Consider the following 461,373-nt stretch of genomic DNA (forward strand, 5'->3'; position numbering starts at 1 on the left):
TGCAGTCATATCATCAATTTGACATTCTAATTGTTGAACGTAATTGGGTGTAGCATCTTTAGTTGTATTAGTAGTATTTAGCGACGCTTTATTTTCTGTAAATTCAATTACTCTCACAATGTTAGGGAAATCAAAGTCCTTGTTACCGCCACCATAGCCGATACGATTTATTGTCAGATTTGGCATAGGTCCTATATCCTTTACCAACGCTTTGATAAACCCAGCCCCAGTTGGTGTAGTTAATTCTGCAGCAACATCGAAATGTGCAAGTGGAACACCAGTTAATATTTCAGCAGTCGCTGGGGCAGGAATGGGATAAATACCATGAGCAATATTAATTTTTCCATGGCCAGTCGGGATAGGAGAGGCATAGAGATTATCAATTGCTAAACTTTCTAAAGCGAGACAACTGCCAATGATATCGATAATTGAATCCATTGCGCCTACTTCATGGAAATGTACGTCATTAACATCCATGCCGTGTATTTTTGCTTCAGCTTGTGCAATAACCTCAAAGACACTGATACTGCGTTCCTTTACACGCTGTGGTAAGTCACTATTGTTAATAATTTGATAAATATCTTTTGCTTTACGATGATGATGCGCTTCTTCGAAATCAATTGTTAACGTCAACGCTTGTATACCTTTCTTGTCCTTTTTAGAAAAGTGTAATTCAAAATGATTTAACGGAAGTGACTTTAACTGATCGATAATATAGTTTGTATCTGCCCCCAAGTCCACCAATGCTGAGAGAAACATATCACCTGCAATTCCTGCATGACAATCTAAATAAAGTGATTTCACCATAGCGATTCCTCCGTTTGTTGTTCTTGTTCGAGCATGTGGATCAGCATGGCTGCATTATATCCACCACCGAAGCCATTATCTATATTTAATACACTTGTACCAGGTGCACATGAATTAATCATTGCCAGTAATGTGGTAATACCATTTAAATTTGCGCCATAGCCGATACTAGTTGGTACGGCATAGACTGGATGGTCTACTAGGCCTGAAATAACACTAGATAATGCACCTTCCATGCCAGCGATAACGATAGATACTTTGCAATTACGAATGGTTTCAATATGATCAAATAAACGATGGATACCAGATACACCAACATCATATACTCGTTCAATTTCTGTTCCCATGACTTGAGCAGTCAGTGCTGCTTCTTCAGCGATAGGTAAATCAGAAGTTCCAGCACAGATGATGGCTGCCTTGTATGTTGATTTAGGTATAGATGCAATCGGTGTTGTTAGCACTTTAGCTTGTTCATAATATTCAAGTTGTGGATAGTGATTTAGGACATGGTTCGCTTTATCTGCGTCAATTCTTGTTACTAAAATAATTTCTTTATTTGATAATAATGTTTGAATGATGTCAGTTATTTGCTGTGCAGTTTTTCCTTCACCGAATATAACTTCTGGAAATCCTTGTCGATGTTTGCGATGTAAATCAACCTTTGCAAAACCAATATCATTATATTGCTTCAATTGTTTCATAGCCGATGCTACGGAGAGTGTATTAGACTGTACCGCCGTCAAAAGGGCTTCAATAGTTTTCTCGTTTTCAGTCATTTATAGACCACCTTTTTGCAATTTAAGATATGTGATAATCAGTATTGATTACTTCGTTCATACTACCTGTACGATAACCTTCTAAATCAACTGTGACATAATCGAAACCAAATTCCTTTAAGTGTAAGGCAATTTCATTTCTATGTGTTATAACTGTTTGTATCGCTTCGTCATCTACTTCAACTCGTGCAATATTATTATGATATCGAACACGGACATGCTCAATTCCGAGGCTGGCAATATATTTTTCGGCTTCGTTCACTTTATTGACTTTACTAAAGGTTAATGGCTCACCATATGGAATACGTGAAGCAAGGCTACATAGTGCTGGCTTGTTCCACACTGGAAGATGGTATTGCTTGCTAAGTTTACGAATTTCATCTTTATATAATGTAGCTTCTTGTAATACACTACGAACATTAAATTCGGTTCTTGCCTTTAGTCCAGGTCTAAAGTCAGCTAAATCATCCATAATCATCCCATCTAGCACATAATCAAAGCGATATAAGTCACGTAACCGTTCGAGCTCACCATACAGTAGACGCTTACTGTGATACCAACTTTCAGGTGTGTTTTTAATAATATATGGATCCTCTAATTCTGCAATTTCAGTTTCTATAATTTCTACATTTAAAGACTTTCCTAATGTTCTTGCTGCATTAAATTCTTCCTCTCTGAATAATTCGGATTTAACGATTACACCTTTAACATTGTACTTACCTAAGACATCTATGGCTTTCTTTAAGACGAAACTACTATCTACTCCACCTGAAAATGCAACTAAAACAGTACCTAGTGGCTTTATAATTTCTGTTAACTTTTGGTCTTTTTCTATAATTGTTTGTTGGTCCATCATTGTTTCCTCCTCAGTATAATTACTCAACGTATGGAATTGTCAATGGTCCTAAAGGCATAACACCAATAGTCATATCAGGGCCATATTTTTCTCTCAGTTGAGCTAATGTTTCCTTAATATCATTTACTGGATGTAACATAGCATCTGTAGTTTGTTGGGCGGTAAGTGTTGAATAGAGATATACATCAGCAAATGTTTGAATAACGGCTTGCTTTTGTACTTGCCATTGGTCTAGCATTCCGAATTTAGGGTCATTTATCATATCCAATAACCCTTGAGGCGAATCTGCCATTTTTAAAATTTCAGCGAAGTTACCGTGGTTTGGGTAACCATCACTGCATTCAGAGAACATAATAATACTGCCACCTTCTTTAACCACTTTATGTGCAGCGCTCATCCCTTTAACTGTCTGATATAAATTTTGATCTAAAGGATAACCAGAATTCGAAGCAATCACTACATCAAACCGTTCTTGGCATTTAAACATGGCGTGTGATTTTGCATAATTACATCCAACATCATGTGCTTCGTATAGTTCACCAGCAAAAACAGCAGTGATATCTTTAGATTTATTTAAAGTGACATTGAGCATGAAATCCGGTTTACACATTGCATTAATTTCCCGGGTCATATCTTGTACTGGATTATCTTCCATATTGCCCCATGTGGATCGCATATCTCCAATCATTTTAGCGTTATGGAAGGTCATTATTGTTTCAATACCAGCAATACCAGGCATGATTCCCTTAGGGCCACCTGAGAAACCGGCGAAAAAATGTGGTTCGATAAAGCCTGTAACTATTTTAAAGTCAGCCTCGACATAATCTTTATTTAAATATACATCACAACCATATTTACTATGACCCACTTTCTTTAAACTAGACTTGTCATTACAATGATTATGTACGATATTTACTGAGTCTACGATATCTTCGCCCAACATTTGAATCAGTTCTTCTCGGGTTTGATCTCTATGAGTTCCCGTGCCATTAATAATGACAAAATTTTCTGTTGGAACATGCTTTAGACAATTCATAATCAAAGGAACAAGGATATGATTGGGGGTAGGTCTTGTGATATCACTAATAACAATTGCTACTGTCTGATTAGATTTAACCATTGTTGATAGTGGGGGTGTGCCTATTGGTGATGCTAATGCCTCTTGAATTACCTGTTCAGGTTGATTCAGAGCAGGTTGGTCAGTGGGTTCTATTCGAACTGTGTGATCAGGCAAATCTAATTCGACACTAGATTTGCCATATAATATATTGGCTTTCATTGGTGATGACCTCCTTATTTATCACAACAGGGTAATTCGTTGCGATTTATGTTTATGAGCTATTATTAGCACTATGTTTTGGAATAGAAAAAGGTAGAGACAATATTTTTGGTTATTCCTTGTAAAAGTTGTTCCGAAATAGCGAGTGTATCAGCCAATGATTTTGGTCCATTGACTAAACTAAATGCGCTTAGAATGCCGTGCTCGTGAAGCTTTTCTATAGCAATATCTACGGTGCCTCCAATTAAGATGACTGGGACATTAAATCGTTGTGCGCATCGTGCAACTCCTATGGGTGTCTTGCCATATAAACTTTGATGGTCAATCTTTCCTTCACCCGAGAGTATTAAATCAGCATCAGCTAAATAGGAAGTTAATTTACTGTATTCAATTACAACGTCTATACCATTACGAAATTCACACGGGAAAAAGGCTTTAAAAGCACCACCCAAACCACCTGCTGCCCCCGCGCCAGGGAAATCATGGATGTGAATATTTACCTGTGATTCAACGATATTAGCAAAATGTAATAAATTATTATCGAGAAGTTGTAATTCTGTATCCGAAGCTCCTTTTTGTTTACCAAAGACGAACGAAGCCCCTTCAGGTCCAACCAATGGATTGTTAACATCACTAGCGATAATAAAGGATGCTTTAGCAATTCGATTATCGAATGTAGATAAATTAATAGAATCTAGATCTGCTAGCGACCCACCTCCAAATGAGATTGCATTACCTTGTGCATCTAAGAGTTGAGCCCCTAATGCCTGTAACATGCCTGCACCTGCATCATTTGTAGCTGAGCCTCCAATTGCTAATATAAATTGTTGGTATCCTTTATTTAATGCTGATAATATCAATTCCCCTGTACCATATGTTGTTGTTTCTAAAGCATTGAGTTGCGATTCATTGATGTGTCTGAGTCCAGATGCTTCAGCCATTTCCACTATACAAGTTTCACCATCACCTAATACACCATAAGTAGCCTGTACCTGTTCACCTATAGGCCCAGTAACAGATTCCGTAAATAGTTGACCATTGGTAGCATTGATAAGTGCTTCCATAGTTCCTTCACCACCGTCGCCCATTGGTAATGACTGCACTGTGGCATTAGGATAGAGTGAGGTGATGCTGTTGTGCATTAACTTTGTAACTGTGGTAGCAGACATACTACCTTTAAATGAATCGGGTGCGAGTATGATATTCACATGCAAACCCTCCTTGAAAACGTTTACTATTGTTTGTTATTCTATTGTATCGATTTTAATTGTCAGAAAATAGAGTTAAAATATACAAATATAAAGCATATATTTTGTATATAAATGATAGGTTGTGAGTGCATGGAAATATTAACTGAGGAAATAGCGGCATTGATTGTAGAGGAAACAGTAAATCGCACAGGCAGTAATATTAATATAATGAACTATAACGGAGAAATTCTTGCTTCATATAATAAAGAAAGAATAGGGACGATACATTATGGAGCGAAACGTGCTATTGAACTAGAACAGACTATTACTTTAACTGAGGCAGAGTGTAAAGAATTAGAAGGTACACAACCAGGTATCAATTTGCCAATTATTTTTCAAAATGAGATTGTGGGCGTAATCGGGTTAACAGGTAATCCTACACAGTTAACACAAATTGCAGATGTAGTTAAGATGTCTACAGAGCTATTGTTATCACAAAGTTATTTTACTTATGAATTAGAAGGTAATATTCGTAGTCAAGAGTTACTAATTGAGGAACTACTTAAGGGCGAACCTTCGAAGACGTTTATTAGATACCTAATACAACAATTAAATGTAGAATTATTAACATTACGGAAATGTATTATCATTAATATAGAAAAGCAAATATTTTCAAAAAATAGTATCGTTCGTATGCTTTCTACGAGAATGAATCGACAATCGTTCGTAATCGCATTTACTAATTATAATCGCATTGTCATCTTAATTACTGATGATGATAAGACGAAGCTAAATGATAAAATAACCCAAATATATCAAGTGTTTACTCAATTGAATTTAACCATTGAAATGGCATCTAGTCTTGTATTTACGAGTTTAAATGATTTTAAAAAAGCATATGAAGAATGTGAATTAGTATTTATGTTAAATGAACATGAGCGAGCAGTTGTATCATTTGAAGATGTTGAAGCACAAACATTGTTATATCAAATTAATAAGGAAATTAGAATGCGTTATAGAAAAAGAATATTAGCCGATATTGATAATCAAACGATTGAAACTTTACAGTCGTTTTTCGAGCATAATTTGAATATTGCACAAACTGCTAAGGCCTTGTATATTCACCGCAATACTTTGTTGTATCGTTTAGCAAAATGTCAGCAAATCACTGGACTTAATCCAAGAATATATAATGATGCTGTTAAGTTACAACTTGCGATGTGGTGTTAATAAGCCGACTATACATACTTAATCCTATGTTAACAGTTGATAGAGGTATTCCTACAATAACCTTATATAAGTTGAACATGAAAAGTGTCTTAGCTGTTATAGATTTGTTCGTTATAACCAATGATTAAATAAAAAACTGCCGACATCTGTATAAAGCATTGTCGGCAGTTAAATTATGATATAAATGGTTTAAAAATCTTGTGATGTCGTTTCTATTTCCGGTTGTTTTGCTGGAGCACGTTTGGTCTTTATCAATATATAACTCGTATTTAAAATGACAAAACCTAATCCAATAAATGCAGATATACGTGTATCTGGATTGAATAACATACCAATTACGACCGCTAATAACATAATAACTGTAATGATGTTTGAATAGGGCGCAAAAGGCATCTTAAATGGGTGATCTTTTATTTGTTCCTTTTTACGGAAGCCAATATGACTTAGCAAGATTGCAAACCATGGTACAAATCCTGGAATTACACCTGCACTGTAAACATAAACGAACAGGTTCGTATCCTTACCTAAGATTAATGGCAAGACAATACTTAATACTACGCCGCCAACGATTCCACTACATACAGCAATGACTGCGTAGTGGGGGACGCCATTTTTGTTGACTTTCTTAAAGATACGTGGCGCTTGGTCTTGTTCAGCTAGTGTATACAATAATCGACTTGTACTAAAGATGCCTGAATTACAACCAGACATTGCAGCTGTAATTACAACAAAGTTTATAATGGCTGCCGCTGCAGTAATTCCAACTTTGGCAAATGTTAATACAAATGGTGAACCAAGAGAACTTATTTCATCCCATGGATAAACTGAAACAATAATAAATATTGAACCGATATAAAATATTAGTATTCGGTAAACTACACTATTGACTGATTTTTTAATCGTTGTTTGTGGATCTTTGGCTTCTCCAGCTGTAGTACCAATTAATTCAATTCCAACATAAGAACCAAATACAATTGAAAGTGAGAAGAAGAATCCACTGAAACCATTGGTGAAGAAACCGCCATTAGACCAAAGGTTGGTGATGCCAACTGGATTAAAGCCATTTCCAAAACCAAAAATGATAATACCTAAACCAGCTACAATCATTAAGATGATAGTGATTACTTTGATTAAAGCAAACCAAAATTCAAATTCACCAAACCATTTTACAGAAATTAAATTGGCCGATAATAATATAATAACGGCAATTAACCCTGGTATCCAAATTGGTAAATCTGGCCACCAGAATTTCATATAGGTGCCGACAGCAATGACTTCACTCATCCCGACGACTATCCAGTTAAAAATACTACTACTTGCTGTTATGTATCCAAACGAAGGGTGAATGTATTCAGTCGCAAACTTAGCAAAAGAGCCAGTCTCCGGATATGTATATACCATTTCTCCAAGCGCTCTCATAATTAAAAATACAAATATTCCTGCTATCATATATGAAATTAATACCGATGGACCAGTCCACTTTATGGTACTTGAAGCTCCCATAAATAATGCAACCCCTATGGTTCCCCCTAAGGCTATCATCTGTATCTGTCTAGATGATAAATCTCTTTTTAATTCAGTTTTCATAAGAATTCTCCTGTTTAATTTATTTATATAATTATTAACTTAATAAACCCCTTTGGAAAGTTAATGTAATTATTATATCATTTGTTAAAGATATTAATCTAATATTGATATGTAATAATATGAAAAAATTACTGAAAATTTTGATTATATAAAGGACTAATGTACGTGTATTATAGTGATTTTTGAGAATCTAACAGTTTATATTCTGTAAAACAATAAATAAATATAATTCGATATCCGTATTAGACTATAGAAAGATTATTTAGAATAAAAGCTAAAATCACTTTACAAAATTACTAGCAATAAATATAATTAAATTAAGTTATTGCTTAATAATTCTATAATTTAATTATAAATATTTTTAAGACGAAACGTTTCTATAGCATATATCAGCACAAATAATATACCGGTATTGAATTGTTGAGTAATGACAATCAAGGGTAGATGCATTTATTCCTGAATTTTATAGATTTATGAGGAGGTATGCAGTATGTAAGCATATGATTCCTATAATTGTAGTTATTTAATTAAATTAGTATTTCGATAATAGATATTTTGTACGAACTGAATATTTATTCCTCAAACGTTATGAGTTGTAAAGATAACAAACCTGCCACTTCTTCCCAATTCTAATGATTATATATGATTTATCATTTGTTATTTTTAACTCTAGCTGGTCATTTCCGAATGACAATACACTGAAAATTTTTAGACCACAAATGAATTCTATCTATTTAACTCACTCTATTTTCCATTTAATTTAACTATCAGTTTTTAACATAAGATTTCATTTTTATAGATTGAACACTTAAGCGTAGCCTTGCTTACAGTGAATTAAATAAACGATAATTAAGTTAATTTAATAAGGTGATTTTCAAACTGAGAAACGATACATGATTGAGATCATTCAGGAAGTGACGAAGAACTGATAGAAGCGACCCAAGTAGTATGTAACTTACTACTTGGGTTTTTTTATGTAATTAAATGTCACGGTAAAAATAAATCTATTGTGTGAAAACTCATCTTTTTAGTTGTTATTCATCCTATAATGTGACATACTCTATAGAAATTAGTATAACATATTAACTATTAGAGGTGATTTAGTATGACACAATATATTTATGCATTTGATGAAGGTCGAAAATCAATGAAAGATTTACTTGGAGGTAAAGGTGCCAACTTAGCAGAGATGAAACGTATAGGTTTACCTGTGCCAGATGGTTTTACGATTACTACAGAAGCATGTATTGAATATTTACAACATGGGTCGAAATTATCTGCTGAGTTATTATCAGAGTTAGATAACCAATTATCAGCATTCTCAAAGCGAACTCATAAATCATTTTCTGCAGATTCGGATTTACTATTAGTCTCTGTACGAAGTGGCGCAAAAATTTCTATGCCTGGTATGATGGATACAATTTTAAACTTAGGGTTAAATGATGAAAATGTTTTGACGTTGGCACGTAAGACCGATGATGCACGTTTTGCATATGATTGTTATAGAAGATTGCTACAGATGTTTGGTGAAGTTGTTTATGATATTCCAATGGCGTCATTTGATACATATTTTGAGCAATATAAAGCTCAACATGGTTATCAAAATGATGCAGACATCCCTGCCGAAGGTTTACAAGAAATATGTGATTACTACAAGGATGTTTATTTAGATGAGGCAAATAAACCATTTCCACAAGAACCAACTCAACAACTTACTGAAGCGATTGAGGCAGTATTCAAATCTTGGGACAATCATCGCGCGAGAGTCTATAGAAATCTAAATGATATACCACATGATATTGGTACAGCAGTGAACATACAAGAAATGGTGTTTGGTAATAGTGGTGCGCGTAGTGGAACAGGTGTTGCCTTTACACGTAATCCTGTGACAGGCGAAGCAAAATTGTTTGGTGAGTATTTACTGAATGCACAAGGTGAAGATGTAGTTGCAGGTATTAGAACACCATTAGATATCAATGTATTAAAGGAGCAGATGCCAGAAGTTCATCAACAATTTGTAGAGGTATCACAAAAATTAGAAACGCATTACAAAGATATGCAAGATATTGAATTTACAATTGAAAATGAACAATTATATATTTTGCAAACACGTAATGGTAAACGTACGGCAAATGCAGCCATTCATATAGCAGTTGATTTAGTCAATGAAGGTGTGATTTCTAAAGAAACTGCTGTGCAAAATGTCGATGTTAAGTCAATAGATCAATTGTTACATCCTAACTTTGATGAAGTTGCACTTGCTGAAGCTACGGTCATTTCAAAGTCAGGGTTGCCAGCAAGTCCAGGTGCTAGTAGCGGGAAGATTGTATTTTCTGCAGAAGAAGCTAAAATCCAAGCTGAAATAGGTGAGAAGGTAATCCTCATGCGACCTGAAACATCACCGGAAGATATTGAAGGTATGGTGGCAAGTGAAGCAATTGTAACGACACATGGTGGTATGACATCTCATGCAGCAGTTGTTGCTCGGGGTATGGGAAAATGTTGCGTCACTGGTTGTGCAGAATTAGAAATTAACATTAAAGACAAGGTGGTTTCTTATCCTGGAGGTAAATTGTTTGAAGGCGACGTTGTATCAGTGGATGGTGCAAAAGGTGATTTATATTTAGGAAAGGTCGCTACCATGAAAGCAGAACGTAGTGAAGCATTTAATCAGTTTATGCAATGGTCAGAAGAGGTGGCTAGATTAAATGTACGCATGAACGCTGAAACGCCACAAGATATCGAAGTCGGTTATCAATTTGGTGCCACAGGTATAGGATTGGTAAGAACTGAGCATATGTTCTTTGGTCCTGAACGTTTAGTAGAAATGAGACGTTTTATTTTAGCAGATAGTCAGGTATCTCGCATTTCAGCACTCAATAAAATACGTGATTACCAATGTGAAGACTTTGAGCATATTTTGAAATTATCTGGCGATAGACCTACGATTATTAGATTATTAGATCCTCCATTGCATGAATTTTTACCTCATTCTCAAGAAGAAAAGGTGAATGTAGCAAATCAACTTGACGTTACTGTGCCAGTACTTGAACAATATATCGGTCAATTAGAAGAAGTCAACCCGATGCTCGGTCATAGAGGATGTCGCTTGGCTATAACGTATCCTGAGTTATATGTTATGCAAGTAGAAGCTATTATAGGGAGTGCGATAAAGTTAAAACAGCAAGGTGTAGATACTAAACCTGAAATTATGATACCACTCGTATCCACAGTGGCTGAGTTTGAAATACTGAAACAACAAATTATTGAGTGTATCGATCGGTTACAGAATGAGGCTGATGTTTCCATACCGTATTTAATTGGAACAATGATTGAAACGCCAAGAGCGTGTCTCATTGCTGATCAATTGGCGAAAACATGTGACTTTTTCAGTTTTGGTACCAATGATTTAACACAGTTAACGTATGGCTTTTCAAGAGATGACGCAGGTAAGTTTATCAACCAATACACTGAACAAGGTATCTTAGAGATTGACCCATTCCAAACGATAGATATTGACGGGGTTGGGGCATTAATTAAATTAGCTGTACAACAGGCAAAGGAAGTAAATCCACAGCTTAAAATTGGCGTTTGTGGTGAATTAGGTGGAGATAGTAAATCAATAGCATACTTCAATAAGCTGTCTATTGATTATGTATCTTGTTCTCCTTTTAGAGTGCCAGGAGCCTTATTATCAACAGCACAAAGTGAAGTTAAAGGCGGTAGAATCAATGTCTAACGTACAAAATAACGGTAAGCTCATTATATTTGTGATTTCAGATTCAATTGGGGAAACAGCGCAGCGGATGATCCATGCAACACTGTCACAATTCCCAGATATTGCAGAAGTTGAAATTAAGAAATTCCCTTATATTAAAGGTGAAGAGGAATTACTTCGAATATTAGAAAGGGCAAATACACGTGCAGCAATTGTTGTAACTACATTAGTAAACCCGGAATTCAATCGCTTAGGTCAATCCTATGCAGTAGAACATAATATTCCTTATGTGGATTATATGTCTGACTTAATTCATATTATTCAAAATCGTACACACTCAAATCCAATATTGGAAAGTGGTGCATTACGAAAGTTAGATGAGCAATATTTTAAACGTATAGCAGCGATCGAATATTCAGTGAAATATGATGATGGTAAACACTATGAAGCTATTGGCGAAGCGGATGCATTGATTGTCGGAGTGTCTAGAACATCGAAGACACCGCTCAGTATGTATCTAGCCAATAAAGGTTATAAAGTAGCGAATATTCCGTTAGTTCCAGAGGTAGAGATTCCAGATGAAGTATTTAATTTTAAAAATTTAAAGGTTTTTGGACTCACTGCAAGTCCAGAGTATATTTTAAATATTAGAAATGAACGTGTTAAGGTTTTAGGTTTACATGGACCGACGAATTATAATAGTGTCGAGCGAATTAGAGAAGAATTGCTCTATGCAGAAGAAATTTTTGCTAAATTAAATGCTCGGGTAATCAATACAGAATATAAATCTATTGAAGAATCAGCATTTTATATTGAACAATTTTTATAAAATAATAGTTTGTTGGATAAATATTGGAAATATTAGGTGGTTATTAATGTTAAATGGGTAAGGATATAATGCAACATTTAAAATAAATTATCACAAAGGAGTGGGTTTTATGTTGCAAAATGTCACACCATATTTATTTTTTAATGGAAACTGTAAAGAAGCGCTAGAATTTTATAGTAAAGCGTTAGACGGAAATATAAAGGGCATAATGACCTATGGCGAAGCTAATGAAACGTCAGCAGACGATCCAGACCGTATTATACATTCGCAATTAGATATTGATGGTCAAACATTTATGTTATCTGATATTCCGAAAAATGACCAAGCGGCTATAAAGGATAGAAATGTTTATATTGTATTAGAATTTGATAGTGAAGAAGCTGTAACAACGGCCTATGAGCAGTTAAAGGAAGACGCCCAAGTTTATATTGAACTTGCAGATATGTTTTGGGGTGCAAAATATGCCAAACTAGTTGATAAATACAATATTGGTTGGGATTTAAATTACACATATCCACAAAATGAACAATAAAATAATGAGATAACTAAGTTGACGGAAATCATGTTTTTGATTTCCGTCATTTTTGTGGTAATAGCATGATTGACTGTAATTTTAATCATCATGTTGATGTAGAAAAGCTTGTACCATTTTAGGGAGATAACTATTTTTACGCCAAATTAAATTAGTTGTTGTGGTCCATGGATGACCTTCAATTTCCTTTACTACATAATGATCTAAAATATCAGGCGTAATTGAATTATAAGGTAAGATGGTCACACCAAATCCTTTTGATAATATTTGCATTAATATTGATGAATCATGGCATTCGCACAATATATTTGCTGAAAGTTGATGAGCATGAAAAGTATTGAGTATCTGTTTGTGGAGTCCTGACTCTGTATCAGAGATTAATAAAACTAGTGGTAACTGAGCTAATACTTCTAATGAAATTATCTCTTCTGTTATATGTTGTGCTATGTTTTGAGGGATAATACATACACACTGGTCGGTGTGAATATGTTTGCTGTGTATAGTATTGTTTTGTATGGTTTCGTTGATATAAGCGATATCTAATTTTCGTTCATTTAAAAGTTTAATAATATTAATGCTATCAGATTCCCAAATGTTAAAACGAACATCTGTATATAGTTGTTTGAACTGTTCAATCTGTTCAAACATTTTATTTGAACTATATATTGTAGTACCGATAGCTAATGATTGCTCTACCTGCTCATGGAATTCTTGGGTCTCCATTACTGAATCATCTATTGTATTCAAGATGAGTTGTGCTTTATTAACAAAAAATCGCCCTTGATCAGTGAGTTGTACCTTTCTTTTCTTATTTCTTTCAAATAATTCAAATCCTAATTCTCTTTCCAAATCTTTTAATTGTCTACTTAAAGGCGGTTGAGCGATGTGTAATATCTCTGCTGCACTTGAGATACTCCCTGCTTTGGCAATTGCTAAAAAATAACGTAAATGTCTTAATTCCATTTTGCCACTCCTTTTAATACTCAAAAAGTATCTAATATATATTTAATATATATTTATTGTATTATAGTATGTCGGTTTATACTAATGAATGAAAGGAGTCTTTTACATGAAATTGATAATAGGTATTTCCGGAGCTACGGGTGCAATATTTGGCATTCGTTTATTAGAAGTATTAAATCAGGTAGAAGATGTTGAAACGCATTTAGTATTGTCTAAGTGGGCTGTTACTACTATTGTTGAGGAAACAGAGTATAGCGTTGATGAAGTGAAATCAATAGCTGATTATTCTTATTCCCCAAGTGATTTAGGCGCTGCAATTTCTAGTGGATCTTTTAATATTGATGGCATGATTGTTGCTCCATGTAGTATGAAATCTTTAGCTTCAATAAGTTTAGGTCTTGCCGATAATCTTATTACTCGTGCGGCAGATGTCATATTGAAAGAGCGTAAACAATTATTATTGATGACTAGGGAAACACCATTGAATGCTATTCATCTAGAACATATGCTAAAACTATCGCAAATGGGTGTATCTATTTTTCCTCCAATGCCCGCATTTTACAATCATCCTTTAGATTTAAATGAAATGATAGATCATATTGTATTTCGATTATTATCTCAATTTAACATTCATCAATTGCCTGAAGATAAAATATGGACAGGTTTTAAAAAGAGAAATTTAAAAAGAGCTATAACATAAAGAAAGGAAGTTAATAATGGCATATCAAGATTTAAGAGGATTTTTAAAAGTATTAGAAAAAGAACAGCAGTTAGTTAAAATAACTGATGAAGTTATGCCTGAACCGGATTTAAGTGCTATAGGGCGTAATGCACCGGATTTAGATAGTGCGCCAGCTGTACTAGTAGAGAATGTTAGAGGTTATCATACGCCAGTAGTATTAAATGTACATGGAAGTTGGCAAAATCATGCATTGATGTTGAATTTACCTAAAAATACTTCCATTAAGGATCAGTTTTTTGCTTTAAAAGAAAAATGGGAAAAATATCCAATTAAGCCAAAATGGATTGAACGAGAGCAATCCCCAGTTAAAGAGAACATAATTTCAGAGGAAGACGGAATTAACTTATTTGATGTATTACCTTTATTCAGAATCAATGAATATGATGCAGGTTATTATTTATCAAAAGCCTTGATTGTGAGTAAAGATCCAGATAAACCAGATAATTATGAAGAACAAAACGCAGGAACTTATCGTGTTCAAGTTAAAGGAAAGGATAAGGTAGGTATACAACCTTTACCATTTCATGACATTGCAGTGCATTTACAACATGCTGAAGAACGTGATGAACCATTACCGATTGCTATTTGTTTAGGTAATGATCCTGTACTTAGTTTTATGGCTAGTACTCCAATTGAATACGTACAATCCGAATATGATTTTGCTGGGGCACTTAAAGGTGAACCTATTGAATTAACAAAAACGGAAGACGGTCATTTAGACATACCTGCGAGAAGTGAAATTGTTTTGGAAGGTTATATTGAACCACGAAAACGTGAGATTGAAGGACCATTTGGTGAGTTTCCAGGTAGTTATTCTGGATCAAGACAACAACCAGTAGTTAAAATTACAAAAATCACTCATAGAGATAATCCTATTTTTGAAAATTTATATCTTGGTATGCCATGGACTGAAATTGATTATCTAATTGCTTTGAATACGAGCTTACCATTATATAAACAACTTAAAAGGGATTTTCCAGAGGTAGAAGCAGTTAACGCAATGTATACACATGGTATCGGCGCAATAGTTTCAACAAAATCAAGACTTGGTGGCTATGGGAAAGCTGTAGCAATGCGTTTGCTATCAACACCACATGGCATGCCTTACACAAAAATTGCCATTATTGTAGATGAGTTTGTTGATCCATTTAATTTAGAGCAAGTAATGTGGGCATTAACAACCAGAGTGAGACCCGATAAAGACGTATTTAAAGTACCACATGCGCCGGGCATGCCTTTAGATCCATCTTCAGAACCGGCTGGTATGCATACAAAGTTAGTAATTGATGCTACAACACCTGTAGGGGCTGATAAGGCACGCGATACTGAATTGCTAGGTACACCAGAAGATACTGATAAATGGAGAGAAATTCTAGATAATATGGTGAATAGGAAGGAAGATTAATATGATTTGTCCAAGATGTGAATCGAAAAGTGTGAATTTATTAACTAAGGCACCTAAAGATGATGCATGGGAAGTTTATATTTGTGATACTTGTACATTCTCATGGCGTAATACAGAAAGTGAACACATCACTAATCCAGAAAAATATAATCCCGATTTTAAATTAAGACCAGAGACATTTACGCAGCTAGATCAAATACCGCCTATCCCAAATTTGAAAGGTAAGTAATAGGAGGTTATAGAGTATATGGTTATGCCCAAAATAGTCTATAAATTATTTAATGGAAGTCATTTAGAGGAAAAACAAGATATAGTGTTCATCTTTCAGACTGTAACCATTGACGGATACCCACATACGGCAATGCTAAGTGTAGGAGAAATTGTTGCAATTGATATGGAACATTTGCGCTTTGCATTGTGGCCAAATACTACAACAGTACAAGGATTACGCTTAAATGGTAAAGCGAACATTGTATTTGTTTATGATCAACAAGTTTATTATATTGAACTAAGTGTTCGAGAATATCAATCACAATTTGAGGGGAATGATGATAGGCTAAAATTTGAAGGTGAAATTCGCAATATAAAGATAGATAGTGCAAAGTATGCGGATATAACTTCAGGTATATCCATTCAATTACGTAATCCTAAAGACACTGTATTACGTTGGCGAGCAACAGTAACTGAGTTACTACATGATTAATTAAACATACAATAAGACATTTCAAGTAATTAGTGAAAGTCTTATTGTATGTTTATTTTTGTTTTAAAGAACTAAGTCGAAGCGGGTTTATTGATAATAAATTGTAGCAGTGAAATTCACAGGTGTGTCTTGTGGGTTTCTGTATGTGTGTGGTACATCACTTTTGAATCGTAAGGCTTGATTATGGTTAATTGAATATATTTGGTTATTTACTTCGATTTCTAGTACACCAGTATTAACGATAATGTATTCTTCTGAATGTTGATGGTGTGCTGCAGAAGTCATTTTGCCGTTACCTTGTATTTCCATTTTGAACATTTCAAATTTTTTATGCTCATCATAAGGAAAATATGGATAAATTGTTACTTTATCATCTTTGATTGGGATAATATCTGTTTCATCGATAAAGTCGATATCATTCTCACTTTCGGCAGTGAGCTGAGATAAAGACAAATGTAGGCCGTTAGCAATTTTCCATAAAGTAGTGATGGTCGGATTAGAAACGCCCTTTTCAATTTGACTTAGCATGTTTTTACTAACACCAGTTAGCGTAGATAGCTTCTCTAAACTAAGTTGGTGGCGTTTGCGGTAATTGGCAATGTTTTGTGCCACTATATTCTGAATATTATACACTTCAATCGCTCCTATTTACAATATTACGTACGTATTGTACCATATAGTGTGTTGTTTTTAAAAAATATCTCTACTAAAGGTGGTTTAAATGGATAAGAGTCGTTCATTACAACCGTTTAATTGGTTGTTATTTATAAGTGTATTACTAGTGGGCGCTAATCTGAGGGCGCCAATCACCTCAGTAGGTGTAGCATTACCCAATATAAAAGAAGATTTGATGTTATCAAATAGTGCAGTAAGTGTAATCACTGTAGTACCGTTATTATCATTTGCAGTTATTTCGTTAGTTGCTGCTAAAACAAGCTATCGATTCGGTTTGGAACAGACCATATTTGGAGCATTGTGTCTTATCTTTATAGGCGTGGTAGTACGTTCGATCACAGGTGTATCTTGGCTGTACATAGGGACTATACTCATCGGTATTGGTGTAGGTTTCGGTAATGTACTCGCACCAGCAGTTATAAAGACCAAGTTTCCGCTACGTATTGGTATTATGACTGGTTATTATACCGTTGTAATGAATGTATTTGGTGGACTGTCTTCGTATACAACTGCACCACTCGTAAAGACGTTTAATTATAATATTGCTTTAGGTCTCATAGGAATTGTAACCCTGATAACAATAGTGATTTGGTCAGTACAATTAAAGGGGAAGGAACAATTAACTAAGACATATAATGAAAGTAATATTAATGTATGGAAATCACCATTATCATGGCAAATAACTATATTGATGGGCGGACAATCACTCATCTTCTATTCATTAATAAATTGGATGCCGGTATATCTATCGCAAAGTGGTTTATCCGTACATGAGGCAGGACTGTATTTATCTGTAATGCAGATTGCTATCATACCATTTACCTTTATAACACCAATATTTGCTACAAAAATGAAGTCACAGTTTGGCCTAACATGCTTTACAGGTATATTATTTGTGATTGGTGTAGCAATTATGTTGTTTATACCTAAGTATGCAATTGTTTCTACAATACTCATAGGTGTAGCTGGTGGCCTTGCTTTTGGATTAGTTAATACGTTCTTTAGTTTGAGAACAGAAGAAGGACAAACTGCAGCGAAATTGTCAGGTATGGCGCAATCTATTGGTTATCTATTTGCAGCACTAGGTCCATTGTTATTTGGTATCCTACATGATATGACAGGAGAATGGTATGCCTCATTAGCTATTCTATTAATTACAGCTATTGGCTTAACGTTATTTGGTTCTCAAGCAGGGCGAAACCGTACGATTGAACAGTCACTAAAAAAATAGCTTGGATGATTAATCTTGCTCCTATATACAGATATAGCAATTTCTTGCTTATTATTAGTAACTAATATTGAAAATAGCATGGTTTATGATTTAAAGTAATGGGGAAAGTTAATCATTATTTTATTAAAAACTTAGACCACGGGGTGAAATTATGCAGTTAATATTTGATGCTAGTGTTAGTCCGATTTATCGCGGTGTGCTCGCATTTTTCTTTGTGATGAATATAGTGCTTGCACTTATTATCGTATTTTTAGATAGAGACCGTAGAGATGCGACAGCAACATGGGCATGGTTATTCTTATTATTTGTAATGCCTATCTTAGGATTTATAGCATATATATTCTTTGGACGTGCTGTTAGGAAAAAAAGGGAAAAAGGCTTCCAACATAATCAAATAGATGATGCTTTAGAACGCGTTAAGAAACAATTAGACGATTCAACGAACCATATCGAAAATTCAGATAATCCGATTGTCAGAAAGCATGCGGATATTGCACAAACACTCATGACTAAAGAACCTTCGTTTTTAAGTAACAATAATAAAGTTGAAATTTTTACGGATGGTCATGAATTATATCGACAAATGAAAGAGGACTTGCGCAATGCACAAACATATATTCATATGGAATACTATGTTTTAGAACTTGATGGGCTCGGCACGGAAATTATCGATATACTTGAAGAAAAATTAGAACAGGGTCTAGAAGTTAAATTATTATATGATGCAGTCGGTTCTAAGACAGTTCATAAATCTAATTTCAAGAAGTTTCAACAGCTTGGTGGGCAGGTTGAAGCATTTTTCCAAGCTAAAATTCCATTCATAAACTTTAGAGTAAATAACCGTAACCATCGTAAGATTGTAGTTATTGACGGTCAAATGGGTTATGTAGGTGGATTTAATATTGGTGACGAATATCTTGGTTTGAATGATAAATTTGGTTATTGGAGAGACACTCACTTAAAAGTTAGAGGCGATGGTGTCGATGCATTGCAATTGAGCTTTATACATGATTGGAATTCACAAGCTAAACGTGAACAATTAGAGTATAATGACAAATATTTCCCAGATAATGCTAATCAAGGTGGCGACGTATCGATGCAAATGGCAGTGAGTGCACCGAGTGATAATTGGCATCAAATTGAATTTGGCTATATGAAGATGATTATGAATGCGAAGAAATCAATTTACATGCATAGCCCGTACTTTATTCCGGACAAAGGTTATATTAATGCACTACGAATCGCCGCCAAGTCGGGTGTCGATGTACAATTAATCATTCCTAATAAGCCTGATCACATGTTTGTATATTGGGCAACCATTACGAGTGTCGCACAATTGATTAGAGATGGTGTTAAGGTTTATACCTATGAAAATGGCTTTATTCATTCTAAGATGATGATTATTGACGACGAAGTATCAAGTGTGGGTTCTTCAAATATGGATATACGCAGTTTTGAATTAAACTTTGAAATTAATGCCTTTATGTATGATGAAAATGTTGCTAAACAATTGAAGGAAGCATTTTTTGAAGATTTAAAGGTATCTAAAGCTTTAACAATTGAAAGATATGAACAACGTTCAAATTGGATTAAATTCAAACAATCCATTGCTAAATTAGCATCACCAATTCTTTAAGCTGTACATAGTGTATAGGATTGCTGCAACAGATTTGATTTAGTTCATATGCGCTAAAAAGTATTCATCTTCTTAGCTATGCTTTGAGATGGAAGATGAAATATTTGTTTGAAAGCATGTATTGTTATTGTGAAAAACTTCGATAATGAAATAATTTGAGATATAAATGATGGAGAAACAACCACCCCGAAAGATAGAATCTTTCGGGGTGGTTGTCGTTATAATAAAACTGAGTATTGTTAACCTTCATTGACCTAAGGCATTGGGTCATTCCCTTGACCTCGACATGCATCCTTATAGCTCAACAGTCTCACACAATACTTAGCTGTTGAAAGTGACAACAATAACGAAGTAAGTTACTTTTTACTATTCAATCAATGTAATTAAAGCAACGTCTGTCCAATTTCGGGAGCATTTGTCCTTTTTCACTATCTTATTCAATTCCTTTTTTACTCAAACAATTTTCCAAAATGTGTTAAAGCATTTATATTTATTTATCAATGTATTCTAACTATGTGTATAATTGTTTAATTATAAGGTATTTCAAGGGGAGGATTTGTATGCAAGGTGAAACAAATCAATATATTTATCGGCAAATTTATACGCGATTAAAGGAAGATATTTTATCCTTTAAATATGAAAGTCACGAAAAGTTGCCATCTAAAAGGGGAATGGCAGAAACTTTAAATGTAAGTGTTAACAGTGTGAAATCAGCATATGAACAGTTATTAGCAGAAGGTTATATATATGCCAAAGAACGTAAGGGTTATTTTATCGAACCGCTAGATCAACTTATTGTTGACCCAGATGCACAAAAGACATTAGGGCAGTATAAAGAAGGCAAGCCACAATTATATGAATATTCCTTTTCTCATATGAGCACGGATATGTCTGAATTTCCGGTAGATGTTTGGACTAAGTTACTGAAACGTGTATTTGATAATTATGAATATTACTTATCAGCAATTCCAAATATTAAGGGGCCGATTGAATTACGTCAATCAATTGCTAAACTCGTTTCTTATCAACGAGGTATCCAGTGTCATCCAGAACAAATTATTATAGGATCTGGCACAAACACTTTGTTGAAACGCTTAATGCAACTGTTACCTACTGAGGTGAAAATTGGCGTCGAAAATCCAGGATATTCTAGATTCCGTAATTTGTTAAATGAAGGAGGAACAACAACAATTCCACTTGAATTGGATGGAAAAGGTATATCCATTAATCAAATTAATGCAACACAACCAGATGCAGTTATTGTGACACCATCACACCAATTTCCGACTGGTATTATCATGCCTGTCTCGAGAAGAATTGATTTATTGAATTGGGCGAGTACAACCAATAGTTATATTATAGAAGATGATTATGATAGTGAGTTCAAATATCAGACAGATAATATTCCGTCATTATATAGCTTTGATAAAAATGAAAGTGTGATATATTTGGGGACATTTTCAAAAACATTGATGCCAGGATTAAGACTGAGTTATATGATTCTACCACCTGCACTTGTGCAAAAATTTGAAACGCATAACTTCGATATGATACCTGATTTTTCTATGTTAAATGCACTGACACTTAATCTTATGATTAAAGAAGGATATTATGAAAAGTACGTGAAAAAGATGCACCAGCACTATGGCAGAAAAAGAGAGCAATTAATAGTAGCGTTACAACAAGCATTTCAAGATAAGGTGAATATTAAAGATACCGAAGCGGGATTGCATTTTATGATTGATGTGAAATCACCATTTACATATGAGGAAATAGAGCAACGTGCTAAAGAGGCCAAGTTAGAATTATATACGATTAATCGTTTCATTGTGAAAGCGCTTAAAGAAAATAATGGTGTTAAAACGTTGATTATAGGGTTTTCAAAAATAAAGATTGAACAGCTTGATGACGCGGTTCGTTGTCTTAAAAAAGTATTGCTCGGTTAAACTGGTTCCATTATTTTATAAAAAACTGGTACTTTACACAATACCAACTATATTTTAAATTTTTAGATAACGATAATACTTTATCGAAAGGTTAAGGGGGCTAATTATGACTGAACAATTCGAATATTATAAGACAATACGTGAACAATATGTAGCTAGAGGGGTAGGAAACGGTAATTTACATGTAGCAGATACAGCAAGTGGCGCAACGATTAAAGATATAGATGGCAATACTTTTATTGATTTTGCAGGTGCAATTGGCACATTAAATGTTGGTCACACACACCCTGAGATTACGAAACACTTAAAGGAACAATTAGATAAATTTATACATCCTGGTTTTAATGTCATTATGTATGAAAGTTACTTAAAATTAGCACAAAAATTAGCAGAAATTACACCAGGTAACTTTGCTAAAAAGAGCATTCTTTTAAATTCTGGCGCAGAAGCAGTGGAAAACGCCGTGAAGATAGCTAGAAAATATACTGGCAGACAAGCAGTAGTTTCATTCGTTAGAGGGTTTCATGGACGAACAAATTTGACAATGTCTATGACGAGTAAGGTTAGACCATACAAGTATGGTTTTGGTCCATTTGCGCCTGAAGTATATCAAGCACCCTATCCAAATGTTTCAGAAAAGCCTAATACACTTTCTAATGCAGAATACGTAGATCAAGTTATTCAAAAGTTACATGATTTCTTTATTGAAACAGTAGATCCTAGTGAAGTTGCTTGTATTGTTATGGAGCCTGTACAAGGTGAGGGTGGATTTATAATTCCGGATCGTAAATTTGTGCAGGCTGTGAAAGCAATTTGTGAGTCTAACGGTATTGTATTTGTGGCAGATGAGATTCAAACAGGTTTTGCAAGAACAGGTAAAACCTTTGCAATAGAGCACTTTGACGTTGAACCAGATTTAATGACAGTTTCCAAATCATTAGCGGCAGGATTTCCACTCAGTGGTGTTGTAGGTAAAGCGGAAATAGTGGATAGCGCAAACCCAGGTGAATTAGGAGGTACGTATGCTGGTAATCCGTTAGCATGTGAAGCCGCATTAAAAGTTATCGAAATTATTGAAAAAGAACAACTTAATGAAAAAGCAGAGACATTAGGTCATAATATCGAACAATTCTTACAAGAATTAACGCACACTTATGACAGTATTGGTCCAATTAGACGACTAGGTGCAATGGTAGCAATGGAGATTATTAATCCAGAAACAGGAGAACCTGACAAAGTACTTACAAGCAAAATAGTAAAAACGGCAAATGAGCACGGCTTGCTATTATTGTCTGCAGGTATAAAAGGGAATGTCATTCGTTTCTTGGCCCCATTAGTAATTACTGATGATGAGTTAAACACTGGGTTAAAGATCTTACAAGATGCATTTGCAAAAGTAGCCTCTACACAACCATCGTAAAGCAGTAAAATATTTTTCAAAAAGGGTATGGCATAGTAGTGCTATGAAATTATTTTATCAAGAGGAGAGATTCAAAATGACACAATTAGATGTATTGAACCCTGCTACAAATGAAGTCATCGAAAGTATAGACTATACAAGCCATGAAGACATTGATGCAAAGATTGAACGTGCATACAATGCGTTTCAAACATGGCGGTTTGTCGATGTACATGAGCGCTCAGCAAAATTATTTAAATGGGCTGAATTAATAGATGAACATCAAGATGAATTAGCGAAATTAGTAACACTTGAAGGTGGTAAACCATTAGCTGAAGCTAAAGGTGAAATTGTATATGCTAATTCATATGTGAAATGGTATGCAGAAGAAGCCAAACGTGTATATGGTCGTACAATACCAGCAAATACTTCATCAAAAAAGATTGTCGTTGATAAATTCCCAGTTGGCGTTGTAGGTGCAATTACACCATGGAATTTTCCTGCAGCTATGATTACTCGAAAAATGGCACCAGCATTAGCGGCTGGATGTACGATTGTTTGTAAACCCGCAGTTAAAACACCATTAACAACAATTAAGTTAGTGGAACTAGCACATGAGGCAGGTATACCAGAAGATGCCATTTCTTATATTATCGCTTCAGGTAGAGATGCAGGAGACATCTTCACTAAACATCCAAGAATTAATAAAGTAACATTTACAGGTTCTACTGGTGTTGGTAAAAAGTTAATCGAACAATCTGCTGACACAGTTAAAAATGCGACGATGGAACTAGGTGGATTAGCACCGTTTATCGTGCACAAAGACGCTGATATAGATGCTGCAGTGGATGGGACGATTGCTTCTAAATTTAGAAATGCTGGTCAAACGTGTATTTGTGCTAATAGAATTTTTGTGCATAAAGCGATTGCGGATGAATATGTTCAAAAACTTACTGATAAAGTGCATGCATTAACTATTGGTAATGGATTGGAAGAAGTAGATATTGGACCATTGATCGATAATGAAGCAGTAGAAAAAGTCTTAACACATATTACAGATTGTGAAGCGAAGGGTGCAACGTTATCAAGAAGTATTGACGAAATTAAATCACTTGGCGGTAATTTCTTAAAGCCAGTCGTCATTTCCAATGCAACATTAGAGATGAAACCGATGTTCGAAGAAACCTTTGGTCCGATAGCGCCAGTAATGACATATGAAGATTTAGATGAAGTTATTGGCATCGCAAATGATACTGAATTTGGGTTAGCATCGTATTTCTTCACTAATGATTATCGAACAGGCTTGAAATTATTTAGTGAACTTGACTATGGTGTGATTGGATGGAATGACGGTGGTCCTTCTGCTGCACATGCGCCATTTGGTGGTCTAAAAGAAAGTGGATATGGTCGAGAAGGTGGAACAGAGGGCATTGAGCCTTACTTAGAAACTAAATATTTATCAGTTGGATTATAGATTACATTTTAAAATTTTGTAGTAACAACTACTTTATTAGCATTAATGTAGTTTGAATGTGAATAGGTTGGAGTGACATGCAAAATTTAGGTCATTTCAACCTATTCTCACATATTAAATTTTAAATTCATTAAAAGGGGTATGCTGATGAAATCACAATTTAATAAAACAATGAATGTAGTAGATGTCTTATTTTTAGCGATAGGCGCCATGTTAGGATGGGGATGGGTTGTCTTATCTGGAGAATGGGTGTCGACTGCAGGCTTTGTTGGTAGTATTATCGCATTTGTCATTGGTGGTATATTGGTCATAGTGATTGGTTTAACATATGCAGAACTTGCTTCTGCAATCCCGGAAACAGGAGGTGGCTTTGTATTTGTAAAGAAGGCATTTTCACCGGGTATTGCATTTATTTCAGGTTGGTCTGTACTATTTGGTTATGTTTCAGTGATTACATTTGAAGCGGTGGCACTGCCTACCGTTATTGATTATGTCATCCCATTTAAACATCAAGGTTTGATGTGGAACATTGCAGGATGGGATGTTTATTTTACATGGGTGTTAATTGGATCTGTAGGTAGCATTATATTAACATCATTAAATTACTTTGGTGTAAAACCAGCTGCAATTATGCAAACCGTCTTTACTATTTTTATTGTTGCAGTAGGTCTATTGCTCGTATTTGGTGCAGGATTTAACGGTAACTTTAGTCATTTAACACCATTTGAAAATGGACTTGGTGGTACGATGTCAGTACTTATGATGATCCCATTTTTATTTGTTGGGTTTGATGTTATTCCACAGATTGCCGAGGAGGTTAAGGCACCTTCTAAGAAAATTGGAGGTATTTTAATATTATCCATTATCGCCTCTGTGATTTTTTATTTATTAATTGTCTTTGGTGTAGCTGCTGGACTATCGCCAAAAGCACTTACGACAAGTAATTTGGCAACTGCTGATGCAATGGTTAATCTTTTTGGACACAGTGGCTTTGGGGTGTTACTTGTATTAGGTGGTGTCGCAGGTATTATTACTAGTTGGAATGCTTTTATTATAGGTGGTAGTCGTATCTTATATGCAATGGCAAATAATGGTATGATTCCCAAATGGTTTGCTTATATTCATCCTAAATATAAAACACCAACACACGGTATTATCTTTTTAGGAGTACTTGCCTTTGTAGCACCACTTCTTGGACGTCCAGCATTAGTTTGGATTGTCAATGCAGGCGGTATCGGAGTAGTATTAGGATACTTATTAGTAGCGATTTCATTTATTAAACTACGTAAATCACAGCCAGATTTAAAGCGTCCATATCATATTAGAAATGGCATGTTTGTCGGTATAGTGGCCATTGTTTTAAGTGTGGGATTCTTATTAATTTATATGCCTGGAATGCCTTCTTCACTTGCTTGGCCATCAGAATGGTTGATTGTTATAGCTTGGTATTTAATTGCACTCGTATTATACATGACACAAGGTAGTCGTAAACACAGTGATGAGCATGTAGCATTTACGAAAAATCAAGAGCAATAGTAGCTTTGATATGAATTGAATCATAGAAAAAAGTCGATTGAGCAATGAGTTCAATCGACTTTTTCGTGTTATTTTAATTATTTATGCTGACTTAATCTATGAATATATCATGCTCATGAAAAAACGTCAATTTCTGTTTTATTATAGAAAATGACGTTTTTATTTGAATCTGAACTATTTATGTCTCAAACAGAACGCATATTTAAAATTGTCTATTGATTTACAGTGCTTTTCATTTCCTGGGAAATGAGTATCGACAATCAATAGTTTGCAGTTCAACGATTACCCTTTATTAACTGATGCATCATAGATAGAATCGATTGTGTCACCTAAAACTTTATCGAACTCTTCATCTGATTGATTTACATTTAGATCATTGATTAATGCACGAGAGAAGCTTGCGATTAAACCATTATTTTGTTTAAGTAATGCATTAGCATCCTCTCTACTATATCCACCAGATAGAGCAACAACACGTACTACGTTTGGATGATTGATTAATGATTCATATTGATTTGCATTTGTAGGAATTGATAATTTCAACATCACTAATTGATCTTCTGTTAAGTTGTCTAACTCTTTAGCGATTGCTTCTGCTAAATAAGCTTCGATTTCTGCCTTGTCTTCAGAGTGAATATTAACCTCTGGTTCAATAATTGGTACAAGGCCTGCAGCAATTATTTGTTTAGCAATATCAAATTGTTGTTTAACAACTGAATCTATACCATCTTTGTTGAATTTAAGGATATTTGAACGCATTTTTGTACCGAAAATCTTATGATCATTAGCTCGGCTTAATAATGCATCTAAATCAGGAATAGGTTTCATAACTTGTACACCATCTTGTTCGTCAGCCAAACCTTTATCAACTTTCAAGAATGGTACAATTCCTTTGTCAGCTAAGTAATCTCCAGTATGCTTACCTTCGACTTCACGATCCATCGTTTGTTCGAAAAGAATAGCCCCTACAATTTTATCTGAAGTGAAGGCAGGTGATGAAACGATACGTGTACGCATATCGTGAACAAGTTTAAACATTTCGTCTTCACTATTATATTGATCTTCAGTAACGCCATAATCACTAAGCGCTTTAGGTGTGCTGCCGCCGCTTTGGTCTAATGCAGCGATGAAGCCTTTACCATTTTTTACTTTATCCAATTGTTCTTTGTTCATTCTTACCACTCCTTTTACTTATTTCAACTATAGTATGATAAAAATTGTGTTAGAACGCAAGCCGTTAACACTTTGATACGATAACTGTCATAAAATATCCACGAACTGTAATAACTTTAACTTTAAAGTCAGGATTTTGTGACGGCAATTAAAAATATAGGGGTAGGATTATAAAATTGATCTTGCTCTTGATAAATACGTTGGTAAACAGTTTCATCGACATGAATAGATGATAAACCAAGTTGTGTTAAAACCGTTTGGTCATAATGAGGGCGACGGTATGAATTGATTGCGATTCCGTTCTTTAATGTTTCACTTTCATGAAGCATTTGTTCACCTAGTTTATGATGTGCATGATCATTAGGAATGTCATTATAAGATTCAAAGGATGTATTACCGTAATCTGCATCAATGTTAATTAATGTACCGTCTACTTTTAACACACGTAACCATTCTGAATATGCCTTGGCAGTATTAGGCAATAACCAGGTCACATTTCGCGCAATAACAAGATCGAACGTGCAATCTTCAAACAATAATTGTTCTGCATCCATAACTTCAAATGTGACTTGCTGATTGAATTTTTGCTTATTCTCTTGAGCAGCTTTAATCATATCTGGGGAAAGGTCGATACCACATACAGTTCCGCCTGCTTGAGCACAAAGAATTGCTAAAAATCCTGCTCCAGTTCCAATATCTAAAATACGCATGCCAGGTTTTATTTTTTTAATTCTACTTATTTCATTGAGCCATTTTTGGGCATGGTGACTTTCTAATTCGGCTACTTTATCAGTGCTAAATGATGCGGCGCGTTTATCCCAATAATTAATAATATTTTTTTTGGTCATTGTAAGCTCCTTTAATTTTAATAATTATCTGTCTTTCTTCTATTATATAGTATTGGTATAAAAAAGTTTGTTTATAGAATTACTTTTAAATAGGGTGAATCATACTGTTATTTTGACTGTCAGTTATAGAATAATTAAGTCATAAAATTCATGCGCTATTCTATGAGTTATTATTTGTTGATTGGGGCTAATTTATTAAAATATTCTGTTTTTTTTATGCCGCAAAATAAAAAAATATAAACAAATATTTATACGTAATAAGTGCATAAAAATACACAATGTTAAGTTTGTAAGATTTGTTCATTTTGTTAAGTTTAAATTTAACACTGTGATTGTGGCGATTTTCTAAAGATGATAAATAATTACATTTATATAATTATTCATCTTTTTGAATTGTGTTTTTTGAATGTAATTTGCATTATTATTTAAAGTTCGTTAGGCTCATGAATGTGAATAATTAAATGGTTTAGCAAAAATGGACGCGAATTTCGTTAAACTTTTACATACTATTCAATTATGAGGAGTGCTCAAAAGTGAAAAAAAATAGAGTTATGGATTGGACCACTTTTATAGGGACAGTTGTTGTATTGTTATTTGCAGTTATTCCTATGATTGTGTTTCCTAAAGCAAGCCAAGAAGTTATCACTAACTTAAACAAAGCAGTTTCGAATTCTCTTGGCTCGGTATATTTATTACTTGGATTAGTAATTTTTGGTTTTGTGCTATATATAGCATTTGGTAAATATGGAAATGTCACATTAGGTAAGGCTACAGATAAGCCTGAATTTAATAACTTTAGTTGGGCTTCAATGTTATTCTGTGCTGGTATCGGCTCAGATATATTATATTGGGGTATCATTGAGTGGGCGTATTATTATCAAGTGCCACCACATGATGGAAAAGGTATGACAGATAGTGCATTAGAGTACGCAACTACATATGGGATGTTCCACTGGGGACCTATTGCCTGGTCAATTTATGTATTACCGGCGTTACCAATTGGTTACTTAGTATTTATTAAGAAAAAACCGATTTTCAAAATAAGTCAGGCTTGTCGTCCGATACTAAAGGGGCAAACTGATAAATTCTTAGGTAAATTAGTTGATATTGTATTTATCTTTGGTTTATTAGGTGGTGCAGCAACATCACTAGCATTAGGTGTGCCATTAATTTCAGCAGGAATTGAACGATTGACTGGTCTAGATGGTCATAATATGGTTATGCGCACCATTATATTATTATTGATTACGCTTGTATTTGGTATCAGTTCATATAGTGGATTGAAGAAAGGAATTCAAGTGCTCAGTGATGTGAACGTCTGGATTTCACTATTATTATTAGCGTTTGTCTTTATTGTAGGTCCGACGGTATTTATTATGGAAACTACAGTGACATCATTTGGTGATATGTTGAAAAACTTCTTCCAAATGGCGACTTGGCTTGAACCGTTTGGCGGTATTGATGGACGTAAAGATACAAATTTCCCACAACAATGGACAATATTCTATTGGTCGTGGTGGATAGTTTATGCGCCATTTATTGGTTTATTCATTGCCCGTATCTCAAAAGGTCGAACATTGAAAGAAATTATTTTAGGAACAATAGGTTATGGTACGTTAGGTTGTATGATGTTCTTTGGTATTTTCGGAAACTATGCAGTTTATCTGCAAATTTCAGGTCAATTTAATGTAATTAATTTCTTGAATAGCCATAGTGCAGAATCAACGATTATTGAAGTTATGCATCAATTACCATTCCCGAACTTAACAATTATTTTATTCTTAATCGCAGCATTCTTATTCTTGGTAACAACATTTGACTCAGCATCATATATCTTAGCAGCTGCTACGCAGAAGCATGTTATCGGTGAACCTTTACGTGCTAACAGATTATTCTGGGCATTTGCATTGAGTTTATTACCATATTCATTAATGCTTGTTGGTGGAGAACATGCGTTAGATGTCTTGAAGACGGCATCTATATTAGCTAGTGTGCCGCTGATTGCTATATTTGTAATCATGATGATTTCATTTATGCGAACATTAGAGGGAGATAGGCTGAAACTCGAAAGACGTGCGGATAAATATCGTGAAGTAGAACGTCGATCACTGAGAATTATTCAAGTTAAAGAAAAAGAAGAAGACGATAATTTATAATCCGTTTTTTAAATCATAAAACATAACAGTCACTTATTTATAAGTGTTAATAGATGCATAAGCAGGTTGGAATATTTTAAATGTTCCAACCTGCTTTTTTAGATTTAAGCGTTAGCATATAAAATAATGGATCATGTTTAAAGAGACATGTTTGTGATGAAGGTACCATATGTTTTAGCACCTTTATGCATGTGCTGAGATAAATTCGTTTGTCCCTTTATATGCATTTTGTAATAGTGAGTGGCAGGTCGTGGTAATCAAAGTGGTATATATAAGTACTAAGAAGATATATTAAAGCATAAAAATAGCCCCTCAGTTCCATTGATATGAAATAGGGGCAGCGAATGCATCCTGTTAACTAAGTATCATGCAGTTAAATAAAGTAAATATGAATAGTAATACATAAAGTGTCAAAGTTAATATTTATACTTTTGTTCAGGAATAGGGTAGTGTTTATAAATTTCGCCTGTTTCAATTGCATGGCTAATATTTTCTAGCCATTCAAAGTATGGCAAAGTATCAATTAATTGCTGTTTGATATCGTTACCTTCAGCTTTTACGGCTTCGTCTATACCTTCTCTGTCATTGAGTGTGTCAATAATTGCTATTGCTTTATGAACAGCTTCTGTATTGATTACAATTTCACGACGCCATTTCCTTGGGAAAAAATTACCAAAGAAATTGAAGAAATCCTTTTCAGCTACAAAGTGTTGTTTGCGGCTACCACGAGTGAATTTTTGCTTGACGATATCAAACTCTTGTAGTCTTTTAACGCCTGCACTCATGCTTGGCTTACTCATCTGTAATTCTTCACGCATTTCATCTAGCGTCATGCTGTCTTCGAATAACATTGTGCCATAAAGGTTTCCTACACTACGATTAATGCCATATAAGTCCATCGTCTCACCAATTGCATTAATGAAAATATCTTTTGCTGTTTCTAATTGATGTTCAGGATCATTTATTTTTACCACGACATATACCTCCTACCCATTATTAAAATTTATCTATATGGGTAAAGTTTTTATGAGAACGCGTCATATGCGTTGAATTAATCATTTATACTTAAACGCGTTTGACACCCTTTCAATTACTATGCTAACATAAAATCTATAAAATTCGTTAAATAAAAATTTAACAAACTTAACGGAGGTAATTTTAATGGAACTTGTAAGTAATTTATCTCGTCGTCAATTTATCGATGGTGAGTGGGTTGAAAGCTCAAATAAAGAAACAAGAGAAATTATTAATCCATATAATCAAGAAGTGATTTTTGAAGTTGCAGAAGGTACAGCAGAAGATAGCGAACGTGCAATTTTAGCGGCAAGACGTTCATTCGAAAAAGGTGAATGGGCAAATGAAACAAGTGAGAATCGTGGCAAGAAAGTAAGAGCGATTGCTGATTTAATCGTAAAACATCGTGAAGAGTTAGCGAAACTTGAAACGCTAGACACTGGTAAAACGTTAGAAGAATCTTATGCTGATATGGACGATATTGCTAATGTATTTAATTTCTTTGCTGGTTTAGCAGACAAAGATGGTGGAGAAATTGTTGATTCACCAATTCCAAATACAGAAAGTAAAATTATCAAAGAACCAATCGGTGTTGTTACTCAAATCACACCTTGGAACTATCCATTACTCCAAGCTTCTTGGAAGATAGCACCTGCATTAGCAACAGGTTGTTCATTAGTCATGAAACCAAGTGAAATTACTCCGTTAACAACGATTCGTGTATTTGAATTGATGGAAGAAGTAGGATTCCCTAAAGGGGTAATTAATTTAGTATTAGGTAAGGGTTCAGAAGTCGGTGAGCCATTATCATCACATAAAGAGGTAGACTTAGTATCGTTTACTGGTGGTATTCAAACAGGTAAACATATTATGAAAAATGCTGCAGACAATGTGACAAATATTGCATTAGAATTAGGCGGTAAAAATCCAAATATTATCTTTGATGACGCAGATTTCGATTTAGCTGTTGATCAAGCTTTAAATGGTGGATTCTTCCATGCAGGTCAAGTTTGTTCAGCTGGTGCGAGAATTATTGTCCATAATGACATCAAAGACAAATTTGAGGCTGCATTAATCGATAGAGTTAAACGTATCAAATTAGGTAATGGATTTGATGCTGAAACTGAAATGGGTCCTGTGATTTCAGCTGAACACCGTGAAAAAATTGAAGGCTATATGGAAGTAGCGAAATCTGAAAATGCAACAATTGCTGTTGGTGGTAAACGCCCAGAACGTGAAGACTTAAAAGATGGATTCTTCTTTGAGCCAACTGTAATCACTGATTGTGATACATCAATGCGTATCGTGCAAGAAGAAGTATTTGGCCCAGTTGTAACAGTAGAAGGCTTTTCAACTGAAGAAGAAGCTATTGAAATAGCTAACGACTCTATTTATGGCTTAGCAGGCGGCGTATTTACAAATGATATTTCTAAAGCAGAACGTGTGGTAAACAAATTGAAGATGGGTACAGTTTGGATTAATGATTTCCACCCATACTTTGCACAAGCACCATGGGGTGGCTATAAACAATCAGGTATTGGTAGAGAACTTGGTAAAGCTGGCTTAGCTGAATATCAAGAAGAAAAACATATTCTACGTAACACAAACCCAGAACCTGTGAATTGGTTTGGCAAATAATACTTTTAAGAAAATATAAATAAACACAAAGTTAGACATAAATTTTAGGAGGCAATATAAAAATGAGAAAATCTTATGATTATATTATCATTGGTGGCGGAAGTGCTGGTTCAGTATTAGGAGGCAGATTAAGTGAAGATGCTTCAAAAAACGTACTTGTATTAGAAGCAGGACGTAGTGATTATCCTTGGGACCTATTAATTCAAATGCCAGCAGCATTAATGTACCCAGCAGGTAACAAGCTATATGACTGGATTTATGAAACAAATGAAGAACCACATATGGATGGACGTAAAGTAGGCCATGCACGTGGTAAAGTATTAGGTGGTTCAAGTTCTATCAATGGTATGATTTATCAACGTGGTAACCCAATGGACTATGAAAAATGGGCTAAACCAGAAGGTATGGAGAAATGGGATTTTGCACATTGTTTACCATACTTTAAACGATTAGAAACAACTTTCGGCTCAACTAAAGATGATCCATATCGTGGACATTATGGTCCGATTAAATTACGTCGTGGTCCAGCTACAAACCCATTATTCCAAGCATTCTTTAATGCAGGAGTAGAAGCAGGATATAATAAAACACCTGACGTGAATGGTTTCCGTCAAGAAGGTTTCGGACCTTTCGATAGCCAAGTACACAACGGACGTCGTGTATCAGCATCAAGAGCTTATTTACACCCAGCAATGAAACGTAAAAATCTAGACGTACAAACACGTGCATTCGTTACTAAATTGAATTTCGAAGGTAATAATAAAGTGACAGGTGTTACATTTAAGAAAAATGGTAAAGAACATACTGTAGAAGCAAAAGAAATTATTTTATCAGGTGGGGCAATCAACTCTCCACAATTATTACAATTATCTGGTATTGGTGATTCAGAACACCTACGTTCAGTTGGTATCGAGCCACGTTTACACTTACCTGGTGTCGGTGAAAACTTTGAAGACCATTTAGAAGTATATGTGCAACATGCATGTAAAGAACCTGTATCAATGCAACCAAGTTTAAATAAATTAAAAATGCCATTTATTGGTTTACAATGGATCTTCGGACGTAAAGGTGCTGCAGCATCTAACCATTTCGAAGGCGGCGGATTCGTACGTTCAAATGACGAAGTAGATTATCCAAACTTAATGTTCCATTTCTTACCAATTGCTGTAAGATATGATGGTACAAAAGCGCCAACAGCACACGGATACCAAGTTCACGTTGGTCCAATGTACTCAAATTCTCGTGGTCATTTGAAGATTAAATCTAAAGATCCGTTCGAAAAACCAGACTTTGTATTTAACTATCTATCAACAGAAGAAGATAAACGTGAATGGGTAGAAGCAATCAAAGTTGCAAGAAACATCTTGTCTCAAAAAGCATTAGATCCATTTAACGGTGGAGAAATTTCACCAGGACCTGAAGTTCAAACAGACGAAGAAATTATCGAATGGGTTAAGCGTGATGGTGAAACAGCATTACATCCATCATGTAGCTGTAAAATGGGACCTAAATCTGATGAACTGTCAGTTGTTGACCCAGATACATTTAAAGTACATGGTATGGAAAACCTACGTGTAGTAGATGCATCTGTAATGCCACGTACGACTAATGGTAATATTCACTCTCCAGTACTAATGATGGCTGAAAGAGCAGCTGATATCATCAGAGGTAAGAAACCATTAGAACCAGAATATATTGATTTCTATCGTCATGGTGTACATGACAAAGATGCTGGAACTATTAAATAATTCCACTCACCAATAGTGATTATATAGCATATATAAATAAAGCAGTGAAGATAACGTTATAACTAACGTGACTTCACTGCTTTTTTGGTATGGAATTTGGGTACAACAAACGACGGATGGTTTAATAGATAAGCATTTAGTTACTGCTATTCAAGGTCGACTTCGCGTTATATATTATTTTATATTAAATTCTCCCAAACGATGTTATTCCTTTTCAATAAGCGTAAATTTATGTTCTAAAGTGTTTAATGCTTCTTCGATTAAGGTACTTTGTTGCATGAGATTTTGTTGGTGTAGCTTCAATATTTCAATCCTATCGTTTTTAGTTGCTGGACCTTGATGATAGAGTTCTGCAATTTGTTTGATTTGTACAATAGGCATATGTGTTTCTCTCATACACTTCACAAATTCTATCCAATAGAGGTCTTCTTCCTTAAAATCTCTATTACCATTTTGATCGCGTTCAATAAATGGAAATAATCCGGATTTGTCATAGTATCTAATTGTGTGTGCACTCATGCCAATTTTTTCTGCTGCCTGCTTTACATTCATTATAAACGCTCCTATATTGCAATTGCGGTGTTTTTTAGTTAATCATTGTTATGGTTAATTTAATAGATTTAATCTAGTTGTTATTTATACTGAATAAGAGATTGAACTAGATTATCATGATCTTGTTCAATGTACGCACTGAAGCCGAATTTACTTTCTAAATCAGTTTTTAGTTGTGCTAATTCTGAATAATTGATGGCACTGATATCTGTGATGCTAAGTCCGATTGCTTTAATATCATCATGATATAAGTGGTTTTCGTGAGACAGTTCAATGATATACTCTGCAAGCTGGTTGACATACTCTGTTGGTTCTATTCGTACGGTTTGTTGATCAATGATTTCACCTTGCCCGTCAATGATGCTTAATTGCGTATTTGGATTTAAGAAATCTGCTATAAAATATTGCATCTTTAAAACCTCCATTTATCTTGTCGTATAACCCCCATTTGCAAATAGCGTTTGACCGTTAATCCACCAACCTTCTAAAGTGAGAAATTTGACGATTGGCGCAATATCTTCAATTTGTGTGAGTTGATTGTGTAATGCTTGCGATTTATGGAAAGCAACAGCATCGTCAGATTCTTGCGGATAAAAGAAAGGTGTATCCATTGGTCCTGGTGCCACATTATTTACAGAAATACCACGTGCCATAAACTCTTTAGAAGCAGCTCTTGTATAATGTTCTAGTGGTGCTTTTTCACCTGCATACGTTGAGTAGAAACCTGTATATGCTGCTAACAATGATGTTGCAATTGAAATGATTTTCCCGTCATCATTCATATACTGTTCTGCATATTTAATAAAAAAATATGCCTGTTTGGCATTGATAGATTGCATTATGTCGAAATCTTCTTCACTGGTATCTGCAATTGGTTGTTTTAATACTTTACCCACTGTATTGATAGCGATATCAATTTTTCCGAAAGTTTTTTCGGTAAATGCAAATAAAGCTTGGATATTTTCGATTTGAGTTAAGTCACCAGAAAAGATTGCGCCGTTACCTCCTAAGTCTTTGACGGTTTCTAAAGTATGATTAGCTTGCTTTAAACTGTTATCATTATGATGATGAATGATAATATTTGCACCCTCTCTTGCATAGGTTTCACTTAATAAGCGACCTAGATTTTTTGCTCCCCCGGTAATGACTACGACTTTGTTGTTTAATGAATTAAATTTACCCATCATATTACCTCCTAATTTTTATAACGTTACGTTACACCTTAGAGTACGCTCTCAAGCAAGTTATATGTAGAAGGGGGTTAAGATATATCAATTAAAAACCACCAACAAATTAGGGAGTATCCCATTTGTTGGTGGTTTTAGTTTAATGATCTTATTTGGAGTTTATTAATTTTAGCACAGATTTAAATAGAAATTATTTTTCAGTTATTAAGTCTGAAATTGCTTTTGAAGCTTTACCATTTTCTATTGAACAGAAATCATTATAAAATTTATCAATCTTACCTTGGTAGTCATTGGTAATTTTATCTAAGTTCTGTAAATCATCTGCTAATTGATAAGCATCTTTATAAATTGGACCTGGTAAGTCGTTGTGGAAATCAAGATAGAATCCACGTAGGTCTTGGTCATATTTATCTAAGTCATAAGCAAAGAAGATTTGAGGGCGTTTTAATACACCGAAATCGAACATAACTGATGAATAATCTGTAATTAAACAATCAGAAATTAGATATAGCTCTGAAATATCGCTGTAATTTGATACGTCTATTGCAAAGTCTTCGTAACCACGTAGGTCTAACGCATTTGAAATTAGATAATGCATTCTTAGTAATACAACATAGTCGTCGCCTAGCTTTTGTTGTAAATTATCTAAATCAATTTTTAAGTCGAATAGATATTTACCTTTTTTCACAAATTCATCATCTCGCCAAGTAGGAGCATACATAATGACCTTTTTACCTTCTGGAAGGTTTAGATTTTCTTTAATTTGTTGTATAAATGCTTGGTCATTCGCTCTGTTTACTAAGACATCATTTCTAGGGTATCCAATTTCTAAGATTTTTTCGGGTGGCATCCAGAAAGCTGTCTCGAATATTTTAGATGAATATGCATTTGGTGAGATAAGGTAATCCCAACGATTAGTTTCTTCACGGAAATTACGTTTATAATTATCCGTTGTTGTACCTGGCATACGAACGACTTTCATGTCATTTGCTAATCGTTTTAAAGGTGTACCGTGCCATGTCTGTATGTAGACTTGGTTTGGTTTTTTATTTAAATAAAGCGGTAATCTAGCGTTAGACACCCAATATTTAGCTCTTGAATATGCATCATAGTAAGCAGCAGAGCCTTTCTTTACTTTTTTAGCTGGACCAGGTAAAAAGGCTTTGTCTGGACTTTTGAATACCCAAATAAATTCTAATTGAGGATAATGTTTCATCATATATTCATAAATATATTTAGGGCTATCGCTATAATTTTTACCACCAAATGATTCAAAAACAATCGTTCTTGGATTTACTTTATCGATGTTATCGGTTAATTGATAGTGTGCACGATTTTTATTTTTCCTTTTTAGAACAACACTTTTCAATAATCTCGTATTTTTGCGTATGCGATTGACTTTAAATGCTTTATTACGTTTGTTAAACATCAATAATAGCATTTCTATAATAAATAAAGGTTTTTCATTTTTTATAATAGACGGGAATAATGAACGTACTACTTTTGGTAATAATTCACTATGTTGTTCGTAACGTTCTGGTGTCTTTCTCAATGACGGTTCGAATGAATGCTTCAGTAAGTTTTTCATTTTATTGCGAATGAATGCTTTGTTTTCTTGTCTTGACGCACGTTTGACTGAGTCACTAAAGCTATAAACATAATCGTTAAAGATTACGCCAAAGTCTTGTTTAGATAACGTCGGTTTTAAAAATGGATCATATACTTCTCCTTTAATATAGAAAGGGAAGCGACTGACACGTACGAATTTATTAGCATATTTAATAAATTCTAGTACAAATGACCAGTCAATAAATATATTTAAATCTTCATTAAACTGTATGTTGTGTCCATGGACGATAGCAGTTTTAAAGACGATATTACACGCAGAATGCTTACGTAAAAATTGATTAGAATTTTCTTTCGTATCTAAGTAACTAACTCTTACAAGATTTTGATCCACATATTGAGGAATATCAAGTGTAAATGAGTGAATTGGTGCGATTAAAGCATCAAAATGATTCAAGTTTTTCATATAGAATGATAGGGCGTAAGAAGCGAGATAATCATCTGAATCTACAAAAACGAAGTAGGGCGCTTCTACTGATTTCATTGCCACATTTCTTGCGTGTGCATGGCCCATATTTTGTTCTAAATCAATTTCTTTAACGGTAATATCCCAATCTTTAAGTATTTGTGTAGCGATGACTTTAGATTGGTCCGTTGAACCATCGTTCACTAAGATTAATTCGAAATCTTGGAATCGCTGATGTTTAAGACTATTTAGACATCTCTCTATATAATCTTCTGAGTTGTAGTAAGTTACTATAACGGATATAGACTTCATTGTTTTACCTCTTTTTCAATTTTTTTCTTAATTTTTATAAGGTAGAATGTAACAAAAAGTAAGTGGTTATTTCAAATGTTAACTTACTTTGGTCATACCTTAGTCTAGATACAGTAGTTTCTCTGTATTAAGAAATAGTAGTAGTCTTGTTGTTTGTATGAATAGTTAAATTATACCATGTAAATGTGTATTTTTTACTTTTGAATTATGAAAATACAGCACATGGTAAAAAACCACCTCTCTTATTTTACTATAAAAATTTAATATATCTAGTGATTAAACTAAATTATAGGTAATTTTTGTAGAATATTATTTAAAATTTAATATTAGTTCTAAAAAATAAAACGTAAATATACAACAATGTTTTGTGTTATATGATTTGAGTACAATTAGAATAGTTTTTAGTGTGGTTTATGGCAATGAAAACAATCAAATAAATAGTAAACATAATAATAGAAGGAAGTGATCAAATGTTTATTAAATTAGCGACGAATAAAGATTTGAAAGTGATTTATAACGCAGTACCCTATTTGTTTAAAGAGGCTATGAATTGTCAAATAGCTGTATCTGATGATGCACTTAAAGCATTATCGAAAGAATTAGTGTCAAAAGGTGCACGATACTTTGTGTGGAAAGAAGGGGAATCGATTAAAGGTTTTATATTATTTGATACAAAATTTGATTATTTAACACAACAAGCATATGGATTTATTTATGAGCTTTACGTGTTTGAGGAATATAGAGGGATGCATATTGCAAAGGAATTAATAAACTTTATTCAAAAGTATGCACAGGATCAAGGACTTCTGACTTTAAAATTAAATGTCTTCACAAGTAATACGGTACAGCGTTTTTATACTGCGTTAGGATATCAAGTGGAGCAAATGACCATGAGTTTATCATTAGAATGAAAGACATAATAAATAGAAAGATTATATTTTAAATTAAAATTTTAAGTGACATTATTGTTGTCGTTACAAGGGTTTTTGGATTTTTAGTTTTTTGAAAAATCAAATTAATTAAAAAATTATATTGACAACGCTTACAAATAGAGTTAAGTTTTCTTATGATTTAAGTGTTTAAACATGGGGGGAGCAAGGTGAAAAATTATCGATACTTTATCATTACGATGATCATCGTAATGACTATGATTAATTATGTTGATCGTGGTGCTATTTCATATGCTCAAGAAGATATTATTAAGGAATTTGGTTTTGATAATATTGCTTGGGGTGCTATATTAGGCTACTTTGGATATGGTTATATGCTTGGTTCGTTATTTGGAGGCATTACTGCAGACAAAAAAGGACCGAAGTTTGTATGGCTAGTGGCTGGAACATTATGGTCACTGTTTGAAATCGGTATGGCTTTTGCAGGTGAAATAGGCATGGCATTGTTTGGTGGATCAGCAATTGCTGGATTTGGATTGATGCGTGTATTATTTGGTGTGTCAGAAGGTCCAATCTTTTCGACAATTAGTAAAACAAATGCTAACTGGGCTGCACCAAAGGAACGCGGATTACTGTCTGCGCTTGGCTTGATTGGTGTACCATTAGGTGCATTGATTACGGCACCAATTGTATCAGGATTCTTAACGATTTCTAATTGGCGTGTATTATTTGTTTTATTAGGGCTTATTGGACTTATTTGGATTATCATATGGTATAAAGTGTTTACAGACTATCCAGAAGATAATAAACATGTGTCTAAAGAAGAATTAACGGCAATACGTTCTACTGAATCAACAGTCGAAGGTGAAAAAACTGTAGAAACAGAACACAATGCGCATGAAAAATGGTATCATTTTTTCAAGAGTCCGACGCTTGTGTTTAATATGATTGGCTACTTTGGCTTCCAATACATAAACTTTTTAATATTAACTTGGACACCAAAATATTTACAAGATGAATATCATTTTGAAATACATTCGTTATGGTATTTAGGTATGATTCCATGGATTGGGGCTTGTTTTACTGCGTATTTTGGTGGTAGACTTTCGGACTGGTTACGTTATAAAACAGGCAGTCTTAGAATTGCCAGATCCGGTTTAGCTATTTTTGGAATGACTTTAGCGGCGATTTGTTTCTTGATTATTCCAACAACTAACAATATTGCCTGGATTATGTTTTTGATGATGTTAGGTAATGCTTGTATCTTCTTACCAAATGCCGTTTATTGGGCAGTCATTATTGATACAGCACCTAAAAAGACTGGAACATATGGTGGAATGACACACTTTTTCGTGAATTCCGCTACGATTATCGCTCCGACTTTAACAGGAATCTTAGTAACATCTTATGGTTATTCATCAATGTTTATTTCAGCAGTCATTGCAGCAGTTATAGGTATTATTGCAATGTGCTTTGTTAAGCCAGGTATAAAGAAAATATCTATTAATAATTAAATGTAAATTGAATTTTTGAAGTGAATTAATAATATGATATGAAAATGCACATTTCTAATTAAAGAAATGTGCATTTTTTGTGTTTAGAAGTTATTTTTAAAGATATGTAAAATAATATTTGGTAATTTTATAAACAGATGATTTGTAATCCGTAATAAATTGAGTATAATTTGATTTTGTAAAAAATAATTAAGGAGCATTGAACATGATTAATAATAATTTTGAAGATGTAGTAATGAATAGAAAATCAGTTAAAGTATTTGATGAAACTGTTAAAATACCTCAAGCAGAAATGGACGAAATCATACAAAAAGCAACGAAGGCACCTTCTTCTGTAAATATGCAGCCATGGCGTTTCTTAGTAGTAGAAAGTGACGAAGGTAAAGATAAATTACGACCACTTATTCGCTTTAATACGAGACAAAATGATACTTCAGCAGCAATGGTAGTCATCTTTGGGGATATGCAAAACTACGAGCACGGTGAAGAAATTTATAATAGTGCTGTAGAGCATGGGATGATGCCAGAAGATGTTAAAGATGAAATGTTAGCTAAAGTATTACCATACTATAAAAGTTTATCAAAAGCAGAAATGAATGACATCATTAAAATAGATAGTAGTTTAGCAGCAATGCAATTTATGTTAGTAGCAAGAGCATATGGTTACGATACAAACCCAATTGGTGGATTTGAACGTGATCAAATTGCAGAAGCATTTGACCTTGACCCAGAACGTTATGAACCAGTGATGATTGTTGCAATTGGTAAAGAGAAAAATCCTGGTCATGATTCATATAGATTACCAGTAGATACTGTGACTCGCCACGTATAGAATATAGATAATGTAAGACCCTTAAAAGCTTAACCATTTTAGATAAAGGCTTAAAGTAAGATACTAAGTCAATTTATCAACGGTTGAAGTTTAAGGGTCTTTTTTATGCTTTGATATTTTTATGTTTTGTAATTTAATTAAAGATTAATAATTACTACTAATGACAGTTATAGGTTTGCATAGATGAAAGCTATATAGCGGATTTAATCTTTTACACGTTTCGCTAAATCAGTCATAAACTTGAAGAACCTATCATGGTCAACGTGATAGACTACCGCGAGGGGTCTACCTGCTTGTTCATCTATATATGTTTGACCTTGGCTTGGTCCGTTTGTATATACTGATGCCATGACTGTCTTTTGTTTCACGAGGTCTGGGCATCCCGTATAAGCAGTAGTTAAGACATCCCATAGAAAATAAGTTGAGTTAGTCTGGAAGTGCGTTAATGGTGGAACAGCTGCATAGCTGACACCTAAGAAGTCTACACCAGTGTACTGCCTTTCATTTGCCCAGGCCTGTCTAATATCCCAGGTCAAAGGTACTTGATTTGTGCTTTCTAATGCAACCATATCAATTTTGATGTCTGTATCAAAGACGGTCTTGACTGCTTCAGGGTCCCAAAAAGCATTCCACTCTGCAGTACCATCATGTTCAGGCTCCTCGACATTTCCTTTTGATAAGAAAGTACCGCCCATCCAAACCAGTCGTTCAATATGTTCAGTGATTGTAGGATCAACAGTAAGTGCCTTTGCCAGATCTGTTAATGGTCCAGTAAATAATAATGTAATTTTTTCTGTAGCGTTATGTAACTTTTCAATAATATCTTCGTATGCATGATGTGACAGCATCTGTGCATGTTGTGCTTTAACAGGTTCGTTTAATATCGGTAAAGCATCCATGAAAAATGCGTGCATACGCCAATCTTTAGGAAAAGGGTTCTTTCCACGCTCTACTGATGCAGCAACATCAATTGGATAATGAGCAAAGCGATTAATAATTTTTTGTGAAGCGCTTACTGCAGGCTCTACATAACTATCAGCACCGATTGCACTTACACCCACTAATTTGACATCATCCATTTGTAGTAGAAGAAATAAGGATACTAAATCATCTACGCCACCATCATGGTTAAAATATATGTGTTTCATTTGGTAATAGACCTCCATGTAAAAATTAGAATTATCTATATTATATCAAAGAATTACTGTGATGATTTTTTATAAATGCTGTCGCAATATCTATAGTTGTTATTAATTTATGCTATTTATAAAAGTGTAAATTGTTTATTGATAGTTGCATAGGTTATTTAAAAAAGTAAGCGAATTTTTAAGGGGTGTAATTTTTGTGAAATTTAAAAAGGAAAATGTTAATAAGGTAGATTCAGATCAAACTAAGAAAAGTATAGTTGCAACTGGTATAGGTAATGCAATTGAATGGTTTGACTTTGGTTTGTATGCACAATTAGCTGTAATTTTAAGTGCTAATTTCTTTGGGAACTTACCGGCACAACTACAAATTATTTCTACTTTTGCAGTGTTTGCATTTGCGTTTATTGTGCGACCAATTGGGGGGATTTTTTTCAGTCATTTAGGTGATAAATATGGGAGGAAAATCGTATTATCAACAACCATATTACTTATGGCAGCATCTACTTTACTATTAGGGCTCTTGCCAACACAGGAACAAATAGGTATTTGGGCACCAATTCTATTGTTAGTAGTGCGTATGGTGCAATCATTTTCAACTGGTGGAGAATATGCAGGGGCAATGACTTATATTGCAGAGACAGCGCCTGATAAGACACGAGGTAAGCTAGGTAGTGGATTAGAAATAGGCACATTAATAGGCAATATCATGGCGGCCCTATTGGTTGGTACGCTTTATGCATTGCTAAGTGACCAACAAATGTCTGACTGGGGTTGGAGAATTCCATTTATTTTAGCAGCACCATTTGGCATTATAGGCATTATTTTACGTTCAAGCCTTGATGAAAGCCCGGCCTATGAAACGACATTAGAAGAACAACAAGCACTAGAATATTCCTATTTAGACATATTCAAATATTATTGGAAAGACGTTATCGTTTGTTTTACAGGAGTGGCCTTTTTAAATGTGGCAAATTATATGGTGTTGTCGTTCATGCCTTCATTCTTAAATCAAACAATTCATTTAGGTGGAGCCATGGGATCCGTATTAAGTACATTGACAATGGTTATAATGATTCCAGCAGTATTTTTCTTTGGTTGGTATAGCGATAAAGTGGGTAATAAAAGAACTATCCTCTTTGGTCTAGTTGGCTTTAGTTTGTTTTCAGTCTTTGCATTTTGGCTGATGAGCATACCAGTTTTACCTCTAGTCATTGTCGGTTTATTAATTATTGCTTGTTTTATGGCTACATTTGAAGGTGTGATGCCTTCATTACTACCGAGTATGTTCTATACAAAAGTGAGATTGCGCACGTTATCACTTGTTTATAACATTGGTGCTGCAATTTTTGGTGGACTTACACCATTTATTTTATCAACCTTAGTAGAGACAACTGGACAAAAAATTGCGCCATCTTACTATTTAATGTTTATCAATGTTGTTGGTCTCATTGTCTTTGTGACGATGTTTAAGTCAACTTCCAATAAATCATTAAAAGGTTCATATCCAAATGTAGAAACAGATAAAGAATATGAGGAAGTGGTGAATAACCCTGAAGAAGCCTTATGGTGGGAGCAGGAAAATAAAATAAATAACTCATCATCTTGATAACTATTGTTATTTAACTTTATTAGAGTAAAAATATTTATTAACTATAATTTTTAATAAGTATAATTGGTGATTATATATTTGAGTAACATTATAAAATGCAATTATTAACTATCTAAAGGCTCTAAAATCCATATTTAATAATTATTTATGTAAAAATACAATAAATAGTATAATATGTAACAAATAATTTGAAATCTAGGGTTAAATTCACTATGAACCGTTGATATGACAGTCTTTAACCTTTATATGAGCAATGAATTGTTGTAGATGCCGATATACTATTTATGAATAATTGAGTAACATCAATAAAAAATGCTTCATCGACTTTATATAGTGACGGGAAAGGCAATTTGTTGCGTGCTACGTTTATGCATTTTGAAGTCGTATAACGTATTAATATTCAATTGTATTCAAAAAAATAGCGATAAAATGTTGATTTGACTTGAATTTTAATATGCGTATAATAACAACATATACAAGAAAGTGTATACATTGTACATTTACCTTGATATGAATATAAAAAGATGAATAGTAGGAGTTTTTATGGGAAAACAGAAAAAGAGTGAAAAAATTAATTTGTCGCAGCTTGTACTATTAGGGCTTGGATCACTCATTGGTTCAGGTTGGCTATTTGGTGCATGGGAGGCGTCTTCTATTGCTGGCCCAGCTGCAATTATTTCATGGATTATAGGTTTTGTAGTTATAGGCTCCATCGCTTATAACTATATTGAAATTGGTACAATGTTTCCACAATCAGGCGGAATGAGTAACTATGCTCAGTATACACACGGTTCGTTACTAGGATTTATTGCTGCGTGGGCAAACTGGGTATCTTTAGTTACAATTATTCCAATTGAAGCCGTTTCTGCAGTTCAATATATGAGTTCATGGCCATGGGAGTGGGCTAAATTTACGTCCGGTTTAATGAAAGGTGGCACAATCAGTAATTCTGGATTGTTTGCTGTGTTTATTATCATCATTATCTTTTCATTATTAAACTACTGGTCAGTTAAATTACTTACTTCATTTACGAGTTTAATATCTGTATTTAAACTTGGTGTGCCATTATTAACTATTATTATGTTAATGATTTCTGGATTTGACGCAGGAAACTATGGTCATACTGCAGGTCAATTTATGCCGTATGGATCAGCACCAATATTTGCTGCTACAACAGCATCCGGTATTATCTTCTCATTTAATGCTTTCCAAACAATCATTAATATGGGTTCTGAAATACAGAAACCAGAGAAGAATATTGCAAGAGGTATTGCAATTTCACTAACACTAAGTGCCCTACTTTATATTGTATTACAGAGTACGTTTATCACATCTATGCCACAAGATATGATTCATTCTAAAGGTTGGAGTGGAATTAACTTTAACTCTCCATTTGCTGATATGGCTATCTTATTAGGTTTAAATTGGTTAGCGATACTACTTTATATAGAAGCAGTTGTGTCTCCATTTGGTACAGGTGTATCATTTGTGGCTGTTACAGGTCGTGTATTACGTGCAATGGAGAAAAATGGACATATTCCTAAGTTCTTAGGAAAAATGAACGATAAATATAAAATTCCACGTGTCGCTATTATTTTTAATGCCATTATCAGTATGGTCATGGTATCACTATTTAGAGATTGGGCAGTGTTGGCGAGCGTAATTTCAACGGCAACATTAGTTGCGTACTTAACTGGTCCAACGACCGTTATTTCATTACGTAAAATGGCGCCAAAAATGCACAGACCATTCCGTGCAAATATGTTGAAATTTATGGCACCATTCTCATTCGTGTTAGCTTCACTAGCAATTTACTGGGCAATGTGGCCAACGACAGCTGAAGTTATCTTTATTATTATCTTAGGTTTACCGATTTATTTCTTCTATGAATATAAGATGAATTGGAAAAATACTAAGAAACAAATTGGTGGTAGTTTATGGATTATTTTATACTTAATTATTCTTGCCTTCTTGTCATTTATAGGAAGTAAAGAATTTAAAGGTATGAACTGGATACATTATCCATATGACTTTGTCGTTATTATCATCGTTGCATTAATCTTTTATAAGCTGGGTACTACAAGTTACTTTGAAAGTGTGTACTTTAAGCGCGCTAAAAAGATCAATAAAGATATGCGTCAGAATTTAAAAGAAGAACAAAAGTTAGAAAACCAAGAATAAACATTGATAATTATAAAAAGAACAAACTGGACTAATTATGTACCAGTTTGTTCTTTTTTATTTCAAAGTTAAGAAATTTTTTTTGGCCTTTTAAAAGATATGAAAAAATAAAAATTTCCGAATGAAAAATATGCAAAATAAATACATCATAATATTGTGAAGATATAGCCGTTGAATAAGAATGATATGGATTCTTAATTTTAAAAAATCAACAGTGTAGTAAATTAAAAGATTTAAAATATGCAATTTTTTTAAAAATAATCTTTGACTAATTGCCAATATCGTTGTATGATTTTGAATATTAATTCAATTTCAGGAATAAATATAAAGGAATGAGGGTTAAGATGAACGATTTATTTGAATTAACAGATCGATACAGTTCTAACAATTACAGTCCATTAAAACTAGCTTTGACTAAAGGTTTAGGCGCTAAGGTTTGGGATGTGGATGGAAATAGTTATATTGACTGTGTATCAGGATTTTCAGTCGTCAACCACGGTCATTGTCATCCTAAAATTATTAAGGCTTTCCAAGAACAAAGTGAAAAAATAACCATGGTATCTAGGGCACTCTATAGTGACAACTTAGGTCAATGGGAAGAAAAAATATGTAATCTTGCAAACAAAGATAAGGTATTACCAATGAATACTGGTACAGAAGCCATAGAAACAGCAATAAAGATTGCTCGTAAATGGGGAACAGATGTCAAAGGTATTGAAGAAGGTAAACCAGAAATAATCGCAATGAATGGAAACTTTCATGGTCGTACATTAGGTGCACTGTCACTTTCATCTCAAGAAAGTTATAAAAAAGGGTTTACGCCATTATTAGATAATATGCATACAGTTGATTATGGAGATGTTACAACCTTGAAATCACTTATCAATGAAAATACATCAGCTATTATCTTAGAACCTATACAAGGTGAAGGTGGTGTAAATATTCCGCCAGAGTACTTTATACAGGAAGTGCGTAATTTATGTGATCAACATAATGTATTGCTAATTGCTGATGAGATTCAAGTTGGTTTAGGCCGTACCGGAAAACTATTTGCAATTGAGTGGGAAGGTGTAGAGCCAGATATTTATTTGCTTGGTAAATCATTAGGTGGTGGACTATATCCGATATCTGCGGTGCTCGCTAATGAAGATGTAATGAATGTCTTAACACCTGGAACACATGGCTCAACATTTGGTGGAAATCCACTTGCTTGTGCTGTGTCTAGTGCAGCATTAGATGTACTAATAGACGAAAATTTAATTGAAAGATCTGCTGAGTTAGGTCAAAAATTATTAAACCAATTACAGCTTATTGATAGTGATTTAATTGTAGATGTCAGAGGTAGGGGATTATTTATCGGAATCGAACTTAACAAACCAGCGCAAACCTATTGTTTAGAAATGATTAAACAAGGTGTGCTATGTAAAGAAACACAGGGTAATATCATTAGAATCTCGCCACCATTAGTAATAGATGAAGAAGAAATCGCTACAGTAGCGAAAGTAATCACTGAAGTATTAGAACAAGCAAACCATTAATACCATTAAAAGTCCGAATATTCAGAAAGGAATGAACGTTATGATAGAAGTTGGGATTGTAGGAGGAAGTGGATATGGTGCAGTCGAACTCATTCGACTCTTAGTACATCATCCAGAAGTTAAAATTAAATATGTGTTTTCACATTCAAAGGCAGATGAACCCATAAGCAAAACATTTCCTCACTTAAATCACTTAACACATCATTACGAAGAACTAAATTATGAAACGATATCATGTGATGTAGTGTTTTTTGCAACACCTTCAAATGTTAGTAAACATATAGCTCCGAAGTTAGTAAAACAAGGAATTAAAGTCATTGATTTATCTGGAGATTTCAGATTGAAGGATAGAGATGTATATCAGCAATTTTATGGTGAAGAAGCAGCACCACAGGAACAACTGGATGATGCAGCTTATAGTATTGCTGAATGGTCTAATATCAAACAGACGGTTCCTAATTTGATTGCGAATCCTGGATGTTTCCCAACAGCGACATTGTTAGCTTTGCATCCAGTTATCGATCGACGAGTGGTCGATACAGATTCGATTATTATCGATGCTAAAACTGGTGTTTCAGGTGCAGGAAGATCACTCTCACAAAATGTCCACTATTCCGAAATGAATGAAAATTTTAGTGCATATGGTATAGGCAAACATAAACATAAACCTGAAATTGAACAATATTTATCTCAAGTTGCTGAGAAAGATATTAATGTTATATTCACGCCACACCTCGTTCCTATGACTAGAGGGATTCTGTCAACAATATATGTGAAATTAACTGAAGCATTTTCAGCTGAGCAACTGCATACAGTATATGAGAAATATTATAAAGACAAGCCGTTTGTCAGAGTTAGAGACTTAGGAGAATATCCTAAGACTAAAGAAGTTTACGGAAGTAACTATTGCGATATCGGTCTATATGTAGATGAGACGCAGCAAACAGCAGTTATTGTATCTGTAATTGATAACTTAGTAAAAGGTGCAAGCGGACAAGCGATTCAAAATTTGAATTTAATGTTTGGATTGCCAGAAACAACTGGATTAAAACAAACACCAGTATACCCATAAATTGAGAAGGAGAGATACTATGAAAGATATTGAAACAATTGATATATTAGATCAACTAAATGTAGACTTACAAGGTGATGTTAGTTCTCCGTCCGGTTTTGTAGCTGGTGGTTTCCATGTTGGTTTGAGAAAGCAACGCAAAGATTTTGGTTGGATTTATTCAGAAAATGAAGCGGCAGCAGCAGGTGTTTATACATTAAATCGTTTTAAGGCAGCACCATTACAAGTTACAGAAGCATGTATTAATAATAATCAAACGTTGCAAGCAATCGTTGTTAATTCAGCAAATGCGAATGCTTGTACAGGTGAAAAGGGATTACAAGACGCTAAAGACACACAAGCATGGGTTGCACAACAGTTAGATTTACCAACACATAATGTAGGTGTAGCATCTACAGGCGTTATAGGTTCCTTTTTACCAATGGATAAAATTCATTATGGAACGCAGAATGTAATGAAAGATGAGTATAATCATGGAGCCTATTTTAGCGAAGCCATTCTTACGACAGACACTATTACCAAGCATTTATCAGTACAAGTAGAAATAGATGGTAAAACAATAACAATAGGTGGGACAGCAAAGGGCTCAGGTATGATACATCCAAATATGGCTACAATGTTAGGCTTTGTCACAACTGATGCCAATATTGAAAGTATGGAATTATCAAACACATTAAAACAGTCTGTCGATCAATCATTTAATATGATTACTGTAGATGGTGATACGAGTACAAATGATATGGTGTTGTTTATGGCGAATGGTCAAGCTGAAAATAATACCCTCACACCGACACATCCAGATTGGCATAAATTTAATTATGCATTAAATTTTGTAACACAGTACCTTGCTAAAGCTATTGCAAAAGATGGAGAAGGTGCAACCAAATTAGTTACTGCAAAGGTTAATGGAGCAGCAGATACAGATGAAGCGAGAAAGATTGCTAAAAGCATTGTATCATCTAATTTAGTTAAATCAGCGATACATGGCGAAGATGCAAATTTCGGTAGAATTATTACAGCCATAGGTTATGCTTCACAAAATGTTGAACCAAGTGAAACATATGTCAAGTTAGCTGAGGTTCCAGTTGTTGAAGAAGGTATGGCAGTTTTATTTGATGAACAATATTTAAAAGAACAACTTCAAGGTGACAATATTGAAATAGAAGCGACTGTAGGTACTGGCGATGGAGAAGCTGCAGCCTATGGTTGTGACCTATCATATGATTATATACGTATAAATGCTTCATATAGAACATAAGGGGTGTATAGATAGTGAGTTATATCATAATAAAAATTGGTGGTAGCACCTTAACGCATTTACATGAATCTATTATCGAAGATATTGTAACATTGAAACAACAGGGGTTAAGACCAATCATTGTACACGGTGGAGGACCGTTTATCAATAAGGCATTAGAGAACAATGGTGTAGCAACAGAATTTCAAGATGGTTTACGTGTAACGACGAGTGAAGTGTTAACTGTCACTTGCCAAACATTAATTGGACAGGTTAATCCACAATTAGTCAGTAAAATAAATCAAAATACTGCTGTAAGTGTTGGCTTAAATGGGATAGATGGTAATCTCGTTGATATCTTTCCATTAAGTGAAAAATATGGATTTGTTGGTGAACCTACAGATATAAATACAGAACTGTTGGAACATATAACTGATCATTTTATACCAGTTATAGCATCTATTGGCATGAAGCATGATACTCAGCAATTATACAATATCAATGCAGATACATTTGCATATAAAATTGCACAGACATTATCTGCACCTATCTATTTGTTGAGTGATATTCCAGGTGTACTCATTGAAGCACAGGTACAACAGACGTTAAATGCTGAGCAAATTCAGAATCATATTGATAGTGAAGCAATATATGGAGGTATGATTCCTAAAGTACAAGATGCAATTCAAGCAATTGAACAAGGATGCGAGAAGGTTGTAATTGCAGCAGGAGACGAACCCCATGTAATTGACAAAATTTTAAATAGTGGGAACGTAGGTACTACGATACAACAATAAATATCTGAACAGTTGCAGATAAAAAACAGTTCGAGACAATATGCATTGTTACCATGCCTCAAAGGCAGTGGCATATACATATGTTATCTCGAACTGTTTTTTAGTGTAATACTGGTGATTATAATTCAAGCTTACAAACAATTTTAGAATTATAATCTTATGGTATATTGATGATTATTTTTCAACATAAGTAGTTAATAATTCAATGTAGAAATCGATGAATTTAAAGTACATGTCTTTTTCAACGCGTTCATTTACTTGGTGAGGTTCACTTCCAGGTCCAAACACTAGGAATGGGAAAGATTCATCTTTACCACGTAATAAATTAGAAGCATCTGTTACGCCACCAATTGGAGATGCAAGTAAATCTTTATTGAACATGCGATCACCGATTGCTTTGGCCGATTCGATAAGGCCATTTTGACCAGTTGTTAGAACTGGTTCTAGATCAAGGTATAAATCACTTTCCAAATTTGCACCTTGGCTGTTATGTTTTTCAAGTGTATCTGCAAATAATGATTTAACCTGATCATTATTATACTCAGGAATTGTACGAATATTAAAGTCAGCATTAGCAGACTCTGGTACAGAGTTAACTTGTACGCCACCTTGGATTAATGTATTGCTGATTACAAGACCTTTTAATACATCTTCAATTTCACCTTTGTCGATTGATGCAGGTAATGATGTATTGAATTTTTGTAGCAGATTAGAAAAATCTAATGATTCACCTTTAACTTCTTTAGAAATTCTAGCATATGCTTCATCTATATCTTGTATAAAATCAATTAAAGGCTTAATTGCATTGATACCAAAAATTGGCATTGAACTATGTGCAGATTTACCAATAGATTTAATTTTATAATCCATAGAACCCTTATGCGCATATACGAGCATATCTTGACATGGTTCTGCAATAACTAAAGCTTCTACATCATCCATATAGCCTTTTTCGTATAACTGTTGAGAACCTAATTGTTCCATCTCTTCACCAGTTGTAGCTAAAAATCTAATACGTCCATTTTTTAAGGCATTTGAGTTGTTAATCTCGATTAAAGCAATTGCTAATGCTGCAAGTCCTGATTTCATATCAGCAGCACCGCGACCATATAAGAAACCGTCTTCCTCAGTTAACTTAAATGGATCATATTTCCATTGTTGACGATCGCCTTCAGATACGACATCCATGTGACCAGAAATGCCGATTACAGGTCCAGCCTCACCGATTTCTGCAATTAAATTGGCACGACGTTCGTCTACTTTATCAATTGTTGAATCGATGCCATGTTCGGCGAAAAGTTTTTGAAAATACTCACAAACTTGAATTTCATTATCGTTTACTGTATTCATTTCCACAATATCAGATAATATTTGCACTTTTTCCTCATTTGAAAATGTGCTCATAATATACCACTCCTTTAACAAACTATATAAATTATACATCTGTCTTATTATTTTGATAAGAAAAATGCTTACAATTAAAATGCAAATTATATATAAGATGATATAATTTATTAATTTTTAAGATTAAAATATCAATAGCGTTGTGGTTAAAATACGTATATTAAGAGAAAAGATAGTTGGCATTATTGTGGTATAGCATTTACTTTGATATTGGCTCTAATATCCAATTGTTATCAATGGCATAGGATAATTCGAATTGATCAGTTCGGATTGTCAGCGGATGAGCCTGTGATAGTTTATCAGAAAATAACCACTTTCTTTGTTCTGGTGTTAACAATAGATAACTTTCATCATTCATGTCGCCAATGAAATTCAACTGATTGGAATTGAACGGTTCCCCATTATGTACAGTGACATTATAGTTCAATAATGCAGGATATAATGTGTCTAGATCGTTACATACAAAGCTCATTTCACTTACTCTAGTAAATTCTGGTTCGTCTGTGATGTTGCTTGCTCTAGCAATCAATTCGACAATATTTCCTGACGGATCATTGAAATACATAGATTGTGCAACAAATGATTCACAATAGACAGAGTGTTTACCATCTTCCATTAATAAGAATAAGATGTTTTGAAAATGTTGTTTCATCTCATAAAAATAATTATATGGAATATCTATCGCAAAATGATAATAAGGCTGCATATTATCTTCCGTACGTTGAAAACATAAAGTAGTTTCCCCAATTTTCACCTTAAAATAATCAACATTAACTTCTAACATAGGACATTCTAGTATTTCATCATAAAATTGCATTGTTTCAGAAAAATTTGATGTAAATAAAGTAATTTGTTCAAATTTCATAGGATCCCCCATCCATTCCCTTAAGTTTAAACAATATATGATTCTAATTTTATCTGTACTGTAACAGAATAATAAATAAGATGATATTATTAAGAATTTATTTTGTACAAATAAATTAATTTTAGGAGATATTGTAAATTAATGAGTAAATATTATATCTTACTGATAACGCATACAACATTGCTATTAGTGTTGCTATGATTATTTAAAATGGCTCGCCATAAGGACCGATAATAATTATAAACGAAAAAATGTGAAAATAAACGAAAATAAATTTGCATTATTAGAAAAAATGAAATAACATAACATTAATAAATGAAAGCGTTTTCTGTCTTGTTAGTAACTGCATTTGGGAATTAATCATATTTTCAAATTTGTATTTATATGTAATTCAATTTCGATGATATGGTATTTACTTTTAAAGGGGTGTGGTGTTTTATGAATCAAAAATTAGCAAAAATGGGGATGCCTCCGACGCTTTTATGGGGATATATTGGTGTCTTAATATTTATGATGGGTGATGGTTTGGAATTGGCATGGATCAGTCCATATCTTCATGAGCAAGGTTTATCTGTACAACAAACTGCATTGTTAACGACATGCTACGGCGTAACAATTGCAATTGGCTCATGGTTGTCTGGAGTGCTCGTTGAAATCATAGGACCTAGAAAGGTTATGTTGATTGGTACATCGCTATATATTATCGGACATGCAATATTTGTTGGTATTGCAATTCCGTCAATGAATTATAATTTAATGATTCCTTCTTATGCAATTAGAGGATTTGGTTATCCGTTATTTGCATATTCATTTTTAGTCTGGGTAGCTTATCGCTCGCCACAAAAACGATTAGGTGCTGCAGTTGGGTGGTTCTGGTTTGTATTTACAGGTGGTTTGAGTGTGCTAGGTGCCTTTTATTCTTCTATGGCGATTCAACTATTTGGTCATTTTGTTACTTTATGGACGGCAATTATTTGGGTAGTCATCGGTACATTTTTAGCTATTGTTGTGAATAGAGATAAATTTGAACTCGAAGATCGAGAAGAAGGAATTAAAGATCACTTAAAAGAGGTAGGAGCAGGCATTACTATATTGGCAAGAGAACCAAGAGTTGCTGTTGCTTGTATTGTACGTATTATCAACCAAGCGGCACAATATGCATTTCCGTTATTTTTACCAATTTATTTAGCAAGTAAAGGAATTGCGACGACGACATGGTTAAATATTTGGGGTACTATTTTTATAGCGAATATCATATTTAATTTAATTTTTGGTGCTTTAAGTGACAAGATTGGTTGGAAAAATACAGTTTCTTATATCGGTGGTATTGGATGTGCCATCTTCACATTAGGATTATATTTTATACCTGAATTGTTTACAGGCAATGTCTTCGTAGTTGGTACTGTAGGATTCTTATGGGGAATGTGTCTAGCAGGCTTTGTACCAATTTCAGCACTAGTTCCTTCCTTAGTGCATGATGGTGATAAAGGTCCGGCAATGGCAATATTAAACTTAGGCGCAGGTTTATGCGTATTCGTAGGACCAGGATTAGTGGCGCTCTTCTACGACAGTATTGGCGTTAAGGGTATGATGTACCTATTGTTCGGTTTATATATCGCAAGTGCAATTATGACCCGTTTCTTAAAAACACCAGAAGAACGCGAACGACTTAAAAGCAGAAAAAAAGAAATCGTTGAGTAATGTATAGAAAATGCATATTTAAAAATAAGATACTTTATTATTTACCATCATTATGAAATTCGATTTTATTTTTGTTCAAGTAAGCATATAGAACATGAATTCCGGAAGATAGCACTCAGATAATTGATTTCAATTTATCTGAGTGTTTCTTTTTTTATTCAATATTACGTATTATTGGCTCGCTTTCCTAGGGGACAGCTTCAGCCTGTAGTCTTCAGCTTGTCCTGTTCCCTCAGGAGTCTCGCCAAAACACAATTTAATAAAATATGACTATATATTAAAAAGAACAGTACAATTATCTTTTTGAATTTGTGTTGGAATATAAAATCAATAATGTTAACTATTAAATGTTTAATACCTTATCTACTAGCTTTTAGTTCAATATTTCGTATTGTTGGCTCGCTTTCTAGGGGGACAGCTTTGGCTTGTAGTCTTCATCTTGTCCTATTCTCTTAGAAGTCTTGCCAACATAGTGGTTAAAGCATTATAAATGTACATTAAAATACTAATGTACATTAACATCCTCGAAATTTAATAGGTTTTGTTTGTGTTTGCAAATGTATATTCCCTTAATTACTGGCTATTTTTATTTGCTATTTCGCATTATTGGCTCGCTTTTTTAGGGGATAGATTCATATGAGAATAGATAGTTTATCCTAGTAATAAATACAGTGCTTAGTTGAGTTAGAAATAAGTGAATGATAGTAAGTAATTGACTATTGGTTAAGTGTATAGACCTATAGTCATATACATATATTGTGCGGATAGAGAATATCATACACCAAAACATTAAAAATAAAAAACCGTCGACAATGACTGAGTGTTTGTCGACGGTTGGGTCAATCAACCATAAAATTGATTGACCTTTTTAAAGGCAAAAATAGTATCCATTGGGATAAGTGATTTCTAATTCATTTGGGATATAGATATACTATTCAATTTTTAGAAAGGTAAGGTTGATGAATATAAAATAGTAGGTGGATTGTTATTGGGATATTTGGATTATTGGAACCCACCAGAGACAAATTGTGATAACAGTTGTTTAATTAATTCAATAATTACACCTGACATATCGTTTCACCTCCATTAATAAGGGGTTATACATATATTGTAATATGTTTATTTATTTTGTGATTAAATAGTCCTTAATTCGTTATTTGGAGTGCTAAAGTGTAGATATTGTTTTTAATTCAATTCCTAATTGCTTAGTTATATTACATAACTGTATAAATCTAAATAATAAACTAGTCTGTTTTATATAAAAAAAGATAGATAAATCGAAAAATTTTCAACAATATGCACAAAACAGTATAATTATACTTGATTTTCATGCAAAATACCTTTATTATGTATATTAATCTTATAATAACATTGGAGTGATGTAATTGGGGCGTACACAACAGCATTAAAAAAATTACAATCTTTTAAAGGAAAGCATTTTTTGAAGACGTGTGACTTTTCAGCAGATGAATTAAACACGTTGGTTGATTTTACTGGTGAATTAAAGGAAAAGAAAAAGAGGGGTATACCACATCCATATTTAAAAGGAAAAAATCTGGCATTATTATTTGAAAAGCCATCAACGAGAACACGTTCAGCATTTAGTGTCGCAGCATATGATTTAGGCGCTTATCCTGAATATTTTGGACAAGGTGACATTCATTTAGGTGTAAAAGAATCTACTGCTGATACAGCAAAAGTGTTAGGCAGAATGTATGATGGTATTGAATTTAGAGGATTTCACCAAAAGGATGTTGAATCATTAGCAGAGAATGCAAATGTACCTGTTTGGAATGGCTTAACAAATGAATGGCATCCTACGCAAATGATTGCTGATTTCTTTACTTTAAAGGAAAATTTAGGCACATTATCAGGCAAAACGCTCACGTATGTTGGCGATGCGAGAAATAATGTGGCACATGATTTATTAGTTACGGGTGCAATACTTGGTGTCAATGTCCATATTGCAGCCCCAGTTAGTTTACAGCCTGATGAATCCATACAAGAAATGGCTCAGGCATATGCAGAGCAATCTGGAAGTCATATATTAATCACTGAAGATGTCAAACAAGCAATATATCAAACTGATGCAATATATACAGATGTATGGTTTTCAATGGGTGAAGATCAATCCGTGTTAGAAACACGTATCAATCAATTATTACCATATCAAGTGAATGAATCTATGTTATTGCAAACAATGAATCCAGATGTCATCGTGTTACATTGCTTACCTGCATTTCATGATTTAAATACGGAAGTCAGTCAACAAATCTATGAAACATATGGTTTAACAGAAATGGAAATGACTGATGACGTATTCCAAGGAAAACATTCCGTTGTATTCGATCAAGCTGAAAATAGATTACATTCTATTAAAGCGATTATGTCCGTTACACTTGGAGATATATTCTAAAATTTAAAACCAACACACGTTCAGTAGGCAACAAGAGCGTGAAATAAAGGCTACCAAGGTCACAATGACCTTGGTAGTTTTTTTAGTGAATTAAAAAGATTGAATGAATTATAGTTAGTTTTGAAAATGTTTTTCATAAATAGAATTTTAATTGATTAGAATTTTCTTTGAATGTATATTAAAAGCGATAGGGGGTTCTTGTTATGAGTAAATGGTTTGAGAAAGCACAACAATTTGGAAAGTCATTTATGTTGCCAATAGCAATATTACCAGCAGCAGGATTACTACTGGGGATTGGAGGCACATTGAGTAATCCAAATACGGTAAAGGCGTATCCAATGTTAGATATCACATTACTGCAAAATGCTTTCACATTAATGTCATCTGCAGGCAATATTGTCTTTCAAAATTTAGCAGTTATCTTCGCGGTAGGTGTGGCGATTGGACTTGCCAAGAACGATAAAGGTACTGCTGCACTGGCAGCAATGTTAGGTTTCTTAATTATGAATGCGACTATGAATGGATTATTGACCATTACTAACACATTAGCGAATGATCAAAATTTAATATCTTCTGGTCAGGGGATGGTGCTAGGTATACAAACAGTTGAAACTGGAGTGTTTGGTGGGATTATTACTGGAGTTATGACGGCATTGTTACATAACAAATGTAATAATATCTCATTGCCAACATATCTAGGATTCTTTGGAGGCTCACGCTTCGTACCTATTATAACCTCATTATCTGCAATAATCTTAGGTGTCTTGATGTTCTTTGTGTGGCCAACAATTCAAGAAGGCATATATCAAGTCGGAGGAATCGTAGATAAAACAGGAGTGATTGGTACATTCTTTTTCGGTTTTATACTGCGTATGTTAGGTCCATTCGGTTTACATCATATTTTTTATTTACCATTTTGGCAGACGGCACTAGGAGGTACATTAGAAGTGAAAGGGCATTTAATTCAAGGGACGCAAAATATTTTCTTTGCACAATTAGGTGATCCGCATGTCACTCAGTACTTTTCAGGGATATCTCGTTATATGTCAGGGCGTTTTATTACGATGATGTTTGGTTTGTGTGGAGCAGCATTTGCGATATATCGCACAGCTAAAACAGAACGTAAAAAAGTCGTCGGTGGTTTAATGTTGTCAGCTGCATTGACTTCATTTTTAACTGGCATAACAGAGCCGTTAGAGTTTAGTTTTTTATTTGTGGCACCCGTTTTATATATTATTCATGCATTTTTAGATGGGCTAGCATTTATGATGGCAGATATTTTTAATATTACAGTTGGACAAACATTCAGTGGTGGATTGATTGATTATTTACTGTTTGGTGTATTGCAAGGAAATGCTAAAACTAATTTCTTACTAGTATTGCCTATTGGTATATTGTGGTTCTTTCTCTATTATGTCATTTTTAAATTCTTAATAATTAAGTTTAATTATAAAACACCAGGACGAGAAGACGAACCAACCACAGAAATAGTCGCAGATTCACAAAGGTCAACGACAATTGTTGAAGGACTAGGAGGCTCAGAGAATATTACAACTGTTGATTGTTGTGCGACTCGATTACGAATCACATTAAATAGGAATGAACTCGTAAATAAACAAATGCTAATGTCTACAGGTGCTAAAGGCGTAATCATAAAGGGGAAGGGCGTACAAATTATCTATGGACCACATGTTACAAATATTAAAAATGAAGTTGAACAGTTATTAGGACTTAATTAATAATTATATAATTTTACTATAGAAAGCGAAGGAAATAGAGATGAAGATAATTAATATGAAAAATGCAACACTAGCTAGCCAATATGTAGCTACTGAATTGTTTAAGGTGATAGATAATAATTCAGCTGCAGTATTGGGGCTTGCAACAGGTAATACAATGTTAGAGGTTTATCGTAATTTAAATACTTTAATTTCAGCCAATAAATTAAATTTAAAAAATGTAAAAACATTTAATTTAGACGAGTATGTTGGTTTAAATGCATCACATCCACAAAGTTATCATACTTATATGAGACAGCAATTATTTAAATATAATGATACATGGGATGAAAAGCATATATTTATTCCGAATGGTATCAGTAAAGATGTTAAAGCAGAGTGTCAGGCTTATGAACAACATTTAAATAAATATGGACCTGTCGACATACAAATTCTAGGTATAGGTGAAAATGGTCATATCGGCTTTAACGAACCAGGTGCATCATTCGACAGCATAACGAGAGTAGTGGATTTAAGTGATTCAACCATCAATGCTAATAGTATACATTTTGACAATAAAAACTGCGTACCGAAACAAGCAATATCTATGGGTATAGCATCAATTATGCAAGCGCGTCGTATTATTTTACTCGCTTTAGGTGCCTCAAAGCATACGATTATCCAACAATTATTAACGTGCGATGTTACAGAAGCATTGCCAGCGTCTATATTGCAAACACACCCTAATGTCGAAATCATTGTTGACGATGCAGTGTACTTTGGTGAATCAAATGGGGATCATAGATAAGAGATACGATTTCTAGGCTTAGTTTTGGGCATTGTTTACCTGTTGATGAATTACTAACAGATACTATTGCACTAGAAGATATTAATGAAGGTTTCGATCGTTTAGCACGTGGCGAAGCATCGAGATTGGTCGTAATAATGTCATAGAATTAGCGTACATTTAATCCGGAAACTTTAAAGTATTTCATTGTAAATCCATAATTTATTAAATAGTGTTTTGGCGAGACTCCTGAGGGAACAGGACGAGCGGAAGACTACAGGCTGAAGCTGTCCCCTAGGAAAGCGAGCCAATAATACGTAATATTAAATAAAAATAACCCTCAGATAAATTGAATCATCTGAGGGTTATTTTTCTGGAATTGATATCCTAGAATTATTTTGAGTAAGTATATTTATTATCTCTGTAACCTCACTATTACCAGTATATAATCCGCTTTATAGTTGCCATGATATATTAACTTTGATCAAATGCAATGGGGAGGTGCATTTTCTATAGAACTAAGCCAATCATAGATGCGGAAATTATAGAAGCAAGTGTGGCGCCTAATAATAATCTTAGTGCGAATGAGGCAACTTTATTGCCTTGGTCACTATTGATACCTTTTATTGCACCAACTATTATACCCACAGTCCCAAAGTTCGCAAAGCTGATTAGATAAACAGAAATAATACCCTGTGTACGTGTGGATAGTTCGTCCGCTATTTTTTGAAAATCTAGCATCGCTACAAATTCATTCGTAATTAATTTAGTTGCCATAATGGAACCAGCTTGAACAGCTTCGCTCCAAGGTACACCAATAATAAAGGCGATAGGTGCAAATATATAACCAATAAGTTGCTTAAAGTTTAAGCCGATTAAATGAAAAATAAGTGTTATAGCTTCCATTAATGATATAAAAGCTAACAGCATAATCGCGACAGTGATCGCAATTTTAAAGCCATCTATCGCACTATCACCAATCATTTGGAAAAATGGCGTCCGCTTTGCTTTATTTACTGTAGTTTCGTTTGAACCAGCACTCAGTTCTAAATTTTTCATGTGTGAAAGATCATCTTCCTGATTTGAAGTGGGATAAGGATTGATGATACTAGCTACTATTAGTGCACTAAAGATATTGAGCATAACAGCAGTGACAACGAATTTTGGTTCGAGCATTTGCATATATGAACCTAACATCGCCATACTTACTGCACTCATTGCTGAAGTTGAAATTGTATAAAGTTTAGCGCGTGATAATTTAGGAATCATTTCTTTAATTGTTAAAAATACTTCCGGCTGGCCTAACATAGATGTTGATATAGCAAAGTAACTTTCCAAACGACCCATACGTGTTATTTTATTGATAAGATAACCTACATATTTGATAATAAAAGGTAATATTTTAAAATGATTTAATATCCTGATTAACACAGAAATAAATACTAATGGTAGCAATACATTTAAGAAAAATGTCGAACCGTTGTTATTCTGCAAATCACCAAAAACAAAGTTTATACCAGCGTTACTGATTTTAATTAAACCTTCGAAAAACGACCCTAGTGTAGTTAATATAGTTAAGCCTATCGTCGTATGCATCATAAATAATACGAGTAAGACTTGAATAATTATCATTATAAACGGTTTTTTAAAATCAATAGCTTTTTTATTGAAACTAAATAGAAATGCAATCAACAGTGCAAATAAGATACCTGTAATGGTAAACAGTATGGACATTTAATCACCTACAATTTATTAAAGGCAACAGCAATTTGTGCTCCGACAAATGCGTTGTTTTCTACTAATTTGATATTAGTTTCTAAACTTTTACCATTTGTTTGCTCTACGATGTATTTTAATAAGAATGGTGTCGAATCTTTTCCTGTTACACCTTGTTCTTCAGCTTGCTTTACAGCTTGACTGATAATGTTATTTATATAATCTTTATCTAGTGCATGTTCGGTTGGTACAGGATTAGCTACAACGATGCCACCTGATAACTTTAATGTGTTTTTTGTATGACAAATATTAGCGATACTGTGAACATCAGCTGCAGTGCTATTTAATTTAATGCCACTTTCACGTGTGAAAAATGCTGGTAATTCTGCAGTTTGATATCCAATAACGGGGACACCTTTAGTTTCTAAATATTCCATTGTCTTAGGTAAATCGAGTATAGATTTAGCTCCAGAACAAATTACCGTCACATTGGTTTGTGCGAGCTCCTCTAAATCAGCGGAAATATCCATTGTGTGTTCAACACCTTGGTGGACACCTCCGATACCTCCCGTCACGAAAAATTGTATGCCAGCTAATTCAGCACAAATCATTGTTGAAGCTACAGTGGTTGCACCGATTCTGTTAGTAGCAATGGTTTCGGCTAAATCTCTGCGTGACACTTTAATAACTTCTGAGCTTGAAGCAAGTAATTCTAGTTCATCTTCTTCTAGTCCGATTTTTATTTTGCCGTCTATTATAGCTATTGTTGCTGGGATGGCACCTTCCTTTCTAATAATATCTTCAACTGTTTTTGCCATTTTCACGTTTTGTGGATAAGGCATGCCATGTGAGATAATCGTTGATTCTAGTGCGACAATTGGCTTTCCTTGTTGTTTAGCGGTTGTAACTTCTTGTGAAAATTCAATATATTGTTCCATGTTTAAAATCCTCCACGTCTCTAAGTAATTGTTGTTTATCTAAGTTTTGTCTAACTGTGTATTGCGTTTCAATTGTTTTTAAGGCATTTACCATTCCGGCAGTTAAAATAGTATCGATGTCAAAATGGTGTATCCAACTAAAAATAACTGCACTTGAAAAGGAATCCCCAGCACCAGTTACATCGACAACACGATTTGACTTAATTACTGATTTAATGTGTTCTTCGCTGTCGCTACGGTAGATAAAATTTTTAATCCCATTCGTTATTATGACGTTTGAAACGCCAGCATCATTAAAGCGTTTAGCTACTTTACGTAAGTCAGAATCATCAGTAATGCTTGTATTGAAGTAAGATTCTGATTCATCTCTATTAATAATCAACCAATCAACTGCATGTAATGATGTCGGCATGTTTTTCATTTTTGGTGAAGAAACAGGAATAACAACGAGTTTAATATTATGCTTTTCTGAATAAGCGCATAGGAAGTCCATCGCACTTTTATCCAAATTCAAATCTACGACAATGCATTTTGCTTTAATTAATAGATGTGTACGTTTAATTAAAAATTCGGGTGTAATGTAGTTGTATACCTCCATATCTGCTAAACCATATTGCATATTACCGTTTGCATCGATAAGTGCAGTATAAGAACCGGTATTGGCACTTTCTATAGCTTGTACATGATCCAAGTTCATAAATGGGCTCGAAAGTTTATGAATCATATCCCATTCACTGTCATTGCCACAGACGGAAAGAAACGCTACCGTTTCTCCCATACGACCTAAATTCTCGGCAATATTACGTGCGACACCACCTACCGAACGAGTGGAGGTAACAGGATTTGAAGTTTCAGGCTGTAAATCTTTGATAACATTGAATTTTCTATCAAGATTAGCTGCTCCAATGCAGACAATCGGATAATCTTCATTTAATACGTAGGCTTTACCTAAAACATACTCTTTCTTAATTAAACCTGAGATGATATTAGCGACAGCAGGGCGTGATAATCCTATTGCTTCAGCTAATTCTTGCTGAGATATGAAAGGATTATTTTCGATACGTTGTAAGACCTGTTCCTCATTTTTATTCATTGACGTGCTCCTTTCTGTGCTTTTTTAAACAAAAGTTTACAAATTAAACAAATGTTTAGCTTACTACGAGATTAGCATGAGGGTTATATTATGTATACGCTTACATATGTAAAAAATATTCTTTCGATTTGTCACTTTATACAAAAATTAATAAAAATGTCTGCTTTTAATTTTCAAAAACGTTTAAATTAGATAATGTAAACTTATAAATGAAATAGGTTTACATTAATGATATAATCAAATAAATTGAAATAGGGGGAATTTAGATTGAATATTGCAAAGCGTATTTTAGAAGGTGACGCATTAACGCCGTCAGAAGCATATGAAATATATACAGATAATACTATTGATACATTAGAAATGGTGGATCAAGCATATCAGTTACGTAAACATTATTACGGACATAAAGTTAAATTAAATATGATATTAAATGCTAAAAGTGGTATTTGTCCGGAAGATTGTGGATACTGCGGTCAATCACGAGATATGAAAAAGAAAACACGCTATGGTTTAGTAGATAAAGAAAAGATTTCTGAAGGTGCAGAAGTTGCACATGATAATAATATTGGTACATATTGTATTGTGATGAGTGGCAGAGGGCCAAGTGATAAAGAGGTTGATTATATTGCTGATACTGTAAAAGATATAAAACAAGCACATCCACAATTAAAAATTTGTGCCTGTTTGGGTATTGCGAAAGATGAACATGCAGTTAAATTAAAAGATGCAGGAGTGGATCGATATAACCACAATTTAAATACAAGTGAAAATTATCATGATAATGTTGTTACGACACATACATATCAACAACGTGTTGATACAGTTGAAACAATGAAGAAACATAATATTTCACCTTGTTCAGGGGTCATTTGTGGAATGGGAGAAAGTTTACAAGATAGAGTTGATATGGCATTTGCGCTTAAAGAAATAGATGCAGACAGTATCCCGATTAACTTTTTGCACCCTATTAAAGGTACAAAGTTTGGTGACATGGATGAGTTAACACCAATGAAATGTATGCGTATTCTAGCATTGTTTAGACTGGTTAACCCAACAAAAGAAATTAGAATAGCTGGTGGTAGAGAGGTTAATTTAAGAGCCTTACAATCGATGTCACTGATGGTTGCGAATTCAATTTTCGTAGGAGATTACTTGATAACGGGTGGTCAACCAAACAAAATGGATTTCGATATGATTAAAGATATGGGATTTGAAATTGACTATGATAACCTCGTACCTGAAGCACAACAATAGTTAAAATTATTTAGGAAGATGATTTAAAACTGAAATTGAACAGGAACCTTTGGTCCCAAGATTAAGACAAGCTCTCATCGTTTTTTATACTGAGTTTGTCTATTTTTATGTTCTATTTATATGGGTCTTACAATTAATGTGTTGGTGAAAGTAAAGGTTCATTGATGAATAGAGTACAAGAAATTCTTATGAATCAAGTAATATACATACACTGCTAACTGTCTTTGAGGTTATCGAACAGCGTAGCTATTGCTAAAATACTTTAATAGATTATTTATTCTAGGATGGATTGAACAAGAAGTATGGAAATAATGCTATCAAGTGTCAGAAATACAATTGACTTAAATAAACATGACTAATGGTTAATTGAATCATAGGGGATAATAAATGTATCTGTGTTAGTTCATAGTAATTAAGGGTAGTTAAAAATTAATTACAATATTTGTAAAAAAAGTTATTGACTAAATACGATCTTAGGAATAGAATACTTTTATTCCGATTAGTTTAATAAGAATAGGGGTTAGGAAATGAAGAAAATTTTGTATAGTGTTATTACATTAGTATTAGTGCTAGCATTAGCAGCATGTGGTAATAATGATTCTGACAAGAAAAACAGCGACAGCAAGACAAAAACAGTAAGCCAAGACAAAACATTTATAGTAGGAACGGAAGGAACATACGCGCCTTTCACTTATCATGATAAAAAAGGTAAATTAACAGGTTACGATATTGAAGTAATGAAAGCAGTAGCAAAAGAAATGGGTTACAAAGTTAAATTTAAAGAAACACAATGGGACTCAATGTTTGCAGGTTTAGATTCAGGACGATTTAATGTTATTGCAAACCAAGTAGGTATTAATAAAGAACGTAAAGAAAAATACAAGTTCTCTGAACCATACACTTATTCAAAAGCAGTATTGGTTGTAAATAAAAATAATAAAGACATCAAGTCATTTGATGATGTAAAAGGTAAAAAGTTAGCTCAAACATTTACTTCTAACTATGGTAAATTAGCTAAATCAAAAGGCGCGGAACTGACTAAAGTAGACGGTTTCAACCAAGCGATGGATTTATTACAATCAAATCGCGTAGATGGAACATTTAATGATAAAGTTTCATATTTAGATTATAAAAAACAAAAACCTAATGCTAAAGTAAAAGTAATTGAAGGTGATGCTGAGAAGAGCCAATCAGCATTGACGTTCACTAAAAAAGAAGACGACAAAACAATTAAAAAAGTGAATAAAGCACTTAAAAAATTAAAAGATAATGGTGAATTAGCAAAAATAAGTAAGAAATGGTTTGGTGAAGATGTTTCTAAACCTTAATGATGAACAACAACATGCTTTGGATGCTGCGGGACAAGCCTTCTTACCTATGCTAGAAGGCTTAGTGAAATATTCTATTCCAATTACATTAGTTACTTTTGTATTGGGATTGATTATTGCACTTATCACCGCACTCATGCGTATTTCAACGAGTAAAGTGCTAAGAGGAATTGCCCGTTTTTACATTTCAATCATTCGTGGGACACCGATGATTGTTCAGTTATTCATTATCTTTTACGGTATTCCAGAATTAGGGCGTTTACTTACTAATGATTCAGACAATCAATGGACATTAGCGCCAGTCGTGGCAGCTATTATCGGTTTATCATTTAATGTTGGTGCATATGCCTCTGAAATCATTCGTGGTGGTATTATGTCTATTCCTAAAGGACAAACAGAAGCGGCATATTCTATTGGTATGAATTACCGTCAAACGGTACAGCGTATTATTTTGCCGCAAGCAATTCGAGTGTCTGTTCCAGCTTTAGGTAACACATTCTTGAGTTTAATCAAGGATACATCATTACTTGGATTTATTCTCGTTGGAGAAATGTTTAGAAAGTCTCAAGAAGTTGCCTCAACAACCTATGAATATTTAACGATTTATTGTTTAGTGGCACTTATGTATTGGGTTGTTTGTTTTATTATTTCAATTGTACAGAACTTCTATGAATCTTATCTTGAAAGAGGGTACCGCTCATGATTGAATTGAAAAATATAAAAAAATCTTTCGATGATAAAGAAGTAATCAAAGGTATCGATTTGACTGTTGATAAAGGTGAAGTAGTCACGTTGATTGGTAGATCTGGTTCTGGTAAGACAACCTTGTTACGTATGATGAATGCACTTGAATTACCTACTGAAGGTGTCGTGTATGTGAATGGCATGTCTTATAAAAATGATGACAAAAAGTCACAAATTGCAGTTAGAAAACAATCTGGTATGGTATTCCAGAACTATAATTTATTTCCGCATAAGACGGCACTGGAAAATGTCATGGAAGGTCTTGTAACGGTCAAAAAAGTCAAAAAGGCAGACGCAGAACAACAAGCACTTCGATTACTTGAACGTGTTGGACTGACAGCTGTAAAAGACCAACGACCGAATGCACTTTCTGGTGGGCAACAACAGCGTGTCGCAATTGCCCGTGCTTTAGCGATGAATCCGAAAGTGATGCTTTTTGATGAACCAACATCAGCATTAGATCCAGAATTAGTTAATGAGGTGTTACGTGTTATCAAGGATTTAGCTAATGAAGGTATGACAATGGTGATTGTTACACATGAAATGCGCTTTGCTAAAGAAGTATCAAATAAAACAATCTTTATCCATGAAGGCGTGATTGCTGAGCAAGGACCGCCAGAGCAAATTTTTAATCACCCAGAAACTGCAGAATTACAACGATTTTTAAATATTATACGTGAAGTTTAAAATAATAACATCCTTAGTAAAGTGGTTAGGTCCAATGCTAAGGATGTTTTTCTATATTATGATAAAATAATTTTGAATTTGATTAATCATATATATAAATTAACGGCGTACAATAGGGCTATGTGTTATATGTAATTAGAACATAAAGTATCGTATGTCTTAAAAGGGAGATAATAAAGTGATTTATTACACGCGAAATGAGTGGCAACAAAATACCTTTTCAAAAAATATAGCAACAGAACAACTAGATTTAAATGAGATTGTGAGTCTTAATGATAAATTAACCCATAAAGAAATCAATGATATATACATACCGCTTGTTCAATTTTTAACAGAGAAGGTAAAAGCGGAGAAATCATTTATGTCATTTGTCAAAGATCATATGCTAGCTAAGAACCAGTCTATACCATTTATTATTGGTATTACGGGTGGTGTCTCTGTAGGAAAGAGTACGATGTCTAGATTGTTGTTAGAACTGATGCGTTCATATAATCCTAACTGGAAAGTAGAGTTAATTACGACGGATGGCTATATTTATCCAAAGAAAACATTGTTAGAACGTGATTTAATGTCTAAAAAAGGATTCCCAGAAAGTTACGAAACAAATCAACTCATTACTGATTTAAAGAAAATTAAAAGTGGCGAAGAGAATGTACCAACCTATACTTATTCTCATTTAACATATGATAGGCTGCAAGATGCATATCACTTTATCAATCAACCAGATGTATTAATTATCGAAGGGGTAAATATTTTTCAGACAAATAATTATTCTGAGGAATTAGTCAGTGATTATTTAGATTATAAAATATATTTAGATGCAGAAATTGAACAAATGAAACAATGGTATGTACAACGTTTCTTTAAACTACAAAGTGAAGCATTTCAAAATAAACAATCCCATTTCTATCAATATAAAGATTTAAGTTATGAAGAAACACAGCGTTTAGCCTTAGATATTTGGCAGTCAATCAATGAAATCAATATCAAAGAAAATATTATGCCGACACGTAAACGTGCGGATTTAGTCTTACATAAGGGGCATAACCATGAAATTGATTATTTACATTTCCAAAAAATATAACCATTAGCAATGAATCTGGGACATAATTACCGAGCATTAAGCCCATCAAAGATCAAAAATCTTTGATGGGCTTGTTGTTTATATCGATACGCAGTATTGTATTGCTCGCTTACCTAGGGGGCTGGGTCGAGCCATGGTCTCGACACGCATCCTGCTCCCTCAGGTGTCTCGCAAACAATACGAGGTTCATATATGTTATTACTACAAAAGAGAATGCAAAAGCCAATTTGACTTTATTTAAGTCTGAAAGACTAATGTACCAGACCTATTTTATTATGTAATTTAATGTAGCGAGCAATAAGAAATCATATATATAATAAATATTTATTTGGATTATGTTACGATAAATTAACTTTCGAATTGGATGTGCAATTTTTCGTATTTAAAGACGAATGAGATTACACATCTACAGTTATTAGAAAGCGTTTACAATAAAGGTGTAAGGAGGTTGCTGATGTGTTAAGTAAGAGACAGCAACAAATATTAACTTTCTTACTGGAAAAAGAAGGTTTTGCGACTATTCATCATTTAGCAATGCAGTTTAATGTTTCAGAAAGAACGATTCAGTATGATCTAGAATATCTGGAAAGTATGGCGCAGCAATTGTCACTTGAGATTGCACGTAATAAAAATAGAGGTATTAAAATTAAGCGTCACTCAGAATATATGAAGAGTGAATCAGTTCAATTTTCTAGTATTGCTATGCATTATTCTAGGGACGAACGCGTACTCTATATTATCTTAAAGTTATTTGAGTCTATTGAACCTACATCCTCTCAATCTTTAGCGTCATTGGTTTCTGTATCTCGAAGAACGATAGTGGAAGATTTGAAACGTGTACAGACTTGGGTAGAGTCACAAGGTTTAAGATTGGAATATGTTAAAAATAAAGGCTTTGTGATTAAAGGTGATGAAAGTAATTATAGAAAAGCATATGCAGATAGAGTAAATGCATACTTTCAAACACATACACATAACATTGGACATCAGTTGTTTTCGAATAAAGAGCTAGAATCTATACGGCGTACAGTAACTGAGACATTGTTTGAAACACAATATCAACTTGTTCAAAGTGCTATCGATGGTTTGATATATCATATATTAATTGCTATACATCGCACTAGAGAAGATTTTGTATTTGATATACCTACAACAGAATATCAAAAGTTAGCTCAAACAAGTCAATTTATTGTGGCGAAACAAATTCAATCACAACTGGAATCTAACTTTAATATTACATTCCCTAAGAGTGAAGCGGCGTTTATAACTTTGCATTTATTAGGAGCTAAGACATCAGATATACATGATGACAACAATGTGGTAGACGACTTAGAAATCATGGTTGAGCAACTCATTGAAAGAATGAGTGGAGATTTAGGCATTGATTTAATGGCAGATAATAAATTGTTAAATGGTTTAGTTGTTCATCTAAGACCAGCCATACACCGCTTGCAATTTGAAATGAGTCACCCTAATCCTTTAAATGATGAGATACAGAAGGAATATCAACAATTGATAGAAAGTATTCATCGTCACATTTGGGGGATTGAAGAACTTTTCCAAATTTCATTTACAGCAGATGAATTATCATATATTACCTTACATTTTGCTTCGGCAATTGAACGTATTAGTAAACGTAGTGGTCAGGCGATAAAGGTCATACTGTTGTGCGGTTCGGGTGTTGGGACATCCCAACTATTGAAAAGTAGATTGAGCCATATTTATCCTGAATTGGAAATTGTTGATGCTTACTCTATTTATGAAGTCAATGATACTTTGTTAAAGCATGAAAAGATAGATTACATTATCTCGACAGTACCTTTCGAACAATCAACAGTACCTGTAGTCCAGGTGAGTCCTTTTTTAAATAAAAGCGACCGACAACAACTCAATGAGATTATTAATCAGGCACGTGAACAGTATGTAGCAGAAACTAAACGTATTGGTCCTAATTTGATAGAGGTATTATCTGAGACTAGAGTATTAACAGAACAACAATCAGTATCACGTGATAAGGCAATTCAGCAATGTGTTGCACTATTAGAAGCGGACGGTATTGTCGATGGTGGATATGCCGATGACATCATAACGCAGTTGGAGAACTTTGGACCTTATATGGTAATTAGCCCACATATAGCACTCATACATGCAAAACATGAACATGTGAAACAGTCTGTAGGCTTTAGTTTGGTACATTACACCAATGGTATTACGTTCAATCACAGTCAATATGATCCTGTCCATATAGTTGTAACTTTAGCTACCAAACAGCCACAAATACATTTAAATGCACTGCGACAATTGAGTGAATTGATAATGGATGCGCGAGGAAGAGAGGATTTGTTCTCAGGTGACAAACGTCAAATTATGAACTGGATAAAAGATGTCAGTAAATCATAGCATGATAGAGGAGGGTAAAGCGTTTGGAAATATTAACGCTAGATAAGATACAGATAAAGGATGCAGTAGATAATTGGGAACAAGCTATTGATATAGCATCACACCCATTGTTACAGCAAGGCTATTTTGAAAAGAGTTATATTGACGCGATGATTAACAGTGTAAAGGAACTTGGACCTTATATTGTAATTGCACCAGAGATTGCTATTGCACACGCAAGGCCAAATGAAGATGTAAAGCAAGTAGGATTAAGCTTGTTGAAATTAAATCAACATATTAATTTTTCACAAGATAATCATTTCGCTAGTCTCATATTTGTATTAAGTGCAGTAGATAATGAAGGACATTTAGAAATTCTTAGAACTTTAGCTTCAACATTAAGTGATAAAGAGACAGTAAATAAATTATTAGCTGCTACAGACGTAGCAGAAATTAAACAGATATTTAAAGGAGAATGATGAAAATGAAAATTTTAGTTGTATGTGGTCATGGTTTAGGGAGTAGCTTTATGGTTGAAATGAATGCTCAAGAAGCGTTGAAACAATTAAATGCCCCAGAAGATATAAAGGTTGAACATAGTGATGTGATGACAGCCAGCCCTGATATGGCAGATTTATTTATTTGTGGCAGAGATTTAGAAGAAAACACAAAAAATTTAGGTGATGTTCTAGTATTAGATAATATTTTGGACAAAGATGAATTGCAATCAAAATTAAATGATAAGTTAACGGAATTAAATATTTTATAACAAGTTGGGAGGTAGTTGAATGAAACCGATACTTGATTTTATAGTGGATGTCTTGAGTCAACCTGCAATTCTTGTTGCTTTAATTGCTTTAATAGGGTTAATTGTACAAAAGAAATCAGCTGCAGATGTGACTTCAGGAACAATTAAAACAATTTTAGGATTCTTAGTATTGAGCGCTGGTGCAAATGTAGTGACACAATCTTTAGAACCCTTTGGCAAGATCTTTCAACATGCATTTGGTGTACAAGGTGTTGTTCCTAACAACGAGGCAATTATTTCTATTGCACTAGAAAAATATGGTACTACAGCTGCGTTAATTATGGTGTTTGGGATGATTGTAAATATTATTATAGCGCGTGTAACGAACTTGAAATATATCTTCTTAACAGGACATCATACATTTTATATGGCAGCGTTTTTGGCTATATTATTATCTGTAGGGCATATTACAGGCACAATGACTGTCATTATTGGTTCTGTAATTCTAGGGCTTATTATGGCCATATTACCAGCATTGGCACAACCAACAATGCGTAAAATAACAGGCAATGATCAAGTTGCTCTAGGGCATTTTGGAACGATAAGTTATTGGGCAGCAGGGCAAATTGGTAAATTGTTTAAAGGGAAATCGAAATCTACGGAGGAAATTAATTTTCCAAAGGGATTAAGTTTTTTACGAGAAAGTACTATTAGCATTTCATTAACAATGATTATTCTATACGTTGTAGCGTCACTATTTGCCACACCTGACTATGTACATAGTGAAATTAGTAATGGTCAAAACTTTATTGTTTTTTCATTAATTCAAGGTGTGACATTTGCTGCAGGTGTATTTATTATATTGACTGGTGTGCGTTTAATTCTTGCAGAAATTGTACCTGCATTTAAAGGTATTTCAGAAAAGTTAGTACCAAATACAAAACCGGCATTGGATTGTCCGATTGTCTTCCCTTACGCACAAAATGCTGTGTTAATTGGATTCTTTGTCAGCTTTATTGTAGGTGTGTTAGGTATGTTTGTCTTATTCCTCTTCGGGGGTGTAGTCATTCTACCCGGAGTAGTTGCGCATTTCTTCTTAGGCGCTACTGCAGGAGTGTTTGGTAATGCACGTGGCGGTATACGTGGTGCTGTTGCAGGTGCTGCATTGAATGGTCTGTTGATTACCTTCTTACCATTAATCTTCCTACCATTCTTAGGCGATTTAGGTGGTGCTGCGACTACATTCTCAGATACTGATTTCCTTGTTGTAGGTATCATATTTGGTAATATAGCAAAATACCTAGGATTAATTGGCATTATTGTTTTAATCTTATTGATAGCAGGTATTTCGATCTTATTCCAAAAACGTGTTAATCAACATGTAAACAATAAATAGGCTACTAAATTAAACCTAAATATAATTAATAGCTAAGGGTATTAATCTTAGAAAAGTAGCATTCAGATGATTGAATTATAATTATCTGGGTGCTATTTTTATTTGCTATTTCGCATTATTGGCTCGCTTTCCTAGGGGCCAGCTTCAGCCTGTAGTCTTCAGCTCGACCTGTTCCCTCAGGAGTCTCGCCAAATAATGCCTAAAAATGATGAATATACATTAAAATATTAATATACATTAACATCCTCGAAAATTAATATGTCTTGTTTGTGTTTGCAAATGCATATTTCCTTAATTACTGGCTATTTTTATTTGCTATTTCGTATTATTGGCTCGCTTTCCTAGGGGCCAGCTTCAGCCTGTAGTCTTCAGCTCGACCTGTTCCCTCAGAAGTCTCGCCAAATAATGCCTAAAAATGATGAATATACATTAAAGAGAGCTAAGACATTACGGAATAGCTCTTTTTTGTTTTGATAAAGTGAATTTACATCACAAGTATTTTTGATAGCTCGAACATAGGGATTATATTGTTTCTTGAAACGGTATTTATATCTTAATCCTCCTTAATTAATAGTAAATAAAGTATCATTTAAGTGAAAAAATAATATAAACTACAGTTATTTCTAAAATAATAATATTGTAACGTGCAAAAGTTTATAAAAATCATGCATAGCGTGTTAGAATAAAAATGTTATTTAATTTAGCGATACAAGGGAGTGGGATATAGTGTTGTATACAATTACATCGACTTTGCCACCGATACATGGTGGACGTACGAAAGCATTGTTAAGTCGTATACAGTTAATGAATAAGGAACTTTCTGCAACGAATACGATTTTAACGACGAATTATAATGCTGATTACCATCAAGTAATCGAAAGCTTTATAAGTAATGGGAAGTTAGGTGCCAACATAAAAGTAGAGAATGTATATGATTGGCTGGCAGATTATAATCTACTTTATACACCTAATTCAAAGGAAAGAAAAAAGGCTAAATATTATAAAACCAAGCGTAAAATCAAAGGTTTAAAACATAAGGCTAATGAAAATAATAATAATATTGTTCGTTACTATGATGGTGATGATTATGTTTTATATCGTAAATATAGACAAGATAGCGATGTATTAGACTTTGAGGATTTTATGACCCCTTATTGTAAGAAAAGAGTAGAACGTTGGCATTATAACGAATTTGGTCAATTACATAAGAAAACATATTATTCTACAAAGCGATATGGGAAAATCGCTGAGAAATTTTATGATAGGGATGGCAACAAATATTGCGAAAAGTTTTTTGCGGATGATGATAAAACAACCTTATTACTTATACAACTTTATAAAAAAGGCAGAATGTATAAAGCATTTTCTACTGAAAAACAATTGTTTGAATATTATTTTGAAGAACGTTTTACGGATGGGGATATTGTGTTTAACGATGCGAGACTTTTAGATAGACCATTGCTAAACCAAAAAAACAATACGAAAAACGTATTAGTATTACATAACTCACATTTAAATAATGATGAAGTAAAAGGTTCATTTAAATTTGCATTAAAGCATAGTGAAAAAGTAACGAAATATTTAGTATTAACAGAACACCAAAAGCAAGATATTCAAAGTGTTTATGATATTGAAGATGAAAAATTTGCTGTCATACCTCATTTTACACTTCAGAAAAACCCCAAATATAGCAAAGACCAACCTCAAGATCGGTTCATCTATATTGGAAGATTTGGCCACCAAAAGCAATTAGATCATCTTATTAAAGCGTATCATCGTTTTAGACAGAGGGGCTATACTACCAAACTAGTGATGTTTGGCAAAGATGAAGCAGGTCAATTACAAATGATACAAGATTTGATAGATGTATATAAATTAAATGAATTTGTTGAAATTAATGAATTTACTAATAATCCATTACTTGAATTTAACAATTCTAGAGCCTCTTTATTAACAAGTAATTATGAAGGATTTGGTTTAACGATTATGGAAAGCATAGATGCAGGCTGTCCAGTTGTTTCATATGATGTTAAGTATGGACCTAGAGAAATTATTGAAGAAGGAAAAACTGGATACTTGGTTGAACCTAATAATATAGAAGATTTTGCAGAAAAAATGATTCAAATCGTTGAATATCCACTAACGAATGTACGTACAAATGAGCGATTAAAATATAAAGCAGCTGTAGAGAATTATAAGGATTTATTACAGATATTAGCACATAAAAAGTCTAAATTTAGTAAGATTTTTGATAAAATAAAATAGTGATAACACTTTAAGTATCAGTCCATTTAAGGATTGTAAAATTTTATATGAAATAAGCACTTAAATGAATAAATAATATATAGTTTTTGTCACTTTGGAGGAGAGAGAAAAAATGAAAATTAAAAAAGCGATTATACCAGCAGCAGGATTAGGGACAAGATTCTTACCGGCTACGAAAGCAATGCCAAAAGAAATGTTGCCAATCCTTGATAAACCAACGATTCAATACATAGTAGAAGAGGCTGTAGCGGCAGGTATTGAAGATATTATTATCGTTACAGGTAAACATAAAAGAGCTATCGAAGATCATTTCGACAATCAAAAGGAATTAGAAATGATTTTAGAAGAAAAAGGAAAGCAAGACTTACTAGATGAAGTTCAACATTCTAGTAATTTAGCTAATATGTTTTACGTAAGACAAAAGGAACAAAAAGGTTTAGGACATGCAATTTGGTCAGCAAAACAATTTATCGGGAATGAACCGTTTGCTGTATTACTAGGTGACGATATTGTTCAGTCAGAAGTACCAGCAATTAAACAATTAATGAATCAATATGATGATACAGGAAAATCAATAATCGGTGTGCAACAGGTCAATGAAAATGAGACGCATAGATATGGTATTGTCGATCCTGCTGAATCAAATGAAGGTTTATTTAGTGTGAATAAATTTGTAGAAAAACCAGAACCAGGAACAGCTCCTTCAAACTTAGCAATTATGGGACGTTATGTATTAACACCACAAATATTCGACTATCTAGAGAAACAAGAAATTGGTGCAGGTGGCGAAATTCAATTGACTGATGCGATTGAGCGATTAAACAAAGATGATAAGGTTTATGCATTTGACTTTAACGGTGAACGATACGATGTTGGAGAAAAACTAGGTTTTGTTAAAACAACAATACAATTTGCTTTAAACAATGAAGAAATGTCTCAAGATGTTAAAGCATATATTCAATCATTAGATTTATAATTTGAGTTTATAAAGTAAATTGCTGCTAGTAATGTGGCATATCAATCAATGTAATTAGTAAAAAAAGAACGTCAATTTCTAACTAGAGCTGCAGAAATTGACGTTTTTTAATGACTGTTTATAATATTTTAAAGTGTAAAAGAATACGATGATTTGTGTGGAATCATGTATATATTTAAGTTTCGCAAAAATAATGAACTGCAATTTATCAATATTTATTGCAACATTTCTTTATAGACTTTATGATTTTGATAAATTGTTGTTAATAGTGGTGCTTGAATTTGATGTTGATCAGCTAATTTAAGCAAATGACCTTGTAAATGATCGGCTTCTATATTTAGACCTTTTTCCATATCACGCTGCATTGAAGTTTTGAAATGATAGGATAATTGGGTGAGTGCTTTCATGTATTTAGGAACGATTTGGTTATCTAAAGGTGCGCCTTCTGCACGCATAATAGTGGCTACTTCATTATATAATGATTCAATAAATTGAGTACCACCGACACTATCTCTTATTGGACCTATAGGTGCATGCATTAATGTTGTAACACCTGATAATACGGTTATCATTAAATATTTGTGCCACATTCCTTGTGTGATATTGTTGCTCAAGATAAATTGAGCCTTGGAATTTGAGAAGGCCTCCGCAATATGTTTGGCACGTTGACTATCCTCGCCATTTAATTCGCCGAAAAATAATTTGTCGAATGTACTTGTGTGAACAATCTCGCCAGAAGTATCAAGCGTGGTTTCAATTACGCAATAACCTCCCATGATATTACTTTTACCAAACTCAGATTGCAATGTAGGAATGTGTGCAATGCCATTAAGTAGAGGAATAATGACTGTATTATGATGTATAAATGGTTGTAAATCTTCGATAGCGTGTTCCAAGTGATATGACTTTGATGAGAGTAGTACAACGTCGAAAGCTTCGGCACGATCATCCCGAGTAATTAATTTAGGATTGAAGTTGAAATCACCATTTTCACTATGGATAGCTAAACCATTTCTTTCTAGGTATGACTTTCGTTTTGGACGAACTAAAAAAGTGACATCCTGACCACTTTCAGCTAAACGGCCACCAAAATATCCGCCAATACCACCAGCACCTAGGACTAGAATTCGCATATAAACACAACTCCCCTATAAATATGTATTATGGATGTAATAACTGTATACCACAATCATCCATAAATTACGCATATAAATCAATAACTATAAGCGATAAGCATTTTGAAAAACTATATATACAATTTAATTTTTATGTTATTTTAAAATGTGAAAGGGGGGATACAATGAAAATATCAGGAAAATATACATATAAATGGAAAGATATTAAATGGCTAGATTTTATTTTACCGGTTATCTATTTAGTTAGTACATTTGCATTGTCCTTAATTTGTTCGATTTTTGTATTTATTTTATATTTAGGAACTGAAAATAAGGCTTTTCAAATGAATGATCACATGTTGAATATGATACAGTTAATTGTAGATTTGATTGCCTTCATTATTTTATTTGGGACATGGATACTATTTTATAGACGATCCTTTAAGGACCGTTTGACACAAGGCATTAAACATATGAAACGGTATTGGAAATTAATTATACTCACGTTTATTGTGTTATTCATTCTAAAGGCAATTTATCCTGAATTGGTAGATTTATTTGCTCCGGAGTCTTGGAAATTTGACGAAACAGAAAATGATAAATTAATTGAGCAAATGTTTGCTACGCCATTTTCAACGTTTTTAGCATTTTTTTCTATTGTGATTATTGCGCCAATTAATGAAGAATTTTTATTTAGGCATTTGTTAATTGGTGAACTTGGTAAGAAATTCAGCTTTACGTTGATGTCTATCATTTCAGTTATCATCTTTGCTTCACTACATGTCACAGAAGCGAAATCACCTTTAGAAATTGTGATGTATTTAATTATTGCTATCGGTCTCGCGTATGTTTATTTAAAGTCAGGTCGAAAGTTGTCTGTTGCGATAGCGTTACATGCGTTAAATAATTTAATTGCATATTGTGCTATGGTATTTATGGGATGAACAGTATAGAAACATGCTATAAAGCTATAGGATTAAGCTGTTTCACATGGAACAAAAAGTTAATATAAAGCATATGAAATTGAAGCATACAGAAAATTCTAAAAATTAGATTGACTAAACATGACCAAAATGCTAGGATTAAATAAATTCAAATACATATTTATAACTCTTATCAAGAGTGGTGGAGGGATGTGCCCGATGAAACCCAGCAACCGTCGTAATACGAAATGGTGCTAATTCACAGAAAGTATTTAACTTTCGAAGATGAGAGAAGCAGAATGCCTTCTCTTTATTTAGAGAAGGCATTTTTTATATGAATAATAAGGAGAGATGACATGAAAAAATTTACATATGCAATTCTGTTATTGAGTTTAATTGGTGTTTTAGCTGCTTGTGGCAAATCAAATAGTGATGCAGCAAATAAAAAAATAACTATCGCCGCATCACCTGCACCGCACGGAGAGGTATTAGAACACGCAAAAAAAGCAATGGCAAAAAAGGGCTACGATTTAAAAATAAAAACAGTAAATGATTATAAAGTACCGAATAAATTATTAGATAAAGGTGATGTAGATGCAAACTTTTTCCAACATGTACCTTATCTTAAAGCAGAAAGAAAAGATCATAATTATAATATAGAAGAAGTAGGTAAGGTATTCACTACGCCAATGGGTGTTTATAGTCAAAAGTATAAAAATATTAAAGATATTCCAAAAGGATCTACAATTTATGTATCGAATAATCCTGCAGAAGAAGGTCGATTCTTATCATTCTTTGTTGATAAAGGATTAATTAAAATTAAAAAAGGTGTCAAAATCGAGGATGCTAAGTTTGATGATATAGTTGAGAATAAAAAACAACTTAAGTTTAATAATAAACAAGGTGCTGAATTTTTACCTAAGACATACAAGAGTAAAGAAGGCGCAGCGGTTATTATGAATTCGAATTATGCAATTGATAATGGACTGACACCACATAAAGATGCGATTGCAGTTGAAGGGAAATCATCACCTTTTGCAAATATAATAGCAGTTCAAAAAGGGCATAAAGGTGATAAAAAGTATCAAGAATTATTAAAGGTATTACAATCCAAAGATATGAAGTCATTTATTAAAAAGAAATATGGACAAGATGTCATACCTTATGAAAAATAACTATTTAAAAATCATATTTTGATTTGAGTATATGCGTATTGTAAAAAGGTACTACTTGTAAAAATTATAAGTAGTGCTTTTTTATTATATAAAATAATGTTTTATTGTAACTTGCTCTTAATGTCAAATAGACCTACAATATAATTGCTGATATTAACTGCAATATAAACAAAAGCCTTGATGAAATGAGGTGTATATATGATAGAACGACATATTAAGATCATGCGTCTGTTTATACAGGAATCTGAAAATTACAAAAGTGCAGATGATATTGCAGCTATATTAAGTGTCTCTAATAGAACTGTGCGATCGGATATAAAGTATATCAATACATTGTTTAGCGATCCAGTAATCACTAGTGTAAAGGGTCGTGGCTTTAGATTGAATTTAGAGCAGTATCGTATTGAAACGATTGAACATTATATCAATGACTATGCCAATAAGGATAGTGAAATATTAATGAATTTAGGTTATCGGTTGTTAATGCAACACGATCCTACGACGACGGAACGTCTGATTGCTGACCTAAAGATAACTAAAAATGAATTTTTAGATTATTTACAAAGATTTGCTAATTGGTGTCAGTCATTTGATGTTCTAGTTGAAAGTGTTAGAAATAAAGGTGTATGTATTAAAGGAAATGAGATGAATATTAGAAATGCTATTTTACACTTGAGTCAACTAACATCTAAAAATAAATCGATTGAAGATATAATATTAGCCGATATTCCTAAAGTGCATTTAGAACAAATAACACAAATTATTAAGCGTGTCTTGATATATAACCATATTCAAGCAACACAAATACAGCTCAAACAGTTAATTATTCATTTAATCATTATTTATAAAAGACAAAATATTAGTTATAAAGCATGGGATATAAAACCAAAGTCATTTGAAATTGCTAATCAATGTATTACAGAAATTAATAATAGACTAGGATATGATTTGAATAGAGAGACAACAAAACTTTTTTCTTTCTTTATTAGTGATTATTTTGAACAACATGATCTTGGATTTGAACAATTATTCGTCAAAAGTTATATTGAACGGCTCATTGTTCAAATGGAGCAAAATATTGGTGTAGGTTTTACCCAAGATAGTGTATTGAGAGACAATATATTTTCACATTTTAGTAGGACATATCACAGAATAATTAAAAATGTATATATCAATAATCCTTTGACTCAAGATATAAAAAAAAACTATCCATTTATCTTTGATGCGTTATATGACATTGTGAAAGAGTTAGAAGTTGATGCCGATATTCATTTAGTAGAAGATGAAATTGCCTTTTTAGCATTACATTTTCAATCATCAGTTGAAAGAAACGAACAAGAAAAAATTAAAATAGTGATAGCTTGTTATTATGGTTTAGGTATTTCCAGTTTACTAGAAGCTAAAATTTTAAAGCTTGACGAACGTATCGAAGTGATAGATACCGTACAGCTGGATTCAGTTTATGATTATCACTTTGAAGGCATCGATGTATTAGTTACAACGCATGAGATAGAAGGTAATCATTTACCAAAGCGACTTTCTCAAGTAACAGTTTCACCTTTATTTTCAAATGAGGATGCTGAGAAAGTGAAGGTAATTATTAACCAAATCAATAATAACGTAATTAATCAAGCAGATTTATCATCAGTTCAAGTAGATGTGGTAGGAGGCGATGATGAGGTTACTGATATGGCTGTTGTTTTCGATAAGGCACAAAGTATATTAAATAATAATCATGCAATTACCGAAAGTTATATACCAAGTGCATTAGAAAGAGAAAAATTTGCTTCTACATTTATTGGAAATGCTATTAGTATGCCTCATGGCAACCCTAAAGAAGTATTGAAATCACATGTTATAGTGTTTAAACATGAACAGGGCTTGTTATGGAAACAAAATAAAGTCAAATTGGTGTTTTTCTTAGCCATTACTGAGGCTGATATACCGATAATGAAGAAAATTATACACAATATTGCAGATTTAACAGAAAATGATGTTGATCAATATTTATTGTTAGATGAGCAGGTGCTTCAGAAAAAAATCATGACTTTAATTAGAGAATAATTGCCACTAACAACGGCAATTATTATTTTTTTGCGATAAATGTATGCGGTTACAATGGAGTGGATAAGGAGGCAGATGAAATTATGAAAATTTTAGCTATAACTTCGTGCCCAAATGGGATAGCGCACACATATATGGCTCAAGAGAAATTAGAACAAGCGGCAGAACGTATGGGAGTAGAAATAAAAGTAGAGACGCAAGGTGGTGTAGGGACAGAAAATAAATTAACTACTGAGGAAATTAAAGAAGCGGATGGTATTATCATTGCTGCAGATCGCCAAGTTGACCTTACTAGATTCGATGGGAAGTACTTAGTTAATGAAAGTGTAAGGGAAGGAATACACAATCCTGAACAATTAATTCAGAGAATCATAAAAAAAGAAGCAAGTATTCATCATGAACAGTATGATGCTGATGCGAATCAAAGAACACAATCCGAAAATAAAAAGGGACTACAAGTCATTTATCAACATTTGATGAATGGTGTGTCATTTATGGTTCCCTTTATCGTAGTAGGTGGTTTATTGATGGCTATTGCATTAACCATTGGTGGCAAACCTTCTGCAGAAGGACTAGTCATTCCAGAAGATTCTATATGGAAATCTGTAGAAAATATAGGTAGTCTGTCATTTAAGTTTATGGTTCCAATATTAGCTGGTTATATTGCAGTGAGTATAGCCGACAAACCTGGGTTGGTTCCTGGTATGATTGGCGGTGCAATTGCAGCTGACGGTAGTTTCTATGGTAGTGATGCAGGTGCGGGTTTCTTAGGTGGTATTGTGGCAGGTTTCTTAGCTGGTTATATTGCGAAGTGGATTAAGAATATAAAGACACCTAAAGCAATGGCCCCGATAATGCCGATTATTATTATTCCAATTATTTCATCACTCATTGTAGGATTAATATTTATCTTTGTTATTGGTGCACCAATTTCAAGTATATTTGAAGGGCTAACATCTTGGTTAAAAGGGATGCAAGGTACTAATATTATTATTTTAGCCCTTATCATAGGAGCAATGATTGCCTTTGATATGGGAGGACCAATCAATAAAGTAGCATTTTTATTTGGCTCAGCACTAATTGCAGAGGGTAATTATACAGTAATGGGCATGGTCGCAGTGGCAGTATGTACGCCGCCGATTGGTTTAGGTCTTGCTACATTTATCAATAAGCGTAAATTTAATCATGGAGAAGTTGAAATGGGTAAAGCATCGTTTACAATGGGATTGTTTGGTATAACCGAAGGAGCAATACCATTTGCTGCGCAAGATCCATTAAGAATTATACCAGCAAATATGATTGGTTCTATGATTGCAGCAGTAATAGCTGCTATCGGTGGTGTTGGTGATAGAGTAGCACATGGCGGACCGATTGTAGCAGTATTAGGTGGTATTGACCAGATATTATGGTTCTTTATTGCGGTGATTGTAGGTAGTATTGTCACGATGATTGTTGTATTGTTGATGAAACGAACGGCGCCAGCTGTTGCAGTTCATTCAAGTCCAATGGATACAGGTGTAATCAGTGAAAATCAAGCGGTGAGTGATGAAAGTATGACGACGAACCAAGAACAACTATCGCAAGAAAGTAAGGTAACACATGAGCAAGCAGATGATGATAATTCTGAGCGTGTTTTTGACAAACGTGTGATTGAATTAAGTGATGAAACAATGACACGTGACACAGTGATTAATCAATTAATTGACCAGTTAGCGGATCATGATTATATTAGCAATAAGTCAATATTAAAAGAAGCGGTAATGGCACGTGAAGCAGAATCCACTACAGCAATTGGAATGAATGTTGCTATTCCACATGCTAAATCTAGCGTAGTGAAGCAACCGATTGTAGCAGTATTAAATAATAAGGCTGGTGTAGAATGGGAAAGTCTTGATGGTTCATTACCGAAGATTATATTTTTAATTGTTGTACCAAGTCAAAGTAATGATGTTCATTTAAAATTATTACAAAGACTTTCAAGAACATTGATGAACGATGATATTAGAATGCAGCTTATCAATGCACAAAGTAAAGACGAAATATATAATATACTGAAAGCAATTTAATGGAGGTATGCAGTGATGGTGTTATTTTTAGAACCAGAGTTCAAGGAACGTATTTGGGGAGGTACAGGATTAAAGGCGTTTAATTATGATATCCCTAGTGATATTACAGGGGAATGTTGGGGCATTTCGGCACATCCAAATGGACCAAATAAGATTAAGAATGGTAGACATCAAGGAAAAACATTAGATCAAGTATGGATAGAAGACAAAGCATTATTTGGAAATCCCAAAGCACATACTTTTCCATTGTTAACCAAAATATTAGATGCGAATGATAAATTATCTGTACAAGTACATCCTAATGACGATTATGCATTGAAGCATGAAGGGGAATATGGCAAGACAGAATGTTGGTATATTCTTGATGCTAAAGCGGACGCTGAGATTATTTATGGTGTAAATACAACGGATTCTAATGAATTAAATGAAATGATTGACAATAGAGCGTTTGACCAACTTTTTAAACGTGTTAAAGTTCAGCCCGGTGATTTTTATTATGTACCTGCTGGGACTGTACATGCTATAGGTGAAGGTATCCAAATATTAGAAACACAACAATCTTCAGATACGACTTATAGAATTTATGATTATGATCGAACAGATAAAGATGGAAATCAAAGAGCGTTACATCTTGAACAAAGTAAAGCAGTCATTCAATTAAATGACAACTCACCAAATAGCACACCAATATCAAAAAATATACAAGGTCAGAAATATACACAATTTGTCTCCAATACATTTTTTACAGTTGCGCGTTGGGAAATTTCAGGCAAATTAAACTACGACTTATCACGTGATTATGAACTTATATCAATTGTAGAAGGTCGTGGAACAATTGAAATAGATGGAGAGGTCCATGAATTAGTAAAAGGTGATCATTTAATATTGACCGTAGAGGATACGAATGTCGTTATAGAAGGCGATTTGATTGCAATTATCAGTTATGTTTAAGTCATCTATCAGATTTGAAATGGTTATCAACATGAGTGAGGTGGAATGATTATGTTAAAATTATGCGTTGATATCGGAGGTACGAAGACTATTGTTGGGGTAGTCAATGAACAACTTGATATCATTGCTAGTAAAAAATTTGAAACGATAAAGGAAGATCCGAAGCAACAATTTACTGAAATAATTAAACTAGCGAATCATTTTGTAACAGAATACAAAGAGATAGATAGCAATATATTGAATATTGCTATGCCTGGTCCATGTGACTATACACAGGGATTGTTCTTAAATCCGCCAAACTTACAACAATACAATCAATTTAATGCAGGGCAATATATTGAGCAACACAGTCAATTTAAGCCGAGCTTTGTTAATGATACAGATGCTGCTGCGTTAGCGGAGTATCGATATATTAAATCAACTACATCTGATTTTGTTTATTTAACGATTAGTACTGGTGTTGGTATGGCATATGTCAAAAATGGACAGTTAGTTTCAGGTGTAGATGGCAACTTTGGTGAAATTGGTCATACTGTAATTAAAAATGATAGTGATTACCAATGTCCGGTTTGTCACCAGTATGGATGTGTAGAAAATGAAATATCTGGATTAGCCATTAGTCGAAAGGCGAGTGACCTTTTAAATCGACCAGTGACTACTAGAGAAGCTATAACGATGTATCTCGAGCATGAAGACGAAACAATTCATACTATGGTTGAAGAAGTGATTAAATTAACACAACAACTATGTATTAACATATTTAGCGTCTTTAACATTTACCATATAGTTCTAGGTGGTGGCGTAACGCAAAGTGCATTGCCATATAAGGAAGCAATAACGAATTATGTAAGTCAACACCATTTAATACAAAATAGTACGATTCAAATTGACATTAGCCATCTTGAAGCAAATGTACTGACAGGTTTATATTTCATTAATTAATGATATCAAAGACACCACACAACACTTGCTATATTAATAAAACCAGAGGTTAGACCTTTGAGTTTATGATAGTAAATGCGTGTGGTGTTTTTTTATAATCTATTACGTTTTATTGCCCATAGTTTACGGATGTTTAGTGTTTTAGACAATTGGTCAGAAATAAGAAGACCTAAGGCAATCGCACCTGCTACAAGAATGGCGCGTATAAATGTATTTGTTGCGTCGGTAAACTGTAAGGTTACAAGTTGTTGTGTTGCTCTAAATGCAATACTACCTGGAACAAGGGGAATAATACCTGGAATCATAAAAATAACAACTGGTGCTTTAAATATACGACTCATAATATGACTAAGTAGCCCCAATGTTAAACTACCCAGTAAACTTGTATAAATACTATCCATATGAAAGCTTTCCGTTAATACAAAATACACCATGTAACCCATCGCACCTGCGAAACCAGCAGGAATAAATAACTTTTTAGGTGCGTCGTATATCACATTGAAAAAATATGATGCACAAAAGCTACAGATAAACGTGAAAATGATTGTCATCTTTAGTCCTCCTTAAAATGTTACATATGCAATAGCAATACCTGAACCGATAGCAAATGCAATGACAAGTGCTTCCAAGAATTTTGCAGTAAACATTAACATGTGACGAGCGAATAAATCTTGGATAGCAGTAGTAATCAATACACCAGGCACAATGGGCATCACTGATGCAATCATTGCAGGACCAAAGGTGTTCTCGATGTGGAAGATATGAGAACCTAAGATAATGATAGCGCCTAAGACAAATGATCCCACAAATTCTGGTATAAACATTGTTAAGGATTTGCTTTGCATAAATTCTACAATGCAAAAGCCTGTAGCACCTGCAATTAATGTAGTGAGCATTTCAGGCCATGTTCCACCTTGTAAATATAAAAAACACAGAGAAATGATGCCTGCTGCGACGACTTTCTTCCACAGTGAGATAGATACTGTACTATGCTCAATATTACTTAATTGCTGATAGGCTTCTTCTATTGAAATGTGATTACTTGTAAGTTGACGAGAAATTGAGTTTACTTGATAAATTTTTAATAAGTTTGTTATGTTTTTGTCTATACGTAAGATACGTGTGTCGTGTTCCTCACTTAGTGAGAAATTAATAAATACATTTATGACATAACCTTGACTGTGATAGTAACCCATACATATGGCCATACGTCTCATTGTATCTTCTACACGTGAAACTTCAGCACCTGAAGATAATAAAATTTTTCCAGCGAGTAAGATAGCTTGTATGGTTAATTTATCTTTTGTGCTATCCATGATTTGTCCCTCCTTTGTTTTTGAATGATTATCGTTATTATCCCAATATTATATGTGAAATTCAAAAGGAAATTTAAAAATAATAGTGAATAGGGTGAGTAACTCAGCGAGAGGCGAGACTGTCGGTTGTGTGCGGGGAGACTGCCATGTTCATTGTTGTGTGTAATGATCTACTAAATGAAAGTCACTCATAGCGAACACTTTTGAACTTTATGTTCAATGTATTGTTATACAATCTGACCTTGTTAATGCATGAATGACGTCTGTGAGGATAGCGAGTGGCGTATTATAGGGCACATAGAAGCGTCCTACATGAGTAATAAGTGATTTTGTAATCCATAAATTAAAAACAACGCGTCTAGACATAACGCTAGAAAAAGACTCATATTTTTGAAATCGATTTATCTGAGTGTTGTTTTATATTCATATTTCGTATTGTTAGCTCGCTTTCCTAGGGGACAGCTTCAGCCTGTAGTCTTCAGCACGTCCTGTTCCCACAGGAGTCTCGCTAAAATACGTTGTATTCATTTTTGATATTTACATTAGGATATATTTAAATCTTCAAATTAAATTTGTCATGTAAGTGATGGTATATAAATCATTAAGTGCATAATCTTTCATTTGTTTTCTTTTATTCATATTTCGTATTGTTAGCTCGCTTTCCTAGGGGACAGCTTCAGCCTATAGTCTTCAGCACGTCCTGTTCCCACAGGAGTCTCGCTAAAATACACCATAGTCATATGTGATTGTATATAAAAGCGCATAAAAAAATAAGACACTTCGTATTATTTAATAAATGCTACTAAATTAACGAGGTGTCTTATATATAATGAGTACAATATGATTCAACATATAGCAATAATGTAACATTTATCATGACAGTGATTTATGTTATACAATATGACTTTTGTTGTTCGAATTACTCAGAAGATTTGTTTGTGTTTACTGATTTCGATAGACTTTGATCTAAATCTGCAATGATATCGTTAATATTTTCAGTTCCTATAGATAGTCGAACGAGTTCTGGAACAACACCAGACGCTTGTTGATCTTCTGGTGATAATTGTAAATGTGTTGTACTTGCTGGATGTATTACTAATGATTTTGAATCACCGACATTTGCTAAATGAGAGAATAGGTGAAGATTTTCAACAAAGTTAGCAATATCATCAACACTACCATCGATGCCAAAGGTTAAGATTGCGCCTTGCCCCTTTGGTAGATATTTCTGTCCTAATTCATAGTAATTATTACTTTCTAAACCAGGATAATTTACCCAAGTAACACTTGGATGTTGCTCTAGATACTGGGCAACACGTAAGGCATTTTCTGAGTGGCGTTCGAGTCTTAAGTGTAAGGTTTCTAATCCGATTAAGAATTCGTGAACATTAAATGGAGATACAGCAGAACCTAAATCACGTAATAATTGTACTCTTGCCTTTGTAATATATGCGGCTTCACCTACGTCATTAACGTAAGAAATGCCATGATAACTTTCGTCAGGTTCAACTAAACCAGGGAACTTGCCATTATTCCAATTGAATTTACCACTATCGACAATAATACCTCCAATTGATGTACCATGACCTCCAATAAACTTAGTTGCAGAATGAACTATAATATCTGCACCAAATTCAAACGGGCGTAATAAATATGGTGTTGGGAAAGTATTATCAACAATTAATGGAACCTCATGTGCGTGTGCAATGTTAGCTACAGCTTCAATATCTAATACATCAATCCTAGGATTACCAATGGTCTCCGCATAAACTGCTTTAGTCTTATTGTTAATAGCTGTTTTAAAGTTATTTGGATCACTAGGGTCTACAAAGTGAACTTTAATACCTAATTTTTTAAATGTCACATTAAGCAAATTATATGTACCACCATATAAATTGGACGATGCTACGATTTCATCTCCAGATTCAACAATATTTAAAAGTGCTAAATGTATTGCGGCTTGTCCAGAAGATGTTGCTAGTGCCCCGATTCCTCCTTCTAAAGCAGTGATACGTTCTTCGAATACATTTTGAGTTGGGTTCATGATACGTGTGTAAATATTTCCAGGTTCAGCTAATGAAAATAAATTTTGGGCATGCGTGGTGCTGTCAAAGACATAACTTGATGTTTGGTAAATAGGGACCGCTCTTGATTTTGAGAAATCATCTACCTCTTGTCCACCATGAATTGATAAAGTGTCTAAATGCCATTGATTATTTGTCATATGTTGTACTCCTCCTATTTATTAGAATTTTCTGATAATTAGAACTATACTAGAATCACTATTAGAATACAAGTTTTTCTGACTAATTAAGTATGGATTCTTCATTGACTAATATCAGTAACTTTATAATATAAATGAGTTGCAAAAGACTCATTTTTTATATATAATCCTTATCTGTATGGTAGGGTATGGATTAATAAGGATTTCAAGCCATTATGGAGGACTAAAATGATTGGGTATGACTTGATAGGTAATACGCCGTTGGTATTACTGGAAACATTTAGTGATGAGCAAGTACAAATTTATGCAAAATTAGAGCAATATAATCCTGGAGGTAGTGTCAAAGATAGACTAGGTAAATTTCTCGTTGAACAGGCACTCGAACAAGGATTAATTAAAAAAGGAGATACTATTGTTGATGCATCGGCAGGTAATACAGGTATTGGTTTGGCGATGGCAGCAAATCATTTCAAGTTACATTGTGTAATATATGCACCTGAAGGGTTTTCCGAAGAAAAAATTTCGATCATGAGAGCGCTAGGTGTACAAGTAGAGCGTACTCCTCGTGAAGAAGGCATGCGAGGTGCAAGAAAGGCTGCAGAACACTTTGCAGCGGTCAATAATGCTTTTTATACAAATCAATTTGAAACAGAGTTAAATCCACAAGCATATGTGAAAACATTAGGTCAAGAGATCACATCGGCATTACCTGACATAGATTACTTTGTTGGTGGTGTTGGATCTGGAGGCACATTTACTGGCGTTGCACAGCACTTATCGCAGTATAATGTAGGCAATGTTGTAGTAGAGCCAGAAGGGTCTGTATTAAGTGGTGGTGAACAGCATGCACATGATGTTGAAGGTATCGGTGTTGAAGCGTGGCCACAGTTTTTATCAAAGGAATTAATTTCAGATATTATTAAGGTTTCCGATATAGATGCATTTCGAAATGTGAAGCAATTAGCACTGCAAGAAGGACTGTTAGTCGGTAGTTCATCTGGTGCTGCGTTACAAGGTGCATTAGAGGTGAAGAAGCATATTAATACTGGTGTTATAGTAACGATATTTCCAGATGGTAGTGATCGTTATATGTCGAAGCAAATATTTGAATATGAGGAGAATGTAAAATGAATAAAAAAACAAGATTAATACATGGTGGTTTAACTACAGATCCATATACTGGTGCAGTGACTACACCAATTTATCAAACAAGTACGTATATGCAAGATGAAATTGGAGATTTAAGACAAGGTTATGAATATTCTCGTACAGCTAATCCTACTAGAAGTGCATTAGAAAGTTTAATTGCGGATTTAGAACACGGTGAATTTGGATTTGCTTTTGGCTCAGGGATGGCAGCAATTTCTGCTGTTATCATGTTATTAGATAAAGGGGATCATTTATTATTAAATTCTGATGTTTATGGCGGAACATATAGAGCCTTAACTAAAGTATTTACACGTTATGGTATTGATGTTGATTTTATTGATACTACAGACATAACTAAAGTTGAACAATATATTAAACCAGAAACAAAAATGCTTTATATTGAAACGCCATCTAATCCATTATTACGTGTAACTGATATCAAAAAATCTGCCGAATTGGCGCAGCAACATAATTTAATTTCAGTTGTGGATAATACATTTATGACACCTTATTTCCAAAATCCCTTGGACTTTGGTATCGATATTGTCTTGCACTCAGCTACAAAATACTTAGGCGGTCATAGTGATGTTGTCAGTGGCCTTATAGCTACAAAAGATGCTGACTTAGCAGAACGCATTGGATTTATTCAAAATTCAACAGGTGGTGTACTTGGACCACAGGATAGTTATTTGCTTATTAGAGGTATAAAAACATTAGGTTTACGTATGGAACAAGTACAAAAGAACACATTAGCCATCATTGACATGTTACAAGGTCATGCAGCAGTGCAACAAGTATTTCACCCAAGTATTGAAACGCATTTAAACTATAGCGTGCACAAAGAACAAGCTGATGGACATACAGGTGTAGTTGCCTTTGAAGTGAAAGATATCGAATTAGCTAAAGCAGTTATTCGTAAATCACAATATTTTACATTAGCTGAGAGTTTAGGTGCAGTAGAAAGTTTAATTTCAGTACCTGCATTAATGACGCATGCATCTATTCCGAAAGATATTAGAGAAAAAGAAGGTATTGCTGATGGATTAATTCGATTATCTGTTGGTATTGAAGATACAGATGATTTAGTAGATGACTTAAGACAAGCATTAGATTCAATCAATCATTAATTCCCAGGAAATACTCAAAGTACCTAAACGTAAAGTAGGCATAAAAGCCAACCTAAAAGATTCAATTAATCTTTTAGGTTGGCTTTTTGTATGAATAATTTGTTTCGTAGAGGTTCCCATGACTAGAACTTTTAGCGGTGTTTTGTTGCGACGAACGTCGGATTTCATCAATTATTGCCTAGTCAGCAATATTTAAGGTTAATAAATGTAAACTATAAAAATAACTATGAAGCAATCTATCTTCACAGAAAGCTTCATAGCTAATATTTAGTAAGTTTGTTATATATAGACTGTTAATTATCAAATAATGAGTTGATTTTATCTTTGATTGTGTTTAATTTTTGGTCAATATCAGTTAATAATTGATTTACTTTAGATTGATCCTCGTTATTTAACTGCGCATTGTTGGCTTCTTTCAATTTGTCAGCTTGTTGTTGGAAATCTTCTGTCAAAGATTTATCGGTAGCATTATGTTCATTATTCTTTAGACCATCAATTTTTTGTTGTAGATTGTTGATAATATCTTCACTGTTTTGGTTATTTTCTATTTTTTCTTTGGCATTATTGATTTGAGTATTGATATCACTGCTTTGTGTTTGTTGTTGATAATCGTTTGATGCATTGGGTTCTTTATTGTCTGTTTGTTGCTCATGCGTAGTTGATTCAGTATCGTTTGGCGCGGTGTTATGTTTATGGATGAAAAAGAACGTTAAACATATTGCAACAATCGCAACTAAAATAACAATTACTGCGACTAACCATTTTTTTGAGCGCCGAGAGCGTTCATTTTCATATTCTAACTGTTGTTCACGTCTTTGATCTCGTTCATTATAGTAACGTTGTTCTTCTAACTTTCTATCTTCTTCGTATGCTTGTTTATTTCTTTCGGTACGTTTCATAATTACCACTTCCAATTTACTTCGAAATTATCAATTCCTTATGTTTAATATTTTAATGATTATCTTTATATTTGCAACTTTCTTTATATTTGAAGTTATTTTAAAAAGGAGGATTTTTAACAAATACATATTTAGTGGAAGTGAAATTTGACATTTTAATTGAATTTAAACGTGTGTAGATGTATGATAATTCAAAAGTGAGTAATCACTCACTTGAAGGGGTGGATAGTAAATGATTGAAGTGAATCATGTTAATAAGTCGTTTGGAGACAAACGTGTACTTAATGATATTTCCGTACTTTTTGAAGCAGGTGAAATTGTTGGACTGATTGGTCCGTCTGGAACAGGGAAGACGACATTAATTCAATGTATGTTAGGTATGGAGAAAGTGAATACTGGTGAGGTAGTGATTAACGGAACTACAATTCCTGATAGGAAAATACTAGGAGATATAGGTTATATGGCTCAAAATGATGCATTATATGAGGATTTAACAGGTAAAGAGAATTTGAAATTTTTTGCGAGTATATATATGAAGGATAAGAAGTTAATTAATGAGCGAATAGAATATTGTAGCGCTATGGTTAAATTACAAGATGCTTTGGATCAAAAGGTTGCGACTTATTCTGGAGGGATGAAACGTCGACTTTCGCTAGCGATTAGCATGTTGCAAGACCCTGGTATTCTTATCTTGGATGAACCAACAGTTGGTATTGATCCTAAGTTAAGAAAGGCAATTTGGCAGGATTTAAATGAAGCTAAGACAGCAGGAAAAAGCATTCTCGTAACGACACATGTACTTGATGAGGCATCACGTTGTGATAAATTACTATTGATGAATCATGGTGAAATCATTGCGTCTGGTACACCTGAAGATATTAAGCGGCAATACGATGCTGAAACGATAGAAGATGTATTTCTAAAGATGGAGGGGTAATTATGCATGCATTCCAAATTGCCAAACGTATATTTAAGCAAACGGTCAGAGATGTAAGAACCTTAATGTTACTATTAGTTGCGCCAATTCTTATATTATCGCTGCTGTATTATATTTTTACAGTGTCAGATAATGCTAATGGTCTTAAAGTAGGTGTTCATCAAATTTCAGATTCTTATTTAGAGCAGTTACATGATCAAGATATCCAAACAAAACAGTATCATGATAATAATTCTATTGGGCAGAAGATTAAAGATGACCAATTAACAGGATTCATCTATGAAAAAAATCATAAATTATATGTAACATATGCGAATGATAATCCTACAGAGACAGGCACATTAGCTTCGGCCAATCAAAAGTGGTTAATACAACATAATATGGCACAGATGAAAGATAACACAGAACAACTGCAACAACAGTTAAAATCAATTCAATCAAAGTTGCCCGATAATGTTATGGATGAGCAACAAACAAACACTAACAAAGCACAAGTCAATAAACCGGTTCAAATGACATCCGATTATTTGTATGCAAATAAAGATGCAACGTATTTTGACATGATTAATCCGATATTGATTGGTTTTTTTGTATTCTTTTTCACATTTTTAATTTCTGGCATAGGCTTATTGAAAGAACGTACATCAGGCACATTAGAACGTTTGCTAGCTTCTCCGATAAAACGGAGTGAAATTATCTTTGGGTATATTATGGGTTATGGTTTGTTTAGTGTGATTCAGACAGTAGTCGTTGTGATGTATGCAATTTTTGTGTTGCATATCGCAATTGCAGGTTCAATCTGGCTCGTGTTAGCAACGACAATATTAACAGCACTTGTTGCTTTGACCTTTGGAATATTATTATCAACATTTGCTTCTTCAGAGTTCCAAATGATTCAATTTATACCGCTTGTTATTGTACCGCAAGTGTTATTCGCAGGATTAATTCCAATACAGTCTATGAATACGGGGTTACAGTACTTTGCCCACATCATGCCACTATTCTATACAGGTAATGCAATGCAATCAGTAATAATCAAAGGCTTTGGAATAGATGATGTTTATCTTGATTTATGTATCTTGTTTGCAATATTTGTGGTGTTGTTAATATTGAATATCTTTGGCATGAAACGTTATAGAAAGGTTTAAAGGTCGTGGTTAAGATGAATCATACAGTGAAAGAAATAATGTCTGAGGTAATGCCTCAATTAGAACATTTAACAGAACGACAACGTAGAGTGATTGAGAGTGCGTTGATATTATTCAGTGAACAAGGCTATGATAAGACAAGTACGAGTGATATTGCAAAGAAAGCTGGCGTAGCTGAAGGAACGGTCTATAAACAATTTAAAAATAAAAAGGCGTTACTTTATGCTGCAATCTTACCTATCATCAGAGATAATGTTGCACCGGTAGTCGTTAAAGAATTTACTGAGACTTTAGATGAAAAAGAACACTTTAAAGCATTTATCTATACATTTGTAGACAACCGCTCAGAGTTTTTGTTTGATAATAGAGTGCTGTTGAAAGTTATTATTAATGAAGCAATGACGAACAAAGAAATACAAGCGATTATTTTTGATATCTTTAATCAGAGGATAGTTGAAAATTTAAAGCCAAGAATCGAATGCTATATAGAACAAGGTGAGATGAGGGCAGTAGATATTGAATATTTCTTACGTACTGTTATTGCTCAAATATTTAATTTGAATATAAGTTATATCATCGACACAAACAAAGAACGTGATAATTCATACGAAGCCTTTGCTACGTTTATTAAAGATGGCTTATATCAGATGTTTAAGGCGAATGTAACAAATTAAAATAGGATGGTTTATTTGGAATGAGAAGTAAATGATACAGCCAAATATTTTAGAATGGTAAGCAATAAAATATTGTGATAATAAAGCAAAAAATTAGAGGCTAAGTCACTGCTGACTTAGTCTCTAATTTGTTAATCACTTAGGTATCTTAAGGTAAATGTGTTAATTTCATGGAAATAGTATTAAAGTAGTAGATCAATTTCAGTGGCTGATTGTAATTGTCTACTATTTATTGGTTACTACCTTTTAGGTATACCAATAACATGGCCTAATTGTTTAGGACTATCAAAGTTAGGTTGTTGCTCGAAATAGTTTGCAATCTTATCAAAAACCTCATCAGGGAATGGAGTGCTTTTTCTTGTTTCGAAATCAACGCCCATCATCATTACTTCGTATGTCGCACAACGTTCATCTTTTTCGTTGTACATCGTTAAAAATAAATGTACGCGTTTATAATCGTAATCATAAAGACGTGCCTTAATATAAAATTTTTCATGTACTAACAATTCCTTTAAAAAGGAAATGTGTGCTTCTAAGCTAAATATCGTAACATTTAAATCTTTACGATAATCTGTCGATAAGCCAACTGATTCAAAAAAGCCTGCGACTGAATCACTAAATAGGTCGTAGTATTTTGCATCATGTAAATGTTGGTTATGGTCAATCCAATCAGGATGGACAGTGTTGTTATAAATATATGTTTCTGTCACCGAAATACGCCTCCTAATAATTGCTATACGCTCATATTATGTCATAAATAAGATATAGATTGAACAAATTAAATTGTTTGTTATTTAATTAGATGTAATAGCTGTTAAATCATTAATTAACTAAAAAATGACTGACAAATTTATTATTATTTAAAATAAAAAAGGCGTTTAGAAAATTAATACCCAGCATTAAGCCCATCAAAGATTGTTGATCTTTGATGGGCTTGTTATCGCTTGCTACCTAGTGGGCTTGGTCGAGCTTCGGTCTCGACACGCATACTACTCCTTCAGTTGTCTCACAAACAATGCGCAGTTCATAAATGTTGTTACTATAATAAGTGAGACACTTTATAATGAATTTATTGAAATAGAAATTATCCCTGAGATAAAACAAGAAATGCATAACGAGTAAAGTGATGAAGACTAAAATAAAATCATAATTCAGCGATTTTATTTTAGTCTAAAAGGGTAATGTCCCAGGCTCGTTCTATTTTTAGAAAAAAGTTGCTGAATTTGTATGATTGAGTAATTTTAAGCTCAAGTCGATATCATTGTGAAAGTTTATTACTGTATGAGTATTAATACTTTCGTAAAAAGTTGATGTCACGATTAAAGATACTTTGGTTTACATACTGTTGGGTAGCAGTTAAAATACTTTCGATTTCTTGTGTTTTGTTTGATAGTATTCGTAAGCTAAAACCATGTGTTGCAATTTGCGTGATTCCGAAACGGCAATCATAATCTTGGTGATAGTGTTTTAATGTGTCATAGAGTGAATCTATGAATTTTTGATTAACTTCTGGGTGGATGAAATAACATGATCCTAAATGTGAATAGTTTTCCATGTAACCAATAGCATGTACTGAATGCTTTGCAGGTTCTAATCTCATGTGATCATAAACGACCAACGTATCATCTACATATATTTCATTTAATAAGTGCATATAATGATAACTAAATTGTTTGTCATCTTTGGAATACCCAGGTGTTAATATATCCGTGTAAAATAAACTACTTGTATTTGTTAAGTGAAAGGTATTCTGTTGATAAAATTTTGCATTTTCGAATGCGATAATAGGGTCTCCAACATATTCTAAGTGCCCTTGATCTTTAATATTAACATGTTGATATTGAGCGACGTGATCGTTAGGTGTTTTATAAATTTTGGTGGCACCTTGTGAAGTTAATATAACAGAGGCATTATCCTCAACGTTAAACTCCATTATATAGCGATCACCGTCAAGGTAACCGCCGCCGACATTGACGATATAGAATGTTGGAATATCAGAATTGTTCAGATAAATCGGACGCATAACTTTAAGTGCCTTTTCAAAAAAGACATCTCTCGCCACAGACTTTCTACCGTTATTGAAGACAGATAACTTTAATTGACCTGTCCATGTTGGATTGGATTTAGGCATTATACCAAACCTTTTAGGAAAACGTCTTGCTCAATCCAGTTTATTACTTCGTCTAAACCTTCATCTGTCTTAAGGTTAGTAAATGCAAATGGACGAGTAGAACGAAAGGCCTTAGTATCTATTGCCATTTGTTCTAATGATGCACCAACATAAGGTGCTAAATCGGTTTTGTTAATAACGAAGAAATCTGATTTAATCATGCCTTGTCCACCTTTACGTGGAATCTTCTCACCTTGAGCGACATCGATAATATAAATTGAGAAATCAACCAATTCAGGACTGAATGTAGCTGCGAGGTTATCACCGCCAGACTCAATGAATATAAGTTCGATATCATCATTCCGTTCTATGAGTTCATCAATCGCTGCAAAGTTCATCGATGCATCTTCACGAATGGCTGTATGTGGACAACCACCTGTTTCTACACCGATAATTCTGTCTTCAGGCAGTACTCCAGAATTAACTAGAATTTTTTCATCTTCTTTTGTATAAATATCGTTTGTAATGACACCGATACTCTTTTCTGTTGACAGTCTCTTTACAATTTTTTCGATAAGTTGGGTTTTACCTGCACCAACAGGACCGCCGATACCTATTTTTATTACTTCTGACATAATTGTCCTCCTCTTTTTATGAAATAAAAATTCTTACATTTACGTTTTCATGCTCCATTTGATTTACTTCTAAACCGGGTGCTGTAAGTCCTAAATCATTTTCAGTCAATGTGAAAATATAATCACGTGTTTCTTTCATAATGGGAATCATTCGCTCAACGATTCGTTGACCTGCAGTTTGACCTAAAGGTATTGCACGAACCGCATTTTGAGTAAGACTGGACACATTTTGATATAAGTAGTAATCAATTATTGTTTCTATTGGTACACCAAAGTAATGACCTAACATAGTAAAGCAGATAGCTGGATGTAAGTGTACTTGTTTACTTTTCATTTGTTGTTGATACCAGTTAATCCATTCGCTTTGATATAGTTCAAGTGCCAATTTAACCATACGATTTCCCATTTGTTTTGCGCCTTGTCTAGTTTCTCGTGGCAAACTTTGAACGAATAGTATTTGATCTAATCGTATTATGGCTTCTGTATCTTGTGCCTCTAAGGCTTTATACACGAGACGCATAGTTAATCCATCTGAATAAGTGAGCTGTTCATTAATGAATAAAGTTAACCAATGTTGAAAAGTTGTTTCATCGTGCACGGAACCGCGTTGTATATATGTTTCTAGTCCGAATGAGTGACTGAACGCACCAGTTGGAAATTGAGAATCGCAAAATTGAAATAAACGTAAATTTGCGTGATCAATCATGCGAATGACCTATATGTCTAAATGCTTGGTTTACCTTACGATCCTCATGTGTGTAGGGAATACCTAAATCTTGTAAAAGTGATTCTACAAGATAATCATATTGGACTAACATTTCAGTTTCAGTAAACTGAGCGGGTAGGTGTCTATTACCTAACTGATGCGCGATATTACCCATTTCTTGCAAATTGCGTGGCTTGATGACAAGTAAATCTTCAGAATTAACATCTACAATAATCATATTGGTATCATCTTTATATAAAATATCACCATATTGTAGGTCGATCGGTTGCTTTAATCGAATGCCTAGTTCGTTACCATGATCTGTTGTTACGCGTTGAATACGTTTGACTAAATCAGAATTTTCTAAGTAAACTTTTTCAATATGCTTACCTTTTTCACTATCTGAAAGATTGGCGATATTGCCTACTATTTCTTCTACAATCATCTCAGTTCCTCCTAAAGTTAAAATAAGAAATATCTTTGTGTTAACGGTAGTGTTGTTGCTGGTTCACTTGTAATTTTTTGTCCATCAACAAACACTTCATACGTTTGCGGATCAACGTCTAATTTTGGCGTTGCACTATTGTTTTTCATATCCTTCTTCGTTAAATTACGGATATTGTGGACAGGTCTAAGTTTACGCTTTAAACCAAGCAATTGACCGATATCATTTTCATATGCAGTAGCGGAAACAAAAGTAATCGCAGTACTTTGCATATTGCCTCCAAATTGACCATACATCTTTCTATATTTTAAAGGTTCAGAAGTTGGTATAGAGCCATTGGCATCACCATTAATCGCAGTATTAATTAAACCACCTTTAATAATCACATCAGGTTTAACACCAAAGAATGCGGGTTCCCACATGATTAAATCAGCAAGTTTGCCTTCATCTATTGAGCCGACATAATCTGAAATCCCATGTGTGATTGCCGGATTAATTGTATATTTTGCTATATATCGTTTTATTCTATTGTTATCATCATATTCACTATCGCCTTCAAGAGGTCCGCGTTGGTCTTTCATACGATGTGCCACTTGCCATGTGCGTGTTATAACTTCACCGACGCGACCCATTGCTTGAGAATCGGAACTGACCATACTAAAGACACCCATATCTTGCAGTACATCTTCTGCAGCAATTGTTTCTTTACGTATACGTGAGTCCGCAAATGCAATATCTTCAGGTATTGCAGCGTTAAGATGATGTGTAATCATTACCATATCTAAATGTTCATCGACAGTGTTTACTGTGTAGGGGAGTGTTGGGTTCGTAGATGATGGGAGAATATTTGAATAGGATGCAGATTTGATTAAATCCGGTGCATGACCGCCTCCAGCACCTTCAGTATGATACATGTGTAACACACGGTCCTTTACTGCAGCCATGGTTTCTTCCATAAAGCCGGCTTCATTTAATGTATCGGCGTGTAATGCCACTTGTATGTCGTATTCATCGGCAACATTAAGTGCATGGTGTAAGGCAGAAGGTGTCGCACCCCAATCCTCATGGACCTTTAAACCGATAACGCCTGCATGAATTTGCTCAACTAATGCAGTTGGATTAACTGCTTGGCCTTTACCTGTAAAGCCAATATTTAATGGCAATGCTTCAGCAGCTTCTAACATGCGATGGATGTGCCAAGGACCAGCAGTAACTGTTGTTGCTTTTGAACCTTCAGACGCACCTGTACCGCCACCAATATGGGTAGTAATGCCACTTTCTAAAGCGACTTGTGATTGTTCTGGATTGATAAAGTGAACATGTGTGTCGATGCCGCCAGCTGTGAGAATCTTACCCTCAGCAGAAATGACATCAGTAGTGGCACCGATAATAATATCGACGTTATCCATAATATCAGGATTTCCCGCTTTACCTATTGTCATGATATAGCCATTTTTCACACCAATATCAGCTTTGATAATTTTATTATAATCAATGATTAATGCATTAGTTATAACTAAGTCAGCAACTTGTTTATCATCACGTGTTACATTAGGGTTTTGTGCCATCCCGTCACGAATAGATTTACCACCACCAAAAGCGGCTTCGTCTCCATAAGTTGCATAATCTTGTTCTACTTTTGCAAATAAGTTCGTATCACCTAGTCTTACAGAATCACCTAATGTTGGGCCATAAAGACTCGTATATTGAGATTGTGTCATTTTAAAGCTCATGATTTATACCCACTTTCTTTATTAGCATTTTTACTACCGTCATCCTGTACTTTAGGTGCTTCGGCAGAATTAACTTTCGGTTTATAAACGCGTGATTCGTCAATTGGACCATTCACATCACCATGGAAACCAAAAATTTTACGATTACCACGATATTCAACAAGTTGTATTTCCTTTTCATCACCTGGTTCGAATCGAACTGCAGCTCCAGCAGGTATATCTAAGCGTTTCCCGTACGCTTTTTCACGATCAAATTGAAGTGCAGGATTAGCTTCGAAGAAATGATAATGAGAGCCAACTTGAATCGGTCTATCACCTGTATTTTTTACATTTAAAATGGTACTTTGCAAGCCTTGATTGACCTCGATATCCGTATTGTTAACAATAATTTCACCTGGTTTCAATATACATAACCTCCTTAAACGATTGGGTGATGAACAGTGATTAACTTTGTGCCATCTGGAAATGTTGCTTCGATTTCCATTTCGGTTAGCATATCAGCTACACCATCCATTACATCGTCTTCATTTAATATTTGTTTCCCGTAACTCATAAGTTCTGCGACTGTCTTACCATCTCTCGCACCTTCTAATAATTCAAAGCTAATGATAGCAACAGCTTCTGGATAATTTAATTTTAGACCTCTTTGTTGACGTCTGCGTGCTAAATCAGCTGCAACTACAAGCATTAACTTATCTTGTTCCCTTTGAGTAAAATGCACGAAACTCACGACCTTCCAATAATAAATATTGTACGCATAATATATGCATGCTCTTTTATAATAAGATGATTATCTATTTACTACAAGAATTACACATTTAATTATTAGAAAAAAGTTACTAATTGTAAATGATATAACCAATGCGTTAAGCTTTAAATCGTATAGAATTTAATATAAAATTAATAGAGTCAAGAGATAAAGAAATTGGGTGACGACATGAATATCGTGAAAATATTACTCAGAAATATTTCGCAAGTATTACTACTGGAAAATGCAATTACTGGTTTGTGCATTTTAGTTGGCTTATTTATAGGGAATTGGAAAGTAGGTCTGATGGCACTGTTGGGCAGTATTATCGCTTTATTATTAGCTAAGTGGACAAATTATAGTGGGGCAGAAATAGAAGCGGGGTTAGCGGGATTTAATCCAGTATTAACTGCGATTGCATTGACGCTGTTTCTAGTGCCTAAATGGTATAGCTTGGTTATTGTACTACTTGCAGTTATTATCACGATGCCGATTGGCTCAGCTGTGCGAGAGTTTTTTAAACCCTTTGGTATTCCGATGTTAACTATACCTTACGTATTTGTGAGTTGGTTGATATTGCTAATGTCGTTTCAGTTTGAATTTGTGAATGCAAATGTACATATTTTACCTAATAAGGTTCAAGAAATCACTTTTTCAGGAAATAGCGTAGAAGGTTTGCAAGCATTTTTTACAGGATTTAGTGAGGTGTTTTTATTAAATCATGTTATTACAGGTTTCTTGATATTAGTGGGAATATTTATTGCATCGAGACGTGCGGGTGTATATGTCATCTTTGCGAATTTGATTGGCTTAGCGGCTGTGAGTTTACTTGGAGCAAATCACGACCAAATTAATGATGGATTGTTTGCGTATAATGTCGTATTAACTGTCTTGGCATTAGGTATTGCTTTTCGAACAATCATTTCAAGGACAATGAGTATCGTGCTAGGTTTATTATTAACGATTATTCTACACGCAGGTATGACAACTTTATTAACACCATTTGGGTTACCAGTCTTTACATTACCATTTATTATTGCAACATGGATCATGTTGTTCGGAGGTAATCGAATGAAGTTAAATGAAATTGCAGAACCACGAAATTGATGGGTAATCTTAAAGAATATAGTTATATTTATGGATGAATTATTTTTGTTGAAAGAAGGAAGATAGATTGAAGAAAGTATTAGGGGTTGTTGCGGCAACTATAATGATTCTCGGAGGTTGTAGTGGGACGCAGAGTAAAGAAGATGGCAAGACGTTAAATGTCGAATTACCATTAAAAACAACTTCAGTCGCGCCATACAAGACAGATGTCCCAGTAAAAGTAGGTGCAGCAGAATCTTTGTTTAAAGTGAGTACAGACGGCAAGGTTGAAAAATTATTAGTCTCGGAGTATAAGCAGGTTTCACCAACTGAATTGAAGTTGACAGTAAAGGATAATATAAAATTTCAAAATGGTAAAAAATTAACGGGTCAAGCAGTGAAAAATAGTTTGGAACAAAGTATACAGCAAAGTGATTTAGTCAAAGGTTCACTCCCTATCAAAGATATTAAGGTAGATGGACAGACAGTGACGATTTTAACAAAGGAAGCATATCCTGAGCTCGTTTCAGAATTAGCCAGTCCATTTGCAGCCATATATGACACTGAAGCGCAGGGTGATATTAATAAATCACCGGTGGGAACTGGTCCATATAAAATTGTTGATTATAAGCAATCACAAAGTATAAAGCTCAACAAGAATAAAGCATATTGGCAAGGAGAACCGAAGTTAGACCATGTTAATGTGAGCTATCAAGAGGACGGTAATACACGTGCCAACGACTTGTCAGCAAATAAGGCTGATGTCATTACCGATGTTCCAGTTGAAAAGGTAGATGCGCTAGATAAAGGTCAACAAACAAAGATTTCTAGTGTGCCAGGTTATAGAACAAGTTTATTATTATATAATCATCAAAGTGACAAGATGAACAAGCGAGTACGTGAAGCATTAGACAAGATTATTGATAGAGAAGCTATTGCCCATAATGTTTATAAAGATTATGCTAATGCCGCTTCGGGTCCATTTAATACCAAACTTAATTTTATTAATGATAAAAAGGTCACTCAGCAAGATATTCAGCAAGCACGCAAGTTATTACAGCAAGAAGGCTATACTAAAGAACATCCATTAACATTAACTGTGTCAACGTATAATGGTAGACCAGAATTGCCAAAAATCGCACAAGTTGTACAATCAGACGCTAAAAAAGCAAATATTAATATTAAGTTACGCAATGTTGATGATATTGATGGTTACCTTAAAGATAAAAGTCAATGGGATGCTTCATTATATAGCTTTGGAACATTTCCGCGAGGCGACACTGGTTATTTCTTTAATCAAGCTTATAAAGCACAAGGTGCTATTAATGCTGGAACTTATAGCAATAATCGTGTGAATGATTTGATAGAACAATTTAATAAAACGGTAGATAAAACAGAACGCAATCAACTGACAAATAAAATTATTGCGTTAACAAAAGAAGATTATGCAAATAGTTATATTGCCTATAGTAATAATATTGTGGGTCTTAATAAGCATGTTACTGGACTCAAAGCTTCTCCTGAAGGCATTTATCTTATTGATTATAAGGTGAATGTAAACAAATGATAATCACGCAAATAATTCGTAGAATCGGACAAATGATCATTGTATTATTTGTCCTTTCTACTATCACATTTATCTTAATGAAATTAACGCCAGGAGATCCTGTAAATAAAATATTACATCTTGATGTTGCTAATGTATCTGCTTCACAAGTATCAGAAACGAAAGAGAAGTTAGGGCTGAATCAGCCCATTATCGTGCAATATGGACAATGGTTAAATCAAATTGTACATTTGAATTTTGGTACAAGTTATCAGACTGGAGAATCTGTGAGTAAGGAATTACTGTATTATACACCTCCAACATTATTGATTGCTTTAGCTACTATGGTAACTGTCTTATTGATTAGCATACCTTTAGGCACTGTCGCTGCCAGATATTATCATACTTGGATTGATATGTTGATACGTATGATGACTTCTATTACGGTGAGCATTCCGTCATTCTTTTTAGGAACGTTACTAATTTATATATGTGCGCAACAATTAGCTATCTTGCCTTCTTCTGGTATTGCTACACCGGCTGGCTATATTTTGCCAGTTGTGTCATTGAGCATTGGCATGAGTGCTTATTATGTAAGACTGATGCGCTCAAATTTATTAGAATTATACCGATCGCAAGAGGTACAAGCATCTAGATTAAGAGGTATGTCTGAATCTTATATATATTGGAAAGATATATTTAAACCAGCTTTGTTGCCAATAATTACGATCATGGGTATGTCTGTCGGCAGTCTAATTGGAGGTACAGTAGTAATCGAAAATCTCTTTGGGATACCAGGGGTGGGACGCTTTTTAGTGGATAGTATAAGAGCCCGTGATTATCCAGTTATTCAAGGTGTTGTATTGATGATTGGTTGTTGTGTTATTTTCGCTAATACAGTAAGTGACTTGCTATTATTGTGGCTCGATCCAAAACGGCGCTCAGTGAAACATAAAGTTACGAAAGTAGAAGATAGATTGGATGGTGGTCCGTTATGAAATTAGGCAAACAACCTCTAATCTATTATCTATTTTTTGCATATGTTGTATGTATTATAATGTCGCAATTGTTCGTAGTAAAGGATATGGCGTTAACTGTGCATCTCAATCGTACATTTGAGGTACCAAGTGTTCAGCATTGGTTAGGTACAGATGACTATGGTCGAGACTTATTCTCAAGGTTGATTTTAGGTGCCCGTTATACGTTGATAGTAAGCTTATTAACACTGTTACTGACTGTTATTGTTGGTGTGCCACTGGGGCTGTTAGCCGGATATAAAAAGGGCATTATCGATACGATTATTATGCGTGTGATTGACATTGGTTTAAGTATTCCAGAGTTTGTGCTGATGATTGCCTTAGCAAGTTTTTTTAAACCTAGTATATGGAACTTAGTCATAGCAATTATGCTAATCAAGTGGATGACCTACACACGATTGACGCGTTCTATTGTTAGCGCTGAGCTTAAAAAGCCATACATTCACATGGCAAAGATGTTAAATGTACCAAGTTACGTCATTATTTTTAAGCACTTCTTACCACAAGCAGTACCATCCATTATTGTGCTTATGACTGTGGATTTTGGGAAGATTATACTCTATATATCATCTTTATCATTTTTAGGGTTAGGTGCACAACCACCATCACCTGAATGGGGAGCGATGCTAAATGCAGGAAGAGATTATATAGAATCACACCCACTACAATTATTAGCTCCAGCTGTGATGATTACGGTCACGATATTAATTTTCAACTTAATGGGCGATGCATTAAGAGATCGACTTCTCCAAGGAAAGCGTGATAATAATGTCTAAAATGTTATCAATTCAAAATTTAAGCATTCAAAACTCAGTAAATGAGTATTTAATAAAGAATTTAAACCTGACCCTACATAAAGGACAGGTTAACGTATTGATTGGTGAAAGTGGTTCAGGTAAGAGTCTGACTGCTAAAGCAATCGTTCAACAATTAGCGCCGTCATTAAGTGTTTCAGACTATGAAATACTTGTTGAAGGGCAAAGCGTAGTAGATATGAAATCAATGCTTGGAAGAACGATTGGATTTATTGCGCAAGATTATAGTCATAGCTTTAATGATCATACAAAATTAGGTAAACAACTTATGGCAATTTATCGTGCACATTATCAGGTGCCACGTAAAGTTGCCAAACAAATCGTATCACAATCATTAAAGGTGGTTGGACTAAATGAGCGTCTCGTGTTTGAAAGTTATCGCTTTAATCTATCTGGTGGGCAACTAGCACGTGTACAAATAGCGAGTGTCATAATGTTACGACCAGAGATAATTATTGCAGATGAGCCTACATCATCATTAGATGTTGTAAATGGTCATGAAATCATGAATTTAATTCGTCATCTTGCAGAGGTACATGAGACAACATTGTTATTGATTACACATGATTTATCACATGTGTTGAAATTTAGTGATTGGATTGCGGTAATTAAATCAGGAGAAATTGTCGAGTATAATCATGTACAACAATTTCACGACAAAATGGTGAGTCCTTATAGTTTAAAGTTATTTAATGCACGCCGTCAGTTGAGAAATGAGGGGAATGGATGATTGAATGTAAGAGAGTAACATTTAACTATAACAAGCATACTGTTTTACATGATATAAACTTAACGTTTTCCAGCCAACAGAAGATAGGCATCGTTGGAGAAAGTGGATCAGGAAAAACAACGTTAGCACACTTGATATTGGGAATGCTGAAACCGACAGCAGGAGAGATAAATAAACATGGCTTAACTATGTTACCAATTTTTCAAAATGCATATGATAGCTTTAATCCGAAAAGAACAATACAACAATCTATGGATGAAGCAATTAAGTATTATTATCAAGATGCTAACAAAGTGTTAACCCAACGATTAGACGAATTGTTAGTCCTGATGGGATTAGATTCAAACCTTTTAAAAAGGAGACCAGAAGAGCTAAGTGGGGGACAACTACAGCGTCTTAATATGATACGTTCATTTGTATTAGAACCAGATATACTAATTTGTGATGAAATTACAGCAAATTTAGATGTGATTTCAGAAAATAAAATGAAAGATATACTGGAACATTATCATCAATTGACTAGAAAAGGATTAATGATTATATCACACGATATTGCATTTCTTCAGGCATTGGTTGATCGAATTGTAGTATTAAAAAATGGTTATATCGTTGATGACTTTATGGTTAAAGATATGTTTGCGGATAGTAGAAATGCCTATACTAAAAAGCTGCTTTCTCTTTATTGAGAAAGTAGCTTTTTATATGTGTTTTATTGTGATGTTTGTAATTTTAATTTAGGGAAATAACTTAACTTATGATGAACAAGCTAACAGAAATATTTTTATTTTATTAGCAAAATACTATTGAGCTTATTTATGCCAGTGTGATAGGGTTTTTAAATAACATAAAAATCGCGGGACATTTTTAAGAGAATTAAAAGGAGGGAGTAAATGATTAAAATAAATCGATATAAATACTTTACGATATTATTATTTTTAGCAGTACTATTTATTGGTGCGACGCTACGTTCACCTATTTCCTCTATAGGACCATTAGTTCCATTTTTCAAGGAAGAATTAGGCATTTCGAATAGTTTGGTTGGTTTGATGAATACTTTACCGCTTGTTGCATTTGGATTATTTTCTCCATTTATTCCTAAGTTGTCACAGAAATTTGGTATGGAACGCACCTTGATGTATTCGATGGTTATTTTAGCTATTGGAATGTGGTTAAGGGGAACTGGAGGCGCAAGTTTATTACTTATTGGCACAATAATTGTTGGATTTGCAATAGCAGTAGGGAATGTTATGGCACCAGGGTTGATCAAATCATCATTTCCACAACAAATGGGATTTGTTACAGGTATGTATTCTGTGACGATGAATCTTGTGAGCGCTTTGGCTGCTGGTTTATCTGTTTCGATTGCAGTGGCACCAGGGATGAATTGGCGTATTGCAATGCAAATTTGGTTGATTGTACCTATTATTGCAGCACTTGTATTAGTATTACGTATTCCATATTTGCGCTCACGTAAAAAGAAAGTGTTTGCAGAAATTGATAGCGAACCTAAACAAAGTGTTTGGAAATCTAAACTAGCATGGACAATTACCTTATTTATGGGCTTGCAATCGTTTATACCCTATAGTTTATTTGCGTGGTTACCAATTATGTTAACAACTAAAGGATTTTCTGAAAGTGAAGCGGGATGGCTTGTAACTGTAAACCAGCTAGGAATCATACCAGTGGCATTTGTTGCACCTATTATTGCAGGGCGTATGAAGAAGCAAAGTAGTTTAGCATTATTTGGTGCTGGGTCCTTTTTTGTAGGGTTATTAGGTATCGCATATTTACCAAATGCTGCGATTGTACTCTATTTAATATTGATAGGTGTTGGTGCAGGAACAACATATAGTTTAGCAATGATGTTTTTTGTCTTGAGAACTCAAGATATTGAACAGTCTTACCAATTATCTGGTATGGCTCAATCCATTGGTTATTTATTAGCTGCAGTGGGTCCGGTATGTCTAGGTATGATTTCAGATATTACTGGCAGTTGGTCCGTCCCACTCATTGTACTTATGGGGGTAGCTGTATTAATAGCAATATTTGGCTTTATTTCAGGGCAACCATTTATTGTTCATCAACCGGCACATCAGCAGAATGATTAATTTAGGCAAAGTACTACTCAAAGTCTAGTATTACAGTTAATATTGTAGTACTAGATTTTTTTATGTTTAAGCAACTTTGTTTAATTAAAATATATTGTTGTAAACATATCGGTGAGTTCTATAGCTGAAAAATGTTATTATTTATATAAAGGTTAAGCCACGATTAATATGATACTTGAAATGTTAGGAGGGATTGGATGGAGGAACAACAAAAAATTGAAAATTGGATTGAGCTAACAAAATATGTTCATTATATAGATACAATGATAGAAAAATCATTAAAGCAGCAATATAATTTAAGTTTAAAAGAGTTCTATGTTTTATATGAAATTTATAAAGCAAAGGGCAAAAAATATAAAATTAATGATTTAATAAAAATAGTGGATTTGAGTCAGAGTGCTATGTCCCGTCTTATCGTAAGAATTGAAAAAATAGCAGAACCATTAGTATTTAGACAAGAATGTGTTGAAGATCAAAGAGCTATGTATATATATTTAACGGATGAAGGTTTATCTGTCATTGAAAAAGCCATCAAAACGTATGAACAATTAATAGCTAAAGTTGATTTTTCATCTATGCACGATTTGATAACAAGGCAATATAAAGCATAGCAATGGGTTAAGAGGAGGGTAACAAACTTCCTTTTTATACAATATAAGTTGGCGATTATGTGTTGAACATGGTCGCCTATTTTTTTATAGAAACATATATACATAATAAGACAAAATTAACACCAGTCCAACAAGAAAGATGTTGGACTGGTGCCGAATTCATAGCTCGTAGCTACTGTAATATTTTGAATTTTCCCCTGAATTCTATAATAGTACAATAGTGCTATACTAATTATTAAGTTAATGGTTTATGACTTTGTACTTTTATGTTTTTTTGAATGACTAATACCATAAATTAGATAAATCAGTAAACCGATGATGAACCAGATTAATGTATATAATTTGGCTTCTCCACTAAGCCCCCAAAATACAATAGCAACACTGATAAATGCCACAATTGGTAACACTGGATAGAATGGCATTTTAAACGCTGGTACTGGAATATCCTTTCCTTCTCGAGGGCGTAAGCCAAACATACCTAATGAAACAAACATAAATGCAACGAGTGTACCTGCAGATATTAACTGTGCTAAGAATGCGAATGGGAACATTGAACCAATAATCACGGCAATAATTGTTAAGATGATCAATGAACGGTTTGGTAATTGCTTATTATTTAACTTACCTAACCATGAAGGTAATAATCCGTCACGACCAAATGAATAAAGTAGACGTGAACCTGCCAACATCATACCAATCAATGCAGTAAACATACCAATAACTGAAATAGCTTGTACAATCGCGGCTACGACACCAAATCCACTTTGTCTTAATGCCCACCCTACAGGTTCAGCATTATTTGCATAATCTGAATACTTAAACATCCCAACAAGTACAAGTGCAACAGCCACAAACAGAATCACGGCAATTAACAATGATCCCAGTATCCCTCTAGGCATTGTCTTCTGCGGATTGATTGCTTCAGCAGAGTTTGCAGCGATTGAATCAAATCCAATATACGCTAAGAATATCATAGAAACACCAGCATAAATCCCTTGCCAACCACCAAATGCGCCAGCTTCAGTTGCTTTATATTCTGGTATGAAAGGTACATAGTTACTACCTTGTACTACAGTTAAACCAACTACGATAAATAATAGAATTGCTAATACCTTCAATACAACTAAGATGTTCTCTATACGCGCAGCGGATGATGCACCACGAGCAAGTAACAATGCTGTAAGTAGTATAACGATAGCAGCGACTAAATCGATAACGCCGCCATCAGTACCAAATGTATTGGATAGTGCTTTAGGTAATTCAATACCTAAAGGTGAAACTAAACCACGTAAATTAGCTGAAAAACCAGAAGCCACAAAGGCGACAGCGATAAAATACTCAGCCAATAATGCCCAACCAGCTATCCATCCAAAAACTTCCCCAAACACGACATTAATCCAAGAATATGCAGAACCAGCAAATGGCATGGCAGATGACATTTCAGCATATGCAAAAGAAATCAAACCAGCAACAATCGCGGCAAATAGAAAAGATAATGCCACGGCTGGACCAGTATGTTGCGCAGCGACTACGCCTGGTAAGGTGAAAATTGATGTAGACACGATTGTACCGACACCTAAAGCTAGAAAATCTTTAACCTTTAATGTGCGATTCAAGTGCGCATCTTTTACTTGATAGACAGAGGGGTCCTCTTTCTTTAATAGTTTTTGAAAAAATCCAGTCATTATAAACCACTCCCTAAAACTCATTTCACAAAATTTAATAACGTTATTAATATAATCCATATCATAGCATATATCAATCAGAATATTTAGATAATTTCGAAAAAATAAAACAAATATTTGTCGTCTGACAGAAAATCGATAAATTTACGACAAATATTTAGTCATATCATGAATTGTTAATTGGGAACGAATGTACCTATCATATAATATAGACCGTTTGTAAGTGTTGACTATAGGCCGACACGATTGCTATAGATTAATGATTTGTGGCTCGATATGTGGATCGTGATTGGCGATTGCATCAATACAATTCGGATTTGTTGCTTGTACTTTAACCCAATTTAAGGAATTGATAGTTGCATCCTTATCGTCAACATATTTAGGTAAAATACCATGTTGCCAAGATGATTTTGCATAACCTACATTTGATGTTAGTAATAAAAATTGATCCGCTTCCTTATGACGTTTGATACGTGTGACACAATGTCCAGGGCTATGTCCTGGTGTATGGATAAATTCCACAGTACCGTCGTTAAATAAATCATAAGATTTACCGGTAGGGCCGATGCCTTTATGTTCTAGAGGAAAAGTATCAATAGGAATGTTTTGGCACATACCTAATTCATAATTATTATTGTTATTTGCAGCAGACCATTCTTCATCACTGACCATAATATGATGAGCTTGTGCCACATGTGGTAAACCTGAGACGTGGTCATTGTGTAAATGACTTAAGATGACATAATCTACATCAGTTATTTGGTAGCCTAGTTTAGCAAGATGTTCATGAACTGCTTGTCCTTTAGGTAAAATAGCTTTCTGAGAAAGTGAAGCTGCATTTTTTGAATAATCGGGTTGGCGATTTGATTCATGCCATCCTGTATCTATCAATACAAGTCCTTTAGGATGTTCGATTAAGTAAATAGAAACGGGTAAACAAATGTGCTTACTTCGTGTTTGAATAAAACCACTCCAAGAAAGTGGTAGATTTTTTTTATGATTAAAAGGTAAAGCCGAGTCAACAATAACTGATCCTGTATGTAATATATGTACATTAATATTACGTGTCATTGATTGTAAACCTCCAAATTTAGGCGTGCATGGCCTTTGTATTTAAATATAAGTTATTATAGTAATTGTGAAATGAAATATATTGAATTTAAATTAATCTTTTATTTTATAATAAAGATGGTAAGAACTTTATCTTAATAAAATAAATGTGTCAAATGTATCGTAAGTAAAAATAAAGTGCTTTTTGTGTTAAATTATAAATGTGAAAGAAACATAGACATTGGGGGAAATGATGATGAATGTTAAATCAGCGTGGTTAAATTTACCTGTAGTCAATTTGGAAGCGAGTGAAGATTTTTATCAACAAATCGGCTTTGAAATTAAAAAATCGGATGACATGATGGATAAGATGAGAGGTATTGCTACATTAGATAACACGGTCATTATGCTTATCGAAACGAAACAATTTAAAAAAGTGTCACGATTATCAAAAATTGGTAATAACGAAGCATTAATATCACTATCATTAAATACTAAAGCTGAAGTTGATCAACTGTTAGATTTAGTAGAAAGTGCGAATGGCACAGTGATAGAAAGAGGCACGATGCATGAAGGGTTCTATGGGGGATTATTTAGCGACATAGACGGTCATTTATATAATATTATTACAATGTAGGTCGCAAAGCGTTAAATTGAAATACTAAGATGTTGGAGGCAGGTAAAATGGTTAAAGCGATTGCTGTAGACAAAGATGGAACGTTAATGAGGTCTGATCACACTTTGGACGAATTATACTTTGAACAATTGTTCCAAACAATGATGAAGCAAGACATAAAATTTATCGTTGCGAGTGGAAATCAATATGCACAATTAAAGTCACTGTTTCCTGACAAAGTAAATGATATTACATTTGTAGCTGAAAATGGCGCCGTGACTTATTATCAAGACGAAATTCTAGATGCAAATTACTTTGATAAGACAGTATTACAACAGATTTTAGGTGATATCATTGATAAGCATAAAGTAACTGATTTGATATTAAGTGGTGTACGTACTGCATATGTATTACCAAATGTGACAGAGGATTTTACGGCGTATTTTAATCATTATTATTATGATGTTCAACAGGTTAAACACTTTGATGATATTAGCGATGATGATTTTGTAAAGGTAGCAATGCGCATCAAAGACACAACGGTATTAGAACAAGTGAAAGCGGACTTAGAAACACAGTACCCTCAATATTTAAGGGCAGTGACTAGTGGTAATGACAGTCTAGATTTGATTTTGCCAGATGTAAATAAGGGAGTAGCTATCCAGTCATTATTAGCACGTTGGGGGATAGACGAAGAAGATTTACTAGCCTTTGGTGATGCCGATAATGATATTGAAATGCTCAGTTTGACGCCTCACAGTTATGCCATGGCGGAGTGTAGTGAGTCATTAGCCTCTGTAGCCAATCACAGAGCACCGTCAAATAATGATTCTGGTGTATTAAAGGTGATTGAGCACTTTATAACTTCATGATAATTAAAAAGAGGTTGTATCCATTTACAATATAGTATTGTAGTTGGTACAACCTCTTAATATTTTATTTAATAATTAACACTGGAATGTGTGCATGGTTGGCAATTTTATGTGTGACATTACCAAGTACATTCTTAATATCTGCTTTTGCACGTTTATTACTCATGACGATAATTTCATAATCGTGTTCTTCTATTTCTTCTAAAATGGTATTTCGAATATGCCCCGTACCGAATTTTACAGTCACATTCAAGTCTAATTTTTCTAAGTCATCAATAAAAGGTTGGATTTCTTTCCCTTTAGATTCGGCTAATTGTTCAAAATGAATGTCATTGTATCTAACAGATGTTTGGAGTTCACTTTCTGAGATAACATTGAACACTGTGATCTCAGCTTCTTGTGAACCAGATGTTAGACGGACTAATTCTTGAGGCACATTGTTAAACGTGTTATCGAAGTCATAGGCTACTAATATTTTTTTATACATAATAGCACCTCCCTTAATATATGCATACCCTAATTAAGTAAAGCTAAAATTTTATTTATTAATTATCAACTTGAAATTTTAAAAGATTCTCACTGATTGTGATTTATGCATCTAATCCAATGATGTCTTTAACGTTTTGGTAACCATTTTTATTAAGGTATTGTGCTAGTGCTTTATTTAATTTACTAGTAAGTCCTGGTCCTTCAAATACTAATGCGCTATATATTTGAACAAGTGATGCGCCGCTTCTTAACATTGTAATCACATCTTCAACTGTGAAAATACCACCTGTTCCAATGATTGTAAATGTACCATTTGTTTCCTTGTAAGCATGTTTGATGAGTTCAATGTTACGTTCGAATAATGGGCGACCGCTTAATCCTCCTGTTTCAATACGATTTTCAGATTTTAATCCGTCCCGTTGTTGCGTCGTATTAGCTAAAATAATACCATCAAAGGTCTTGGTAATTGGTGGTAACATATGTCCTAAACTAGTTAGATCTAAATCGGAAGTTAACTTTATAAATATTGGGACAGTGATGTCATTTTCTACTTTAAATGATTGTATTGCTGTGCAAAGCTGTGAAAATTCACTTTCATCATGGAATTTCTGTAAATTTTCAGTGTTAGGTGAGCTGATATTTACTGTGTAGAATGTGACATCATTTTTAAAGGTATCAAGCACCTTTATATAATCTTGATAACGATCTTCGTAAGGGGTACTTTTATTAACGCCAACATTTAAGCCTACTGGAATGTTATAACTATATTTACGTAAATTACTAAGTGCCTTATTCATTCCAAGGTTATTGAAACCCATTCTGTTTATTAACGCTTGGTCTTCTACTAGACGGTACATACGTGGTTTAGGATTACCAGGCTGTGGTTTTGGTGTAATACCACCGAGTTCGATTGAGCCAAACCCTGCATATTCTAAGGCTTTTGGAACTTCGCATGATTTATCGAAACCTGCTGCAAGACCAATCGGATTAGGGAAACGAACACCTGACAATTCTTGTGTGAGAATATCATTCTCATAATGGAAGAATTGTTTGATTATAGGTAATGTTTTAGGATATCTTTGGACAAATTTTAAGGCATCGATTGTCATACCATGTGCTTGTTCGGGATCGTACTTGAATAAGATAGGCTTGATTAATTTGTACATGAAATTTTCGCTCCATTTTTTAATTTTGTAATTAACTTAATTATAAAAAACAATCAGTTAAGAAAAAAGAGATAACACATTTGAATCTCATACTTATCTTGAAAGTATTGTCTTTAATAGACTAGCATTTTAGAAGGTTTATGCCTAGAGTGAATCACTGAAATTATAATTGAGGAATGCTTAAAGTGGTATCGACATGGATATAATATGAAAGACAAGTATGTTATTTTGGAGTGATAAATATTGGAAACTAAATGGAAAGAACAATTACCAATAACAGGTATTAAAGCTATTACCCCTGTAAGTGGTGGGGATGTAAATGAAGCTTTCCGAATAGAGAGTGAAGACGGGGTATATTTTTTATTGGTGCAACGTAATAAGTCTGAATCATTTTATGCGGCTGAGATTGAAGGATTAAATCTTTTTGAAGCTGCAAACGTGACAGCACCTAGAGTTATAGATAGTGGAGAAATAGCAGGTGATGCTTACTTGATATTATCATTCTTACATGAAGGGACTAAAGGTAGTCAACGTCAATTAGGTGAGCTTGTTGCAAAACTGCATAGTCAACATGAACCAGAAGGAAGATTTGGGTTTGATTTACCTTACCAAGGTGGAGATATTTCTTTCGACAATAATTGGTCTGATAATTGGACTACGATATTTGTTGAACGACGTCTAGATCATTTAGTTGAAACTTTATTGAAAAATGACCAATGGACGCTTGATGACAAAAAACGTTATGAGCAGGTGCGTAAGATTATTGTAGATGCATTGTCTAATCATAAGAGTAAGCCATCATTATTACATGGTGATTTATGGGGTGGCAACTATATGTTTTTAGAGGACGGGACACCAGCATTGTTTGATCCTGCACCACTATATGGTGATAGAGAGTTTGATTTAGGCATTACTACTGTATTTGGAGGATTTACGCAAGATTTCTATGATGCATATGAGCGACATTATCCAATGGCAAAGGGTGCAGAACAACGATTGGAATTCTACCGTTTATATTTATTGATGGTACATTTAGTAAAATTTGGAGGACTCTATGCACGTAGCGTAGATCAATCTATCTCTAAAATACTAGCCGATGCTAAATAGTGTTATGAATTGATACAAAATATGATACTTGATGAATGCAGTGTTGCAATATCGAAAAATTAAATAGTTGTCTTATTAAGCAATTTGATTAAAGTAAAAATGTCATTTTCTATTCTAATAATAGAGAGTGACATTTTTTATTATGGGAAAATTTACATTGTACGTACTATACAATCCAATATTGTCTAAGAATGAAGTTTATTTAGGGCTTAATTATTCATGTGTTTCACAAGTCATTTTCTGAAACGGCTAATGATGTGTTGAATAATATTGATGAATTTATATTAAAAGAAAATTACTATTTAATTAGAAATTTGTTATTTTTTAATTTATATTTGTTATACTGATAACAAGTTGTAAAAATAAATATTATATTAAGTGTAATAAAGATGTTTGCATTGTATTATTTAAGGTATTCATCCTTTGAGACGAGTAGAAATGGTGTAAATGATGTATTACGTACTGTTGAAAATGATTTGAGATGTTGTTTGTCTGCAATAAATTGTCTCGAATCAATAGATACATAGTGAGCAGCGTATTATGTGAGAAGAAATCCTTTGAGAATCGAATAGTATGAAGAAGATATTGAAACATAGGGGGCTAAAAATTGAGTACATCTAATAAACTGTTATTCAACCGTACTTATATGTTAATGTTATTGGCAGGCATCTTTGCTATGGTTGGTTTCAGTACAATTTTAACGACAATAACCTGGTATGCTGTAAAGGAATTACAATCGTCGATGGCATTAGGTTATATATTAGTTTCAGCCACAGTACCCAGGTTGATTATGATGACATTTAGCGGTATGGTTGCTGATAAATTTAAGAAAACAACTGTTATGTATTATTCAAATATTGCAGAATGTTTGGTACTTGTGATTTTGTATTTTTTAATTATAAATCAACAACTATCACTGATTCCGCTAATGATCTTAGCAGCATGTTTTGGAATGTTGGACGCCTTCTTTGGACCAGCAAGTACATCATTAATACCTAAGGTAGTCACGCAAGCGCAATTACAGCGTGCCAATTCATTATTCCAAGGTGGGACTCAAATTTCCTTTATATTTGGACCTATTATTGCCGGTGTAATTATGGAACATTATTCAATTGCGACAAGCTTTTATATTTCTTTAATATTTGTATTTTTATCTGCTATATTCGTCTTTCCTTATTTTATTGATGAAGCGGATGTTAAAGAACGTTCTGATAATACACCAATCAAAGATATTGTCGAAGGTTTTCGTTATGTTAAGTCATCCCGTTTTTTAATTACAGGGATTATTATTTTGATTACTGCCAATTTCTTTGGACTAGGTGCGTTAAGTGTTGGGATTCCGATTATAGTAGAATCACTTGGTGGCACACCGATTAATTTAACGTATTTGCAGTCTAGTTTAGGTGTGGGGATGTTGGTAGGAACAGGATTGCTTAGTATTATTACGTTCCAAAAGGGACGAGGTAAGTTGACGATATTTACATTGTTGATCATGATTGTGCTATTGATTATCTTCACGCAAGTTACGACATTGATATTACAAATGCTGTTACTTCTCCTCATTGGTGTTACTTATACCTTTGTTTACATTCCATTTATTACAATGGCACAAGAATTTACAGATGAACAAGTAACTGGAAGAGTGATGAGTTTAATATTTCTTGCGATGACAGGGTTTGATCCAATTTCTTATGTAGTGATCTCAGGTCTGAATACAATGGATATTTCAATATTTAATGTTCTTGCAATTTCTGCATTTTCTAGCTTATTTGTATGGGTATTAATTCTTTTTAATTCTAAAAATTATAGACAGCTTAATTAAGTATTTAAAATTTGGGACATAATTTCCAGAAAAAAAGCACTCAGATGATTCAATTTATCTGAGTGCTTTTTTATTATTCATATTTCGTATTATTGGCTCGCTTTCCTAGGGGCCAGCTTCAGCCTGTAGTCTTCAGCTTGTCCTGTTCCCACAGGAGTCTCGCCAAAATACGTAGAAAACATAAGTGACTGTTAAATTACCATCCACTTAAATGCTTGTATTCAGTTTGTCTAGTAAGTGTTGGTATATCAATCATTAAATAAATAATACTTAAGCTGTTGGTTTAATATTCATATTTCGTATTATTGGTTCGCTTTCCTAGGGGCCAGCTTCAGCCTGTAGTCTTCAGCTTGTCCTGTTCCCACAGGAGTCTCGCCAAAATACGTAGAAAACATAAGTGACTGTTAAATTACCATCCACTTAAATGCTTGTATTCAGTTTGTCTAGTAAGTGTTGGTATATCAATCATTAAATAAATAATACTTAAGCTGTTGGTTTAATATTCATATTTCGTATTATTGGCTCGCTTTCCTAGGGGCCAGCTTCAGCCTGTAATCTTCAGCTTGTCCTGTTCCCTCAGGAGTCTCGCCAAAATACGTAGGAAACATAAGTGACTGTTACAGTAACAGTCATAAAAAAAGACAATTTCTATATTACTTCAATAGAAATTGCCTACTTCAATTATTTAAACACTTTACGTTCTATACGCTTGTGCTATGGCTAATTCAAATCTAATGTTCCCATTTCTTTTCTAAGTTTATAAACTTTATCAGGTGTCACATCTTCACCTAATGGATCTACAACTTTTAATGTTGAAAAGGTATTGATGACTTGTCCTCGAATCATTTTAAGGTATTCTTGTCTCAATGTTTGTTGTTCTTGTTTTTCTGTTGTTGTTAGTCCTTGTACTTTTTCTTTATTTGCTAACATATTAATTCTGTCCAATAATTTCATTTTTCTGTACCTCCTTGGTTATATGTGGTGGGAAATAGGGGATAATTTCTTTTCCTATTTCTTGTAACATATCTTCGTATGTTCTATTTGACGATTTTAAGTTTAAAATGATGTGATTTGTTCCGATCCGTTCATAGGCGCTTAATATATTTAATAAAGTCTTACTCCCCAGTCGATATCCACCCTTAATTGGTGAAACAAGTTCATTTGGATTATTTGATAAATCGATGACGAGGGGATGCATAAATGGTTTGAATTTGTTGTTATCATGCCACTGTTCAAGTAGTTTCTTTTGCGCTTGAAAGGCTTGTGGATAGAATAACCACCCATCCATATGCTGTTTAATCCAGTCTATGCTTTGTTTGGCATAACCAGTAGCAAACACTGGGATTTGTTGGTGTTTGGGTAATATTTGTAAACCAGAATCTTCAGTTAGTTGGAATTTTGTATCTGATAAGTCTGGTGAGTGTGATTGCCATAATGCCTTTACAGCGTATATCGTTTGCTGATATCGTTCTGATAATTGATTTGTCTCTACATTGAATGCTGGAAATTCAAATTGTCTATCTCCTGTTGCCATGCCGAGTAACAAGCGTTCATTAGAAATTAAATCTAATGAGGTAGTTGCTTTAGCTATATGAATAGGATGTCTTAACGTCGCAACAATACTAGCAGTACCTAATGCAATGTTTGAAGTTCGACTACTTATATAAGTCAAAAATACAAATGGGTCATAATTTGTGGTTATAGGACCTAACTTAGGACTATAGAGTGGACTATCTCTAACGAATAAACTAGTGAACCCAAGTGTTTCGGCATATTTTGCCAAGTCTCCTTGTTCAGAAAATGATAATGCATTATGCTCGGTATTATCAAAAGGCATCATTAACCCAAGCGTTAAATGTTGTGCTTTAAAAGCGTAATAAAATCCGCTGTGTGATTGTATTGTTGAAATATTAATCCCTCCTTTTCTTTATACTAAGCAACAGTTATTAATTAAGTAACACCTGTTGTCTAGATAAAATTGTATGACCATTCTGTGCATAATGCAAACGACAAATTGTTTAATTTATTGGATAAGCAACAATTTGTGCAATGTGTTGTCAAATCATCATCATTACGATATAAAGCATTTATATTTTTTAGAATAAAGTTGCTTAACAAATATTAATTTTAGACATTTTTATTATTATTTGATTATTTTTCTGAATTTCTTTAAATTGAAGAAGACAAATATTATTTTTGGAGGTAATTTATGTTTTTGAGAAAAGTATTAAGTAGTATTACTTTGTCACTAGCTTTAATTTTAGCAATAGCACCATTTAGTAGTTTTGCCAGTTCAGATGAACAAGGAAATAATGAAGAGATTCAAGGCTCGCATGATACAGCTCAACAAAATGAAAATACTGCTAACCAATCGCCAGAAATATCACAAAAAGTTATATTGCCAAATGAAGATAGAAAACAAATAGATAATACAACGAGTGGTCATTACCAATCTATCGGTTATATTAGTATGGGAGACAGTATTGCTACTGGTGTTGTAGTTGGTAAAAACACTGTACTAACAAATAAACACGTAGCAAACCTTTCTGACGGTAATATGCAATTTTCACCAGCAGCAAAGGATGAAAATACATTCCCGTATGGGACATTTACAGAAAAAGATATTAAACCATATCCAGGTGACGCAGATTTAGTCGTTGTTCATTTTAATCCTAACAGTAAGGGACAAACAGTTGGTGAAGTAGTACAACCAGCTACTTTAAAGGACGCTGCAGCGACATCAAAAGGAGATCCTATGACAGTGACAGGTTATCCTGGTGATAAACCTTTAGCGACAATGTGGGAAAGTACAGGAAAGATTATAGGTAATCAAGGTACAGAGTTAACTTATGATGCAAGTACTTTCGGAGGAAATTCAGGATCACCAGTATTTGATAGCAATAATCAATTAATCGGATTACATCACGGTGGTGTTGAAGGTGAAAGTAATAATGCAGTTGCTATAACTGGAGATGTATTGAAGTTTATTAATGACAATAATGAATAGTACATATTGTGAGTAATTAAATTTCAGGAATAACAAAAACTCCCTAATTGTTAAGTGGAAAGGTAGGATGTGTTTGTAAACGCTGTACCCCTTTTTAACTCAACTTAGGGAGTTTACTTTAATATGCTAGATGATTCACTAAAAAAGGTAATGATTTTTTTATATAGTCTTCTGCGGAAACGGTGCTAGTTTCAAACCAATGTTTCGCAATACCGTATAATCCCCAAGCAAGAAACCTCGCACTAGATGCAAGCATTTCACGATCTTGATTTGGGTTGCTATCTTCAATTAATGTAAGAAAGATATCTTCTAATTCTTCTTTGACACGTTTCTCAACAACTTCTCCATATGCTTTACTATTTAACTTACATTCATTATGTGTTTCCTCAATATAGCTAGTTATTTTAATAAAGAGCGTGTGTAAAGTGGATTCATCTAATTTCTCAGCAATATCTAATGTTTCATTTAGATTATTGAGTATTGTCTCAGAAATAGTGTAATCCATGATGTCATATTTATCATAAAAATGCGCGTAAAATGTTGCTCTGTTCACTGTAGCTCGATCGGTAATATCTTTCACGGTAATGGCATGTATTTTTTTCTCTTTAGCAATTTCACGAAATGCGTTCATCAACAGACTTTTCGTTCTTGATACACGTGGATCTGTATATGTGGTTGGCATTACTTGTGCATCTCCTCTACTTAATACTTTATTATAAGCATATAAATTATCTATGCTAGTTAAAATTATGTCAACGTGAATAATTGATATGGCGTTAAGATCTAGTTAATTAAAAGTGGTGTAGTCCTACATAAACAGTCTGATTTTATATGAAACGAATACAGAATTAATTAACGTCTGCTTGCTTTTCCTTAATAAAGGTACTCATAAAACTATAAATACAAATACCTAGTGTGATCAAGACAATACCAATAAGACTAATCATGTCTGGTAGTGGAAGGCCCAAGAAGAGCATTTCTCCTATTAAGGTAAAGATAATTTCTGTAGCCTGCGTAGATTCAACTGCTGCCAGGGTAGCTTGGTTATCCTTGACCATATTTGTAGCATAGAAAAATAAAGCGGTCGCAATGATACCTGAAAAAATAGCTACTGAAAAGGTTTGTAAGACCTGACTTGAAGAGGGTAACCCATTTGTTAAGACGCCAATTAAAAATATGATGATCCATATTGGCAGTGTAACAAAGGTCATCCCGTAGATACGTTCAATCGTAGTGAGTTCATTGTCAACGAGTTCCATCATTTTACGATTACCCAAAGGATAACAAAAGGCAGCTAGAACCAATGGTACAACGGACAAAATAAATGTTTGAGTTTGTATATTAGAAATTTGTGGAATTTGTATTAATATCACGCCAAAAATCATAATACTTGAAGTTGCAAGTGATCGCCAAGATATTCGTTCTCTAACCTTTATAATTTGATTATTATATTCGATGAGTTCGTAGAATAATGGTGCTAATAATAAGCCACAAATAATTGTTAATTGCCACGTTGCTGAAATGAGCCACCCTGGGCTAAAGTTTGATACGAAAGTGATAGGTATGTAAAAGAAGACAAATCCCAAGGTGCTCCAAATGAGCCAATAGATGTAGTGCGCTTTAATATGTTTGATAATAACGTTGTGACGTTTTTGTATCCAGACAAATATAAAAAGAAATGGAAACATGAATATAAAGCGTAAAGATGAACTGAAAAGCCAGCTACCACCTGAATCTGACATTGCATGATTTAAGATAAAGGTAACAGAGAAAAACATTGCCCCCAAAATGCCAATTAATATTGCTTTCATGTTATTCCACCTTCCTAAAAATTTTTTAATAATTTTAATTTAACAGTTTTTTAAATATTGGCAAGGGTAAACTATTATTGTATATTGTTGTATTTTTTAATCATTAACAATAATAAAAACCTAATATGTTAGGAGAAATTAGATACTCTGAATGGGACATAGTATGATTAAAGAGTATAATTTCAAATTTAAGGGGTTGGAATTATGGCTGATCAACTAAAGAGAGAATTAAGTAACAGACATATTCAATTGATTGCAATTGGGGGAGCAATCGGTACAGGTTTATTTCTAGGTGCAGGACAGTCGATTCATTTAGCTGGTCCGTCTATATTATTGACTTACATAATTGTTGGATTTGCATTGTTTATGTTTATGAGAGCGATGGGAGAGATGTTGCTTTCTGATACGAAATTTAATTCATTCGCAGATATTACAAATGAATATGTAGGATCACTTGCAGGTTTCATTACAGGTTGGACATATTGGTTAACATGGATTATCTCTGGTATGGCAGAGGTTACAGCGGTGGCGAAATATGTATCTTTTTGGTTTCCACAAATTCCCAATTGGCTATCGGCTTTTTTGTGCGTACTCCTATTGATGTATTTCAATTTATTGAGTACACGATTATTTGGTGAACTAGAATTCTGGTTTGCATTGATTAAAGTAGGTACGATTATCGCGTTGATTATTGTGGGATTGGCCATGGTTATTATGGCTTACCAAACACCTTATGGTACATCTTCATTTTCTAACATATATGCACATGGTGGATTGTTTCCAAATGGTGCTGCTGGTTTCTTTATGTCTTTCCAAATGGCGATATTTTCCTTTTTAGGAATTGAGATGATTGGTATCACTGCAGGAGAAACTAAGAATCCACATAAGACACTTCCTAAGGCAATCAACAGTGTTCCCTTTAGAATTTTATTGTTCTACATTGGGGCAATTGCTATTATTATTTCAATTGTGCCATGGAATAAACTTGATCCAGAGGATAGTCCGTTTGTTAAATTATTTGCGCTTGTAGGTATACCATTTGCAGCAGGAATCATCAACTTTGTGGTATTGACTGCAGCAGCCTCAGCTTGTAACAGTGGCATATTTGCTAATAGTAGGACGTTATTTGGCTTGGCAGATAGACAACAAGCACCACCAAGTTTTCAGGTAACAAATAAGAAAGGTGTACCGATCACTGCGATTTTAATTACAAGTTCATTTTTATTTATTGCAGTGTTATTGAATTATTTTATTCCTAATGCGACAACCGTCTTTGTCTATATTAGTACTGTATCAACAGTGTTGAATATATTTTTATGGACCTTAATTACCATTGCATACTATAGATATACAAAGCAAAGACCTGACCTGCATGAGCGAAGTAATTTTAAATTACCAGGTGGTAGTAAAATGGCAGTGTGTATCATCGTATTCTTTATCTTTATATTTGGTATTTTATTGGTGAATCCGGAGACTAGAATCGGTGTGTTATTAGCGCCATTATGGTTGATAGTCCTAGCGTTGATGTATCGACAATATAAAAAGCATACACGACAAAGATGATGCCTCAAGTTTGAAATCGTACGATATAATCCTGTGATTTGGAGTGAAGGAAAATGACTAAAAAAATTATTATGGATTGTGATCCGGGCCATGATGATGCAATTGCATTAATACTTGCAGGAGCCAAGCAAAGTCCATTAGATATCATAGCAGTTACGACTGTTGCAGGTAACCAATCTGTTGAAAAGAATACTAATAATGCTTTAAATGTATTGGATATTATGGGCCGGTTAGACATTGAAGTGTCTGTTGGTGCATCTCGTCCGTTAATAAAAGATGCGTCATTTGCATCAGAGATACATGGTGAGACTGGATTAGACGGACCCAATTTACCTAAAGTACCTGCATTAAAGCCGACGACTATGCATGCTGTAGATACAATAATTGAAAAAGTGAGCCACAGTGATACCAAAGTGACCATTGTAGCGACGGGACCATTAACAAATATTGCTATGGCAATGAATAAGGAACCTAATATTGTACAAAATATCGAATCTATTACAATTATGGGGGGCGGTACATTCGGTAACTGGACACCAACAGCAGAATTTAATATTTGGGTTGATGCCGAAGCGGCGAAACGTGTATTTGAAAGTGGTGTGATGATTAATGTGTTCGGTCTAGATGTCACACATCAAGTGCTGGCAACAGATGAAATTATCTCACGCTTTAAAGGTATTGATAATGAAATTGCCCGTTTTGTTGTTGAGCTACTTGAATTTTTTAAATCCACATATAAGACACATTTCAATATGGATGGTGGACCCATACATGATGCTTGTACAATTTTATATTTATTGCAACCCGAATTATTTACGATGCAATATACGAGAATCGATATTGAGTGTCAAAGTGATTTAACTTATGGCACAATGTCGGTAGATTTAAATGATATTACACAAAAGGAAAAAAACGCCAATTTTGCGATAGCTGTTGATGTAGATGACTTGTGGGATTTAGTTGAAAATATTTTACAAAGTTACAATAAATTATAATAAATGCGCTATTGTTAGATTAATCACTAGATTTAAGATAATGAGACAGAGCTTTATAAAACGATTCCTTCAATGGTAATGGTTTTATAAAGCTTTTTATTTATGCTGTTATTTGGTAGATACATCATTGCAGCATATAGATATATTATTTTTATGTGAGCGTTGTGTAAACGAATTATTCGCATTCATGTTGATGAGTGCGTATACTAATTACACAAATTTATTATTTAAGAGGTGTTACCTTTATTGAAGAAATTATTAAAATACTTAGCTATTTGTATCGTGATTGTAGGAGCGATAGTATTTTTTGTACAATATAATGAAGAAATTAAACAAACCGTGACTAAATTATATACTAATCAAAGTCATGAACCAGAAGAGTCAAATAATGACTTTGAAGCACTATTTAATCGTAGTAGAGAAACAGAAACTTTTGGTGAATATCAATATAGTGATTTCGATGGTAAACATTATGGCATTGACTACGATTTACCTGAAGATACACCAGTTAAAGCAGTGACCGATGGCGTTGTGACGAGAACCTTTAATAATAAATTAGGTGGAAAAGTCATACAAATTCAAGAAGATAATGGTAGATATCATCAATGGTATATGCATTTGAATACATTTAAAGTAGCGAAAGGTGAACGTGTGAATGCAGGTGACACCATTGCGCTCTCTGGTAATACTGGTGAGCAAACGACAGGTTCGCATCTTCATTTTCAAAGAATGAAAGATGGGGTGGGCAATCAATTTGCAATAGACCCCAAATCTTTCATAGATAAATTACCTAACGGCGAAAAGAGTTTGTATGAATTGTAACCGACTGAATGGGTTGTATTGTAATGTAGTATACGCTACCGATAGGATTGTGAATATATATGCTAAGATAATGCCTTGAAGCGTATTAGCTCAATAAAGATTGAAGTACAACGGCTTGATTATGTTGAGTATCTTTGGCGCCGAATAACAAGACGACCGGTTTATCACTTTCATCAACCCATTGTTTTAATTGTTTAAATGCTTTAGCTTGGTCGTCATTATCAGTTAATTCTTGTTGGTATTTCGATTTGAACTCTGTGAATTTTTCTGCATCGTGATCGAACCATTTTCTTAACTCTGTAGAAGGTCCAATATCCTTTAACCAATGGTCGATCTTAGCTTGTTCTTTAGAGATGCCTCTTGGCCATACACGATCTACTAATATGCGTAATCCAGTTACTTGTTGATTTTCACTTTCATCATAAATACGTTGAGTCTTGATTGACATTAAAATCACTCCTGTTTTAAAAATATATCACTTTCATCATTGCCAATAGCTGTAAATTAAAAACATCGTAGTTTGAAGTTATTTTTTAGAAAAAGGGTAAAATAAAGAAAAACAGGAGGTTTTATGATGAATAAGTTTGATCATGTGCAGCCACCGAAAACGTATCAATATAGAACGAATAATGTGTTAATCAGAAATAGTTTCCAATTTCAGTGTGATAATAGAATTTATTTTTCTGAAACATTGCATAAAGATTTAAAAAATCAGCTATATCGTTTTAATGTAGAGATATTATCACCTATTGATGATTATGGGTTGGCATTAGATTTTAATGTTGTAGACAAATTATATGATGAACACATTAAACCTTTTTTAGCAAATCAGTTATTAAATGACACATTACCAGCTATGAATACGACTGCAGAAAATATTGCGTTTTGGATTTGGGAACAGTTTGAGCAATACCTTCCAAATGGAAATACACTTTATAAATTAGAGTTTTACGAAAACGATCGCCAAGGGCTTGTATTGACTGAAGCATTCATGCAGTAACATGAAGTAGATTTAGCGTATCGTTTTCAAAATATGATGGAATTTATAGATAATGCAAAATTAAATGACTAAAACAAAAATTAATATTCTGAAAATTTGGAAAATATGATATATTAAGTACCTACTACAACTAAGGAGGAACTTCTATGATCAAGGTAAGTCCAAAACAGTTTATTAATAATGTATTATCAGGCGTGGCAATCGCAATTGTGGCCGGACTGATACCGAATGCAATTTTAGGAGAATTATTTAAGGTTTTTGCACCGAAATATCCCATCTTTCAAACGTTATTGCAAATTGTTGAAAGTATACAATTTACAGTACCAATCTTGGTAGGTGCATTAATAGCAATGCGATTTAAATTATCACCTTTAGCGACAGCCGTAGTAGCAAGTTCGGCATTTATTGGTAGTGGTGTTGCGCAATTTAAATCAGGTACATGGGTATTAATGGGTGTAGGTGATTTAATTAACACGATGATAACTGCAGCTATTGCAGTGTTTATTATATTAGTGATTGGTGAGCGTTTTGGTAGTCTCACGTTAATCATATTACCAACTTTTGTTGGAGTTATTGCAAGTTTGTTAGGTGTTTTATTGTTACCTTATGTGAAAATGATTACCACAGGTATAGGGAATTTGGTGAATTCATTTACAGAACTGCAACCTATTTTAATGTCTATGTTAATCGCACTTGTATTTAGTTTTATTATTATTTCACCTATATCAACCGTTGCAACTGCATTAGCAATAGGTATTAGTGGTTTAGCAGCTGGTTCAGCTTCACTTGGAATAGTGGCATGTGAAGCAGTACTTGTTGCTGGGACTGTTAAGATCAATAGAGCAGGTGTGCCGATTACTATATTTTTAGGTGGCGTTAAAATGATGATTCCTAATATGGTGCGTCATCCCATCATATTATTGCCTATTTTTACTACTGCTTTAGTCACAGGTTTTGCCGGAGCACTTATCGGCATTGGCGGTACTAAAGAATCTGCTGGATTTGGTATTATTGGACTAGTCGGTCCAATTAGTGCATTTAGGTTTATGGAACATTCACCACTATTGAGCCTGTTGATGGTATTTATTGCATTTTTTGTAGTGCCATTTACAATTGGTTATATTATTAATACCTTCTATATGAAAGTATTGAAATTATATGATCGAGATATTTTTAAATTCTTAGCATAATGAAAATAATTTAAAATACAGCTTAATAAAGTTAACAATTAATTGAGTCGTCTACAGGAGTAATAAAACCTGTAGACGATTTTTTCGGTAAAATTAAAGTTGAATACCGTCATGAAAGTAATAGATAGTTAGCGATTGAATTTTCAGAAAAAACAAAAATTACAAATTTTGCCCCAATAAATATATTTTTTAACGGTTTGTATTATTACAAAAGTATTACAGAAAGGATACTTGTAATAATTCAGAAAATAGTCTCAATGTGAAAAAAGTAGTAAATTACACTGTTATAACAACATTTTACATTAAATGTTAGCGTTATCTTTGATAGTTTATGCGTAACAAAACAAAACAAAAAGATTGCAATGTTACATAATGAGCTTGCTTTTGTAAAGTTTTGTTATATACATGTAATATAAAAACGAGAAATTTATGGTATATTATTTGTGGTCAAAAAATTAGACATAAATTTTAAACAATATTAGCAGATACGATAATTTTATTAACGAAAATATAATTTACTTTTAGAAAAGAATTAAATTTGGAGGATTTTTTTATTATGAAGAAAACAATTTTAGCATCATCTTTAGCAGTAGCATTAGGTGTAACTGGATACGCAACTCAAGCAGATCAAAATCAAGCGCACGCTTCTGAGCAAAACATCGACAAAGCACACTTAGCAGAATTAGCTCAAAACAACGCTTCAGAATTAAACGAAAAACCATTACACGCTGGTGCTTACCACTATGACTTCGTATTAGGCGGATTCGAATATAAATTTGATTCAGATGGTCAATCATGGTCTTGGAGCTATGACGTTGCAGGTTCACAAAGTGCATCTACAAACGTTTCATCAAACTCAGCTCAACAAGATGTAAGTGCACAAGCATCTACAAACACTAACGAAAAATCATCTAACGAAGTAAGTTCACAACAACAATCAAGCAATGTAGAAGTTCAAGCAGTTGAAGCTCCTAAAGCTTCTTCAAACTCAAACGTTCAAACTGCTCAAACAAGCACTGCAACTAAAGCATACGAAGCTGCAAAAACACAAGCTGCTTCAACTGGTGGATCAGTTAAAGCTCAATTCTTAGCTGCTGGTGGTACTGAAGCTATGTGGAATACTATCGTATTACCTGAGTCAAGCGGTAACCCAAATGCTGTTAACGAATTAGGATACAGAGGTTTAGGTCAAACTAAAGAATCTTGGGGAACTGGTTCAGTTGCTACTCAAACTCAAGGTATGATCAACTATGCTAAAGAACGTTATGGTTCAATCGAAGCTGCATTAGCTTTCCGTTCAGCTAATAACTGGTGGTAAGATTTAATTAAATAATTAAATGATTCAACACTATATATAGAGCGACTCTTTAGAGTCGTTCTTTTTTTACATTGACAAGTTTGAATATTCTGATAAAATAATTAGTAATTTAATATGAAGCAACTTATCTAGAGAAGTTGAGGGAATTGGCCCGATGATACTTCAGCAACAGACGTGATTGACGTACTGTGCTAAATCCAACAAGCAATATTTGTCTTGAGAGATAGGTGACATATGATATGACTATATGCCGCTGAACTTCGGTATATAGTTTTTTATTTAAGGAGGGCAGTTTTATGGTAATGTCAGAAAGATTATCTCAGATACCTGACAGCTATTTTGGGAAGACAATGGGACAAAAAGTAGAACATGGCCCCTTACCATTAATTAATATGGCAGTGGGTATACCTGATGGAGAAACACCTAAGGGCATTTTAGATTGTTTTAGTAAAGCAATACATATACCAGAGAACCAAAAATATGGTGCATTTCATGGAAAAGATACCTTTAAACAAGCGATAGTTGATTTTTATCAACGTCAATATCAAGTAGCGTTAGATAAAGAAGATGAAGTATGTATTTTATATGGAACAAAAAATGGTTTAGTTAATTTACCGCAGTGTATTGTTAATCCAGGAGAAAATGTGTTGTTGCCTGACCCAGGATATACAGATTATTTAGCTGGCGTAAAATTGGCTGATGCAATTCCGGTACCACTGGTATTGAATTCTCCGGATTATTTACCTGAATGGGATAAGGTGGCACAGTCAGTCTTAGATAATACTAAATTGATATATTTAACTTATCCAAATAATCCTACGGGATCAGTTGCGACACAAAATGTATTTGATGAAGCTATAAAGCGTTTTAAGGGGACAAAAACTAAAATTGTTCATGATTTTGCATATAGTGCCTTTGGTTTTGATCATAAAAACCCGAGTATATTGCAATCACCACAAGCCAAAGATGTAGCGATTGAAATATTTTCACTATCTAAGGGCTATAATATGTCAGGATTTAGAGTTGGTTTTGCAGTAGGTAATAAAGAGGTGATTCAGGCGCTCAAAAAATTCCAAACACACACACATGCAGGCATGTTTGGTGCGTTACAAGATGCTGCAACATACGCTTTAAATCATTATGATACATTTTTAGAGGAACAAAGTGCTACCTTTAAACGCAGGAGAGATCTTTTTGAAGCAAAATTGGCTGAAAAACACATTCCATTTGAACCAATGAAGGGTGGTATATTTTTATGGTTAGCTACTCCGGAAGGTTATGATGGTGAGCAATTTGTTAAGTATTTATTAGAGGAGCAATCTATTTTAGTAGCTCCTGGCATCCCATTTGGCGAGCATGGGCGTAATTATGTCAGAATTTCACTAGCATTGAATGATGCACAACTATTAGAAGCAGCTAATCGTTTACAATCATTAAGTGCTTTATATCATAAAGAAGGAAGTGTCTGCGATGACAAAAATTAAATTGTTTGGTGTAAGAGAGGAAGATATTCCTTATATTGAAGCGTGGTCAGCACAACATAAAGTATCTGTAGATTTAGATAGTCAATTATTGACTGAATCCACGGTAGATAGTGTCCGAGGCTTTGATGGCGTGTCTGTATCACAACAAATCCCTCTGCCCGAAGTGGTTTACAAAAAATTGAATGAGTTTGGAATAAAACAAATTGCCCAAAGAAGTGCGGGGTATGATTGTTATGATTTTGAATTGGCGAATAAGTATAATTTAATCATTTCAAACGTACCTTCATATTCACCTGAGTCAATTGCAGAGTATACTGTGTCCCAAGCATTAAATTTGGTGAGAAACTTTAATGATATACAGCAAAAGACCGCAGAACAAGATTTTCGCTGGCAACCTGCCATCTTATCGCGCTCTATTAAGGATTTAACAGTAGCAGTGATTGGTACAGGACGTATTGGTAGTGTAGTTGCGAAAATATTTGCAAATGGTTTTGGTGCTAAGGTAATTGCGTATGATATTGTGAAAAATGAACAATTACAATCTATCGTGAGTTATAAAGATACAATTAAAGAAATAGTGGAAGTAGCTGATATTGTTACGGTGCACGTGCCAGCAAGTGATGAAAATCATTATTTATTTGATGAATCATTATTTAATAGTTTTAAAGAAGGTTCAGTATTTATAAATTGCGCTCGTGGGTCGATTGTGAATACCCGTGCCTTAATTGAAGCTATTGATAAAGGTATTATAAAGGGTGCAGCATTAGATACATATGAGGCTGAAAAGGGTCTATTTCCTAGTGATCAACGTGGTGTCACATTAGAAGATGAATTATTACGTTCACTTATTGAACGTAAAGATGTTATTTTATCTCCGCATATTGCTTTCTATACGGATGCTGCTGTTGAAAATTTAATAGTTGATGCTTTAGATGCAACTATTGAGGTATTACAAACAGGAGATACATCATTACGTGTAAATTGATTATAACAAAATAGAGGCTCATATCATCAACGCACTTTGATGATATGAGCCTCTATGATTGTGCTATTTTACATCATATCCTTGATCTTCAATAGCCTCTTTCATGTTATCTGTTGTAACTTGTGTTTGATCGTAATCGACTGTGACATTTCCAGCCTCAAGATTTACTTCAGCAGTTGTAACACCATCTAGATTTGTTAGTGCTCCTTCAACAGCTTGTTTACAATGATCACAACTCATACCTTCTACTGCAATGATTTCTTTAGCCATAACATTCACCTCCTTATAAATTTTTATATAGGGTTAACTATAGTTTCATTCTTTTTAAACGTAAAGCATTTGTTACTACACTGACTGAACTTAATGCCATTGCTGCGCCAGCAATCCAAGGAGCTAATAAGCCTAATGCAGTAATAGGAATACCTGCTACATTATAACCCAATGCCCAAAATAGGTTTTGACGGATATTACGGATAGTATATTTACTTGCCTTTATGGCTTTAGGTATTAACAATAAATTGCCTCCCAGGATAGTAACATCTGCTGCTTCAATAGCAACTTCGGTACCTGTACCTATTGCAATACCTATATCTGCTTGTACTAGAGCAGGTGCATCATTTACACCATCTCCTACCATAGCTACTTTATGCTGATTTGTTTGTTGAATTTCTGCAATTTTTGCTGCCTTTTCTTCCGGTAATACTTCCGCAATAACGGCATCTATATTTACTTGTTTAGCAATAGCATGAGCTGTACGTTCATTGTCGCCTGTTAACATGACGACGTTGATGCCTAAATCATGCAATGCTTGAATTGCTTCTCGTGCATTTGATTTCACAGTATCTGCAACGGCAATTATGCCATTAATTTGATTATCGACAGCTACAAACATAGCAGTATGACCAGCTGTCTCGTAGCGTTGTAATTGTTCTATTTGCTCAGTTGTATCAATATTATATTCTGTCATTAATTGTTGATTACCTGCTAAGATATGACGATTATGAATGATAGCTGAAATACCTCTGCCAGGTATAGAAGTGAAGTGTTCAGGCTCTAACAATTTAATATCGTTATTAACAGCATGTTTCACTATAGCATCGGCTAATGGATGTTCGGATCCATTTTCTGCAGATGCAAGTAATTGTAGCGTCTCGCTATTACCATTGAATGCAGTGACTACTGGTTGACCATTTGTAATTGTCCCAGTTTTATCTAAGACTACAGTATCAATTTCATGTGTTCGTTCAATATGCTCTCCGCCTTTAAATAAGATGCCATGTTCAGCAGCTTTACCAGTTCCTACCATTATAGAAGTAGGAGTAGCAAGACCTAATGCACAGGGGCAGGCGATGACTAATACTGCAATAGCAGCAACGAGCGCAGGTTCAAATTCACCAGGTTGTACAAGTGTAATCCAGAAAATAAATGTGAGTAAAGCAATGGCTACAACAATTGGTACAAAGTAACCAGATATAATATCTGCGAGTCGTTGGATAGGAGCTTTAGAACTTTGGGCAGCTTCTACAGTTTGAATAATATTCGATAAAGCCGTATCCTTGCCGATTTTTGTTGCTTCAATAGTAATGGAACCATGTTTATTCATCGTTGCACCTATGACAGTATCATTCACATTCTTTTCAATTGGAATTGATTCACCAGTCAGCATAGATTCATCTATTGATGTTGTTCCTTTAATTATTGTACCGTCAACGGGTATCTTTTCTCCTGGCTTGATAACTAAATAATCGCCAACTTTGACTTCGTTTAATGGAACCATGATTGTTGTGTTATCTCTGATGATTCGTGCTTCTTTAGCTTGTAAGTTGACTAATTGACTTAATGCATTTGTTGTCTGTGCTTTAGCGCGTGTCTCTAAATACTTACCTAATAATATTAGTGTGATTAATATTGCACTTGTTTCAAAATAAAGATGCGGAGTGATTTGTGGTTGAATTAACCATTTAATCATTTCATAGATACTATAAAAATAAGCAGCGCTTGTACCTAAAGCAACAAGTACATCCATATTTGCTGATTTGTTTTTAAGATTTTTATAGGCACCAACATAAAATTGCCATCCAATAATGAATTGAACAGGTGTTGCAAAGACGAACTGGAACCAAGGGTTCATTATAATATGTGGTAAAGGAATGCCGAATAAATGAACGAACATTGTTAGTAATAAAGGAACGGTTAGGATAGCTGAAATAATCAGTTTGAATCTTTTTCCCTTTAATTCTTGTTCCTTTCTAGATGCTTTTTGTGTTTCATCTTGTTTAGTCTGTGCATCATAACCAATCTGTTGTATTCTGCTTATTATATAATCGACCGTAACAGTGTTAGGGTTATAGTCGATAGCACCACTTTCTGTAGTGAGATTAATACTTGCGTTACTTATGCCATCCATACGATTTAATACCTTTTCGATACGATTTGAACAGGCTGCACAAGTCATCCCGATAATATCTAAATCAGTGTGTTCAGTAGACACGCCATAACCAGTTTTTTCAATGCTTTCAGTAATTTGTGTTTCAGAAGTGCTTTGTGGGTCGTATGTTATGGTTGCTTTCTCTGTCGTTACATTAACATTTGCAGTAACATCATTGAGTTTATTTAAGTTCTTCTCGATACGATTTGCACAAGCTGCACAAGTCATCCCTGTAATATCATAGGTCGTTGTTTTTTGTTGTGACATAATATAAACCTCCCTTTTTATTTTATGTATCTTGGAATATTAATGTCCGGTAGTAGAGCAAATCATTTATCTACAATATACCCCCTACCCGTATATATGTCAATGATTAAGATTTAAAAAAGCCAATGCGCAGTAAATACATGCGCATTGGCTTTTGTGTGAAATAACGGCTTATAATAAATGTTGATGATTAATTTCTGTAAGTTCAGTAACTATTTTTTTACTATCTTTATTTAAATGTTGAACATATACGGTATTGTGCTTTTTATTATAATTTTCAACGAGTGTATCAATAGCATTAACTGCAGAATCATCCCATAAGTGTGCTTGTTGGAAATCTAAATATATTGTCTGATGTTTCAAATCTAAGTCTAATTGATTCATCATTGTATCTATTGATACAAAGAAAATTTGACCTGAAATTTTATAATAAATGGTTTGTTCATGTGTCTCTTGTTCAACTTTAACCTTAGATATTTTAGTGGCAAAGCATAATGCACTAACAATGACTCCGACAATGACGCCTAAAGCTAAATTATTAGTCAACAACACAATAGCGACTGTTAAGATCATTACAAAGGCATCTGTACGAGGTGCACGTTTGATAAATTTGAATGATTTCCAATCAAATGTTCCGACTGAAACCATAACCATGATTGCAGCGAGAATAGGCATTGGAATTTGTACTACCCAATCACCAAAGACAATAATTAAAATGATTAAAAATACTCCGGCAGTAAAGGTAGAAAGACGCGTTGTAGCACCAGAACGTACATTAATAACGGATTGACCTATCATGGCACAACCGCCCATAGAACCAAAAAAGCCTGTTATAAAGTTTGCGATACCTTGTCCGCGTGATTCTTGATTTTTATTACTATACGTATCAGTTGCTAAGTCAACAATACGAGCTGTAAGCAAGCTCTCAACAAGTCCAACAATAGCCATAGATAATGAATAAGGTAATATGATTTTCAAAGTTTCAAAGGTGTAAGGTACATCTGGTAAAAGGAAATGTGGTAGTGTACGTTTAATATCACCTAAGTCTCCGACTGTTTTTACATCGGCATGTGTATAAATCGAAATGACAGTTAACAACACAATGGCAATAAGTGGAGCGGGTATTGTGTTAAAAACGCGTGGTAATAAGTAAATAATCAGTAAGGTAATGATGACAAAGATGTAAGTTGGAATAGATATACCAAAGATATGTTTAATTTGCGTAGTAAATATCATAATGGCTAAAGCATTGACAAAGCCAATCATGACAGAATTTGGTATGAATTTCATCAAATGTCCGACCTTTAATATGCCGAATATGACCTGAATAAGACCCATTAATATAGTGGCAGCAAGTAAGTATTGTAATCCGTAATCTTTAACTAACGGAACGACGACTAGGGCGACGGAACCTGTAGCTGCAGAAATCATAGCAGGTCGACCGCCTACAAATGAGATGACTACTGCAATAATAAAAGATGCATAAAGACCGACCATTGGATCGACTCCAGCTATAATTGAAAAGGAAATTGCCTCTGGTATTAAAGCTAAGGCAACAACAATACCTGCTAAGATATTTGTCCCTGGTGCAGTTAACCATTCGCTTTTTAATTTAGTTAGCATTTATATACTCCTTAATAATATTTTAACTAAATTATTATAACATAGTATTTTAAGTGCAAAGTTATTAAAATTCAATGTAAAGTATAATTGAATGCGCATAAAATTATACCTGTGTGACAAAGTTGTTATTTTAATAACTATGTTTGTTAGTTAAAACAAACGCCAGTGTTAGGATGATTCGTTACAATTGGATTATAAATAAAGGTAACTAGGAGTGAAAAGTATGCCAATTTTAAAAGTTGAAGGTTTAACTAAAAAATATGGTAACAAGCACCAACAACAAGAAGTGTTAAAGGGGATAGACTTTTCAATTGAAGAAGGTGAGTTCGTCACAATTATGGGACCATCTGGTTCTGGTAAGACAACTTTGTTGAATGTTATAAGTTCTATTGATTATTTAACCAGTGGTACAGTCGAAATAAATGGCAATCAGATAAATAAAATGAGCAATAAAGCATTAGCAGATTTTCGAAAAAAAGAGATAGGATTTATCTTCCAAGATTATAGTGTATTACACACGCTAACGGTTAAAGAAAACATTATGTTGCCATTGTCTATACAAAAGATGTCAAAAAAAGAAAAAGAAGCCAATTATAATGAAGTAACTGAAGCACTTGGGATCAAAGCATTGGGTAATAAATATCCTAATGAAATATCTGGTGGGCAACAACAACGTACAGCGGCAGCACGTGCCTCAGTGCATAAACCAGCTATTATCTTTGCCGACGAACCAACAGGTGCACTTGATTCTAAAAGTGCGCAGGATTTATTAAATCGTTTAGAAGAAATGAATAAGAAAATGAACGCCACGATAGTAATGGTTACACATGATCCTGTAGCGGCGAGTTTTTCTAATAGAGTGATTATGTTAAAGGACGGTAATATACATTCTGAAATTTATCAAGGTGAAGATACGAACCAAGCCTTTTATAAGAATATTATTCATATGCAAACGGCTTTAGGTGGTGTGACACATGAGCTTTAATCAGATTGTACTAAAGAATTTCAAACAGAATATTCGTCACTATGCGATGTATATATTTTCGTTGATAGTTAGTATTGTCCTTTATTTTAGCTTTGTTACATTAAAATATACCAACAGTATAAATAATGATAATTCTATGAAAGTAATCCAAGAAGGATCAAAGGTTGGCGCCAATTTTTTGTTTATCATTATATTGATCTTCTTAATGTATGCGAATCAACTATTTATAAAAAGACGTACACGTGAATTCGCGCTGTATCAATTAATTGGGTTAACAAGAAATAATATAATGCGTATGTTATTGATAGAACAAGTAACGATGTTTATCTTTACCGGTGTGTTAGGCATGATCATTGGTGTATTTGGTTCTAAAATATTATTGATGGTTGTACTCAAAATTTTAAGTGTTAAGACCAGTGTATCATTAACATTCCAACCGCCAGCAGTAACGCAAACGATTATTTTATTATGTTTATCATTTGTACTCATTTTAGTACAAAGTTTTTGGTTTTTACGTAGACGGAGTATTTTAACGATGATGAATGATAATACTAAGACTGAGGTCAATAAACCTAAAGTGACGATATTAGAGTTTATTTCTGGAATTATTGGTATCACGATGATTATTTTAGGTTATTATTTTTCGACCGAAATGTTTGGGAAATATAGTGATGCAATCATGTTTTTAGTCTTTGCTATTTTATTCTTAACCACAGTAGGCGCTTATTTATTCTTTAGGAGTTCGGTTTCGTTAATCTTCAAAAGTCTTAAAGGATTAAAGCAAGGCAAGATATCTATTACGGACGTCGTTTTTACATCCTCAATTATGCATAAAATGAAGAAGAATGCGTTATCTTTGACTATTATAGCTACATTATCCGCTGTGACGGTCACTGTGTTGTGCTTTGGTGCAATTAGTAAATCATCTATTGATGACAATATTTATGAATCATCACCTCAAGATTTTAATTTAAATTCAGAAAAGCAGGCACAGCAATTTGAACAAAAATTAGAACAAGCGCATATACCATTTAAACCTGTTTATAAAGAGGTAGCTAATTTGAAAATAACAAAAGATGATTTCTTTGTTAAACAAAGTAATTCTTTAATGAACAAACCTAAGGAAATGTTTATAACAAGTAATGAATTTTTTAAAGATAAAGATGTTTCTGGAAATAATGCTAAGTTGATTAATGTTTCTACAATTGGTGGTAGTTTAGTTAAATATAATATCGACAAGACAATTCAATTTAAAGGGCAAGGTTTTGCGCCATTTAAGGTGACAGCAGATCAACGAACAGTAGATTTTAGGGCAGATGTTTCTTATGGCCAACCGGTACTATTAGTCAGCACTGATAAATATGATGAACTAAGTCAACACAGTAAAGAAATTAATAAGCAATATGGCTATGAGTTATTAAATAAAAAGGATTGGCCAGCTGCTAACAAAATGTTAAAACAGGTAAATCCTCATATTGAATCACAAAAGGTTATACGACAAAGCATGGATAATTCTATAGGTATCTTATTGTTTGTAACATCATTTCTTGGATTAGCATTTTTAATTGCTGCTGGTTGTATTATCTATATCAAGCAAATGGATGAAACAGAAGATGAAATGTCTAATTATAAAATTTTACGTAAACTTGGATACACACATAGAGATATGTTGAAAGGTTTAACGTTAAAGGTAATATTCAACTTTGCTTTACCGCTAATCATTTCATTATTACATGCATACTTTGCAGCTAAAGCATATATGAAGATTATGAACTCTATAGATATGCTGCCAGTTTATGTTGTTATGGTGGTTTATTCTATTATCTTTATGATCTTTGCAATTATGTCCATCATACATTCGAGTCGGATTGTTAAACATTCAATCTAACAGGGTCTAAGTCAGCCGAATAGTGCTATACACGAAGTGACAGCAAAATAGTTTGCTTGTTACTAACAGTGTAGATTGATATGTGTGATCGGACGTTTGTTAATAGTACGACGTTCTTGTACGAGATATTCAATTGATTTAGTGTGCTTCATTTTATAATATTTTAATAATGCAAGTGGATTGGATAATATAGTCTATAGTTTCAAATAACTTAGTATTACTATTTCCTGGGAAATAGACGCCACATAAAGTGAGAATGTTTCATAATGCAAAATGGTGGTACTGGCAAATAAGAATACTAAGGAGTGATTGGATGAATTTAACTGAATTTCACAAACAAATAACAGGCTATACACAAAATCGACAACCAGGAATTGAAAAAGAGATGAATCCTAGACCCATTTCTGTATTAGATTCGTATCGTAGTGGCGGAAAGCTGGCAGGCAAAGTTGCACTCATTACAGGTGGTGATTCGGGTATAGGTCGTTCCGTGGCATTATTATATGCGAAGGAAGGGGCACAGGTTGCTATCGGATATTACGATGAGCACGAAGATGCAGATGAAGTTGTTCAACAAATAACAGAGTTAGGCGGTAAAGCGAAAGCTTATGCCCATGATTTGAAAAATATTAACGATTCTAAACAACTGATTGCATCAGTCATTGATGACTTTGGTGATCTGAATATTTTAGTAAACAATGGTGGTGTTCAATTCCCAAGAGATCAATTTGAGGATATAACGCCAGAGCAGGTTAAAGAAACATTCGAAACAAATATATTTGGAATGATATTTCTTTCGCAAGCGGCTGTACCTTACTTGAAGGAAGGCGATGCGATTGTTAATACAACGAGTGTAACTGCATATCGTGGCTCAGGTCATTTGATTGATTATTCTGCGACGAAAGGTGCAATTGTTGCCTTTACAAGATCGCTAGCTACTACATTAATCGATAAAGGCATTAGAGTGAATGCTGTTGCACCAGGTCCTATATATACACCATTAATTCCTGCTACATTTACTGCAGATAAAGTTGAAAATCAAGGGTCTGATACAGCAATGGGACGCCGAGGTCAACCAGCAGAATTAGCACCATCTTATGTGTTTTTAGCATCCTATGCTGATAGCTCTTATATCACAGGCCAAGTGATTCATGTAAATGGAGGAGATTATATAACATCTTAGGTCCGATTTATAGTACTTGGGGTGTGAATTGAAGTGAGGTATGAAATCAGTAGCAGTCAATGTATAAAGATATTTTGCTTTGAAAGTACAGTAGAGGAAGATGTAAGTACTTTATTGTTGAAAGCAAAGTGTTGAATTTAGGGAATTGTAAGCGAGAGACTTAAGTCATAAGTGATGTGTCGATACTTAGTCTTGAATTAAACCTCCACTGACTAGATAAAAGGTCAATATCGATGCATAATATAAAGGGAGTTCCCCAAAAGGTTTGTTCTTTTGGGGATTTTTTCATGCTTAACGTAATAAGCTTGTATCTTAAACAGTTAAGGGCTATAGAACAAAACAACATAAATGACAACAAAAAAGTCGGTTGAAAGGAACTTCAATTCAACCGACAATTTTTTTAGTCTGGAGTATATAAAACAATATGTTGAGTACTTAGATACAAATAATACTATTGTACGAAAGGCAATCAATAATAATATTTGTGTGTATAAACCGAGTCTATTGCTAATCTAGTTATACATTATAACGAGCTAAACTTTAAAAGAAATCTGAAGGATTAAGGTTATCAAAATTGATATTTTTTAATGAGTCGAAATTAATGTTTTCAATATTTTGAAGTACTTCGCCATCTCTAAATTGTTGATAATAATTTGTCGCTTCATTTGTTAAATCATGGTCTTGAAAGGTCTTAACAACACCTAAGATTAATAGGATGGCAATAGCACCTTTGATTAATGTCTTCATAATAACTGCTCCTTTTATAAGTTTATATACTTATTATAATGTGTACCAGTGTATTTGACATGCGTCCGCAGTATAGATGTTACATCATACCTCAGCAGTAGCAATTTGACGATTATTGTTATATATCAAACTTATATGCCGAATGCGATTGGTAACCAGAAATAAGCAAAGAGTGATATAACGATGATAGCAAAAATATTTAAGATAAAACCTGCTTTCACCATATCTTTCATTTCTAATTCATCAGAACTAAATACTGCAGCATTTGGTGGTGTGGATATTGGTAACATAAATGCGCAAGTAGATGATAGTGCGACGATTCCCATAATGATAAATGGATCTTTACTTATTGCAGCAGCAAAACCAATACTTATTGGCATCAACATATTAGAAACAGCAGTGTTAGACATGACTTCGGTTAAGAATAAGATACCTGTTGTGATTACGATTACGATTAGAATCAATGGTAATGGTTTGACGATACTTAACATGCCACCAAACCATTTTGTCAGTCCAGAATCTTCAAATGCGGCTGCTAATGATAAACCACCACCAAAAAGTAATAATATTCCCCATGGTAATTGGGACATATCATCCCATACAAGGAGTCCACCTTTATGTTTAGTTGATGGTATTAAGAATAATAATACTGCACCTAATATGGCAATGACGGTATCTGATACATGAATAGAATCAGGTATCAGACCACCGAATATCCATAGCAAACTTACTAATAAAAATACCGATCCTGTCAGTTTTTCTTCGCGACTCATAGGACCTAAATCATGTAAGGCCTTTTTGGCAAAATCAGAAGAAATTTTTTCGGCATCGTCAACCTTAAATAGCCATTTTGTTAACATGAAATATAGGATAACAAGTAAGATGATAGTCACAGGCACCGCAAAAATCATCCACTGAGCAAATGAAATTTTTCTATCTAAACTAGAGGCGGCTACTGCAGCGAAAACAGCATTTGGTACTGAACCGATTAAAGTAGCCAAACCACCAATTGACGCTGAATAAGCTACAGTTAATAATAAAGCTTTGCTAAATTTATGTGTTGATTCTGGTTTTAAAAATTGTGCTTCTTGAATTTCTTGTATCAAAGCAAGTGCAATGGGTAACATCATAAGTGCAGTTGCAGCATTAGAAATCCACATAGAAATAAAGGCAGTAGCAATCATTGTCCCCAATATAATGCGATTACTATTTGCGCCCATCATTGAAATAATAGTCATAGCAATACGCTTATGTAAGTTACATTTCTCAATGGCCAATGCGATAATAAATCCACCCATATACATAAAGACGATAGGGTCTGCATAGGCACTTGATGCAATTTTTTCATCAGTGCCGCCTGTTAACGGTAGTAATAACAATGGTAATAATGAAGTAGCAGGGATAGGAATGGCCTCAGTAATCCACCAAGTCGCTACAAATAATGTAACTGCGAGTACTGCTCTTGGTGCATCATCTAGACCTGTAATCCCAGGAATGAAGTAAAAAATGATAAATAATAGTGGTCCGAGAATAAGACCTATTCTTTCTTTCATATTACGTCCCCCTTGTTTGATGCATTCTCAAAATAAGAATATCAGTAACCGTACGTTTAGACAATTTATTTTCTGAAAATTTAAAAAATATATTGAGTAAATGATTATCGTCATTTAGTATTTTGACTATAAGCTCAATGGGGGGATTAGGATGATAGTAGGAACATTAGTAGCAAAAGATGATACCTGGATATTGTGGGCGATTATTATAGGTTGGGCAACTATTAGTATATATTTAGAAGAACGATATCGCTTTGCGAGTATTATTTCTGGTGCGATTATTGCACTAGTAGGGGCAATGTTATTATCAAACTTTCATATTATACCAACCAGCTCACCGGTGTATGACACGGTATGGGACTATGTCGTGCCTTTATCAATACCACTATTATTATTTAGTTCGAACATACTAAAGATATGGAAGGAAAGTAGAAGGTTATTAATCATATTTATGATTGCCTCGATAGGAACAATGGTAGGGACGATAGTTGGTTTCTTAGTGTTAAATCAATGGATACCGCATTTAGCAAAGATTGGCGCAATGATGACTGGGAGTTACATTGGTGGAGGCGTTAACTTTGCAGCGTTAAGTTCTAAATTTGCAACACCGAGTGATATGATTTCATCGACTGTTGTAGCTGATAATAGCATAATGGCATTATATTTTATGTTATTAATTGCATTGCCTTCACTACCTTGGATAAAAAGATATTTCAATACGGACTATGACAGCTCTAACACTAAGACAGAGGAACAGCGCTTTGCACCTCAAAAGATTGCCTTAATCGACATTGCCTGTTCAGTAGCCTGTGCAGTGACTTTAGTAGCGATAAGTTTTAAATTATCAGAGCTTATTCAACATTGGATACCGAAATCTAATATTTTATTAACGTTAGTCGTGTCATTCTTTGGTGATTCATATTTATTATTAACGACATTGACTTTATGTGTTGTTGCGCTATGGGGTGATTTCTTTGAAAAATTGTCAGGGGCTTCAGAAATAGGGACATTCTTAATTTATATCTTCTTTGTGGTTATCGGTACGCCAGCATCATTTGTCACTATTATTAAAACAGCACCATTGTTATTTATCTTTGTTATGATAATATTGATATTTAATTTAGGTTTAAGTTTATTGTTAGGCAAGTGGTTGAATTTTAAAGTAGAAGAAATATTATTGGCAAGTAACGCAACGGCAGGAGGTCCCACGACTGCAGCTGCACTAGCTATAGGCAAAGGTTGGTCTAAGCTAGTAGGTCCCATATTAATCATTGGAACATTGGGATATGTCATTGGAAACTATGCAGGGACGCTTATGTATCACATACTAATGCAAATTAAATGATGTTAGGATACGAGTTGTGTGCCTTTAGTCAGATTCATATGAGGTAAGTGTTCGTATATTTTAAGGAGGAATTATGTTGACCGAAAAAGAGAAAATGTTAGCGGGTGAATGGTATGATGCTAATTTTGATGAGTCATTAGGTGAGGAAAGGCTTAAAGTTAAGGATCTATGTTGTGAACTTAACTATACCAAGCCGAGTGAGGTTGAAAAGCGTCACATATTATTACAAAAAATATTTCAATATGAACCACAGCAATTAGAATTGTTAAGTCCATTTCAAGTGGATTATGGATATAATATAAAACTAGGTAAACAAGTTTTTATAAATCATAATTGCTATTTGATGGATTGCGCTACAATTAATATTGGAGATAATGTCTTTATCGGTCCAAATTGTGGTTTGTATACTGCCAACCATCCACTAGAAATAGCTGCACGCAACAGTGGTATTGAACAAGCGTTGCCGATTGAAATTGGAGATAATGTTTGGTTAGGCGCCAATGTCGTAGTTCTACCTGGTGTCAAGATTGGTTCGGGAACAGTTATTAGTGCGGGAAGTGTTGTAACTAAAGACATTCCTGAAAATGTCTTAGCTGTTGGAACGCCCGCTAAAGTAATAAAAACTATAAATAATGAGTAATAAAAAATGCGTTGCCATACTAATATGGGAACGCATTTTATTAACGAGACATTTAGTTAATTTCTAAGTTGACTATCTAATACATCTGTTATAAACATATGGCCAGGTGCATGAGTAATCATTAACTCAGGTTTCGCTTCTAATGCAACTGATTGTGGTGTGACACCACATCCCCAAAATACAGGGACTTCACCTTCCTTTATTGTGACAGGTTCGCCGTAATCTGGTTGCGTAATATTATTAATACCTATTTGTTCAGGGGAACCAATGTGAATTGGTGTGCCATGAACATCTGCATAATGCGTTGTAATCTCAGTGGCTTGTATTGCTTGAATCATTGTCATAGGGCGCACGCTAACAGTGATATTACCTGAAAATTGACCACTTTGATTTGCTGGGATATTAGTTACAAACATGGGTACGTTATGATTTTCTTCAATATGACGAACTGGAATGCCAGCTTCGATTAAGGCATGCTCGAATGTGAAGCTGCAACCAATTAAAAAACTAACCATGTCATCATTAAATAAGTGATCAATACGGTTAGGTTCATCAACTAACTGACCGTGTTCATAAACTCTATAAGATGCTACTTCAGTCGTTATATCTGCTTGTGATCCATAGAAAGGAAAGGATTTGCTTCCTTTTTCAGAAACATCCAATAATGGACATGTCTTCGGATTTCTAAAGCAAAATTTCAAAAAATCATAGGCATACTGAGAAGGTAAAATGACAACATTGGCTTGCACGTAACCCTTTGCCATACCACTAGTATGCTGAATCAGTTCATTATTACTAATCATAGTTCTCAAAGTGCTTGGTGATGCATCACGTAAATTCATTATAACAACCCCTTGTTTAAACTGAATTATTTATATCTTAGCAGAATTTCCCTTTTGTCATTAAAAATGACCAATTTTTAATGTTTAATCCATTTTACCGTGTTTATAGCTTTCATAAACATGATCATATTGTACATTACCAATACCACCAACGATATACTTACCAAATTTAAATAAATTGAATATATAAGCTAAACATATAGATACAGTTAAGGTGATGATAAAGTTAAACGTAATATTAAGTACTGCACTATCTTGGCGCAATAGACCTAAATTATGTACAAAGAAATAATGAATTAAATAAATACAAAAGGAGTAATTACTAATAAATAGAATAAACTTTGGTACATATTTGAAATAAGATGAAAATAAGAAAAAGACCAATATAATCATTGTTACATAAAAAGGGATATCGAAGCGTTTAGATTCTACCCAAGTACTGATACCGATGAGATAATTACCGACCATAATCACAATTGAAAGTACCGCACCTAGTAAGATAGCCCAGGTATAATTTTTGATTTTTTTCATAAACGTTTCATAATACACTCCAGTATAAAAACCGAGTAAGAAATAACTAATCCAACCTAAAAACAACATCCAGCCTTCGCGTTCCCAAAATAATCCTAATACAGGATTGTCTGATTGAGGAACGAATTGGCGAAATGCCCAGTAAAGCGTTGCGAATATAGTTGCTCCAATAATTACAGGGATAGGTTTCCATTTTATAAGGTACTTAGAAAATAAGTAATGTAATATGTAAAATTGGAAAATAATTACAATGAAATATGTGACAGCTGCACCATGAAACATTGTTTCGCTTAAATAATGTAGAAAATCACTGAAATGCTTAGGTTTAAAATAAAAGAACGAGATACCAATATTTATAAATAGGTATGGAATACCTAGATAAATTAATTTGTTTTTAAAGAAACCAGGTTTTGTTTTAACGTGATAATTTTTCGCCAATAAGAATTCTGAAATGAATACAAATAATGGCGTACTGAACATAAGTAAAAGCTGAATAATGCGGATCAGTGTACTATGTCCTACAAAATCCATCTTACTAAATGTAGTCGTTATTGAATGGATAAGTACGATACTTAAACAAGCAATCGTGCGCATCCAAAAAATAACAGAGGTATATGTTTTCATTGTGCATGTTTCCTTTCATGTTTCTCTGTTTATATGATTAGAAATTAAAGCGTATACGCAAATGTAACATATCTGTTTATAAGTGAATGTAAATTTTAAGTTACAAATTGTTAAAATATTTTGATGTTTATTTTTATTAAAATATGGAAATATTATGGAATATAATAACAAAGTACAATTAAATATGCGAATTAGACGATATACTATTTATTTTCACAAAAATGGTTGTAAGCGATTGCATTTGTTGTGCTATACATATACAATGAAAAAGAATGGATTATTTCCATTTCAGTTTTCTATTTACAAACTAACATGGGGGTAGAAAAATGGTAGTTAATTATCACAATGAGCCAGGCATTGACTTCACTGATGGTAGCAATGTCGAAGCATTCAAAGAGGTTTTAAAAAAAGTTAAAGGTGAATTAAATCAAAAAATTCCATTAGTTATTAATGGTGAACATAAATTCACTGATGACACGTATCAGTCTATCAATCCTGCCAATACTAGCGAAGTAATTGCAGAAGTCTCTAAAGCGACTAAAGCAGACGTGGATAAAGCGTTTGAAGCTGCTAATGAAGCTTATAAATCATGGAAGAAATGGACACACAAAGATCGTGCAGAATTTTTAATTAGGGTTGCTGCAATTATCAGACGTCGCAAACAAGAAATTTCAGCCTTAATGGTTTATGAAGCAGGTAAACCATGGGATGAAGCGGTTGGCGATGCTGCAGAAGGTATTGATTTCATCGAATACTATGCAAGATCAATGATGGAATTAGCAGATGGTAAACCTGTATTGGATAGAGAAGGAGAGCACAATCATTACTTCTACAAACCTATTGGTACTGGTGTTACGATTCCACCATGGAACTTCCCATTCGCAATTATGGCTGGTACAACATTAGCACCGGTCGTTGCAGGGAATACAGTATTGTTAAAACCGGCAGAAGACACACCATTAACTGCCTATAAATTAATAGAAATCTTAGAAGAAGCTGGATTACCTAAAGGTGTTGTAAACTTTGTACCTGGTGACCCTAAAGAAATTGGTGACTACCTTGTAGATAGTGTACACACACACTTTGTAACATTTACAGGTTCACGTGCTACTGGTACACGTATCTTCGAAAGAGCGGCTAAAGTTCAAGAAGGTCAACAGTTCTTAAAACGCGTGATTGCTGAAATGGGTGGTAAAGACGCGATTGTTGTCGATGAGAATATCGATACTGATTTAGCGGCTGAAGCAATTGTTACTTCAGCATTTGGTTTCTCAGGTCAGAAGTGTTCTGCATGTTCACGTGCAATTGTACACAAAGATGTATATGATGAAGTATTAGAAAAGGCTGTTAAATTAACTAAAGAATTAACAGTTGGTAATACTGAAACAAATACGTACATGGGACCAGTAATTAATAAGAAACAATTCGATAAGATTAAAAATTATATAGATATCGGAAGTAAAGAAGGTAAATTAGAACAAGGTGGCGGAGCAGACGACTCTACTGGTTACTTTGTTGAACCTACTATTATTTCTGGTTTGAAATCAAGTGATCAAATTATGCAAGAGGAAATCTTCGGACCAGTTGTTGGTTTCGTTAAAGGTAACGATTTCGAAGAATTACTTGAAATCGCAAACGACACAGATTACGGTTTAACTGGTGCAGTTATCACGAACAATCGTGAACACTGGATCAAAGCAGTACAAGAATACGATGTAGGTAACTTATACCTTAACCGTGGATGTACTTCAGCTGTTGTAGGTTACCATCCATTTGGTGGTTTCAAAATGTCTGGTACAGATGCGAAGACAGGAAGTCCTGACTACTTATTAAACTTCTTAGAACAAAAGGTAGTTTCAGAGATGTTCTAAATTTAGCTATTGCTAAATTATAAATGATATACACAAATAAAGAGGGCACATCCGTTTTTATGACGGTTGTGCCCTTTTTGTATGTGGCATTTTTGGGGTGTTGAACATATAAGTTTGCTAAAGCATATAGATTAAAAAATACAAAGAAGATGACCGTTGCTCATACCTTTATGTTAAAACGTATAATGTTGTTGTTTATTTTGATAGTTGCTGCTGTTAATAGAGAAAGCGTAAGGTTCTTAATAACTAATTATCAGAACACTTTAGTCCTTTATTTTAATGTTAATTAATTTATGAAAATAATCATCAAGCGCTTGTGCAGTACAGTTGGCATTATTTTCACGTGACCATTCCATAATACCGAAAAGGCTAGAACCATAAATATAAAAAATTAAGTCCTTTGGTATCGTTGGATCAACTTCAATTCGATGTATGTTTTGTTTAATATCTTCTTGGATTACTTTAATAAAATGATTCCCAGTAGTTCGTTCAAATTCTTTATCCCCTTGTTGAAAATCACCAATTTTTTTCAATTTATCAATGTGGTTAATCGTTTTTTCCATAGTGCTAAAGGGGCTATTGATACGTTCCTTTAAATCTATAGAAAAATAGTCTTTGGTTAAATCAGTGATTAAATAAATGAGTAAATCATATTTGTCATAGAAATGTTTGTAAAATGTTGTTCTATGAATTAACGCATTTTCACATATTTGATTTACTGAAATTGATGAAAATAGTGTTGTTTCCAAAAGCGTATAAAAACTGTGACTTAAGGCGCGTTTCGTTTTAATCACACGTAAATCATTTTCATTCATTCTACAATTCTCCTTATGTGTAGTTTAAATATACAGTTCTATATTATTAATTCTTTATAAAAGAATCAAAAATGATTAGTATGTTACTATGAATATGTAAGATACAGATAATCTACATAATATATTTAAAATATAACGTTGATTAAATAGGGAGGCAAATAGTTTGGCAAAATTTTTGTATAAGTTAGGGTCTTTTGTCGCAAAACATAAGTGGTGGAGCATTATTGCATGGCTTATCCTGCTGGCTGCGATTATTACACCGTTGACATTAAATTCACCCAAATTTGATAATGACATCACGATGAATGGCCTGAAATCATTAGATACAAATAAAAAAATTGAAGATGAATTTGGGCAAGATAGTGAGAAAGCTCAGATTAGAGTTGTATTTAAAAGTGATGCCGATAATGGCATTGTTAAACCCCAAGTTACAAAAGATATTAAATCAGCATTAAAAGATATTAAAGATGATGATAAAGATGTTAAAAATGTAACTGATCCATTTGAGAGTAAACAGATTAGTAAAGATAAAACGACTGCCTTTGCAGATGTAAACTACGATGTTTCTGCAACGAATTTATCTGATAAATCTAGAGATAATGTCAAAGATAAAATAGACAAAATTGAAAAAGAACATAATGTTCAAGTCGAGCGTATGGGAACAGGTATGGAAAGTACAGAGATTGGCGGCTCTTCTGAATCAATTGGTATTATTGTTGCATTTGTCGTATTATTTATTACATTTGGTTCGTTCATTGCTGCAGGTATGCCAATTGTCAGTGCTATTCTAGGTCTTGGTACCGGTGTCGGAATTATTTCATTGTTAACTTATGCCTTTGATATTCCTAATATAACATTAACATTAGCTATTATGATTGGTTTAGCTGTTGGTATCGATTATGCGTTATTTATTCTATTTAGATATAGACAGATTATGAAGACGGAAACAGATCATGTGAAAGCAGTTGGTTTGGCTGTAGGTACTGCAGGGAGTGCGGTTATCTTTGCTGGAATCACTGTAATTATCGCTGTATGTGGTCTATCACTCGTTGGAATCGACTTCTTAGCGGTAATGGGATTTGCATCCGCTATTAGTGTGTTAGTTGCTGTATTAAGTGCGCTTACACTATTACCAGCATTAATTAGTATATTCCATAAACAAATTAAACCTAAGAAAACAAAGTCAGAATTCAAAAATGATGTTGATACATTTTGGTCTAAATTTGTTGTTGATAAAGCATTTGTAGCAATTTTAATTGGTTTAATTATTCTTGTCTTAGCAGCAATTCCTATTAAAGACATGCGTCTTGGTATACCAGATGATGGTGTGAAGGCTGCTGATTCAACACAGAAAAAAGCATACGATATTATTTCTGATAAATTTGGCGAAGGTTTTAATGGTCAAATTGCAATGCTTGTAAATGTTAAAGATAAGAAAGATAATCCGCAACAGCTTAAACAAGATTTACAGAAAATGTCACAAGACTTAAAAGATAAAAAGAATGTTGATTTAGTGACACCACCACAGTTATCAAAAGATAAAGATTATGCATTAATTGCTGTAATTCCTGAAAAAGGACCTAATGCAGAATCTACAAATAATCTCGTTCACGACTTACGTGATTATAATGATACTGCTAAAAAAGACTATGATTTCAAAACTGAAGTATCAGGTCAAAGTGTAATTAATATTGATATGTCGCAAAAATTAAATAATGCAATTCCGTTATTTGCTGGTGTTATCGTTGTATTAGCCTTTATATTATTAATGGTTGTATTCCGTTCGATTATCGTACCGTTAAAGGCAGTACTCGGATTCGTACTGTCTCTTGCGGCAACACTTGGCTTTACTACATTAGTTATGCAAGAAGGTTTCTTATCTAATATATTTGGCGTCAGTGAAACAGGGCCATTATTGGCATTCTTACCAGTAATTGCTATTGGTTTACTCTTTGGTTTAGCCATGGACTACGAAGTATTCTTAATGTCACGTATTCATGAAGAGTATAGTAAAACGGGTCAAAATAAACACTCTATTCGAGTAGGAATTAAGGAAAGTGGACCAGTGATTGTAGCTGCTGCATTAATCATGTTTAGTGTATTCTTTGCTTTCGTATTCCAAGAAGATGTAATGATTAAATCGATGGGTATATCATTAGCGTTTGGTGTATTATTTGATGCCTTTATTGTGAGATTAATGCTTATTCCAGCGTTAACTGCGTTATTTGGCAAAGCTTCTTGGTATGTTCCAAGTTGGTTGAATCGTATTATGCCGAATATTGATATTGAAGGACATGCATTACAAGAGAAAAATACTAAAAAATAATGATTGAAGTATAACAACATGAAAGTAGTTCGACGAAATGGTCGGGCTACTTTTTTTGTCTAAAAATCAACAAAATAAATATTTTATAGAAAAAATATGTAAAGTCATTGAAAATATATTGTGATGAGGTGAAATATGAACAGCGAATACAATATAACATTTAATGACACGATGCATAGTACACGGCGGATTAATAAAGGTATGTTAATCGTCTTGGTATTAAATGGTTCACTTTCTGTAGAACAGGGATATACATCGACCATTTATCCTAAGGGTGGAATATTTATTATTAACCATAATGAAACATACCAATTCAAAGAATTAGCAGATTGTTATTATATTAGTATCCATATTCTACAAAATTACTTACAGATGACGTTATCAGAAGATATTGGGAAATATTTTATATTAAAAAGAAAAAAACTACAAGATACAATATATCAACAGTTAGGACATACTATTGCCAAAATAGGTACAGTATTTATTAGAAAAGGACGGTTTCATCAACTTTATATCGCACAACAAATGATAGATTTACTTTTTATCATCATACGTTATATACCAACTAAAGAAGAACCTACAACCATAGTCAAAAATAAAGATAAACGTATTGCAGCAGTTTGTGATTATATTAAACATTATTATAGTGAACCGATAACTTTGAATGAAGTTGCTGATCACTTTGATGTAAGTGTGTCATATTTATCACGTAAATTTAAACAACAAATGGGTATTGGCTTCACGCATTATATTAACCAAATTCGCTTAGAACATGCGAAAGATGATTTGTTGCATACACAACTCACAGTTATGCAAATTGCCTTTAAAAATGGCTTCAATTCTTCTAATTTACTAATTAAATATTTTAGACAAGAGATGAAACAAACGCCTTCTGAATACAGAAAGCAGTCTCATGAATCGAGACGATATACAACATTAGAACATATAAAAGAACCACATAATTATCAAAAATATTTGTATTATTTATCACTATTTATAAATCAAAATATGGATAATATTGTGCACTCACCTGAAGCGCAAAAGGTTATCAATGTACAATTAAAATCTAGCAACAAGGTATTGACACCGATTAATCAAGTCGTACAAATAGGAACTTTGGATAACTTACTAGTTGAGCGCTATAAACAACAATTAAATGAAATAGAGCGAGACATGGGGGTAAGCCATATAATCATTAAAGATCCGATATTTGTAGGTGGATTAAATCAAACTTATATGGACAGTGATGAACAAATCCCTCATGTGCATCCATATATGCATATTGATGAAAGTTTAAATTATTTGATGATGAAAGGTATTGCTTTAGGGATAGAACTTGTACCACCACAGTCGGCGTTTCAATTTAAGCAGTATTTTAAAGAATTGAAACAATTGATTAAACATATGTGTAATGTCTATACACACCAAACTGCTTTACAGTTAGTAATCTATATCCAAAGTGGAGATAAACAACAATTTTTGGATATAAGCAAGTTATTTAAAGCGTATTTTGTAGAAGTAAAAATGGTACTTAATATACCTGTGCTTGACTTAGCGCACTTGGATCAAGATATAGATTGTTATCTAGAATTGATAGATGGAGTCGCGTTTTCAGCGAATCAAAATGATGTGATAGACCTTCAATCATTAGAAAGTGAACAATTTAATTTAGCAGAGAAGCATATACAGCAACAAATACGTCAGTTGAAGCATTACCTACAATCAAGGCAGCGTACATTATCATTTACGTTACTGAATTGGAACACGCTTACAGGTAATACGAATCTAACAAATGGTGAATACTTTAGAGCGGGAATTATATTTGAGCAATTGTTACAAATTAATCATGAGATAGATTACATAGGGTATTGGCTTAATTTCGAAATTCATCAAGCCTTTAATAGTGATGCCAGACCATCACAAGTGGGGGGCATAGAACTCTATCATCAATTTGATGCTAAACGTCCGGCGTACTTCACAAGTATGTTTTATAAACGTTTGTTCAAGCAAATTATGTATCAATGTGATTATTGTCTAGTTGTTGGTGATAAAGCACACTTTCAACTTGTTCTTTGGGATGCAGAGCATTATAATCCTTACTTTATAACAAAGAATGGGCGACAACAGTTAAATCATAGTGAATATCAAATTAATATCCGTGATATGGATGCTGGAAAGTATAAAGTTAAGCACTTTACCTTAGATAAAAATAATGGCGCGCTATATAAAATATGGCAACAATACAATACAACACATGGCATGGACCAAGAAACAATAGATTATGTCAATCGAATCACCTATCCTCAATTAAAGGTTAATGAGGTAGAGGTATTGTCATTTTTTACGTATCATATAAAATTGACAACTAATGCAATACATATAATTGAATTTAAGAAATATATATAGGGTATAAGAAAACATGTGATTTATTGCAACAGGCGCAAGCAATAAGCATTATTTGTATGAATCGAATTAGTGTAAAAGTATTTGTATTATGCATGAGTTGCAACGATCTATAGTGATAACGTTGGTGCCGTCTCAGTTATTGATATCTTTGAAATATAAATCAAATAAAAATTGAAGGAGGTAATAGAAAAAACAGGAAATAGCCGTGAATGTTTTGCAAATAACAAAAATGAATGACTCAAATTTGCTTTATTTTACTAAGGTGAAAAATCTGTCATAAATTATCATGGTTGATAGCAAAAATGGCATATATCGTCCGAAGCACGTTCTCTATAATGATTTTTGAACTAAGAAATGTCTAAAGCATTAATTGTATTTTAAGACATGGTTATTATAGGAGGACAAGTTTATGGCAGAAGAGGTCAATACACAGCACTATAAAGGTGATAATAAACTGATATTAGGTATTGTGTTAGGTGTAGTTACGTTTTGGTTATTTGCGCAATCACTATTAAATGTTGTACCTGAATTACAACGTTCATTCCATAGTAATATTGGTACGATTAGTATTGCAGTAAGTATTACCGCTTTATTTTCCGGCATGTTTGTCGTAGGTGCAGGTAGTTTAGCTGACAAAATTGGACGTGTAAGAGTAACTTATATAGGGTTATGGTTAAGTATTATAGGATCGCTCTTGATTATAAGTACCAATATCCCATTATTCTTAATCTTAGGAAGAATTATACAAGGTTTATCTGCAGCAGCGATTATGCCTGCAACGTTGGCAATTATGAAGGCATATTACGAAGGGAAAGAGCGTCAACGTGCGCTTAGCTTTTGGTCTATTGGATCTTGGGGTGGCTCAGGATTAGCATCATTATTTGGTGGCATGGTATCCACATTTATTGGTTGGCGTTGGATATTTATACTTTCAATTATCATTGCATTAATTTCAATGTTGCTGATTAAAGGAACACCAGAAACAAAATCTAAAGGCAATGTTGCAAGTAAATTTGATTTCTTAGGATTAATTCTTTTTGTAGTCATGATGTTAAGCATTAATGTTGTGATTACGCAAAGTGCAACATTTGGGTTACTTTCTCCAATTATACTAGTACTCATCGTAGTATTTATTATATCTACTGTGGCATTTATTAAAGTTGAAAATAAAATTAACAATCCGTTGATTGATTTTAAATTATTTAAAAATAAGGCCTATACAGGTGCTACATTATCTAACTTTCTATTAAATGGTGTCGCAGGGGCACTATTAGTAGCAAATACTTTTGTACAAAGAGGTATTGGATTTAACGCCTTCCAAACAGGACTGTTGTCAATTACGTATCTTATTACAGTATTGTTTATGATTCGAGTTGGGGAAAAGGTGTTACAAAAGGTTGGCGCTAAAAAACCGATGTTGTTAGGTACTGCTTGTAACATGGTTGGTATTATTTTAATATCATTTACATTTTTACCTAATATGGTCTATGTCGTGGTATGTATTGTAGGTTATTTATTATATGGTTTAGGACTAGGTTTTTATGCAACGCCTTCAACAGATATGGCAATATCAAACTCTCCAGAAGATAAAGTAGGCGTAGCTTCGGGAATATATAAAATGGCGTCATCTCTTGGCGGTGCATTTGGTATTGCTTTGTCAGGTGCATTGTTTGGCATTGTGTCAAGTATGACAAATATTCATGTTGGTGCACTTGTTGGACTATGGCTCAATGTATTAATGGCAATCTTGTCGTTCGTAATCATTGTATTTACTGTCCCAACAACCAAAAAATATTAATTTTTTAGAGCATTTAAACATTTAACTTTTAAAGAATTAGTCAGAAAATAACAGTATGTTACGTATTAAGCTATATAGGAGGAATGCACTATGATGAATGCATTAATAGAAAAATTAAAAACTAAAGAACAACGTATGATAGATATACGAAGATATTTACATCAACATCCTGAACTGTCATTTCACGAGGAAGCAACACCGAAATATATCGCTGATTTTTACAAGGATAAAGATTGTAAAGTTGAAACGAATGTGGGTCCAAATGGCGTTAAAGTAACGATAGATAGTGGTAAGGCAGGAAAGACGATTGCGATTCGTGCTGATTTTGATGCATTACCAATTGAAGAGCAAACAGGTCTATCCTTTGCATCGAAAACACAGGGCGTTATGCATGCGTGTGGTCATGATGCACATACGGCATATATGTTGATCTTGGCTGAAACTTTAATTGAACTAAAAGACGAGTTTAAAGGTAAAGTAGTTATCATACATCAACCTGCCGAAGAAGTACCACCAGGTGGCGCACAAGGTATGATTAAAGATGGCGTGTTAGATGGTGTTGATCATGTGTTAGGCTTACATGTGATGAGTAACATGGAAGCAGGTAATATATATTATCGTGAAAAAAATGTCCAAACAGGCAGAGACTTCTTTAAATTGAAAGTCATTGGTCAAGGAGGACATGGTTCTTCACCTCATTCTGCTAATGATGCGATTGTAGCAGGTGCGCATTTTGTATCTGTATTACAAACAATTGTATCTCGTCGTTTAAATCCATTTGAAACAGGTGTAGTAACGATAGGTTCATTCGATGGTAAAGGGCAATTTAATGTAATCAAAGACAGTGTTGAAATCGAAGGGGATGTACGTGCTTTAACAGATGACACAAAGCAAACAATTAAAAATGAAGTACATCGCTTATCTACAGGTTTAGAGGCAATGTTTGGAGTGACTTGTGAATTAGAATATCACGATGATTATCCAGCGTTATATAATGACCCTGAATTTACAACATTTGTAGTAGACTCTATTAATAATGCAGAAACGGATGCTATCAAGAACGTTGAACGATGTGAAGCACAACCACCATCAGAAGACTTTGCATATTATGCGAAAGAACTACCTAGTGCATTTATCTATGCTGGTGCTGCACCTGAGGATGGCAAGATTTACCCGCATCATCATCCGAAATTTAATATCAGTGAGTCATCTATGAGAGTTGCTGCTGAAGCGGTTGGCTTAACTGTATTAAATTACTTGAAATAATCAATTGTAAATATTAGAAACAAGGGTTGGGGCATAATGTCTCAACCTATTTTTGTTAAGGTGAACATTTTATAAGAGGTGAATATTTAATGTCATTTCTAAATAGTAATTAGGGTTATTTGTTATGCTTATACATCAACGCGGGTGTATCTTCCATCTAGTTTAATATTGTATATTTGAGTGTATATATAAACTAATAAGAATTTATTCAAAGGATGATGGAAGATGAATGGAGATAAGAAACTGACAAGTTTGCTTGAAACATATAATAAATCGTTAAAAAAGTTATTTAAATACGATAAATCTAAAGCATTAAAGTTTGATCAGGATAGTAGAAGTAAAGTGAAGGAACAAAAAGGTGTATTTGTTATTTTTAATAATAAGCAGCCATTGTTTGTCGGGCAAGCCGGAGGTTATATGACAGGATATAAATTGACGCAAAAGGATTTAAACGACAAATTAGCGCAATTTAATTCGAGATCAGAAGCAGGTACAGCTAAATTTAGAAAAGCATTTTTAGAACAACAAAATATTACTGAAATTGAGTCGAAGGATTTTAGAGCGGAAGATTATCAATTAAAGTTTCAATACATTAAAGTTAAAGGGAATCCAGCACTAATAAATCTGCTTGAAATACTTGCTTTAGAATATGCCAAGGAAAATGATATTAAGTTATATAATTTTCAATGATATAAATAGTGAGTAGGATAGCAGAGAGGGAAGTAGGCGATAATGATGAATATGAGAAGGTTAAATCTTTGTTACGATAGCTTTGAGCTCAAGGTGAAGTTGCCGAAAAGTTATTTTAATAATTCAACTCGAAACTATCCACTCCTTATTGTACAAGATGGTGATTATTTATTTAAGGATGTTGAAGCAGAAGTTATTTTCGTGGGGGTATTACCTCATGATAGAACGGCGGAATACACACCGTGGCCAGAAGAGGTATCTAGCAAGCGTTATCTTGGTGAAGCCGATGCTTATTTAAATTGGATTGTACAATCACTCATTCCTTATATGAGAAAATGCTTTAATATATCTGATAAGAGAGAGGAAATCGGTATAGCTGGTGCTTCATTTGGAGGATTGGTTTCCTTATATGCTTTATTTAAATATCATGATGTATTCGGTCACTATATATTATTATCTCCTTCAATTTGGTATCCGAATTTCATTTCATTTATGCGACATCAAACGATTATTGAAACAACACAACATATTTATTGGTATGTCGGTGCGCTTGAAGGTATAGATAGCACACATCTAAATCGTTATATGGTACCAAATACAGAACGTGGCGTTGATATATTAGATGAACTATTGATATCTGAAGAAACGACATTGCAGTTTATCCAAAATAGAAAAGGACTGCATAGGGATCATTTCTTTAAAAAGTATTTTGCTAAGGCAATTAAAAAAATATACTGATTTTGTAAAAATATTGCTGTTGATTGTTTATAGCACCTGAAACTAAGTTGTAAATAAACACTTTTTAGTATGAATAGTGCTAAGGTAAAAAGTATAAGTTGAATTGCATTGCATTAATAATGCAATATAGTAATAAAAGTTCGAGGTTGAGAAACATTACAGTTCACAACCTCGTTTTTATTTTATGTTCAACGACTTTTTGTTTTAACTATTTTACTAAGGGTGGGGGATACTTTATGAAACAGCAAAACAAAAATATAAGTGAGCAGCAATTATTGTTAGGTATTGTACTGGCAATTTTGACCTATTGGTTATTTGCACAGTCATTTCTTAATATTGGACCAAAAGTACAAGGCACTGTCAGCACTTCTCCAGATATAGTGAATATTTCTATCAGCCTTACTTCATTTGTGACAGGGGTATTTATGGTTGTCGCAGGTAATATTTCAGACAGATACGGTATGTTAAAGATGACACGCATTGCATTAGTATTAAGTATAGTTGGTTCATTAATGTTAATCATTACAAATAGTGTTGTGCTGTTGTTAGTTGGAAGAATGATTCAAGGATTGTCAGCAGCAATTTTAATGCCAGCAACAATATCGATGGTCAATAATTACTTTGAAGGTACTTCAAGACAACGTGCTTTAAGCTTTTGGTCAATAGGTGCATTTGGCGGTACAGGACTTTCTTCATTTTTCGCAGGGGCAATTGCAACATTTTTTAATTGGCAAGCGATATTTATGATTTCGATTATTGTCTCGGTATGTGCCTTGTTTTTATTTAAAAATTTATCTAACCAGCAGTTTGAAAAACACGCTAAAGTAACCAAATTTGACATCAAAGGCTTAGTATTATTTATTGTGATGATTGCGAGTATAAGTTTCGTGATTACGCAAGGCTATAAGATTGGTTGGTTGAGCGCAATTACCTTCATATGTATAGGGGTATTTATTATTTGTGGTTATTTATTTTATTATGTTGAACAACGACAGTCGACGCCATTCATCAATCTACAACTATTTAAGAATAAGCCATATATTGGCGCAGTGATTGCAAACTTCTTGTTAAATACAGGGGTTGGTGTGATTGCGTTGTTAAATATGTATATCCAATCTGGAATTCACTTAAGTCCTTTATATGCTGGATTAATTACATTGCCTTATTTGATTGCTTTACTCGTTGTCATACGGTTAGGAGAAAAAAGTATCAAGCGCTTTGGTGCGAAACGTGCAATGATTGTAGGACCGATATTGACTGCTTTAGGTGTTATATTATTTAGTTGTACCTTTTTAAACGCTACACAATATATTGTATTAGCATTGATTGCTTCTGTACTGTTTGGTGCAGGGACAGGTCTATTTGCTACGCCAGCATTGAGTACAGCAGTATCAACGACTGACCCGGATAAGGTTGGAGTAGCATCCGGAATTTTTAAGATGGGGTCGACGTTAGGTGGTGCATTTGGTATTGCGATTATGACTTCTCTTTTTACTGGTGTGATGCAAGGAGGATATAGCGTACATGTAGCGGCGGGAGTTGGTTTTATTGTAGGTAGTATGCTTATCTTTGGAGCAGTTTGTGCAAGTGCAATTGTGATACCAACACGGTCAGTGAAGGGGTCGGTTATAAATAGTAGATAGTTAGTATCAAAGGTTGAACAATGAGTTGTAACTAAATGGATGTTAACACATGATGTAACAGACGATTTAGACAATGAATAATGTTCAACCTTTTGTTTTGTTTATGATTTGTATTTAAATGCTAAGTGTACATCATGAGCAAAAGCAATTAGAGGTCGAATGGTCATTTGAATACTCCCTATGACAAAGAGTACGGTTCCGCTAAAGGTTGTTGCACTATTGAAAAAGAGCAAACTACCAACTAAAAAGACTAATCCTAAAATAACATCATTTAATTGATAAAGAGCTTTATAAATCATTGTAAGCCGTGTAGGTTGTGTATGATGATTAAAGTTAAGATCAGGATTTGTGGCGTTTCTATTTAGTTTGTTCAACTTATTTTTACTTGGCATTTGAGCATCCCTCTTTTCTTTGAGATATAGCAATCGTTCCCTCAATTAGTTTACATCAAACGCTGTGAGCATTATGATGATATTAATAATTGGGGAATGAAATGAGGGTGTGCTATGCATTATAAAACATATTATGAATCACCAATTGGGCGTATTGCTTTAACGTCTGATGGTACTAATCTAACTGGATTGTGGTTGCCAAAGCATAAAGACTTTGAACAACAATATAATGAAACATTAAGAGAGGCTGAGCTACCTGTATTTGATAAGGTAAGCAATTGGTTAAATGACTATTTCTCAGGAAATAATCCAGAGATAAACTTTCCATTAGCTCCTGAAGGAACGGAATTTCGAAAGCGAGTTTGGAATTTGTTGCTTAAAATACCATATGGCGAGACCGTTACTTATGGAGATATTGCACAAGACATTGCACGACAACTAGGCAAGGAGAAGATGTCTTCTCAGGCTGTTGGCGGTGCCGTTGGTAGTAATCCAATTTCTATTATTATTCCATGTCATAGAGTGGTAGGAAAAGATGGAAATCTAACGGGATACGGAGGCGGAATAGACACTAAAATAGCCTTGTTTAAAATTGAACAAATGAATATGGCTAATTACTATAGACCTAAATTTAGTACCAAACCATGATGTACTAAATTTGTATACTGTCATTAGTATTAAGTGCAAGTAGCAGAAAAATAAAAAAGCCGCTTAGCTCAAAATGTTTATGAGCATGTAGCGGCGAATTTTTATGCATTTAGTTTTCGTAAGTATCTGTCCTAAATAATTTATCACAATCTTAATTCACAGGATAAGATTAAGTGATTTAAGCATTAATTTAAGGTATTATAGTTACGGATATGATCATTGATGCTATCTAAGTAGAAAATACTATTTTGTTCATTATCTAATTCAGTTTTATGATCAAATTCTAAGTTGTCAAAACGTTTGAAGAATGTTTCATACGTATCTACTGAAATCTCAGTACGGTTATTTAATAAATCTTTATGGCCTTGAATATCTAAAGCATTTTGGTAGCCTTCTACTAATTTTCCGCTAAAGAATTCACCGACTGAACCAGAACCGTAACTGAATAAACCAATGTTTTCACCAGCAGAAAGGTTATGAGTTTCTAATAATGAAATGAGGCTGAGATATAAAGAACCAGTGTAAATATTACCTACATAGCGGTTATAATATGTTGCTGCATCGTAGCCAGTAGTTAAACGTTCTTTTGTATCTTCGTCAATGTCATCTGTTAGAATAGAATCAAGTGCTTTTTTACCCATTTTTGTAAATGGAACATGGAAGCACAATGATGAAAAATCACTGAGCGATTTATTGTGACGGCGTGCATATTCATTCCAACTTTCTTGGAAAGAATGAATGTAAGCATCTTTTGATAATGCACCATCAACAAGTGGATAAGGTTGGCCACTTGGACGCCAGAAATCATATACATCTTCAGTAAATGCAACTGCATCATCATTTAGTTCAAGAATACGTGGGTTTTGTGATATTATCATGGCAACAGCACCTGCACCTTGTGTAGGCTCACCACCAGAATTTAAACCATATCGTGCAGTATCACTGGCGATGACTAATACTTTTTCGTCTGGACGTTGAGCTAAATAATCTTTAGCTAACTGAATTGCTGGCGTTGCAGCGTAACAAGCTTCTTTCATTTCAATACAACGTGCGAATGGTTGTATACCTAGCAAGTTATGTATTTGGACTGCAGATGCTTTAGCCGAATCAATAGCAGATTCTGTTGCAACAATAACCATGCTAATTTGTTTTTTGTCTTCATCCGTGATGATTTCTTTGGCAGCATTTGCACCCATAGACACGATATCTTGGCTCATAGGACTTACTGACATTTCAGTTTGCCCAATACCGAGTAAAAATTTATTTGGATCAACTTGACGAGCTTCGGCAAGTTTGGCCATGTCTACATAAAATTTTGGAACATAAAAATTAATTTGATCAATACCAACTGTCATAAAGCGTATCGACACCTTTCTGTATATAAATAAGCAATTGTATCATACCAAATCAAACGAAGAAAATACAATAATTTAAAAATAGTTACAAAGGAGATTTATAATGAATAATATAGCTATTGTTAGCGCAAAGCGTACACCAATCGGGAGATATAAAGGGAAGTTAAGCAATTATTCAGCTGTAGAGCTTGGTACTAAAACATTAGAAGCAGCTATGAAAGCGGTTGAAATTAATCCGGAAATCGTAGATCAAGTCATTTACGGAAATGTATTGCAAAGTGGTAGTGGGCAAAATCCAGCACGCCAAATTAGTATAAATGCTGGTATCCCGAATACTGTACCAGCGATGACAATTAATGAAGTGTGTGGTTCGGGACTGAAATCGATTATCTTGGGTAAACAGCTCATTCAATTGGGAGAAGCCAAGGTCGTTGCTGTAGGCGGTGTAGAAAGTATGACTAATGCACCTAAGTTAATACTAAACGATGATGAAACACCTGTAGCAAGCTTTATGCATGATGGTTTAACAGATGCTTTTATGGATGTACCAATGGGCATCACTGCAGAGAAAATAGCAGAGAAATATGATGTGACAAGAGAACAACAAGATGCATTTGCTAACGAATCTCAAAGAAAAGCACATGAAGCAACATTATCAGGGAAGTTCGACAACGAAATTGTACCGTTAAAAGATATAGACGGTGAATGGATGACGACAGATGAAGGTATTAGAGGCAATAGTAGTATAGAGAAATTAGCGACATTAAAAACAATCTTTAAAGAAGATGGAACTGTAACAGGTGGCAATGCTTCAAGTATCAATGATGGTGCGTCAACAGTGATACTTATGGATGCAGATTACGCAAAACAAGAAGGTTTTGAAATACTAGCTTATGTTGGTGAACATGCAGAAATTGGTTGTGATCCAGAATTTATGGGTTATGCACCATATCATGCTGTCACACAACTATTAAATAAAGCTGATAGAGATATTGATGAAGTTGATATAGTTGAAATGACAGAAGCATTTGCAGCACAAAGTATTCCTGTAACAAAGAATTTAAATATTCCTGAAGAAAAACTTAATTTATATGGTGGTGCAATTGCTTTAGGTCATCCAATTGGTGCGAGTGGCACAAGATTAGTAACAACTTTAGTGAACGCTTTAGCACAAGAGCAAAAGCAAACAGGTGTTGCAACGGCTTGTATTGGTGGGGGCTTAGGTATCGCTATGTTGATTGAGAAGGGGGATAAATGATGGAACGCTTAGGCAAGACATTTCGTCATTTGTCACGTAAAGAAAAATTAGAGGAATTGGTTACTAAAGGCTGGTTAAGTGAAGAGAATCGGGATATGTTTTTACATGATCCATTAATTTCCGAGGAAATCGCTGATAGTTTAATTGAAAATGTAATTGGACAAGGTGCATTACCAGTAGGTTTATTGCCGGAAATTATTGTCGATGGTAAATCATATGTCGTGCCAATGATGGTAGAGGAACCGTCAGTTGTTGCAGCAGCAAGTTATGGTGCAAAGTTAGTAAATCAGACTGGTGGGTTTAAAGTTGTAGCTAGTGAGCGCTTGATGATAGGTCAAATCGTATTTGATGGCGTTACTGATACAACAGCATTAGCCAACAAATTACAAGAATTAGAACCGAAGATTAAGCAAATTGCTGATGAATCTTATCCATCTATTTTAAAGCGTGGCGGTGGGTATCATAAAATAGAAATTGATACCTTTGCAGAAGCGCAATTATTGTCATTAAAGGTATATGTTGATACACAAGATGCAATGGGCGCTAATATGCTAAATACTATTTTGGAAGGTATTACGGCCTACTTGAATAATGAATTGTCAGATATAGATATTTTAATGAGTATACTGTCAAACCATGCGACAGCATCAGTTGTTAAAGTGCAAGGTGAAATTGACGTCGATGCTTTGACAAAGGGTGATCGAGACGGACACATTGTTGCAAAACGCATGGAACGAGCTTCTGTCTTAGCACAAGTGGATATTCATCGTGCTGCTACACATAATAAAGGTGTTATGAATGGAATTCATGCAGTAGTGTTAGCTACAGGTAATGATACAAGAGGAGCTGAAGCTAGCGCACATGCTTATGCTAGTAAAGATGGTCAATATCGAGGTATTGCTACATGGGAATATGATGAGCAACGTCAAAAATTAATCGGCACAATCGAAGTTCCAATGACATTAGCAACCGTTGGTGGAGGTACGAAAGTATTACCCGTTGCAAAGGCGGCATTAGATTTAATGAAAGTAACCTCAGCTAAAGAATTAGGTCATGTTGTTGCAGCAGTTGGACTTGCACAGAATTTCTCAGCTTGTCGAGCACTTGTATCTGAAGGGATCCAACAAGGACATATGAGTTTGCAATTTAAGTCGTTAGCTATCGTAGTTGGCGCACAAGGTGCAGAAATCGAACAAGTTGCTCAGTTGTTAAAGCAACAGCCACAAGCCAATACGGCAGTTGCCGAGCAATTATTAGCTGACATTAGAACGCAGCAATAATAAATATAATATAGTCTAAACGCTAGTATCAGATTTGAAGTACGATGTACTTTGTTATAGATGATAACTGGCTTTAGGCTTTTTTTATAGTATTACTACAAATAAAGTAAGCGTTATCATATAATAAGTGAGGATACTATTTGAGGAGGAATAAGCATGACAAATGAAATTCCAAAGTTAAATTATACGGGGGCAGCAGCTACTGCAGTTCCTTTACAAGCACACGAACAATACTTACAAACTGTTATTGCAGAACCATGGGTGAAAATTTCTGATGATGGTTTACAATTAGAAGGACTATGTTTTGATCGTCAAGGAGATTTAATGTTGTGTGAGGTTTTTGGAGGGACTATCTTTAAAGTTGAAATGCCTGAAAAGAAAGTAAAAGCACATTTTACTGCTAATAAACAAAATCCTGCTGCAGTCAAAATTCATAAAGATGGTCGATTGTTTGTATGTTATTTAGGAGATTTTGAAAGTTCAGGTGGTATTTATGCGGTCGATGCTAACGGTGAACAACAACAAATGATTATTTCGGATATTGAAACGGAATACTGTGTCGATGACTTAGTATTTGATAGTAAAGGTGGTTTTTATTTTACTGATTTTAGGGGCTATTCGACAAATCCAAAAGGTGGCGTTTATTACGTCGATCCTGAATATAAAAGTGTGACACCTGTTCTGTTAAATCTTGCAGTAGCAAATGGTATTGCATTGAGCACGGATGAGCGTACTCTATGGGTAACTGAGACGAATGCGAATCGTTTGCATAGAGTCGATTTATTAGAAGATGGTGTCACAATTGCACCGTTTGGCGCATCAATCCCTTATCATTTTACAGGGCATGAAGGACCAGACTCTTGTTGTATAGATGCAGATGATAATTTATATGTTGCGATGTATGGTCAAGGACGTGTGTTAGTTTTTAATCCTAAAGGTTACCCTATAGGCCAAATATTAATTCCAGGTAGAGATAGTGGGAAGATGTTACGTTCAACACATCCTGCATTTATCCCTGGTACAGATCAGTTGCTGATTTGTTCAAATGATATTGAAAATGGTGGCGCATCTTGGATATATACAGCTAAAGGTTTTGCCAAAGGTCATCATAGTTACCAATTTCATTAAGATAACTATTAATAGATCGTTAGCGTTCGGAATGTTACTTGTCGCTAGCGATTTTTAAGATTTAATGCTTTCAATTAAAGATTGGTAAAAGCTGAAAATATAAAGTACAAATTATATAGAATATATTATGTTCAATGATAATTAGTGCTGAATAAAATACAGATAAAAGATAAATACGTTGTTGAAAGCGCTTTCTTTTTTAGGTATTATTTATTTAACAAAGGGAGGCGCTGTTAATGTTTAATAAGAAAAAAGGAACTGAACAAGACAAAGTCACTACGAAAAAAGAAATAGGGATTACTGCTGCAGTATTTACATTAGCAATAATGATAGCTTGCATGTTATTTACAGTTGCTGTACTTGAGAAGGAACCCCACATTCCACTCATGATTGGAACTGCAGTTGCTATTATTGTCACTATGTTACACGGTTATACATTTGAAGAAGTGGAAGAAATGATGTATAAGGGGATACGTCATGCTTTGCCAGCGATCGTTATTATTATCTTAGTTGGTTTGATCATCGGTTCATGGATTGGTAGCGGTGTTGTAGCTACGATGATTTATTACGGTTTACAATTAATTGATCCTAGATACTTTTTAACGGTGGTCGTTATTCTATGTGGAATTGTGGCTTTAGCTATTGGTAGTAGTTGGTCGACTATGGCAACAGTTGGTGTAGCTTCTATGGGGATTGGTATTAGTATGGGAATATCACCTGGGATGGTTGCCGGTGCGGTCATTTGTGGTTCGTATTTTGGTGATAAAATGAGTCCACTGTCAGACACTACCAATTTGGCTTCAGGTCTAAGTGATGTAGATTTATTTGATCACATTAAACACATGCTTTATACAACAATTCCTGCGTTGATAATTACGTTGATTGCCTTTTTCTTTATTGGTCAACAATTTGGTGCTAAGCATTTTGATACTAAAAATATCGATAAAATATTACATACAATGCAAGATCAGTTCGTTATTACGCCATGGTTACTATTAATTCCACTCATTGTCATTGCGCTAGTCGTAGTCAAAGTTCCAGCAATACCAGCCATTGTCGTAGGTATTATTCTAGGATTCTTTGCACAAATCTTTATTCAAGGTGGCAGCTTAACGGAAGCATTAACAGCCTTACAAACGGGTTATACGATTGATTCAGGTAATAAGTTAGTCGATGAATTGTTTAACCGTGGTGGTTTGGAGTCAATGTTCTACACGATATCATTAACGCTTGTTGCAATGACATTTGGTGGAGTATTGGAATATTCCGGTATGCTTGCAGCATTGATTTCTGTAATCTTAAAGTTTGCAAAATCGACGGGATCACTTATTGCGTCAGTAATTGTGTCATGCATAGGAACAAACTTTACATGCTCAGAACAATATATATCAATCATTGTACCTTCTCGCATGTATGCAAGTACGTTTAAAGAGAAGGGATTACATCCAAAGAACTTATCAAGAGCATTAGAAGATGGAGGGACACTGACGTCTGTATTTGCGCCATGGAATACTTGTGGTGTGTTTATCGCTTCGACATTAGGTGTTTCAGTTATGGAATATGCACCTTATGCTATCTTAAATTATACTGTGCCTATTATATCTATTATATTTGGTTATATTGGCTTTAAAATTATTAAATTAGACGATGATAATGATGGAAAATCATTAAATAATACTAAAGGAACAGAGTTAGTTTAATTACACTTTGTTAAAGCATACTTTAGACACTCGTTAAAGTCTATCGGCATGATAAGACAACATATGCGAATCAATATGTGAATATGGCTAATATTAATGGCTTACTGTTCAATATTGTAGGATGTGTATGAGTTAAGTCTGAATCATTGAGTCCGAATCATTGAGTCCGAATCATTGAGTCCGAATGACTATGCCGGGTGTCTATCTTTTTTTGTCACAGCTCAATCAGTGTTATACTACTGATAATCAAGCTTTCACTTTGTTTGGATTAGGGGAGACATACTATGGATATTAAGCAGATGAAATACTTTGTTGAAGTGGTAAATCAAGATGGCATGACAAATGCGTCTAAGTCATTATATATTGCACAACCGACAATCAGTAAGGCGATCAAAGATTTAGAGAAAGAACTTAATATGCCACTATTTGACAGAAGTAAACGTCAATTGGTATTAACGGATGCAGGTAAAATATTCTTTCAAAAATGTAAAGAAATATTGACGCTTTATAATGATTTACCCAAGGAGATTAATAGCTTACTTGGTTTAGAGACAGGACATATTAGCATTGGATTATCTGCTGTAATGAATATGAATCAATTTATCCATATTTTAGGACAATTCCATCAACAATATCCAAATGTAACATATAACCTAGTTGAAAATGGCGGAAAAATGATTGAAACACAACTTATTAATGATGAAATTGATATAGGTATAACAACATTACCCGTAGATAAAACGATATTTCATTCAATACCACTTTATCAAGAAGATTTACGTCTCGTACTGAATAAGGAACATGAGCTAGCACGTTACGACGAGATTGAAATGCACATGTTAAAAGATGAAGACTTTATTTTATTTAATGAAGATTTCTATTTAAATGATAAAATTATTGAAGCAGCTAAAAATGCAGGGTTTATCCCTAATACAATTTCCAAGATTTCGCAGTGGAACTTTATAGAAAATTTATTAAGTGCGCATCTTGGTGTAAGTATATTGCCAGAAAATATTGTGAATATGCTTGATAACAATTTTAAAAATATAAAAATTGTAGATCAATCCATGCGTTGGGAATTAGGAGTTATTTGGAAAAAGGATAAATATTTAAGTCATGCCACAAGACAGTGGATAGATTTTATGAAATTACATTTATAATGCGTGACATAATATAGAATAGATTATTGAATGATAGCTCTATCGACAACTGAAAAGTCGATGGGGCTTTTTTTAATGTAATAAATTCATATTATAAATAACTATAATGTAAAGCGTTTCCATAGAAAAAAGTAATAATTTATATTAAAAATCAATATTTTTATTATGAGTGATTCTCACTTATACTTATATATGTAAACAAAAATAACAGTTCGTGAAACTGTTCTAAAGGAATGATGAGTATTGCATATCGCACGCAAAGTTATTAGAACACTGATGCAAATCATGGTCATAATGGTTATTACTTATTTGGGCAATGTGCTACAACAAGTGTTACACATCCCCATCGCAGGTAGTATTGTAGGTTTATTTTTATTTTTCTTATTATTACAATTTAAAGTTATACCATCTAAATGGGTGAATGATGGTGCTAACTTCTTTTTAACATTTATGGTATTTTTCTTTATACCTTCAGTGGTAGGTGTCATGGATGTTGTGTCGGAAATTGATGTTAACTTCGTGTTGTTCTTTACAATGGTAATATTTGGAACATGTTGTGTGGCATTAATTTCAGGATTTATTGCTGAAAAAATGGTTAAAATCACAAGATACGGGAATGGACAAAATTAGATGTTAATACTAAAAACAATTTTCATGATTGTATTAACTGTAATCATGTATATCGGCGCCAAGAAATTACAACAACGATACAAAAGTCCATTTTTAAATCCAGCATTAATATCATCCATAGGCATCATCATCGTACTATTATTATCAAATGAAGGTTATCAAGATTATATGGTCGGTGGACAATGGATCAATTATCTTCTAAATTGTACGGTTGTATGCCTTGCTTTTCCTCTTTATCAAAACCGTCAAAAGATAATGGCCCATTTAAAGATAATTGTTAGTAGTGTACTCGCAGCAGTGTTATTAAATTTCATATTTGTATATAGTATTCTTAAACTATTTGGCTATTCTAAAGAAGTGATAGTTACAATGTTGCCAAGATCTATGACTGCAGCAGTAGGTATTGAAGTGTCTCATCAACTCGGTGGTATAGACACGATTACCGTTATGTTTATCGTTGCAACTGGTTTGATTGGCAGTATTGTGGGTTCTTATTTGTTAAGATTCGGCAGATTTGAAACATCAATAGCTAAAGGTTTAACATATGGAAATGCGTCACATGCATTTGGTACGGCAAAGGCATTAGAAATGGATCTAGAATCAGGTGCATTTAGCTCAATAGGTATGATTTTAACTGCAGTGATGAGCTCAGTGTTGTTACCAATACTCATCCTTTTCTTATATTAGAGTAATCGTTTTATAGATTTTTGAATTATGGAAGTTAAAAATATATAGTGAAATGTTTGAAAGGGGCTATTTTAAAATGGCAAAAATTAAAGCAAATCATGCATTAGTTAAAGCGTTACAAGCTTGGGATATTGATCACTTATATGGTATTCCAGGAGATTCAATAGATGCTGTCGTAGACAGTTTAAGAACAGTGAGAGAAAATATTGAGTTTGTACATGTAAGACACGAAGAAGTTGCAAGTTTAGCTGCAGCTAGTTATACAAAATTAACAGGGAAAATTGGGGTTGCTTTAAGTATTGGTGGACCTGGTATTGTTCATTTATTAAATGGTATGTATGATGCCAAGATGGATAATGTGCCACAATTGATTTTATCAGGACAAACAAATAGCACAGCATTAGGTACTAAAGCATTCCAAGAAACTGATATTAGTAAAATGGTTGAAGATGTAGCTGTGTATAATCGCCAAATTTCAGAAAATGATAAAGATATCTTTGGCATTGTTAATGAAGCGATTCGTACAGCTTACGAGAAAAAAGGTGTGGCAGTACTTATCTTGCCAAATAACTTGTTAACTAATAAGGTTAAAGACAATACCAATACACCAGTTGATACTGCTCCACCAGCACGTATTGCACCTAAACCAAGAAGTATTAAAAAAGCAACTAAATTAATCAATAAGAGTAAACGACCAGTTATGTTAATCGGTACTGGTGCTAAACATGCTAAAGATGAAGTACGTGAATTTATCGAAGCGGTAAAAATCCCTTCAATTATCACATTACCTGCAAAAGGAATTTTACCTGATGCACATCCATATAATATTGGTAATTTAGGTAAAATAGGGACTAAAACATCTTATCAAACGATTCAAGAAGCAGATTTATTAATTATGGTAGGTACAAATTATCCATATGTAGATTATTTACCTAAGAAAAATATCAAAGCAATTCAAATTGATACAAATCCGGAAGCAATTGGACATCGCTTTGACATTAATGTAGGTATAATTGGAGACAGTAAATATGCTTTACAACAACTTACAGATTCTGTGAAGTTTGTTTCTAATAGAGATTTCTTAAATAAAACATTAGAACGTAAGGCTACGTGGGACTCTTGGATGACTGCAGATAAACAAGATGAAAGCAGTCCAATTCGTCCAGAGCGCTTAATGGATGCGATTAATAAAGTCAGAACAGATGATGCAATCTTCTCTATAGATGTTGGTACATCTACAGTTTGGTCAACACGTTATTTAGATTTAACTGTTAATAATAAATTTATTATTTCAAGTTGGTTAGGTACAATGGGTTGTGCATTACCAGGTGCAATTGCTGCTAAACGTGCATATCCAAATCGCCAAGTCGTAGGTATTGCAGGTGACGGTGGCTTTGAAATGGTAATGCAAGACTTTGCCACTGCAGTTCAATATGACTTACCGATGACAATCTTTGTCTTAAATAATCAACAATTGTCATTTATCAAATACGAGCAACAAGCAGCAGGTGAATTAGAATATGCTATTGACTTTACAGACATTGATTTAGCAAAATTTGCTGAAAGTTGTGGCGGTGTCGGTTATACATTAACTGACCCACATCGAATCGATGAAGTTGTTGAAGATGCAATGTCACAAGACAAACCAACAATTGTCAATGTATATGTTGATCCAACTGCAGCACCATTACCAGGTAAAATTGTTAAAGATGAAGCAATTAATTATGGTAAATGGGCGTATAGATCAATCACAGAAGATAAAAAATTAGACTTTGATGAATTACCACCAATGTCTACTGCAATGAGACGTTTCTTCTAATCATTTAAATAGTAATCAATCAACAACCCGAAATGAGCAACGAGCTTATTTCGGGTTGTTTTTTATATGAAATTAAGGTAATTGAATATTTCCAGGAAAATAGGTTATTGATATATAGTAAAATTACATATGTGATGTATTGAAGGGGATGTTTATTCACAATGACAAAACGAATTAAACAATTGAAACATATTAAAACACCACATACTTATGCGCTACTATTATCTATTATTGTCTGTGCAAGTGTATTAACTTATATTATACCTGCCGGTGCATATGATAGAGAGAAAAAGGATGGACAAACATTAGTGGTATCAGGTACATACCATGAGATTAATCAGCATGGTGTATCATTTTTTGATATATTTCGTGCAATACCAGAAGGGCTTATTAGTGGTGGCGAAATTGTATTTTATATCTTTTTAGTTGGTGGTGCGTTTGGGATAGTTCATAAGACTGGTGCATTTGAAAATGGTGTCAACACAGCGATGCAAATATTGGGTAGATTTAAAGTGCTGATGATTCCGTTAACGATGCTCATATTTTCAATATTAGGATTTACAATTGGATTAGCGGAAGAAACAATCATATTTGTGCCAATAGGCATTATTATTGCACGAACATTGGGGTATGATGCAATGACTGGCGTTTCAATGGTTATACTTGGTGCCGCAAGTGGATTTTTAGGAGGCATGCTCAATCCATTTACCGTTGGTGTTGCACAATCTGTAGCAGAATTGCCTATGTTTTCAGGTTGGGGATTACGAACAGTGATTTATATTGTGGTGTTACTTGTAGCGATATCTGTCGTTATGTTATATGGTCGCCGGGTGAAAAATGACATGTCTAAAAGTATCGTTTATGAATTAGAGCAGAAAGAAAGGTCAGTACAAACGACGGTCGAGCAGTCTCGTTTCAGTAAGAGACAAGCGCTTGGTCTACTGTTTATTGTTGCAACCATCTTGTTAAATGTTTACGGTATATTTTCTTTCGGGTGGTCATTTAATGAAATGAGTGCAAACTTCATTCTAGCAGGTTTATTAGCAGGATTTGTTGGTGGTTTGGGCGTAAATGGGACCTTCGACGCAATGATTGAAGGGATGAAAGACATCTTATTTGGTGCTATGATCGTTGGTTTTGCAAAAGGTATTATCGTCATATTAGAAAATGGCCACATCATAGATTCTATAGTTCATGGTATGACATTATTGTTACATGGCGTACATCCAACAATAGTGATATTGATGATGTTTGTATTACAATTTTTATTAAACTTCTTTATTCCTTCCGGGTCTGGTCAAGCATTAACAACGATGCCGTTAATGGTTCCAATTTCCGATTTGTTGGAAATCAATAGACAACTTACAGTTTTGGCCTTTCAATATGGTGATGCTATTAGTAACGTATTATTTCCAACATCTGCCATTTTGATGGGGGCGTTAGCAGTAGGAAAGATTACGTATATACAATGGTTAAAGTTTGCTTGGAAGCTCATACTACTTTGGGTGGTTGTTTGTAGTGTAGCAATGACGCTTGCATTGTTATTAGGGTATTAAACTGTATTGTTGTATGAATGTAAGAAATTTTTCTTTAAATATGAAAAAAGATATTGTCGAAATAGCGCTTTCATTATATAATGATTTTAAATACAATATCATATTGCGTGTTACTGGTGATGCAGGCATGAGCAAACGAAATGACTATGGAAATGTATAGTCTTGTTTGTTCATGCCTTTTTTATATGCTTATAACGCGTAATAAATGAATTAAGAAGGGATGTTATTCATGTTTAAGAAACTTTTTGGACAATTGCAACGAATTGGGAAGGCATTGATGTTACCTGTTGCAATTCTTCCAGCTGCTGGTCTATTACTAGCACTTGGAACAGCTTTTCAAGGAGAGTTTTTACAGTCTTATTTACCATTTATTAAAGCGGAAGGTTTTCAAAATGTAGCTCAAATGATGGAAGGTGCCGGTGGGATAATCTTTGATAATTTACCGATTATCTTTGCACTCGGTGTAGCCATTGGTTTAGCGAGTGGTGATGGTGTAGCAGCTATTGCTGCCTTTGTTGGATTTATTGTTATGAATAAGACAATGGGTGCATTTTTGCATATTACACCTGAAAATGTTAATGACACTGCAAGTGGTTATGCTAGTGTGTTGGGTATACCGACATTACAAACAGGGGTGTTTGGCGGTATTATCGTCGGGGCACTAGCTGCATGGTGTTACAACAAATTCTATAATATATCACTACCGAGTTATTTAGGATTCTTTGCTGGTAAACGCTTTGTACCAATTATGATGGCAACATGTTCGTTTATCTTAGCATTTCCAATGGGAGTAATTTGGCCGTTTATTCAAACTGGCTTAAATGCCTTTAGTGAAGGATTACTTGATTCAAATACAGGTTTAGCCGTATTCTTATTTGGGTTTATCAAACGTTTACTCATTCCATTTGGCTTGCATCATATTTTCCATGCACCATTCTGGTTTGAATTTGGTAGTTATAAAAATGCAGCAGGTCAAATCATTCATGGTGATCAGCGTATATTTATAGAGCAAATTAGAGACAATGTACCATTGACTGCAGGTAAATTTATGGGTGGGGAATTCCCTGTTATGATGTTTGGTTTACCAGCAGCTGCCTTAGCAATTTATCATTCTGCTAAAAAGGAAAATCGTAAAGTAGTCGGAGGTTTAATGCTTTCAGGTGCTTTAACGTCATTCTTAACAGGTATTACAGAACCATTAGAATTCTCATTCTTATTTGTAGCACCATTATTATTCTTTATTCATGCAGTGCTCGATGGTTTGAGTTTCTTAATTATGTATGTACTTCATGTATATCTAGGTTATACATTCTCAGGTGGCTTTATAGACTTTTTATTATTAAATATTATGCCAAATAAAACAGCATGGTGGCTTGTTATACCTGTTGGTCTTGTGTATGGCGTATTATACTACTTTATCTTTAGATTTATTATTAAGAAATTCAACTATAAAACACCAGGCCGAGAAGATAAAGATATGCAAAGTAACAGTGTAGCGAAAAATGATCTGCCGTTTAAAGTCTTAGATGCTATGGGTGGAAAATCTAATATTAAACATTTAGATGCTTGTATCACACGTTTAAGAGTTGAAGTGAATGATAAGTCAGCTGTAAACGTTGAAGCATTAAAGCAACTAGGTGCATCTGGAGTACTTGAGGTTGGAAATAATATGCAAGCTATTTTCGGTCCTAAATCAGATCAAATCAAGCATGACATGTCAATGATTATGAGTGGTGAAATCACGAAACCAAGTGAAACAACGGTTACAGATGATGATGTAGTACAAGTACCAGCAGCAGATAATCAAGATACAGCCGATAAACAGACATTGATAGAAGTATTTGCCCCTGGTACTGGTAAAATCGTACCTTTAAGTGAAGTGCCGGATCAGGTATTTGCACAAAAAATGATGGGCGAAGGTTTAGGCTTTATTCCAGAGGATGGCACGATTGTTGCACCATTTAATGGTACTGTTAAGACAATATTCCCAACAAAACATGCGATAGGGTTAATTTCAGAAGATGGATTAGAACTATTAATTCATATTGGAATAGATACAGTTAAGCTAGAAGGTAAAGGATTTGAAAGCTTAGTAGCAACAGATGAACATATTAAAAAAGGTCAGCCAATTATGAAAGTGGACCTTGATTATATTAAAGAACACGCACCAAGTATTGTGACACCGTTAATATTAACAAACTTAGAAGAGCGTAACTTTAAAGTTCAAGATGTGGAATATGTAACAAGTGGTGACTTGTTGATTACTGTGAGATAATCAATACATTTACTTACTGTTAGATTATAGTAAGACAGTATCAAAGATATAATTTAGAGTCTGGGACATATTTAACCAGCATAAAGCCCCTCAAAGATCAAAAATCTTTGAGGGGCTTGTTAATTTATATCAATACTTCGTATTATTATTGCTTGCTCGTCTAGGAAGTTGGGTCGAGTCTCATGTCGACACTCACCTTACTCACATAGATGTCTCGCAAACCATACACAGTGCTTTTATCTTATTACTAAAAAATAAGACTCGATTGTATCATTTAATAAACACCACTAAACAAAATTAACGAGGCACGGGGCGTCTAATGTATAAAAAATATAATATATCTTGATTAACGCTACTGGTGGAAACTGAAATGCTTATCTCTGAAAATGATATCTTTAAATAGCTAATTTCAACAATGCATACTTCGTCCAAATTAAATGTTGAAAAATTCTGAATTTATATCTACTATGAAATAAATAGAAAAAAAGGGTGATTATATGGAGTATCAGCTAGCGATAAATGTTACACCTCAAATTAAACTTGTACAGCCAGAATTATATATGGCAGAAGCGTTGTACAATACAATAAAATCAAACTATCAACATTTAGTAACCTTTCTAGATTTTATTCAAGAGGATATGACGCTTGAAGATGAGCAACAATATTTAACAATGATGCTAAATCATCAAGCACAAAATAAAGGTCGCTTGTATCTTATTTATTTTGAAGATGAATTGATAGGTACAATTGATTTGCATAAGATTCAAATGCAACATAAAAAGGCGGAAATTGGTTATTGGATTGCGGAAAATTACGCAGGTCGTCAAATAACGACGCAATGTGTTCAACATTTGTGCTATCTTGCCTTTGAAGTATTTGGCTTGAATAAATTAACTATCAAGGCAGATGTACGCAATATTGCTAGTAATAAAGTCGCGGAAAAGGTTGGTTTCTCTTATGTTGGAACAGACTTAGAAGATATGTTTGATGGTGAGGCATACAGAGATATGAATCGTTATTCATTATTAAAGCGCGATTATAACAAGCAATGATCATTGCTCATACAGAAGTATTTTACATGTTAAGTGTTCTAAAGTTTTAACTCGTTGTAGTAATGATTTAATGGAACAAAAATAATCGAAGGTGGGATGACCAATGTTACAAAGAAAGTTAAATATAGCGAATTTAAATACACCTATTCAAAAACTAGACCAATTAAGTAGTAGATTAGGAAAGCAAATTTATGTAAAACGTGATGACTATACGGGAGCAGAAATATCTGGAAATAAAGTGAGAAAGCTAGAATATACGATTCAATATGTGTTTGATAATGGATATGACACAGTTATTACAACGGGAGCTATTACTTCAAATCATGCCCGCGCAACAGCAGCATTATGTGCTAAATACAATCTAGAGTGTCATTTGGTATTACGAGGAGATGCAGCTATTTTCGAAGGTAATTTATTTTTAGGTACGATGCTCGGTGCAAAAATTCATCAAATCAGTGCTAACACTTCGAGAGAAGATACAATGGATGAACTGTATCATCAATTAAAGTCTGAGGGTAAACATCCGTTGATTATACCCGTAGGTGCCTCAGATTGGATTGGTACTCATGGATATATCAATGCATATGAGGAAATACTTAAACAACAACAAACGATGAATATTCATTTTGACTCTATCAATGTAGCAGTAGGTTCAGGTGGTACATATGCAGGCTTGTGGTATGGGAACAACGTACATAATGAGCAGACAAAAGTGATTGGTTATGCAGTCGATCAAAGTGCGCCTGCCTTTACCGATAAAGTGAAAGAAATCATACATGATATAGATAAATCAGTAACATCATTCGATTCAATAAATATTAATGATCATTATATTGGTTTAGGATATGGTCAAGCTACGGATGAAGAATTAGCATTCTATGTTAAAATTGCGCAACAAGAGGGGATTATTTTTGATCCTACTTATACTGGTAAAGCCTTTCGTGGTTTAATCTCCGAGATAAAGCAAGGAAACTATAATAATCAAGAGCACATATTATTTATTCATACTGGTGGTCTACAGGGCTATACAGAAGAGACAAGACAACGCATTCAACACATGATTAGTAACCAAGATTAAGTTGACCAATGTAAAATATATTTGAATTTTAGATAGAATATAAAGCTAAATTGAAAAGACTATAAAAAAGCAAATCGATTGCTATTTTATAGGACAATGTTTCATAATGAGATACACTTTATGTGGTAAGGAAGGTGGTCATAAGTGGAGCAATTATTGTCAACAATTGCAGCATATCAGGATTTTGTTCATACGCATAAACTAGCTGTCATACATGTTATGAGAGATAATTGTAGTGTGTGTCATGCTGTATTACCACAGATCAGAGGTTTAGTCGAAGAGTATCCAGGCGTAGTTCTAGGCGTAATTAATCAGAGTGAATTAGAAGCCATTGCAGGTGAATTAAATATCTTCACTGTACCTGTTGATTTAATATATTTAGAAGGCAAAGAAATGCATAGGCAGGGAAGATTTATTGATATGCAATTATTTGAAAAGCAATTAAACTTAATGTATCAAAGTATAGCGTGAAAAATGAATATAGAAGGAAGTATGGATGCTTCTTTGACGAACAATCACTCAGTTGGCATGGTTCGTTGGAGAAGCTTTCTTTATGTAAAGTGCTAGCTATAAATATTGTGCAAAATAAAAGATGGTTTCATTAAATAAGTTGTATCTTTATTAAATGAAATATTGTATTATAGTGATAATCAATAGGGGGAGGTTAATTGTATGAGAATTGAGCGAATATGTCCCGACGAAGCTGAAGCGCTATATCGTTGTATGAAACAAATTGATAAAGAGTCACAATTTATGCTGTATTTGCCCGATGAAAGAAATTTTAATCAAGAAAAGTTAGCAGAAGAGCTTAAATTAAACTTTTTTATCGGTGTGAAAACAGATAACAATGATATTGTAGGATATTTAATGGTTCATATTAGTACAGTTTCTAAAATAAAGCACATTGGTTATATTGTTATTGGAATGATGAATGATTATCGTAAACGTGGATATGCCACACAGATGTTTGAGGAAACATTGAAATGGGCTGAACGTAAGGGTTTGAGAAGATTAGAATTAACTGTGATAACGACGAATACCCCCGCAGTGAACTTTTATGAAAAGTTAGGATTTAAGATAGAAGGTATCAAGCGTCAATCTATATTTATGGACGAACATTACTTTGATGAATTGTATATGGCAAAGTTATTAAATGAAGGTATAGATGGAGATAATGGCATAGTTTGGTAATATCTACATTGAAGCACTTTGTACGTTATGCTTAATACATAATTTTATAAATCAAAACCTTTTTCAAATAAATATAAATTCATTATGATTGGAAAAGGAGGCGATAATATGCTGAAAAAATTAATGCTTGTACCATTGATAACCATTGGTGCTACCTTTGCTTATGCTAAGGTTAAGGAGAAGAGAAGTTACAAAAGCTTTCTCATTGAACAGGTATTCAAAGTGACAAGAAGTAAATTGACATTTTCGACAGTTGAAGGCGCGCAGCGTGCACAATCTGTCATTCAATATGAAACGAAAGGATTGCATCAGCAACCGAAACATCAGTTTGAGAATACAATTGAAAGATGTGACCAGGATGATACTACAACATACATAATTAATCAGCAACGGGATGATGCGCAAGATATTGTATTATATATTCACGGTGGTGCTTGGTTTAAAGATCCACTGCAAGGCCATTTTGAATTTGTTGATCAATTAGCCAGTGAATTATCAGCTACCATTATAATGCCAATATACCAGAAAGTACCTCATGCGGATTATCGTGCGACGTTTAAACTTATCACTGCTATTTATGAGCGTATACTAGACACATATCAAGCTCAAGACTGTTCTCGCATTATTCTAATGGGCGATTCTGCTGGTGGACAAATTGCTTTAGCCTTTGCACAGTTACTGAAGCATAAAGACATGAGACAACCGGATAATATAGTATTAATATCTCCTGTTCTTGATGCAACATTCAATCATTCAGCAACGATTGAATATGAAACTGTTGATCCGTTATTAGGTATACAAGGGTTAAATTATTTCTTGAAACAATGGGCAGCAACGCTTCCACTAGAACATAGTATATTGTCACCAATAAATGGAGATATGACTGGATTAGGTCACATTACATTAGTAATTGGTACAAAAGAGTTACTTTATCCAGATGCGTTGAGGCTATCGACAAAGTTAAATCACAATAACATCGAACATGAATTTATTGTTGGATATAATCAATTTCATATTTATCCTATTTTTAATATACCTGAACGCCGACAAACAATTAATAAATTAAAGCGAATATTGAAGCGATAATTGAATAAACGATGCAATTCGTACCTAAGCTGACGCTTAGGTATAGGTTATTAAAGATATTGAGTAGTGAACATAATTAACAAAGCGTGCGCTTGAACCTTTAAGTTCTTGCGACACGTTTCTTTTATAATATCAAGTTTGCTGTATATTGATTGTTTAATCATTCAGTATCGCTAGGTTGTTTCTTTAACGATAATGTTAAAATTAAAATAATAATTAATAGAATGCCTAGAATTTGTAATGGTAAAAATTGAACATGTAGCCAAAGTGCACTAGAAACAATGGCCATTACTGGTTCTATTGTCCCAAATAATGTAGTTTCCTTTGCACTTAGATAATTTAAGCTTTGGATAAAAAATAAAAATGCTACTGCCGTGCCAAATATAATCCCGAAAGCAAGGTATATACCGGTTGAGTATGTGATATGATTAACATCAATGTGCCAAATTGGTGCTTTGAAATTAAGTAAAATACCTGAAATTAACATTGCCCAACCAACGACTAAAATAGAAGGATAACGTAACAATAACCTCGTAGCATATAATGTATAAAAGGTGAGGGACAATCCTGAAATAATCCCCCAGTAAACACTAGGCATCGGCACAGTTAAATTGCTTATGGAACCATTCGTTAGTAATAAAAATGTACCTGACAATGTCAGTAAAATAGCGATACAGTCAAACATTTTAAATCGTTCTTGTCCTCGTAGTACATACCATATAATAATATATAATGGTGCGATATATTGTAATAATGTAGCCACTGCTGCATTACCGTAGTTAATAGATGCCATATATGAATATTGCACTAATAACATACCGAATATAGAAAAAATAATCAGTTGTATAAAACTACGTTTTGATGTAAATATGATGAAAATGGATTTACGAGGATTAAGTAGCTTATATATAATCAGCAGTAAGATGCCACTAATTAATAATCGTGCTGTAACGTACCAGTTTATTTCAATGTTGCGATGTTGAAATAAAAAATCTGATACAGTTCCCCCTAATCCCCAAAAGGAAGCGCCAGCAATAGCTAGGAAAATACCTAAAATTCTCTTTTCTGTGTTGTGTTGCATAATATCACCTATAAAATATAATTATATTTAAACTATAAGCTAAAATTCAGTGATATAATACGTAAATATCATTAAAAAATAACAATATATAGAGGTGGTGGCATATTGTATAGTGAAATTATTGTTACAGATACAAGAGAAGAGTTGGTTCAATATCCGAATCAACAATGGAAACATGTCGTATTGTATACTGTGTTAAACCAAACACGTTTTGGATATATACCATTACATTGGCATAAGGCATTACAATTCATTTATGTAATTGAAGGTGCGTTAGACGTTGCAATGTCAGAACTTAATGTTCCACTTAAGCAAGGAGAAGGACTCTTTATCAATTCTAATACGGTACATGAAATTACAGAACAGGATCACGACACTAAATTTTATTGTTGGAATATAGAACTGACCGATCCATCTAACTACATTGAATATAGTTACGTGAGTCAAATCGTTACCAACGCGACGAAATTACCATATTTAAAGTTAACATCAGATATAGCTATTCACAATCAAATATTAAAATTAATTGTCGAAGCCGCTAATCTATATCTAAGTAAAACGACAGATTACATGTTAGATGTAACTATTAATTACTTTCAAATATTAAAATTTATTAATAGAATAATGGATAACCAAGTGACAACTAACGCATATCATTTTGATTCGCGTGTTAAACAACTGATTGAATATATTCAAAATCATGCTTCTACAAAGCTAACACTTGCAGAGCTGAGTCAAGTCATCCACATGAGTGAATCTGAAACGATTAAACTATTTAAACAATATATGCAACAAACACCTTTTCAATATTTACTCAATTTTCGATTGGAACAAAGTATAGACATGCTCTGTAGTAACAGTGAATATACTATTACTGAAATAGCATTAGGATGTGGTTTCTCTACAACAAGTTATTACATCAAATTATTTAAAGTGAAATACGGTGAAACACCGAAACAATATCAAAGACGCATGCGTCAGTTAAATATATAAGTGCAAATACCATAACACCCACTACCTATAAATTAATGAACATTGTTCGTATTGTGTGAACAATATTAACCTGAAGTAGTGGGTGTTTGATTTATTTTAAATTTTGTAAATATGTGGGAAACATTTCGCTAAATAATTTAACAAATGATAAATATATTGCTTTATCTACATGTTCGTCAACTTGATGTGCTTGGCTAACATTACCGGGACCAAACATTATAAATGGGAATTGTTCATCCTTATCGACTAATAAATCAGCAGCATCTGTTACGCCTGGAGAAGCTTGTGCTTCTAGCTTTGTATTTAAGTATTTCATGGCGAAAGTTTGTGCAATCTGTACCAGTGAATTGTCACCTGTTGTAAAGACTGGTGGTCTTGACATATAAGTATCCATGACGAGTTGTGACTCTGTTGATTCAACTTGTTGAAGGATGCGTTTGAAATAAGAAATAAATTGATTATTATCATGCTCAGGAATTGTACGAATATTAAATTCTGTTTCGGCATGTTCAGGTAATGAATTGACCTGATTTCCGCCTTTGAAGATTGTCGCATTAAGTATTGGTGGACCTAGTAAACTGTTCGTTTGAGTGAAGTCCTTAAAGCCCTCGTCTACAGTATAGACAAATTTTATTAAAGGCTTAATTGCATTAAAGCCTAAATGTGGCATAGAACTGTGTGCGGCTTTACCTTTAGAGGTTACACGTATATCCATCGAGCCTTTATGTGCGTAAATAATTCTGTCTTCTGAAGGTTCGGCAATGATTAAGGCACTAACATCATCCATATAACCTTGTTGATGAAAAGCCTTTGCACCTTCACCGACGATTTCCTCTCCTGCAGTAGCAAGCAGACGAATTTTACCATAGTTTAAAGTGCCAGCAGCTTGAATTTGAATCATACTAATAACAAGAGCAGCTAATCCTGATTTCATATCAGCTGTCCCACGACCATATAACTTGCCATCGACTTCTGTCATAACAAAAGGATCATAATGCCACTTTGAAATATCTCCTTCAGACACGACATCCATATGACCAGATATAGCTAATACTGGACCATGCTCTCCAATTTCTGCAACTAGATTCGCACGCGTTTCAGATAATTTAATAATTTGAGCAGGAATGTTATGTGCCGCTAGTAAATCTTGCAGATAATGACATACTTCAATTTCATTGTCATTTACAGATTTAATACGAACTAAATCACTTAATATGTTTACAATTTCTGTATCAGTTAATTTACCCATTAATAAAACCTCACTTTAAACACAGAATAATAATTCAACTTAATTATAACTTAGTTGATATTAGAATTTGGGAAATTCACCTATGTGTAAAGTGTAGCCTCAAGGTTAAGGTTAAAAATTAAATAAAATTGCGCGATTTATTCATAAAAATAACTCATACATGACTGGTAGATTTAGTGCTATCTACTGACCATGTATGAGTTAATTTTTCATATTGAATGGCTTTATTTTGTGTATTGAATGATTGAGTATCTTTTGGAATACGAGATGTTTCAGAAGTTGTTGCTTCCTTTGAACTATTTGAATTATTATTTTTATTTATATTTTCGACATTTTTATTATTATCAGCATCTAAGACAGCGCCGCGCATATCATTTCCTTGAAAAGTACCAATTAAAATCATGATTAAATAACTACAACATAATACTGCTACGACTGTAAGATAAATTGAAACGGCAAACTTAACAGATCTACTCAATGAACTGCCTCCTAAATATAGTTATTAACTACTTCACATATAATGTAACACTTAATCTTTAATATCATGTAAAGATGCAGTAAAGTTTATATTTTTTACAAAAGCTAATTACTGTAAGAATAAAAATTTATTAAAATTTCTTTGTGGTTTTTATAAAATTATATTTTGTTTATAAAACGTTGTCATAACAGTATTTCAAACGGCACAACAGTGTAATATTACTTGCATTGTAAAGGTTGATTTACATTTAATTAACGCGTCCTTTAAACAGTTAAAACTAAATCAATAACGCCGTGATAGCATATCTGTATTGAATGATAGGGAGTAACTAACCTCATATTAGTTAACTCTTTTTAATAACCATAATTCAAGTATCCTGAGATTCTTAAAGGAATAATTAAGTATTCAAATAAAAATTAAATGTGCTGACGAAAAGAGGGACCCAAGTTGCTACTAATCATAATTTGTGTAGGCTTAATTCTTTGGTTGGGTATAGTCGAAAAGAAACGACACTCACGCCGATTAGAAAGAATACCTATACGTATAAACATTAATGGTATAAGAGGTAAATCAACCATTACAAGATTGATATACAGCACACTGCGTGAGGACAATTACAGAGTAATTGGTAAAACAACTGGCACTGACGCACGTATGTTGTATTGGTTTACACCAAGAGAATATCCAGTCTATAGAAAGCCTCAAGGTGCAAACATTGGTGAACAAAGGGATATCATTCGTAAAGTGGTCAAACACAAAGCGAATGCTCTAGTTAATGAATGTATGGCAGTAAATCCCGATTATCAAATCACTTTCCAAAAGGAATTGGTTAAGGCCAATATTGGTGTGATTGTTAATGTTATGGAGGATCACATGGATGTACTTGGCCCAACATTGAAAGAAGTAGCAGAAGCGTTTACCGCAACAATTCCATATAAAGGGCATCTTATAGTAATGAAAGATGATTATACTGAGTTCTTTGCAAAGGTGGCAAAACGACGTAAGACCAAACTTATTGTTGTTGATAAAGATGAGGTTCCAGAATCTTATTTAAGACAATTTGGATACATAGTCTTTCCAGATAACGTTGCGATTGCAATGGGCGTAGCAGAAGCCTTAGGTATAGATAGAGAAACAGCATTGAGAGGTATGTTGAATGCGCCTCCTGATGTTGGCGCTGTAGAAGTAAAATACTTTAATGCAAACAATTCGACAAACGTCTATGTCAATGCATTCGCTGCAAATGAGCCAAAATCTACGATAGCAATATTAAACAAAGTCGAAGATTACAATTATCCGTACTCAAGCATTGTTATCGTATTGAATTGTCGGGCAGATAGAGTGGATAGAACAAGACAATTTGTTGAAGACTTTATACCTCATGTTGAGTTCGATACGTTAATTTGTACTGGGAAAAGTACACAAATGGTCACTGAGGCAATGAAAAATCAACCAGATAAGAAATACTTGAACTTTGAAGGCAAAAGTATAAAGGCAGTTGAAGAAGCATTATATGCTGAATCGACAAATGCCTTAATCTTCTGTGTTGGTAATATTCATGGACCAGGTAAACAAATAGCGCAATATATAGAAGGGATCAAATAATATGATAGGTTCAGAGTTATATTTTTCATTATTTGTGGGCATCGTATTGAGTTTAATCTTTGCCGAAAAATTTGGTATTAGTCCAGCGGGTCTTGTTGTCCCAGGATACTTAGCTTTAATATTTGATCAACCAGTTATGTTATTATCCGTACTTATCATCAGTTGCATTACATATTTTATTGTAAATCATGGTGTGAGTCGCTTTGTCATATTATATGGACGTAGGAAATTTGCGGCAATGATACTTACTGGTATGGTACTAAAATTTATATTCGATTTAATCTATCCACTGACCCCATTTGAAATGGTGGAAATGTCAGGTATTGGGGTTGTTATACCTGGTATTATTGCAAATACGATTCAAAAACAAGGTGTCATTATTACTTTATCTACATGTATGCTATTAACATGTATTACTTACGTCATCTTATTCTTTTATAGCTTTATTAATTAGTAAGGAGCATGTATATGAAGAATTCAAAACGACTTTCTATAGATGAACGTGTATTAAAGTGGACCAAGCGGCATAAAAAGCGCAACACTATATACACCAGTATTATCTTAATAGCTGCAGTAGTACTGTTAGTATTCACCATGACATCACAAAAAACATATCCAGTTAAGGCGATGACCAAAGCTAAGAATGACATCAGGATGACTTACTTGGGTAATGTTGAATTGAATAAACACATTCGTAAGAACGACATAAATGACGCTTTTAGTGCGGTGAAACCAATCTTGAAAGGGAGTGATTACTCCACAGCAAGCTTGAAATTTTCTAAATTCGCAAATGATAAGAATGGAAATATTAAAGGTAATTTAAATAATGTCATGTTCTTAAAGGGATTAAATATTAAAAGTTTAAATATTATCAATCAGGTGACCGATAATATTACTGCCAGAGATTTTAGTAAAGCAGTTGAAGCTAAAGCAGGTTATAACTATTTAACTGGCAATGGTTCGAATCCTATTAATAGTAAGACTGTTCAACAAACTGTAAAAGGGAAAAAAATTGCAACAGTATCATTTTCAGATGTTGAATCTGACTATACAGATCCTTTGAAAAATACGACATCCATTAGTTTAGAGCCAAATATCTTTATTCCATTAATTAAAAAACTAAAAGAAAACAATGATTACGTAGTAGTTAATGTGGATTGGGGCATTCCTGATGAAAGGAGTGTCACAACACGTCAAAAACAATATGCACATGCTTTATCTGATGCAGGTGCTGATGTAATCGTTGGTCACAACACAGTTGTTCAAGAAATTGAACAATATAAAAACACGAATATTTTTTATAGTTTAGGTAATGTTACTTCTGAAGGATTTTTATCTAAAAATAAACAAGGATTAACCGTTCAACAAAATTGGGACGGTAAGAAGTCACAATTTATGGTAACACCGATTAAGTCACAAGGTGGCAAGATTACTGAATCAAGACCAAACAAAATAGAAGAAATAAAACTGTTAAATAATTTGCAAAGTGATAGCGTAAAACTTAAAAAAGAGAATGGAGGTTACGTATATGAACATTAAAGAAAATTGGGTGAGCATTACAGTGATTGTAGTTGTGTTAATCATTTTCTTATTGATCGTTTTTGCCAGAGCAAATGAAGGTCTTGATCAATATGAATTGAATGAACTTAAATCAACGCATCATCAATATCTGTCTAAAGGAGCCTGAGTATGAGCATTTATAATAAACGTGTGCTCATCGTAATACTTATCCTTACTATCATTATTTCTGTGTTATTTTTCTTAGTTACGAAAAAAGACAACTATGATAAAGACGATTTGTATGAGAATAAAATTGCTGATCATAAACAAGACACATCAGACAAAAATTACGGTGTAGCATCAAATAACCCTATCGCGACACGCGTAGGTGAGAAAATAATTAGAGATGGTGGCAATGCAATCGATGCATCTGTAGGTGTCTCTTATGCCTTAGCTGTTACTGAACCACACTCATCAGGTTTAGGTGGTGGGGGTGCAATGTTAGCTTATGATGGACAAGCAAATGTTGCACCAAAACAATGGCAATATAAAGATATCTCATCATTTAATTATAAAAATAAAGATCAAATCGGTACACCAGGTTTTGTTCGTGGTCTCCATGATGCACATAAAGATGCCGGTAAAATGGACGAAAAGAAAATACTTAACTATGTTATACCACTAGCCGAAGATGGTTTCGAAGTAGACTCAGAATTAGAGCGAAGCTTAAAATTGTATGGGTCTGACGTGGACAGAGATTCTCCTTTCTTTGATGGTAAACAAACGAAACGAGAAGGAGATGTGATTAAGCAACCAGAATTAGCGAAAACACTACGCGGCATTAGAGATAATGGTCCGGATTATTTTTACGATAAAGTCGGTAAAAGTATTTCTAAACAAGTCGATGATAAATTGACTGAAAAGGACTTCAAAGCCTATAAAACAACGAAAAAAGAACCTGTAAGTACAGATTATTTAAATACTAAAATTTATTCTGCATCAAATCCACTAGGCGGTACACTCATGCTACAAGGTATGAAGATTGATGAGGCAACCGATAATAAAGGGGCACCAGACAACCGTTTGGATTACATTACGGGTATATTGAAATCAAGAGCATTAATGTACAGAAATAGAGACATCGTTAATGGTCAGGATGAAGATTACGATCAATATTTATCTCAAGATTATTTATTAGGAAAATTAAACGAAGTTAATTTCAATAGTAACTTCAATACGACGAATATGGATAATACGAGTACTACGCACTTTGTTGTTATAGATAAGAAAGGTAAGTTAGTGAGTACAACCAATACATTGTCTAGTTTCTTTGGTACTGGTAAGTATATGAAAGAAGGATTCTATATGAATAACTCACTTTCAAACTTCTCTACGAATCCTGCAAGTCCAAACTATGCAGGTAAACATAAGGAACCAAGATCATTTACCGCACCTAGTATCGTTGTCGGACCAGATTATTACTTAGGCATAGGAACACCTGGAGGTAACAAAATACCGACTACCATTAATGAAGTACTTGTCGATTATTTAAGAGGCAATGGAACATTGCAAGAATCAATTGATAAACCTCGTTTCTATAATGATGGCGGAAAAATTTTCTATGAAAATGCAACCTCTAAACAAGATATAGACATATTCAAAAGTTTAGGATTCCAAATTGAAGAAAAACGCAATGATCCAAACTTTGGTAGTGTACAGGCAGCGCTATTCAATAAAAATGATAAAACTGTCGAAATAGGTCACGATGTTGGTAATAGATAAAATATAATATCAAACGTTTATGATGATTTATCTATAAATGTTTAAACAATCAAAAAAGAATAGATATCCTTATTGTTAACTACAGGTAAGGGTATCTACTCTTTTTTTAAACAGTAAAAGCATGTTGAGGTATTAGATTAGGATTACCAGCCTTGACCAGCAATATTGTAGTTGTCTAGTTTGCCGGATTGTAAATCTTGGATCGCAGCTTCCAATACATTGAGCGCTTGATCAAGTTGTTCGTAAGTAATAACTAAAGGCGGTTGGAAACGTAAGACATTTCCAGCTACAGCGATAATGACAACGCCATGATCGAAACAGCGATTACAAATCTTTAATGCAGCTGTAGCATCTCGAGTCTTATTCAATTTATCGGATACAATATCGATACCGATTGATAAACCTTTGCCGCGTACATCACCAACAGCAGCATATTGGTTAACCCATTGATCCATACGTTTACGTACGTAGTCGCCTTTATCTTTACTTGCTTGCAGTAAATTTTGGTCCTCAATCATCGACAAAGTAGCTAGCGCAGCTTCACAGCTAACTGGGTTTGCCCCAGTCGTAAATAAGTGAGCTGGTGCATCTAAATAATCCATGATTTCAGCTCGGCCAACAATAGCAGACATCGGGAGACCACCGGCAAGTGATTTACCGAAAGTGATGATATCAGGTTCGATATCAAAGTGTGAAACAGAACTCCATTCACCAGTTCGACCAAGACCTTGTTGAATATCATCAACAGCTAACAGAATACCATGCGCTTTACACAGAGCTTGTAAGGCTTCAAAGTAACCATCAACTGGCTCTAATAGACCGCCATCACCTTGGAATGTTTCAATCATGATGCAAGCAACTTCTTCAACGGGAACGTATTTTTCAAACATTTCTTTGAGTGGCGCTAAATAAGATTCAACAGAATTAGCTTCTGTATTGCCATACATGCCACGATATTTATCAGGATAAGGGATGTGATAGAAACCAGGTAACATGGGACCATACTTTTTACGCATATTTAAACTAATTGCAGACATGGATAATGAACCATAAGTTGATCCATGATAGGCATTAACGAAACTGATAACGTAAGGTCGACCGGTGTAAGCTTTTGCTAATTTGATTACGCCATCATTAGCATCGGACCCAGACAAGCCGAAGAGTACGCGTTTGTCGTAATCACCAGGTGAAATTGCACATAACTTTTTAGCTAACTTCACGAGTGGTTCATGGTACATGTAGGCTGGTGTGTAATGTATAAAGCGGTCAACTTGTGCCTTAATGGCATTCGTTACAGGTTCAGGTGCATGGCCGACATTTTGTGAACTGGCACTGGATAGTAAGTCTATATATTCATTGCCGTCAACATCGACTAAAGTTGCACCATAGCCGTGTGAGATAGCTAGAGGATAATACGGTATTCTGCCAGGTTTAGCAAAGTATTGATTATCTTCCATGATGATTTTTTCAGATTTAGACATAATTAATTCGCCTCCCAAGATATGGTGTTTGAGTTTAGCACTATATCATTCGAGGTCCATGTCTTTAAAATACGCATAATACCTCGTTTCATGTTATGCAATAGCGCTTTTGTTAGCTTTAAAATGTAAAACTATAGTTCGTAATCTATGCTATATGTAAAAATATACTAATGATTATCTGACTTGTAAATATATTCTGAAAATTTAAAATTGAATAAAACTAAAATTAGATGTTATTTTCCCAAAAAGGGAAAAATAACATTTATGTATTAAAGTTTTATACAATGACATTAGCAATTATTTTATTTTTTAAAAGTTGTATAAATTATAAAAGTTAGGGTATAAAACTTAAAAGTATTATTCCTGAATTGCTTTAACATGAAAAATACAATTAAATAAGAGTTATTTAATTTCGAATAACGCAACACGCATAAATAAATTTCAAGTAACTAAGCACACAGTAGATAGAGAGAATGTAATTCTTAGGGAGGAATTTATATGATTTATGCTGGTATCTTAGCAGGGGGCATTGGTTCTAGAATGGGAAACGTACCTTTGCCAAAACAATTCTTAGATTTAGATGGTAAACCAATATTGGTGCATACAGTAGAGAAATTTCTGCTAACTAATGAATTTGACAAGATATACATTGCAACACCGCAAAAATGGATTTCACATACCAAAGACACATTGAAAAAACATAAAATCGATGATGACAGAATTACCATTATTCAAGGTGGCGCAGATCGCAATGAAACAATTATGAATATTATTGCAGCGATAGAAGCGGAATCTGGAGTTAATGAAACGGATGTAATTGTTACTCATGATGCTGTAAGACCATTTTTAACAAGAAGAATTATTAAAGAGAATATTGATCAAGTCATACAACATGGTGCAGTCGATACGGTTATTCCGGCAACGGATACCATTATTACTTCAGCCGATGGAGAGTCGATACAATCTATACCAGTAAGAAATGAAATGTATCAAGGACAAACACCGCAATCGTTTAATATCAATTTATTGCGCTCGAACTATAACAAATTATCTGCAGAAGATAAGCAAGTGTTAACGGATGCTTGTAAAATACTTGTTGTTAGCAATGAACACGTTCAATTAGTGAATGGTGAATTATACAACATTAAAATTACGACACCTTATGATCTCAAAGTAGCTAACTCAATCATAAAGGGTGGGATGTCGAGTGATTAATCAAGTATACCAACTCGTTGCACCAAGGCAAATCGAAGTCACGTACAATAATGAAGATATTAAAAGTGATCAAGTCGTAGTTCGACCGTTGTATTTATCCATTTGTGCAGCTGATCAACGCTATTATACCGGAAGTCGTAATCAAAGCGTCTTGCATAAAAAATTACCAATGTCATTAATACATGAAGGTGTTGGAGAAGTTGTTTACGATCAACAAGGTGAAATTGCAGTAGGAACGAAGGTGCTATTGGTTCCGAATACGCCTACTGAAGTAGACGATACGATTTCAGAGAATTATTTAGCGAGTAGTAAATTTAGGTCGAGTGGTTTTGATGGATTTATGCAGGATTATGTATTTATGGATCATAATCGACTTGTAGAATTGGATGATTCGATAAAGGATTTAAGTACAATTGCATATTCAGAATTAGTAAGCGTGAGTTGGCATGCAATTCAACGATTTAAACAAAAATCTATTTCAAATAGAAAGAGTTTTGGAATATGGGGAGATGGTAATTTAGGATACATTACAGCAATGTTGCTACATAAACTTTATCCTGATGCCAAAATTTATGCTTTTGGTAAAACAGACTTTAAATTAAGTCATTTTTCTTTCGTAGATGCAGTTTACCATATTCATGATATTCCAGAAGGTGTAACATTTGATCATGCTTTCGAATGTGTAGGTGGTAAAGGAAGCCAAGCTGCAATCAACCAAATGATAGATTTGATTTCTCCTGAAGGCAGTATTAGCTTACTAGGTGTTAGTGAATATGGCGTTGAGATTAATACGCGTATGGTATTAGAAAAAGGACTCACCTTGTTTGGTAGTAGCCGAAGTGGTGCGCAAGATTTTAAGGATGTAGCGCAATTATATAAAGATAATCCAGATATTGTAGAAAAGCTATCTTTATTAAAAGGTGAAGAATATGAAGTCAAAACCATCAACGATGCAATACAAGCATTTGAAGCAGATCTGTCTACATCATGGGGAAAGACAGTGATTAAGTGGACAATGTAGCATACGTAGATAATACACAAATTAGAATTGTACAACGTTAAAGTGAAGCTAGTTGATGAAAATATAAACCAACGTACTTAGAGAGGATTTGTTAAATTGACTCAATCAAAGTTTATAATCGATCATATATATTGGGAACGAATACAATTATATATTGAAGGTCATGTTGAAGGTATTGCGTTAAATGATAAAGCTATTTACCTTAGAAATTTGACAGAAACTAAGCAATTGTTAGCGAATCAGGTAACGATTGAGGATAATCATTTTACTGCACGATTTAATGTTGCCATTTTAGATGATGGGAATTATTTACCAAGTGGAGAATATCTTGTCGTTTACAAGGGTGATTATGATTATATTGCGCAAGTAAATGATACCTTATTAGACCCTACTAATTATGAGTTGTCAGAAGAAGCGATAGAACAATATGAAACTCAAGAAACAATAAACAGTAAACATAACTTTTTACTAGATCATTATAAATGGGTATTTAAAAAAGGCGGGAATTCAAAGCAAACAGAATATAGCGTCAAGCCTATGATATCTAGTGAAGTAAATGAATTTGTCTTAGATATTAACTTTAAAAGTCCAGCACCAAAGGTAAATCCATTAAAAAGAAAAATAGATGAACTAAAGGCAAAATATAATAAATACTCATATAATATAAGGGATTTTACCTTTAAAACAATATTCAATATAACGAAGTTTTTCCATTTGAGAAAAGGCAATACAGTATTGTTTACATCAGACTCTCGGAGTGATATGTCCGGTAATTTCTTGTATGTATACGAAGAAATGTTACGCCAAAATCTAGATGCTCAATATCAAATACATGCATTATTTAAATCAAATATTTCAGCACGAAGAAATTTTATAGATAAGTTTAGATTTCCTTATTTATTAGGTAAAGCTGATTACATATTTGTAGATGATTTCCATCCATTGTTATACAAGGTTAATTTTAGAAAAAGCCAAGAAATCATACAAGTATGGCATGCAGTGGGTGCATTTAAGACGGTTGGTTATAGTAGAGCAGGTAAAAAGGGCGGTCCTTTCTTTAACTCTGTGAATCACAGAAACTATACCAAGGCATTTGTATCTTCAGAAACGGATATTCCATTTTATGGAGAAGCATTTGGCATAAAGGAACAGAACATTATTCCAACAGGTGTACCTCGAACGGATACATTATTTGATGAGCAATATGAACAACAAATTGTTGCTGAAATGGAAGCTGAATTACCGATTATTCAAAGTAAAAAAGTTGTGCTCTTTGCACCAACCTTTAGAGGAAATGGTCATCATACAGCGCATTATCCATTCTTTAAGATCGACTTTGCACGCTTGGCACAATATTGCCAAACAAATCAGGCTGTAATTTTATTTAAAATGCATCCTTTCGTTAAAAATAAACTGGAAATACCTAGGCAATATCAAGAATATTTTGTAGATGTTTCAGAATTTAGAGAAGTAAATGACATATTATTTGTCACGGATATCTTAATTAGTGATTATTCATCACTTGTATATGAATTTGCAGTATTTAAACGACCAATGTTGTTTTATGCTTTTGATTTAGAAGATTATATTACGTCGCGTGATTTTTATGAACCTTATGAAACCTTTGTACCAGGAAAGATTGTTGAGACATTTACTGAACTTATGATTGCACTAGAGCATGGCGACTATGAAGCGGAAAAAGTAGAGCCATTCCTTAATAAACACTTTAAATACCAAGATGGACGTTCTAGTGAAAGATTAGTTAGAAATGTGTTTGGTAGTTGATTCATACTCAGTTACATGCATAGAGACGACTTGATAAAGGTGGAATAAATAATGAAATTTTCAGTGATTATACCTAGTTATAATTCAGAAAGGTATATAGCCGAATTACTCGATAGTTTGAAGAATCAAACAATTGATAAACAACAATATGAGGTGTTATTAGTCGATGACTGTTCGACGGATAAAACACTAGAAATTGCTAAAACTTATGAGAATAAGATGAATTTAATAATAAAACGTTTAGAACAGAACTCTGGAGGTCCAGGCAAACCAAGAAATACAGCTTTGAAAATAGCACAAGGGGAATTTGTCTTCTTTGTGGATTCTGATGATTATATACACCAAGATACATTAAAAGATGTGCAACAGTTTATTGAACGTAATAATCAGGACGTGGTTTTAGTGAAAATGGAAGGCGTTAATGGTCGCGGAGTTCCAAAATCAATGTTCACTGAAACAAAGGCTGATGTTGCAATTGAAGATTCTAGAATCATTTATACATTAAGTCCAACGAAATTTTACCGCACAGCATTACTCAGAACGCATGATATTTATTTTCCAGAGCATATTAGAAGTGCTGAAGATCAAATATTTACCATGCAAGCCTATGTGAATGCTCAGAAGATAGGTGTGTTAGCAGATAAATCATATTATTATGCAACGAGACGCGAAGGTGAACATATGAGTGCTGCTTATGTGGAGCCTAAAGATTATTATCAAGCAATGCAACAAATCGTACGTGCTATTGTGCATAGTAAGACACTCAACAGCACTGATGCCGTATTACGTATATTTATCGAACGACACTTTAGTTTCTCAAGAACGACGCAATTTTCATTGAGAATTGCTGATGATAAGAAAGCTGAATGGATGGACGCAATTGGTGACTTTATTCATGAAATACCAGAGCGAGTTGATCAAATTGTTAGTGATAATTTAAAGCCATTATTATATTATGCGCGAAAAAAGGATCTATATCATTACCAAAAAGTGGAAGAAGGCTATCAAAATGGTGATATCTATGATATTAGTGCACATAAGAATAGTCTAACGTTACAGTTTGGAGAAGGAGAACCATTTTTCCACTTTGAGAATGCAGTCAAACCCGATATCAAGATGACTGACTTTACCTTTGATGAATCAGGAGTTAATTTGGAAATTGAATTTCTGAAAACATTGATTAATCCAAATCAATTAGCATCTAAGATTCAGTTGAAGCTAGTATCTAGAAATAAAAAGGAACTGATCTATATCCCTTTAGCAGTAAATGATAAGACGCGATTTAAATTTAGTATTAAGCATAATGAGTTAGTGCCATTTTTATTGAAAGAAAGAACTTGGGACTTATTCTTAGAGATGCGTGTCGATCAAATGACAATAACGAAACGGATTGGAAACAAGCGCGCTAAATATCGTTATGACAAAGAGACTAGTACAATTGTCAAACATGGTGAACGCTATTTTAGATTTACACCATATTTCACAAAAGACTTCGATAATTTATCATTCTATATAATTGAAAATGAATTAACACAAATGCTCAAACCGAAATTAGTTGGTAAACATCAAATTCAGTTGGAGTGCCAAGAATTTAATTATATCTTGAAAGAAGGTATTGCAACAATTAAGTCAGATGCGACATTTACAATAGGGTATTTATCGGTGAGTAAGACACAGCAACGATATAACTATCAAGTTGAAGTACCAGATAAAATGAAAAATAAAAATTTAAAAGGTCAATTTAATATCGAACTTCCGAATTTAAATTTAGAATTTTAAATTGAAAAATGATGTGTGAATCAATGTTAAATTGGTTCGCACATTTTTTAATTACAATGTTATTGATAATGGTTTTCAATTATAGTATGGTTTTAATAATACTATAAATAATTTATAAAAATGTACTTAAATTAATGATTGAAGGGATTTATAAATGGAAAAGTCTAACATCGATGTGAAAGATTTAATTAATATTGGATTATTTACTGCCGTGTATTTTATCTTTATTGCACCGCCAGGTATCTTGGGTATTATTCCGATATTTATGCTATTGTTGCCTGCAATGATAGGTTTGATTGGTGGGATACCTATTTTGTTATTAATCACGAAGACGCAAAAGTTCGGCGCAGTAACAATTTGTGGCAGTATGATTTGTTTGATTCTTGCTGTAATGGGTCATCCTTGGATTGCTTTAGTGCTCAGCATTCCAGTAATTGTAATTGCCGACTGTATTTTAGCATGGGGTAAATATAAAAATTTAAAGCTAAATTATCTTGGTTATATGGTATTTTCATTATGGCCAATTGGGAATTTGTTGCCGTTTTACTTTATGAGAAATGATTATTTGCAATTTATACAGCAAAAATATGGTATTGCCTATGAAAGTACTGTTGCAAGCATATTCTCAATACAGATGATTCCTATCATTGTCATAGCAACATTGATTGGTTCATGGGCGGGCTTCTGGATAGCAACACAAATATTGAAGAAGCATATGAAACGCGCAGGTATTATTTAATATGAATAAAACTATGGATATAAACAAAGGAAGTTTATTATTAGATCCAAGAACTAAAATGTGTCTTATGTTCATTGTTTCAATTATAAGTTTAACAGGAAGTGAAGCTGTTCCTGCAATTTATATACGACTTTTGGTGATGTTATTACCGATAGTATTATTGTTAACAATTAAAAAATTTATACAAAGTATATTGTGCGCAAGTATTATCATGGTTGCATGGATGGTAGAATCGGTGATTTATATTAATTACGCTCCTATATATACCCTTATATTATTTATAACTGCTGGTATCGTTACAAGATTTTTACCAGCACTACTAATGGGTTATTATATTTTGAAGACGACAGAAGTAGCAACATTTATCACTAGTTTAGAACAAATGCATTGCCCACGAAAATTGACGATACCTTTATCAGTTATGTTTAGGTTTATACCGACGATTAAAGAGGAAGGACAAGCGATAAAGCGTGCAATGAAAATGCGTGGTATAGATTATAAGTACGCCCTGCTACATCCGTTAAAGTATCTAGAATTTAGAGTAGTACCTTTATTAAACAGTGTGATAAAAATTGGTAACGAGTTATCGATGGCTTCAATTACTAGAGGTTTAACATTACAACACGCTAGAACAAACATGATTACTTTAACCATTAGGGCAGTCGATTGGATAGTCATCATTGTAATGATGTTATTAGGTATACTTTATTATGTAATATGAGGGATAAATATGATTGAAATTAAAGATGTATCATTCAGCTATAAACAGACGGATGGTATGAAACAATTAAAGGATATAAATTTAAATATTAATAAAGGTGAAGTCATTTGTTTAGCAGGGGCTTCCGGATGTGGAAAATCTACATTAATACGTTTGTTAAATGGCATCATTCCAACCTTTTTTCAAGGTGATATATCTGGTGTGATTAAAGTGGATGATCAATCTCTATTTGATCAATCAATGGATGATATTTCACGTTGGTATGGTACCGTATTTCAAAATCCTAGGACACAGTTTTTTTGTTTAAATACAACACGTGAGCTAGCTTTTGAATCAGAAAATATAGGACTACCAGCATCTCAGATTGTAGAGAGCCTGACACAGAGTGTTGAGAAATTTGAATTAGAACAATTACTGGATCGTTCTATTTTTAAGTTGTCAGGTGGGGAAAAGCAATTGATCGCCTGTGCAAGTGTTTATATTACTGGGCACCAATGTATTATTTTAGATGAGCCCTCATCGAATCTGGATATTAAGGCAATAAAGAAATTAACACGCATGCTAGAGATTTGGAAAGCTGAAGGGAAAACAATCATTATTGCAGAACATCGATTACATTATATGATTGATATTGTCGATACCTTTGTCATTATGGAACGAGGTCGTATAGTAAATGAATTGACCAATCAATCATTTAAACAACTGACGACAGAAGATATACAGCAATATGGTTTGCGAAGTACAACGATAGAACAATTACAATTTAAATGTGTAAAAAATCAAGGATATCGCACACTTAATATTGAGCGATTGCAATTTAAATACCAAGGACAACAAAGTCTAGTGTTAAACATAAATCCAGTTAAATTAGAGTTTGGAGCAATAACAGCAATCATTGGAGAGAATGGTGCAGGTAAATCAACTTTAGCACGATGTTTAACAGGACTAGAACGTAAGATGAATGCACAAATAACAATAGATGATCAATCACTTAATGCCAAAGACTTGGCAAAAATGGTATTTCAAGTATTCCAAGATGTAAACAATCAATTGTTTACCGAAAGTATTGAAGCGGAACTACGATTAAGTAATGATTCTATAGCTGAAGATCAAATAGTCAAACGTTTGCGCGAACTAGGCATTTCTGAACATATTGAACGACACCCATTATCTCTGTCAGGTGGTGAAATGCAACGCTTAGCGATTGCAAGTGCACTAGAATCTAATAGAAAGATTTTAATTTTTGATGAACCTTCGAGTGGATTAGATGGAAGAAATATGCGCAAGCTTAGTACATTACTGAATGAATTAGCACGATCTGGACACATGATAATAATTATTACGCATGACTTCGAATTTGTTACGTATTGTGCAGACCACATCGCTACAATGGAAAATGGCCAAATCATAGATTACTGCGACAATAATCCGCTCAATCGTGATAGGTTAGCCCATTATATTGGATTATAAACATGAGCCTATTGTAGTAAAAGTACAAATAGCATGCTTGGTACATGCTGTGTTGCAAAAATAAAAGCAAATATTAAATTTAAAAAGATCAATCAGTTTTTAAACATTTGGCGTAACTTAGCTACATCTATTTGATGTATGGCCAAAATCATTTAACCTCTGGTTGATCTTTAATATGTATAGCGTCATGTGTGCAACGCGATAATATTAGTTTAAGTTATGATGTTTTCCGTCATTATTTGGAGATAGCATCATATATTGTATCGTTGCTGTCTCTAATGAAATAGATAATGGTAGTTTATTGCTATGCAAAGTTAACGTAGCTAAAGGATGATTAGATTGATTTATTTGTTGTAATACTTGTGGATCAATAAACGTATGGTTCAATTGCGCAGAAATCATATTCGTAATCAATCCGTGTTCAGGATTTAAAATTCTATTAAATACAAAATACTCATTTGTATAAGGTGTCGTAACGGACATAACTAAAGGCGCTGTATTTGTTAATGCATTATTTTTGTTAATGAGTAACATATGAAAATCACTATTCACCTTACAAACAATGCCGTTTGGTAAGCGCAATATATATTGATCAATAAATGGTGCTAATAAACTATAAATATAAACAATTGGCATCGTATTTTGATGTTGATCTATAAGCATGACCTGATCATCATCAGCTGCATAAAGTGGAAAGCCGATTCCAGCTATTTTCCCATTTAAGTCTAATAAAAGGCGAGATAATAATATATGTGATTCACTTATACTATTTTCGTAGTATTTTAATAAACTGCTATAAGTCACATTGTTAATAATTAACTTATTTGAATGTGGTACTAGATAGCTAATAAATTGCATAAATGTTTGCTTTAAGTCAGAACAGGGCTGAATAAATTTGTTGTGAATTAAGTCGTGAAATAACTTGAGATCACTATTAATATAATAATTAGTTGCAGGATACATTGTGATTGCATTGATTATTTCAGGTATCGTTTGATATTCAGTTAAAAGATTATCTATTACAATACCTATGCCCATATTGCGATATCTCTGAGTTAGTAATTGCATGATAGATTGGAAGTATTCGTCTTCCCAATTTGCAGGATTAAATATCAATGTCAAATACCTTAATATAGATTGGCGTTTATCTGTTTTGGCCAATGGCCTGATAATTGCGTTATGTATGGAATGGAAATGATCAACAGTTGCAACGGTTAATGTAACTTTAAAGTCATTACTTGCTAACCGTTGGATAATATTTAACAATTTCTGTAACTCTAAATTATTAAGATATTTAATGTCTACATTATGAATGTGTAAATTCACTTTCGAGAAATTTTCCGCAATCAATGACTCAAAATGGCTTTCTGAAAAATTAATCAGTTCATATAAATTGTTTAGTTGAATCACGTTAACCATCGGTTCAAAGTGATTGTTAAATTGTAAGTCATCTAAATTTATATTAGAAATTACATTGTTCTTTAATTTAATATTCTGTTTTAGTTGAGATAAATATTTCGAAATATATTCAACGTCTGTATGAATTTTGACAGGGTGATCGCCTTTCATACTACGATAGTGATAAATAAATTTTTTTGGAGGCATATGAACAAAATTTTTAAAATGCTTTGAATAGGTACTCACATTAGTAAAGCTAAAATGTGTTGCAGTCTCATGTATAGATTTACTATGTTGTACTAAATCATACAAGGATAATGCGACTTTTAAGGATGATACATAAAACTTAAAATTTATATTGAGCATTCTTGAGAACATAATAGAAATATATGATTGTGAAATGAAGAATTTTTTTGAGACATCTTGTGTAGTTAAATGCTCATGTATATTTAAATTAACGTAGCGAATTAATTTTTGTGCCAGTAAATTTTTGGTTCGTAAAGTAGGTACATAAGTAGTATGTAATGTGACTTTGGCTTCCTTTAACAAAAAATCAACAATGTCTGCTACGTAATGTAACTGACCATTGGTCAAATAGGCTTCATTATATAAAATTTGTAATACCAAAGTTCTGAATTGATCAGTATTACGAATTTGTGCAAAATCAAAATAACAATTGGATAAAAATTGCTCTTGTTCAAAAAATATGGGAAGTGGAATCTTTAATTCGACAACATCATCTAATTTAATCATTTGATATAAATCTGAATTATTTATAATTAATCCATTATCAACGGACAAAATAATCCCATTTAAATTAACCTTACATGGTTTATTTAATGGAAGTAGTATAATAATTTGGTTTATGCAGCGCGTAAATTCAGTTGAATAATCTTTTCTTACAGTTAATGAGCTAATCATAAATACCACCTAAGTCAGAAATTAGAACTATCAGTTAATAGTAATAAAATCATTGTACATCTGTAATAAGAAAAAAGAATGATAATCCCACATTATTATTAAAGTGACGATATAAATTAATAAATAGCACTTTTGCGGAGAATTTTTCAAAAATTGTAAGTAAATTAATAATAATTTGAAGTGGTGTAGTAATAAACGTATAATCTTAGCATTAATATGTTAAAAGATAAAAAAAGAGATCTAAAAACACTGCCTGAAAGTGACTTTAGATCTCTTATTATTTTCGTCCATAGGAACGAAGTTATACTGAGAATGTTGTGTTATTTACTTTGTTTAAATGGGTGCATAAAGTTTAATTCTGGGAATGGAATATAACTATGATGATAGATGGCAAGTTAAATAGCCGTTTATAACACATAAAATACATCCTCACACAATATTATATAACTAATAATCTTCTAATACAATATACAATTATTTTGTTATTTAATTTATTCTGGGCTTTAACTGAGCTGTTTGCTATTAAGGGTACACGAATTGTCAGATTAAACGAATGAGAAAACTTATAATAAGATTTATTTGCTGTCTTTTCTATATAGATCATATGCTTTGTAAAGAAATAAAATAATCGTAATGACTAAGAATAGAGTAAATAGACCATTGAAGATGGAATTGCTATAAATTTTAAAAATTGTAATAGAACTTAAGCCTTCTAAAAATACTGAACCGGTTGTTTTAATTTCAAAAAGATCAAATGCAAGTAGCGTTAATGAGATAAGCGTCATGTATCCGAGCGTAATAATAAAGAGGTTAAACAAATCGACGAAAAATATTTTTCTCATAACAACCAGCCTCCTCTCTTACTTTTATATTGCCAACTAATCAATGATTTAAAGCTTGGTTTAATATAATTTACATAAAATTTACAATCAATAATTAGGTGGTATACAGAGTGGTTGTCGAACAAATATAATATTTATTGATAATAAATTAACTAAAATTACAAGATTCGTAAACAAATTTAATTCTAAATTGTTTTGAATGTGTGTTTATTGTGTAAAATAATAAGTAAGTTTCATTTTTATGGAGTTGCAGAGGAGGGAAAGTATGTATAAGGCTATTATTTTTGATGTGTATGGTACTTTGTTTGATATGGATTCATTAAAAAATGAAATGATTGAGTTTGATGAAGATACTGCAACAAAGATTACTAAGTTATGGCAAAAGACTCAATTAAGACATATGTTTATGAGGCAGGTTATGCAAAGATATATCCCTTTTGATGAATTGACGAAAGACTCACTACGACATACTTTAAATGTTTATGATATTCAATATAATAGAGAAGATATTAATAGATTGTTTGAAGCGTTTTTTAATTTAAATTATTACAAGGAGATACCTAAATCATTAGCCAATTTAAGAGATAAAAATATTGATGTAGGTATACTATCAAATGGTAATGATAATATGTTAATGCCACTCATAGATAATTCAGAACTAGGTGGTTATATCGACACACTTATTAGTGTTAATGAAATTAAACAATATAAACCGAGTGCTGCAAGTTATGCACTTGTATTAGAGTATTATCATATGAATAGAGAAGATATATTATTTGTCTCTTCAAACTCATGGGATATTACTGGTGCTAGTAACTTTGGATTTGATACAGCTTGGGTAAATCGAACAAATAAAAAGTTTGATGTAAACGGTCCAACACCAACGATAACGGTAAGTAATGTGAGCGAAATGGTGAAATGGCTAGAGTTAAATCATAAATAAAAAAGCAGTAAAATTCATGTTTAAGTCGACATGAATTTACTGCTTTTTTTATATTTAGCGAAGCTAAATATGCTTATAAAAATAAGGAGAACTTTAAAATTAAAAAAACTATATTCGCTACACAAATAATATATCATGAATAAATGATATTGTGACCTAACAGTTATGTCACATTTAGAATTTCACTATGGAATTTAGGCTTCCAATAATATAAAAAGATTGCAGTTATCTCTACAAAGATCATGAAAATTTTAGTTAATTCAAACATACATAAGCATAAAATGGGTATGGTTAAGCAGTAATAAAATTCATGAATAATAAAATAGTTATTAAAATTATTATTAAAAGATATTAATTAGGAGGGCATCATGGTTATTTCAAAAAGGTTCACAGCAATTGCATTACCTGTATTTTGCATTATTTTAGTACTCGCTTTATTTATTGATTTGCCAGTATCTAAACATTTTATGAATCAAAATTCAATCTTTGGGACAGTATTTCAAGATTTAGGTCTTTTTCCGCCAACTGTTATTTTGATTCTTTCAATGATTATTTTGAATTTTTATGTGTTTTCAAAGTTTGAAAGTAAATTGATTAAATATATCATTTTATTTTTATCTTTTATTTATACTTTGATAAAAGCTAATACTTTGGTATCTGAAACATTTAAATATATCTTTGCAACAATGGACAATATTGAACGACATAAGCCATTAGGTGTGGCTAGTAATGAAGGTGATACCAGTAATGCATTACCAATGGGGCTAAGTTTCTTAATCACATTCATTTTACTTATGTTAATTACATTATTTGTTACAAAATTTTGGTTACAACAAGTGACTCAAACAGAGATAGAAAGATTAGTTCGCGTTGCATTTGTTAGCTTTTTTGTATTATTAGTAGGATTAGAAACGATTGATAGTTTGAAGGAATTATGGGGGCGAGCAAGACCTTATGAAATTGGTCATGACGGCGCACATTTTACAAATTGGCTTACAATCAATGGTAATACTGGTCACAGTTCATTTCCATCTGGTCATACAACTGATGCGGCTTATTTAATGTTTTGGGCATTTTACTTTAAAACACGTGTTGCCCAAAAGCGTATGTTTATTATTGCATTTATGTTTACTATTATCATGTGTGTGAGTCGTTTACGTATTGGTGCACATTTCTTAGGCGATGTAACCATGGCCTTTACATTAATTACTTTATTGATGATAGCAGCAGATTATATGATTTATAAATGGAATGCAAAACACTTACATTAAAATAGAACAGAACATTAATATAAGTACCTAGGATTCTGTTTGTTAAACAGAATCCTAGGTACTTATTGTATTAGATTATGTTTATATTAATTTTCAAATTTATTTGTAATTATTTTTTATTAGTGTTAAGTTTAATTTAGAATTTAATAAGAATTGCTAGGGGTGCTTGTTAGCTGAAAGAGACATTAGTCTCAACCCTTTGAACCTGATCTGGTTAGTACCAGCGTAGGGAAGCAGAAAAGTACAGTATAAATGGAAAGTCTATAGAGTAGATTTTTATTTACTGTCGCTTCACTAAATATGTGATTTTCGACCAGGTCTCCTAGCAATAATAAAATGCTAAGGAGTTTTTTTTATGAAACAAGAAAAAATAGAATTAAAAAAGCAATTTCCATCAAGTCAAAGGATTTGGGTGAGTGGAGAAGATTCAGATATTCAAGTTCCATTTAGAGAGATACAACTTTCACCAACAGTAACAGAAGAAGGAACAACGGTTAACAAACCGGTGTTAGTCTATGACACTGCAGGTCCATATCATGATACTAGTTATACAGTTGACGTGCAAAAAGGTATACCCAAATTAAGAACACCATGGATAGAAGATAGAAATGATACATTGGAATATGAAGGTAGGAAAATTGTCTCACTGGATAACGGATTTAAATCTAATAATCATAAAAAATTTGTCGAGACACCATTTAAATATCAACCGAAAAAGGCAAAAACAGGACAAAATGTTACACAAATGCATTATGCGAAACAAGGTATTATCACGAAAGAAATGAAATTTGTAGCTAAACGAGAAGATGTCTCACCTGAATATGTGCGTTCAGAAATTGCACGAGGACGTGCGATTATTCCTAATAATGTCAATCACCCTGAATCAGAACCAATGATTATAGGTAAAAACTTTCAAGTGAAAATAAATGCTAATATTGGTAATTCGGCAGTCAGTTCTTCTATAGAAGCTGAAATAGAAAAGTTGGTTTGGGGCATTCATTGGGGGGCAGATACGATTATGGATTTATCTACTGGTAAAAATATCCATGCTACGAGAGAATATCTATTGAGAAATTCCCCTGTTCCTGTTGGCACTGTGCCTATCTATCAAGCATTAGAAAAGGTAGATGGTTCTGCTAAGGACTTAACTTGGGAAATTTATCGCGATACTTTAATTGAACAAGCAGAACAAGGCGTTGACTACTTCACGATACACGCAGGCGTATTATTACGTTATGTCCCGACAACAGTGGATAGATTAACTGGTATTGTTTCAAGAGGTGGATCTATCATGGCACAATGGTGTTTAGCGCATCATGAAGAAAGCTTTTTATATACACATTTTGAAGAAATTTGTGAAATAATGAGCCGTTATGATATTGCAATTTCTCTTGGAGATGGATTAAGACCCGGGTCAATATATGATGCAAATGATGAGAGCCAAATTCTGGAATTAAAGACATTAGGGGAATTAACTGCAATAGCTTGGGAATATGACGTACAAGTGATGATTGAAGGGCCAGGACATGTTCCGATGCATAAAATAAAGGAAAATCAAGACTTAGCTGATTTCCATTGTCAAGAAGCGCCTTTTTACACATTAGGTCCATTAACAACAGATATTGCACCAGCCTATGACCATATTACGTCTGCAATCGGGGCAGCCCAAATTGCTAGTTATGGTACAGCAATGCTTTGTTATGTTACTCCAAAAGAGCATCTGGGATTACCTAATAAAGACGATGTGAGAGAAGGTGTTGTCACGTATAAGATTGCAGCACATGCAGCTGACTTGGCAAAAGGTGTCAAAGGAGCACAACAAAGAGATGATGAAATTAGTAGAGCACGATTTGAATTTAGATGGTACGATCAATTTAATCTGTCGCTAGATCCTGATAAGGCACGTTCATATCATGATGAAACACTACCTGCTGAAGCAGCAAAGGTTGCCCATTTCTGCAGTATGTGTGGGCCTAAATTCTGTTCGATGCGTATCTCTCACGATTTAAGAAAGCACAATGATTTAAAAGAAGAAGGATTGAAACAAAAGTCTGAAGAATTTGTTTCAAAAGGTAGTAGGATTTACCGTTAGAGATAGAGTTTTGGGCGAAAATTCCCATTCTTAAAATAAGAGAACTATGCTATGAAGTGATGCTCCCTTTAAAGTAGTTACTGAAAAACGTAAACTTTGAAGGGAGCTTTTTATGATCCCAAAAGAAAATGAGCTTTACTCAAATATAACCACAGCGCATTATAAATTATATAATAATAGCGGTATAAAATATTGAGAAGTATTAGGTCGAGACTCCTAAGGAAGCAGTGTCAGTTGAAGGCCGAGGCTGAGACGGCATCTTAGGAAAGTGAGATAATAATATAAATATTGTAAAGTAAATCTTCTAGCTAAAAGTCTGAATGTATATAGCACAAATTAATGTTTCGTACTTTGAGAAGGATTTAAATCTAATTGATAGAATGCTAAATCTAACCATTTATCAAATTTATAACCTACATTTTGAATGGTTCCAGAATGTTTGAATTTAAATTTTTTATGCAAGTAAATACTATAATCATTCGTAGCGTCAATGCCTGCAACAAGTGTTCTATAGCCATTATTACGAGCAGTTTGGATGATTTCAGCCAGCAATTGTGATGCAATCCCTTTTCCTCTATGATGTTTATTTACATAAATAGAGTGTTCAATAGAATATTGATAAGCGGGCCAATCTCTAAATGTACCATAAGTAGCGAAGGCTATCGCTTCACCTCTTTCATCGTATACAAGAACAGGCTCTTGTTTATTAAGTTTATTTTCAAACCAAGTTTCACGTGATGCCAAAGTTTGAGGTTTATAAGTATAAACAGCGGTAGTATTCAAGATCGCATCGTTGTATATTTCTAGTATATTCGGTAAATCTGATTGCTTAGCATGACGTATCATAGCGCATCCCACCTTATATTAAAGTAAATTAGAAATCACTATCACAGTTATAAAAGTATGGCATTCATAATTAATATGAAACACTTAGTTAAACCAAGATATTTACGATGAGTGATTTAATACTATTTAACACTTAATTATTAAGTTCTGCAATGTATTGTTGTAAAAATTCTCCTCATTTATTTAAATATTTGGAATGCGAAATAACATATGGACTAGTCCAATTCTAAATGTATTGTGCTATACTTATATTCTGAAATATAAGTGCTAACATTAAAGGAGTATAAAAGAAATGAATAAGCTACTAAGGATAGTTGGTGTCATTTTTATTTTAATTGCAATTTACTTTTTAGCTAAGCCTCATATTGATAATTATTTAACAAAGAAAGCCGATGAAGATAAAATAACGGAATACGATAAAAAACAACAATTTTCTGGTGAGATTCCCAAAGATAAATCTAAAATGGTAGGCTATATTGAAGTGCCTGATGCTAAAATTAAAGCGCCAGTATTTCCAGGGCCCGCTACCCCGAAACAATTAGATCGAGGCATTAGTTTAGTTGAAGCAGACGAATCATTAAATGATCAAAATATAGCTATAGCTGGTCATACTTTCGAAGGCTCGGATACGTATCAATTTTCAAATTTACCTAAAGCACATAAAGGCAGTGTCGTTAACTTTAAAGTTGGGAAGGATAAGCGAAAGTACAAAATCTCAAAAATTTATGATGTGAAACCTAGTGATGTGAAAGTGCTAGATGAACAACAATCAAAGCAACACCAACTTACATTAATTACTTGTGATGATTATAATAAAAAGACAGGACAATGGGAAAAACGCAAAATATTTATTGCTAAAGCAGTATAAAGCATAACGAGTCTGGAATACAAATTCCAAAAAATAGCACTCAGATGATTGAATTCAATTTATCTGAGTGCCTTTTTATTTATTATTTCGTATTATTGGCTCGCTTTCCTAGGGGCCAGCTTCAGCCTGTAGTCTTCAGCTTGTCCTGTTCCCACAGGAGTCTCGCCAAAACACACCAAATTTATATGTGATTATATATTAATACACCTTAAAAATAAGGCGCTTTCGTATAATTTAATATGCATTCTGTACTAAATTAACAAGGTGCCTTATGTATCAGGCATATGGCATGTCTCAGACGCGTCTGTTATATATTTATTCATTTTTTAAAACATTAACAAAACGTTGCGTAATTTCTTTAGGCCGCGTGATTGCACTACCTACAACAGTACAATGTACCCCGAGTCTATCAACAATTTGTAACATTTCTGGTGTGATAACATTACCCTCTGCAATGACTTTTGCATGTACATTGGATAATACATCCTTTAAAAATTGGAAGTTGTCTTCATATAGCACATGTCCGTGTGTATATTCAGTGTAACCATGTAATGTTGTACCAATATAATCGAAACCTAATGCATCGGCGTGTTGGGCTTCTTCTATCGTTGAAATATCTGCCATAATTTCGATATGAGGTGCTTTATTACGGATATATTTAACTAAATCCGCAAGAGATTCATTGGGACGTGGTTGGGCTGTAGCATCTAAAGCAATTACGTCACAACCACTGTCGAGTAATTCATCTACCTCAGTACGTGTTGCAGTGATAAAGACTTTTGAATCAGGATAGTCTCTTTTAACAATCCCGATAATAGGTAAATCAACTTCCTTTTTAATTGCGATAATATCGTCCTTTGAATTTGCTCTAATACCAACAGCGCCACCTTGATAAGCAGCTAATGCCATCTTAGACATGATAAACGATGAATATAAGGGTTCATCTGCCAAAGCCTGGCAAGAAACAATTAAACCTTGAGGTAACATAATGACACACTCCATAACGTTTAGTAGTTTTTTCTTAACAGAATATTACTGATAGGTTTAATATAACATCGAGAAATTATTAATCAATAGATATATTTGTTATGAAAAATGTTTTCATTTATACTAGAGAAAATTAACTGAAAAGGGTGGTCATATAGTGAAGTTTGAAAATAGAGTGCAACGTTTTCGCCAACGTTTTACCAAGACAGATAAGCAAATCGTAGAGTTTATTCAAAATAATGAATTTAATGATGATTTTTCTACAATTAATTCACTTGCTTATGCAATAGGAACTTCGCCAGCAACAATCACACGTTTTAGTAATAAGTTAGATTATGAAAATTTCCAAGATTTAAAATTTAATTTGCAACAAGAAATGACCAATAGGGAAATCGAAAATAGTCCATTGATTCAGCGTATACACAAATATCATCAAGATATTATCCAACAAACAGGTGAATTTATTTCTGATGAAAAAATTAAGCGTTTTGTTAATCAGATTAATCGAAGTAAGCAAATTATTTATGCTGGTTTAGGTAGTTCTGGACTGTCAGCAACAGAATTTTATTATCGCATGATGCGCTTGGGTTTAAAGGGGAATGTATCAACCGATGCACATCAAATGAAGATCGTTGCTTCGTTATTGACGCAATCTGATACGTTTGTAGCTATTTCGAATAGTGGTGAAACTGTAGAATTGATTGCTGCAGCTAAAATTGCTCATGATAATGGGGCATTTGTGGTAGCAATCACTAATTATGAGGGCAGTTCAATAACTGAATGTGCAGATTTGGTATTAATTACGACTGATCAATCTAGAATCAATGATAGTAGATTTGTAAATACTCAAATCGCAACATTATTTTTGATTGATATTGTCAGTTATTTGTTGCTTGATGATGATTATATGCATCAAGTTTATCAGAATACAAAGAAAGTAATATTAGATGCGTAGTGTGTTATAGCTAGATTTGAAGCACGCCTGCCACGAGTGTCCTCAGCTAATAAACAATTCCCATCATGTGTTAGTCCCATGGGAATCGACATGTCGCAACTATCAAGTAATAGTAAGAAAGTACTTCGAATGATGATAATGTAATGAAACAATCAAAGTGAATTAGTATTGCTTGGAATTAATAGAGAGGCAGCATAATGCTGCCCTTTTTATCTATGCCCTGCTTGATTGTAATACTTGTCTATCAAAACATTAAATAAAGCGCCAGTATTTAGCTGAATAATCTAACTAGCGAATATATAAACAAAGTATCAGAAAAACAAATATTACTCAGTTAAAATTTAGCAACCGCTCCAAATAATGCTGCATCATTTTGGCATTGCATTGTCTGTATGACCGCATGGCCATAATTATGTGGTAAATAAGTTGTTATATGTGGAACGATAAAAGACAAAAGTTTATCTTGTTGAGCAGAAATACCGCCACCAATTAAAATAAGACCTGGATCATATATAATTTGAATTTGTGCTATACCTTCTGCTACTGATTGTCCCCAACGATTCAGTAGCTTCTGAGCTTCTTGATTACCTTCATGAGCATATTTGAAGATGAATGGTACATTAATATTCTTAAAATTTAAATTTGCTGACAGTTGTGACTTAAGTGCAGTTGTTGATGCACGTTGCTCAAAGTTTGTTCCTTCTTCTGGATGGTAAAGTAAGTAACCAATCTCATTTGCGCGATGCCTTTCTCCACTATACAAGTTACCTATTTTCGAATAAAAAGCACCACCGATTCCAGTTCCAATCGTCAGACAAAATATATTGTCGTAATCGTAATTATATTGTGATAATTCTCCTAATAGCGCAGCATTTACATCGTTATAGACATGTACCTTAGCGTTGAGAGGGGATAACACGTTTTTAAAATTTGTCCCACTATAATTAGGTATAGTGGGACCCGCATACACAATTTCCCCATTCACCTCATTCACAACACCAGCTGTAGAAATACCAACATTCAATTCCTTTAAATTATATTGTACTTTAAATTGTTCCACTAAATGTATAACACAATCAATAATCAGTTCATTTTGATTATCAGGAGTTGGAATAATTAGATGATCTATTATTTGATGATCATTTATCACTGCCGCCTTTATAGATGTGCCACCTACATCTACTGCTATTTTATAAGAAATCATAAGAGTCACTCCTTCTTTAAAATGATTTTTGAAAATGTTTTTCATTAAAACATGATATAAATGGTTATATTTTTCAATAATCTATTGATACTCATTATGGTAGCGTTTACAATTTGAGTTGTAAATAGTAATTTTAGACATTTTGTAATTGTGCATATTAGTCATATTTATTAATAAATTGGGGGTTAGTTGTGTTATGAAAAAAGAATTAACAGGATTATTTGCCGCTTTATTGGTTCCATTTGATGAAAATGGAGACATTAAAGTAGATGGTTTAAGAGAAATTGCAAAAAATGCAATTGAAACTGAACAGTTAGATGGATTATATGTTAATGGAAGCTCTGGGGAGAACTTTTTATTAAACACAGATCAAAAGAAACAAATATTTAAAATTGCGAAAGATGCTGTTACTGATGATACTAAGATGATTGCTCAGGTAGGATCTTTGGATCTTAAAGAAGCTATAGAGTTAGGGAAGTATGCCACTGAATTAGGATATGATGCAATATCTGCGGTTACACCCTTTTATTATCCTTTCTCGTTTGAGGAAATTAGAGATTATTACTTTGATTTAATAGAGGCAACACAAAACGACCTAATCATTTATGCAATACCAGATTTAACAGGTGTTAATATTTCAATTGACCAATTTGAATCTCTGTTTAATCATGAACGAATTATTGGTGTTAAATATACAGCACCTAATTTTTATTTGTTAGAGCGTATACGAAAAGCCTTCCCAAATAAGTTGATTCTTTCAGGATTTGATGAAATGTTGGTTCAAGCTGCTATTTCCGGTGTTGATGGGGCGATAGGTTCTACTTATAACATCAATGGTAAGCGTGCTAGACAAATATTTGAAGCTGTGCACCAAGGTAATGTGGCAGAAGCATATCAATTGCAACATGAATCAAATGACATTATTGAGACGGTATTAGAATTAGGAATTTATCCTACATTGAAGGAAGTATTAAAGACACGTGGTATCGACAGTGGACTGCCGAAGAAACCATTTAAACCATTTGATGAGCGACACAGAAATAAACTCGATCAATTAATTAAGGCATATTCGTTATAAGGTTAAGACATCTAGTTAGGAGTTGAAGTGTATGCATCAAGTTGGATTTGGATTTTGGAATTGGATAGCAGTTATTATTTATCTCGTAGTCATGTTGTTAATCGGTGCTTATTTTACTAAAAGGGCAAGTCAAAATACAGATAGTTTCTTTACCGCAAGTGGTCGATTGCCGTCTTGGGCAGTTGGTTTCTCAATTTATGCAACAACTTTAAGTGCAATTACGTTTATGTCGACTCCCGAAAAAGCATTTTTGACGGACTGGGCGTACATTGCGGGCAACATTGCCATTGTTGCAATCATACCGCTACTTATTTATTTTTATGTGCCATTTTTTAAAAAGTTAAAGGTTACTTCCGCATATGAATATTTAGAGGCTCGGTTTGGTCCGAGTGTACGTGTGATAGGATCACTTTTATTTGTATTATTTCATTTAGGTCGTGTAGCAATTGTAATATACTTACCCACGTTAGCGATTACTTCTGTTTCAGATATGAATCCGATTGTCGTTGCTTCTTTAGTAGGGGTATTGTGTATACTTTATACATTTTTAGGTGGCTTTGAAGGAGTGGTGTGGAGTGATTTTATCCAAGGTGTCATTCTTCTAGGTGGTGCGGCTGCGATTATTATTCTAGGGGTAACACATATTCAAGGCGGATTCGGTACACTTGTTAATGATGCTATTGAACATAAGAAGATTATTAGTGCTGATAATTGGAAGGTAAATGCAGCAGCTGCATCAATACCAATTATCTTTTTAGGTAATATCTTTAATAATTTACATCAATATACTGCAAGTCAAGATGTTGTACAAAGATATCAGGCATCAGAATCTATGAAAGAAACGAAACAATCACTTTGGATGAATGGTATTTTAGCATTAATTTCTGCGCCATTATTCTATGGAATGGGAACAATGTTATATTCATTCTACAATCATGAAGCTAACTTGCCATCAGACTTTAATACATCTTCTGTTGTGCCGTATTTTATATTAACTGAAATGCCACCTTTTGTTGCAGGATTATTAATTGCTGCTATCTTTGCAGCTGCACAATCCACAATATCGTCGAGTTTGAATTCAATTTCAGCATGTATTTCTGTAGATATTAAGCATAGGTTTTTTGGAAAATCGAGTGATAAACAGGAAGTGTTATTTGCACGTTGGATGATAATCGTCTCAGGATTATTCGGTTATGGTATGTCAATTTATCTTATCATTTCTAATTCTAATGGTTTGTGGGATTTATTCTTACTAGTAACGGGTCTCGTAGGTGTGCCACTTGCTGGTATCTTTGCTGTAGGAATATTTACAAAACGTACGAACACATTTGGTGTAATCTGTGGATTAATCTGTGGCATTCTCTTTGCCTACTTATTTAATGGTATTGGCGGAGGGAATTCACCCTTCTTTGTATCTATTCTGTCGTTTGCAATCGCATTTGTCTTTTCTTATTTAATTAGTATTGTGGTGCCAGGGGCATCTAAAGACATTCAAGGACTGACAATTTATGACAGACATGCACAAACAACTTATATTTCTAAAACAAAAATTGAGTGACGATTATAAGCTTTGATGGGGCATATTATTTTCAATTTCATAATGTAATCGTTAAGATATAGCTATTAATGAAAGTTTGAAAGCGAGGAATCTGAATAATGTCTACATTAGTAATTATTGCACACCCAGATATCACCAATTCTACAGTGAATAAAAAGTGGCGCGATGCATTGTCTGAGCAAGAAGATTTAGTGACAATTCATGAATTATATCCTGAATATCCACACGGTAAGATTGATGTTGAAAGAGAGCAAAAGCTATTAGAAGCACATGACCGTATCATTTTCCAATATCCATTATATTGGTACAGTAGTCCGCCAATGCTTAAACAATATTTAGACGAAGTATTCACTTATGGATGGGCTTATGGTTCTACAGGTAATGCATTAGCAGATAAAGATTTTGCTATTGCTGTGTCTATTGGTTCAGCACCAGAATCTTATACATCAGAGGGAAATGTTAAATATTCAGTTGAAACATTATTAAGTCCGATGATAGCAACGACACGTTTCGTTAAAGCTAATTTTGCAGGTATTCATAAACTTTATGGTGCTTTGAATATTACGCCAAGCCAAGTTGAAGAAAATGCGAAAGATTATATTGAATTTATTAAGCAACTTGATAAATAACATTTTTTTAAGAAGGCTCATGAATCAAAATCATGGGCCTTTTTTCTATATGTAACTGTCTCAATTCACTATGATTCAATCTAGATTATAGATATAATGTAGGTATTATATAACAAAGGATTTGAGGGGAAAATAGATGGTAAAAGCAATAGCAGTTGATATGGATGGTACATTTTTAGATAGTAAGAAAAATTATGATAAAGAAAGATTTGAATACATTTATCAGCAACTTCAGCAAAAAGGGATTAAGTTTATTGCAGCGAGCGGCAATCAATATGCTAAATTGAAATCAATATTTGGTGAAAGAGATATGTTATTTGTAGCAGAAAATGGAGCAGTCATTTACGAAGGTGATCAGTTATTAGATTATCGTTCGTTTGATAGAGTGCTATATCAACGTATAATAGATTACTTAAATATTGAACGTGGTATTAAAAATTTAATCGTATGTGGATTGAAAAGTGCATACATATTAAAGGATACGCCTGAAATATTCAAAGATGTTGTTAGATTTTATTATCATCAATTACAAGAAATTGACTCATTTCAAGATTTACCGGAGGATGAATTTGTTAAAGTTGCTTTAGATATAAATAGAGATACTCATCCAATGCTTGATGATGAGTTAACTCAACAATTTGTAGATGAACTGAAACTGGTTTCAAGTGGTCATGATAGTATTGATTTAATTATTCCTGGTATAACGAAAGGCTATGCCTTGGAGCGATTATTACAGAAATGGAATTTTTCAGCAACAGAACTCATGGCTTTTGGTGATGCGAATAATGATTTAGACATGTTACAACTTGCTGAACATAGTTATGTAATGAAAAATAGTCATGATAAAACATTGTTTGAAGTTGCTAATTATGTGGCACCAACAAATGATGAACAAGGTGTATTAACTGTTATAGAGGATAAAGTGTTAGAGCAATAAGTAACAGTAATATATAATTAATAGATTATATTTTTCTAATTATTTATCATTACATGAATTAATACATTATAAACATATTACTTTAATCTACGTTTCTATGTAGCTTATACTGAAAACTATAATAGTATTCAATTTGAAAGGTAGGCAAAGTAATCATGACTCACATGCAAGATACAATTATTGAAGCATTCAACTTTAGACATGCAACAAAACGGTTCGACGCAACAAAATCAATCAGTGATTCGGAATTTAATACAATTCTCGAATCAGGACGACTTTCTCCGAGTTCACTTGGACTTGAACCGTGGAAATTTGTAGTTATACAAAATAAAGCACTCCGTAATAAACTAAAGGAAATCAGTTGGGGCGCACAGGGACAACTCGATACAGCAAGCCATTTTGTATTAATTTTAGCGCGCAAGAATGTCGTAGCTAAGTCTCCTTATGTACAGCATTTATTACGTGAAGTGAAACAATATAGCCCAGAGTCGATTCCTGCAACAGAAGAAAAATTTGATAACTTCCAAACAGGTTTCCACATCAATGACAATGAACGTACATTATTGGACTGGGCGCGTAAACAAACATATATCGCATTGGGTAATATGATGACAAGTGCTGCTTTGTTAAATATAGATTCATGTCCGATTGAAGGATTTGATTTAGACGGTGTAACAAAGTTATTATCAGATGAAGGTATATTAGACGAAGCAAATTTTGCACCATCCGTTATGGTTGCTTTTGGGTATAGAGAGACGGAACCAAAGCCAAAGGTTCGCCAATCACAAGCAGACGTTATTGAATGGTTAGAATAGTTCGTTTAGCCAATTATTTTAGACATACTTAATAATGATAAGACCTATGATTATTAAGTATGTCTTAAGTTGGTATATTTGATATTGGATAAAAAAATTAAATTTCTAGTATATTAAGTTAGTTTGAATTTAATAAAAATAAAATCAGCTGGGACTTCAAATACGTCTCAGCTGATTTATTGTTGTGTAAATAATAGGATTTGTTTAACCTTATTTAAAGGAAACACGCATTAGACTTTATAAATTATTGCCATTAGTAGCTATAACGTTTTTATACCAATCAAATGAGTCCTTCTTGATTCGTTGTTTGCTACCATTTCCATAATCGTCTTGATCGACATAGATAAATCCATAGCGCTTTGACATTTCACTCGTGGACATTGAAACTAAATCAATGGGACCCCAAGCTAAATATCCGATTAAGTTCACGCCATCTTGAATTGCTTTTTTAGCTTCAGTAATATGTTGTTGTAAATAATCTATACGATATTGATCATGAATTTGATTATCTTTTACTTCATCGACAGCACCTAAACCATTTTCAACAATAAATAATGGTTTGTGGTAGCGATCCCAAAATTCATTCAATACGATTCTGAGACCAACAGGGTCAATTTGCCATCCCCAATCAGAAGCTTCTAAATAAGGATTTTTTAAACTGTTCATCAAGTTTCCATTTGTTGTTTTACCTTCAGGTTCTGTTGAAGACAGTAGTGACATGTAGTAACTAAATGAAATATAATCTACGGGATATTGTTTGATAATTGCTAAGTCAGCATCAGTAATCTTCAAAGATATGTTATTTTCTGCTAAAAATTTGTTGAAATAATTAGGATACTCACCATTAGCTTGTACATCTGTATATAATAAATTAGCTTGATTATCTTGTTGTGCTTTTAATACATCATCAGGGTTACATGTATTAGGATAATGTTTCATTCTAGCTAACATACAACCCATTTGTGCATTAGGAATAATCTCCTTTAACTTTTTAGTTGCTAATGATGAAGCTACAAATTGGTGATGTAATGCTTGATATGATGCAGATAGAGGATTATCTTCGCGGTCAGATAATATGCCACCACCTGTGTATGGTGAAAGATTGATGATATTGATTTCATTAAATGATATCCAATATTTAACTTTGTCTTTATAGCGTGTAAATACTGTTTCAGCATATTTTACAAAGTGATCAATTACAGCTCTATCTACCCAGCCATTGTATTTTTCAGTTAGGCCAATAGGTGTTTCATAGTGACTTAACGTTACAACGGGCTCTATATTATATGATAATAATGTATCAAATACTTTGTCATAAAAGGCGAGGCCTGCCTCATTAGGTTCTGTATCATAACCATTAGGGAATATACGAGACCAATGTATCGACATGCGAAACGCTTTGAAACCCATCTCAGCAAATAAAGCAATATCTTCTTTATAAGTGTGGTAAAAATCAATGCCGTCACGTTTAGGGAAACGGCCTTGATAATTTGAATTTTTGATTTGTTTAATTTTGTCAGAAGTAATTTCCATCTCATTATCTTTAGTGCGTTGTGACTTAGGGATAAATTCTATAAAGTCCGCTGTAGACATCCCTTTACCATCTAAATTATAAGCACCTTCAATTTGATTGGCTGCAGTTGCTCCTCCCCATAAAAAGTTATTTGGAAAATTCAAGTTCATTTGCTTCATTGTATTACCTCCATTTATTAATATGATAAGTCCTCACCGTTCGAATTAATTACGTTTTGATACCAGTAAAATGAATCTTTGCGAATACGATTTAGCGAACCATTACCTCGATTATCTCTATCAACATAGATATAACCATAGCGTTTTTTCATTTCGCCACTGCCAGCAGAAACGATATCGATACATCCCCATGATGTGTAGCCAAGTAATGGAACACCATCCTTTACTGCTTCTTTCATCTGTGTTAAATGTTCACTTAAATATTTAATACGGTATGAATCGTGAATTTTTCCATCTTCAGACACCTCGTCAATTTCTCCTAATCCATTTTCAACGATAAATAGAGGCTTTTGATATCGGTCATAAATTTGATTCATAGTAACTCTCAAACCAACGGGATCGATTTGCCATCCCCAATTTGAAGCTTCTAAGTATGGATTTTTTAAAGAAGCGAAAGCATTGCCTGCCTCTTTATGCTTATTGACTTCATCATCACCACTTTCAAGTCTACTTGAATAATATGAGAATGAAATATAATCAACAGTATACTGTTTTAATAATTCATCATCACCTACAGCTTTGTTTATGTTGATGCCAAGTTCATCGAAAAGACGTTTACTATAGCTTGGATACTCGCCGCGTGCTTGTACATCAATGAAAATATACTGTTCTCTATTTTTCTTAAGTGCAGCCATGATATCTACTGGGTTACATGTATTAGGGTAGACATCGCCAGCTGCTAGCATACAACCGATTTGATTGGTAGGATCAATCTCTTTTGCAATTTTTGTTGCAAGACTAGAAGCAACTAGTTGATGATGTGCAGCTTGATACATGATTTGTTCTTTATGATCGGTATCCTTGATAATTAAACCACCACCGATATATGGAATGTGTAATATCATATTGATTTCATTATGTGTAATCCAATATTTAACACGCTTGCTATAGCGTTTAAAAAGCACAGTTGCATAATTTACAAAGTAGTCAATGGTTTGTCTGTTATACCAACCACCATATTGTTCTGCTAAATAGTAAGGTGTATCAAAGTGGTTGATTGTCACAATGGGTTCTATACCATAATGCTCAAGTGTGTCAAATAACTCATCATAGAAAGCTAAGCCATCTTCATTAGGCTCACTCTCATCGCCATTCGGGAAGATTCTTGGCCATGAAATAGAAAGTCGTAAAGCTTTAAATCCCATTTCAGCAAATAATTTAATATCTTCTTTATATCTATGGTAAAAATCAATAGATTCATGACTAGGATAATAATCAAATTGTTGATTAAGTGCATTTGCAGGGTTAAATAATGGTTCCTTGCGTTCATCACCAGCAGGTAATAAATCAACTAAACTTAACCCTTTACCATCAGCTTTATAAGCGCCTTCAACTTGATTAGCAGCGATTGCGCCACCCCATAAAAAATCTTTATTTAATACAGACATATAGAAACCTCCATTTTTTGTTTTTAATAAATAATAGCGAATAAATCATCTTGCTTATTAAAATGTGCTTTACTTTCAATGATGACATCCTTTGTAATATTAGAGTTTGTGACTACAATCATAACGGTATCATCAAAGTTTTGTTTTTGAATTATCTGACTATCAAATTCAATTAATGGCTGTCCGGCAACGACAGTATCACCTTGGTTTACTAATGCTTTAAAGCCTTGTCCGTCTAATTTCACAGTATCAATACCAATATGAATAAGTAATTCTGTACCGTGTTTTGATTTGAGGCCTATAGCATGACCAGTAGGGAATAAACTTTCAACTGTTGCATCAAAAGGTGCAATAATTGTATTGGATGTAGGCTTAATGGCAATACCTTTACCCATTGCTAAAGATGAAAACACTGGATCATTTACTTGTTCTAGTTTAATCATATCGCCAGATAATGGTGCCTTTACGAAATCATCTTTAACAATATGTTGTAGTTCAGTTTCGCCGTTAATAGGAGAAGTTACATCTTTTGTTTTACTATCTTTAGAATCTGAAACCTCTTGTTCCTGTTCATTTTTATCTGAATGGACAATGTATCCCACAATAAGACCAACAATTAATGCCAATGCGGTAGCTAAGACTGCAATCCAAACTGAAGAATCTAAACCGGCTTTACCAATAAATGTTGTATATCCAAAGATTCCTAAACCACCCATAAAGTATAGTTTAGTTCCAGCAAACCCAATTAATCCGCCAAAGATACCTGCAACGATACAACTATAGATAAACATTTTCTTTCTTGGCAAAGTAATACCGTAAATTGCTGGTTCTGTTACACCAAAAATACCTGATATTGCTGCGGGTAGTGAAATGGATTTTAATTTTTTATTTTTAGTTTTTAAGAAAATACCAAACACAATTCCAGTTTGTGCAAATGATGCTGCAAAAATAAGTGGATTAATAATGTCGAATCCAGTCGTAGAAACATTGTTAATCATGATGGCTACGAGTCCCCAATGTAGACCGAAGATGACAAAGATTTGCCAAAAAGCACCTAATAAAATACCGGCTAATACTGGACTTAGACTATAGATAGCTAAAGCACCTGATCCAATCCAGTTTGCTAGCCAAGAAGAAACCGGCCCAATCACTAAAAAGGTAACAGGTACGATAATTAATAATGTGAAAAACGGTACGAAAAATGTTTTAATGACGTCCGGAATAATGACCTTTAGTTTCTTTTCAAGTTTTGCTGCGAAAAACACTGCAAAAATAATTGGAATTACACTTTGTGTATAAGTCATAGAAATAATAGGTAATCCAGCAAATGTGAGACTAGATTGTACTTCGAATATTGAACCAGAGAATAGGGTAGTAGCACCTTTTGCGCCTAATTCCATTGCAGAAACTAAAGTAGGATATACCAAGGACGCACCTATTGCCATACCCAAAAATGGATTCGCATGGAATTTCTTAGCTGCAGTTAACCCTAAAAATATTGGGAAAAAGTAAAATAAAGCATCTCCAATAGCAAATAACACTTGATATGTCCCAGATTTTTCAGTAACCCATCCTAAAGCTAAAAATAATGCTGAGAAACCTTTGATCATCCCGGCAGCTGCCAATACACCAAGAAGTGGTTGGAAGATACCAGAAACTAAATCAATAAAGCGACTAAGTACACTGCCAGAACTAGCTTGTTGTTGCGACTCTGATTCTTCGTCTTGAATATTTGCCACGTGGCTGACAGCTTCGTATACTTCGGGTACATGATTGCCGATGACAACTTGATACTGTCCTCCCGATTTCATGACTGTAACAATGTCATCATGTGATTTAAGGAAATCTGTATTTGCTTTAGATTCATCCTTTAATTTAAAACGTAGTCTTGTAATACAATGTGTTAACGATAGAATGTTATCTTTCCCTCCAACATTATCGACAATAGTTTGTGCTAAAGACTCATATTTCATAGAAAACCACCCCAGTTTTTAGTATGAATTTTTAAAAAATAAGTTACAGCTATTAGGTGTATTATGGCCATGTAATACGCCTTACTAGCTTTAAAAGAAAACAAAAAAACTCAGAATAAAACACAGATGAATACAAATTCATCATGTTATACTCTGAGTTTTGCCTACTTAAAGTTACAACCTCAAACGCCAAAATAAGCGCCAAAAGTAACAATTAATATTAATTTGAAATAAGTATAGCGCTTAATGACAAAGATGTCAACGCTTACATTTTTATTTTACTAATCTGGCGATGTGTAAAATAAGGTACACTCTTTCATCAATTGATAACGAATGTTTATAATTTTTTAGCAGAAAATCTGAAATTTTGTCAACGCATTGATCTGATGTAGGATGCTTTTGACGAAGCGAGGTTAATAAACTTTCATCAGTAACTTCATTTAATGCTTCGTTGTTAAGTAATCTCTGACTAAAGAACTTCAGATGAGTCATGAATCTAGAATAATTCAATTCGTCTTCATTGATGTGTAAGTTAAAATGATATCTAACAATATCAATAATATTTTTTGTTATCTTCGTAATTTCATAAATTGTACCAATTTCTTCATCAAGACTTGCATTAACAATATGCATTGCAATAAAACCTGCTTCATCTTTCGGGAGCTGAACCCTAAATTTTTCTTTAATGATATCAAGGGCAGTGACCCCAATTTTAAATTCATTTGGATAAAGTTTTTGAATTTCATAAAGTAAAGGGTTCTTAATTAAATGTCCCTCTGTCGTACGTTTAATTGCATAATCAATATGATCGGTTAAAGCAATATAAACAGATTCAGCAACAGGTGTTTCATATAATTGGTTGGCAGCAGTTATAATTTCTTGAGTAGTAATTAATACATCTTGATTAATTTCTTGGAGTAACTGCAACATGCGTTCCTGTTCAATACTAGTTAAACGGAAGACCTTTTCTATTTTATCTTTTTCAATCAAATCACCATTACACTTCCCAAATGCAATGCCTTTGCCCATAATAATGCGCTCTTCGTGATTAATTTTCGATATAATAACATTATTATTCAATATTTTTGTGATTTTCATCTAATAAATCACCCCTGACTGATTTAACATCCCTATAATATATTTATATATTAAATATAGATGCAGTATTATGTTATGTCAAAGTGATTTATTTGATTAAATTGTATATAAATTACTGAATAGTAGAATTATTTTATATACTAGTGCGTATAATTATGGTATGAATAGAGCTTTAAATCTTTAGAAATATAAATCATACATAGCAAGAGATAAAGAATATTGAAATCAAATTTTGATGGTATGTTCTAGGTAAATGAACAATTTTAATACGAAGTAGTATAAATAAGCCACCCCAAAAGTTTGAGTTGCATATTTAGGGTAGCTATCTATTGTAGAATTTTATATGAAGTTTTATCCTGGGACACTTGATTTATCACTATGAATCGTAATATTAAATCCTTCAGGTGATAATAGTCTTGTGTAATCGGTATTTGGTTTATATATATCTATACTAGTTAGCCCTAATGTGGCATTGTTCTCTGTTCTGAGTATACTTGATTGCCAAGTGTTAGCGGCTATATGGTGATGATAATGTTTAGTTGACATGAATAGTGCATTTGGTAACGTAGAAACAAGTTCTAATCCGAGTTGTTCTACATAAAATTGATAAGCTTTACTGATGTCTACTGTTTTTAAATGTAGATGGCCAATTTTTGCCCCGTTAGGAAGTCCCTGCCATCCAGCTTGTGATTGTTCAGAAAGCAAGTCGTTGACATCCACGGCGAGAGTATCCATTTTTACCTTTTGCTCTTCCCATTGCCAAAGTGTAGCATCACGGTCTTGATATACTTCAATGCCGTTACCTTCAGGATCATTAAAATATAGTGCTTCACTAACTAGATGGTCACCGCCACCGACTTGAATTCCTAATTGTGTAATATGATATAAAAAATCTGCTAAGTCACTTCTACTAGGCAAAAGGTATGCAATATGAAATAGTCCACTTTCTTGAATGCTAGGTTGGCGGCCATTTGATAGTTCATTTAAAGTTAGTGTGTGACCGCCGTTACCAACTTTAAAAGTAATGGAAGTTGTTGATTCAACTATCGCTTCAAATCCTAAAAATTCGCGATAAAAGTGAATCATTTTGGTTAAATCATTTACGTTTAGTGTGATATTTGTTACTTGTGTGGCATGTTCGTCATGAAAGGTCATATGTGCCTCCTAAAATTCTTCTTGTATTTATAATGGTTACAAGTAGATATTAGTATAAAAAGTATATTAGGTCAATGGAAGAGACTCAATATATTTCAAAATAAGCAACTTTCTATTTATAATTGTACTATAAATAGAATTATAGGGAGTTGTAATATGAAACGCTATCATTTTAAAGAGAACTTTTTTAGTGCTTCTAAATCAGCAATTGAAGTGTTTAATGAACGAGAGGAAGCGGTTTTTTCATTAAAGTTATTTTACAAGTCTACGTCACAAGAAGCGTTTGCATTATTTGGTCATCAGAAGCATAACTATGAAATTACGGATGGTCAAGATACGTATCGTGTCATTCAAGAGAAAACGATAAGTGGCACAATAAAGACACCGTTTAAGACGGTATGGCAAGTTGAGAAAAATGGCGATGTAATAGGCGTGTTTCGTACGAAAATTGGCATGAAACCAACTATGCTTTTTGAAGGTGCAAAAGGTGATGTTCTTAAGTTTCAATCTGGATTTATTTCACGCAGTGTTAAGGTGACTGAAGGTAATAATGAAATTATGCAAACAAAGTCAGAACGCTTTAAAATTGCCTCACAACACGATATTGATATCGCCAGTGAAACATATCACCCTGCAATGCTTATTCTATTATTCCAAGCATTTTACGAATATCAAGAATATCAAAGAAAGCAATCTAATTAACTTGAACTTATCAACGTGCAAGTTACACCTCGTTCCAATGAATCCTGAAGATTACAATTATGTATCTTTATTGTAAATAAAATAATTTTTTTAAAAATTAAGATTAAAATGGAATACTTAGGGAAAGTGATTATCGACATCTTATTTATAGTATATAAATTTTATGAATTCATTACATTTATAATATTTAGACTTCTGTTTTAATGTTTATATTATACAACGGCGAATTCACATGTTACATAATCCAATGTAGATTGTTTATTACTATATGTAAGATAATTATTTTTTTAATAAGGGGAGGTAATCACATGACTGATACAGCTATGCCATTATTATTAAAAGTGATCGATTTATTAGCAAAAATTTATGGTTAAGTTAAGCCAGCAACAACAGATAAGAGGCCGAGAAATTAATCTCGACCTCTTTTTAATGAATTTATTGAATTAACCTGCATATACGTCCTGATATTCTGAATGTTTTTCTATGACATTTTTAGCAAATGGACAAGTCGCAACAATTTTCAAATTGTTCTCACGTGCATATTCAACGACACTTTGTACCAATTGTGATCCAATACCTTGTCCACCCATTTCATCAGGAACTCCAGTATGATCAATATCGATTTGATTATCATTTAATTTTTTGAACGTAATCTGTGCTTGAGGATTATTTTCATCTTCTCCGATATAAAACTTATTTGTACCTTGCTTGATTTCAGCCATACAATCACTCCTCATAGTAGTTTGTATTATATAAATATCACGTTTAGTGTATTTGTAAACAAATCTTTCTTCTCTCGATGACTAAATGTGTGTTTTAAAGATATTTAAAAATTTAATAATAGGGATTGAAATATAAAGAAAATAAGTTTATAGTTTAAACGTAATAATTTCGATTTGGAGGCGTAGGCTTTGAAAAAAAGTTTGAAATATATAGTGCTACTAGCTGTGATTATGTTGCTAAGTGCTTGTGGCAATCTTGATAAAGATAAGAATAAAGATGTGAGTACCAAGAATAAATTAGAAATTTATACGACAGCGTATGCTTTTCAAAATTTAACTGAACAAGTGGGAGGAAAATATGTTGATGTAAAATCAATTTACCCTGCAGGTGCAGATATACATTCCTTTGAACCCACTCAAAAAGATATGATTAAAATTTCAAAAGGGGATTTATTTTTATACTCTAGTGATGAAATGGATCCAGTAGCTAAAAAAATTGCAAAATCGATTAATAATAAAGATTTAAAATTACCATTGGCTGATAAGTTGAAAAAGAATGAAATTTTAGCTGGGGAAGAACATGATCATGAAGGTGAATCACATGATGAACATGCTAAGCATGAAGAAGGTAGCAAAGATCCTCATGTGTGGTTAGATCCCGTATTAGATAAGAAATTTACAAAGGAAATAAAGGATACTTTGATTAAAAAGGATCCAAAACATAAAAAATATTACGAAGATAATTATAAAAAAGTAGTTAAAGATATAGATGGTATTGATTCACAATTAAAATCAATTACTGAAAATCCAAAGCGTGATACTGTAGTGATTTCTCATGATTCAATAGGTTATTTAGCGAAACGTTACGGTTTTAAACAAGAAGGTGTAACGGGTATGAATAATGAAGAGCCTACGCAAAAACAATTAATGAAAATCGTTAAAAATATTAAAAAAACAAAGCAACCTTATGTTTTATATGAACAAAATATTTCATCTAAAGTGACAGATGTGATTAAAAAAGAGACCAATACAACGCCAGTAAGTTTCCACAATATGGCAACATTAACAAAAGCAGATAAACAGAAAAAGGGTATTTCATATCAATCGTTAATGAAGAAGAATATTAAAGCATTAGATAAAGCATTGAATAAATAATAGATTGTCGCGCACATGTTTACTTTATAAGTAGCGTTCGAGCGTGATTAATCATAGGTATTTCATAGAGCCAATCTGTAATCCAGTATTGGCTCTATTTTAATTGAGATAAAATAGTGATTGAATATAAAAAATATATTTTTATTTTTTTAAAAATTCTATGTCCTACAACTGATTGTTTAATGCTATGATGTTGATAGATAAACAAAGTGGGAGTGGTAGATATGTATCATGTTAAAAAGTTGATGGGATTGGCAATTGCTGTAACATTGTTATTGGCTGCTTGTGGACCTAAAGAAGAGAAAGACACATTTAAAGGGGATGCATCTGGAGTTGATATGAAAGTTACACTCACGCACAAAGGTGATAAAGTAACTAAGGAAAACATTCGTTCAACGATCAACTACAAAGATTTAGGTCTTAAGAAGGATGATATGAAATCTTTATTAGAATCTGAAAGTGAAAAATATCAAGATATTAAAGGTGTTTCAGAGAAGATAAAATATTCAGACGGTAAGGCTGTTGAAACTGTAAAAATTGATTTGGAAAAAGTTGATTTAAAAGAGTTGAAGAAAATTGCTCCAGAATCATTCTCTGGTGATACGAAAAATAAACAAGTAAGTTATAAAAAGACTAAGAAAGCTTTGAAAAAAGCAGGATTGAAACAAGTGACAAAAGATTAAATTTTTAAGTAGCATCTAGAACATAAATTCCAAATAAAGCACTCAGATGAATGAATTTAATTTATCTGAGTGCTATTTTTTATATTACGTATTGTTGGCTCGCTTTCCTAGGGGACAGCTTCAGCCTGTAGTCTTCAGCTTGTCCTGTTCCCTTAGGAGTCTCGCCAAAATACTGCTTAATGCAATAGTGTTTTACATTAAGATATCTTAAAAAAGGCAATTTCTATATTATTTCAATAGAAATTGCCTTTTGCTTATCTAAGCACGCGGTACTCTAGATATTTTAGTGATTTATCACATTTTAATCATATCTAATATAGGATACGGTTGTATTATAGTATTCTTCGAAACCATGGATGCCATCTGCGCCACCTAAACCAGATTCTCGCCAACCAGCATGGTAACCATTGACGACTTCTTCTGCTTCGCAATTGGCATAAACTTCTCCAAATTTTAATGTTTCAGTTGCTTGCATAATTTGTTTTAAGTTTTCGGAGAAAATATAAGAAGATAGTCCAGCATTCGTATTATTAGCTTCAGCTATAGCTTCATCGAAGTCTTCGTATTCGATAACAGGTATTACCGGACCAAATATTTCTTCTTTAAATGCCTCATCTGTTGTTTGGATATGATCTAAAATTGTTGGCTCATAAAAATAACCTGCGCTGTCTATTTTCTTACCACCAGTTACTAAAGTAGCGCCATTTTTAACTGCATTTTGAACTTTATCATCAATACTATCTAATTGACGTTGATTAATAATTGCACCATAGTCCGTATTATCATCAAATGGATCGCCGACTGTGAGTTGTTCCATTTTAGATTTCAGTTGTTCGATAAATGAATCGTGTATTGATTTGTGGACAAATACACGTTCAGGACAAGTACATACTTGTCCAGCGTTATTGATTCTTGCTGTCACGATGTAATCTACAGCTTTATCTATATTGGCATGTTCAGTAACGAGTACAGGTGCATTACCACCAAGTTCTAAGTTAACTTTCTTAACTGTATTGGCACTTTCTGCATAAACAGATTTACCAGCTTTCATACTTCCTGTAAGAGAAATAAGTTGGATATCAGGGTGTTGTGCTAACTGCGTTCCTACTGTATTACCAGTGCCTGGAACAATTTGAATAAGTCCTGCAGGAATTGTAGAATCACGTAACAATTCAGCAAGTTTCAATGTGATTAGTGTAGTCTCTTCACTTGGTTTAATTACTGCGGAACAACCTGTAATAACAGCTGGAATAATTTTGCGCATTAATACTAATATAGGTGCATTCCAAGGTACGATACCTGCTGTTACACCGATAGGTTTTTTCGTTAGTAGAATAGTTTCGTTTTCTCTACTATTTTGTAGAACTTCGCCTTTATTTGAAAAGCTTAAGCTCGTCATATAGTCAATAAAATGTATTGCCTTGTCTATTTCACCTTTTGCGGAAGCTAAAGTCTTACCTTGTTCTTTTACATATAATTCTGCCAATGTGTCTTTATGTTCTTCTAATAATGGTATTAATAGCTTAACATGTTCAGCACGTTTGGGTTGAGGTACCTTTTCCCATTCTAATTGTGCCTGTTTAGATTTTTCTATAGCATCGTTAACTTCTGATTGAGTGGCAAAAGTGATTGTATCTATTTTTTCACCTGTTGCAGGATTAATAACGTCCATTGTGTCTTGTGATTGACTTTCTATAAATTCATTATTTACAAATAATTTATTCAATATTGACACCTCCACACTCTACTTCTACCACTTATTGAAGTTATGAAAACGAAAGAATTAATTTTCATAATAATTACAATATTTAATTTGAAGTATAAGTATTATTGGGAAATGCTTTTATAGAGCGTTTTTTAATTGATGGTATATTTTTTATACTTAAAATGTTGACTTCTAAAAACGTCAGCGTTATAATTATCTCGAAATCGAAATAAATTGAAAGTTGGTGATGTGATGGAACGAACGACAGAGTCATTGAATGCATTTATTGGATTGAATAGAACGACTGATCATTTAGAACAAATTGTTAGAGCAGATGTACAGCGTTATGGATTGAATGTAACTGAATTTGCAGTGCTAGAACTCCTATATAGTAAAGGTGAACAACCTATTCAGAAAATTGGTAAACGCGTACTTATTGCTAGTAGCAGTATCACTTATGTAGTAGATAAACTCGTTGAGAAAGGCTGCGTCGAAAGAAGAAGAGATGAGCAAGATAAACGTGTAACTAAAGCGGTATTAACCAAACAAGGTCATGAAATGATGGAACGAATTTTTCCTGAGCATGCAGCAACAATAAACTCAACTTTTGCAGTGTTAACAGACGAAGAATTAGCAATATTACAGCAAGCATTAAAGAAATTAAGTGCTCAACCTACAGAGGTTTAATGCACTTAATATTTTTAAATAAAATTACTTCGAAATCGAGATAAAATTAAGGAGCGTGTTTGATTATGACAAACAATCAATTATTAGGAATCCACCATGTTACAGCGATTACAGATGATGCTGAAAGAAACTATAAATTTTTCACTGATGTGTTAGGTATGAGACTTGTTAAAAAAACAGTGAACCAAGATGATATATATACGTATCATACATTCTTTGCAGATGATGAAGGTTCACCTGGAACAGATATGACATTTTTTGATTTTCCAAATATTCCAAAAGGTAAGTCTGGCACTAATTCAATTACCAAACCTTCATTCAGAGTACCGAATGATGCAGCATTAAGTTATTATGAACAACGATTCAATGACTTTGGTGTGAAACATGATGGTATACAAACTCTATTTGGTAAACAGGTTCTTCCTTTTGAAGAGTCAGATGGTCAACATTATCAACTCGTATCAGATGAACATAACAGTGGTGTGGCACCAGGTAAACCATGGCAAAACGGACCAGTTCCAACTGATAAAGCAATTTATGGCTTAGGCCCTATCGAAATTACTGTCAGTTACTTTGAAGATTTTAAGAAAATATTAGAACAAATCTATGGTATGAAAACAATTGTGGAAGAACAAAACGTTGCACTTTTAGAAGTTGGAGCAGGAGGTAATGGTGGTCAAGTTATCTTGAGAAAAGACACAACAAGTAATGAAGCAGTGCAAGGTTACGGAGAAGTCCACCATGTATCATTTAGATTGAAAGACCATGAAGCTATAGCACAATGGGAAGAAAAATATAAAGAAGTTGGAATTGGTAATTCAGGATTAGTAGATAGATTTTACTTTGAAGCACTTTATGCACGTATTGGTCACATCTTGATTGAAGTGTCTACTGATGGTCCTGGATTTATGGGTGATGAACCGTATGAAACATTGGGTGAAAGTCTATCATTACCACCATTTTTAGAAAACCAACGTGATTATATCGAATCAGAAATTAGACCATTCAATACTAAACGCTAAAAAATAATGACATGTCAAAAGGAGTGAACGTTATGGAAGCAATACAACACATTCATCATATTTCAGCAATCGTAGGAAACCCAGAAGAAAACATTGCATTTTACAGAGATATTTTAAATTTAAAACTAATTAAAAAAACTGTGAATTTTGATGATCCAGGCACTTATCATCTGTATTTTTCAAATAATAATGTAGATAACGGTACGATATTAACATTTTTTAATTGGCCAAACGAACATGTGGGGCGTACTGGTAATGGACAAGTTGGTACTATTGCTTTCAGAATACCCAAAGGAACTTTAGAGGTATGGAAACGACACTTAATGGACCAAAATATCACAGTTACGGTTACCACATTATTTGGACAGTCAACATTACAATTCAATGATGTACACGGTTTATCACTCGCACTTGTTGAGGATGACCAAGCATCGACTAATCGTGACATAATAGGGTTTCATGGTGTGACGATGTTAACTGAAAATCCACAAGCTACACTTGCAACTTTAGTAGAAGATATGGGATTAGAGCAAATTGGTGAAGACGCATCGTATATTCACTTAGCTACTGTAGGTGATTGGCGTCATCATGTCATGATTAAAAAAGAAGGTCCAGCAAATCGTGTGCGCTTTGGAGTGGGCGTTGTGCATCACATCGCATGGTCTGTACCTGATAATAAAGCACATAGCGCATGGCAAGCAAAAATGATTGGCAAAGGCTATCATGTTACTGAAGTGAAAGATCGCAATTACTTTAAAGCAATATATATGCGTGAACGAGGTGGTATTATATTTGAATTTGCAACTGTAGGTCCAGGATTTACAATTGATGAACCATTTGACAAATTAGGTGAGCAATTAATGTTTCCACCACAATATGAAGATCGTAAGGAAGCATTGTTACAACAATTACCACCAATTCGAATTTAATTATGCAGTTTAAAGAATACGCACAAATAGAAAGGAAGAGGATTTGTATGGAACACATTTTTAAACAAGGAAAGCCTGAAGCGCCTACGTTTATTTTATTACATGGCACAGGTGGAGATGAAAATGATTTAATGCCTTTAGCTGCGGCACTAAATGCGGATTATAGTGTATTGAGTATTCGTGGTGAAGTTTCAGAAAATGGCATGAATCGTTTCTTTAAACGTCATGGCGAAGGGCAATATGACGTAGAAGATTTAAAATATAGAACTACAAGATTGGCAGCATTTATTAAAGAAGCGGCTGAAAAATATGGCTTTGATGTGGAACAATCAATTCCGGTGGGCTTTTCAAATGGTTCGAATATTGCTATTAGCATGATACTAAATGAGTCTATAACGTTTAAGGCGGCATTATTATATGCACCATTATATCCATTAAATATAACTGAAGATAAGGATTTAAGTCATATGAATGTGCTACTTTCAATGGGTGAAAGAGATCCAATTGTGACAATGGATGCTAGCAAACATGTTATAGAATTATTTAAGCAAACTGGGGCAAACATCACCGAAGTATGGGTGAATAGTCATGAATTAACTCAAGCGGGTGTTATAGCTGGTCAGAAAGTAATAATGAATAGTTAAGTAAAAAAAGAAGTTGCATAAACATCACCTGATACAGTAGGTATGATGTTTGTGCAATTTTTTTGTAAATATTTAATAACAAGTGATAAATTCAAAATTTCGTAATTCAGTACAAAGTTGGCTATAATTTAAGCTAGAGTAATGATGTTTGAATTAAAGGAGTACTTAATATGACAAAAAATAGTGCATTAATTGTAATGGATATGCAAAATGGTATTGTTAATGGGATAGAGGACAACGCAGGGGTAATTAGAGCTAATCAACAAGCGATAGCTGATGCGCGAACACGACATATACCTGTTATTTTCGTTAGAGTCGCTTTTACAGGTGATTATTTAGAAGTTTCTGAGAATAATAAGATGTTTTCACAATATAAAGCAAGTGGACAACCGATGTCGAAAGAAGCTACGTCCACACAAATTATTAATGACTTACATGTAGAAGATACGGATCCTGTAGTTGTGAAACATCGATTAAGTGCATTTACCGGAAGTAATTTAGAAGTGTTACTTCGTGGTATGAATATAAACCACATTGTATTGACTGGAGTGAGTACGAGTGGGGTTGTCTTATCTACAGCGGTAGAGGCAGCGGATAAGGATTTCCAAATTACGATATTAGCAGATGCTGTTACTGATAATGATCAATACAAGCATCAGTTTTTAGTGGATAACATATTAACAAGATATGCAACAATCGATCATACGACAGAATGGTTGAATAAATGATAAATAAAACCCAGTCAATGAACTTTTCATAAGTTCATTGACTGGGTTTTTTGTTGTTGTCTTTATGACTTTGAGTTGTTTACAAGGTTAGATTGATTTGAGTCCACACGTTACATTAAGCCTATAATTTTCATCCATAATGAACCTATACCAAGCCAAACGATGAAATAGAAAATGGCTAGAATCGCGTTCATTGTCCACCAACGATTTTGAGTGACGTAGCCAGCTGAATATAAAATAGGAGCTGGACCACTACTATAATGTGTTGTTGAAGCCATTAAGTTACCAAAGAAACCGAGCATTAATGCACTATAAAGTGGTGGCGCACCAGTTGCAATTGCTACACCAAGTAAAGCAGAATACATTGCGCTTACATGTGCAGTCGAACTTGCAAATAAGTAATGTGAGTAGAAGTAGAATAATACTAAGATAATAAGTACGATTGGCCAACTTAAGCCACCTAAACTACCTGAAATAGATTTACTTAACCATGGAATAAAGCCAAGTTCATTTAATTGATTAGCCATCATAACGAGTATTGAGAACCATACTAAAGTATTCCAAGCGCCCGTTTCATTCAAGATATCGGACCACGCTAAAACACCTGTTATTAATAATAAGGATAATGCAATAAATGCAGTAAGCGTTGCATCGATATGAATTACGCTACCTAATATCCATAAGATTAATGCAATCAAGAAGATACCAATCATGAATTTTTCACTCTTACTCATAACGCCCATTTCATCTAATTCATTTTGAGCCCATGATTTAGCATTCGGTGTTTCTTTGATTTCCGGTGGATATAATTTATAAATTATAAGTGGAACAAGCACTAATGAAAGAATCCCTGGAACCAACGCAGCTAAGAACCAGCTCATCCATGAAATTGTTACGCCTTGATGCTTTGCAAGTGACTGTGCTAGTGGATTACCCGCCATTGCAGTTAAGAACATTGCTGCAGTAATCAAATTACCGTGAAATTCTGTGAATATTAAGAATGAACCCATTTTACGTTGTGTACCGTCTTCAGGCTTAGAGCCAAAAGAACGAGATAAAGCATTGATAATAGGGAACATGATACCGCCTGCTCTAGCAGTATTACTAGGTGTTGCGGGTGCTAAAATTAAATCCACACCAATTAAAGCATAACCTAAGCCTAATGTTTTCTTACCAAATAATTTAACAAATTGTAAGGCGATACGGCGACCTAAGCCTGTTTTAACGAAACCTCTAGAGATAAAAAAGGCCATAGCGATAAGCCAAATACTACTGTTACCAAAACCAGCTACAGCAGTATCGATTTTTACTGTACCGGTCAACACGGTTAGTGAAAAACCGATTATTGCTACTGCACCAATTGGTAAAGGATGAGTGATACAACCGATAATGGTAGCGACGAATATCGCAAACATATGCCAAGCTGTTGCATCAACACCATCTGGTCTAAAAGGGGTAATTAACCAAATGATTATGCCAACCAAGATAGGTACGATAAATTTCTTGTAATTAATACTTTGATTCACAATGATTCACCTTTCTTTACTTTCTATATTTTGGGGAGTGAAAATTGAATTTAAGATTGAACCTATCCACTATCTATGAAAGTGAAATTATGTATGATCCTGTGGCAATATAATTTCAATACTTCAATAGAGTCATCTCATTTCGAAAATAAATGTTGATTTAATAAAAAATTCATAATAATTATAGAATTATGAAACCCTATTGTAAAGGTCTGAAAAAATAGTTGTATACGTTATAATGTCAAAGCATAGAAGGGATACAACGATAGTATACAGTGCAATGTTCTCGCATTTAATTGTGACAATAATGTTAAATTTAATATATCAATATAAAATTTAATATTCATTTAAATTTTAAATGAAAAAATAATGTTAGAAACCATTGATTGAATTTTATTACTTTGGGTAGATAATGAAGGTTCTTTAAATGCGTCAATTGAAATTTTTTGGTAGGATATTTTCTTAATGCATTTTTGGGAGTAAAAGTAAAAATGCAAATGTGAAGATGTTTAACTTTATAAATAGAGAGAGGGAGTAAATGTGTCTTTATTAAATTTGCCATTAATGTTAGTGATTGTCATATTTTTAGCGTTGGGTATATTTAGTCAATGGTTTGCCTCGCGAATTAAATGGCCATCTATTGTTGTAATGGCAATTGTAGGGTTATTGGTGGGGCCGATATTTGGCTTGATAAATCCACAAGAAAGTTTAGGAGAATCTGTGTTTAGCCCTTTGGTATCTTTAGCGGTTGCTATAATACTATTTGAAGGAAGTAGTAATTTAGATTTTAGAGAGCTCAAAGGGATATCGAAAGCAGTGATACGCATTATTACTATTGGTGCAATTATCGCTTGGGTATTGGGAGCCGTTGCATTGCATTATGTTATTGGTTTTTCATTGTCTATATCCCTAGTTTTAGGAGGACTGTTTTTAATTACAGGTCCTACAGTGATTCAGCCACTATTAAAACAAGCGAAGGTGCGTAAAAGTGTAGATTCAATATTAAGATGGGAAAGTATTATCTTAGACCCTATAGGTCCTATGTTAGCATTAGGGGCTTTCTATATCTTTGAAATTATGGAACAAGGTTTCAATTTACCTATTTTATTCAGTTTTATATTTAGGTTAGGTGTAGCGATTATTATTGGATTTGCTGCATCATATCTATTTATGTGGTTAATTAAACGAGATTTAATACCACAAAATTTAATGCCACCTATACAGTTGGTATTCATTTTACTTATATTTGCGATATGTGATGAATTTTTACCAGAATCTGGATTACTTGCAGTTACAATATTTGGTTTGATGATGGCTCGAATGAAACGTCATGATTTAATATTTAAGGAATCAGATCATTTTATAGAAAATACATCATCCATAATGATATCTACAGTATTTATTTTAATTACATCATCATTAACACTAGATGTCTTGAAAAATGTAATCTCGTGGCAGCTCTTTGTATTTTGTGCAATTATGATTATTCTAGTTAGACCTATTTCGGTTCTACTGGCAACGATCAATACAGAAATTTCAAAGCGTGAACGAGCGATGGTGTCAATGATGGCTCCAAGAGGTATTGTAGTGTTAACTGTAGCTCAATTCTTCGCAGGTTTATTTGTGGAAAAAAATACACCTATGGCGGAATATATCACGCCTGTGACCTTTGGACTAGTATTTGTTACAGTGGTGATTTATGGATTTAGTTTCTTGCCATTAAGTAAAGTAATGAATTTATCAAGTACTGAACCACCTGGTGTAATCATCGTTGGTGAGAGTGAATTTTCATTCCATTTAGGTGCGAAATTACGGGAACATAATATACCAGTGATGACGTTTAATTTATTTGATAATACATCAAAACGTGCAAAAGATTTAGATTTTGAAGTATTTGAAGGGAATTTATTATCAAGTGGCGACCGTATTTATGCAGATATGACAAGGTATAATAAATGTATACTGATGACACAGTCTTTTGTCTTTAATAGTTTAGCATTTAATGAGTTAGTACCAGAGTTTGGATTGAATAATGTAGATATAATGCCAGTGTCATTCAGTGATGAACATGCAAGAACGAATTTAGATGGACCAATTCGCAATCATATTTTGTTCGATTGGAACTTTACTGCACATTGGTTTAATCGATTTATAACGCAGCATAATATTTTAGAATTACCTATCGAACAGAAAGATCAATTAACGGAAAATGATATGATTCTTTATCATATTAGCACTAACAAAGTAGTTACGTTTAAACGTATTAACAATAAATTATTAGAGCATGAAAGTGGTACGATTGGTTATTTAAAGGATGCATATTTACATCAAAATATTTAAATAAAATACTCTAGTTCGCTTGAATTTGAAAGAAACGATAGCGATTAAGGTTTGAATACTATAAATTAAGCCAGTAAATGATTATGTGAACACTCATTTGCTGGCTTAATTGCATGTCGGAACGTTTTATTAGGAGCTAACATCTGAAAATTGAATCTTCGAAACGTGTATTACTTTCACAGGAATCTTGTTAAACGCATATCACATTTTAGTTATCTACAGTTTTACAATGTCATACTGCAAAAATAAGACACCTTCGATTACTTTAGTTACTAACTCTAAACTAAAATAATTAGGTGTCTTAAGTATAAAATGATTAGTTAGCTCTCTTTAAAAAACTGTACTTATAAATGAGTTGTTTAATAAAGATGAGATGATGATTAGATAATTTATTCATTGTTTATTGGACGAAGCGGTCGTGCATAAGTTCTTTTAAAATATTTATTTTTTCTTGTATTTTTTCACCGGTATTAGTGTCACGAATCTTTTTACGTTTTAGTTCTTTATCGACTACACGGCGAATTGATAATTCGTCTGCACCATTTAATAACACATGTTTCTTTGAATTAAAATGTTGATGTGCAACAAGTTGCATACCAAATGAATTATAAAGTAATGTGTAACCTGCAATGCCAGTTGTAGATTGATAAGCTTTAGAAAAGCCGCCATCAATAACAATCATCTTACCATCAGCTTTGATAGGATTTTCACCATCGATTTCCTTTACTGGCGTGTGACCATTAATGATATGGCCTTGCTCTGGATCTAGGCCAAAGTTTTTAAGCATCTTTTTACACATATTAACATCTTCACGTAGATGATAGTAAGGATTTTTTGTTTCTTTATGTGCTGATTTATCCGCAATAAAGTAACGCTCAAATGTAGTCATCGCTCGTTTACCGAATAGTGATGAATATTTTCCTGTCCATAGATACCACACAAGATCTGTTGCTAAATCATCTTGAATATCTTTGTGATCAAAGCTTTGTCTAACATATGCTTCAAAGTGATCTAACAATTCTCTACCGTAATATTTCACACCGTCAATCGTCATTGATTCCATCTCACCATGTTCATCAACAGGAATACAACCATGAATGAGTAGATTACCATTATAAGGTAAATATAATGTGCCTTTTTGCATTAAGAATGTCATATGGCGTTTTAGCTTTTCGGATTGTTGTACGGATAATAGTAACTTGTCCATCACTTCTATTTCTTCGTCGATAAGTTGATTTGGATTTTCAGGATCAATAGTTTGGAAGCATGTGTGTTCTAATGGATATGTTTTGCCATAGAGTGTTGCTTCGTTTTTATCGTAATCAATACTTTCAAGCACTAAGCGTTCTTCCATTTCAAAGTTTGGTCTTCTCTTAATAATAGGTGCCTCTAATTTAAATTGAATAATGGCAATTGCTTGATGGATTTTTGTGATTTGCTCTAATTCTCTGTCTGATAAACCTTCAGAATTTTTAGGTTTAAAGGCTTTGTTCGTACCATCATAATATTTCTCAGCCAATGTTAGTAAAGGTCGCAAGTTAATTCCATAGGCATCTTCAATAATGTCTAAATTGTCATAACGTGCACATATACGCAATAAATTGGCTAGGCAAACTTTAGAGCCAGCGTATGCGCCAATCCATAAGACATCATGGTTTCCCCATTGAATATCGACTGAAGGGTAGTTAATGAGTGTTTCCATAATTTTATCTGGATCTGGACCACGATCATAAATATCTCCTACGACATGCAAATGGTTTACGACAAGATGTTGTACAGTGAATGATAAGCCAATAATTAAGTCATCTGATTGTTCTAAATCAATGATTTGGTTTATCAATTTATCATAATATGATTTCTTGTTGTTATATTTATTGCTCTTATATAATAATTCTTCAATAATAAATACATAATTTTTAGGTAATGATTTACGTAATTTTGTACGTGTGTATTTAGATGAAGCATATGTGATTAATTTGATTAGACGATTAATCGTAGTGATATACCATTCATTTAATTCTGATTTAGAATTAAAGCTATTTTTAATTAGGTTCAACTTTTCCTCAGGGTAATAAACGAGAGCAGCAAATTCATTAATTTCTTTGCGTGTCAATGTATCTTGGAAGATATCATTAATTTTTGATCTAACATTGCCTGAACCGTTTCGGAGAACGTGTTGGAATGATTGGAATTCACCGTGTAAATCACTGACAAAGTGTTCAGTGCCTTTAGGTAATTCTAATATAGATTCTAAATTTATAATTTCTGTTGCTAATTCTTCTTTATTGTTAAATTGTTCTGCAAGTAAATCTAAATATCTGCTCTTTACGCTTTTATCTGTTGTTCTTGGCATTATTAGTGTCACTCCAGTTGATTTATTTTCATTAAAAACACTACTGCAAGCGTTTTCTTTATTTGTAGTATATTGTAGCATTAAATGCGCTATCTGTGTCTAGTTCATATTATATTATGAAAGTAGGATAAATTCTAAAATATGAATTGGAAAATGTGTTTTTTAGAAAAGGCTAATGATTATAGTGAAAATGGTCGTATTATCAAGATAATCTGCGTTTTAAAACACTTATGTTACTCAAATATAAAAAATTGGCTATTTTGTATAAAGGTATTGCGAAATATATTATTTATACCGATGTAATTAGTGTTTTAATCCCTTTTTAGTGTATAATTACAACGATTGTTTTTGCGTCTTTGAATGCCTTTGTTACGGCTTTTAAGCTGCTGATTTGAAAAAAACAGGAGAATTTTTACAAAAAAATGTCTTAGAGTACTTTAAAAATTCTAATAATTTTGTATAATAAATGCATGTAACAAAATTATAAGGGAGTTATTTTTTCTGTTTACATTTGGGGTGACATATACTGATTAAATTATAATGTAGTGGAGTGGACTTATTACTTAATTTTTTCAGTAGTAGTTTTAAATCATACTTTCCTTAGAAATATAGTGTGATGCAATGTGTCAATTAAATAAGGGGTTATTGGGCGCATACATTTCATTATATATTTATTGTTACTATGATTTAATTAGGTGGTTTTACTATATACATAGTAGTTAACGTTAGTATCATCATACTATCATGTATGAATTATTGTGAAGGTTATTTATATTCTTTGTGTAAGGGTCAGGCTTTATTACATTACCATATATTCCGGAGTCTCATGTCAGCGAAGGTTGTGTAATAGATTGTAACGGAACGTTTACGCATTGGGTTAATATAAAATGCACAATAAATATTAACGTTTAAATCACATTTTTTAGTGTCTTTTTATTTAGAAAGGATAAGTCGCAGAGACATATAGTTTCAAGCTGTTGGTCGGTACAGTTTGATCTCATCCATATGTCAATTGAATATGGATATTATCATGTCTGTTGATTCAATTCTATACATTTATATTTGAATATGGTGTATGGAATTGACACACATTCGTCTTTAGTTGTTTTAGGCGACATTATAATTTAAAAGGGGTTAAATTATGATGAAAAGTGTAAGTCAAAGTTAATAATTGGTGCTGATTCACTATTATTAATTAAAAAGGGAGAAATAAATTGAACGGTTGAGGCTAACTTCAAAGGGGGAAGTTAGTCTTTTTTGCTGTATTAGTTAGGGCATTGTTACTTATAAAATTAAGATGTTAAAAAGCTTAGTTGGTGAAAAGGCTGTTTCAATATGGATAGACGGATATCAGTTATTATTAGTTAATCTGCATAAATTTGCTTAAGTCACATTAGTCATAACGAACGTAATTGAATAGAAATTTAAGACAGTTGTGATTGGATGATATGGTGTAGCGCTAAATTGCTAATTGAAATCACCTACAGAGATTGTTTCAATGATTTTATTACCTTATCGTGGCAAAATATTTTTGTTGAGGCATTTGAAGGAACAAGGTCAGTTAAAAGCTAAGGCTGAGATATATTCTAGACAAGTGAACTAATAATACGCATAGTATGAATAAAAATAGCACCCAGATAAATTCAATCATCTGGGTGCTATTTTTTTGGAATTGATGTTCAAAACACTTATTAATATGAAGAAGACTTCTCTTTACAAGTATTTAAGTTTGCCAAAGATACTTACTTATAATTATTTTACTCTATCCTTTTTGAACAGACGAAATAGAACATAAATAATAGCTAGTGCAATGATAACGTACATGATATATGAATATGTATGTAAACCATTCATCAATGCATCCCAACTACCACTTAACATTTTTCCTAGAAAAATAAGTGCGAAGTTCCAAATTGTTGTACCAATTAATGACAATATCATAAAGATGATAACGTTCATTCTATTGATGCCGGCAGGGATTGTAATAAGAACACGTAAGACAGGAATAAAGCGACATATAAAAACTGCCAGCGTACCATATTTTTTGAACCAATCATTGGCACGTGCAACGTCTTTACCCTTTAATTTAATCCACTTGCCATATTTATCTACAAAGCGGTATAAACGTTCTTCTGAGACAAGTCTACTAATGTAATATAATACGAGCAAACCGACTAAAGAAGAAATAGTTGAGATGATAAATAATGTTGGGATTGTTAGGTCTGATTTTACTGACATTAATCCAGCAAAGGTTAAAATAATTTCAGATGGTATAAAAGGTAAGATGTTTTCTAAAAGAATCAATATAGCTATGGCAACATAGCCCCAAGTACTAATAAAACTAGTTAATATTTGTTCCATAATAAAACATTAAACTCCTTTGATATTGAGCATCACAGATGTAATGAAATTTAAAAATCACATGCCCTTATTATAATCTAAAATTACAAACTATGCAGAAAAAAATGGTACTACTTTAGTATGAATTAACTAAGGATAAATATTAACAAATTTGTAAAAATTTTATTGTAAGCGATTACACATTGTGGTAATATCTAGAGAAACAATAGGTCATATGATGACTTGTAACTTTAGGGAGAAAGTGTGGAGAGTGTATGGAAGAGAAAAGATCAAACATAAGGTGGTATTTTGCGATAGCGTTCTTTATCATAGGTGTCATTGCTTATATGGACCGTTCAAATATATCTATTATTGCAGGGCCTATGATGGAAGACTTGCACATGAACAAGACTCAATTTGGTTTGTTAGCATCGTTCTTCTCATTAGGTTATGCATTAATGCAAGTGCCGTCAGGATTTTTAGCGGAAAAGTTTGGCTCTAAAAAAATGTTAACTATTGCATTAGTATGGTGGAGTGCATTTACAATTTTAACTGGTGTAGTTAAAAATCACGGTGTGTTATATGCAGTGCGTTTCTTATTTGGTGTAGGTGAAGCGCCAATGTATCCATCGAATGCCGTGTTCAATTCATTTTGGTTTTCTAAAGGAGAAAAAGGGCGCGCGTCTAGTGTTTTATTAGCTGGTTCATATTTTGGCCCTGTAATTGCTCCAGTTGTGACGATTGCCATCGTCAATATGTTCGGTTGGCAAGCAGTATTTTATATATTTGGTGCCGTTGGAATCTTAATCTCTATTTTATGGGTGATTATTGCCAAGGATTTACCAGAGCAACATAAAATGGTGAATGAAGCAGAGAAACGCTTTATCGTTGAGAATCGAGACGTTATTAAGACTGAAAAGTCAAATGCACCATGGAAATTATTTTTTAAACGCTTTAGCTTTTATGCGATTGCAGCACAATATTTCGTTGTACAATTTGTCGTATCATTATTTTTAATTTGGTTGCCAACTTATTTATCAGAACAATATCATGTGAAGTTAAGTGATCCTGATATGGCTTGGGCAGCTGGTGCACCATGGATCGCTATGTTTATTTTGATTCTCTTTGGTGGTGCGATTTCAGATAAATTACTACAAAGTGGTAAGTCTCGTTTTGTTGCTAGGGCATCTATTGCGATTATTGGGTTTATTATCTTTAGTATTTCTTTATTTATGTCGATACAAACAGATAGTCTAGTTGTTAATGTATTCTGGCTATCGTTATGTTTAGGTGGTATTGGTATAGCAACTGGTATGAGTTGGGCTGCAGCAACTGATTTAGGACGCAATTTCTCAGGTTCAGTTTCTGGTTGGATGAATTTGTGGGGGAACATAGGTGCATTATTAAGTCCATTACTTGCAGGTATGATGGTTGATGTTGTAGGTTGGACAATGACGCTTGAACTGGTTATCATCCCAGTGATCTTTGCGATTATTATGTGGTTCTTTGTTACTCCTGATAAACCACTGTTAATTGATAAAAAAGATTTATAAAGTTTGTAATCATTGCAATAGGGAAAGAATTGAGTATAATTGATTACCCTAGGAGGGAAAAATATGATTACAATTAATGCCATTATGAAAGTGAATCCAGCACAACGCGAAAATTACTTAGAGTTAGTTAAACCTTTAGTTGAGGGTGCGAATAACGAATCGGGTTCATTATTTTATCAACATTTTGAACAAACAAATGAACCGAATACATTTGCTTTTATTGAACGATACGAAGATGAAGCGGCAGTAGAAGCACATAATAATTCTGCTCATTTCCAGCAGTTTTTCAAAGAAGTTAGTCAGTATTTAGTTGAAAAGCCTGAAATTAAAGTGTTACAAGATAAAGCATAATTGAGTGCGAGAGCCTAGACAACAGATAAAGTTGCTAGGCTTTTTTTATTGCGATAAGCGCAATACTATTATAAATAAATTGAAACGTGTATAATTTTAAGGTGAATTATATGTAATGTGATTAATTTTGGGTTGAATAAGGAGAGAATTTACTATGTTATATCAACACGGAACGTTAGGAACGTTAATGGCTGGGATATTAGACGGAACAGCAACTATCGATGAAATATTAAAAAAGGGTGATCTTGGTATAGGTACATTGACAGGTTGTGATGGCGAAGTAATCATTGATAATGGCGTTGCATATCATGCTGATGCCTTAGGTGGATTTAGAAAATTATCAGGGTCTGAATGTACACCATATGCTACAGTAACACCTTTCGAAGCAGATTATTCTTATTTCGTTCCGCATATTACAGATGCTGATAGTTTGCTAGAAGATATTAAAGGAAAAGCCGCAAGTGAAAATATATTCTTTGCCGTGAAAATAACAGGTAAGTTTGAAACAATGCACGTGCGCATGATGCCTAAACAAGAAAAACCATACACCAAACTTAAATATTCGGCCGATAAACAACCTGAATTTGTATATGAGCAAATTAACGGAACTGTGGTAGGATTCTATACTCCAGAATTATTCCATGGGATTGCAGCAAGTGGATTCCATTTGCATTTTGTAGATGAAGACAAGACAGTAGGTGGTCATATCTTGGACTTTGAACTTAATAGTGGCACAATAGAAATTAGTAATATTGAAACGCTAGAGCAACACTTTCCTGTCAACGACCAAGCTTTTTTAGAATCGGATATTGATCATTCTACAGTAGCTGAAGATATTAATGAAATTGAATAGTATAAATTAGAGCGAAGGATAGCTGCCGGTAAACGTATTATCGTGCTTAGTCTATCTTACAATAGATTGAAAACAATATTGTATATTTCTTATAAGAACTAGAAGTATAACAAAAAAGTGATAAAATATAACGATAGCGTCTTTGACAAGCGCAAGACTGTTATTAGTAGTATGTAGGATAGCGTTATACGCTAACTTAGCTTAACTGCTTATTTTAAATGTCGATGCGTCAACTGAATAATTAAAACTATGCTTTTAGTATATTGGTGAATGGTACATGTCTTTGTAGCCTTTATAATATATGCTTTAGTAGTAGAACAATAACAAAAAAATAAAAAGGAGATGCTTATGTCAACATTGATTAAATATTTAAGATCCTTAATTAAAGTTAATACGATGAAAATCGATGTTGCAAAAGGGTTTAGGCAATGCATATTAATGCTTATTCCATTGTTTGTAGGCTATATCACCAATCATTTTTCAACTGGTTTGTTGATAGCTACAGGTACATTAGCGCATATTTATGTGTTTGGTGGACCAGCACAGGCAAAATTGCGAGTCGTATTATTCTCGACAGTCGGCCTATCTATAGCCATGATGTTAGGCACTTTAACAGTAAATCAACCACTCATATTCGGGGTGTTACTACTTATAATCACTGTGATACCATACTACATTTTTAGCTCATTAAACATACCAGGTCCTTCTTCAATATTCTTTATCGTGGCATTCAGTTTACCAATCAATTTACCTGTCGCACCAGAAGATGCATTATATAGAGGTTTATGCATGTTTATTGGTGGCATAATAGCAACTTTAATGGTGATATTAACAATCGCTATTTCCCGGGAAACAGCAGAAATGAAAGCGATAAAAAATGACTTTAATATGATAAAGCAATTAGTACATAACTTTGATAATCCAGACGCCTTTCAAAAGGCATCGCAATTTGCAGTTACAGCCTTTAGGAATTCGGACAATCAATTAATTACATCGAGTACCGCTAAATCTAAAGGTTCACCAAGGTTTCAGCGTATATTATTGTTGCATAATACAGCGCAAGGTATCTTCTCAGAATTACTAGAATTAAATGAAAAAAATGCACGACCATTGCCTAATGTGATTAAAGAAATGGCTGATTTTGTAATTAAATTAGTCTTTTCAAAAGGTATTGTTAGAAAGCAGTGGACAGAAAAAGTAGAGTTTGAAGCACAATACAAAAACTTAGTCGACAATATATTTAAAGTCGATGCAATAATTAATGCTGATAATGAACGTGTTGAACATGAAGTTGATTATAGAATGCCAATATATGGCCATCGTTTAATTAATAATTTAACCTTGGATTCATTTACATTCAGAAGTACCATTCGCTATACCGTGATTATGGCGATTTCAATCTTCATTGCACTCATGTTTGACTTTGATAAAGCTTATTGGATACCTCTCAGTACGCACACGATTTTATTAGGTTCAACTACATTACAAAGCTTTGAACGTGCTGGCGCTAGAGGTATTGGGACAATATTAGGGGTGCTAGTGTTATCGCTCATACTATTATCAGTACCACCGATACCTGTGGCTATTATTTTACTTGCTGTAGCTGCTGGATTTACGGAAATGTTAGTTGGGGCTAATTATTCTATTGCTGTAATATTTATAACAATACAGGTTCTGTTGTTAAATGGTTTAGCTTCGCAACATTTGTCGATACAAGTTGCATTCCCAAGAATCATTGATGTTATTGTAGGTATCGTCATTGCAGTTGTTTGCTTGTTATTCATTGGGAAAAAGACAGCCTCGTCTATGCTGCCAAATACATTGGCCGATGTAACACGTAATGAAGCAGTTGTATTTCATTATTTATTTTCATCTAATAAGTATGCATCTGTTGAACATGAAAAGAATGAAATGTTGAAGCTAAGTGTAAAGTTAAATAATATGATTCAAGTTTATAATAGTGCAAACGGTGAATTGTTTAGTAATAAAAATGCAATTCAATACTATTATCCAAGTATATATGCGTTAGAAGAGATAAATTTTATATTTAGAAGAGCGTTAAGTAATGAACAACGTTATCATATATCAGATGAGACAATGGCACAATATTTACTGATATTCGAAAATATAGCCAAGCATTTTGAACGAGGCACTAATATCCAAGTTCAAGAAATACCGATGTTACCTCAATATACTTATATTAGAAATGCTTTAGAACACATCCAAAGTAATTGTATTAATGCTAGAAAGAATGTTTCACTACTACATCCAACAAATTAAATAGACAGACATTAAAGAGGTCAATTCATGATTTATCATGGATTGACCTCTTTTTTTGTTTGGCCTGTAACACGCAATATCTCATCATAACAAATTAAAGTAAGTGAGGTATCTCAGACTGCCGTTTGTGTACGGTTACAGAGAGGGATGTCTAAGATAACGTCGCTATATAGAATGATTATATAATTTAGACGTTATTTAAATACTGTTTAATAGATTAAGAAAAGAGGTAATTAATAAGAAAACTACAAGAGATAGGAGTTTTTTTATGCCTTGGACTATGGATGACTATCCTCAAAGTTGGAAGAATCTAGATAAACTAGAACGTAAAAAAGCAATTGATATCGGTAATGCAATGTTAAAAGATGGATATAAAGAAGATCGTGCTATTCCTATTGCAACGAAACAAGCAGAATCTTGGTATAAAGATGCGACAAAAGAAGAATTAGAAGAATTGCAAAATAAAAAAATTACGTTACATGATAAAGATGATTCAGCGAATCCTAAGCTTAATAATCAAGATGTGCATGTGTATTTCGAGGAAGACGTATGGAAAATTAAATCAGAAGGTGCAAAGCAAGCATCTGATAGTTTTGATAAAAAGGAAGATGCTATGAAGCGTGCTCGTAACATTGCTGATAATAGACAGACAGAAATAATTGAGCATAAAAAAGATGAATAATATGAATTTGTATTGTAAAATAATGTTTCATTTTACAAGATGATAAAGTAATGACATAAATATTCTAATAATATGAGTTAATTATATAAGTGAAATTTAGTAATTAAATAGTGGTCGTAATTAAAAAAGATGAGATGGTATTACGATTGTATTAAATGGAGGCACAATGCATGTATATGGAAAGAAAATCTTCACTAAATATTGAAGATTTGAAAGAAGATTTCAAAGAGAGTCTCGGACAATTTAATAACACTGACTCTGCCTTTGATATGTTAATTGGCTTTGTAGAGTTAGAACAATTATATTCATCTGCATTAAAAGAAATTAGTACCAAGTTGGATATTCTAGATGATCATTTTCAGCAATTATATAAACATAATCCAATCCATCATATGGAGCGTCGTGTGAAAGAGTTGCGGAGTTTGATTCAGAAGTTAAAGCGCAAGGGATGTGAGATATCATCAGAATCTGCGAAAGAATATATCCAAGATATAGCAGGTATTCGTGTTGTTTGTAACTATATTGATGATATATATGTTATTGAGTCACTATTGTTAAAACAAGATGATGTAAAGTTGATTAAACGGAAAGACTATATACAAAATCCTAAAGATAATGGCTATCGTAGTTTGCATATTGTCGTTTCTGTTCCTGTGTTTTTAGCACATTCTCTAGAGACAGTACCTGTAGAAATTCAAATTAGAACGATTGGTATGGATATGTGGGCTAGTTTGGAACATAAAATACGCTATAAAAATGATACAAATACAGAAAAATATCGTTCGGTCTTAAAGCAGTGTGCAAATGACATCACTGCTGTAGAAGGTAAGATGCAAAACATCAGAACAGAAGTATTTGATGTCTAATCAAAATAAATAATTACGCATAATTGTAAGAAGTTAGTGAGTTAGGTAATTTGAACTTGCTAACTTTTTTTATGAATCCCTTGTTTATTACGTAGCGTTATATATTAGGATGATCAGTAAGGAGGTTGTTATATGACGTTATATCAAACAGGTGACTTAGCAAAAATATGTAATGTTTCTGTTCGAACAATACAATATTATGATAATAAAGGATTGTTAAATGCGAGTTCAAATAATGGAAGACGCTATTTTGATAAAAATAGTAAAGAAAAATTAGAAATGATACTCATACTTAAGTCCTTTGGATTTAAATTAAAAGATATTAAGTTGTTGTTTGATGAAAAGGTTGAACTCAATGTTATCAGAGCATTAATAAATGAAAAGCTAGTACAAGTTGAAGAAGAGATACACGAGTTAAAAACATTGGAGAGAGATATGAAACAGTATCAAAAATATATTAGCGAAAGTAGCACAGAATCTTACACTAAATTAATTGATACACAGCAATATATAAAAGAAAATACGAAACATAGGAAATTGCCAATGGCATTTACTTCTAAATTAATTACCTTGTTTGTAGCTCAATATAGCTTTGTTATTTATAGTATGTATAAAAAAAGTTGGAAACCTATCTTATTTAATTTACCACCATTTTTCTTAATCACTACAGCATTTACATATAAATATTACAAAAGTGTAGAATATTTATGTCCAAATTGCCAGCAGAAATTTATTCCAGAATTTATAACATGGACATTAGCAAGACATACGCCTAAGACTAGAGCGCTTAAATGTCCAAACTGTTATGAAACAAATGATTGTATAGCTATGAAAAAATAAAAAATTTATGGACCGAAATATCGAGTTGAATGACCGGTATTTCGGTCTTTTTAGTTTTAGTAACCCATAATGATACGTTTGCAAACGCTTGCAATATTAATGGTTGTGTATTACCATACTTGTATACAAGTATATTAACCGAATTAAGAGGTGCGTTCATATGACTTATGAATATCCTGAAAGATGGTTAGAGGGTGTTTCTAAAGGTGAGGCTATCGCTGCTGAAATTAGATTAAGAATCGTTGCTGGCACAATTAAAACAGATACACTATTAACCGAAAATCAGATTGCCAAAGAATTTAATGTAAGTCGATCTCCAGTTCGAGATGCTTTTAAATTATTAAAGCAAGATCAATTAATCAATTTAGAGAGAATGGGTGCAGAAGTATTACCATTTGAAGATAAAGAAAAGAAAGAACTTTATGATTTAAGAATTATGCTAGAGTCATTTGCATTTAGTCGTATCAAATCGCTAAATCATGATGCAATTGTTAAAGAATTACGAAAGCAATTAGAAATGATGAAAGTAGCAGTTCAATTTGAAGATGCAGAAGCATTTACTGAACATGATATGAAGTTTCATGAGGTGACGATATTAGCGTCTAAACATCAATATTTAAAGACATATTGGAATAATTTAAAGCCAGTGATGGAAGCATTAATCTTATTGTCAATGAGACGACGTATGGCAGAAGATCCGGAAGATTTCGAACGTATCCATAAAAACCATGAAGTTTTTGTAGAGGCCATAGCAAATCAAGATGCAATTAAGTTAAGAGAGGCCTTTCATTTGAATTTTGATGATGTAGGAGAAGACATCGATAGCTTTTGGTTGAGCTAATCAAATGTAGCTTAAAAGGAAATAGGAGGAAATATCATGAAATATATGATAGGTGTAGATATTGGAACAACAAGTACTAAGTCAGTACTCTATGACGAAAAAGGTCAATTTATCATGAAACATAATATTGGATACCCATTACATACACCTAATGTAGATGTATCAGAAGAGAATCCAGATGAATTGTTTGATGCCGTGTTGATGACAATTAAATATGTAATGCGTGAAGCGAATATTGCGAAAGAAGATTTGAAGTTAATTTCCTTTAGTGCGCAAATGCATAGTTTAATCTCAATGGATGCGAGTAATCAAAGGTTAACTGAAAATCTGACTTGGGCTGATAATCGTGCAAGTAAATATGCAGATATCATAAAAAATGAACATAATGGTATTGAAATATACAAAAGAACAGGAACACCGATACATCCAATGTCTCCACTAGCAAAGATTTTTTGGATGAAACACGAACAACAAGAAATATTTAATCAAACAGCAATGTTTGCTGATATTAAGACGTATATCTTTTATCACTTATTTGAAAAATTTGTAATTGATCAATCGATGGCGTCTTCTACGGGAATGTTTAATCTTGAAACATTAAAATGGGATACAGAAGCATTATCATTATTAGGTATAACGGAAGAACAGTTACCTGAAATTGTTCCAACGACACATATACTTAAAGGTATGAAACATAGATATGCTGCGCTAATGGGCATTGATCCAGACACGCCAGTAATCGTTGGTGCGAGTGATGGTGTGTTATCAAATTTAGGAGTTAATGCTTACAAAAAAGGAGAAGTGGCAGTGACGATTGGTACATCAGGCGCCATTCGAACGGTAATAGACAAGCCACGAACAGATTATAAAGGACGTATCTTCTGCTACGTATTAACTGAAGATCACTATGTCATTGGTGGACCAGTTAATAATGGTGGTGTTGTACTTCGATGGTTGCGTGATGAGATGTTAGCTAGTGAAGTTGAGACTGCTAAACGTTTGGGAGTGGATCCATATGATGTGCTAACTAAAATTGCGAGCCGCGTTAAACCAGGAGCAGAAGGTTTAATATTCCATCCCTATTTAGCTGGTGAACGTGCACCACTTTGGAGTGCTGATGCACGTGGTTCATTCTTTGGTTTGACATTGTCGCATAAGAAAGAACATATGATTAGAGCTGCGTTAGAAGGCGTCTTATATAATCTTTATACTGTTTATTTAGCACTCATTGAAGTTATGAATGAAACACCATCTACTATTAAAGCAACCGGTGGATTTGCCAAAAGTGAAGTGTGGCGTCAGATGATGGCAGATATATTTGATACGAATTTAATTGTACCTGAAAGTTATGAAAGCTCTTGTCTCGGTGCTTGTGTACTTGGATTAAAAGCACTCGGTGAAATTGAAGACTTCTCAATTATTGAAGAAATGGTTGGTACGACTAATGCACATGCGCCAAATCAAGAAAATGTTAAGGTTTATCAACAATTAATTAGTATTTTCATAAATTTAAGCCGTTCACTGGAAGAAAGATATACTGAAATTGCCAATTTCCAGCGTGAGCATATGACAGATTAAGAAGCGTTGTATTAATGCAATAAGAAGGTAGTTAGAAAACGTTAAGATTTTATATGATAAATACATAGAATCAATCGTTTTCTGGACTATACCTTTAATAATAAATTGAATGATAGTAAGAAAAAATTTTACAAGGAAAAGAAAGCGTTATCAAACATTAAATGAATTACTTTAAATTGTATTTTGTGTTTGAATCTGGAAGGGGAGAACGATTATGTTTGAAATGATCTGGCCACTTATCACTGTGGTAATAGGGATTATAGTATTATTGGGATTAATTATATTTTTAAAATTGAATACATTTATTTCACTAATCATTACGTCAATTGTCACTGCAATATTACTAGGTATGCCTTTAGATAAAATAATTGAAACAATTGAAAATGGTATGGGCAGTACATTAGGTCACATTGCACTTATCTTTGGTTTAGGAGCAATTCTAGGTAAATTGCTAGCCGATGGTGGCGGTGCTACACGAATTGCCGATACATTGATTAATAAGTTTGGTCAAAAGCACGTGCAGTGGGCTATGCTCATCGCAGCCTTTATTGTTGGGATTGCATTATTCTTTGAAGTAGGATTAGTATTATTAATTCCATTAGTATTTACAATTGCTAAACGTGCGAACGTTTCACAATTGAAATTGGGACTACCAATGGTTGTGGCATTATCAGTTACACATGGTTTCTTACCACCACATCCAGGTCCTGTTGTCATTGCTAAAGAATTAAAAGCAAATTTAGGGCATGTTCTGTTATATGGTATTATTATAGCCATTCCTGTAACAATTATTGCTGGTCCAATTTTTAATAAAATAGCACAAAAAATCACACCATCTGCATATAAACGTGAAGGCGATATTTCATCTCTAGGTGCACAAAAAGAATTTAAAGAATCAGAAATGCCTGGTTTTGGTATTAGTTTATTAACAGCTGTTTCTCCAGTTATATTAATGTTACTATCTACAATTGTTCAATTAGTAACTGGACATGAAGAGGCAAAAAATGGCTTTGAATCTGTTGTCTACTTTATTGGTACAGCTGGAACTGCAATGTTAATTGCAGTATTGTTTGCAATTTTCACTATGGGTATTAAACAAGGTCGTAAGAATGCAGATATTATGGATTCAGTGTCCAATGCAATTTATCCAATCGGTATGATGATACTAATTATTGGTGGTGGCGGTACATTCAAACAAGTCTTAATAGATGGTGGTGTTGGTGATACCATTGCTAAGATGTTTGAAGGATCTGAAATGTCACCTATATTATTAGCATGGATTGTAGCGGCCGTATTACGTATTGCACTTGGTTCATCTACTGTTGCTGCAGTATCATCTACAGGTATTGTATTACCACTATTGCAAGCATCAGACGTTAATGTTTCTTTAGTAGTATTAGCTATTGGAGCAGGTAGTGTCATACTATCACATGTTAATGACGCTGGTTTCTGGATGTTCAAGGAATACTTTGGTTTAACTGTAAAAGAAACTTTCTTAACATGGTCATTATTAGAAACGATTATTTCTGTTTCAGGGTTAGTATTCATCTTGTTACTTAGTCTATTTGTATAAAAATAATTTGTTATTTTATGACTTTATACAAAATATAAAAAATATATACCTCATTCTTATTTTTTCGCTATAATGAAATCATAGGAATGGGGTGTTTTTTTGAATGAAGAAACTTTAGATATATTACAAGCACATGCACAACAATTATTGGGAATTCAATTAGAAGCATTTGAGCAAGAGGATTTAAAAGGTGTAACAAATAAGATAAAAACGCCTTTTACCAATACAAAACGGAAGAGCTTTAAGCATGAGTTAAAGATTTTTTTACAAAATATGAACAGTAATAAAATTTATCACTATTGTAATCGGTTAGGGATAAATTTTTTGCTCTTTAAATTTAAAAAGTATAAGCGGATTTATATTATTGGTCCATATATTGAACATCGTCCAAATGAGCAGCAATGCTTCGATATTTTAGAACAGTTAAATATCGCAAGTTCGCATAATGGTATATTAAAACAATATTTATTAAAAATACCGTTATGTCATCATGTTAAAGCCAAAAAGTTATGTCGATTAGCAATACAATTTTTGAAAAATAGAAATACTTTATATGAAATTGAGCAGATTGATTTTAAATTTCATATGAGTGAAGCGGGCATTGCAGAAACACGAGCACAAATGGATTATGCTGTGGAAGACTTAGAATATCGCTATAAGTTAGAAAACCAGTTGCTGACTGCCGTAGAATATGGCAATGTTCACGAGGCATTAGCTATTTTAAAATATATTAATTTATCAGTAGTTGGATTACGAAGGACAGATGATACGATATCAAATGAGCAATATAAAGCATTTTTATTAAATACACTATGCAGAAAAGCTATTGAAAGGGCAGGCGTAAATCTCATAAAAATAGATGAATTATCTGCAAAGTATGCTAAACGAATACATCAGACGAGAGATATACATGAAATCAATGAACATATCCAATCATTGGTAATCGATTATGCAGAAGCCGCAATGAAAATCAAAGCCAATGAATACAGTCCTAAAATTAGCAAAGTTGTTCAATACATTGAAAGTAACTTGAATCAACAACTGACATTACAACTGTTAGCACAACAAGTCGATTTAGCTCCAAGTTATTTATCGCGGGTATTTAACCATGAACTACATAAATCAATTTCACAATTTATTCTAGAATTGAGATTGCAAAAAGGTCACGATTTAATTCTGAGGACGAAAATGTCAATTTCAGAAATCGCTAAACATGTTGGCTTTAGCGAACAAAGTTATTTTACACAATGCTTTAAAAAATATTATGGTATTACACCATTGAGATTTCGAATGGAGCAGAGAGGATGGAATTAACATCCTGATGTGATTTTGCTATTTATGTTAATTTTTTTATAAAAATATCAATGATTCAATAAAATATAGATATACAATGGGAGAATTGACAACATAACATGATTTTAGAATCATAGAGCCATTAAAAAAACGATTGAATCTTTCTGTTATTGAAGATAGTGATAAGTATAGTAACCATCGAACTTAAGCATGTAAAAATAAATGGATTTACTATATTTAAATTTTTACAGAAAATAACAACGTTGTTATTTTTCGTTGAAGTCTTACAATGGAAAAAATATAATGAACTTAAGATCTCAAATATATAGTCTATGGGGATTTGATTAGATCATAAAATAGCTTATGTGAGAGATAAAAAAATTTAGGCATATAAGAAAACGCTTACAACTATATACCTAGATTAGATTGCTGGCCACAATCGCTAACAAAAACAATCTATTAAACAAAATTTACAGAAGTGAAATGTACGGTATTTTGTTTATAGGGAAAGAGGTAATCATTATGGTTACAGCAAAATTGAAACCAACTAGTAGGAAATTAAAGAAATTTAAAGAAATTGAAGCACCAAGGTTAAAGTTTAAAGAGAAGTTATCCTATGGTTTTGGAGACTTAGGTAACGGAATGATGTTTGATATGGGACAAATCTATTTGCTCAAGTTTTTTACAGATATTCTTGGTATTTCTCCTTTCTATGGTGGTCTCGTATTCTTAGTTTCAAAAATATTTGATGCATTTGTTGATACTGGTGTTGGAACGATGGTCGATAATAGGCGTAATTTTGGTAAAAAAGGTAAATTCAAACCATTTATTTTATATGGCACGATACCTTTAGCTATATTGACCGTTATCACATTTATATCGCCTGATATTAGTTATACCGGTAAAGTTATATGGGCTTTTGCTACATATATGTTATTCAATATGGCGTATTCATTTGTTAATATTCCGTATGGTTCATTATCTGCATCTATGACAATTAATGCGGATGATCGTACACAATTATCTGTCTTTCGTAACTTAGGTTCACAAGGCGCAATGTTTATTTCAGGTATCGTAATCATTCCAATGGTTAATCTTTTTCCGAATCATGCCACAGGATATCCTATCGCAGTAGGTGTGTTAGCGATTTGTGGTGTTATATTCCATATTATTTGTTACAAAGGTGTTAAAGAGAGACATACTGTTGAAAGACCTAAGGAAAAAGGTCTAGGTCGTAAGGCATTTAAAGACTTACTGAAAAATAGACCATTCTTGATTCTTGCTATATATACACTATTAACAATCATGGCTTTATTCCTCCAACAGTCATCTCAGCTATATTACTTCCAATACGTCCTCGGAGAACCTAATTTAGTCGGAATTGTTAGTACATTGAACTTTCTTGTTCTTGTTCCAGGCTTATTGATTACTACTTTCTTAAGTAAAAAAGTAGGCAAGAAAATGACGGCAATCATTGGCGTTTCAGGATTTGTAATTTTACAATTTATTACCTTCACACTATTTGCCAATGAAGCAATTCCGTTCTTAGTGTTAAACACGATTGCACAATTATTCCTAGTTATACCGAATACAGTTACTTGGGCATTTATAGCGGATGTAGTTGAATATGGACAATGGCAGTCTGGTATGAGATCTGAAGGTATTATTTATTCTAGTTATAGCTTCACAAGAAAATTATCACAGGCATTGGCTGGTTTCTTACCTGGATTATCGTTAATGCTCATTGGTTATGTACCAAATGAAACTCAAACGGCTGGCACGTTATTAGGGCTAAAAGTATTATACTTTGTTGTTCCAGGAACGGCCTGTCTCATTGCCGTAATATTATTCTTCTTTGCATATCCATTGACTGATAAACGTCACAAGCAAATCGTTAAGGAGTTAGCACTTAGAGAAGAATTGTAATTTTAATATTGTAAATTGTTTTGATAAATGAAAGGAGCAACACGAAATGTTATATCCATTAATAAATGAAAAACGTCAAATTATAGATTTAAATGGAATTTGGAACTTTAAATTAGAAGATGATGCGTCACCGGTTGATATCTCAAAACCACTCGACACGGAATTAGTGATGGCAGTTCCAGGTTCATATAATGACCAAGGGGTAAATGCTGAAATAAGAAATCATGTAGGCAATGTCTGGTATGAGCGTACGATTGTTATTCCAGAAATGATACAAGATGAGAGAATCGTCTTACGATTTGGTTCAGCAACACATCAAGCTACTGTATATATTGATGGTCAAGCAATTGTATCGCATAAAGGCGGGTTCTTGCCATTTGAAGCTGAGTTAGATCATAGATTTTCAACAGGGAAACATAGATTATCAGTTTGTGTAAATAATATTTTAGATGAAACAACTCTTCCAGTAGGAAAATATGAAGAAACGATTGATGAACATGGTAAAAAGGTTAAAACGAATACACCAAACTTTGATTTCTTTAACTATGCAGGGTTACATAGACCTGTAAAACTTTATACAACACCGAAAACATATATTGAAGATATTGTCTTAGTTCCCGAAGTGTCAAAGGATACCGCACAAGTCCATTTTAATATTATGACTAACAAAAGCGCTACAGATATTCGTATTAGATTATTAGATGAAGCAAACAATGTTGTCACAGAAACAACGGGACAAAAAGGAACAATAACGGTAGACCATCCTCATTTGTGGCAACCATTAAATGCGTATTTATATCAATTCGAAGTTTCATTATATGAAGATAATAAATTAATTGATACTTATACAGAACGTTTAGGTATTCGCTCTGTAAAGGTAGATAATGGCCAATTCTTAATTAATGATCAACCATTTTATTTCAAAGGTTTCGGTAAGCATGAAGACACGTATTATCATGGACGCGGTATAAATGAAGTAGGTAATGTATTAGACTTAAACCTTTTAAAATGGATTGGTGCAAATTCATTCCGAACTTCACATTATCCGTATTCAGAGGAAATGATGCGTCTAGCGGATGAGCAAGGTATTGTCGTTATCGATGAGACAACGGGTGTAGGTGTTCACTTAAACTTTGATACATTATTAACTGGTATTGAACATCGTAAGACCTTTAAAGAAATAGGTACTAAAGAAGCGCATGAATCAGTTATTAGAGAATTGATTGCTCGTGATAAGAATCATGCTTGTGTCGTGATGTGGTCTATTGCAAATGAACCAGCATCTACAGAAGAAGGTGCGAAAGCATATTTCGAACCACTAATTAACTTGGCAAGATCTTGTGATCCACAGCAACGTCCTGTAACGATTGTCACATTATTGACGGCACAACCGGATGTTTGCCAAGTACAAGATTTAGTCGATGTGTTATGTTTAAATCGTTATTATGGTTGGTATACGCAAACTGGAGATTTAGAAGCTGCTAAAAAAGCATTGAAGCAAGAACTTGATGGTTGGAGTGAAAAACAGCCGAATAAGCCAATTATGTTTACAGAGTATGGCGCAGACACACTAGCAGGCTTGCATTCAGTTAATGATGAATTATTTACAGAAGAATATCAAGTACGTTATTACGAAGCAAATCACGAAGTTATTGATCAATATCCTCAATTTATTGGTGAACAAACTTGGAATTTTGCAGATTTTGAAACTTCAAGTGGCATTATTAGAGTTCAAGGCAATAAGAAAGGCATATTTACACGTGAAAGAAGACCGAAAGCAGTGGCACATTATTTAAGAAAAAGATGGTGTAATATACCTGACTTTGGTTATAAAGGATAGGGATTCCTTGAGCGAAAAAACATTGTGAAATTGATAACATACCTGTCAAACAATATACCTATCAATTTCAATTAGAATTGAGTAAAAGTGATAATTATGTGAAAACAATCACAAAATACTTTAAATCTTTGTAAGCATGGCGTAGAATACTAAGTGTAGAGAAGAGATAAAAGCTTAACGAATGAAAAAATACGGAGTGATTAAGATGAGAAAAGTAATTGAAGAAGTTATTTTTTCAAATGAAAGCAGTTATGACATTTACACACATACTGGTGTAAATCAAGGTATCATTAATGACATTAAAGATGGATACAGAAGTATTGATTATATATCTTATATAGATGCTGAAAAGTTATACAAGTACGGCATGGAAAAGTCTCAATTAGTAAGTAGTTAATACCCTGTAGACATCTAAAGGAAAGTGTGCATGTTTGTAAGTGTCAGCTGTATGCCCACAGCACAAACGACAGTTGTAAATGATTTGCATATTTTTCTCCCTAGTATCACCTTTCATGATTTATTATACGCCCAAGAATAGTAGAAAAGCCTACATGAACTAAATATTTAGTTCATGTAGGCTTTTTGTTATATAACAGCAACAAATTTATGAGTTAGGAAATTGACTGATGCGTTAAACATATGCCTTAAAGTTATGCTTGATTTCGTTGTATTCGTATACAGAATTATACATTCTCATGCGAATATGTTCTTCTGATGCATAAGGTATACGCAGTGTGTCATGCTTTGTTATAAAGTTTCTGAATGATTTTTCGGCGTGCATACGTGCTTTTAAAGTCATATTTAACCACTCATCTGTTTCAAATAAATCTTCAAATCTAAAGGAAAAACTGGTTCTGGCGCGTGCTGCTCGTAACGTTGCAAGTCGTTGTTCAAACTCCATATATCCATCCTCCTTTTTAAGAACATCAATAGTTACCTCTATTATATACTTATTAGCAACTATATTCTAATAATGGAATGACACTAATTCGTTTATATAAAAAATATGAAATGATAAAATAGGCACAATAAGTAGGCGTTAATTATTAAATTTAGAAGGATGTGTAATTATGGAATTAACAAATAAAGTTGCTATCATTACAGGTGGGAGTAGTGGTATAGGCGCGAGTATAGCTAAATCCCTAGCAAAGCAAGGTGTCAAAGTTGTCTTAACAGGTCGAAATGAAGTTAACCTTAAACAGGTTGCAGGCCAAGTTTCTGAGCTATCTCAAACAGATGTAGTTACAGAAATATTAGACGTTACCTCACAAGAAGCGGTTGAGTCGGTTGTATCAAAGGTAAAACAACAATTTGGTAGTGTTGATATATTAGTAAATAGTGCGGGGCAAATGTTATCATCAGCTATTACTGAAGGTAATGTGGCTGCATGGGATACCATGATTGATGTTAATGTCAAAGGTACATTATATGGAATAAATGCGGTTTTACCGACATTATTAGAGCAATCAGAGGGGCATATTATTAATATTGCTTCAATTTCTGGTTTCGAAGTTACAAAGAAAAGTACGATGTATAGTGCAACGAAAGCAGCGGTCCATTCTATAACACAAGGCTTAGAAAAAGAGTTAGCTAAGACAGGAGTGAGAGTGACAAGTATTTCACCTGGAATGGTAGATACACCATTAAGTGGAGAGACAGATTGGGGCGAACGTAAGAAGTTAGATCCTGAAGATATTGCATCTTCAGTTATATATGCATTGCAACAACCAAGTCATGTCAATGTAAATGAAATTACTGTTAGACCAGTATAGAATTCATAAGAAGTCACTTTAGCAACATGATTAAATTTCTATCTATCTAAATAAAGGGGATATAAATAAACTTGAATATTGTACTAGAAACGAAACGTTTGTTGCTGATTAGACCAACTGAAGATTATCTAACAGCGTTGTATCAATTGCATGCTGATCCTAGAACAAACGTATATAATCCGGCTGGTCCACATCGAGAGATAAGTGAAACAAAAGAAATGTTGAATGAATGGATAAAACATTGGTTAGCGTATGATTTTGGTTATTGTTTAATGATTGAAAAGGAATCGAAAGTAATGATAGGCATGTGTGGTCTAAGGTACAAGCGGTTAGATGGTAATGTTGTGTTAAATTTGGCATATCGTTTAAGTCCAGAGTATGGGCGAAAAGGCTATACAAAAGAGGCCTGTATTGCACTTATACAATATATTAAGAAAGTCCAACATATAGATAATAGGATTGTTGCACATACTAAGGCTGACAATATTCCATCTATTCGAACAGCAAAATCTTTAGGGTTTTTGAGAGAAACACAGTATGATAACTTTGAAGCATCTGGTGACGTATATCTGTTCGAACCATACTAAAATTGGTTATTTTGGTGTTTAAATATAATTTTTATAATAAAGCCAACTCAAATTTTACATGTTTTGAGTTGGCTATCTTTATGTTTTAAATTATTTAAGATACTGTGTCTTACTCGGTTGATTGGATATATATTTATTCTTTCTTTTTTAATTTATCAAAATAATATCAATTACATATTGCAAATGATAATCATTATCTATTAATATTGATGTTAATAGATAAGGGAGGGTAATATATTGAAAAAATTAATTAGTGTTATGTTGTGTTTTATATTATTATTAGCAGCTTGTGGAAAGTCGGAAGAAAGTAAAAGTACTAAAGGAGATACAGACAGTAAGGAATATGTTACATCAGATGGTAGTAAAGTAAAGATACCGAAACATCCGAAACGTGTGTTAGATTTGACTGCGAATTACGGTAATTTTAAAAAACTAGGTGTAACACCAATTGCTATTACTAATGTTTTTCCGAATTCTAAATATTTGAAAATGGATAAAGTAAAGAAGATTAATCCAGAAGATGTAGAAGCAGCAGCAAAATTGAAGCCGGATTTAATTATTACGTATAAGGAAAATAAAAATAATAAAAAATTAGCTAAAATTGCACCTACAGTTCCAATTAAGGTCCAAAATATGGATTATAAAGAAACACATGTTGAATTAGGGAAATTAGTCAATAAAGAGAAATTGGCGCAACAGCAGGCAAATACATTATCGAAGAAATTAGCAAAAGATGGTAAGGAAATTAAAAAGAAAATTGGGAAGGATAAAACATTTTCAATAATGGATGTACAAGCGAAAGATATTTACCAATTTGGTCCAAGATTTGGAAGAGGTAGTGAAGCTATTTATGAGGGATTCAAACTAGCAGAAGATTCCGATGCTAAAGCAGCTATGCCAAAAGAAAAATATATGAAAGTACCTAAAGAAAAATTTAACGACTATGCCGGTGATTACTTACTCATTCCAACTGCAAATGGCAAGAAGCCTAATAATGAGTTTGTAAAATCATCTATTTGGAAAAATAACAAAGCAGTCCAAAATAATCAGGTAATATACTACACCATGGATGAAGCAATTTATGCAGATATTATTTCAGTAGAACAACAAGCGAAAAACTTTAAACAACAGTTATTAAAATAATAAAGAAACCGCCATTATCAAACATCAGCAATAACAGATGGATAATGGCGGTTATTTTATAGATTCAATCGGTGAAGCTATTACCAATTCTCAACGTTTGAGCGTTCACCTTTAAAATTATTTGATTTCTTATGTCGCTCAGCTAATACAGCTTCAACATCTTTAAAGTCAATGTCTAGTGCATGTAATAAAACAAATAGATGGTACATTAAATCTGCTGTTTCATTAGTTACTTCTGCTTTATCTGATTTCATCGCACCAATTACTACTTCAAATGCCTCTTCACCAAATTTTTTGGTTATTTTTTCAAGGCCTTCATTCAATAAATACTGTGTATAAGAATTTGATTTATCTGCATTTGCACTTTGATCAACTGTCTGCTCTAATTGTTGTACATTATAAGGTACTTCAGTGTTAAAGCAACTTTGACTGCCTGTGTGACATGTGGGACCGTTTGGCACTACGTCTATTAAAATCGTATCTTGGTCACAATCTAGATAAATATTACGCACTTCTTGAGTGTGACCTGATGTTTCACCTTTAGTCCAAAGGCGCTCTTTTGATCGAGAATAGAAGCATACCACACGATCTTCTAGTGTTTTGTTATAGGCAGCTTCATTCATGTAACCTAACATCAATACTTGTTTAGTGTTTACATCTTGTAATATAGCTGGTAATAATCCTTTAGAAAAGTCAGGTTGTGTCATCTTACTGGAATACCTCCTTGTGACATTGTTTGCTTTATTTCGTTTACTGTTGTTTCTTTATCGTGCAGAATACTTGCTGCAAGACCAGCTGATACATTGGTTTGTTTAAAGAGATCCACAAAGTGGTCTGGATTTCCGCCACCACCTGAAGCAATGATTGGAATATTGACCAATGATTCAATGGCGTGTAAATGTGAGACATCAAAGCCTTGTTTCATACCATCATGTGTCATACTGGTGATTAGCAGTTCGCCTGCACCAAGAGCCTCTACTTGTTGAACCCAATCATATACTCTGACATCAGTACGTTGTTTGCCACCATGTGTATAGCAAAAGTAATCTTCTAATTCACTATCATAGTTACTATCAATTGCGATACAAATACATTGGCTTCCAAATTTTTCACTGGCTTCTTTAATAAATTGTGGGTTCTTTAAAGCGCTTGAATTTAATGATACCTTATCTGCACCGTGATTTAATAATTTCGAAATATCGTCTAAAGTTGATATACCACCGCCAACAGTAAGTGGAATAAATAATTTTTCGGCGGTTTCTTCAATAACATCTAGTACAAGGTCATGACCTGCCTCAGTTCGTGAAATATCAAGAAATACTAACTCATCAGCACCTTGTTCATTATAATAAAGCGCATAATCTACAGGATTACCAATATCGCGCAATCCTTTAAATTGAATACCTTTTACTACACGCCCATCTTTGACATCAAGACAAGGGATAATACGTTTCTTGATCATGATAATCCCTCCCAGAAATTTGGATCATGTGCTGCTTTACCTACAATTGCAGCGTGAACACCTAGTGTTTCAAGTTGGACTAAGTCTTGTTGGTGACGTATACCACCTGAAGCGACAACGTGTTTATCTGTAGCTTTTACAAGTTGGCCAGTAATTTCAAAGTTTGGTCCTGATAGCTTCCCATCTTTCGAAATATCAGTATATATAATGCCGCCGAGCGGTAAGTGATTGATTTGTTCAACTAAATCAAATAAATCTAATTGAGCGTCTTGTTCCCAACCATTAATCTTTACTTCGCGACGATAAGCATCGACTGACAAATATAAGCGATTTGGATATTTTTGAGCCATATCAGCTAGCCATGTTAAATCTTGAATCCCCTTCGTACCAATAATACAAAAATCGATATTAGCATCAAAATACTGTTGTATTGTTGTTTCGCTACGGATGCCGCCGCCAACTTCCATCGGTTTGTCAGTTAAATTTTTTAATGTTTTAATATAATCTTTCTCTATAGAAGATTGCTTTTTTGCACCGATTAAATCGACAATATGAATTCGATCAACACACTGAAATTGATTGTAAAACTGTATACTTTCTTCAGCAGTACGTGCCATTTTTTCTTCTGAGTCATATTTTCCCTCTGTCAATCTCACGCTTGTAGCATTGATTAAATCAATTGCTGGCCATAATTTGATCATTTAAGAATCCGCCTTTCAGAGCTTGGTTTAGTATTGCTAGTCCATTTTCACCGCTTTTTTCAGGATGAAATTGAATACCAATATAATGTCTATGTTGAACAATTGCAGGTATTTGTGCACCGTATTCTGCATAAGCAACTACAAATTGTGACATTTCTGCTTGGTAAGAATGTACAAAATATACATCATGTGTCAATTGTTGTTGATTGCTGACGAGGTTATTCCACCCCAAGTGAGGAACGGGATAAGGTGTATCAATAGGTACGATTTTTCCAGGGATTAACTTCAAACCTGCAACATCGCCTTCTGCGCTCCAATCGAATAATAGTTGCATACCTAAACAAATACCGATAATAGGTTTGTCGTGAATTGCTTTTAAAATAGCATCTAAGCCACGTTCTTCGATTGCACGCATTGCATCTTTAAAGTGTCCTACACCAGGAAGGATAACTAATTCAGCAGCCTCAATTTCACTTTGCTTGTCAGTTAAAATAGCATCATAACCCAAGTGTTTCACTGCACGTTGTACATTGCGAATATTTCCCAAACCATAATCTATAATAGCAATCATTCAATCACACCCTTAGACGAAGGTACACCGTCATAATCATTCTGTGATAATGCCTCTTTAAGTGCTCTTGCGAATGATTTGAAAATACTTTCGATTTCGTGATGTGTATTGCCACCACGTAATAAATCAATATGCGTGGTAAGACGTGCGTTAATAACTAACGCGTGGAAGAATTCTTCTACTAATTCAGTATCGAAAGTTCCGACTTTTTCTTTACTAAATTCGGCATTAAATGACAAATAGGGGCGACCGCTAATATCGACAACGGTACGTGATAGTGTTTCATCCATAGGGATATAGCTGTGACCGTAGCGTTTGAAACTTGTACGATCTTTAACCATTTCTAACAGTAATTGACCTAAAACAATGCCAATATCTTCTGTTACATGGTGGTCATCAACTTCGGTATCACCATTTGCTTCAATTTGTAAAGATAGCTGACTATGAAAGCTAAAGAGGGTCAACATATGGTCTAAAAAGCCAACACCTGTATTGATATTACTTTCGCTAGCATCATTGGCAAGCGTGATATTTAATTGCGTTTCTACCGTATTACGCTTCTTTTGATAAGTCATATTGAATCCTCCAGTTTTTAATAATTTCTGCTAACTGATCTAATTGCTCGTCAGTTGCTATAGAATAGCGAACATAGTCTGCCATATTCGGTTCATCATATAAACGAGGTAAGAAACCATGTTCTTGTATATATTTGCCTAAGCTATGTGCAGCTTCACCTTTAGTTAATACAAAGTTTGTCGCAGAAGGGTAAATTTTGATGATATCTGAGACTTTACTTTCAAAAATATTACGTAACTTGATAGCTAGACGGCGTTGTTCTTCAATAAAGCTAGCAGTCATCTTTTCATGTTCAAACATATATATAGCAATATATAAGGTGATTGTATTTAATGGATAAGGATGTTCAATGCGTTGTATGCGTTGGATGGTTTCTTCTGTACCAATTAACACACCTAATCGTAACCCTGCAATACCAAATGCTTTAGACAATGTACGCATTTGAAGTATATGTGGTGCTAAATCAATCTCATAAGCTTCGCCAAAGTCCAAATAAGCTTCATCGATTACGAAATAGCCTCCAATCGCTTTCATCTTATCTGCTATAGCTGTTAGAAATGGTAATGAATATTGATGACCTGTCGGATTATGAGGATTACTCATGATGAAGAATGCCGGTCGTACATCATCAATACATTGTAAAATTGTGTCTAAATTAAATGTTAAATCATCTTCAGCATCTACAAATTCAATAGGTCTATTTACTTGTCCTGCATATGCTTGATACATAAAGAAGTCGGGGTTAAGTGTTAATACAGGACCATCAGGCATGATGAGCATTAGCTTTTGTATCAATTCATCTGAACCATTACCAGCTGTAATTTGTGTTGGCTTAAGGTTAAAATATTTAGCATAAGCAGTCTTAAATCGATTATATTCATCATCAGGATAAAAATTAAATGTGGCTTGTTGTATAATATCGGCAAGCTGCTCATTTGATAATGGGCGCAGGGGACTTTCATTTTTGTTTATTCTAATCATTATCTGTTACTCCTTTGTCGTACGAACTTGTACAGATTGTTCGTGGTTATATAACGCTTCAGTATGTGCTAGAGTTCGTGCTGCGTCTTCAATCTGATTGAATGACTTTTCTGATAAATTAATTACTGAATGACGTGTTAAGAAATCATTTACAGATAATCCATTTGTAAAACGAGCTGTTTGATTTGTTGGTAAGACATGACTTGGTCCAGCTACATAATCTCCAATGACCTCAGGTGAATAATACCCTAAGAATAATGCTCCGACATAACGTACTTTATTTAAATATGCTTCTGGGTTTCTAGTTTGTATAGAAGCGTGTTCTGGTGCTATTTGATTCATGACGTCGCTTGCTTCGTCTTGATTTGCTACAGCTATTAAAAAGTGATTGTTTTGCAAACTAGCTTCTACAATAGGCTGACGCTCAATTGTACGTAATTGTTCTTGTATATTACTTTCCAAACGTTCTAAGACGTCACGATCTTCACTGATAACAAACGTTCTAGCCAATTCATCATGTTCGGCTTGGGCAAAGACATCATACGTGATGGCATTTAAATCTGCAGTGTCATCAATGATTAAGGCGATTTCACTTGGTCCAGCTATTTGATCGATTCCTACTTGTCCGTAGAGATATTTCTTAGCATATGCAACATATTGATTACCTGGTCCTACAATTTTATCGACTTTAGGTATCGTTTCGGTACCATAAGCGAGTGCAGCAATACTTTGAGCGCCACCCACTTGATAGACATTGTCGGCGCCTGCGATATAGCATGCGGCAAGTACAGCATCAGAAAGTCCATGTTGTTGTGGTGGTGTGACCACAGTAATATCTTCTACACCTGCTACCTTAGCTAATGTTACTGTCATTAATACCGTCGATGGGTAACTCGCTTTACCGCCCGGTACGTAAACACCGACACGTTCTAAAGGATGATACATTTCATAACATTCAGCTGTACCTTGATTATCTGACCACTTTATTGTTGTTTGAAATGCTTTGATGCGCTCATGGCTTGTTGTGAGTGCTTCACGTAATGCTCCATCTATATTGTTATAAGCTGTTACTAAATCACTATATGGGATAGCTAGGTCATTTGTTTCAACACCATCTAATTGTGCGTTATAAGCTTTTAAAGCTGAATCACCTGATGCTTTAACTGTGTCGCAAATCTCTTTAACTACAGGGTATAAGTCTTCATTAAGTGAAGATTGGCTTAAAAAGTCTTTGAGAAAAGTTGATTTATCTATTATCAATGAGTGACACCTCCAATGTTTGAATAAATGTATCAATTTCATTTGATTTTTTAAAATATGCTTCTTTATTGGTGATTAGTTTTGCGTTAATATTTTTTAGCGTGTCCTTTTCAACTAAACCATTAGATTTAAGTGTCGTACCTGTTTGAACAATATCAACGATGCCATCCACCATATCGACTAAACATGCCAACTCAATAGATCCTGAAAGCTTAACCAATTCAACATCTAAACCTTGAGCTTCAAAGTATGATTTTGCAGTTTTCGTATAAGAAGTGGCTACTTTTTTAAATTGAGTTGTTTCTGGTTTGGATGCTAATGCAAAGTGACATTCTCCGAAAGGTAAGTCTAATAAATTATTAATTGTATAATTACCTTCTTCTAAAATATCGCTCCCCACAATACCAACGTCTGCTACACCTTGTTCTACATAGATGGGTACATCGCTCCCTTTGACCAGTACAAACTGTATATCATCTACAGAAATTAATAATTGGCGCTCTCTTTGTTCTAGTGCATCTGCTAATTTTTGTTCATCTATTTCATATAAATAAGCAATGAAGCTTTTTAATAAGCGTCCTTTTGCTAAAGCTACAGTAAGCATAAATTTCTCTCCTTTATTTTCTTTAAAGTATAAATCCTAGTCCGAAACCTTCTAATTCACCTTTATAAAATCCACCAGTTAACTGTTGTGATTTATTATTTTTTAGATGGCAACGCATGAATGCACCTTTGTAATAAGATCGTGGTGGTTGTGGTGTGATGTCTAAGTGTATATTAGTGATGTCATTCGATTTAAACCATTGTTCCCAACGACGCAGTGCTTGAATTGTTTTGTGATCATATGGAAAAAGTTGGCTTAACAAGTTTAATTGTTCAGTTGTTTTAGTCGTTAATAATTGAACAACAGGGTGTGCTGAACCTAGTTGTGTTGTTAATTCAGATATATTGCGTTCTTGAATTAAATTTAAGATATCTTGAGTTTGTTCATTTGCCGATAATAATAAATCTATAAGTTGATAGTGACCTAAAATAACAAAATCTATATCATCGTTTAACGTTGTTTGTATAAATTTGTAAAATGTTAAAAAATCGTCTTGCATATCGCTAACAGTAGGGTTATAGTGCTCGATTCCTAGTTGTGTGTATACCTCATTGTCACGAACGATGGGTCCTGTGTAAGCTACCCTTTGATATTGTGGTGGATAGTTACTGTAATAACGTAATAATTGATCGGTAAAATCATTGCGCAGCGCGTAAATATGATGATCATGTTGCCAAAAACTACGTTCAGTCATTTGTTGTAAATCGTCCTTTGTCAACGATTGCCACGACAATGACTCTATAAAGCTAAAATCTACTAAATTAAAGTCATTATCTTGAAAATGCTTTAAAAATGACAATTCATATTCTTTGTTTTTTATCAATGCAGTTGTATTCATATTATGACCACCTTTTTACTTTTACTCTCTACCGAACTAAAGTGTAATGATAAAATATACTGTAACATAGTTGATTTTTTAATTCAATAAATATTCTGAAAATAATAAAATTTCAAAAGCCTAATTTATTGAGAATGTAGATTATAGTATTGAAATACCCCAGTTTTAGAATGTGAAAACGGGGGTAGTGTGGCTGTTGAACTATAAAAAAATAGCCATGTAAACAAAATGATGTCGAGTTAATATAGCATCAATTGTTACATAGCTGTTGAGTATGTGAGGTATTCAATGTGATTACAGCAAATATTAATCGTTGCAATGAGCATACTGTATTTAGAAAGAATTATCTAGTTGAAACGATTGTGATTTAACGTATAAATGTAAAATAGGGCGTGCTAGATTTATCTTAAGTTGGCACCATAATTTAAATACTGTTTCTTTTCATCTTCAGGTACCATATTTCCACCGGTAGACCATACAATATGTGTTGCTTGATCTGTAGGTATGCCTTGTGTTTTAGCTTGTTTAATCGTCGCTCTGATTCCATCGAACCCAGAAGCGGCTGAAGGCTCAATAAATATATCCTCTGTTTGATGTAACATTGAAATATAACGATACATTTGTTGGTCATCAACAGTAAAAACGCCAAAGAGTAAGTGATTCATTATTTGACCTACTAGACGGGATGGCCTAGATACTGCTAAACCATCTGCAGCTGTGCGACCATCTAAGCCAATATCTGTTACGGCAATTTGATCATGGAGTTGTGTCATCATGCCAAGTAACATACAAGGTGCATGCGTAGGTTCGGCAAATACACAATGAACATGTGGTCCAAGTATTTGTTTAAGTCCAAAGGTAACGCCTCCGGGACCGCCACCGACACCACAAGGTAAATAAACAAATAATGGATGATCGGCATCGACAACTAAGCGGTTATCTTGTAGTTGTTGTTTTAATCGTAATGCAGCAACGGTATATCCTAAAAATAAATCAGCAGAACCTTCATCATCTACGAAATGACATGTTGGGTCACTTGCGGCTAATTTTCGACCTTCAGCAACCGCAAATTGATAATCTGATTGATGTTCAATGACGTTAACTCCGTATCGACGAAGAAGGTCTTTTTTCCACTGACGGGCATCGCTAGACATATGTACGTCAACGGAAAAACCTAACTTAGCACTCATTATGCCAATGCTTAACCCTAAATTGCCCGTTGATCCAACGGCAATCTTATATTGCTTAAATAGCTGACGATAGGTATCTGTTGCTAAAATTTTATAGTCATCATTATAAGTTAAGTCACCAGCTGTTTGAGCTACGGATTCGGCAAATTTTAATACTTCATAAATACCGCCACGTGCTTTAATTGAACCAGATATAGATAATTCGTGATCGCATTTTAACCAAAGGTTGGCATATGTGTTGTCACCAAATTGATGGGACAACTGTTCTTGCATTGCTGGAATTCGCTTTAATGGAGATTCTATTATGCCATTTAATGGTTCTGTCTCAGGGAAGACGTGACGAATATAACTCGCAAAACGCTCTAATCTTGCTGCCGCATCTTCTATATCTTCGATTGTAAAAGGTAACTCATTATTTGAACCGTAATTTGGATTATTCCAAAAGGTTGGCGTATAGGTTTGCAATGTTGAAATTAAAGGATTTGATTGTTGTAATTGTTCGATATTTAGCATATGCATCCTCCTAGTAAGGGTTGTCTTGTAACATCATTATCATCATTATATCAAAATTATAAGCTGTGTTTGTAATGGTAACTGGGGGAGCGCCTGTGAAAAGAAATGCTACATAGTTAAAGTTATTCTAAAAAAATCGGTCCTTTGAGATATGTATGTGATATTGGAATATATATCATAATAAAAAATAACCAGTAAATGTGTGTAAAGACATTTACTGGTTAGATAATTTGGATGAATTCATTTGTCTGAGTAATATTTTTTTTAGCTGATACCTCAGACTTATTATACTTACAAAATTTAATATTATTGAATAGCTTTTTAAAGGGGTGTCTAGGCCCTGGTCGTGATAGTCACCATGCAATTATAGGATTATAACAAGCAAACACTGTAGTTAAAGTGAGTGACTGTTATAGTTTAGTTAGTATAATGAATTTAACATAACAATAGTTACAACTATGCTAATGATTTGAATTATTTTTTGAAAGAATTTCTTAATTTAGAAAACCAGCCACTTTTGGATGATACAGTCAAACCGCTTGGCTTTGATGCTTGTGCCTTGAGTTCTGAACCAAATTCCATTGCTTCTTTCATTAAATAAGCTTGTGAATTTAATGGTGATAAATTGTTTTGTATATAATGGTAATGACCTTCGTTATCTTGGAAGCGTCCTTTTTGATTATCAGACAATTGTAAGTTCATATAGTTCAATAATCTTTGACCGATCACTTTGTCTTCAATAGGGAACAAGATTTCGACTCTTTTAATCATGTTTCTAGTCATCGCATCTGCAGAAGATAGATAAATTTTTTCGTCCCCATTATTATGGAAATAATATATTCTAGAATGTTCTAAAAAGCGACCAACAATACTGACAACTTCAATATTGTCACTAATCCCAGGTATACCTGGTTTAAGGCAACAAATCCCACGTATAATTAATTGGACTTTAACACCTGCACAAGATGCTTCGAATAATTTTAAAATAATATCTTTGTCTGTTAGAGAATTCATCTTCATTATAATTTTGCCATTCCCATGTTCTCGATGTGCTCGAATCTCACAGTCAATTCGATCAATAAAGACATCTCTGATATCAAACGGTGCAACGATAATTTTATTATAATCTGGTTTAACCGAATAACCGCTAAGATAATTAAAGAATTTTAAAGCGTCGTCAGCAATTTCTTTGTCAGTAGTGATAATCCCCATATCAGTATAGATTTTTGCAGTTTTATCATTGTAGTTGCCGGTACCTAGATGCACGAAAGAAGTAAGCTTATTATTTACACGTTTAACGACTAAGGCTATTTTGCTATGTGTCTTTAAATTAGTCATACCGTAAATAACATGACAACCAGCATCTTCTAACATTCTCGCCCAATGGACATTGTTTTCTTCATCGAAGCGGGCTTTCAATTCAACCAATACAGTTACTTGTTTCCCTTTTTCAGCAGCTTCTTTAAGACTATTTATAATTGGCGAGTCTTTACTGACCCTGTATAATGTCTGTTTAATAGCAATGGTGTTGGGATCTTCAGCAGCATCACGTATAAAATCAACAATAGGTTCAAAGGATTCATACGGGTGATGGAAAAAGATATCTCGTTCTAGAGATAAATCAAATAAATTATGTGTGCCTAATGAACTTGGCAATTGTGGTACATACTTTCTATAAGTCAGATGACTTAATTTATTTGATAGATGATCAACTAAACCAAAAAGCATAGTTAAATCTAAAGGTCCATCTACAAAGTAAACTTCTTCATCTTTCACATCTAATTGATTCATAATCCAAACAATATCTTCGTAAGCAGCATGACGTCCGTCAACTTCTAAACGTACAGCACTACCACTCTTACGTTCCTTTAAGAAACGTTCAATCTCAATTAATAAGTCTTCGGCGCCTTCTTCATGAATTGATAAATCGGCATTACGTGTAATTCTAAAGGTAAATGTGTTGAGCACCTCATATCCAGTGAATAATTCATTGATAAAGAAGGTGATAATATCTTCAACCATGATAATATATTGCTTATTACCTTCGTTTAAATATACAAAACGAGGTATCAATGATGGAATTTGAACAATAGCAGAATTGATTGCATCATCGGTATCGATATCGACAAAAATATTTAAACTTTTATTATTGAGTTTTGGGAATGGATGATATGCATCAATTCCTAATGGAGTTAGTGTAGGTAATATATTTGATTTGAATTCGGTTGCCAATTGTTCTAATAGCGCATCATCAAGCGCTTCTGGTGTGACAATTTCGACTTGATATTGACGCAACTCGTTCACAAGTTCGTTATAGCGTTGATATTGTAAGTCGACATAGCGCTTATTCTTCAACTTAATTTCATTGAGTTGTTGTCTGGGTGTTAACTGTGCTTTATTTTCAGGTTTATCGTATCCTAGCTTAACTTGGTCTTGTAGGCCGGCAACACGAACCATAAAAAATTCATCTAAATTAGAACTAAATATTGATATAAAGTTCAGTTGTTCAAGTAGGGGATTATTTTTATCTTGTGCTTCTTGTAATACACGATAATTAAAATCTAACCAACTGAGTTCCCTGTTATTATAATATTGTGGTAAATTCAAATCTTTTTCTCCCAAATTTCTTTGCATAATGACTATTACACCTCGTTATAAACTAAAATCATGTTTTGATAAACATAATTTATCATATGAATTTTAAGATTTTGTAAAGATAATTGAAAGGTCTGACTTTAATATTTTCTCGATGTGTTTCTTTTGTCGTTGTGCTTGATATTCTTCTGAAATTGGCTCACCAGAATAATAGATGTAGAGCGTATATTGACCATCTTCTTCTGTTAAGTTGACCTTATCTACAGAGCTTGTATGAGAAATATTTAATGCATTGACGAATTTAATGATTCCCCCTAAATATTGGATGTTGTCAAAGGCTTTACCGTGTAACCATTTTGTTTCGTTGCTAAAATATTTCAGCAATGATTTATTTTTAAAACTAGCAAGTAAAGCGAGTTTGACGCGTTCTTCGTGTGAAAATCCATCAATCATAGAGTTAGCGATAATGTAATACGTATGTGGTGAACTAGAATCGGAATCGATAAAGCTACCTAAGTAATACAGAAACGCACCCTCAGCGAATAGTCTTTGTTCTGCTTTTGTGACATCAATCGCTTTGAAATCAATCAATTGTGATAGTAAAGAGTGAGCAAGTTTGACGCGTTGTTCAGCACTTTCCTCTTCAATGCCATACTCATTTGCTAAATGGTATAAAGCATCTTTGCGAATATTTTCCTTTCTAAATTCCTTTGGATAACGTTCGCTAATTAATTTCATAACGTATCCCTCACGTAAACCTTTTCTTGAAAAGGTGAATTGAGTAGCATTTATTTTGTTAAATAATGTTCTAAACACCGAAATAGCTGGTAGGATGATGTCGACACGATCTCTACTTAACCCATCAATATCCTTTAATTCATCTCTAGAACTTTTCTTGATAATGGAATATACTTCATCGATATTTTCTTCAGACATCTTGTAGTTGTGGACTCCACCAATTGGATAAGAATGTTCTGACTGGTGGATACGTGCTACGTTTCGTGCAGAACCACCAATACCTACGAGCGAAACGTGTTGCTTCTTCAACCATGGTAGTTGATCAAATTGTTTAGCGATATATTTTTCCATTGCTTTAATAGCGTTTTTATCATTATGGTTCTTACCTTCGAAGAACTTTTTCTTTAAGGTAACGACACCGAAAGGGAAACTGTGAGCTTCTATTAAACTCTTATCTTTAAATAAGGTTACTTCGGTAGAACCGCCACCAATATCTATGGATATACCATCTTGAATGTCGGTTGTATGTGTAATTGCATAAAAACCATAAAACGCTTCTTCAGTTTCTGGAATAATAGTCATTTCAACATCTAAATGTTTTTTTATAAAAGCGATAATTTCTTCGCTATTTTTTGATTGTCTAATCGCAGCAGTTGCAACGGGATGTAATTCATTTACTTTGAACTTTTTAGCTACTTTCTTAAAGCTGCTTAAGGTCTTTGTTAGCACATTAATGCCTTCATCGTTCATCGTTAAATCATCTGTTAAATATTGGCTTAATCGCGCTGGGGTTTTAATATTTAATAATTCATTTAGTCCAGTCTTAGTATCAAATTCAAAGATAACGAGTCTGATTGTATTAGAGCCAATATCTATTAAACCTATTCGTTCCATATTTGCCTCCTAGTTAAGTAGGTGATCATAGTATCTATACTATATTTACCCAAATTGTTAATTATATATTACATGATTTGAAAAGTTTTGTGTGCAATATAATTCGATTTGTTCAAAGGGGGGAGTATGGGGTGTTTTGCTTAATTATCCTATAAAGAAAGAAAAAGAGAGGCAAGGTTGTTTTGGTTTAATATTACGAACTATTGCCTCTCATATATTAAGTTGTTAGACCTAATATAAATGGTTATTTAATTTTTAGAGGACCTCCTGGACCTAAAGGCCAACCAAGTAAATACCATACAATCATAAATAATGGCCAAACGATACTTAAGATAATGGTGTATGGCATCAAACTAGATAATAAAGATCCGAGTTTCATATCTTTATCATATTTTTGAGCATACGATAATAACAATGGCAAGTAAGGCATCATTGGTGTGATTGGGTTACTAATAGAATCACCGATACGATATAACATTTGTGTGAATGCTGGATGGAAACCTACAAGCATTAACATAGGGACAAATATTGGTGCAAGAATGCCCCATTTTGCTGAAGCACTTCCAATAAGTAAATTAATCAATGCACTCAATAAAATAATGCCTAGAATAAGCACTATACCATTCTGACCTTGTAAAATAGCAGCCCCTTTAACTGCAACAATGACACCCAAATTACTCCATTCTAAAAAGGCTAATAATTGTGCAGCAAAGAATACGATGACGATAAATGATCCCATTGATGCCATTGAATCAGCTAACATTTTGCCTAAATCCTTTGTACTATTAAACACTTTCATCATTACACCATAGACTAAACCTGGCACTAAAAAGAGGATAAGGATAAGTAAACCAACACCATTAATAATTGGTGCATCATTGAGCAAACTTCCCGTTTTCGCATTTCGTAAAAAGCTATGCTCAGGTATAGCGCATAATATGATAACTAGTATAACAATGAAGAAACTTATATTAGCCCAAAATACTGCGCGATTTTCTTCCTTGGTTAAGCTGTCATTGTTATCATCAGCATTGATGTCGGCATTAGTATCATCATAAGTGCCGAGTCTAGGAATTACAAAGCGCATGGTAACCCAATAAACTGCAGGTAATAACACGACGACGCTTGCCGCTATAAAATACCAGTTCATCGCTACATTAACAGGCACATCTTTCGCGACGATTTGGGTAGCTGGCTTTGTAAAAGCATAAAGTAACGCGTCAGACATACCAATCATAAAGTTAGCTGAAAAACCACCGATAGCTGAGGCATATGCCATTGCTAATCCAGCAATAGGATGATAACCCAATTTGATAAATACCATTGCTGTTAGAGGGGGTAAGACAATAGGTGCAGCATCTCCAGCAGCATTACCTAAGATTCCAATTATGATGATGACCGGTACAATAAACTTTTTAGGTGCTTTATGTACAACTTGAACCATTAATTTATCAAAATATCCAGTCTTTTCAGCAACACCAATACCTAACATAACGGCTAAGACGAGACCTAAAGCTGGGAATTCTGAAAAGTTCTTAATTGAATCATTGAGAATCATCATAAATCCATCTTTACTTAATATGCTTTTAATAGCGATCGTATCACCTGTACCAGGATGTTTGACTGTGACATGAAATAATGACACAATCCAGGTCAATACGGCCAAACCCACACACATAAGAAAGAACAAAATACTAGGATCAGGTAGCTTGTTCCCAATCAGTTCAACAATATTTAAAAATTTATCAATAGGTGACACTTTCCTTTTTGAGTTTGAAGACATAATATCTACCTCCCAAATAAGTTAACGAAAGTATAACAAAATTTTTATGTAAATAGAATGAAAATTCTAAATTTTTGTATTTTTGAAAAAAACCGAGTGTTTTTGAGAAGGACTTTAAATGCTGCATATGTTGTTGAGTTTTAAAATAAGCTATTTCGGTAATAGTTAATATAAAAGGGGAAGAAGGAATAAATATTTGAAGAGGAGTAGTGATATGCTATGGGAAGACTAGATAATAAGGTTGCGGTGTTAACTGGTACAAGTACAGGTATTGGCAGAGCAACTGCTCAAGTCATGGCAGCAGAAGGTGCGCATGTTCTAGCAGTAGATGTAACAGAAAAGGTATATGATGTTGTAAATGAAATTAATAATAATGGGTATAAAGCATCAGGATATATTGTTGATGTTTCCGATGCAAATGCCGTAGAACAATTTGCAGAATCGGTTAAATCATCATATGGAACTATTGATATTCTCTTTAATAATGCTGGTATAGATAATGCGGCAGGTCGAATTCATGAATATCCAATAGAAGTGTTTGATAGTATCATCAATGTAGATTTAAAAGGAACCTTTTTAATGACCAAATTCACTTTACCATTAATGATGGATAAGGGTGGATCTATTATTAATACTGCCTCATTTTCAGGACAGGCAGCAGACTTAAATCGTTCAGGATACAACGCAGCAAAAGGTGGGGTGATTAACTTCACACGTTCAACTGCGATAGAATATGGTCGTGAGAATATTAGAGCGAATGCCATAGCGCCAGGTACGATTGAAACGCCATTAGTTGATAAATTGACTGGTACAAAAGAAGATGAAGCGGGTCAAGCATTCAGAGAAAATCAAAAATGGGTAACGCCTTTAGGTCGATTGGGTAAGCCAGAAGAGATTGGTAAATTAGTTACTTTCTTAGCATCTGATGACAGCTCATTTATAACTGGTGAAACCATCACAATTGATGGAGGTGTAATGGCTTATACTTGGCCAGGTGAAATGTTGAGTGATGATGATTGGAAACGTACTACTAAATAACACCATGGTCTAACAAAAATAATAAATACCTATCTTTGAAGCAACGAAATGCATTTTAATGAATGTGCTATATCTTTAATGAGCATAAAACAACGTCAATTTCTATTTAACTCCCTCACATTGGGAATTGTTCGAATAGAAATTGACGTTTAATATTTATATAGAAGATAACATCTTTTGTTATTCTATTATTTGCTTAAAGTGTTCCAAGGCAAAGATAGCTAGTGAATGCACTTCTACTCTATTAAAGTCTGTCATATAATCACTTAAATAGAGTGAGTTATTAAATATTTACCAGATAATACTTTCTACAACATCATCATTTAATGATTTGACGATTTCAGTCACTAAAGCAACTGAGTTCTTATAATCATCGGTATGCAGTACTGAAACATTTGAATGCATATAACGTAACGCGACACCTATTGACACAGTTGGCGTACCTTCATTTGCAACATGAATACTACCAGCATCAGTCCCACCGCCAGCAGTAGTATCTAATTGAATTGAGATGTTGTGCTTTTTAGCAACTTCCTTAATATGTTTTGTGAAGCCAACATGTCCAATGTTTGTAGCGTCCATGATTATAACGACTGGGCCATTACCGATAGCTGTATCACTAACTTGACCAGACATTCCAGGTGTGTCATATGCAACAGCTACATCGACTGCAATTGCTAAATCAGGTTTAATTTTATTCGCTGCAACTTTAGCACCTCTTAATCCAACCTCTTCTTGAACATTCGCACCGGCAACTAAATTGATATTGATGTCGTCTTCTTTTAAGTTGTTTAGCACGTCTACCGCAAGTGCACAACCATAACGATTGTCAAATGCTTTAGCAGTTAAATATTTATTGTTTGCTAGGGTTTCAAATTCACTATAGGGTGTAATCATATTGCCTAAATCAATACCATATTGTTCGGCTTCTTTTTTACTTTTAACACCGATATCGATAAACATGTCTTTAATTTCGACGTTTTTCTTACGCTCTTCAGGAGTTAAGACATGTGGTGGTTTACATCCGATAATACCTCGAATTTTTTTACCACTATCTGTTGTTACTGTGACTTTTTGAGATAACATCACTTGATTCCACCAACCACCGATTGGTGTAAACTTCAAGAATCCGTCTTTATCAATTTTAGTTACAATAAAGCCTATTTCATCTAAGTGACCAGCGACCATTAATGTTTTGTGACCATCTGTTGCTGTCTTTTTCCCGAAAATGCCACCAAGATTATCTTCAACGATTTCATCACTAACAGGTGTTAAATATGCTTTCATTGTTGATTTTACTTCCATCTCGTGCCCTGCAATTCCGTCTATATCAGTTAGTGTTTTTAGTAGATTAACTGAATTGTCCATTTTAATTCCTCCCATTTATAAGAATACATATAGTTTACCACGAAACGAAGTGGCTTATCATGCGAACAAGCTGTGTGATAATCGTATATATTAATTCCTAGTAAAACGCTAAGACAAATTTGATGCAATCATCACTATTTCATGTTTCAATTGAATTAATAATTGAAGAGAGGGGTTTATCATATGTCAGAAATCAAACACTTAATCATTGGAGAACAGCGAGCACCTATCACAGTTGAATCATTTATTAACTTTGCTTGTCCATATTGTAAAAATTACTTTAAAGCTGCTGACAAGACTTTACAAGATTTAATCGCTAATGGAAAGGTGAAGCATGTCATAAAGCACTTTGATAAAACAAAACAAGGTTTATTGAAGGGGACTGTAGCGAACATCTATTTAGACTATGAACAACCACAAGAAACATTGAATTTTATACATCAATTATATGATACGCAGCAAACATGGAAACAAAGCTTTGCCATAATAGAGAAAAAGATGGAAGAAGACTTTAAATTAACACCGCAACAAGCAGCAGATGAGCGCTCATTGGCAATCACAAAAGAAACCTTTGAACGTGGAATCGGAGGAATTCCCACAGTATTCATTAATGGTGTGAAATTTGAATTTAACCCTTTAGAAGATAGTGAAGCGGAAATAGCAACAAAATTAACCGAGCAATTAGCAATAAATGAATAGTGAATAAATAACTGAACATGTCAGGAAAAATAACTCTGTTACACTGACATGTTCAGTTCTATTTATGACAAGTCTGTTTAATGGCTATCAATGAGCTTCAATTTATAATCATTGATAGATTGTAGCTGTCCGTCTTTTTGTTTAATAATAATATGTTCTTTAGAAATTTGTGTTGGTGATGCGACGCCGACAGCAGCTGCAATATTGAATAAACCTTCGTGGAGACTCGTGACGAAATTAGTTACACGGTACTTCTTCTCATCGATGATTAACCCTTTTTCACGCTTAGGATCAGTTGTAGCAACACCTACAGGACATGTATTCATATGACATTGTTGGCTCATGATGCATCCCACACTGATCATCATCCCCCTTGCAATATTGATTAAGTCTGCACCTAACCCAAGTGCAATGGCTATTTTATCTGGGGTGATTAACTTACCAGAAGCAAATATTTTCACTTTATCTCGAATGCCGTGTTGTTCTAACTTTGCAGATAAAATGGGTAGCGCAGTAAATAATGGTAACCCAACACGATCTTCAAGTTCTTGGAACGTAGCACCAGTACCACCTTCACCACCATCTACAGTAATAAAGTCAGGGTATTGATTTGTTTCAATCATAGTTGTTACAAGACTTTCAATTTCAGCAACACTACTGATTACAATTTTAAAGCCCACAGGTTTTTGTCCGTATTGTTGTAACTCAGTAACCCAATTAAGTAGTGCTTGTGGATTATCAATGTTTGTAAATCTATTTGGTGAGTTGATAGTCTTCCAAGGTTCAACCTTCCTAATTTCAGCAATTTCTTCAGTAACCTTATTACCTTGCATGTGACCGCCACGCGTTTTCGCACCTTGTGCTAGCTTAATTTCAAAGGCTTTGATTGCATCTTGCTGTGCTAAATTACGAAAGGCACTTAAATCAAAATGCCCATCTTTATCACGAACGCCGAACAGTCCTGGTCCAATTTGGAATATAATATCTACGTTACCAGCCAGGTGATACTTAGATAGACCACCTTCTCCAGTATTCATCCAAGTGCCGGCTTGTCCAAGTCCTTTCGATAGTGCAGTGATTGCATGGCTACCTAAAGCACCATAACTCATTCCTGATTGGCCTACAAGACGCTTAATCTTAAACGGATAGGCTAAGTTTGGTCCTAGTACAACTTGGTCTGAGTCTGATAAATAATAAGGATCAATTTCAGTTTTATGTCTATGTTCATCTCTATCGAATAAACGCTCGTTATCAATTTGGTAAATAAAGGTTGAAATCATAGGTGATTGATTGATACGCAGTTCAGTTGTTTGGAGAGGGAACATTGTATTTTGAATGTAGAACCCGTCTTCGTAATCTTCTTGTGTACCAAAACTAGACATTCTAGAGTTATATTTTCCAGCTAATACGATATTAGTGAAATCATTTCGAGAAAATGGTTTACCTTTTGTATCGGGTAAAAATAAATACTGCCTCATTTCAGGGCCGATTTTTTCAAAGAAGTAGCGTACCCGTGCTAATAATGGATAATTACGCAATACACTATGTTGCTTTTGGCGTTTGTCTTTAAATAGCAATAATCCCCCAATAATTAATATGCTAATTAAAAATAATACTAAAATAATATTTACTATGAACTGAAGTATTGTCAGTAAAGTCATAATAATCCCCCCATTTATCTATATACTACATCGAAAAGTTAGTTTTGCAACAACAGTAGAAATAACAATAAAAATAAATATTATTAAAAATGAAGTTAGAATTAAATGCTTTTGGATTAAATAAAAACCTTAGTGAATGTAAATGATTATGGTATATTAAAAATAAACAATAAGGACGGTGACTTATGATTAAATCATCTAGTACAAACAACATGAAAAATCAGCCATACTTACCCTGGGATAAACCTACAATGGCAAGGAAGGATTTTATAATTATCCCACTCTATATATTAGTAAGTTATATCATGCCCTTAATCGTTTTTGCATTTAGCTATATTCTATTACTTGCCTTAAATCTAAAAAATGAAACTATACTAGAGGCACATATAACCCAAATATTTGGAAGTATTTTAGGTTCAGTTATTATTCTCATTGTCTTTATGGCACTCTATCCAAAGGTGTCATTTATTAAATTAACGTTTGATAAATTAAGTAAAGTGCCTCGATACATATTATTAATCATTGCAACGTATATTGTTATTATAATCGCAACACCAGTTTATGATTGGCTGATCCACTTTTTACCAAAGTCACTACAATTTAGTGTGACGCAAAATCAACAGAGTCTTGAGCAATTATTTGAAAGTCATTGGATGTTGCCATTCGTATTTATAGATATTGTGATTTTGACACCAATTATAGAAGAATTAATCTTTCGTCATATTTTAATTCATGAGCTTGGTAAAAAAATCTCGTACGGCTTTGCAACAGTCATATCTGTCATAGCATTTTCGAGTATTCATGTATTAAATGCAACTTCACCCTTCGAAATTGGCGGTTATTTCATTATTGCGATTGGTTTAACACTCGTATATTTGAAAAGTGATAAAAATTTAGCAGTTTCAATCACACTACATGCTTTAATTAATTTTGTATCATTTATCACTATTGTATGTACGTCGTAACATCATTTAATAGAATTGCTTACGCTATGTTTAATCCTTCATATCATTTTAGTTAGGAAGAAATGTTAAATATCAAAGTTGTGTTACATTAAAATGGGTATGATATAACCAGTGAGACAAATGAATTGAGGTAGGTTAAAAAGATGCTAGAGATAAAGGATGTATCTTATACAGTAGACAATAGAACAATTTTAAGTGACATTAATTTAACTATCAATAAAGGTGATACTATAGCAATAATTGGACCTTCAGGGAGTGGGAAGAGCACACTATTTCGCTTGATCAGTAATTTGATAAGTCCAACACAAGGTGCACTATATTATCAACAGCAGAATTATGAGCAGATAAACCCGGAATCATTGCGTATGGATGTAAGTTATTTACTACAACAAAGTGATTTGTTTAAAACGACGATAGCAGATAATTTAGCATTTTCGGCACAAGTGAGAGATGAACATTTTGACAAAAAGAGGGCGAAGCAGTTATTAAAAGCTGTTGGCTTAGATCATTATAAATTGGATGCTAAAGTTCAACGTTTATCTGGTGGGGAACGTCAGAGAATTACTATTGCCAGACAGTTGATGTATTTACCTAAAGTTTTATTATTAGATGAAGCAACGAGTGCATTAGATACTCAAAATCGTAATAGAGTTGAAGAACTTATTTTTAGTTTAGCGAAGCAGGGTGTGGCTATACTGTGGATTACACATAGTAAAGACCAAAGTTTACGTCGTTTTAACAAGCGATTACATTTGGTAGATGGACATATAGAGAAAGAGGAAGTGTTAAGATGAGTACGACAGCATTAGCCCTTACTGGCTTGTTATTGCTATTTCCTATCATAGTGTCTTATAAAGAAAAATTACATATCATCAAAGATTTATTAGTGTCGACAATTCGTGCAGTTATACAATTAGTAATCTTAGGGTATTTATTACATTTTATCTTTAATATTAATCAAAAATGGGTGCTAATTATCTTTGTACTTATCATCATTGTTAATGCAGCATGGAATACGATTGGCAGAGCTTCCGTTGTGATGCATCATGTATTTCTAATTTCATTAATTTCAATATTTATCGGAGTAGCATTGCCTTTAGTAGGTGTGGTACTGACGGGGGCGATTGAATTTAAACCCAATGAAGTTATTCCAGTATCAGGTATGTTAGCGAGTAATAGTTTAATCGCTATTAACTTAGCTTATCAGAATTTAGATAGAGAATTTGTAAAAGAGATGAGTCAAATTGAATCTAAATTAACTTTAGGTGCAAACCCAAAATTAGCATCGAAAGATACGATTAGACAAAGTATTAAGACGGCAATTGTGCCAACAATAGATTCTGTAAAAACATATGGTATTGTATCAATACCAGGAATGATGACAGGTTTAATCATTGGTGGTGTAGCCCCTTTAGATGCAGTTAAATTCCAATTAATGGTTGTATTTATTCATACAACTGCAACTATTATGTCCGCTTTATTAGCGACATATTTGAGTTACAAGCAATTCTTTAATCAGCGTGATCAACTTATAGCGAGAGAGATGGTTCAACGATAAGCCATTTTCTTGTTTAAAATAAGACAATGTACAGAAGTTAAGTATCGATTGATATAGACAGTAAATGAATGTCTTTGATCATACTTAACTTCTGTTTTTATGATGTTTTTATAAAGGATTTCAATAAAATTGATGCTAAGAATCAAAAGGCAGTTTAACCAAGGGAAAGTTTAGCTCTAATACTATAAATTTAATAATTAAATCACGATAATTATAACGATATGATTAAAAGTTATTTAAACACATTAAGTCATCGTTTATAATAGAGAAGTTATGAAATTTTATAATAAATCGAACGGAAAGGAGTGGGATTGATGTCTTCAATGCGAGTAGTGACCTTCATTTTGAGTATTTTCATAGTAGGAATGGTTGAAATGATGGTTGCAGGTATTATGAATTTGATGAGTCATGATTTAAATGTATCAGAAGCGATTATAGGTCAATTAGTAACCTTATATGCAATAACATTTGCAATTGCTGGTCCTATTCTAGTAAAGCTAACCAATCGATTTTCACCTAAACCAGTATTGTTATGGACATTGCTAGCATTTATTGTTGGGAACTTAATGATAGCGATGGCACCGAATTTTACAATACTTGTAGTTGGGAGAGTCATTTCTTCGGCAGCAGCTGCATTAATCGTTGTGAAAATATTGGCCCTAACTGCGCTACTCACTGCACCACAAAATCGTGGGAAAATGATTGGTATTGTATATTCTGGATTTAGTGGCACTAATGTCTTTGGGGTACCTATAGGGACAATTATTGGTGATCTTGTTGGTTGGCGCTATACATTTATTTTTATCGTTATTGTTAGTGTGCTTGTCGGCATATTGATGTATATATATATTCCAAATTCAAACATCGAACCTTCACCGAATAACGATAACAAACAACAGACTAAGCAAGCTACAACAGGTCGAATTCTGCGACCTATTGAAGTAGCTAAATATTTAGCTATTACCTTCTTGTTATTAGTTGCTAATTCAGTGACGTTTATTTATATTAATCCATTGATGCTATCTGGAGGGCATGATTTGTCATTTGTTTCAATAGCATTATTAATAAACGGTGTAGCAGGTATGATCGGAACATCAATGGGAGGTTTCTTATCTGATAAATTAACGAGTAAACGTTGGTTAACGATAGCAACTATATTGTTCATTGTAATGTTGCTGTCATTGAATTTCTTCTTAACAGGAACTGTGATGTTGTTAGCAATTATCTTTATTTGGAATATCATGCAGTGGAGTACAAATCCTGCAGTTCAGAGCGGGATTATTGAACATGTAGATGGTGACACAAGCCAGGTGATGAGCTGGAATATGTCTAGTTTAAATGCAGGTATTGCAATTGGCGGTGTTGTAGGCGGACTCGTTGTATCAAATCTAGATGTTCATGCAACTACTTATTTCTCTGCAACAATTGGTGTGATTGCCTTAATCATTATTATTAGTTTAAATCAACTTTCTAAATATAGAGTTAAACACGATTAATTAATGACTATTAATTGAGTGCAAGATAGCTTAGTGAAAAATATTGCAGCTATTAATATTAATTATGCATCAATATAAAATTGTACAGTTAAGAAAAACATGTTTTTTATGTATTGAGAAGGTTAACACTTTAAGGTTTTAGAAGCATGTAGAACTGAAGAAACTTATGAAAGAAAACAGTAGGATGAGACATTTATGTGTGCCCTTATAAGTTAACACTGAAAAGTGAACAACTTATAAGGGACGGTGCACACTGAAGTGTTTGTCATCCTACTGTTTTAATGTTTTTTATATCATATTTATTGTACTAATGAGAGATGTATTATTTTGAAGTACTAAGTGCAATATGTTGAGTGGACAAGTTAGCTCTTTTATTCGAAAAGTGTGCCACACCCAAAGCAAATAAAATATAAAGTAATGTACCAATGATATAACCCGTCTTTAAATCTGAGATAAGTAAATAACTTTGGTAAATTAAGACGATAATAGAGCTAACGGCAATTGTTACTAATAAAGGATAAGGCACCTTTAAAGGCGAATTACGATAGGCATCGGGATATTTTTTAGGTAATTGAGTCACAGCTAATGCAGGAAATGCAAAGACAATTAATGAAATACCTGTACCAAGTTGTGCTACTACATTTAACGACATGCCAGTAATGATTGGGATGACCCCTATTAGATAAAAGATAAATAATAGCCAATGAGGTGTGCCAAATCGTTGGTTAACTTGACCTAATGATTTAGGGAGATAACCATCTTTGATAGCAATCAATAAACTTTTTGTAACCCATGTAAATGTAGAATTTAGCGTTGTGGCGAGAGCAAACATCGCACCTCCTACCATAAAAAATATAAACGCAGGTGTCGGTAATACCTTATGCGCTACACTCGTAAGTGGTTGACCTGCAACTTCTGGTATCGGTAATACACCAACCGCAATAGAAGCTATAAAAGCATAAAGTAATCCAACAAATATTGTAGCCACAATAATCACAATAGGGATATCGCGTTTAGGATTTTTCATTTCGCCACCTAGTTCTGCTACTACTTGTGCACCACCTGTAGCAAAGGATACTAGACCTACTGCAGTAAAGAATCCGGTAAAGCCATCAGGGAACATTGTCGGTGTGTTAAAGACCTTGAAGTTAACATGTGGGAATCCTAAAATAATAAAGCATGATAATGCAATAATCAATGTGATAACCATTAAATTACCAACTATAGAAGCGGATTTCACTCCGACAATATTGACGATGAACAATAATGTTATAAGTATAAATGAAACTGTTCTTATTGGGATGCCAGGTAACAAACCTTCTAAATATTGTGCGAAGGACAGTGCATAGAGCGACAAAGTGATTTGCACTAACATGAACAATAACAACCAAAAAATACCAACCTTTGGTGATAATAATCGACTTGTATATTGGTACATACCACCAGTAGTTGGTAAAGCAGAACCTAATATTGCAATAGGAAACATTGTCAGTAATGTGATAAGAGACGATAATATAAAGGCTGGTGTAATACCACTACCGGTCATTTGAATGCCGATACCTGTGAGAGACATGACCCCAGCTCCGATTATTTGTCCAATGGCAATGCCCATGACATCTGTGAAGCCTAATACTTTCTTCAAATTATTCGTTTGTTCCATTTAATCACCCCTATAAAATTAAAATATTCAAAAATGAATAAAAATAGAATAGCATAGATTATACATAATTCCTAGTATGTTTATCGGAAAACTTTGCTTGGGAGTCGATTTTGATTAATTATAGATTAAATAGGGCAAATCATAGTAAGATATGAATATACTGAAATCATTAAATTGGGGGATTATAAATGGTTGAAAATAACAGTAAAGTTGATGCGTTTATAGAAAAATTAAATCAGTGGCAAGATGAATTTAAGATACTAAGAAGATGGATTCAAGAAACTGAATTAGATGAAGATTATAAATGGATGCATCCATGCTATACCTTAAATAATAAAAATGTGGTGATTATTCAGGATTTCAAGCATTATTGTGCATTGCTTTTTGAAAAAGGTGCCATTATGGAAGATCCTTATCAGACCTTAATTCAACAGACTAAAAATGTTCAAGCTGCAAGACAGTTACGTTTTGAAAGTTTGGAAGAAATTAGCAAGAGAGAAGAGGAAATAAAGTGGTATCTTGCAGAAGCAATTCGAATTGAAAAGTCTGGAAAAAAAGTACCTATGAAATCAACTGAAGAGTATGAAATGCCTGAAGAATTAAGTAATAAATTTGAGTCAATGCCGGCACTCAAGGAAGCTTTTTATAAATTAACGCCTGGTAGACAAAGACAATATATGTATCATATTGGACAAGCAAAAAGAGCCGCTACAAGAGAACAACGTGTTGAAAAATACGTTGATCACATATTGAATGGTAAAGGTTTGAATGATAAATAGCTATGCTTTATAAAACAATCAGTTACAAGAATATAATGTTAGTTATTAAAAAATATAGTAATATCTAACAGTAAAATTATTTAAGAAAGTAGGTGTATGAATGCCTAGAACTTCAAAGAAAACGCAATTATTAGATGCTGCAGCAGCGATTGTTAATGAATACGGTAGTGAGTACCTCACTTTAGATGCCGTTGCAAAGCGTGCGGGCGTGAGCAAGGGAGGTTTACTATATCATTTTAAAAGTAAGACAGCTTTAATTGAAGGACTTGTGGATCACGCTGACAAAATATATCGGAATAATGTAGCTGAAAGGGTAGCTGCCGATATTTATGAACAAGGTAAATGGTTGCGTGCATTTGTAGAAGCTACTCGTGAACATCGCTCTGAAAATGCCGCAATTACATCAAGTATGTTAGCAGCAGAAGGAAATAATAGACATTTGTTATCGCCGTTACAAGAAACCTACAAGATATGGCAATCATACATTGAAAATGATGGTCTAGATAAGATTGATGCAACGATTATGAGATTGGCAGTCGATGGTTTATGGTTATCTGAAATTTTTGGTTTGGATGCCTTAGATGAGTCGATGCGTGAAGCAGTTTTAGAAAGACTAACAAATTATTCAAAATCAACAACAAATCGTACATTTGAACAATAAATTAAATTAATTATTCACATGATATAAATAAGTGTGAATCGCTTCTAGCTAAAGGGAATGACCGAGTTTTAAACTTCGAGCATTCCCTTTAATTTGATGGTTATAGGGTTGTAACTAAACCGTCCAGTTGGTACACTAACCAATGTATCTTGCTTATAATAGTTAAATAAAGTGTATTTTTTATGGGAAGTTAGGGTATCTAAATAATTGTAGGATGAACAAAATAAAGTTTGAATGCGTCGTGTATAGCGTTTTCAAAGAAATGCTTTATATGATCATACAAATGAAGGGCTATTTGTGCTCATGTTTTTACTTATTTTAGAATTTGTATAACATCCACAAGTAGTCCTTTTATCTTTTTTACGATTGAAAATAAAACATACATAGCATTAGAAAGGAATGGCCATATGTTAAAGATTGAGAATTTAACTAAAATCTATGGTGGTGGGAAAAAAGCCGTAGATAATATTTCATTAGATATAGAGTCTGGGGAATTTATAGCATTTATTGGTACTAGTGGTAGTGGTAAGACGACCGCATTGCGAATGATTAATAGAATGATAGAGGCAACAGAAGGAACCATTTCTATCGATGGTAAAAATGTACGTAAAATGAATCCGGTAGAATTACGTAGAGAAATTGGTTATGTCATTCAACAAATTGGTTTGATGCCACACATGACTATTAAAGAAAATATTGTTTTAGTGCCTAAATTGTTGAAATGGTCCCAAGAAAAGAAAGAATCAAAAGCAAAAGAATTAATTAAATTAGTCGACTTACCAGAATCATATTTGGATCGTTATCCTTCACAATTATCTGGCGGTCAACAACAACGTATTGGTGTAGTGAGAGCGTTGGCTGCTGAACAAGATATTATCCTTATGGATGAACCGTTTGGTGCTTTAGACCCAATTACACGAGATACATTGCAAGATTTGGTTAAAGAATTACAGCAAAAATTAGGTAAGACATTTATTTTTGTAACTCATGATATGGATGAGGCGATTAAATTAGCAGATAAAATTTGTATTATGTCAGAAGGACGTGTAGTGCAATTCGATACACCTGATAATATTTTGCGGTACCCAGCAAATGATTTCGTGCGTGACTTTATTGGTCAAAATAGATTGATCCAAGACCGACCAAATATGCGAACTGTAGAAGATGCAATGATTAAACCAGTTACAGTGCATGCTGATAGTTCATTAGATGAAGCGGTTAAAATCATGCGAGAACGACGTGTTGATACAATTTTTGTCACAGGAAGAAATGAAAAGTTACTTGGTTATTTAGATATTGAAGACATTAACCAAGGTTTAAGAGCGAAAAAAGAGCTAATTGATACTATGCAACGTGATATTTATCGTGTACGCATAGATAGTAAATTACAAGATTCAGTGCGCACAATATTGAAACGAAATGTACGTAATGTACCTGTTGTAGACAAAGATGGTCAAACATTAATCGGTCTAGTAACAAGAGCTAATTTAGTTGATATCGTATACGATAGCATCTGGGGTGATGAAACAACTGAGAGCGAACAAGATGCCATCGTTGAGCCGGAAAATTTGGGAGCTGATAAATAATGAAAGCATTTCTTGAACAATATGGCGGTCAATTGATATCGAAGACGGTAGAACATTTCTACATATCAATCATTGCATTATTGATTGCAATTGTTGTAGCTGTTCCGATAGGGATATTATTATCAAAATTAAAACGTACTTCGAATATTGTATTGACGATTGCAGGTGTGTTGCAGACAATTCCAACATTGGCAGTGTTAGCTGTAATGATACCTATATTTGGTGTCGGTAAAATGCCAGCAATTGTTGCATTGTTTTTATATGTCTTGTTACCAATATTAAATAATACGGTTATTGGTGTTCAAAATATTGATAAAAACATTAAAGAAGCTGGAACGAGTATGGGTATGACACGCTTTCAATTAATGAAAGATGTAGAGCTACCATTGGCATTACCATTAATATTAGGAGGCATCCGATTGTCTTCGGTTTACGTAATTAGCTGGGCAACACTAGCTAGTTATGTCGGTGCAGGTGGATTAGGCGATTTCGTCTTTAATGGATTGAATTTGTATGATCCGATGATGATTGTCAGTGCAGCGATTCTAGTAACGCTATTAGCCTTAGTCGTTGATTTTGTATTATCTAGAATTGAAAAGTGGGCTGTGCCAAAGGGATTAAAGGTTTCCAGATAACTGAAGGAGGACATTATGAGAAAGGTTAAGCAATTTACGATACTGCTTGTATTGTGTCTAACGGTGTTGACTGGCTGTAGCCTCCCTGGCTTAGGTGGTAAAAGTACGGATGATGATGTCAAAATCACAGCAGTAGCAACGAGTGAGTCTCAAATCATGTCACATATGTTGAGACTATTAATAGAACACGATACACATGGGAAAATAAAGCCAACATTAATTAATAATTTAGGATCCAGTACGATTCAACATAATGCATTAGTTAACGGAGATGCCAATATGTCTGGTGCACGCTATGACGGTACAGATTTAACAGGTGCATTAAAGGAAAAGCCAATCAAAGATCCTAAAAAAGCCATGCAAGTCACACAAGAAGGATTTCAAAAGAAATTTAATCAAACATTCTTTGATTCGTATGGTTTTGCTAATACGTATGCATTTATGGTGACGAAAGAAACTGCAGAAAAATATAATTTAAAAACGGTTTCTGATTTAGAACGTCATAGTAAGGCGTTACGATTGGGGGTCGATAGTTCATGGTTAAACCGTGAAGGTGATGGCTACAAAGGCTTTACTCAAGCTTATGGGTACAAATTTAATACGGTAAGACCAATGCAAATTGGCCTCGTATACGATGCATTGAAATCGAAAAATTTAGATGTAGCAGTGGGGTATTCAACGGATGGACGTATTGCCGCATATGATTTAAAAGTATTAAAAGATGACAAACGCTTCTTCCCACCATATGATGCGAGTGCTGTAGCAACGAATAAATTATTGAATAAGCATCCTGAATTAAGACCAATTATAAAAAAACTACACAATAAAGTGTCGACGAAAGATATGCAAATTTTAAATTATCAAGCTGATGGCGAAGGTCAAGAACCTGCAGTTGTTGCTGAGAAATTCTTGGAAAAACATAATTACTTTGAAAAAGATGTGAAAGGTGGTCAAAAATAATGGAAGGCAATTTAATCCAACAATTAATTGAATATTATGCTGTGAACTTTGGCTACCTATGGGATTTATTCATCAAACATTTACTGATGTCAGTCTACGGGGTACTATTTGCTGCAATCGTTGGTATACCTTTAGGTATTATAATTGCAAGATATAGCAAATTATCTTGGATTATTATAACCATTGCAAATATTATTCAGACAGTGCCAGTGATTGCTATGTTAGCTATATTAATGCTAATTATGGGCTTAGGGCCAAATACAGTTGTAGTGACAGTATTTTTCTATGCATTACTACCGATCATAAAAAATACATTTGACGGTATCAACGGTGTCGATGAAAATATTAAAGATGCTGGTAAGGGTATGGGTATGACACGTAATCAAGTATTACGTATGATTGAATTACCATTGTCACTATCGGTTATACTGGGTGGCTTGAGAATCGCATTAGTCGTAGCAATTGGAGTAGTGGCAGTCGGATCATTTATAGGTGCACCTACCTTAGGTGATATCGTCATTCGTGGTACGAATGCAACAGATGGAACAACTTTCATATTAGCTGGTGCAATTCCTATCGCTTTAATTGCTATTTTAATAGACGTTGGTTTAAGATTATTAGAAAAACGTCTCGATCCTTCTCAAAAGAGTATAAAAGAACAGAAACATCAACCTCAAGGGATTGACCGATAGAGAAAGGGCTGTTTAAATTTGGCAATACTTTCAATTCATTATAAATCAAAAACGATAGGCATGAGTCACCCATTCACGGTGATTTTACCTGAAGACGATAGTCATTTTAGCTCAGCAACACCACCTAAGAAACTAAAAACATTACTGCTGTTACACGGTTTATCAAGTGATGAAACATCATATACACGTTATACGAGTATTGAACGATATGCTGAAGCGCATCAATTAGCTATCATTATGCCTAAAGCAGACCACAGTGGTTATAGTAATATGGCGTTTGGACATAAATATTATGATTATATTTTAGAAGTATTTGATTATGCACATCAAATTCTGCCTCTTTCAACACAGCGAGAGGATAACTTCATTGCAGGTCATTCGATGGGTGGTTATGGAACGATTAAATATGCATTGACGGAAGGGCATCGATTTAGTAAGGCTGCACCACTATCTTCTGTATTTAATCCACAACTATTACTTAATATTGATTGGCACGATTTTTCCGGTGAAGCAATTGCGGGAATTGATAAGGAAACAGAACAGACAGAACTTGATCCTTATTATTTAGTAGAACAAGTAGGCACAGAGCAGCGAGCTGTACCCGAGTTACTCATTATGTGTGGAACAGAAGATGAATTACTAAGTGACAATAAGCAATTTATAAAATGTTTAGATGCGAACCATATTGACTATCATTTTGAAGAAGGACCGGGGAAACATGATTATGAATACTGGGATAAAGCTATTAAACGCGCAATTGATTGGTTTATGACACCTTAGTGAAAATTCGACAACGTCATAAATCAAATTTAAAAATATGATTATACCAATACATTGATTCATGAGATATTGCACTTTAATCACTATATTTAGTGAGAAGATAGAGTCGTTAAACTTTAAAATATGATTTAAAAAACAGCCAATAAAATTCATTTATCGGCTGTTTTTTGTGAGTTTTTGTCGAGGTTGCTCACTATAGTTATTCTTATAGTAGAACTGTGGCTAAGATAGGTGCAACAATTACGACAATTACCCCTACAATTACTAGAGAAATCGATGCCATTGAAGCTTCTGTTTCTCCAAATTCTTGAGCTGACGATACACCTAAAGAGTGACCGCTTGTTCCTAATGCTAAACCACGAGCAATAGGATTGGTAATATTGAATAGTTTAATTAATTTAGTTCCTAGTGCATATATAATCACACCATTTAAGATAACGGCTAAAGAAGTTAATTCCTTAATACCGCCAATGTCTGCTGAAACAGGTAGCGCAATAGCTGTTGTAGCGCCTTGAGGTAACATCGATGCGATAATATCATTAGAAAATTGGAACAATCCAGCTATAAGGTAAATACAGATAAGTGCAGCAGTTGTCCCTAAAGTGATACCACCTAAAATTTGAACCCAATATTTTTTCAAAACTTCTCTACGTTTATATAAAGGAATAGCAAAACAAATTGTTGCTGGCTCTAAGAAAAAGTTGATAATGTCTCCACCAATTTTATAATTTTCATAACTGATTCCAGTGATTTTTAGAAATGCAATACCTACAACCATTGATACAAATAACGGTGTGAATAGGAAAAAGCCGTTTGTCTTTTTAAAAAGCATTGTCGCTATGATAAAAGGAATAAGAGATAATAAAATACCGAAATAGGGTGTGTTAATACCTAAATGTTCAATCATATTTTTTCCTCCGCTAATTTATGTTTTTTAACTTTTCTAGGAATAAAGGATTTTGTAATTAACATTTGAGAGAAAAATCCAGTACATAATAACAATAAAAGTGTTGAGATTATAATTAATAAAATAATGAGTATTGGACTAGAACTTAATACACCGAGTGAGTTAATGACTGAGACTCCGGCTGGTACAAATAAGAACCCAATATTATTTGTTAATGTTGTTCCAACTTTTTCTACTTGGCCTAATTTAACAATGCCCGTACATAATGCGATAAATAATAATACTAAACCGATGACCGAAGCTGGCATAGGGATTGGCATAAAGCTTTCGATAATATTTGAAATAAGTAAAATAATTGCAATCACTAATGACTGATGGAAAAAGTTGTAAGTCTTTGATGTGTTTTCTGTGGTTTGTTTTTTGTTTGCTTCCATAGTATAAGCCCCCTGTATTAATCTTGACTTCATTATAAAATGAAAGCGATTTCTACAGAGGGCTTTTACTGTGAGTTACAAATTGTTTATGCTGAGTTGCATAAATGTCAGGTTAACTGTCAATTAAGACCCATTGCTATTTTAAATTGTTTCATGTAAGAACGACTGACTTGTACTTTTAACTGATTTGACATGGTTAATTGATAGGTATAATTAAACCAATGTTCTATCGTTTGTATGTGTGATTGATTGATAATTGTAGCGCGATGGACACGCATAAATTGATTACCTGATAGTCTCTTTTCATAATGATTTAACGGTTCAGTTGTTTGGAAGTCATCTGATTTAGTATGAATGGTAGTAATACCGTTATTAACGGATATGGCTATGATATCAGTATGATTAATGATATGGATACGTTCGTCTACTTCAATAGGTAAGGTAGCATGAGTATCGTCTGGTTGGTCGTTTTGTGTAGTTACATTTATCGTTTTTGAATTTGGTTCATGTTGCATTGTGAGTGCACTTTCAACTTTACTGAGCGCTTGAGCGATGCGCTGTTGTTCGAAAGGCTTTAAAATATAATCTATTGCATTTAGTTCAAATGCCTTTACAGCATATGTGTCATGGGCAGTTGCAAAGATAATAAAGGGTTGACGTTTCATTTTTTTAATTTTTTCGGCTAATGCCAAACCACTCTCATCCATTAAATTAATATCGAGAAAGATGACATCATAATCATCATAAAGTAAGAGTTCTAATGTCTCAGAAATCGTTTCAGATTCATCAATTGTTTCAAAATGACGAATTTCATTCAATAAATAACGAAGTTCGTTTCTTGCTAATGGCTCGTCGTCCACTATGATTGCTTTCATAAATTTGCCTCCTCAGTTAAATGGTAAGGGATAGTATAACTGACAATAGTACCAGCATGATTAGATTGGAAATGTAAATTTGCAGTATTACCAAAAAGACCATCTAAACGTCGATTTAGATTTTCTAGTGCACTTCCAGTACCAGATTCTGAATTTACAGTTGTCGTCCCAATAATGTTTAATTTATCAGCTGGGATACCTTGGCCATTATCATGTACCGATATATTTAACCCTTTATCAGTTTGCTTAGCAATAACTTGTATATAGTTATTTGATTTTCTATTTTTAAAGGCATGTTTTACTGCATTTTCTATTAATATCTGTATGGCAAATGGGGGCACTAAGGCATTATAGCAATTTCTGTCTATAATAAATTCGACTTCAAAGCGATCTGGATAACGTGCTTGTTCTAATGATAAATAAGCTTTGACTTGCTGTAATTCCTTTTCCAATGAAATGAGATTATTTCGTGCACCTTGCAAATTAGAACGGAAAAATTGACTTAATTGTAATAATAACGTGCGTGCTTTTTCACTATCAATTCGTACCATTGCTGAAATTGTATTAATGGCATTGAAAAAGAAGTGTGGATTAACTTGTGCTTGCAATGACTTAATTTCTGCATCACGTACAAGTGCACTTTGTGTCTCAGCTTCACCCAGCTCTAATTGACTAGAAAAAATATCCGCTAAACCTGTTGCTAATTGTTTGTCAGCATAGGTAACGTCATTGACATTGGTAAAGTATAGCTTTAATGTGCCAACGACTTTATCCTTAATTCTTAAAGGTACAACGATGGCAGCTTGAAGTGGGCAACCTGGATGGTTGCAGCCAATATCTTCACTAGAATAAGCTTCTTTAAGCGTTCCAGATTGAATTGCATCTTTAGACAGATTAGTAATGATTGCCTTTTGTGCGACGTGGTGATCACTTGCGACCCCAACATGAGTAAGTATATCCTTTCTGTTGGTAATTGCTACGGCAGAAACTTGCATTAAATTAAGTATGATTTCTGCCGCTTTTTTAGCGGATTGTTCATTTAAGCCAGAACGGAAATAAGGCAATGTTTGATTGGCTAATTGTAGTACATCATGTGTCTGGATTGCTCTTGTCTCTTCTTCCTTTTTAATTGTAGAAAGTATAATCGATAAGAAGATAGCTGTACCGATTGAGTTAATTGAAATCATAGGTAAGGCAATTAATTTTACAAGTGTCCAAGCATGTTCTGTATTATTAGAAAAGATTAGTATACAGAGCATTTGTATAATTTCAGTTGTACCACCAATTAAAGCACCCTTCAGGATTGTTGGATATCGACGGGCACGTATTGCTTTATGACCGAAATAGCCGGAAACTAAGGCAATGACAATTGATGAAATTAAATAGATATATGCATCAGCACCACCTATATAAACACGATAGAGACCGGAAATAATTGCCACGGCAATAGCGACAAATGGACCGCCAATTAAGCCTGACACGCCAATTGTTAATACACGTGTGTTGGCTAATGATGCGTCAGGAGCAAGGTGCTTATATACTGCACCATTAACAACTTGATCTCCTAAAATTTGAACGCCTGTAAAGTTAGACAAGATTGAAAAGCATCCAAAAATGATAATCAATTGCCATTGGGAATGACGTTTATCACGTTCATTCATCATTGTTTTAAAATGATTGATATTCATAAGTATATAAGCAATTAAAATAATTAAACCAACGCGTTCCAATAATAAAATAAATAAATTAAACATAGTAACCGCCTTCGAAATTCAGTTTATAGAATTATTATACTAAAGAATAATCAAATCAACATACTCATGCTGACTTAATATCTGGTGAATCAATAAAAGTTAATATTTCAGAAATTTAATTTAGATAAATTTGCTAATATAAAAGTTTACTTTTACACGATAAGAGCTAGTTTTTAGCTTTTGTATTTTTAAAGTGGTAATGTAGATATATTGGTTTAAAATAATAAACATAATTCGAAGTAATTTGAGTTAGATTTAATAGCATTTTACTTTTATTGTTTTGTTAAACCTTATTATATTTTTATAGGAATCATTTTGAAATAGATATAGACTTTTTTAGAAGGAATACGTATTGGTATGAACTTTAAAGGCGTGTATATCCATTTTGAAATGTATGTCCTTGAATCACTCGGATATATTAGGAGGAAATTGAATTATGGAAACATCACAAACCTTTAAAGGAGATAATAAACTTCTTTTTGGGATTTTTTTAGGTGTGATAACTTTTTGGTTATTCGCTTCATCATTAGTGAACATTGTACCAGATTTAGAATCATCTTTTGATGCTAACTATGGCACAATTAATGTCGCGGTCAGTCTAACGTCACTATTATGTGGATTATTTGTCGTGGGGGCAGGTGGTCTTGCTGATCGTTATGGAAGAGTAAAAATGACTTATATAGGTTTAATCTTAAGTGTCATTGGTTCATTGATGATTATCATTCCTGGCTTTACATCTTTATTGGTTATCGGTAGAGCAGTACAAGGTTTGTCAGCGGCATTTATCATGCCATCAACATTAGCAATTATTAATGAATATTATATTGGACGTGAACGTCAACGTGCTTTAAGTTACTGGTCTATTGGTTCTTGGGGTGGAACAGGGATCTGTTCATTCTTCGGAGGCATTATGTCAACGTTTATTGGTTGGCGTTCAATATTTATTATCTCTATTATCGTAGCATTGTTAGCGATGTACTTAATCAAACATACGCCTGAAACAAAAGGTGTACAAACCGAAGTTTCAAAACGTGCTAAATTTGATATTGGAGGATTAGTAATCTTAATCATTTCAATGTTAAGTTTGAATTTAATTATTACTAAAACTGAGGACTATGGTTTGTTCTCGACAGCTATCATCTCTTTAATTATATTGTTTGTAATTTCGTTAATTGCATTTATTTTATTTGAAAATAGAATTAAAAATCCATTAATCGATTTCAAGTTATTTAAACATAAAGGTTATAGTGGCGCTGTCGTATCGAACTTCTTGCTCAATGCTGTTGCCGGTACGTTAATCGTTGCAAATACCTATTTCCAATCTGGGTTACACTTTAGTTCATTCCAATCAGGTGTAATGACAATTACTTACCTGATTGCAGTACTAGTAATGATAAGAGTTGGTGAGAAAATACTGCAATCCGTTGGTCCTAAACGACCAATGTTAATCGGTGCTGCTTTAAATGCTTTAGGTATCGTTATGATATCACTTACATTTTTACCAACAGTACCATATGTCATTATGTGTGTGTTAGGTTATCTTGTTTACGGTGTAGGTCTAGGATTATATGCCACACCTTCAACAGATACAGCAGTTTCAACAGCTCCTGAAGATAAAGTAGGAGTTGCATCAGGTGTTTATAAGATGGCTTCATCTTTAGGTAACTCATTTGGTGTTGCAATTTCAGGGTCATTATTCAGTGTAATGACTGCAGTTTATAATATTCATATCGGTGCAATGTACGGATTACTATTTAATGCTGCATTAGCAATTATTGCATTTATTGCTGTTTATTTATTAGTACCAAAAAGTCAGTATAATAATTAATACGAAATAAGGCATAATGGAGAGGCTTGAATTAGACAAAACGTTTAATTCAAGTCTTTTTTTGTTATATAAATAAAGAATTGAGTTTCTACTTGAGGTTAACCTTACGTTAGGGACTAATATCATATATAACAAGGAGGGAAAGTATGGAATATACAATCAGTCAGTTAGCAACATTATCAAACGTAACGACACGTACTTTGAGATATTACGATCAAATAGGATTGCTTAAACCTAGTTATATTAATGATTCTGGCTACCGTATTTATACCAGTGAAGAAGTTGATAAATTACAACAGATTGTATTCTTTCGGGAACAAGATGTCAGCATTGCAGATATTAAGCATATTTTAACGGCATCACAATTTAATCAAATTGCAGCATTAAATCATCATGTTGTTAAGTTAAAGGAAAAAAGAAATAGAATTGAAAATATTATAAAAACTGTGGAAAAAACAATTGCTAGTAAAAAAGGAGAATTAGAGATGACAGATCGAGAAAAATTTGAAGGTTTTAAAGCGCAAGTCATACGCAATAATGAAGAAAAATATGGTGCACAAATTAGAAAAGATTACGGTGATGAAACGATTGATAATAGCAATTATAAATTTCAATCGATGACCAAAGAGGATTATCAAGCATTTAAATGCTTAGAACAAGAAATTATTGAGTTGTTGATTGAGGCAACTTATATAGGGAATCCATCTTCACTATTAGCAAAACAATTAGTTACGAAACATAAGCAATGGTTAATGTACACCTGGAACGATTATACAGAAGAAGCACACGCTGGATTAGCAGAAATATATATTACGGATGATTCATTTTCACATTATTACAACCAACATATAGAAGGAGGGGCACAATTTTTAAGAGATGCCATTATGCATTTTCTTGGTAAAGAAACATAGAGTGCAATAACAATCAAATTAAGAAATAAACTGTCATATGTTGAAGTGAAATGACATGATATTAAGTGTATCTCTCTATAAACAGCTATTTATAATAAGTGTATATTTTCCACTAAAAAGTTATAATAAATTGCATATGAAAAATAAACCATATTATAATTAATTAAATGATTATAAGGGGGCTTTGTATGGAGAAGTTATTGTGGCAAACATATGAAGAAAGACAGGAATTGCTAACGCGACTGGTCAATCATCAGACGATTACGCATTCTACAGGAGAAAGGACATTTCCAAGCTTTGTGAAGCAATTACTGTTACAGCTTAATTATTTTCAAGAGCATAAAGATCACATTCACTTAGTGCCAACAGAAGATGATAAAGAGGCGGTCTTGGCATTTTATCAAGCTCCAACTTCTAAAAAGACCATCACATTAATCAGTCATTATGACACAGTTGGTATAGAGGATTATGGTTCTTTTCAATCAGAAGCTACAAATCCTGAAGCGCTGAAGAAAATATTTCAGCAATATAGTAATTATCTAAGTGAGGAAGCGGTTGAAGATTTAAATAGTGACACATATCTATTTGGTAGGGGAATTATGGATATGAAAGCTGGCTTAATGCTACATTTGTCATTGATAGAATTAGCAACTGTAGAACAGTGGGATATTAACTTAGTACTCATTACGGTACCGGATGAAGAAGTGAATTCTTCAGGTATGCGTAAAGCTGTATTAAAATTGGCAGAATTGACTAAACAATATCAATTAAATATTCAACTTCATTTAAATAGTGAGCCAACATTTCAACAGAGTGGCTTAGAAGAAGCACATTATATTTATTCTGGATCAATAGGAAAGATTATGCCTGGGGTCTTATGCTATGGAAAAGAAACACATGTTGGCAATCCGTTTGAAGGTGTTAGTTCGAATTATATGATGAGTTATATTAACCAAGCGATTGAATACAATACAGCATTTAAAGAAACATATGAGCAAGAATCAACACCTGTGCCAGTTTCATTAATATGCAAAGATAATAAACAAGCATATGATGTACAAACACCATTTAGAACCTTTAGCTTATATAATTTATTTTTATATCAGCGCATGCCAAAGCAAGTATATCGTCAATTTATTGATACAGTAATTTCAGCAATTGAACGTTGTGAGAACAATTTATTAAATATTTTAGAAACAGAAAGCTTACCATTTGAGACAAAGATAAATGTGTTGACCTATGAACAATTATTAGATTATGCAATCAAACAACATGGTAAAGGTAAGGTTCAGCAAATCATTGATGAAGCAATTGGTAAAACGTCTGAATTAAATTTACAGAGTGTTGCTGTAGTAGATGAATTAATACAACTATGCAGAGATATAACGCCAGCTGTGGTAACATTCTTTGCAACTCCATATTATCCTGCTGTCAATGCATCAGATAATCAGCAATTACAAAGTATCATTACACATGTACAGCAGTTGATGTTAACTGAATTTAATCGTACGAGCAATCATGTGCATTACTTTAATGGTATTAGTGATTCAAGTTATCTCAAATTTGATGGTGATTTAGAACAGATAGAAGTTTACGAACGTAACGCACCTAACTTTAGACGTACGTATGATATACCATTTTCAGCAATTAAAGAGATTAGTGCACCAACATTGTTATGTGGACCAATTGGAAAGGATGCACATAAAGTTAGTGAAAGACTACATAAAGTAAGTGCATTTAAGGAATTACCTATAATTTTAAATAGTATAATAAAACAATATATTTAACCGATTATTTAAAATTTTATTGTGCATGGATTTATGATGAAAAGGGTATGAACAGTAAGGACAATATCTCGGATATAAAGTTAATGCAAGGAAAAATGGAGTGGTTGTGAAATGTTAGAAGCCTATAAGGATTTTTGGAAAAGATATGTCGACTTTAAAGGGAAATCCAATCGATTACAGTTTTGGACCCCGGTGTTAATACATATTATAGTTGTATTTGTTGTCGCATTAATTGGTGTAATCAGTTTTATTACCGGTGCTTTTATTATTAGTGCAATATTGTCAGCACTTGTCGGTATTTTTGGATTGGCAATTATTGTACCGATGATTGCAGTAACATTGCGACGCTTCTATGATGCAGGTAGGAAGCGTCTTTCTGCAATTATTTTAATTGCATTTTCAGTGCTCATTAATATAACATTTGATATTGTTCAAATTAATAGTGTAGCAATCAGTTTAAATATTATTGAGTTAATAAGTACAATTTTACTTATTTATGTCACGTTACTACCTTCAAAATCTACGTCAGATGAAGCGTTGAAGTGGCTATAAAATGTAACATTTCTATTAAATAATGAAATATATTATACATTTAATTAATCCCTTTTTCTTATAACAGCTCACTTGTTATAGGAAAAGGGGATTTTTTTATGAAAATGTCTGAAAATTCAATCTTTATAAGTTTGATAAGTTATACTGTTTTTAAAGGAGTGTGAAAAAATGGAATGGTTAAAATTAATTGGAATTCTTATTATTGTATTAGGATTTATTTTTAAAATAGACACAATTGCTGTTATACTCACTGCTGCTATTGTAACGGGACTAGTATCTGGGTTAGACATTGCTGCCATATTGGAAACGCTTGGCAAAGCATTTGTCGATAATCGATTGGTGACTTTATTTATATTAACACTGCCAATGGTAGGATTAATAGAACGATTTGGATTGAAAACACAGGCATCTCGACTAATTGGGAAGGTAAAGCAAGTCACAAGTGGTAGGTTGATGACTATATATCTAATTATACGCGAATTAGCAGGAGTCGCTTCTATTAGAATTGGTGGTCACCCACAATTTGTCAGACCTTTAATTAATCCAATGGTACAAGGTGCGTTAAAAACAAGGTATGATCTGAAAGATGAGGACATAGACTCTAAAGACATAGAAAAAATTAAAGCTCAAACTTCTGCAATGGAAAATTATGGTAATTTCTTTGGACAAAATTTATTTGTAGGAGCAGCAGGGATATTGTTAATGGTCGGAACTTTCAAATCGTTAAAGATAAAGGTAGAAGCAATGGATTTGGTTTTAGCCTCATTACCAGTTGCAGTAATAGTCTTAATTATTGTTTGGTTAAATAATATTTTATTTGATAAATATTTAGATAAAAAGTATACACGTAAGAAGGTGAAACATAATGAGTGAATCACTGCTGAATCAGATTTTAGAAATTTTTTACATACTGATTGGCCTACAGTTATTATATACAGCTGGTCGCGTATTAAAAGCTAAGAAACACAAAAAAGATACGGGACGGCATTATTTTGGATATTATTAGCAGTCATATTTATGTTTGGTCCTTATTTACCAAATGTTATTAATGGTATATTTATTGTGTTAATGGGGGTACTTACATTATTTAAACAAGTCGTAATTATCAATATAGTAGATGTTAACGAGCAACAAGGAGATCAAGGATCTACGCGATTTGGCAACAAACTATTTATACCTGCAATTGTTTTGGCTGCTGTAGCTATAATAGTATCGAATTGGACACCTTTAGGAGGGGCAATTGGTTTAGGTGTGTCATCAATAATTGGTCTAATCAGTGCCTATTGGATTATTAAACCAAAATTTAAATTTATAGGCTATGATAGCGATAGGTTAACACAACAGATTGGCACAGTAGGTATTTTACCTCAATTTTTGGCGGCATTAGGTGTATTATTTACAGTTAGTGGTGTAGGTAATGTTATTTCTAAAGGGATTTCTAACATTATTCCTGAAGGTAATCATTTTATTGGAGTAGTTGCATATGTGTTAGGCATGGTATTGTTTACCATGTTAATGGGCAATGCCTTTGCTGCATTTACCGTTATTACAGCTAGTATTGGATTACCCTTTGTTATTGCACAAGGTGGAGACCCTGTCATTGCTGGTGCCTTGGCAATGACAGGCGGATTTTGTGGCACATTATTAACACCGATGGCAGCAAACTTTAATACATTACCTGTAGCTTTATTAGAGATGAAAGAAGAATTTGGTGTGATAAAAGCACAAGCACCAATTGCTGCAATATTAATTATTGTACATATTGGTTTAATGTATTTTTGGGCTTTTTAAATTAAAAACAAGGTGGTTTTGAATTATGAGAATGTTAGTAACAGGGTTTGATCCTTTTGGTGGAGAAGTATTAAATCCAGCATGGGAAGCGGTAAAATTACTTCCTGATAGAATTGGAAATCATACAGTAGATAAATTAGAAATACCGACTGTCTTTAATAAATCTAAGGATTTAGTAGAATCAAAATTACAAAATGAAACTTATGACATAGTGATAGCAATTGGACAAGCAGGAGGCAGGTTTGAGATTACACCAGAACGTGTAGGTATCAATATTGATGATGCGCGTATTCCTGATAACGAAGGTCAACAACCTATTGATAAAAAGATTCAAAGGGATGGTGAGACAGCTTACTTTTCTAATTTACCAGTAAAACGTATGACCGAAGCTATGAAAGCGCAGGGAGTACCGGCAAGTTTATCTCATTCGGCAGGAACATTTGTCTGTAATCACATCTTGTATCAGTTAGGTTATTTACATGAACAGAAATTCCCGAATATTAAATTTGGTTTTATTCATGTGCCATTTATCCCAGAACAGGTTGTTCATAAAGCAAATCAACCATCCATGTCACTCGACACAATTGTGAAAGGATTGACTGCAGCTATTGAAGTAGCATTTGACTCGGATGAAGATATCAAGATTGCTTTAGGATCTACACATTAAATTATATGAAAGACCTGTGCACTAAATATATGTTTGACACACCATGTCATGTATAGTGCTTTGAAATGTTACAAAGTTTTAATGAATCCGAGAGTTAGACTAGCAAACTTAATTGCTTTATAGAATCGGTATTAGAATGATTGAGAGAGCAACTAAAATGACTAAATACCTAGACGATATGACCTTCTTAGTTTGGAAGAATATAATAATTAGTATTAATATAAAAAATACCCCCCAAAAAGACGGAATCTTTTGGTGGGGTTTATTTAATTTAGAAATTATTTTCTAAATTTCTTTATACTTGATTTTTAATTACTTACAAATTGAATATTTAATTATCGTGGTCTTGTCTAATATAATTCATTTGTATTTCATTATACATTTTTCCGAAATATACTGGCTGGCGTGCATCAGTTTGTTTAAAACCGATTTGTTCATAGAATTGTATAGCATTATCGTTCTCTTCAACTACCCACAATGTAACATTATCTGGAAACGAAAGTTCAAGTGCGCGTTGGGTAAGGGCGAATCCAATCATATGGTGTTGGTAATCTTCTAATAAGTAAAGCGCATATATCTCACTCCAATCGTCTGTTGAAGTAGGATGTTTAACCTTACCATATGAAATAAAGCCCACGACCTCATTATCTACAATAGCAACTAAAGTTGGCGCATCATGTAAAGAAGATTTTTTTATAAATTGTTCTTTATCGAGATTCTCAAGGTAATCATTTACTGAGATGTCATTATATGTTTCCATCCAGCTTTCATAATGGACAATAGCTTTACCGTGTTTGTCAGCTTCTGTTAAAGGTCTAATTGTAAATTCCATACAATGCCCCCCCTCGCAATATAAATTGATTATATTATAGCACCATTAATTTAAAAAAAGAAATTATTAAATCGCTTATATTGTTTGTTAAATTGATATTTAGAATATACTGAAATTATGGAAACTTAGCCGTGCGATTGAGATTGATTAAGTGATGCTTGTAATGCTTTTGCTTCTACTTGTGCTTTTTGTCGGTAGTATTTATGTGCGAAATGCATTTGTATAATTAAAAATAAGCCACCTACAGTCCAATATAAACCTAAAGCGGCAGCAGAATGTAATGAAATATAAGTTATGAAAATAGGTGATAATACCATTAAAACATAGTAACTTGTTCGTTGGTCTTTTGGATAATGTCTTGAATTTACTAAAGGTTGGAAGAAATATACGATTGCTGCAATCAGTGAAATCCATAAATTAGGTTCTGTTAAATTAAACCAAAGAAAGTGAGGGTAACGATCGATACCATCACTACTTGGATATTTCAATGTGATAATCAAACCATATAAGATAGGAAGTTGTATTAATATTGGCAGACATCCAATCATATTTTTATAAGGGTTGATATCGTATTTTTTGTATAAGTTAATTAATGCTTGATTGTGTTTTAATTTTTCTTCTTGTGTTTTAGAGTCTTTAATATGCTTTTTTAATTCATCAATTTCAGGCTTTACGATTTGTGTTTTTTCTCGCATCATATGCATGTTTTTAACTTGCATAACCATAAAAGGTAACAGAAATAATCTAATAATAACTACAATAGTGATAATTGCGAGACCATAGTTTTCGCCATATAGATGTCCAAGACTATGCAATAGCCAATCTATCGGCTTAACAAAAATGATGTTAAATAAACTTTGGTGTTGTTCACTATGTGTATTGTCACATGCTGTCAGTAAAATAGGAATAAATAACAAACTAATCCATCTACGTTGCATCTATGGCATCCTCCAAAAAATGTTTTTTTTAAATATTACTTTAACACAATTAAATCTTTTAATTAAGCAAATTTGATGTGTAAATAAATTTTTGAAAAAGATATAAATACAAAGAGACTATGAGCAATAAACAGGTGAATCCGAGAAACCATATGTATAAGGTAGTTAGTATTAAATCTAACTAGGATTATTGTTTATCATTATTTTCAAATAAATAAAAAGCACTTTTGCATGAATTCGAAATAATGAATTCTGCAAAAGTGCCATAGCATTTGTGCTTTAATATACTTTATTATATTTTATTTTTCATTTGCAATAACGATCTCATTGTAGTTTATATTTTCCCTCACTTGAGCAGCTACGGTTGCATCTACTTGCTTATTACTAATAAGCTCATCTAAATAATGTCTTTGTAGATATAAACTTTCTAATTTTAATGGTTGAGTTGAAGCAACTACAGGATAGTTTTGTTTATTTTCACGGCGACGACGTATGTTACGTAGTCGAGAGTAATATTGGTTTAATACGATACTGACTTCTAATACGTTATCTTTATTTTGCTCAGCTTTTAGTGCTAATGTGACATGATGATGTACAATTCGCATTACCTTTTGAACTTCAAGGATGCTAGATTTAAAGTGGTCAATTTGACTTTGATCCACTTTTCGTTTAGCTCTAACCCTTAATATAAGCATCTTAGCAAATACTTTTAATTTTTGTAGTGCAGTAGCTTCTTTATATTGTCTTGAAGATTCTAAAGCAGAACGATAATTAAATATTGTCTGCTTATCAATTTTATTAGATTCAATAAGCTTCTCTAAAACTTCAGTCTCTTTTTCACTTGCCAACAGTTCTAATCGTTTAACTTCTTTAGTATTTTTATTTTCTGGTGTCATCTGTAGTAAAAAGAATAACTCATCGAAATATTCCGAGATAATAGGACTATAATTCACAGTTTTATCTTCTTTTGAACGTCGTTTTAAATAACTGATGACATTTTCTACGATATAGGTCTTAGCTGCTGGGTAAGACATAGATTTTGATTCAACGCGTTGTTCTGAAGGCGTAATTAAAGGCAACACAATTTGTGCCAGTATTAAACTAATTAATACCATCAAGGATGCAATAAATAACAAATCATTTTTAAATTCAAATTTAACATTAGCAGATAGTAGTGATGGTAAGGTCAAGGCCATAGATAATGAAATTGTACCGTGAATACCACACATCGTCATAATAAATGCATAATGCAAACGTGTTGGTGGAGATTCCGTTTGGTCATTTAAATACGATTGGATATTGTTTGGATAATAGAATGTCTTAAATAAAATAAATACCCAAATAAAGCGGAACACATAAATTGCCAAAGCAATCATCAATGTTGTAATGATCAAAAATTTAATGTTCTCAGGTTCTTTATTAACAATTTCGCCAACTACTTCAGGAACAATAAAGCCGAGGACTACAAATACGAAACCATTTAATGCATAGCTTAATGTATTCCATATTTGATTGTAGTTCATTTGCAATTCGGTTTGTGCACGAATTAATCGGTCTCTTTCAAAACCATGTAATAAACCTGCCACAACCACGGCGATAATGCCTGACGCATGAACGACTTCTGCAATTAAATATACGGCAAATGGTGTTAATAATTGGATGAATATCATTGTATTACTATCCTTTAATCCTTTATGCATTGAAAGGAAGATACGTAATCGAACAATGAGAAATCCGACGATGATACCGATTAATACACCTAGAATAGTCGAAATAATAAATTGTTCTATGGCGTCAAATGCTGAAAATGCTCCAGTTACCAAAGCGGCAACAGCAATTTTAAAAGATATGATACCTGCAGCATCATTTAGTAAGGATTCACCTTCTAAAATTGAAATGGCTCCTTTAGGCAATACCTTTCCTTTAGTGATTGCTTGCACAGCAACTGCATCTGTCGGACAAAGGATTGCCGCAATGGCAAAGGCAGCAGGCATTGGTAAGTCTGCCCAAATCCAATGAATAAAGTAGCCGACACCAATGACGGTTGTAAATACGAGACCCATAGCCATTAGAATTATGGGTTTTCGATATTGGAGTAATTTAGTTCGGGAAACGTGGGCCCCTTCAACGAATAACAATGGGGCGATAACTGCCATCATAAACACTTCAGAATCAAACTGAAAGTGAACTGGTATAGGCAATATATAAAGTCCCACACCTAATGCGATTTGGATGAAAGCTGTAGGTATTTTGGGGAATTTATTATGTAAAATGGAGCTGATGACAACAGCAACAATAAAAATTAAAAAAGCTTCTAGTAAAGTCATGATACCCGTCCTTCGTATTTTTTGTTGTTTTAAATTTTACCATTTTTCACAATATATAGGTAATAAAATTATAAATATATTGATGGTAACAAGCATATAAATATAGCTTCTTTACTAAAGTTAAATTGATATTATTAATAGTGTAATTATGTCATAATAGGTGTGCTAAAAGGTAGAAGGAATGTGATGAAACATGAATATAGGTGTGATTTCTGACTTACATATTGATAGACATCAAAAGTTAGAACCTAACGATTATTTACAAGTATTGGTCAAAGTGATAACAACTCGAGAGTTAGACTTACTGTTAATTGCTGGTGATATTTCCAACCATTATAAACTAACAGCACAATTTATTAATAATTTAGAGCAACTGGCGGCAATTAAAGTATTATTTATACCTGGAAATCACGATTACTGGACGACAGAGGCCGATGCAACATCATCAGACATTTTACAATTTTATATGAGTATGGAGCAATGTCTGATCGGTAAGCCATACCATTTAAATGATGATTGGGCCATTGTTGGTAATACAGGTTGGTATGATTATTCATATGCAGACCCTAAATTCTCATTAGAAAAAATTGCCAAAAGGAAATATTATGGTGCTACTTGGCAAGATAAAGTTAAAATTGATTGGGCCATTGAAGATAGAAAGTTGTCGATGATAGCAGCAAAGCAAACGATTAAAGATATAGAGCAAGTTAAACAAAAAAAGATTATACTCATGACACATATCGTTACACATCCAAAATTTGCAGTACCTACACCACATAGAATATTTGATTATTTCAATGCATTTATTGGCACTTCGGATTTTGAAAGCATTTATCAAAGCTATAATATTAAATACAGTATTATGGGGCATGTACATTTTAGAAATTCATTTAAAGAGCAAGGTGTGACTTACATTTGCCCTTGCTTAGGTTATTCGCGTGAATGGAGAACTGCTAATATTGAGAACGAAATACGTCATGCATTGTATCAATTTAGTGTTTGATTTTATGTCGTAATTAATGCTGAGACGTACGTTAATTGTATTATGAGCCAGACTTCTAAGAAAGTTGAATAAGCGTCGAGATATAGGTTCGACCTTTTCAAATAGTAAGACATAGCAATAGGTATATTATTATTATGAAAAAATCCACCTCAAAGGACGAAAACAATCTTTTGGGGTGGATTTTTCTAGAATTATACGCCTTGGCTTAGGTGATCTATATAAAAACTCATTCTACCAGGTGCATCATAACTTGCTTCTAACTTTGATTTTTCAATCTTAATAAGTTGGAATTTATTTGGAATAAGTGCAGGGAGAATTATAAATTTGGAAAAGTGTGACCATAATGGGTCAATATAATAATAATGCGTATCATCATAGCCAACCAATAATGTAATGTGAATATTAGATACAAATTTAGTCGGGCGATTATCAATTTTAAATGTACGTCGATATGGACGTTGACCAAGTACTGTGTGGTAGATTGCTACAGGTTGACCATGATCTAATATGTTACACAAATCAGATAGCGTATTTCCAGTACTATCCACTACATTTGGATGATAATGTCGTAAATGTGGAACCAAGGCAGTAGGAAAGATAGTTTGATGATATCCAAATTTGATCCAGAGATGATGTCCAACATACCCTTTATAGGGATTATTGTCGTGCTTTGGCCAGTGTTTCATAATCTGTGTGGCAGGTATTTTGATGTAATTATATTGAAGCATCATAGCTGACACAACACCTTCGCAGCCCATAATCATAGGGATAGGGAATAATTGACTAATAGGTTTTACTGCTAAACTTACTTTATTCATGATGTCCATTCACTCCTTGGCTCAGCTAGGTTAATTCTAAAATTCATCTATATTATATAGCTATTATATGATTTTATATATTAAAATGCATCATCAGATGGCTGGCAATAAACGATATGTTGTGATTTGTTCAATGATATAAAATAGCGATTAAATACAAGAATGAATGTAAGCTTTGTTACTTGTGTGTTCACCATCATGTTTCAAGATTTCAAGTAACGATGCTGAATAAAAAAGTGAATTCAGACATGTTTAATAAATTACTGTACATGTCTAAATTCACTTTCAATATTATAATGTTTTATGCTTTTGAACGAACTTTAATGCGATTTCTAAGCCGATTATAAAAATAGTAGTAATAATTAAAATTGTAATATATGGCATCGTATTGTATTCGCCTTTTAACCCAACTAGTGGTGACATTACACCGCCTAAAATAAATTGGAAGAGGCCTAATAAACTAGATGCATTACCACTTCCACCAGTACGAGATTCCATTGCTAGTGCAAAACTAAGTGGTCCAATTCCAGTAACCGGACAAACATTTAAGAAAAATGCAATAATGAGCACCCAAATTGGTAAATGCATTGTTAACGTAATAATGATTAAGATTACGCCTGTTATTTGTATCGCTGTCAAAGCAATAAGCAGAACGTAGCGACTTATTTTTTCGACTAGTTTAGCAGTTACTTGACTCATAATAATCAAGCCAATACCATTTACAGCAAATAACGCACTAAATTGTTGAGGTGTCAGTTCGTAAATTTTTTGAGTGATAAATGGAGCGGCTGATGAAAAGCTAAACAGCATGACATAAGTCAAACCTTGTAACAACATAGGCAAAATAAATGCAGGTGTTTTTAATAACGTGCCAAAGTCTTTAAATATAGCTCCAAAATTTAATTTTGATAGATCATTACTACGTGTTTCTTCCATTTTGAAAATAGCAAAAACCAGTATGATTATACTTACAATAGTTAATATTAAAAATATAGCTTGCCAATTAGCAACTGTTAGGGCATATCCTCCAACTAAAGGTGCAAGAATCGTTATAATTCCATTAACGACTAACAAGGATGCTAATCCTTTGGCAAGGGTCTTACCTTTATGTTGATCACCAATAGATGCCTTTGCAATCACAATGGCACCACCACCTGTTAAACCTTGGACTAAACGCAAAGCTAATAACAAGGTCATTGATGTAGTAAAGATTGCGATAAATGATGCAATAGCATAGATGGAAATGATTATAAGTGCAATTTTTTTACGGCCGAATGCGTCAGATAGTGGTCCAAATGTAAATTGTCCGATTGCTAAACCAATCATGGCAAATGATAGTGATAGTTGCGCTTCAGAAGCAGTTGTACTAAAATCACTTTGAACACTTGGTAACGACGGAACATACATATCTATCGTCAATGGGCCAAAGGTAGTCATAATACCCAGTACGATGATAATCATAATAGGTAACTGACGATTTGAAGATTTATCCATTTCATGGGCTCCTTTATCATACTTTCTAATGCTCTATTATATACATGTTTTATAACTTTGTAACTAGGTAATTATCTCATATATGGAGATAATTTACAGACATTATTTTTGAAAATGAAGATAGGTAAAAGAATTAAAATAAAGGTTAACATTCACTAAATTTGAGCATTTAAATAAGTAATAAATTACAAATGACATCGAATTCACTAAATGTTTAAAGTTAACAAAAATAGTCAATAATTCAAAGACTATGTTAAAGAGGTAGAACAATGAACTTAACAAAAACACATTTGGAAATCATGAAATTTATTATTGTCGGTGGAATTAATACAGTAGACTACTATATTGTGTATTTATTTTTATTGAAAATATTAGGATTGAATTATTTAATAAGCCATTTAACAGGATTTATTGTGAGTTTTATTATTTCATATTATTTAAATTGCTACTTTGTCTATAAAGTAACACCGACATGGAAAAAATTTATTCAATTTCCAATTACACAAGTTATCAATATGGGAATGCAGACGCTATTATTATATATTTTTGTGCAATGGTTTCAGGTATCTTCTGTAATTGCGCCCTTTGTAGGATTGATCATCACAATTCCTATAACATTTATTTTATCAAAGTATATTTTAAGAGATGAAGCATAAGGAGTCTAAACTAATATAGGTTAGTACTCCTTTTATTTTTGTGCAATTTAATATTATTATTTAGGAAAGGCTAAAAAAATATTTTGTTATAAATTATTAAATAATTTTTGAATAAAAAATGTTGTAAATATGCTAGTAATAAGCGATAATATATATCCAATAATAATTAAGGTGGTTTATGTCATGTCTCATTTGGAAAACTTGAAAATTGCTCAACGCGGCGCATACCTCAGTTTGGTTGTATATATTATTTTATCTATAGCTAAGTATATCGTAGGTTACTTATACAATTCAGCAGCAGTAAGGGCAGATAGTTTAAATAATATGACGGATATCATCGTTTCTTTAGCAGTTATTATTGGTTTGAAGATTTCTATAAAACCAGCTGATAAAAATCATCCTTATGGACATTTGAAATCAGAAAATATTTCAACATTATTAGTATCATTTATTATTATGTTTGTAGGTATCCAAGTAGTAATAGAAAACGTACCACATATATTTTCTAATGAACATCACACACCAAATATCGTCACAATTTATGTCAGTGTAATAAGTGGATTAATCATGTTGGGTGTGTATGTGATTAATCAAAGACTGGCTAAACGTACTAATAGTAGTTCGCTTAATTCAGCAGCTAAAGATAATTTATCCGATGCGCTAGTAAGTATAGGAACAGCAATTGGTTTGGTGTTCACTCAATTTGGATTACCTATAATCGATACAATTCTAGCAACAGTATTGGGCTTATTAATTATATATACAGGTTATGGCATTTTTAAAGAGTCTATATTTACATTAAGTGATGGTTTTAATGAACAAGAGTTAGAAGATTATAGAAATTATGTTCTAGATGTTAAAGACGTAATAGATGTTCAAAATATAAAAGGTCGCTATCATGGAAGTAGTGTTTTTGTAGATGTAACAATTGTAGTTGAATCTAATCTATCATTGGAAGATGCGCATCATATTTGTGATGCTGTTGAACAACATATGCATGAAAAGGGAATATCATCAGTATATGTCCACCCTGAACCACAATCAATTCAAGAGCTAAATTAAAAGTTAGATTATATAAATAAATCAATAAGACTGCAGGTAATAAAGTTAATATAGGTTTGGGCTACAAGGTCACTAGCCAATAAAAAGACAATTTCTATTAAATTATATAGAAATTGTCTTTTTTTCTTGGATTATATTATACGAGGGTAGTGGTGTTTTATAACGTATGATCTTTAAATACAAAGTATTGTTTGCGAGACAGCTGAGGGAGAAGGATGAGTGTCGAGACCAAGGCTCGACCCAGCCCCCTAGGTAAGCGAGCAACAATAATATATAATACCAATAAAAAACCCGCTAAAAAGACGATTGTAATCTTTTTAGCGGGCTGTAATTAGAAATTTTATATAGTTATTGTGTCCGGAACTATATATTATTTAATTGTATTTAATAGTAATGAATATTAAATAACTGTTAGTGAATCTTACCACCAACCATTAGCAATGTGGAATTGTACTGCATTATCAATAGAACCATAACGTTCTTCAGCGTAGTTAATCATTCCTTTAGTTTGTTCTTCAACAGAACCCGTACCCCAAGCTTCTTTAGTTTGACCTAGACCTCTATATCCAAGTTCATTTACTGCATCAGGGTTACCACTTGATTCTGGCATCACTACATTGTCCCAAAGTGATTTAGTGCCACCAGCTTGAATGAATTCGTTGTAAACTTCATTTGTAGATTGACTCGTTGTAGCAGTTTCAGCAGCGTCAGCAGTTGAAATGTTTGCAGTTGCGCCCACACCTGTAGCTGCAATAGTAAGTGATGCGAATGATGCTAATAATAATTTTTTCATTATAAAATATCCTCCTAAAAATTAACTCTAACTCGTTCGCGATATATGGATTATTAAACACATAATGTTGAATTGAATTTTGTCTTGGCTTAATGCTTGTTTCGATTTAACGATATTCACTATAACATCAAAATTCAGCGTCTAGGTTACAGGAAAATAAAAAAAGAATTTCATTTATGAAGAAAAGAATACAATTATTTCACTATGTAGTGTAAATTGTTATAATATTAATGTGTAGTAATGATGATAAAAACGGGAATAACTGACAGTATAGTCGTTAATATAGAGAGAAAATGAATGATATATAAATGTAATATTTCTGTAAATATCGTTTAAAACCATTTTTAGAGGAGTGTATGCAGAATATGCCAAAATTAATTTTATGTAGACATGGACAAAGCGAATGGAATGCCCAGAACCTATTTACTGGATGGGCAGATGTTGATTTATCTGATCAAGGTCGTAATGAAGCAATAACGTCAGGTCAAAAGTTAAAAGACCAAAATATAGAAATAGATATTGTCTTCACATCACTATTAGAAAGAGCGATTAAAACGACGTACCATTTATTATCAGAATCAAATCAACTCTTTATTCCTGTTGTAAAAACTTGGCGGTTAAATGAACGTCATTATGGTGGGTTACAAGGTTTAAATAAAGATAGTGCGAAGGAAGAATTTGGTGAAGAACAAGTTCATAAATGGCGACGTTCATATGATATTGCACCACCGAAACAAAGTGAAAAACAAAGAAATGCATATTTAAATGATAAAAAGTATGAACATTTAGATAGAAGAATTATGCCAGAATCTGAAAGTTTAAAGGATACATTGGAACGTGTCATACCATATTGGAATGATCAAATTTCACAACAATTGTTAGATGGAAAGACGGTATTAGTTTCTGCTCACGGTAATTCATTGCGCGCATTAATTAAATACTTAGAAGATGTATCTGATGAAGATATTATAGGTTATGAAATTAAAACAGGTGCCCCTTTAATATATGACTTAACAGATGATTTGAAAGTCATAGATAAATATTATCTTTAAAGAATAAAGTTTATTAGCTACACAATTTAAAAAAGTACCCTGATTACTTTGCAATTGTACAGAACCTTAATAGTTAGTTTTGAGTCCAACTCTTGAGGTGCATATCCAATTCAAAGATATTCAAGGGTACTTTTTAATTATCAATAAAGGTAATATTTATGTACGTTATGAGCTATAAGAACTACCTTTATTAAGTTAGTGGATAAACTATACATGTCAAATATGCATTTCACATAATTTTTACAAGTACTTAACTAAATATAGAGAAAATAAGGATAAATAATAAAGTGAGGGATTATTTGTTGCGTTTATGCTGTTTGATAATTTTTAACGCACGCTTACGTGTTTTGATATTTGGACTATTCAAATTACGACGTGCAGTTTGTAAATCTAATTTCATGTAAATGACCTCCTTAACCTGACTTTATTATGAAGGAATAAAGGATAAATGTAAATAGTAATTATTACGATTTATAAAAATGTAGTTATTTTTAAAAAAATAATAGGTATTAAATGCTTATCAAATGAATTGAAACTAAAAAATATGTATAATTCATAGTTATGTTGTCCTATGGGATGAGATAGTTTATATAGGAAAAGGAGAAGTATATGACTCAAAAAACAAGAATCATAATGGTTATCACAATGTTATTTGGTGGCTTTTTTGGTTTGCTTAATGAAACGCTACTCACAACTGCTTTGCCGAGTATAATGAAAGAATTTGATATAGATTATACAAAAGTACAATGGTTAACAACTGCATTTTTACTTGTTAACGGGGTTGTCGTTCCATTATCTGCAATGGTGATTCAGAGATTTTCTACGCGACAAGTCTTTTTAACTGCAATAATTATTTTCCTTGTTGGAACAATTATTGGGGCATTTAGTCCTAATTTCCAAATATTGTTAATCGCACGAATCATCCAAGCTTTAGGATCAGGGATTATGATGCCATTAATGATGACAACGATATTAGATGTGTTTGAACCTCATGAACGTGGGAAGTACATGGGAGTATTTGGTTTAGTAATTGGTTTGGCACCAGCAATTGGTCCGACATTATCAGGATATTTAGTTGAATATTTAGAATGGAGAGCATTATTTTATGTTGTTGCTCCGGTAGCAGCACTCACATTCTTGGCTTCATTGAAATATGTAGTAAATGTAGGAACTAATAGACGCGTACCTATCGATATACTATCAATTCTTTTATCAGTTTTAGGTTTTGGTGGTTTATTATACGGTACGAGTTCAATCTCAAGAGATGGTTGGAACGACCCTGTAGTATTAACAACAATGATTGGCGGGATTATTTTAGTTATCGCATTTATTTTCAGACAAACAAGACTAACTACACCGTTACTTGACTTTTCAGTATTTAAGAACAGTCAATTCGCAGTAGGTATTATTATCATGGGCTTTACCATGGTATCAATGATTGGTTCAGAAACAATCTTACCTATGTTTGTTCAAAATATAATGAAAGACACTGCACTACAATCAGGATTAATACTACTACCTGGCGCTATCGTTATGGGAATTATGTCAGTGCTATCAGGTATTTTATTCGATAAATTTGGTGCAAAAATTCTGGGTATTTTTGGTATGATTATTGTTATCGTAACAAGTTCATACTTTGTTATTATGGATGAGCATAGTTCTTCACTAATGCTTACTATTGTTTATGCAGTGCGAATGATCGGTATCGCATTAAGTTTAATGCCATTAATGACACATACAATGAACCAACTACCACAAGAAATGAACGCACATGGTTCGTCAATGACCAATACAGTACAACAAATTGCTGCGTCAATTGGTACTGCTGGACTAGTTACAACTATGAGCCAAGTTTCTAAGAATTTCACACCAGAAATGAGTAATTATAAAGGTATGAATAAGAAAGAAATGGCGATGAATATACAACATGATGCACTATTAAGTGGATATCACGGGGCATTTTGGTTTGCAATTATCATCTCAGTCATCAGTTTTATTTGTGTCTTTATGCTAAAAAGTAAGAAAAAACTAGATGCAGAATAATATAATAAATTGAGTAATATAAAATAGCTGATGTAACTTCTGTTATACTATTTAAGAAGGTATATCGGCTATTTTTTTACTCATTATAATTATTAAGAAACTATGAATGTAATTTAATATTGAAAAGTGGTGCAAACAATGGAACACACGATGAAATTGAATGATGAACCATTTCAAGCAATTAAAAATGGGATTAAGACAATTGAAATAAGACTCAATGATGAAAAGAGACAACAAGTTCAAAGCGGTGACGAAATTTTATTTACAAATTTAGTGACTGAAGAGCAGTTGAAAGTAACTGTATTACAAACCAAGCTTTATTCATCTTTTCAAGCATTATTGAAGGACTATAGCAATCAAGATATCGGCGTACGAGAAGAAATGCAACTATCACAAAAATTAGCTGCAATTTATCAAATTTACTCGCAGTCTGAGGAACTTGAACATGGTGCATTAGCTATAAAAATAAAGCGCATAAGATAATTGATAGTGTGCATAACTTTAGTAACAATAAAGTATACATATGACAAGGTCAGAGTTTTTGCTGACCTTGTTTTTTATATGAGAAGAAAGCGCAATGAAAAAAATGTAACATGAAATAGGCTGTTGTCTCTTGTAGGAATAGTACAATGCCAAAGACTGTAGCTGACTTTCACGTCATATGGACAACATGAACCTATAAAATGGCTTTAAACAAATATGTATCGACCATCGTAGATCATTTCATAAAAAAACTGTCGATGAGCTTTACCTCAATCGACAGCAAATTTAAATATTCTCTTGTAGTTTGACTTCATTGTTAAAGCTTACCAATTAATGTACCAATTTTGTAGGCAAGTGGATTAATAGGCTTGATAAAATCACCAACATACTCATGTACATGAGCATTAAAGCCTTTCTTAAATTGCTGAACACCATAATCCTCAGCATCTTCGCTAAAGTCACCAGTAATACCATAGAAATTATAACTATCGATATTATGATCTTTAGCAAATTTAATCATTTCCCACTGTAACTTATATGCGCCCATATAAGCGTTATACTTAGGATTTGAACCACTAGATAAATAATAAACCTCATGATCATTATAAATATAAATAGCAGAAGCTAAATCTAGAATTGCACCATCCGTTTCAATCGTTTGATTGGTATCATCGATTTTACGCTGAGTGCTGTTAAGCTGTTGCGTTAACTGTGTTCGTTTTGTCTTTTGTTTCTTTGAATTAGGACTTTCTTGTAGGGCATTTTCAACTTCAGCTAATTCACTTTGCAACTTAGCCAGCTTATCATTTAAACCAGCTATATATTCATTTAAATCGATATATGCAAGTTGTAAAAATGCATTACCTTTATAGGCCTTTTGTAATTCTTCAAAGTAAGGCTCATCACGGAAAGAAAATCCGTGTTTTTCTTCAGCCATTTTAAATAATTTGAAAAAGCGTCCAGTTTCTTCGATTGGTAGCGTAGTTACTTTAACACCCATCTCTTCAGTACGTTTAATATTACGGCGTGTTTGATAATCCATTTCTTTCAACAATTGGTTCGGCGTTTTGTTTGTTAAATCTAACACAGAATGCCAACGAATCTGACTTGTTTTCGAATATCCAACACTATAGCCTTGATGTTGATAACCAAGTTTATCCAATGTTTGAATTAAAGTTCTGTTATCAAATGACTTTAAAATTTCACCATCTGCACTACGTATATTTTCTAAAATATAAGGATCTAATAAGACATAAAGGCAGTTATGTTTCTTTAAATACGTAGTCAAAGATTTAAAGTAAAAGTCTACCAAGGCAATATTATTGTAATCCATCACAGGACCACGTTGACTGTAGAAATACTTAAAATATTTTAAGGCACGTGCTTCGGTAAACATGCCGGCTGCTAAAACTTCACCTGAATCATTCTTTACACCAAGTAAATGTGCATCGCCTTGCTTTTGTTCGCGAGAGTCAAAATAAACACGTGTTTGTGTGTAATGAGAAAAGTTATTTTGTGTAAATTGTTCGAACTCCTCGGGGGTAATGTTCACAAATTGCATATAGTTTATTTTCCTCCTTAAAAAGTCAACTTAAAAAATTCTTATTAAGTTGATTGACATATATCTAGTATACCAAATATGATTTGTAATAGCATTTTATAACCTAGTGCTTACTACTAAAGTTTGAGGTTCATCATGTGTTTAAGTGAAAGGTAAATTACTATAGAAGAAATAACATATTCATTGTATGATAATACATACGGATTTAAAATGTATAAAAGATGAATGGTAAAGAGTAATAGGAGATGTTTTATTATGAGAAAATTATTCGTAATGGCAATAGCCGTTCTAATCGTTGCTACTGCATGTAGTAGTGGGAAATATGCAGACAAAATAGATAAAGCAGTTAATAAGCAACAAGCATTCCAAAAGAAATTACATAAAAATCATCAAGCAGATGTTGATAAGAAATTTGATAAAAAAGATGCCAATATTTATGTTTTTGAAAATGGCAAGTATGTGATGATTGCATATAAACCATTAAAGAATGATGCGGAAGCACATTATTATACGTATCAATTTAAAGATGGAAAAGCGAAATATGTAAAAGATTTTAATTCGAAAGGTTATTACCAAAAACATAAAGATGACGCTGATTATGAAGAAGAGAATATGAATCTAAACGAATAAAAAGCGAACTGTTAAGAAATAACAATCGAGGTGTTAACAACAATTATGAAAAAATTATGGATGAGCTTGGGTTTAATTATGCTTATCGTATTACTATCGGCTTGTGGTAATAATGAAAATGTGCATGAAAATGATAAAGTTGATAAAAATGGGAAAATCCGTATTATTGAGTATGGAGATTATAAATGTCCTTATTGTAAAAAGGTAGAAAATAAAATTATGCCGAAATTAAAACGACAATATATTGATAAAGGGAAGGTAGATTATCAATTTGTTAATATGGCATTTTTGGGCAAAGATTCTATCATTGGATCTAGAGCAGGGCATGCAGTACAAAGCATAGCACCAAAGGAATACTTAACATTTCAAAGACTTATGTTTGAGCAACAACCAGATAACGAAAAGGCTTGGATTACTACTAAATTAGTAGATAAACAAATTGATAAATTAAATATTGATAATCAAACTAAAGTGAAAATCAAAGATGATTATAAAAAGAAAAATAGTAAGTCATGGGAAGCAGCAAAGAAAGATAGACAACAATATAAGAAAAATCATATCGACACGGCACCAACAATCTATGTCAAAGGTGAAAAACTTAAAGACCCATATAAATTTAGCAGTTATGAAAAGTTATTAACAGATTAGCTTACAGTATAAAGATAGCAATATATTGAAACAATTGAATAGCGTATGTAATCAAAGTAGCAACCTTTACAGTTATAAAGTAGTTGCTACTTTTTTATTATGTAAATAATTTTTCTAATAATGGCTTTTAAGTTTATAGCTTACGTAATAATGCTCAAAAGTGTAATTTAAAAATCAGCATGCAATCATTAAATCGTAATAATTACGAAAAAGTTGCTTTGAGCTATTGCTTTTTAGTGAGTGAAAGACTATAATTTTAAATCGTAATCATTACTATTTAAGGAGGATTTTATGAGAAAATCACTATACATATTATTTTTAGTCACTACGTTAGCATTGTTGGCAACTGCTTGTGGGAATGAGAATGCCGATGATAAGAACAAGGATAAAATTAAAATAAATACTACTGTTTATCCTTTGCAATCCTTTGCGGAACAAATTGGGGGCAAACACGTATCTGTTAAATCTATATATCCACCAGGAACGGATTTACATGATTATGAACCGACACAAAAAGATATTATCAATACCAATAAATCAGATTTATTTATTTACACAGGGGATAATCTAGATCCTGTTTCTAAGAAAATTGCGAAAACGATTAAAGATAAAGATAAAAAATTGTCCTTGGAAGAGAAGTTAGATAAGGCGCAATTATTAACAGATCAACATCATCATGAAGGTGAAGATAGTGAACACGAGCATGACCATGGTCACCACCATCATGGAGGCTATGATCCACATGTTTGGTTAGATCCTAAATTTGATCAAACATTTGCTAAAGAAATTAAAGATGAATTAGTGAAAAAAGATCCACAACATAAAGCTTATTATGAAAAAAATTATAAGCAATTGAACAAAGATCTTAAGCAAATTGATAATAAAATGAAAAATACTGTAAAAGGTAAAGAAGGTAGTACGATATTTATTTCGCATGAATCAATCGGCTATTTGGCTGAACGTTATGGTTTTGTCCAAAAAGGTGTTCAAAATATGAATGCTGAAGATCCATCACAAAAGGATTTAACTAAGATTGTTAAAGAAATTAAAAGTTCTGGAGCGAAATATATCTTATATGAAGATAATGTTTCACATAAAGTGACTGATACGATAAGAAAAGAAACTTCAGCCAAACCGTTAAAATTCTATAATATGGAATCTATGTCAAAAGAACAGATGAAGGATAAGGACATCTCTTTCCAATCACTCATGGACAAAAATATTAAACAAATTGAGAAGGCTTTAAATCAGCAAGTTAAAACTTTAGCTCCAGATAATGATGAAAAACATGAGAAAGCCATTTCTGAAGGTTATTTTAAAGATAGTCAAATAAAAGATAGAACGTTAGCTGACTATAGTGGAGATTGGAAGTCAGTTTATCCACTGTTAAAAAATGGCACACTTGATGAAGTGATGAAGCATAAAGCTAAAGAAGATGACTCAATGAGTGAAAAGGAATATAAAGCATATTATGAAAAAGGTTATAAAACAGATGTAGATAACCTTAAAATCACAGATGATTCAATCACTTTTACTAAGAATGGGAAATCTATAGAAGGTCAATATGTATATGATGGAAAAGAAGTATTGAATTATGAAAAAGGGAACCGCGGTGTCCGATATGTATTTAAATTAAAAAATGGAGATAACCAAGAACTACCAAAATATGTACAATTTAGTGATCATAATATAGCCCCGAAAAAGGCAGCACATTTCCATATATTTATGGGGAATGATCGTGAAAAATTATTGAAAGAATTAGATAATTGGCCAACTTACTATCCTAAAAATCAAACGGGCAAAGAAATTAAAACAGATATGCTAGCACATTAATATTAAAGACAGTTTATGAATATAGCTATAATTGAAAAGTTGAATGAGTAAAATGTAAATTAACGGGAATAAAAAAATACCAACACAGAGTGAGCGTAATATTTGATATATAAAATATACTTGGTATAATAAATGTATCTTAATAATACAACAAACTTGGAGGTAAGATTTATGACAACATTTAAATTTGATCAAGCACATTCAGCAATTGAATTTTCAATTAAACACTTAGTGATTTCTAATGTGAAAGGTAGATTTAATGATTTTGATGCCCAAGCAGAAGGGGACATTAATGACTTAAGCACGCTTAAAGGTCAATTTACAATCAAAGCAGATTCTATCGATACGCGAGTTTCCGATCGTGACGCTCATTTAAAAGGTGAAGATTTCTTCGATGTGGCAAAATATCCTGAAATTAAATTTGAAATTACAAATACAACTGAGCAATCAGTAACAGGTAACTTAACAATTAAAGGTGAAACAAATGAGGAAACATTTGATTTATCTTATGAAGGTAAAAGTAAAAACCCAATGAATGGTGCAGAAACTGTTGGTTTCGTTATTAATGGTTCTGTAAACCGCGATAAATATGGTATTACATTTAATCAACCATTAGAAACAGGTGGTTTAATGTTAGGTAAAGAAGTGCATTTCCAAGTGAGTTTAGAATTTGCGCTTGAAGATTAAAAATTTAATCATTCGTTATTAATAATTAGACAGGCTGGGACATTGATATCATGTTCCAGTCTGTTTTGTTATTTAGTTAACCTATAACAGCTAAGATACTTTACTCATCACTAGCTATGTAAGATGAGTAATGCTTGGATAAATAAATAATAAATGTTTATAGATATTAATTTATTGCTTATAGCTCGTAGGAAAATTTTAACTTTATTTACTTTCTAATACATATTACAGCGTATGAATTGGGTATAAGTTATTTAAGAAAGGGGAGATACAATGACAATGGGAGTGGACTTACCAAAGATAGGCAAACCGGCAACCAATGCTCTGAAAGCTCAAGGAATTTCAAGTTTAGAAGATGTAGCACGCTATGATAAGACTACGCTATTAGATATTCATGGTGTTGGACCTAAGGCGATCGATATTTTGGAAAAGGCATTAGCTGAACATGGTCTAGACTTTAAAAATATATTAGGACACGAATTACCCTTTGAACTCATAGGTGATTTAAAATGCGACAATGCACCAAAGCAACGCATTATGTTGGATTTTTTAATTGCTTCTGCATTAGTAAATAAAGAACAACTGATAGCAGTATTAAGTGAGGACTTTATTTGGAAGGTTCCTGGTGCATTTGAATTGAAAGGTCTAGATGCCTTTTATGATGAACTGAGTGAACATCAAGTAGATATTAAACAAATAGTTATAAACGATAATATTTCACATGGTAAGGTAGGTTCAATGCATGGTGAACAATTGCAAAGCGATGGTTCGAAATTATGGTTCGCAGATTTCTTTGAATTTGAAAGTCATAAGAAAGATGCCAAGATTAAAACAGTGACATCATATGTCATTATGGATGAAGGAGAATCTTAAGATGAGTATCAAAATAGACAATAATAAAATTATTTTTACACGAACTTTTAATACATCAGCAGAAAAATTGTTTAATGCATATACAGATGAACAATTATTTAAAGCTTGGTTTCATCCTGAAGGTGCATCTACTGAAATATTTAAATTTAATGTACAAGATGGCGGAGACGCATTTTTTGCGATTCATACACCTGAAGGTACAAGTTATACGGTTACTGAATACAAGGAAGTAAAAGCACCAACAACAATCGATTATTATGACTATTTTGCAGATAGTGAAGGAAATAGAGCGGACAATATGGCGGGGATGCATAATATAATTACATTTAATCAGCTTAATAAGGATGAAACTGAAATTGAGTCTGTATCAGTGTTGCCAGATGCCCAATCGGCACAACAGTTACTCGACATGGGAGTTGAAGCGGGTATGAATAGTACCTTTGACAATTTAGAGAAGTTAGTTAAGACCTTATAAATGTCAAAAATATGTTAAAAATACACTGCCTCTTTTTTAATTATTCTCGATATAATATTAGTGAAAAGAGGTGAGTGCTTTGAATAAACGTTATGTAAAAGTTTTATTTCTTTATTCATTCAGTACTTTAATACCAACATTGCTATTAAATGAGAAATGTATGAGTAATCATGGATTCAAATGGTTTACACGAACTTTAGCAGGTTATGGTATTTTTGCATATGGTTTAAAGATTTTAAGCAAATTTAAAGCCAATGCATAATATTCGGCAGTGATTCTAGGCTGGATAGCTATATATCAATATAATAATAATAAAACAACCAATTCAATTATTATCTAACTGAATTGGTTGTTTTAAATTTTAAGAATTTAATTAGCTTTCTAAATCTTCGCCATTCGTTTCTATTACTTTTTTATACCAATCGAATGAATCTTTCTTTTTACGTTCTAATGAACCATTACCTGCGTTGTCTCTGTCCACATATATTAAACCATAACGTTTTTTCATTTCTCCTGTGGTAAAGGAAATAATATCAATAATACCCCAAGGCGTATAACCCATTAAGTCAACGCCATCTTCATCAACTGCTTTTATAGCTGCATCAATATGTGCTTTTAAATAATCAATACGATAACTATCATGTATTTCGCCTTGTTCATCAAATTCATCAATCGCACCGAAGCCATTTTCTACAATAAATAATGGTATTTGATATCGATCATATAAGACATTTAAGGTATATCTTAATCCTGTTGGATCGATAGCCCAACCCCAGTCGCTTTGTGTAATATACGGATTATCAACAGAATTTGCTAATCCGCCATTGGTAACATTTTCTCCAGTATATGTTTCGGCATCGTGCTTAACTACAGTTGTCATATAATAACTAAAGCCAATATAGTCAACTGTACCTGCTTTTAAGATTTCGTCGTCTCCATCTTGCCAACCAATATCATATCCTTTTTGTTGGAACATCTTATTTGCGTAGCTAGGATAATAACCTCGAACTTGAACATCAGGGAAGAAATAACGTAAACGGCTCGCTTTTACTGATTCCATCATATCTTCAGGATTGCAAGAATAAGGATAAATCGCTACATGTGAAATCATAAGTCCGATTTCGAAATCTGGGTTAATGGCTTTGCCAATTTTGACTGCTTTAGCACTAGCGATTAATTCGTTATGTGCAACTTGATATAGTATTTCTTCAGGATTTTCATCTTCACCAACTTGCACACCCGAATTCGTCCATAAGAATATAGGATTATCAGTATCCATTTGATTATTGATTTCGTTAAAGGTCATCCAATATTTAACTTTATTCTTATAGCGTTCGAATACGACTTCTGCAAAGTGGGCAAAAAAGTCTGCAACTTTACGATTTCTAAATCCACCATATTCTCTAGCAAGATGTAAAGGCATTTCAAAGTGAGAGAGCGTAATAACTGGTTCGATGCCATATTTTAATAATTCATCAAAGACATTATCATAAAATTGTAATCCCTCTTCATTTGGTTCACTTTCATCTCCATTGGGGAATATACGAGACCACGCAATAGATGTTCTTAAACATTTAAGTCCCATTTCATTGAATAATGCAATGTCTTCTTTATATCTGTGATAAAAATCAATTCCAATATGATTCGGATAATATTCATTAGGATCGACATCTTGTGTAATCTTTCGAGCTTTACCATGTTCACCAGCTGTCATGACATCGATAACACTGAGTCCTTTACCTCCTTGGTCATAACCACCTTCAAATTGATTGGCAGCAAGTGCGCCACCCCATAAAAAGTCTTTAGATAATTTAGTCATATGAATCAAGCTCCTTTAATATTATTTACTAATGACAGTCATTAATTCGTCTTCGTGTGTTACAGATGCTTCGGCGTTAACTATAACTTCCTCGAACTCACCAGAGTTAGTGATAATAATTGGAATGACTGTGTCATACCCTTGTTGTTCGAGCTGCTCCTTGTTGAAATTTAATAAAGGTTGATTACGGTCGATTTTTTCATGTTCTTGTACAAGTAATTCAAAGCCTTCACCGTTTAATTGAACGGTATCCAATCCAACATGAATCAATATTTCTACACCAGTCGTAGAGGTTATGCCAATTGCATGTTTGCTAGGTGCTATCATACTGACGACACCTTCGATAGGTGAGACAACTGCGTTAGCACTTGGCTGAATTGCTAATCCTTTACCCATCATTTCTTGTGCAAAAATAGGATCATTAACTTCAGATAATGGCAACACAGTACCTTTAATTGGGCTATATACAGTTGTTTCTAAATTATCATCAACAATAATCGCATTTGGATTGTTATCTTCTCCTGTATCGGCGGCTTCTTCTGTAGTATCCTCTCCATAACCAAATATTTGGATTAATATAATAGGTAAAATAATGGCAATGGCACTCCCTATTAATATCCCCCAAATAGAAGTTGGATTATCACTACTATAACCATTGACTACTGTGATTGGACCTGGTAAACCTGCATAGGCATAGTACTTAGGATTAAAGAAACTAGCAACAAATGCACCAATGGCACCACTAATACAAGCAATAAGGAATGGTTTTTTAAAGCGAATGTTTATACCATACATTGCAGGTTCTGTGATACCAAAGATTGCTGTGATACCTGCGGATGATGATACACGTTTGATTTCAGTGCTTTTTGCTTTGAGAAAGACACCAATTACTGCACCGAATTGTGAGATTACTGCGATAGTTTGAAAGGCCTGGAATGCGTCACTCTTATGTTGTTCGAAATTAGCCAAGATAACTGGTGTAATACCCCAATGTACACCGAAAATTACAAATACTTGCCAGAAACCACCGATGAGTGCGCCGGCTAACCAAGGTGCAACGGCAACGAGATAATTAAAGCCGCTAGCGATACCATGTGCAACTAAAGTTGAAATAGGACCTATAACTAATAGTGTCAATGGCACCATAATGATAATGCTGAAAAATGGAGTGAATAATGGTTTAACAACATCATGTATCCATTTATTTAAGTATTTTTCAACATAAGAAAGGATCCACACTAATAGTAATGGTGGTAACACCGATGACGTATAACTTGTTTCGGTCAATGGAATACCAAATAGATTTACGCTTTCTCCGTGTTGTATTTTACTTACGATGCCTGTTAAATCAGGACTGACAAGTGCTGCAGCACAAGCTACTGCAATATACATATTTACGTTGAAATGTCTTGAAGCGGTGATAGCGATAAAGATTGGTAAGAATGTAAAGGGTGCCCAGGAAATAAAGTTAAACACCTCATAAGTTCCTGTGTGTTTAAATGCTGGTGCTATAAGATTGATCACGATGAGCAGACCTTGTAATATACCAGCGGCAGCTAAAATATAAATAAAAGGTGCAAATACTGCAGACATAGTTGCCACAATTCTGTTTACAATAGTGCCTTTATTTTCCGATTCAGGTTGTAAATCGGCATTTGCATTATCTCCCGTTAATGCTTCAAATGATTTATAAACTTCACCGACATTATTTCCAATGACCACTTGGAATTGACCATTATTTTCTACGACGGTAACGACGCCATCTATGGCGGCAACTTTCTTATGAGCATCTGGTATAGAGCGCTTTAACACTAAACGTAATCGGGTTGCACAGTGTGTACTGTTAACAAGATTGTCTTCACCGCCGACAGCATCTAGTATTTGTTGCGCTAACACTTGGTTTTTATCTGCCATTCGATACAGCTCCTTTTATTATTAAAATTAATCACATCACATGTAATCGATTTATTTCATTATAATTATACCGGTATAATTTGTAAAGACCCTAACAAAAATATGCTCGGTGTGTTAAAATGAGGTTCATGTTATAATGGTTTGAATTTTAATGTAAGAGGGGTAGACGAATGCTCAAATATGAACAAATAGCATTACAAATCAATGCATATATTGCTGAAGGTAACTATCAAGCTGGAGATAAACTACCTAGTGTAGAGACTTTGAAAGCTCAATATGAAGTAAGTAAGAGTACGATTATTAAAGCTTTAGAAGCTTTAGAAAAGAAAGGGAGAATCTACCAAGCGCGTGGCAGTGGTATTTATGTTCGTAATCCAAAAAGAGATGGTTATTTAAATTTATTTTCATCAAGTGGATTTAGTGATGAAATTGTGGGTCACTCAGTTACAAATGATGTGATTAGAGTAGAAGAAGTCATCGCTCCAGAAGAAGTTCGCCAAAAATTAAAGCTTGATAAAGATACAGAAGTTTATGTCTTAGAACGTATTGTGCATATTGATGGTAAGGTATTGTGCTATGAACAATCTTATTTCAACAAAGATATTGTGCTGTATTTAGATACTTCAATTGCAGAAGGGTCTATTTTTAGATATTTAGAACAACGCATAAAGGTTAAAATTGGATTTTCTGATATTTACTTTACTGTCGATAAATTAAATAGTGAGGAAGCACCGCTATTAAATTTATCAACGGGTGAGCCATGCTTAAGATATGAACAAGTATTTTATACTACGACTGGCGTGCCTTTTGATTGTTCACAATTGATATATCATTATGAGAATGCACATTTTTATATTCCTTCACAAAAATAAAGGCTAGACTATAACATCGCATTATTGTGTAATGAGGTGCTATAGTCTAGCTTTGTTCATATAGAATTTTTTAATTGAAACGGTTAATTACGTCTTGGATAGAATAATGATTTAATTGATTTAGTATAGTTTGATCTACCTCACTATAGATAGAATCTAAGGCACTGCTAATATTCTTTCCAACAAAGCAATCTGGATTTGTATTGCCATGAATTTTTGCAAAGTGAGTTTCTTCATCAAAAATAATTTGAAATACTTGACCCAAAAATATCGAAGTTGCAGGTTGTTTCAAATTGTAACCTGAAACGCCTTGACTACTATCAATTAGATTACCTTCCTTTAAGAAACGACAGATTTTTCTAACGAGTGTAGCGTTACTATTAATACTCGATGCTATATATTGACTTGAAACGGGTTCTTGTTCAGTAGCTAATAGTGTAAGTATATGAATGGCAACAGAAAATTGTGTGTTCATATTGTGCCTCCTTTGCAACGAACTTGTGCTTTAAATTGATACATGTTGATTTTACGTCATTTACTGCTCAGACGCAATGAAAGAAGTTATAGGATGATGAGCGAGAAGCTAATTATATATTGGTGTATCATAGCCATTGCATAGTGATACAGAATCATTAAATTTGTTAATGCAATTTAAAACTTTTCAATTGACTACTAGTAGTATAAACAATATTGTATTCATATGATTCAATAGAAGTTATGTGTATTGTATATGATAACTTGTATCGATAAATATATTAGCATAAGGAAGTGACAACATGTCTGAATATAATATTCGTGTGGCAAATCAAGGCGATGCTGAGGAAATACAAAGACTTATGTATGAAGCATTTACACCTCTTAGAGAGCTAGGCATTGATTGGCCGTCTGTCAATGCAGACGTCGATTTAGTAGAACAAAATATCAAAACAAGTACGACATTTGTCCTTGAAAATGATAAAGAAATTATATCTACCATTACGGTACGTTATCCATGGGAAGGAAAACGACGCATTTCTGTATATCCATTTGTCTGGTGGTTTGCGACAAAGCCGAGTTATGATGGGCGTGGTTTAGGTAGTAAATTATTGAAATATGTTGAAGAAACATACTTAAGAGACACATTAAAAGCACCAGCTGTAACACTAGGAACATCAGCAAGAAAGCATCCATGGTTGTTGGATATATACAAGAAACGTGGATATGAAGTATACGCAGAACATGAGAATAAAGATGGTGACTTAGGTGTTATTATGAGAAAAGTATTGATACCAGAAAAGTTTGATGAAGAAGTATTAGGTCAGCCACCATTCTAATCATTCATATTACAGGGAATCCCTTTATTACTAAGCTAAGGGGATTCCCTATTTTTGCGTATAAATGTGAAAATAATCACAAATACAGCCGAAATTATATTACAATGCAAGTGTATAGAGGAGGGTTAGATGTGGTGGTAAATATACTTGTGTTACATGGTATGAATCGTCCAGGTGTTAATGAAAGTGTAAGAGAAAATTTTGAGCAATTATTTAACGATGCTCAATTAACGTATCACTTGGCCTTTCTAGAAGGCGATACACAAACATTAAAGCAAGTGGTTGAATTACTGATAAGTAAAGGGATAAAGCACTTTAACATTATTCCTATATTATTATTTCCTGCTAAACATTACTTTGAAGATATACCTAATATTTTGAAAGATATAAAAAGGAATTATCCACCAATGAATTACATCATCGCTGAACCTTTAGGTACACATCAAACTATCTCAAATATAGTGAAAAATAAAATTGCTAACACGTTAATAAAGAATGACAAAGTTCAAACAATCGTATTGTTGGCACATGGTAGTTCTGCATACACTGAACCACAACAAGCAGTGCAACATTTAGCTCAGTCGTGTGATGTGTTTGGCATACCTATTCAAACTGTATTGCTTTATGGTGCAGGTAATTATGTAGAGCATTTAGAAAAAATACTCAAGCAATATCCACAAACATTAATTGTGCCATTATTTCTTAGAGATGGCTATTTAGTTCAAAGGACTAAACAAAATATTAGGCAACAAGCATTTGCTGAATACGTGACATTTGCTTCAGCAATTAACTTCGTGCCTGATTTAGCAAAAGTAATTAAAGATAGAATAAACGAATTAGAGGTGTTAGCAAATGTATGCTATGCAAGTTAATTTAACAGGGAAACATGTTGTGATTATCGGTGGTGGACGGGTCGCTTATCGAAAAGTACAACAATTACTTAAGGAGGACATACACGCTATTACAATTATCAGCAAAACATTTTTACCGGAATTTTTTGCAATAACACATGCTAACTTAAAGTTAATTACTAAATGTTATGACGCGAATGATATTAAAAATGCGAATTTAATAATTGCTGCTACAGATGATAAACAAGTGAATAATCAAGTTGCTAAAGATGCTCATATTGATCAATGGGTAAACAATGTCAGCGATAAAGAAAAATCTGACTTTTATAATGTTTCACAGTTTACTGTCGATAATGTGACAGTACAGATTAGTTCTGAAGGTACGGATTATCACAAGGTAAAGACGTTAACGACAGAGATAAAGGAATATCTAAATTGTAGTGATGAGGAGGATATAAATGACTAAAGAAAGATTAGTAATGATAGGAAATGGTATGGCGGGTATCAGAACAATTGAGGAGATACTGGAACGAGATGATCAAAAATTTGAAATTACGATAATAGGCAAAGAGCCATATCCCAATTATAACCGTATAATGTTATCTAATATTTTACAAAAGAAGATGACTCAAACTGATATTATTATGAATGACTTTGACTGGTATGAATCACATGACATACATCTTGTTATTGATGATCCGGTTACTGAAGTGGATAAATTACAAAAGCAAGTGATGACACAAAGTGGTCTGACTTTTGAATATGATATTTGTATATTTGCAACAGGTTCTAAAGCATTTACATTACCTATACCAGGCTCAACCTTTCCTAGTGTAATTGGTTGGCGTACTTTAGAAGATACTGAAAAAATGATTGAAATTGCTAAAACCAAGAAACATGCGATTGTCATAGGTGGCGGATTATTGGGCTTAGAATGTGCGAGAGGTTTATTAGACCAAGGTATGGAAGTTACTGTTATACATCTCGCAGATTGGTTGATGGAAATGCAACTAGATAAAAAAGCAGGCATGTTATTACAAAATGATTTAATTGCACAGGGTATGAAGTTTAAATTAAATGCAAGTACAGAAGAAATCATAGGTGACACAGATGTAACTGGAATTAGATTAGCTGATGGAACAAAGTTATTAGCAGATCTTGTGGTTATGGCAGTAGGGATAAGACCATATAATGAAGTTGCCCGTCAATGTGGATTGGAAGTCAATAGAGGTATTGTTGTAAATGATTATTTACAGACGAGTGATGATTCAATTTATGCAATTGGTGAATGTGCCGAACATAATGGGCTAGTCTATGGTTTGGTGGCCCCATTATATGAACAAGGACAGGTGCTTGCAGATTATTTAACTGATAGAGAAACTACAGGTTATCACGGCTCTACAACATTCACTTCTTTAAAGGTATCTGGCTGTGACTTATACAGTGCGGGCTATATTAAAGAGGATGACATAACTAAAGGTATTGAGATGTTTGATAGTGTCAATATGTATTATAAAAAAGTATTTTTAAGAGAAGGCAAGCTTGTTGGTGCAGTACTTTATGGTGATGTTGCCGATGGACCAAGATTCTTTAATATGATGAAACAAGATCAATCTCTCGACGACTATACTTTAGTTTCAATGTTACATAAAGGCACTGAAACTGAAAGTAATAATGTTGCAGCATTGAGTGATGATAGTACAATTTGTGGATGTAATGGCGTGTCAAAAGGGAAAATAGTGACAGCCATAAAGGAAGAAGGATTAACAAGCGTTGATGAAGTAACAAAGTTAACTAAAGCAGGTAATTCATGTGGTAAATGTAAGTCACAGATAAACGAATTGCTGCAACATACGTTAGGTGATGATTTTGTTGCTGCCAAACCAGCTGGTATTTGTGCATGTACAGATTTAACACGTGACCAAATTGTCACTCAAATTAGAGCTAAAGGTTTAAAAACATCGAAAGAAGTCCGACATGTTTTACAATTTAAAGATAAAGGTGGTTGTCCTAAATGTAGACCGGCAATTAATTACTATTTAAATATGGTCTATCCACATGATCATGAAGATGAAACGGCATCTAGATTTGCTAATGAAAAATATCATGCGAATATTCAAAATGATGGTACATTTTCAGTGATACCTCAAATGCGTGGTGGGGTGACAGATGCCGATCAACTCATTCAATTAGGTACGGTTGCTAAAAAATATCAGATTCCTTTAGTAAAGGTTACAGGTTCTCAGCGTATAGGTTTATACGGTGTTAAGAAGGAACTATTGCCACAAATTTGGGATGAATTAGGTATGCGTTCGGCTTCTGCTTATGGTAAAAAGACGCGTTCAGTTAAGAGTTGTGTAGGTAAATCTTTTTGTCGATTTGGTACACAAGATACAACTAAGTTAGCGATTCGTTTAGAAAGCACATTTGAATATATAGACACACCACATAAATTTAAAATGGGCGTTTCAGGTTGCCCAAGAAGTTGTGTCGAATCAGGTGTTAAAGACTTTGGCGTAATTGGTGTTGAAAATGGATTCCAAATCTATATAGGTGGTAATGGCGGTACTGAAGTAACGGTAGGGCAGTATCTAACGACAGTTGAAACCGAAGATGAAGTCGTAAAGTTGTGCGGTGCATTGATGCAATACTATAGAGAAACAGGTATTTATGCAGAGCGTACAGCACCGTGGTTAAATCGTCTTGGTTTTGATCGTGTAAAAGATGTCATTTTAAATGAAGCACAACAAACACAGTTATTCCAGAGAATTATGGAAGCAAAAGAAGTGGTACAAGCGGAACCTTGGCGACAAATTTCAAGTCAGGAAAAAGAAAGAGCACGCTTCGCAGTTGAGGAGGTATAAATAGATGGCACAAAGAAAAATTAAAGTAGCGCATTTGAAAGAGTTACAGCCATTGATCGGTAAGAAAATACTGGTTGAGAATAAAGAAATTGGTCTGTTTTTAACTGAGGGTGGAAATGTTTATGCGGTCAATAATATATGTCCACACAAAAATGGACCATTGAGTGAAGGTATAGTAAGTGGTGAATTTGTATACTGTCCACTTCATGATCAAAAGGTAGATTTGACGACAGGAATAGTTCAAGAACCTGATACCGGATGTGTAGAATCTTATAAAGTAGAAATCATCGACGAGGATGTCTATGTATGCCTGTAATCAATTACGGTAAAGTTTATCTTATAGGTGCAGGACCTGGAGATCCGACATTACTTACAAGACAAGCAGAACAGTTAATAAAAAGGGCTGATGTAATCTTATATGATCGCTTGGTAAATCCATTTATACTACAGTTGGCAAGACCGGAAATTCCCATTATCGATGTTGGGAAATTACCTTATAGTAAACATGTTAAACAAGATGAAATTAATGACTTGTTGATCGAAACTGCATCGAAATATGACCTAGTTGTGAGGCTTAAAGGTGGAGACCCGGCTGTGTTTGGTAGAGTATACGAAGAAGTAGAAATATTAAATAAGATGCACATAGATTATGACATTATACCTGGTATCACTTCATCAACTGTAGCTATGGCACATCTTGGTTTAGGGTTCACAATACGTGATATAGCTACGAGTGTGACATTTACTACAGGGCATTTTAAAGATAATTCCGATAAACCTTTCGATATCAATGGATTATTAAATTATGGTACCTTAGCGATTTATATGGGAATTAGAAATATTGATAGCATAATGAAAGAAATCTATAACAAGACACACACTAATTTTCCCGTTGTTGTATGCTTTGATGTGACAGGGCCAATGGAACAATATGTTACAGGGACAGTATTAAATATTGTAGATAAATTAAAGGATGTCACCAATAATAGTAAACCAGGGCTTATCATCATAGGACATGTTATTGGTAAATTGAATATGGGTGAAGGATTAACGGTCAAATATAGAACAAAATATTTAGTGCAAGGGACACGTACTCATGCGATTGACAAGGCTTTTGAATTATACGCGCAAGGTGACTGGTGTATGATACTTCCTAATGATATAGAACAACTACATCCATCACAAAGGGCGTTAATAGAAACGTATTTAAAACAATCTTTTGATTCGAAAATAACAGTAAAGTAACAATAAATACACATAAAAACATAACTATGTATAAATCTAAGACGATTGACCAAAAATGGTTATTAATGCTCGATAAAACAACTACTGCAGTTTACTTCGTGAATATTAGTGGACATCATTCAATTAAATATCTTTCATTTTCTTTTCTTTTAAACCTTATAATAATAGATGGAAAAAAATAAAATTATGAAGAATAGAATGACTTAAATTGTAACCATTTAACATGGTCATAAAATAATAAGGGGATTTTCCTATGCATTTAGGAAAATCCCTAATTTTTGTATATTGTGAAAAAATGTACAATGTTTATGAAATATATTAATAAGCGAAGTGATTTCAGTTAAAAGGAACGAACTTGTGAGAGGGTGTATAAAATGAAAAAGTTTGGGCTTAAATTTTTTAAACCAACAGAAAAATTTAATGGTAATTGGTCAATCTTAGAGAGCAAAAGTCGTGAATGGGAGAAAATGTATAGAGAACGATGGAGTCATGATAAAGTTGTGAGAACCACACATGGTGTGAATTGTACTGGTTCTTGTTCGTGGAAAGTTTTTGTTAAAAATGGGGTTATTACTTGGGAAAATCAACAAATCGATTATCCTAGTTGTGGTCCTGACATGCCTGAATTTGAGCCAAGAGGGTGTCCGAGAGGTGCATCATTTTCATGGTATGAATATAGTCCGTTACGTGTTCGATATCCATATATAAGAGGAAAGCTTTGGGAGTTATGGACTGCAGCATTAAAGGAACATCATGATAATACTGTTGCAGCGTGGGCGTCTATCGTTGAAGATGAAGAAAAAGCCAAAATTTATAAACAAGCACGAGGTAAAGGTGGCTTAGTTAGAACAAACTGGAAAGATGTATCACAACTGATTTCGGCACAAATCATATATACGATTAAAAAATATGGACCTGATAGAATTGCTGGCTTTACACCAATACCTGCGATGTCGATGTTAAGTTACGCATCTGGAGCACGATTCATTAGTTTACTTGGGGGAGAGATGCTAAGTTTTTATGATTGGTATGCAGATTTACCACCAGCATCACCACAAATTTGGGGTGAGCAAACAGATGTACCAGAATCAAGTGATTGGTACAATGCGTCATATATTATCATGTGGGGATCAAATGTGCCATTAACTAGAACTCCAGATGCTCATTTTATGACTGAGGTTCGTTACAAAGGAACAAAGGTTGTATCAGTAGCACCAGACTATGCTGAGAATGTTAAATTTGCGGATAATTGGTTATCTCCAAACCCTGGAACGGATGCAGCAGTAGCACAAGCGATGACACATGTTATTTTACAAGAGTTTTATATTGATAATCCTAATGAGCGCTTTATCAATTATTCAAAACAATATACAGATATGCCATTTGTCATCATGTTAGATAAAGATGATAAAGGATATAAAGCAGGACGTTTTTTACGGGAAAATGATATTACATCTAAAACAACGAATGGTGATTGGAAACCTGTTATTTTTGATGGTAATAGTGAGCGTTTAACTGTACCAAATGGAACTATTGGACAAAGATGGGAACAAGGTAAGGCATGGAACTTAAAGCTTGAAGATGAACAAGGGCAACCGATTAATCCATTGTTATCATTTGCTGAGTTAGACCATGAACACGTTGATATTCAATTTCCTTATTTCGATAATAATGGAAACGGTATTTTTGAAAGAACAATTCCCGTCAAAAAGATTACTTTGGAAAATGGTGAAGAAAAATATATTACTACAGTGTTTGATCTAATGGCGAGTCAATATGGTGTGAAACGCTTTGACCATGCGTTAGAAGCCAATGGTTATGAAGATAAAACATCATACTACACACCAGCATGGCAAGAACAAATTACAGGTGTGAAACAGGATTTAGTTATACAAGTTGCCCGTGAGTTTGCACAAAATGCCATCGATACTGAAGGTAAATCCATGATAATAATGGGTGCAGGGATTAATCATTGGTTTAATTCAGATACGATTTATCGGTCAATTATTAATTTAATCTTACTTTGTGGTTGCCAAGGTGTAAATGGTGGGGGTTGGGCTCACTATGTAGGACAAGAAAAATGTAGACCAATTGAAGGGTGGAATACAATTGCCTTTGCAAAAGATTGGCAAGCACCTCCCCGATTACAAAATGGAACAAGTTGGTTCTATTTTGCTACGGACCAATGGAAATATGAATTATCAACTGTAGATAGTTTGAAATCACCATTAGCAGATCACATTAAACATAAGCACCCAGCAGATTATAATGTATTAGCAGCGAGAGCTGGATGGTTACCATCCTATCCTCAATTCGATAAAAATAGTTTATCTTTTGGTGAAGATGCGAAAGAAGCAGGAGAGTTCAATAATGAACAAGTCATACAGCGTGCTGTTGAATCTGTAAAAGCACGTAAAACTAAATTTGCAATAGAAGATCCAGATGCTAAACAGAACCATCCTAAAACATTATTCTTATGGCGCTCTAATTTAATTTCAAGTTCTGCAAAGGGCCAAGAATATTTTATGAAACACTTATTAGGAACAAAATCAGGATTATTAGCAAATCCAAATGAAAATGATAAACCAGAAGAAATTAAATGGAGAGATGATACTGAAGGAAAGTTAGACTTACTTGTATCTTTAGATTTCCGTATGACATCAACGCCTTTATATTCTGACATTATTTTACCAGCGGCAACTTGGTATGAAAAACATGATATCTCATCAACAGACATGCATCCATTTGTTCATCCATTTAACCCAGCTATTGATCCGTTATGGGAGTCGCGTTCAGATTGGGATATCTTTAAGTTATTAAGTAAAACTGTATCCGAAACAGCTGAAAAATATATGCCAGGAAATTATAAAGATGTTGTAACAGCACCACTTGCACATGATTCAGAACAAGAAATCGCGAACGTCAACGGTATTGTTAAGGATTGGACTAAAGGAGAAATAGAAGCAATACCTGGAAAGACAATGCCTGCGTTTAAAGTTGTTGATCGTGATTATACAAAAATATTTGATAAATATGTAACGGTTGGACCATTATTAGAAAGCACTAAAATCGGTGCACATGGTGTTAGTTATTTTGTAAAAGAACAATATGATGAATTAAAAGGATTGGTTGGAACTTGGGAAGAAGCAGATCATGAATCTGTGAAACACCAGCGTCCACGTATCGATACTGCCAGAAGAGCAGCAGATGTTGTTCTCAACCTTTCTTCGGCAACAAATGGGAAATTATCACAAAAATCTTATGAAGATTTAGAGCAACAAACTGGTATGACTTTAAAAGATATCTCAAGTGACAGAGCATCTGAAAAAATTTCATTCTTAAATATTACAGCACAACCAAGAGAAGTAATACCAACAGCAGTATTTCCTGGTTCAAATAAAAATGGTCAACGTTATTCACCATTTACTACAAATATTGAGCGTCTTGTACCATTTAGAACATTAACAGGTAGACAAAGTTATTATATTGATCATGAAATATTCCAACAATTCGGTGAAAGCTTACCTGTGTATAAACCAACATTGCCACCTTTAGTATTTGGTAATGATGATAAACAAATAGTTGCAGATAAAGAAACGTTAGTCTTACGTTATTTAACGCCACATGGGAAATGGAATATTCATTCGACTTATCAAGATAATCAACACATGCTGACGCTCTTTAGAGGTGGGCCTACTGTTTGGATTTCAAATGAAGATGCTGCGGCACATCATATTGCCGATAATGAATGGCTAGAAGTATATAACAGAAACGGTGTAGTAACTGCTAGAGCTGTCGTCTCTCACAGAATGCCTAAAGGTACTATGTTTATGTATCATGCACAAGATAAGCATATCGAAACACCCGCTTCACATATTACTGACACTAGAGGTGGATCACATAATGCGCCAACACGTATTCACCTTAAACCAACTCAACTCGTGGGTGGTTATGCTCAAATTAGTTATCATTTTAACTACTATGGACCAATTGGAAACCAAAGAGATGTGTACGTAGCAGTAAGAAAACTTAAGGAGGTTGATTGGCTTGAAGATTAAAGCACAAATTGCAATGGTATTAAATTTAGATAAATGTATTGGTTGTCACACGTGTAGCGTTACTTGTAAAAGTACATGGACCAATCGACCTGGTGCAGAATATATGTGGTTTAACAACGTTGAAACAAAACCAGGTATTGGCTATCCGAAACGCTGGGAAGATCAGGAACAATACAAAGGTGGATGGTACCTAAATAAAAAAGGAAAATTAGAATTAAAATCAGGTAGTAGATGGTCAAAAATTGCATTAGGGAAAATATTTTATAATCCAGATATGCCAGTTATTAAAGATTATTATGAGCCGTGGACATACAATTATGAACATCTTACTAATGCAAAAGCAGGAAATCATTCACCTGTAGCTAAGGCACACTCACTATTATCAGGCAATAAATTAGATTTAGAATGGGGGCCAAACTGGGAAGATGATTTAGCTGGTGGGCATGTTACAGGACCAGAAGATCCCAATATTCAACGTATTGAAGAAGATATTAAGTTTAAATTTGATGAAACATTTATGATGTATTTACCTAGACTTTGTGAACATTGCTTGAATCCAAGTTGTGTGGCATCTTGTCCTTCTGGCGCAATGTATAAACGAGATGAAGATGGCATTGTGCTAGTAGACCAAGAGGAATGTAGAGGTTGGAGATACTGTATGACAGGTTGTCCATATAAGAAGGTTTATTTCAACTGGAAAACAAATAAAGCTGAAAAATGTACATTCTGTTTTCCAAGAATAGAGGCAGGTTTACCAACTGTATGTTCAGAAACATGTACAGGACGTATGCGTTATTTAGGCGTACTACTGTATGATGCCGATAGAGTTGAAGAGGCCGCTAGTGCAGAGAATGAACAGGAGCTATATGAAAAGCAATTGGATTTATTCTTAAATCCATTTGACGAAGCGGTAATTGAACAAGCCCAAAAAGATGGTCTTTCAATGGAATGGATCGAAGCAGCACAAAATTCACCTGTCTACAAATTAGCAATTGAATATAAATTAGCATTTCCATTGCATCCTGAATATCGAACAATGCCAATGGTATGGTATTGCCCACCACTGAGTCCGATAATGAGTTACTTTGAAGGTAAACAGGCACAAGCGGGTAATAGAAATCCAGATATGATATTCCCTGCAATTGAAGAAATGCGTTTACCTATTCAATATTTAGCTAGCCTATTTACTGCTGGCGACACTGAACCTGTTAAACTTGCCTTGCAAAAAATGGCAATGATGAGAAGTTATATGCGTTCAGAAATTACAAATAAAGACTTTGATCATTCAAGGTTAACGAGACTAGGTTTAACAGAACGCCAAACTAAAGATATGTATCGTTTGCTAGCTATTGCTAAACATGAAGATAGATTTGTAATTCCGACATCACATAAAGAAGCATATATGGATACGTATCGTGCTCAAGGTAGTCAAGGGTATGGTGGAGAGTACTTCGGTTCAAATTGTGATGGTTGTGGTGTTCCAGTAGCCGTTGAAGCTGGAAAATCAGGTCAAGAAATCTATAATGAACAGTTTTATGGGGGAATATTCCGTGATTAACTTTAAGCTATTTGAACAATATCAAACCTTACTTGGTTACCATGCACAGTTGTTAGATTTTCCAAATAAACAAACGTTTAAAAGTGAAACGTTTAAACAAATTGTAGATGAAACACAGCCGTCATATGAGGAACTAATTGCTTTCAAAGCAGAGATAGAACAATATTCACTCATTGAAGTACAACAATTATATTCAGATACATTTGATTTTAATAAAAAAGCACCGTTGTATATGACTTATAATAAATTTGATACTCAAAAGGAACGTGGTCAATTACTAGCGAAACTAAAAGTATTATATGAAATGTTTGGTTTAAAGATGGTAGATCAAGAGTTATCGGATTTTCTTCCATTGATGCTTGAATTCTTATCTGTTGCAAATTGGAATGACGATGATCGGGCAATTGATAATATTGAATTTGTCATCATGATTATAGAAGATGGTACGTTTGCAATTTCTGAGCAATTAGCGAAATCGCAAAATCCATACTATCATTTAATACGTTCGTTACGTAAAACGCTTAAGGCTTGTATTGAACTAGAACAGATGAATGAGGTGAAGTAAATGTTGAATCAATTTTTGTGGGTTATCTTACCTTATATCTGTATGGCTACATTTATAATTGGACATATTGCACGTTATAGATTTGATAAATTATCTTGGACTGCAAAATCTAGTGAATTTATTGAAAAGAAACAACTTAAATGGGGAAGTATCTTATTTCATTTAGGTATTGTTCCTGTTATTATGGGTCACTTTGTCGGTTTAGTGATACCAGCATCTTGGTTAGAGGCACTAGGTGTCAATGATCATTTATATCATATAGGTGCAGTGTATATTGGAAGTGTATTTGGTATAATAACGTTGATAGGTATGTTGCTATTAACGGCACGACGACTTTCTATTAAGAACGTTAGAAGGTTAAGCTCTGCATTAGATATAATTGTTAACATTTTCTTATTACTTATTGTATTTATGGGCTGTTATGCAACGATTGTCACTAATGCAGTTACGCCAACTTTTGATTATAGAGAAACAATTTCAATTTGGTTTAGAAATTTATTTGTATTCTCTCCTAATGCCGATTTGATGGTACAAGTACCTATTGCATTCAAAATGCATATTCTATTAGGCTTTGCGATCTTTGCACTTTGGCCGTTTACTAGACTGGTACATGTATGGAGTGTTCCTTTCACATATGCGAGTCGTAGTTATATTGTTTACCGTAAACATAAAGTGTGAATGGAGGAAATAATTTGAATTTAGTCACATTAAATGAACATTTAGATTATCAATCAGCTTTAGATAAGTTAAGGATTGATGAGGATTTTGATTTTGCGGGATTAGCATTTTACGAAAATGAAAAGCAAGTTTCACCAATAAAATGGCACTATGTCTCCGGAAATTTAAATGATCGTTATAAGTTAATTGTACTAAGAAAAGGTAAAGGTTTGGCTGGTACAGTCATGAAAACAGGTAAACGTATGATTATTGAAGACGTGAACCATGATGACATTATATTTGAAAAGCATAAGTATCCAATTATTATGAGTGAATCACTGACAGCTATGATAGCTATTCCATTATGGTATGAGCACTATGTTTATGGCGTATTGTTGTTAGGCCAACGTGACAATAAACCTTTACCATTGCAACATAATCAAATTTCTATAATTAATAAATTTGGAATCTTTAAAGAAGAAGATTAGGTGATAACGTTGATTTCAAAAAATAAAGATTCATTAACTCAGTTATTATTTCAGTATTTTAATCACACTAACGAGATGATTGTTTTTGTTGATGCTTCTGGAAGTGTAATTGCAAAGAATGATGCAGCAAAGGAAATCATTGCAGAAGATAATGATTATCAAGGAATGACACATGCGATTTGTAATCGTTGTGACGGCTATACGAATGAATATGATTTACAATCATGTGTAAATTGTTTTTTAGAAGCAAAGGAAATTGGTAATTCTAGCTTTCAAGTATTTATGAAAACAACACATGGGACTATTGAGCCTTTCACAGCGACGTATCAAACTATAGATGAAGCTACAGGAGTCAAAGCATTTACATTACAAAATGTGTCACCACAAATTGAAAGACACGATAAAATGTATCAAAGACAAATGATGCAAAAGACAATACATGCACAAGAAAATGAACGCAAGCGTATTTCACGAGAATTACACGACAGCGTCATTCAAGAAATGATGAATGTAGACATTGAATTGAGATTAATGAAATATCAAAAGGATGTCGATAGCCTAATTCACAATTCGTCAAAGATAGAAGGACTTGTTACCAAATTGATTGATGATATTCGTAATTTATCAGTGGAATTGCGTCCATCTTCTTTAGATGACTTAGGATTAGATGCAGCATTTAAATCATATTTTAAACAAGTCGAAGAAAATTACGGTATACATGTGATTTATCATTGTAATTTATTAACACAACGCTTTGATAATGAAATAGAAACGGTGATATATAGAATTGTGCAAGAAGCCGTGTTTAACGCTATAAAATATGCAGAAATTGATTTCGTGGATGTTGATATAGAGGTCACTGATGAGCGATTAGTTGCTAAAGTCGTCGATAAAGGAAAGGGATTCGACAAATCAGCACAACCTAAAGGCACAGGTTTAGGATTATATGGAATGAATGAACGCGCGGAGTTAATAAATGCGAAAGTTAATATAGATACAGATATTGGGAAGGGAACAAGTGTAACAGTTGAAGTTCCATTATAAGTATATAAGGAGATTTTAAGTTGAGAATTGTAATTGCAGATGATCATGCCGTAGTACGAACTGGATTTTCTATGATTTTAAATTATCAGGAAGATATGGAAGTTGTGGGGACAGCAGCAGATGGGGTGGAAGCATATCAGAAAGTAATGCAACATAAACCCGATGTACTCATCATGGATTTAAGTATGCCACCAGGAGAATCAGGTTTAATAGCTACGAGTAAGATTAGTGACAGTTTTCCTGAAACTAAGATACTCATATTAACGATGTATGATGATGAAGAATATCTCTTTCATGTATTGAGAAACGGCGCGAAAGGTTATATCTTAAAAAATGCGCCAGATGAACAGTTATTACTAGCGGTGAGAACGATTTATCAAGGTGAAACATATATTGATGCAAAATTAACAACTTCATTAGTAAAAGAGTTCGTCAATCATTCAAATAAAGATATTAAAGATAGCACGGATCCATTTTTAATATTATCAAAACGAGAATTGGAAATCTTACCACTTATTGCCAAAGGATATGGAAATAAAGATATTGCTGAAAAGTTATACGTATCTGTAAAGACAGTGGAGGCGCATAAAACGCATATTATGCAAAAGTTAAATTTAAAATCCAAACCAGAATTAGTTGAATATGCAATGAAGAAAAAGTTAATAGACTTCTAATAGTGATACGCTTTAATCTTATGAAAGCCATATAACAATATGATTGTAGTTAATTGTATTGTTGTTTGGCTTTTTATATTGCTTATTAAATTAATGTGATACTCAGGTTGTTTCGTATAGGGAATTTATATATTTACTCAAGGGAAATTCCTTATGTTCATTTTTTCACAAAGATTCTAAAATTATAGTTAAAGATATACTACTAGGTTACTCACTAGTACAAGAGTTGATTTGTTATTAGCAATACATGACTAACAAGTAATTGTGTGTAGCATTTTGACTAGAAATTAGACTTTAAATTATTGTTAAGGATGAAGGTGAATATGAATGCGAAAGTCAACGGGTAGTTTTCAATTGGTCTTGCAGACATTTAGTTTAGTGGCTGGATTTATGGCGTGGAGTATCATTGCGCCATTAATGCCTTTTATTAAAGAAGATATACAAATAAGTGGGAGTCAACTATCAATTATATTAGCTATTCCAGTTATTCTAGGTTCTGTTTTAAGGGTGCCTTTTGGCTATTTAACAAATATCATAGGGGCCAAATGGGTATTCTTTAGTAGCTTTATAATTTTATTGTTTCCAATTTACTTCTTAAGTAATGCACAATCACCTATAATGTTGATGGCTGCAGGCTTCTTTTTAGGTGTAGGTGGAGCAGTATTTTCTGTGGGAGTAACTTCAGTACCTAAATATTTTCCAAGAGCTAAAGTAGGATTAGCAAATGGAATTTATGGTATGGGGAATATCGGAACTGCCATTTCTTCTTTTTTAGCCCCTCCTATTGCCGGTATAATTGGTTGGCAATCAACAGTGAGATGTTATCTAGTCATCATCGCAATTTTTGCATTATTAATGTTCTTGTTAGGTGATGCCAATGAACAAAAAATTAAAGTTCCGTTACTACAACAATCTAAAATTTTATTTAAAGATTTGAAATTATATTACATGAGCTTTTGGTATTTTATTACATTCGGAGCATTTGTTGCATTTGGCTTATTTTTACCAAATTACCTGGTTCAAAATTTTGAGATTTCAAGTGTTGATGCTGGTATTAGATCAGGTATATTTATTGCTTTGGCGACATTTTTACGACCTTTGGGAGGCGTATTAGGTGATAAATGGAATGCAGTTATCCTATTAATTATAGATTTTATTTTTATGATTATAGGAGCATTAATCTTAAGTTTTTCAGCACATATTATTCTATTTACAATAGGGTGTTTGTTAATTAGTCTATGTGCTGGATTAGGGAATGGTTTAGTATTTAAATTAGTGCCATTTTACTTTGCCAAAGAGTCTGGTGCAGCGAATGGTATTGTTTCCATGATGGGAGGCTTAGGTGGATTCTTCCCACCTATTGTCATTGCTTATGTCACATCAATCACTGGTACGAGCCATCTGGCATTTGTATTCTTAGCATTATTTGGTGTGATCGCAATAATAACTATGTATCATATTGTAAAACGTGATAAATTAACTTTTAAATAATAAAAAATAGGCGTCCACAGTGCAATTACATTGTGGACGTCTATTTGATAGGCTGATATATATTTAAATCACTGTTCAAGTGATGGATAAGGTCAAGAATATTAAATGAATATCGTTATACTTCACACCATCGTCAAATTCACTATAGTGCTACTTATAAAGTACTGTCTATTTAAATGTTAATTAATTTCAATGCGTGTTGCTTTATTTTCTTCAGCAGGTAATTTTGGCAGTGTTACACGTAAAATACCGTTATCATGCGCTGCAGTGATACCTTGTTCATTGACATTGTCAAAGTTAAATTGTCGTTTTAAATCGCTATAACTGCGCTCTTGGTGAATGATTTTGCCAGCTGAGTCTTCTTCGGTATTCAATTGAGTTTGTTTTGCTTCAATAGTTAAAACGTTTTTATCGAATGCTAAACTGATATTTTCCTTTTTAATACCTGGTAATTCTGCTTCAATTAGGTAATAATCTTCAAGTTCCGTAACATCAGATTTGATTTGTGTTTGATTTGGGAATTGATCGAATATTTGCTTGCCGAAATCTTTAAATAAGTCGCTAGGATTTACATCAAAAATTGAATTGTTAAATGGTTTCTTTTCAAAAGCCATGAGCAATCACTCCTTAATTTGTATAAAGTATTTTATTAATCAATGTTAATTTGTGTTTTACTTTGTTTCATTGGTAAGTTAACGATTAGCATACCATCTTCCATTGTGGCGTTAATATTTGTAGTATCGATGTGTTTAAAAATAAATTGTCTACTTTGTTTTTTAGTATTTCTTTCACGAATCAAGTACTGTTGTTCATTTTCAGTCGCTTCATTGTCAGAACGCTCTGCTGATATTGTTAAAATGTTGTTGTCGTATTCAATGTTAATATCTTCTTTATTAAAACCAGGGAGTTCTGCGGTAATTGTATAGTTATTACTTTGTTGATAAACATTTACTTTGAAATTTGAATTTCCAAGTAGCATATTATCAAATAAATCAGTTGGTAAATGACGTGTTTGTCTATATTGAATCATCTCTAAAACACCTCTCCTTTAACTTTATGATTACATTATAAAACTTTAGTCAAAGAAAGTCAAAGTCAAAGGCTTATACGTTTGAAAATTTTATTATGTTGATATTGTGGTAGGTGACTAGAAGGCATTGATTAAAGAAATTGAGCGCTGATAGATAAAGTAAAATATAAAAAAGAGGCAACTAAAAGATATAGAACGTCAACGTTAATGCAACTTCCTACTTTTAATCTACCTCGTAAGTATATATTAAATTTCTTTTGTAAAATGTTTATTTACAAATTTTTGTAATGTTTCCTTTAAGTCGATAGCTTCTTCTTTGTCCATATCAAATTCACTAAAGACTTTTTTAGAGATACCTAATAAAGGCTCTTTTACGTTTATTCCTTTTTCAGTTAACGCAATTTGTAAATTACGTTCATCATCAAGTTCACGTGTTCTTGTTACGTAACCTTTTTTCTCAAGTTTTTTTAATAAAGGTGTTAGTGTACCTGAATCTAAGAATACACGTTCTCCAAGTGTTTTGATATTAATCTTGTCTTCTACTTCAATTGCGAGTAAAACGATATAACCTGTATAAGTTAAATCAAATTCTTTTAAATATGAAGTATATTTTTTAATTATTTCCTTTGAAGAAACATAGAATAGAAAACAAAGTTGTCTTTCTAGGTTACTATCTTTTTCCTTCATTTAATCACCCCTTTTGAATGTTAACCTTATTATGAAGTGTAGGCGCTGTCAAGGAATGGTTGCGCCCACTTAGTGTTTTAAAATTATTAGATTTCGATAAATATTATAACTTAAACCGTAATGTTTACGACAACATATTTGCTCAAAAGTAAATGATTGTATGCTTTTGATATGTATTTGCTAGTTGCATATATAGTTAATATAAGAAGATTTTGTTACAAAAATACCTTTACTCTTTATAAATTTATTATTATAAGTCATACTATTATCATTGTAGATAATAATATATAAAATACATTAAAACATTACGCTTAACGCTAAGCTATTTTAAATGAAATTGCTTGAACTAAAGGAGAATTAAGATGAAGACATTTTTTAAAATTTTTGGGCTTCTAGTGGTGTCATTGATTATTGCAATTGCATTTTTCTTTGGCTTAAGAACTTATCAAGGTCATAAAAATTTAGAGTTAGTAGATCACTATTTGAAAGAACAAAATTTAACGCAACAAGTTAAATCTGAAAAAACACTCTATAGTGCTAAAAAAGGGTTATACTATAAAGAAGTTAAATTTAAAGATGATCCAGATGTAACTTATGTGGTTCAACCTATCGCTACTTATAAAGGCATTGTGGTTCAAGCTTTTGATTCAGAAACAAAAGAGAATATTAAGCATGCAAAACATAATAAATTCGAGAAAGATTATAAGCCTAAAAAATAAATAATCATTATAAATGTTATTAGCACTATAAGCTAAACAATAATGAATAGGTATCATTTCTAATCATCCATTATCGCTGAGTCAGTAGTTATCTTTAACAAGGTAGCTACTGGCTTTTTTTATCTGCGTATGATTTCGCTTACATTATATATGTTACTCAAATATATATAATGGTAAAAGAGAAGTTAGTTTCAACAGGGAGAGCTTAAAAATAAAGCAAGATTATCGTTAAATGATTATCTTTAATTTTAAATCAATGTAAATCATACTAGAAGGTCAATTTAAAGGTATGTTACTTATTTATATAAGTTTGGTGTAATTAGTTATATAAATTAGTTATTTGTACTCTATAGCGTAAAAATTTTATATCTAATTTATATTTATTTTGCTATAATTATTTTGTCAGAAGAAGGGGAGAAACATCATGGCAATTTTTAGAAAAATAAGTTTACCGATGCAGGTTGTTATCGCATTGGTTTTAGGTGTAATCGTTGGGTTACTACTTTACGGACATGAAGAACTCGTTAATTATATTAAACCATTTGGCGACATCTTCTTGAATTTAATTAAAATGATCGTAATACCTGTCGTTTTCTGTTCCTTAGCTTTATCTATTTCTAATGTAGGTGAATCAAAAACGGTAGGGCGTTATGGAGTTAAAACAATTGTGTATTTTGAAATTATCACAACAGTAGCAATTGGATTAGGGATTGTATTTGCTAATATATTCAAACCTGGTATAGGGCTAGATCCTGATAAACTACCAAAGGGTGACATATCAACTTATGAATCGTCAGCTAAAGCAGCTGAACATTCTACATATGGTAATCATTTTATTGATACGATTGTAAATATTGTTCCAACAAATTTTTTCGAAGCCTTAAACAAAGGTGATTTATTACCAATTATCTTTTTTGCAGTCTTTTTTGGTATTGGATTATCAGTTATAGGTGAAAAAGGACAACCTGTAAAGGATGTATTGAGTGGCACGTTAGATGCAGTTTTTTGGATGATTAATAAAATTCTTAAATTAGCACCATTAGGTGTTTTTGCTTTTATATGTACGACAATAATGACTTTCGGGGCAGCGGCGTTATTACCATTACTTAAATTATTGCTTGTCGTTATCGGGGCTATGATTTTCTTTGTAGTGGTTGTGTTAGGTATTGTCGCGAAAATGTGTGGTGTTAATATCTTTTCAATCATGAAGATCTTGAAAAATGAATTAATTTTAGCATTTTCAACTTCAAGTTCAGAATCGGTATTACCTATTATTATGCAGAAAATGGAAAGATTTGGTTCACCTAAAGATGTAACATCATTTGTAGTACCTATAGGTTACACATTTAATTTAGATGGTTCAGCACTGTATCAATCTATTGCAGCATTATTTGTAGCGCAAATGTATGGTATCGACATGTCTATTGGACAACAAATTATGTTGATGGTTACGTTGATGGTAGCATCAAAAGGTATGGCTGGCGTCCCAGGTGTCTCTATCGTAGTGTTAATTACTACATTAACGTCAATGGGCTTACCTGCAGAAGGATTGGCATTAATAATTGGAATTGACCGTATATTAGATATGGTGCGTACATGTGTAAATGTAATGGGAAATGCTTTATCTACAATTGTTATTGCAAAATGGGAAAATGTATATGACAAGGAAAAAGGACAAGCATATTTAAAATCAATTTAATTTTTATTTCTGACAAAGTTAGGCTGTAGAACATAAAATTTACAGACTAACAAATAAACATATTTAGATTAGCTATGGAGAATTCTATGACGATAGATTTTTTCATAGCTATTTTTATTTAATATCTAGTATTGTTGGCTCGCTTTCCTAGGGGCCAGCTTCAGCCTGTAGTCTTCAGCTCGTCCTGTTCCCACAGGAGTCTCGCCAACATACTGCTTAAAAAATAGGGTTTTATATTAAAATACAAATGTTAAACTTTTATAAGAATGTAAATCATGAAATATCCATTTTTCTTATCTACTGTTTTATGTTCAATATTATAAATTATAGGCTCGCTTTCCTAGGGGCCAGCTTCAGCCTGTAGTCTTTAGCTTGTCCTGTTCCCACAGGAGTCTCGCCAACATATGTCTTTCAGATGAAGGTTCTAATTTTATTGATAGTACATAACAGGAAGCTAATGCCAATAGAAATAGTTGTTTGAAAAGGTTGATTGTTACTAAGGAGTCAATTTATTTCTTAAATATTTTGAAAAAATAGCCCTTAAACGCAAAGTTATTGTCATTTAAGGGCTATTAGGCAATTGATTATATGTCAAAATGAATTAACTAGCATTGATTCCCTGATAGTGAAATGAATTTTTTATACACTGTTTTGTGACAATGTTTAGGAAACATCAATGATTTAAAGTTAAAACATTACATTCCTTTCATATCGCCCATATCATGTATTTTCATCATAAGTCCATGAGGTACATCATCATGTTTAACTACTTTCATCTCGCTGAAAGAATCGTCACCTTCGGATTTTACTAACTTAACAAAATCACCGTGTTTAGGTGAGAAACCATCTTCCGCTGGTAATTTGATATTTTCTTCTACTTCGTGATCTTTTTCGCTGACAACCTTTTCAGCAGTTGTATTATTTTTCATATAGCCATAATATGTTTCCTTTTGACCGCTAGACATCATCATAATTACTAAAACGACAGCGACGATAATCATGGCTGCACTTAAAATGATTGCAAATCCTTTTTTATTCTTCAAAATAAAAGCTCCTTTTTATTGGTTTCTTTCCTCTGTTATATCTAAAATGTATTGTTTATGCAATCGATACTAAAGAAAAGTTCTATTTTATTCACATATTAATCAATACTTATATCGTAAAAATGTTGTACTAATAATTATAGCTTTAATTTCTACTAATACAGATATATTTAATTTCATTATGATGTAGTTCAAAAGCAATGGGTTGATTTTTGTATTCAAGTTGCTTGAGTTCGGATTTAGGATAGCTAGATTGTTCTATATAATTCAATAATTTTTTATCAATACCCATAGCGTTTAAAGTGGGTGGTAGTGAAAAATCAATATAGCCATGATTACGATTTAAAGTTTGTATAAATATAGTCAACATTGTGGTGATATCTGGATAAATAAAAGTGAACTTTTTCGGCATTTGCGGTGAAATAGTGTGTTCAGTTGAGTTGAATAATAGTAAATGTGTGCAATATTTATCTTTGACCGCTAATAAATTATTTTCTAAAGCTAAGGGTTTATTTATAAAAGGCTTTAAAAACTGATATAAGTACATCAAAGGCTCATACATATAATGTTTATTCATCAATGACAAGTCACTCGTAGCTGATTTGATTAATTTGTAACCCACACCTGAACCTTGTTTAATCATAATTAACATGTGACACATTAAATCAGAAAGTGCAAGTGGTGCGTGTTCGTCATAGAGTTTGAAACAATGTTTACTCACAAGAGCATAAACAAATTTTGATTTATGTATGGATGTGATGTCGATGACTTTATTAAAACAATCTAGAAAAGTCATCGTTTGGTCAAATGCGTTTGAATACTTTGTCAGACATTGTCTAGTGTTATCAGATTCAATATCAATAAAATAATAATCATAGGCATAATGTGACAGATAATCGAAGGTCTTAGTGATAGATTTAGTCTGTTTAATCGCGCCTTCAATTGTTATTGCAAGTTTAACCTTTACCTCTAAATTATGAGCGCTTATATAAATATCGTGTATTTCCTTTAAGGAAAGGTGCTCAGTATCAAGTAATAGCAAGAAATAACGCATAAAGCGCTGTCGATAATACTCAGGTTTATAATTAAATACTTGAATAATCATCGACTCAATCATCTTGTATTCAGTAAATGTTTTGATGCGCAATCCTAAACGAACATTCTGCAAAAATAAACTATCAATAAAATCGATGATTGCTAGTAAGTTTAATCGCTCAAGGTTAAAGTAGCCGATATTATTAATAAGCAAATAAACTTCAGCAATATCATGGAAATTAAGCTTTGCTATTAAATTAGATTGCATAATTTCAATTAAATCATCTGCATGAATAAATATTGTTGGAAATTTCGTTTTGTCGTTGTAAATTAAATGATTTAAATCAATATGATCAGTTTGATTATGTGCTGCTGTAAAAGATGGTAAATGTTCAAAATAAGAAGTAAGGTCCATCTCATCTTTATTAATTAACTGTATGGAGGAGTGATTTGATAACATGAATTTTTTTCTAAGCATATTTGGTGTATCAGCTAAGAAATTTTTGAATTGTTGTGTATAACTCGCATAATGATTAAAACCAAGTGCTTCGGAAATGGTATGTATCGCTTCATTACTTTGGAATAAAGGTTTGAATGAAAGGCCTATTTTTAAACTAGACACATAGTGTTTAAAGCTTATCCCTAAATATTTTTTAAATAGAATAGAAATATAAGGTGCAGTAACATAGAATACCGCCGTAATATCTTTGGAAGAAATTGAGTTGGTCGCATTGCTATTTATAAATTTGGTGATGCTGTTTAATAATGCACTCTCAGTGGTGATCTTCGGTAAATATTGAGTGTCAGAATTTACACTTGCCTCATCATTTAATAGCCTTATCAACTCAGTTAAATTACTATATTTAATTGGTTCTTGATGACTCAATTTAGCCACTATGTTTAATATGAAATGCTTAATATAATCTGCAGATTGTATTAATTTGTAGTTGTAATGATAATTAAAAAATGCATCGTCTATCGTATTGAAATGGCATAAAGGAATATTAACTTCAATTAAATGTTCTGCATGCAATATTTCATAAATATCATTATGATTTATTAAAACAAGTGCCTGGTTTAATGTAATATTTTTGCCATTCAATCTCATTTGCAGTTTATGATTTAAAGAAAATAGAAGTTTAATTTTCCCAAGACAACGTTGAGGACAAGTTGTTAAATAATTATGTATATAAATCGTACTATTCATAATATTGCAACTCCTGCTTAAATATATCGTATAACGCTTAATAGTTATTATTATATAACAAAATGTTTAAAGTTTAAGCGTGTTAATTATAAAATTGTAACAATATTGTGAAGTTAAAATAATTATAGAAAAAATTATTTATTGAATGAGTGTATTAAATAAACGCCTATAATATACAGTGATTATTCATCAAAAGCCTATTAAAGACTGTCATTTTGCAATTCTTAATTTCATTGATTATAGCGATAAAATTCTAAATGGTCTTTGAATTTACTGAAAAACCCTAAATTCTTAATAAAGCGTCACAAAAAAGCTATTGCGTTCTTAACTGAAACCGATTACAATAATAACATCAAACAGAAATTGGAACCGGTTCTATTTTTACGAGGAGGCTTATCAATGAGCTATAAAAAATCTGCTGAAGAGATTTTGACAGCTATAGGTGGAGAAGAAAATATTGATACGATGGCACACTGTGCGACGCGTTTAAGACTAGTGTTAAAGGATGAAAGCAAGGTTAATGAGCAAGTATTATCTGATATGGATGTCGTGAAAGGGACATTCTCAACAGGTGGACAATACCAAATCATTATTGGTTCAGGGACGGTAAATAAAGTCTTTGCAGAAATGGAGAAATTAACTGGGAAAGAGGCTTCGACTACGGCTGAAGTTAAAGCTGAAGGTTCTAAGAATGCAAATCCATTCCAAAGATTTGTGAAAATGTTATCAGATATATTTGTGCCAATTATTCCTGCCATTGTAGCAGGTGGTCTATTGATGGGGATTAATAATATACTTACGGCACCAGGTATATTTTATGATGAACAGTCATTAATTGATGTACATAATCAGTTTAAAGGTCTAGCAGATATGATTAATATCTTTGCGAATGCACCTTTCACTTTATTACCCATACTGATTGGTTTTAGTGCTGCAAAGCGTTTCGGAGCGAATGCATTTCTAGGTGCAGCACTAGGAATGATCTTAGTGCATCCGGATTTGATGAATGCATATGATTATCCAAAGGCACTTGAACAAGGAAAGACAATTCCGCATTGGAACATCTTTGGATTTGAAGTGAAGCAAGTCGGTTATCAGGGTCAAGTATTACCAATGTTAGTTGCGACATATATCTTAGCTAAGATAGAGAAAGGGTTAAGAAAGGTTGTACCTACTGTTCTAGATAATTTATTGACACCATTATTATCCATATTGGTTACAGCATTTTTAACATTTTCATTTGTAGGTCCAATTACACGTACATTGGGTTATTGGTTATCTGATGGATTGACTTGGCTTTATGAATTTGGCGGTGCAATTGGTGGACTTATCTTTGGTTTATTGTATGCGCCAATTGTTATTACGGGTATGCATCACAGCTTTATTGCTATTGAGACACAACTCATTGCTGATAGTGCGAAGACTGGAGGCTCATTTATCTTCCCAATCGCAACAATGTCTAATATTTCACAAGGTGCAGCAGCTTTAGCAGCATTCTTTATTGTTAAAGAGAACAAGAAATTAAAAGGTGTAGCATCAGCAGCAGGTATTTCTTCGTTACTTGGCATTACTGAACCTGCAATGTTTGGGGTTAATTTAAAGTTGAAATATCCATTTATCGGAGCGATTGTTGGTTCAGGTATTGGTTCAGCTTATATCGCGTTATTCAAAGTTAAAGCGATTGCTTTAGGGACAGCAGGTATTCCAGGGTTTATTTCTATAAGTGGGCAACATAGTGGTTGGCTACATTATGGTATCGCGATGGTTATTACATTTGTCATTGCATTTGTTTTAACGTTTATTCTATCGAAAAGAAATGCATATAAACAAGACTCAAAATAAATTAAAATGCTTATATGAAGTAAGTATTAAATAATAAACGTCAATTGCTATTGAATTTAAATTAGCAATTGACGTTTTCTTTATTGTTATTAAAAATTAGCGTAATGTAACAATTAAACTGTAGCGTTAATCATTGTCGACACGTTACAGCTTTTGCTTTCTCCATAAGAAGGCACCAACACAAGATACAAATATAAGAGAAATACCAATAATGATAAGCCATGAGACATAGCTATGTTCATTGAGAGGTAAGGGCACATTCATACCAAAGAAACTAAAGACGAGCGTTGGCAAAGTTAAAAAGACCGTAAATAACGTAAGTGTCTTCATCGTGTTGTTCATTTCATTAGAAAGTAGTGATGCATATGATGTGGTAATACTTTCTAAGATGTCTGTGTATAATTCTGTAGTTTCAATGGCTTGATTATTTTCAATTACTAAATCTTCTATTAACTCTTCATCTTCATCAAAACGCTTAATTGCAGGTAGACGGAAGAGCTTTTTAATAATGCCATCATTTCCTTTTAATGCTGCTAAGAAATAGACTAAACTTTTCTCAACTTCCATTAAATTATAAAGTTGTTTATTTGTTACATTGTTTTTAAGTTCACGTTCGATACGTAAACGTGTTTTATTTAATAGTCTTAAATTTCTGTTATAGTGATTGGCAATGGTTAATAATATATTAAGTGCAAAGCGACTATGAAAGTTAAGATTTATGTTATGTCGTTTGAAGTTTTCAAGGAATTCATTTTCGACATTGCATACAGTCATTATCTTCTTATTACCAATAATGATACCCAATGGAATGGTAATAAATGACAATACTTTTAAGTTTGTGTCATTGACTATTGGGATATCGATAATGATTAGTGAATATCTAGATTCATCATCATATTCTACACGAGCGCTCTCTTCTAAATCTAAAGGATCTCGTAAAAAATCTTCAGGTATATTATATAATTGCATTAAATTTTCTATTTCATCCCTTGAAGGATCGACAACATTGATCCAAGATGCATTATGGTCTAATGAAGTTTCGATTATCTCTCTAGTTTCTGCGTGTTTATATGCTGTAATCATAATCCTAGTATATCCTTTCTAATAAAATACTTTTTAATATTATCGGACAAATAAATAGATTACAAGTTAAATATTGTTATTCTACAATTTTCTGCTCTTTAGCCATCAGTCTTAAAGGACCATTAAATATGATTTTGAAAAGGTGATTGACTAATTCAGTAGGTGGCATGCGGTTATCATCTTTAACCCAGTGCTTTATAAATGCAAACATTGCACCTGATGTGTAGCTGAAAAAGTAATCTATTGGAACGTCAGCAATTTTATTATCTATAGAAGAAAATTTTTGCATATTGCCATACATGATATTTGCTATTTTTTCTTCGAGTTGGCTTTTTCTATCGAGGTTGAATATTGCTTTATAAAATTCAATATGGTTATAAATATAATTGACTACTTTGAGTAAAATTTGTTCGGTAAACACCTTAGCGAAAACTTCAGGTGGTAAATTGTTGTTGATATACTGATCAAGTTTTACTTCATTCGTTAAATCGAACGTATATTCATCTTCTAAACTCGAAAGCAGTAAATACTTATCTTCATAATGTAAATAAAAGGTACCTCTATTAATATCTGCACGTTGTGTGATGTCTTGGATAGTAATTTTCTCTAATTCCTTTTCGGTGAGTAATTGAATAAATGCAGACTTTATTGCTGCTTTTGTTTTTCTAACGCGTCTATCATTTTCCATAAAAAACCTCCAAGTAAATAGACAATTTTAAACACATTGTTGAGAAATGGACGATGCGATGTATATTGCATATTGTTTCTCTAGTTAAGGTCATTATAATAAACAAAGTATTAATTAAACAACACATTGTATATTTAAGGAGGTAAAACAAATGAATATATTTAAAAATAAACTATTATGGATTGCACCGATTGCAATCATTGTATTATTGATCATACTAGCGACAGCTTTTTATCCTGCATATAATCCGTCACCTAAATCTTTACCAATAGCAATTGTAAATCATGATGAAGGTAATAATATGCAAGGTCAAAAAGTGAATGTGGGTAAAAATTTGGAAGATAAATTAACAGATAGTGATTCAGATAAGATTAAATGGGTAAGCGTTGACAGTGAAAAAGAAGCGCGTAAAGGTTTGAAAGAGCAAAAATATTTTGGTGTGGCAGTAATTGAACAAGACTTTTCAAAAAATGCATTATCTAAAACCCAAAAATTAATAAGTGACAGTAAACAAGCAGAAATAAAAGAGAAAGCAGCTAGTGGTGAAATACCACCTGCACAATTACAACAAATGAAAAAGCAAATGGCTAATAAATCAGGATCAACAACTGACGTAAAGCAAGCTAATATCAAAACAATCGTTAACGGTGGAGCTAGTATGCAAGCTGTACAAATTGCGAATAACGTATTAAGTAAAGTTGGAGAAAATGTTAATAGTCAGATTTCACAACAAAGTTTAGAAATTTTAAATAAACAAGATGTTAAAGTATCTGCTAAAGATATTAAAGATGTAACGAATCCAGTATCAATCGATAAAGAAACAATAAATAAAGTTAAATCTCATCAAGCGAATGGTAATGGTCCGTTCTTGATGTTTATGCCAGTATGGATGAGTGCATTAGTCAGCTCTGTATTGTTATTCTATGCTTTTAGAACAAGTAATAATATCAAATTAAGTCAACGTTTGATTGCATCACTTGTTCAAATGGCTGTAGCAGTAGTTACTGCATTTATTGGTGGTTTCGGTTATATTTATTTCATGTCCGAAGTGCAGGACTTTAACTTTGATGATATAAATAAAATTGCTATATATGTTTCAATTGCTATTATTGCATTTATAGGATTGATCTTAGGAACGATGTCATGGTTAGGAATGAAAGCAATACCAATTTTCTTCTTATTAATGTTCTTTAGTATGCAATTAGTGACATTGCCGAAACAATTCTTACCACAGTTCTATCAAGATTATATTGTAAGTTGGAATCCATTTACACATTATGCTAATTATTTAAGAGAATTGTTATATATGAACCAGTCATTGGAAATGAATTCAACAATGTGGATGTTTATCGGCTTTATGATATTTGGTATTGTCTCAATATTAACTGCAACAATGATTAGAAAACATAGTGACAAACGAACTGAAGTTCCTTCGTAAAATATTAATCATTTAAAAAATCTAGGACATATACTTCAAAAAAAGAAGTGCTCAGATTTATCTGAGTGCTTTTTTTATATAGTATTTTATATTGTTGGCTCGCTTTCCTAGGGGACAGCTTCAGCCTGTAGTCTTCAGCTTGTCCTGTTCCCTCAGGAGTCTCGCCAAAATACTGCTTAAAGTACTATTACTTTATATTAATATAATAAAGTGATTTCATTTGCTGAGTATTTGATATATATATAGTATTTTATATTGTTGGCTCGCTTTCCTAGGGCTCAGCTTCAGCCTGTAGTCTTCAGCTCGTCCTGTTCCCTCAGGAGTCTCGGCAAAATACTGCTTAAAGTACTATGAAATTACATCAAAGTGCTTATGGAAAATAGCAGCTATTAAGCACTCCAAAGGACAATTGCTATTGGAATAGGAAATCACCTTTTTTGTAAAAGTAATAAAAATGGTGATGAAATAAATGGAGACTTAAATATTAAGATGCAATTAACTTTTAAGAAGAGAATCTTAACCATATGCGAAGTTAGAAATGGCATTAAGCATAATTTAGGCTTTGATAAAGGTAAGTATTGTTGATATTATTTGAAAAAGCGTTTTCATTGTATAGCCATAAGACATAATTTAAACTGTGACTGAATCAACTTAAAATGGAGGGGTCACGATGAGTATTTGGAATCAGTTTGAATTGAAAGATCGTGTTGCCATTATTACTGGTGGAGCTACAGGATTAGGTAAGGCAATGGGACAAGGTATAGCAGAAGCAGGGGCAAATGTTGTAATTGCAGATATTAATTACGAATTAGCGCAACAAACTGCTGCAGAATTTGAAAATAATACAGGTAATGAAGCAATGGCCTGTAAAGTCGATGTCACAAATGTAGAAGATGTTGATAAGATGGTCCAGGATGTTGTAAATCACTTTGGACATATTGATATCTTATTTAATAATGCTGGAATTAATGAGCATGTTAAATTCGAAGATATGCCCTATGAGCGTTGGGTGAAAAATATGGATGTTAATATTAATAGTATGGTATTAGTATCACAAGCAGTAGGAAAAGTGATGATCAAACAACAAAAAGGATCGATAATCAATACATCCTCAATGTCAGGTATTATTGTAAATACACCACAACCACAAGCGGCATATAACACTTCAAAAGGGGCTGTTATTATGTTTACTAAAAGTCTAGCAAGTGAATGGGCTCAACATGGCATACGCGTTAATACAATAGCACCAGGGTATATGAAAACGGAATTAACTAAAGATTACTTTGCCCAAGGTGGAGATATGATTGATACATGGATGAAGTTCACACCATTAGGTAGACCAGGTGTGCCAGAAGAATTGCAAGGTGCAGCTGTATACTTAGCATCAGATGCGTCATCATTTGTGACTGGCAGTGTACTAACGATTGATGGAGGCTATACTGCTTTATAAATAAAATGTTAGTAATCATTAAAATAGAGCTAGGAACGTTAAAGACAAGACAACATTATGTTCCTAGTTTATTTTTTAAAATTAATTCTGACTAAAACGATAAGAATAGTTGACAAACTGTTGAGAGAGGCATAATATATGGTTAAATCATTTTCAGAATATTCTTGTAAGGAGGTCATCAAGTGACTGATATTAGCATTTTGGATCAAAGTCCTTTAGACGATGGTCAGACAGTTAGAGCAGCTATAGAACGTAGCGTTAAATTAGCGCAACTAGCAGACCAATTAAAATATAAACGGTATTTCGTAGCAGAACATCACAATATGCCGGAAGTTGCTGGTACGAGTCCAGAAATACTTGTGACACACATTTTGAATCAAACAACAACAATTCGTGTTGGCTCAGGTGGCGTCATGTTACAACATTACAGCCCATTTAAAGTGATTGAACAATTTCATTTTATTAGTAACCTTGCGCCAGGACGTGTTGATTTAGGTATAGGTAAAGCGCCTGGTGGATTTCCACTTGCAACAAAGGCTTTGCAAGCAGACTTAAATGAGAATGCATCCTCTTTCGAAGAAAAATTTCATCTTTTAAATCAATTTAATCAGCAAAGTTTCCCACAAGGTTCAGAATTTGCACAGCTCACAACTGCTATAAGAAATGAAGAAGTAACTAAACCAGAGGTGTTTTTACTTGGTACAAGTATAAACTCAGCAGAATTAGCGGCTAAAGAACGTGTAGGATTTATTTATGCTTACTTTATTAATTCGAATGATAAAGCTTTAAAGGAAGCTGTCCAAAGCTATAAAGCTATTTATCCTGAAGGTAGAATGATTGTAGCCGTTGCAGCAGTTGTAGCGGAGAATTTAGAACAACTAGAAAAAGTTGAAGCGGGTCGTACGAACTATGCATTACATTTTGAAGATGGTCGAAAGATAACGGTTAATAATCAATCACAGGTTGATCTATTTCGCCAACAATCCACTGAGAAATTTGAAATTGAAGAAAAGCGTATTGATGTCTTTACTGGGGAAGCCCATCAAATTAAGGATGCAATTGCAAAGCTGAATGTTGATGGTGATATCGATGAGTTCATGTTACATATGCCGGTTCATGATGCTCAATTAAGAAAGCAAACAGTAATACAACTTGCGCCTGTTAATAGTGAACAATTAGAGAAAGAAGGGATAATATGACACGACAAAGTATTGATTTTGGAATTATGTTGAATGGACCTGGCAGTCATATGCATGCATGGAAATCACCAGAAGTACCTAGTGATGCTAGTACTAATTTTGATTTTCAATTAAAAATTGCCCGTAAAGCAGAAGACGCGGGATTTAGCTTTTTATTTGTGGCAGACGGTTTATATATACATGAAAAATCTATACCACATTTTTTAGATCGCCATGAACCATTAACTTTGCTAGCTGCTTTAGCACCGATTACCTCACGTATTGGTTTGGTAGGTACCATTTCGACTTCTTATAGTGAGCCTTATACAGTGGCAAGACAATTGGCAACTATCGATCGTATTAGTCATGGACGTGCTGGCTGGAACATCGTGACCTCTCCATTGGAAGGAAGCGCATCAAATTATTCTAAAGGTGAGCATCCTGAACATGATGTCCGTTACGACATTGCTGAAGAACATATACAAGTCGTACAAGGATTATGGGATTCGTATGAAGATGATGCATTTAAATTTGATGCTGAGCATCATGAATATTTAGATAAGCGTAAGATGCATACACTTGACTATAAAGGAAAGTACTTTCAAGTTAAAGGGCCGCTAAATGCTGGTCGTTCTGAACAAGGTCAGCCTGTAATATTTCAAGCAGGTGCCTCGCCAAAAGGTCAAGCATATGCTGCAAAATATGCTGATGCAGTGTTTACATTAGGTGAATCCTTTACACAAGCGAAATACAATTATGATGCAATCAAACAACAAGCAGAATCATTCGGTAGAGACAAAGAAACAGTTAAAATTTACCCAATATTATCCCCAGTTATCGGTAAGACTCACGAAGAGGTAGAGCAACGATTTTCTGAAATTAAACAATTAGCCACAATCGAAGATGCCTTAGATTATCTAGGTAGATATTATGACCATCATGACTTTACCCAATATGACTTAGATGCACCTTTCCCAGAATTAGGTGATGTGGGGCAGAATAGTTTTCGTGCAACAACAGAGGCTATTGCTGCCAGAGCAAAAGCCAATAATCTGACACTAAGAGAAGTTGCATTAGAAGAAACAGCAAAACGCTCGCCATTTACAGGCACATATGATGAAGTAACACGCCTACTTATAGAGTGGTTTGAAGGTGGTGCTGCCGATGGTTTCATTTTTGGTCCGCACATTTACGGTCCGATATATGATGATTTTATCAATGAAATTTTGCCACGGTTAGAACGACAAGGATATTACCACCAAGGTTATAAAGGCAAGACTTTACGAGAAAATATTGGTGTGCCTTATAAAGAAAATAAATATTCAAAGCAAACGATAGGGCATTAAATTTATAATCTCAGTTATAAAACTGAGATTGATATAACGATAAGTAGCACTATGTATTTTAGTGCGCATAACTAGAACATAGTTTAGAAATGGTTTATTAATGGACAAAGGAATTGTTATAAAATGTTATTGAAGGAGTGTTGAAATATATGTCTAAATATAATGCAGCATCATATGAATCATTAACACGACATGATCGACGTGATATAGATTCGAATACTGAAGTAAAGACAAAGATTAAGAAAAACATACAATTACCACACGTATTATTTATGATGTTCTTGATGATGATGTTTGCTTGTTTTTTGACATATGTCATTCCTGCTGGAACGTTTGATAAACATGCTGATGGAACAATCATTCAAGGTACTTATCACGCGATTCATCAGCATGGGATTAACCCTTTTTATGCAGTTACCCTTATATTAAATGGAGGTATACAGTCTGCACAAACGGTGACCTTATTATTATTTATTGGTGGAGCAATGGGAGGCATTTTGCAATTAGATTCCGTCAAGACAGTGACAAATTATTTTATACAGCGCTTTGAACATGCGGGACCATTGCCTTTGGTGATTGGACTATTTTCTTTAATGGCATTTATTGGCTTTTTTGTCGGTGGTGACCAAATGATTGTCTTTGTAACATTGGGTGTTATATTGGTTAATCGTTTGAAACTTGATCCGATTACCGCATTAGCAATAACATTTTTACCCTTATATATGGCATTTTCAGTATCACCATCTGGTATGGCCAAAATAGGTCAAATCGTATATCCACATGTTCCGCTTTATTCAGGATATGGTGGTAGAACTATAATGTATGTGGTGTTTTTAGCTGTAACCTTAGTCTATGTTATTTGGTATGCAAAACGTGTCATCAAAAATGCTGATAACAGTTTGATGACTACAACTGAATGGCAGTTTCAACAACATGACAATACAGAACAACATATTAAACAACAAGTTACTGCAGGTGTTAGAGATTATCTAGTAGTAGCATTGATTATTTTGACGCCTATTATCTTAGCATTAGGTAACGGTTTGTTAAAATGGTCCGAGCACTATGGTAATGGTGTCTTTATTACAGTATTTGGAGTGAGTTTTGTGATTGCTTACTTAATAAAGGGAAAGTCACCAAGTCAAATGGTTGATGGATTTATAGAAGGTGCCAAGCCTATGTTGGTAGTAGCCTTCGCTATTATAATGGCTAATACAATCAGTGTCATATTAGAAAAAGGTCAAATTCTAAGTACTATTGTTCATGGTTTGACGACACAACTCGATGGCTCTTCTCCTGGCATCGTTTCAGTACTTGTATTCTTAGTGGCAACCGTGTTTAACTTTTTAGTGCCATCAGGATCAGGTTTAATGAGTGTTATGATTCCTATTTTACAACCCGTCACACATACGTTAGGTGTAAATGATCAGATGTTATTAACCGCACTGTCATTTGGAGGGGGATTAGGCAACCTTGTCACACCTACATTGGGTGCCACTGTAGGAGCTATTGCAATTGCAAAAGGTAACTTTGCTTCATGGTTGAAGTTTATGGTGCCACTATTTGTCATATGGATTATTGTAGGGGCAGTATTACTTTATTTCTTTACATTAGTAGGTTGGAGTGGCGGAAGTTAGCCAGCTTATAAATAAAAATTAAAAGGAACAATGATTAACAAGTGTTCTCATTCAATGGGAGTAGTCACTTTGTTAATGTCATTGTTCCTTTTTTAGTTATCTGCAACCGTTAATGTGAATGGCATATTTTGAGTCCATTTATGATCAGGTAATTGATCTGTAATCACTTCATTTATTTCCGTTGCTTTAGCAAATGATAATGTTGAAGAAACATCAAATTTGCTGCTATCGATAAGTGCAATAACATTTTCACTTTCTTGTACCATTTGTTTCTTTAATTGCACTTCTGGTAATGAAAAATCGGTTAATCCATTTTGTAATGTTAGGCCATTTGCAGATAAAAAGAAATAATCAATGTGATACATTTCTAGTATTTGTGAATCTATGTTGCCTGTGATTGCATTTGAGTCTTCAGAGACAAAACCACCTACTACAAGGACTGTTAGATGCGGATTCTCCTTTAATAACACTGCATTTTCTAAACCATTGGTAATGATGGTAAGCTCCATTGTTGTATCTGCTAATAATTTTGCTAATTCATAAGTGGTAGAACTCGCATCAATCATAATACATTGTTGTGGCTTGATTTTTTTAAGTGCATGTTTACTTATTTTGTACTTTTCAGTATGCTTTTGGGTTAATCGATAAGAAAAGTTTAATTTTGATGAAATATTTTCGGTTACCTTTGCACCACCATGGGTACGCGTTAATTTATTTTCACTTTCTAATCTTCTCAAATCACTTCGAACGGTCGCTTCGGTCACGCTTAAATAATCAGAAAGTTGTCTTACGGTAGCGCGTTTATGTGACTTGATATAGCTATATATATGCTCTCGTCTTTCATCTGCGTACATTTTCAAACTCGCTCACATCCTCTTTAGAATCATAATATATTTTAACACATATTTTATTGAATCCAATAGAAACAACTCAAAACGAAAAGAAATGAAAAAATATTTGTATAAAACGAAAATATATATTAAAATAGCAATTGTAAATGAAAGCGTTTTCTAAAAATTATAGGGAGTTGTTAATTATGGCTAATAAAAATTACCCAGACAAAATGAAAGCAATTGTAGCATATGCACCTGGAGATTATAAATATGAAACAGTAGATACACCCGTTATTGAAAATGCAAAAGAAATTGTAGTTAAAGTTGAAGCATGTGGTATTTGTGCAGGAGATATTAAAGCATATGGGGGTGCGCCTAGTTTTTGGGGAGATGAAACACAACCGTCATATATTAAGGCGCCAATGATACCGGGGCATGAATTTATCGCACGTATTGTTGCTAAAGGTGATGAGGTCACTGATTTTGAAATAGGTGATCGTGTTATTTCAGAACAAATTGTACCTTGTTGGGAATGCAGATTCTGTAATCGTGGAGAATATTGGATGTGTGAAAAGCATGACTTATATGGCTTCCAAAATAATGTTAACGGTGGCATGGCTGAATATATGAAATTTACTAAAGAAGCCATTAACTATAAAGTCCCTGAAGATTTACCAATTGAAAAGGCAATACTCATTGAACCTTATGCATGTAGCTTACACGCGGTTCAACGCGCTAACATCAAACTTGGAGATTTCGTTGTCTTATCTGGAGCTGGCACGCTTGGTCTTGGTATGGTTGGTGCTGCTAAAAAGGCAGGCGCAGAAACATTAGTTGTATTAGATATGAAAGAAGATCGTTTAGAGTTAGCCAAACAATTCGGTGCTGATATCGTTATGAATCCAGCAGAAGTCGATGTGGTTAAAGAAATAAAAGAGATGACAGAGGGATATGGTTGCGATACTTATATTGAAGCAACTGGCCATCCTAAATCAGTTGAACAAGGGTTAAGTGCTATTAGAAAGTTAGGACGTTTTGTAGAATTTTCAGTATTCGGTGAACCAGTAACAGTTGATTGGAGTATTATTTCTGATCGTAAAGAATTAGATTTAATGGGCAGTCATTTGGGTCCATATTGTTATCCGCTTGTTATTGATGGTATTCAAAAAGGTGATTTTCCAACTGAGGGTGTAGTGACGCATCAATTGCCATTAGCATCATTTGAAGAAGGATTTGAATTAATGAAAAAAGGTGACAAATCCTTAAAAGTAGTTCTTGTACCTTAAATATAAATAATCATTACCCCAAGTAAAAAGGAGCGTAAGCATATGAAAAAGATGATTAATAATCCAGATGATGTAATTGATGAATTAGTGGATGGTTATGTTATTGCATATCCAGACTATATTCGTCGTACTGAGTTACATCAACGTGCACTTATTGGTAAAAAACGTAACCCCGATCGTCAAGTAAGTATATTGATTGGTGGAGGTTCAGGTCACGAACCAGGATTCTTAGGGTATGTTGGTGCAGGAATGGCAGATGGAGTAGCTGTAGGAAACATATTTGCATCACCTTCACCGATACCAATACAGGCAGTGACAAAAGAGATAGATGATGGTCATGGTGTTTTATATATTTATGGTAATTATGCTGGCGATTTGATGAACTTTGAAATGGCAAGCGAAATGACTGAAATTGAAGATGACATTGAGACTGCAGTTGTGATTGGCAATGATGATGTAGCATCGTCTAAAGATATCGATGATCGTAGAGGAATTGCTGGAGAATTATTGGTGTATAAAGCTGCGGGTGCTGCGGCTGATTTCGGCTATGATTTAGATGAAGTGAAACGTATTGCACAATTAGCAAATGATAATACAAGGTCTATGGGTATCGGGTTAAATCCATGCTATTTGCCTCAAACGGGCAAACCTAGTTTCGATTTAGAAGAGAATGAAATGGAAATTGGATTAGGTCATCATGGAGAACCTGGTATTGAAAAAACAACAATAAGAACGGCACAGGAAACCGTACAAGTGATTATGCAAAATATCTTAAAAGAAGGACTATACCAACAAAATGACGAAGTTGTTGTATTGGTCAATGGTTTAGGTGCTACATCTCAGATGGAATTATATATTATCAATAAAGAGGTAGCTGCAATTTTAAATGAACGAAATATTAAAACGTATAAAACTTATATAGGTAATTTTATTACATCGATGGAGATGGGTGGATTTTCAGTTACATTAATGAAAGTTGATGAAACGTTAAAACGCTGTATTTCACATCCTGTTGATTGTCCAAATTTTAAAGAAGTGTAAGGGGGTAGAATTCATGACAGTTTCTGGTCAGGCATTTAAGCAATATATTATAAAGCTTACTGAACTATTTGAGAATGAGAAAGATACACTATGTGAACTCGATAGAAAAATCGGTGATGGTGATCATGGTGTCACTATGAATATTGGATATCAAGCAGTCAAACAAGAAATTAATAATGAACTGCAAAGTCAAAATGATATAGCCAAAATTAGTGTTGCAGTAGGCAAGACGTTCTTAGATGCAGTTGGTTCATCAGTTGGTCCACTCTATGCTTCTGGATATTTAAAGGGGGCAGTAGCAGTAAAAAACAAAGACAATTTAGATGATGCTGCATTATATGATTTTTGGATTGCGTTTAGCAAAGGGATTAAGGCCAGAGGGAAGGCTGAAATCGGAGACAAGACGATGATTGATACATTAGAACCATTTTTTGACTCGTTAGAACAATCCAAAAGTAAGGGTGAGTCATTTGAAGTTGGATTTGATAAAGGATTGATAGCTGCCAAGCAAGGTATGGAAAGTACCAAAGATATTATTTCCAATAAAGGTAGATCAAAGCGTTTAGGTTATCGTTCGCAAGGACATATTGATCCAGGAGCAATGTCTGCTTATCTTATGCTAGAAACGTTTAAGCCATTTGTTGCCTGAAAATTGATACAAGGAGGAATAAACAATGAAAATAGCAATTGGAGCAGACCATAATGGATATGATTTAAAGGAAGCGGTAAAATCACACGTAGAACAATTAGGCCATGAAGTTGAAGATTTTGGTTGTCATCATTGTGCCGAAACGGATTATCCAGATGTGGCATTAGAAGTGGGTAAGAGTATTCAACAAGGTAATAATGAACGAGGTATTTTAATTTGTGGTACTGGTATTGGTGTTGCAATTACTGCTAATAAATTAAATGGTATACGTGCAGCTTTGGCACATGATTACTATTCTGCTGAACGTGCACAGTTAAGCAATAATGCACAAATTCTAACAATGGGTGCACAAATTATTGGTATTGAAGTTGCAAAGAAAAATGTCGAGGCGTATTTGAATGTAAGTTGGGAAGGTGGTTCTCAGCGTAAAGTCGATAAGATTGATGAGATTGAGGCACATGAAAATACGTAACCGAAATAAAATGAAACAAGGTTCCTACTAGACATAATTAAATCTTTATTGAAATGTTTATGTATCTAAAATATTACTCTTTTAGACTAAAATAAAATCGATAATTTTTACTGTGAAAATGTAAAAATTATCGATTTTTCTATTATTATCAAATTGATTAGCACTTAGTTCTGTTATTTTTCTTATAGTGAAAGCCATTAATGCAAATCCATGTTTACGTTTTGCATTTGTTACTCCGCGTAGTGACATGCGAGTGAACTCTAAAATAGCCTTCAAGAATCCAAAAACAGGTTCTACATCAAGTTTTCGTTGACTGTAGATGTTTGTGTTTCTGGTGCTGAAAGCTGTTGATATACTTTAGATTTGAAATATTCCCAATTATAATTCCTCAAAATTGTTTTATTAGATTTCGAATGATGTTTCATACATTGGTTACGTAGTGGACATCCTGAATAATATCACATTCATATAATTTGAAATCTCTTTTAAAACCATATCTATCATTACGATAAGCGTATCTATTAAATTCAAATTTCTTACAATTAGGATATTTAAATTCATCATTTTTCCAATTTGTCCGATATCATTTTCAAGTATAATTATTTCAGTTTCTATTGGTAGAGTTAATTGAGACATGTTGTAATATTTATACATATGATGACTTATTTTCTTGCGATAGTACATAATCTGGTTAACTTTTATAAAATGTTAGAAGTTGTTATACATAGGATTATTCTCAAGTACGCTAAGACAATGTACAATGAAATTGAATATAGCCTTATATTGTTTTAAAGATATGAAACATTACGGTAGGACTGTTTGATAAGTTTGTTTAATTGTCACTTTATTTTAATACAACTTATCCTATAATGTATTTAAGGAGGCGTAAAGATGCGCAGAATTTTGTATGCATTTTTAATTTATACTATTTTAGGCTTACTTAGTGGGTTCTATTACAGGGAACTAACGGTAGCACATCATTTCACAGGAGATACACAGTTGGTGGTAGTACATACGCATACCTTAATCTTGGGAATGTTTATGCATCTCGTATTATTACCTATCGAAAAAGTATTTAAATTAAGTAGTTATTATTTATTTAATTGGTTTTTCGTTATATACAATTTAGGTGTATTAGCGACAATAGGAATGATGTTTATGAAAGGTACATACCAAGTTATTGGACTGAAGGTTCCAGAGACATTTGCCGGATATACAGGTATAGGCCATACGACATTAACCGCAGGGTTTATATTATTATTTTTCTTATTAAGGAATGCAATTGTAAAGGATCCACGCGATTAATTTCAAATTTATTTACGTATCATCAAATATTAGCCTAGTTTCTAGATTTTTAATAGAGACTAGGTTTTTTAAAATTTTTTACAATTCGAGTAATATTATAAAAATTTAGAATTACTAATAGTTAGATATTGATAATCATTATCAATTATAGGATAATAGCATTATTAGTGGAGTAGAAATTGGGAGGAATTTTTAATGGATGACGTGATAATAATTGGTGGAGGACCTGCAGGACTATTTGCGAGTTTTTACTCAGGGTTAAGAGGTATGGATGTAAGAATTATTGATATTCAAGACAAATTAGGTGGTAAGATGCATGTTTATCCTGAAAAAATCATTTGGGATATTGGTGGCTTAGCACCTAAACCATGTTATGAAGTAATACAAGATACAATCAAGCAAGGTTTATATTTTGATCCGAAAGTTAATCTAGAAGAGCGTGTCATAGATATCAGAAAGGTCTCTGAACAACATTTTGAAGTTGAAACCGATAAAGGCAATATATTTGACGGGAAATCAGTTATTGTTGCGATTGGTGGAGGCATTATAAATCCTAAGCAACTAGACATTAAAGATGCTGAGCGTTATAAATTAACTAATCTTCACTATGTAGTGCAATCATTGAAACGTTTTAAAGATAAGAATATCTTGATTTCAGGAGCAGGTAATTCCGCTTTAGATTGGGCGAATGATTTAAGTGGTTATGCTAAAAGTGTAACGCTTATTTATCGTAAAGCAGATATTAAAGGCTATGAAGCAATGAAAAAGGTTTTAGCAGAACTCAATGTGCGAAAAATGCCTAACACACATATTCATCAACTGATTGGTGATGAAACCCAAACTAGAATAAGCAAAGTAGTGCTTGAAGATATTGAAACAAAAGAGAAAATAGAAGAGTCATTTGATGAAGTGATTATTAGTCATGGATTTGATGTAGAGAATACATTGCTTAAACAATCATCTGCACAAGTTGATATGTTTAATGAATATAGAATAAAGGGCTTTGGAAATACATCTACAAGTATAGATGGATTATTTGCTTGCGGCGACATTATTTATCATGATGCTAAAGCACACCTTATTGCAAGCGCATTTAGTGATGCTGCAAATGCAGCAAATTTAGCTAAAGTCTATATAGAACCGGAAGCTAAACCTGAAGGCTTTGTTTCAAGTCATAATGAAGTGTTTAAATCTGCAAACCAAGTAGTTATGAAAAAATATTTATAATCGTTTATTGTATTTAATATAGACGATATAAATATATAAGGGGGATAATAAGTGATAGAAGTTAGATATGAATATCCACAAGTTAAAGCGTATTGTGATTTAAGATTAGCAGCAGGAATGAGTGGCAAATCTCTAGAGGCAGCAGAGAAAGGATTACCTAATGCACTTTTCAATGTTACATTATATGATAATGAGCAGTTAATTGGTATGGGTAGAGTTATTGGTGATGGTGGGACAGCATTTCAAATCATCGATGTCGCTGTAGCACAAGCTTATCAAGGACAAGGTCATGGTAGAACTATAATGGAAGAAATAATGTCTTATATCGAATCGATAGCTGAACAAGGTTCTTATGTGAGCTTGATTGCAGATTATCCAGCAGATAAATTATATGAAAAATTTGGATTTATAACGACTGAACCTCGCTCTGGTGGTATGTATATTAAGTATTAAAACATAACTACAGGTTATTTAAATAGTTATTAGCTATATTGTATTTCACAGGTAACAACTTAGATTAAATATAAGGGGTTCTGATTATTAATTACAAAATGTGACAATTATTTGAATCCCAAAGTAGAATGATTCGAATTTAAAATTATTATATTAAGGTTTAATAAACGTACAACTTAGTAATCACTGTAAGGGTGATAGGCGTGGTTGTGCGTTTTTTGTATGGTTAAATATTGACAATAATTGATCAGAAATGAAAATGATGATAAAAAGAAATTATCAATTATAAGTATAAATTATCAATAATTATCGAATAGTTATAGATTTATATCTCAACTCATGTATAATAGTTTATAATAATTATAAATTAGTAATTATTATAAAGAGATATTTAATATCGAATATAAGGCTTGAATAATCAGTTGGAGGTATAAATATGAATAATAAATTAACGGGACTCTTTGGAGCGCCTGTGTCTGATAGAGAAAATAGTATGACAGCTGGTCCGCGTGGTCCATTAGTAATGCAAGATATTTACTTTTTAGAACAAATGGCCCATTTTGATAGAGAGGTTATTCCTGAAAGACGTATGCATGCCAAAGGGTCAGGTGCTTTTGGAACATTTACAGTAACGAATGATATTACTCAATATACATCTGCAAGTATCTTTTCAGCAGTAGGTAAGCAAACGGAAATGTTTGCAAGATTTTCAACGGTAGCTGGAGAAAGAGGTGCAGGGGACGCCGAGCGTGATATTCGTGGTTTTGCATTAAAGTTCTATACAGATGAAGGAAACTGGGATTTAGTTGGAAATAATACACCAGTGTTCTTCTTTAGAGATCCAAAGTTATTTCCTAGTTTAAATCATGTCGTTAAACGAAATCCAAAAACGAACATGAAAGATCCAGAAGCGAATTGGGATTTTTGGACACTATTACCGGAGGCATTGCATCAAGTTACTATTTTGATGACAGATAGAGGCATACCTAAAGGTTATAGAAATATGCATGGATTTGGTTCACATACATATTCTATGTACAATGCACAAGGTGAACGCGTGTGGGTTAAATTCCATCATCGTTGTCAACAAGGTATTGAAAATTTCACTGCAGAAGAAGCGGAACAAGTGATTGCCAAAGATAGAGATTCATCACAACGTGACTTATTTAATAATATTGAGGATGGTAACTATCCAAAATGGAAAATGTACATTCAAGTCATGACGGAAGAACAAGCTAAAAATCATAAAGATAACCCATTTGACTTAACGAAAGTTTGGTATAAAGATGAATATCCACTAATAGAAGTGGGTGAGTTTGAATTAAATAGAAATCCTGAAAACTATTTCCAAGATGTTGAACAAGCTGCTTTTGCGCCAACAAATATAGTGCCTGGTATTGATTTTTCACCAGATAAAATGCTACAAGGTAGACTATTTTCATATGGTGACACGCAACGCTATAGATTAGGTGTTAATCACTGGCAAATTCCAGTGAACCAAGCAAAAGGTGTTGGTGTTGAGAACCTTTGTCCATTTAGTAGAGATGGTCAAATGCGCATATTAGATGACAATCAAGGTAGTAAGACTCATTATTATCCAAATAGTAAGGATGCATTAGAAGATCAACCACAGTTCAAGAAACCTGGACTAGCTGTACAAGGTGAAGCTTATGAATATAATCATAGAGAAGACGATGATAATTATTTTGAACAACCTGGAAAATTATTTAGACTATTAAGTGAAGAGGAACAAACTACATTATTTAATAATACTGCAAATGAAATGGCACCAGTAAGTGAAACAATTAAGCATAGACATATTAAACATTGTTATCATGCAGATCCTGCTTATGGTGAAGGGGTTGCACGAACTATGGATATTGATATCTCAGATGTAGATTTGACCTTATAAAAATAGTAAAGGAGCATATAAAATGATATTAGATAAAGTGAATCCAGCAGATTTATTTCCTACTGAAAAGCAAGGACCGTCCGTATTAGGGAATATGCCTTATCCAGTAAATGGCGAAGTTAAAGTATTCGAAGCAGCTTATATTGCGACGAATGAAAGATTGATATTGAATGTCGATATGGCAGGCGAATTTTACTATAGAAACATTGGTTATGATGAAGTACAAGCCATCGATGTCACTGAAGGAACATTAAATATTACATTTAGTATTGGAACATTTCAGATGAGTGATATGGATGATAAGAGGTTAGCAGATTTCGTCACTTATGTTAAAGAAAAGATTGTTAGTAAATAATAAGATCTTAATAACTCACATTTATTACAGAGAAATAATTAAAGAGTAAACGTAAAAATTTGATGATGAAAGCTATAAATAGACATAGCATATTCCCTATTTTATTATTAGTACATTGACTATAGTCAATTACACGAAGTTAAGATATAAACGCTAAAAGCGTCAGGGACATTCGCGTTTCAGACTAAAATAAAATCGATGATAAATGATCTGTGATTTTATTTAAATCTTCATCACTTAACTCGTTATGGATTTCTTGTTTTAACTCTAGGATAATTTCTGATTCAATTAATTCATTATTAAATTCTTATTTTTTGTAGTAATAACATATAAGAACTGCGTATTGTTTGCGAGACACTTGAGGGAATAGGGTGATTGTAGAGATCGAGTTTCGCCCCAATCCTCTAGGTAAGCAAACAATGACAATACTTAGTATTGATATAAATAATAAGCCCATCAAAGATTTAAAATCTTTGATGGGCTTAATGCTGGGTATTTATCTCCCAGTCTTATTTTATATACAATACTATGAAATATTGACAAGGTTACTTGAGTGACCTTTCTATTAACAGTCTAAAACTAACATTTTTTCTTTCAAAGCAGTTTGCCAATAGAGCTCATAATAAAATATTTAATGTGCAGAGCATGTTATTTATTTTCCTCAATTTGTGCATTTGTTGCACTTGTTCTTGAACGTAAATCAGCTTCAATTTCTTCTAAACTACGGCCTCTTGTTTCAGGCAGATATTTAACAACAAAGATTAATGCCCCAATACCAATAATTGCAAAGATTAAGAAGACTTGTTCAACAGATAATACTTCAGTCAAAATTGGGAAGAGTTGAGCCACTAATAAACTTCCGATTGACAATACCAATGCTGCAATACCTGTCGCAGCACCACGTGCACGCATAGGGAACAACTCAGGAAGCATAACCCATAATACTGGACCCCAAGTGAAACCAAAGAAAATAATAAATAATGTTAAACATAGGATGATAATCCAAGCTGACGCATGAATACCTATTGTCCAAATCAATATTGCCATGATTAATAATGAAGCGACCATGCCAATGTTACCAATTACTAATAAACGTTTACGATCAACTTTATCAATAATCATAATTGCAATAATAGTAATCAAAACGTTAACTGTCCCAATACCAACTGTACCTAAAATTGAAGTAGCATCCCCAAGTCCTGCCTTACTAAAGATTGAAGGAGCGTAATAAATGATTGCGTTTATACCAATGATTTGTTGGAATAAGGCAAATATACTACCTATTATTAGCGTTGGTCTTAACCATGGTGACTTCAAAACATTCCATGTACTTTCAGAAATACGATTGATTTCTTTCATATCTGCGATTTCTTTATCTATTTCGCTTTCGCTAAACGTTAATCGCATCACGTCACGCGCAGCTTTTTCACTTTTATGCTCAAGTAACCATCTAGGGCTTTCAGGCATAAATGCAACACCAATTAATAAAATCAATGAAGGTAATACCGCTAAACCTAACATCCATCTCCAACCTTCAATTGGTGTAAATGCATAGTTGATTAAATATGAAGAAAGGATACCAATTGTTATCATTAATTGGTTTAATGAACTAAGTGAACCACGTTGTTCAGTAGGCGCCATTTCAGATAAATATACAGGTACGATGGCAGTAGAACCACCGACAGCTAATCCGATAACTAAACGACCTAATACAAGTATTGGCATTGAAGGTGCTAATGCTAAGATTAATGCCCCAACGATATAGACGATTGCAACAATGAATACAACGCGTCTTCGTCCAAGTCTATCGGACATTGGACCACTGGCACCCGATCCAAATATCGCACCAACCAACATGGATGATACAACTAATCCTTCTGTAATACTGTTTAATGGTATGTCATCTCTTATAAATAATAATGCACCTGAAATTACTCCCATGTCATAACCGTAGAGTAATCCTCCCAAGGCACCTAGGAAAAAGATGAGCTTCTTATTAACTTTAATTCCCATATAGAACCTCCTGATTGTTTTAGACAAAGATAAGTATACGCTTTCATAAAAAGGTTGTAAATATTAAAGAATAAGAATTTTATTTATTGTCAGATATTTATATGCAATTCTAGCCTTATTTGATTTGATTTTAAAAGTGTAAAATAAACAGAATTATTAATGGTAAGTATTGTGATTTTGTAGAGGGTATTTGTCTAAAATATGTTTAATTTTAGGAAATGGAAAAGCAACTTAATTTAATAAGTTATGATTAATAGTAATGAAGTGATAGAACACGAGGAGTAGAGAAAGAACTATAATGAGATTTTAAATTCAAACTTATAAATGATATGCATAAGGGTTACAACTATAAGTTAGATTGTTGCTTATATTTTTAGAAACCTTCCGTATATAACTTAGACTAAGTTATAAACTAGGGAAGCGTCTTGAGCTCGATACTTATTTACTTTATCTAATGATACGTAAACACTATTCGCACTTGAAATTTTACACATCAAAAAATAAGACACACAGCTAATTTAATAAATACATTTAAACTAAATTAACGAGGTGTCTTATATATCAACTTGTGAATCTTTAATATATTTAAGGAATTTGCTTTAGTTAAAGCATATAATGAATCAATAACTAAGCTTCAAAATCAATAATGATACGTCCAGAATTTTTATGTTCTAGGACATTATTAATATGTGTTTCAATGTCATCAAACTTAATCGTTTGTTTAATATCATGTAATTGAGCTGGCTTTAAGTCTCTAGCTAATCTTCTCCAAATATGTTTACGTACTTTCATTTCAGTATAAACAGAATCAATACCAATAATGTTTGCACCTCTTAATATGAAAGGAAAGATAGAACTATCAAAGTGATTTCCACCAGTCATTCCAATCACAGCTACACTACCATCATAATCTAAGTGTTTGATAAGTTGTGATAGTGTATCCCCACCGATTGGATCAATCACAGCTTGCCATTTACGGCTGCCAAGTGGTTTGTCATCAGTTTTTGTTATACGTGAGATAACTTCTCTTGCACCTAATGCTTTTAATTGTGCTTCTGCGTTGTCTTTTCCTGTACTTGCAATTACTTTATAACCAATCGCATTTAACATCATTACAGATAATGTACCTACACCGCCTGTAGCGCCACGTACCAATACTTCTTTATTTTCAACAGACAAGCCGTTATGCTCTAATTTTTCAATGGCAAGTCCTGCAGTATAGCCCGCAGTACCATAGATCATTGATTCTTCTAAAGTTAAATCTTTAGGTAATTGAACGATTTGTTCTTCTTTCACACGAGCATATTCACTAAAGCCACCAAAACGACTTGTACCTAAATCATAACCCGTTACGATAACTTCATCACCTGGGTTGAATGCAGGCGTGTCGGATTTTTCAACAACACCAGCTAAATCAATACCTGGAATCATAGGATATGATTGTACAATTTTAGAATTAGCGACTGTAGCTAAAGCATCTTTATAATTGATACCTGAGTATTTAACTTTAATCAATACTTCTCCTTCAGGTAAATCATCTATAGTTAAATTTTTAATTTGATTCGTTACTTTGCCGTCTTGTTCATCGACTACAAAGGCTTTAAATGTTTCAGTCATTGCCTTATGGCACTCCCTTTTATATGTAATTTTTATATGAACAATTAAAAAACACTAACCACTTTATCATGTAATTGAATATTACACAATATGGCTAAATATCAATGTTTTTAGGTAAGCGCTTTTATTTTAAAATTAATTTCTAAACAATATTATTTCAAACTATAACAAATATTTTGTTCCATTAATAGTAAAATAACATGGAAATATTATGATATTTCTTTATTGAAATGTACATTTTGATTTAATATATATAAAGAAAATAAAAAAGGGGATAGCACAATGGCATTTCAAATAGAAGCAGTTAAAGAATCAGAGTTAGATATATTAAGAGATATTAGTATCAAAACATTTAAAACAACGTTCGAGAATGGTGGATATTCTGAAGATGACTTTAATCAATATTTTGAGGAAGCATATAATATTGAGACATTAACACAAGAATTGAAAAATGAACACTCCTATACTTATTTTTATAAGGAAGATGGGGAAGTTACAGGTTACTTTAAATTAAATATTCTTGAAGCACAAACTGAAGATATGGGTGAAGAATATCTAGAAATACAACGTATTTACTTTTTACCTCATGCTCAAGGTGGCGGAAGAGGTAAAGATATTATTGAATTTGCTGAAAATAAAGCAAAAGAATTAAATAAAACAAAAATTTGGTTAGGTGTGTGGGAATATAATGAACCTGCATTAAAATTTTATACAAAGCATGGTTTAAAAGTGGTTGGAAGACATGAGTTTCAAACAGGTAGTGTAGTTGATTCAGATTTGGTAATGGAGAAAAAGTTGTAAAGCGTTTTCAAAATATAGTATAGTAAAAATACACTAATAATTTGATTTTACTAAGAACAATCTGGAAAGTTAATTTAATGTAATAGTTAGTTAAACTTTATTTAGTTTATATCATTTTTTTATAAAAATCGGAGAAATTTCCAATAAAAGCGTTTATTTATCTTTTTGTAAGTGAATAACGTTACTATACTCATCGAGATATGCATATTGAATGATGATTATTTACATATCTAGTATGAGTATGAAAACTATTAGGAGGTTTTTCAAAAAAATGAAGAAATTTTTAGCTGGTTTTCTTACTTTATCTTTAGCACTTGCAGCATGTTCAAATGGTAGTGACGAAGGTAGCAAAAAGGACGAAGGTTCTGAAAAGGCAAAAACTGAAGAGAAAGCAAAAGACAAAGCTAAAGACAAAACTGAAGAATCAAAAGATAGTTCAGATAGTAAATCAAGCGATGATAGTTCAAGTAGTTCAGATAGCTCGAATAGTAAATCAAGTGACAGTAGCTCAAGCAAATCGGATGATACATCAAGTAGCCAATCAAGTGATAGTGGTTCAAGCAATTCAAGTGATGATACATCAAGTAGCCAATCAAATGACAGTGGTTCAAGTAATTCAAGTGATGGCTCATCAAGTAGTCAATCAAGTGACAACGGTTCAAGCAATTCAGGTGACAGTTCAACAAGTAGTCAATCAAGTGACAACGGTTCAAGCAATTCAGGCGACAGTTCAACAAGTAGTCAATCAAGTGATAGTGGCTCAGGTGGTACTGAATCATAATTATAGAATTGTTTAATGAAGTAGTTGGGGCTTATTGGCTCTAACTACTTTATCTTCATCAAAGTGTAAAACAATAAAGTAAAGGTGGTCTTCAATCATGAAAAAACTATTAGCAGGTTTCTTAACTTTATCTCTAGCATTAGCTGCTTGTTCAAATGGCAGTGACGATGGCAGTAAAAAGGATGACAGCTCAAAGGATAAGCAATCAACAGACGATAAGTCAAAAGATTCTAAGAGTGATGACAAGAAGAGCAATGATAGCTCTGACAAAGACTCAAGTAAAGATTCTGACAAAGATTCTAGTAAAGATGGAAATAGTGACAGTGACAAAAATGGAGGCGCTTCTGATTCAGATAGTGCAAGTAATGATTCTGATAGTCAATCAGGGGACAATGCTTCAAACAATGATGATAATGCAAGTGAAAACAGCAATAGTAACAGTGCTGATACAAGTTCAAATGCGAATGGTGCTTCTTCAGCATCAACAGATCAAAATGGTGCTTCTTCAAATGGAGCAGCAAATAGTAATGCAAATGATTCAGCTGCATCAACAGCTAATTCTAATAATAGTGGATCACAATCACAGTATGTGGCGCCATATCAAGGACAGAATGCAGTACCAGTATCACAAAATATTGCTTCTGGAAATGTAGATTCACAGACAGCTTTACAAAGTTTACCGAATTTCCAAAATTCATTAGAGCAAGCAACTGCTGAAATTAATGCACAAAATGGACAAAACAATCCGTACAACGATTATAGTATTGAGGGTAGCGATGGTAATTACAGCTATATCTTTAGTTTCCAAAACCAAGCACAACCGGGAACGTACTCAATTGTAACAGTTGATCAACAAGGTGTAGTGAGAATTGTGGATCCTGCATACCAACAATAATTTGGAAGTAATAAAGTGTGAAACTTTATGTTCCCAATCATTAAAAAGATGGTTTCCTTTAACTAAAGGAAACCATCTTTTTGTATGACATAATATTTAATTATGATTTTTTAATCGCTTTCTGAATCAGGTGTGATAATGTTTCGAAAGCATGATTATCTTTGTTTACAAAGGCATTGTTATGAATTTCGGTCATTTGATAACTAATTAAATCATTTAATAATGCCTTTGAATCGCTATAACGTACTGTTGCAAGTGAATGCATTACATCATCATACACACCACGTTCGTCAACATATTTTGCATGATTTGGCGTATATTGACAAACCACCTTATCAATTGTTAAAGCATCAAAGATGATGGATGAATAGTCCGTTAATACGATATCAGAAACAAGTAATAAATCCTGAATTTCAATATGACTAGGCGCTATGATTGCATTTTCTGGAACATAGTCAGATGTATCTTCAATATGTCCTTTGAAGACAACATTATATTTATTTAACAGACCATCACTAATCGGTAGTAAATCTGCATGATCTCCATTTGCTTTCCAAGTAGGAGCATAGAGTAACATAGGCTTTTCTGGATCTAATTTTAATTCTTTCTTAATAAATGATAAGTAAGGTTGATCACTTTGTTTATCAAGTAAATAGCGAACACGAGGGTAACCGCAATTTAATAAATTTGTTTGTTGCTGTGGGAAAGCTGTTTTAAAGTAGTCGATAATTTCCTCGCAATCACATACAAAGTAATCTTGTTGCAACCATTTGTTGTATTTTCGCGCACGATAATTATAAATATTTAAATTTTGATAGGGTTCTGGACTATCTAAAAATAACCTTTTGATTGGTGTACCGTGCCATAATTGTATGATTGTGCCGTTTGGTTTGAGGTCATCTGGAATATAACTCTCTAATATAACAACTTGGGCCGTTTCGATTAATGATTTTGTATTAGGATCATTTGGCTTAATAAAGTTAGGACCATTTACATCTTCTGTTACAAAATAAATCGGTAATTTATTAAAGTGCTTTGCAAAATGATTAAATAGATAGCGCGAATTACCTCTAAAGCCATAGTCAAAACCTAAAAAGACGATGTGATTTTGTAACTTTGAACGATCTTTTGTATAGATATAACTTTGGGCATGGTGCTTATTAATGGAATGTTGCTGAATTGGATTGAATATCCAATGTGGTAATTTAAAATTAAACGAATTTAATAATTTATCGGTAAATCTCATATCCTCTGGTGCTAACGTAGCGTTCCCTTTGAAAGGTGCTTTATGCTCATGCAGATATGCTAATTTATTTAAATTGAAAGCTGTGGTGTTTAATGGTTCAAAATGATGCACAATTTCCCACACAGAATCACTTGTCTTAAATCCTTTTTTAAAATCAAATACGACATGACTATCAGTAGCCACATCTTCTTGTAGCAATGATAATAAGGCCAAATCAAATATTTTGGTAATAGTATACTGCTGCAATAGTTTTAAGCTCGTTTCAATATGAAATATTACATTTGGATAATGATTAATATTTTCTATCCAATCATTAAAATTTATCATTGATTTACCAAAATAATGGCAGTCATTTATATATTGTTGATTCACTGTATAGTCAGCAACAATTGTACAAGGCTTGAGTTCAACAGCTTTAAACATATTCTTATATAATTTAATATTTTTGTTTACGACTACAAAATGAGTGTAGCCTTCTTGTAATGACTTATTTAATTGTTGTTCTGATAAGTCCCACGTTTCAAGTTCAAATTGTTTTATCATGTTAAATCCCTCTGCATAAATGTTATTGAGCTTATTTTACCATGTAGCACAAATTAGATAAAATCATCCCCTTAAAAACAAGTAGAAAATAAGTGTTATGGAACAAAATATAAGATTATATGTTGATTTTTAAAGATGCTTTTGCATTGTCTAAAATAGTTGGTAAAAAACTATTTAAAAATTTAAAAAAACAGTTGTATTCATTAAAAGTCATGTTATAATAAACTTGTGAAAAAAATCACAAACAAAACTGAAACAACTGCTAGCTAAGTTTTAAACTATAGAGAAAGAAGAAGTGAGTCAAAATGTTTGTAGAAAGTTTTAACCCGTTTAATAACGTTATATTATCAAGTATTATAGCAGCAATTCCTATTGTCTTATTTTTATTATGTTTAACTGTTTTTAAAATGAAAGGTATTTACGCAGCGATTACTACAGTCATAGTGACATTAGTTATTGCAATTGGTTTATTTAAATTACCGATACCTATAGCATCAGGTGCAATGATTGAAGGTGTTTATCAAGGTATTATTCCGATCGGTTATATTGTTATCATGGCAGTATTACTTTATAAAATCACAAATGAGAGTGGGCAATTTAAGACAATTCAAGATAGTATTGCCAATATCTCTCAAGATCAACGTATACAAATCTTACTAATTGCCTTTGCATTTAATGGATTTTTAGAAGGCGCAGCTGGATTTGGTGTTCCAATTGCAATTTGTGCATTACTCTTAACACAACTCGGTTTCCAACCATTAAAAGCAGCAATGTTATGTTTAATTGCGAATGCTTCAGCAGGTGCATTCGGTGCGATTGGTATACCAGTACAAATCATTGATACATTGAATTTATCTGGAAACGTAACAAGTATGCAAGTTTCACAGATTTCTGTATTAACATTGGCTATTGTAAATATGTTTATTCCATTTTTATTAATCTGGATAGTAGATGGTTTTAAAGGTGTCAAAGAAACGTTACCAGCAATTTTAGTTGTTGGCATTAGCTATACAATTACGCAAGCAGCAATTACTGTGTTTATTGGACCAGAATTAGCAGACATTATTCCACCATTAGTTGCGATGGTTTCATTAGCGCTATTTTCTAAAAAATTCCAACCTAAACACATCTTTAGAATTCAAAGTGATGTGGCACCAACTATGCCAACGAAACATAGTGTTAAAGCGATTGCTTATGCATGGAGTCCATTCTATATTTTAACAATTATCGTTATGATTTGGAGTTCACCGCAATTTAAAGCATTATTCCTTCCTGGAGGTGCATTATCTTCACTTGTTGCCAATATTACAATTCCAGGCACATATAGTGATATAGCAAAGAAAAGTATTATTTTGCCATTTAACTTTATTGGCCAAACAGGTACTGCAATTTTACTAGTTATTATCATTACGGTTTTAATGTCTAAAAACGTGCACTTCAAAGATGTAATTCGCCTATTTAAAGTAACATTTTTAGAGTTGTGGTTATCTATTCTTACAATTTGTTTTATTTTAATAATATCTAAATTAATGACATATGCTGGATTAAGTATGGCTTTAGGAGAAAGTATTGCGAAGACAGGTGCGATGTTCCCATTATTATCACCAATACTTGGCTGGTTAGGTGTATTTATGACTGGTTCAGTTGTTAACAACAACTCACTCTTTGCACCAATTCAAGCTTCAGTAGCACAGAATATAGGAACAAACGGTGCGTTGTTAGTATCTGCAAATACAGTTGGTGGTGTTGCAGCTAAATTAATTTCACCACAATCCATTGCAATTGCGACAGCTTCTGTTAAAGAGGTAGGTAAAGAATCAGAATTATTGAAAATGACATTGAAATACAGTGTTGCGATGTTAATCTTCATCTGCGTATGGACATATATATTAAATTTATTCTTATAATGAAATGTTAATACCACAAGTGATTGCTAACGTTTAATAGAACATAAGCATTTATAAATGCAGATTAAGAAAATAAAATAAGACCAACGGAATGTTGTATTTTTGAAAATATACAAGACACTTCGCAAATTCAGTCGTATGGATGAGAATTTAACGAAGTGTCTTGTTTTGTTTTCAAGATTGAATTGATTGGATTAATGATTATGTCTTAAGTGATAAAACCTCATTCACTATAACATTCAAGGTATTAGCATGCTGTTAAAATATAGCATTGGTCACATGACTTACATTAAAGAACATAGTTGAATAAACGAATAGTGAAACAAGTATGATTCACTATTTTATTATAGTTTATAGCAAGAACGAACCTATGAAAATAACATTAATGGGAGTTGAGCATTTTTAAGAAATCGTTGTAGATAGCTTGTGGTGTATATTGTTCAACTGTCTTATGAGCATTTTTTAAAATAACGTGCTCTTTAAACTCTTGATTAATTAAACGACGTAATTTATTAGAAAGTGCTTCGATATTACCATGTTCGATTAAATAACCATTGATATTATTTTCAATAATTGAATCTGGACCAGTATTGCCATCAAAACTAACCACAATATTACTTTGATTCATTGCTTCTAAAATCACCATACCGAAACCTTCATTTCTAGAAGGGATAACAGTAATTTCACTCATAGCCAATTTATTATTTAGTTCTTGTGTTGACCCTTGTAACTTAATAATATCAGTCATAGCATATGTGTTTATTTGCTTCTGTAAACTACTGCGTTCTTGACCTTCTCCATATATAAAGACTTGATAGCCGAACTGTCGAATTGTATGTTGAATTGGATTGATACTATCGATAAGTAAATCAAATCCCTTTTCATATTCTAGACGACCTGCTGCAGTGATGATTTTTGATTTTGAAGTGTATAGCCTTGGTTCATCAATAATATTAGGAACAACGAATACTGGTGTTTGTAATCTTGATTGGTATTTTTCACGATCAATGGTTGTCAAAGTCGTAACTTTATCTAGGTTTTTGTAAGCAGATATAATTTCAAGTTGATATGGCTCAGGATGAGCATCAAAATTCATGTGTTCCATACCAATAGTCTCTATGTGTGTAGGAACATGTTGGGCTATTAAGATATTAAAACTAGCACGTGTACCTATGATGACGTCTGTATCAACATGCTTTAATGCGTGAATCATTTTTTTCTCAATATAATGTGAAAACTGATTTAGACCAGGTTCAAACTTTGATAATTCCTTCGGTTTAGTAAATGAGGTATATTTATTTATTCTATTGAAAATAATATCCCATAAATTTGATAGTCTAAGTTGATAATTAATTAAGGGTTTAATCTTAATCGACTCATGAAGTTGAAAATAAGGATAATCGTTCGATTTAAATACAGAAATGATTGTCACTTGGTGTCCTTTTTCAGCTAAAGTATTGGCCAATTGTGAAATAGACTTTACTGTACCACCCATTGCATAAACATTATGCATAAAAAAAGTGATTGATTTCATCAGAAAAACCCCCAAAAGTTACTTGTCATAAATTAAAATTAATTATAGCATGAATTACATTTTAAAATGAATTAAGTCGTAGTTGGAAATGAGATTTGTTTATTAGAGAAGGGATATATGTTGCATTTTTACACTTGGATAGGGTTAATGTTAAAAATTGAGATTATAATCAGTTTGAATTTCAACAAAAATTTCTGTGAATTTAAGCGGATTTAAATAGTGAAAAAGTGCATGATGACAGTGTTTAATGTATTTTTATTCATATTCTTTAGTTTACACTTATCAACAAAAATTGTGTAGAATTTCCGAAATCTCTTTTTTCATTCGACAATTACGTATATAATTAGAAGAGTATGGAAGAGAATATCGTATAGCGATGTTCTTTTTATTATATATAATAACGAAATGTGCTTTTTTATTTTTTATCTATAGAAAACGCTTTATTCAGCTAGTGGAAGTGTTTGTTTTCTAAGTTTTAGAAATAGATAACGTTCTATAATCATATATAAAAGGGGGACTGTGTTTGTTATGAGTACAATACATAGCAAAACAGATGTCATCTTAATTGGTGGCGGAATTATGAGTGCAACATTAGGAACTTTATTAAAAGAACTAGCACCTGAAAAAGAAATTAAGATGTTTGAAAGATTGTCTACACCAGCAGAAGAAAGCACAAATGCATGGAATAATGCGGGCACGGGTCATTCTGCGTTATGCGAATTGAACTATACAAAAGAAAACAAAGATGGATCTATAGATATTGAAAAAGCGATAAAAATAAATGAGCAATTCCAAATTTCAAAACAATTTTGGAGCCATCTCGTTAAAAAGGGTCAACTTGATCATCCAGAATCATTTATCAAACCGGTACCACATATGAGTTTTGTACAAGGTGTTAAGAATGTTGATTTCTTAAAAAGACGTGTTGAACAATTAAATAAAAATGTGTTGTTTAGCAATATGGAAATTACAGATAATAAAGAAAAAATTGCTGAATGGACACCACTTATCATGGAAGGTCGTACGTCACATGTTCCTATGGCAATTACATATGATAAAACAGGTACAGATGTAAACTTCAGTGCGTTGACTAAAAAATTATTCGATAATTTAGCTGATAAACAAGTTGAATTAAATTATAAACATCAAGTTGAAGATTTAAAGCAACGTAAAGATGGTGTATGGGAAGTTAAAGTGAAAGATTTAACTTCAAATGAAGTTAAAATATATGAAAGTGACTTTGTCTTTATAGGTGCAGGTGGAGCAAGTCTACCATTATTACAAAAAACAGGTATAAAAGAATCTAAACATGTCGGCGGCTTCCCTGTAAGTGGCTTATTCTTAGTTTGTAGAGATGAAGCGATTACTAAGAAACACTTAGCGAAGGTTTATGGTAAAGCTTCTGTTGGTGCGCCACCGATGTCAGTGCCACATTTAGATACACGTTATATTGATGGCAAGAGAACACTATTATTTGGCCCGTTTGCTGGTTTCTCACCTAAATTCTTAAAGACGGGTTCTAATATGGATTTAATTAAGTCTGTTAAACCAAATAATATTATTACAATGTTATCTGCGGGTGTGAAAGAAATTAATTTAACGAAATATTTAATTTCGCAATTAACGTTATCAAATGAAGAACGTATGGAAGATTTAAGAACGTTTGTACCAAATGCCAAAAGTGAAGATTGGGAAGTAGTTGTTGCTGGACAACGTGTTCAAGTGATTAAGGATACAGAATCTGGTAAGGGTACTTTACAATTTGGTACTGAAGTAATCACATCAGAAGATGGATCACTATCAGCATTATTAGGTGCATCGCCAGGTGCGTCTACTGCTGTAGATATAATGTTAGATTTATTGAAACGCTGTTATAAGGATGAATTTTCAAATTGGGAAGGTAAAATTAAAGAAATTATACCTTCATTTGGACAAAGATTATCAGAAAATGAAGCCTTATATCGACAAGTTAATGAAGAAATTAAGCAGAATTTAAAAATTGATTAATAACTATGAGTTTGTCACAGTGTTAATAACAACTGATGGCACTTGTATAGCTGATAAGTATATGAGTTTGGGAGATAAATCCTAGAAAAAACCAGTAAATGAGATATTCATTTACTGGTTTTTTTCGTTTACAATATTATGTTTTACTAACTCGCTATCTTTAGGTAAGGTGGCAACATATCAGATTTAATCTACAACAATTAAGGCTTGTTAAGTAGTTTCTTCTATAAATATTTGACCTAACTTAAATATTTATAGGAATACGCTCAAAATAAGAAAATTTGTAAGTTTGTATAACATAATTAATTTAATCTGTATGCCTTGTGTTATTACGAGGTAATGAGATGGTAAAACTAGTGCCAATTTGTGGCTTGCTGTCTACCTTAATTGTGCCATCATGCAATTCAATAATCGCTTTAGTTATTGCCATGCCTAGCCCATTACTATTATCATTACTACGTACTTTAAAGAAACGTTCGAATAGCCTTTCTTGTGTTTCTAGTGACATGCCTTCGCCTTCATCTGTAATAGAACAAATAATCTCATCTTGAGTTGATGTTAAATTAATTTCTATTACGCCATGTTGATGGGAATATTTAATCGCGTTAGTAATGATATTTTGAAATGCTTGATGTAACAAACGTTCATTTCCAATCAATGCAACTGTTGCTAATTCTGTCATAATCATTAATTCCTTTTGATTTGCGGAAAATTGCTCATGACGAATAATATTTTGTAATAAATCCTTTAACTGAATGGTGTCTGTAAAGGTTAAGTGCTCAGCATTATCCAACTCTGATAATAATAGTAGTGCTTTTGTTAGGTCGCTTAAACGTGTTGTAATTTGATGAATTTCATCAATATAGTGATTAGCAGTTTCATGGTCTTTACTATGCTTTAATTGATCCAATAAATGATGGATATGTGTGAGGGGGGTCTTAATCTCATGGGAGACATTTTGCACAAAATACTGTCTCATATCGTCGAGTTGCTTAAGTGACTGACGCATAGTTTCAAAACGATATTGTAGTGTTCCTAATTCATCATGCCTAGTAATTCGAATAGGTTTACTGAAATCGCCATTCATCAAATATTCAGTTGCTCTTTTGAGTTGTTGTACAGGTTTTATAATGGAATAAGTAGATGTGATGGTGAGAATAATTGATATAAATAGTAACAAACTAATTAATATAGCTAAAAATATTCTGAATTCACCAAACGTTTTACCAATATCAGGTCTCATAAAGACCGCTAAATGTTGTTTATGCGATTTGAATTGTACTCCGACAGTATTTTTAGTCGTGTTATCAAAAAATCCTGTCACAATTGGATTATATGGAAGATGTTTAATTCCATGATATGCCTTACCGTCTAAAACATCCTTAATTGCTTGTGTAGAGACATTATCTGTACGAAATCTTTCTCCATAAAAATGCTTCTCACCTGAAGGCGAAACGGTCATAATTTGATAATTCATTTCTCCTAGATGCTTAAAGTAAGGTTTCAAGTTACTCATATTGGCATCTTGTTGAAAACTTTTTGCATCTTTAAGTGTGCGCATAATTTTAGCATCGTTATTCGCTTTAAGCGTATTATGATAAATAATATTTGTTATGAAAAAACTGATAATAGCACTTAATAGCATGACAACAATCGTATAAATTGCAATTCTAATGTACAGTGATCTAAACATAATCTGTCACCTTATAACCTAAACCGCGAACAGTTTGAATTTTTACGGATGTTTGAAGTTTCTCTAAACGTTTTCTGAGTCTTTTAATATGGACATCCACCGTTCTTTCATCACCCGCATAGTCAAAACCCCATATTCGTTCAATTAAGTCATCCCTATGAAATACCTGTTTAGGGTGAGAAACCAACAGGAATAATAATTGAAATTCTTTATTAGGCAAATACATGGTTTTTGAATTTGCTGTAATTTCTAAATATGCTTGATTTAAAGTTAAATTGCCAAAAGTTAATTCATTTTGAGCATTGATATTATAACGCTTAAGTACCGCTTTAATTCTAAAGATTAATTCCTTAACTTCAAAGGGTTTCGTAACATAATCGTCAGTTCCGGTTAAATAAGCTTGTTCTTTATCACTCAAGGCATCACGTGCAGTGAGCATGATTACCGGTAATTGATAATCTTCCTTTAAATGCTGGCATAATTCAAATCCATTCATGCCATCCATCATAATATCAACAATAGCAATATCGACTTGATTATGCTCTAAATATTTTAGGGCAGATTCAGCATTTACATGGATTGCTGTATCTATACTTTCATTCTTAACATGTTTAGCTACATAATCTAAGATTTGTGTATCATCATCAACGATTAAACAAGTGGGCATCTTTTACGTCTCCTCCATTAGTTTATTGTAATTATAAACATAACTATAACTACTAAACAAATTTCCAAATATGCACATCAGTTCATATTGAGTTCATATAAGCGTTGTAACTTTATTAATATAACAACGAATAGGGAGTGAATTTTCAATATGAAACTTGCATGGAAAGAAATGAAATATTATAGATTTCGTTATATTTTAATTATGTTTATCATTTTGTTACTTGCAACAATGGTGTTATTTATCAGCGGACTTGCTCAAGGTTTAGCTAGAGAGAATGTGTCACTATTGGATAATATGAAAGCACAAAAATTTGTGATGGAGGACAATAAAAAACCACAATTAGAACAATCCAATATTCAACACCACAAACAACAAGAGATTGAACAAATCATTAATCAACAACCATTACAACTTGCCTCACAAACATTGAAATTAAATGATAATGAAGAGACAGTTACGATGATTAATTTGTTAGAACAAGACAAACCTCAATTAATTAAAGGTAGTTATCCAACGAAAAATAATGAGATAGCAATTAATGAAAAACTAAAGGCACAAGGTCTGACTATTGGTGATCAAGTGCAATTGAAATCAGGCACAAAGTTAAAAGTTACCGGTGAGATAAACGATACGATGTACGCACACAGCTCAGTTGTAGTGATTTCAAATCAAGGGTTCAACAAATTAAATACAAAGGCGAGTACGGTTTATCCATTAATAAATATATCTAAAAAAGATCAACAAGCATTGAAAAAAATATCTGGTATAGCTATTAATGATAAGGCAGATGTTAAAAATGCGATACCTAGTTATCAGGCAGAACAGTCACCATTAAATATGATGGTAATCAGTTTATTTGTTATTTCAGCAATTGTACTTACAGCTTTCTTCTATGTAATGACAATACAAAAGACCGCTGAGATAGGTATATTAAAAGCGATTGGTATAAGCACACGTCACCTCATCAATGCATTATTAGTACAGATTATTGGAACGACAATGGTTAGCACTATTGTTGCGATTGGGATTATTTTACTATTATCTACCATAATGCCAGTGACGATGCCATTTCATATTACATTATTAAATTTATTATTAGTATTTTCGGTATTTATTGTAGTTGCTGTGATAGGTGCATTATTATCTTTAATTAAATTATTTAACGTGGATCCAATAGAAGCTATAGGGGGAAGAGAATAGTGAGTTTAATAGTTAAAGAAGTTCATAAATCATTTGGTAATGGATCATCAGAAACGCGCGTTTTAAAGGGAGTTAATTTTACTGCAAAAAATGGACAATTTATTATATTAAATGGTTCTTCAGGTTCGGGAAAGACAACGTTACTAAATATATTAGGTGGATTATTAACGCAAAGTGCTGGTGAAATTATATACAATGACCATGCAATGTATAATGATTTGAAGAAGGCGAGTAGCATGCGTTTACATGATATAGGATTTATCTTTCAATCTTCACATTTGATACCTTATTTAACAGTGATAGATCAATTAGTCACTGTAGGGATAGAAGCGGGAATGTCTAAACGAGAAGCGAAGGATAGAGCACGACAACTATTAACACGTATTGGTTTGCAACATCGGTTAGACGCTTATCCTAATATGTTATCGGGTGGAGAGAAACAAAGGGTTGCAATTATGAGAGCGTTTATGAATCTACCGAAGTTAATTCTAGCTGATGAACCAACTGCTAGTTTAGATGCAAAACGTGCAACAGAAGTAGTTGAAATGATCGCTAATGAAGTTAAGACGCAAGGGTTAATTGGAATAATGATTACACATGATCGACGCTTATTTTCATATGCTGATCAGTTAATCGAATTAGATGAAGGCAAAGTGATTTCAAATTAATCAAAAATAGAGTGTTTGCGTTATTGTGAAATAAGTAAGAGGTTGAGATACAATCGTTATTCTAATGTAATAACGATGTCTCAACCTCATTTTTTTACCAAGTTGGAATATGCCATAAAGCCATGATGCAAATAAGGAATAATGAGGCAAAATAGATTGTTAAAATGAATTTATATTGATACATTAACGCTAAAAAGTCTCTGACTAAGGCGATTTCTAAGAAATGATAGGGTGTATGACTACCTGCACCAGAGAGTTTTAAGTGGAATTTTTGTCCAAATCTCAGTGCACGTAATATATGGAATTGGCTCGTGATGCAAATGATAGACTTTGACCTATCTTGTATGTTGTTCAATACTGCAGTTGTGTACTGAATATTTTCAAAGGTACTCGTAGATCGGTCTTCCATAATGATTTGAGATTTAGGTACACCATGATCAACTAGATATCTACTCATTGCTAAGGCTTCGGATATTGGCTCGTCTGGACCTTGGCCGCCACTGACAATTATTGTTGCTGTTGGATGTTCTTTAAAAATATCGAGCGCTTTATTGAGTCGTTCTGCTAACATTGGTGTAACGCGTTCTGTGAAAATACCAGCTCCCAATATAAGTATTATATCAATTTCTTTGTTAACCGATACTCTTGAGAAACTTGATGTACATACGGCGTAACATAAAAATGCATAAATAGTACTAAAGGCAATAGCAGCTAGCCAATAAAAGATAGCATTAAACGCAATGGGTATTAAAGAGATATATGCACAAGCAGCAGCAAATAAACCAACTTTATAAATGATTTTTCCAAGACGCTGTAAAAATAAGCGACCTGCAGCAATATATCTTAAATTATTGTGTCTATAGCAAAGTGTCGCTATACCGATTGCCATAGCTATTAATAAAGCAATGGGGTATGTATGAGCGCCAATGTTAATTATTATAACGATAAATCCTAATATTACCTGGGTAATAAAAAAATTAAGACGAACGAATAGATTAATATTAAAAGTCATGCCAATGCATATGACAATAATCATAAAGGATAATAATATAGGGAGTATGTTCATGTGTCACCTCGTATTACAATTGTATATTTAATGTAAGTTATACCGCTTAAATTAGCAAATGTAATTATTATTTTAGACTGAATGTATGGAAAATTTGTAGAAATTAACGATTCTTATGAAAAGGTTTACAATATTAGTTATATAAATGTATATTTGAATAAATTAGAATAAGGTAATAACAGGGGATATAGAGGTGACGAAACATGGTAAAAGATATAAATAACCATATTGAATTTATGAAAGAATTTTTAAATGATATAAATACGTTATTAGCAAATCTATCTGTTAAAATACGTGAAGAATATCATGTCTCTAAAGAACAGGCATATGTCATTAGAATGTTAGAACATGAGAAGGCACTGTCTTTGACTGAAATAACTGAGAGACAAGGTGTAAATAAAGCTGCAGTAAGTCGCAGAATAAAGAAACTCATCAATGCTGGATTAGTACAATGGGATAAATCAGAAGATAGTATGGATCAAAGAATGAAATATATCAAGCTTACGGAATTGGGAAAGCAATTTAACATTGAAAGTAAGCAAGTCATTAGTGATATTGTAGGCAATCTTTCCAGTGATCTGTCAGATGAACAAATAGAACAAGCACGTTATGTTTTAGAAATAATTGATCATAGAATAAAGCAAGTTAATATTGAGAATAACTTTTAGTGATGACAAATCTAATTTAGTTTACTTATGATATATTTTGTAGCAATTGGAGTTTAAGTGACGATTGACGCTTATTTATAAAGTGACAATCGTTTTATTATGTCAATTGATCACTTCTTTAAGACTAAATACGTATATCAATTTTTACCGATTAAATTTATAATAAAAAAGGATATCTATAGAAATTGCTTTTTAGCAATGACATTACAAATTACTAACAATCTATAGAATGATATAGTTTCACGTTGTGTTATGTTAAAATAACGAGATAGTGTAAAAAATTCAGGATTACAGAGGTGATAAAATGCAAAAATGTCCTGAGTGTGGGGGAAATATGCGAGATGGACAAAGAAAATGTCGTCATTGTGGCCATCGAATTAAAGGGCGAGCGAATGATAACGAAATGACGAGAGCAACTAAAGAAAGTAATTCTACATCTAATTTGAAAATACGTAAAATTATACCCTTTGGAATTGCATTTTTTATCATTGTTTTACTTATTATTATTTTCTTTTTGGTTAGGAATTTTAACTCTCCTGAGGCTCAATCTGAAATATTAATCAATGCAATTGAAAATAATGATACGCAAAAGCTTTCTACGTTATTAAGTTCACAAAATAATAGTGTTGATGAAAATGAAGCAACAGCATATATAAAATATATTAAAAAAGAAGTCGGTATGAAGCAATTTGTTAAAGACGTCAATAACAAGATTACTAAGCTTAATAAGAGTTCGACGAAAGAAGCGGGCTTCGTAACAGCTAAAAATGGTGAGAAGGTATTGCGAATTAGTAAAAATGGACGCCGCTATTTCTTGTTCGACAATATGAGCTTTACTGCACCAACGAAAGAGGCAATTGTTAAGCCGAAATACGATACTACATATAAATTTAAATCACAAGATAAACAAAAAACAGTAGTAGCTGATAAGAATAAGACCACTTCCTTAGGTAAGTTTATTCCAGGTGATTATGAACTTGATGCTAAAAAGGAAATGGAAAATGGACAATTCAGTGGTCAGTTGAAATTTAACTTTAACAATAGTAATAATGAAACAATTGACGTTACTGAAGACTTTAATGAAGCATACATTCAAGTAGAATTGAACGGAGCTAGTAACATTGATAAAAATACAGTTAAAGTCAAAATAAATGATAAGACCTATAAATACAAAAAGGATAAATCATATGGTCCATATCCAAAAACACAAGAAGTTACGATTTCTGCAGAGGGACAAGCTAAAAAGAAAACATTTAAGTCATCTGCAACAACTGTAAAAACAGATAATCTTCGTGATAATACCCATGTTTCATTGAATTTTGATGAAGATGAAATTGATAAATATGTAAAGAAAAAAGAGAAAGAAGAAAACAGTTTTAGAAATAAGGTTGTTAATTTTTTCGGTAAATATACAACAGCACTCAACAGTGCAAGTAGTCAAAATGATTTCAGCGTAATATCAGATTACTTAAAGAAGAATTCAGCAAACTATAAAGAAACTAAAAAAGATATAGCATCTCAAAATGCTTTATATATTCAACAACCTCAGATTACAGATATCGTACGTGTTGGAAAAACATTTTATGTGACGGGTCAAACCTTCAAGGCGAATGGTGAATATGGTAATGTTAGCTACGAATTAGAAGGTAGTAAAGATGCTGATGATTTAAAGGTAGTAAATTATAGTGAATCATAGTTGAAAACATACTCAGAATAGTGGTGAAGTTGTCTATAACAATAGGTGACTTCGCTACTATTTTTTATATTACAAGTATAGAACAAAGTGAATAATTATATACAATCAACTGAAATGAAAACTTTTTTGAATATATTGTAGTAAGGTATTTAAAAAGTCATGCGCTAAAGATATAATTAATAGCAATTAACTGTTGAACGGAAATTTGAACTACAACAGTACGACAAAATAATATACTTCAAATAGGCTGTAGAAACATTGGCAGCCTAAATTTATTTATAGGAGCGTTTAAATGGATAAAACACAAGAAACTCAAAAGCAATCTTTATTGTTTATTATCATACTTGGTGCTTTAACAGCCATTGGTGCATTATCTATTGATATGTTCTTACCAGGTTTGCCTCAAATTCAGTCAGACTTTAATACGACAACTTCAAATGCACAGCTGACACTTTCATTCTTTATGATAGGTTTAGCTTTAGGGAATTTATTTGTTGGACCGATTTCCGATGCTATTGGTAGAAAACTACCATTAATGATAGCAATGCTACTTTTTACATTAGCCAGTATTGGTATTATCTTTATTGATAATATTTGGATAATGGTCAGTTTACGATTTGTTCAAGGATTTTGTGGAGGAGCAGCGGCAGTCATTTCACGAGCAATCTCTAGTGATTTGTATAGTGGAAAACAACTTACTAAATTCTTAGCATTACTCATGTTAGTTAACGGTGTCGCACCAGTCATTGCCCCTGCATTAGGTGGGGTGATCCTATCATTTGCCTCTTGGAGAATGGTGTTTGTCATCCTTACACTATTTGGTATATCTATGTTGGCGGGCACTGTATTTAAAGTAACTGAATCATTACCAATAGACCGTAGAGACAGCCCGCATTTATTAAGTATTTTTAAGAACTTTAAAGATTTACTTGTTACTCCGCGTTTCGTCTTACCTATGTTGATTCAAGGCGTGACCTTTATTATGCTATTTAGTTACATATCAGCTTCGCCATTCCTAACACAAAAGATTTATGGATTATCAGCCCAACAATTTAGTATTATGTTTGCTTGTGTTGGAATTAGTTTAATTATTTCTAGCCAGGCTACAGGAAAATTAGTAGATTATATTGAACGTTTAGTACTACTGAGAATATTGACTATAGTACAACTGATAGGTGTGGCATGGGTATCCATTACACTATCAATGCATTTGAGTATCTGGTTATTATTTATAGGATTTATTATTCTTGTTGCACCTGTTACCGGTGTGGCTACTTTAGGATTTTCAATTGCAATGGAGGAACGTACAGGCGGTAATGGTAGTGCTTCTAGTCTATTAGGTTTAGTGCAATCATTATTAGGTGGTATTGTCACGCCATTAGTAGGTTTATTTGGAGAAGCAAACTTCATTCCATATGTCAGTATAATTATCATATCTGGTATATTATTGATTATTTTACAAATTTTGAATTATTTTGTATTTAAAGCAAAGCAACCGCAATAATAATTAAGAAACCGAGCATTGTATTCAGATACAGTACTCGGTTCTTTTGTGTTGTTTTGTACTTATAAACCATTCAATACGCTCCTATATAAACTAATTATATAGAAGCATATTATCACATCTTATGAGTTTAAATTTGAGTTGCTGTAATTTATACAACCTCTTTAGTCACACGATGTTTGTTTATGATTATCGCCTTAGTTTAATGGCATTAGCCAACAGGATTTGTGCAAGTTCGTCGGGTGATTCTTTACAATCCTCTCTAATCCAATAATAAATAAGTCCGATTTGTCCACCTACTGCATAGATAACAAATTGCTTTTTATTTAAAACATTTGTGTAATTATCCAGTAACTTTGTATAGGTTTCCTTTGTTTCGTGGACATAATCTGAAAATAAATCTCGATTAGGATGAGTGACTAATATGGCATGAAAGAAACCATAGTGTCTCTGAATGTAAGTTAAAATAACTTTGAAGAATTTATATAATTTATAGTGGTCAATTTCAACATCTTTAAAGCTATCGTAGAATGCGTTTAATAATTTAGTGTATTTGTCTAAATGATATGTTTGAATGGTTGACATTAAATCATATTTATCTTGGAAATAATCATAAAAGGTTGTTCGATTAATGCCACTATATGCACAAATCATCTTGATGGTTATATTTTCAAATGGTTGCTCTTCTAAGAGGATAATCATATTTTTTATTATTTTATATTTTGCGTTTCGTTTCATGTTTCCTCCCTCTAAAAAGAACAAAAAATGACCTACCCAACACATTTAAAATAACTGTTGGTGTTTTTTTGATTTTCATGTCTCTATAATATATAAAGTGAATTTTAAAAGCAAATAGGAGGAAAGAGTAATGAAGAAAATGGTATTAATCAATGTCATTACCATTGTAGTTCTTGTAATTTTAGGAGTAGTAGGTTTCCATTTTTATAATCAAGCTACAAGTTATGTAAGTACAGATAATGCCAAAGTTGATGGCGAACAAATTAAAGTTTCTGCCCCAGCTTCTGGTGAAATTAAATCTTTCGACGTGAAAAACGACGAAAAAGTAGATAAAGGTGACAAAGTCGCTAAAATCGCAGTTAAAGGTGATGATGGACAAGCTCAAACAATGTCTATTAAAATGCCTCAAAACGGTACAATCGTAAAAACGGATGCTATGGAAGGTTCTATGGTTCAAGCAGGTTCTCCAATAGCATATGCTTATAATTTAGATGATTCTTACATTACTGCCAATGTTGATGAAAAAGATATTGCAGATGTTGAAGAAGGTAAAGATGTTGATGTAAAACTTGACGGTGAAGATGCGAAACTTAAAGGTAAAGTTGAAGAAGTCGGTAAAGCAACAGCTTCTAGCTTCTCATTAATGCCTTCATCAAATAGTGATGGTAACTATACAAAAGTTTCTCAAGTAGTACCTGTGAAAATTTCACTTGATTCAAAACCATCTAAAAATGTTGTTCCAGGAATGAACGCTGAAGTCAAAATTCATAAAAACTAAGGGGGGTCTATAAATGACAATGGCCTTCATTATTATTTACGTAGTCATAGCGCTCATTCTTGTTGCTTTGATTAATTTAGTTGTTGTAAAAAACAGCAAAAGAAAGTCAAAACGACAATTGGAACAAACTAAGCATAGTAAGCATGCTTCAAATGAAAGTTATCAATCTAAATTTAAAGTGAATGACGACCATGATTCTAAAGAATCAAATGTAGCATCATCTTATAAACAAGATGTAGAAGATGATCAAGATAAGGTTGAAGCAAATCCAGCTCAATCTATAGCATCGACTGAAGATAACAGACAAACAACAACAGATTCAGACCATGAGCAAATTAACCCTAATTCAGAAGAAGCCCAAGTAAATGAACAGTTAAAACAAAAACATAGTTCATTTATGTTCGGTAAAGGGACATCTCAAGGTAAAGTATTAATCGCAATGATATTTGGTATGTTTATTGCGATCTTAAACCAAACACTGTTAAACGTTGCATTACCAAAAATCAATACAGATTTTAATATTTCTGCGAATACTGGTCAGTGGCTAATGACAGGGTTTATGTTAGTGAATGGTATTTTAATACCAATCAGTGCGTTTTTATTTAATAAATATTCTTATAGAAAATTATTCTTAGTTTCTATGACATTATTTACAATAGGTTCTCTAGTTTGTGGACTATCAGGTTCGTTTACAATGATGATGATCGGACGTGTCTTACAAGCAATTGGTGCTGGTGTCTTAATGCCACTTGGTACTAATGTATTTATGACAATCTTCCCACCAGAAAGACGTGGGGCAGCAATGGGTATGTTAGGTATAGCGATGATATTAGCACCAGCAATTGGTCCTACATTATCAGGTTATATCGTTGAAAACTATCACTGGAACGTAATGTTCTATGGTATGTTTATTATTGGTTTGGTATCACTTGCAATCGCATATATTTGGTTTAGAGTGTACCAAGTTACTACAAATCCAAAAGCCGATATACCAGGTATTATATTTAGTACGATTGGTTTTGGTGCATTGTTATACGGCTTCAGTGAAGCAGGTAATGATTCATGGAGTTCACCAGTAGTTGTTATTTCATTAATCGCAGGTGTTGTATTTATTGCAGCATTTGTAATTCGAGAAGTAACTATGCGTGTGCCAATGCTTGATATGGCAGTATTAAAATATTCAGGCTTCACGCTTACTACAGTAATCAATATGATTGTTACGATGAGTTTATTTGGTGGTATGATCCTATTACCATTATATTTACAAAACTTAAGAGGATTTACGCCAGTACAATCAGGTTTATTATTACTACCAGGTGCATTAATTATGGGTGTTATGGGACCTATCGCCGGTAGATTACTTGATACAATTGGTATTAAACCGTTAGCATTAGTAGGTACAGCAATTATGACCTATGCTACATGGGAGTTAACAAAATTAAACATGAATACGACTTATGGTCATTTAATGTTAATTTATATTGTTCGTTCATTTGGTATGAGTTTTATCATGATGCCAATTATGACAGCAGGTATGAACTCATTACCACAGCGTTTAATCGCACATGGTAACGCGTTAACAAATACGTTAAGACAATTAGCAGGTTCAATTGGAACAGCATTGTTAGTAACGGTAATGTCTACTCAGACAACACAACATATCGCTTCATACAGTCAAGCATTAGATAAAACAAATCCATTTATTAAAGATAGACTACAAGAAATGTCACAAGCATTAGGTGGAGAACAAATGGCAACACAAAGTGTGTTAGAATTTGTTCAAAAATTAGCCTCTATTAATGGTGTTAACAGTGCCTTCTTAATCGCAACAGGATTAAGTGCGTTAGCATTTGTCTTGAGTTTATTCTTAAAAGGTAAATCTCATTATATGTCAAATGAAGAATAAGTATTAAAAAACAGGAAGACTCATTATTTGAATAGCATTTCTCAAATGTTTTCACGCGCTAAGTGTGAACATTGAGTTTTGCATTTTCATAATGAATACTTCCTGTTTTTTTATTATATTAAAATTTAGTTTGTCTATTTCTGAAGAATAGGCTAATAATTAATAATGCGATACTACATGTTAATAAGATGAATGCGTTATGAATAGCAACTGCCTCAGTTAATATTTGTTCTGGGCTAAGGTTAATGTAGTGTTGGCTCATTGAGTCGGAAATACTTTTGGCAATGTTCTCAATTAAAAATGAGAAACCAAATGTGATGACAAACATGATTGCTAAAATAAATAAATTCAACATTTTTAATGCAGTACGGTTAAATATCAATGTAAAGATCGTTAAGATTAAGCTCAAAATACATGCACTAAAAAATACATAAAATACGAGTATTAAGCTATCAATGTGTGATTGGAGATTATCGATATTTTCAATATTGATATTTAAGTTACCCATGTGATTCATTGTATTTTGTAAGTTCGTTATTTGATGGAATGTGATCGGCTCGTTAACGAAAGTTAAATTTAATATGGGCTCTTTAAACATACTGTAGCCTGTAATTGCTACTAATATTAGCACGATAACTTGAATCACGATATTAATCCACGATTTCTTCTTTCGGCTACGACGTGTGCCTCTGTACATAGGTTCGCTTGTTAATGTATGTTCAAAATCTTCGAATTGACGGTTGGTTTCTGCCATGAGTGTACTCCTTTCTAAATAGTTGCAATGGTACTATTTTGTGATTTTAATGATAGTTTTGTTATAATGTGAAGTAATTGATATATTTTAAAATTTGGGATAGTATACTTAAAATATAAAATCGTTTAGATATAATATTAATTGCTTATTCACACTATGCGATGGCTGAAATTAAATGTCATTGAATTAATTTTACCATAACATTTATTTGATATTCCAAATAATATGAAATTTTTCATGGGTTTGCGTAATAAACTGAGATTGGATGGATTAAACATGAAATCTAGATTAACAACGAAATTCATAAATAAATATTTATTACCGTTTCGCTCAATCATTTTTGAAAATGATACGGATTTCGAGCGCTTTTTGAAAAATAGAGAACAGCAAAATCAAAAGAAGCATAAGCAACCAGAAACATTGAATGTAAAATCTGATTTAGATAAACAGCAATTAGGGGATATGCAACTATTTAGATTTAGATTTCGTCATAGTCACCAGAAAAAAATACTTTATATTCACGGTGGGTATAATGTGTTGCAACCTTCTGCATTTCACTGGCGTTTCATGGATAAGCTTGCTTTAAGTACGCTTAATGAAGTGGTATTACCTATCTACCCCAAAGCGCCGGAATATCACATTGATGACACATATAAGGCCATACAACAAGTTTATGACCAATTGTTAACAGAATGTAGCAATGAGGATATTGTATTGATGGGTGATGGTACAGGTGGGGCATTGGCATTAGGTTTTGTACAACAGCTAGTAGCTGAAGGTCAACCGCTGCCTAACAAAATATATCTCTTTTCTCCATTATTAGATGCGACATTTAGTAATGAGGACATCACTGAGGAACTTGAGCGTAAAGATGTCATTGTAAACAAGCAAGGTGTGCAACGTATTTTAAGTGAATGGTCTGAGCAGACGCCATTAGATAACCAACGTGTATCTCCATTGAATGGGTCACTTGAACACTTACCACCGATATATATGTTTGGCGGCACGAGAGAAATATATTTACCTGATATGACTAAATTGGCGCATTTACTGGAAGACAACCAACGACCTATTCATTTTTATGAATATAAACGAATGGTTAATGCCTTCCCATTATTACCAATTAGAGAGTCACATAAAGTTGTAAAGCAAATTGTGAATACAATAAATCAATAATATATGTGATAAGTAAACCTTACTGATTAACTATAGATGAAAACAAGATCACACAATTTATTATCCTAATTTATGAAAACGAAGTAATTTCAAAATCTGATTAAAAAAGATTATCAATAATCAAACAAAAAGACAGGCAATGACATGATATATGTCTGCCTGTCTTTTTAATTATTATAAATTAATTGATGAAATTAGACTTCCTTATCATTATGAATCGTTGTTCTAATAGTATGGATGACATGTATTTGACCCTTAAGTTGATAATATTGAGCAATAAAGTGTTCAAAGTCATCAGTAGGTTCGCTAAGTCTGTCGAACTTTGATAGTAAATCTTGATACTCAGTTGAATAATTGGTTGCATAAGTTTCATAATGCGCTAAAAATGTATCAGTATCACTATAAGTATTGAGCAGTGTATCAATGGCGTCGAGCGCTTTCTTTTGTCCTTGGTAGTATGCAATATCGAAACCGCGTTGAATTAATTTACTGTCTGGTCCATTGATGACCAGTGCTTTATTTTGATTCAGTTCGCTCAATTCATATTTAGTTGTATCAAGTAAATCATAAAGTTGCATTTGTACTTTTTCATGCATAGATTGTGTCATATATTGAACTCCTTAGTTTGGAATGTTGATGCGGTGACCTAATTGCTTTGGCCATTTCATGTTGGGTTGTTGATTGTAAACATCTGTTATTTGAGTTGTGAATTGCATTGGGAAAGGCGCTGTACGATTGGTTTGTCTATCGATTCCTAGCATCATTGCTTCATTTGTTGCTACAGTTGTCCCATCAGCGTTTGTCATAATTGAAAAGAAATGTAGTCTTTTAGCATCGAAATTATAAAGATAGATAGTTATCGTAAACGTACTAGGATATTTTAATTCTGCCAAATATGACGTATGTTCTTCAACTGTAAACAACGTGTAGTTGAGTTGCTCACGTTCCTCTAGTGATAATCCATGTTGATAGTTAAATTGATTAATTGCTTCACTAAATACAATATTATAATTTGCATCATGTACGTGCCCGTTATGGTCAATCATATCCTCAGTTACTTTAGCATTATAAGTAAATGGTATGTTCATTCTAAAAACTCCTTGAAGATTCTTAATACTACAAAATAATTACTTTTAGTTTACTAAATTTATTATTAACTTACACGTATTGTATTTCATGATAAAATAAAGAAAATACTTTGAGGTGTGACGATATGAGTATGACGATTAAATATCAAACTGCTAAACAAAGGTTACAACAAGTCGATCAAATTGAAACGATACCCAAAGATGCTACATTAATTTGGTGTGATTTTACTGAACCTACTGCGGCAGACAATGAAATCCTACAGTCTTATTTTAACTTTAATAAACTAGAAATAGATGATACAGTTAATGGGACACCGCGTGCGAAGTACAAAGCTTATGACACATACCAATATATCGTGTTTCATAGTGTGACACATGATAATACGATTAAAGCACTTAACTTATTCATTAAAGATAATATGCTCATTACGTATCATCATAAACCCTTTGCTATTTTGTCTGATGTTGAACAGTTAATAACTGAACATTTTCAACCAGATTTAGATACATCGGATTTAGTATTACATATTTTAGACAAGATGGTCGATAGTTACTTTAAACCAATAACTGAAATAGAAGATAAGGTTTATGCATTTGAAGACCATCAAGTTGATGAAAGTACAAATAAAACAGTCATGGATAAGGTTTATAAGATTAGATCTCAAATCATTCAAATAAAGCGTATTATTTATCCAATGAGAGAGCTTGTCGATGATTTAAAGGAGAGCCACATTTTACTTGTAGATAATAAAAATCATATGTATATTCAACATATAGATGATCATTTAATTAAACAAGTTAACATATTGAAGATAGCGCAAGAGATGACTAATGAAATTAGAGATAATTATTCATCCTACACTTCTTACAAGATGAACAGTGTGATGCAAGTGTTGACCTTGGTGTCGGTAATATTTTTACCCTTAACTTTAGTAACTGGTATATATGGGATGAACTTTACGAATATGCCTGAATTAAAATGGCATTATGGTTACTACATGGTTCTATGCTTGATGTTATTTATCAGTATTGCTTGTATTATATATTTTAAAAGGAAGAAATGGTTTTAACTGGGAAATCAATAACGGAACTGTGTTTCCGATGAATAGATAACTGACAATAAGGATTAAGAGTAGGAGTAAAATTAATGAGCGATTTAAAAAGAGAACAACGAAAAAATGAGCATGTTGAAATAGCGATGGCACAACAAGATGCTTCAATTTCAGATTTTGATGAAATGAGGTTTGTCCATCATTCGATTCCAAATATTGATGTCGCTGATGTGAACTTGCAAAGTGAATTACAGGATTTCACAATGAAACAACCGATTTACATCAATGCGATGACAGGTGGCAGTGAATGGACTAAAAATATAAATGAAAAATTGGCAATTATTGCTAGAGAAACTGGAATGGCAATGGCAGTAGGTTCGACTCATGCTGCTTTGAGAAATGCAAAGATGAGTTCTTCATTTAGTGTAGTTAGAGATGCCAATCCAGAAGGTATGATATTTAGTAATGTTGGTGCAGATGTTCCTGTAGACAAAGCTGAAGAAGCTGTGAAATTACTAGATGCTCAAGCATTACAAGTACATGTGAATTCACCGCAAGAATTAGTTATGCCAGAAGGGAACAGGGTATTCTCTACATGGATGGAGAATTTAGCACAAATCATACAACGTGTTAAAGTTCCTGTTATTGTAAAAGAAGTTGGATTTGGCATGAGTAAAGAGATGATAAAGGCGTTAAATGAAATCGGCGTACGTTATATTGACGTAAGTGGCAGAGGCGGCACAAACTTTGTTGATATTGAGAATGAACGTCGCGAATATAAAGATATGGACTACCTTGGGCAATGGGGTCAAACTACCGTAGAATCATTGTTAGAATCTACTGCGTTCCAACAAGACATGAACTTCTTTGCTAGTGGTGGTGTGAGAACACCATTAGATGCTGTGAAATGTTTAGCACTTGGTGCACGAGCAGTAGGTATGTCGCGTCCATTTTTAAATCAAGTTGAGAATAATGGGATAACAGCCACACTAGACTATGCAGAACAATTCACTGACCATATGAAGAAAATAATGACAATGTTAAATGCCCAATCTATAGACGAATTAAAGCAAGCACAAATTGTTTATGGTCCAAGGCTACATGCTTGGATTGAACAAAGAAATTTAGATATTAAATAAATCAATTGCAATAATAATTTAAACAAGCGCTTAAATGTCTTTTGTCAAAGTCATCTAAGCGCTTGTTATTTACTTTCAGTTCATGATATGTCTCTCAATGATAAGTTCGATGTTTGGAGATAATCATATGTACGAAGCATCATATTGTGTTTCATACGCCATGTTACATACGCCATGTTAAATCTGGATTGTCCATCTCGGATTTCTTCATTCTTGAAACATATGGGTTTCCTTTGACGGTAAATCTTAATGGTTTAGTTGTCCATTCTCCTTTGTTAGGAATACCAATACGTGCACTTTCTTCAATGCGTTGAGGATATTTACGATTTTTAGTATCGATGAGTAAACGTCCTTCATTCAAACGAGAACCATCCAAATATCGTGGAATGTTAAAAGCTTTTGTCCATTTACCAGGACCATTCGTTATTTCAAAACCTGTTTTGCCTCGACGTTTTGCCATGATTTCGATACCTTCTTCAGGTTCGACAGCTCTAATTAATACACCTTCAGGAATACCTTCTTGCTGTGTAACAAAATTTATTAATAAATGCGTATGCATGACATGTGCATAGATTGTACCACCATTTTTATACAAAGATTCAACTTTTGGAGTACGTTTACCTTTATATCCATGGGCAGCTTGATCTTTTGTGCCTACATAAGCTTCAGTTTCTACAATATATCCCGTTAATATTTGTTGTTCATCATGAAAAATAATGCGCACGCCGAGTAAATCACGAGCGATTGTAATGGTGTCCCTATGTATAAAATCCATGAAAACTTTACCTCCATTGTTTGTTACTTATAAAATAATTTTAAAACTAGTATATATAAAAAATTATGTTATCAAAAACAAAATATTTTGATACACTATATATTGTAAGGGTACTTGTTTAGTAAGTATAAATGTATCAAAGATTTGCTCTTAAACAAAGCCCTAAGGGAGATTATATTTTAATAGGAGGGAGTAGCATATGGAGAGAAAAATTGGTTTTGGTCAAGCGCTTAAACTGTTTTGGAAACAGTATGTAAATTTTAAAGGTAGAGCGCGCCGCAGTGAATATTGGTTTATGGCGTTATGGCATCTGATATTCATGGTTCCCGTATTTATATTATACATTATTGGATTAGTTATTATGGTTTCTGGTTTTTCTGTGGAATCAGATGGCGTGGGTGCTTTCGGTTTAATCTTAATGATTATTATGGGGATTATATTATTCGTATATGCTTTAGCAACGTTAATTCCTAATTATGCATTATACATACGTCGTTTCCATGATACTGGTAGATCGATGTTAATACCACTTATATTTTTAGGTGTATATATAGTCACTTATTCAATTATAATAGCATTTAATTTTACTGATCCTTATTATGAAAAAGCGTCTACAATTATTATCGCGATTTTAATTTATTTATTATATCTAGGTATGGGTATTTATAATCTCGTTATTTGTTGTTTAGATAGCGAAAGAAAAACGAATAAATATGGACAAAGCCATAAATATAGTAGTTTTTATCAAACTAAGCAAAATAAAAACAACAGCAACGCACCTGCGGATGATGACATTGTAGTTGAATCATCAAATTCTGAGCAGCGTTTTAAACATTTAAGTGAGCGAGAAGATAAATAATCGTAGCTTGAAATGAATAGAATAATGTGAATTTTAATAAAATATTAACTGTCGAACTGGATTTAACCGTTTCGACAGTTTTTTTGTTAGAACTTTGTCTTTGAAATAAAGTTTTGTTAGCAGATTTTTATTAGAGATTAAAACTGAGGTGCACACTTTGCGTGAGAAATTGCTACAACGAATTGTTTTTGGATTGTGCGAGTCACACAGAAATTAGCAACTTTACAACTTTAAAATAGCTCATATTTTTTGAGTCACTTAGTCATTCAATTTCATTTATGTCTAAACCTTAAATATAACTATAGGATGGATAGGATTTACCTAATAAATCATGGAGTGATTGATATCGTTTAAATAAACGTTCGTATTGTTCTACCTTTTCTGGATCAGGCTGTTTGCTATAGTAAATAGGTTGTTTCATTGCGACGACAGTATTCTCTAAGGAATCATATGCACCACCGACAAATGCGCCTAACATTGCTGCACCTAATGCAGTAGCGTTGCTAGCGTCGATGACAACAATAGGTTTATTTAACACATTAGCGTATATATCAATTAATAACTCACTTTTCATAGGAATTCCACCAGCTGCATAGACAGTATGAATGTCGATTTGATTGTTTTCAAATTGTTGCATGATCATTTTCGTACCAAATGCTGTTGCTTCAATATAAGCTCTATGAATCATTTCATAAGGAGTAGTTAATGTAAGCCCGATTACACTACCGGTTAAGTGGCTATCACTTAAGATACTACGATTTCCATTATGCCAATCCAATACTGTAACATGTTGTTTTGTTATATCAATTTTTGATGCGAGTATTTCAAGTTGTTCTAATACGCTTATATCTTGGGCTTGTGCTTCATCTACAATTTCCTTTGGTGCTAAATTTGCTGAGTAGTTAAATAAGTCACCTACTGCAGGTTGACCAGCTTCATATGCGTACATACCTGGAATAATAGCATCTTTTACTGAACCGGTAATTGCAGGTATGGGTACTTGTTTAGTATCTAATACTAAATGACATGTGCTTGTGCCTATAACTGAAGTGAATGCGCCTTCTTCAATAGCGCCCACGCCAAGTACACCTGAATGTGCGTCAATGATAAAGGGAGAAACTTGGACGTTACTTGCTAAGTCCCATAGTTGTTGGAATGCTGATGTGAGACAACCGGCACTTTCGCCAATGTTAATTACAGGTGCTTCACATTTTTCTTTAATTATTGTTGGCAACTCGCTATCAACTGCTTTAAAAAAGTTGTAGTTAAAGCCATCTTGTTCATTATAAAATCCTTTAAATCCAATGCCACAATTTGATCTTGTATTGTTACCAGTTAACAAACTAACAAGGTAATCTCCTGCTTCCATAATATAGCTTGCACGTTCTAGTATTTCTGGTGCGTGTTTTTTTACTTCTAATATCTTTGGTATCATCCATTCGCTATTTACATTATGCCCATAATACTGTATCCAAGATGGATCATGTTGTTCACTTACTTCCTTCATTAGTGTAGCTTCGTCTTGCGCGCCATGATGTTTCCATAGTTTGACATATGCATGTGGATTATCTTTTAAATCGTTATGGTTATGTAAAGGCTCAAACTGATCATCCAAGAAAACGATTGTACAGCTTGTGAAATCAATGCCGATACCAATGACCTCATCTCGATTGACTTGACTTTCCTCTAGTACATGTTTTACGCCATGTTTAAGAATGTCGACATAATCATCTGCATGCTGTAAAAAATAATGATGAGGAAGCTCTTGTCCATTTAGTGTTTCAGAAATTGTACCGTGACTGTATGTTTTAATATAGCTTGAAACAATATTACCATTTGTAGTATCCACTAAAAATACGCGTCCAGATGAAGTACCATAGTCGATGCCTATACTGTATGTCATAATTGAACTACCTCCTACGCTATAATTAGAAAACTATTTAAGCTAATGATAGCGATTACAATTACTGATGTAAAGTAGAGCAAACTAATGTATGATGACAGGTTATATAATTCAGATTAATACAATAGTAGGTTCTATAGATAATACAACTATTAATTTAATATGTATTTTAAATAATGTCGTGGTATGATCGTGTTATACATAATGAGGAGAGGGGATGAATACATGTTAACGATAAACCATGTAACAAAGAAATATAAAGACTTTGTTGCAGTAAATGATATTTCGTTGTCGTTAGATGAAGGAAAGATGCTAGGCTTTCTAGGGCGTAATGGTGCAGGAAAGACGACAACATTTCGAATGATTTTGGGATTGACGCCAGTTACAGAGGGCCATATATTGTATAATAATCAAATTATTGATAAAAATTTATATGACCGAATTGGATATTTACCTGAAGAAAGAGGACTTCATCCAAAGATGAAGGTCGAAGATGAATTACGTTATTTGGCGAGTTTAAAAGGCATGAAAAATAAAGCGATTAATAAAGAAATTGATTATTGGCTCGATAGATTCGATATTGAACAAAATAGGGAAAAGAAAATTGAATCATTATCAAAAGGTAATCAACAAAAAATTCAATTATTAGCAAGTATGTTACACAGACCAGAATTATTAATATTAGATGAACCGTTTAGTGGTTTGGATCCAGTGAATGTGGAATTGTTAAAATCTGCTGTTAATGACTTAAATAAAGATGGTACGACAATTATTTATAGCTCACATCGAATGGAACATGTTGAGGAATTATGTGATGATGTTTGCATTTTAAATAAAGGAGAATTAGTAGTTTCAGGACCAATAGATCAAGTAAAATCAAATCATGGTAATAAAAAGGTGATTATTGAAACTGATAAAGCATTAGATGATTTACAGAATATTAACGGTGTACTAGATTGTAATAGGACGAAGCGAAATATTGAGTTAACGATCAATGATGAAGCTACTGCTGAAGTGATTTATCAGCAAGTTATTCAACACGGATACGTACGACGTTTTCAAGTTGTAGAGCCATCATTGAATGAGATATTTATTGATAAAGTAGGTGATTTAAATGGATAAATTTTGGTCAACATTTAAATTAACTTATAAAAATAAAGTAACAACGAAATCATTTCAAATTTTTACAATAATAGTTATCGTATTGATTCTTGCAGCAGCAAATATAAATAAAATTATTGATTTGTTTGATCATGGTAGCGATAAAGTAGGAATTGTTACAGATAACAAGCAAATTTATAAACTTATTGATCAGCAAAGTAAACAACTAGATGATGATGCACAGTATGTAAAGGTTACTGAACAAACTGCAAAATCTGAAATAAAAAAAGATAAGTTAGACAAAGCTTATGTCATCACAATTTCAGATGATCAAAAAATTAAAGGTAAGATTATGAGTAAAGACAGTGTGTCTACAGATGATAAACAACAACTGTCAGCCGTGTTATCTACAATACAAACACAATTAACAGCAGCAAATCTTAATTTGTCAGCAAATGAATTAAAGCAACTACAAGCTCAAAGTAAGGTGACTTCCGAAGTTGTTGATAATACCAATGCACAATCTGATTTAACTGAGGCTCAAAAAGGATTCAACATGATTATCGTATATGCTGGTGTAATGTTGATGTTCTTTATCGTTATTAATTACGCAGGGCAAGTTGCTATGGAAATTGCTACAGAAAAGACATCACGTGTTATTGAAATGATAATTACCAGTGTGTCTCCTGTAACGCATATTTTAGCGAAGATTTTTGGAGTAATCGCAGTAGCATTAACACAAATTGCGATATTCTTCATAGTTGGTTTAATTAGTTTCTTCGTATTTGATATAAGAAAAATGTTAAAAGGCTTTAAAATTGAACCAAATGATTTAACGGCACAACTAATTACAGTAGGTATCATTTCGTTATTATTAGGTATATTGTCATATATTATATTAGCAGCAATTCTGGGGTCGATTACGGCAAGAATCGAAGATATAAACCAAGCGTTAATGCCAATGACATTACTGAGTATGATAGGGTTTTATATTGCACTATTTAGTGTTATGAATCCAGATACTTTATTAGTTAAAATAGCTAGCTTTATTCCATTGATTTCTCCTTTTGTGATGTTTGTGAGGGCAGCGACACCTGAAGTTGCCTTGTGGGAAATCATTGTGAGTATTATTTTATCTGTAGTGACGATTATCATTTTATTATGGATTGCAGTACGTAGTTATAAAGACACTATTTTAAGCTTTGATAAAGGTTTTATACAGGCATTTAAACGAATTGCTAATAAGAGATAAACTAGAATAGCTAGGAAGTATAAGGCTATCTTACAAATTATAAATATTGAGATAGCCTTTTGTATGCGATTAAGGTTATAGAAAGACTAAAAGTAGATAATCAGTTATATGTAAAACTTATTAAATAACTATGAAATTGGAATTTATATAGAGATGATTTCATAAAAATTATAAAATTCTAACAAACTATAACATTTTTTGTTATAGTTTGTTAGAATTTACGATTAGTATAGATAAATATATGAACAAATTGTTACAATGTATTTAAGTAATCAATATAAGGAGAGTACCAAACAATCACTCAATTGTAGTTGAAAGTATAAATAACTTAGTATTAGCGATTCGAAAGGGAATGTGAATCTGAGTGATGTGCATTAAAGTATTCATGGGACTATTATGTAATATTATTTCAATTGAAGTACAACAATTAAGTGGAATTTTAAGTGGAATTTGTCGAAACTTGTTTTAGTGAAACAGTTAATTGCCTACGTACACACTATACCCCATAGTATGAGTGTCGTTGAAGGCTACATTTGTAATTGATGTTTTTATTCATGATAAAGCCAAAGTAGTTAATAGTATCTTTGGTTTGAAAGGGAGTAATTGATGATGTTTGCAAAAGTAGAAAGCCAAAGTAATGGAATTGATTTAATCAAAATAGATAATGAAGAAACTAAAATTGTATTTACAAATTATGGTGCACGCATTGTCTCATGGAAATTTGATGATAATAATATCGTGTTAGGCAATGTTGTCGAAGCTGATGAATTTTATCAGGAAAATCCATTCAACTTCGGTGCAACTATTGGCCGATATGGTGGAAGAATTGCCGATGCAACCTTTGAATTGGATGGTAAGACTTATCACTTAGACAAAAATAACAATAACCATAATATACATGGTGGTCCAAAGGGATTAGATACACAATTTTTCGATTATGAAGTAATAGAGCAAGTAGGGCAAATTAAGATTGTCTTTACTACAACAATAAAATCGGAAAACGATCATTTTCCTGGAGATATTGATTTAGAAATCATACATACTTATGACATTGACCATAAATGGACGATTGAGTACAAAGCAACAGCTACAGAAAAAACATTGTTTAATCCAATGAACCATGTATATTTTAATTTAAATAGAGATAATAATGTGATTGATAATCATTGTATTAGTAGTTCTAAGTTAGATATGTATCTATTAGATGAAGAAAATATTGTTGCAAGTTTAGAACCAGTAGATTTGATACATAAATTTGGCTCTGAAAGTATTCAATTTAAAGATATCTTTAATAGTGAAGATGGTGTGATTCAAGAACAAATGTCTCGCTACGGTGGCATCGATCATCCATTTGACATTGGAAATAATGAAATGACTGTCGAGAATAAACATTTTCTATTGAAAGTTCAGACAGATATGCCTAATGTAGTTATATTTACTTTCAATGATACAACAAGTTGGGAAAGTGACTTTAATATTTATAAAGCACATTCTGGATTCACACTTGAAACACAATGTATACCAAACGATATAAATTTATTAGGCGAAGAAGCGCCATCAATTATAGAAGCGGGACAACCTTATTATTCTAAAACATCTTATAAGATTTTTGAAAAAGGAAAAGAACAATAGATTACAATAATTAAATATTTTTAAAGCATAAAACCACCAATCCATTAGCTGATTGCTCAGGTATTGGTGGTTTTTAATATTATTGTTATTATTTTGTTGCTTTTGCTTCTGCTCTTGATAGGAACTTTTCAAGTTTTGCTTTCCGCTTTTCAGTTAAGTATGGATTGTTAATTGCGTATTTTAAACGTGTGATGTTAAATTTATCGTTGTAATAAATATCATTTAATTCATGAACTGATAGGGCAGTTTCTGGCTCTGCTGTTTTAATAAGTTTTAAATTGGATGTTTCATGTACAAAGCCTTCTTGAATCACACGAAAGTAAAATCCAGTCTTACAAGATTGTGACATTCTTTTAGCTAAATCTTTAATTTGATACTTTTCTTGTATTTTCCAACAAGGTTCTCGTATTTCGGAAACTTCAAGTATGGCTTCACCTAGCTGATATTGATTTCCGAAACAAACATCTTGCTCATCTAAATCTATAGCGGTTAGATTTTCTCCGAACATTGCATAGTTCGGTAATTCTGAGAGGTCATCTGCCCAAAGTCTGTAATTTTTCTTGCTATAAAGACAAACAGCTTTATCTGGACCGCCGTGATCTTTATACTCTTGTTCATCTTCGACAAACCCAGTTTTAGTTAAATACATTTCCCCTTTGAATTTAACTTTATCTAGTGCTGAACGCATTGGTCTTTTCTTACTATATGGTAAGTCTTGAACTTTACCAGTAGCAATCGCATTTAAGGCATATATCATTTGTGCCACTCCCCCGAATATATGATTAATTACTATAATTTTAAAGCAATCGCATTATAATGAAAAGTAAAGGTTTATATATCTTGAATTTTATTTTTTAACTAGGTATTTTTAATAAACTCATGTACAATAAAAATAAAAGTACTGTGAGTAGAGGGGAAGCATTATGGATAAGAAACAGCTGAAAATAAGTACATTTAATGATGCATTAGACCAGATTAAAGACGGTATGATACTAGGCATAGGTTCAGGCTCAACAATTGAGTTACTTGTCCCAAAAATAGCAGAAAAGCTTGAGCGAGAACAAATTAATATTACGGGAGTGTGTACATCTAATAAGACTGCATTTATTGCTAAGGAATTAGGGATGCATGTGGTAGATGTTAACGATGTTGAACATATTGATTTAGCAATTGACGGGGCTGACGAGGTCGATCCTAATTTGAATCTTATAAAGGGTGGCGGTGGTGCACTCTTTAGAGAAAAGGTTATTGATGCCATGGCAAAAAGATTTGTTGTCCTTGTAGATGATTCTAAGCTAGTTTCATACTTAGGAGAAACTTTCAAACTTCCTGTTGAGGTGGATAAATTCAATTGGTTGTTAATAGCTAAGGAAATAGAGCGTAGTAAGGGTGTAACGGCAATTAGACGTATGGTTGACGATGTTCCTTTTATTACAGATAATGGCAATTACATATTAGACTTAGTATTGAATAAGGATATTGAACCGTTTGCAATGCATGAATATTTGATTCATTTAATTGGTGTATTGGAAACTGGATATTTCTTGGATGTAACAGATCAAGTTATTGTGGGGACCCCTTCAGGTGTTCAAGTGAAAAATAAATAGTTTCTAATTTATGGTAATGATTTGCATTAAGTAAATAAGAGGCAGGCTTCAATTATTTGAGGACTGCCTTTTTTTTATTTGATAATTGTGTAATTTGTATTATGTATTATAAATTATATTGCTCGCTTACCTAGGGGGCTGGGTCGAGCCTTGGTCTCGACACGCATCCTGCTCCCTCAGGTGTCTCGCAAATAATACAGTGAAATTATAAGCAGTAAATTATCAAGTCAACGATTTTAATATAATTCAATTTCCAAACACACGCCAGTATACTAGGTGAAAGGAGATATTCTATTTATCTTTCTAATTCGTATTGCTCGCTTACCTAATATGATGAAGAAGAAATGATATAACACATACGCTGACTTCTTACACTACGTTCAATAGTTCTTCTGGTATTTACTTCTAAGATAAAAAATAAGACACATACGCATAATATAATAGAAACTACTATATTAACGATGTGTCTTATATATTGAATGTAATATGGTTTAAACACGAGAAACTTAATGTTTAACGTCTATGTCCACGTTTGCTTTTTAAATTGAAGCTAGAGCGTTCGTTATGAGTGCTTTCTTCATCAGTAGAATCATCAGTAGATGATGTTTCAGACGATTGTTCATCTTGGGCAATTGAAGCTTGTGCTTCACTTACAGCAGATGATTTACGATCTGATTTATAACGCGCACTTTGCTTTAGTTCACCATCATGTTGTTCATCATCATGATTTGCTCTCTCAGTTGTTGTTTCAACAGCACTCTGTGTCTTACTTTGTTGCGTCTCTGTTGTACTTTCAGGATAAACGATTTCATCAGCATCTTTAGTTGACTGTATTTCAGGTTGTTCTGTTTGTTGTGATTCATCCTCTGGTAAAGTGTTGTGAGTAACCTGTTGGTGTGTAGCGCTTTGCTCTGAATTATCAGATTTAATATGATCAGTTTGAGTATCATTTGTTTGCTTGTCAGTTAGCTCGGTATTTTGTTGAGTACCATTTTGAGTATCATTTGTTAAGGCACTATCTTTGTTGTGTGATTGTTGACTATGACTAGCAGTCGCTACTGTAGCTGTATTATCAAGTGATTGCGTATTGTCAGTAGTGTTGTTATTATCTGAATGTTCATTTACATGATCGAGATAATTATTATCGTCTACTTCATCTAAATTACGTTTTGTAAAGAAGTAGAAGAAGATGCGAATAATGTAACTTAAGATGATATAAACTACTGCAACAGCTGCTGTAGAAAAGGCGATTACCTTCATAGAAAATACATAGCCTAATTCTTCATTGAATAAAAATACTAAACCAAATGACATTGCTGCATGGAATAATGTTGCAATATAGATTGTGCGTCCTTTTGTAGAGCGGATTAATTCACCAATAATCATTGAAAATGCAAACGAATATAATAAATTATAAAGTGTATATTCAAATGAAAATGCGATATTAATATTCCATATTGCATACATGATACCAACTAAAATAGATGCGAAAAATGTACTGATTTTAGTTTCAACTATATGTTGTAAATAAGAACGGAAACCAAATTCAACAAAGAACGCCATTAATAATTGACCGATAATCACAGAAAATATTGACACTGACAAATCTTCTGATTGTAATAAGACAAAGCTATCGGCAAAGACATTGAAACTGACCATGGCAATGATAAAGATAGCTAATGGTAATATCAATGCTAATATCAAACGTTCAATTACCTTAAGGCTTAGTGAAAACTTCAAGCCACCTAGTTGTGCACGTTTATGTTTAAACACTGCTATACAGATGATTGCTGCAATAAAAGGTGCGAGCACACTCATTTCAAAGACAAAAGTTTTGAATGGAATTTTACTTTGAAAATCTTTAAGTATAATCGGTAATGCAAAGGCAATGACGTAAAATATAAAAATGCTCATTGCCCATTGAAAACCAGGTATACGTTTTGTATTCATTATGTAACCTCCAGTAGGGTTTCAATTAATTCATTTGTAGTTAATTATACATATTTATCCTAAAGAAATAAATTAAATTCAAGTAAATATCATTGAAATGTAATACTCGGAATGATTAGAAAATGCATTTTTAAATAATGTTAGACTTTAAAATTTAAATAATTAAGAAGTGGGTAAATTATAATTATAAATTGAATTGTAATTAATGTAAGCGTATACTTTAATTGTTCATAGCGATTCAAAAGGAGGAGAACTATGTATAAGTTAGCACAACGTGAATTATGGAAAGGTAGAATTGACAGTGAACAAGATTCTGCTCAATTTAGGCATTTTCAAACAATCCATTTTGGAGATATTAACGAAGCTCCTAGTGGTTCACGTCAGGGCATAGGTATACTAGGCTATGCAGTGGACAAAGGTGTCGAGTTGAATAAGGGGAGAATTGGTGCCAAAGAGGGGCCAAATGCTATAAAGCAAGCATTTGCCAATCTACCAGTTCAAAATACAACACCGATATTTGACTACGGAAATGTCGAGCATAATCATGAAAAACTTGAAGAAACGCAACAAGAATTTGCACATTATGTAGCGAATTCTATTCAACGACACCAACAGACATTTTTATTAGGTGGTGGGCATGATATAGCTTATGCACAATATCTAGGCACGCGACAAGCATACCCTGATGAATCAATTGGTGTCATTAATATTGATGCACATTTTGATACACGTAAAGAATCGGGTTCAACTTCTGGTACAAGCTTTAGACAAATTCTTGAACAAGACGATAATGCTGATTATTTAGTGTTAGGTATTCAACAAGGTGGAAATACACAAGGGTTATTTGATTACGCAGAAGAAAAGGACATCAGTTATGTATATTCTGAAGAACTTTTACATCAAATTTCTCCTCCAATCAAAGATAAAATTGAGAGGTTTGTCCATGATCATGATGTTATAATGTTTACGATTTGTATGGATGTCATTGATAGTGCATTTGCACCAGGAGTGAGCGCTAATGGTGTACTCGGATTGTTTCCACATATTGTCTTAGAACTCTCAAAGCGCATTGTTTCTAATGATAAAGTATCGACTATTAGTATTGCGGAAACGAATCCGAAATATGATATTGATAATAGAACTGCAAAATTATCAGCAAACTTTTTACACCACTTTATTGTGTAATGTCCCAGTAATTTATACATTGGTTTATAAGAGAAAGTACTCGTTCCGAGTGCTTTCTTTTTTGTAAATAATTGATGTATATCGTGCGTCCTAGGTTGGGTTTAATATGAATGACGTCTAAATCTCGTGTGTTAAAGGATTGGAAATATACTTGAGGTATAACTGCGTATCCGAGTCCTTTGTGTACAAAATTTGCTGCCGCTTCAAAGCGATCAACTTCCATGATGACATTAGGTCTAATATTCATACGATTAAAGTAATCATCTAAATGTTTGCGCACTTGAGATCCTTTAGTTGGTAATATCAACGGTAAATCTTCTATTTCAATGGCCTTTATATCTGGAAAGGCATTTTTAGGTGTAATGAGAACATAAGATTCTTTATATAAAGGAATTGATTTTATCGCTTCGTGATTGATAATTTCATTTGTTAGTCCAATATGATTTTCAAAATTTAATAATTGATCAATTGTTTTTGATTGATCGTGTACCTCAGAAACCAAATAAGTTTGATCAGTAAATTGCTTTCTATGAATGGAAATGACTTGTGAAATCCATTGGTTTGAAGACTCTAGAATAGATAGCTTTATTTTAGGTGCATGACTCGTATTTAAATCATACATTTTTTCAATTGTTTGATGATAATGGTGAATTAAACCTTGTGCATAGTTGTAAAATTGAATGCCTTTTTCAGTGATTTTTATTTCCTTGGTTGTACGAATGAATAAGTCGTAGCCTAAATCTGCTTCCATCTTTTTTATGGTCGCAGTCAGTGAAGGTTGGCTAATATGTAAAAAATTAGCTGCTTTAGTAAAACTATTATATTTAACGACAGCAACAAAATATTCTAACTGTATTATTTTCATACTTATCCTCCAAAGTAATAACTACCATTTATAACTTAAAACTATAAATAGGTAGTTTATTTATATTTGTAGTCTATATATTATCATAATATACTGAATTATATAACAAGTATGATAATTAAAAATGCAACTATGAAATATGATTTGATTTTAGGGGTAATTGTGCAATATTGCATATATTAATGAAAAATTATAATAAAACAAAGGAGTAGTGAACTATGCGAAAAATCGAAGCTAAAAAAGGTTTAGATATAGAGTGTAAAGGATGGGAACAAGAAGCCGTATTACGAATGTTGTATAACAACTTAGATCCTGAAGTAGCGGAGCGACCAGAAGATTTAGTTGTTTATGGTGGTATTGGTAAAGCTGCTAGAAACTGGGAAGCATTTGAAGCTATTGAAAATACTTTACGTGATTTAGAAGCTGATGAGACTATGTTAGTTCAATCAGGTAAACCTGTTGCTGTATTTAAAACACATGAAGAAGCACCTCGCGTATTATTATCAAATTCAGTATTAGTTCCAGAATGGGCTAATTGGGATCACTTTAATGAATTAGATAAAAAAGGCTTGATGATGTATGGGCAAATGACAGCAGGTAGCTGGATTTACATTGGTTCACAAGGTATTGTTCAAGGAACATATGAGACATTTGGTGAATTAGCTAATCAACATTTTGATGGTAAATTGACTGGCACAGTTACATTAACGGCTGGATTAGGCGGTATGGGTGGTGCGCAACCACTTGCTGTTACGATGAATGGTGGAGTCGTAATTGGCGTAGATGTAGATGAAACGCGAATTGATAAACGTATTGAAACACGTTATTGCGACGTAAAAACACATAGCTTAGATGAAGCTTTAGAATTAGCAGCTGAAGCACGCGATGCAGGTAAACCACTTTCAATTGGCCTAGTGGGTAATGCAGTTGATACGCATAAAGCAATTTTAGATAAAGGCTTTAAAATTGATATCATTACTGACCAAACAAGTGCACATGATCCTTTAAATGGATATGTACCACAAGGTTACTCTTTAGAAGAGGCAAAGGCATTAAGAGAAAAAGATCCTAAAGAATATGTAGAAAAATCTGAAGCTTCAATGAAAGAACACGTATCATTAATGTTAGCTTTCCAACAAAAAGGTGCAGTTGCGTTTGATTATGGTAATAATATTCGCCAAGTTGCATATAATAATGGCTTGGAAAATGCATTTGATTTCCCTGGATTCGTACCAGCATATATTAGACCGCTATTCTGTGAAGGTAAAGGACCATTCCGTTTTGCGGCATTAAGTGGTGATCCAAAAGACATTGAACGTGCAGATGAAGAAATGAGAAAATTATTCCCAGATAACGAAAAGTTAATTAGATGGTTAGATTTGGCAGAGGAAAAAATTGCGTTCCAAGGTTTACCATCAAGAATTGCTTGGTTAGGATATGAAGAAAGAGCGAAGATGGGCTTAGCATTAAATAGACTTGTTCGTGAAGGTGAAATTTCAGCACCAATCGTTATTGGTCGTGACCATTTAGATTCTGGTTCAGTTGCGAGTCCAAACCGTGAAACAGAAGGGATGCAAGATGGTTCAGATGCTGTAGGTGACTGGGCAGTATTAAATGCCTTAATCAATACAGCAGCTGGTGGTTCTTGGATTTCATTCCACCATGGTGGTGGTGTAGGTATGGGTTACTCTTTACATGCTGGTATGGTAGTTGTAGCAGATGGTTCAGAACGAGCTGATAAACGATTAGGACGTGTATTAACTACAGATCCGGGTATGGGAGTAGTGAGACATGCTGATGCAGGTTATCAATCAGCGATTGATGTTGCAAATGAAAAAGGCATCAAAATTCCAATGATTAATGGTAAAGGAGCGAAATAATGAACGATTTAATTATCCAAAACATAAAACAGTTAATTTTACCGAAATCTACGGATAGACCTTTAAAAGGAGCAGAATTAAATGAATTAGAAATCATTGAAAATGGTACAGTCGTTATCAATGATGGAAAGGTCGTTTATTCTGGTTCACATACAGATGAATATGAAGCTAATGAAACAATAGATGCCGCTGGTAAAGTAGTATCACCAGCATTAGTAGAAGCACATACGCATTTAGTTCACGGCGGTTCGAGAGAACACGAAATGTCATTAAAACGACAAGGTGTTTCTTATTTAGAAATTTTAGAGCAAGGTGGCGGAATCTTATCAACAGTTGAAGCTACACGCAATGCCACAGAAGATGAATTATTTGAAAAAGCTGAGAAAAATCTATTAACAATGATTCAACATGGTGTGTTAGCTGTCGAAAGTAAAAGTGGTTACGGTTTAGATAAGGAAAATGAATTAAAGCAATTAAAAGTTTCAAATCGACTTGCTGAGAAATATAACTTAGATATGAAACACACATTCCTTGGACCACATGCGGTACCTAAAGATGCTGAATCAAACCAAGCTTTCTTACAAGAAATGATTGACTTATTACCGGAAGTTAAAAGTTATGCAGACTTCGCAGATATATTCTGTGAAACAGGCGTATTTACCGTAGAAGAATCTAAAAAATATATGCAAGCAGCTAAAGAGCAAGGCTTTGCTGTGAAGATTCATGCCGATGAAATAGATCCATTAGGTGGTTTAGAATTAGCAATTGATGAAGGTGCGATTTCTGCAGATCACCTTGTGGCATCTAGTGAAGAAGGCAAAGCTAAATTAAGAGATAGTGATACAGTAGCGGTATTATTACCAGGAACTACTTTCTATTTAGATAAAGAACAATATGCAGATGCGCGCGGTATGATTGATAATAATGGAGCAATTGCAATTGCTACTGATTTTAATCCTGGTAGTTGTGTAACGAATAACTTACAGTTAGTTATGTCTATCGCAGCATTAAAATTAAAATTATCACCAAATGAAATTTGGAATGCTGTTACGGTAAACGCAGCAAAAGCAATTGATGTTGATGCTGGTACAATTAATAAAGGTGATAAAGCAAATATTGTTGTTTGGGATGCACCAAACCATGAATATATTCCGTATCATTATGGCGTAAACCATGCTCAAAAAGTTATTAAAGATGGCAAGGTCATTGTAGATAATTCTTTTGAATTATAATACGTTAAGGCAGCTCAGATATTCATTTCACAATGTTTCAGTTTGTTAGGTTGTCAAACTTGAAAGCATCTTTGAATCATGAATTTTATAATGAAATAAATATGTGAATTAATGGGACGACGAAATCTGTTTGGAAGATAAATAGATTCACGTCCCATTTTTGTTTTTTGAGATTTTTAAAATATTTGATACATCATTAATGTAACGGAAAAAATTACAAATCGGAGTTTATTAAATATTTTGACAATTATGATAATATAGATGCAAGGGGGATAGGAGGTGCGCAACGTATGGAAAAAAATACTTATCTCACACAATGAACGAATAATTTAAAGCATAATGTATTGGTTGGTATACTATTAGCATTGTCATTAATACCTGGTGCAATTGCTTTTTCTTTTATTGCAGGTGTGAGTCCTTCTATTGGATTAATGAGTACAGGTATTATTATGATTGTCATAAGTATTGTCGGCAATCGTTCATTAATGATATCAGCTCCAAGCAGTGGTGTTTCACTGATAGTTGCCCCTTTGGTTTCGGATTCCGGGTTAGTCGGTCTAATTATGGCAACGTTTATCATGGGACTAACTCAAATTATATTTGGTTTATGTCGATTGAATCGTCTTATTGATATCGTACCTCAAGGTGTTGTAATTGGCTTTATGAATGCGTTAGGTATAATATTATTATCATCTCAATTAGAGCATATTTTTCCATCTACAATAACAACATATGGTATCGTAGTTGTTTCGTTTGTGATGATTTGGGGGTTACCCAAAATTACAAATCAAATTCCATCCCCTTTGATAACGATAGTGGTAATGTCTATCGTTACTTGGCTATTCCAATTAAATAGTGAATTAGTGAAAGATATCTCTATGGTTCAACTCGATTTCAATTTATTTATTATGTTTGATCATATAATGAATCGCCAATTATGGTTGACTGCATTGGTTTATGGTATTGCGATGGCTATAGTTGCAACAATTCAAAACGCACTTACCGAGCAAGTGTTAGATCAACTTACGAAAGTTGAAAGTGATGTAAGCAAGGAATCTATAGGTCAAGGGATTGCTAATATTATCACGAGTTTCTTAGGTGGATATGGTGGAAGTGCACTTGTAGGTCAATCGCGATTCAATGTTGCTATGGGTGGCACTTCTAGAGTATCTTCATTAATTACTGGAAGCTTTTTATTGCTCAGTATCTATCTGTTTGGTTCTTTATTGATTCAAATCCCTATGGCAGTCTTAGCAACTGTACTGATAACTATTGCATTTAGCACATTTGATAGAAGAACGATTGCATATATAAAGCAAGCGCCAGTGGTGCATGTAAGCACAGTTTGCTTAACAATATGTATTATTTTAGTTACGAACAATTTAGCAATGGGAGTAATTGTAGTAACGCTTTGTTACTATTTAATAAAGAATTTAATAAATAAAGAAGGGACGTGACATAACATGCCACAATATGAAGATTATATAAATTGGAGAAGAACGTTTCATCAGTATCCTGAATTATCAGAGTATGAATATGAAACGACGAAAAGGTTGCGTCGTATATTAGAATCATATGATATAACAATTTTAGATTTACCATTAGAAACGGGTTTAGTCGCGGAAATCGGTCAAGGAGATTCATTTGTAGCAGTTAGAACAGACATTGATGCTTTACCAATTAATGAACAAGTAGAAAATGAATTTGCTTCTACAAATGAAGGCGTAATGCATGCATGTGGTCATGATATACATATGGCAAGTATCTTGGCCGTAGCAACACGTTTGAAGGAAGTAGAGTCAGATTTAAATGGAAGAGTAAGGTTTATTTTCCAACCAGCAGAAGAATTAGGTTATGGAGCGTTTTACATTACAGATACCAAAGCGATTGATGGTGCTAAAGCAGTGTTAGGTTATCATAACTACCCTACATTAGATATTGGCGAGTTTGCAGTGAAATCTGGTGTCATCACATCATCAGTGGATCGTTTTGAATATAAGATAAAGGGAACAGGTGCGCATGCAGCAAAGCCTGAGCAAGGAAATGATCCAGTCATTGTATTAGGTCAATTGATAAACAGTGTGCAATCTATTGTCAGTCGTAATATGTCAGCATTTGATAATGCTGTCGTAACAATTGGTGAGGTTTCAAGCGGTAATACTTGGAATGTTATTGCTGATCATGCGTATGTACAAGGTACGGTAAGAAGCTTTGACGAAGATAAAAGAAATGAAATTGAACAACGATTAAAAGCAATTGGCGATGGATTAGCCAAAGCCTTTAATGTTGAAATAGAAACAATCTACCACCGTCTCCCTGGTGCTGTCGTTAATGATGAAAAATTGACAAATGACGCCATTACCGTTGCAAAAGAAGTAGGTTACAACGTAAGTATTATGGACGAACCGTTAACAATTGGCGAGGATTTTTCTGGATTCTCTCAACAATACCCAAGCGTATTTGTCTTTATTGGCTCAAACAGTGAATATGATTTACATCATCCGAAGTATGATCCGGATGAGCGTATTTTAGAAAAGGTACCAGATTATTTTGTTACTTTTGTACAAAAGCTATTAAATGAAGTTTAATTATAATTAGTGCTATTTTGTATTAATCAGAAACATATTGGGTATTGAATATATAAGTAAAATGTATTAAGGAGTGTTTACTTATGTCTGCTCAAGATCCTAGAAAGAAATTTTCAAACAAAGATTTTCCAAAGCAAGAACAACCTGTTCCTGGACTACAACAACAATTAGACCCTCAACCAGATTGTGGAGAATCATCATATACAGGCCATCATAGATTAGAAGGTTATAAAATGTTAGTAACTGGTGGTGATTCTGCAATAGGTCGTGCTGCTGCAATTGCGTATGCAAAAGAAGGTGCGGATGTTGCAATTAATTACCTCCCTGATGAACAAGTCGATGCTGAAGAAGTGAAACAGGTAATTGAAGCTGCTGGCAGTAAAGCAGTGCTTATACCGGGTGATATTCGAAATGAACAATTTAACTATGACTTGGTTGCACAGGCACATCAAGAATTAGGTGGACTGGACAATGTGACGTTAGTCGCTGGTCATCAGCAATATCGAGAAAGTATCAAAGGCTTTGATACAGCTTCCTTTACAGAAACCTTTGAAACGAATGTTTATCCTATATTTTGGACAGTACAAAAGGCGATAGATTATTTAAAACCCGGAGCAACGATTACATTGACATCTTCTGTTCAAGGTTATAATCCAAGTCCAATATTGCATGATTATGCTGCAACCAAAGCGGCAATCATTTCATTGACCAAAAGTTTATCTGAAGAATTAGGTGAACAAGGTATACGTGTTAATTGTGTTGCCCCTGGTCCATTCTGGTCACCGTTACAAATCTCAGGAGGACAACCTCAATCGAAGATACCGACCTTTGGTCAAAAGTCAGTACTAGGACGTGCAGGTCAACCTGTTGAGTTGGCAGGTGTATATGTCCATCTCGCAGCTGAAGAATCTAGCTATACAACTGGTCAAGTGTATGGTGTTACAGGCGGAACCCAAATAGATTAAACAACAAAAAGTTAGAAAATCTGGAAGTTGATTTTCTAACTTTTTATTTATGAGGAGTAGAACAAATGAAAAAATTCGAAGCAGCAAAGTTAACAAAGCAACAAAACTATAAGTTATTGAGTGGTAGTGTTATCCCAAGACCCATTGCATTTGTAACATCACAAGATGAGAAAGGCATGCTCAATGCAGCCCCTTTTAGTTTCTTTAATGTGGTCAATAGTGCGCCACCGATGATTATGCTATCAACAACTCGAACTGCAGGCAAAAGGAAGGATACTTCCTTAAATATCGAAGCAACTGAAGCATTTGTTGTGCATATAACAGATGAAGATACTGTAGAACAAATTAATCGTACAGCAGCTCCAATTGCAAGGTCATTGAATGAATTAGAACGAACAGACTTAACATGCGTTGATTCTGATGTCGTATCTGTACCTGGGATTGAACAAGCTAAGATACGCTTAGAGTGTAAATTAGATAGAATTATTCCCTTAGGTGATAAACAAGAGGGATCTGATTTAATTATTGGAGAAGTAGTGATGTTTCATATTGATGATACAGTTTATATAGAACCGCATAAGATTGATTCTAAAGCATTAGGAGCTGTGAGTCGTTTAGCTGGAAATAATTATGCGAATCTTGGACAATCATTCATCATTGAACGTCCAACAGAATAGTAATGCACATGTTAAATCATCAAACTCTGTACTCGTTTATTAAAGGAATAAGTTTGACAAAGTTCAGATTAAATATTAATATTTAGCAGTATTTGACGTTAACATTCAAGAATTCTTGTAGTAAAAAAATAAAACATACTTATCAAGAGAAGTGGAGGGACTGGCCCTATGATACTTCGGCAACATGTAAAAGCGTGTGCCAAATCCAGTAGCAACTATTGCTAGAAGATAAGGAGCTTAAATTAACTCTTTTCTTCAAATGAATGAAAAGAGTTTTTAATTTTTATAAGATATTAAACCGTTAAATCATAATTGATATCAAAGGAAGTAGGTTGAATATGAAAGAGCAGTATAAAGGCAATGCATGGGCATTGATTCCTTTAATCGTCTTTGTGGCGATGTTTCTAGGTGTTGGTATAGCAACGGGTGATTTTACGACAATGCCATTAAACGTTGCAATTATTGTGGCCTCTATCATTGGCTTGTTATTAAATAGAAAAGAATCGTTTCAACAGAAAGTTGAAATATTCACGAAAGGTGCAGGACACTCTAACATTGTGTTAATGATGTTGATTTTCCTATTGGCTGGTGCCTTTTCACAAACAACGGAAGATATGGGTGGTGTAAAATCCACTGTTAATTTAGGTTTATCAATTATTCCAGAAAATTTAATCATAGTAGGCTTATTTATTATTTGTATGTTTGTGTCTGTTTCTATGGGGACATCTGTAGGAACAGTTGCTGCAATCGCACCTGTAGGCTTCGGATTGAGTCAAGCAACAGATGTATCAGCTGCGATTACAATGGCTACAGTTGTAGGTGGTGCGATGTTTGGTGATAATCTATCGATGATTTCTGATACGACAATTGCCGCAGTACGCACACAAAAGACAAAAATGAGTGACAAATTTAAAGTAAATATAAAAATAGTACTTCCTGGGGCAATACTGACTATTATTGCACTATGGTTTTTAACAAATGGTGCACATATCGATGCGACTAAAAATTATGATTATAATATAATTAAAGTTATACCATATTTATTGGTACTTATACTGGCATTAGTAGGAATTAATGTAATCATTGTCTTAATTGGTGGTACTTTACTATCTGCGATTATAGGATTGGTTGATCATTCATTTGGCTGGAAAGGGCTATTAAGTTCAATATCAAAAGGTATTGTCGGCATGGAAGATATTGCAATTATTGCATTGTTAATTGGTGGTTTAGTTGCGTTGATTCAACATAATGGAGGCATTACGTGGTTATTAAATTTTGTGCGTAATAGAGTTAAATCGAAACGTGGAGCAGAACTGGGTATTGCCGGATTGGTAAGTGCTGCAGATATTGCTACTGCGAATAATACGATTTCTATACTTATGGCCGGTCCGTTAGCTAAAGACATCGCTGATGAATACGATGTCGATCCTCGAAAGTCGGCAAGTATTTTAGATATGTTTGCTAGTTGTTTCCAAGGGCTTTTACCATATAGTCCACAAGTTATAGCAGCTGCTGGTGTTGCATCCATATCACCATTTGATTTAGTTCCATACGCTATTTATCCTGCGTTATTAGGTGTCTGTGGTTTAGTAGCAATTTTCTTTAGATTACCGAGATTAGATAAGAAAAAGCGTAAAGCATAGCTAGATTGTTAGATTCACATGCTAATGTTTAATTGTATATTTTAAATTAATGTATAATAAACAATAACGTTATTTACTAACTTTAAATTCTGTAAATAGATGTAATGAAAATAAAAATACTAAGTAAGTGTAATAAATATTTAGATTTATATTTGTTTAACTTAATCGAAATAAAAGGATTATTGTTTAGAACTTACCTAGAATGAGTTAAAATATACTTAAGAGTGAAAGTAGGTGAACAATCGTGGCAAGATATAATATTGAAAATGAAAATGTTGAGATACAACTTGAACGATTATTTAAAGTCGAGCCTGAATTATTATATCAAGCGTGGACAGATCAACGTTTTTTAAAGCAATGGTTTATGACATCTGAGCGAACGAATAAAACAATACAGGTTGATGCGAATCAGAATGGAACGTATAAAATTGTCGACGTTAGAAAAGGTAAGGAAAATATAGTCCAAGGAAGCTTTATCACATTAACACCTTACGAATATATTGTAATGACAATAGGCATGCCTGAACTGAGTGATTCTGAAGATACTATAGAAGTAGAAATATTTGAACGCGAACCAGGCATCACACAAATGGTATTTACGTATAATGCTGTAGTACCAAGAGAAAGAAGATTTACAACATTAGAATATAAACAAAAGAAAAAAGAGTATCATGATTCTACTGCCCATGGCTTTGAAATGTTATTTGATAAGTTACAAATCGCATTAGAAGATTTTGAAGCAGAAATGTAATTAATCTTAGTAGGTTACAGTGCTTTATTAAAATATATAGGAGAGTCATTACTCATTTTCTAAATAAGATGTCTAGAGATTTAAAACTCTGACTAATAAATTAAGGTGATTTCTATTGCAATAATAATAGAAATCACCTTTTTTATTTGAAAGGAAAAAAGCATATCATGATAAAAATATAAACAACCGAATAGTTATTAGTAATATATGCGAGATTGTGTGCGAGACTCCTAAGGGAACAGGACAAGCTGAAGACTACAGGCTGAAGCTGTCCCCTAGGAAAGGGAGCAAAGTAAAAAGAAGAATGATAAACAGCATGAATGATAAAATGAAAAATAGTAAAAAAAGCATATCATGATTTAAATATAAACAACCAAATAGTTATTAGTAATATATGCGAGATTGTGTGCGAGACTCCTAAGGGAACAGGACAAGCTGAAGACTACAGGCTGAAGCTGTCCCCTAGGAAAGCGAGCAAAACAATCTTTTAAAAAAATTCCAACCCGAAAGACGCATTCAACCTTGGGTTGGCATGCCATTTTTAGATTAGCTTAAATCTGAATCTGTAATTCACCATTTTCAATTCTCTCATTATATTTACGTAATAATGTCTCGAAAAAGATATGATAACTAATAAAACTAGAATAATCAGTGCCATCTTGAAGGAAAAAAGTATTACTAGACACGTAAATATTATAATTTGCCTTTTGAGCTAACGAGTTATCTTTTAAATTTGTAATAGAAATAAAGTAATGATGACGCAAACGTAGCAAATTCGTAATACCTTCTAACTGTTTAGATTCTCCAGATAATGAAATAATAAAGAACAAGTCTTTCGACGTTGTTTTATTTAAAATCATCTTGAATTCATGGGGATCATGCAAAACAATAATATTCTTATGCACTGTAAGTAAGATACGCTGCGCTTCTTGTGCGACATTCATTTGGGCTAATCCAGTACCATAGAGATAGATAGTATCAGCTTGATTTATTTTATTAGTTACGAGTTTAAAATCAATGCGATCTAAATAATTAAAGGTATTTGTAATTTCTTGTTTGAAATTGTCAATAGAGTCTGTCGTTAATGCATGAGTTTGTTCACTTTCGAATTTTAAGTAAGACTTAAAGTCACTATACCCATCAAAGCCTAATTTTCTAGCAAAACGATGTATCGTCGCATTGGAAGCATGTGTTGCTTGCGCTAATTCTTGAATCTTCATTGATTTACATGCTTCGATATGAGTATTAATATATTGTGCGATATGTAGATCATTGTCATTCAACTTATTAAAGTTGCTATTTATACGTTCATCTAAAAAAATAGTATCACCCCATTTTTTGAAAATATTTTCGTGTTATGAAAATATAATCTGATTATATAAAATTATTCGATTTATCGTCAAACTATTGTTTATATGTAAGCGGTTACTATATGATGTAAGAAAGTTAAATATTGAAAGGTATGCAAGTCAAGATAAAAAGTAACAATAGATTTTATTTTGACGGTAGGAGGGATGTAAATGAATGCAATAAAACGATTTGGTAGTGCTATGATTGTGCCTGTATTGATGTTTGCATTTTTTGGTATAGTCTTAGGTTTTGCTACTTTATTTAAAAATCCGGCTATTATGGGAAGTATTGCTAAGGATGGAACAACATGGTTTAAAATTTGGTCCGTAATTGAAGCGGGTGGTTGGACTATTTTCAATCACATGGAAATTGTTTTTGTAGTAGGTTTGCCACTCTCTTTAGCTAAAAAAGCACCTGGGCATGCAGCACTTGCAGCATTAATGGGTTATTTAATGTTTAATACATTTATAAATGCAATTTTAACGCAATGGCCACATACATTTGGTGCCAACTTAGAAAAAGGTGTTGAAAATGTTACTGGTCTAAAAGCTATTGCAGGTATTGAAACATTAGATACAAATATTCTAGGTGGTATTATCATTTCAAGTATTATTACCTGGATACATAATAGATATTACAGTAAGAGGCTACCAGAAATGCTAGGTGTGTTCCAAGGATTGACTTTTGTTGTTACAATATCATTCTTTGTTATGTTACCTGTAGCATTAATCACTTGTATTGTATGGCCAACAGTTCAAAATGGTATTTCATCATTACAAGGATTTATTATTGGTTCAGGATATATAGGCGTATGGCTCTACCATTTCTTAGAAAGAGTATTAATTCCTACTGGGTTACACCACTTTATTTATGCACCTATCGAAGTAGGTCCAGTCGTAGTGAATCATGGATTGAAAGCAGAATGGTTTGAACATGTAAATGACTTTGCTAGAAGCTCGAAACCATTAAAAGAACAATTCCCATATGGATTTATGCTTCAAGGGAATGGTAAGGTCTTTGGTGCAATTGGTATTGCGTTAGCAATGTATTCAACGACACCTAAAGAAAATAAGAAAAAGATTGCAGCATTGTTAATTCCAGCAACATTAACTGCTGTAGTTGTAGGTATTACTGAACCATTAGAATTTACGTTCTTATTTATTGCACCATACTTATTTGTACTACATGCTATTTTATCTGCAACTATGGATACTTTAATGTATGGATTTGGTTTAGTTGGTAACTTTGGTGGAGGTTTGATTGATTTCTTTGCAACAAACTGGATTCCACTTGCACAAAATCATTGGTTAACTTATGTTATTCAAATTATTATTGGGCTTGCGTTTACTGGTATTTACTTCGTCCTATTCAGATTTTTAATTTTGAAATTCGATATACCTTTACCAGGTCGTAAAAAAGAGTCTGATGACATTAAATTGTATAGCAAGAAAGATTATAAGAGTAAAAATGAAGATAAAGGCTCACAACCTGTTGCAGGAAACGAATATGAAGAAAAAGCGTTGTATTACTTAGAAGGTTTAGGTGGTAAAGAAAATATTAAAGACGTAACGAACTGTACAACACGTCTAAGATTAACAGTTGAAGATATAGATAAAGTCGAAGATAGTGATTACTTTACACATAATCAAATGGCACATGGATTAGTGAAAAGTGGGAAAAACGTACAAGTTGTTGTTGGAATGTCAGTACCTCAAGTACGTGAAGCATTCGAAAATATTGTGAATAATTAATTTGAGCAAATAGATAAATCATAGTATAGCGCTATAGAACAGAAAGAGCGATGATAGTTAGCAAGAACTAATAACTATCATCGCTCTTTGTATGTTGAAACAAAGCATAGAGAACACACGAGAGTAGCACTGACTAGGTCGCACATATCCAAATTTATTTATAACGATATTCAACTTAGTTATAAATAATGTTCTAAAATTTAAAAATCCTCTCTATCAAATTTAGAGAGGTAAGTAATAAAGATTTAGTTTTAACAATCAATTTAAGATATACGTGCTTTATGGACAACACGCTGCTGTGCTACAGCACATAAAATATCTATATTATGAGTTGCGATTTTATTAATTAATCTTGAAAAGACTGCTGCAGAACAATTTACATTAACTTTATTTTTGTTAAAAGTGTATGAGATGTCTTCGGTATTATTTATCATATTAATAATGTCGATAATTTTATCTTTAATAAAAGCATCACGTAACCCATCTATTGTTAACACGAAACGCTTTGAAGATAATAATAAACGATCAGAATCAATTAATTTATCTGAGTATGAAGATTCTAAAATTTGATATATATCAAAATTATGGAAGCTTAAAAAGCTAATCACATAAGGCAATTGTTGTTTTGGTAAGTTAATCTTTAAAGCATATAGATGCTTTTCCTTATAAATTGAAAACTTGAATGAATTACAAAACTTTATTTGTTTACAAACTTTGGCTAAATCTTTTCGTGTCTTACGTTTATTAAGTCCACCAATATTCAACACAAATGTTTCTGTTTTATCTAAAAACATATAATACCTCCACATCTATATAAAAATGAACCTGAATATAATACATAATATTCAATTGTAGTTTAATTTTCACCAGTTTTAATTTCTATTAAATTGTACCACTCTTTTTTGTTATATTCACTAGGTCTTAAGAACGAAGTTCAATAAAAGTTGATTACAAGGGTGTTAAGCACTATTAACAAATATTAGAATATTTCGAAAATTATATTGTTCAGACTATGAAAGTATGATACATTTTTCTTTATTACTACATAGAGGAAGTGTTCAAAATGTTATCAAAGGTAAGTAGATTCGCGACAAACACATTCTTAGTATGGATGTTGATTGCAGCTATTATTGGGTTCATATTCCCAAATCAACTTGCTACAATAAGCGGCTTTGTCCCATATCTATTGGGTATTGTAATGCTAGGTATGGGTTTAACTATAGATCCGAAAGATTTTAAAATTGTCTTTCAACAACCAAGATCGGTTATTATTGGTGTGATTTTGCAGTTTACAATCATGCCAACGACTGCGTTTCTCATTGCTAAATTATTTAATTTACCTGCAGAAGTAGCAATTGGAGTTATATTAGTAGGTTGTTGTCCAGGTGGCACATCTAGTAACGTAATGAGTTATTTAGCGAATGCCAATGTCGCATTATCGGTAGCTATTACAAGTGTATCGACAATTCTTGCTCCGATTATGACACCAGCTTTAATTTATCTATTCGCACATCAATGGTTACAAGTATCATTTATGAGTATGTTTTGGTCGGTAATTCAAGTTATCTTAATTCCAATAATTATTGGTTTTGTGTTGCAAAAGCTATTCAAAAACTTTGCTGCCAAGACGTCAACTGCACTTCCAATTGTTTCGGTTGTAGCCATTTCATTGATTTTGGCATCGGTTGTTGGAGGTAGTAAGTCACAAATTTTACAAACAGGTCTGTTAATATTTGCAGTTGTTATTCTACATAACGTTGTAGGTTATACTTTGGGCTATACTTTAGCTAAAGTATTTAAACTTGAACGTGCAGATAAAAAGGCCGTGTCGATTGAAGTAGGGATGCAAAATTCAGGTTTAGCAGTTTCCTTAGCTACGGTTCATTTTAGCCCATTAGCAGCTGTGCCTGGTGCAGTCTTTAGTTTAGTACACAATATTACTGGTCCAATATTGGCGAAATATTGGCATAAACGATAATAAAAATATGAGTGCTCGAGCCTATTACTCCAACTTAAATTGCTGGGTAATAGGCTTTTTTAGATAGGTATAACCATGTATGCATATATTATGATGTTGTTGTAATTTGTTGCGAAATGGTTTGAGCGCGTTTTTTAGATAAATATGCTAAGATAGCAGTAATTTCATTGAAAGAATCAGCAGCAGACTTGAGTGATTAAAATAACATAATGAAAGTTAAATAGGAGGTATGTGTGATGTATAGAGCAGTCGTATTTGATTTCGATGGTACAATCATTGACACTGAGCAACATCTGTTTCAAATTATTAATAATCATTTAACAGGTAATGGTTTAGATCCTATTTCTGTGGACTATTATCGTCAATCGATTGGTGGCGCCGCTACAGAATTACATAACTATTTAGAAGCGCAACTTGGACTTGAAAAAAAGTCAGCCATATATCAAGAACATAACGAAACAAGTGTGAATTTGCCAATCAATAAAGAGGTAGAAGCGTTGATGAAATATTGTAAACAGCGTCATATACCAATGGCAATTGCTACAAGTAGTTATAGAAAGGATATTGAACCTACCTTTAAACGTTTAGGATTAGAGCAATATATGGACATTATTGTTGGACGTGAAGATGTCGACGAAGTAAAGCCTAATCCAGAATTGTATTTAACAGCGGTTCAACAATTAAATTATAATCCAGTTAATTGTTTAGCAATAGAGGATTCGGTTAATGGTGCGACAGCGGCAATTAATGCGGGTTTAGACGTTATAATTAATACTAATCGTATGACTGAACTTCAGCCGTTTCAAACTCTTAATTTTACTGCTAAAGATGTTACAGCAAATGAAATTATTGAACACTATTTTGAACAGCGTGGGAGTAAATAATAATGAATGCATATTTACTATTATTTTTCTTAGGAGGGCCACTTGTATTAGCAATTGGCAACTTAATATTAGGTCCGATATTCAATCGTAAGATCCCATTTGCCATTCATTTACGTTCGTTTATCATAGCAACATTGCTTTATTTAATTGGGGCAACTATCTTATATTTTTTACTATTACAAGATAAGCTTTAATAAAAAAGATGTTTATAGTTTAAGTCTAGCTAGTGACTCATACTGTAAACATCTTTTTGTTATATTATTTAGTAAATTGGAATATTAAAGTAACTATCACTAACACGAGTAAGATAGCATCTATACCGACCATAATTGCAAAGCGTGGATTCTTTTCACCATTAGCTTTACTTTTTTTAACAGCTTTTAAATTTGGAATTAAACTGACGATTAATAATATTAATATGATGATTCCTAAGACAAGACTCACTTTTTATCACTGCTCGCTTTCTTTTTTTCAATATATTCCCAAAGATATCCTGCAAGAACACCAATGATAATACCTATAATAATACCAACTTTTATGGCTGAAAATAAGGCGCTTACTAAAATAGCAATTAATAAAGTAATCGGTATCGTAATGCCGAATTTATATTTTCGTTCTGGAGAATTAACAATTGAAAATAATACAAAATATAGTACACCAAATACGACTGCAGCCAAAAGCGATTTTAAAAATACTGACATAAATGCGTGATGTGAACCACTAAAATAATTTAACAGAAAAAATAAAATGCCGAAAACGACTGCATAACTAAGCGTTCGTTTAATTGAGTTTGAAGCCATAATGTACTCCTTTTTATTTGAAAGATTACAAAAAGTATAGCATATATTATGGTTGAATAAGAACTCATGACAATTTAACGATTAATTGTCGAATTGATGATGATCATTTAGATAAGCATAGAACAATCCAATGATTAAACCGCCTCCAATGTAGTTGCCTATCGCAGCGCATACTACATTAACTATAACTGGAATCGTTTCTATTATTGAACTCTGATAGATAAAGCCTGCAGCAAATAGTACAGAATTATATACGACATGTTCGTATCCCATAAAGGCAAATATCGAAACACCAAACATCATTACAAACATTTTTGCTAAGACGTCATCTATTTGCATTGCAATAACTAAAGAGATATTGATAAAGAAATTGGCAAAGATCCCCTTGATCAATATTGCAAACCAACTTGCTGTTAGTGTCTTGTGTTCAATTATTGCATCGAGATGTATCATCATATCAGGTGTCATGACATCAGAAGCACGCATCAGTAAGAAGAGGATGAGGCCTCCAACCGTGTTACCAATAAAACATAAGGTGAATATTTTAAATACACGGGTGGGGGCAATGACTCTGTAATATAAACCAACTGTGAAATACATAAAGTTACTCGTTAATAACTCAGAATTTGTAAAAAGAATAAGTACGAGCGCAAAACTAAATGCAGTTGACGCGATTAGATTAGAAATACTAGGTGACATTTCAGTTCCAAAGTTGGCTTTCAGTGATAATACAAAAACAATAATTGTACCTAAGATAAAACCTGCCATAATCGCACGTAACAAATAGCGTTTGAAATAAAAACTTTGAAGTATATCTTTGGTTTTAATTGTTTCTACGACATGGTTCACCCAAACTTTCCCATAAAAAACTTTATCCCATTGCACATTTTTTCCGTTCAAGGTTGTGTCCTCACTTTCATTTGATTTAAAGCTAGTATACTATGTCTCTACACATTTGTGAAACTTTTCACAAATAATACAATTTTTACTTTATAAGCCTTGAGAGAGGTATTTGTAGAGAATAGAAGAAAAGATGGAGAGGGAGAAAAATTATGCTTTACAATTTATAGTAAAATCGCGTACAATTAAAAAACGGAAATGTAAGGGCTTACATTGTTTTAGTTTGGTATTTTAATTTTGCCAATTTATAGTATAATAGCGACATGATAAGTGATTAATTATACTTATATTTGAGAGAGATGGGGTTTGAATGAGATGAATGATAATAATGAACTTCAGAGGGGATTAGGTGCGCGTCAAATGCGGATGATTGCATTGGGTGGTACCATAGGTGTAGGTCTATTTATGGGAGCTACAAGTACAATCAAATGGACTGGACCTTCTGTAATATTTGCTTATTTAATAGCAGGTATCTTTTTATTTTTAGTTATGCGAGCAATGGGTGAGATGGTTTATTTACATCCTACATCAGGTTCGTTTGCCAACTTTGCAAGTGATTACATACACCCAGTGGCAGGTTATTTGACTGCTTGGAGTAATATATTTCAATGGGTAGTCGTCGGTATGAGTGAAGTTATCGCCGTCGGAGAATATATGAATTATTGGTTCCCAGATTTACCACAATGGATTCCAGGCGTTATCGTGGTTGCCTTGTTAATGGGAGCAAACTTAGTTTCTGTTAAAGCCTTCGGTGAGTTTGAATTTTGGTTCGCGATGATTAAGGTAGTTACAATTATCTTAATGATTGTTGCAGGATTTGGCTTAATCTTCTTCGGACTTGGTAATGGTGGAGAAGCAATTGGTTTATCTAATTTATGGTCACATGGTGGCTTTATGCCAAATGGTTGGGTTGGATTCTTCTTTGCTTTATCAATCGTAATTGGTTCATATCAAGGTGTTGAATTGATTGGTATTACAGCAGGTGAAACAAAGGATCCACAGAAGAATATTAAGAGCGCAGTAAACGGCGTAATCTGGCGTATATTAATTTTCTATATTGGAGCAATTTTCGTAATTGTTACAGTTTATCCTTGGAATGAATTAGGCAACATCGGAAGCCCATTCGTTGCGACTTTTGCTAAAGTAGGTATTACTTTCGCTGCTGGATTAATTAACTTTGTAGTATTAACTGCAGCAATGTCTGGTTGTAACTCAGGTATCTTTAGTGCGAGCCGTATGACTTTAAACTTAGCTCAAAAGGGCATGCTACCTAAATTCTTTACTAAAGTAATGAAAAATGGTGTTCCTTTCTGGACAGTAACAGCGATTGCAATTGGTATCTTAATTGGAGCACTATTAAATGTTATCTTGCCACTATTCATTAAAGGTGCAGATAGTATTTTTGTTTATGTTTACAGTGCGTCTATCTTACCAGGTATGGTACCATGGTTTATGATTTTGATTAGTCACTTAAGATTCAGAAAGCATCACCCTGAAGAATTGAAAGGGCATCCTTTTAAAATGCCAGGTGGAGCAATCACTAACTATGTAACAATGGCATTCTTTATCATGGTATTAATCGGTATGTTATTTAATAAAGAAACAGTCGTATCTGTAGTAATCGGTATTATTTTCTTATTATTAATGACTGCATTCTATTTCATTAAAGGCTATCATAAGTTAAGTAAGAACGAGCAATTATAAAATTATCTGACTTATTAAAAAAATGTATCTTCTTATATGGAGATCGTTATAAGTTAGGTATATTAAACAAGAGAATATATAAATGTATCAAACCTTATCAAGGCGTGTATCGTCTTGATAAGGTTTTTTAATGCATCATTATTAATAGACAGCTTTATATTAGAATTATGAATATGGTATATAATCCTTTTCAGATAAAAAGCGAGAGTTATTAATGAAAATGAATATATAATGCAACTTATTTACATAAATTTTACATCTTAAAAACAATAACTCAACACTCTTTGCTTACACTTACAGTATAAGCTTGATAATACATATTAAAGGAGTTATTAATTATGAAATTCTATAATAAGTTAGCAACAGTATCGGTGACTAGTGCAATTGTTATGGGTTCTGTCTTGGGAAATGCACAATCAACTTTCGCATCGAGTGGGGGAAATAGTTCAGATCAACCTGTCGATGTATCATATATGGGTAATACAAAGAACCCTAAGAATGTTATTTTCTTAGTAGGTGATGGAATGGGACCATCGTATAATAGTGCTTATAGATACTTTGCGGATAATCCTGAAACTAAAGAAATGGACAAGACAGCATTTGATAACTACCTATTAGGTACACAACGTACAAATCCAGATGATCCAAAGGAAAATGTTACAGACTCAGCAGCAGGTGCAACGGCATTTAGTTCTGGCCATAAAACATTTAATGGAGCAATTGGTGTTGATGCAAATAAACAAAAAGTTAAAACTGTATTAGAACAAGCAAAAGAAAACGGGAAGTCAACAGGTCTAGTTTCAACTGCAGAAATCACTGATGCAACACCTGCAGCTTATGCAGCTCACGTTGATGACAGAGATAAAAAAGATGAAATTGCACAGCAATTTTACAATGACAAAATTAATGGTAAACATAAAGTTGATGTATTACTTGGCGGTGGTGCAGAATACTTTGGCGATAAAAATGGTAATTTAACAGATAAATTCAAAAAGGATGGTTATGATGTTGTAGATAATAAAACAGATCTACAAAATTCAACGAGTAAACAAGTATTAGGATTGTTTGCTGACAATGACATGCCATTACAAATTGATGCGCCAGAAAAAAATCCTAAACTAGTTGAAATGGAAGACAGTGCAATTAAGCGATTAGAATCAAATGACAAAGGTTTCTTCTTGATGGTAGAAGGGGCGTCAATCGATAAATCAGGACATCCAAATGATGTTACTGGTGTAATGTCAGAGATGAGTGGTTTTGAGAAATCATTTGATTATGCGATGAATTATGCAAAATCACATCCTGATACATTAGTTGTTGCAACAGCAGATCACTCAACTGGTGGTATGACAATCGCAAAAGGTAAAGACTATGTTTGGAATCCAAAAGCTATCCATCAAATGAAGCATTCTGGTTCATATATGACTAAAGAAATAGCAGAAGGTAAAGATCCAGAGAAGGTAATTAATGACGGCTATGGCTTTGAAGTTTCTAACTCTCAAATCAGTAAGATTAAAGATGAAGCTGAAGCATTGAAGAAATATGATGAGGAAGATAAAGAATATGAAGCGCAATTCCAAAAATTACAAGATGCAATTCAAAAACCAATAAATGATAAATCACATACAGGTTGGACAACAAATGGACATACTGGAGAAGATGTGAATACGTATGGTTTTGGTCCAGGTAGTGATCGATTTAAAGGTAATATTGATAATACAGACAATGCTAACAACATATTTGATTTCTTTAAACATGACGTAAAGCAATAAATATAAAATAACATTGTTATAACTTAATGAACTAAAAAGCACCTAATTTCAGGAATTCCTGTCATTAGGTGCTTTTTATAGTAGCTGAAGATTTGAAAACGTTAATGTTTAAATTTTATTAAAGATAAATGCTTTCGATAATTATTGAGTGCCATTTTAGATTGTGTGATGGAATCAAGAGATGATTCATAATTCAATGCAATGTAACGATAATATAACACATCAACTGAAAATAATTGTGCAAACAGTGAAGTGGTTGCTGCCATACGTAATTCATTCTCATCGGTTTGTCCGTAAATTAACTTGTAGTTTGAAACTTGTGCTATGGGATTATCAGCTGTGCTAGAAATTGTGATTATAGGAATATTATAATCACTTGCGACACTAGCCATTGAACGTAATTCACTATGACTACCTTGATTCGTAATGAATATAATACAATCTTGATTATCGTGTGTCGCAAGTGTTGTTATAAACAAATGTGTCTCTTGCACTAATCGGACATTAAGCCCGATACGTGATAATTTTTGATACAAATCAGTAGCTATAACAAATGATGCACCATAACCGAAGATAAATATATTGCGTGCTTGCTTTATCACATGGCAAATTTCATCTATACTTTTAGCATCAATATGCGTTGCAACGAAATTCATAGTATCTGTCGCACGTGATAACATCTTTGATTTAAGTGTATCAACTGATTCATTTGCAACAAGTTCAAGGTGAGTATTATTTGTCGTATCTTCTGGTAAATAACGTGATAGTGCAATTTTTAATTCTTGGAACCCTTTGCCTGTAACTTTCCTGCTAAATCGTACAATTGATGCTGTACTCGTATCGATTGCTAATGCTAAGTCTTGTACAGACATATCAATAATTTTGTGTGGAGCATTTAAGATAAAATCAGCTATTTTCTTTTCACTTTTTGTAAAATCAGGATACTGCTTATCAATTTTGTAAAGTAAATTCGTCATTATAAATCACCTAAACTATCAGTTTCTCTCATAGCTTTAGTTGTGCCGAATAAATAAGTAAAAATAAAACCACCGGCATAAGCTGAGAGCAGTCCTCCTATATATCCTAGATACATATGATCTGAAATTAATGGTAATAGTGATATACCACTTGGGCCAATTGCAGTCGCACCAATGTGTCCAATGCCTCCGATTACTGCGCCACCAATACCGCCGCCAATACAAGCTGTGAAGAATGGTTTGCCGAGGGGCAAGGTTACACCATAAATTAATGGTTCACCAATACCTAAGAAGCCAACAGGTAAGGCACCTTTCAAAGTATTGCGGAGTGTTGTATTCTTACGACATCTAACCCATAAAGCTAATGCTGCGCCAACTTGACCAGCACCCGCCATTGCAGCAATTGGTAACAGGTAAGTTGCACCCGTTTGATTTATCATCTCAATATGAATAGGGGTAAATATATGGTGTAATCCTAACATTACCAAAGGTAAGAAGAAAGCACCAATAATAAAGCCACTAAATACACCACCAATATCAATAATGCCATTGATGATATGAACGAGACCATCTGATATAAAACCTGCTAAAGGCATAAAGATAAAAATTGTAAGTAAACCAATTATAAATAAAGTGATTGTTGGAGTGACAATGATATCAATTGCATTAGGGACAATTTTATGAAGTCTTTTTTCAACGATACTTAAAAGCCAAACAGCAAATATAACCCCAATGATACCACCTTGACCAGCTTGAAGCGGTTCGCCAGTAAAGATGTTAGTAATCGTATTTTTATCGGTAAGACCAGTTAGTAGTGTGGTACCACCAATAACACCACCAAGCCCTGGTGTTGCACCAAATTCTTTAGCTGCATTAATACCAGTAAAGATTGCTAAGTAAGCCAACATACCGTCCTTTATGACGTTAAATACAGTCACCAGTTGTGTTACCCAGGCTCCCGATATTTGTCCACCTGCAAGTAAGTTACTTAATACAGCGGCAATACCTCCAATTAAACCAGCACCTATAAATGCTGGAATCAGAGGTATAAATATATTAGCAATAGTCTTTAGTAACTTATTAAATTTACCGTGTTTTTGTTTAGATTTATAATTTGATTTATTCTGTGCGGCTTTTGCTTCTGCATCTTGCTTAAAATTCGTTGTACCATGTGGGATTGTTTCACCTAATTTGACGCCACTACTTTGCGCCATGTAACCTGCGACTTTATTAACGGTACCGGGTCCCACAACAACTTGAACACGGTCGTCTTTAACGACTCCCATAACACCATCAATTGATTTGAGTTTTGCATAGTCTACCTTTTGTTCGTCAATGACTTGAATACGAACGCGAGTCATACAATTAATAATGTTATCAATATTGTCCATAGTTCCAACTGCATCAGTAATTTGTTGTGCTAATTTTTGTTCTTTGTTCATATATAGACCTCCTGACATAAGGGTAATAGCAGTTTAGTTGTACTTTGAAATTGGAATGCTTGAATGTTAGAAATATTATTGTTGTATTGTACGTTTAAGTAGAGCATGATTGTCGACTAGTTTTTGTTCAGCATCTTGTTTAGTTACATTACAGAGTTGCATGACGACTGCAGTTTTTATATTCTGACCGGATTCTTCAAAACGAATTTTAGCCTGGTCATATGAAATATCACAAATTTCTTGAATGATACGAATTGAACGATCGATTAATTTTTTATTCGTAGCTTTGACATCGATCATTAAATTATCGTAGACTTTTCCAACACCTACCATTGTGATGGTAGATATCATATTCAGGATTAATTTTTGTGCAGTCCCTGCCTTTAATCTTGTAGAGCCGGTAAGTATTTCTGGTCCTACATCTACTTCTATTGCTTGTTTAGCTAGGCTACTTATCGGTGTGTCAGTATTACAAGAAATTGCTACCGTATGTGCACCAACTTCATTTGCACATTTGATACCGCCTTGGACATATGGGGTCGAACCACTTGCAGCAATTCCAATGACGACATCTTTGTTTGAAAGATGGATATGAGTCAAATCTTCTCGCGCAAGTGCAGGATCATCTTCAGCACCTTCAACAGCTACGGTTAATGCGCGTTGACCACCAGCGATAAGTCCGATCACATCGTTTATTGTCGTATTAAACGTAGGTACACACTCAGCTGCATCTAATACACCTAATCTACCACTAGTTCCAGCGCCTAAATAAATAATTCTGCCCCCGTTATTAAACCTATTTATAGTGATTTCAATGACTTCAGCAAGTTGGGGTATTACTTTGCTTATTTCTTGTGGCACCTTTTTATCTTCTTCATTCATGGTTTGCAGTGCTTCGACGATAGTCATTTCATCTAAATGCATTGATGCTGTATTTCGAGATTCGGTCGATTTTTGTTTCATTATTACATCTCCTTTGGTTGATTTTTAAATGAAAATGAATCTCCTGATTGCATACAGTAGATTAATGGTAAATCTGCTGTGATAACTCTAGCGATCACATTGACATTTGGATGCTCTGGAAGCGGCTCTTTGATGATTTGTAATTCGCCTTCATAACGCCCGTTTAATGTATTATCTAGTGTGATATGCCCTGGAAGTCGTTCAACTGTATGCATTGGTTGAATTGTGTCATTCAGATAATGTCGTGCCTCTTGTGAGCGTATGACATGTTCGGGATTGTCAATGCGAACTGTGTGTGATGCTTGAAGTATTGTAGGGATATGATTGTCATAATATTTTAAATGTAATATGAAATTTCTGTGCTGAATTGCTTGATAGAGTTGTTGTGCCATAGTTTCCTCGAGATAAGGGTCACCAATTAAATAATCTGTGGTCTTTGCTTGAATTAGTGTTGTCACACTTTCTATAGGATGATGATTACGTGAAGCTTCTATGGTTGGTAAACCTTTAAATATAGGACCTCGCTTTTGACTACCGGATATGAAACCAAAGATATGTGCTTCAGGATTAAAACGTAAAATTAGCATATTTTGTTGTGTGATAAATGATTCGGAAAGTCCCGTATCCGGTCTAGGATAATAATTGTGGCAATATATGATATTTGAAAAATCACTTACTGTTTGTTTAAGATGAGTTAATAATGAGGTAGTAACAGTGCTCGCGTTCAAACAACATTTAAAGCCTGCATTGATAATAGAATTTACCGTAGCAACAGAGGTACTATGATCAATCCTTATAATAAAATGTGCATTTGTATAGCGTTGTAAAATTTGGAACAATGTTTGAGTTAGTAATGCTGGATTAATATCGATAATGAAGTGTATTTCATAATGGTCTAGATAATCTAACAGCTCTGTTAGTTTTTGATACTTTAACTGTTCATCTTCTTCAGGTATTTGCACCGAAGTAAAGATACTATCATATCCAAAGTCGACCATCGATTTAATATAAGATTTATTGAATGGCTCACCTAAATAAACTGAAAAACCTGGCATATCTATACCTCCAATCTGTAATCGTTTTCATTGTACAATATGTGTAATCAAATTACAATTTAAGATTAAAAATTAATGTATTGTGAAATTTTGTTACAAATATAATTTGATAAAGTGTAGTATCTTGAGTAATCTTTGCTGAATGTTTGAAATATGTTTGATGGTATTACCTACAGTGAATTCTTCAATAGGTTGAAATTTGAAATCTTCTAGAAAATGATAGTAATTATAGTGGATAAGCGAAGTATGACGGAAGGGGGAGTTTTTCAATTTGATATATTCTTGCTCAATAAATTGTTGTAATTCCTGTTGAAATTGGTCCTTTTTCTTATGTTCGGTGACAATGCCAAATTTATAAACCTCTATTAAATTAAGTAATTGTTGTACGCTTTCTGAGATAGTTAAGAGTTCTTCTAATTGCATGATTATCGCCTCCATAATGATTAATAATAGGGTTAATATTTTTGCTCCGTTGATTTAGATGATATACTGTGCTTAATTTAAATATAGTTGGGTAACGTTCATGCTAGGCATCGTTAATAAATATAAATAAAGTCGGTAGATATTTAGCAAGAAAGGTATGAACAAAATGAAAAAAGTTATGTTACGGTTTCGCGAAGTAACCTGGAAAGATTTTATAGTAGTTGTAAGTTTGTTTTTAATAATAGAATGTTTATCTATAGTTGTAATGCGTTTTGGACATCAATTTGTAGAGGGGTTAAATTCGAGTAGTGAGGTATTACTCGGTTCATTAATACAATTATTAGCATATATGACAACTATTTTTATTTTTTACTTTTTACATATGAATGATTTTTATACAAAATTTAATACAGGTGTAGAAGTCATTAAACAAAACAAAGCTTGGTTAGTCGGAATATTTATAATCATGTTTGTTGCATCATATTTATATAACTTTGTAGTGCAATATCTTCCAGGCGGATGGGGGTTTAGCGAAACACAAAATGAAATGCAACTTCAAATATTATTTAAAAATCCACAATTTTTACCATTTTCTTTTTTATTAATTGTTATTGCAGCACCATTAGTAGAGGAAATTATATTTAGACATTTAATGATAGGTGAATTGGGGAAAGTGTTTAATTTTAAGGTAATGGGAGTCATTTCTGCTATATTATTTTCGTTTATGCATGTAAGTAGTGCAGCCTCACCATTTGAGTTTGGTAGTTATTTTATCTTAGCTGTTGCTTTAGTATATGCATATGTTAAGACGAAGAATAAATTAATCGTTAGTTTCAGCTTACATATGTTGAATAACCTGGTGTCCTTTATTATTACTGTTTTGATGATGTACCAATAAAGGTCAATAAAAAGTCCAACTGAATTAATTTTCAGTTGGATTAGAAAACTGTTGGAAATTATTAATTGTTATATCTTGTGTCTTTATTGTTTTTTCGAATGAGTAAGAAATATCTTGTATATCCTCAATCGGGATTGTATTAGTTTTACCTAATCCAATTTCAAAGACGACTGCTTTCCATAAACCTTCTTCACATAGTAATCCAATGAAAATTACATTCTCAGTGCGATTCATATCATCAAGCCCATGCTCCATAGCCATTACATTACGCTCTGTACAGTAAATTAATACATCCGAAAATAAAGTTGGCAATGTTGTGTGTGGTGGCGTGTCAAATTTAATATAACGGTCTAATTTTTTTAACGTCCGTCTCATTTTTGTGTAGGGTAAATTTAAACATTTTTTGATTATTGCTTGAATTTCTTCTTTGTAAGGAAGTGTTGAATAAGATTGACTTTCATTTAATACAAGAAATAATGCTGAAAGTTGATTTTCAGTTAATTCAATGTCATAGCTATTCGGTGTTTCTTGTAATTGATAACCACCTAATTTACCGTGTTTCGCTAAAATTTTAACGCCTTGATCCTCTAAATCTTGAATATCCCTTAAAATGGTACGCTTTGAAACATTTAACTCAGACGCTAATTCTGAAGCAGTAACTTGCCTATTTTCTTGAATTGCTTGAACCAATTTGTTTTGTCGTTCGCGTTTATTCATGAAGAAAGTCACCTCCCAATATGATTACATATTACAATTATTATATCATAAAAGTGACAATGACGACATTTAGAAAAAATAAACAAAAAAATTAGAGAAAACGCTTACATTTTTTCAAGTCTTATGTTAGTATTGTATATAGTAACAAGGGGGTAACGAATAGTTGACAAAGGGGTAGGCTATTACATAATAGTTTTGTTAACAATTATTCGTACGAGTTACTAAACAAACATCTTCAATATTTATTACTTACTTTCCTTTCTATTTAGCCGACTAGCAAAGCTAGTCGGTTTTATTTATGTTTGTTGCAATATATGAAAAAAATGTTAGATGATTAACTTTGGGCATATATTTTCTGTTACGAATTATGATAAAATGAGACGAAATTATACATAGCTAAATCTATACATAAAGATTATAAATATAAAAAGAGGTGTAGACATGGAAAAAGAACAATTAATTTTTATAGACGATTCTGTCAGAGCGTGGCTCGCTTCGTTAGATGATATTATACCAGCATTAATCGATGAGATGGTAACTACAACCAAGAAGAATAGGTTTGATTTAGTAACTAATGTTGATAAAACGATTCAACAAAGATTCCAGCAGTTTTTAACTGAAACATTCCCTGAACATCAACTATTTGCAGAGGAAAAAACCAATGAAGAAGTTCACCCTCATGAGGGACATGTATGGATTATGGATCCAATTGATGGAACCGCAAATTTAGTGAAACAACAAGAAGACTATTGCATTATATTAGGTTATTTTGTAGATGGTGTACCAATGTTGTCTTATATTTATGATTATCCACACGGGAAATTATATAAAGCAGTAAAAGGGTATGGTGCATATGTTAATGGTGCGCCACTTGAAAAACCGGAATCCATTGAATTAAAGGATGCCGTTGTGTCATTTAATGCACTAGTTATAAATGCAAATAAAATGCAAGAATTATTTGACGCTTCCTTTAGTCATCGTTTTATTGGCTCATGTGGTTTAGATTCTGTTCGTGTGATCAACGGTCAATTTGGCTTGCATATCAATACGAATCCAAAGCCATGGGATATCGCGGCGCAATTTTTATTTGCAAGTGAGCTAGGGTTGAAAATGACGACACTAGACAATAAACCTTTGGATTATGCGACGGCTGGTCCATTCATTATCAGTAATCCAGGTTGTCATGAAGAGATGTTAGACGTTTTAAATTCAGGAGCGGGTTATAAAAAGTAAATTGTAACTCTAAAATATCATACTTTATCAAATTTTTAGGTCTTAAGCACTATGCTAAATTGTATAAATTCATTTATAATGTAGTTATTAATTTAAGTTGAAAACTGAATATAGAATGGGGAATGATAAGAGTGAATCGCTCTAGAATGAACGGAAAAAAGAAAATGGGACTAGGTAAAAAGCTATTTTTATGGTTTTTCGGTATATTAGCCATACTTGCTTTGATAGCAGTTATTTATTTAGGATATAAAATCTTTTCAGTCGGTGGATCAATACATAATCCATTAGATAGAGATAAATCGTCACTAAGAGATAAGAATGTCAGTTTAGATGATGGTGATGCTTTTACAATTGCATTGTTTGGTGTAGACTCTGATGCGAAGAGAGCTTCTGAAGGCGATGGTCAACGTAGTGATACAATTATGGTGCTATCGATTAATCCTAAAAAGAAAACAACTGAAATTGTAAGTATTCCAAGGGATACACAAGCTAAGATTGTAGGTAAAGGTACAACCGAAAAAATTAATCATGCCTATGCTTATGGTGGTCCTGATATGGCAGTGAAATCTGTTGAAAAATTATTAAATGTACCAATTGATCATTACGCTACGATAGATATGGATGGCATGAAAGATATGATTGATACAGTTGGTGGTATCGACGTAACAAGTAATGCGACATTCTCATATAAAAATCACCAATTTAATAATGGCGAAAAAACACACTTAGATGGTGATGCTGCAATGGCATTTATCAGAAGTAGAAAAGAAAGCGGTGCTGGTGGAGACTTTGGTCGTCAAGAACGACAACAAATTGTAATTCAAGGTTTAGCAAGTAAGTTATCAAGTGTAAATTCAATCACTCATTTTAATTCGATTATGAATCATATTAAAGAGAATGTGAAAACAGACTTATCAATTGGTGAATTAAATAAAATTAGAAGCAACTATAAAGATGCAGATAAGACAGTTAATAAGCACCAATTAGACGGTGAAGGCGGCATACAAGATGATGGCTTATATTATTTTGTACCTAGTCAAAGCTCATTAAGTGAAATTGAATCTAGTATTAAAGATAATTTAGGTATTTACTAGAACAGCACCTGTGATAGCTGAACAGCAAGGTGAGGTAAATTATTTATGATAATAAATTGTTGTTACAAGCAAAGCACGTTTTAATTTAAATGAGTATCTAAAGATAAATTTAATGACTTCAATGGTTGCTCGAGTTAAGATTTTAAGAATCTTTCGCTCGAGCAACCTTTTTCTATAAATGAAATGATACAGAAAAATACTTCAGCTAAATTTCAATCCCTGAAAAAAATAATTTATATATAAGTGTAGAACGTCACAATCGTCAAATAAAAATGACAGTGTAGTTCTACTTTTTTTGTCATAAACTTAATACGATCTAGAGATAAATGAACTCATATTGTTGTGGCATAAACATCTTAAAAATTTATTGTTATATGCCTAGAGTTATATAGTGGAAGTGGCATAGAAAAAATACAAATCTATACTTTAGTTTGGTGAACAAGTTGTAATGATAAATGACTGACAAAACAACAATACAAAAATGTTTTATTATATTTTGGAATAGTATGATATTGAATTGTATTAAAAAAGGGAATGGAATACAGAATGCCTTAACATTCATAATAAATACGTTTACAATATAAGTAACATTACCTAAAAAGTGTGGGGCTTTTATGATGGAATGTTGTTGAACAACAATGAGAATAATACGGGCAGTATATTATAAAAACAGGGGTGAATCGAATGCAGGAACATTTAATCGTTTCTTTAGATGGTAAAGACTATCTTGTTGAACCAGGCACGAATTTGTTGCAATTTATTAAATCACAAGATACATTTGTGCCTTCGATTTGTTATAACGAATCGCTAGGACCTATTCAAACTTGTGACACTTGTACAGTTGAGATTGACGGCCAAATTGGACGTGCGTGTAGTACAACGATTGATCGACCAATGGTGGTCAATACACAAACAGATAATGTACAAACAAGTCAAAAGGAAGCACTTGATCGCATATTAGAGAAGCACATGTTGTATTGTACTGTGTGTGATTATAATAATGGTGATTGTGAAATTCATAATACAATGGATCAGTGGGGACTTGAGCATCAAACGTACGAATATAAAGAAAAGCCATATGAAAAAGATTATGGTCCCTTTTACAGATATGATCCAAATCAATGTATTTTATGTGGACGATGTGTTGAAGTCTGTCAAGATGTTCAAGTCAATGAGACTTTGACAATAGATTGGGAGCGACAACAACCACGTGTTATTTGGGATAATGATACAACAATTAATGATTCCTCATGTGTTGGCTGTGGTCAATGTGCAACGGTATGTCCTTGTAATGCCATGCTTGAAGTCAATATGGAAGGCAATGCAGGCTATATGACAGATTTAGAACCCGGTTCTTTAGCGGCGATGATAGATTTAACTAAAAAAGCAGAACCAGGCTATGGTCCTTTATTTGCAGTATCTGATTCTGAAGCTGCCATGCGAGAAGAAAGAATTGAGAAAACGAAGACAGTATGTACTTATTGTGGTGTTGGCTGTTCATTTGACGTATGGACAAAGGATAGAGAAGTACTAAAGGTGCAACCACAGCATGAATCACCGGCCAATAAAATATCATCATGTGTGAAAGGAAAATTTGGTTGGGATTATGTTGATTCAGATGAACGCTTGACTAAGCCATTAGTAAGAAAAAATGGTCAATTCGAAGAAGTTGAGTGGGAAGAAGCTTTACAAGTTGTATCAGACAATTTTACTAAGGTGAAAGATAAATTAGGTCCAGACGGTTTAGCATTTATCTCTTCCTCCAAAGCTACAAACGAAGAATCATATTTAATGCAAAAGTTAGCGCGCCAAGTTATAGGTACAAATAATGTAGATAATTGTTCAAGATATTGCCAAGCTCCTGCAACTAAAGGTCTATTTAGAACAGTGGGGCATGGTGGAGATTCTGGTTCTATAGATGATTTAGAAATTGCAGATATGGTCGTACTTATTGGTACAAACACTGCTGAGGCACACCCTGTCATTGCATCAAGAATTAAACGAGGTCATAAACTTTATCAAAATACATTAAATGTATTTGATATTAGAAAGCATGAAATGGCAGAACGTGCTGACAATTTCTATCAACCTAAGCCAGGAACAGATTTAGTTTGGTTATCTGCGGTAACGAAATATATTATCGACAATGATTTACATGATACAGCATTTATTGATGAATGGGTGAATGATTTCGAAGCATATAGAACGTCTCTAGAACCATTTACAATGGACTTTGCAGAAGAAACAACGGGTATAACTGCAGAAGCGCTGATTGATTTTGCACACCAAGTTGTCAATGCAAAATCAGTATCGATTTGTTGGGCAATGGGTGTAACACAACAAGATATTGGTAGTGATACGTCTACTGCAATTTCTAATTTATTATTAGCAACAGGCAATTATAGAAAGCCAGGTTCAGGTGCTTATCCGCTTAGAGGACATAACAATGTACAAGGTTGTAGTGATATGGGTAGTATGCCTGATCAATTCCCAGGTTATCAATTGGTTACTGATGATGAAGTACGAGCTAGATTTGAAAGAGAATATGGTGAAAGTTTACCAAGTCATCCAGGACGTGATAATCATCAAATGATGGAAGGTATTCATGAAGGTGAAATTGATTCTTTATATTTATACGGGGAAGATACAGGTATTGTTGATTCGAATATCAACTTTGTACAAGCAGCTTTAGAAAAGGTTGGTTTCCTTGTAGTACAAGATGAGTTTTTCACTTTTACAGCATCATATGCAGACGTTGTCTTGCCTGCCAGCCCATCACTTGAAAAAACTGGAACTTTTACAAATACAGAGCGAAGAATTCAACGTATCTATCAAGCATTGGAACCAAAGGGAGACTCTAAACCTGATTGGCAAATCATTCAAGCAGTGGCGAAATCATTAGGATATGATTGGGGATATACACACCCAAGTCAAATCATGGATGAAGTTGCACGATTGACACCACTTTATTCAGGTGTAAATTATGAGCGTTTAGAAGGTTATAACAGTTTACAATGGCCAGTTGCAGCAGATGGTACAGATGAACCAACCTTGTATCTAGAAGGATTTAACTTTGATGATGGTAAAGCGAAATTCTATCCACTGTCATTTGATAATTTCTTCAAAGTGAATGAAGTTTATGATCTACATGTAAATAACGGTCGATTATTAGAACACTTCCATGAAGGTAATATGACATATAAGGTACCAGGATTAGAATACAAAATGCCTAATGCATTTGTAGAGATTTCACCTGAACTAGCTGAAGACAGAGGCATCCATGAAGGTGCAGAAATCAAGCTTATTTCTGAAACTGGAGAAGCGGAATTGGTAGCGCATGTTACTGATAGAGTTAAAGGTAAAGAAATATATATCCCTCTAAATAACAATGCAATGTTGCATGGTGACAATGGTGCAATTAATTTATTGACCAATAGTGACGTTGATAAAGATACAGATACACCATCATATAAACGTACAAGTTGTCGAATGGAAGTAAAAACACGAAGAGGAAAGTCACCACTTAATCCTACGAATTTCCGGGTGAATAAACAGCGCCAACCACAATATAGTGTTAGAGTTGAAGATAAATGGAGACGTGATGACTATACTTTCCCAGGAAGTCAGGTGGATAACTAATGGCTGAAAGAATAACTAAAATAAAACGCATGGAGAAGACAGAAGCAGAAATCAAGCAAGAAAGTATGGCTGAAGTAACAGACGCAATTGTTGCTAATAAAGATAGTATCTTAAAAGCAATTAATCTAATTAGTACATTAGATGACGCTAAAATATTAGATGCTCTGTCTGGCGCAGTTAAAAGTCGAGGAGTAATCGCCAATAAATTTGCTGTAGAACTAAATAAAGAACAATATACTGGGTTAATTTCAAATATGGCTTCACTCGTATTCTTATTAGGTGATTTAAATGTAAATGATTTATCTACAATGCTAAACAAAGTCAATAAAGGTTTGCATGTAGCAAACCAAGCAAACCCAAACCAAAAAACATCTATCACCGGATTAATGAGTATTTTAAAAGACGATGAAATGAACCGCAGTTTAACTTATATGTTGAATATGCTGAGAGGTATGTCACGCTAATATAATAGTATGTGTTCACAGAATGACATGTAACAGACCAAGATAGGAGAAAGTTATTTTCTATCTTGGTCTGTTTTATTGTTTAGAAAATGACATATTGCAAAATGCTTAAATATGATACAATTTCTAGTATTAGAGTTTAATATTAGTTTTTTAGATGAGGAGAGGAAGACATATTAATCCGAAAATGATAAAAGTCATGGCCATCATTTCCAATGTTATTCTAGTATTGGGAATTGTGTTCTTGATTACAATGAATATAATGATGGCAATTACAATGTTTGTTGTCTCATTAGCGATAAGTCTCACAATCTTCAATACGTTATTTAGAGATAGAAGAGGAATGAAGATTGCTATCAATGTGTCGTTTGCAATTGTGCTAATTGCGATTATATTTGCATATATTACATTAACTAAATAATTGTGTAAGTTAGGGAGTTTTTCTGAAAATGAAGCAATTAATTACGCAAAGACTTTCGGTCGTGTTATTGATCGTTATTTTAGCTGTTTTTGTTCTGTTACTGATTATCAATGAAACGACTTTATTTGATAACCAGAAGACAAACACATTTAATGAGGCCGTGAGTAAACAAGTAGATGGTAATGCATTAAACATGAAAGAAGAACAAGGTCAATTTGTTGATGCTTCAAGAGCAGATGTGAAACAAGCTATGGACATTGATAATGAATATGAAAATCTAAATTATATGGATATTTCAGAAAAGGTACCTATGTCTGAGCATGAATTGAATCAAATATTAAAAGATAAAGGTATTTTAAAAGGGCAAGCAAAGGCTTTTCTTAAAGCTCAGGAAAAGTATGATGTAAATGTCTTATATCTGATAAGTCATGCTTTAGTTGAAACAGGTCATGGTCGTTCCGAATTGGCAAAAGGCATTAAAGATGATGGTAAAAAGTATTATAATTTCTTTGGCATAGGTGCGTTTGATGAGAATGCAGTGCACACAGGAAGTAGTTATGCTAAGAAACAATCTTGGACATCGCCTAAACGTGCAATTATGGGTGGCGCAAAATTTGTTCGTAAAAATTACTTTGATAAAAAGCAAATTACATTATATCAAATGCGTTGGAACCCTAAAGCACCAGGGGAACATCAATATGCTTCTGATATCGCATGGGATGGTAATATTGCACGCTTTATGCAACATTATTATGACAAGTTTGGTATTAAAAAGGATCATGTTTATAAAGATTACTATTTATAATGGACCAATATTTTATGAATAAAGGATAACGATGTAATCAATACAGGTGTTATCTTTTTTCTTTGTAAAGTAATTAAGGAATTCATTAAAAAACACAGGCTAGTAAGAACAAATAAGTTTAATGATAGATGGAGTGAAAATGATGAAGATAGGTATAGTAGGTGCAGGTATCGGTGGTTTAACGACTGCAGCGTTACTGATTGAGCAAGGTCATGACGTAAAGGTATTTGAACAGAAACAAGATATAACTGAAATTGGTGCAGGGATAGGTATCGGGGGCAATGTCCTTGAAAAGTTAGGTAATCATGATTTAGCGAAAGGCATAAGAAATATCGGACATGAAATAGAGCAAATGGCAGTGCTAGATGATAAAGGTAATACGCTATCAAATGTGAAATTAAAGAAAAAGACTGTTAATTTGACGGTGAAACGTCAAGATTTAGTAGATGTTATTCAATCTTATGTACCATCACAATATCTTTATTTTGGACACCGTGTGGAAACAATTGAAAGTGAACCACTTAAAGTGACATTGAAATTTGAATCTCAATCTCAAGCAGATGAAGCATTTGATTTATGTATAGCTGCAGATGGCATTCATTCAAATGTTAGACAATCTATATTACCAGATAGTAAGCCGATATATAGAGGGTATACTGTGTTTAGAGGATTAGTAGACGATGTAAATATAAAAGAAGAACAGGTTGCTAAAGAATACTGGGCTACAAAAGGTAGAGTAGGCATTGTTCCTTTATTAAATCATCAGGCTTATTGGTTTATTTCTATTAATGCTAAAGCGCATGATGCAAAGTATAAAGCATTTGGTAAACCTCATTTACAAGCAAGATTTAATCATTTTCCAAATGAAGTAAGAATGATATTAGACAAACAAAGCGAAACAGATATTTTACTTCATGATATTTATGATATACAACCACTAAAGTCATTTGTGTATCAACGTGTTGTCTTGTTAGGGGATGCAGCACATGCTATGACACCAAACATGGGACAGGGCGCAGGACAAGCGATGGAAGATGCGATTGTATTAGCTAATTGCCTTGCGCAGTATGATTTCGATGAAGCTTTGCAACGTTATGATAAATTACGTGTTAAACATACTAAAAAAGTAATTAAACGTTCTAGAAATATTGGGAAAATAGCACAAAAATCAAATAAGTTATTAGTCGCTTTGCGTAATTTTGTTGTTAAAATTATGCCAAACCAACTAGCCAGTGCGCAAACAAAATTTTTATACAAAACAAAATTAAAGTAGCTATGAAAGTTATGTTGAACTTATAAATATAATTAAAAGAGAAGCCCTTAAATGAAGTCTACTGATTTCATTTAAGGGCTTCTCTTTTTAGTAGGTGCATGTAAATTGTCGAGAATCACTAGTTTACTATAAATTTTGGTGTTTTATTCTCTAGTTTACTTAATGTATCATTCGCAACAATTTTAGCCATCATATCTCGTGACTCATATGTTGCATTTCCGATATGTGGTGTAATGACTACATTATCAAGTGATTTCAATTTTTCGTTAATCTGTGGTTCAAATTCAAAGACATCAAGAGCAGCACCTTCTATCAGTTTATCTTGTAATGCTTCGACAAGTGCTGCTTCATGGACAATTGGCCCACGTGATGCATTGATTAAATAGCTTGTCGGCTTCATTAATTTAAATTGAGGTGTATCGATTAAATGATGTAAATCTGTAGAATAGGCAGCATTAATCGTTACAAAATCTGAATGCTTTAAAAGAGTTTCTAAATCTACATATTTTGCGCCGATTTCGCGCTCTTTATCCTTTTTCTGATTTGGTCCAGTATAAAGAATATTCATATCGAAAGCTTTTGCTCTTTTCGCAACTGCACCACCAATTTCACCTAAGCCTATGATACCGATTGTTTTGCCTGACACTTCTCGACCTCTAAAGAATAAAGGAGCCCAACCATCGAATCCTGTTGAACGACATAATTTATCGCCTTCAACAATACGTCTTGCCGAAGCTAACACGAGTCCAAATGTTAATTCAGCTGTTGAATTAGTCGAAGCCTTGGGCGTATTAGTAACGTCGATATCCTTTTGTCGAGCATAGGCAGTATCGACATTATTAAATCCAGCGCCATAATTTGCGATTATTTTTAATTTATTTCCTGCATCAATGACATCTTTATCAACATTCGTTGATAATAGACTGATTAATGCGTCAGCATCTTTGACACCTGACTTTAATGTCTCTTGATCAATAATTCCTTTACCATCATACATTTCAACTTCAGCACCAGCTTGTTCAAGTGCTTTAAGTCCTGCTTCAGGAATAGGTCCTGCGATATAAACTTTTACCATTAATAATCACTTCCTTTAATACAAAGTATAGTAAATAAATATGGGCTTAACAAATTTTTATATTTAAAATGAAATAAAATAACTAAACACAATCGTTTAAGGGATATGTAAAAAAATAAATTACTTTAATAACGTATATTAAATCTCATTTTCTTTGTACTTGAGCAATTGACCAATTAACTAATTAACTAATTAACTTTAGACCTACAATTGATAGAACTATCAAACCGATAAAAAATACACGTTTGGCATTTTTGGCTTCATTATATAGCAACATGCCTACTAATGTGCCACCACCAGTACCAATACCACTCCATATAGCATATGCTGTGCCCATAGGTATGGTATTCATTGCTAATTTCAATGTACTAAAGCTACAGATAAAGGCAACTGCTAATAGAACGACAAGTGATTTCTTTTTTGTTCTTGTAATTTCATTTAAAATGATGACACCAACAACTTCTAATAAACCTGCAAAAAATAAAATGAACCAACTCATTACTGCTGCACCTCCGAAGTTGATAACTTAAGTCCAATAATGCCAATAATTAATAGACAAATAAGCATCATTTTTACAATATTGAAGTTATCTCCAAAGAAAATAATATCTACAATTACTGTGCCAACAGAACCTATGCCAACAAATACAGCATAAACAGTGCCCACTGGTAGTGCTTTACAAGCTGAAATAACTAAGAAGAAACTTATGCCGATAATTATAATTACTGCTAACCAACTCCATACAGAATTAGCAACATTTAAACCAGTAACCCATAATACCTCGATCAAACCAGCCAATATTACTTTAAACCACTGCATTGTCTTACCTCCTAATTTATACGAAACGTGTCCATTTTCTCAAATTTATTAATATACTGCAATGTCATATAACAAAAAAAGACTGAAACATGAAGCATAATCATGTTCCAGCCTATATTAATGGTAGCGCAATTCAACAGACAGAATGGAAGAACTTTCCCTTAAAGAACTTGTCATTTAGTCATATTTGCTTAGATAGTGTACTTATACTTATTTATAAGCATAGATGATATCCAATACCATTGTAGCGAATTATATTAAATGTTTAGTTATTAGTTTAAGTGGATATAGTTGTAAGAACTAGCTTCAGAAGAAGAAATTGTTCTTTCACTTACTGAATATGGTCCACCGCCATAGTTCATTTCTGAAACTGTAACAGAACCATCGCTAGATACGTTTTCAACGTATGCAACATGTCCGTAAGGTCCAGAGTTAGATTGTAAAATTGAGCCTTGTTCAGGTGTGTTGTTAACTGTATAACCAGCTGAAGATGCTGCTGAAGCCCAGTTATTTGCATTTCCCCAAGTAGAGCCGATTTCACCATTTACTTTATCATAAACATACCAAGTACATTGGCCTGCTGTATATAAATTCCCACTTGAAGCAGATTGAGTTGTACTTTCGTTAGTTGATTGAGTTTGAGTTTGTTCTGCTGCGTCTGCCTCTTGACCATGATCTAATCCCAACATTGCTGCTCCGATTCCTGCTGTTAAAGTTGTAGCTGTTAATAATTTTTTCATTTTAAAAAGTCCTCCCAAAAGTCATCATTCATAAAATAACTTTATCTATTAATTAATTTAAGTTGATTGTTTTTCGTATGTGCTTTTTAACGACAAATAATACTCTAACAGATGAATTTGGTTTTGTGTGCAATGTTACGTCTTTGTAAACCAATTAAAAAAACCTCACATGTCATTGTAATAAATGCATGTAGAGGTTACAGTCTGACATAATTCAATTTTATGTTGGCACTACTAGTGTGAGCTCCATTGGTTAGTTAATATAAAACACCAATTATTACAAGACTTGTAAAAAGTCACAAAATTTAGATTTATATTATTTAAAAAATCTAATAGATAAAGGTGCTAAATAATCTTCTCCATTATAAGATTTAACTGCAGCAATAATAGTAAATATTATCATTAAAATACCCAATACTATTAATAGTAATAAGCCAATTAATACTAAAGATAATATTGAAGCGACAATAACCCAAATAAAATAAGACAGATAAAAATTAAAGTAGTTCTTCCCTGCACGGTCTACAAATGGTGATTCATCACGTTTAATGAGCCAAATGATTAGAGGCCCTATAATAGAAGTGAAAAAGCTTAATACATAAATAAGCATTGCCATTAATCGTGCATCATCATTTACTTCAATATTAGATGTGTTGTTTGTTTCATATTGATGTTCAGGCATTATACCCCTCCTTTTTCTTTTACTATAACAAAAATAATTTAACTTTATATCAATTTCTGAAAATAAAATTAGGTTTTTTATCTAGCAACTATGTGTAGCGATTGTTACAATGTGTCGTGTTACAACGGTATGTGATCGCTTTTCTATTGCGAGCCATTGTTTATCGTTAATTATTACTGGTTATACAATAAAGTAATGTAAATAAAGTTGAAGAAAGAAGGGTGATTATGAAAATTGCAATTATAGGCTCTGGTAATGGGGCAGTAACAGCAGCATTAGATATGAAGACTAAAGGTCATGAAGTGAAATTATATTGTAGAAACCAATCAATACATAAATTTGATAAAGCTATAGAACGTGGAGGCTTTTCCTTTACGAATGAGGGAGAGACAAACTTTGTACCATTTACTGATATCAGTGATGATATGTCATACGTATTAGAGGATGCAGAGGTGATACAAGTCGTCATACCATCTTCATTTATCGAACATTATGCACATACGATGGCACCATTCTTGAAATCAGAACAACTGATCTTTTTTAATATGGCAGCAGCAATGGGTTCTATTAGATTCTTGAATGTCCTAGAGGAAATGCATATTGAGACAAAACCTAAACTTGCTGAAGTAAATACACTTACTTATGGAACACGAGTGGATTTTGATGAAGCGTCCGTTAACTTATCATTAAATGTGAGAAAGGTTCATTTTTCTACCTATGATAAGGAAGATTTGAGCGATAGCTTTGAGAAAATTGAATTACTGTATCCATATATTGTTAAAGAAGAAAGCCTATGGAAAACAAACCTAGAAAATGGAAATCCAGAAGTTCATCCAGGACCAACATTATTAAACGTTGGTCGTATAGATTATGCAGAAGATTTTGCTTTATATGCAGAAGGGATTACGCAACACACAGTGCGTTTATTACATGCTGTAGAATTAGAACGATTAACACTCGGACGTAAATTGGGTTTCGAATTATCTACAGCAAAAGATGCACGTATTGACCGTGGCTATTTGGAACAAGTTGATGAAGATGAACCATTGAACCGTTTATTTAATAACAGTCCAGTATTTTCCCAAATAAAAGGGCCTAATCAAGTTAAAAATCGCTACTTAACAGAAGATATTGCCTATGGTCTTGTCTTGTGGTCAAGTCTTGGTAAGCATATCGGTGTGGCAACACCTAATACAGATGCCATTATCACCATTGCGTCGACAATATTGGAACGAGACTTTTTTGAAGAAGGGCTAACAATTGAGGAACTTGGCATTGATAAACTTGGATTAGATTAATTTAACAATGCGTATATTTAATAGAATATAAAGGGGGGGGGCAAATGATGACGAGACAGCCAACTTTTGTTGAGTCTATTTCTACTATTGTAGTTATGATTATTATAGTTATTACAGGTTTTGTTGGGTTTGGTATTCCAATACAAGCATTGCTTATCTTAGCATCTGCTTATGCTGCTTGGATTGCTAAAAGAGTAGGCTTGAAGTGGAGCGATCTTGAAGAAGGTATAACGAACAGATTAGCAACTGCAATGCCAGCAATTTTTATTATTTTAGCAGTGGGTATTATTGTTGGCACATGGATGTACTCTGGCACAGTACCTGCTTTGATTTATTATGGTTTAGAGTTTTTAAATCCTAATTTATTTTTAGTATCTGCATTTATCATTTGTGCAATCACATCAGTGGCGACTGGAACAGCATGGGGTTCTGCTTCAACAGCGGGTATCGCGTTAATGGCGATTGCTAATCAATTACATATTCCACATGGTATGGCTGCTGGTGCAATCATTGCTGGTGCAGTTTTTGGTGATAAAATGTCACCACTATCTGATACGACAAATTTAGCTGCACTTGTTACAAAGGTGAATATTTTTAGCCATATTAGAGCGATGGTATGGACGACAGTACCTGCTTCCATTGTCGGAATTGTTGTATGGTTTATAGTGGGACGCCAATTTAAAGGTGATACTAATTCAGCACAAATCAAACGATTATTAGGTGAACTATCACAAATTTATAATATTAATGTGTTAGTCTGGTTACCAATTATTGTCATTGTCTTGTGTTTGGCATTTAAAATGTCTACTGTTCCAGCCATGTTATTATCTAGTCTTAGCGCAATCATCGTAGGTGTTGTAAACAATAAATTTAGTATTGTAGACGGTTTTAAATCTACGTTTGATGGCTTTAATAAAGGTATGATATCTACAGAGCATCTATCTGCTAAGACAGTCACTTTGATAGAACAAGGTGGCATGATGAGTATGACGGAAATTGTAGTTACGATATTTTGTGGGTATGCATTTGCTGGTATTGTAGAAAAGGCCGGTTGTTTAGATGTAATCTTGCAAAAAATTTCAAAAAATATCAATTCTGTAGGTCA

404 protein-coding genes, 2 pseudogenes and 4 riboswitches (2 of these 410 running past the window's edge) are annotated in these 461,373 nt (G+C 33.4%); of the genes and pseudogenes, 261 read left to right on the forward strand and 145 right to left on the reverse strand.

Annotated elements, in window-relative coordinates:
* From larC to JN168_RS01190, 5 genes are all read right to left on the reverse strand, one after another.
* Nucleotides 1-807 carry the 5' portion of a nickel pincer cofactor biosynthesis protein LarC gene (larC, locus tag JN168_RS01170; RefSeq protein ID WP_279526094.1) on the reverse strand. Its footprint begins 402 nt before the window's first position, so 807 of the gene's 1,209 nt are visible here — the first part of the coding sequence; the start codon lies at nt 805-807; the stop codon falls past the left edge of the window.
* Complete coding sequence (gene larB / locus JN168_RS01175) at nt 801-1,583, reverse strand: nickel pincer cofactor biosynthesis protein LarB (RefSeq protein WP_107512142.1); 783 nt, start codon at nt 1,581-1,583, stop codon at nt 801-803. The genes larC and larB overlap by 7 nt, the downstream gene beginning before the upstream one ends.
* A gap of 22 nt (nt 1,584-1,605) precedes the next feature.
* Nucleotides 1,606-2,436, reverse strand: a complete 831-nt coding sequence (larE, locus tag JN168_RS01180; RefSeq protein WP_371130092.1) for an ATP-dependent sacrificial sulfur transferase LarE — start codon at nt 2,434-2,436, stop codon at nt 1,606-1,608.
* Between the two features lie 22 nt (nt 2,437-2,458).
* On the reverse strand, nt 2,459-3,718 hold the full coding sequence (gene larA / locus JN168_RS01185) for a nickel-dependent lactate racemase (protein ID WP_279526095.1): 1,260 nt from the start codon (nt 3,716-3,718) through the stop codon (nt 2,459-2,461).
* 71 nt (nt 3,719-3,789) lie between these two features.
* Nucleotides 3,790-4,926: a glycerate kinase gene (locus JN168_RS01190; protein ID WP_279526096.1), complete on the reverse strand. Its 1,137-nt coding sequence runs from the start codon at nt 4,924-4,926 to the stop codon at nt 3,790-3,792.
* A gap of 132 nt (nt 4,927-5,058) precedes the next feature.
* Here JN168_RS01190 and JN168_RS01195 point away from each other — a divergent pair, with 132 nt between their 5' ends.
* Nucleotides 5,059-6,138 carry a CdaR family transcriptional regulator gene (locus JN168_RS01195; RefSeq protein ID WP_279526097.1) on the forward strand — a complete coding sequence of 360 codons (1,080 nt, stop codon included), beginning with the start codon at nt 5,059-5,061 and terminating at the stop codon, nt 6,136-6,138.
* A gap of 189 nt (nt 6,139-6,327) precedes the next feature.
* On the opposite strand, the gene JN168_RS01200 is transcribed toward JN168_RS01195, so the two are convergent.
* On the reverse strand, nt 6,328-7,725 hold the full coding sequence (locus JN168_RS01200) for an amino acid permease (RefSeq protein WP_042740482.1): 1,398 nt from the start codon (nt 7,723-7,725) through the stop codon (nt 6,328-6,330).
* Between the two features lie 1,105 nt (nt 7,726-8,830).
* On the opposite strand from JN168_RS01200, the gene ppdK reads away from it, so the two are divergent.
* The 3 genes from ppdK to JN168_RS01215 all read left to right on the forward strand — a co-directional run bounded on the left by ppdK (nt 8,831) and on the right by JN168_RS01215 (nt 12,804).
* On the forward strand, nt 8,831-11,464 hold the full coding sequence (gene ppdK, locus JN168_RS01205; RefSeq protein ID WP_279526098.1) for a pyruvate, phosphate dikinase: 2,634 nt from the start codon (nt 8,831-8,833) through the stop codon (nt 11,462-11,464).
* The gene (locus JN168_RS01210) at nt 11,457-12,272 is read left to right on the forward strand and encodes a pyruvate, water dikinase regulatory protein (RefSeq protein WP_232139628.1); all 816 of its coding nucleotides are present in this window, start codon (nt 11,457-11,459) and stop codon (nt 12,270-12,272) included. The genes ppdK and JN168_RS01210 overlap by 8 nt, the downstream gene beginning before the upstream one ends.
* A 109-nt stretch (nt 12,273-12,381) precedes the next feature.
* Nucleotides 12,382-12,804, forward strand: a complete 423-nt coding sequence (locus JN168_RS01215; RefSeq protein ID WP_279526099.1) for a VOC family protein — start codon at nt 12,382-12,384, stop codon at nt 12,802-12,804.
* A gap of 81 nt (nt 12,805-12,885) precedes the next feature.
* Here JN168_RS01215 and JN168_RS01220 read toward each other — a convergent pair whose 3' ends face one another.
* Complete coding sequence (locus tag JN168_RS01220) at nt 12,886-13,767, reverse strand: LysR family transcriptional regulator (RefSeq protein ID WP_042740478.1); 882 nt, start codon at nt 13,765-13,767, stop codon at nt 12,886-12,888.
* A 106-nt stretch (nt 13,768-13,873) separates the two neighbouring features.
* Between JN168_RS01220 and JN168_RS01225 the strand changes: the two genes are divergently transcribed.
* The 4 genes from JN168_RS01225 to JN168_RS01240 are packed head-to-tail and all read left to right on the forward strand — an operon-like array spanning nt 13,874 to nt 16,617.
* Entirely contained in the window at nt 13,874-14,467 is a 594-nt protein-coding gene (locus tag JN168_RS01225) for a UbiX family flavin prenyltransferase (RefSeq protein WP_042740477.1), read from the forward strand.
* Nucleotides 14,468-14,483: 16 nt separating this feature from the next.
* Nucleotides 14,484-15,914 (forward strand): non-oxidative hydroxyarylic acid decarboxylases subunit C, encoded by a 1,431-nt coding sequence (locus JN168_RS01230; protein ID WP_042740476.1) that lies wholly within the window; start codon nt 14,484-14,486, stop codon nt 15,912-15,914.
* Between the two features lies 1 nt (nt 15,915).
* Complete coding sequence (locus JN168_RS01235) at nt 15,916-16,143, forward strand: non-oxidative hydroxyarylic acid decarboxylases subunit D (RefSeq protein WP_042740475.1); 228 nt, start codon at nt 15,916-15,918, stop codon at nt 16,141-16,143.
* Nucleotides 16,144-16,161: 18 nt separating this feature from the next.
* Entirely contained in the window at nt 16,162-16,617 is a 456-nt protein-coding gene (locus JN168_RS01240) for a PNPOx family protein (RefSeq protein WP_042740474.1), read from the forward strand.
* Nucleotides 16,618-16,704: 87 nt separating this feature from the next.
* Here JN168_RS01240 and JN168_RS01245 read toward each other — a convergent pair whose 3' ends face one another.
* Nucleotides 16,705-17,250 (reverse strand): helix-turn-helix domain-containing protein, encoded by a 546-nt coding sequence (locus JN168_RS01245; RefSeq protein WP_229366488.1) that lies wholly within the window; start codon nt 17,248-17,250, stop codon nt 16,705-16,707.
* An 88-nt stretch (nt 17,251-17,338) separates the two neighbouring features.
* Here JN168_RS01245 and JN168_RS01250 point away from each other — a divergent pair, with 88 nt between their 5' ends.
* From JN168_RS01250 to JN168_RS01275, 6 genes are all read left to right on the forward strand, one after another.
* On the forward strand, nt 17,339-18,523 hold the full coding sequence (locus JN168_RS01250) for a CynX/NimT family MFS transporter (RefSeq protein ID WP_042740472.1): 1,185 nt from the start codon (nt 17,339-17,341) through the stop codon (nt 18,521-18,523).
* A gap of 151 nt (nt 18,524-18,674) precedes the next feature.
* On the forward strand, nt 18,675-20,159 hold the full coding sequence (gene cls / locus JN168_RS01255; protein WP_107579438.1) for a cardiolipin synthase: 1,485 nt from the start codon (nt 18,675-18,677) through the stop codon (nt 20,157-20,159).
* A 560-nt stretch (nt 20,160-20,719) separates the two neighbouring features.
* Nucleotides 20,720-22,105: a MocR-like transcriptional regulator GabR gene (gene gabR, locus JN168_RS01260; protein ID WP_229366489.1), complete on the forward strand. Its 1,386-nt coding sequence runs from the start codon at nt 20,720-20,722 to the stop codon at nt 22,103-22,105.
* 106 nt (nt 22,106-22,211) lie between these two features.
* Nucleotides 22,212-23,525: a 4-aminobutyrate--2-oxoglutarate transaminase gene (gabT, locus tag JN168_RS01265; protein WP_232139630.1), complete on the forward strand. Its 1,314-nt coding sequence runs from the start codon at nt 22,212-22,214 to the stop codon at nt 23,523-23,525.
* A gap of 76 nt (nt 23,526-23,601) precedes the next feature.
* Nucleotides 23,602-24,978 carry an NAD-dependent succinate-semialdehyde dehydrogenase gene (locus JN168_RS01270; RefSeq protein ID WP_279526100.1) on the forward strand — a complete coding sequence of 459 codons (1,377 nt, stop codon included), beginning with the start codon at nt 23,602-23,604 and terminating at the stop codon, nt 24,976-24,978.
* A gap of 147 nt (nt 24,979-25,125) precedes the next feature.
* Complete coding sequence (locus tag JN168_RS01275; RefSeq protein ID WP_107526849.1) at nt 25,126-26,514, forward strand: APC family permease; 1,389 nt, start codon at nt 25,126-25,128, stop codon at nt 26,512-26,514.
* 282 nt (nt 26,515-26,796) lie between these two features.
* Here the strand turns inward: JN168_RS01275 and JN168_RS01280 are convergent, their stop codons facing one another.
* Together JN168_RS01280 and JN168_RS01285 are read right to left on the reverse strand one after the other, a co-directional pair.
* Nucleotides 26,797-27,687 (reverse strand): fructose bisphosphate aldolase, encoded by an 891-nt coding sequence (locus JN168_RS01280; protein WP_042740466.1) that lies wholly within the window; start codon nt 27,685-27,687, stop codon nt 26,797-26,799.
* Between the two features lie 128 nt (nt 27,688-27,815).
* Nucleotides 27,816-28,535 carry a class I SAM-dependent methyltransferase gene (locus tag JN168_RS01285; RefSeq protein WP_232139632.1) on the reverse strand — a complete coding sequence of 240 codons (720 nt, stop codon included), beginning with the start codon at nt 28,533-28,535 and terminating at the stop codon, nt 27,816-27,818.
* Between the two features lie 533 nt (nt 28,536-29,068).
* Here JN168_RS01285 and JN168_RS01290 point away from each other — a divergent pair.
* Nucleotides 29,069-30,691 carry a BCCT family transporter gene (locus JN168_RS01290; RefSeq protein WP_042740464.1) on the forward strand — a complete coding sequence of 541 codons (1,623 nt, stop codon included), beginning with the start codon at nt 29,069-29,071 and terminating at the stop codon, nt 30,689-30,691.
* A gap of 416 nt (nt 30,692-31,107) precedes the next feature.
* Here JN168_RS01290 and cudC read toward each other — a convergent pair whose 3' ends face one another.
* Nucleotides 31,108-31,665: a choline uptake/conversion transcriptional regulator CudC gene (gene cudC / locus JN168_RS01295; protein WP_042740463.1), complete on the reverse strand. Its 558-nt coding sequence runs from the start codon at nt 31,663-31,665 to the stop codon at nt 31,108-31,110.
* A gap of 187 nt (nt 31,666-31,852) precedes the next feature.
* Between cudC and betB the strand changes: the two genes are divergently transcribed.
* A complete protein-coding gene (gene betB, locus JN168_RS01300) occupies nt 31,853-33,343 on the forward strand; it encodes a betaine-aldehyde dehydrogenase (protein WP_042740462.1) in 1,491 nt (496 codons plus the stop codon).
* 62 nt (nt 33,344-33,405) lie between these two features.
* Nucleotides 33,406-35,091, forward strand: a complete 1,686-nt coding sequence (betA, locus tag JN168_RS01305; protein WP_042740461.1) for a choline dehydrogenase — start codon at nt 33,406-33,408, stop codon at nt 35,089-35,091.
* A 204-nt stretch (nt 35,092-35,295) separates the two neighbouring features.
* On the opposite strand, the gene JN168_RS01310 is transcribed toward betA, so the two are convergent.
* The 4 genes from JN168_RS01310 to JN168_RS01325 form a co-directional block, all read right to left on the reverse strand.
* Nucleotides 35,296-35,643, reverse strand: coding sequence for a MerR family transcriptional regulator (locus JN168_RS01310; RefSeq protein ID WP_279526101.1), 348 nt, complete (start codon nt 35,641-35,643; stop codon nt 35,296-35,298).
* Nucleotides 35,644-35,723: 80 nt separating this feature from the next.
* Complete coding sequence (locus JN168_RS01315) at nt 35,724-36,053, reverse strand: ROK family protein (protein WP_042740459.1); 330 nt, start codon at nt 36,051-36,053, stop codon at nt 35,724-35,726.
* Nucleotides 36,054-36,068: 15 nt separating this feature from the next.
* Complete coding sequence (locus JN168_RS01320; RefSeq protein WP_279526102.1) at nt 36,069-36,827, reverse strand: SDR family oxidoreductase; 759 nt, start codon at nt 36,825-36,827, stop codon at nt 36,069-36,071.
* A gap of 193 nt (nt 36,828-37,020) precedes the next feature.
* Entirely contained in the window at nt 37,021-39,174 is a 2,154-nt protein-coding gene (locus tag JN168_RS01325; protein WP_071225815.1) for a bifunctional glycosyltransferase/CDP-glycerol:glycerophosphate glycerophosphotransferase, read from the reverse strand.
* Nucleotides 39,175-39,644: 470 nt separating this feature from the next.
* On the opposite strand from JN168_RS01325, the gene JN168_RS01330 reads away from it, so the two are divergent.
* From JN168_RS01330 to JN168_RS01340, 3 genes are all read left to right on the forward strand, one after another.
* The gene (locus JN168_RS01330) at nt 39,645-40,085 is read left to right on the forward strand and encodes a GNAT family N-acetyltransferase (protein ID WP_042740457.1); all 441 of its coding nucleotides are present in this window, start codon (nt 39,645-39,647) and stop codon (nt 40,083-40,085) included.
* Nucleotides 40,086-40,273: 188 nt separating this feature from the next.
* Nucleotides 40,274-41,578, forward strand: a complete 1,305-nt coding sequence (locus JN168_RS01335; protein WP_042740456.1) for an MFS transporter — start codon at nt 40,274-40,276, stop codon at nt 41,576-41,578.
* A gap of 205 nt (nt 41,579-41,783) precedes the next feature.
* The gene (locus tag JN168_RS01340) at nt 41,784-42,410 is read left to right on the forward strand and encodes a nitroreductase family protein (protein WP_107527296.1); all 627 of its coding nucleotides are present in this window, start codon (nt 41,784-41,786) and stop codon (nt 42,408-42,410) included.
* Between the two features lie 203 nt (nt 42,411-42,613).
* Here JN168_RS01340 and JN168_RS01345 read toward each other — a convergent pair whose 3' ends face one another.
* A complete protein-coding gene (locus tag JN168_RS01345) occupies nt 42,614-43,558 on the reverse strand; it encodes a nucleoside hydrolase (protein WP_042740454.1) in 945 nt (314 codons plus the stop codon).
* Between the two features lie 196 nt (nt 43,559-43,754).
* On the opposite strand from JN168_RS01345, the gene JN168_RS01350 reads away from it, so the two are divergent.
* The 6 genes from JN168_RS01350 (at nt 43,755) to argB (ending at nt 51,992) form a co-directional block, all read left to right on the forward strand.
* Complete coding sequence (locus JN168_RS01350) at nt 43,755-45,164, forward strand: MFS transporter (RefSeq protein ID WP_042740453.1); 1,410 nt, start codon at nt 43,755-43,757, stop codon at nt 45,162-45,164.
* 546 nt (nt 45,165-45,710) lie between these two features.
* Nucleotides 45,711-47,348: an APC family permease gene (locus JN168_RS01355; RefSeq protein WP_042740452.1), complete on the forward strand. Its 1,638-nt coding sequence runs from the start codon at nt 45,711-45,713 to the stop codon at nt 47,346-47,348.
* A gap of 344 nt (nt 47,349-47,692) precedes the next feature.
* A complete protein-coding gene (gene rocD / locus JN168_RS01360; RefSeq protein ID WP_279526103.1) occupies nt 47,693-48,886 on the forward strand; it encodes an ornithine--oxo-acid transaminase in 1,194 nt (397 codons plus the stop codon).
* A 40-nt stretch (nt 48,887-48,926) separates the two neighbouring features.
* On the forward strand, nt 48,927-49,958 hold the full coding sequence (gene argC / locus JN168_RS01365) for an N-acetyl-gamma-glutamyl-phosphate reductase (RefSeq protein ID WP_229366499.1): 1,032 nt from the start codon (nt 48,927-48,929) through the stop codon (nt 49,956-49,958).
* Between the two features lie 19 nt (nt 49,959-49,977).
* Nucleotides 49,978-51,216, forward strand: coding sequence for a bifunctional glutamate N-acetyltransferase/amino-acid acetyltransferase ArgJ (argJ, locus tag JN168_RS01370; RefSeq protein WP_107642282.1), 1,239 nt, complete (start codon nt 49,978-49,980; stop codon nt 51,214-51,216).
* Nucleotides 51,217-51,230: 14 nt separating this feature from the next.
* The gene (gene argB / locus JN168_RS01375) at nt 51,231-51,992 is read left to right on the forward strand and encodes an acetylglutamate kinase (RefSeq protein ID WP_279526104.1); all 762 of its coding nucleotides are present in this window, start codon (nt 51,231-51,233) and stop codon (nt 51,990-51,992) included.
* Between the two features lie 174 nt (nt 51,993-52,166).
* Here the strand turns inward: argB and JN168_RS01380 are convergent, their stop codons facing one another.
* Both JN168_RS01380 and JN168_RS01385 read right to left on the reverse strand, forming a co-directional pair.
* Entirely contained in the window at nt 52,167-53,396 is a 1,230-nt protein-coding gene (locus tag JN168_RS01380; RefSeq protein ID WP_042740447.1) for an ArgE/DapE family deacylase, read from the reverse strand.
* Nucleotides 53,397-53,595: 199 nt separating this feature from the next.
* Entirely contained in the window at nt 53,596-54,261 is a 666-nt protein-coding gene (locus JN168_RS01385) for a hypothetical protein (RefSeq protein WP_279526105.1), read from the reverse strand.
* A 438-nt stretch (nt 54,262-54,699) separates the two neighbouring features.
* Here JN168_RS01385 and JN168_RS01390 point away from each other — a divergent pair, with 438 nt between their 5' ends.
* From JN168_RS01390 to nagB, 4 genes are all read left to right on the forward strand, one after another.
* A complete protein-coding gene (locus JN168_RS01390) occupies nt 54,700-55,962 on the forward strand; it encodes an MFS transporter (RefSeq protein WP_279526106.1) in 1,263 nt (420 codons plus the stop codon).
* A 1,384-nt stretch (nt 55,963-57,346) separates the two neighbouring features.
* The gene (argF, locus tag JN168_RS01395) at nt 57,347-58,378 is read left to right on the forward strand and encodes an ornithine carbamoyltransferase (protein ID WP_082039251.1); all 1,032 of its coding nucleotides are present in this window, start codon (nt 57,347-57,349) and stop codon (nt 58,376-58,378) included.
* A 203-nt stretch (nt 58,379-58,581) separates the two neighbouring features.
* A complete protein-coding gene (locus JN168_RS01400) occupies nt 58,582-60,117 on the forward strand; it encodes a PTS transporter subunit EIIC (RefSeq protein WP_279526107.1) in 1,536 nt (511 codons plus the stop codon).
* Between the two features lie 40 nt (nt 60,118-60,157).
* Nucleotides 60,158-60,904, forward strand: a complete 747-nt coding sequence (nagB, locus tag JN168_RS01405; protein ID WP_042740442.1) for a glucosamine-6-phosphate deaminase — start codon at nt 60,158-60,160, stop codon at nt 60,902-60,904.
* Between the two features lie 489 nt (nt 60,905-61,393).
* Here nagB and JN168_RS01410 read toward each other — a convergent pair whose 3' ends face one another.
* Genes JN168_RS01410 through JN168_RS01420 form a run of 3 tightly spaced genes read right to left on the reverse strand, consistent with a single transcriptional unit; the run spans nt 61,394 to nt 64,630 of the window.
* A complete protein-coding gene (locus JN168_RS01410) occupies nt 61,394-62,617 on the reverse strand; it encodes a NupC/NupG family nucleoside CNT transporter (protein ID WP_279526108.1) in 1,224 nt (407 codons plus the stop codon).
* An 8-nt stretch (nt 62,618-62,625) separates the two neighbouring features.
* Entirely contained in the window at nt 62,626-63,537 is a 912-nt protein-coding gene (locus JN168_RS01415; RefSeq protein WP_042740440.1) for a pseudouridine-5'-phosphate glycosidase, read from the reverse strand.
* Entirely contained in the window at nt 63,521-64,630 is a 1,110-nt protein-coding gene (locus tag JN168_RS01420; protein ID WP_279526109.1) for a carbohydrate kinase, read from the reverse strand. Before JN168_RS01420 ends, JN168_RS01415 begins: the two co-directional genes overlap by 17 nt.
* 267 nt (nt 64,631-64,897) lie before the next feature.
* Here JN168_RS01420 and bioB point away from each other — a divergent pair, with 267 nt between their 5' ends.
* From bioB to galU, 11 genes are all read left to right on the forward strand, one after another.
* Nucleotides 64,898-65,884 carry a biotin synthase BioB gene (gene bioB, locus JN168_RS01425; protein ID WP_232139662.1) on the forward strand — a complete coding sequence of 329 codons (987 nt, stop codon included), beginning with the start codon at nt 64,898-64,900 and terminating at the stop codon, nt 65,882-65,884.
* Nucleotides 65,885-66,411: 527 nt separating this feature from the next.
* On the forward strand, nt 66,412-67,212 hold the full coding sequence (locus JN168_RS01430) for an amino acid ABC transporter substrate-binding protein (protein WP_279526110.1): 801 nt from the start codon (nt 66,412-66,414) through the stop codon (nt 67,210-67,212).
* Nucleotides 67,196-67,915, forward strand: coding sequence for an amino acid ABC transporter permease (locus JN168_RS01435; protein ID WP_042740436.1), 720 nt, complete (start codon nt 67,196-67,198; stop codon nt 67,913-67,915). The genes JN168_RS01430 and JN168_RS01435 overlap by 17 nt, the downstream gene beginning before the upstream one ends.
* Nucleotides 67,912-68,643, forward strand: a complete 732-nt coding sequence (locus JN168_RS01440) for an amino acid ABC transporter ATP-binding protein (protein WP_042740435.1) — start codon at nt 67,912-67,914, stop codon at nt 68,641-68,643. Before JN168_RS01435 ends, JN168_RS01440 begins: the two co-directional genes overlap by 4 nt.
* A 178-nt stretch (nt 68,644-68,821) precedes the next feature.
* Nucleotides 68,822-69,727 (forward strand): type I pantothenate kinase, encoded by a 906-nt coding sequence (coaA, locus tag JN168_RS01445; RefSeq protein ID WP_232154390.1) that lies wholly within the window; start codon nt 68,822-68,824, stop codon nt 69,725-69,727.
* Nucleotides 69,728-70,183: 456 nt separating this feature from the next.
* Nucleotides 70,184-72,127: a BglG family transcription antiterminator gene (locus JN168_RS01450; RefSeq protein ID WP_279526111.1), complete on the forward strand. Its 1,944-nt coding sequence runs from the start codon at nt 70,184-70,186 to the stop codon at nt 72,125-72,127.
* Nucleotides 72,128-72,150: 23 nt separating this feature from the next.
* Nucleotides 72,151-72,585 carry a PTS sugar transporter subunit IIA gene (locus tag JN168_RS01455; protein ID WP_042740432.1) on the forward strand — a complete coding sequence of 145 codons (435 nt, stop codon included), beginning with the start codon at nt 72,151-72,153 and terminating at the stop codon, nt 72,583-72,585.
* A 5-nt stretch (nt 72,586-72,590) separates the two neighbouring features.
* Nucleotides 72,591-72,875 carry a PTS sugar transporter subunit IIB gene (locus tag JN168_RS01460; RefSeq protein ID WP_042740431.1) on the forward strand — a complete coding sequence of 95 codons (285 nt, stop codon included), beginning with the start codon at nt 72,591-72,593 and terminating at the stop codon, nt 72,873-72,875.
* A 19-nt stretch (nt 72,876-72,894) separates the two neighbouring features.
* Nucleotides 72,895-74,250, forward strand: coding sequence for a PTS ascorbate transporter subunit IIC (locus JN168_RS01465; RefSeq protein WP_042740430.1), 1,356 nt, complete (start codon nt 72,895-72,897; stop codon nt 74,248-74,250).
* 726 nt (nt 74,251-74,976) lie between these two features.
* Complete coding sequence (locus JN168_RS01470) at nt 74,977-76,515, forward strand: glycosyltransferase (RefSeq protein ID WP_107641934.1); 1,539 nt, start codon at nt 74,977-74,979, stop codon at nt 76,513-76,515.
* Between the two features lie 112 nt (nt 76,516-76,627).
* Nucleotides 76,628-77,491 carry a UTP--glucose-1-phosphate uridylyltransferase GalU gene (galU, locus tag JN168_RS01475; RefSeq protein ID WP_042740428.1) on the forward strand — a complete coding sequence of 288 codons (864 nt, stop codon included), beginning with the start codon at nt 76,628-76,630 and terminating at the stop codon, nt 77,489-77,491.
* A gap of 215 nt (nt 77,492-77,706) precedes the next feature.
* Here the strand turns inward: galU and panE are convergent, their stop codons facing one another.
* On the reverse strand, nt 77,707-78,624 hold the full coding sequence (gene panE / locus JN168_RS01480) for a 2-dehydropantoate 2-reductase (protein ID WP_042740427.1): 918 nt from the start codon (nt 78,622-78,624) through the stop codon (nt 77,707-77,709).
* Nucleotides 78,625-78,791: 167 nt separating this feature from the next.
* On the opposite strand from panE, the gene JN168_RS01485 reads away from it, so the two are divergent.
* From JN168_RS01485 to JN168_RS01510, 6 genes are all read left to right on the forward strand, one after another.
* The gene (locus tag JN168_RS01485; RefSeq protein ID WP_119625038.1) at nt 78,792-79,550 is read left to right on the forward strand and encodes a CPBP family intramembrane glutamic endopeptidase; all 759 of its coding nucleotides are present in this window, start codon (nt 78,792-78,794) and stop codon (nt 79,548-79,550) included.
* Nucleotides 79,551-79,716: 166 nt separating this feature from the next.
* Nucleotides 79,717-79,821, forward strand: a riboswitch (SAM riboswitch).
* 64 nt (nt 79,822-79,885) lie between these two features.
* The gene (locus tag JN168_RS01490) at nt 79,886-80,704 is read left to right on the forward strand and encodes a MetQ/NlpA family ABC transporter substrate-binding protein (RefSeq protein ID WP_042740425.1); all 819 of its coding nucleotides are present in this window, start codon (nt 79,886-79,888) and stop codon (nt 80,702-80,704) included.
* A 198-nt stretch (nt 80,705-80,902) separates the two neighbouring features.
* Nucleotides 80,903-82,768 carry a BglG family transcription antiterminator gene (locus tag JN168_RS01495; protein WP_229366509.1) on the forward strand — a complete coding sequence of 622 codons (1,866 nt, stop codon included), beginning with the start codon at nt 80,903-80,905 and terminating at the stop codon, nt 82,766-82,768.
* A gap of 83 nt (nt 82,769-82,851) precedes the next feature.
* Nucleotides 82,852-84,834: a fructose-specific PTS transporter subunit EIIC gene (locus JN168_RS01500; protein ID WP_279526112.1), complete on the forward strand. Its 1,983-nt coding sequence runs from the start codon at nt 82,852-82,854 to the stop codon at nt 84,832-84,834.
* A 15-nt stretch (nt 84,835-84,849) separates the two neighbouring features.
* Nucleotides 84,850-85,785 (forward strand): mannose-6-phosphate isomerase, class I, encoded by a 936-nt coding sequence (manA, locus tag JN168_RS01505; protein WP_279526113.1) that lies wholly within the window; start codon nt 84,850-84,852, stop codon nt 85,783-85,785.
* 51 nt (nt 85,786-85,836) lie between these two features.
* Nucleotides 85,837-86,727, forward strand: a complete 891-nt coding sequence (locus JN168_RS01510) for an ROK family protein (protein ID WP_279526114.1) — start codon at nt 85,837-85,839, stop codon at nt 86,725-86,727.
* A gap of 92 nt (nt 86,728-86,819) precedes the next feature.
* On the opposite strand, the gene JN168_RS01515 is transcribed toward JN168_RS01510, so the two are convergent.
* From JN168_RS01515 to JN168_RS01525, 3 genes are all read right to left on the reverse strand, one after another.
* Nucleotides 86,820-87,278, reverse strand: coding sequence for a threonine/serine exporter family protein (locus JN168_RS01515; protein ID WP_042740420.1), 459 nt, complete (start codon nt 87,276-87,278; stop codon nt 86,820-86,822).
* Nucleotides 87,279-87,290: 12 nt separating this feature from the next.
* Nucleotides 87,291-88,043, reverse strand: a complete 753-nt coding sequence (locus tag JN168_RS01520; protein ID WP_042740419.1) for a threonine/serine exporter family protein — start codon at nt 88,041-88,043, stop codon at nt 87,291-87,293.
* Nucleotides 88,044-88,962: 919 nt separating this feature from the next.
* On the reverse strand, nt 88,963-90,267 hold the full coding sequence (locus JN168_RS01525) for a homocysteine synthase (RefSeq protein ID WP_229366511.1): 1,305 nt from the start codon (nt 90,265-90,267) through the stop codon (nt 88,963-88,965).
* 228 nt (nt 90,268-90,495) lie between these two features.
* Between JN168_RS01525 and JN168_RS01530 the strand changes: the two genes are divergently transcribed.
* Nucleotides 90,496-91,398 (forward strand): PLP-dependent cysteine synthase family protein, encoded by a 903-nt coding sequence (locus JN168_RS01530; protein WP_229366512.1) that lies wholly within the window; start codon nt 90,496-90,498, stop codon nt 91,396-91,398.
* The gene (locus JN168_RS01535; protein ID WP_042740416.1) at nt 91,395-92,543 is read left to right on the forward strand and encodes a bifunctional cystathionine gamma-lyase/homocysteine desulfhydrase; all 1,149 of its coding nucleotides are present in this window, start codon (nt 91,395-91,397) and stop codon (nt 92,541-92,543) included. The genes JN168_RS01530 and JN168_RS01535 overlap by 4 nt, the downstream gene beginning before the upstream one ends.
* A gap of 293 nt (nt 92,544-92,836) precedes the next feature.
* On the opposite strand, the gene JN168_RS01540 is transcribed toward JN168_RS01535, so the two are convergent.
* Complete coding sequence (locus JN168_RS01540; protein ID WP_042740414.1) at nt 92,837-93,442, reverse strand: hypothetical protein; 606 nt, start codon at nt 93,440-93,442, stop codon at nt 92,837-92,839.
* Between the two features lie 232 nt (nt 93,443-93,674).
* Here JN168_RS01540 and JN168_RS01545 point away from each other — a divergent pair, with 232 nt between their 5' ends.
* From JN168_RS01545 to JN168_RS01555, 3 genes are read left to right on the forward strand one after another with little or no spacing between them, the layout of a single operon-like run.
* Entirely contained in the window at nt 93,675-94,379 is a 705-nt protein-coding gene (locus tag JN168_RS01545; protein ID WP_042740413.1) for an ABC transporter ATP-binding protein, read from the forward strand.
* Between the two features lie 2 nt (nt 94,380-94,381).
* Nucleotides 94,382-95,527, forward strand: coding sequence for an ABC transporter permease (locus JN168_RS01550; protein WP_279526115.1), 1,146 nt, complete (start codon nt 94,382-94,384; stop codon nt 95,525-95,527).
* Between the two features lie 14 nt (nt 95,528-95,541).
* A complete protein-coding gene (locus tag JN168_RS01555) occupies nt 95,542-96,201 on the forward strand; it encodes a TetR/AcrR family transcriptional regulator (protein ID WP_279526116.1) in 660 nt (219 codons plus the stop codon).
* Between the two features lie 239 nt (nt 96,202-96,440).
* On the opposite strand, the gene JN168_RS01560 is transcribed toward JN168_RS01555, so the two are convergent.
* The 8 genes from JN168_RS01560 to JN168_RS01595 all read right to left on the reverse strand — a co-directional run bounded on the left by JN168_RS01560 (nt 96,441) and on the right by JN168_RS01595 (nt 102,551).
* Entirely contained in the window at nt 96,441-96,911 is a 471-nt protein-coding gene (locus tag JN168_RS01560; RefSeq protein WP_042740410.1) for a thioesterase family protein, read from the reverse strand.
* A gap of 578 nt (nt 96,912-97,489) precedes the next feature.
* The gene (locus tag JN168_RS01565; protein ID WP_042740409.1) at nt 97,490-98,332 is read right to left on the reverse strand and encodes an urease accessory protein UreD; all 843 of its coding nucleotides are present in this window, start codon (nt 98,330-98,332) and stop codon (nt 97,490-97,492) included.
* Entirely contained in the window at nt 98,332-98,946 is a 615-nt protein-coding gene (ureG, locus tag JN168_RS01570; RefSeq protein ID WP_042740408.1) for an urease accessory protein UreG, read from the reverse strand. The genes JN168_RS01565 and ureG overlap by 1 nt, the downstream gene beginning before the upstream one ends.
* 16 nt (nt 98,947-98,962) lie before the next feature.
* Entirely contained in the window at nt 98,963-99,652 is a 690-nt protein-coding gene (locus tag JN168_RS01575; RefSeq protein WP_042740407.1) for an urease accessory protein UreF, read from the reverse strand.
* Entirely contained in the window at nt 99,645-100,097 is a 453-nt protein-coding gene (gene ureE / locus JN168_RS01580; RefSeq protein ID WP_107511703.1) for an urease accessory protein UreE, read from the reverse strand. The genes JN168_RS01575 and ureE overlap by 8 nt, the downstream gene beginning before the upstream one ends.
* A gap of 17 nt (nt 100,098-100,114) precedes the next feature.
* Entirely contained in the window at nt 100,115-101,830 is a 1,716-nt protein-coding gene (gene ureC / locus JN168_RS01585) for an urease subunit alpha (protein WP_107526774.1), read from the reverse strand.
* Nucleotides 101,827-102,234 (reverse strand): urease subunit beta, encoded by a 408-nt coding sequence (ureB, locus tag JN168_RS01590; RefSeq protein ID WP_042740404.1) that lies wholly within the window; start codon nt 102,232-102,234, stop codon nt 101,827-101,829. Before ureB ends, ureC begins: the two co-directional genes overlap by 4 nt.
* A gap of 14 nt (nt 102,235-102,248) precedes the next feature.
* Nucleotides 102,249-102,551 carry an urease subunit gamma gene (locus JN168_RS01595; RefSeq protein ID WP_042740403.1) on the reverse strand — a complete coding sequence of 101 codons (303 nt, stop codon included), beginning with the start codon at nt 102,549-102,551 and terminating at the stop codon, nt 102,249-102,251.
* A gap of 216 nt (nt 102,552-102,767) precedes the next feature.
* Between JN168_RS01595 and yut the strand changes: the two genes are divergently transcribed.
* The 8 genes from yut to JN168_RS01635 all read left to right on the forward strand — a co-directional run bounded on the left by yut (nt 102,768) and on the right by JN168_RS01635 (nt 110,511).
* On the forward strand, nt 102,768-103,685 hold the full coding sequence (yut, locus tag JN168_RS01600; protein WP_042740532.1) for an urea transporter: 918 nt from the start codon (nt 102,768-102,770) through the stop codon (nt 103,683-103,685).
* A gap of 103 nt (nt 103,686-103,788) precedes the next feature.
* Nucleotides 103,789-105,231: a nickel ABC transporter substrate-binding protein gene (gene nikA, locus JN168_RS01605; protein ID WP_411841290.1), complete on the forward strand. Its 1,443-nt coding sequence runs from the start codon at nt 103,789-103,791 to the stop codon at nt 105,229-105,231.
* On the forward strand, nt 105,228-106,208 hold the full coding sequence (gene nikB / locus JN168_RS01610; protein ID WP_042740401.1) for a nickel ABC transporter permease: 981 nt from the start codon (nt 105,228-105,230) through the stop codon (nt 106,206-106,208). Before nikA ends, nikB begins: the two co-directional genes overlap by 4 nt.
* Nucleotides 106,205-107,023, forward strand: coding sequence for a nickel transporter permease (gene nikC / locus JN168_RS01615; protein ID WP_229366514.1), 819 nt, complete (start codon nt 106,205-106,207; stop codon nt 107,021-107,023). Before nikB ends, nikC begins: the two co-directional genes overlap by 4 nt.
* Nucleotides 107,016-107,792 carry an ATP-binding cassette domain-containing protein gene (locus tag JN168_RS01620; protein WP_279526118.1) on the forward strand — a complete coding sequence of 259 codons (777 nt, stop codon included), beginning with the start codon at nt 107,016-107,018 and terminating at the stop codon, nt 107,790-107,792. Before nikC ends, JN168_RS01620 begins: the two co-directional genes overlap by 8 nt.
* The gene (locus tag JN168_RS01625) at nt 107,789-108,478 is read left to right on the forward strand and encodes an ABC transporter ATP-binding protein (protein WP_279526119.1); all 690 of its coding nucleotides are present in this window, start codon (nt 107,789-107,791) and stop codon (nt 108,476-108,478) included. Before JN168_RS01620 ends, JN168_RS01625 begins: the two co-directional genes overlap by 4 nt.
* A 204-nt stretch (nt 108,479-108,682) precedes the next feature.
* Nucleotides 108,683-109,900, forward strand: coding sequence for a CynX/NimT family MFS transporter (locus tag JN168_RS01630; protein ID WP_279526120.1), 1,218 nt, complete (start codon nt 108,683-108,685; stop codon nt 109,898-109,900).
* A gap of 197 nt (nt 109,901-110,097) precedes the next feature.
* Entirely contained in the window at nt 110,098-110,511 is a 414-nt protein-coding gene (locus JN168_RS01635) for a MarR family winged helix-turn-helix transcriptional regulator (protein WP_042740396.1), read from the forward strand.
* Nucleotides 110,512-110,759: 248 nt separating this feature from the next.
* Here JN168_RS01635 and JN168_RS01640 read toward each other — a convergent pair whose 3' ends face one another.
* Both JN168_RS01640 and JN168_RS01645 read right to left on the reverse strand, forming a co-directional pair.
* On the reverse strand, nt 110,760-112,196 hold the full coding sequence (locus tag JN168_RS01640; RefSeq protein WP_042740395.1) for an APC family permease: 1,437 nt from the start codon (nt 112,194-112,196) through the stop codon (nt 110,760-110,762).
* Between the two features lie 249 nt (nt 112,197-112,445).
* Nucleotides 112,446-113,267, reverse strand: a complete 822-nt coding sequence (locus JN168_RS01645; RefSeq protein WP_232155104.1) for an N-acyl homoserine lactonase family protein — start codon at nt 113,265-113,267, stop codon at nt 112,446-112,448.
* A 235-nt stretch (nt 113,268-113,502) separates the two neighbouring features.
* Between JN168_RS01645 and JN168_RS01650 the strand changes: the two genes are divergently transcribed.
* Nucleotides 113,503-113,883 carry a VOC family protein gene (locus JN168_RS01650; protein ID WP_042740393.1) on the forward strand — a complete coding sequence of 127 codons (381 nt, stop codon included), beginning with the start codon at nt 113,503-113,505 and terminating at the stop codon, nt 113,881-113,883.
* A gap of 47 nt (nt 113,884-113,930) precedes the next feature.
* Nucleotides 113,931-114,734, forward strand: a complete 804-nt coding sequence (locus JN168_RS01655; protein WP_279526121.1) for a Cof-type HAD-IIB family hydrolase — start codon at nt 113,931-113,933, stop codon at nt 114,732-114,734.
* A gap of 64 nt (nt 114,735-114,798) precedes the next feature.
* Here the strand turns inward: JN168_RS01655 and JN168_RS01660 are convergent, their stop codons facing one another.
* Both JN168_RS01660 and JN168_RS01665 read right to left on the reverse strand, forming a co-directional pair.
* A complete protein-coding gene (locus JN168_RS01660; RefSeq protein WP_042740391.1) occupies nt 114,799-115,221 on the reverse strand; it encodes a universal stress protein in 423 nt (140 codons plus the stop codon).
* 103 nt (nt 115,222-115,324) lie between these two features.
* Complete coding sequence (locus JN168_RS01665; protein ID WP_232139573.1) at nt 115,325-116,389, reverse strand: quinone-dependent dihydroorotate dehydrogenase; 1,065 nt, start codon at nt 116,387-116,389, stop codon at nt 115,325-115,327.
* A 243-nt stretch (nt 116,390-116,632) separates the two neighbouring features.
* Here JN168_RS01665 and JN168_RS01670 point away from each other — a divergent pair, with 243 nt between their 5' ends.
* Together JN168_RS01670 and JN168_RS01675 are read left to right on the forward strand one after the other, a co-directional pair.
* On the forward strand, nt 116,633-117,496 hold the full coding sequence (locus JN168_RS01670) for a fructosamine kinase family protein (protein WP_042740389.1): 864 nt from the start codon (nt 116,633-116,635) through the stop codon (nt 117,494-117,496).
* A 607-nt stretch (nt 117,497-118,103) separates the two neighbouring features.
* Entirely contained in the window at nt 118,104-119,318 is a 1,215-nt protein-coding gene (locus JN168_RS01675) for an MFS transporter (RefSeq protein ID WP_052495470.1), read from the forward strand.
* Nucleotides 119,319-120,038: 720 nt separating this feature from the next.
* Here the strand turns inward: JN168_RS01675 and JN168_RS01680 are convergent.
* On the reverse strand, nt 120,039-120,272 hold the full coding sequence (locus JN168_RS01680; protein ID WP_042740388.1) for a DUF896 domain-containing protein: 234 nt from the start codon (nt 120,270-120,272) through the stop codon (nt 120,039-120,041).
* Nucleotides 120,250-121,227: an LLM class oxidoreductase gene (locus JN168_RS01685; RefSeq protein WP_279526266.1), complete on the reverse strand. Its 978-nt coding sequence runs from the start codon at nt 121,225-121,227 to the stop codon at nt 120,250-120,252. The genes JN168_RS01680 and JN168_RS01685 overlap by 23 nt, the downstream gene beginning before the upstream one ends.
* 300 nt (nt 121,228-121,527) lie before the next feature.
* On the opposite strand from JN168_RS01685, the gene JN168_RS01690 reads away from it, so the two are divergent.
* Complete coding sequence (locus JN168_RS01690) at nt 121,528-122,325, forward strand: trypsin-like serine peptidase (RefSeq protein ID WP_042740386.1); 798 nt, start codon at nt 121,528-121,530, stop codon at nt 122,323-122,325.
* Nucleotides 122,326-122,443: 118 nt separating this feature from the next.
* Here JN168_RS01690 and JN168_RS01695 read toward each other — a convergent pair whose 3' ends face one another.
* Together JN168_RS01695 and JN168_RS01700 are read right to left on the reverse strand one after the other, a co-directional pair.
* Nucleotides 122,444-123,007, reverse strand: a complete 564-nt coding sequence (locus tag JN168_RS01695; RefSeq protein WP_042740385.1) for a TetR/AcrR family transcriptional regulator — start codon at nt 123,005-123,007, stop codon at nt 122,444-122,446.
* A 166-nt stretch (nt 123,008-123,173) separates the two neighbouring features.
* A complete protein-coding gene (locus JN168_RS01700; RefSeq protein ID WP_232139574.1) occupies nt 123,174-124,136 on the reverse strand; it encodes a DMT family transporter in 963 nt (320 codons plus the stop codon).
* A gap of 204 nt (nt 124,137-124,340) precedes the next feature.
* Here JN168_RS01700 and JN168_RS01705 point away from each other — a divergent pair, with 204 nt between their 5' ends.
* From JN168_RS01705 to JN168_RS01715, 3 genes are all read left to right on the forward strand, one after another.
* Entirely contained in the window at nt 124,341-125,699 is a 1,359-nt protein-coding gene (locus JN168_RS01705; RefSeq protein WP_042740383.1) for an amino acid permease, read from the forward strand.
* A 53-nt stretch (nt 125,700-125,752) separates the two neighbouring features.
* On the forward strand, nt 125,753-126,694 hold the full coding sequence (locus tag JN168_RS01710) for a nucleoside hydrolase (protein ID WP_232139575.1): 942 nt from the start codon (nt 125,753-125,755) through the stop codon (nt 126,692-126,694).
* Nucleotides 126,695-126,940: 246 nt separating this feature from the next.
* On the forward strand, nt 126,941-127,516 hold the full coding sequence (locus JN168_RS01715; protein WP_042740381.1) for a M23 family metallopeptidase: 576 nt from the start codon (nt 126,941-126,943) through the stop codon (nt 127,514-127,516).
* Nucleotides 127,517-127,601: 85 nt separating this feature from the next.
* Here JN168_RS01715 and JN168_RS01720 read toward each other — a convergent pair whose 3' ends face one another.
* Nucleotides 127,602-127,964 carry a DUF488 domain-containing protein gene (locus JN168_RS01720; protein WP_042740380.1) on the reverse strand — a complete coding sequence of 121 codons (363 nt, stop codon included), beginning with the start codon at nt 127,962-127,964 and terminating at the stop codon, nt 127,602-127,604.
* 126 nt (nt 127,965-128,090) lie between these two features.
* On the opposite strand from JN168_RS01720, the gene JN168_RS01725 reads away from it, so the two are divergent.
* The 5 genes from JN168_RS01725 (at nt 128,091) to JN168_RS01745 (ending at nt 133,493) form a co-directional block, all read left to right on the forward strand.
* Nucleotides 128,091-128,516 carry a 6-pyruvoyl trahydropterin synthase family protein gene (locus tag JN168_RS01725; protein ID WP_042740379.1) on the forward strand — a complete coding sequence of 142 codons (426 nt, stop codon included), beginning with the start codon at nt 128,091-128,093 and terminating at the stop codon, nt 128,514-128,516.
* A gap of 146 nt (nt 128,517-128,662) precedes the next feature.
* Nucleotides 128,663-129,706, forward strand: coding sequence for a PTS sugar transporter subunit IIC (locus JN168_RS01730; protein WP_042740378.1), 1,044 nt, complete (start codon nt 128,663-128,665; stop codon nt 129,704-129,706).
* 556 nt (nt 129,707-130,262) lie between these two features.
* Entirely contained in the window at nt 130,263-131,024 is a 762-nt protein-coding gene (locus JN168_RS01735) for an aggregation-promoting factor C-terminal-like domain-containing protein (protein ID WP_042740377.1), read from the forward strand.
* 121 nt (nt 131,025-131,145) lie between these two features.
* A riboswitch (SAM riboswitch) is annotated at nt 131,146-131,254 on the forward strand.
* Between the two features lie 66 nt (nt 131,255-131,320).
* A complete protein-coding gene (locus JN168_RS01740; protein WP_042740376.1) occupies nt 131,321-132,508 on the forward strand; it encodes an aminotransferase class I/II-fold pyridoxal phosphate-dependent enzyme in 1,188 nt (395 codons plus the stop codon).
* Entirely contained in the window at nt 132,495-133,493 is a 999-nt protein-coding gene (locus JN168_RS01745; RefSeq protein ID WP_042740375.1) for a D-lactate dehydrogenase, read from the forward strand. The genes JN168_RS01740 and JN168_RS01745 overlap by 14 nt, the downstream gene beginning before the upstream one ends.
* Before the next feature lie 63 nt (nt 133,494-133,556).
* Here JN168_RS01745 and copZ read toward each other — a convergent pair whose 3' ends face one another.
* The 3 genes from copZ to JN168_RS01760 all read right to left on the reverse strand — a co-directional run bounded on the left by copZ (nt 133,557) and on the right by JN168_RS01760 (nt 137,811).
* Nucleotides 133,557-133,763, reverse strand: coding sequence for a copper chaperone CopZ (copZ, locus tag JN168_RS01750; RefSeq protein WP_042740374.1), 207 nt, complete (start codon nt 133,761-133,763; stop codon nt 133,557-133,559).
* A 37-nt stretch (nt 133,764-133,800) separates the two neighbouring features.
* Complete coding sequence (locus JN168_RS01755; protein ID WP_279526122.1) at nt 133,801-136,188, reverse strand: heavy metal translocating P-type ATPase; 2,388 nt, start codon at nt 136,186-136,188, stop codon at nt 133,801-133,803.
* A gap of 171 nt (nt 136,189-136,359) precedes the next feature.
* Nucleotides 136,360-137,811, reverse strand: coding sequence for a SulP family inorganic anion transporter (locus JN168_RS01760; protein ID WP_042740372.1), 1,452 nt, complete (start codon nt 137,809-137,811; stop codon nt 136,360-136,362).
* A 223-nt stretch (nt 137,812-138,034) separates the two neighbouring features.
* On the opposite strand from JN168_RS01760, the gene JN168_RS01765 reads away from it, so the two are divergent.
* The 3 genes from JN168_RS01765 to JN168_RS01775 all read left to right on the forward strand — a co-directional run bounded on the left by JN168_RS01765 (nt 138,035) and on the right by JN168_RS01775 (nt 141,867).
* A complete protein-coding gene (locus JN168_RS01765; protein ID WP_042740371.1) occupies nt 138,035-138,796 on the forward strand; it encodes an ABC transporter ATP-binding protein in 762 nt (253 codons plus the stop codon).
* A complete protein-coding gene (locus JN168_RS01770) occupies nt 138,786-140,684 on the forward strand; it encodes an ABC transporter permease (RefSeq protein WP_042740370.1) in 1,899 nt (632 codons plus the stop codon). Before JN168_RS01765 ends, JN168_RS01770 begins: the two co-directional genes overlap by 11 nt.
* Before the next feature lie 313 nt (nt 140,685-140,997).
* Entirely contained in the window at nt 140,998-141,867 is an 870-nt protein-coding gene (locus JN168_RS01775) for an SDR family oxidoreductase (protein ID WP_107511671.1), read from the forward strand.
* Between the two features lie 540 nt (nt 141,868-142,407).
* Here JN168_RS01775 and JN168_RS01780 read toward each other — a convergent pair.
* Nucleotides 142,408-142,614, reverse strand: coding sequence for a hypothetical protein (locus JN168_RS01780; RefSeq protein WP_042740368.1), 207 nt, complete (start codon nt 142,612-142,614; stop codon nt 142,408-142,410).
* Nucleotides 142,615-142,745: 131 nt separating this feature from the next.
* Entirely contained in the window at nt 142,746-144,167 is a 1,422-nt protein-coding gene (locus tag JN168_RS01785) for an SLC13 family permease (RefSeq protein ID WP_042740367.1), read from the reverse strand.
* Between the two features lie 151 nt (nt 144,168-144,318).
* On the opposite strand from JN168_RS01785, the gene JN168_RS01790 reads away from it, so the two are divergent.
* Together JN168_RS01790 and JN168_RS01795 are read left to right on the forward strand one after the other, a co-directional pair.
* Nucleotides 144,319-145,512 (forward strand): DUF819 family protein, encoded by a 1,194-nt coding sequence (locus tag JN168_RS01790; protein ID WP_229366526.1) that lies wholly within the window; start codon nt 144,319-144,321, stop codon nt 145,510-145,512.
* A 76-nt stretch (nt 145,513-145,588) separates the two neighbouring features.
* Nucleotides 145,589-146,152 carry a sugar O-acetyltransferase gene (locus tag JN168_RS01795; RefSeq protein ID WP_229366527.1) on the forward strand — a complete coding sequence of 188 codons (564 nt, stop codon included), beginning with the start codon at nt 145,589-145,591 and terminating at the stop codon, nt 146,150-146,152.
* Nucleotides 146,153-146,208: 56 nt separating this feature from the next.
* Here the strand turns inward: JN168_RS01795 and JN168_RS01800 are convergent, their stop codons facing one another.
* Both JN168_RS01800 and JN168_RS01805 read right to left on the reverse strand, forming a co-directional pair.
* A complete protein-coding gene (locus tag JN168_RS01800) occupies nt 146,209-146,994 on the reverse strand; it encodes a putative hydro-lyase (protein ID WP_279526123.1) in 786 nt (261 codons plus the stop codon).
* 84 nt (nt 146,995-147,078) lie between these two features.
* A complete protein-coding gene (locus tag JN168_RS01805) occupies nt 147,079-148,149 on the reverse strand; it encodes an acyltransferase family protein (protein ID WP_232155447.1) in 1,071 nt (356 codons plus the stop codon).
* A 326-nt stretch (nt 148,150-148,475) separates the two neighbouring features.
* Between JN168_RS01805 and pruA the strand changes: the two genes are divergently transcribed.
* A complete protein-coding gene (gene pruA / locus JN168_RS01810) occupies nt 148,476-150,020 on the forward strand; it encodes an L-glutamate gamma-semialdehyde dehydrogenase (protein WP_042740363.1) in 1,545 nt (514 codons plus the stop codon).
* A 263-nt stretch (nt 150,021-150,283) separates the two neighbouring features.
* Here the strand turns inward: pruA and JN168_RS01815 are convergent, their stop codons facing one another.
* Entirely contained in the window at nt 150,284-150,835 is a 552-nt protein-coding gene (locus tag JN168_RS01815; protein WP_042740362.1) for a TetR/AcrR family transcriptional regulator, read from the reverse strand.
* 163 nt (nt 150,836-150,998) lie between these two features.
* Here JN168_RS01815 and JN168_RS01820 point away from each other — a divergent pair, with 163 nt between their 5' ends.
* The 7 genes from JN168_RS01820 to JN168_RS01850 all read left to right on the forward strand — a co-directional run bounded on the left by JN168_RS01820 (nt 150,999) and on the right by JN168_RS01850 (nt 161,702).
* The gene (locus JN168_RS01820) at nt 150,999-153,161 is read left to right on the forward strand and encodes an MMPL family transporter (protein WP_411841288.1); all 2,163 of its coding nucleotides are present in this window, start codon (nt 150,999-151,001) and stop codon (nt 153,159-153,161) included.
* A 135-nt stretch (nt 153,162-153,296) separates the two neighbouring features.
* A complete protein-coding gene (aryK, locus tag JN168_RS01825; RefSeq protein ID WP_279526124.1) occupies nt 153,297-155,567 on the forward strand; it encodes a transcriptional regulator AryK in 2,271 nt (756 codons plus the stop codon).
* 409 nt (nt 155,568-155,976) lie between these two features.
* Nucleotides 155,977-157,365 (forward strand): MFS transporter, encoded by a 1,389-nt coding sequence (locus tag JN168_RS01830; protein WP_042740359.1) that lies wholly within the window; start codon nt 155,977-155,979, stop codon nt 157,363-157,365.
* Between the two features lie 90 nt (nt 157,366-157,455).
* Nucleotides 157,456-158,631 carry a M20 family metallopeptidase gene (locus JN168_RS01835; RefSeq protein WP_279526125.1) on the forward strand — a complete coding sequence of 392 codons (1,176 nt, stop codon included), beginning with the start codon at nt 157,456-157,458 and terminating at the stop codon, nt 158,629-158,631.
* 225 nt (nt 158,632-158,856) lie between these two features.
* A complete protein-coding gene (locus tag JN168_RS01840) occupies nt 158,857-159,321 on the forward strand; it encodes a hypothetical protein (RefSeq protein WP_229366530.1) in 465 nt (154 codons plus the stop codon).
* Nucleotides 159,322-159,363: 42 nt separating this feature from the next.
* On the forward strand, nt 159,364-160,059 hold the full coding sequence (locus JN168_RS01845; protein WP_232155445.1) for an alpha/beta hydrolase: 696 nt from the start codon (nt 159,364-159,366) through the stop codon (nt 160,057-160,059).
* A 236-nt stretch (nt 160,060-160,295) separates the two neighbouring features.
* Nucleotides 160,296-161,702: an MFS transporter gene (locus tag JN168_RS01850; protein WP_279526126.1), complete on the forward strand. Its 1,407-nt coding sequence runs from the start codon at nt 160,296-160,298 to the stop codon at nt 161,700-161,702.
* 101 nt (nt 161,703-161,803) lie between these two features.
* On the opposite strand, the gene JN168_RS01855 is transcribed toward JN168_RS01850, so the two are convergent.
* On the reverse strand, nt 161,804-162,094 hold the full coding sequence (locus JN168_RS01855) for a YrhK family protein (protein WP_042740355.1): 291 nt from the start codon (nt 162,092-162,094) through the stop codon (nt 161,804-161,806).
* Nucleotides 162,095-162,208: 114 nt separating this feature from the next.
* Between JN168_RS01855 and JN168_RS01860 the strand changes: the two genes are divergently transcribed.
* The gene (locus JN168_RS01860; protein ID WP_229366532.1) at nt 162,209-162,742 is read left to right on the forward strand and encodes a methylated-DNA--[protein]-cysteine S-methyltransferase; all 534 of its coding nucleotides are present in this window, start codon (nt 162,209-162,211) and stop codon (nt 162,740-162,742) included.
* A 185-nt stretch (nt 162,743-162,927) separates the two neighbouring features.
* On the opposite strand, the gene JN168_RS01865 is transcribed toward JN168_RS01860, so the two are convergent.
* Nucleotides 162,928-164,097: a hydroxymethylglutaryl-CoA synthase gene (locus tag JN168_RS01865; RefSeq protein ID WP_042740353.1), complete on the reverse strand. Its 1,170-nt coding sequence runs from the start codon at nt 164,095-164,097 to the stop codon at nt 162,928-162,930.
* 103 nt (nt 164,098-164,200) lie between these two features.
* Here JN168_RS01865 and JN168_RS01870 point away from each other — a divergent pair, with 103 nt between their 5' ends.
* The 15 genes from JN168_RS01870 to JN168_RS01940 all read left to right on the forward strand — a co-directional run bounded on the left by JN168_RS01870 (nt 164,201) and on the right by JN168_RS01940 (nt 181,997).
* Nucleotides 164,201-165,355 (forward strand): thiolase family protein, encoded by a 1,155-nt coding sequence (locus tag JN168_RS01870; RefSeq protein ID WP_042740352.1) that lies wholly within the window; start codon nt 164,201-164,203, stop codon nt 165,353-165,355.
* Nucleotides 165,355-166,635 (forward strand): hydroxymethylglutaryl-CoA reductase, degradative, encoded by a 1,281-nt coding sequence (locus JN168_RS01875; RefSeq protein ID WP_279526267.1) that lies wholly within the window; start codon nt 165,355-165,357, stop codon nt 166,633-166,635. Before JN168_RS01870 ends, JN168_RS01875 begins: the two co-directional genes overlap by 1 nt.
* 156 nt (nt 166,636-166,791) lie before the next feature.
* Nucleotides 166,792-167,763 (forward strand): SMP-30/gluconolactonase/LRE family protein, encoded by a 972-nt coding sequence (locus JN168_RS01880; RefSeq protein WP_279526127.1) that lies wholly within the window; start codon nt 166,792-166,794, stop codon nt 167,761-167,763.
* 236 nt (nt 167,764-167,999) lie between these two features.
* Nucleotides 168,000-169,463, forward strand: a complete 1,464-nt coding sequence (nhaC, locus tag JN168_RS01885) for a Na+/H+ antiporter NhaC (protein ID WP_279526128.1) — start codon at nt 168,000-168,002, stop codon at nt 169,461-169,463.
* Nucleotides 169,464-169,747: 284 nt separating this feature from the next.
* Nucleotides 169,748-170,623, forward strand: coding sequence for a cidABC operon transcriptional activator CidR (gene cidR / locus JN168_RS01890; protein WP_042740348.1), 876 nt, complete (start codon nt 169,748-169,750; stop codon nt 170,621-170,623).
* Between the two features lie 243 nt (nt 170,624-170,866).
* On the forward strand, nt 170,867-171,253 hold the full coding sequence (locus JN168_RS01895) for a CidA/LrgA family protein (protein ID WP_042740347.1): 387 nt from the start codon (nt 170,867-170,869) through the stop codon (nt 171,251-171,253).
* Complete coding sequence (locus JN168_RS01900; RefSeq protein WP_042740346.1) at nt 171,254-171,940, forward strand: LrgB family protein; 687 nt, start codon at nt 171,254-171,256, stop codon at nt 171,938-171,940. It abuts the gene before it with no gap.
* A gap of 76 nt (nt 171,941-172,016) precedes the next feature.
* On the forward strand, nt 172,017-173,759 hold the full coding sequence (locus JN168_RS01905) for a pyruvate oxidase (protein ID WP_042740345.1): 1,743 nt from the start codon (nt 172,017-172,019) through the stop codon (nt 173,757-173,759).
* 161 nt (nt 173,760-173,920) lie between these two features.
* Entirely contained in the window at nt 173,921-175,315 is a 1,395-nt protein-coding gene (locus JN168_RS01910; RefSeq protein ID WP_232156080.1) for a YfcC family protein, read from the forward strand.
* Between the two features lie 229 nt (nt 175,316-175,544).
* Complete coding sequence (ptsG, locus tag JN168_RS01915) at nt 175,545-177,590, forward strand: glucose-specific PTS transporter subunit IIBC (protein ID WP_229366535.1); 2,046 nt, start codon at nt 175,545-175,547, stop codon at nt 177,588-177,590.
* A 497-nt stretch (nt 177,591-178,087) separates the two neighbouring features.
* The gene (locus JN168_RS01920; protein WP_279526129.1) at nt 178,088-178,642 is read left to right on the forward strand and encodes a GNAT family N-acetyltransferase; all 555 of its coding nucleotides are present in this window, start codon (nt 178,088-178,090) and stop codon (nt 178,640-178,642) included.
* Between the two features lie 103 nt (nt 178,643-178,745).
* A complete protein-coding gene (locus JN168_RS01925) occupies nt 178,746-179,720 on the forward strand; it encodes a D-cysteine desulfhydrase family protein (protein ID WP_279526130.1) in 975 nt (324 codons plus the stop codon).
* Between the two features lie 144 nt (nt 179,721-179,864).
* On the forward strand, nt 179,865-180,191 hold the full coding sequence (locus JN168_RS01930; protein WP_042740340.1) for a thioredoxin family protein: 327 nt from the start codon (nt 179,865-179,867) through the stop codon (nt 180,189-180,191).
* 201 nt (nt 180,192-180,392) lie between these two features.
* A complete protein-coding gene (locus JN168_RS01935; RefSeq protein WP_042740339.1) occupies nt 180,393-180,911 on the forward strand; it encodes a GNAT family N-acetyltransferase in 519 nt (172 codons plus the stop codon).
* A 108-nt stretch (nt 180,912-181,019) separates the two neighbouring features.
* Entirely contained in the window at nt 181,020-181,997 is a 978-nt protein-coding gene (locus tag JN168_RS01940; protein ID WP_232155438.1) for an alpha/beta hydrolase, read from the forward strand.
* Nucleotides 181,998-182,157: 160 nt separating this feature from the next.
* Here the strand turns inward: JN168_RS01940 and JN168_RS01945 are convergent, their stop codons facing one another.
* Entirely contained in the window at nt 182,158-183,078 is a 921-nt protein-coding gene (locus JN168_RS01945) for a DMT family transporter (protein WP_042740337.1), read from the reverse strand.
* Nucleotides 183,079-183,183: 105 nt separating this feature from the next.
* Between JN168_RS01945 and JN168_RS01950 the strand changes: the two genes are divergently transcribed.
* Nucleotides 183,184-184,071: a helix-turn-helix domain-containing protein gene (locus JN168_RS01950; RefSeq protein WP_232155437.1), complete on the forward strand. Its 888-nt coding sequence runs from the start codon at nt 183,184-183,186 to the stop codon at nt 184,069-184,071.
* Nucleotides 184,072-184,162: 91 nt separating this feature from the next.
* Here JN168_RS01950 and JN168_RS01955 read toward each other — a convergent pair whose 3' ends face one another.
* Together JN168_RS01955 and JN168_RS01960 are read right to left on the reverse strand one after the other, a co-directional pair.
* Nucleotides 184,163-185,320 carry an ArgE/DapE family deacylase gene (locus tag JN168_RS01955; RefSeq protein WP_042740335.1) on the reverse strand — a complete coding sequence of 386 codons (1,158 nt, stop codon included), beginning with the start codon at nt 185,318-185,320 and terminating at the stop codon, nt 184,163-184,165.
* Nucleotides 185,321-185,474: 154 nt separating this feature from the next.
* Entirely contained in the window at nt 185,475-185,798 is a 324-nt protein-coding gene (locus JN168_RS01960) for a hypothetical protein (protein ID WP_042740334.1), read from the reverse strand.
* Between the two features lie 447 nt (nt 185,799-186,245).
* On the opposite strand from JN168_RS01960, the gene pgsB reads away from it, so the two are divergent.
* Genes pgsB through JN168_RS01985 form a run of 5 tightly spaced genes read left to right on the forward strand, consistent with a single transcriptional unit; the run spans nt 186,246 to nt 190,685 of the window.
* Nucleotides 186,246-187,403, forward strand: coding sequence for a poly-gamma-glutamate synthase PgsB (pgsB, locus tag JN168_RS01965; RefSeq protein WP_042740333.1), 1,158 nt, complete (start codon nt 186,246-186,248; stop codon nt 187,401-187,403).
* A 1-nt stretch (nt 187,404) separates the two neighbouring features.
* Entirely contained in the window at nt 187,405-187,857 is a 453-nt protein-coding gene (pgsC, locus tag JN168_RS01970; protein ID WP_042740332.1) for a poly-gamma-glutamate biosynthesis protein PgsC, read from the forward strand.
* Between the two features lie 14 nt (nt 187,858-187,871).
* Nucleotides 187,872-188,942 carry a CapA family protein gene (locus JN168_RS01975; protein ID WP_042740331.1) on the forward strand — a complete coding sequence of 357 codons (1,071 nt, stop codon included), beginning with the start codon at nt 187,872-187,874 and terminating at the stop codon, nt 188,940-188,942.
* On the forward strand, nt 188,932-189,090 hold the full coding sequence (locus JN168_RS01980) for a hypothetical protein (protein WP_162846347.1): 159 nt from the start codon (nt 188,932-188,934) through the stop codon (nt 189,088-189,090). Before JN168_RS01975 ends, JN168_RS01980 begins: the two co-directional genes overlap by 11 nt.
* A gap of 2 nt (nt 189,091-189,092) precedes the next feature.
* A complete protein-coding gene (locus tag JN168_RS01985) occupies nt 189,093-190,685 on the forward strand; it encodes a gamma-glutamyltransferase (protein WP_042740330.1) in 1,593 nt (530 codons plus the stop codon).
* A 143-nt stretch (nt 190,686-190,828) separates the two neighbouring features.
* Here the strand turns inward: JN168_RS01985 and JN168_RS01990 are convergent, their stop codons facing one another.
* Nucleotides 190,829-192,166: an aspartate aminotransferase family protein gene (locus tag JN168_RS01990; protein ID WP_279526131.1), complete on the reverse strand. Its 1,338-nt coding sequence runs from the start codon at nt 192,164-192,166 to the stop codon at nt 190,829-190,831.
* Nucleotides 192,167-192,664: 498 nt separating this feature from the next.
* Here JN168_RS01990 and JN168_RS01995 point away from each other — a divergent pair, with 498 nt between their 5' ends.
* From JN168_RS01995 to JN168_RS02025, 7 genes are all read left to right on the forward strand, one after another.
* Nucleotides 192,665-193,381, forward strand: coding sequence for a D-ribitol-5-phosphate cytidylyltransferase (locus tag JN168_RS01995; RefSeq protein ID WP_042740328.1), 717 nt, complete (start codon nt 192,665-192,667; stop codon nt 193,379-193,381).
* On the forward strand, nt 193,374-194,402 hold the full coding sequence (locus JN168_RS02000) for a zinc-binding dehydrogenase (RefSeq protein ID WP_279526132.1): 1,029 nt from the start codon (nt 193,374-193,376) through the stop codon (nt 194,400-194,402). Before JN168_RS01995 ends, JN168_RS02000 begins: the two co-directional genes overlap by 8 nt.
* 96 nt (nt 194,403-194,498) lie before the next feature.
* Nucleotides 194,499-196,187 (forward strand): teichoic acid ribitol-phosphate polymerase TarL, encoded by a 1,689-nt coding sequence (gene tarL / locus JN168_RS02005; protein ID WP_042740326.1) that lies wholly within the window; start codon nt 194,499-194,501, stop codon nt 196,185-196,187.
* Between the two features lie 51 nt (nt 196,188-196,238).
* Nucleotides 196,239-197,966 (forward strand): glycosyltransferase family 2 protein, encoded by a 1,728-nt coding sequence (locus tag JN168_RS02010; RefSeq protein WP_042740325.1) that lies wholly within the window; start codon nt 196,239-196,241, stop codon nt 197,964-197,966.
* Nucleotides 197,967-198,120: 154 nt separating this feature from the next.
* The gene (locus tag JN168_RS02015; protein ID WP_042740324.1) at nt 198,121-198,705 is read left to right on the forward strand and encodes an MptD family putative ECF transporter S component; all 585 of its coding nucleotides are present in this window, start codon (nt 198,121-198,123) and stop codon (nt 198,703-198,705) included.
* 1 nt (nt 198,706) lies between these two features.
* A complete protein-coding gene (locus JN168_RS02020; RefSeq protein WP_042740323.1) occupies nt 198,707-199,426 on the forward strand; it encodes an energy-coupling factor transporter transmembrane component T in 720 nt (239 codons plus the stop codon).
* A 9-nt stretch (nt 199,427-199,435) separates the two neighbouring features.
* Nucleotides 199,436-200,896 carry an ABC transporter ATP-binding protein gene (locus JN168_RS02025; RefSeq protein ID WP_042740322.1) on the forward strand — a complete coding sequence of 487 codons (1,461 nt, stop codon included), beginning with the start codon at nt 199,436-199,438 and terminating at the stop codon, nt 200,894-200,896.
* Between the two features lie 207 nt (nt 200,897-201,103).
* Here JN168_RS02025 and JN168_RS02030 read toward each other — a convergent pair whose 3' ends face one another.
* The gene (locus JN168_RS02030) at nt 201,104-203,215 is read right to left on the reverse strand and encodes a helix-turn-helix domain-containing protein (protein WP_042740321.1); all 2,112 of its coding nucleotides are present in this window, start codon (nt 203,213-203,215) and stop codon (nt 201,104-201,106) included.
* Nucleotides 203,216-203,790: 575 nt separating this feature from the next.
* Nucleotides 203,791-204,057 carry a hypothetical protein gene (locus JN168_RS02035; RefSeq protein WP_042740320.1) on the reverse strand — a complete coding sequence of 89 codons (267 nt, stop codon included), beginning with the start codon at nt 204,055-204,057 and terminating at the stop codon, nt 203,791-203,793.
* Between the two features lie 265 nt (nt 204,058-204,322).
* Between JN168_RS02035 and JN168_RS02040 the strand changes: the two genes are divergently transcribed.
* From JN168_RS02040 to thiC, 3 genes are all read left to right on the forward strand, one after another.
* Complete coding sequence (locus tag JN168_RS02040) at nt 204,323-205,000, forward strand: haloacid dehalogenase type II (RefSeq protein ID WP_042740319.1); 678 nt, start codon at nt 204,323-204,325, stop codon at nt 204,998-205,000.
* Nucleotides 205,001-205,368: 368 nt separating this feature from the next.
* Nucleotides 205,369-206,271 (forward strand): phosphatase PAP2 family protein, encoded by a 903-nt coding sequence (locus JN168_RS02045; protein ID WP_042740318.1) that lies wholly within the window; start codon nt 205,369-205,371, stop codon nt 206,269-206,271.
* A 148-nt stretch (nt 206,272-206,419) separates the two neighbouring features.
* Nucleotides 206,420-206,520, forward strand: a riboswitch (TPP riboswitch).
* A gap of 106 nt (nt 206,521-206,626) precedes the next feature.
* Complete coding sequence (thiC, locus tag JN168_RS02050; protein ID WP_042740317.1) at nt 206,627-208,363, forward strand: phosphomethylpyrimidine synthase ThiC; 1,737 nt, start codon at nt 206,627-206,629, stop codon at nt 208,361-208,363.
* 336 nt (nt 208,364-208,699) lie between these two features.
* Here thiC and JN168_RS02055 read toward each other — a convergent pair whose 3' ends face one another.
* The gene (locus JN168_RS02055) at nt 208,700-209,209 is read right to left on the reverse strand and encodes a GNAT family N-acetyltransferase (protein WP_042740316.1); all 510 of its coding nucleotides are present in this window, start codon (nt 209,207-209,209) and stop codon (nt 208,700-208,702) included.
* Between the two features lie 292 nt (nt 209,210-209,501).
* Here JN168_RS02055 and srtA point away from each other — a divergent pair, with 292 nt between their 5' ends.
* Nucleotides 209,502-210,077 (forward strand): class A sortase SrtA, encoded by a 576-nt coding sequence (gene srtA / locus JN168_RS02060; protein ID WP_042740315.1) that lies wholly within the window; start codon nt 209,502-209,504, stop codon nt 210,075-210,077.
* A gap of 315 nt (nt 210,078-210,392) precedes the next feature.
* On the opposite strand, the gene JN168_RS02065 is transcribed toward srtA, so the two are convergent.
* Complete coding sequence (locus tag JN168_RS02065) at nt 210,393-211,064, reverse strand: N-acetylmannosamine-6-phosphate 2-epimerase (protein ID WP_042740314.1); 672 nt, start codon at nt 211,062-211,064, stop codon at nt 210,393-210,395.
* 157 nt (nt 211,065-211,221) lie between these two features.
* On the opposite strand from JN168_RS02065, the gene JN168_RS02070 reads away from it, so the two are divergent.
* Complete coding sequence (locus JN168_RS02070; RefSeq protein ID WP_042740313.1) at nt 211,222-212,019, forward strand: MurR/RpiR family transcriptional regulator; 798 nt, start codon at nt 211,222-211,224, stop codon at nt 212,017-212,019.
* A 334-nt stretch (nt 212,020-212,353) separates the two neighbouring features.
* Here JN168_RS02070 and JN168_RS02075 read toward each other — a convergent pair whose 3' ends face one another.
* The gene (locus JN168_RS02075) at nt 212,354-213,223 is read right to left on the reverse strand and encodes an ROK family protein (protein WP_042740312.1); all 870 of its coding nucleotides are present in this window, start codon (nt 213,221-213,223) and stop codon (nt 212,354-212,356) included.
* A gap of 196 nt (nt 213,224-213,419) precedes the next feature.
* Here JN168_RS02075 and JN168_RS02080 point away from each other — a divergent pair, with 196 nt between their 5' ends.
* From JN168_RS02080 to JN168_RS02100, 5 genes are all read left to right on the forward strand, one after another.
* Nucleotides 213,420-214,301, forward strand: a complete 882-nt coding sequence (locus JN168_RS02080) for an N-acetylneuraminate lyase (protein WP_042740311.1) — start codon at nt 213,420-213,422, stop codon at nt 214,299-214,301.
* 31 nt (nt 214,302-214,332) lie between these two features.
* A complete protein-coding gene (locus tag JN168_RS02085; protein WP_042740310.1) occupies nt 214,333-215,859 on the forward strand; it encodes a sodium:solute symporter family protein in 1,527 nt (508 codons plus the stop codon).
* A 98-nt stretch (nt 215,860-215,957) separates the two neighbouring features.
* Complete coding sequence (locus JN168_RS02090) at nt 215,958-216,488, forward strand: NAD(P)H-dependent oxidoreductase (protein ID WP_042740309.1); 531 nt, start codon at nt 215,958-215,960, stop codon at nt 216,486-216,488.
* Nucleotides 216,489-216,624: 136 nt separating this feature from the next.
* Nucleotides 216,625-217,425 carry a Cof-type HAD-IIB family hydrolase gene (locus JN168_RS02095; RefSeq protein WP_042740308.1) on the forward strand — a complete coding sequence of 267 codons (801 nt, stop codon included), beginning with the start codon at nt 216,625-216,627 and terminating at the stop codon, nt 217,423-217,425.
* 155 nt (nt 217,426-217,580) lie between these two features.
* Nucleotides 217,581-218,240, forward strand: coding sequence for an NAD(P)H-dependent oxidoreductase (locus tag JN168_RS02100; RefSeq protein ID WP_229366544.1), 660 nt, complete (start codon nt 217,581-217,583; stop codon nt 218,238-218,240).
* A gap of 237 nt (nt 218,241-218,477) precedes the next feature.
* Here JN168_RS02100 and JN168_RS02105 read toward each other — a convergent pair whose 3' ends face one another.
* The 5 genes from JN168_RS02105 to JN168_RS02125 form a co-directional block, all read right to left on the reverse strand.
* Nucleotides 218,478-219,932, reverse strand: coding sequence for a glycoside hydrolase family 1 protein (locus tag JN168_RS02105; RefSeq protein WP_042740306.1), 1,455 nt, complete (start codon nt 219,930-219,932; stop codon nt 218,478-218,480).
* Nucleotides 219,933-219,949: 17 nt separating this feature from the next.
* On the reverse strand, nt 219,950-221,380 hold the full coding sequence (locus JN168_RS02110) for a 6-phospho-beta-glucosidase (protein WP_042740305.1): 1,431 nt from the start codon (nt 221,378-221,380) through the stop codon (nt 219,950-219,952).
* Between the two features lie 23 nt (nt 221,381-221,403).
* Nucleotides 221,404-223,353, reverse strand: coding sequence for a beta-glucoside-specific PTS transporter subunit IIABC (locus JN168_RS02115; protein ID WP_229366545.1), 1,950 nt, complete (start codon nt 223,351-223,353; stop codon nt 221,404-221,406).
* 273 nt (nt 223,354-223,626) lie between these two features.
* Entirely contained in the window at nt 223,627-224,451 is an 825-nt protein-coding gene (gene licT / locus JN168_RS02120) for a BglG family transcription antiterminator LicT (protein ID WP_042740303.1), read from the reverse strand.
* Between the two features lie 351 nt (nt 224,452-224,802).
* Nucleotides 224,803-225,606, reverse strand: a complete 804-nt coding sequence (locus JN168_RS02125) for a VOC family protein (RefSeq protein WP_042740302.1) — start codon at nt 225,604-225,606, stop codon at nt 224,803-224,805.
* 156 nt (nt 225,607-225,762) lie between these two features.
* Here JN168_RS02125 and JN168_RS02130 point away from each other — a divergent pair, with 156 nt between their 5' ends.
* Nucleotides 225,763-226,308: a tubby C-terminal domain-like protein gene (locus JN168_RS02130; protein ID WP_042740301.1), complete on the forward strand. Its 546-nt coding sequence runs from the start codon at nt 225,763-225,765 to the stop codon at nt 226,306-226,308.
* A gap of 443 nt (nt 226,309-226,751) precedes the next feature.
* Here the strand turns inward: JN168_RS02130 and JN168_RS02135 are convergent, their stop codons facing one another.
* Entirely contained in the window at nt 226,752-227,030 is a 279-nt protein-coding gene (locus JN168_RS02135; RefSeq protein ID WP_042740300.1) for a GNAT family N-acetyltransferase, read from the reverse strand.
* Between the two features lie 189 nt (nt 227,031-227,219).
* On the opposite strand from JN168_RS02135, the gene JN168_RS02140 reads away from it, so the two are divergent.
* Entirely contained in the window at nt 227,220-228,185 is a 966-nt protein-coding gene (locus JN168_RS02140) for a metal ABC transporter solute-binding protein, Zn/Mn family (protein WP_229366546.1), read from the forward strand.
* A 224-nt stretch (nt 228,186-228,409) separates the two neighbouring features.
* Entirely contained in the window at nt 228,410-228,868 is a 459-nt protein-coding gene (locus JN168_RS02145) for a DUF1307 domain-containing protein (RefSeq protein ID WP_042740298.1), read from the forward strand.
* A gap of 301 nt (nt 228,869-229,169) precedes the next feature.
* Here the strand turns inward: JN168_RS02145 and aldA are convergent, their stop codons facing one another.
* A complete protein-coding gene (gene aldA / locus JN168_RS02150) occupies nt 229,170-230,597 on the reverse strand; it encodes an aldehyde dehydrogenase (protein ID WP_042740528.1) in 1,428 nt (475 codons plus the stop codon).
* 228 nt (nt 230,598-230,825) lie between these two features.
* Between aldA and JN168_RS02155 the strand changes: the two genes are divergently transcribed.
* The 5 genes from JN168_RS02155 to JN168_RS02175 all read left to right on the forward strand — a co-directional run bounded on the left by JN168_RS02155 (nt 230,826) and on the right by JN168_RS02175 (nt 234,583).
* A complete protein-coding gene (locus JN168_RS02155; protein WP_042740297.1) occupies nt 230,826-231,260 on the forward strand; it encodes a MarR family winged helix-turn-helix transcriptional regulator in 435 nt (144 codons plus the stop codon).
* 65 nt (nt 231,261-231,325) lie between these two features.
* Nucleotides 231,326-232,282: a ring-cleaving dioxygenase MhqE gene (mhqE, locus tag JN168_RS02160; RefSeq protein ID WP_042740296.1), complete on the forward strand. Its 957-nt coding sequence runs from the start codon at nt 231,326-231,328 to the stop codon at nt 232,280-232,282.
* Nucleotides 232,283-232,314: 32 nt separating this feature from the next.
* Nucleotides 232,315-233,211, forward strand: a complete 897-nt coding sequence (locus JN168_RS02165) for a VOC family protein (protein WP_229366547.1) — start codon at nt 232,315-232,317, stop codon at nt 233,209-233,211.
* Nucleotides 233,212-233,258: 47 nt separating this feature from the next.
* The gene (gene mhqD / locus JN168_RS02170) at nt 233,259-233,855 is read left to right on the forward strand and encodes a methylhydroquinone degradation carboxylesterase MhqD (RefSeq protein WP_042740294.1); all 597 of its coding nucleotides are present in this window, start codon (nt 233,259-233,261) and stop codon (nt 233,853-233,855) included.
* A gap of 170 nt (nt 233,856-234,025) precedes the next feature.
* A complete protein-coding gene (locus JN168_RS02175; RefSeq protein WP_042740293.1) occupies nt 234,026-234,583 on the forward strand; it encodes a cysteine hydrolase family protein in 558 nt (185 codons plus the stop codon).
* Nucleotides 234,584-234,693: 110 nt separating this feature from the next.
* Here the strand turns inward: JN168_RS02175 and JN168_RS02180 are convergent, their stop codons facing one another.
* Complete coding sequence (locus JN168_RS02180; RefSeq protein WP_279526133.1) at nt 234,694-236,109, reverse strand: anion permease; 1,416 nt, start codon at nt 236,107-236,109, stop codon at nt 234,694-234,696.
* Nucleotides 236,110-236,673: 564 nt separating this feature from the next.
* On the opposite strand from JN168_RS02180, the gene JN168_RS02185 reads away from it, so the two are divergent.
* The gene (locus JN168_RS02185) at nt 236,674-238,449 is read left to right on the forward strand and encodes a cation:proton antiporter (protein WP_182475102.1); all 1,776 of its coding nucleotides are present in this window, start codon (nt 236,674-236,676) and stop codon (nt 238,447-238,449) included.
* A 400-nt stretch (nt 238,450-238,849) separates the two neighbouring features.
* Here the strand turns inward: JN168_RS02185 and JN168_RS02190 are convergent, their stop codons facing one another.
* A complete protein-coding gene (locus tag JN168_RS02190) occupies nt 238,850-240,802 on the reverse strand; it encodes a fructose-1,6-bisphosphatase (protein ID WP_229366548.1) in 1,953 nt (650 codons plus the stop codon).
* Nucleotides 240,803-242,554: 1,752 nt separating this feature from the next.
* Nucleotides 242,555-243,163, reverse strand: a complete 609-nt coding sequence (gene uptA / locus JN168_RS02195) for an undecaprenyl phosphate transporter UptA (RefSeq protein ID WP_042740289.1) — start codon at nt 243,161-243,163, stop codon at nt 242,555-242,557.
* A gap of 254 nt (nt 243,164-243,417) precedes the next feature.
* On the opposite strand from uptA, the gene JN168_RS02200 reads away from it, so the two are divergent.
* The 14 genes from JN168_RS02200 (at nt 243,418) to JN168_RS02265 (ending at nt 260,015) form a co-directional block, all read left to right on the forward strand.
* Nucleotides 243,418-244,695 (forward strand): pyruvate MFS transporter, encoded by a 1,278-nt coding sequence (locus JN168_RS02200; protein ID WP_229366549.1) that lies wholly within the window; start codon nt 243,418-243,420, stop codon nt 244,693-244,695.
* 63 nt (nt 244,696-244,758) lie between these two features.
* The gene (locus tag JN168_RS02205; protein WP_107512941.1) at nt 244,759-245,046 is read left to right on the forward strand and encodes a putative quinol monooxygenase; all 288 of its coding nucleotides are present in this window, start codon (nt 244,759-244,761) and stop codon (nt 245,044-245,046) included.
* Nucleotides 245,047-245,200: 154 nt separating this feature from the next.
* Entirely contained in the window at nt 245,201-245,899 is a 699-nt protein-coding gene (gene budA, locus JN168_RS02210; RefSeq protein ID WP_107579587.1) for an acetolactate decarboxylase, read from the forward strand.
* Between the two features lie 348 nt (nt 245,900-246,247).
* Nucleotides 246,248-248,179 (forward strand): FUSC family protein, encoded by a 1,932-nt coding sequence (locus tag JN168_RS02215; protein ID WP_229366550.1) that lies wholly within the window; start codon nt 246,248-246,250, stop codon nt 248,177-248,179.
* A 268-nt stretch (nt 248,180-248,447) separates the two neighbouring features.
* A complete protein-coding gene (locus JN168_RS02220; RefSeq protein WP_107512944.1) occupies nt 248,448-248,861 on the forward strand; it encodes a DUF2188 domain-containing protein in 414 nt (137 codons plus the stop codon).
* A gap of 170 nt (nt 248,862-249,031) precedes the next feature.
* Entirely contained in the window at nt 249,032-249,727 is a 696-nt protein-coding gene (locus JN168_RS02225) for a GTP pyrophosphokinase (RefSeq protein WP_042740283.1), read from the forward strand.
* Nucleotides 249,728-249,859: 132 nt separating this feature from the next.
* The gene (locus JN168_RS02230; RefSeq protein WP_279526134.1) at nt 249,860-250,567 is read left to right on the forward strand and encodes a MerR family transcriptional regulator; all 708 of its coding nucleotides are present in this window, start codon (nt 249,860-249,862) and stop codon (nt 250,565-250,567) included.
* Nucleotides 250,568-250,727: 160 nt separating this feature from the next.
* Complete coding sequence (locus tag JN168_RS02235) at nt 250,728-251,408, forward strand: GntR family transcriptional regulator (protein ID WP_042740281.1); 681 nt, start codon at nt 250,728-250,730, stop codon at nt 251,406-251,408.
* Between the two features lie 36 nt (nt 251,409-251,444).
* Nucleotides 251,445-252,986, forward strand: a complete 1,542-nt coding sequence (gene gntK / locus JN168_RS02240; protein WP_042740280.1) for a gluconokinase — start codon at nt 251,445-251,447, stop codon at nt 252,984-252,986.
* A 214-nt stretch (nt 252,987-253,200) separates the two neighbouring features.
* A complete protein-coding gene (locus JN168_RS02245) occupies nt 253,201-254,559 on the forward strand; it encodes a gluconate:H+ symporter (RefSeq protein WP_042740279.1) in 1,359 nt (452 codons plus the stop codon).
* 99 nt (nt 254,560-254,658) lie between these two features.
* Nucleotides 254,659-255,873: a helix-turn-helix transcriptional regulator gene (locus JN168_RS02250; protein ID WP_042740278.1), complete on the forward strand. Its 1,215-nt coding sequence runs from the start codon at nt 254,659-254,661 to the stop codon at nt 255,871-255,873.
* 501 nt (nt 255,874-256,374) lie between these two features.
* Nucleotides 256,375-257,778 (forward strand): glycoside-pentoside-hexuronide (GPH):cation symporter, encoded by a 1,404-nt coding sequence (locus JN168_RS02255; RefSeq protein WP_279526135.1) that lies wholly within the window; start codon nt 256,375-256,377, stop codon nt 257,776-257,778.
* A 46-nt stretch (nt 257,779-257,824) separates the two neighbouring features.
* Nucleotides 257,825-259,618: a beta-glucuronidase gene (uidA, locus tag JN168_RS02260; protein ID WP_279526136.1), complete on the forward strand. Its 1,794-nt coding sequence runs from the start codon at nt 257,825-257,827 to the stop codon at nt 259,616-259,618.
* 205 nt (nt 259,619-259,823) lie between these two features.
* Nucleotides 259,824-260,015, forward strand: coding sequence for a hypothetical protein (locus tag JN168_RS02265; RefSeq protein ID WP_042740275.1), 192 nt, complete (start codon nt 259,824-259,826; stop codon nt 260,013-260,015).
* Nucleotides 260,016-260,249: 234 nt separating this feature from the next.
* On the opposite strand, the gene JN168_RS02270 is transcribed toward JN168_RS02265, so the two are convergent.
* On the reverse strand, nt 260,250-260,519 hold the full coding sequence (locus tag JN168_RS02270; protein ID WP_042740274.1) for a DUF1413 domain-containing protein: 270 nt from the start codon (nt 260,517-260,519) through the stop codon (nt 260,250-260,252).
* Nucleotides 260,520-260,685: 166 nt separating this feature from the next.
* Between JN168_RS02270 and JN168_RS02275 the strand changes: the two genes are divergently transcribed.
* The 3 genes from JN168_RS02275 (at nt 260,686) to JN168_RS02285 (ending at nt 263,120) form a co-directional block, all read left to right on the forward strand.
* Nucleotides 260,686-261,390, forward strand: a complete 705-nt coding sequence (locus JN168_RS02275; RefSeq protein ID WP_042740273.1) for an SDR family oxidoreductase — start codon at nt 260,686-260,688, stop codon at nt 261,388-261,390.
* A 71-nt stretch (nt 261,391-261,461) separates the two neighbouring features.
* Complete coding sequence (locus JN168_RS02280; RefSeq protein WP_042740272.1) at nt 261,462-261,977, forward strand: GNAT family N-acetyltransferase; 516 nt, start codon at nt 261,462-261,464, stop codon at nt 261,975-261,977.
* Nucleotides 261,978-262,214: 237 nt separating this feature from the next.
* Nucleotides 262,215-263,120, forward strand: coding sequence for an ABC transporter substrate-binding protein (locus JN168_RS02285; protein WP_082039249.1), 906 nt, complete (start codon nt 262,215-262,217; stop codon nt 263,118-263,120).
* An 80-nt stretch (nt 263,121-263,200) separates the two neighbouring features.
* Here JN168_RS02285 and hisIE read toward each other — a convergent pair whose 3' ends face one another.
* From hisIE to JN168_RS02345, 13 genes are all read right to left on the reverse strand, one after another.
* Nucleotides 263,201-263,827 carry a bifunctional phosphoribosyl-AMP cyclohydrolase/phosphoribosyl-ATP diphosphatase HisIE gene (gene hisIE, locus JN168_RS13995; protein WP_042739207.1) on the reverse strand — a complete coding sequence of 209 codons (627 nt, stop codon included), beginning with the start codon at nt 263,825-263,827 and terminating at the stop codon, nt 263,201-263,203.
* Nucleotides 263,824-264,582: an imidazole glycerol phosphate synthase subunit HisF gene (gene hisF / locus JN168_RS14000; protein WP_107511829.1), complete on the reverse strand. Its 759-nt coding sequence runs from the start codon at nt 264,580-264,582 to the stop codon at nt 263,824-263,826. Before hisF ends, hisIE begins: the two co-directional genes overlap by 4 nt.
* The gene (gene hisA, locus JN168_RS02295) at nt 264,579-265,283 is read right to left on the reverse strand and encodes a 1-(5-phosphoribosyl)-5-((5-phosphoribosylamino)methylideneamino)imidazole-4-carboxamide isomerase (RefSeq protein WP_279526137.1); all 705 of its coding nucleotides are present in this window, start codon (nt 265,281-265,283) and stop codon (nt 264,579-264,581) included. Before hisA ends, hisF begins: the two co-directional genes overlap by 4 nt.
* Entirely contained in the window at nt 265,258-265,854 is a 597-nt protein-coding gene (gene hisH / locus JN168_RS02300; protein ID WP_042739210.1) for an imidazole glycerol phosphate synthase subunit HisH, read from the reverse strand. The genes hisA and hisH overlap by 26 nt, the downstream gene beginning before the upstream one ends.
* Nucleotides 265,851-266,429 (reverse strand): imidazoleglycerol-phosphate dehydratase HisB, encoded by a 579-nt coding sequence (gene hisB / locus JN168_RS02305; protein WP_279526138.1) that lies wholly within the window; start codon nt 266,427-266,429, stop codon nt 265,851-265,853. The genes hisH and hisB overlap by 4 nt, the downstream gene beginning before the upstream one ends.
* Nucleotides 266,407-267,411, reverse strand: coding sequence for a pyridoxal phosphate-dependent aminotransferase (locus JN168_RS02310; RefSeq protein ID WP_279526139.1), 1,005 nt, complete (start codon nt 267,409-267,411; stop codon nt 266,407-266,409). The genes hisB and JN168_RS02310 overlap by 23 nt, the downstream gene beginning before the upstream one ends.
* 6 nt (nt 267,412-267,417) lie before the next feature.
* Nucleotides 267,418-268,668, reverse strand: coding sequence for a histidinol dehydrogenase (gene hisD / locus JN168_RS02315; protein WP_371664157.1), 1,251 nt, complete (start codon nt 268,666-268,668; stop codon nt 267,418-267,420).
* A complete protein-coding gene (gene hisG, locus JN168_RS02320; RefSeq protein WP_042739214.1) occupies nt 268,658-269,275 on the reverse strand; it encodes an ATP phosphoribosyltransferase in 618 nt (205 codons plus the stop codon). The genes hisD and hisG overlap by 11 nt, the downstream gene beginning before the upstream one ends.
* A 22-nt stretch (nt 269,276-269,297) precedes the next feature.
* On the reverse strand, nt 269,298-270,113 hold the full coding sequence (locus JN168_RS02325; RefSeq protein WP_042739215.1) for an ATP phosphoribosyltransferase regulatory subunit: 816 nt from the start codon (nt 270,111-270,113) through the stop codon (nt 269,298-269,300).
* Nucleotides 270,114-270,514: 401 nt separating this feature from the next.
* Nucleotides 270,515-271,816, reverse strand: a complete 1,302-nt coding sequence (locus JN168_RS02330; protein WP_232139600.1) for a D-serine ammonia-lyase — start codon at nt 271,814-271,816, stop codon at nt 270,515-270,517.
* A 474-nt stretch (nt 271,817-272,290) separates the two neighbouring features.
* The gene (locus JN168_RS02335; protein ID WP_229366558.1) at nt 272,291-274,450 is read right to left on the reverse strand and encodes an RNA degradosome polyphosphate kinase; all 2,160 of its coding nucleotides are present in this window, start codon (nt 274,448-274,450) and stop codon (nt 272,291-272,293) included.
* 66 nt (nt 274,451-274,516) lie between these two features.
* Nucleotides 274,517-276,043, reverse strand: a complete 1,527-nt coding sequence (gene ppx, locus JN168_RS02340; RefSeq protein ID WP_042739218.1) for an exopolyphosphatase — start codon at nt 276,041-276,043, stop codon at nt 274,517-274,519.
* A gap of 244 nt (nt 276,044-276,287) precedes the next feature.
* On the reverse strand, nt 276,288-277,826 hold the full coding sequence (locus JN168_RS02345; RefSeq protein WP_042739219.1) for an AbgT family transporter: 1,539 nt from the start codon (nt 277,824-277,826) through the stop codon (nt 276,288-276,290).
* A gap of 219 nt (nt 277,827-278,045) precedes the next feature.
* On the opposite strand from JN168_RS02345, the gene JN168_RS02350 reads away from it, so the two are divergent.
* Nucleotides 278,046-278,864 carry an SDR family oxidoreductase gene (locus JN168_RS02350; RefSeq protein WP_042739220.1) on the forward strand — a complete coding sequence of 273 codons (819 nt, stop codon included), beginning with the start codon at nt 278,046-278,048 and terminating at the stop codon, nt 278,862-278,864.
* Nucleotides 278,865-279,155: 291 nt separating this feature from the next.
* On the opposite strand, the gene JN168_RS02355 is transcribed toward JN168_RS02350, so the two are convergent.
* On the reverse strand, nt 279,156-280,232 hold the full coding sequence (locus tag JN168_RS02355; RefSeq protein ID WP_107526595.1) for a M42 family metallopeptidase: 1,077 nt from the start codon (nt 280,230-280,232) through the stop codon (nt 279,156-279,158).
* Between the two features lie 183 nt (nt 280,233-280,415).
* Between JN168_RS02355 and JN168_RS02360 the strand changes: the two genes are divergently transcribed.
* Entirely contained in the window at nt 280,416-280,931 is a 516-nt protein-coding gene (locus JN168_RS02360; protein WP_042739222.1) for a thioredoxin domain-containing protein, read from the forward strand.
* A 77-nt stretch (nt 280,932-281,008) separates the two neighbouring features.
* Here JN168_RS02360 and JN168_RS02365 read toward each other — a convergent pair whose 3' ends face one another.
* Nucleotides 281,009-282,592: an FMN-binding glutamate synthase family protein gene (locus tag JN168_RS02365; RefSeq protein WP_042739223.1), complete on the reverse strand. Its 1,584-nt coding sequence runs from the start codon at nt 282,590-282,592 to the stop codon at nt 281,009-281,011.
* Nucleotides 282,593-282,777: 185 nt separating this feature from the next.
* Between JN168_RS02365 and JN168_RS02370 the strand changes: the two genes are divergently transcribed.
* From JN168_RS02370 to JN168_RS02385, 4 genes are all read left to right on the forward strand, one after another.
* On the forward strand, nt 282,778-283,557 hold the full coding sequence (locus tag JN168_RS02370; RefSeq protein WP_042739224.1) for a CPBP family intramembrane glutamic endopeptidase: 780 nt from the start codon (nt 282,778-282,780) through the stop codon (nt 283,555-283,557).
* Nucleotides 283,558-283,700: 143 nt separating this feature from the next.
* Nucleotides 283,701-284,351, forward strand: coding sequence for an ABC transporter ATP-binding protein (locus JN168_RS02375; protein WP_232139601.1), 651 nt, complete (start codon nt 283,701-283,703; stop codon nt 284,349-284,351).
* On the forward strand, nt 284,348-285,115 hold the full coding sequence (locus JN168_RS02380) for an ABC transporter permease (protein WP_042739226.1): 768 nt from the start codon (nt 284,348-284,350) through the stop codon (nt 285,113-285,115). Before JN168_RS02375 ends, JN168_RS02380 begins: the two co-directional genes overlap by 4 nt.
* Nucleotides 285,116-285,438: 323 nt before the next feature.
* Nucleotides 285,439-286,611 carry an MFS transporter gene (locus tag JN168_RS02385; protein WP_424141396.1) on the forward strand — a complete coding sequence of 391 codons (1,173 nt, stop codon included), beginning with the start codon at nt 285,439-285,441 and terminating at the stop codon, nt 286,609-286,611.
* Between the two features lie 322 nt (nt 286,612-286,933).
* Here JN168_RS02385 and JN168_RS02390 read toward each other — a convergent pair whose 3' ends face one another.
* A complete protein-coding gene (locus JN168_RS02390) occupies nt 286,934-288,271 on the reverse strand; it encodes an APC family permease (RefSeq protein WP_042739228.1) in 1,338 nt (445 codons plus the stop codon).
* Between the two features lie 188 nt (nt 288,272-288,459).
* Between JN168_RS02390 and JN168_RS02395 the strand changes: the two genes are divergently transcribed.
* The 7 genes from JN168_RS02395 (at nt 288,460) to JN168_RS02425 (ending at nt 294,364) form a co-directional block, all read left to right on the forward strand.
* The gene (locus tag JN168_RS02395) at nt 288,460-289,050 is read left to right on the forward strand and encodes a YdeI/OmpD-associated family protein (RefSeq protein WP_107511844.1); all 591 of its coding nucleotides are present in this window, start codon (nt 288,460-288,462) and stop codon (nt 289,048-289,050) included.
* Between the two features lie 100 nt (nt 289,051-289,150).
* Entirely contained in the window at nt 289,151-289,711 is a 561-nt protein-coding gene (locus JN168_RS02400; protein ID WP_042739230.1) for a TetR/AcrR family transcriptional regulator, read from the forward strand.
* Between the two features lie 407 nt (nt 289,712-290,118).
* Nucleotides 290,119-291,297 carry a betaine/proline/choline family ABC transporter ATP-binding protein gene (locus JN168_RS02405; RefSeq protein ID WP_279526141.1) on the forward strand — a complete coding sequence of 393 codons (1,179 nt, stop codon included), beginning with the start codon at nt 290,119-290,121 and terminating at the stop codon, nt 291,295-291,297.
* Entirely contained in the window at nt 291,297-291,932 is a 636-nt protein-coding gene (locus JN168_RS02410) for an ABC transporter permease (RefSeq protein ID WP_107511847.1), read from the forward strand. The genes JN168_RS02405 and JN168_RS02410 overlap by 1 nt, the downstream gene beginning before the upstream one ends.
* Nucleotides 291,933-291,947: 15 nt before the next feature.
* Nucleotides 291,948-292,892, forward strand: a complete 945-nt coding sequence (locus tag JN168_RS02415) for an osmoprotectant ABC transporter substrate-binding protein (RefSeq protein WP_279526142.1) — start codon at nt 291,948-291,950, stop codon at nt 292,890-292,892.
* Entirely contained in the window at nt 292,892-293,584 is a 693-nt protein-coding gene (locus JN168_RS02420) for an ABC transporter permease (protein WP_042739234.1), read from the forward strand. Before JN168_RS02415 ends, JN168_RS02420 begins: the two co-directional genes overlap by 1 nt.
* Nucleotides 293,585-293,602: 18 nt before the next feature.
* Nucleotides 293,603-294,364: an alpha/beta hydrolase gene (locus JN168_RS02425; protein ID WP_042739235.1), complete on the forward strand. Its 762-nt coding sequence runs from the start codon at nt 293,603-293,605 to the stop codon at nt 294,362-294,364.
* Nucleotides 294,365-294,569: 205 nt separating this feature from the next.
* Here JN168_RS02425 and lrgB read toward each other — a convergent pair whose 3' ends face one another.
* The 4 genes from lrgB to JN168_RS02445 all read right to left on the reverse strand — a co-directional run bounded on the left by lrgB (nt 294,570) and on the right by JN168_RS02445 (nt 298,334).
* On the reverse strand, nt 294,570-295,271 hold the full coding sequence (lrgB, locus tag JN168_RS02430) for an antiholin-like protein LrgB (protein WP_107511849.1): 702 nt from the start codon (nt 295,269-295,271) through the stop codon (nt 294,570-294,572).
* A complete protein-coding gene (gene lrgA / locus JN168_RS02435) occupies nt 295,268-295,705 on the reverse strand; it encodes an antiholin-like murein hydrolase modulator LrgA (protein ID WP_042739237.1) in 438 nt (145 codons plus the stop codon). Before lrgA ends, lrgB begins: the two co-directional genes overlap by 4 nt.
* Before the next feature lie 119 nt (nt 295,706-295,824).
* Nucleotides 295,825-296,580, reverse strand: a complete 756-nt coding sequence (locus JN168_RS02440; RefSeq protein WP_042739238.1) for a response regulator transcription factor LytR — start codon at nt 296,578-296,580, stop codon at nt 295,825-295,827.
* Nucleotides 296,577-298,334 carry a sensor histidine kinase gene (locus JN168_RS02445; RefSeq protein WP_232139602.1) on the reverse strand — a complete coding sequence of 586 codons (1,758 nt, stop codon included), beginning with the start codon at nt 298,332-298,334 and terminating at the stop codon, nt 296,577-296,579. The genes JN168_RS02440 and JN168_RS02445 overlap by 4 nt, the downstream gene beginning before the upstream one ends.
* A 436-nt stretch (nt 298,335-298,770) precedes the next feature.
* Here JN168_RS02445 and JN168_RS02450 point away from each other — a divergent pair, with 436 nt between their 5' ends.
* The 7 genes and pseudogenes from JN168_RS02450 to pcp all read left to right on the forward strand — a co-directional run bounded on the left by JN168_RS02450 (nt 298,771) and on the right by pcp (nt 305,870).
* Nucleotides 298,771-300,162 (forward strand): MFS transporter, encoded by a 1,392-nt coding sequence (locus JN168_RS02450; protein WP_042739240.1) that lies wholly within the window; start codon nt 298,771-298,773, stop codon nt 300,160-300,162.
* 146 nt (nt 300,163-300,308) lie between these two features.
* Complete coding sequence (locus tag JN168_RS02455) at nt 300,309-301,073, forward strand: MerR family transcriptional regulator (protein WP_279526143.1); 765 nt, start codon at nt 300,309-300,311, stop codon at nt 301,071-301,073.
* A 188-nt stretch (nt 301,074-301,261) separates the two neighbouring features.
* Nucleotides 301,262-302,860 carry a M20/M25/M40 family metallo-hydrolase gene (locus tag JN168_RS02460; protein WP_279526144.1) on the forward strand — a complete coding sequence of 533 codons (1,599 nt, stop codon included), beginning with the start codon at nt 301,262-301,264 and terminating at the stop codon, nt 302,858-302,860.
* Between the two features lie 111 nt (nt 302,861-302,971).
* Complete coding sequence (locus JN168_RS02465; protein ID WP_042739243.1) at nt 302,972-303,412, forward strand: DUF805 domain-containing protein; 441 nt, start codon at nt 302,972-302,974, stop codon at nt 303,410-303,412.
* 168 nt (nt 303,413-303,580) lie between these two features.
* Nucleotides 303,581-304,285 (forward strand): DUF969 domain-containing protein, encoded by a 705-nt coding sequence (locus JN168_RS02470; RefSeq protein WP_279526145.1) that lies wholly within the window; start codon nt 303,581-303,583, stop codon nt 304,283-304,285.
* A pseudogene (locus JN168_RS02475) lies at nt 304,278-305,203 on the forward strand (DUF979 domain-containing protein). The gene JN168_RS02470 and the pseudogene JN168_RS02475 overlap by 8 nt, the downstream one beginning before the upstream one ends.
* 25 nt (nt 305,204-305,228) lie before the next feature.
* Nucleotides 305,229-305,870: a pyroglutamyl-peptidase I gene (gene pcp / locus JN168_RS02480; protein WP_229366569.1), complete on the forward strand. Its 642-nt coding sequence runs from the start codon at nt 305,229-305,231 to the stop codon at nt 305,868-305,870.
* A 331-nt stretch (nt 305,871-306,201) separates the two neighbouring features.
* On the opposite strand, the gene JN168_RS02485 is transcribed toward pcp, so the two are convergent.
* The 3 genes from JN168_RS02485 to JN168_RS02495 form a co-directional block, all read right to left on the reverse strand.
* On the reverse strand, nt 306,202-306,702 hold the full coding sequence (locus tag JN168_RS02485) for a GNAT family N-acetyltransferase (protein WP_042739247.1): 501 nt from the start codon (nt 306,700-306,702) through the stop codon (nt 306,202-306,204).
* Nucleotides 306,703-306,827: 125 nt separating this feature from the next.
* The gene (yidC, locus tag JN168_RS02490) at nt 306,828-307,640 is read right to left on the reverse strand and encodes a membrane protein insertase YidC (RefSeq protein ID WP_279526146.1); all 813 of its coding nucleotides are present in this window, start codon (nt 307,638-307,640) and stop codon (nt 306,828-306,830) included.
* Nucleotides 307,641-307,939: 299 nt separating this feature from the next.
* Nucleotides 307,940-309,967 (reverse strand): cation:proton antiporter, encoded by a 2,028-nt coding sequence (locus tag JN168_RS02495; RefSeq protein ID WP_232155412.1) that lies wholly within the window; start codon nt 309,965-309,967, stop codon nt 307,940-307,942.
* Nucleotides 309,968-310,160: 193 nt separating this feature from the next.
* Between JN168_RS02495 and JN168_RS02500 the strand changes: the two genes are divergently transcribed.
* Entirely contained in the window at nt 310,161-310,970 is an 810-nt protein-coding gene (locus JN168_RS02500; protein WP_279526147.1) for a metallophosphoesterase, read from the forward strand.
* A 191-nt stretch (nt 310,971-311,161) separates the two neighbouring features.
* Here JN168_RS02500 and JN168_RS02505 read toward each other — a convergent pair whose 3' ends face one another.
* Entirely contained in the window at nt 311,162-311,788 is a 627-nt protein-coding gene (locus JN168_RS02505; protein WP_232154291.1) for a C39 family peptidase, read from the reverse strand.
* A 291-nt stretch (nt 311,789-312,079) separates the two neighbouring features.
* Nucleotides 312,080-313,282, reverse strand: a complete 1,203-nt coding sequence (locus tag JN168_RS02510) for a putative multidrug effflux MFS transporter TcaB (RefSeq protein WP_042739252.1) — start codon at nt 313,280-313,282, stop codon at nt 312,080-312,082.
* 269 nt (nt 313,283-313,551) lie between these two features.
* On the opposite strand from JN168_RS02510, the gene JN168_RS02515 reads away from it, so the two are divergent.
* Together JN168_RS02515 and JN168_RS02520 are read left to right on the forward strand one after the other, a co-directional pair.
* The gene (locus JN168_RS02515) at nt 313,552-313,938 is read left to right on the forward strand and encodes a GtrA family protein (protein ID WP_279526148.1); all 387 of its coding nucleotides are present in this window, start codon (nt 313,552-313,554) and stop codon (nt 313,936-313,938) included.
* Nucleotides 313,939-314,121: 183 nt separating this feature from the next.
* Nucleotides 314,122-315,000 (forward strand): cation diffusion facilitator family transporter, encoded by an 879-nt coding sequence (locus JN168_RS02520; RefSeq protein WP_042739254.1) that lies wholly within the window; start codon nt 314,122-314,124, stop codon nt 314,998-315,000.
* Between the two features lie 421 nt (nt 315,001-315,421).
* On the opposite strand, the gene JN168_RS02525 is transcribed toward JN168_RS02520, so the two are convergent.
* Complete coding sequence (locus tag JN168_RS02525; protein ID WP_042739255.1) at nt 315,422-315,793, reverse strand: aggregation-promoting factor C-terminal-like domain-containing protein; 372 nt, start codon at nt 315,791-315,793, stop codon at nt 315,422-315,424.
* Between the two features lie 365 nt (nt 315,794-316,158).
* Here JN168_RS02525 and JN168_RS02530 point away from each other — a divergent pair, with 365 nt between their 5' ends.
* A complete protein-coding gene (locus JN168_RS02530) occupies nt 316,159-316,845 on the forward strand; it encodes a 2,3-diphosphoglycerate-dependent phosphoglycerate mutase (protein WP_042739256.1) in 687 nt (228 codons plus the stop codon).
* Nucleotides 316,846-317,140: 295 nt separating this feature from the next.
* On the opposite strand, the gene JN168_RS02535 is transcribed toward JN168_RS02530, so the two are convergent.
* Nucleotides 317,141-317,245, reverse strand: coding sequence for a putative metal homeostasis protein (locus tag JN168_RS02535; RefSeq protein ID WP_107513352.1), 105 nt, complete (start codon nt 317,243-317,245; stop codon nt 317,141-317,143).
* Between the two features lie 209 nt (nt 317,246-317,454).
* On the opposite strand from JN168_RS02535, the gene JN168_RS02540 reads away from it, so the two are divergent.
* A complete protein-coding gene (locus tag JN168_RS02540; protein ID WP_232139417.1) occupies nt 317,455-318,888 on the forward strand; it encodes an MDR family MFS transporter in 1,434 nt (477 codons plus the stop codon).
* A gap of 138 nt (nt 318,889-319,026) precedes the next feature.
* Complete coding sequence (locus tag JN168_RS02545; RefSeq protein ID WP_042739258.1) at nt 319,027-319,371, forward strand: ASCH domain-containing protein; 345 nt, start codon at nt 319,027-319,029, stop codon at nt 319,369-319,371.
* Nucleotides 319,372-319,687: 316 nt separating this feature from the next.
* On the opposite strand, the gene JN168_RS02550 is transcribed toward JN168_RS02545, so the two are convergent.
* Nucleotides 319,688-320,932, reverse strand: a complete 1,245-nt coding sequence (locus JN168_RS02550; RefSeq protein WP_232139418.1) for an aminoacyltransferase — start codon at nt 320,930-320,932, stop codon at nt 319,688-319,690.
* 255 nt (nt 320,933-321,187) lie between these two features.
* On the opposite strand from JN168_RS02550, the gene JN168_RS02555 reads away from it, so the two are divergent.
* The 7 genes from JN168_RS02555 (at nt 321,188) to JN168_RS02585 (ending at nt 326,340) form a co-directional block, all read left to right on the forward strand.
* Nucleotides 321,188-321,562 carry a cystatin-like fold lipoprotein gene (locus tag JN168_RS02555; RefSeq protein ID WP_042739260.1) on the forward strand — a complete coding sequence of 125 codons (375 nt, stop codon included), beginning with the start codon at nt 321,188-321,190 and terminating at the stop codon, nt 321,560-321,562.
* A 45-nt stretch (nt 321,563-321,607) separates the two neighbouring features.
* Nucleotides 321,608-322,210, forward strand: coding sequence for a DsbA family protein (locus tag JN168_RS02560; RefSeq protein ID WP_107526739.1), 603 nt, complete (start codon nt 321,608-321,610; stop codon nt 322,208-322,210).
* A 291-nt stretch (nt 322,211-322,501) separates the two neighbouring features.
* Complete coding sequence (adcA, locus tag JN168_RS02565; RefSeq protein WP_279526149.1) at nt 322,502-324,043, forward strand: zinc ABC transporter substrate-binding lipoprotein AdcA; 1,542 nt, start codon at nt 322,502-322,504, stop codon at nt 324,041-324,043.
* A gap of 171 nt (nt 324,044-324,214) precedes the next feature.
* Nucleotides 324,215-324,730 carry a YceI family protein gene (locus JN168_RS02570; RefSeq protein WP_232139420.1) on the forward strand — a complete coding sequence of 172 codons (516 nt, stop codon included), beginning with the start codon at nt 324,215-324,217 and terminating at the stop codon, nt 324,728-324,730.
* A gap of 273 nt (nt 324,731-325,003) precedes the next feature.
* Nucleotides 325,004-325,603, forward strand: a complete 600-nt coding sequence (locus JN168_RS02575; protein WP_324294870.1) for a helix-hairpin-helix domain-containing protein — start codon at nt 325,004-325,006, stop codon at nt 325,601-325,603.
* A gap of 1 nt (nt 325,604) precedes the next feature.
* Entirely contained in the window at nt 325,605-326,078 is a 474-nt protein-coding gene (locus JN168_RS02580; protein ID WP_232139421.1) for an SRPBCC family protein, read from the forward strand.
* 79 nt (nt 326,079-326,157) lie between these two features.
* The gene (locus JN168_RS02585; RefSeq protein WP_232139424.1) at nt 326,158-326,340 is read left to right on the forward strand and encodes a hypothetical protein; all 183 of its coding nucleotides are present in this window, start codon (nt 326,158-326,160) and stop codon (nt 326,338-326,340) included.
* A gap of 111 nt (nt 326,341-326,451) precedes the next feature.
* Here JN168_RS02585 and JN168_RS02590 read toward each other — a convergent pair whose 3' ends face one another.
* Nucleotides 326,452-327,897: a 6-phospho-beta-glucosidase gene (locus JN168_RS02590; RefSeq protein WP_042739267.1), complete on the reverse strand. Its 1,446-nt coding sequence runs from the start codon at nt 327,895-327,897 to the stop codon at nt 326,452-326,454.
* A gap of 21 nt (nt 327,898-327,918) precedes the next feature.
* Nucleotides 327,919-329,811 carry a beta-glucoside-specific PTS transporter subunit IIABC gene (locus JN168_RS02595; RefSeq protein WP_279526150.1) on the reverse strand — a complete coding sequence of 631 codons (1,893 nt, stop codon included), beginning with the start codon at nt 329,809-329,811 and terminating at the stop codon, nt 327,919-327,921.
* A gap of 170 nt (nt 329,812-329,981) precedes the next feature.
* On the opposite strand from JN168_RS02595, the gene JN168_RS02600 reads away from it, so the two are divergent.
* Nucleotides 329,982-330,683, forward strand: a complete 702-nt coding sequence (locus tag JN168_RS02600) for a GntR family transcriptional regulator (protein ID WP_042739269.1) — start codon at nt 329,982-329,984, stop codon at nt 330,681-330,683.
* Nucleotides 330,684-330,753: 70 nt separating this feature from the next.
* On the opposite strand, the gene JN168_RS02605 is transcribed toward JN168_RS02600, so the two are convergent.
* Nucleotides 330,754-331,158 carry an Rrf2 family transcriptional regulator gene (locus JN168_RS02605; RefSeq protein ID WP_279526151.1) on the reverse strand — a complete coding sequence of 135 codons (405 nt, stop codon included), beginning with the start codon at nt 331,156-331,158 and terminating at the stop codon, nt 330,754-330,756.
* A gap of 301 nt (nt 331,159-331,459) precedes the next feature.
* Between JN168_RS02605 and JN168_RS02610 the strand changes: the two genes are divergently transcribed.
* From JN168_RS02610 to JN168_RS02675, 14 genes are all read left to right on the forward strand, one after another.
* Complete coding sequence (locus JN168_RS02610) at nt 331,460-331,996, forward strand: GNAT family N-acetyltransferase (protein WP_042739271.1); 537 nt, start codon at nt 331,460-331,462, stop codon at nt 331,994-331,996.
* Nucleotides 331,997-332,127: 131 nt separating this feature from the next.
* Complete coding sequence (locus JN168_RS02615) at nt 332,128-332,868, forward strand: sirohydrochlorin chelatase (RefSeq protein WP_279526152.1); 741 nt, start codon at nt 332,128-332,130, stop codon at nt 332,866-332,868.
* Nucleotides 332,849-333,313: a precorrin-2 dehydrogenase/sirohydrochlorin ferrochelatase family protein gene (locus JN168_RS02620; RefSeq protein WP_279526153.1), complete on the forward strand. Its 465-nt coding sequence runs from the start codon at nt 332,849-332,851 to the stop codon at nt 333,311-333,313. The genes JN168_RS02615 and JN168_RS02620 overlap by 20 nt, the downstream gene beginning before the upstream one ends.
* A complete protein-coding gene (gene nirB, locus JN168_RS02625) occupies nt 333,306-335,711 on the forward strand; it encodes a nitrite reductase large subunit NirB (RefSeq protein WP_279526154.1) in 2,406 nt (801 codons plus the stop codon). The genes JN168_RS02620 and nirB overlap by 8 nt, the downstream gene beginning before the upstream one ends.
* A gap of 4 nt (nt 335,712-335,715) precedes the next feature.
* Nucleotides 335,716-336,027, forward strand: a complete 312-nt coding sequence (nirD, locus tag JN168_RS02630) for a nitrite reductase small subunit NirD (RefSeq protein ID WP_042739275.1) — start codon at nt 335,716-335,718, stop codon at nt 336,025-336,027.
* Nucleotides 336,018-336,956, forward strand: a complete 939-nt coding sequence (cobA, locus tag JN168_RS02635; RefSeq protein ID WP_279526155.1) for a uroporphyrinogen-III C-methyltransferase — start codon at nt 336,018-336,020, stop codon at nt 336,954-336,956. Before nirD ends, cobA begins: the two co-directional genes overlap by 10 nt.
* A 374-nt stretch (nt 336,957-337,330) precedes the next feature.
* Nucleotides 337,331-341,014 (forward strand): nitrate reductase subunit alpha, encoded by a 3,684-nt coding sequence (locus tag JN168_RS02640; protein ID WP_279526156.1) that lies wholly within the window; start codon nt 337,331-337,333, stop codon nt 341,012-341,014.
* Nucleotides 341,004-342,572 carry a nitrate reductase subunit beta gene (narH, locus tag JN168_RS02645; RefSeq protein WP_229366581.1) on the forward strand — a complete coding sequence of 523 codons (1,569 nt, stop codon included), beginning with the start codon at nt 341,004-341,006 and terminating at the stop codon, nt 342,570-342,572. The genes JN168_RS02640 and narH overlap by 11 nt, the downstream gene beginning before the upstream one ends.
* A complete protein-coding gene (narJ, locus tag JN168_RS02650) occupies nt 342,565-343,137 on the forward strand; it encodes a nitrate reductase molybdenum cofactor assembly chaperone (protein WP_229366582.1) in 573 nt (190 codons plus the stop codon). Before narH ends, narJ begins: the two co-directional genes overlap by 8 nt.
* Nucleotides 343,138-343,815: a respiratory nitrate reductase subunit gamma gene (gene narI / locus JN168_RS02655; protein WP_042739280.1), complete on the forward strand. Its 678-nt coding sequence runs from the start codon at nt 343,138-343,140 to the stop codon at nt 343,813-343,815. It begins immediately after the preceding gene.
* A 14-nt stretch (nt 343,816-343,829) separates the two neighbouring features.
* Complete coding sequence (nreA, locus tag JN168_RS02660) at nt 343,830-344,282, forward strand: nitrate respiration regulation accessory nitrate sensor NreA (protein ID WP_042739281.1); 453 nt, start codon at nt 343,830-343,832, stop codon at nt 344,280-344,282.
* A 9-nt stretch (nt 344,283-344,291) separates the two neighbouring features.
* Nucleotides 344,292-345,326 (forward strand): sensor histidine kinase, encoded by a 1,035-nt coding sequence (locus JN168_RS02665; protein ID WP_232155403.1) that lies wholly within the window; start codon nt 344,292-344,294, stop codon nt 345,324-345,326.
* Nucleotides 345,327-345,346: 20 nt separating this feature from the next.
* Entirely contained in the window at nt 345,347-346,000 is a 654-nt protein-coding gene (gene nreC, locus JN168_RS02670; protein WP_042739282.1) for a nitrate respiration regulation response regulator NreC, read from the forward strand.
* A gap of 327 nt (nt 346,001-346,327) precedes the next feature.
* Nucleotides 346,328-347,491: a nitrate/nitrite transporter gene (locus JN168_RS02675; RefSeq protein ID WP_232155402.1), complete on the forward strand. Its 1,164-nt coding sequence runs from the start codon at nt 346,328-346,330 to the stop codon at nt 347,489-347,491.
* A 179-nt stretch (nt 347,492-347,670) separates the two neighbouring features.
* Here JN168_RS02675 and JN168_RS02680 read toward each other — a convergent pair whose 3' ends face one another.
* From JN168_RS02680 to JN168_RS02690, 3 genes are all read right to left on the reverse strand, one after another.
* Nucleotides 347,671-348,105: an Hsp20/alpha crystallin family protein gene (locus JN168_RS02680; protein ID WP_232155401.1), complete on the reverse strand. Its 435-nt coding sequence runs from the start codon at nt 348,103-348,105 to the stop codon at nt 347,671-347,673.
* Nucleotides 348,106-348,140: 35 nt separating this feature from the next.
* Nucleotides 348,141-348,521 (reverse strand): Hsp20/alpha crystallin family protein, encoded by a 381-nt coding sequence (locus tag JN168_RS02685; protein WP_042739285.1) that lies wholly within the window; start codon nt 348,519-348,521, stop codon nt 348,141-348,143.
* Nucleotides 348,522-348,767: 246 nt separating this feature from the next.
* Nucleotides 348,768-349,208: a MarR family winged helix-turn-helix transcriptional regulator gene (locus tag JN168_RS02690; protein ID WP_042739286.1), complete on the reverse strand. Its 441-nt coding sequence runs from the start codon at nt 349,206-349,208 to the stop codon at nt 348,768-348,770.
* 362 nt (nt 349,209-349,570) lie between these two features.
* Here JN168_RS02690 and JN168_RS02695 point away from each other — a divergent pair, with 362 nt between their 5' ends.
* Entirely contained in the window at nt 349,571-349,927 is a 357-nt protein-coding gene (locus JN168_RS02695) for a DUF3139 domain-containing protein (RefSeq protein ID WP_042739287.1), read from the forward strand.
* Between the two features lie 424 nt (nt 349,928-350,351).
* A complete protein-coding gene (locus JN168_RS02700) occupies nt 350,352-351,626 on the forward strand; it encodes a cation:dicarboxylate symporter family transporter (protein ID WP_042739288.1) in 1,275 nt (424 codons plus the stop codon).
* A gap of 695 nt (nt 351,627-352,321) precedes the next feature.
* Here JN168_RS02700 and JN168_RS02705 read toward each other — a convergent pair.
* Together JN168_RS02705 and rsp are read right to left on the reverse strand one after the other, a co-directional pair.
* Nucleotides 352,322-352,669 (reverse strand): DUF4889 domain-containing protein, encoded by a 348-nt coding sequence (locus tag JN168_RS02705; RefSeq protein ID WP_232139444.1) that lies wholly within the window; start codon nt 352,667-352,669, stop codon nt 352,322-352,324.
* Nucleotides 352,670-352,814: 145 nt separating this feature from the next.
* Complete coding sequence (gene rsp, locus JN168_RS02710; RefSeq protein ID WP_232155398.1) at nt 352,815-354,911, reverse strand: AraC family transcriptional regulator Rsp; 2,097 nt, start codon at nt 354,909-354,911, stop codon at nt 352,815-352,817.
* A gap of 399 nt (nt 354,912-355,310) precedes the next feature.
* On the opposite strand from rsp, the gene JN168_RS02715 reads away from it, so the two are divergent.
* Entirely contained in the window at nt 355,311-356,753 is a 1,443-nt protein-coding gene (locus JN168_RS02715; RefSeq protein WP_279526157.1) for a sucrose-specific PTS transporter subunit IIBC, read from the forward strand.
* Between the two features lie 144 nt (nt 356,754-356,897).
* On the opposite strand, the gene JN168_RS02720 is transcribed toward JN168_RS02715, so the two are convergent.
* The gene (locus JN168_RS02720) at nt 356,898-357,836 is read right to left on the reverse strand and encodes a magnesium transporter CorA family protein (RefSeq protein WP_042739292.1); all 939 of its coding nucleotides are present in this window, start codon (nt 357,834-357,836) and stop codon (nt 356,898-356,900) included.
* Between the two features lie 76 nt (nt 357,837-357,912).
* Complete coding sequence (locus JN168_RS02725; protein WP_107512727.1) at nt 357,913-358,524, reverse strand: TetR/AcrR family transcriptional regulator; 612 nt, start codon at nt 358,522-358,524, stop codon at nt 357,913-357,915.
* A 151-nt stretch (nt 358,525-358,675) separates the two neighbouring features.
* Here JN168_RS02725 and JN168_RS02730 point away from each other — a divergent pair, with 151 nt between their 5' ends.
* The 5 genes from JN168_RS02730 to JN168_RS02750 all read left to right on the forward strand — a co-directional run bounded on the left by JN168_RS02730 (nt 358,676) and on the right by JN168_RS02750 (nt 365,573).
* A complete protein-coding gene (locus JN168_RS02730; RefSeq protein ID WP_279526158.1) occupies nt 358,676-359,962 on the forward strand; it encodes a YhgE/Pip domain-containing protein in 1,287 nt (428 codons plus the stop codon).
* A 670-nt stretch (nt 359,963-360,632) separates the two neighbouring features.
* On the forward strand, nt 360,633-361,412 hold the full coding sequence (locus JN168_RS02735) for an SDR family NAD(P)-dependent oxidoreductase (RefSeq protein ID WP_107512729.1): 780 nt from the start codon (nt 360,633-360,635) through the stop codon (nt 361,410-361,412).
* A 182-nt stretch (nt 361,413-361,594) separates the two neighbouring features.
* On the forward strand, nt 361,595-362,611 hold the full coding sequence (locus tag JN168_RS02740; RefSeq protein ID WP_279526159.1) for an MsnO8 family LLM class oxidoreductase: 1,017 nt from the start codon (nt 361,595-361,597) through the stop codon (nt 362,609-362,611).
* A complete protein-coding gene (locus JN168_RS02745; protein ID WP_279526160.1) occupies nt 362,608-363,936 on the forward strand; it encodes an LLM class flavin-dependent oxidoreductase in 1,329 nt (442 codons plus the stop codon). The genes JN168_RS02740 and JN168_RS02745 overlap by 4 nt, the downstream gene beginning before the upstream one ends.
* Before the next feature lie 149 nt (nt 363,937-364,085).
* Nucleotides 364,086-365,573 carry a Na+/H+ antiporter NhaC family protein gene (locus JN168_RS02750; RefSeq protein WP_279526161.1) on the forward strand — a complete coding sequence of 496 codons (1,488 nt, stop codon included), beginning with the start codon at nt 364,086-364,088 and terminating at the stop codon, nt 365,571-365,573.
* 92 nt (nt 365,574-365,665) lie between these two features.
* Here JN168_RS02750 and JN168_RS02755 read toward each other — a convergent pair whose 3' ends face one another.
* A complete protein-coding gene (locus JN168_RS02755; RefSeq protein ID WP_279526162.1) occupies nt 365,666-366,433 on the reverse strand; it encodes a DeoR/GlpR family DNA-binding transcription regulator in 768 nt (255 codons plus the stop codon).
* 176 nt (nt 366,434-366,609) lie between these two features.
* Here JN168_RS02755 and JN168_RS02760 point away from each other — a divergent pair, with 176 nt between their 5' ends.
* Genes JN168_RS02760 through rpiB form a run of 4 tightly spaced genes read left to right on the forward strand, consistent with a single transcriptional unit; the run spans nt 366,610 to nt 369,854 of the window.
* Nucleotides 366,610-367,692 (forward strand): MDR/zinc-dependent alcohol dehydrogenase-like family protein, encoded by a 1,083-nt coding sequence (locus JN168_RS02760; protein WP_042739300.1) that lies wholly within the window; start codon nt 366,610-366,612, stop codon nt 367,690-367,692.
* Nucleotides 367,693-367,734: 42 nt separating this feature from the next.
* Nucleotides 367,735-368,733: a dihydroxyacetone kinase subunit DhaK gene (locus tag JN168_RS02765; protein WP_279526163.1), complete on the forward strand. Its 999-nt coding sequence runs from the start codon at nt 367,735-367,737 to the stop codon at nt 368,731-368,733.
* Nucleotides 368,734-368,746: 13 nt separating this feature from the next.
* Nucleotides 368,747-369,382: a dihydroxyacetone kinase subunit DhaL gene (gene dhaL / locus JN168_RS02770; RefSeq protein ID WP_042739302.1), complete on the forward strand. Its 636-nt coding sequence runs from the start codon at nt 368,747-368,749 to the stop codon at nt 369,380-369,382.
* A gap of 25 nt (nt 369,383-369,407) precedes the next feature.
* Nucleotides 369,408-369,854, forward strand: coding sequence for a ribose 5-phosphate isomerase B (gene rpiB / locus JN168_RS02775; RefSeq protein ID WP_042739303.1), 447 nt, complete (start codon nt 369,408-369,410; stop codon nt 369,852-369,854).
* Between the two features lie 81 nt (nt 369,855-369,935).
* Here rpiB and JN168_RS02780 read toward each other — a convergent pair.
* Nucleotides 369,936-370,428, reverse strand: a pseudogene (locus JN168_RS02780) (transposase); the annotation flags it as partial.
* Nucleotides 370,429-370,745: 317 nt separating this feature from the next.
* Here JN168_RS02780 and JN168_RS02785 point away from each other — a divergent pair.
* From JN168_RS02785 to JN168_RS02805, 5 genes are all read left to right on the forward strand, one after another.
* The gene (locus JN168_RS02785; RefSeq protein ID WP_107512738.1) at nt 370,746-371,159 is read left to right on the forward strand and encodes a DUF2871 domain-containing protein; all 414 of its coding nucleotides are present in this window, start codon (nt 370,746-370,748) and stop codon (nt 371,157-371,159) included.
* A gap of 195 nt (nt 371,160-371,354) precedes the next feature.
* Nucleotides 371,355-372,386 (forward strand): NAD(P)/FAD-dependent oxidoreductase, encoded by a 1,032-nt coding sequence (locus JN168_RS02790; RefSeq protein WP_279526164.1) that lies wholly within the window; start codon nt 371,355-371,357, stop codon nt 372,384-372,386.
* Between the two features lie 117 nt (nt 372,387-372,503).
* Nucleotides 372,504-372,839, forward strand: coding sequence for a GNAT family N-acetyltransferase (locus tag JN168_RS02795; protein WP_253955181.1), 336 nt, complete (start codon nt 372,504-372,506; stop codon nt 372,837-372,839).
* A gap of 436 nt (nt 372,840-373,275) precedes the next feature.
* The gene (locus tag JN168_RS02800) at nt 373,276-374,751 is read left to right on the forward strand and encodes a catalase (RefSeq protein WP_279526165.1); all 1,476 of its coding nucleotides are present in this window, start codon (nt 373,276-373,278) and stop codon (nt 374,749-374,751) included.
* Between the two features lie 22 nt (nt 374,752-374,773).
* Nucleotides 374,774-375,106 (forward strand): hypothetical protein, encoded by a 333-nt coding sequence (locus tag JN168_RS02805; RefSeq protein WP_232139457.1) that lies wholly within the window; start codon nt 374,774-374,776, stop codon nt 375,104-375,106.
* 648 nt (nt 375,107-375,754) lie between these two features.
* Here JN168_RS02805 and glcP read toward each other — a convergent pair.
* Together glcP and JN168_RS02815 are read right to left on the reverse strand one after the other, a co-directional pair.
* The gene (gene glcP, locus JN168_RS02810; RefSeq protein ID WP_232139459.1) at nt 375,755-377,119 is read right to left on the reverse strand and encodes a glucose transporter GlcP; all 1,365 of its coding nucleotides are present in this window, start codon (nt 377,117-377,119) and stop codon (nt 375,755-375,757) included.
* Nucleotides 377,120-377,746: 627 nt separating this feature from the next.
* A complete protein-coding gene (locus JN168_RS02815) occupies nt 377,747-378,736 on the reverse strand; it encodes an acrylyl-CoA reductase family protein (protein WP_042739310.1) in 990 nt (329 codons plus the stop codon).
* Nucleotides 378,737-379,018: 282 nt separating this feature from the next.
* Between JN168_RS02815 and JN168_RS02820 the strand changes: the two genes are divergently transcribed.
* The 3 genes from JN168_RS02820 (at nt 379,019) to JN168_RS02830 (ending at nt 381,213) form a co-directional block, all read left to right on the forward strand.
* Entirely contained in the window at nt 379,019-379,537 is a 519-nt protein-coding gene (locus JN168_RS02820; RefSeq protein WP_042739311.1) for a GNAT family N-acetyltransferase, read from the forward strand.
* 271 nt (nt 379,538-379,808) lie between these two features.
* The gene (locus tag JN168_RS02825) at nt 379,809-380,318 is read left to right on the forward strand and encodes a hypothetical protein (protein WP_232139461.1); all 510 of its coding nucleotides are present in this window, start codon (nt 379,809-379,811) and stop codon (nt 380,316-380,318) included.
* A gap of 97 nt (nt 380,319-380,415) precedes the next feature.
* Complete coding sequence (locus JN168_RS02830; protein WP_042739312.1) at nt 380,416-381,213, forward strand: hypothetical protein; 798 nt, start codon at nt 380,416-380,418, stop codon at nt 381,211-381,213.
* Between the two features lie 100 nt (nt 381,214-381,313).
* On the opposite strand, the gene JN168_RS02835 is transcribed toward JN168_RS02830, so the two are convergent.
* Nucleotides 381,314-383,002: a CDP-glycerol glycerophosphotransferase family protein gene (locus tag JN168_RS02835; RefSeq protein ID WP_107513064.1), complete on the reverse strand. Its 1,689-nt coding sequence runs from the start codon at nt 383,000-383,002 to the stop codon at nt 381,314-381,316.
* Between the two features lie 305 nt (nt 383,003-383,307).
* Between JN168_RS02835 and JN168_RS02840 the strand changes: the two genes are divergently transcribed.
* On the forward strand, nt 383,308-384,909 hold the full coding sequence (locus JN168_RS02840; protein WP_232155391.1) for an L-lactate permease: 1,602 nt from the start codon (nt 383,308-383,310) through the stop codon (nt 384,907-384,909).
* A 382-nt stretch (nt 384,910-385,291) separates the two neighbouring features.
* Here JN168_RS02840 and JN168_RS02845 read toward each other — a convergent pair whose 3' ends face one another.
* On the reverse strand, nt 385,292-386,443 hold the full coding sequence (locus tag JN168_RS02845) for a glycosyltransferase family 4 protein (protein ID WP_042739315.1): 1,152 nt from the start codon (nt 386,441-386,443) through the stop codon (nt 385,292-385,294).
* 528 nt (nt 386,444-386,971) lie between these two features.
* Here JN168_RS02845 and mqo point away from each other — a divergent pair.
* Nucleotides 386,972-388,450, forward strand: coding sequence for a malate dehydrogenase (quinone) (mqo, locus tag JN168_RS02850; protein WP_107512697.1), 1,479 nt, complete (start codon nt 386,972-386,974; stop codon nt 388,448-388,450).
* Between the two features lie 307 nt (nt 388,451-388,757).
* Here the strand turns inward: mqo and JN168_RS02855 are convergent, their stop codons facing one another.
* Together JN168_RS02855 and JN168_RS02860 are read right to left on the reverse strand one after the other, a co-directional pair.
* On the reverse strand, nt 388,758-390,143 hold the full coding sequence (locus JN168_RS02855; RefSeq protein WP_279526166.1) for a sensor histidine kinase: 1,386 nt from the start codon (nt 390,141-390,143) through the stop codon (nt 388,758-388,760).
* Nucleotides 390,136-390,810, reverse strand: a complete 675-nt coding sequence (locus JN168_RS02860; RefSeq protein WP_042739318.1) for a response regulator transcription factor — start codon at nt 390,808-390,810, stop codon at nt 390,136-390,138. Before JN168_RS02860 ends, JN168_RS02855 begins: the two co-directional genes overlap by 8 nt.
* Before the next feature lie 150 nt (nt 390,811-390,960).
* On the opposite strand from JN168_RS02860, the gene JN168_RS02865 reads away from it, so the two are divergent.
* Both JN168_RS02865 and JN168_RS02870 read left to right on the forward strand, forming a co-directional pair.
* Nucleotides 390,961-392,013 carry an ABC transporter permease gene (locus tag JN168_RS02865; RefSeq protein ID WP_042739319.1) on the forward strand — a complete coding sequence of 351 codons (1,053 nt, stop codon included), beginning with the start codon at nt 390,961-390,963 and terminating at the stop codon, nt 392,011-392,013.
* Nucleotides 392,013-392,681: an ABC transporter ATP-binding protein gene (locus tag JN168_RS02870; RefSeq protein WP_279526167.1), complete on the forward strand. Its 669-nt coding sequence runs from the start codon at nt 392,013-392,015 to the stop codon at nt 392,679-392,681. Before JN168_RS02865 ends, JN168_RS02870 begins: the two co-directional genes overlap by 1 nt.
* A 94-nt stretch (nt 392,682-392,775) precedes the next feature.
* On the opposite strand, the gene JN168_RS02875 is transcribed toward JN168_RS02870, so the two are convergent.
* Nucleotides 392,776-393,570: a YdcF family protein gene (locus tag JN168_RS02875; protein WP_279526168.1), complete on the reverse strand. Its 795-nt coding sequence runs from the start codon at nt 393,568-393,570 to the stop codon at nt 392,776-392,778.
* A 380-nt stretch (nt 393,571-393,950) separates the two neighbouring features.
* On the opposite strand from JN168_RS02875, the gene JN168_RS02880 reads away from it, so the two are divergent.
* From JN168_RS02880 to JN168_RS02890, 3 genes are all read left to right on the forward strand, one after another.
* The gene (locus tag JN168_RS02880; RefSeq protein ID WP_232139473.1) at nt 393,951-394,415 is read left to right on the forward strand and encodes a MarR family transcriptional regulator TcaR; all 465 of its coding nucleotides are present in this window, start codon (nt 393,951-393,953) and stop codon (nt 394,413-394,415) included.
* 304 nt (nt 394,416-394,719) lie between these two features.
* Nucleotides 394,720-396,111 (forward strand): membrane-associated protein TcaA, encoded by a 1,392-nt coding sequence (locus JN168_RS02885; protein WP_229366605.1) that lies wholly within the window; start codon nt 394,720-394,722, stop codon nt 396,109-396,111.
* A gap of 292 nt (nt 396,112-396,403) precedes the next feature.
* Nucleotides 396,404-397,615, forward strand: a complete 1,212-nt coding sequence (locus JN168_RS02890; protein ID WP_042739323.1) for a putative multidrug effflux MFS transporter TcaB — start codon at nt 396,404-396,406, stop codon at nt 397,613-397,615.
* A 189-nt stretch (nt 397,616-397,804) separates the two neighbouring features.
* On the opposite strand, the gene JN168_RS02895 is transcribed toward JN168_RS02890, so the two are convergent.
* Complete coding sequence (locus JN168_RS02895) at nt 397,805-398,353, reverse strand: TetR/AcrR family transcriptional regulator (protein WP_042739324.1); 549 nt, start codon at nt 398,351-398,353, stop codon at nt 397,805-397,807.
* 130 nt (nt 398,354-398,483) lie between these two features.
* On the opposite strand from JN168_RS02895, the gene JN168_RS02900 reads away from it, so the two are divergent.
* Both JN168_RS02900 and JN168_RS02905 read left to right on the forward strand, forming a co-directional pair.
* Nucleotides 398,484-399,131 carry an HlyD family secretion protein gene (locus JN168_RS02900; protein WP_042739325.1) on the forward strand — a complete coding sequence of 216 codons (648 nt, stop codon included), beginning with the start codon at nt 398,484-398,486 and terminating at the stop codon, nt 399,129-399,131.
* Nucleotides 399,132-399,144: 13 nt separating this feature from the next.
* Nucleotides 399,145-401,037, forward strand: a complete 1,893-nt coding sequence (locus tag JN168_RS02905; RefSeq protein WP_042739326.1) for a DHA2 family efflux MFS transporter permease subunit — start codon at nt 399,145-399,147, stop codon at nt 401,035-401,037.
* A gap of 118 nt (nt 401,038-401,155) precedes the next feature.
* Here the strand turns inward: JN168_RS02905 and JN168_RS02910 are convergent, their stop codons facing one another.
* Nucleotides 401,156-401,791: a membrane protein gene (locus JN168_RS02910; RefSeq protein ID WP_042739327.1), complete on the reverse strand. Its 636-nt coding sequence runs from the start codon at nt 401,789-401,791 to the stop codon at nt 401,156-401,158.
* Between the two features lie 276 nt (nt 401,792-402,067).
* Here JN168_RS02910 and JN168_RS02915 point away from each other — a divergent pair, with 276 nt between their 5' ends.
* Nucleotides 402,068-402,967: an alpha/beta hydrolase fold domain-containing protein gene (locus JN168_RS02915; RefSeq protein WP_042739328.1), complete on the forward strand. Its 900-nt coding sequence runs from the start codon at nt 402,068-402,070 to the stop codon at nt 402,965-402,967.
* A gap of 194 nt (nt 402,968-403,161) precedes the next feature.
* Here JN168_RS02915 and JN168_RS02920 read toward each other — a convergent pair whose 3' ends face one another.
* Both JN168_RS02920 and JN168_RS02925 read right to left on the reverse strand, forming a co-directional pair.
* Nucleotides 403,162-403,575 (reverse strand): hypothetical protein, encoded by a 414-nt coding sequence (locus JN168_RS02920; protein WP_042739329.1) that lies wholly within the window; start codon nt 403,573-403,575, stop codon nt 403,162-403,164.
* A 12-nt stretch (nt 403,576-403,587) separates the two neighbouring features.
* A complete protein-coding gene (locus tag JN168_RS02925) occupies nt 403,588-404,055 on the reverse strand; it encodes a thioesterase family protein (protein ID WP_042739330.1) in 468 nt (155 codons plus the stop codon).
* Nucleotides 404,056-404,180: 125 nt separating this feature from the next.
* On the opposite strand from JN168_RS02925, the gene corA reads away from it, so the two are divergent.
* Nucleotides 404,181-405,125: a magnesium/cobalt transporter CorA gene (gene corA / locus JN168_RS02930; protein ID WP_229366606.1), complete on the forward strand. Its 945-nt coding sequence runs from the start codon at nt 404,181-404,183 to the stop codon at nt 405,123-405,125.
* A 77-nt stretch (nt 405,126-405,202) separates the two neighbouring features.
* Nucleotides 405,203-406,246 (forward strand): type 2 isopentenyl-diphosphate Delta-isomerase, encoded by a 1,044-nt coding sequence (gene fni, locus JN168_RS02935; RefSeq protein WP_042739332.1) that lies wholly within the window; start codon nt 405,203-405,205, stop codon nt 406,244-406,246.
* Between the two features lie 163 nt (nt 406,247-406,409).
* On the opposite strand, the gene JN168_RS02940 is transcribed toward fni, so the two are convergent.
* On the reverse strand, nt 406,410-407,021 hold the full coding sequence (locus JN168_RS02940) for a DNA-3-methyladenine glycosylase (RefSeq protein WP_042739333.1): 612 nt from the start codon (nt 407,019-407,021) through the stop codon (nt 406,410-406,412).
* A gap of 199 nt (nt 407,022-407,220) precedes the next feature.
* Between JN168_RS02940 and JN168_RS02945 the strand changes: the two genes are divergently transcribed.
* Nucleotides 407,221-407,880 carry a DUF805 domain-containing protein gene (locus JN168_RS02945; protein ID WP_042739334.1) on the forward strand — a complete coding sequence of 220 codons (660 nt, stop codon included), beginning with the start codon at nt 407,221-407,223 and terminating at the stop codon, nt 407,878-407,880.
* Nucleotides 407,881-408,169: 289 nt separating this feature from the next.
* Here the strand turns inward: JN168_RS02945 and JN168_RS02950 are convergent, their stop codons facing one another.
* Nucleotides 408,170-409,783 (reverse strand): ribulokinase, encoded by a 1,614-nt coding sequence (locus JN168_RS02950; RefSeq protein WP_042739335.1) that lies wholly within the window; start codon nt 409,781-409,783, stop codon nt 408,170-408,172.
* A 225-nt stretch (nt 409,784-410,008) separates the two neighbouring features.
* On the opposite strand from JN168_RS02950, the gene JN168_RS02955 reads away from it, so the two are divergent.
* The 3 genes from JN168_RS02955 to JN168_RS02965 all read left to right on the forward strand — a co-directional run bounded on the left by JN168_RS02955 (nt 410,009) and on the right by JN168_RS02965 (nt 413,768).
* A complete protein-coding gene (locus tag JN168_RS02955; RefSeq protein ID WP_229366609.1) occupies nt 410,009-410,905 on the forward strand; it encodes an ABC transporter ATP-binding protein in 897 nt (298 codons plus the stop codon).
* Entirely contained in the window at nt 410,898-412,136 is a 1,239-nt protein-coding gene (locus tag JN168_RS02960; RefSeq protein WP_107580219.1) for an ABC transporter permease, read from the forward strand. The genes JN168_RS02955 and JN168_RS02960 overlap by 8 nt, the downstream gene beginning before the upstream one ends.
* Before the next feature lie 609 nt (nt 412,137-412,745).
* Nucleotides 412,746-413,768 carry an aldose epimerase family protein gene (locus JN168_RS02965; protein WP_042739338.1) on the forward strand — a complete coding sequence of 341 codons (1,023 nt, stop codon included), beginning with the start codon at nt 412,746-412,748 and terminating at the stop codon, nt 413,766-413,768.
* Nucleotides 413,769-413,856: 88 nt separating this feature from the next.
* On the opposite strand, the gene JN168_RS02970 is transcribed toward JN168_RS02965, so the two are convergent.
* Nucleotides 413,857-414,525, reverse strand: coding sequence for an MOSC domain-containing protein (locus JN168_RS02970; protein ID WP_279526169.1), 669 nt, complete (start codon nt 414,523-414,525; stop codon nt 413,857-413,859).
* A 163-nt stretch (nt 414,526-414,688) separates the two neighbouring features.
* On the opposite strand from JN168_RS02970, the gene JN168_RS02975 reads away from it, so the two are divergent.
* Complete coding sequence (locus JN168_RS02975) at nt 414,689-415,375, forward strand: ribose 5-phosphate isomerase A (protein ID WP_042739340.1); 687 nt, start codon at nt 414,689-414,691, stop codon at nt 415,373-415,375.
* Between the two features lie 513 nt (nt 415,376-415,888).
* Here JN168_RS02975 and sdpC read toward each other — a convergent pair.
* Nucleotides 415,889-417,325, reverse strand: a complete 1,437-nt coding sequence (sdpC, locus tag JN168_RS02980; protein WP_042739341.1) for a peptidoglycan release complex CPBP-like subunit SdpC — start codon at nt 417,323-417,325, stop codon at nt 415,889-415,891.
* Between the two features lie 255 nt (nt 417,326-417,580).
* On the opposite strand from sdpC, the gene hutG reads away from it, so the two are divergent.
* On the forward strand, nt 417,581-418,510 hold the full coding sequence (gene hutG, locus JN168_RS02985; RefSeq protein ID WP_107642005.1) for a formimidoylglutamase: 930 nt from the start codon (nt 417,581-417,583) through the stop codon (nt 418,508-418,510).
* Here hutG and JN168_RS02990 read toward each other — a convergent pair.
* On the reverse strand, nt 418,500-419,375 hold the full coding sequence (locus JN168_RS02990; protein WP_042739343.1) for a LysR family transcriptional regulator: 876 nt from the start codon (nt 419,373-419,375) through the stop codon (nt 418,500-418,502). The two genes, hutG and JN168_RS02990, sit on opposite strands and share 11 nt — an antisense overlap.
* A gap of 218 nt (nt 419,376-419,593) precedes the next feature.
* Here JN168_RS02990 and hutU point away from each other — a divergent pair, with 218 nt between their 5' ends.
* The 8 genes from hutU (at nt 419,594) to JN168_RS03030 (ending at nt 429,111) form a co-directional block, all read left to right on the forward strand.
* On the forward strand, nt 419,594-421,255 hold the full coding sequence (gene hutU / locus JN168_RS02995) for a urocanate hydratase (RefSeq protein ID WP_107642006.1): 1,662 nt from the start codon (nt 419,594-419,596) through the stop codon (nt 421,253-421,255).
* The gene (gene hutI / locus JN168_RS03000) at nt 421,255-422,487 is read left to right on the forward strand and encodes an imidazolonepropionase (protein WP_279526170.1); all 1,233 of its coding nucleotides are present in this window, start codon (nt 421,255-421,257) and stop codon (nt 422,485-422,487) included. The genes hutU and hutI overlap by 1 nt, the downstream gene beginning before the upstream one ends.
* Nucleotides 422,488-422,831: 344 nt before the next feature.
* Complete coding sequence (locus JN168_RS03005; RefSeq protein ID WP_424141395.1) at nt 422,832-423,944, forward strand: SulP family inorganic anion transporter; 1,113 nt, start codon at nt 422,832-422,834, stop codon at nt 423,942-423,944.
* Between the two features lie 6 nt (nt 423,945-423,950).
* The gene (locus tag JN168_RS03010) at nt 423,951-425,075 is read left to right on the forward strand and encodes an amidohydrolase (protein ID WP_042739347.1); all 1,125 of its coding nucleotides are present in this window, start codon (nt 423,951-423,953) and stop codon (nt 425,073-425,075) included.
* An 83-nt stretch (nt 425,076-425,158) separates the two neighbouring features.
* The gene (locus tag JN168_RS03015; RefSeq protein WP_042739348.1) at nt 425,159-426,040 is read left to right on the forward strand and encodes an SDR family oxidoreductase; all 882 of its coding nucleotides are present in this window, start codon (nt 425,159-425,161) and stop codon (nt 426,038-426,040) included.
* A 65-nt stretch (nt 426,041-426,105) separates the two neighbouring features.
* A complete protein-coding gene (locus tag JN168_RS03020; protein ID WP_042739349.1) occupies nt 426,106-426,717 on the forward strand; it encodes a flavin reductase family protein in 612 nt (203 codons plus the stop codon).
* Between the two features lie 136 nt (nt 426,718-426,853).
* A riboswitch (SAM riboswitch) is annotated at nt 426,854-426,952 on the forward strand.
* 103 nt (nt 426,953-427,055) lie between these two features.
* Nucleotides 427,056-428,360 carry a Na+/H+ antiporter NhaC family protein gene (locus JN168_RS03025; RefSeq protein WP_042739350.1) on the forward strand — a complete coding sequence of 435 codons (1,305 nt, stop codon included), beginning with the start codon at nt 427,056-427,058 and terminating at the stop codon, nt 428,358-428,360.
* Between the two features lie 244 nt (nt 428,361-428,604).
* Nucleotides 428,605-429,111, forward strand: coding sequence for an SRPBCC family protein (locus JN168_RS03030; RefSeq protein ID WP_042739351.1), 507 nt, complete (start codon nt 428,605-428,607; stop codon nt 429,109-429,111).
* 551 nt (nt 429,112-429,662) lie between these two features.
* Here the strand turns inward: JN168_RS03030 and JN168_RS03040 are convergent.
* Nucleotides 429,663-430,433 (reverse strand): MurR/RpiR family transcriptional regulator, encoded by a 771-nt coding sequence (locus JN168_RS03040; RefSeq protein WP_042739352.1) that lies wholly within the window; start codon nt 430,431-430,433, stop codon nt 429,663-429,665.
* A gap of 198 nt (nt 430,434-430,631) precedes the next feature.
* Here JN168_RS03040 and JN168_RS03045 point away from each other — a divergent pair, with 198 nt between their 5' ends.
* On the forward strand, nt 430,632-432,212 hold the full coding sequence (locus JN168_RS03045; protein WP_042739353.1) for an alpha-glucoside-specific PTS transporter subunit IIBC: 1,581 nt from the start codon (nt 430,632-430,634) through the stop codon (nt 432,210-432,212).
* Nucleotides 432,213-432,475: 263 nt separating this feature from the next.
* On the opposite strand, the gene JN168_RS03050 is transcribed toward JN168_RS03045, so the two are convergent.
* Nucleotides 432,476-433,006, reverse strand: a complete 531-nt coding sequence (locus JN168_RS03050) for a hypothetical protein (RefSeq protein WP_042739354.1) — start codon at nt 433,004-433,006, stop codon at nt 432,476-432,478.
* A 269-nt stretch (nt 433,007-433,275) separates the two neighbouring features.
* On the opposite strand from JN168_RS03050, the gene JN168_RS03055 reads away from it, so the two are divergent.
* The 3 genes from JN168_RS03055 to JN168_RS03065 all read left to right on the forward strand — a co-directional run bounded on the left by JN168_RS03055 (nt 433,276) and on the right by JN168_RS03065 (nt 435,268).
* A complete protein-coding gene (locus JN168_RS03055; protein ID WP_107512350.1) occupies nt 433,276-434,190 on the forward strand; it encodes a bile acid:sodium symporter family protein in 915 nt (304 codons plus the stop codon).
* A gap of 236 nt (nt 434,191-434,426) precedes the next feature.
* Nucleotides 434,427-435,074, forward strand: coding sequence for an HAD family hydrolase (locus JN168_RS03060; protein WP_042739356.1), 648 nt, complete (start codon nt 434,427-434,429; stop codon nt 435,072-435,074).
* Between the two features lie 2 nt (nt 435,075-435,076).
* Nucleotides 435,077-435,268 carry a hypothetical protein gene (locus JN168_RS03065; RefSeq protein ID WP_042739357.1) on the forward strand — a complete coding sequence of 64 codons (192 nt, stop codon included), beginning with the start codon at nt 435,077-435,079 and terminating at the stop codon, nt 435,266-435,268.
* A gap of 64 nt (nt 435,269-435,332) precedes the next feature.
* On the opposite strand, the gene JN168_RS03070 is transcribed toward JN168_RS03065, so the two are convergent.
* From JN168_RS03070 to JN168_RS03080, 3 genes are all read right to left on the reverse strand, one after another.
* On the reverse strand, nt 435,333-435,518 hold the full coding sequence (locus JN168_RS03070; RefSeq protein WP_042739358.1) for a hypothetical protein: 186 nt from the start codon (nt 435,516-435,518) through the stop codon (nt 435,333-435,335).
* Nucleotides 435,515-435,874, reverse strand: coding sequence for a hypothetical protein (locus JN168_RS03075; RefSeq protein ID WP_042739359.1), 360 nt, complete (start codon nt 435,872-435,874; stop codon nt 435,515-435,517). Before JN168_RS03075 ends, JN168_RS03070 begins: the two co-directional genes overlap by 4 nt.
* A gap of 81 nt (nt 435,875-435,955) precedes the next feature.
* The gene (locus tag JN168_RS03080) at nt 435,956-436,774 is read right to left on the reverse strand and encodes a formate/nitrite transporter family protein (RefSeq protein WP_042739360.1); all 819 of its coding nucleotides are present in this window, start codon (nt 436,772-436,774) and stop codon (nt 435,956-435,958) included.
* A 315-nt stretch (nt 436,775-437,089) separates the two neighbouring features.
* Here JN168_RS03080 and JN168_RS03085 point away from each other — a divergent pair, with 315 nt between their 5' ends.
* Together JN168_RS03085 and JN168_RS03090 are read left to right on the forward strand one after the other, a co-directional pair.
* Entirely contained in the window at nt 437,090-438,478 is a 1,389-nt protein-coding gene (locus tag JN168_RS03085; protein ID WP_042739361.1) for an amino acid permease, read from the forward strand.
* Nucleotides 438,479-438,816: 338 nt separating this feature from the next.
* Entirely contained in the window at nt 438,817-440,250 is a 1,434-nt protein-coding gene (locus tag JN168_RS03090; protein WP_279526172.1) for an alkaline phosphatase, read from the forward strand.
* Between the two features lie 101 nt (nt 440,251-440,351).
* Here JN168_RS03090 and JN168_RS03095 read toward each other — a convergent pair whose 3' ends face one another.
* The 5 genes from JN168_RS03095 to JN168_RS03115 form a co-directional block, all read right to left on the reverse strand.
* The gene (locus JN168_RS03095; protein ID WP_042739363.1) at nt 440,352-441,227 is read right to left on the reverse strand and encodes a MurR/RpiR family transcriptional regulator; all 876 of its coding nucleotides are present in this window, start codon (nt 441,225-441,227) and stop codon (nt 440,352-440,354) included.
* Nucleotides 441,227-442,669: a PTS transporter subunit EIIC gene (locus tag JN168_RS03100; RefSeq protein ID WP_229366614.1), complete on the reverse strand. Its 1,443-nt coding sequence runs from the start codon at nt 442,667-442,669 to the stop codon at nt 441,227-441,229. Before JN168_RS03100 ends, JN168_RS03095 begins: the two co-directional genes overlap by 1 nt.
* 75 nt (nt 442,670-442,744) lie before the next feature.
* The gene (murQ, locus tag JN168_RS03105) at nt 442,745-443,632 is read right to left on the reverse strand and encodes an N-acetylmuramic acid 6-phosphate etherase (RefSeq protein WP_229366615.1); all 888 of its coding nucleotides are present in this window, start codon (nt 443,630-443,632) and stop codon (nt 442,745-442,747) included.
* Between the two features lie 2 nt (nt 443,633-443,634).
* On the reverse strand, nt 443,635-444,687 hold the full coding sequence (locus tag JN168_RS03110) for a MupG family TIM beta-alpha barrel fold protein (protein WP_229366616.1): 1,053 nt from the start codon (nt 444,685-444,687) through the stop codon (nt 443,635-443,637).
* Between the two features lie 93 nt (nt 444,688-444,780).
* Complete coding sequence (locus JN168_RS03115; protein ID WP_042739145.1) at nt 444,781-445,110, reverse strand: hypothetical protein; 330 nt, start codon at nt 445,108-445,110, stop codon at nt 444,781-444,783.
* A 166-nt stretch (nt 445,111-445,276) separates the two neighbouring features.
* Here JN168_RS03115 and JN168_RS03120 point away from each other — a divergent pair, with 166 nt between their 5' ends.
* A complete protein-coding gene (locus JN168_RS03120; protein ID WP_229366617.1) occupies nt 445,277-446,008 on the forward strand; it encodes a CPBP family intramembrane glutamic endopeptidase in 732 nt (243 codons plus the stop codon).
* 24 nt (nt 446,009-446,032) lie between these two features.
* Here JN168_RS03120 and JN168_RS03125 read toward each other — a convergent pair whose 3' ends face one another.
* On the reverse strand, nt 446,033-446,725 hold the full coding sequence (locus tag JN168_RS03125) for a helix-turn-helix transcriptional regulator (protein ID WP_042739143.1): 693 nt from the start codon (nt 446,723-446,725) through the stop codon (nt 446,033-446,035).
* A 441-nt stretch (nt 446,726-447,166) separates the two neighbouring features.
* On the opposite strand from JN168_RS03125, the gene JN168_RS03130 reads away from it, so the two are divergent.
* From JN168_RS03130 to JN168_RS03160, 7 genes are all read left to right on the forward strand, one after another.
* The gene (locus tag JN168_RS03130) at nt 447,167-447,958 is read left to right on the forward strand and encodes an inositol monophosphatase family protein (protein ID WP_042739142.1); all 792 of its coding nucleotides are present in this window, start codon (nt 447,167-447,169) and stop codon (nt 447,956-447,958) included.
* Between the two features lie 146 nt (nt 447,959-448,104).
* The gene (locus tag JN168_RS03135) at nt 448,105-449,052 is read left to right on the forward strand and encodes an LCP family glycopolymer transferase (RefSeq protein ID WP_371664162.1); all 948 of its coding nucleotides are present in this window, start codon (nt 448,105-448,107) and stop codon (nt 449,050-449,052) included.
* Between the two features lie 684 nt (nt 449,053-449,736).
* On the forward strand, nt 449,737-452,691 hold the full coding sequence (gene fdhF / locus JN168_RS03140; protein ID WP_229366619.1) for a formate dehydrogenase subunit alpha: 2,955 nt from the start codon (nt 449,737-449,739) through the stop codon (nt 452,689-452,691).
* Nucleotides 452,691-453,155, forward strand: coding sequence for a helical membrane plugin domain-containing protein (locus JN168_RS03145; RefSeq protein ID WP_107579664.1), 465 nt, complete (start codon nt 452,691-452,693; stop codon nt 453,153-453,155). Before fdhF ends, JN168_RS03145 begins: the two co-directional genes overlap by 1 nt.
* 157 nt (nt 453,156-453,312) lie before the next feature.
* A complete protein-coding gene (locus tag JN168_RS03150; RefSeq protein WP_162846353.1) occupies nt 453,313-453,576 on the forward strand; it encodes a hypothetical protein in 264 nt (87 codons plus the stop codon).
* A 28-nt stretch (nt 453,577-453,604) separates the two neighbouring features.
* On the forward strand, nt 453,605-454,381 hold the full coding sequence (locus JN168_RS03155) for an N-acetylglucosaminidase (RefSeq protein WP_042739137.1): 777 nt from the start codon (nt 453,605-453,607) through the stop codon (nt 454,379-454,381).
* A gap of 142 nt (nt 454,382-454,523) precedes the next feature.
* The gene (locus tag JN168_RS03160; RefSeq protein WP_232139499.1) at nt 454,524-455,654 is read left to right on the forward strand and encodes an FAD-dependent monooxygenase; all 1,131 of its coding nucleotides are present in this window, start codon (nt 454,524-454,526) and stop codon (nt 455,652-455,654) included.
* Between the two features lie 118 nt (nt 455,655-455,772).
* Here the strand turns inward: JN168_RS03160 and JN168_RS03165 are convergent, their stop codons facing one another.
* The 5 genes from JN168_RS03165 to JN168_RS03185 all read right to left on the reverse strand — a co-directional run bounded on the left by JN168_RS03165 (nt 455,773) and on the right by JN168_RS03185 (nt 458,970).
* Nucleotides 455,773-456,729: a 2-hydroxyacid dehydrogenase family protein gene (locus JN168_RS03165; protein ID WP_279526173.1), complete on the reverse strand. Its 957-nt coding sequence runs from the start codon at nt 456,727-456,729 to the stop codon at nt 455,773-455,775.
* A gap of 184 nt (nt 456,730-456,913) precedes the next feature.
* The gene (locus JN168_RS03170; RefSeq protein WP_042739134.1) at nt 456,914-457,228 is read right to left on the reverse strand and encodes a DMT family transporter; all 315 of its coding nucleotides are present in this window, start codon (nt 457,226-457,228) and stop codon (nt 456,914-456,916) included.
* Complete coding sequence (locus JN168_RS03175) at nt 457,228-457,548, reverse strand: DMT family transporter (RefSeq protein WP_042739133.1); 321 nt, start codon at nt 457,546-457,548, stop codon at nt 457,228-457,230. The genes JN168_RS03170 and JN168_RS03175 overlap by 1 nt, the downstream gene beginning before the upstream one ends.
* 272 nt (nt 457,549-457,820) lie before the next feature.
* Nucleotides 457,821-458,288 (reverse strand): CHAP domain-containing protein, encoded by a 468-nt coding sequence (locus JN168_RS03180; protein ID WP_042739132.1) that lies wholly within the window; start codon nt 458,286-458,288, stop codon nt 457,821-457,823.
* A gap of 316 nt (nt 458,289-458,604) precedes the next feature.
* Nucleotides 458,605-458,970 (reverse strand): DUF4870 domain-containing protein, encoded by a 366-nt coding sequence (locus tag JN168_RS03185; RefSeq protein ID WP_042739131.1) that lies wholly within the window; start codon nt 458,968-458,970, stop codon nt 458,605-458,607.
* Between the two features lie 227 nt (nt 458,971-459,197).
* Between JN168_RS03185 and JN168_RS03190 the strand changes: the two genes are divergently transcribed.
* Nucleotides 459,198-460,268 carry an NAD/NADP-dependent octopine/nopaline dehydrogenase family protein gene (locus JN168_RS03190; protein ID WP_042739130.1) on the forward strand — a complete coding sequence of 357 codons (1,071 nt, stop codon included), beginning with the start codon at nt 459,198-459,200 and terminating at the stop codon, nt 460,266-460,268.
* A gap of 47 nt (nt 460,269-460,315) precedes the next feature.
* Nucleotides 460,316-461,373, forward strand: partial view of a Na+/H+ antiporter NhaC gene (nhaC, locus tag JN168_RS03195; protein WP_279526268.1) — the 5' portion only. The gene runs 337 nt beyond the window's last position; only the first 1,058 of its 1,395 coding nucleotides appear in the window; the start codon lies at nt 460,316-460,318; the stop codon falls past the right edge of the window.

The organism is Staphylococcus gallinarum, assembly GCF_029774255.1.
Classification (GTDB): Bacteria; Bacillota; Bacilli; order Staphylococcales; family Staphylococcaceae; genus Staphylococcus; species Staphylococcus gallinarum.

Excerpts from the sequence above, each read along its gene's own strand:
- JN168_RS02325 (WP_042739215.1), bottom strand. The coding sequence starts at position 270,113 with ATGAATACAACTGCATTGATAAAAAACAAAGAATATGAATTGTCATTT.
- JN168_RS01840 (WP_229366530.1), top strand. The coding sequence starts at position 158,857 with ATGAATGGAGATAAGAAACTGACAAGTTTGCTTGAAACATATAATAAA.
- JN168_RS02510 (WP_042739252.1), bottom strand. The coding sequence starts at position 313,282 with ATGGATAAATCTTCAAATCGTCAGTTACCTATTATGATTATCATCGTA.
- JN168_RS02725 (WP_107512727.1), bottom strand. The coding sequence starts at position 358,524 with ATGGAAAATGATAGACGCGTTAGAAAAACAAAAGCAGCAATAAAGTCT.
- JN168_RS01195 (WP_279526097.1), top strand. The coding sequence starts at position 5,059 with ATGGAAATATTAACTGAGGAAATAGCGGCATTGATTGTAGAGGAAACA.
- ureG (WP_042740408.1), bottom strand. The coding sequence starts at position 98,946 with ATGTCAGAAGTAATAAAAATAGGTATCGGCGGTCCTGTTGGTGCAGGT.
- JN168_RS03065 (WP_042739357.1), top strand. The coding sequence starts at position 435,077 with ATGAATGCATATTTACTATTATTTTTCTTAGGAGGGCCACTTGTATTA.
- cidR (WP_042740348.1), top strand. The coding sequence starts at position 169,748 with ATGGATATTAAGCAGATGAAATACTTTGTTGAAGTGGTAAATCAAGAT.
- JN168_RS01380 (WP_042740447.1), bottom strand. The coding sequence starts at position 53,396 with ATGAGCACATTTTCAAATGAGGAAAAAGTGCAAATATTATCTGATATT.
- JN168_RS01210 (WP_232139628.1), top strand. The coding sequence starts at position 11,457 with ATGTCTAACGTACAAAATAACGGTAAGCTCATTATATTTGTGATTTCA.
- hisG (WP_042739214.1), bottom strand. The coding sequence starts at position 269,275 with ATGCTTACTGTAGCTTTAGCAAAAGGACGCTTATTAAAAAGCTTCATT.
- hutG (WP_107642005.1), top strand. The coding sequence starts at position 417,581 with ATGTATAAGTTAGCACAACGTGAATTATGGAAAGGTAGAATTGACAGT.
- JN168_RS01755 (WP_279526122.1), bottom strand. The coding sequence starts at position 136,188 with ATGTCACAACAAAAAACAACGACCTATGATATTACAGGGATGACTTGT.
- JN168_RS02145 (WP_042740298.1), top strand. The coding sequence starts at position 228,410 with ATGTATCATGTTAAAAAGTTGATGGGATTGGCAATTGCTGTAACATTG.
- JN168_RS02270 (WP_042740274.1), bottom strand. The coding sequence starts at position 260,519 with ATGGAGTTTGAACAACGACTTGCAACGTTACGAGCAGCACGCGCCAGA.
- JN168_RS01875 (WP_279526267.1), top strand. The coding sequence starts at position 165,355 with ATGGAACGCTTAGGCAAGACATTTCGTCATTTGTCACGTAAAGAAAAA.
- JN168_RS02135 (WP_042740300.1), bottom strand. The coding sequence starts at position 227,030 with ATGGCTGAAATCAAGCAAGGTACAAATAAGTTTTATATCGGAGAAGAT.
- JN168_RS02910 (WP_042739327.1), bottom strand. The coding sequence starts at position 401,791 with ATGGCAGAAACCAACCGTCAATTCGAAGATTTTGAACATACATTAACA.
- betA (WP_042740461.1), top strand. The coding sequence starts at position 33,406 with ATGAGAAAATCTTATGATTATATTATCATTGGTGGCGGAAGTGCTGGT.
- JN168_RS02330 (WP_232139600.1), bottom strand. The coding sequence starts at position 271,816 with ATGCTAAATATCGAACAATTACAACAATCAAATCCTTTAATTTCAACA.
- JN168_RS03100 (WP_229366614.1), bottom strand. The coding sequence starts at position 442,669 with ATGAACAAAGAACAAAAATTAGCACAACAAATTACTGATGCAGTTGGA.
- aryK (WP_279526124.1), top strand. The coding sequence starts at position 153,297 with ATGAACAGCGAATACAATATAACATTTAATGACACGATGCATAGTACA.
- ptsG (WP_229366535.1), top strand. The coding sequence starts at position 175,545 with ATGTTTAAGAAACTTTTTGGACAATTGCAACGAATTGGGAAGGCATTG.
- JN168_RS03120 (WP_229366617.1), top strand. The coding sequence starts at position 445,277 with ATGAAAAAAGTTATGTTACGGTTTCGCGAAGTAACCTGGAAAGATTTT.
- JN168_RS02045 (WP_042740318.1), top strand. The coding sequence starts at position 205,369 with ATGGTTATTTCAAAAAGGTTCACAGCAATTGCATTACCTGTATTTTGC.
- JN168_RS02310 (WP_279526139.1), bottom strand. The coding sequence starts at position 267,411 with ATGATTAGAATAAACAAAAATGAAAGTCCCCTGCGCCCATTATCAAAT.
- JN168_RS03130 (WP_042739142.1), top strand. The coding sequence starts at position 447,167 with ATGGAAAAAGAACAATTAATTTTTATAGACGATTCTGTCAGAGCGTGG.
- JN168_RS02485 (WP_042739247.1), bottom strand. The coding sequence starts at position 306,702 with ATGGAATTTACAATTAGACCTTTAACAGAAGCTGACAAACACGGTAAA.
- JN168_RS01325 (WP_071225815.1), bottom strand. The coding sequence starts at position 39,174 with ATGAAGTCTATATCCGTTATAGTAACTTACTACAACTCAGAAGATTAT.
- JN168_RS02960 (WP_107580219.1), top strand. The coding sequence starts at position 410,898 with ATGGATAAATTTTGGTCAACATTTAAATTAACTTATAAAAATAAAGTA.
- JN168_RS02215 (WP_229366550.1), top strand. The coding sequence starts at position 246,248 with ATGTCAACATTGATTAAATATTTAAGATCCTTAATTAAAGTTAATACG.
- JN168_RS02235 (WP_042740281.1), top strand. The coding sequence starts at position 250,728 with ATGACTTATGAATATCCTGAAAGATGGTTAGAGGGTGTTTCTAAAGGT.
- JN168_RS01500 (WP_279526112.1), top strand. The coding sequence starts at position 82,852 with ATGAAAATTTTAGCTATAACTTCGTGCCCAAATGGGATAGCGCACACA.
- nikB (WP_042740401.1), top strand. The coding sequence starts at position 105,228 with ATGATAATCACGCAAATAATTCGTAGAATCGGACAAATGATCATTGTA.
- JN168_RS01530 (WP_229366512.1), top strand. The coding sequence starts at position 90,496 with ATGATTGGGTATGACTTGATAGGTAATACGCCGTTGGTATTACTGGAA.
- JN168_RS02550 (WP_232139418.1), bottom strand. The coding sequence starts at position 320,932 with ATGCAATTTGTGAACATTACCCCCGAGGAGTTCGAACAATTTACACAA.
- JN168_RS02590 (WP_042739267.1), bottom strand. The coding sequence starts at position 327,897 with ATGACTAAATTATCTAAAGACTTTTTATGGGGTGGCGCACTTGCTGCC.
- JN168_RS01945 (WP_042740337.1), bottom strand. The coding sequence starts at position 183,078 with ATGCAACACAACACAGAAAAGAGAATTTTAGGTATTTTCCTAGCTATT.
- JN168_RS01705 (WP_042740383.1), top strand. The coding sequence starts at position 124,341 with ATGGCTGATCAACTAAAGAGAGAATTAAGTAACAGACATATTCAATTG.
- JN168_RS03160 (WP_232139499.1), top strand. The coding sequence starts at position 454,524 with ATGAAGATAGGTATAGTAGGTGCAGGTATCGGTGGTTTAACGACTGCA.
- JN168_RS02815 (WP_042739310.1), bottom strand. The coding sequence starts at position 378,736 with ATGACTGAAACATTTAAAGCCTTTGTAGTCGATGAACAAGACGGCAAA.
- fdhF (WP_229366619.1), top strand. The coding sequence starts at position 449,737 with ATGCAGGAACATTTAATCGTTTCTTTAGATGGTAAAGACTATCTTGTT.
- JN168_RS01340 (WP_107527296.1), top strand. The coding sequence starts at position 41,784 with ATGATTAATAATAATTTTGAAGATGTAGTAATGAATAGAAAATCAGTT.
- JN168_RS02785 (WP_107512738.1), top strand. The coding sequence starts at position 370,746 with ATGCGCAGAATTTTGTATGCATTTTTAATTTATACTATTTTAGGCTTA.
- JN168_RS02500 (WP_279526147.1), top strand. The coding sequence starts at position 310,161 with ATGAATATAGGTGTGATTTCTGACTTACATATTGATAGACATCAAAAG.
- JN168_RS02080 (WP_042740311.1), top strand. The coding sequence starts at position 213,420 with ATGAAAAAAGAATTAACAGGATTATTTGCCGCTTTATTGGTTCCATTT.
- mhqE (WP_042740296.1), top strand. The coding sequence starts at position 231,326 with ATGACAAACAATCAATTATTAGGAATCCACCATGTTACAGCGATTACA.
- hisF (WP_107511829.1), bottom strand. The coding sequence starts at position 264,582 with ATGATCAAGAAACGTATTATCCCTTGTCTTGATGTCAAAGATGGGCGT.
- JN168_RS02030 (WP_042740321.1), bottom strand. The coding sequence starts at position 203,215 with ATGATTAGCTCATTAACTGTAAGAAAAGATTATTCAACTGAATTTACG.
- JN168_RS03155 (WP_042739137.1), top strand. The coding sequence starts at position 453,605 with ATGAAGCAATTAATTACGCAAAGACTTTCGGTCGTGTTATTGATCGTT.
- JN168_RS02370 (WP_042739224.1), top strand. The coding sequence starts at position 282,778 with ATGATTAAATCATCTAGTACAAACAACATGAAAAATCAGCCATACTTA.
- JN168_RS01985 (WP_042740330.1), top strand. The coding sequence starts at position 189,093 with ATGAGCATTTATAATAAACGTGTGCTCATCGTAATACTTATCCTTACT.
- cls (WP_107579438.1), top strand. The coding sequence starts at position 18,675 with ATGCAGTTAATATTTGATGCTAGTGTTAGTCCGATTTATCGCGGTGTG.
- JN168_RS02950 (WP_042739335.1), bottom strand. The coding sequence starts at position 409,783 with ATGACATACAGTATAGGCATCGACTATGGTACTTCATCTGGACGCGTA.
- uptA (WP_042740289.1), bottom strand. The coding sequence starts at position 243,163 with ATGGAACAAATATTAACTAGTTTTATTAGTACTTGGGGCTATGTTGCC.
- JN168_RS02605 (WP_279526151.1), bottom strand. The coding sequence starts at position 331,158 with ATGAACACACAATTTTCTGTTGCCATTCATATACTTACACTATTAGCT.
- JN168_RS01285 (WP_232139632.1), bottom strand. The coding sequence starts at position 28,535 with ATGACCAAAAAAAATATTATTAATTATTGGGATAAACGCGCCGCATCA.
- JN168_RS01680 (WP_042740388.1), bottom strand. The coding sequence starts at position 120,272 with ATGAAATTATTGGACAGAATTAATATGTTAGCAAATAAAGAAAAAGTA.
- JN168_RS02200 (WP_229366549.1), top strand. The coding sequence starts at position 243,418 with ATGGAAGAGAAAAGATCAAACATAAGGTGGTATTTTGCGATAGCGTTC.
- JN168_RS02830 (WP_042739312.1), top strand. The coding sequence starts at position 380,416 with ATGAAAAAACTATTAGCAGGTTTCTTAACTTTATCTCTAGCATTAGCT.
- JN168_RS03185 (WP_042739131.1), bottom strand. The coding sequence starts at position 458,970 with ATGCCTGAACATCAATATGAAACAAACAACACATCTAATATTGAAGTA.
- JN168_RS01495 (WP_229366509.1), top strand. The coding sequence starts at position 80,903 with ATGATAGAACGACATATTAAGATCATGCGTCTGTTTATACAGGAATCT.
- JN168_RS01760 (WP_042740372.1), bottom strand. The coding sequence starts at position 137,811 with ATGCTAACTAAATTAAAAAGCGAATGGTTAACTGCACCAGGGACAAAT.
- JN168_RS02730 (WP_279526158.1), top strand. The coding sequence starts at position 358,676 with ATGAATATATTTAAAAATAAACTATTATGGATTGCACCGATTGCAATC.
- glcP (WP_232139459.1), bottom strand. The coding sequence starts at position 377,119 with ATGGGAATTAAAGTTAATAAGAAGCTCATCTTTTTCCTAGGTGCCTTG.
- JN168_RS01355 (WP_042740452.1), top strand. The coding sequence starts at position 45,711 with ATGGGAAAACAGAAAAAGAGTGAAAAAATTAATTTGTCGCAGCTTGTA.
- JN168_RS01720 (WP_042740380.1), bottom strand. The coding sequence starts at position 127,964 with ATGTCAATCAAGACTCAACGTATTTATGATGAAAGTGAAAATCAACAA.
- JN168_RS01905 (WP_042740345.1), top strand. The coding sequence starts at position 172,017 with ATGGCAAAAATTAAAGCAAATCATGCATTAGTTAAAGCGTTACAAGCT.
- JN168_RS02380 (WP_042739226.1), top strand. The coding sequence starts at position 284,348 with ATGAGTACGACAGCATTAGCCCTTACTGGCTTGTTATTGCTATTTCCT.
- JN168_RS02420 (WP_042739234.1), top strand. The coding sequence starts at position 292,892 with ATGGAAGGCAATTTAATCCAACAATTAATTGAATATTATGCTGTGAAC.
- JN168_RS02335 (WP_229366558.1), bottom strand. The coding sequence starts at position 274,450 with ATGCAAAGAAATTTGGGAGAAAAAGATTTGAATTTACCACAATATTAT.
- JN168_RS03015 (WP_042739348.1), top strand. The coding sequence starts at position 425,159 with ATGTCTGCTCAAGATCCTAGAAAGAAATTTTCAAACAAAGATTTTCCA.
- JN168_RS02090 (WP_042740309.1), top strand. The coding sequence starts at position 215,958 with ATGTCTACATTAGTAATTATTGCACACCCAGATATCACCAATTCTACA.
- JN168_RS02495 (WP_232155412.1), bottom strand. The coding sequence starts at position 309,967 with ATGACTTTACTAGAAGCTTTTTTAATTTTTATTGTTGCTGTTGTCATC.
- JN168_RS02690 (WP_042739286.1), bottom strand. The coding sequence starts at position 349,208 with ATGAAGGAAAAAGATAGTAACCTAGAAAGACAACTTTGTTTTCTATTC.
- JN168_RS02010 (WP_042740325.1), top strand. The coding sequence starts at position 196,239 with ATGAAATTTTCAGTGATTATACCTAGTTATAATTCAGAAAGGTATATA.
- JN168_RS02055 (WP_042740316.1), bottom strand. The coding sequence starts at position 209,209 with ATGATACGTCATGCTAAGCAATCAGATTTACCGAATATACTAGAAATA.
- JN168_RS02125 (WP_042740302.1), bottom strand. The coding sequence starts at position 225,606 with ATGACCTTTCATGACGAACATGCCACACAAGTAACAAATATCACACTA.
- JN168_RS02955 (WP_229366609.1), top strand. The coding sequence starts at position 410,009 with ATGTTAACGATAAACCATGTAACAAAGAAATATAAAGACTTTGTTGCA.
- JN168_RS02505 (WP_232154291.1), bottom strand. The coding sequence starts at position 311,788 with ATGAATAAAGTAAGTTTAGCAGTAAAACCTATTAGTCAATTATTCCCT.
- JN168_RS02905 (WP_042739326.1), top strand. The coding sequence starts at position 399,145 with ATGACAATGGCCTTCATTATTATTTACGTAGTCATAGCGCTCATTCTT.
- hisA (WP_279526137.1), bottom strand. The coding sequence starts at position 265,283 with ATGATCAAATTATGGCCAGCAATTGATTTAATCAATGCTACAAGCGTG.
- JN168_RS02220 (WP_107512944.1), top strand. The coding sequence starts at position 248,448 with ATGCCTTGGACTATGGATGACTATCCTCAAAGTTGGAAGAATCTAGAT.
- JN168_RS02130 (WP_042740301.1), top strand. The coding sequence starts at position 225,763 with ATGAAACGCTATCATTTTAAAGAGAACTTTTTTAGTGCTTCTAAATCA.
- sdpC (WP_042739341.1), bottom strand. The coding sequence starts at position 417,325 with ATGAATACAAAACGTATACCTGGTTTTCAATGGGCAATGAGCATTTTT.
- JN168_RS01250 (WP_042740472.1), top strand. The coding sequence starts at position 17,339 with ATGGATAAGAGTCGTTCATTACAACCGTTTAATTGGTTGTTATTTATA.
- JN168_RS01230 (WP_042740476.1), top strand. The coding sequence starts at position 14,484 with ATGGCATATCAAGATTTAAGAGGATTTTTAAAAGTATTAGAAAAAGAA.
- yut (WP_042740532.1), top strand. The coding sequence starts at position 102,768 with ATGAATATCGTGAAAATATTACTCAGAAATATTTCGCAAGTATTACTA.
- JN168_RS03165 (WP_279526173.1), bottom strand. The coding sequence starts at position 456,729 with ATGGTAAAAGTTTATATCGCAGGACCTATTCCTGAAGCAGGACTTAAA.
- JN168_RS01215 (WP_279526099.1), top strand. The coding sequence starts at position 12,382 with ATGTTGCAAAATGTCACACCATATTTATTTTTTAATGGAAACTGTAAA.
- JN168_RS02075 (WP_042740312.1), bottom strand. The coding sequence starts at position 213,223 with ATGATTTCTTATAAAATAGCAGTAGATGTAGGTGGCACATCTATAAAG.
- JN168_RS01935 (WP_042740339.1), top strand. The coding sequence starts at position 180,393 with ATGAGAATTGAGCGAATATGTCCCGACGAAGCTGAAGCGCTATATCGT.
- JN168_RS01465 (WP_042740430.1), top strand. The coding sequence starts at position 72,895 with ATGAAACCGATACTTGATTTTATAGTGGATGTCTTGAGTCAACCTGCA.
- JN168_RS02100 (WP_229366544.1), top strand. The coding sequence starts at position 217,581 with ATGACTCACATGCAAGATACAATTATTGAAGCATTCAACTTTAGACAT.
- JN168_RS01855 (WP_042740355.1), bottom strand. The coding sequence starts at position 162,094 with ATGCCAAGTAAAAATAAGTTGAACAAACTAAATAGAAACGCCACAAAT.
- JN168_RS01700 (WP_232139574.1), bottom strand. The coding sequence starts at position 124,136 with ATGAAAGCAATATTAATTGGCATTTTGGGGGCAATGTTTTTCTCTGTT.
- JN168_RS01345 (WP_042740454.1), bottom strand. The coding sequence starts at position 43,558 with ATGAAACACATATATTTTAACCATGATGGTGGCGTAGATGATTTAGTA.
- JN168_RS03025 (WP_042739350.1), top strand. The coding sequence starts at position 427,056 with ATGAAAGAGCAGTATAAAGGCAATGCATGGGCATTGATTCCTTTAATC.
- JN168_RS01690 (WP_042740386.1), top strand. The coding sequence starts at position 121,528 with ATGTTTTTGAGAAAAGTATTAAGTAGTATTACTTTGTCACTAGCTTTA.
- JN168_RS02555 (WP_042739260.1), top strand. The coding sequence starts at position 321,188 with ATGAGAAAATTATTCGTAATGGCAATAGCCGTTCTAATCGTTGCTACT.
- JN168_RS02205 (WP_107512941.1), top strand. The coding sequence starts at position 244,759 with ATGATTACAATTAATGCCATTATGAAAGTGAATCCAGCACAACGCGAA.
- JN168_RS01520 (WP_042740419.1), bottom strand. The coding sequence starts at position 88,043 with ATGGATAGCACAAAAGATAAATTAACCATACAAGCTATCTTACTCGCT.
- JN168_RS02890 (WP_042739323.1), top strand. The coding sequence starts at position 396,404 with ATGGATAAAACACAAGAAACTCAAAAGCAATCTTTATTGTTTATTATC.
- JN168_RS02805 (WP_232139457.1), top strand. The coding sequence starts at position 374,774 with ATGATATTAGATAAAGTGAATCCAGCAGATTTATTTCCTACTGAAAAG.
- JN168_RS01555 (WP_279526116.1), top strand. The coding sequence starts at position 95,542 with ATGAATCATACAGTGAAAGAAATAATGTCTGAGGTAATGCCTCAATTA.
- rocD (WP_279526103.1), top strand. The coding sequence starts at position 47,693 with ATGAACGATTTATTTGAATTAACAGATCGATACAGTTCTAACAATTAC.
- JN168_RS01435 (WP_042740436.1), top strand. The coding sequence starts at position 67,196 with ATGTTTCTAAACCTTAATGATGAACAACAACATGCTTTGGATGCTGCG.
- JN168_RS02580 (WP_232139421.1), top strand. The coding sequence starts at position 325,605 with ATGAGTATCAAAATAGACAATAATAAAATTATTTTTACACGAACTTTT.
- JN168_RS02600 (WP_042739269.1), top strand. The coding sequence starts at position 329,982 with ATGCTCAAATATGAACAAATAGCATTACAAATCAATGCATATATTGCT.
- JN168_RS02940 (WP_042739333.1), bottom strand. The coding sequence starts at position 407,021 with ATGGATTTTATACATAGGGACACCATTACAATCGCTCGTGATTTACTC.
- JN168_RS01330 (WP_042740457.1), top strand. The coding sequence starts at position 39,645 with ATGTTTATTAAATTAGCGACGAATAAAGATTTGAAAGTGATTTATAAC.
- ureC (WP_107526774.1), bottom strand. The coding sequence starts at position 101,830 with ATGAGCTTTAAAATGACACAATCTCAATATACGAGTCTTTATGGCCCA.
- JN168_RS03075 (WP_042739359.1), bottom strand. The coding sequence starts at position 435,874 with ATGGCTTCAAACTCAATTAAACGAACGCTTAGTTATGCAGTCGTTTTC.
- JN168_RS01415 (WP_042740440.1), bottom strand. The coding sequence starts at position 63,537 with ATGGAACAATATATTGAATTTTCACAAGAAGTTACAACCGCTAAACAA.
- ureE (WP_107511703.1), bottom strand. The coding sequence starts at position 100,097 with ATGATTGTAGAAGAAATAGTAGGCAATATCGCCAATCTTTCAGATAGT.
- hisB (WP_279526138.1), bottom strand. The coding sequence starts at position 266,429 with ATGACTTATCAAAAGAAGCGTAATACGGTAGAAACGCAATTAAATATC.
- JN168_RS01920 (WP_279526129.1), top strand. The coding sequence starts at position 178,088 with ATGGAGTATCAGCTAGCGATAAATGTTACACCTCAAATTAAACTTGTA.
- JN168_RS02350 (WP_042739220.1), top strand. The coding sequence starts at position 278,046 with ATGGGAAGACTAGATAATAAGGTTGCGGTGTTAACTGGTACAAGTACA.
- JN168_RS03180 (WP_042739132.1), bottom strand. The coding sequence starts at position 458,288 with ATGAAAAAATTATTAACAGCTACAACTTTAACAGCAGGAATCGGAGCA.
- JN168_RS02840 (WP_232155391.1), top strand. The coding sequence starts at position 383,308 with ATGTTTGTAGAAAGTTTTAACCCGTTTAATAACGTTATATTATCAAGT.
- panE (WP_042740427.1), bottom strand. The coding sequence starts at position 78,624 with ATGCGAATTCTAGTCCTAGGTGCTGGTGGTATTGGCGGATATTTTGGT.
- JN168_RS01525 (WP_229366511.1), bottom strand. The coding sequence starts at position 90,267 with ATGACAAATAATCAATGGCATTTAGACACTTTATCAATTCATGGTGGA.
- JN168_RS01990 (WP_279526131.1), bottom strand. The coding sequence starts at position 192,166 with ATGTCTAAATCTGAAAAAATCATCATGGAAGATAATCAATACTTTGCT.
- JN168_RS02515 (WP_279526148.1), top strand. The coding sequence starts at position 313,552 with ATGAACTTAACAAAAACACATTTGGAAATCATGAAATTTATTATTGTC.
- JN168_RS02015 (WP_042740324.1), top strand. The coding sequence starts at position 198,121 with ATGGAAAAGTCTAACATCGATGTGAAAGATTTAATTAATATTGGATTA.
- JN168_RS02920 (WP_042739329.1), bottom strand. The coding sequence starts at position 403,575 with ATGACACAATCTATGCATGAAAAAGTACAAATGCAACTTTATGATTTA.
- budA (WP_107579587.1), top strand. The coding sequence starts at position 245,201 with ATGTTATATCAACACGGAACGTTAGGAACGTTAATGGCTGGGATATTA.
- galU (WP_042740428.1), top strand. The coding sequence starts at position 76,628 with ATGAAAATTAAAAAAGCGATTATACCAGCAGCAGGATTAGGGACAAGA.
- JN168_RS02855 (WP_279526166.1), bottom strand. The coding sequence starts at position 390,143 with ATGTTTAGATCACTGTACATTAGAATTGCAATTTATACGATTGTTGTC.
- JN168_RS02470 (WP_279526145.1), top strand. The coding sequence starts at position 303,581 with ATGGAATGGTTAAAATTAATTGGAATTCTTATTATTGTATTAGGATTT.
- larA (WP_279526095.1), bottom strand. The coding sequence starts at position 3,718 with ATGAAAGCCAATATATTATATGGCAAATCTAGTGTCGAATTAGATTTG.
- JN168_RS02595 (WP_279526150.1), bottom strand. The coding sequence starts at position 329,811 with ATGGCAGATAAAAACCAAGTGTTAGCGCAACAAATACTAGATGCTGTC.
- JN168_RS01870 (WP_042740352.1), top strand. The coding sequence starts at position 164,201 with ATGAATAATATAGCTATTGTTAGCGCAAAGCGTACACCAATCGGGAGA.
- JN168_RS02385 (WP_424141396.1), top strand. The coding sequence starts at position 285,439 with ATGCGAGTAGTGACCTTCATTTTGAGTATTTTCATAGTAGGAATGGTT.
- JN168_RS01850 (WP_279526126.1), top strand. The coding sequence starts at position 160,296 with ATGAAACAGCAAAACAAAAATATAAGTGAGCAGCAATTATTGTTAGGT.
- JN168_RS02375 (WP_232139601.1), top strand. The coding sequence starts at position 283,701 with ATGCTAGAGATAAAGGATGTATCTTATACAGTAGACAATAGAACAATT.
- JN168_RS01975 (WP_042740331.1), top strand. The coding sequence starts at position 187,872 with ATGAAGAATTCAAAACGACTTTCTATAGATGAACGTGTATTAAAGTGG.
- JN168_RS01280 (WP_042740466.1), bottom strand. The coding sequence starts at position 27,687 with ATGAACAAAGAACAATTGGATAAAGTAAAAAATGGTAAAGGCTTCATC.
- JN168_RS01235 (WP_042740475.1), top strand. The coding sequence starts at position 15,916 with ATGATTTGTCCAAGATGTGAATCGAAAAGTGTGAATTTATTAACTAAG.
- JN168_RS01845 (WP_232155445.1), top strand. The coding sequence starts at position 159,364 with ATGATGAATATGAGAAGGTTAAATCTTTGTTACGATAGCTTTGAGCTC.
- JN168_RS01535 (WP_042740416.1), top strand. The coding sequence starts at position 91,395 with ATGAATAAAAAAACAAGATTAATACATGGTGGTTTAACTACAGATCCA.
- JN168_RS01620 (WP_279526118.1), top strand. The coding sequence starts at position 107,016 with ATGTCTAAAATGTTATCAATTCAAAATTTAAGCATTCAAAACTCAGTA.
- JN168_RS01540 (WP_042740414.1), bottom strand. The coding sequence starts at position 93,442 with ATGAAACGTACCGAAAGAAATAAACAAGCATACGAAGAAGATAGAAAG.
- JN168_RS01860 (WP_229366532.1), top strand. The coding sequence starts at position 162,209 with ATGCATTATAAAACATATTATGAATCACCAATTGGGCGTATTGCTTTA.
- manA (WP_279526113.1), top strand. The coding sequence starts at position 84,850 with ATGGTGTTATTTTTAGAACCAGAGTTCAAGGAACGTATTTGGGGAGGT.
- fni (WP_042739332.1), top strand. The coding sequence starts at position 405,203 with ATGAGCGATTTAAAAAGAGAACAACGAAAAAATGAGCATGTTGAAATA.
- JN168_RS01550 (WP_279526115.1), top strand. The coding sequence starts at position 94,382 with ATGCATGCATTCCAAATTGCCAAACGTATATTTAAGCAAACGGTCAGA.
- JN168_RS02155 (WP_042740297.1), top strand. The coding sequence starts at position 230,826 with ATGGAACGAACGACAGAGTCATTGAATGCATTTATTGGATTGAATAGA.
- JN168_RS01545 (WP_042740413.1), top strand. The coding sequence starts at position 93,675 with ATGATTGAAGTGAATCATGTTAATAAGTCGTTTGGAGACAAACGTGTA.
- JN168_RS02455 (WP_279526143.1), top strand. The coding sequence starts at position 300,309 with ATGGAATATACAATCAGTCAGTTAGCAACATTATCAAACGTAACGACA.
- JN168_RS01635 (WP_042740396.1), top strand. The coding sequence starts at position 110,098 with ATGGAGGAACAACAAAAAATTGAAAATTGGATTGAGCTAACAAAATAT.
- JN168_RS01515 (WP_042740420.1), bottom strand. The coding sequence starts at position 87,278 with ATGACAATCATTTTCACGTTTATCTGTAGCTTTTGTGCATCATATTTT.
- JN168_RS02965 (WP_042739338.1), top strand. The coding sequence starts at position 412,746 with ATGTTTGCAAAAGTAGAAAGCCAAAGTAATGGAATTGATTTAATCAAA.
- JN168_RS01745 (WP_042740375.1), top strand. The coding sequence starts at position 132,495 with ATGACAAAAATTAAATTGTTTGGTGTAAGAGAGGAAGATATTCCTTAT.
- JN168_RS02415 (WP_279526142.1), top strand. The coding sequence starts at position 291,948 with ATGAGAAAGGTTAAGCAATTTACGATACTGCTTGTATTGTGTCTAACG.
- JN168_RS02535 (WP_107513352.1), bottom strand. The coding sequence starts at position 317,245 with ATGAAATTAGATTTACAAACTGCACGTCGTAATTTGAATAGTCCAAAT.
- JN168_RS02675 (WP_232155402.1), top strand. The coding sequence starts at position 346,328 with ATGCGAAAGTCAACGGGTAGTTTTCAATTGGTCTTGCAGACATTTAGT.
- JN168_RS02520 (WP_042739254.1), top strand. The coding sequence starts at position 314,122 with ATGTCTCATTTGGAAAACTTGAAAATTGCTCAACGCGGCGCATACCTC.
- JN168_RS02110 (WP_042740305.1), bottom strand. The coding sequence starts at position 221,380 with ATGTCTGTATTAAATAAAGATTTTTTATGGGGTGGCGCAATCGCTGCT.
- hutI (WP_279526170.1), top strand. The coding sequence starts at position 421,255 with ATGAACGATTTAATTATCCAAAACATAAAACAGTTAATTTTACCGAAA.
- JN168_RS01655 (WP_279526121.1), top strand. The coding sequence starts at position 113,931 with ATGGTTAAAGCGATTGCTGTAGACAAAGATGGAACGTTAATGAGGTCT.
- JN168_RS01630 (WP_279526120.1), top strand. The coding sequence starts at position 108,683 with ATGATTAAAATAAATCGATATAAATACTTTACGATATTATTATTTTTA.
- JN168_RS02700 (WP_042739288.1), top strand. The coding sequence starts at position 350,352 with ATGGCAATTTTTAGAAAAATAAGTTTACCGATGCAGGTTGTTATCGCA.
- JN168_RS02105 (WP_042740306.1), bottom strand. The coding sequence starts at position 219,932 with ATGAAGCAAATGAACTTGAATTTTCCAAATAACTTTTTATGGGGAGGA.
- JN168_RS01310 (WP_279526101.1), bottom strand. The coding sequence starts at position 35,643 with ATGAATGTAAAGCAGGCAGCAGAAAAAATTGGCATGAGTGCACACACA.
- JN168_RS02025 (WP_042740322.1), top strand. The coding sequence starts at position 199,436 with ATGATTGAAATTAAAGATGTATCATTCAGCTATAAACAGACGGATGGT.
- JN168_RS02540 (WP_232139417.1), top strand. The coding sequence starts at position 317,455 with ATGACTCAAAAAACAAGAATCATAATGGTTATCACAATGTTATTTGGT.
- JN168_RS01510 (WP_279526114.1), top strand. The coding sequence starts at position 85,837 with ATGTTAAAATTATGCGTTGATATCGGAGGTACGAAGACTATTGTTGGG.
- JN168_RS02460 (WP_279526144.1), top strand. The coding sequence starts at position 301,262 with ATGGAGAAGTTATTGTGGCAAACATATGAAGAAAGACAGGAATTGCTA.
- JN168_RS01490 (WP_042740425.1), top strand. The coding sequence starts at position 79,886 with ATGAAAAAATTTACATATGCAATTCTGTTATTGAGTTTAATTGGTGTT.
- JN168_RS02610 (WP_042739271.1), top strand. The coding sequence starts at position 331,460 with ATGTCTGAATATAATATTCGTGTGGCAAATCAAGGCGATGCTGAGGAA.
- JN168_RS01865 (WP_042740353.1), bottom strand. The coding sequence starts at position 164,097 with ATGACAGTTGGTATTGATCAAATTAATTTTTATGTTCCAAAATTTTAT.
- lrgA (WP_042739237.1), bottom strand. The coding sequence starts at position 295,705 with ATGGAAGCAAACAAAAAACAAACCACAGAAAACACATCAAAGACTTAC.
- JN168_RS02175 (WP_042740293.1), top strand. The coding sequence starts at position 234,026 with ATGACAAAAAATAGTGCATTAATTGTAATGGATATGCAAAATGGTATT.
- nirD (WP_042739275.1), top strand. The coding sequence starts at position 335,716 with ATGGCACAAAGAAAAATTAAAGTAGCGCATTTGAAAGAGTTACAGCCA.
- JN168_RS01225 (WP_042740477.1), top strand. The coding sequence starts at position 13,874 with ATGAAATTGATAATAGGTATTTCCGGAGCTACGGGTGCAATATTTGGC.
- JN168_RS01785 (WP_042740367.1), bottom strand. The coding sequence starts at position 144,167 with ATGAAAGAAAGAATAGGTCTTATTCTCGGACCACTATTATTTATCATT.
- JN168_RS01485 (WP_119625038.1), top strand. The coding sequence starts at position 78,792 with ATGAAAATATCAGGAAAATATACATATAAATGGAAAGATATTAAATGG.
- JN168_RS01770 (WP_042740370.1), top strand. The coding sequence starts at position 138,786 with ATGAGCTTTAATCAGATTGTACTAAAGAATTTCAAACAGAATATTCGT.
- JN168_RS03050 (WP_042739354.1), bottom strand. The coding sequence starts at position 433,006 with ATGTTTTTAGATAAAACAGAAACATTTGTGTTGAATATTGGTGGACTT.
- JN168_RS01775 (WP_107511671.1), top strand. The coding sequence starts at position 140,998 with ATGAATTTAACTGAATTTCACAAACAAATAACAGGCTATACACAAAAT.
- JN168_RS02720 (WP_042739292.1), bottom strand. The coding sequence starts at position 357,836 with ATGATTACAGCATATAAACACGCAGAAACTAGAGAGATAATCGAAACT.
- JN168_RS02885 (WP_229366605.1), top strand. The coding sequence starts at position 394,720 with ATGCAAAAATGTCCTGAGTGTGGGGGAAATATGCGAGATGGACAAAGA.
- JN168_RS01725 (WP_042740379.1), top strand. The coding sequence starts at position 128,091 with ATGAATAAGTTTGATCATGTGCAGCCACCGAAAACGTATCAATATAGA.
- JN168_RS01830 (WP_042740359.1), top strand. The coding sequence starts at position 155,977 with ATGGCAGAAGAGGTCAATACACAGCACTATAAAGGTGATAATAAACTG.
- JN168_RS01790 (WP_229366526.1), top strand. The coding sequence starts at position 144,319 with ATGATAGTAGGAACATTAGTAGCAAAAGATGATACCTGGATATTGTGG.
- JN168_RS01660 (WP_042740391.1), bottom strand. The coding sequence starts at position 115,221 with ATGTATAAAAAAATATTAGTAGCCTATGACTTCGATAACACGTTTAAC.
- JN168_RS02570 (WP_232139420.1), top strand. The coding sequence starts at position 324,215 with ATGACAACATTTAAATTTGATCAAGCACATTCAGCAATTGAATTTTCA.
- JN168_RS02545 (WP_042739258.1), top strand. The coding sequence starts at position 319,027 with ATGGAACACACGATGAAATTGAATGATGAACCATTTCAAGCAATTAAA.
- JN168_RS02360 (WP_042739222.1), top strand. The coding sequence starts at position 280,416 with ATGTCAGAAATCAAACACTTAATCATTGGAGAACAGCGAGCACCTATC.
- adcA (WP_279526149.1), top strand. The coding sequence starts at position 322,502 with ATGAGAAAATCACTATACATATTATTTTTAGTCACTACGTTAGCATTG.
- pgsC (WP_042740332.1), top strand. The coding sequence starts at position 187,405 with ATGATAGGTTCAGAGTTATATTTTTCATTATTTGTGGGCATCGTATTG.
- JN168_RS01730 (WP_042740378.1), top strand. The coding sequence starts at position 128,663 with ATGATCAAGGTAAGTCCAAAACAGTTTATTAATAATGTATTATCAGGC.
- JN168_RS01880 (WP_279526127.1), top strand. The coding sequence starts at position 166,792 with ATGACAAATGAAATTCCAAAGTTAAATTATACGGGGGCAGCAGCTACT.
- uidA (WP_279526136.1), top strand. The coding sequence starts at position 257,825 with ATGTTATATCCATTAATAAATGAAAAACGTCAAATTATAGATTTAAAT.
- JN168_RS01940 (WP_232155438.1), top strand. The coding sequence starts at position 181,020 with ATGCTGAAAAAATTAATGCTTGTACCATTGATAACCATTGGTGCTACC.
- JN168_RS02925 (WP_042739330.1), bottom strand. The coding sequence starts at position 404,055 with ATGAACATACCATTTACTTATAATGCTAAAGTAACTGAGGATATGATT.
- JN168_RS02695 (WP_042739287.1), top strand. The coding sequence starts at position 349,571 with ATGAAGACATTTTTTAAAATTTTTGGGCTTCTAGTGGTGTCATTGATT.
- JN168_RS02245 (WP_042740279.1), top strand. The coding sequence starts at position 253,201 with ATGTTTGAAATGATCTGGCCACTTATCACTGTGGTAATAGGGATTATA.
- JN168_RS02820 (WP_042739311.1), top strand. The coding sequence starts at position 379,019 with ATGGCATTTCAAATAGAAGCAGTTAAAGAATCAGAGTTAGATATATTA.
- JN168_RS02400 (WP_042739230.1), top strand. The coding sequence starts at position 289,151 with ATGCCTAGAACTTCAAAGAAAACGCAATTATTAGATGCTGCAGCAGCG.
- JN168_RS02450 (WP_042739240.1), top strand. The coding sequence starts at position 298,771 with ATGGAAACATCACAAACCTTTAAAGGAGATAATAAACTTCTTTTTGGG.
- JN168_RS01270 (WP_279526100.1), top strand. The coding sequence starts at position 23,602 with ATGACACAATTAGATGTATTGAACCCTGCTACAAATGAAGTCATCGAA.
- JN168_RS02065 (WP_042740314.1), bottom strand. The coding sequence starts at position 211,064 with ATGTTACCTCAAGGTTTAATTGTTTCTTGCCAGGCTTTGGCAGATGAA.
- JN168_RS01800 (WP_279526123.1), bottom strand. The coding sequence starts at position 146,994 with ATGAATTTACGTGATGCATCACCAAGCACTTTGAGAACTATGATTAGT.
- JN168_RS02795 (WP_253955181.1), top strand. The coding sequence starts at position 372,504 with ATGAGTGGCAAATCTCTAGAGGCAGCAGAGAAAGGATTACCTAATGCA.
- JN168_RS02845 (WP_042739315.1), bottom strand. The coding sequence starts at position 386,443 with ATGAAATCAATCACTTTTTTTATGCATAATGTTTATGCAATGGGTGGT.
- JN168_RS02185 (WP_182475102.1), top strand. The coding sequence starts at position 236,674 with ATGTTAGTGATTGTCATATTTTTAGCGTTGGGTATATTTAGTCAATGG.
- JN168_RS02765 (WP_279526163.1), top strand. The coding sequence starts at position 367,735 with ATGAAAAAGATGATTAATAATCCAGATGATGTAATTGATGAATTAGTG.
- argJ (WP_107642282.1), top strand. The coding sequence starts at position 49,978 with ATGAAAGATATTGAAACAATTGATATATTAGATCAACTAAATGTAGAC.
- JN168_RS01625 (WP_279526119.1), top strand. The coding sequence starts at position 107,789 with ATGATTGAATGTAAGAGAGTAACATTTAACTATAACAAGCATACTGTT.
- JN168_RS03090 (WP_279526172.1), top strand. The coding sequence starts at position 438,817 with ATGAAATTCTATAATAAGTTAGCAACAGTATCGGTGACTAGTGCAATT.
- JN168_RS03020 (WP_042739349.1), top strand. The coding sequence starts at position 426,106 with ATGAAAAAATTCGAAGCAGCAAAGTTAACAAAGCAACAAAACTATAAG.
- JN168_RS02825 (WP_232139461.1), top strand. The coding sequence starts at position 379,809 with ATGAAGAAATTTTTAGCTGGTTTTCTTACTTTATCTTTAGCACTTGCA.
- JN168_RS02355 (WP_107526595.1), bottom strand. The coding sequence starts at position 280,232 with ATGGACAATTCAGTTAATCTACTAAAAACACTAACTGATATAGACGGA.
- JN168_RS01665 (WP_232139573.1), bottom strand. The coding sequence starts at position 116,389 with ATGTACAAATTAATCAAGCCTATCTTATTCAAGTACGATCCCGAACAA.
- JN168_RS02395 (WP_107511844.1), top strand. The coding sequence starts at position 288,460 with ATGGTTGAAAATAACAGTAAAGTTGATGCGTTTATAGAAAAATTAAAT.
- rsp (WP_232155398.1), bottom strand. The coding sequence starts at position 354,911 with ATGAATAGTACGATTTATATACATAATTATTTAACAACTTGTCCTCAA.
- JN168_RS02440 (WP_042739238.1), bottom strand. The coding sequence starts at position 296,580 with ATGAAAGCAATCATAGTGGACGACGAGCCATTAGCAAGAAACGAACTT.
- JN168_RS02225 (WP_042740283.1), top strand. The coding sequence starts at position 249,032 with ATGTATATGGAAAGAAAATCTTCACTAAATATTGAAGATTTGAAAGAA.
- copZ (WP_042740374.1), bottom strand. The coding sequence starts at position 133,763 with ATGGCTAAAGAAATCATTGCAGTAGAAGGTATGAGTTGTGATCATTGT.
- JN168_RS03135 (WP_371664162.1), top strand. The coding sequence starts at position 448,105 with ATGAACGGAAAAAAGAAAATGGGACTAGGTAAAAAGCTATTTTTATGG.
- JN168_RS03190 (WP_042739130.1), top strand. The coding sequence starts at position 459,198 with ATGAAAATTGCAATTATAGGCTCTGGTAATGGGGCAGTAACAGCAGCA.
- yidC (WP_279526146.1), bottom strand. The coding sequence starts at position 307,640 with ATGCAACGTAGATGGATTAGTTTGTTATTTATTCCTATTTTACTGACA.
- JN168_RS02265 (WP_042740275.1), top strand. The coding sequence starts at position 259,824 with ATGAGAAAAGTAATTGAAGAAGTTATTTTTTCAAATGAAAGCAGTTAT.
- JN168_RS01740 (WP_042740376.1), top strand. The coding sequence starts at position 131,321 with ATGGTAATGTCAGAAAGATTATCTCAGATACCTGACAGCTATTTTGGG.
- JN168_RS01645 (WP_232155104.1), bottom strand. The coding sequence starts at position 113,267 with ATGACACGTAATATTAATGTACATATATTACATACAGGATCAGTTATT.
- JN168_RS02020 (WP_042740323.1), top strand. The coding sequence starts at position 198,707 with ATGAATAAAACTATGGATATAAACAAAGGAAGTTTATTATTAGATCCA.
- ppx (WP_042739218.1), bottom strand. The coding sequence starts at position 276,043 with ATGGAACGAATAGGTTTAATAGATATTGGCTCTAATACAATCAGACTC.
- JN168_RS02900 (WP_042739325.1), top strand. The coding sequence starts at position 398,484 with ATGAAGAAAATGGTATTAATCAATGTCATTACCATTGTAGTTCTTGTA.
- JN168_RS01410 (WP_279526108.1), bottom strand. The coding sequence starts at position 62,617 with ATGTCCATACTGTTTACCATTACAGGTATCTTATTTGCACTGTTGATT.
- JN168_RS02365 (WP_042739223.1), bottom strand. The coding sequence starts at position 282,592 with ATGACTTTACTGACAATACTTCAGTTCATAGTAAATATTATTTTAGTA.
- nikA (WP_411841290.1), top strand. The coding sequence starts at position 103,789 with ATGATTCTCGGAGGTTGTAGTGGGACGCAGAGTAAAGAAGATGGCAAG.
- JN168_RS02895 (WP_042739324.1), bottom strand. The coding sequence starts at position 398,353 with ATGAAACGAAACGCAAAATATAAAATAATAAAAAATATGATTATCCTC.
- JN168_RS03060 (WP_042739356.1), top strand. The coding sequence starts at position 434,427 with ATGTATAGAGCAGTCGTATTTGATTTCGATGGTACAATCATTGACACT.
- JN168_RS03085 (WP_042739361.1), top strand. The coding sequence starts at position 437,090 with ATGAATGATAATAATGAACTTCAGAGGGGATTAGGTGCGCGTCAAATG.
- JN168_RS01900 (WP_042740346.1), top strand. The coding sequence starts at position 171,254 with ATGTTAATACTAAAAACAATTTTCATGATTGTATTAACTGTAATCATG.
- JN168_RS02405 (WP_279526141.1), top strand. The coding sequence starts at position 290,119 with ATGTTAAAGATTGAGAATTTAACTAAAATCTATGGTGGTGGGAAAAAA.
- JN168_RS02085 (WP_042740310.1), top strand. The coding sequence starts at position 214,333 with ATGCATCAAGTTGGATTTGGATTTTGGAATTGGATAGCAGTTATTATT.
- JN168_RS02750 (WP_279526161.1), top strand. The coding sequence starts at position 364,086 with ATGTCTAAATATAATGCAGCATCATATGAATCATTAACACGACATGAT.
- JN168_RS02915 (WP_042739328.1), top strand. The coding sequence starts at position 402,068 with ATGAAATCTAGATTAACAACGAAATTCATAAATAAATATTTATTACCG.
- licT (WP_042740303.1), bottom strand. The coding sequence starts at position 224,451 with ATGAAAATCACAAAAATATTGAATAATAATGTTATTATATCGAAAATT.
- JN168_RS01710 (WP_232139575.1), top strand. The coding sequence starts at position 125,753 with ATGACTAAAAAAATTATTATGGATTGTGATCCGGGCCATGATGATGCA.
- JN168_RS01440 (WP_042740435.1), top strand. The coding sequence starts at position 67,912 with ATGATTGAATTGAAAAATATAAAAAAATCTTTCGATGATAAAGAAGTA.
- JN168_RS01780 (WP_042740368.1), bottom strand. The coding sequence starts at position 142,614 with ATGAAGACATTAATCAAAGGTGCTATTGCCATCCTATTAATCTTAGGT.
- JN168_RS02095 (WP_042740308.1), top strand. The coding sequence starts at position 216,625 with ATGGTAAAAGCAATAGCAGTTGATATGGATGGTACATTTTTAGATAGT.
- nagB (WP_042740442.1), top strand. The coding sequence starts at position 60,158 with ATGAAGATAATTAATATGAAAAATGCAACACTAGCTAGCCAATATGTA.
- JN168_RS01315 (WP_042740459.1), bottom strand. The coding sequence starts at position 36,053 with ATGCAATATTTTATAGCAGATTTCTTAAATCCAAATACGCAATTAAGC.
- JN168_RS03170 (WP_042739134.1), bottom strand. The coding sequence starts at position 457,228 with ATGAGTTGGTTCATTTTATTTTTTGCAGGTTTATTAGAAGTTGTTGGT.
- JN168_RS01275 (WP_107526849.1), top strand. The coding sequence starts at position 25,126 with ATGAAATCACAATTTAATAAAACAATGAATGTAGTAGATGTCTTATTT.
- JN168_RS03055 (WP_107512350.1), top strand. The coding sequence starts at position 433,276 with ATGTTATCAAAGGTAAGTAGATTCGCGACAAACACATTCTTAGTATGG.
- narI (WP_042739280.1), top strand. The coding sequence starts at position 343,138 with ATGTTGAATCAATTTTTGTGGGTTATCTTACCTTATATCTGTATGGCT.
- JN168_RS01420 (WP_279526109.1), bottom strand. The coding sequence starts at position 64,630 with ATGAATAAAAATGAGGAACAGGTCTTACAACGTATCGAAAATAATCCT.
- JN168_RS01835 (WP_279526125.1), top strand. The coding sequence starts at position 157,456 with ATGATGAATGCATTAATAGAAAAATTAAAAACTAAAGAACAACGTATG.
- JN168_RS01220 (WP_042740478.1), bottom strand. The coding sequence starts at position 13,767 with ATGGAATTAAGACATTTACGTTATTTTTTAGCAATTGCCAAAGCAGGG.
- JN168_RS01955 (WP_042740335.1), bottom strand. The coding sequence starts at position 185,320 with ATGGGTAAATTAACTGATACAGAAATTGTAAACATATTAAGTGATTTA.
- JN168_RS01390 (WP_279526106.1), top strand. The coding sequence starts at position 54,700 with ATGAATCAAAAATTAGCAAAAATGGGGATGCCTCCGACGCTTTTATGG.
- rpiB (WP_042739303.1), top strand. The coding sequence starts at position 369,408 with ATGAAAATAGCAATTGGAGCAGACCATAATGGATATGATTTAAAGGAA.
- JN168_RS02875 (WP_279526168.1), bottom strand. The coding sequence starts at position 393,570 with ATGGCAATCGGTATAGCGACACTTTGCTATAGACACAATAATTTAAGA.
- larB (WP_107512142.1), bottom strand. The coding sequence starts at position 1,583 with ATGACTGAAAACGAGAAAACTATTGAAGCCCTTTTGACGGCGGTACAG.
- JN168_RS03145 (WP_107579664.1), top strand. The coding sequence starts at position 452,691 with ATGGCTGAAAGAATAACTAAAATAAAACGCATGGAGAAGACAGAAGCA.
- gabR (WP_229366489.1), top strand. The coding sequence starts at position 20,720 with ATGCAAGGTGAAACAAATCAATATATTTATCGGCAAATTTATACGCGA.
- JN168_RS01385 (WP_279526105.1), bottom strand. The coding sequence starts at position 54,261 with ATGAAATTTGAACAAATTACTTTATTTACATCAAATTTTTCTGAAACA.
- JN168_RS02345 (WP_042739219.1), bottom strand. The coding sequence starts at position 277,826 with ATGTCTTCAAACTCAAAAAGGAAAGTGTCACCTATTGATAAATTTTTA.
- JN168_RS01400 (WP_279526107.1), top strand. The coding sequence starts at position 58,582 with ATGAGTAAATGGTTTGAGAAAGCACAACAATTTGGAAAGTCATTTATG.
- JN168_RS02165 (WP_229366547.1), top strand. The coding sequence starts at position 232,315 with ATGGAAGCAATACAACACATTCATCATATTTCAGCAATCGTAGGAAAC.
- JN168_RS01650 (WP_042740393.1), top strand. The coding sequence starts at position 113,503 with ATGAATGTTAAATCAGCGTGGTTAAATTTACCTGTAGTCAATTTGGAA.
- JN168_RS03045 (WP_042739353.1), top strand. The coding sequence starts at position 430,632 with ATGAATGCAATAAAACGATTTGGTAGTGCTATGATTGTGCCTGTATTG.
- JN168_RS03010 (WP_042739347.1), top strand. The coding sequence starts at position 423,951 with ATGCCACAATATGAAGATTATATAAATTGGAGAAGAACGTTTCATCAG.
- JN168_RS03125 (WP_042739143.1), bottom strand. The coding sequence starts at position 446,725 with ATGAATAAACGCGAACGACAAAACAAATTGGTTCAAGCAATTCAAGAA.
- JN168_RS02640 (WP_279526156.1), top strand. The coding sequence starts at position 337,331 with ATGAAAAAGTTTGGGCTTAAATTTTTTAAACCAACAGAAAAATTTAAT.
- JN168_RS02575 (WP_324294870.1), top strand. The coding sequence starts at position 325,004 with ATGACAATGGGAGTGGACTTACCAAAGATAGGCAAACCGGCAACCAAT.
- JN168_RS01735 (WP_042740377.1), top strand. The coding sequence starts at position 130,263 with ATGAAGAAAACAATTTTAGCATCATCTTTAGCAGTAGCATTAGGTGTA.
- JN168_RS02465 (WP_042739243.1), top strand. The coding sequence starts at position 302,972 with ATGTTAGAAGCCTATAAGGATTTTTGGAAAAGATATGTCGACTTTAAA.
- JN168_RS02865 (WP_042739319.1), top strand. The coding sequence starts at position 390,961 with ATGAAACTTGCATGGAAAGAAATGAAATATTATAGATTTCGTTATATT.
- JN168_RS01815 (WP_042740362.1), bottom strand. The coding sequence starts at position 150,835 with ATGAATGAAAATGATTTACGTGTGATTAAAACGAAACGCGCCTTAAGT.
- JN168_RS01575 (WP_042740407.1), bottom strand. The coding sequence starts at position 99,652 with ATGATTGATCACGCAAATTTACGTTTATTTCAATTTTGCGATTCTCAA.
- JN168_RS02390 (WP_042739228.1), bottom strand. The coding sequence starts at position 288,271 with ATGGAACAAACGAATAATTTGAAGAAAGTATTAGGCTTCACAGATGTC.
- argC (WP_229366499.1), top strand. The coding sequence starts at position 48,927 with ATGATAGAAGTTGGGATTGTAGGAGGAAGTGGATATGGTGCAGTCGAA.
- JN168_RS02760 (WP_042739300.1), top strand. The coding sequence starts at position 366,610 with ATGGCTAATAAAAATTACCCAGACAAAATGAAAGCAATTGTAGCATAT.
- srtA (WP_042740315.1), top strand. The coding sequence starts at position 209,502 with ATGAATAAGCTACTAAGGATAGTTGGTGTCATTTTTATTTTAATTGCA.
- lrgB (WP_107511849.1), bottom strand. The coding sequence starts at position 295,271 with ATGATTGAACATTTAGGTATTAACACACCCTATTTCGGTATTTTATTA.
- JN168_RS01910 (WP_232156080.1), top strand. The coding sequence starts at position 173,921 with ATGACAAAACGAATTAAACAATTGAAACATATTAAAACACCACATACT.
- hisH (WP_042739210.1), bottom strand. The coding sequence starts at position 265,854 with ATGATTGCTATTATAGATTATGGTTTGGGAAATATTCGCAATGTACAA.
- JN168_RS02860 (WP_042739318.1), bottom strand. The coding sequence starts at position 390,810 with ATGCCCACTTGTTTAATCGTTGATGATGATACACAAATCTTAGATTAT.
- JN168_RS03115 (WP_042739145.1), bottom strand. The coding sequence starts at position 445,110 with ATGCAATTAGAAGAACTCTTAACTATCTCAGAAAGCGTACAACAATTA.
- larE (WP_371130092.1), bottom strand. The coding sequence starts at position 2,436 with ATGGACCAACAAACAATTATAGAAAAAGACCAAAAGTTAACAGAAATT.
- mqo (WP_107512697.1), top strand. The coding sequence starts at position 386,972 with ATGAGTACAATACATAGCAAAACAGATGTCATCTTAATTGGTGGCGGA.
- JN168_RS01995 (WP_042740328.1), top strand. The coding sequence starts at position 192,665 with ATGATTTATGCTGGTATCTTAGCAGGGGGCATTGGTTCTAGAATGGGA.
- JN168_RS02040 (WP_042740319.1), top strand. The coding sequence starts at position 204,323 with ATGTATAAGGCTATTATTTTTGATGTGTATGGTACTTTGTTTGATATG.
- JN168_RS02190 (WP_229366548.1), bottom strand. The coding sequence starts at position 240,802 with ATGCCAAGAACAACAGATAAAAGCGTAAAGAGCAGATATTTAGATTTA.
- JN168_RS03150 (WP_162846353.1), top strand. The coding sequence starts at position 453,313 with ATGAGGAGAGGAAGACATATTAATCCGAAAATGATAAAAGTCATGGCC.
- JN168_RS03095 (WP_042739363.1), bottom strand. The coding sequence starts at position 441,227 with ATGACGAATTTACTTTACAAAATTGATAAGCAGTATCCTGATTTTACA.
- hisIE (WP_042739207.1), bottom strand. The coding sequence starts at position 263,827 with ATGACACAACCTGACTTTTCTAAAGGATTATTACCAGCTATATTACAA.
- JN168_RS02945 (WP_042739334.1), top strand. The coding sequence starts at position 407,221 with ATGGAGAGAAAAATTGGTTTTGGTCAAGCGCTTAAACTGTTTTGGAAA.
- ppdK (WP_279526098.1), top strand. The coding sequence starts at position 8,831 with ATGACACAATATATTTATGCATTTGATGAAGGTCGAAAATCAATGAAA.
- JN168_RS02620 (WP_279526153.1), top strand. The coding sequence starts at position 332,849 with ATGTATGCTATGCAAGTTAATTTAACAGGGAAACATGTTGTGATTATC.
- JN168_RS01640 (WP_042740395.1), bottom strand. The coding sequence starts at position 112,196 with ATGACTGGATTTTTTCAAAAACTATTAAAGAAAGAGGACCCCTCTGTC.
- gabT (WP_232139630.1), top strand. The coding sequence starts at position 22,212 with ATGACTGAACAATTCGAATATTATAAGACAATACGTGAACAATATGTA.
- nikC (WP_229366514.1), top strand. The coding sequence starts at position 106,205 with ATGAAATTAGGCAAACAACCTCTAATCTATTATCTATTTTTTGCATAT.
- nhaC (WP_279526128.1), top strand. The coding sequence starts at position 168,000 with ATGTTTAATAAGAAAAAAGGAACTGAACAAGACAAAGTCACTACGAAA.
- JN168_RS02990 (WP_042739343.1), bottom strand. The coding sequence starts at position 419,375 with ATGAAAATAATACAGTTAGAATATTTTGTTGCTGTCGTTAAATATAAT.
- JN168_RS02735 (WP_107512729.1), top strand. The coding sequence starts at position 360,633 with ATGAGTATTTGGAATCAGTTTGAATTGAAAGATCGTGTTGCCATTATT.
- JN168_RS02715 (WP_279526157.1), top strand. The coding sequence starts at position 355,311 with ATGAGCTATAAAAAATCTGCTGAAGAGATTTTGACAGCTATAGGTGGA.
- pcp (WP_229366569.1), top strand. The coding sequence starts at position 305,229 with ATGAGAATGTTAGTAACAGGGTTTGATCCTTTTGGTGGAGAAGTATTA.
- cobA (WP_279526155.1), top strand. The coding sequence starts at position 336,018 with ATGCCTGTAATCAATTACGGTAAAGTTTATCTTATAGGTGCAGGACCT.
- JN168_RS02530 (WP_042739256.1), top strand. The coding sequence starts at position 316,159 with ATGCCAAAATTAATTTTATGTAGACATGGACAAAGCGAATGGAATGCC.
- JN168_RS02685 (WP_042739285.1), bottom strand. The coding sequence starts at position 348,521 with ATGATTCAATATAGACAAACACGTCATTTACCAACTGATTTATTTGAT.
- dhaL (WP_042739302.1), top strand. The coding sequence starts at position 368,747 with ATGACAGTTTCTGGTCAGGCATTTAAGCAATATATTATAAAGCTTACT.
- JN168_RS01925 (WP_279526130.1), top strand. The coding sequence starts at position 178,746 with ATGTTACAAAGAAAGTTAAATATAGCGAATTTAAATACACCTATTCAA.
- JN168_RS01430 (WP_279526110.1), top strand. The coding sequence starts at position 66,412 with ATGAAGAAAATTTTGTATAGTGTTATTACATTAGTATTAGTGCTAGCA.
- JN168_RS01765 (WP_042740371.1), top strand. The coding sequence starts at position 138,035 with ATGCCAATTTTAAAAGTTGAAGGTTTAACTAAAAAATATGGTAACAAG.
- gntK (WP_042740280.1), top strand. The coding sequence starts at position 251,445 with ATGAAATATATGATAGGTGTAGATATTGGAACAACAAGTACTAAGTCA.
- hutU (WP_107642006.1), top strand. The coding sequence starts at position 419,594 with ATGCGAAAAATCGAAGCTAAAAAAGGTTTAGATATAGAGTGTAAAGGA.
- JN168_RS02835 (WP_107513064.1), bottom strand. The coding sequence starts at position 383,002 with ATGATAAAACAATTTGAACTTGAAACGTGGGACTTATCAGAACAACAA.
- JN168_RS01565 (WP_042740409.1), bottom strand. The coding sequence starts at position 98,332 with ATGCCTAAATCCAATCCAACATGGACAGGTCAATTAAAGTTATCTGTC.
- JN168_RS02745 (WP_279526160.1), top strand. The coding sequence starts at position 362,608 with ATGACACGACAAAGTATTGATTTTGGAATTATGTTGAATGGACCTGGC.
- JN168_RS02560 (WP_107526739.1), top strand. The coding sequence starts at position 321,608 with ATGAAAAAATTATGGATGAGCTTGGGTTTAATTATGCTTATCGTATTA.
- JN168_RS02880 (WP_232139473.1), top strand. The coding sequence starts at position 393,951 with ATGGTAAAAGATATAAATAACCATATTGAATTTATGAAAGAATTTTTA.
- mhqD (WP_042740294.1), top strand. The coding sequence starts at position 233,259 with ATGGAACACATTTTTAAACAAGGAAAGCCTGAAGCGCCTACGTTTATT.
- JN168_RS02790 (WP_279526164.1), top strand. The coding sequence starts at position 371,355 with ATGGATGACGTGATAATAATTGGTGGAGGACCTGCAGGACTATTTGCG.
- JN168_RS02445 (WP_232139602.1), bottom strand. The coding sequence starts at position 298,334 with ATGTTTAATTTATTTATTTTATTATTGGAACGCGTTGGTTTAATTATT.
- JN168_RS01240 (WP_042740474.1), top strand. The coding sequence starts at position 16,162 with ATGGTTATGCCCAAAATAGTCTATAAATTATTTAATGGAAGTCATTTA.
- JN168_RS01320 (WP_279526102.1), bottom strand. The coding sequence starts at position 36,827 with ATGGGTAAATTTAATTCATTAAACAACAAAGTCGTAGTCATTACCGGG.
- JN168_RS03175 (WP_042739133.1), bottom strand. The coding sequence starts at position 457,548 with ATGCAGTGGTTTAAAGTAATATTGGCTGGTTTGATCGAGGTATTATGG.
- JN168_RS02680 (WP_232155401.1), bottom strand. The coding sequence starts at position 348,105 with ATGGCTTTTGAAAAGAAACCATTTAACAATTCAATTTTTGATGTAAAT.
- JN168_RS03110 (WP_229366616.1), bottom strand. The coding sequence starts at position 444,687 with ATGCCAGGTTTTTCAGTTTATTTAGGTGAGCCATTCAATAAATCTTAT.
- JN168_RS02035 (WP_042740320.1), bottom strand. The coding sequence starts at position 204,057 with ATGAGAAAAATATTTTTCGTCGATTTGTTTAACCTCTTTATTATTACG.
- betB (WP_042740462.1), top strand. The coding sequence starts at position 31,853 with ATGGAACTTGTAAGTAATTTATCTCGTCGTCAATTTATCGATGGTGAG.
- JN168_RS01200 (WP_042740482.1), bottom strand. The coding sequence starts at position 7,725 with ATGAAAACTGAATTAAAAAGAGATTTATCATCTAGACAGATACAGATG.
- JN168_RS01460 (WP_042740431.1), top strand. The coding sequence starts at position 72,591 with ATGAAAATTTTAGTTGTATGTGGTCATGGTTTAGGGAGTAGCTTTATG.
- corA (WP_229366606.1), top strand. The coding sequence starts at position 404,181 with ATGAGTATGACGATTAAATATCAAACTGCTAAACAAAGGTTACAACAA.
- JN168_RS01695 (WP_042740385.1), bottom strand. The coding sequence starts at position 123,007 with ATGCCAACCACATATACAGATCCACGTGTATCAAGAACGAAAAGTCTG.
- JN168_RS02525 (WP_042739255.1), bottom strand. The coding sequence starts at position 315,793 with ATGAAAAAATTATTATTAGCATCATTCGCATCACTTACTATTGCAGCT.
- JN168_RS02800 (WP_279526165.1), top strand. The coding sequence starts at position 373,276 with ATGAATAATAAATTAACGGGACTCTTTGGAGCGCCTGTGTCTGATAGA.
- JN168_RS02970 (WP_279526169.1), bottom strand. The coding sequence starts at position 414,525 with ATGATATATGCCTTAAATGCGATTGCTACTGGTAAAGTTCAAGACTTA.
- pruA (WP_042740363.1), top strand. The coding sequence starts at position 148,476 with ATGGTAGTTAATTATCACAATGAGCCAGGCATTGACTTCACTGATGGT.
- JN168_RS02230 (WP_279526134.1), top strand. The coding sequence starts at position 249,860 with ATGACGTTATATCAAACAGGTGACTTAGCAAAAATATGTAATGTTTCT.
- JN168_RS02255 (WP_279526135.1), top strand. The coding sequence starts at position 256,375 with ATGGTTACAGCAAAATTGAAACCAACTAGTAGGAAATTAAAGAAATTT.
- JN168_RS02410 (WP_107511847.1), top strand. The coding sequence starts at position 291,297 with ATGAAAGCATTTCTTGAACAATATGGCGGTCAATTGATATCGAAGACG.
- murQ (WP_229366615.1), bottom strand. The coding sequence starts at position 443,632 with ATGAAACAAAAATCGACCGAATCTCGAAATACAGCATCAATGCATTTA.
- JN168_RS01805 (WP_232155447.1), bottom strand. The coding sequence starts at position 148,149 with ATGAAAACATATACCTCTGTTATTTTTTGGATGCGCACGATTGCTTGT.
- thiC (WP_042740317.1), top strand. The coding sequence starts at position 206,627 with ATGAAACAAGAAAAAATAGAATTAAAAAAGCAATTTCCATCAAGTCAA.
- JN168_RS01980 (WP_162846347.1), top strand. The coding sequence starts at position 188,932 with ATGAACATTAAAGAAAATTGGGTGAGCATTACAGTGATTGTAGTTGTG.
- JN168_RS02115 (WP_229366545.1), bottom strand. The coding sequence starts at position 223,353 with ATGAAATATGAGTCTTTAGCACAAACTATTGTCGATAATGTTGGAGGG.
- nirB (WP_279526154.1), top strand. The coding sequence starts at position 333,306 with ATGACTAAAGAAAGATTAGTAATGATAGGAAATGGTATGGCGGGTATC.